387 protein-coding genes and 2 riboswitches (2 of these 389 cut by a window edge) are annotated in these 461373 nt (G+C 65.2%); of the genes, 214 read left to right on the top strand and 173 right to left on the bottom strand.

Annotated features, from left to right (window positions below; translation table 11 throughout):
- The 3 genes from paaK to CIT40_RS10750 all read left to right on the top strand — a co-directional run.
- Positions 1-501: the 3' portion of a phenylacetate--CoA ligase PaaK gene (gene paaK / locus CIT40_RS10740; RefSeq protein ID WP_094892445.1), read on the top strand. Its footprint begins 831 nt before the window's first position; 501 of the gene's 1332 nt are visible here — the last part of the coding sequence; the start codon falls outside the window, past its left edge; it ends in the stop codon at positions 499-501.
- 76 nt (positions 502-577) lie between these two features.
- Positions 578-1582 (top strand): quinone oxidoreductase family protein, encoded by a 1005-nt coding sequence (locus tag CIT40_RS10745; protein ID WP_094892446.1) that lies wholly within the window; start codon positions 578-580, stop codon positions 1580-1582.
- Between the two features lie 113 nt (positions 1583-1695).
- Positions 1696-2751: a YeeE/YedE family protein gene (locus CIT40_RS10750; RefSeq protein ID WP_094892447.1), complete on the top strand. Its 1056-nt coding sequence runs from the start codon at positions 1696-1698 to the stop codon at positions 2749-2751.
- On the opposite strand, the gene CIT40_RS10755 is transcribed toward CIT40_RS10750, so the two are convergent.
- Positions 2730-3644 (bottom strand): DMT family transporter, encoded by a 915-nt coding sequence (locus CIT40_RS10755; RefSeq protein WP_094892492.1) that lies wholly within the window; start codon positions 3642-3644, stop codon positions 2730-2732. The genes CIT40_RS10750 and CIT40_RS10755 overlap by 22 nt on opposite strands.
- 82 nt (positions 3645-3726) lie before the next feature.
- Here CIT40_RS10755 and pdxR point away from each other — a divergent pair, with 82 nt between their 5' ends.
- Entirely contained in the window at positions 3727-5175 is a 1449-nt protein-coding gene (gene pdxR / locus CIT40_RS10760) for a MocR-like pyridoxine biosynthesis transcription factor PdxR (protein WP_094892448.1), read from the top strand.
- Here pdxR and CIT40_RS10765 read toward each other — a convergent pair.
- From CIT40_RS10765 to CIT40_RS10785, 5 genes are read right to left on the bottom strand one after another with little or no spacing between them, the layout of a single operon-like run.
- Entirely contained in the window at positions 5172-6401 is a 1230-nt protein-coding gene (locus CIT40_RS10765) for a bifunctional alpha/beta hydrolase/OsmC family protein (protein WP_094892449.1), read from the bottom strand. The two genes, pdxR and CIT40_RS10765, sit on opposite strands and share 4 nt — an antisense overlap.
- Positions 6402-6428: 27 nt before the next feature.
- Positions 6429-7088, bottom strand: a complete 660-nt coding sequence (locus tag CIT40_RS10770) for a sulfite oxidase-like oxidoreductase (protein WP_094892450.1) — start codon at positions 7086-7088, stop codon at positions 6429-6431.
- Positions 7089-7091: 3 nt separating this feature from the next.
- Positions 7092-8414, bottom strand: a complete 1323-nt coding sequence (locus tag CIT40_RS10775; protein WP_094892451.1) for an MFS transporter — start codon at positions 8412-8414, stop codon at positions 7092-7094.
- Between the two features lie 29 nt (positions 8415-8443).
- Entirely contained in the window at positions 8444-9664 is a 1221-nt protein-coding gene (locus CIT40_RS10780; RefSeq protein WP_094892452.1) for a cytochrome P450, read from the bottom strand.
- 57 nt (positions 9665-9721) lie between these two features.
- On the bottom strand, positions 9722-9931 hold the full coding sequence (locus tag CIT40_RS10785) for a ferredoxin (RefSeq protein ID WP_094892453.1): 210 nt from the start codon (positions 9929-9931) through the stop codon (positions 9722-9724).
- 132 nt (positions 9932-10063) lie between these two features.
- On the opposite strand from CIT40_RS10785, the gene CIT40_RS10790 reads away from it, so the two are divergent.
- Positions 10064-10711 carry a TetR/AcrR family transcriptional regulator gene (locus CIT40_RS10790; protein WP_094892454.1) on the top strand — a complete coding sequence of 216 codons (648 nt, stop codon included), beginning with the start codon at positions 10064-10066 and terminating at the stop codon, positions 10709-10711.
- Here the strand turns inward: CIT40_RS10790 and CIT40_RS10795 are convergent.
- The 4 genes from CIT40_RS10795 to CIT40_RS10810 all read right to left on the bottom strand — a co-directional run bounded on the left by CIT40_RS10795 (position 10708) and on the right by CIT40_RS10810 (position 14774).
- A complete protein-coding gene (locus tag CIT40_RS10795; RefSeq protein WP_094892455.1) occupies positions 10708-11352 on the bottom strand; it encodes an aspartate/glutamate racemase family protein in 645 nt (214 codons plus the stop codon). The genes CIT40_RS10790 and CIT40_RS10795 overlap by 4 nt on opposite strands.
- 169 nt (positions 11353-11521) lie before the next feature.
- On the bottom strand, positions 11522-12535 hold the full coding sequence (locus CIT40_RS10800; RefSeq protein ID WP_094892456.1) for an amino acid ABC transporter substrate-binding protein: 1014 nt from the start codon (positions 12533-12535) through the stop codon (positions 11522-11524).
- A gap of 13 nt (positions 12536-12548) precedes the next feature.
- Complete coding sequence (locus tag CIT40_RS10805; protein ID WP_094892457.1) at positions 12549-13898, bottom strand: aspartate aminotransferase family protein; 1350 nt, start codon at positions 13896-13898, stop codon at positions 12549-12551.
- Between the two features lie 3 nt (positions 13899-13901).
- Entirely contained in the window at positions 13902-14774 is an 873-nt protein-coding gene (locus tag CIT40_RS10810) for a MurR/RpiR family transcriptional regulator (protein ID WP_094892458.1), read from the bottom strand.
- A gap of 89 nt (positions 14775-14863) precedes the next feature.
- On the opposite strand from CIT40_RS10810, the gene CIT40_RS10815 reads away from it, so the two are divergent.
- Positions 14864-16051, top strand: a complete 1188-nt coding sequence (locus tag CIT40_RS10815) for an amino acid ABC transporter permease (protein WP_094892459.1) — start codon at positions 14864-14866, stop codon at positions 16049-16051.
- A gap of 2 nt (positions 16052-16053) precedes the next feature.
- The gene (locus CIT40_RS10820) at positions 16054-17160 is read left to right on the top strand and encodes an amino acid ABC transporter permease (RefSeq protein WP_094892460.1); all 1107 of its coding nucleotides are present in this window, start codon (positions 16054-16056) and stop codon (positions 17158-17160) included.
- A 151-nt stretch (positions 17161-17311) separates the two neighbouring features.
- Here CIT40_RS10820 and CIT40_RS10825 read toward each other — a convergent pair whose 3' ends face one another.
- Together CIT40_RS10825 and CIT40_RS10830 are read right to left on the bottom strand one after the other, a co-directional pair.
- Positions 17312-18730, bottom strand: a complete 1419-nt coding sequence (locus tag CIT40_RS10825) for an amidase (protein ID WP_094892461.1) — start codon at positions 18728-18730, stop codon at positions 17312-17314.
- A 117-nt stretch (positions 18731-18847) separates the two neighbouring features.
- Positions 18848-19624, bottom strand: coding sequence for an SDR family oxidoreductase (locus tag CIT40_RS10830; protein WP_094892462.1), 777 nt, complete (start codon positions 19622-19624; stop codon positions 18848-18850).
- 156 nt (positions 19625-19780) lie between these two features.
- Between CIT40_RS10830 and CIT40_RS10835 the strand changes: the two genes are divergently transcribed.
- Complete coding sequence (locus tag CIT40_RS10835) at positions 19781-20854, top strand: tartrate dehydrogenase (protein WP_094892463.1); 1074 nt, start codon at positions 19781-19783, stop codon at positions 20852-20854.
- Positions 20855-20972: 118 nt separating this feature from the next.
- Here the strand turns inward: CIT40_RS10835 and CIT40_RS10840 are convergent, their stop codons facing one another.
- From CIT40_RS10840 to CIT40_RS10855, 4 genes are all read right to left on the bottom strand, one after another.
- Positions 20973-22046: a malate/lactate/ureidoglycolate dehydrogenase gene (locus tag CIT40_RS10840; RefSeq protein WP_094892464.1), complete on the bottom strand. Its 1074-nt coding sequence runs from the start codon at positions 22044-22046 to the stop codon at positions 20973-20975.
- Positions 22047-22191: 145 nt separating this feature from the next.
- Positions 22192-23103 (bottom strand): NAD(P)-dependent oxidoreductase, encoded by a 912-nt coding sequence (locus CIT40_RS10845; RefSeq protein WP_094892465.1) that lies wholly within the window; start codon positions 23101-23103, stop codon positions 22192-22194.
- A gap of 12 nt (positions 23104-23115) precedes the next feature.
- Positions 23116-24366 carry a Zn-dependent hydrolase gene (locus tag CIT40_RS10850; RefSeq protein WP_094892466.1) on the bottom strand — a complete coding sequence of 417 codons (1251 nt, stop codon included), beginning with the start codon at positions 24364-24366 and terminating at the stop codon, positions 23116-23118.
- Between the two features lie 32 nt (positions 24367-24398).
- Positions 24399-25316, bottom strand: a complete 918-nt coding sequence (locus CIT40_RS10855) for a LysR family transcriptional regulator (protein ID WP_094892467.1) — start codon at positions 25314-25316, stop codon at positions 24399-24401.
- Between the two features lie 119 nt (positions 25317-25435).
- Between CIT40_RS10855 and CIT40_RS10860 the strand changes: the two genes are divergently transcribed.
- The 6 genes from CIT40_RS10860 (at position 25436) to CIT40_RS10885 (ending at position 31098) form a co-directional block, all read left to right on the top strand.
- Positions 25436-26251, top strand: a complete 816-nt coding sequence (locus tag CIT40_RS10860) for a putative hydro-lyase (RefSeq protein ID WP_094892468.1) — start codon at positions 25436-25438, stop codon at positions 26249-26251.
- A gap of 89 nt (positions 26252-26340) precedes the next feature.
- Entirely contained in the window at positions 26341-27585 is a 1245-nt protein-coding gene (locus CIT40_RS10865; RefSeq protein WP_162307439.1) for an ABC transporter substrate-binding protein, read from the top strand.
- 280 nt (positions 27586-27865) lie between these two features.
- Positions 27866-28699 (top strand): branched-chain amino acid ABC transporter permease, encoded by an 834-nt coding sequence (locus CIT40_RS10870; RefSeq protein ID WP_244612001.1) that lies wholly within the window; start codon positions 27866-27868, stop codon positions 28697-28699.
- Positions 28699-29682, top strand: coding sequence for a branched-chain amino acid ABC transporter permease (locus CIT40_RS10875; RefSeq protein ID WP_094892471.1), 984 nt, complete (start codon positions 28699-28701; stop codon positions 29680-29682). Before CIT40_RS10870 ends, CIT40_RS10875 begins: the two co-directional genes overlap by 1 nt.
- Positions 29679-30410 carry an ABC transporter ATP-binding protein gene (locus tag CIT40_RS10880; RefSeq protein WP_094892472.1) on the top strand — a complete coding sequence of 244 codons (732 nt, stop codon included), beginning with the start codon at positions 29679-29681 and terminating at the stop codon, positions 30408-30410. Before CIT40_RS10875 ends, CIT40_RS10880 begins: the two co-directional genes overlap by 4 nt.
- On the top strand, positions 30394-31098 hold the full coding sequence (locus tag CIT40_RS10885; protein ID WP_094892473.1) for an ABC transporter ATP-binding protein: 705 nt from the start codon (positions 30394-30396) through the stop codon (positions 31096-31098). Before CIT40_RS10880 ends, CIT40_RS10885 begins: the two co-directional genes overlap by 17 nt.
- A 230-nt stretch (positions 31099-31328) precedes the next feature.
- Here the strand turns inward: CIT40_RS10885 and otnC are convergent, their stop codons facing one another.
- The gene (gene otnC / locus CIT40_RS10890) at positions 31329-32033 is read right to left on the bottom strand and encodes a 3-oxo-tetronate 4-phosphate decarboxylase (RefSeq protein ID WP_162307440.1); all 705 of its coding nucleotides are present in this window, start codon (positions 32031-32033) and stop codon (positions 31329-31331) included.
- Positions 32034-32137: 104 nt separating this feature from the next.
- Between otnC and ltnD the strand changes: the two genes are divergently transcribed.
- The 7 genes from ltnD to CIT40_RS10925 all read left to right on the top strand — a co-directional run bounded on the left by ltnD (position 32138) and on the right by CIT40_RS10925 (position 43471).
- Positions 32138-33055 (top strand): L-threonate dehydrogenase, encoded by a 918-nt coding sequence (gene ltnD / locus CIT40_RS10895; protein ID WP_094892475.1) that lies wholly within the window; start codon positions 32138-32140, stop codon positions 33053-33055.
- Positions 33056-33069: 14 nt separating this feature from the next.
- Entirely contained in the window at positions 33070-33852 is a 783-nt protein-coding gene (otnI, locus tag CIT40_RS10900; RefSeq protein ID WP_094892476.1) for a 2-oxo-tetronate isomerase, read from the top strand.
- The gene (otnK, locus tag CIT40_RS10905; RefSeq protein WP_094892477.1) at positions 33849-35138 is read left to right on the top strand and encodes a 3-oxo-tetronate kinase; all 1290 of its coding nucleotides are present in this window, start codon (positions 33849-33851) and stop codon (positions 35136-35138) included. The genes otnI and otnK overlap by 4 nt, the downstream gene beginning before the upstream one ends.
- A gap of 167 nt (positions 35139-35305) precedes the next feature.
- Positions 35306-36997: a methyl-accepting chemotaxis protein gene (locus tag CIT40_RS10910; protein ID WP_094892478.1), complete on the top strand. Its 1692-nt coding sequence runs from the start codon at positions 35306-35308 to the stop codon at positions 36995-36997.
- A gap of 247 nt (positions 36998-37244) precedes the next feature.
- Positions 37245-38939, top strand: a complete 1695-nt coding sequence (locus CIT40_RS10915) for a methyl-accepting chemotaxis protein (protein ID WP_094892479.1) — start codon at positions 37245-37247, stop codon at positions 38937-38939.
- A 169-nt stretch (positions 38940-39108) separates the two neighbouring features.
- Complete coding sequence (locus tag CIT40_RS10920; protein ID WP_094892480.1) at positions 39109-42288, top strand: efflux RND transporter permease subunit; 3180 nt, start codon at positions 39109-39111, stop codon at positions 42286-42288.
- Positions 42275-43471, top strand: coding sequence for an efflux RND transporter periplasmic adaptor subunit (locus tag CIT40_RS10925; protein ID WP_094892481.1), 1197 nt, complete (start codon positions 42275-42277; stop codon positions 43469-43471). The genes CIT40_RS10920 and CIT40_RS10925 overlap by 14 nt, the downstream gene beginning before the upstream one ends.
- A 101-nt stretch (positions 43472-43572) precedes the next feature.
- On the opposite strand, the gene CIT40_RS10930 is transcribed toward CIT40_RS10925, so the two are convergent.
- Positions 43573-45084 (bottom strand): acetyl-CoA acetyltransferase, encoded by a 1512-nt coding sequence (locus CIT40_RS10930; protein WP_094892482.1) that lies wholly within the window; start codon positions 45082-45084, stop codon positions 43573-43575.
- Positions 45085-45269: 185 nt separating this feature from the next.
- Positions 45270-46403: a nitronate monooxygenase gene (locus CIT40_RS10935; RefSeq protein ID WP_094892483.1), complete on the bottom strand. Its 1134-nt coding sequence runs from the start codon at positions 46401-46403 to the stop codon at positions 45270-45272.
- A 364-nt stretch (positions 46404-46767) separates the two neighbouring features.
- Between CIT40_RS10935 and yghU the strand changes: the two genes are divergently transcribed.
- Positions 46768-47643: a glutathione-dependent disulfide-bond oxidoreductase gene (yghU, locus tag CIT40_RS10940; protein ID WP_094892484.1), complete on the top strand. Its 876-nt coding sequence runs from the start codon at positions 46768-46770 to the stop codon at positions 47641-47643.
- 229 nt (positions 47644-47872) lie between these two features.
- Here the strand turns inward: yghU and CIT40_RS10945 are convergent, their stop codons facing one another.
- From CIT40_RS10945 to CIT40_RS10965, 5 genes are all read right to left on the bottom strand, one after another.
- The gene (locus CIT40_RS10945) at positions 47873-48601 is read right to left on the bottom strand and encodes an N-acetyltransferase (protein WP_334265249.1); all 729 of its coding nucleotides are present in this window, start codon (positions 48599-48601) and stop codon (positions 47873-47875) included.
- Positions 48602-48618: 17 nt separating this feature from the next.
- Positions 48619-49236: a flavin reductase family protein gene (locus CIT40_RS10950; RefSeq protein ID WP_094892485.1), complete on the bottom strand. Its 618-nt coding sequence runs from the start codon at positions 49234-49236 to the stop codon at positions 48619-48621.
- Between the two features lie 112 nt (positions 49237-49348).
- A complete protein-coding gene (locus CIT40_RS10955; protein WP_094892486.1) occupies positions 49349-50626 on the bottom strand; it encodes an acyl-CoA dehydrogenase family protein in 1278 nt (425 codons plus the stop codon).
- 297 nt (positions 50627-50923) lie between these two features.
- Positions 50924-51304, bottom strand: coding sequence for a VOC family protein (locus CIT40_RS10960; protein WP_094892487.1), 381 nt, complete (start codon positions 51302-51304; stop codon positions 50924-50926).
- 131 nt (positions 51305-51435) lie between these two features.
- Complete coding sequence (locus CIT40_RS10965; RefSeq protein ID WP_094892494.1) at positions 51436-52215, bottom strand: SDR family NAD(P)-dependent oxidoreductase; 780 nt, start codon at positions 52213-52215, stop codon at positions 51436-51438.
- A gap of 167 nt (positions 52216-52382) precedes the next feature.
- On the opposite strand from CIT40_RS10965, the gene CIT40_RS10970 reads away from it, so the two are divergent.
- The 3 genes from CIT40_RS10970 to CIT40_RS10980 are packed head-to-tail and all read left to right on the top strand — an operon-like array spanning position 52383 to position 54549.
- Entirely contained in the window at positions 52383-53171 is a 789-nt protein-coding gene (locus tag CIT40_RS10970) for an enoyl-CoA hydratase/isomerase (RefSeq protein WP_094892495.1), read from the top strand.
- 10 nt (positions 53172-53181) lie between these two features.
- On the top strand, positions 53182-54168 hold the full coding sequence (locus CIT40_RS10975) for a phosphotransferase family protein (RefSeq protein WP_094892488.1): 987 nt from the start codon (positions 53182-53184) through the stop codon (positions 54166-54168).
- Positions 54169-54171: 3 nt separating this feature from the next.
- On the top strand, positions 54172-54549 hold the full coding sequence (locus CIT40_RS10980) for a DUF6285 domain-containing protein (protein ID WP_094892489.1): 378 nt from the start codon (positions 54172-54174) through the stop codon (positions 54547-54549).
- Between the two features lie 171 nt (positions 54550-54720).
- On the opposite strand, the gene CIT40_RS10985 is transcribed toward CIT40_RS10980, so the two are convergent.
- The gene (locus tag CIT40_RS10985; RefSeq protein ID WP_094892490.1) at positions 54721-55500 is read right to left on the bottom strand and encodes an enoyl-CoA hydratase-related protein; all 780 of its coding nucleotides are present in this window, start codon (positions 55498-55500) and stop codon (positions 54721-54723) included.
- Between the two features lie 214 nt (positions 55501-55714).
- On the opposite strand from CIT40_RS10985, the gene CIT40_RS10990 reads away from it, so the two are divergent.
- Together CIT40_RS10990 and CIT40_RS10995 are read left to right on the top strand one after the other, a co-directional pair.
- Complete coding sequence (locus CIT40_RS10990; protein WP_094892491.1) at positions 55715-56989, top strand: acyl-CoA dehydrogenase family protein; 1275 nt, start codon at positions 55715-55717, stop codon at positions 56987-56989.
- A 115-nt stretch (positions 56990-57104) separates the two neighbouring features.
- A complete protein-coding gene (locus tag CIT40_RS10995) occupies positions 57105-58388 on the top strand; it encodes an IS701 family transposase (protein WP_094890650.1) in 1284 nt (427 codons plus the stop codon).
- A gap of 160 nt (positions 58389-58548) precedes the next feature.
- Here CIT40_RS10995 and CIT40_RS11000 read toward each other — a convergent pair whose 3' ends face one another.
- Both CIT40_RS11000 and CIT40_RS11005 read right to left on the bottom strand, forming a co-directional pair.
- A complete protein-coding gene (locus CIT40_RS11000; RefSeq protein WP_094890648.1) occupies positions 58549-60126 on the bottom strand; it encodes a fatty acid--CoA ligase in 1578 nt (525 codons plus the stop codon).
- A gap of 247 nt (positions 60127-60373) precedes the next feature.
- Positions 60374-61246 (bottom strand): SDR family oxidoreductase, encoded by an 873-nt coding sequence (locus CIT40_RS11005; RefSeq protein ID WP_094890647.1) that lies wholly within the window; start codon positions 61244-61246, stop codon positions 60374-60376.
- A 106-nt stretch (positions 61247-61352) separates the two neighbouring features.
- Here CIT40_RS11005 and CIT40_RS11010 point away from each other — a divergent pair, with 106 nt between their 5' ends.
- The 5 genes from CIT40_RS11010 (at position 61353) to ppc (ending at position 69245) form a co-directional block, all read left to right on the top strand.
- Positions 61353-62162: a crotonase/enoyl-CoA hydratase family protein gene (locus CIT40_RS11010; protein WP_094890645.1), complete on the top strand. Its 810-nt coding sequence runs from the start codon at positions 61353-61355 to the stop codon at positions 62160-62162.
- 127 nt (positions 62163-62289) lie between these two features.
- Positions 62290-63834: an acyl-CoA synthetase gene (locus CIT40_RS11015; protein ID WP_094890644.1), complete on the top strand. Its 1545-nt coding sequence runs from the start codon at positions 62290-62292 to the stop codon at positions 63832-63834.
- 101 nt (positions 63835-63935) lie between these two features.
- Positions 63936-64739: an enoyl-CoA hydratase/isomerase family protein gene (locus tag CIT40_RS11020; protein WP_094890643.1), complete on the top strand. Its 804-nt coding sequence runs from the start codon at positions 63936-63938 to the stop codon at positions 64737-64739.
- Positions 64740-64886: 147 nt separating this feature from the next.
- Positions 64887-65291 carry a YccF domain-containing protein gene (locus tag CIT40_RS11025; RefSeq protein WP_094890641.1) on the top strand — a complete coding sequence of 135 codons (405 nt, stop codon included), beginning with the start codon at positions 64887-64889 and terminating at the stop codon, positions 65289-65291.
- A gap of 1164 nt (positions 65292-66455) precedes the next feature.
- Complete coding sequence (gene ppc / locus CIT40_RS11030; protein ID WP_094890640.1) at positions 66456-69245, top strand: phosphoenolpyruvate carboxylase; 2790 nt, start codon at positions 66456-66458, stop codon at positions 69243-69245.
- A gap of 79 nt (positions 69246-69324) precedes the next feature.
- Here ppc and CIT40_RS11035 read toward each other — a convergent pair whose 3' ends face one another.
- The 3 genes from CIT40_RS11035 to CIT40_RS11045 form a co-directional block, all read right to left on the bottom strand.
- On the bottom strand, positions 69325-70239 hold the full coding sequence (locus tag CIT40_RS11035; protein ID WP_038947755.1) for an SDR family oxidoreductase: 915 nt from the start codon (positions 70237-70239) through the stop codon (positions 69325-69327).
- A 136-nt stretch (positions 70240-70375) separates the two neighbouring features.
- Positions 70376-71515, bottom strand: coding sequence for a thiolase C-terminal domain-containing protein (locus tag CIT40_RS11040; RefSeq protein WP_094890638.1), 1140 nt, complete (start codon positions 71513-71515; stop codon positions 70376-70378).
- Between the two features lie 3 nt (positions 71516-71518).
- A complete protein-coding gene (locus CIT40_RS11045; RefSeq protein ID WP_027568974.1) occupies positions 71519-71932 on the bottom strand; it encodes a Zn-ribbon domain-containing OB-fold protein in 414 nt (137 codons plus the stop codon).
- 180 nt (positions 71933-72112) lie between these two features.
- On the opposite strand from CIT40_RS11045, the gene CIT40_RS11050 reads away from it, so the two are divergent.
- The 5 genes from CIT40_RS11050 (at position 72113) to CIT40_RS11070 (ending at position 77074) form a co-directional block, all read left to right on the top strand.
- Entirely contained in the window at positions 72113-73462 is a 1350-nt protein-coding gene (locus CIT40_RS11050; RefSeq protein WP_109862219.1) for an amidase, read from the top strand.
- Positions 73455-74141 (top strand): DUF2848 domain-containing protein, encoded by a 687-nt coding sequence (locus CIT40_RS11055; RefSeq protein WP_094890637.1) that lies wholly within the window; start codon positions 73455-73457, stop codon positions 74139-74141. The genes CIT40_RS11050 and CIT40_RS11055 overlap by 8 nt, the downstream gene beginning before the upstream one ends.
- A gap of 226 nt (positions 74142-74367) precedes the next feature.
- Complete coding sequence (locus tag CIT40_RS11060) at positions 74368-75114, top strand: 2OG-Fe(II) oxygenase (protein ID WP_094890662.1); 747 nt, start codon at positions 74368-74370, stop codon at positions 75112-75114.
- A gap of 9 nt (positions 75115-75123) precedes the next feature.
- Positions 75124-75777 (top strand): DNA oxidative demethylase AlkB, encoded by a 654-nt coding sequence (alkB, locus tag CIT40_RS11065; RefSeq protein WP_094890635.1) that lies wholly within the window; start codon positions 75124-75126, stop codon positions 75775-75777.
- Positions 75778-75832: 55 nt separating this feature from the next.
- A complete protein-coding gene (locus CIT40_RS11070; protein ID WP_094890633.1) occupies positions 75833-77074 on the top strand; it encodes an MFS transporter in 1242 nt (413 codons plus the stop codon).
- On the opposite strand, the gene CIT40_RS11075 is transcribed toward CIT40_RS11070, so the two are convergent.
- The 6 genes from CIT40_RS11075 to hpaH all read right to left on the bottom strand — a co-directional run bounded on the left by CIT40_RS11075 (position 77052) and on the right by hpaH (position 83462).
- On the bottom strand, positions 77052-78680 hold the full coding sequence (locus CIT40_RS11075) for a thiamine pyrophosphate-dependent enzyme (protein WP_094890631.1): 1629 nt from the start codon (positions 78678-78680) through the stop codon (positions 77052-77054). The genes CIT40_RS11070 and CIT40_RS11075 overlap by 23 nt on opposite strands.
- Positions 78681-78699: 19 nt before the next feature.
- Entirely contained in the window at positions 78700-79569 is an 870-nt protein-coding gene (locus tag CIT40_RS11080; protein ID WP_094890629.1) for a fumarylacetoacetate hydrolase family protein, read from the bottom strand.
- Between the two features lie 4 nt (positions 79570-79573).
- A complete protein-coding gene (gene hpaD / locus CIT40_RS11085) occupies positions 79574-80557 on the bottom strand; it encodes a 3,4-dihydroxyphenylacetate 2,3-dioxygenase (RefSeq protein WP_094890628.1) in 984 nt (327 codons plus the stop codon).
- 135 nt (positions 80558-80692) lie between these two features.
- Complete coding sequence (gene hpaE, locus CIT40_RS11090) at positions 80693-82231, bottom strand: 5-carboxymethyl-2-hydroxymuconate semialdehyde dehydrogenase (protein WP_094890627.1); 1539 nt, start codon at positions 82229-82231, stop codon at positions 80693-80695.
- On the bottom strand, positions 82224-82622 hold the full coding sequence (locus tag CIT40_RS11095) for a 5-carboxymethyl-2-hydroxymuconate Delta-isomerase (protein ID WP_094890625.1): 399 nt from the start codon (positions 82620-82622) through the stop codon (positions 82224-82226). The genes hpaE and CIT40_RS11095 overlap by 8 nt, the downstream gene beginning before the upstream one ends.
- A 33-nt stretch (positions 82623-82655) precedes the next feature.
- Complete coding sequence (hpaH, locus tag CIT40_RS11100) at positions 82656-83462, bottom strand: 2-oxo-hept-4-ene-1,7-dioate hydratase (protein ID WP_094890623.1); 807 nt, start codon at positions 83460-83462, stop codon at positions 82656-82658.
- 111 nt (positions 83463-83573) lie between these two features.
- On the opposite strand from hpaH, the gene hpaR reads away from it, so the two are divergent.
- The 8 genes from hpaR to CIT40_RS11140 all read left to right on the top strand — a co-directional run bounded on the left by hpaR (position 83574) and on the right by CIT40_RS11140 (position 95506).
- Complete coding sequence (hpaR, locus tag CIT40_RS11105; protein ID WP_094890621.1) at positions 83574-84116, top strand: homoprotocatechuate degradation operon regulator HpaR; 543 nt, start codon at positions 83574-83576, stop codon at positions 84114-84116.
- Positions 84117-84230: 114 nt separating this feature from the next.
- Positions 84231-85007 carry an HpcH/HpaI aldolase family protein gene (locus tag CIT40_RS11110; protein WP_094890620.1) on the top strand — a complete coding sequence of 259 codons (777 nt, stop codon included), beginning with the start codon at positions 84231-84233 and terminating at the stop codon, positions 85005-85007.
- Positions 85008-85102: 95 nt separating this feature from the next.
- Positions 85103-86626: a UxaA family hydrolase gene (locus CIT40_RS11115; protein ID WP_094890618.1), complete on the top strand. Its 1524-nt coding sequence runs from the start codon at positions 85103-85105 to the stop codon at positions 86624-86626.
- A 183-nt stretch (positions 86627-86809) separates the two neighbouring features.
- A complete protein-coding gene (locus tag CIT40_RS11120; protein ID WP_094890617.1) occupies positions 86810-87331 on the top strand; it encodes a PAS domain-containing protein in 522 nt (173 codons plus the stop codon).
- Complete coding sequence (locus CIT40_RS11125) at positions 87309-88613, top strand: methyl-accepting chemotaxis protein (RefSeq protein WP_162307441.1); 1305 nt, start codon at positions 87309-87311, stop codon at positions 88611-88613. Before CIT40_RS11120 ends, CIT40_RS11125 begins: the two co-directional genes overlap by 23 nt.
- 198 nt (positions 88614-88811) lie before the next feature.
- Positions 88812-92081, top strand: coding sequence for a transglutaminase family protein (locus tag CIT40_RS11130; RefSeq protein ID WP_094890615.1), 3270 nt, complete (start codon positions 88812-88814; stop codon positions 92079-92081).
- A 27-nt stretch (positions 92082-92108) separates the two neighbouring features.
- Entirely contained in the window at positions 92109-94631 is a 2523-nt protein-coding gene (locus tag CIT40_RS11135; protein ID WP_094890613.1) for a circularly permuted type 2 ATP-grasp protein, read from the top strand.
- Positions 94628-95506 carry a transglutaminase family protein gene (locus CIT40_RS11140; RefSeq protein WP_094890612.1) on the top strand — a complete coding sequence of 293 codons (879 nt, stop codon included), beginning with the start codon at positions 94628-94630 and terminating at the stop codon, positions 95504-95506. The genes CIT40_RS11135 and CIT40_RS11140 overlap by 4 nt, the downstream gene beginning before the upstream one ends.
- A 173-nt stretch (positions 95507-95679) precedes the next feature.
- Here the strand turns inward: CIT40_RS11140 and CIT40_RS11145 are convergent, their stop codons facing one another.
- The 3 genes from CIT40_RS11145 to CIT40_RS11155 all read right to left on the bottom strand — a co-directional run bounded on the left by CIT40_RS11145 (position 95680) and on the right by CIT40_RS11155 (position 98172).
- Positions 95680-96639 (bottom strand): DMT family transporter, encoded by a 960-nt coding sequence (locus CIT40_RS11145; protein WP_162307442.1) that lies wholly within the window; start codon positions 96637-96639, stop codon positions 95680-95682.
- A 30-nt stretch (positions 96640-96669) separates the two neighbouring features.
- Positions 96670-97320 (bottom strand): peroxiredoxin-like family protein, encoded by a 651-nt coding sequence (locus tag CIT40_RS11150; RefSeq protein WP_094890661.1) that lies wholly within the window; start codon positions 97318-97320, stop codon positions 96670-96672.
- A gap of 63 nt (positions 97321-97383) precedes the next feature.
- Entirely contained in the window at positions 97384-98172 is a 789-nt protein-coding gene (locus CIT40_RS11155; protein WP_094890609.1) for an enoyl-CoA hydratase/isomerase family protein, read from the bottom strand.
- A gap of 146 nt (positions 98173-98318) precedes the next feature.
- Between CIT40_RS11155 and CIT40_RS11160 the strand changes: the two genes are divergently transcribed.
- A complete protein-coding gene (locus CIT40_RS11160; protein WP_244611950.1) occupies positions 98319-99221 on the top strand; it encodes a LysR substrate-binding domain-containing protein in 903 nt (300 codons plus the stop codon).
- A 48-nt stretch (positions 99222-99269) separates the two neighbouring features.
- Here CIT40_RS11160 and CIT40_RS11165 read toward each other — a convergent pair whose 3' ends face one another.
- The 5 genes from CIT40_RS11165 to CIT40_RS11185 form a co-directional block, all read right to left on the bottom strand.
- The gene (locus CIT40_RS11165; RefSeq protein WP_094890660.1) at positions 99270-100094 is read right to left on the bottom strand and encodes a phosphodiesterase; all 825 of its coding nucleotides are present in this window, start codon (positions 100092-100094) and stop codon (positions 99270-99272) included.
- 66 nt (positions 100095-100160) lie between these two features.
- Complete coding sequence (locus CIT40_RS11170; protein ID WP_094890606.1) at positions 100161-101441, bottom strand: ABC transporter substrate-binding protein; 1281 nt, start codon at positions 101439-101441, stop codon at positions 100161-100163.
- Positions 101442-101470: 29 nt separating this feature from the next.
- Positions 101471-102307 (bottom strand): carbohydrate ABC transporter permease, encoded by an 837-nt coding sequence (locus tag CIT40_RS11175; RefSeq protein ID WP_094890604.1) that lies wholly within the window; start codon positions 102305-102307, stop codon positions 101471-101473.
- Positions 102304-103251 (bottom strand): carbohydrate ABC transporter permease, encoded by a 948-nt coding sequence (locus CIT40_RS11180; protein ID WP_094890602.1) that lies wholly within the window; start codon positions 103249-103251, stop codon positions 102304-102306. The genes CIT40_RS11175 and CIT40_RS11180 overlap by 4 nt, the downstream gene beginning before the upstream one ends.
- Complete coding sequence (locus CIT40_RS11185; RefSeq protein WP_094890601.1) at positions 103244-104395, bottom strand: ABC transporter ATP-binding protein; 1152 nt, start codon at positions 104393-104395, stop codon at positions 103244-103246. Before CIT40_RS11185 ends, CIT40_RS11180 begins: the two co-directional genes overlap by 8 nt.
- Positions 104396-104546: 151 nt before the next feature.
- Here CIT40_RS11185 and CIT40_RS11190 point away from each other — a divergent pair, with 151 nt between their 5' ends.
- The gene (locus CIT40_RS11190) at positions 104547-105446 is read left to right on the top strand and encodes a LysR family transcriptional regulator (RefSeq protein ID WP_094890599.1); all 900 of its coding nucleotides are present in this window, start codon (positions 104547-104549) and stop codon (positions 105444-105446) included.
- A 222-nt stretch (positions 105447-105668) separates the two neighbouring features.
- Positions 105669-106496 carry an HD domain-containing protein gene (locus CIT40_RS11195; protein WP_094890598.1) on the top strand — a complete coding sequence of 276 codons (828 nt, stop codon included), beginning with the start codon at positions 105669-105671 and terminating at the stop codon, positions 106494-106496.
- A 48-nt stretch (positions 106497-106544) separates the two neighbouring features.
- Here CIT40_RS11195 and CIT40_RS11200 read toward each other — a convergent pair whose 3' ends face one another.
- Positions 106545-108080, bottom strand: a complete 1536-nt coding sequence (locus CIT40_RS11200; RefSeq protein WP_244611951.1) for a cryptochrome/photolyase family protein — start codon at positions 108078-108080, stop codon at positions 106545-106547.
- 127 nt (positions 108081-108207) lie between these two features.
- Positions 108208-108540, bottom strand: a complete 333-nt coding sequence (locus CIT40_RS11205) for a hypothetical protein (protein WP_094890597.1) — start codon at positions 108538-108540, stop codon at positions 108208-108210.
- Between the two features lie 97 nt (positions 108541-108637).
- On the opposite strand from CIT40_RS11205, the gene CIT40_RS11210 reads away from it, so the two are divergent.
- From CIT40_RS11210 to CIT40_RS11225, 4 genes are all read left to right on the top strand, one after another.
- Positions 108638-109537 carry an alpha/beta fold hydrolase gene (locus CIT40_RS11210; protein WP_094890656.1) on the top strand — a complete coding sequence of 300 codons (900 nt, stop codon included), beginning with the start codon at positions 108638-108640 and terminating at the stop codon, positions 109535-109537.
- 127 nt (positions 109538-109664) lie between these two features.
- Positions 109665-110876 carry an ABC transporter substrate-binding protein gene (locus CIT40_RS11215; protein ID WP_094890654.1) on the top strand — a complete coding sequence of 404 codons (1212 nt, stop codon included), beginning with the start codon at positions 109665-109667 and terminating at the stop codon, positions 110874-110876.
- 124 nt (positions 110877-111000) lie between these two features.
- Entirely contained in the window at positions 111001-112215 is a 1215-nt protein-coding gene (locus CIT40_RS11220) for an acyl-CoA dehydrogenase family protein (protein WP_094890595.1), read from the top strand.
- A 141-nt stretch (positions 112216-112356) separates the two neighbouring features.
- On the top strand, positions 112357-113319 hold the full coding sequence (locus CIT40_RS11225; protein WP_094890593.1) for an alpha/beta fold hydrolase: 963 nt from the start codon (positions 112357-112359) through the stop codon (positions 113317-113319).
- A gap of 51 nt (positions 113320-113370) precedes the next feature.
- Here CIT40_RS11225 and CIT40_RS11230 read toward each other — a convergent pair whose 3' ends face one another.
- On the bottom strand, positions 113371-115110 hold the full coding sequence (locus CIT40_RS11230; protein ID WP_094890592.1) for a methyl-accepting chemotaxis protein: 1740 nt from the start codon (positions 115108-115110) through the stop codon (positions 113371-113373).
- A 316-nt stretch (positions 115111-115426) separates the two neighbouring features.
- Here CIT40_RS11230 and CIT40_RS11235 point away from each other — a divergent pair, with 316 nt between their 5' ends.
- The 4 genes from CIT40_RS11235 to CIT40_RS11250 all read left to right on the top strand — a co-directional run bounded on the left by CIT40_RS11235 (position 115427) and on the right by CIT40_RS11250 (position 121912).
- Entirely contained in the window at positions 115427-116809 is a 1383-nt protein-coding gene (locus tag CIT40_RS11235) for an ethanolamine ammonia-lyase subunit EutB (protein ID WP_094890590.1), read from the top strand.
- 148 nt (positions 116810-116957) lie between these two features.
- Entirely contained in the window at positions 116958-118544 is a 1587-nt protein-coding gene (locus CIT40_RS11240) for a B12-binding domain-containing radical SAM protein (RefSeq protein ID WP_162307443.1), read from the top strand.
- A 6-nt stretch (positions 118545-118550) separates the two neighbouring features.
- Entirely contained in the window at positions 118551-119336 is a 786-nt protein-coding gene (gene eutC, locus CIT40_RS11245; RefSeq protein ID WP_094890587.1) for an ethanolamine ammonia-lyase subunit EutC, read from the top strand.
- 209 nt (positions 119337-119545) lie between these two features.
- Positions 119546-121912, top strand: a complete 2367-nt coding sequence (locus CIT40_RS11250) for an efflux RND transporter permease subunit (RefSeq protein WP_094890586.1) — start codon at positions 119546-119548, stop codon at positions 121910-121912.
- 92 nt (positions 121913-122004) lie between these two features.
- On the opposite strand, the gene CIT40_RS11255 is transcribed toward CIT40_RS11250, so the two are convergent.
- Complete coding sequence (locus CIT40_RS11255) at positions 122005-122502, bottom strand: hypothetical protein (protein ID WP_094890584.1); 498 nt, start codon at positions 122500-122502, stop codon at positions 122005-122007.
- 460 nt (positions 122503-122962) lie between these two features.
- On the opposite strand from CIT40_RS11255, the gene CIT40_RS11260 reads away from it, so the two are divergent.
- The 7 genes from CIT40_RS11260 (at position 122963) to CIT40_RS11290 (ending at position 130807) form a co-directional block, all read left to right on the top strand.
- Positions 122963-123196, top strand: coding sequence for a hypothetical protein (locus CIT40_RS11260; RefSeq protein WP_109862220.1), 234 nt, complete (start codon positions 122963-122965; stop codon positions 123194-123196).
- A gap of 190 nt (positions 123197-123386) precedes the next feature.
- A complete protein-coding gene (gene hpnC, locus CIT40_RS11265; RefSeq protein ID WP_094890582.1) occupies positions 123387-124271 on the top strand; it encodes a squalene synthase HpnC in 885 nt (294 codons plus the stop codon).
- Positions 124261-125100: a presqualene diphosphate synthase HpnD gene (gene hpnD / locus CIT40_RS11270; protein WP_094890580.1), complete on the top strand. Its 840-nt coding sequence runs from the start codon at positions 124261-124263 to the stop codon at positions 125098-125100. The genes hpnC and hpnD overlap by 11 nt, the downstream gene beginning before the upstream one ends.
- Positions 125100-126356, top strand: a complete 1257-nt coding sequence (gene hpnE, locus CIT40_RS11275) for a hydroxysqualene dehydroxylase HpnE (RefSeq protein WP_094890578.1) — start codon at positions 125100-125102, stop codon at positions 126354-126356. Before hpnD ends, hpnE begins: the two co-directional genes overlap by 1 nt.
- Before the next feature lie 63 nt (positions 126357-126419).
- Positions 126420-128387 carry a squalene--hopene cyclase gene (gene shc / locus CIT40_RS11280; RefSeq protein WP_094890577.1) on the top strand — a complete coding sequence of 656 codons (1968 nt, stop codon included), beginning with the start codon at positions 126420-126422 and terminating at the stop codon, positions 128385-128387.
- On the top strand, positions 128384-129133 hold the full coding sequence (locus CIT40_RS11285; RefSeq protein ID WP_162307444.1) for a phosphorylase: 750 nt from the start codon (positions 128384-128386) through the stop codon (positions 129131-129133). Before shc ends, CIT40_RS11285 begins: the two co-directional genes overlap by 4 nt.
- A 297-nt stretch (positions 129134-129430) precedes the next feature.
- Positions 129431-130807: a tetratricopeptide repeat protein gene (locus CIT40_RS11290; RefSeq protein ID WP_094890574.1), complete on the top strand. Its 1377-nt coding sequence runs from the start codon at positions 129431-129433 to the stop codon at positions 130805-130807.
- A 908-nt stretch (positions 130808-131715) separates the two neighbouring features.
- Here the strand turns inward: CIT40_RS11290 and hpnH are convergent.
- Both hpnH and ispH read right to left on the bottom strand, forming a co-directional pair.
- Complete coding sequence (hpnH, locus tag CIT40_RS11295; protein WP_094890572.1) at positions 131716-132876, bottom strand: adenosyl-hopene transferase HpnH; 1161 nt, start codon at positions 132874-132876, stop codon at positions 131716-131718.
- A gap of 36 nt (positions 132877-132912) precedes the next feature.
- Positions 132913-133839, bottom strand: coding sequence for a 4-hydroxy-3-methylbut-2-enyl diphosphate reductase (ispH, locus tag CIT40_RS11300; protein WP_094890570.1), 927 nt, complete (start codon positions 133837-133839; stop codon positions 132913-132915).
- A gap of 457 nt (positions 133840-134296) precedes the next feature.
- Here ispH and hpnN point away from each other — a divergent pair, with 457 nt between their 5' ends.
- A complete protein-coding gene (gene hpnN / locus CIT40_RS11305) occupies positions 134297-136885 on the top strand; it encodes a hopanoid transporter HpnN (protein WP_094890569.1) in 2589 nt (862 codons plus the stop codon).
- Here hpnN and CIT40_RS11310 read toward each other — a convergent pair.
- Positions 136853-137482: a DUF2147 domain-containing protein gene (locus CIT40_RS11310; protein WP_162307445.1), complete on the bottom strand. Its 630-nt coding sequence runs from the start codon at positions 137480-137482 to the stop codon at positions 136853-136855. The genes hpnN and CIT40_RS11310 overlap by 33 nt on opposite strands.
- 141 nt (positions 137483-137623) lie before the next feature.
- Here CIT40_RS11310 and hpnO point away from each other — a divergent pair, with 141 nt between their 5' ends.
- Positions 137624-139015, top strand: a complete 1392-nt coding sequence (gene hpnO, locus CIT40_RS11315; RefSeq protein WP_094890566.1) for an aminobacteriohopanetriol synthase HpnO — start codon at positions 137624-137626, stop codon at positions 139013-139015.
- Between the two features lie 104 nt (positions 139016-139119).
- Here the strand turns inward: hpnO and CIT40_RS11320 are convergent, their stop codons facing one another.
- The 7 genes from CIT40_RS11320 to CIT40_RS11350 all read right to left on the bottom strand — a co-directional run bounded on the left by CIT40_RS11320 (position 139120) and on the right by CIT40_RS11350 (position 145253).
- The gene (locus CIT40_RS11320; protein ID WP_148667191.1) at positions 139120-139689 is read right to left on the bottom strand and encodes a hypothetical protein; all 570 of its coding nucleotides are present in this window, start codon (positions 139687-139689) and stop codon (positions 139120-139122) included.
- A 110-nt stretch (positions 139690-139799) separates the two neighbouring features.
- Positions 139800-140567: an anti-sigma factor family protein gene (locus CIT40_RS11325; RefSeq protein WP_094890563.1), complete on the bottom strand. Its 768-nt coding sequence runs from the start codon at positions 140565-140567 to the stop codon at positions 139800-139802.
- Positions 140564-141115: a sigma-70 family RNA polymerase sigma factor gene (locus CIT40_RS11330; RefSeq protein WP_094890562.1), complete on the bottom strand. Its 552-nt coding sequence runs from the start codon at positions 141113-141115 to the stop codon at positions 140564-140566. Before CIT40_RS11330 ends, CIT40_RS11325 begins: the two co-directional genes overlap by 4 nt.
- A 103-nt stretch (positions 141116-141218) precedes the next feature.
- Positions 141219-141548 (bottom strand): cupredoxin domain-containing protein, encoded by a 330-nt coding sequence (locus CIT40_RS11335; protein ID WP_094890560.1) that lies wholly within the window; start codon positions 141546-141548, stop codon positions 141219-141221.
- 14 nt (positions 141549-141562) lie between these two features.
- Positions 141563-142507, bottom strand: a complete 945-nt coding sequence (locus tag CIT40_RS11340; RefSeq protein ID WP_094890558.1) for a metallophosphoesterase family protein — start codon at positions 142505-142507, stop codon at positions 141563-141565.
- Positions 142508-142739: 232 nt separating this feature from the next.
- Positions 142740-143621 carry an alpha/beta fold hydrolase gene (locus tag CIT40_RS11345; RefSeq protein ID WP_094890557.1) on the bottom strand — a complete coding sequence of 294 codons (882 nt, stop codon included), beginning with the start codon at positions 143619-143621 and terminating at the stop codon, positions 142740-142742.
- 12 nt (positions 143622-143633) lie between these two features.
- The gene (locus CIT40_RS11350; RefSeq protein ID WP_094890554.1) at positions 143634-145253 is read right to left on the bottom strand and encodes a GMC family oxidoreductase; all 1620 of its coding nucleotides are present in this window, start codon (positions 145251-145253) and stop codon (positions 143634-143636) included.
- Positions 145254-145452: 199 nt separating this feature from the next.
- Here CIT40_RS11350 and CIT40_RS11355 point away from each other — a divergent pair, with 199 nt between their 5' ends.
- The gene (locus CIT40_RS11355) at positions 145453-146625 is read left to right on the top strand and encodes a M20 aminoacylase family protein (protein ID WP_094890553.1); all 1173 of its coding nucleotides are present in this window, start codon (positions 145453-145455) and stop codon (positions 146623-146625) included.
- 110 nt (positions 146626-146735) lie between these two features.
- On the opposite strand, the gene CIT40_RS11360 is transcribed toward CIT40_RS11355, so the two are convergent.
- From CIT40_RS11360 to CIT40_RS11370, 3 genes are all read right to left on the bottom strand, one after another.
- Positions 146736-148364, bottom strand: a complete 1629-nt coding sequence (locus CIT40_RS11360) for an inorganic phosphate transporter (RefSeq protein ID WP_094890552.1) — start codon at positions 148362-148364, stop codon at positions 146736-146738.
- Positions 148365-148462: 98 nt separating this feature from the next.
- The gene (locus tag CIT40_RS11365; protein ID WP_094890551.1) at positions 148463-149905 is read right to left on the bottom strand and encodes a UdgX family uracil-DNA binding protein; all 1443 of its coding nucleotides are present in this window, start codon (positions 149903-149905) and stop codon (positions 148463-148465) included.
- Positions 149905-151140, bottom strand: a complete 1236-nt coding sequence (locus CIT40_RS11370) for a putative DNA modification/repair radical SAM protein (RefSeq protein ID WP_094890653.1) — start codon at positions 151138-151140, stop codon at positions 149905-149907. The genes CIT40_RS11365 and CIT40_RS11370 overlap by 1 nt, the downstream gene beginning before the upstream one ends.
- A 164-nt stretch (positions 151141-151304) precedes the next feature.
- On the opposite strand from CIT40_RS11370, the gene CIT40_RS11375 reads away from it, so the two are divergent.
- The 3 genes from CIT40_RS11375 to CIT40_RS11385 are packed head-to-tail and all read left to right on the top strand — an operon-like array spanning position 151305 to position 157055.
- Positions 151305-152093, top strand: coding sequence for an ImuA family protein (locus tag CIT40_RS11375; RefSeq protein ID WP_094890550.1), 789 nt, complete (start codon positions 151305-151307; stop codon positions 152091-152093).
- Positions 151990-153585 carry a Y-family DNA polymerase gene (locus CIT40_RS11380; protein WP_162307446.1) on the top strand — a complete coding sequence of 532 codons (1596 nt, stop codon included), beginning with the start codon at positions 151990-151992 and terminating at the stop codon, positions 153583-153585. Before CIT40_RS11375 ends, CIT40_RS11380 begins: the two co-directional genes overlap by 104 nt.
- The gene (locus tag CIT40_RS11385) at positions 153582-157055 is read left to right on the top strand and encodes an error-prone DNA polymerase (protein WP_094890549.1); all 3474 of its coding nucleotides are present in this window, start codon (positions 153582-153584) and stop codon (positions 157053-157055) included. Before CIT40_RS11380 ends, CIT40_RS11385 begins: the two co-directional genes overlap by 4 nt.
- Positions 157056-157205: 150 nt before the next feature.
- Here CIT40_RS11385 and CIT40_RS11390 read toward each other — a convergent pair whose 3' ends face one another.
- Both CIT40_RS11390 and CIT40_RS11395 read right to left on the bottom strand, forming a co-directional pair.
- A complete protein-coding gene (locus CIT40_RS11390) occupies positions 157206-157976 on the bottom strand; it encodes an SDR family NAD(P)-dependent oxidoreductase (protein WP_094890548.1) in 771 nt (256 codons plus the stop codon).
- A 202-nt stretch (positions 157977-158178) separates the two neighbouring features.
- Complete coding sequence (locus tag CIT40_RS11395; protein WP_094890547.1) at positions 158179-158466, bottom strand: hypothetical protein; 288 nt, start codon at positions 158464-158466, stop codon at positions 158179-158181.
- A gap of 57 nt (positions 158467-158523) precedes the next feature.
- On the opposite strand from CIT40_RS11395, the gene CIT40_RS11400 reads away from it, so the two are divergent.
- The 3 genes from CIT40_RS11400 to CIT40_RS11410 all read left to right on the top strand — a co-directional run bounded on the left by CIT40_RS11400 (position 158524) and on the right by CIT40_RS11410 (position 164460).
- Entirely contained in the window at positions 158524-159924 is a 1401-nt protein-coding gene (locus CIT40_RS11400) for a CoA transferase (RefSeq protein WP_094890546.1), read from the top strand.
- Positions 159925-160069: 145 nt separating this feature from the next.
- The gene (locus CIT40_RS11405) at positions 160070-161314 is read left to right on the top strand and encodes an efflux RND transporter periplasmic adaptor subunit (RefSeq protein ID WP_094890545.1); all 1245 of its coding nucleotides are present in this window, start codon (positions 160070-160072) and stop codon (positions 161312-161314) included.
- A 29-nt stretch (positions 161315-161343) separates the two neighbouring features.
- A complete protein-coding gene (locus tag CIT40_RS11410) occupies positions 161344-164460 on the top strand; it encodes an efflux RND transporter permease subunit (protein ID WP_094890544.1) in 3117 nt (1038 codons plus the stop codon).
- Positions 164461-164463: 3 nt separating this feature from the next.
- Here CIT40_RS11410 and CIT40_RS11415 read toward each other — a convergent pair whose 3' ends face one another.
- The 5 genes from CIT40_RS11415 to CIT40_RS11435 form a co-directional block, all read right to left on the bottom strand.
- Complete coding sequence (locus tag CIT40_RS11415) at positions 164464-165426, bottom strand: amidohydrolase family protein (RefSeq protein ID WP_094890543.1); 963 nt, start codon at positions 165424-165426, stop codon at positions 164464-164466.
- A 51-nt stretch (positions 165427-165477) separates the two neighbouring features.
- Positions 165478-166035 carry a P-loop NTPase family protein gene (locus CIT40_RS11420; protein ID WP_094890542.1) on the bottom strand — a complete coding sequence of 186 codons (558 nt, stop codon included), beginning with the start codon at positions 166033-166035 and terminating at the stop codon, positions 165478-165480.
- A gap of 25 nt (positions 166036-166060) precedes the next feature.
- Positions 166061-167491, bottom strand: coding sequence for a TolC family outer membrane protein (locus tag CIT40_RS11425; RefSeq protein WP_094890541.1), 1431 nt, complete (start codon positions 167489-167491; stop codon positions 166061-166063).
- A 187-nt stretch (positions 167492-167678) separates the two neighbouring features.
- Entirely contained in the window at positions 167679-168458 is a 780-nt protein-coding gene (locus CIT40_RS11430) for an enoyl-CoA hydratase (RefSeq protein ID WP_094890540.1), read from the bottom strand.
- A 176-nt stretch (positions 168459-168634) separates the two neighbouring features.
- A complete protein-coding gene (locus CIT40_RS11435) occupies positions 168635-169324 on the bottom strand; it encodes a hypothetical protein (RefSeq protein WP_094890539.1) in 690 nt (229 codons plus the stop codon).
- A gap of 291 nt (positions 169325-169615) precedes the next feature.
- On the opposite strand from CIT40_RS11435, the gene CIT40_RS11440 reads away from it, so the two are divergent.
- Both CIT40_RS11440 and CIT40_RS11445 read left to right on the top strand, forming a co-directional pair.
- Entirely contained in the window at positions 169616-170161 is a 546-nt protein-coding gene (locus CIT40_RS11440) for a sigma-70 family RNA polymerase sigma factor (protein WP_094890538.1), read from the top strand.
- A gap of 2 nt (positions 170162-170163) precedes the next feature.
- Positions 170164-170802, top strand: coding sequence for an NrsF family protein (locus CIT40_RS11445; RefSeq protein ID WP_094890537.1), 639 nt, complete (start codon positions 170164-170166; stop codon positions 170800-170802).
- 61 nt (positions 170803-170863) lie between these two features.
- On the opposite strand, the gene CIT40_RS11450 is transcribed toward CIT40_RS11445, so the two are convergent.
- The 3 genes from CIT40_RS11450 to CIT40_RS11460 all read right to left on the bottom strand — a co-directional run bounded on the left by CIT40_RS11450 (position 170864) and on the right by CIT40_RS11460 (position 175417).
- Positions 170864-172987: a hypothetical protein gene (locus CIT40_RS11450; protein WP_148667192.1), complete on the bottom strand. Its 2124-nt coding sequence runs from the start codon at positions 172985-172987 to the stop codon at positions 170864-170866.
- Between the two features lie 105 nt (positions 172988-173092).
- Positions 173093-174196 carry a DUF2336 domain-containing protein gene (locus tag CIT40_RS11455; RefSeq protein ID WP_094890535.1) on the bottom strand — a complete coding sequence of 368 codons (1104 nt, stop codon included), beginning with the start codon at positions 174194-174196 and terminating at the stop codon, positions 173093-173095.
- 63 nt (positions 174197-174259) lie between these two features.
- Positions 174260-175417, bottom strand: coding sequence for a GGDEF domain-containing protein (locus CIT40_RS11460; protein ID WP_109862221.1), 1158 nt, complete (start codon positions 175415-175417; stop codon positions 174260-174262).
- A gap of 434 nt (positions 175418-175851) precedes the next feature.
- Between CIT40_RS11460 and CIT40_RS11465 the strand changes: the two genes are divergently transcribed.
- From CIT40_RS11465 to CIT40_RS11480, 4 genes are all read left to right on the top strand, one after another.
- Positions 175852-176421 carry a sigma-70 family RNA polymerase sigma factor gene (locus CIT40_RS11465; RefSeq protein ID WP_162307447.1) on the top strand — a complete coding sequence of 190 codons (570 nt, stop codon included), beginning with the start codon at positions 175852-175854 and terminating at the stop codon, positions 176419-176421.
- Positions 176418-177113: a hypothetical protein gene (locus CIT40_RS11470; protein WP_094896050.1), complete on the top strand. Its 696-nt coding sequence runs from the start codon at positions 176418-176420 to the stop codon at positions 177111-177113. Before CIT40_RS11465 ends, CIT40_RS11470 begins: the two co-directional genes overlap by 4 nt.
- Before the next feature lie 16 nt (positions 177114-177129).
- On the top strand, positions 177130-178842 hold the full coding sequence (locus CIT40_RS11475) for a S8 family serine peptidase (protein ID WP_094896051.1): 1713 nt from the start codon (positions 177130-177132) through the stop codon (positions 178840-178842).
- Between the two features lie 625 nt (positions 178843-179467).
- The gene (locus CIT40_RS11480; protein ID WP_162307448.1) at positions 179468-180247 is read left to right on the top strand and encodes a TIGR03809 family protein; all 780 of its coding nucleotides are present in this window, start codon (positions 179468-179470) and stop codon (positions 180245-180247) included.
- 30 nt (positions 180248-180277) lie between these two features.
- On the opposite strand, the gene CIT40_RS11485 is transcribed toward CIT40_RS11480, so the two are convergent.
- From CIT40_RS11485 to CIT40_RS11510, 6 genes are all read right to left on the bottom strand, one after another.
- Positions 180278-181648 (bottom strand): TIGR03808 family TAT-translocated repetitive protein, encoded by a 1371-nt coding sequence (locus tag CIT40_RS11485; protein WP_094896053.1) that lies wholly within the window; start codon positions 181646-181648, stop codon positions 180278-180280.
- A 210-nt stretch (positions 181649-181858) separates the two neighbouring features.
- Complete coding sequence (locus CIT40_RS11490; RefSeq protein WP_094896054.1) at positions 181859-182512, bottom strand: pyroglutamyl-peptidase I; 654 nt, start codon at positions 182510-182512, stop codon at positions 181859-181861.
- A complete protein-coding gene (gene meaB / locus CIT40_RS11495; RefSeq protein WP_094896055.1) occupies positions 182509-183498 on the bottom strand; it encodes a methylmalonyl Co-A mutase-associated GTPase MeaB in 990 nt (329 codons plus the stop codon). The genes CIT40_RS11490 and meaB overlap by 4 nt, the downstream gene beginning before the upstream one ends.
- Before the next feature lie 51 nt (positions 183499-183549).
- Positions 183550-185061, bottom strand: coding sequence for a tripartite tricarboxylate transporter permease (locus CIT40_RS11500; RefSeq protein ID WP_094896056.1), 1512 nt, complete (start codon positions 185059-185061; stop codon positions 183550-183552).
- A 6-nt stretch (positions 185062-185067) separates the two neighbouring features.
- Positions 185068-185562, bottom strand: a complete 495-nt coding sequence (locus CIT40_RS11505) for a tripartite tricarboxylate transporter TctB family protein (protein ID WP_094896057.1) — start codon at positions 185560-185562, stop codon at positions 185068-185070.
- A 90-nt stretch (positions 185563-185652) separates the two neighbouring features.
- Positions 185653-186645 carry a tripartite tricarboxylate transporter substrate binding protein gene (locus CIT40_RS11510; protein WP_094896058.1) on the bottom strand — a complete coding sequence of 331 codons (993 nt, stop codon included), beginning with the start codon at positions 186643-186645 and terminating at the stop codon, positions 185653-185655.
- 212 nt (positions 186646-186857) lie between these two features.
- On the opposite strand from CIT40_RS11510, the gene CIT40_RS11515 reads away from it, so the two are divergent.
- A complete protein-coding gene (locus CIT40_RS11515; protein WP_094896059.1) occupies positions 186858-187274 on the top strand; it encodes an SRPBCC family protein in 417 nt (138 codons plus the stop codon).
- A 58-nt stretch (positions 187275-187332) separates the two neighbouring features.
- On the opposite strand, the gene CIT40_RS11520 is transcribed toward CIT40_RS11515, so the two are convergent.
- The 9 genes from CIT40_RS11520 to CIT40_RS11560 form a co-directional block, all read right to left on the bottom strand.
- Complete coding sequence (locus CIT40_RS11520; RefSeq protein WP_094896307.1) at positions 187333-188100, bottom strand: RsiV family protein; 768 nt, start codon at positions 188098-188100, stop codon at positions 187333-187335.
- 59 nt (positions 188101-188159) lie between these two features.
- Entirely contained in the window at positions 188160-190316 is a 2157-nt protein-coding gene (scpA, locus tag CIT40_RS11525) for a methylmalonyl-CoA mutase (RefSeq protein ID WP_094896308.1), read from the bottom strand.
- A 16-nt stretch (positions 190317-190332) separates the two neighbouring features.
- Positions 190333-190797 carry a GFA family protein gene (locus CIT40_RS11530; RefSeq protein ID WP_063196030.1) on the bottom strand — a complete coding sequence of 155 codons (465 nt, stop codon included), beginning with the start codon at positions 190795-190797 and terminating at the stop codon, positions 190333-190335.
- A complete protein-coding gene (locus tag CIT40_RS11535) occupies positions 190794-192665 on the bottom strand; it encodes a methylmalonyl-CoA mutase family protein (protein WP_094896060.1) in 1872 nt (623 codons plus the stop codon). Before CIT40_RS11535 ends, CIT40_RS11530 begins: the two co-directional genes overlap by 4 nt.
- Positions 192666-192747: 82 nt before the next feature.
- Positions 192748-193239: a 2-amino-4-hydroxy-6-hydroxymethyldihydropteridine diphosphokinase gene (gene folK / locus CIT40_RS11540; RefSeq protein WP_094896061.1), complete on the bottom strand. Its 492-nt coding sequence runs from the start codon at positions 193237-193239 to the stop codon at positions 192748-192750.
- Positions 193239-193607, bottom strand: a complete 369-nt coding sequence (gene folB, locus CIT40_RS11545; protein ID WP_094896062.1) for a dihydroneopterin aldolase — start codon at positions 193605-193607, stop codon at positions 193239-193241. Before folB ends, folK begins: the two co-directional genes overlap by 1 nt.
- Positions 193604-194464, bottom strand: a complete 861-nt coding sequence (folP, locus tag CIT40_RS11550) for a dihydropteroate synthase (RefSeq protein WP_094896063.1) — start codon at positions 194462-194464, stop codon at positions 193604-193606. The genes folB and folP overlap by 4 nt, the downstream gene beginning before the upstream one ends.
- Before the next feature lie 260 nt (positions 194465-194724).
- The gene (locus CIT40_RS11555; protein ID WP_094896065.1) at positions 194725-195132 is read right to left on the bottom strand and encodes a DUF4332 domain-containing protein; all 408 of its coding nucleotides are present in this window, start codon (positions 195130-195132) and stop codon (positions 194725-194727) included.
- A 26-nt stretch (positions 195133-195158) separates the two neighbouring features.
- Positions 195159-195524: a hypothetical protein gene (locus tag CIT40_RS11560; RefSeq protein WP_094896066.1), complete on the bottom strand. Its 366-nt coding sequence runs from the start codon at positions 195522-195524 to the stop codon at positions 195159-195161.
- Between the two features lie 348 nt (positions 195525-195872).
- Here CIT40_RS11560 and CIT40_RS11565 point away from each other — a divergent pair, with 348 nt between their 5' ends.
- The 3 genes from CIT40_RS11565 (at position 195873) to CIT40_RS11575 (ending at position 200403) form a co-directional block, all read left to right on the top strand.
- Positions 195873-197495 (top strand): helicase HerA-like domain-containing protein, encoded by a 1623-nt coding sequence (locus tag CIT40_RS11565; RefSeq protein ID WP_094896067.1) that lies wholly within the window; start codon positions 195873-195875, stop codon positions 197493-197495.
- A 160-nt stretch (positions 197496-197655) separates the two neighbouring features.
- The gene (locus CIT40_RS11570) at positions 197656-198984 is read left to right on the top strand and encodes a glycosyltransferase family 87 protein (protein ID WP_162307450.1); all 1329 of its coding nucleotides are present in this window, start codon (positions 197656-197658) and stop codon (positions 198982-198984) included.
- A gap of 24 nt (positions 198985-199008) precedes the next feature.
- The gene (locus tag CIT40_RS11575) at positions 199009-200403 is read left to right on the top strand and encodes a M20/M25/M40 family metallo-hydrolase (RefSeq protein ID WP_094896068.1); all 1395 of its coding nucleotides are present in this window, start codon (positions 199009-199011) and stop codon (positions 200401-200403) included.
- 202 nt (positions 200404-200605) lie between these two features.
- Here the strand turns inward: CIT40_RS11575 and CIT40_RS11580 are convergent, their stop codons facing one another.
- The gene (locus tag CIT40_RS11580; protein WP_094896069.1) at positions 200606-201385 is read right to left on the bottom strand and encodes a class II aldolase/adducin family protein; all 780 of its coding nucleotides are present in this window, start codon (positions 201383-201385) and stop codon (positions 200606-200608) included.
- A 184-nt stretch (positions 201386-201569) separates the two neighbouring features.
- Entirely contained in the window at positions 201570-203219 is a 1650-nt protein-coding gene (locus CIT40_RS11585) for a glycosyltransferase family 39 protein (RefSeq protein WP_094896070.1), read from the bottom strand.
- A 308-nt stretch (positions 203220-203527) separates the two neighbouring features.
- On the opposite strand from CIT40_RS11585, the gene CIT40_RS11590 reads away from it, so the two are divergent.
- Both CIT40_RS11590 and CIT40_RS11595 read left to right on the top strand, forming a co-directional pair.
- Positions 203528-204394, top strand: a complete 867-nt coding sequence (locus CIT40_RS11590; protein WP_094896071.1) for a hypothetical protein — start codon at positions 203528-203530, stop codon at positions 204392-204394.
- Between the two features lie 118 nt (positions 204395-204512).
- A complete protein-coding gene (locus CIT40_RS11595; protein WP_094896072.1) occupies positions 204513-204932 on the top strand; it encodes a Ros/MucR family transcriptional regulator in 420 nt (139 codons plus the stop codon).
- Positions 204933-205044: 112 nt separating this feature from the next.
- Here CIT40_RS11595 and CIT40_RS11600 read toward each other — a convergent pair whose 3' ends face one another.
- Both CIT40_RS11600 and CIT40_RS11605 read right to left on the bottom strand, forming a co-directional pair.
- Positions 205045-205473 carry a SufE family protein gene (locus CIT40_RS11600; protein WP_094896073.1) on the bottom strand — a complete coding sequence of 143 codons (429 nt, stop codon included), beginning with the start codon at positions 205471-205473 and terminating at the stop codon, positions 205045-205047.
- Between the two features lie 67 nt (positions 205474-205540).
- Positions 205541-205975 carry a DUF5330 domain-containing protein gene (locus CIT40_RS11605; protein WP_094896074.1) on the bottom strand — a complete coding sequence of 145 codons (435 nt, stop codon included), beginning with the start codon at positions 205973-205975 and terminating at the stop codon, positions 205541-205543.
- 411 nt (positions 205976-206386) lie between these two features.
- Here CIT40_RS11605 and CIT40_RS11610 point away from each other — a divergent pair, with 411 nt between their 5' ends.
- The 4 genes from CIT40_RS11610 (at position 206387) to CIT40_RS11625 (ending at position 209705) form a co-directional block, all read left to right on the top strand.
- Positions 206387-208246 (top strand): PAS domain-containing sensor histidine kinase, encoded by a 1860-nt coding sequence (locus CIT40_RS11610; protein ID WP_162307451.1) that lies wholly within the window; start codon positions 206387-206389, stop codon positions 208244-208246.
- The gene (locus tag CIT40_RS11615; RefSeq protein WP_094896076.1) at positions 208239-208943 is read left to right on the top strand and encodes a peptidoglycan-binding domain-containing protein; all 705 of its coding nucleotides are present in this window, start codon (positions 208239-208241) and stop codon (positions 208941-208943) included. The genes CIT40_RS11610 and CIT40_RS11615 overlap by 8 nt, the downstream gene beginning before the upstream one ends.
- A 154-nt stretch (positions 208944-209097) precedes the next feature.
- Positions 209098-209307, top strand: coding sequence for a hypothetical protein (locus CIT40_RS11620; RefSeq protein WP_162307452.1), 210 nt, complete (start codon positions 209098-209100; stop codon positions 209305-209307).
- A 53-nt stretch (positions 209308-209360) separates the two neighbouring features.
- Positions 209361-209705 (top strand): DUF1491 family protein, encoded by a 345-nt coding sequence (locus tag CIT40_RS11625; RefSeq protein WP_094896078.1) that lies wholly within the window; start codon positions 209361-209363, stop codon positions 209703-209705.
- A gap of 59 nt (positions 209706-209764) precedes the next feature.
- Here CIT40_RS11625 and CIT40_RS11630 read toward each other — a convergent pair whose 3' ends face one another.
- Positions 209765-210745: a DUF2336 domain-containing protein gene (locus tag CIT40_RS11630; RefSeq protein WP_094896079.1), complete on the bottom strand. Its 981-nt coding sequence runs from the start codon at positions 210743-210745 to the stop codon at positions 209765-209767.
- Positions 210746-210996: 251 nt separating this feature from the next.
- Between CIT40_RS11630 and CIT40_RS11635 the strand changes: the two genes are divergently transcribed.
- The 6 genes from CIT40_RS11635 (at position 210997) to CIT40_RS11660 (ending at position 217017) form a co-directional block, all read left to right on the top strand.
- Positions 210997-211185 carry a hypothetical protein gene (locus CIT40_RS11635; protein WP_018315770.1) on the top strand — a complete coding sequence of 63 codons (189 nt, stop codon included), beginning with the start codon at positions 210997-210999 and terminating at the stop codon, positions 211183-211185.
- A gap of 13 nt (positions 211186-211198) precedes the next feature.
- Complete coding sequence (locus CIT40_RS11640; protein ID WP_094896080.1) at positions 211199-211960, top strand: hypothetical protein; 762 nt, start codon at positions 211199-211201, stop codon at positions 211958-211960.
- A 219-nt stretch (positions 211961-212179) separates the two neighbouring features.
- Positions 212180-215584, top strand: a complete 3405-nt coding sequence (locus CIT40_RS11645; RefSeq protein WP_094896081.1) for a CHAT domain-containing protein — start codon at positions 212180-212182, stop codon at positions 215582-215584.
- Complete coding sequence (locus tag CIT40_RS11650) at positions 215568-216056, top strand: Ig domain-containing protein (protein WP_244611952.1); 489 nt, start codon at positions 215568-215570, stop codon at positions 216054-216056. Before CIT40_RS11645 ends, CIT40_RS11650 begins: the two co-directional genes overlap by 17 nt.
- Complete coding sequence (locus CIT40_RS11655; RefSeq protein ID WP_094896082.1) at positions 216053-216250, top strand: hypothetical protein; 198 nt, start codon at positions 216053-216055, stop codon at positions 216248-216250. Before CIT40_RS11650 ends, CIT40_RS11655 begins: the two co-directional genes overlap by 4 nt.
- Before the next feature lie 2 nt (positions 216251-216252).
- Positions 216253-217017, top strand: coding sequence for a hypothetical protein (locus tag CIT40_RS11660; protein ID WP_094896083.1), 765 nt, complete (start codon positions 216253-216255; stop codon positions 217015-217017).
- A 220-nt stretch (positions 217018-217237) separates the two neighbouring features.
- Here the strand turns inward: CIT40_RS11660 and arsC are convergent, their stop codons facing one another.
- From arsC to CIT40_RS11680, 4 genes are read right to left on the bottom strand one after another with little or no spacing between them, the layout of a single operon-like run.
- A complete protein-coding gene (gene arsC, locus CIT40_RS11665) occupies positions 217238-217639 on the bottom strand; it encodes an arsenate reductase (glutaredoxin) (RefSeq protein ID WP_094896084.1) in 402 nt (133 codons plus the stop codon).
- Between the two features lie 17 nt (positions 217640-217656).
- A complete protein-coding gene (arsB, locus tag CIT40_RS11670; protein WP_094896085.1) occupies positions 217657-218712 on the bottom strand; it encodes an ACR3 family arsenite efflux transporter in 1056 nt (351 codons plus the stop codon).
- 2 nt (positions 218713-218714) lie between these two features.
- The gene (locus tag CIT40_RS11675) at positions 218715-219242 is read right to left on the bottom strand and encodes an arsenate reductase ArsC (RefSeq protein WP_094896086.1); all 528 of its coding nucleotides are present in this window, start codon (positions 219240-219242) and stop codon (positions 218715-218717) included.
- Positions 219235-219597, bottom strand: coding sequence for an ArsR/SmtB family transcription factor (locus CIT40_RS11680; protein ID WP_094896087.1), 363 nt, complete (start codon positions 219595-219597; stop codon positions 219235-219237). Before CIT40_RS11680 ends, CIT40_RS11675 begins: the two co-directional genes overlap by 8 nt.
- A 122-nt stretch (positions 219598-219719) precedes the next feature.
- Between CIT40_RS11680 and CIT40_RS11685 the strand changes: the two genes are divergently transcribed.
- From CIT40_RS11685 to CIT40_RS11700, 4 genes are all read left to right on the top strand, one after another.
- Entirely contained in the window at positions 219720-220037 is a 318-nt protein-coding gene (locus tag CIT40_RS11685) for an ArsR/SmtB family transcription factor (RefSeq protein WP_094896088.1), read from the top strand.
- Between the two features lie 48 nt (positions 220038-220085).
- Positions 220086-221447, top strand: coding sequence for an NAD(P)-binding domain-containing protein (locus tag CIT40_RS11690; RefSeq protein ID WP_094896089.1), 1362 nt, complete (start codon positions 220086-220088; stop codon positions 221445-221447).
- 112 nt (positions 221448-221559) lie between these two features.
- Positions 221560-222747: an MFS transporter gene (locus tag CIT40_RS11695; RefSeq protein ID WP_094896311.1), complete on the top strand. Its 1188-nt coding sequence runs from the start codon at positions 221560-221562 to the stop codon at positions 222745-222747.
- A gap of 294 nt (positions 222748-223041) precedes the next feature.
- A complete protein-coding gene (locus CIT40_RS11700) occupies positions 223042-223752 on the top strand; it encodes a sulfite exporter TauE/SafE family protein (protein ID WP_162307453.1) in 711 nt (236 codons plus the stop codon).
- Positions 223753-223816: 64 nt separating this feature from the next.
- Here the strand turns inward: CIT40_RS11700 and CIT40_RS11705 are convergent, their stop codons facing one another.
- Positions 223817-224602: a DUF4198 domain-containing protein gene (locus CIT40_RS11705; protein WP_094896091.1), complete on the bottom strand. Its 786-nt coding sequence runs from the start codon at positions 224600-224602 to the stop codon at positions 223817-223819.
- Complete coding sequence (locus CIT40_RS11710) at positions 224599-226830, bottom strand: TonB-dependent receptor (protein WP_148667193.1); 2232 nt, start codon at positions 226828-226830, stop codon at positions 224599-224601. Before CIT40_RS11710 ends, CIT40_RS11705 begins: the two co-directional genes overlap by 4 nt.
- Positions 226831-227181: 351 nt before the next feature.
- Between CIT40_RS11710 and CIT40_RS11715 the strand changes: the two genes are divergently transcribed.
- Positions 227182-227460: a hypothetical protein gene (locus CIT40_RS11715; protein ID WP_094896093.1), complete on the top strand. Its 279-nt coding sequence runs from the start codon at positions 227182-227184 to the stop codon at positions 227458-227460.
- A 108-nt stretch (positions 227461-227568) separates the two neighbouring features.
- Here the strand turns inward: CIT40_RS11715 and CIT40_RS11720 are convergent, their stop codons facing one another.
- From CIT40_RS11720 to CIT40_RS11735, 4 genes are all read right to left on the bottom strand, one after another.
- Positions 227569-228096 carry a hypothetical protein gene (locus CIT40_RS11720; protein WP_094896094.1) on the bottom strand — a complete coding sequence of 176 codons (528 nt, stop codon included), beginning with the start codon at positions 228094-228096 and terminating at the stop codon, positions 227569-227571.
- An 86-nt stretch (positions 228097-228182) separates the two neighbouring features.
- The gene (locus tag CIT40_RS11725; protein ID WP_094896095.1) at positions 228183-228707 is read right to left on the bottom strand and encodes a DUF302 domain-containing protein; all 525 of its coding nucleotides are present in this window, start codon (positions 228705-228707) and stop codon (positions 228183-228185) included.
- 27 nt (positions 228708-228734) lie between these two features.
- Positions 228735-229592 (bottom strand): alpha/beta fold hydrolase, encoded by an 858-nt coding sequence (locus CIT40_RS11730; RefSeq protein WP_094896096.1) that lies wholly within the window; start codon positions 229590-229592, stop codon positions 228735-228737.
- Between the two features lie 88 nt (positions 229593-229680).
- The gene (locus tag CIT40_RS11735) at positions 229681-230451 is read right to left on the bottom strand and encodes an alpha/beta hydrolase (protein WP_094896097.1); all 771 of its coding nucleotides are present in this window, start codon (positions 230449-230451) and stop codon (positions 229681-229683) included.
- Between the two features lie 216 nt (positions 230452-230667).
- On the opposite strand from CIT40_RS11735, the gene CIT40_RS11740 reads away from it, so the two are divergent.
- Positions 230668-231627, top strand: a complete 960-nt coding sequence (locus CIT40_RS11740) for an AraC family transcriptional regulator (protein ID WP_162307454.1) — start codon at positions 230668-230670, stop codon at positions 231625-231627.
- 121 nt (positions 231628-231748) lie between these two features.
- On the opposite strand, the gene CIT40_RS11745 is transcribed toward CIT40_RS11740, so the two are convergent.
- The 10 genes from CIT40_RS11745 to CIT40_RS11790 all read right to left on the bottom strand — a co-directional run bounded on the left by CIT40_RS11745 (position 231749) and on the right by CIT40_RS11790 (position 242083).
- On the bottom strand, positions 231749-232684 hold the full coding sequence (locus tag CIT40_RS11745; RefSeq protein ID WP_162307455.1) for an ABC transporter permease: 936 nt from the start codon (positions 232682-232684) through the stop codon (positions 231749-231751).
- On the bottom strand, positions 232677-233705 hold the full coding sequence (locus CIT40_RS11750) for an ABC transporter permease (RefSeq protein WP_094896100.1): 1029 nt from the start codon (positions 233703-233705) through the stop codon (positions 232677-232679). The genes CIT40_RS11745 and CIT40_RS11750 overlap by 8 nt, the downstream gene beginning before the upstream one ends.
- Positions 233702-235210: an ABC transporter ATP-binding protein gene (locus CIT40_RS11755; RefSeq protein ID WP_094896101.1), complete on the bottom strand. Its 1509-nt coding sequence runs from the start codon at positions 235208-235210 to the stop codon at positions 233702-233704. Before CIT40_RS11755 ends, CIT40_RS11750 begins: the two co-directional genes overlap by 4 nt.
- Before the next feature lie 3 nt (positions 235211-235213).
- Complete coding sequence (locus tag CIT40_RS11760; RefSeq protein WP_094896102.1) at positions 235214-235687, bottom strand: RidA family protein; 474 nt, start codon at positions 235685-235687, stop codon at positions 235214-235216.
- The gene (locus CIT40_RS11765; RefSeq protein ID WP_094896103.1) at positions 235684-236475 is read right to left on the bottom strand and encodes a cysteine hydrolase family protein; all 792 of its coding nucleotides are present in this window, start codon (positions 236473-236475) and stop codon (positions 235684-235686) included. Before CIT40_RS11765 ends, CIT40_RS11760 begins: the two co-directional genes overlap by 4 nt.
- 22 nt (positions 236476-236497) lie before the next feature.
- Positions 236498-237559, bottom strand: a complete 1062-nt coding sequence (locus tag CIT40_RS11770) for a BMP family ABC transporter substrate-binding protein (RefSeq protein WP_094896104.1) — start codon at positions 237557-237559, stop codon at positions 236498-236500.
- 209 nt (positions 237560-237768) lie between these two features.
- Positions 237769-238407, bottom strand: a complete 639-nt coding sequence (locus CIT40_RS11775; protein ID WP_094896105.1) for a TetR/AcrR family transcriptional regulator — start codon at positions 238405-238407, stop codon at positions 237769-237771.
- 218 nt (positions 238408-238625) lie between these two features.
- Entirely contained in the window at positions 238626-239210 is a 585-nt protein-coding gene (locus CIT40_RS11780; protein WP_094896106.1) for a DUF1254 domain-containing protein, read from the bottom strand.
- Entirely contained in the window at positions 239207-239785 is a 579-nt protein-coding gene (locus CIT40_RS11785) for a DUF1214 domain-containing protein (protein ID WP_094896107.1), read from the bottom strand. Before CIT40_RS11785 ends, CIT40_RS11780 begins: the two co-directional genes overlap by 4 nt.
- A 9-nt stretch (positions 239786-239794) precedes the next feature.
- On the bottom strand, positions 239795-242083 hold the full coding sequence (locus CIT40_RS11790; RefSeq protein WP_094896108.1) for a transglycosylase domain-containing protein: 2289 nt from the start codon (positions 242081-242083) through the stop codon (positions 239795-239797).
- A gap of 295 nt (positions 242084-242378) precedes the next feature.
- Between CIT40_RS11790 and CIT40_RS11795 the strand changes: the two genes are divergently transcribed.
- Positions 242379-242894: a YcgN family cysteine cluster protein gene (locus tag CIT40_RS11795; protein WP_094896109.1), complete on the top strand. Its 516-nt coding sequence runs from the start codon at positions 242379-242381 to the stop codon at positions 242892-242894.
- 156 nt (positions 242895-243050) lie between these two features.
- Complete coding sequence (locus CIT40_RS11800; RefSeq protein ID WP_094896110.1) at positions 243051-244631, top strand: MDR family MFS transporter; 1581 nt, start codon at positions 243051-243053, stop codon at positions 244629-244631.
- Between the two features lie 3 nt (positions 244632-244634).
- Here the strand turns inward: CIT40_RS11800 and CIT40_RS11805 are convergent, their stop codons facing one another.
- Together CIT40_RS11805 and CIT40_RS11810 are read right to left on the bottom strand one after the other, a co-directional pair.
- A complete protein-coding gene (locus CIT40_RS11805; RefSeq protein ID WP_162307456.1) occupies positions 244635-247115 on the bottom strand; it encodes a GAF domain-containing sensor histidine kinase in 2481 nt (826 codons plus the stop codon).
- A gap of 86 nt (positions 247116-247201) precedes the next feature.
- The gene (locus CIT40_RS11810) at positions 247202-248836 is read right to left on the bottom strand and encodes a thiamine pyrophosphate-requiring protein (protein WP_094896112.1); all 1635 of its coding nucleotides are present in this window, start codon (positions 248834-248836) and stop codon (positions 247202-247204) included.
- A gap of 209 nt (positions 248837-249045) precedes the next feature.
- Here CIT40_RS11810 and CIT40_RS11815 point away from each other — a divergent pair, with 209 nt between their 5' ends.
- A complete protein-coding gene (locus CIT40_RS11815) occupies positions 249046-250875 on the top strand; it encodes a glycoside hydrolase family 17 protein (protein ID WP_244611953.1) in 1830 nt (609 codons plus the stop codon).
- Here CIT40_RS11815 and CIT40_RS11820 read toward each other — a convergent pair.
- The 3 genes from CIT40_RS11820 to CIT40_RS11830 form a co-directional block, all read right to left on the bottom strand.
- Positions 250865-253735: an ATP-binding protein gene (locus tag CIT40_RS11820; protein ID WP_094896113.1), complete on the bottom strand. Its 2871-nt coding sequence runs from the start codon at positions 253733-253735 to the stop codon at positions 250865-250867. The genes CIT40_RS11815 and CIT40_RS11820 overlap by 11 nt on opposite strands.
- 156 nt (positions 253736-253891) lie before the next feature.
- Positions 253892-254314, bottom strand: a complete 423-nt coding sequence (locus tag CIT40_RS11825) for a putative quinol monooxygenase (RefSeq protein WP_094896114.1) — start codon at positions 254312-254314, stop codon at positions 253892-253894.
- A gap of 23 nt (positions 254315-254337) precedes the next feature.
- Entirely contained in the window at positions 254338-255186 is an 849-nt protein-coding gene (locus tag CIT40_RS11830; protein ID WP_094896115.1) for a VOC family protein, read from the bottom strand.
- Positions 255187-255559: 373 nt separating this feature from the next.
- Here CIT40_RS11830 and CIT40_RS11835 point away from each other — a divergent pair, with 373 nt between their 5' ends.
- The 4 genes from CIT40_RS11835 to CIT40_RS11850 all read left to right on the top strand — a co-directional run bounded on the left by CIT40_RS11835 (position 255560) and on the right by CIT40_RS11850 (position 259925).
- Positions 255560-256471 (top strand): helix-turn-helix domain-containing protein, encoded by a 912-nt coding sequence (locus CIT40_RS11835; RefSeq protein WP_094896116.1) that lies wholly within the window; start codon positions 255560-255562, stop codon positions 256469-256471.
- A gap of 82 nt (positions 256472-256553) precedes the next feature.
- Positions 256554-257018: a (2Fe-2S)-binding protein gene (locus tag CIT40_RS11840; RefSeq protein WP_109862222.1), complete on the top strand. Its 465-nt coding sequence runs from the start codon at positions 256554-256556 to the stop codon at positions 257016-257018.
- Between the two features lies 1 nt (position 257019).
- The gene (locus CIT40_RS11845; RefSeq protein ID WP_094896117.1) at positions 257020-259275 is read left to right on the top strand and encodes a xanthine dehydrogenase family protein molybdopterin-binding subunit; all 2256 of its coding nucleotides are present in this window, start codon (positions 257020-257022) and stop codon (positions 259273-259275) included.
- A gap of 8 nt (positions 259276-259283) precedes the next feature.
- The gene (locus CIT40_RS11850; RefSeq protein ID WP_094896118.1) at positions 259284-259925 is read left to right on the top strand and encodes a hypothetical protein; all 642 of its coding nucleotides are present in this window, start codon (positions 259284-259286) and stop codon (positions 259923-259925) included.
- 52 nt (positions 259926-259977) lie between these two features.
- Here CIT40_RS11850 and CIT40_RS11855 read toward each other — a convergent pair whose 3' ends face one another.
- The 7 genes from CIT40_RS11855 to ku all read right to left on the bottom strand — a co-directional run bounded on the left by CIT40_RS11855 (position 259978) and on the right by ku (position 269913).
- On the bottom strand, positions 259978-262731 hold the full coding sequence (locus tag CIT40_RS11855; RefSeq protein ID WP_094896119.1) for a beta strand repeat-containing protein: 2754 nt from the start codon (positions 262729-262731) through the stop codon (positions 259978-259980).
- 1213 nt (positions 262732-263944) lie between these two features.
- Entirely contained in the window at positions 263945-265540 is a 1596-nt protein-coding gene (locus tag CIT40_RS11860) for an MBL fold metallo-hydrolase (RefSeq protein WP_094896120.1), read from the bottom strand.
- Positions 265537-266457: a ribose-phosphate pyrophosphokinase gene (locus CIT40_RS11865; RefSeq protein ID WP_094896121.1), complete on the bottom strand. Its 921-nt coding sequence runs from the start codon at positions 266455-266457 to the stop codon at positions 265537-265539. Before CIT40_RS11865 ends, CIT40_RS11860 begins: the two co-directional genes overlap by 4 nt.
- A complete protein-coding gene (locus CIT40_RS11870; RefSeq protein ID WP_094896122.1) occupies positions 266454-267995 on the bottom strand; it encodes a thymidine phosphorylase family protein in 1542 nt (513 codons plus the stop codon). The genes CIT40_RS11865 and CIT40_RS11870 overlap by 4 nt, the downstream gene beginning before the upstream one ends.
- Before the next feature lie 215 nt (positions 267996-268210).
- Positions 268211-268378 (bottom strand): Flp family type IVb pilin, encoded by a 168-nt coding sequence (locus CIT40_RS11875; protein ID WP_094896123.1) that lies wholly within the window; start codon positions 268376-268378, stop codon positions 268211-268213.
- A 269-nt stretch (positions 268379-268647) separates the two neighbouring features.
- Positions 268648-268881, bottom strand: a complete 234-nt coding sequence (locus tag CIT40_RS11880; RefSeq protein ID WP_094896124.1) for a hypothetical protein — start codon at positions 268879-268881, stop codon at positions 268648-268650.
- Between the two features lie 57 nt (positions 268882-268938).
- The gene (ku, locus tag CIT40_RS11885; RefSeq protein ID WP_094896125.1) at positions 268939-269913 is read right to left on the bottom strand and encodes a non-homologous end joining protein Ku; all 975 of its coding nucleotides are present in this window, start codon (positions 269911-269913) and stop codon (positions 268939-268941) included.
- 235 nt (positions 269914-270148) lie between these two features.
- Between ku and CIT40_RS11890 the strand changes: the two genes are divergently transcribed.
- The 14 genes from CIT40_RS11890 (at position 270149) to CIT40_RS11955 (ending at position 287538) form a co-directional block, all read left to right on the top strand.
- Positions 270149-270304 carry a hypothetical protein gene (locus CIT40_RS11890; protein WP_167443337.1) on the top strand — a complete coding sequence of 52 codons (156 nt, stop codon included), beginning with the start codon at positions 270149-270151 and terminating at the stop codon, positions 270302-270304.
- A 226-nt stretch (positions 270305-270530) separates the two neighbouring features.
- Positions 270531-271202, top strand: a complete 672-nt coding sequence (locus tag CIT40_RS11895) for a response regulator transcription factor (protein WP_094896126.1) — start codon at positions 270531-270533, stop codon at positions 271200-271202.
- 79 nt (positions 271203-271281) lie between these two features.
- Positions 271282-272658: a sensor histidine kinase gene (locus CIT40_RS11900; protein WP_094896127.1), complete on the top strand. Its 1377-nt coding sequence runs from the start codon at positions 271282-271284 to the stop codon at positions 272656-272658.
- A gap of 160 nt (positions 272659-272818) precedes the next feature.
- Entirely contained in the window at positions 272819-274219 is a 1401-nt protein-coding gene (locus CIT40_RS11905) for a hypothetical protein (protein WP_094896128.1), read from the top strand.
- A gap of 99 nt (positions 274220-274318) precedes the next feature.
- Positions 274319-274588, top strand: a complete 270-nt coding sequence (locus CIT40_RS11910; protein WP_094896129.1) for a hypothetical protein — start codon at positions 274319-274321, stop codon at positions 274586-274588.
- 130 nt (positions 274589-274718) lie between these two features.
- Positions 274719-275840, top strand: a complete 1122-nt coding sequence (ccmI, locus tag CIT40_RS11915) for a c-type cytochrome biogenesis protein CcmI (RefSeq protein ID WP_094896314.1) — start codon at positions 274719-274721, stop codon at positions 275838-275840.
- Positions 275841-275877: 37 nt separating this feature from the next.
- Complete coding sequence (ccmE, locus tag CIT40_RS11920) at positions 275878-276423, top strand: cytochrome c maturation protein CcmE (RefSeq protein ID WP_094896130.1); 546 nt, start codon at positions 275878-275880, stop codon at positions 276421-276423.
- The gene (locus CIT40_RS11925; protein WP_094896131.1) at positions 276420-278402 is read left to right on the top strand and encodes a heme lyase CcmF/NrfE family subunit; all 1983 of its coding nucleotides are present in this window, start codon (positions 276420-276422) and stop codon (positions 278400-278402) included. The genes ccmE and CIT40_RS11925 overlap by 4 nt, the downstream gene beginning before the upstream one ends.
- A 4-nt stretch (positions 278403-278406) precedes the next feature.
- Complete coding sequence (locus CIT40_RS11930; protein WP_094896132.1) at positions 278407-278907, top strand: cytochrome c-type biogenesis protein; 501 nt, start codon at positions 278407-278409, stop codon at positions 278905-278907.
- 97 nt (positions 278908-279004) lie between these two features.
- Positions 279005-280348, top strand: a complete 1344-nt coding sequence (locus tag CIT40_RS11935) for a methyl-accepting chemotaxis protein (protein WP_094896133.1) — start codon at positions 279005-279007, stop codon at positions 280346-280348.
- 221 nt (positions 280349-280569) lie between these two features.
- On the top strand, positions 280570-282147 hold the full coding sequence (locus CIT40_RS11940) for a Do family serine endopeptidase (protein WP_094896315.1): 1578 nt from the start codon (positions 280570-280572) through the stop codon (positions 282145-282147).
- 285 nt (positions 282148-282432) lie between these two features.
- Positions 282433-283113 (top strand): response regulator transcription factor, encoded by a 681-nt coding sequence (locus CIT40_RS11945; protein ID WP_094896316.1) that lies wholly within the window; start codon positions 282433-282435, stop codon positions 283111-283113.
- Positions 283097-284557: a sensor histidine kinase gene (locus tag CIT40_RS11950; RefSeq protein ID WP_094896134.1), complete on the top strand. Its 1461-nt coding sequence runs from the start codon at positions 283097-283099 to the stop codon at positions 284555-284557. The genes CIT40_RS11945 and CIT40_RS11950 overlap by 17 nt, the downstream gene beginning before the upstream one ends.
- Positions 284554-287538 carry a bifunctional [glutamine synthetase] adenylyltransferase/[glutamine synthetase]-adenylyl-L-tyrosine phosphorylase gene (locus tag CIT40_RS11955; RefSeq protein WP_094896135.1) on the top strand — a complete coding sequence of 995 codons (2985 nt, stop codon included), beginning with the start codon at positions 284554-284556 and terminating at the stop codon, positions 287536-287538. The genes CIT40_RS11950 and CIT40_RS11955 overlap by 4 nt, the downstream gene beginning before the upstream one ends.
- Here CIT40_RS11955 and CIT40_RS11960 read toward each other — a convergent pair.
- Genes CIT40_RS11960 through CIT40_RS11980 form a run of 5 tightly spaced genes read right to left on the bottom strand, consistent with a single transcriptional unit; the run spans position 287498 to position 293463 of the window.
- Positions 287498-287728 (bottom strand): formate dehydrogenase subunit delta, encoded by a 231-nt coding sequence (locus CIT40_RS11960; RefSeq protein ID WP_162307457.1) that lies wholly within the window; start codon positions 287726-287728, stop codon positions 287498-287500. The genes CIT40_RS11955 and CIT40_RS11960 overlap by 41 nt on opposite strands.
- Positions 287718-288545, bottom strand: coding sequence for a formate dehydrogenase accessory sulfurtransferase FdhD (fdhD, locus tag CIT40_RS11965; protein ID WP_094896137.1), 828 nt, complete (start codon positions 288543-288545; stop codon positions 287718-287720). The genes CIT40_RS11960 and fdhD overlap by 11 nt, the downstream gene beginning before the upstream one ends.
- 4 nt (positions 288546-288549) lie before the next feature.
- The gene (gene fdhF, locus CIT40_RS11970; RefSeq protein ID WP_094896138.1) at positions 288550-291423 is read right to left on the bottom strand and encodes a formate dehydrogenase subunit alpha; all 2874 of its coding nucleotides are present in this window, start codon (positions 291421-291423) and stop codon (positions 288550-288552) included.
- Positions 291424-291433: 10 nt separating this feature from the next.
- Complete coding sequence (locus CIT40_RS11975; RefSeq protein ID WP_094896139.1) at positions 291434-292990, bottom strand: formate dehydrogenase beta subunit; 1557 nt, start codon at positions 292988-292990, stop codon at positions 291434-291436.
- Entirely contained in the window at positions 292987-293463 is a 477-nt protein-coding gene (locus tag CIT40_RS11980; RefSeq protein ID WP_094896140.1) for a formate dehydrogenase subunit gamma, read from the bottom strand. The genes CIT40_RS11975 and CIT40_RS11980 overlap by 4 nt, the downstream gene beginning before the upstream one ends.
- Before the next feature lie 225 nt (positions 293464-293688).
- Between CIT40_RS11980 and CIT40_RS11985 the strand changes: the two genes are divergently transcribed.
- Positions 293689-294582 (top strand): LysR family transcriptional regulator, encoded by an 894-nt coding sequence (locus CIT40_RS11985; protein WP_094896141.1) that lies wholly within the window; start codon positions 293689-293691, stop codon positions 294580-294582.
- Positions 294583-294798: 216 nt separating this feature from the next.
- On the opposite strand, the gene CIT40_RS11990 is transcribed toward CIT40_RS11985, so the two are convergent.
- From CIT40_RS11990 to CIT40_RS12055, 14 genes are all read right to left on the bottom strand, one after another.
- Positions 294799-297129, bottom strand: coding sequence for a PAS domain-containing sensor histidine kinase (locus CIT40_RS11990; protein ID WP_094896142.1), 2331 nt, complete (start codon positions 297127-297129; stop codon positions 294799-294801).
- Between the two features lie 252 nt (positions 297130-297381).
- Positions 297382-298755: a cation-efflux pump gene (locus CIT40_RS11995; RefSeq protein ID WP_094896143.1), complete on the bottom strand. Its 1374-nt coding sequence runs from the start codon at positions 298753-298755 to the stop codon at positions 297382-297384.
- A 206-nt stretch (positions 298756-298961) separates the two neighbouring features.
- On the bottom strand, positions 298962-299933 hold the full coding sequence (locus CIT40_RS12000) for a quinone oxidoreductase family protein (RefSeq protein ID WP_094896144.1): 972 nt from the start codon (positions 299931-299933) through the stop codon (positions 298962-298964).
- 89 nt (positions 299934-300022) lie between these two features.
- Complete coding sequence (locus tag CIT40_RS12005) at positions 300023-301018, bottom strand: NAD(P)H-dependent flavin oxidoreductase (protein ID WP_094896145.1); 996 nt, start codon at positions 301016-301018, stop codon at positions 300023-300025.
- 1143 nt (positions 301019-302161) lie between these two features.
- Positions 302162-302812: a hypothetical protein gene (locus tag CIT40_RS12010; protein WP_094896147.1), complete on the bottom strand. Its 651-nt coding sequence runs from the start codon at positions 302810-302812 to the stop codon at positions 302162-302164.
- A gap of 58 nt (positions 302813-302870) precedes the next feature.
- Complete coding sequence (locus tag CIT40_RS12015) at positions 302871-303068, bottom strand: hypothetical protein (protein ID WP_244611954.1); 198 nt, start codon at positions 303066-303068, stop codon at positions 302871-302873.
- Positions 303069-303318: 250 nt separating this feature from the next.
- Positions 303319-305415, bottom strand: coding sequence for a phospholipase D-like domain-containing protein (locus CIT40_RS12020; protein WP_244611955.1), 2097 nt, complete (start codon positions 305413-305415; stop codon positions 303319-303321).
- A gap of 172 nt (positions 305416-305587) precedes the next feature.
- Positions 305588-306994 (bottom strand): hypothetical protein, encoded by a 1407-nt coding sequence (locus CIT40_RS12025; protein ID WP_094896149.1) that lies wholly within the window; start codon positions 306992-306994, stop codon positions 305588-305590.
- Positions 306995-307262: 268 nt separating this feature from the next.
- Positions 307263-308051, bottom strand: coding sequence for a fumarylacetoacetate hydrolase family protein (locus CIT40_RS12030; protein ID WP_094896150.1), 789 nt, complete (start codon positions 308049-308051; stop codon positions 307263-307265).
- Positions 308048-309067: a 2-dehydropantoate 2-reductase gene (locus CIT40_RS12035; protein ID WP_094896151.1), complete on the bottom strand. Its 1020-nt coding sequence runs from the start codon at positions 309065-309067 to the stop codon at positions 308048-308050. The genes CIT40_RS12030 and CIT40_RS12035 overlap by 4 nt, the downstream gene beginning before the upstream one ends.
- Before the next feature lie 94 nt (positions 309068-309161).
- Complete coding sequence (locus CIT40_RS12040) at positions 309162-309590, bottom strand: CBS domain-containing protein (protein ID WP_094896152.1); 429 nt, start codon at positions 309588-309590, stop codon at positions 309162-309164.
- A gap of 190 nt (positions 309591-309780) precedes the next feature.
- Positions 309781-311103 carry an oxalate/formate MFS antiporter gene (oxlT, locus tag CIT40_RS12045; RefSeq protein ID WP_094896153.1) on the bottom strand — a complete coding sequence of 441 codons (1323 nt, stop codon included), beginning with the start codon at positions 311101-311103 and terminating at the stop codon, positions 309781-309783.
- Between the two features lie 251 nt (positions 311104-311354).
- Complete coding sequence (gene oxlT, locus CIT40_RS12050) at positions 311355-312641, bottom strand: oxalate/formate MFS antiporter (RefSeq protein WP_094896154.1); 1287 nt, start codon at positions 312639-312641, stop codon at positions 311355-311357.
- 245 nt (positions 312642-312886) lie between these two features.
- Positions 312887-313024 (bottom strand): hypothetical protein, encoded by a 138-nt coding sequence (locus CIT40_RS12055; RefSeq protein WP_167443339.1) that lies wholly within the window; start codon positions 313022-313024, stop codon positions 312887-312889.
- Between the two features lie 283 nt (positions 313025-313307).
- On the opposite strand from CIT40_RS12055, the gene CIT40_RS12060 reads away from it, so the two are divergent.
- A complete protein-coding gene (locus CIT40_RS12060) occupies positions 313308-314639 on the top strand; it encodes an Hsp70 family protein (protein WP_094896155.1) in 1332 nt (443 codons plus the stop codon).
- Between the two features lie 189 nt (positions 314640-314828).
- Here the strand turns inward: CIT40_RS12060 and CIT40_RS12065 are convergent, their stop codons facing one another.
- Positions 314829-315272 carry an SRPBCC family protein gene (locus CIT40_RS12065; RefSeq protein WP_094896156.1) on the bottom strand — a complete coding sequence of 148 codons (444 nt, stop codon included), beginning with the start codon at positions 315270-315272 and terminating at the stop codon, positions 314829-314831.
- Between the two features lie 143 nt (positions 315273-315415).
- On the bottom strand, positions 315416-316105 hold the full coding sequence (locus CIT40_RS12070; protein WP_094896157.1) for a hypothetical protein: 690 nt from the start codon (positions 316103-316105) through the stop codon (positions 315416-315418).
- A 115-nt stretch (positions 316106-316220) separates the two neighbouring features.
- Between CIT40_RS12070 and CIT40_RS12075 the strand changes: the two genes are divergently transcribed.
- The 4 genes from CIT40_RS12075 (at position 316221) to CIT40_RS12090 (ending at position 318276) form a co-directional block, all read left to right on the top strand.
- A complete protein-coding gene (locus tag CIT40_RS12075; protein ID WP_094896158.1) occupies positions 316221-317195 on the top strand; it encodes an alpha/beta hydrolase family protein in 975 nt (324 codons plus the stop codon).
- A 248-nt stretch (positions 317196-317443) separates the two neighbouring features.
- Positions 317444-317653, top strand: a complete 210-nt coding sequence (locus tag CIT40_RS12080; protein WP_026201564.1) for a cold-shock protein — start codon at positions 317444-317446, stop codon at positions 317651-317653.
- Positions 317654-317752: 99 nt separating this feature from the next.
- Positions 317753-317995: a transcriptional regulator gene (locus CIT40_RS12085; RefSeq protein ID WP_094896159.1), complete on the top strand. Its 243-nt coding sequence runs from the start codon at positions 317753-317755 to the stop codon at positions 317993-317995.
- 65 nt (positions 317996-318060) lie between these two features.
- Positions 318061-318276, top strand: coding sequence for a hypothetical protein (locus CIT40_RS12090; protein ID WP_162307458.1), 216 nt, complete (start codon positions 318061-318063; stop codon positions 318274-318276).
- Positions 318277-318314: 38 nt separating this feature from the next.
- Here CIT40_RS12090 and CIT40_RS12095 read toward each other — a convergent pair whose 3' ends face one another.
- From CIT40_RS12095 to CIT40_RS12110, 4 genes are all read right to left on the bottom strand, one after another.
- Entirely contained in the window at positions 318315-318497 is a 183-nt protein-coding gene (locus CIT40_RS12095) for a hypothetical protein (protein ID WP_094896161.1), read from the bottom strand.
- A gap of 294 nt (positions 318498-318791) precedes the next feature.
- Positions 318792-320069, bottom strand: coding sequence for a formyl-CoA transferase (gene frc / locus CIT40_RS12100; RefSeq protein WP_094896162.1), 1278 nt, complete (start codon positions 320067-320069; stop codon positions 318792-318794).
- 154 nt (positions 320070-320223) lie between these two features.
- Positions 320224-321957, bottom strand: a complete 1734-nt coding sequence (gene oxc, locus CIT40_RS12105) for an oxalyl-CoA decarboxylase (RefSeq protein WP_094896163.1) — start codon at positions 321955-321957, stop codon at positions 320224-320226.
- A gap of 60 nt (positions 321958-322017) precedes the next feature.
- Positions 322018-322710 carry a GntR family transcriptional regulator gene (locus tag CIT40_RS12110; protein ID WP_162006348.1) on the bottom strand — a complete coding sequence of 231 codons (693 nt, stop codon included), beginning with the start codon at positions 322708-322710 and terminating at the stop codon, positions 322018-322020.
- 351 nt (positions 322711-323061) lie between these two features.
- Here CIT40_RS12110 and CIT40_RS12115 point away from each other — a divergent pair, with 351 nt between their 5' ends.
- The 11 genes from CIT40_RS12115 to CIT40_RS12165 all read left to right on the top strand — a co-directional run bounded on the left by CIT40_RS12115 (position 323062) and on the right by CIT40_RS12165 (position 336027).
- Positions 323062-325191 carry an acetate--CoA ligase family protein gene (locus CIT40_RS12115; protein WP_094896165.1) on the top strand — a complete coding sequence of 710 codons (2130 nt, stop codon included), beginning with the start codon at positions 323062-323064 and terminating at the stop codon, positions 325189-325191.
- 63 nt (positions 325192-325254) lie between these two features.
- On the top strand, positions 325255-326094 hold the full coding sequence (locus CIT40_RS12120; RefSeq protein ID WP_094896318.1) for an IclR family transcriptional regulator: 840 nt from the start codon (positions 325255-325257) through the stop codon (positions 326092-326094).
- Positions 326095-326203: 109 nt separating this feature from the next.
- On the top strand, positions 326204-327172 hold the full coding sequence (locus CIT40_RS12125; RefSeq protein ID WP_094896319.1) for a Bug family tripartite tricarboxylate transporter substrate binding protein: 969 nt from the start codon (positions 326204-326206) through the stop codon (positions 327170-327172).
- On the top strand, positions 327169-327654 hold the full coding sequence (locus CIT40_RS12130) for a tripartite tricarboxylate transporter TctB family protein (protein ID WP_094896166.1): 486 nt from the start codon (positions 327169-327171) through the stop codon (positions 327652-327654). The genes CIT40_RS12125 and CIT40_RS12130 overlap by 4 nt, the downstream gene beginning before the upstream one ends.
- Entirely contained in the window at positions 327654-329153 is a 1500-nt protein-coding gene (locus tag CIT40_RS12135; RefSeq protein WP_094896167.1) for a tripartite tricarboxylate transporter permease, read from the top strand. The genes CIT40_RS12130 and CIT40_RS12135 overlap by 1 nt, the downstream gene beginning before the upstream one ends.
- Before the next feature lie 53 nt (positions 329154-329206).
- Positions 329207-330007 (top strand): NYN domain-containing protein, encoded by an 801-nt coding sequence (locus CIT40_RS12140; protein WP_094896168.1) that lies wholly within the window; start codon positions 329207-329209, stop codon positions 330005-330007.
- Positions 330008-330092: 85 nt separating this feature from the next.
- Positions 330093-331895, top strand: coding sequence for an adenine deaminase C-terminal domain-containing protein (locus CIT40_RS12145; RefSeq protein ID WP_094896169.1), 1803 nt, complete (start codon positions 330093-330095; stop codon positions 331893-331895).
- Positions 331896-332047: 152 nt separating this feature from the next.
- Entirely contained in the window at positions 332048-333832 is a 1785-nt protein-coding gene (gene gcl, locus CIT40_RS12150; RefSeq protein WP_094896170.1) for a glyoxylate carboligase, read from the top strand.
- A 12-nt stretch (positions 333833-333844) separates the two neighbouring features.
- A complete protein-coding gene (hyi, locus tag CIT40_RS12155) occupies positions 333845-334630 on the top strand; it encodes a hydroxypyruvate isomerase (RefSeq protein ID WP_094896171.1) in 786 nt (261 codons plus the stop codon).
- Positions 334631-334642: 12 nt separating this feature from the next.
- Complete coding sequence (locus tag CIT40_RS12160; protein WP_094896172.1) at positions 334643-335530, top strand: 2-hydroxy-3-oxopropionate reductase; 888 nt, start codon at positions 334643-334645, stop codon at positions 335528-335530.
- Between the two features lie 113 nt (positions 335531-335643).
- Entirely contained in the window at positions 335644-336027 is a 384-nt protein-coding gene (locus CIT40_RS12165; protein WP_094896320.1) for a DUF1236 domain-containing protein, read from the top strand.
- A 42-nt stretch (positions 336028-336069) separates the two neighbouring features.
- Here the strand turns inward: CIT40_RS12165 and CIT40_RS12170 are convergent, their stop codons facing one another.
- From CIT40_RS12170 to CIT40_RS12180, 3 genes are all read right to left on the bottom strand, one after another.
- Positions 336070-336447, bottom strand: coding sequence for a VanZ family protein (locus CIT40_RS12170; RefSeq protein ID WP_094896173.1), 378 nt, complete (start codon positions 336445-336447; stop codon positions 336070-336072).
- Positions 336448-336524: 77 nt separating this feature from the next.
- Complete coding sequence (locus CIT40_RS12175; RefSeq protein WP_167443340.1) at positions 336525-337121, bottom strand: thiamine pyrophosphate-dependent enzyme; 597 nt, start codon at positions 337119-337121, stop codon at positions 336525-336527.
- An 8-nt stretch (positions 337122-337129) separates the two neighbouring features.
- Entirely contained in the window at positions 337130-337684 is a 555-nt protein-coding gene (locus CIT40_RS12180) for a thiamine pyrophosphate-binding protein (RefSeq protein ID WP_094896175.1), read from the bottom strand.
- A gap of 241 nt (positions 337685-337925) precedes the next feature.
- Between CIT40_RS12180 and CIT40_RS12185 the strand changes: the two genes are divergently transcribed.
- Both CIT40_RS12185 and CIT40_RS12190 read left to right on the top strand, forming a co-directional pair.
- Complete coding sequence (locus CIT40_RS12185) at positions 337926-338975, top strand: hydroxyacid dehydrogenase (RefSeq protein ID WP_094896176.1); 1050 nt, start codon at positions 337926-337928, stop codon at positions 338973-338975.
- 134 nt (positions 338976-339109) lie between these two features.
- Complete coding sequence (locus tag CIT40_RS12190; RefSeq protein WP_094896321.1) at positions 339110-339322, top strand: hypothetical protein; 213 nt, start codon at positions 339110-339112, stop codon at positions 339320-339322.
- A 3-nt stretch (positions 339323-339325) separates the two neighbouring features.
- Here CIT40_RS12190 and CIT40_RS12195 read toward each other — a convergent pair whose 3' ends face one another.
- From CIT40_RS12195 to CIT40_RS12220, 6 genes are all read right to left on the bottom strand, one after another.
- Positions 339326-339901, bottom strand: coding sequence for a GNAT family N-acetyltransferase (locus tag CIT40_RS12195; RefSeq protein WP_162307459.1), 576 nt, complete (start codon positions 339899-339901; stop codon positions 339326-339328).
- Positions 339902-339907: 6 nt separating this feature from the next.
- On the bottom strand, positions 339908-342265 hold the full coding sequence (locus CIT40_RS12200) for an Orn/Lys/Arg family decarboxylase (protein WP_094896178.1): 2358 nt from the start codon (positions 342263-342265) through the stop codon (positions 339908-339910).
- Between the two features lie 96 nt (positions 342266-342361).
- Positions 342362-344566, bottom strand: a complete 2205-nt coding sequence (locus CIT40_RS12205) for a xanthine dehydrogenase family protein molybdopterin-binding subunit (RefSeq protein ID WP_094896179.1) — start codon at positions 344564-344566, stop codon at positions 342362-342364.
- A 7-nt stretch (positions 344567-344573) separates the two neighbouring features.
- Positions 344574-345590, bottom strand: coding sequence for an FAD binding domain-containing protein (locus CIT40_RS12210; protein WP_094896180.1), 1017 nt, complete (start codon positions 345588-345590; stop codon positions 344574-344576).
- A complete protein-coding gene (locus CIT40_RS12215; protein ID WP_094896181.1) occupies positions 345587-346072 on the bottom strand; it encodes a (2Fe-2S)-binding protein in 486 nt (161 codons plus the stop codon). Before CIT40_RS12215 ends, CIT40_RS12210 begins: the two co-directional genes overlap by 4 nt.
- A gap of 139 nt (positions 346073-346211) precedes the next feature.
- The gene (locus CIT40_RS12220) at positions 346212-346691 is read right to left on the bottom strand and encodes an Lrp/AsnC family transcriptional regulator (RefSeq protein WP_162307460.1); all 480 of its coding nucleotides are present in this window, start codon (positions 346689-346691) and stop codon (positions 346212-346214) included.
- A 145-nt stretch (positions 346692-346836) separates the two neighbouring features.
- Here CIT40_RS12220 and ald point away from each other — a divergent pair, with 145 nt between their 5' ends.
- On the top strand, positions 346837-347952 hold the full coding sequence (ald, locus tag CIT40_RS12225; protein ID WP_094896183.1) for an alanine dehydrogenase: 1116 nt from the start codon (positions 346837-346839) through the stop codon (positions 347950-347952).
- A 56-nt stretch (positions 347953-348008) separates the two neighbouring features.
- Here ald and CIT40_RS12230 read toward each other — a convergent pair whose 3' ends face one another.
- Genes CIT40_RS12230 through CIT40_RS12240 form a run of 3 tightly spaced genes read right to left on the bottom strand, consistent with a single transcriptional unit; the run spans position 348009 to position 352047 of the window.
- Positions 348009-349919, bottom strand: coding sequence for a flavin-containing monooxygenase (locus CIT40_RS12230; protein ID WP_094896184.1), 1911 nt, complete (start codon positions 349917-349919; stop codon positions 348009-348011).
- Complete coding sequence (locus tag CIT40_RS12235; RefSeq protein WP_094896185.1) at positions 349916-350557, bottom strand: TetR/AcrR family transcriptional regulator; 642 nt, start codon at positions 350555-350557, stop codon at positions 349916-349918. Before CIT40_RS12235 ends, CIT40_RS12230 begins: the two co-directional genes overlap by 4 nt.
- A complete protein-coding gene (locus tag CIT40_RS12240; RefSeq protein WP_094896186.1) occupies positions 350554-352047 on the bottom strand; it encodes an AMP-binding protein in 1494 nt (497 codons plus the stop codon). The genes CIT40_RS12235 and CIT40_RS12240 overlap by 4 nt, the downstream gene beginning before the upstream one ends.
- A 169-nt stretch (positions 352048-352216) precedes the next feature.
- Between CIT40_RS12240 and CIT40_RS12245 the strand changes: the two genes are divergently transcribed.
- The 28 genes from CIT40_RS12245 to CIT40_RS12380 all read left to right on the top strand — a co-directional run bounded on the left by CIT40_RS12245 (position 352217) and on the right by CIT40_RS12380 (position 382153).
- Positions 352217-353476, top strand: a complete 1260-nt coding sequence (locus CIT40_RS12245; protein ID WP_094896187.1) for an ABC transporter substrate-binding protein — start codon at positions 352217-352219, stop codon at positions 353474-353476.
- 84 nt (positions 353477-353560) lie between these two features.
- Positions 353561-354463, top strand: a complete 903-nt coding sequence (locus CIT40_RS12250; protein ID WP_094896188.1) for a branched-chain amino acid ABC transporter permease — start codon at positions 353561-353563, stop codon at positions 354461-354463.
- Positions 354460-355479, top strand: a complete 1020-nt coding sequence (locus CIT40_RS12255; RefSeq protein WP_094896189.1) for a branched-chain amino acid ABC transporter permease — start codon at positions 354460-354462, stop codon at positions 355477-355479. Before CIT40_RS12250 ends, CIT40_RS12255 begins: the two co-directional genes overlap by 4 nt.
- A gap of 2 nt (positions 355480-355481) precedes the next feature.
- Positions 355482-356237, top strand: a complete 756-nt coding sequence (locus CIT40_RS12260) for an ABC transporter ATP-binding protein (RefSeq protein ID WP_094896190.1) — start codon at positions 355482-355484, stop codon at positions 356235-356237.
- A complete protein-coding gene (locus tag CIT40_RS12265; RefSeq protein WP_094896191.1) occupies positions 356234-356947 on the top strand; it encodes an ABC transporter ATP-binding protein in 714 nt (237 codons plus the stop codon). The genes CIT40_RS12260 and CIT40_RS12265 overlap by 4 nt, the downstream gene beginning before the upstream one ends.
- Positions 356948-357111: 164 nt before the next feature.
- Positions 357112-357330, top strand: a complete 219-nt coding sequence (locus tag CIT40_RS12270) for a hypothetical protein (protein ID WP_018315898.1) — start codon at positions 357112-357114, stop codon at positions 357328-357330.
- Positions 357331-357441: 111 nt separating this feature from the next.
- The gene (locus CIT40_RS12275) at positions 357442-358500 is read left to right on the top strand and encodes a YeiH family protein (protein ID WP_094896192.1); all 1059 of its coding nucleotides are present in this window, start codon (positions 357442-357444) and stop codon (positions 358498-358500) included.
- Positions 358501-358595: 95 nt separating this feature from the next.
- Positions 358596-359768, top strand: a complete 1173-nt coding sequence (locus CIT40_RS12280) for a fumarylacetoacetate hydrolase family protein (RefSeq protein WP_094896193.1) — start codon at positions 358596-358598, stop codon at positions 359766-359768.
- 479 nt (positions 359769-360247) lie between these two features.
- Positions 360248-361213, top strand: coding sequence for a galactofuranose ABC transporter, galactofuranose-binding protein YtfQ (gene ytfQ / locus CIT40_RS12285; protein ID WP_094896194.1), 966 nt, complete (start codon positions 360248-360250; stop codon positions 361211-361213).
- Between the two features lie 84 nt (positions 361214-361297).
- Entirely contained in the window at positions 361298-362842 is a 1545-nt protein-coding gene (locus tag CIT40_RS12290; protein ID WP_162307461.1) for a sugar ABC transporter ATP-binding protein, read from the top strand.
- Positions 362839-363831 carry an ABC transporter permease gene (locus CIT40_RS12295; protein ID WP_094896196.1) on the top strand — a complete coding sequence of 331 codons (993 nt, stop codon included), beginning with the start codon at positions 362839-362841 and terminating at the stop codon, positions 363829-363831. Before CIT40_RS12290 ends, CIT40_RS12295 begins: the two co-directional genes overlap by 4 nt.
- Positions 363828-364808, top strand: a complete 981-nt coding sequence (gene yjfF, locus CIT40_RS12300) for a galactofuranose ABC transporter, permease protein YjfF (RefSeq protein ID WP_094896197.1) — start codon at positions 363828-363830, stop codon at positions 364806-364808. The genes CIT40_RS12295 and yjfF overlap by 4 nt, the downstream gene beginning before the upstream one ends.
- Positions 364805-365581, top strand: coding sequence for a FadR/GntR family transcriptional regulator (locus tag CIT40_RS12305; RefSeq protein ID WP_094896198.1), 777 nt, complete (start codon positions 364805-364807; stop codon positions 365579-365581). Before yjfF ends, CIT40_RS12305 begins: the two co-directional genes overlap by 4 nt.
- Positions 365578-366504 carry a Gfo/Idh/MocA family protein gene (locus CIT40_RS12310; protein ID WP_094896199.1) on the top strand — a complete coding sequence of 309 codons (927 nt, stop codon included), beginning with the start codon at positions 365578-365580 and terminating at the stop codon, positions 366502-366504. Before CIT40_RS12305 ends, CIT40_RS12310 begins: the two co-directional genes overlap by 4 nt.
- A gap of 2 nt (positions 366505-366506) precedes the next feature.
- Complete coding sequence (locus tag CIT40_RS12315) at positions 366507-367583, top strand: aldose epimerase family protein (RefSeq protein WP_094896200.1); 1077 nt, start codon at positions 366507-366509, stop codon at positions 367581-367583.
- Positions 367583-368461, top strand: a complete 879-nt coding sequence (locus CIT40_RS12320) for an SMP-30/gluconolactonase/LRE family protein (protein ID WP_162307845.1) — start codon at positions 367583-367585, stop codon at positions 368459-368461. The genes CIT40_RS12315 and CIT40_RS12320 overlap by 1 nt, the downstream gene beginning before the upstream one ends.
- 73 nt (positions 368462-368534) lie before the next feature.
- Entirely contained in the window at positions 368535-369608 is a 1074-nt protein-coding gene (gene chvE / locus CIT40_RS12325) for a multiple monosaccharide ABC transporter substrate-binding protein (protein WP_094896202.1), read from the top strand.
- A 134-nt stretch (positions 369609-369742) separates the two neighbouring features.
- Positions 369743-371320: a multiple monosaccharide ABC transporter ATP-binding protein gene (gene mmsA, locus CIT40_RS12330; RefSeq protein ID WP_094896322.1), complete on the top strand. Its 1578-nt coding sequence runs from the start codon at positions 369743-369745 to the stop codon at positions 371318-371320.
- Positions 371317-372507 (top strand): multiple monosaccharide ABC transporter permease, encoded by a 1191-nt coding sequence (mmsB, locus tag CIT40_RS12335; RefSeq protein ID WP_094896203.1) that lies wholly within the window; start codon positions 371317-371319, stop codon positions 372505-372507. The genes mmsA and mmsB overlap by 4 nt, the downstream gene beginning before the upstream one ends.
- Before the next feature lie 53 nt (positions 372508-372560).
- Positions 372561-373223, top strand: coding sequence for an HAD family hydrolase (locus CIT40_RS12340; protein WP_094896204.1), 663 nt, complete (start codon positions 372561-372563; stop codon positions 373221-373223).
- Positions 373224-373230: 7 nt separating this feature from the next.
- A complete protein-coding gene (locus tag CIT40_RS12345) occupies positions 373231-374181 on the top strand; it encodes a sugar-binding transcriptional regulator (RefSeq protein WP_094896205.1) in 951 nt (316 codons plus the stop codon).
- 342 nt (positions 374182-374523) lie between these two features.
- Positions 374524-375837 carry an ABC transporter substrate-binding protein gene (locus CIT40_RS12350; protein WP_162307462.1) on the top strand — a complete coding sequence of 438 codons (1314 nt, stop codon included), beginning with the start codon at positions 374524-374526 and terminating at the stop codon, positions 375835-375837.
- Between the two features lie 145 nt (positions 375838-375982).
- Positions 375983-376855 (top strand): carbohydrate ABC transporter permease, encoded by an 873-nt coding sequence (locus CIT40_RS12355; RefSeq protein ID WP_094896206.1) that lies wholly within the window; start codon positions 375983-375985, stop codon positions 376853-376855.
- Positions 376856-376858: 3 nt separating this feature from the next.
- Positions 376859-377689: a carbohydrate ABC transporter permease gene (locus CIT40_RS12360; protein ID WP_094896207.1), complete on the top strand. Its 831-nt coding sequence runs from the start codon at positions 376859-376861 to the stop codon at positions 377687-377689.
- A gap of 15 nt (positions 377690-377704) precedes the next feature.
- On the top strand, positions 377705-378712 hold the full coding sequence (locus tag CIT40_RS12365) for an ABC transporter ATP-binding protein (RefSeq protein WP_094896208.1): 1008 nt from the start codon (positions 377705-377707) through the stop codon (positions 378710-378712).
- A 39-nt stretch (positions 378713-378751) separates the two neighbouring features.
- On the top strand, positions 378752-379525 hold the full coding sequence (locus tag CIT40_RS12370; protein ID WP_094896209.1) for an SDR family NAD(P)-dependent oxidoreductase: 774 nt from the start codon (positions 378752-378754) through the stop codon (positions 379523-379525).
- 40 nt (positions 379526-379565) lie between these two features.
- Positions 379566-381212, top strand: coding sequence for an FGGY-family carbohydrate kinase (locus CIT40_RS12375; RefSeq protein ID WP_094896210.1), 1647 nt, complete (start codon positions 379566-379568; stop codon positions 381210-381212).
- Positions 381213-381217: 5 nt separating this feature from the next.
- The gene (locus tag CIT40_RS12380) at positions 381218-382153 is read left to right on the top strand and encodes a carbohydrate kinase family protein (RefSeq protein ID WP_094896324.1); all 936 of its coding nucleotides are present in this window, start codon (positions 381218-381220) and stop codon (positions 382151-382153) included.
- Between the two features lie 7 nt (positions 382154-382160).
- On the opposite strand, the gene CIT40_RS12385 is transcribed toward CIT40_RS12380, so the two are convergent.
- The gene (locus tag CIT40_RS12385; RefSeq protein ID WP_094896211.1) at positions 382161-383048 is read right to left on the bottom strand and encodes a LysR family transcriptional regulator; all 888 of its coding nucleotides are present in this window, start codon (positions 383046-383048) and stop codon (positions 382161-382163) included.
- A 123-nt stretch (positions 383049-383171) separates the two neighbouring features.
- Here CIT40_RS12385 and CIT40_RS12390 point away from each other — a divergent pair, with 123 nt between their 5' ends.
- The 7 genes from CIT40_RS12390 to CIT40_RS12420 all read left to right on the top strand — a co-directional run bounded on the left by CIT40_RS12390 (position 383172) and on the right by CIT40_RS12420 (position 391422).
- Positions 383172-384593: an amidase gene (locus tag CIT40_RS12390; protein WP_094896212.1), complete on the top strand. Its 1422-nt coding sequence runs from the start codon at positions 383172-383174 to the stop codon at positions 384591-384593.
- Positions 384594-384677: 84 nt separating this feature from the next.
- Positions 384678-385628, top strand: coding sequence for an ABC transporter permease (locus CIT40_RS12395; protein ID WP_094896213.1), 951 nt, complete (start codon positions 384678-384680; stop codon positions 385626-385628).
- Positions 385625-386518, top strand: coding sequence for an ABC transporter permease (locus tag CIT40_RS12400; protein ID WP_094896214.1), 894 nt, complete (start codon positions 385625-385627; stop codon positions 386516-386518). Before CIT40_RS12395 ends, CIT40_RS12400 begins: the two co-directional genes overlap by 4 nt.
- A gap of 2 nt (positions 386519-386520) precedes the next feature.
- Entirely contained in the window at positions 386521-387534 is a 1014-nt protein-coding gene (locus tag CIT40_RS12405; protein ID WP_094896215.1) for an ABC transporter ATP-binding protein, read from the top strand.
- Positions 387531-388535 carry an ABC transporter ATP-binding protein gene (locus tag CIT40_RS12410; protein WP_094896216.1) on the top strand — a complete coding sequence of 335 codons (1005 nt, stop codon included), beginning with the start codon at positions 387531-387533 and terminating at the stop codon, positions 388533-388535. The genes CIT40_RS12405 and CIT40_RS12410 overlap by 4 nt, the downstream gene beginning before the upstream one ends.
- A 55-nt stretch (positions 388536-388590) precedes the next feature.
- On the top strand, positions 388591-390084 hold the full coding sequence (locus CIT40_RS12415; RefSeq protein ID WP_094896217.1) for an ABC transporter substrate-binding protein: 1494 nt from the start codon (positions 388591-388593) through the stop codon (positions 390082-390084).
- A 363-nt stretch (positions 390085-390447) separates the two neighbouring features.
- The gene (locus tag CIT40_RS12420; protein WP_094896218.1) at positions 390448-391422 is read left to right on the top strand and encodes a magnesium transporter CorA family protein; all 975 of its coding nucleotides are present in this window, start codon (positions 390448-390450) and stop codon (positions 391420-391422) included.
- A 40-nt stretch (positions 391423-391462) separates the two neighbouring features.
- Here the strand turns inward: CIT40_RS12420 and CIT40_RS12425 are convergent, their stop codons facing one another.
- Together CIT40_RS12425 and CIT40_RS12430 are read right to left on the bottom strand one after the other, a co-directional pair.
- Positions 391463-392089 carry an alpha/beta hydrolase gene (locus tag CIT40_RS12425; RefSeq protein WP_094896219.1) on the bottom strand — a complete coding sequence of 209 codons (627 nt, stop codon included), beginning with the start codon at positions 392087-392089 and terminating at the stop codon, positions 391463-391465.
- Positions 392086-393024 carry a ring-cleaving dioxygenase gene (locus tag CIT40_RS12430; protein ID WP_094896220.1) on the bottom strand — a complete coding sequence of 313 codons (939 nt, stop codon included), beginning with the start codon at positions 393022-393024 and terminating at the stop codon, positions 392086-392088. The genes CIT40_RS12425 and CIT40_RS12430 overlap by 4 nt, the downstream gene beginning before the upstream one ends.
- Positions 393025-393152: 128 nt before the next feature.
- Here CIT40_RS12430 and CIT40_RS12435 point away from each other — a divergent pair, with 128 nt between their 5' ends.
- The 6 genes from CIT40_RS12435 to CIT40_RS12460 all read left to right on the top strand — a co-directional run bounded on the left by CIT40_RS12435 (position 393153) and on the right by CIT40_RS12460 (position 399738).
- The gene (locus tag CIT40_RS12435; protein ID WP_162307463.1) at positions 393153-394064 is read left to right on the top strand and encodes a LysR family transcriptional regulator; all 912 of its coding nucleotides are present in this window, start codon (positions 393153-393155) and stop codon (positions 394062-394064) included.
- Positions 394065-394361: 297 nt separating this feature from the next.
- Entirely contained in the window at positions 394362-395147 is a 786-nt protein-coding gene (locus CIT40_RS12440; RefSeq protein ID WP_094896326.1) for an ABC transporter permease, read from the top strand.
- Positions 395148-395175: 28 nt separating this feature from the next.
- Positions 395176-396171, top strand: coding sequence for an ABC transporter substrate-binding protein (locus tag CIT40_RS12445; protein ID WP_094896221.1), 996 nt, complete (start codon positions 395176-395178; stop codon positions 396169-396171).
- A gap of 12 nt (positions 396172-396183) precedes the next feature.
- Positions 396184-397020 carry an ABC transporter ATP-binding protein gene (locus CIT40_RS12450; RefSeq protein ID WP_244611956.1) on the top strand — a complete coding sequence of 279 codons (837 nt, stop codon included), beginning with the start codon at positions 396184-396186 and terminating at the stop codon, positions 397018-397020.
- A gap of 31 nt (positions 397021-397051) precedes the next feature.
- Positions 397052-398725, top strand: a complete 1674-nt coding sequence (locus tag CIT40_RS12455; RefSeq protein ID WP_094896327.1) for a carbon-nitrogen hydrolase family protein — start codon at positions 397052-397054, stop codon at positions 398723-398725.
- A 44-nt stretch (positions 398726-398769) separates the two neighbouring features.
- Positions 398770-399738 (top strand): LysR family transcriptional regulator, encoded by a 969-nt coding sequence (locus CIT40_RS12460; protein WP_244611957.1) that lies wholly within the window; start codon positions 398770-398772, stop codon positions 399736-399738.
- 12 nt (positions 399739-399750) lie between these two features.
- Here CIT40_RS12460 and CIT40_RS12465 read toward each other — a convergent pair whose 3' ends face one another.
- Together CIT40_RS12465 and CIT40_RS12470 are read right to left on the bottom strand one after the other, a co-directional pair.
- Entirely contained in the window at positions 399751-402444 is a 2694-nt protein-coding gene (locus CIT40_RS12465; protein WP_094896223.1) for a hybrid sensor histidine kinase/response regulator, read from the bottom strand.
- A complete protein-coding gene (locus tag CIT40_RS12470; protein ID WP_094896224.1) occupies positions 402441-403472 on the bottom strand; it encodes an ABC transporter substrate-binding protein in 1032 nt (343 codons plus the stop codon). Before CIT40_RS12470 ends, CIT40_RS12465 begins: the two co-directional genes overlap by 4 nt.
- 297 nt (positions 403473-403769) lie before the next feature.
- Here CIT40_RS12470 and CIT40_RS12475 point away from each other — a divergent pair, with 297 nt between their 5' ends.
- The 3 genes from CIT40_RS12475 (at position 403770) to CIT40_RS12485 (ending at position 422692) form a co-directional block, all read left to right on the top strand.
- Positions 403770-404519 (top strand): hypothetical protein, encoded by a 750-nt coding sequence (locus CIT40_RS12475; protein WP_094896225.1) that lies wholly within the window; start codon positions 403770-403772, stop codon positions 404517-404519.
- Between the two features lie 66 nt (positions 404520-404585).
- Positions 404586-421001 carry a leukotoxin LktA family filamentous adhesin gene (locus CIT40_RS12480; protein ID WP_094896226.1) on the top strand — a complete coding sequence of 5472 codons (16416 nt, stop codon included), beginning with the start codon at positions 404586-404588 and terminating at the stop codon, positions 420999-421001.
- A gap of 11 nt (positions 421002-421012) precedes the next feature.
- Positions 421013-422692, top strand: a complete 1680-nt coding sequence (locus CIT40_RS12485; protein ID WP_094896227.1) for a ShlB/FhaC/HecB family hemolysin secretion/activation protein — start codon at positions 421013-421015, stop codon at positions 422690-422692.
- 132 nt (positions 422693-422824) lie between these two features.
- Here CIT40_RS12485 and bluB read toward each other — a convergent pair whose 3' ends face one another.
- From bluB to cobU, 3 genes are read right to left on the bottom strand one after another with little or no spacing between them, the layout of a single operon-like run.
- Positions 422825-423457 (bottom strand): 5,6-dimethylbenzimidazole synthase, encoded by a 633-nt coding sequence (gene bluB, locus CIT40_RS12490; protein ID WP_094896228.1) that lies wholly within the window; start codon positions 423455-423457, stop codon positions 422825-422827.
- Between the two features lie 4 nt (positions 423458-423461).
- Entirely contained in the window at positions 423462-424244 is a 783-nt protein-coding gene (gene cobS / locus CIT40_RS12495; protein ID WP_094896229.1) for an adenosylcobinamide-GDP ribazoletransferase, read from the bottom strand.
- Positions 424241-424744 carry a bifunctional adenosylcobinamide kinase/adenosylcobinamide-phosphate guanylyltransferase gene (cobU, locus tag CIT40_RS12500; RefSeq protein WP_094896230.1) on the bottom strand — a complete coding sequence of 168 codons (504 nt, stop codon included), beginning with the start codon at positions 424742-424744 and terminating at the stop codon, positions 424241-424243. The genes cobS and cobU overlap by 4 nt, the downstream gene beginning before the upstream one ends.
- A 121-nt stretch (positions 424745-424865) precedes the next feature.
- On the opposite strand from cobU, the gene cbiB reads away from it, so the two are divergent.
- Positions 424866-425807 carry an adenosylcobinamide-phosphate synthase CbiB gene (cbiB, locus tag CIT40_RS12505; protein WP_162307464.1) on the top strand — a complete coding sequence of 314 codons (942 nt, stop codon included), beginning with the start codon at positions 424866-424868 and terminating at the stop codon, positions 425805-425807.
- Between the two features lie 11 nt (positions 425808-425818).
- Positions 425819-426784 (top strand): threonine-phosphate decarboxylase CobD, encoded by a 966-nt coding sequence (gene cobD, locus CIT40_RS12510; protein ID WP_162307465.1) that lies wholly within the window; start codon positions 425819-425821, stop codon positions 426782-426784.
- Here the strand turns inward: cobD and CIT40_RS12515 are convergent.
- Entirely contained in the window at positions 426773-428221 is a 1449-nt protein-coding gene (locus CIT40_RS12515) for a cobyric acid synthase (protein ID WP_094896233.1), read from the bottom strand. The two genes, cobD and CIT40_RS12515, sit on opposite strands and share 12 nt — an antisense overlap.
- A 221-nt stretch (positions 428222-428442) precedes the next feature.
- Positions 428443-429078, bottom strand: a complete 636-nt coding sequence (gene cobO, locus CIT40_RS12520) for a cob(I)yrinic acid a,c-diamide adenosyltransferase (protein WP_094896234.1) — start codon at positions 429076-429078, stop codon at positions 428443-428445.
- 40 nt (positions 429079-429118) lie between these two features.
- Positions 429119-429335: riboswitch (cobalamin riboswitch) on the top strand.
- Between the two features lie 93 nt (positions 429336-429428).
- Between cobO and CIT40_RS12525 the strand changes: the two genes are divergently transcribed.
- Genes CIT40_RS12525 through cobJ form a run of 7 tightly spaced genes read left to right on the top strand, consistent with a single transcriptional unit; the run spans position 429429 to position 437336 of the window.
- Positions 429429-429803: a DUF1636 family protein gene (locus tag CIT40_RS12525; protein ID WP_094896235.1), complete on the top strand. Its 375-nt coding sequence runs from the start codon at positions 429429-429431 to the stop codon at positions 429801-429803.
- The gene (gene cobW / locus CIT40_RS12530) at positions 429800-430834 is read left to right on the top strand and encodes a cobalamin biosynthesis protein CobW (RefSeq protein WP_094896236.1); all 1035 of its coding nucleotides are present in this window, start codon (positions 429800-429802) and stop codon (positions 430832-430834) included. The genes CIT40_RS12525 and cobW overlap by 4 nt, the downstream gene beginning before the upstream one ends.
- Complete coding sequence (gene cobN, locus CIT40_RS12535) at positions 430834-434082, top strand: cobaltochelatase subunit CobN (RefSeq protein ID WP_094896237.1); 3249 nt, start codon at positions 430834-430836, stop codon at positions 434080-434082. The genes cobW and cobN overlap by 1 nt, the downstream gene beginning before the upstream one ends.
- Complete coding sequence (gene cobG / locus CIT40_RS12540; RefSeq protein ID WP_094896329.1) at positions 434079-435242, top strand: precorrin-3B synthase; 1164 nt, start codon at positions 434079-434081, stop codon at positions 435240-435242. Before cobN ends, cobG begins: the two co-directional genes overlap by 4 nt.
- Positions 435242-435871 carry a precorrin-8X methylmutase gene (locus tag CIT40_RS12545; RefSeq protein WP_094896238.1) on the top strand — a complete coding sequence of 210 codons (630 nt, stop codon included), beginning with the start codon at positions 435242-435244 and terminating at the stop codon, positions 435869-435871. The genes cobG and CIT40_RS12545 overlap by 1 nt, the downstream gene beginning before the upstream one ends.
- 2 nt (positions 435872-435873) lie before the next feature.
- Positions 435874-436605 (top strand): precorrin-2 C(20)-methyltransferase, encoded by a 732-nt coding sequence (locus CIT40_RS12550; protein ID WP_094896239.1) that lies wholly within the window; start codon positions 435874-435876, stop codon positions 436603-436605.
- Positions 436602-437336, top strand: coding sequence for a precorrin-3B C(17)-methyltransferase (cobJ, locus tag CIT40_RS12555; protein ID WP_094896240.1), 735 nt, complete (start codon positions 436602-436604; stop codon positions 437334-437336). The genes CIT40_RS12550 and cobJ overlap by 4 nt, the downstream gene beginning before the upstream one ends.
- Here cobJ and CIT40_RS12560 read toward each other — a convergent pair.
- The gene (locus CIT40_RS12560) at positions 437312-438058 is read right to left on the bottom strand and encodes a cobalt-precorrin-6A reductase (protein ID WP_094896241.1); all 747 of its coding nucleotides are present in this window, start codon (positions 438056-438058) and stop codon (positions 437312-437314) included. The two genes, cobJ and CIT40_RS12560, sit on opposite strands and share 25 nt — an antisense overlap.
- Here CIT40_RS12560 and cbiE point away from each other — a divergent pair.
- The 8 genes from cbiE to cobT all read left to right on the top strand — a co-directional run bounded on the left by cbiE (position 438057) and on the right by cobT (position 445261).
- On the top strand, positions 438057-439250 hold the full coding sequence (gene cbiE / locus CIT40_RS12565) for a precorrin-6y C5,15-methyltransferase (decarboxylating) subunit CbiE (RefSeq protein ID WP_094896242.1): 1194 nt from the start codon (positions 438057-438059) through the stop codon (positions 439248-439250). The two genes, CIT40_RS12560 and cbiE, sit on opposite strands and share 2 nt — an antisense overlap.
- Entirely contained in the window at positions 439247-439615 is a 369-nt protein-coding gene (locus CIT40_RS12570; protein ID WP_162307466.1) for a cobalamin biosynthesis protein, read from the top strand. The genes cbiE and CIT40_RS12570 overlap by 4 nt, the downstream gene beginning before the upstream one ends.
- Positions 439612-440397, top strand: coding sequence for a precorrin-4 C(11)-methyltransferase (gene cobM, locus CIT40_RS12575; RefSeq protein ID WP_094896243.1), 786 nt, complete (start codon positions 439612-439614; stop codon positions 440395-440397). Before CIT40_RS12570 ends, cobM begins: the two co-directional genes overlap by 4 nt.
- On the top strand, positions 440397-441707 hold the full coding sequence (locus CIT40_RS12580; protein ID WP_094896244.1) for a cobyrinic acid a,c-diamide synthase CobB: 1311 nt from the start codon (positions 440397-440399) through the stop codon (positions 441705-441707). The genes cobM and CIT40_RS12580 overlap by 1 nt, the downstream gene beginning before the upstream one ends.
- Positions 441704-442435 carry a uroporphyrinogen-III C-methyltransferase gene (gene cobA, locus CIT40_RS12585; protein ID WP_094896245.1) on the top strand — a complete coding sequence of 244 codons (732 nt, stop codon included), beginning with the start codon at positions 441704-441706 and terminating at the stop codon, positions 442433-442435. The genes CIT40_RS12580 and cobA overlap by 4 nt, the downstream gene beginning before the upstream one ends.
- A gap of 33 nt (positions 442436-442468) precedes the next feature.
- Positions 442469-442687: riboswitch (cobalamin riboswitch) on the top strand.
- Between the two features lie 37 nt (positions 442688-442724).
- A complete protein-coding gene (locus tag CIT40_RS12590; protein ID WP_094896246.1) occupies positions 442725-443402 on the top strand; it encodes an energy-coupling factor ABC transporter permease in 678 nt (225 codons plus the stop codon).
- A gap of 46 nt (positions 443403-443448) precedes the next feature.
- Positions 443449-444198, top strand: a complete 750-nt coding sequence (gene cobF, locus CIT40_RS12595) for a precorrin-6A synthase (deacetylating) (protein ID WP_094896247.1) — start codon at positions 443449-443451, stop codon at positions 444196-444198.
- 10 nt (positions 444199-444208) lie between these two features.
- Entirely contained in the window at positions 444209-445261 is a 1053-nt protein-coding gene (gene cobT, locus CIT40_RS12600) for a nicotinate-nucleotide--dimethylbenzimidazole phosphoribosyltransferase (RefSeq protein ID WP_094896248.1), read from the top strand.
- On the opposite strand, the gene CIT40_RS12605 is transcribed toward cobT, so the two are convergent.
- The gene (locus CIT40_RS12605; protein WP_162307467.1) at positions 445254-445826 is read right to left on the bottom strand and encodes a histidine phosphatase family protein; all 573 of its coding nucleotides are present in this window, start codon (positions 445824-445826) and stop codon (positions 445254-445256) included. The genes cobT and CIT40_RS12605 overlap by 8 nt on opposite strands.
- A gap of 659 nt (positions 445827-446485) precedes the next feature.
- Here CIT40_RS12605 and CIT40_RS12610 point away from each other — a divergent pair.
- From CIT40_RS12610 to CIT40_RS12630, 5 genes are all read left to right on the top strand, one after another.
- Entirely contained in the window at positions 446486-448495 is a 2010-nt protein-coding gene (locus CIT40_RS12610; protein WP_094896250.1) for a hydantoinase/oxoprolinase family protein, read from the top strand.
- Positions 448492-450072 carry a hydantoinase B/oxoprolinase family protein gene (locus CIT40_RS12615; protein WP_162307468.1) on the top strand — a complete coding sequence of 527 codons (1581 nt, stop codon included), beginning with the start codon at positions 448492-448494 and terminating at the stop codon, positions 450070-450072. Before CIT40_RS12610 ends, CIT40_RS12615 begins: the two co-directional genes overlap by 4 nt.
- A gap of 11 nt (positions 450073-450083) precedes the next feature.
- Positions 450084-451379 carry an aminotransferase class III-fold pyridoxal phosphate-dependent enzyme gene (locus CIT40_RS12620; protein WP_094896252.1) on the top strand — a complete coding sequence of 432 codons (1296 nt, stop codon included), beginning with the start codon at positions 450084-450086 and terminating at the stop codon, positions 451377-451379.
- Between the two features lie 130 nt (positions 451380-451509).
- On the top strand, positions 451510-452442 hold the full coding sequence (locus CIT40_RS12625) for an N-carbamoyl-D-amino-acid hydrolase (RefSeq protein ID WP_094896253.1): 933 nt from the start codon (positions 451510-451512) through the stop codon (positions 452440-452442).
- The gene (locus CIT40_RS12630) at positions 452439-453107 is read left to right on the top strand and encodes a flavin reductase family protein (protein ID WP_094896254.1); all 669 of its coding nucleotides are present in this window, start codon (positions 452439-452441) and stop codon (positions 453105-453107) included. The genes CIT40_RS12625 and CIT40_RS12630 overlap by 4 nt, the downstream gene beginning before the upstream one ends.
- Here CIT40_RS12630 and CIT40_RS12635 read toward each other — a convergent pair.
- A complete protein-coding gene (locus CIT40_RS12635) occupies positions 453104-453766 on the bottom strand; it encodes an aspartate/glutamate racemase family protein (RefSeq protein ID WP_094896255.1) in 663 nt (220 codons plus the stop codon). The two genes, CIT40_RS12630 and CIT40_RS12635, sit on opposite strands and share 4 nt — an antisense overlap.
- A gap of 56 nt (positions 453767-453822) precedes the next feature.
- Here CIT40_RS12635 and hydA point away from each other — a divergent pair, with 56 nt between their 5' ends.
- The 7 genes from hydA to CIT40_RS12670 form a co-directional block, all read left to right on the top strand.
- The gene (gene hydA, locus CIT40_RS12640; RefSeq protein ID WP_094896256.1) at positions 453823-455292 is read left to right on the top strand and encodes a dihydropyrimidinase; all 1470 of its coding nucleotides are present in this window, start codon (positions 453823-453825) and stop codon (positions 455290-455292) included.
- A 16-nt stretch (positions 455293-455308) separates the two neighbouring features.
- Complete coding sequence (locus CIT40_RS12645; protein WP_094896257.1) at positions 455309-456283, top strand: NAD-dependent epimerase/dehydratase family protein; 975 nt, start codon at positions 455309-455311, stop codon at positions 456281-456283.
- Position 456284: 1 nt separating this feature from the next.
- The gene (locus CIT40_RS12650) at positions 456285-457034 is read left to right on the top strand and encodes an SDR family oxidoreductase (RefSeq protein ID WP_094896258.1); all 750 of its coding nucleotides are present in this window, start codon (positions 456285-456287) and stop codon (positions 457032-457034) included.
- Entirely contained in the window at positions 457031-458467 is a 1437-nt protein-coding gene (locus CIT40_RS12655) for an NAD(P)-binding domain-containing protein (protein ID WP_094896259.1), read from the top strand. The genes CIT40_RS12650 and CIT40_RS12655 overlap by 4 nt, the downstream gene beginning before the upstream one ends.
- Positions 458468-458586: 119 nt before the next feature.
- Positions 458587-460206, top strand: coding sequence for an ABC transporter substrate-binding protein (locus tag CIT40_RS12660; protein ID WP_094896260.1), 1620 nt, complete (start codon positions 458587-458589; stop codon positions 460204-460206).
- A gap of 28 nt (positions 460207-460234) precedes the next feature.
- Positions 460235-461269, top strand: coding sequence for an ABC transporter permease (locus tag CIT40_RS12665; protein ID WP_094896261.1), 1035 nt, complete (start codon positions 460235-460237; stop codon positions 461267-461269).
- Positions 461266-461373, top strand: partial view of an ABC transporter permease gene (locus CIT40_RS12670; RefSeq protein WP_094896262.1) — the start only. The gene runs 741 nt beyond the window's last position; 108 of the gene's 849 nt are visible here — the first part of the coding sequence; it begins with the start codon at positions 461266-461268; its stop codon lies off the right edge, out of view. The genes CIT40_RS12665 and CIT40_RS12670 overlap by 4 nt, the downstream gene beginning before the upstream one ends.

Raw genomic sequence — 461373 nt, forward strand, 5'->3', positions numbered from 1 at the left:
GAGGTGATCGACCCCGAGACGGGCGCTGTGCTGCCCGACGGCGAGAAGGGCGAGCTGGTCTTCACCTCGCTCACCAAGGAAGCCTTTCCGGTGATCCGCTATCGTACCCGCGACCTGACGCGGCTGCTGCCGGGCACGGCGCGTCCGGGCATGCGGCGGATGGAGAAGGTGACCGGGCGCTCCGACGACATGATCATCCTGCGCGGCGTCAACCTGTTCCCGACCCAGATCGAGGAGGTGCTGCTCGCGACCGATTGGTGCGGCGGCCACTTCATCCTGGAGCTGACCCGTGAAGGCCGGATGGATGAGCTCACCATCATCGCGGAGGCGCGATCCGAAAGCTGGGATGGCCGCGGTCTGCTCGACCATGCCGACCGGGTTTCGACCCACATCAAGAACACCATCGGGATCAGCTCCAGGGTGCAGGTGGTCCCGCCGGCCACGCTGGAGCGCTCGCTCGGCAAGGCGAGACGCCTCTTCGACAAGCGGCCCAAGGACTGATTTGATCTTAATCTTGGCCGATTGACTTGACCGGCTCCAAAGGCGACAAGGCCCGCGAGAAATCGCGGGTCTTTTCATGTCGCCAGCCGAACCCAAAACCGTCGAAGCGCGCTGCGTGCGCCTCAATGCCAAGGCCGAGAACGCTGCCGCGGTCGCGCCGGTGGTCGAGCGTCATACGCTGACGCGCGGTTCGAACGATGTCCTGATCGAGGTGAAGGCGGCCGCCGTCAATCCCTCCGACGTGAAGGCAGCGACCGGGTTGATGCCCTATGCCGTGTTCCCGCGCACACCGGGCCGCGACTATGCCGGCGTGGTGATCGAGGGGCCGGCCGGCACCGTCGGCCGCGAGGTGTTCGGCTCCTCCGGCGATCTCGGTATCCGCCGTGACGGCACCCACGCAACCCATCTCGTCGTCGAAGCCGACGCGGTGGTGGAGAAGCCGACGACGGTGTCGTGGGAGGAGGCCGCCGGCATCGGCGTGCCCTTCGTCACCGCGATGGAAGGTTTTCGTCGCGCCGGCGTGCCGAAGAGCGGTGAGACCGTTCTGGTGTTCGGCGTCAATGGCAAGGTCGGCCAGGCTGCGGTGCAGATCGCGACCTGGCAGGGCGCGCGCGTCATCGGCGTGGTGCGCAAGGCGGAAGCCTACGAAGGCCATACCAATGCCCCCATCGAGGTGATCGACGCGTCCGCGACCGACGTCGCCGCGCGCGTGCGCGAATTGACCGGTGGCACGGGCGCCGACATCGTATTCAATACCGTCGGCGATCCCTACTTCCAGGCCGCGCACAAGTCGCTCGCCTTGCGCGGCCGCCAGATCCTGATCGCCGCGATCGATCGCATCGTGCAGTTCAACATCCTCGAATTTTATCGAGGGCAGCACACCTATGTCGGCATCGACACGCTGGGCCTGTCCTCGGCTGCGACCGGCGCGGTGTTGCGCGATCTCGGCCCGGGCTTTGCGAGCGGGCACCTGAAGCCGTTCCCGATCAAGGCGGGCGCCGTCTATCCGCTGGAGCGCGCCAGGGAGGCCTACGCTGCGGTGGCCGGCTCGTCGCGCGATAGGATCGTCCTGCGACCATGAAGCTCGTCATTGCGAGCGCAGCGAAGCAATCCAGAGTCTTGCCGCAGCGGCAGCCTGGATTGCTTCGCTGCGCTCGCAATGACGGGAAATGGCGAGAGTTCTGAGAACAATCGATGGAATCTGCCCAACTCGTCATTGTCGCCGGCCTAGCCATCGGCCTTGTCTACGGCGCCGTCGGCCTGCTCAGCGGCTTCTGCCTGATGAGCAGCATGCGCGGCTGGTTTGCGGGGGGAGACGGACGCCTGGTGCGGACTTATGCGCTGGCGATCGCGGTTGCGATCGCCGCGAGCCAGTTCCTTGCGGGCACCGGCATGGTCGATCTCGGCAAGTCGATCTATCTGCAACCTACCTTTTCGGCGCCGGTGCTGTTCCTCGGCGGCCTGCTGTTCGGCTACGGCATGGTGCTGTCGAACGGCTGCGGCTCGCGTGCGCTGGTGCTGCTCGGCCGCGGCAATCTCCGCTCCTTCGTCGTCGTGATCGTGCTCGGCATCGCCGCGCAGATGACGCTCAAGGGCCTGATTGCGCCGGCGCGCATTGCCCTGGTTCAAGCCTCGCAAACCACCGTCAGCGTCAATTCGCTGCCGTCGCTGCTGGCGACGCTTGGCCCGGCGGAAGCGCTTTCGCGCGCGCTGGCTGCTGCCGTACTTGTCGTTGCATTGATCCTGTTTGCTTTCGCGCATCCGGCGTTCCGTCGCTCGCCGGGCCAGATCTTGGGGGGCGTCGTCGTCGGACTGCTGGTTGCGGGCGGATGGCTCGTCACCGGCCATCTCGGCGCCGACGACTTCAACCCGGTTCCGGTGACCTCGCTGACCTTCATCGCACCGATCGCGGACGCCCTGCAATACGCCATGCTCTCGACCGGCCTGACGCTGAACTTCGGCATCGCGACGGTCGCCGGCGTCTTCGCCGGCAGCCTGATCACCGCACTGGCCACGCGACGATTCCATCTCGAAGGCTATTCCTCACCGCGCCACATGCTGCGCTCGGCCGGCGGCGCCGCGCTGATGGGGATCGGTGGCGTGATGGCGTTCGGCTGCTCGGTCGGGCAAGGGCTCACCGGCGTGTCGACGCTGGCGCTCGGGTCGTTCGTCGCCTTCGCCGGCATCCTGCTTGGCACGATGGCAGGCCTGCGCGGTGTTTTGCGCGTTCAGCCGCTCGCTGTGGCCTGATTGCGCAGCAGGCGATCACCCAGCGTCGCAAGGCCGATGCCGGCGAGGATCAGCGCGGCTGCGACGACAAGGCTCTTGTCGATCGGTTCCCCCAGCAGGATCGCCGCGCTGGCGATGCCGACGAGCGGCGTCCCGGTGGTGCCGAGCGACGTCGTCAGCGCCGAGATGCTCTTGTTGACCATCGACATTGCCCAATAGGCCAGCGCCGTTCCGATCAGGCCGGAATAGAGGAACAGCAGCACGAGCCTGCCCGACCACTCGGCGTGCGGCACGCCCTCCATGATGATCGCCGATCCCGTCAGCACGACGGTTGCCACGAGCAGCTGCCAGATCAGCAATTGGAGGGGAGACGCGATCCATCGATGCGCGCGGATATAGATGATGTTCGCCGCCCAGGACATCGCGGCCAGAATGACCATTCCGGCGCCCAGTACGACGTTGGAATTGGTCCAGTCGATCGAATTCGGGTTCAAAATGACGGCAAGGCCGATCAATCCAAGCAGCGCGCCGACAAGCTTCGGCGCGGTCAGCGTGTCTTGTCCGAGCAGCGGCGTCGCGATCGCGACCCAGAGCGGCGTCGTGTAGCCGAGCACGATGGCCTTGCTCGCGGGCAGGAATCGGACGCCGGCCGCAACCAGAACCGAGAATATCGTCATGTGCAGCAGCGCCACGCTGAGGACCACGGGAATGTCGCGCCGCTCCGGGATCACAAGATTGTTGCTCAGTCCGAGGATCACGAACAATCCGGCGAGAGCGATCCAGCTCCGGATCGCCGAGGTCCACAGCGGCGGCAAGAACTGAACGAGCTGTTTCGTGACCGACCAGTTCACGCCCCAAGCCAGCACGACGATGAGGAACAGGCCGACTGCCGCGCGGGGTGAGAGGGAGTTCATTGCAATATCCTTGAAGCAGTCCAGCTCGGCGGATAGCATCCGGATTGGCACCTGAAAAAGTGCCAGATATGAAAGGAATAAGGTGCCAGTTTCGGAAGACGTGATTTCCGCGCTGATCGCGCTGAAGCGGACCGACGCCGAGGGACTGGCGGCGCAGCTGACCAGCCAGATCCGGGGCCTGATCGCGGACGGCCGTCTGGCCAAGGGGCGGACGCTGCCGTCGAGCCGAAGGCTCGCGAGCGATCTCGGCGTCTCGCGCAATACCGTCACCTATGCCTTCGAGCAACTCGCCGCCGAGGGATATCTCGCGGCGTCGCACGGTCGTCGTCCCGTGGTCACGGTCGACGGCGGCGAACGTGTCGAAGGGACCGGCGCCGCCGCGTCCGGCGCGCGCTCGCGCAAGCCGCGGCTTTCACCCTGGGCCTCGAAGCTCAAGCAGGCCGACTGGCCGCTGTCCTACCAGGCTCCGCTCAAGCCGTTGCGTCCCGGGCACGGCGATTTCAGGGAGTTTCCGAACGAGATATGGGCGCGCTGCTTGCGCCGCAGCGCCGTGCAGGCGGCGAGGCGCCAACTCGGATCGGTCAACCGGTCCCGCCTGCGCGAGGCTTTGGCGCATTATCTGGCCAACAGCAGGGGCGTCCGCGCAACGGCGGACCAGATCATGATCCTGCCGAGTGCACAGGCCGCGCTGACCCTGATTGCGGCTGCAATCATCACACCCGGCGACGGGGTCTGGGTCGAGGACCCCGGCTATCCCGGCGCAGCAGCCGCCTTCCGCGCGTCCGGCGCGCGGCTCACTGGCATCAGACTGGACGAGCAGGGCATGCAACGGATGCCGGGTCGCACGGCTCCAACGTTAATCTTCATGACGCCATCGCACCAGCACCCGACCGGGCGGCTGATGTCGCTGGCCCGCCGCACCGAACTTCTCAGGCTGAGCAGGCCCGGCAAGACCTGGATCGTCGAGGACGATTACGACGGCGAATTCCACTATGACAGCCGGCCGGTGCCCGCTTTGCAAGGCCTCGATGCCCATGGCCGGGTGTTCTATGTCGGCACATTCTCGAAGGCGATGACGTCGGATATCCGGCTCGGCTATCTCGTCGTGCCGCCGGCACTGGTCGGCACGTTCGAGACCGCGCAGCGGCATATCGGGCTGATTGCCGCGAGCCACATCCAGGAGGCGTTGGCCGAATTCATTGCCGACGGGCATTTCCTGGCGCATCTGCGCCGCGTGCGCCGTCTCTATCACGCGCGCCGCGATCACCTCGTCGAGGGATTGCAGCGCCATCTCGGCGAGGTGTTGTCAGTCGAAGTTCCCTCGGGCGGCATTCAGCTTGTGGCCCGTCTCAAGCGCGGCCGCACGGATCAGGCGGCGGTCGAGCGGCTTGGCGCGGCCGGCGTCGTGACGCGCGCCCTGTCAAGCCTGGCCCTGGAACGCCCGCGCGATCACGGCCTGCTGCTCGGCTTTGCGGCTTGGCGCGAGAACGAGATCAGCGTCGCATTACGGACGATGGCGTCGTGCTTCTAGCGTGTTGAGTCCACGGCTCTGGTCACGATACGGATTTCCGAGGTCAGCGTCCGGTGTACCGGGCACTTGTCGGCGATCTCCATCAGCTTCTTGCGCTGGTCGGCATCCATCTCACCGTCGATTGCGATGTCGCGCTCGATCTGGTCGAGCATGCCCTCGCGCGTCTCGCACTCCGCGCAATCCCTGGCGTAGATCTTGGAATGCTTCAGCGTGACCGTGACGCGATCGAGCGGCAGCGACTTGCGGTCGGCATAGAGCCGCATGGTCATGGAAGTGCATGCGCCAAGGCCGGCGAGCAAGTAGTCATAGGGACCGGGACCAGCATCTTCGCCGCCGGCCGTAACCGGCTCGTCCGCCACCAGATGGTGCGGCCCAACGGTGATGGCCTGGTTGAACTTGCTCTTGCGGGTCTCCTGCACGACGACCTTGCGCGGTTCGGCGAGATCGATCGGCTTTGCGGGCTTTGCGGCGTCGATGTAGCGGCTCGCCCAGGCCGCGACCACATCAGCCGCGTAGAGCGCATCAGCCGGCTTGCTCAGGAGATGGTCGGCATGGTCGAGCGAGACGAAGCTCTTGGGATGCTTTGCCGCCACGAAAATCCGCGTCGCGTTGTCGATGCCGACGGTGTCGTCGATCGGCGACTGCATCACCAGCAGGGCCTTGTGCAGGCCGGTGATGTCTTTCATCAGTTCGTGCTCGGCTACGTCGTCGAGGAATTCGCGCTTGATCCGGAACGGGCGGCCCGCCAGCGAGACCTCGACCTCGCCCTGCGCGCGGATGTTGTCGATATGCTCCTTGAAGAGGCCGGTCACATGCGCTGGATCGGATGGGGCCGCGATGGTCACGACCGCCTTGGCCTCGGGAATCCTTCCAGCGGCTGCGAGGATCGCGGCGCCGCCGAGGCTGTGGCCGATCAACAGCGACGGCGCCTTGCCGGCGTTGCGCAGATGGTCGGCCGCGCGCACGAGATCGGCGACGTTGGACGAAAACGTCGAATTGGCGAAATCGCCTTCACTGGAGCCGAGCCCGGTGAAGTCGAAGCGCAGGACCGCGATGCCCCTGGCTGCCAACGCAACCGAGATGCGCTTGGCCGCGAGCGTATCCTTGCCGCAAGTGAAGCAGTGCGCAAACAGCGCATAGGCCGCAGGCTCGCCGTCCGGCAACTCCAGCGCGGCTGCAAGCTGATGGCCGCCTTCGCCCGTGAATTGAAAGCGTTCCGTCGGCATGGGCGTCCCCTCGTTCCTGCTTGAATTCTAATCGTCGGAATAGCGCTGCTCGGCCCAGGGATCGCCGCGGTTATGATAGCCGCGGACTTCCCAGAAGCCCGGCGCGTCCTCGGTCAGGAATTCGATGGACTGAAGCCATTTCGCGCTCTTCCAGAAATAGAGATGCGGCACGACCAGCCGCACCGGGCCGCCATGCTCTTCCGTCAGCGGCTGGCCGGACCAGCTATGGGCGAGCAGCGCATCCTCGGCGGCAAAGTCTTCCAGCGCGAGGTTGGTGGTGTAGCCGTCATGGGAATGCAGCGTCACGAAGCGCGCATCCTCCCGCGGCTGGCAGGCCGCGAGCAGCTCGCGCGTGGCAAGCCCTTCCCACTCATTGTCATAGCGCGACCAGGTGGTGACGCAGTGGATGTCGGAGGTGAACCGCGCCTGCTTCTGCGCGGTGAATTCGGCGAAGGTCCAGAACACGGGACTTTCGACCGCGCCGTAGACGTCGAGCCGCCAGCGGTCGCGCGATATGGGCGGCACCACCCCGAGATCGAGCACAGGCCAGTCCTTGGTGAGGTGCTGGCCGGGCGGGAGTCTTTGGTCCTCCGGCCGCGTGATCTTCCCCGTGAGAAAGCGGCCCTCGCGCGCCCATTTCTCCTTGGTGCGCGTCAGCTTGCTGTCGGATGGTGTCTCGTCAGCCATAGTCTACTCGTGCCGATGCATTGCGGAACTGTGCTTGGTGTCGCGCATGGTAGCATAGATGACCAGGGACAGGCAGATGATAGCGCTGAGGTAGAAGTAGAACCATTGCTCGTGCCCGATGCTCTTGAAATAAAGCGCGATCGCCGGTGCCGTGCCGCCGAAGACCGACACCGTGATGGCGTAGGGCAGGCCGACGCCGAGCGCGCGGACATTGGTCGGGAACAGCTCGGCCTTCACCACCGCGTTGATCGAGGTGTAACCGGCGACGAACAGCCAGGCGCAGCAGATCAGGACGAACGCGACAAAGGGCGACTTGGTCTCCTTCAGCGTCATCAACAGCGGCACCGTCGCGAGCGTGCCGGCGACACCGAAGAAGATCAGCAGCGGCTTGCGCCCGATCTTGTCGGAGATCGCGCCGTAGATCGGCTGGAGGATGGTCGCGAAGATCAGCGTGCCGAAGATCACGAAAGTGGTCTGGTCCTCGGTCAGCCCGACCGAAAGCTTGACGAAGGTCTGCATGTAGGTGGTGAAGGTGTAGAACGCGGCGGTGCCGCCGGCGGTGAGGCCGACCACCAGCAACAGTTCGCGCGGATAACGCAGCAGATTGGTGATCGAACCGGTCGGCTTCACCACCTTCCTGGCTTCCTCAAACGCCTCCGTCTCGTGCAGGCCGCGCCGCATCACCGCGGCAAAGATCGCCAGCAGCGCGCCGATCGCAAAGGGGATGCGCCAGCCCCAGGCCTTCAGCTCCTCGGGCGTCAGGAACACCTTCTGCAGGAGCAGCAGCACGATGATCGCGGTGAGCTGGCCGCCGATCAGGGTGACGTATTGGAAGCTCGAATAGAAGCCGCGGTGCTTGGGATCGGCGACCTCGCTGAGATAGGTGGCGCTGGCGCCATATTCGCCGCCCAGGCTCAGGCCCTCGATGACCCGCGCAAGCGCGAGGATGACCGGCGCGGCGAACCCGATCGTGGCATAGGTCGGCGTCAGCGCGATGATCAGCGAACCGAAGCACATGAAGACGACCGAGAGCGTGAGCGAGATGCGCCGTCCGAAATGGTCGGCGAGATAGCCGAACAACCAGCCGCCCAGGGGCCGCATCAGGAACGTCGCCGCGAAGACGACGGCGACGTTCAATTGCTGCACGACGGGGTCGTTGCCGGGGAAGAAGGCGGGAGCGAAATAGAGCGCGAACGCCGTGTAGGCGTAGAAGTCGTACCACTCGACGAGATTGCCGATGGAGCCGATGAAGATCGCCTTGATCCGCCGCTTCGCGTCGGCGATGTCGATATGGTCGGAGGCCGGGTTGGTTGCCTGTTCAGTCACGTCCGGCCTCTCCGTTGTCTGGAAAAGGCCTACATCGCCTTTCCGAGCAGGAATGGCAACTGGCGAGGGCCTCGCACCGTTCCCTGTGACCAGGCCACCGTGCCTGCCGGATCGAGCCGGAAATCCGGGATGCGCCTCAGCCATTCCTCCAGCGCCACCTGCATCTCCATGCGCGCGAGGTTGGAACCGACGCAGCGGTGAATGCCGAGGCCGAAGGCGGCGTGCCGATTTTCGCGACGGTCGATCACGACTTTGTCAGCGTCCGAAAACATCTCAGGGTCGCGATTTGCGGCCGGGAAGGACAGCAACACCATGTTGCCCGCCTTGACCGGGCAGCCCGAGATCGTGGTCTCCTTGACCACCTCGCGGGCCATCGTCACCGGAGAATAGGCGCGCAGCAGCTCTTCCACCGCGGTCGGGATCAGCCCGGGTTCGGCGATCAGTCTCTCGCGGTCGCCCGGCGTCTTGGCGAGGTGCCAGAGCGAGGAGCCGATCGCGCTCCAGGTGGTGTCGATGCCGGCGATCAGGAGCAGGCGCAGCGAGCCCAGGACGTGGGACTCTTCCAGCGGCTGGCCTTCCTTGTCCCTGGCATTCATCAGATAGGAGATCAGATCGTCGGTCGGCTTCGATCTTCGCTCCTCGATATGCGTCCTGAAATAGGCACTCATCTCCTGGACGGCCTGGAGCAGCTTGCTCTCGTCCTTGATGCCGAGCTCCAGGATCATGTGGATCCAGTTGATGAAGAGATCGCTGTCGCTCTCGGGGATGCCGAGCATGTGGGCGATGGCCCGAACCGGGATATATTTGGCGTAGCGCGCGGCGGCGTCGACCTTGCCGTCGGCGATGAAGCCGTCGATCAGCTCGTTGCAGATCGCGCGCATCCGCGGCTCCAGCTTCTTCATCGCGTCCGGCGTGAAGGGCGGCAACAAAAGCTGCTTGGCTGGCTTGTGCTCGGGCGGATCGGAAGTGATCGGCGGTGCGGCGTTCCTCGCGACCTCGGGACGGACGTCGCGCACGATGATGCGGCGCGAGGAAAAATGCTCGGTGTCGTTGGCGATCTCGCGCACTGCTTCATAGGTGGTCGGCATGTAACAGCCGAGGAAACGCTCGGTGTGCACGACCGGGCTTGCGGCGCGCAGCTCCTCCCAGATCGGAAAGGGATCCTCCGTCCATTGCGGATCGGTATGATCGAAATCATGGACCCAGTCGGTGACGGGCGGATGGGCGGCGGGCGGAGTGGCGTCGGACATCTCGGATCCCTTAAGAACTGGTGGTCGCTGAAGGCACGCGGTGCGGCTAAAGCCGCGCTACTCCTCGATCACATCGATCGCAATCTCCGGGCAATTGGATTTGGCAAGCCAGGCTTTGTCTTCGAGACCGGGCGGAACGACGCCGTCGCCGGCTTCATGGGCGTTCCCGTATTCGTCGAGCTCGAACAGCTCCGGCGCAAGCGCCTTGCAGCGTGCGTGGCCCTGACATTTGTCGGGGTCGACGTGAACTCTCAGTCGTTCCGCCATGCGGCTTCCTCGGCCTGTGCGCGGACCGGGCGGGTCGGCGCGTTCCTCATCATGAGTTTCTTTAAGTTATAGCATATTACATTCGCGACAGGCTTCCTCTGTCAAGCGCAAACTTATAGGCTTGCCGTCAAGATGCGTTCACAAGCCGCTCGCAAGTCCGAGAACTCCTATCATCACGGCGATCTCCGCGACGCCTTGATCAAGGCCGCATTGCGCGAGGCGGAGCAGGGGGGTGCCGAGGCGATCAGCATCAAAGCATTGGCGAAGCAGCTCGGCGTGTCGCAGCCGGCGCCATACCGGCACTTCGCCGACCGTGATGCCTTGCTCGCGGCAGTGACGGCGGAGGCGTTTCGCGAGCTCAGCGCGATTTTGCGCGAAGCTATGGCAAAACCGTCGAAGCAATCGAAGCTGTCGCGGCTGGCGCAGGCGACGCTCGAATTCGGTCTGCGCCGCAACGGCATCTATCGCTTGATGTTCGCCTCACGCACGGTGTCATGCGCAGCCAAGGGCAGCGAACTGCAACAGGCCACGCACGAGACATTTGGGTTGGTGATCGAAGCGCTGGAAGCCCCTGCTGTCGGCTTTCTGCGCGAACGCCAGGCTCTCAAGATCTGGGCGGCGCTGCATGGCGTGGTGATGCTGGCCGAGCAGGGCCTGTTCACCGGCGAGGCCGCGCACGCCACGCGTGAGGAACTGGTCGAGGACTTCGTGAAGGAGACGAAAGCTGCGCTCGCCGTCGCGATCAAGGACGCGCGGCGACGGAAGAAAGCGGGCGCCTAGGCCTTCAGTACCTTCATCAGCTTGTCAACGGCGCTGTCCGGCGTGGTCACCACGGGACGGCCGGTGGCTTCCGCAACGAGCGGCGCTGTCGAGGCGATGCTGAACTGCGCCAGCGCAATGACGTCGCAATCGCGCAGATCCTTTGATGCGTCCACGATCAGCCGGTCGTGCATGGCGCGGTCGCCGCGGTCGAGCGCCGCCAGCGCGCCCTCGGCGAGTTTCGGAACGATCTGGACCGAGGCCGGAAACTCCGGCGGCATCGAGGCCAGCGTCGGCGGGAAGGTCGAGAGCAGGCCGATGCGCTTGCCCATCGTCACCGCGCGCTCGATCATGGCTTCGTTCGGCTTCAGCACCGGCATCGGCGCATGCGCACGTGCCACCGCCTCGATGCAAGGGCCGAACGCCGAGCAGGTGAACAGGATCGCATTGGCGCCCGTCGCCGCAGCATAGTCGCCGAGCGCGAGGAAGCGCCCGGTCATGGCGTCGTTGAGCACGCCGTCGCGGGCCAGATCCGCCGACAGGCTGTCGTCGAGCAGGTTCATCAGCCGCGCCTCCGGCCAGGCCGTGGCGAATGCCGCTTCGATCGGCGCGATGGAATGCTTGAGGGCGTGGATCAGGGCGATGCGCGGGGGCGTGGTCATTGGGAGTGACTACCTGGTCGGTCTCGTGCCCCGGACGCGGCGCAGCACGAAGTGATGCGCTGCTAAGCCGGGCTTATTCTTTTGGAGAGTCAGAAGCCGTGGCCTCCTGGGTCCCGGCTCTGCGCAGCAGCGTTGGCACGCTGCAGCGCGTCCGGGACACGAGAGACGTTTACTTGAACGGCACCGCGTACATCAAGCCGCCCTTGCTCCAGAGGCCGTTGAGGCCGCGGTCGAGCTTGAGCGGGCTCGCCTTGCCGACATTGCGCTCGTAGATCTCGCCGTAATTGCCGGTGGCCTTGAGCGCGGTGACCAGCCATTTGTTGTCGAGCCCGAGCCGTGAGCCGAGGTCGCCGGAGGCACCCAGCAGGCGCTGGATCGCGGGCGTCTGCGACTTCGCCATGTCGTCGACATTGCCTTGCGTGACGCCGAGCTCTTCGGCCTCGATCAGGCCGTAATGCAGCCAGGTGACGATGTCGCTCCAGACCTCGTCGCCGTTGCGGGTGAAGGGGCCGAGCGGCTCCTTGCTGATGGTCTGCGGCAGCACGACGTAGTCGGCCGGGTTCGGGGCTGCGGTGGTCACGGCGCCCGCGAGCGCGGAGGCGTCCTGGGTCATGGCGTCACAGCGGCCGCCGAAGAAGGTCTGGTACATGGTGTCGACACGGTCGAACACCAGCGGCTTCCAGTCGATGCCGTTGGCGCGGCCGTAATCGCCGAGCGTGACTTCGTGCGTGGTGCCCTGGGCGACGCAGACGGTGGCGCCCTTCAAGTCCTTGATCTCCTTGACGCCGAGGTCCTTCTTCACGACAAAGCCCTGGCCGTCGTAGAAATTGATCGGGCCCTGGCGGAGGCCGAGCGTCACACCGCGCAAATAGGTCTGCGTCGAGTTGCGGTAAAGCACGTCGATCTCGCCCGATTGCAGCGCGGTGAAGCGGTTCTGCGCGGTCAGGGAGACGTAGCGCACCTTGCTGGCATCCCCCAGCACGCCGGCCGCGAGCGCGCGGCAATAGTCGACGTCGAGGCCTTTGTAGTTGCCTTGCGAGTCCGGCGCCGAGAAGCCGGCAAAGCCGGCGCTGACGCCGCACACCAGCGTGCCGCGGCTCTTCACCGTGTCGAGCGTCGCTGCCTGCGCCACGACTGCCGATGCCGCGAGCGCGCCGGCTGCGATAACCACTTTCCTCATCATGCTATAACTCCCCTCAGTGATTGACACTACGCAATACGTTGTCGACGGCCGTGCCGAGCTTGTCGACGATCTGATCGATCTCATCTGCCGACGTGATGTAAGGCGGCGCCAGCAGCAAATGATCGCCGCGCACGCCGTCGACGGTGCCGCCGCCGGGATAGCAGCCGAGACCATTGGCGAACGCTTCCGCCTTGATCTTCTGATTGAGCTTGAGCGCCGGATCGAACGAGGTGCGGCTGCCGCGATCGGCGACCAGCTCGATCGCCCAGAACAGGCCGCGGCCCCTGATGTCGCCGACATGGCGGTGATTGCCGAAGCGCTCGGTCAGGCGCTGTTCGAGCTGGCTGCCGCGCTCCTTGACGCGATCGAGCAGGCCGTCCTCTCGGATCACGTCCTGTACCGCCAGTGCGGCTGCGCAGGCGAGGGGATGTGCGAGATAAGTGTGGCCGTGCTGGAAGGCGCCCGAGCCGGCGCGGATGGTGTCGATGATCCTGCCGCTCGCGAGCATCGCCCCAATCGGCTGGTAGCCGCCGCCGAGCCCCTTTGCGATCGCCTGGATGTCGGGCGCAACGCCTTCCTGCTCCCAGGCGTGCGTGGTGCCGGTGCGGCCCATGCCGCACATGACCTCGTCGAGAATGAGCAGCGCGCCGTGCCGGTCGCAGATCTCGCGCACCGCCTTGAAGTAGCCGTCAGGTGCCGTCACCGCGCCGGCGGTGGCGCCGACGACCGGCTCGGCGAGGAACGCCGCGACGGTGTCGGGACCCAGCCGCTGAAACTCCGCTTCGAGCTCCGCCGCAAGCCGCGCCACGAACTGTGTATCGGATTCACCGTCGCGCTTCTCGTGATAGGCGAATGCCGGCGTCACATGGCTGAAGGCGGCCGAGAGCAGCGGCGCATAGGGCGCGCGCCGCCAGGCGTTGCCGCCGGCGGCGAGGGCGCCCAGCGTGTTGCCGTGGTAGCTCTGTCGTCGCGCGATGAAATGTTGCCGCTGTGGCTCGCCGCGCTCGATGAAATATTGCCGCGCGAGCTTGATGCTGGCTTCGATCGCCTCGGATCCGCCGCTGACGAAATACGCATAGGCGAGGCCGCCGGGCTCGTGCCCGACCAGGGTTTCGGCCAGCGCCTCGGCCGGCTCGGACGAGAAGAAGGCGGTGTGTGCATAGGCGAGCGTCGAGGCTTGCTTCGCCATCGCCGCGATCACGCGGGGATGCTGGTGGCCGAGACACGAGACGGCGGCGCCGCCGGAGGCGTCGAGCACGCGCCGTCCGTCCTCCGCAAAGAGATAGACGCCTTCGCCGCCGATCGCCTTGGGGGGCGTCTCGCGCAACGAGCGGTGCAGCACGCGGCTGGTGCGGGTGGCCATCGGTCAACCTTTCTCCGAAACGTAGGTGGAGGCAGCAGCGAGCCGCGCCTCGGTATGCTCCAGGCGCTTCTTCGCGGCGACGCCGCCGAGCGCGAACGTCACTGCAGCCAGCGACTGCGCGATCGCGATCGCGCCGGTGAGACTCGGGAAGAAGCCGGGAGAAGAGGCTGCCTCGAACAGCAGGACGTGGTCGGCCCCCTCGGCCATCGGTGCCGAGAGGCTGTCCGCGATGGTAATCAGCGTTGCGCCGCAATGATGGGCGGCTTGCGCGACGCGGACGCTCGCATGCGTGTAGGGCAGGAAGCCGATGACGATGACGGCCTCGCCACGGCGGAAGGCACCGAGGTCGAGATCGTCGGGGCCCGACGTTCCGATGAGTTGCACCTGTTCGGGACGGAACAGCCGCAGCTCGTAGTTCAACAGCTCGGCGACGCTGCGGCAGCTGCGATAGCCGGCAATCCAGATCCGCTTGGCCTCATGCAGGGAGCGCGCGGCCTCCGCAATCGGCTGGGCCGGAATGCGTGGAAGTCCGGCGGCTTCGGCCTCGAGCTTGTCGGTGACCAGCGAAACATCGGCATTCGGGCCGGGCCGGCGGCTTCTGGCGCGGCCGGAGAAGGGTGCGGTCTGCGAGGGACGCCGCGCCTCGGTCAGTGCTGCGCGCAATTCGTCCCAGCCCGAATAGCCGATCGCCTTGGCGAGCCGCGTGAACGCGGCGGGATCGGCGCCGGCTTCGGCCGCGAGGTCGCGCATCGAGCGGGTGGTGGCATCGTAATCGTTGGCGGCGACGAAGCGTCCGACTTCCTGCAGCCGCATCGGCAACGAAGGCAATGCAATGCGCAGTTCGCTCAGTGGCGAGGATTTCGCGGGCTCGGCCATGAAACATTTGTTGCACGACTTTTGGATTGGTGCAACAGTTGACGTGCCGCTGCCGGAAATCGCCGCCTCTCGAGAAGGATTTTTGCGCTGTGACCACAGACACGTCGAGGCCGCCGCCGCGCCCCCGCTTTTTCGGCGCATGGGGGCCCCGCGAGCTGAAGGGCCTGTTCTGGCAGGTGCTGGTGGTCGCGATCGTCGTTGGCGTTGTCGGTTTTCTCTGGTCCAACACCGTCACCAACCTCTCGGCGCGCCGCATCACGACCGGGTTTGCCTTCCTCGGCCGCGAGGCCGGCATGCCCATCGCCGACAGCCTGCTGGCCTATAATCCGAGAGACAGCTATCTCTGGGCTTTCGTCGTCGGCGTCGGCAACACCCTGCGCATCGCCGTGATCGGCATCTTGCTCGCGACCATCGTGGGGACGCTGATCGGTATCTCGCGATTGTCGGCCAACTGGCTGCTGTCACGCCTTGCCGCCGTCTATGTCGAAACGCTTCGCGACATCCCGCTGCTGCTTCAACTTCTGTTCTGGTACGTGCTGATGCAGGCGCTGCCGGCCGCGCGCGCGGCATGGCGGCCGATCGAGGGCGTGTTCCTGTCCAATCGCGGCCTGATCCTGCCGGCAATTCCGCTTGGCCCGCCGCAGCTCTGGGTGCTCGGCACGGCGGCGTTCGGCCTTGCCGCGGTCTATCTCATCCGCCGATGGCTGGTTGCTCAGCAGATGCGCGACGGCAAGCCGCGGCCGGTATGGCCCTTTGCGGTGAGCTTGATCCTCGGGTTGCCCGTGGTGGTGTCCGTCCTGCTTCGCGTGTCCTGGACGATCGAATGGCCGGCGCTGCGCGGCTTCAACTTCGTCGGCGGGCTGACGCTTGCCCCGGAATATTTCGCGCTGCTGATCGCGCTGGTCACCTACACCTCGGCCTTCATCGCCGAGATCGTGCGTAGCGGCATCCAGTCCGTGCCACGCGGACAGTGGGACGCCGCCAACGCGCTCGGCCTGCGCCGCAGCTTCATGCTGCGGCAGATCATCCTGCCGCAGGCGCTGCGCGTCATCGTGCCGCCGATGACCAGCCAGTATCTCAACCTGACCAAGAACTCCTCGCTTGCGGTCGCGATCGGCTACCAGGACGTGGTCTCGATCGCCAACACCACGCTGAACCAGACCGGGCAGGCCATCGAAGCCATCGCACTGATCATGGCGGTGTTCCTGACCATCAGCTTGTCCATCAGCTTCTTCATGAACTGGTACAATTCGCGCATCGCGCTGGTGGAGCGCTGAGCATGACCGTGATCGCCGACATCCCCGACGCACCGCGTGCCGCCCGCCGTCCACAGATCGGCAATCCGGTGCTGCGCTGGCTGCGCACCAATCTGTTCTCGTCGATCCCGAACGGCATTCTCACCGTCGTGCTGCTGGCGGTGCTCGCCAAGGGCATCTTCAGTTTCGTGCAGTGGGGTATTGCCAATGCCGTATGGTTGACGCCGGCGAACGATTCCAGCCCCTGCCGCGCGGTGCGCGGCCTCGGCGCCTGTTGGGCGATCATTCCCGAGAAGTACCGCTTCATCCTGTTCGGCACCTATCCGTTCGACGAGCAGTGGCGGCCGGCGCTGTCGGTGCTGCTGTTCATCGCGTTGTATTTTCTCTCCACCCGCCGCGCCTTGTGGCGGCGCGAGCTGGTTCTTCTCTGGATCGGCGCGCTCGCGCTGATCAGCGTGCTGATGTGGGGCGGCGTGCTCGGCCTTTCCTTTGTCTCGCAGGATCGCTGGGGCGGTTTGCCGGTGACGCTGATCCTGGCGACGTTAGGTCTCGCATTCGGCTTCCCGCTCGGCATTCTCGTCGCGCTTGGCCGGCGCTCGAAGCTGCCGGCGATCCGCTCGCTCAGCGTGCTCTATGTCGAGCTGATCCGCGGCGTGCCGCTGGTGAGCCTCTTGTTTATGGCGAGCGTGATGTTTCCGCTGTTCATGCCCGCTGGATTCAACATCGACAAGCTGCTGCGCGCCCAGGTCGCGATCATCCTGTTCGCCGGCGCCTATCTCGCGGAGGTCATCCGCGGCGGCCTGCAGGCCGTGCCGCGCGGGCAATATGAAGCGGCTGATGCGCTGGGGCTGTCCTACTGGCGCAAGCACCGGCTGATCGTGCTGCCGCAGGCGATCCGCCACGTCATCCCGCCGCTGGTCAATACCTTCATCGCCTTCTTCAAGGACACCAGCCTCGTCCTCATCATCGGAATCTTCGATCTGCTGACCACGGCCAAGACGGCAATCATCGATCCCGCCTGGCAGCAATTCTCGGTCGAGGTCTACATCTTCGTCGCCGCGATCTATTTCATGTTCTGCTTCGCGATGTCGCGGTACAGCAGGAGCCTGGAGGCAACGAGCGGAAGGTGAGTTATCTCGTGTCCCGGACAAGGTGCAGCGCGCAAGCGCTGCGCCGCAGAGCCGGGACCCAGGGATGCACGGGAAGTCGTGGAGGCATGGACCCCGGCTCTGCAGCGCACCACTGAAGAAGCGCTGCGCTGCGTCCGAGGCACCAGAGGGGTTATTTCTTCACCTTCGGATCGATCGGCGTCGTCCCGCGCAGGTCCAGAATATCCTCCAGCACCTTCGCGCCCGCGAGCACCTGTGCGTCCGCGCGCGGCGCGCCGACGACCTGCACGCCGACCGGCAGGCCCGAGGCGGTGAAGCCGCAGGGCAGCGACAGCGAGGGGCAGCAGGCCAGTGTGATGGCGTAGACGATGCCGAGCCACTCGACGTAATTGTCGAATCGCTTGCCCGCACATTCCGCGACATAGCGGTGCTCGATCGGGAATGGCGGTACGATCGTGGTGGGCGTCAGCAGGAGATCGTAGGTCTTGAAGAACTCGACCGCGCGCGCCGTCATGCCGACGCGCTGGGCCTCGGCGCGTTCGAGCTGCTCCACCGTGAGCTTGAGGCCTTCCTCGATGTTCCAGATCACCTCGGGCTTGAGCAGGTCGCGCTTGGTGCGCAGCAGATTGGCCTTGGTGATCGCGAAATCGAAGGCGCGCAGAACGTGGAAGCATTCATGCGCCTCGCGCCAGTCCGGATGCGCCTCCTCGATGATGGCGCCGGCCTCGGCAAAGCGTTCCGCCGCCTTGCGCGTGATCGCCTTCACCTCGGGATCGACGGGCGTGATGCCGAGATCGGGTGAATAGGCGATCCGCTTCGGCTTCCTGCCTGACTGTGCCGCCGACAGGAACGAGGTCGTGGGCGCCGGCAGCGACAGCGGGTCATCCGCGAAATCGCCGCTCATGGCATCCAGCAGCAGCGCGAGATCCTCGACGTTACGCGCCATCGGACCGACCACGCCGAGATTGCGATCGATGCCGGATTTGGGGGTATGCGCGACGCGGCCGATGCTCGGGCGCATGCCGACGACGCCGCAGAAAGCCGCGGGGCTGCGCAAGCTGCCGCCCATGTCTGAGCCCTGCGCCAGCCAGGCCATGCCGGTGGCCAGCGCCACCGCGGCGCCGCCGGAGGAGCCCGCCGCGGATTTCGAAATATCCCAGGGATTGAGGGTTGCGCCGAACACTTCGTTGAAGGTGTTGGCGCCGGCGCCGAATTCCGGCGTGTTGGACTTGGCGTAGACCACCGCGCCGTTGGCTTCGAGATTCTCGACCATGAGGTCGGACTTGGCGGGAATGTTGTCCTTGAAGATCGGCGAGCCCTGCGTGTTCAACACGCCTGCGACGTCGGTCAGATCCTTGATCGGCACCGGCATGCCTGCGAGCAACCCACGCGCACCGGCCGGCTTCTGCATCAGCGCCTTGGCGTTGTCGCGCGCGCGATCGAAGCACAGCGTCGGCAGCGCGTTGACCTTGCCGTCGACCTCACCGATGCGCTTCTCCAGCACATCCAACAGTTCGAGCGGCGAGACGTCGCCGGACCGCAGCTTGTCGACGACGGCGCATGCGGATTCGTGGATCAGGTCTTTAGACAACTATTTTACTCCCATGCTTACTGTGTTCGTCATTGCGAGGAGCAGAGCGACGAAGCAATCCAGGGTCCCTCCTCGGCAACGGTCTGGCTTGTTTCGCTGCGCTCGCAACGAGATAAACTAACTCCAGCCTGCGCTGATGCCGCCGTCGACCGTGTAGATCACGCCCGAGGTATAGCCGGCGCGGTCCGACGCCAGGAATGCCATGAGGTCGCCGATCTCGCGGGCATGCGCGGGGCGGCCGAGCGGCAGGCTCTTCTGGAATTCCTTGTAGCGGCTCTCGTCGCCGAACTGGTGCTTTGCCCGCGTCTTGAGCAGCGTGACGTGCCGGTCGGTGCCGACGGGGCCGGGATTGATGCCGACCACCCGGATGTTGTCGGCGAGACTTTTCCCGCCGAGCGCGCGGGTGAAGGCCATCAGCGCGGCATTGCCGGCGCTGCCGCAGATGTAGTTGGCGTCGAACTTTTCGCCGGCCGCCCCGATGTCGTTGACGATGACCCCGCCGCCCTTGGCCTTCATCTGCGCGTAGATCTGCCGCGTCAGGTTGATGTAGCCGAACACTTTCAAATCCCAGGCGTGACGCCAAATGGCCTCGTCGATCTTGTCGATCGAGCCGCCGGGGATGTCGCCGGCATTGTTGACGAGCACGTCGATGTCGGCGGCTTCGCCGGCGAGCCGCGCCAGATCCTCAGGCTTGCGCAGGTCCACGACGCTCGTCGCGGCATCGATCTGGTGCGCGGAGCGCAGGCGATCCGCCAGCGCCTTGAGCTGATCGCCGCTGCGCGCGGCGAGCAGGAGGTTCGCGCCTTCCTCGGCAAACGCTTCGGCGGCGGCGGCGCCAATGCCCTTGGAGGCGCCCGTGATCAGGACGCGCTTGCCACGCAGATGCAGATCCATGAGGTTACTCGCTCGGTGGGGAACTGGATGAAACCAGTAGGCGCTCGGCCGCGCCATGGTCAACATTGCAGTGCAGCGTTGCACTGCCGCTGCGTTTGGTCCATTGCAGTGCGGTCAAAAAAGCGGCGGCTGCCGGACCAACCAAGGACGTTCTCGATGAGCAAGAAGCAATACCGGATCGCGGTCATTCCCGGCGATGGCATCGGCAAGGAAGTGATGCCGGAGGGCCTGCGCGTCCTGGAGACGGCGGCGAAGAAGCACGGGGTCTCCCTGCATTTCGACCATTTCGACTTCTCGTCCTGGGACTATTACGAGAAGCACGGCCAGATGATGCCTGGCGACTGGAAGGAGAAGATCGGCAAGCACGACGCGATCTATTTCGGCGCGGTCGGCTGGCCGGCCAAGATTCCCGATCACGTCTCGCTGTGGGGCTCACTGATCAAGTTTCGCCGCGAGTTCGACCAATACGTGAATTTGCGGCCGGTGCGGCTGATGCCCGGCGTGCCGTGCCCCCTCGCCAACCGCAAGCCCGGCGACATCGACTTCTGGGTGGTGCGGGAGAACACCGAAGGCGAGTATTCCTCCGTCGGCGGCCGCATGTTCCCGGACACCGACCGCGAGTTCGTGACGCAGCAGACGGTGATGACCCGCACCGGCGTCGACCGCATCCTGAAGTTTGCCTTCGAGCTCGCACAGTCGCGGCCGAAGAAGCATTTGACCTCGGCGACCAAGTCGAACGGCATCTCCATCACCATGCCCTATTGGGACGAGCGCGTGGAGGCGATGGCGAAGAAGTTTCCCGGCGTGAAGTGGGACAAGTACCACATCGACATCCTGACCGCGAATTTCGTGCTGCATCCGGACTGGTTCGACGTCGTGGTCGGCTCGAACCTGTTCGGCGACATCCTCTCCGACCTCGGTCCGGCCTGCACCGGCACGATCGGCATCGCGCCATCAGGCAACATCAACCCCGAGGGTGATTTCCCCTCGGTGTTCGAACCGGTGCACGGCTCGGCGCCTGACATCGCGGGGCAGGGCATCGCCAACCCGATCGGCGCGATCTGGTCGGGCGCGATGATGCTTGATCATCTCGGCGAGAAGGTCGCGGGCAAGTCGATCGTCGAGGCGATCGAGCGCACGCTGGCCGAACGTACGCTCCGCACCAAGGACCTCGGCGGCAACGCCGACACCACGGCCTGCGGCAAGGCGGTCGCGGATATGGTGGATTGACCTTCGTAGGGTGGGCAAAGGCGCTAAGCGCCGTGCCCACCTCTTCCATCACGGAAAATTCGATCAGAAGTGGTGGGCACGCTTCGCTTTGCCCACCCTACAATCCGCGTCAGGTCAATCAACCCGCGATCTTCTCGATCGCCGCCTGATCCAGCCCGAACTTCTTTCCGGCCTCGATGATCTCCTGCCAGGTGGTTGGATCGACCGGAATGCCTTCGGCCAAGCGCTTCTTCTTGGTCTCGCGCTCGGGCTCGCCGGCGATCTTGACCTTGTCGACGCCGGCGGCCGGCGGCGAGCCGGTGTGCCAGGCGACGAAGCTCTCGACTTCACGGGCGAGGTTCTCGCCGGTGCCGAGCTTGCCGGGGTCGATCACGATCGAGAGCATGCCGTTGAGGACGTTGTGCTTGCCGTCGGACGGGCCCTTGACCACCTGACCGCCGGAGAGCGCGCCGCCGAGGATTTCGCACACCAGCGCGAGCCCCGAGCCTTTGTGCTCGCCGAACGGCAGGATGGCGCCGTGCGGCGGGATCACGGTGTAGCGCGGGTTGACGGTCGGCTTGCCCTCGTTGTCGATGATGGTACCGGGCTCGAGCTCGACGCCCTTGTTGTGGGCGACGCGGGTCTTGCCTTGCGCGATCCGGCTGGTGGCGAAGTCGAGCACGATCGGGTCCTTGCCCCTGCGCGGGATGCCGACGCAGAACGGGTTGGTGCCGTGGCGCGCATCGCTGCCGCCCCACGGCGCAACGATCGGGCGGGAAATGACGTTGACGAAGTGGATCGAGACCAGCCCGTGGTCGATGCACTGCTCGGCCCAGTGGCCGATGCGGCCGATGTGATGCGAGTTGGAGAGGCCGACGAGGCACACGCCGTTTTGCTTGGCGCGGGCTGCCGCCAGCTCCATCGCTTCATGTCCGATCACCTGGCCGTAGCCGGTGACGCCGTCGAGGGTGAGCAGCGGCCCGGTGTCGAGCACGGTCTTGACGTGCGCGTTCACGGCGAGGCCGCCGTTGACGACGCTCTGGACGTAGCGCGGGATCATGCCGACGCCGTGGGAGTCGTGGCCCTTGAGATTGGCCTCGACCAGATTGGTGGACACCAGTTCGGCCTCGCGGTCCGAGGAGCCGCCGGCCTTGACGATGGCGCGGATGGCGTTGGTGAGCGGCTCTGCCTTGATGGTGCGATAGTCGGCCATTGTTGCTCTTATCCCTTCGCGATTTGGCGGGGAGTGTAGGGTGGGTTAGCCGAAGGCGTAACCCACCGCTTCTGTCCCCGCGGAATAGAAAAAGGTGGGTTACGCCCTGCAGAGGCGCTTCGCGCCTCCGCAGGGCTGACCCACCCTACGAATTCACGATCCGGCGGCAATGAACCCATGCCGCTTCAATAAGATTTTCGCTCGCCTCCGGCGTACGGAACGCCGAATGCGCCGACAGCGTCACGTTGGGAATCTTCGTCAACGGATGATCGCCGGGCAGCGGTTCGATGTTGAAGACGTCGAGCCCGGCATGGCGGATGTGACCTGACTTCAGCGCATCGATCATGGCGGCCTCGTCGACAACAGCGGCACGGGCGGTGTTGATGAGGATGACGCCCGGCTTCATCTTTGCGATCTTCTCGCGCGTGATCATGCCGCGCGTCTCGTCGTTGAGCAGCAGATGCAGCGATAAGACGTCACTCCTTGCCAGCACGCTGTCGAGATCGGTGAATTCGACACCCGGATGGCTCTTCGGCGAGCGGTTCCAGGCGATCACCTTCATGCCGCTGCCGGACGCAATACGCGCGACCTCGGCGGCAATGCCGCCGAAACCGATCAGGCCGAGTGTCTTGCCGGTGAGCTGCATGCCGTCTTCGCGCAGCCAGTTGCCGTCGCGCATCTCGCGATCCATCATGGCGATGCCGCGGGCCGAGGCCCACATCAGTGCGATCGCGGATTCGGCGACCGCAGTGTCGCCATAGCCCTTGATCAGATGCACGGAGATGCCGAGTTCAGCCAGCTCCTCCGGGTTCATGTAGCTGCGCGCACCGGTGCCGAGGAACACGACGTGCTTCAGCCCCGCACACTTCTTCACCACCTCGGTCGGCAGCGCGGTGTGGTCGACGATCGCGATCTCGGCGCCGTCGAGGATCTCGGGGTATTGCTCGGGCTTGATATCGGGATCCCTGTGGATCCGCACCTTGGGATCGCCGGGCTTCTCGAGCCGCTCCATGATCACCGCAAGCGCTTCATTGGCGTCGACGAAAACTCCGCGCATTATTCTCTCCGGTCAGGATGCGACGCCGGCGATCGCCAGCACGGTATGCATGAGAACGTTGGTGCCCGCGGCGCAATCGGGCTGCGTGGCGTCTTCCAGCTCGTTGTGGCTGATGCCGTCCTTGCAGGGCACGAACACCATCGCCGCCGGCATCACGGTGTTGAGGTTGCAGGCGTCGTGGCCGGCGCCGGAGGTGATGCGGCGCGAGGAATAGCCGAGCGTCTTGGCCGCGTTCTCGACCGCCGCGACCAGCTTGGAATCGAAATGCGTCGGCGGCTTGCGCCAGACCAGGTCGATCTTGACCTCGACCTTGCGACGCGCGGCGATCTCCGCAATCGCGGCGCGCAAATCGCGATCGAGCGCGTCCATGATGGCGCCGTCCGCGCTGCGGCAGTCCATGGTGAAGGCGATCTCGCCGGGAATGACGTTGCGCGAAGGATTTGCGATCACGGCCTCGCCGATGGTGCCGACCGCCTTGGGCCCGTGCTTCCTGGCGATCGCCTCCATCGCCAGCACGATCTCCGACAGCGTCGCCAGCGCATCGCGGCGCAGCGGCATCGGGGTCGAGCCGGCATGGCTCTCGAAGCCGGAGATCTTGCCGTCGTACCAGAGCACGCCCTGGCCGGAATCGACGATGCCAATGGTCTTGCCTTCGGCCTCCAAAATCGGACCTTGCTCGATGTGCAATTCGACGAAGCAGCCAAGCTTCTGGAAGCCGACCGGCTTGTCGCCGCGATAGCCGATGCTGTCGAGCGCCTGGCCGACGGTCGTGCCGTCGATGTCCTTGCGCGACAAGATGTCGTCGGTGGTGAAGTCGCCGACATAGGCCGCGGAGGCCATCATCGCGGGCGCGAAGCGCGAGCCTTCCTCGTTGGTCCAGTTGACGACGCAGATCGGAGCTTCGGTCTCGATGCCGGCATCGTTCAGCGTCCGGATGACTTCGAGCGCGCCGAGCGTGCCCAGGATGCCGTCATACTTGCCGCCGGTCGGCTGGGTATCGAGATGCGAGCCGATGCCGACGGGCGGCTTCGACATGTCGCGGCCCTTGCGCAGGCCGAACTGAGAGCCGAGCGCGTCAGTGTGCACCTCGAGACCTGCGTCCTCGCACGCCTTGCGGAACCAGTCGCGCACCTGCTTGTCTTCGCTGCTCAGCGTCAGCCGCCGCACGCCGCCCTTGGCCGTCGCGCCAAATTGCGCGGTCTCGTGGATGGAGCCCCAGAGGCGGGCGGAATCGATTTGCAGATTGGTGGCGGCTCGGCTCATGCGGTCGTTCTCTCTTTCGTCCGGCGCCTTTTTCAATGCCGCGCCAGCGCGGGCGCGTCAACTGCGAGGCTGCTCTGCGCAATCTGCCGTGCAAGCTCGGCGACGCGCTCCACGGCGACGACGTCGGGCGAGGCGAGCCAGCTTGCGGTAAAGGTCAGCGGTGCGATCGCGAGATCGGTGTCGAGCAGCTGCAGCCGCCCGTCGGCGAGCTCCTTTTCGACGATCGCGTCGGGGATCACGGCGACGCCGAGCCCTTCGACCGCCATGTGGATGACGGTGGCGAGCGACGCGGACGCATGCAGCCGGATCGGCGGCAGCTCCGGCCGGTCGAATACCTCGCGCACGACCTCGTAAGGCTTCGTCTTGCGCGGGAAGGTGATGATCGGAAACCGCGCGAGCTCGGCCGGTGTCACCCGGCCTTTGCCGAGGCCGAGCGAAGGGCTTGCGAGGAAGCCGATCGGGTAATCGGCGAGCACGCGATTGTGCACGCCGGACGCCGACAGCGGTCCGACCACGAAGGCAAGCTCGATCTCCTGCGCGAGCAGGCGCGCGGTGAGATTCGGCGTGATGTCGACCTCGATCTCGAGCGACAGGTTCGGATAGACTTGGTCGACGCTCTTCACCAGGCGCGGCAACCAGGTGTGCACGATGGTCTCGGCAACGCCGAGCCGCATGACGCCGCGCATTGCGGAACGGTCACCGATCTCTGCCATCATCTGAGCGCGCAGTCCGATCAGCTTCTCCGCATAGACCATCATCTGCCGGCCCGTCGGCGTCGGGGAGGCCACGCGATGATCGCGGTTGAGGAGCTTGACGCCCATCTCGCGCTCGAGCTGGGCGATGCGCTGGGAGATCGCCGGCTGGGTCGTATTGAGCCGTGCTGCGGCGCCGCGGAAGCTGCCGAGCTTTACGACCCAGAGAAAAGTCTCGATCGACCTGAAGTCAAGCATTGGATGGATTTTCCTCATCGATAAATTGAATTTATCGATATCGATTAGAAAGGACGATTAGACTTTATAGCACGCTTGGTGTTGGCTGTCTTTGTCGAGTTTATAGGCAGGTCGATTACATGACTGTTTTGGTGGCAATGCAGCAAACTGAAATGCCCGACGCCCTTCCGAGCCGCAAGGCGCGGCTTGCCTACCGGCAAGGGCTGGTCGCTTCCACCGCCGGCGTCGCCCCCGGCTTCGTCCAAGGCAATCTGGCGATCCTGCCGGCGGAATATGCCGGCGCCTTTCATCGCTTCTGCCAGCTCAATCCGAAGCCGTGCCCGATCATCGGCATGTCCGATGTCGGCAGTCCCTACATTCCTTCGCTTGGTGCCGATCTCGACATCCGCACCGATGTGCCGCGCTACCGCGTATGGCGCGACGGCGAGGTCGTCGACGAGCCGACCGATGTGACGAAGCATTGGCGCGACGATCTCGTGACCTTCGTGCTCGGCTGCTCGTTCTCGTTTGAAGAAGCCTTGCTCGACGAGGGCATGCCGATCCGCCACATCGAGCTCAATGTGCGGGTGCCGATGTATCGTACCAACATCGCCTGCGGCGAGGCCGGTCCGTTCGCCGGTCCCATGGTGGTCTCGATGCGTCCGTTCAAGCCCGCCGATGCCATCCGCGCCGTGCAGATCACCTCGCGTTATCCCGCCGTGCATGGCGCGCCCGTGCATCTCGGCCATCCGCATCTGATCGGCATCAAGGACATCGCCAAGCCGGACTACGGCGATCCGGTGCCGGTCGCCGACGACGAGATTCCGGTGTTCTGGGCCTGCGGCGTGACACCGCAATCGGTGATCAATGCCGCCAGGCTCCCGTTCGCCGTTACGCATTCGCCCGGCCTGATGCTGGTGACGGATCTCAAGAACAGGACCATGGCCGTGATTTAGTGGGCAGCGTTTGCTGCTTCTTCGAGCTTTACCGCATCCGTCAATCGCTTCATTCGATCAGTCGAAATTCAGTCAAAGAGGACTCTGCCATGACGATCACTCGCCGCGACGTATTGTTGGGTGCCACCGCAACTGCAGCGCTGGTGCCGCTGGCTGCACGTGCACAGACTTCGGAAGTCGTGATCGGCGTGATCTATCCGTTCTCCGGCGGCAGCGCGCAGCAGGGCGTCGATGCCCAGAAGGCCTATGAGACCGCGCTCGAGGTCATCAACAAGGCCACCGATTTCGACCTGCCGCTGGCCAAGGGCGAGGGCCTTCCGGGTCTCGGCGGCGCCAAAATTCGCCTCGTGTTCGCAGACCACCAGGCCGATCCGCAGAAGGGCCGCGCCGAGGCCGAGCGCCTGATCACGCAGGAGAAGGTCTCTGCCATCATCGGCACCTATCAGAGCGCGGTCGCCGTCACCGTCAGCCAGATCTGCGAGCGCTACCAGGTCCCGTTCGTCTCCGCCGACAATTCCTCGCCCAGCCTGCATCGCCGCGGCCTGAAATATTATTTCCGTGCTGCGCCGCATGACGAGATGTATTCGGCCGCGATGTTCGACTTCTTCGACGCCTTGAAGAAGAAGGGCACCAAGATCGAGACGCTGTCGCTGTTCCACGAGGACACCATCTTCGGCACCGATTCCGGCAACGCCCAGGCCAAGATCGCCGGCGAGCGCGGCTACAAGATCGTCACCGACATCAAGTATCGCGCCAATTCGCCCTCGCTCTCAGCCGAAGTGCAGCAGCTCAAGTCCGCCAATGCCGACGTGCTGATGCCCTCGAGCTACACCACCGACGGCATCCTGCTGGTCAAGACCATGGCCGAACTCGGCTACAAGCCGAACGCGATCGTGGCGCAGGACGCCGGCTTCTCCGAGAAGGCGCTCTATGATGCCGTCGGCGACAAGCTCGAAGGCGTGATCTCGCGCGGCACCTTCTCGCTCGACCTCGCGCAGAAGCGCCCGATGGTCGGCAAGATCAACGACATGTTCAAGGCGCGCTCGGGCAAGGATTTCAACGACCTCACCTCGCGCCAGTTTATGGGTCTGATCATCCTCGCCGACGCCATCAACCGCGCCAAGTCGACCGACGGCGAGAAGATTCGCGATGCGCTTGCCGCGACCGACATCCCGGGCGAGCAGACCATCATGCCCTGGAAGCGCGTCAAGTTCGACGAGATGGGCCAGAACAACGACGCCGACCCGGTCCTGCTGCAGTATATCGGCGGCAAGTTCGTCACCATCTTCCCGCCGCAGGCCGCGATTGCGGAAGCGGTCTGGCCGATGAAGTAAGCGACAACCACCGCCGTCATCCCCGCGCAACCGCGAAGCGGTTGTCGCTGGAGGTGCGAGCCTTGCGATGCCAAGCATCGCAAGGTGAAGCCTCGAAGGATGGGTCGGCGGTGCGCTTGCGGCCATCCTTCGAGGCGCGCAAGAGCGCGCACCTCAGGATGACGGCCGTGGTGTGGAGGTTCGTTGCGCTCGCAATGACGGAGCGAGGGACGATGTTTCGGACGGGGGACAGACTTTGACAGCCCAAGCCATTATCCAGAGTCTCGCGAGCGGCCTTCTGATGGGCCTGCTGTACGGACTGATCGCGGTCGGCCTCGCGCTGATCTTCGGCCTGATGGACGTCACGAACTTCGCCCATGGCGAGTTCCTGATGATCGCGATGTACCTGTCCTTCTTTCTGTTCGCGTTCTTCGCCATCGACCCCTTGCTGTCGGCGCCATTGGTCGCCGCGGCCCTGTTCGTGTTCGGGGCGGTGATCTACCTCTTGATCGTACGCTTCGCCATGCGGGCCAAGGCCAATGCCGGCATGGTGCAGATCTTCACCACTTTCGGCCTTGCCATCGTCATGCGCGGCCTGGCGCAGTTCTTCTTCACGCCGGACTATCGCAGTATTCCGCACTCCTGGCTTGGCGGCAAGACCATCTCGATTGCCGGCATCTTCCTGCCCGAGCCGCAATTGGTCGGCGCACTGGTCTCGATCCTCGCTTTTGCCGGTCTTTATTTCTTCATCCACCGCACCGATTTCGGCCGTGCGCTGGAAGCCACCCGCGAAGATCCAGGCGCAGTCGCGCTGGTCGGCATCGACAAGAACCGCGTGTTCGCGTTCGGCTGGGGCCTTGGGGCTGCGCTGGTCGGTCTCGCCGGTGCGATCATGGCAAGCTTCTTCTATATCTATCCTGATGTCGGCGCGTCCTTTGCCTTGATCGCCTACGTCACGGTGGCGCTGGGCGGCTTCGGCAGCGTGTTCGGCGCCTTTGCCGGCGGCATCATCGTCGGCCTCGTCGAAGCCACCACCGCGCTGGTGCTGCCGCCGTCGCTGAAATCGGTCGGCATCTACGCGGTCTATCTGCTGGTCGTCTTCATCCGGCCGCGCGGCCTGTTCGGATCGATCTGATGGACAAGGATTTTGCAGCGCGGCGTCGCCGCGACCTCATCATCGCTGCATTGCTCGCCGCGATTGCCGCAGCGACGCCCTTGTTCGTGAAGGATGTCGTCGTCCAGAACATCCTCATCCTGACGCTGTTGTATGCGGGCTTGTCGCAGAGCTGGAATATCCTGTCCGGCTATTGCGGCCAGATCTCGCTCGGGCACGCGCTGTATTTCGGCCTTGGCGCCTACACCACGGAGTTGCTGTTCACGAAGTTCGGCGTGCTGCCGTGGTTCGGCATGCTGGCGGGCGGCGTGGTGTCGGCGCTGATCGCGATGGGATTGGGCTATCCCTTCTTCCGACTGCGCGGCCATTATTTCGTGATCGCCACCATCGTCATCGCCGAAATCGGACTGCTGCTGTTTCACAACTGGGAATGGGCCGGCGCCGCGATGGGCATCACCATTCCGATCCGCGGCGACAGCTGGCTGAAATTCCAGTTCCTGCGCACCAAGCTGCCGTACTTTTATTTCGCGCTGGCGCTGTGCTGCCTCGCCTGGTTCGTCACCTGGTGGCTGGAGAACTCGAAATGGGGGTTCTGGTGGCGGGCGGTCAAGGACAATCCGGACGCAGCCGAGAGCCTTGGTGTCGACGTGTTCAATTCCAAGATGGGCGCGGCCGCCGTCTCCGCCTTCCTGGTCGCGGTGGGTGGCAGCTTCTACGCCCAGTTCGTCTCCTATATCGATCCCGAAAGCGTCATGGGCTTCCAGTTCTCGCTGCTGATGGCGCTGCCCGCCGTGCTCGGTGGCATCGGGACCCTGTGGGGGCCGGTGTTGGGGGCCGCCATCCTGATCCCGCTGACGGAGCTGACCCGCTTCAAGTTCGGCGGCTCGGGCCGCGGCGTCGACCTCATCGTCTACGGCACGCTGATCGTCCTGATCTCGCTGGCCTTGCCGCGGGGCCTGTTGAGCCTGTTTTCACGCCCGAAGAAGACGGGGACCGCACGATGACCGCGCTTCTTGAAACCCGCGGCGTCTGGCAGCGGTTCGGCGGCCTCGTCGCCAACAGCGACGTCTCGATCTCGGTCGGCCGCGGCGAGATCGTCGGCCTGATCGGCCCCAACGGCGCCGGCAAGTCGACGCTTTTCAATCTGATCGCCGGCGTGCTGCCGCCGACGCAAGGATCGATTCTGTTCGACGGCGAGGACGTCACCCACATGCCGGCGGCGGAACGTTGCCAGCGCGGTGTCGGGCGCACTTTCCAGGTGGTCAAGAGCTTCGAGACCATGACCGTCGTCGACAACGTGATCGTCGGTGCGCTGGTGCGCAACACCGTGATGCGCGAGGCGCGCCGCAAGGCGCACGAGGTGCTGGAGTTCACCGGCCTTGCCGCGCGCGCCGACGTGCTCGCCAGCGACCTCGTGCCGGCGGAGAAGCGCCGCCTCGAAGTTGCGCGAGCGCTCGCGACCGAGCCGAAGCTTCTGCTGCTCGACGAAGTCCTCACCGGCCTGACGCCGACCGAGGCGCAGACCGGTGTCGCGCTGGTGCGCAAGGTGCGCGATACCGGCATCACCGTGCTGATGGTCGAGCACGTCATGGAGATCGTGATGCCTCTGGTCGACCGCGCCATCGTGCTCGACCTCGGGAAGGTGCTGGTCGAGGGCAAGCCTAACGACGTCGTCCGCGATCCCAAGGTGATCAGCGCATATCTGGGAGATCGTCATGCTGTCGGTGCGTGAAGTCACGACCGCCTATCAGGGCCTGGTCGCGATCTCCGCGATCTCGATCGAGGTCCAGAAGGGCGAGATCGTCTGCGTCGCCGGCGCCAACGGCGCAGGCAAGTCGACGCTGCTCAAATCCATCGCCGGCGCCGAGCGGCCGCGCTCGGGCACCGTGACGTTCGACGGCAAACAGCTCAACGGCATGGCGCAGCACCATATCACCGCGGCCGGCATCGCCTACGTGCCGGAGAACCGCCGCCTGTTTCCGCGCCTGTCGGTGCGCGACAATTTGCGCCTCGGCAGCTATCTGTACCGTGGCGAGGCCGACCGCGAAGGCCCGCTCGATCTCGTCTTCCAGCTGTTTCCCCGCCTGGCCGAACGCCTGGAGCAGCGCGCCGAGACGCTCAGCGGCGGCGAGCAGCAGATGCTCGCGATCGGCCGCGCGCTGATGACGCGTCCGCGGCTGCTGATGCTGGACGAACCCTCGCAGGGCATCATGCCGAAGCTGGTCGACGAGATCTTCCAGGCGGTTCTGCGCATCCGCGATGCCGGCATGACCGTGCTGATCGTCGAGCAGCGCATGGCCGAGTGCCTCGAGATCGCCGACCGCGCCTACATCCTGCAAACCGGCCGCGTGCTGATGCAGGGCCCGGCCGCCGAGATCAGGGGCAATCCGGATGTCAGGAAGGCGTATCTGGGGCTATAGCTACAAGCACACTGCCGTAGCCCGGATGAGCGCAGCGATATCCGGGGCCGCCGTTCCCGCATATCGCTGCGCTCATGCGGGCTACAACCCGCTAAAACCCGCGCATTACACAAGCTCCGCCGTCATCCTGAGGTGCGCGCTTTTGCGCGCCTCGAAGGATGAGCCGCCAGCGCCTATAGCCCATCCTTCGAGGCTCCCGGCGCGATGCAAAGCATCGCGCCAGGCGCACCTCAGGATGACGTCGGTGTGTGTGGTTCGTGCCCATGCTCCGGCAGCGTCACCCCGAACACCTTCACCAGATCCGTCACCTGCTCCGGCGTGAGATACCGCGGGTTCATCCCGCGCAGCAGCAGGTACAGCTTCGCCGTTTCCTCCAGCTCCTCGGTCGCGAACACCGCGGCCTCCAGCGTGTCGCCGGCGACGACCGGGCCGTGATTGGCGAGCAGCACCGATGAATATTTGCCCGCCAGTCCCTTGATCGCATCCGCAACCGCGGGATCGCCGGGGCGGTAGTAGGGCACGAGCGCGGTGGCGCCGCATTTCATCAGATAATAGGCCGTCATCGGCGGCAGAACGGCGCGCGGGTCGATCTCCGGCAGCATCGAGAGCGCGACCGAGTGTGTCGAATGCAGATGCACGATGGCGCGTGCAGTGCCGCGCGTGTCGTAAAGCGCTGTGTGCAGCGGAACTTCCTTGGTCGGGGCATCGCCCGATACCAGCTGGCCGCTTTCGTCGAGCCGCGACAGCTTTGCGGGATCGAGGAAGCCGAGCGAGGCATTGGTCGGCGTCACCAGCCAGCCGCCACCGTCCAGCCTGACGCTGATATTGCCGGAGGAGCCGGGCGTCAGCCCGCGCTCGAACAGGGACCGTCCGAAGCGGCAGATGTCTTCGCGCAGCCGCGTCTCGTTGCTCGCTTCAGGTCTCATGGCCGTCATGCCCGCTTGTCTCACGCTTTGGCAGCGCGGCCAAGCCGTGATATCGGTTCGCCGAGCCGCCGCAAAAGCCGGCCGTCCGGGAAACGTTCGCAAGGGTTAGTTGCATGTCCGCCTCCATTTCACAGAATCAGCGCATCGCCGTCATCGGGCTCGGCTCGATGGGCTTTGGCATGGCGACCTCGCTGAAACGCGCCGGCCACGCCGTCACCGGCTGCGACGTGTCGGCCGAGGCGGTCGCGCGTTTCGTGAAGGATGGTGGTGCGGGTGCCAAGACGCCGGCCGAGGCGGCCAAGGGCGCGGACATCGTCGTCAGCGTCGTCGTCAATGCCGCGCAGACCGAGGCGATCCTGTTCGGCAAGGATGGTGTCGCCGAGACCATGCCCGAAGGCAGCGTGTTCGTGTCGTCGGCCACGATGGACCCCGACGTGGCGCGGCGCCTTGCGAAGCAGCTGGAGACGACCGGCCGGCATTATCTGGACGCACCGATTTCCGGCGGCGCGCAGCGCGCCGCGCAAAGCGAGCTGACGATCCTCGCCTCCGGCAGCCCCGCCGCGTTTGCGAAAGCGCGACCCGCGCTCGACGCCATGGCGGCAAAGCTCTACGAGCTCGGCGATGCCGCCGGCCAGGGCGCCGCCTTCAAGATGATCAACCAGCTGCTCGCCGGCGTGCACATCGCCGCCGCCTCGGAGGCAATCGCGTTCGCGGCCAAGCAGGGCCTCGACATCCGCAAGGTCTACGAGGTGATCACGGCGTCCGCCGGCAATTCCTGGATGTTCGAGAACCGCATGCTGCACGTGCTGGACGGCGATTATACCCCGCGCAGCGCGGTCGAGATATTCGTCAAGGATCTCGGCATCATCCAGGACATGGCGCGTAGCGCGAGATTCCCGGTGCCGGTCTCCGCCGCCGCGCTCCAGATGTTCCTGATGACATCAGCCGCCGGCATGGGCCGCGACGACGACGCCTCGGTGGCGCGCATGTATGCGCAGGTCACCGGCGTCAAGCTGCCCGGCGACAAGTAAAGAAGAGGATTCCAATGCCCCGTTTCGCCGCCAATCTCTCGATGATGTTCACCGAGGTGCCGTTTCTCGACCGCTTCGATGCCGCTGCGGCAGCCGGCTTCACCGCGGTCGAGTTTCTCTTTCCGTACGAGCATCCCGCCGAGGCGGTCGGCGAGCGCCTCAAGCGCAACGGGCTGACCCAGGCGCTGTTCAACCTGCCGCCGGGCGACTGGAACGCCGGCGAGAAGGGTTTTGCCGCGCTCCCCTCGCGCTTCTCCGAACTCAAGGCGGGCCTGGAGACGGCGCTGCCTTACGCAAAAGCCACCGGCGTCAAGCGGCTGCATTTGATGGCCGGCATCGCCAATCGCGGCGAGCGCGTCGCGATCGAGGCGTTCTACAAATCGGTGGCATGGGCCGCGGAGTTCTTCGCCCCGCACGGCATCGATATCGTGCTCGAGCCCATCAATGCGCGCAACGTGCCCGGCTACTTTCTCAACGATTTCGGCTTTGCGCGCGATCTGATCCAGGAGTTGAGGCTTCCGAACCTGAAGCTGCAGTTCGACATCTATCACTGCCAGATCATTCATGGCGACGTCACCATGCGGCTGCGCGAGATGATGCCGATCATCGGCCACATCCAGATCGCCAGCATCCCCTCGCGCAACGAGCCCGACGGCGAGGAGCTGAACTATCCGTTCCTGTTCGAAGAGCTCGACCGGCTCGGCTATGCCGGCTTCGTCGGCTGCGAGTACAATCCGCGCGGCAAGACCACCGACGGTCTTGCCTGGTTCAAGCCTTACGCTGGAGTGAAGCCGTGACACTTGCAGCGAAAATCTCTCTTGGCTGCATCGCCGACGATTACACCGGTGCCTCCGATCTCGCCAATACCCTGACGCGCGCGGGCCTGCGCACGGTGCAGACCATCGGCGTGCCCGCGGACGATCTCGCACTGCCCGAGGTCGATGCCGTCGTGGTGTCGCTCAAAAGCCGCTCGATCGAAGCTGGCCTCGCCGTGTCGCGCTCGCGTGCGGCTGAAGCTTGGTTGCGCGGCCGCGGTGCTGGCCATGTGTTGTTCAAGATCTGCTCGACCTTCGATTCCACAGACGCCGGCAATATCGGCCCGGTCATGGACGCGCTGCGCGCTGATTCCGGCGAGGGCGCCGTGCTGGTGACACCGGCGTTCCCGGAGACCGGCCGCACCGTCTACCAGGGCAATTTGTTCGTCGGCGCGGTGCCGCTGAACGAGAGCCCGCTGAAGGACCATCCGCTCAACCCGATGCATGATTCCAATCTGGTGCGCGTGCTGGCGCGCCAGAGCAGGACGCAGATCGGTCTCGTCGACCTCGCCACCGTCGCGCGCGGAGTGGATGCCGTGCGGGCGCGGCTGGCCGAACTGGTGACCAAGGGCATCGGCGCCGCCATCATCGACGCCGTCTTCGACCGCGACCTCGAGACCATCGGCCTCGTCGCCGCCGGGCACCGGCTGTCGGTCGGCGCCTCCGGCATCGGCCTCGGGCTCGCGCGTGCCCTGGTGTCGACGGGCAAAGTCAAACCAGCCAGGGCGAGCAGCGAGACCGGCACGGCCGTCGGCGGACCGGCGGCCTGCCTCGCCGGGAGCTGCTCCCAGGCGACGCTTCAGCAGGTTGCCAACGCCGAACGGGTCATGCCGGTGCTGCACCTCGATCCCGACCGTATCATTACGGGGGGCGGCGAAGCACAGCGCGCGCTGGAGTGGGCGAGGCCGCGGCTTGCGGAGGGTCCGGTGCTGATTGCCTCGAGCGCCATGCCCGACCAGGTCGCCGCACTGCAGGCGCGGCACGGCCGCGACGCGGCCGGCCACGCGATCGAGCAGGCCATGGCCGATATTGCAGAAAACCTCGTGAAATCAGGCGTCAGGCGCTTGGTTGTCGCCGGCGGGGAGACTTCCGGTGCGGTGGTCGACCGCCTCGAAATCCCCGGCTTCCTCGTCGGCGCGGAGATTGCCGCGGGCGTTCCGGTGCTGCGTGCCGTCGGTGCTCAAGCAGGTGAAATGCTGCTCGCATTGAAGTCCGGAAACTTCGGCGGCGCCGAGTTCTTCGCCGACGCGCTTGGGCTCATGCGCTGAGCGCAGAGCGTTTTTAGCGGCCTGTTCATCTCTTTCGGGCTCCGTACTCGTACGGAGTCGTAGTTAACATCTGCGCAGGTGCTCTGGTGTTGGATGTGGGTGCTGCTCCTTTTGGTTGATTCGCAAAGCTTCCGGACGCGCACCGCGCCAGCACAAAGAGACTCATTATGTTCGCCACCATCTCCATTCGCGCCAAGATCATCAGTGTCGTGGCATTCCTGCTGGTCGCAATGGCCGGCATGGGCCTGCTCGCCGTGATGAAAATGCGGGCGATCAACTCCAACACCGTCGACATCACCACGAATTGGCTGCCCAGCGTGCGTGTGATCGGAGATCTCCGGGCCGGCGTCATCACGTACCGCAACGTCATCCGCGAGCATATGCTTTCGGAAACGCTGGAGGAGAAGCTCGCGGCAGAAAAGACGCTGGCGACCGTGATCGAGGCGAACACCAAATTCCGCAAGACTTATGAGGCGATGATTACCTCTCCGGAAGAACGCGCCCTCTACGACCAGTGGTCCAAGACATGGGAGTCGTACAAGAAGGGGACCCAGGACGTCATGGCGCTGTCGCGCCGGGACGCCGGTAAGATTCCGCACGAAGCGCACGAGCTGAACACGAAGACGGTCAACAAGATCGGACTTGAGGCCGATGCCATCCTGGCCAAGGACATCGACCTCAACAACAAGGGCGGTGATCAAGCCTCCGTTGAGGCCTCTGATACTTATAGCCATGCCCTCATGCTGGTCTCGATCATTCTCGGCGCGGCCGTGATCATCGGCATCGGCGTGGGCGTCTACCTGGTTCGCGACGTCTCGAAGGGCATCGACTCGATCATCGAGCCGATGCAATCGCTCGGCAGGGGGGACCTCTCCGCCGAGGTCCCGCATCGCGGTGAGAAGACGGAAATCGGCGCCATGGCCGACGTGCTCCAGATCTTCAAGGAGGCTCTGATCGCGAAGAAGGCCGCCGACGAGGCCGCGGCCGCGGATGCCGAAGCCAAGATCGAGCGCGGCCGCCGCGTCGACAACGTCACCCGCGAATTCGAGACCATGATCGGCGAGATCGTCCAGACCGTGTCGTCGGCTTCGACCCAGCTGGAGGCCTCCGCCTCGACGCTGACCTCGACCGCCGACCGTTCCCAGAGGCTGGCGACCACCGTTGCCAGCGCTTCGGAAGAAGCCTCGACCAACGTGCAGTCGGTGGCCTCGGCGACCGAGGAGATGGCCTCGTCGGTCGGCGAGATCAGCCGTCAGGTGCAGGAATCGGCGCGGATGGCGGGCGATGCCGTCGGCCAGGCCCGCGCCACCACCGAGCGGGTCAGTGAGCTGTCCAAGGCGGCGTCCCGCATCGGCGACGTGGTCGAACTGATCAACACCATCGCCGGCCAGACCAACCTTCTCGCCCTGAACGCGACCATCGAAGCCGCGCGTGCCGGTGAAGCCGGTCGCGGTTTTGCCGTGGTTGCTTCCGAGGTGAAGGCGCTCGCCGAGCAGACCGCGAAGGCGACCGGCGAGATCGGCCAGCAGATCTCCGGCATCCAGGCGGCGACCAACGACTCCGTCGGTGCCATCAAGGAGATCTCCTCGACCATCGAGCGCCTGTCGGAGATTTCGTCGGCGATTGCGGCCGCGGTGGAAGAGCAGGGCGCGGCGACCCAGGAGATCGCCCGCAACGTGCAGCAGGCTGCGCAGGGCACCCAGCAGGTCTCCTCCAACATTACCGACGTGCAGCGCGGCGCGACCGAGACCGGCACGGCCTCCTCGCAGGTGCTGTCGGCCGCGCAAATGCTGTCGAACGACTCGGGTCGGCTGAAGAGCGAAGTCAGCAAGTTCCTGACCAACGTCCGCGCGGCCTGATCCCTGATCCGATCAAAAACGACGAGCGGCGCCAAAAGCGCCGCTCGTTTCGTTTGGGCGGTAGCATGATGTCGCTTACAAGTAGCAGTTTGATGGATTACCCGTAGTGTCACGGGCGAGACGTTTCACGGATGGTTAAGTCGTATTTACGAGAATCTGCGCAGAGCCGCCCTTCGGAGGGCAGGCTGACTGCGGGCGGTTCCCGATTTGAGATGATCTTTATTCAATACGGGCTTTGGGGGCTCCGATGCGCAAGAATTTTCCGGTCACGGATGTCGAATACCCGGTCAGCGACGAGACACTGATCGTCTCGCGGACCGACCTGAAGGGCAAGCTCACTTATTTCAACGAAGACTTCCTCGCCGCGGCCGGTTTCACGTCGGCCGAGCTGATGGGGCAGCCGCACAATATCGTGCGCCATCCCGACATGCCGCCGGAGGCGTTCGACAATCTCTGGGATACGCTGAAGGCCGGCAAGCCGTGGCTCGGCGCGGTGAAGAACCGCCGCAAGAACGGCGACTTTTACTGGGTGCTGGCGACGGCCTCGCCGATCCGGGAGAATGGCGAGGTCAAAGGTTACACCTCGATCCGCACGAAACTGCCGGCCGACCAACGCAGGCTCGCCGAGGAGGTCTACGCCGCGATCCGCGAGAAGAAGTCGCATGGTTATCGCATCGACGCTGGCATCATCCGTCGCCGCTCGTGGCTCGACCGCTTCAGCGTCTTCACTGGCACGCTGAGAGCGCGCCTCGTCACGACGATGGTGCTCCAGGTGCTGTTCATGCTCGCGCTCGGCGTCGGCGGCGCGCTCGCCTCCGGCGGTTCGGCCAGCATGATGCTGTCGGCGCTGGCCGTCGTTGGCGCCGCCGTCGGCGGCTTCGCCGGTCTTGCGACCATGCGCGCGATCCAGGGCCCGATGCAGCAGCTCAACGAGGTCCTCGTCAACCTCGTGCAGGACAAGTTCGACAACCGCATCGTGATCGAGCGCGACGACGAGATCGGCGAGGCGCTGCGCAACCTCCAGACCGTGCAGACCATCATCCGCTTCAGCCGCGACGAGGTGCAGGCCGTGCAGCGCCGTGCCGAGACGCAGCGGAAATCCGACATGACCAAGCTCGCCAACGGCTTCGAGGCCGCGATCGGCGAGATCGTCGAGACGGTGTCGTCGGCCGCAACCGAGCTCGAGGCGTCGGCCTCGACGCTGTCCTCGACCGCGAGTCGGTCGCAGGAACTGGCCACGGTCGTCGCCAGCGGTTCCGAGGAAGCGTCGGCCAATGTCCATTCGGTGGCGTCTGCCGCCGAAGAGATGTCGTCATCAGTGCGGGAGATCAGCCGGCAGGTGCAGGACTCATCCAGAATCGCTCGCGAGGCGGTTACCCAGGCTCAGGCGACCACCGAGCGCGTCGGCGAGTTGTCGCGGGCCGCGTCGCGGATCGGCGATGTCGTCGAGCTCATCAACGCCATCGCCGGCCAGACCAACCTGCTGGCGCTGAATGCCACCATCGAGGCGGCGCGGGCCGGTGAAGCCGGCCGTGGCTTCGCCGTGGTGGCATCCGAGGTGAAGGCCTTGGCGGAGCAGACAGCCAAGGCGACCGGCGAAATCGGCCAGCAGATCGGCGGCATCCAGGCCGCAACCCAGGAGTCGGTCAGCGCCATCAGCGGCATCAGCGGCACCATTGCACGCCTCTCCGAAATATCTTCGGCGATCGCTGCGGCCGTGGAAGAGCAGGGTGCAGCGACGCAGGAAATCGCCCGCAACGTGCAGCAGGCCGCCCAGGGTACTCAACAGGTCTCGTCCAATGTCGGCGACGTCCAGCACGGCGCCACCGAGACCGGCGCGGCGTCCTCGCAGGTGCTGTCGGCAGCGCAGATGCTGTCGCGCGATTCCAACCGTCTCAAGCTCGAGGTCAGCAAGTTCCTGAACTCCGTCCGCGCTGCCTGAGCCAAGCCGCCGCATGGCTGTGATGTCTATTTTGCAGTGCGGTAGCAGGGAAGTGACTGCAGGATAGTTCTGGTCATTAGCGTTTCCCGCGGTGCTCGGGTAAAGGGGGATGGGGAAGCGCCGTGGGGGCGGCTTCCGCATTCTCGCTTGACCTGGATTTGCCTGGCGCATGATTGCTCTGGTCCGTATTGCCCTGAGCCGGCCCTATACGTTCGTCGTGCTCGCGATCCTGCTGCTGATCATCGGACCGCTCGCGGCGCTGCGGACCCCGACCGACATCTTCCCGGACATCCGCATTCCCGTGATCGGCGTGGTCTGGCAGTACACCGGCCTGCCGCCGGACCAGATGTCAGGCCGCATCACGACGCCGTTCCAGCGCGCGCTGACGACCACGGTCAACGACATCGAGCACATCACGGCCAATTCCTATAACGGCTTTGGCATCATCAAGATCTTCTTCCAGCCCAACGTCGATATCCGCACCGCCAACGCGCAGGTGACCGCGATCTCGCAGACGCTGATCAAGCAGATGCCGCCCGGCGCGACGCCGCCCTTGATCCTGAACTATTCGGCCTCCACCGTGCCGATCGTCCAGGTGGCGCTGTCGGGCGATGGGCTCACCGAGCAGAACCTTGCCGACATCGGCATCAATCAGCTCCGTACGCCGCTCGTCACCGTGCCTGGCGCGGCGATCCCGTATCCGTTCGGCGGCAAGCAGCGCCAGGTCACGATCGACCTCGATCCCACCGCCCTGCAGGCCCGCGGTCTGTCCGGGCAGGACGTCGCCAATGCGCTCGCGGCGCAGAACCTGATCACGCCGGTCGGCACCCAGAAGATCGGCCAGTTCGAATACAACATCCAGCTCAACAACTCGCCGCTCAGGATCGACGAACTCGGCAACCTCCCGATCAAGACGGTCAACGGCGCCATGGTCTATGTGCGCGACGTTGCGAGCGTACGCGACGGCAATCCGCCGCAGACCAACATCGTCCATGTCGACGGCAACCGCTCGGTGCTGATGATGGTGCTGAAGGCGGGCGCGACCTCGACGCTCGACATCATCGCCGGCATCAAGCAGAAGGTCATCGACGTCAAGGACCAGCTCCCCGACGCGCTCAAGATCGGCTTCATCGGCGATCAGTCGGTGTTCGTCCGCGGCGCGATCCAGGGCGTCGCCGTCGAGGGCGTGATCGCGGCGCTGCTGACCAGCGTCATGATCCTGTTGTTCCTCGGCAGCTGGCGCTCGACCATCATCATCGCAGTCTCGATCCCGCTGTCGGTGCTGGGTGCCATCATCATGCTGTCGGCGATCGGCGAGACGCTCAACATCATGACGCTCGGCGGCCTTGCGCTCGCGGTCGGCATCCTCGTCGACGACGCCACGGTCACGATCGAGAACATCAATTACCATCTGGAGCAGGGCAAGCCGGTCGAGCAGTCGATCCTCGACGGCGCCAACCAGATCGTGACGCCGGCCTTCGTGTCGCTGCTGTGCATCTGCATCGTGTTCGTGCCGATGTTCTTCCTCTCGGGCGTCGCGCGCTTCCTGTTCGTGCCGATGGCGGAAGCCGTGATGTTCGCGATGATCTGGTCCTTCATCCTGTCGCGCACCCTGGTGCCGACCATGGCGAACTATCTGCTGCAGGCGCATGTCCATCACGAAGGCGGGCCGCCGAAATCGCGCAATCCGCTGGTCTGGTTCCAGCGTGGCTTCGAGGCGCGGTTCGAGCGCATCCGCGGCGGCTACCATGGCTTCCTCGGGCTGGCGCTGGCGCATCGCGCCGTGTTCGTGATCGGCTTCATCTGCGTGGTCGGCGCGTCCTTCGCGCTGGTCCCGTTCCTCGGGCGCAACTTCTTTCCCGCCGTCGACGCCGGCAACATCCTGATGCATGTCCGCACCCAGGTCGGCACCCGCGTCGAGGAGACCGCCAATCAGCTCGCCGACGTGCAGAAAGCAGTCCGCAAGCTGATCCCCGGCGAGATCGAGACCATGACCGACAACATCGGCATGCCGATCTCCGGCATCAACATGACCTACAACAACACCGGCGTGATCGGCCCGCAGGACGGTGACATCCAGATCAAGCTCAGGGAAGGCCACAAGCCGACCGAGGAACACGTGAGAGTGTTGCGCGAGCAGCTGCCGCGGTTGTTCCCCGGCGTCAGCTTCGCCTTCCTCCCCGCCGACATCGTCAGCCAGATCCTGAACTTCGGCGCGCCGGCCCCGATCGACCTGCAGATCCGCGGTGCCAACGTTGCCGCCAACTTCACCTATGCCAACAGCCTGCTCGCCAAGGTCCGCCGGATTCCCGGCGTGGCCGATGCGCGCATCCAGCAGTCGCCGAACAACCCGACCTTCAACATCGATGTCGACCGCACCCGCGCGCAATATGTCGGCCTGACCGAGCGCGACGTCACCAACAGCCTCGTGGTCAATCTCGCCGGCTCATCGCAGGTCGCGCCGACCTACTACCTCAGCCCCGACAACGGCGTGTCCTATTCGATCGTGATGCAGACGCCGCAGTACCAGATCGACTCGCTCAGCGCGCTGCAGACGCTGCCGATCACCGCGGCCGGCGCCTCGCAGTCGCCGATCCTCGGCGGCATCGCCGATATCAAGCGCTCGGCCTCCAGCGCGGTCGTCTCGCAATACGACATCCAGTCGATGGTGCAGATCTTTGCGACGACCTCCGGCCGCGATCTCGGCGCGGTCGCCGCCGACATCCGCCGAGTGATTGCCGACACCGCCAGGGAGGTGCCGAAGGGCTCCTCCGTGGTGCTACTCGGCCAGGTGCAGACCATGAACAGCGCCTTCACCGGATTGTTGTTCGGCTTGCTTGGCGCCGTCGTACTGATCTATTTCCTGATCGTCGTGAACTTCCAGTCCTGGTCCGATCCGTTCGTGATCATCACGGCGCTGCCGGCCGCGCTCGCCGGCATCGTCTGGATGCTGTTCGCGACCGGGACCACGCTGTCGGTCCCCGCGCTCACCGGCGCCATCATGTGCATGGGCGTTGCCACCGCCAACAGCGTGCTCGTGATCTCCTTCGCGCGCGAACGCTACGAGGAACTCGGCGATCCCGTCGCCGCGGCGCTGGAAGCCGGCTTCGTCCGGTTCCGCCCGGTGCTGATGACCGCGCTCGCCATGATCATCGGCATGGCGCCGATGGCCCTGGGGCTGGGCGAGGGCGGCGAGCAGAATGCGCCGCTCGGCCGCGCCGTGATCGGCGGCCTAATCTTTGCAACCTTTGCCACGCTGATGTTCGTTCCCGTGGTATTCAGCATGGTCCACAAGAAACAAGGCGCCAAAGCCGCCGCCTCATCGGAGACCCCGCATGTCGCCCACTGAACCCCGCTCCCCGGTTTCGCACCGGAAACTGGGCATCTTCGGCGTGGTGGCGCTGATTGCGGCTGGCCTCGTCGTCGGCACCGGCATCCGCGCCCGCGAGGAGCAGGGCTCCAAATTGAAGGAATGGACCGATGATCAGGCCGTTCCCAGCGTCGCGGTGACCCAGCCCAGCGCCAAGGCTCTCAACGCCACACTCGATCTGCCGGGCCGGCTGGAAGCCTATTATCGCGCGCCGATCTTTGCCCGCGTCCCCGGCTATCTCAAGAGCTGGAGCGCCGATATCGGTGCGCGCGTGAAGGCCGGTCAAGTGATCGCCGAGATCGAGGCGCCCGACCTCGACCAGCAACTGCTGCAGGCCAGAGCCGACCTCGCCAGCCAGCAGGCCAGTGCGAGGTTGTCGGAAGCGACCCTCAATCGCCGCAAGACCCTGGTCGCCTCCAACTTCGTCTCGGCGCAGGAGATCGACGAGCGCACTGCCGATCTCTCCAACAAGAACGCGGCGGTTCGCTCGGGCCAGGCCAATGTCGAGCGGCTGGAAGCGCTCGCCGGCTACAAGAAGATCACCGCGCCGTTCGACGGCGTCGTCACCGCCCGCGACACCGATGTCGGCGCGCTGATCAATGCCGGCGGCGGCTCGGGACCTGCGATGTTCGTGGTCTCCGACATCACCAAGCTGCGCGTCTATGTCAACGTGCCCCAGAATTACGTGCCGGCGATCAAGATCGGCGCCAAGGCCACCCTCGTGATGCCGGAATATCCGAACCGGACCTTCCAGGCCACGGTGGAGGCCTCCTCGCAGGCCGTCGACGTCGCCTCGGGCACCACGCGCATGCAGCTTGGTCTCGACAATTCGAGCGGAGAGCTGATGCCCGGCGGCTATGCCAGCGTGAAGCTCAACCTCCAGCGCGATTCCGCCCCGCTCAGCATTCCCGCCAGCGCGTTGATCTTCAACAGCAGCGGCCTGCGCGTCGCAACCGTCGGCGCCGATGACAAGGTGCTGTTCAAGCCGGTGACCATCGCCCGCGACCTCGGCCGCGAGATCGAGCTCGCGTCGGGGATCGCAGCGGACGATCGCGTCATCACCGCGCCGCCGGACGGCTTGTCCGACGGCGACGAGGTGCGCGTGGTCGGCGCCAAGGCCAAGCCGGCGACCGCGTCGGAGAAGCAGCCGCCGAAGGGGTGAGGGAGTCTGGTAGGGTGGGTTAGCGCAGCGTAACCCACCTCTTCTTTCTCCGCGGATGAAACATTGGTGGGTTACGCCTTCGGCTAACCCACCCTACGACGTCACGCCACCCGCCACTCCGGCACGCCATCCGCCGCCATTGCGATTTCGCCTGTCGATCCCACCGGCGTCCGATCCATATTCAGCAGATGCGCCAGCGTCGCGCTATCGCTCGCCGCAATCCGCGCCAGCGTGCGCCGGTCATCCGCGGTCCGCAGCATCACCACGCCATGCTCGACCCCGCCGCCGCGGCCATAGAGCACCGTAAAGCTCTCGACCTTGCCCTCGCCTGAAACCTCCGGCACGAACTCCGGCACCGCGCCCTTGTTGCGGTCGGCCTCTGCTTGCACGCTCGTCTCCTGCGCCAGCGTCTCGCGCGGCGGCGCCTTCGCCACCACCAGCGCGTGATGCTTGGTAACGAAGCCGCCCTGGCCGTAGAGCAGGCCGAGTTTGGCGCCGTCGCGAACACGCCGCACCATCGCGCAGGCCGCGTGCGTCATGTAGGTGTTGAGCGGGGCGCCGAAGAAGGTGAGGCCGCCGGTCACGGTCGGCTGCACGTCGGCGCCGAGGCCGAGCGTTCGCCGCGCCATCTTGGGCACGCAGGGAAAGCAGCTGTAGAGCTCGATCGCATCGAATTTTCTGCCATCGCCGCCGGCGAGATCCATCACTGCCTTGAGTACCGCGTTCTGCGGATGGCTTTCGTAAAACTGATCGCGCAACAGATAGTCGCGCGGCTCTTCCGCCGAGGCGCCGCCGAGCGGGTAGACCAGTCTGTCCTCGGCAATCCCGAGCGCCCGCGCCTTGGCGAGGCTGGTGAGCAGCAGCGCGCCGCCCATGTTGACGCTGGGATTGGCGACCATCAGCTTGTTGTAGGGCCAGGCGATCAGGCGATTGTCCGCCGTCGGCGTCGTGATTTCCTCCGGCGTATAGCGCCGCTTCAGCCAGGCATTGGGATTTTGCACGGCGGCTTCCGAATAGCGCGACCATAGCGTCCCCGATTCCGCCATCGCCTCACGCGGCGTCTGGCCCCAATGCGCGGAGGAGGCCGCCTCGTAGAACGGATAGACCGTGACGGGCCGGAACACCCCTAACTTCACCGCCAGCGGCTTCTGGAACGCCGCGCCGCGCTTGGGCTCCTCGACGTCATGGGCGAACGGCGTCCACGGCAACGCGACGCCGGCGCGCTCCGCCTTGGTCGCGGTCGACTGCGCCTCGGCACCACAAACAGCGGCCACCGTGCACTCGCCGCGCGCGATGCGCTTGGCGGCTTCGTGGATATAGCGGATCGGGCTCTCGCCGCCGACCGGGCCGTAATAGCAATGCGCAGGCGTGATGCCGAGGCGTTGCGCCAACAGCTTCTCGGGATCGCGATAGCGCCAGCTCAGGAAGTTGACGACGTCGAGCGACTGCACCTCGCCGAGCAGCTTGGCGCCGGCGTCCTGCTCGGCGCGCCGCAGCGCTCGTTCGAGGAGATCGAGCGGCTCGAGGCCCTCGGTGATGTCCTTGGGACGGTCGACGATCTCGCCGATGCCGACGATGACGGGGATATGGTCTTCGGGGGTGGAATTGATCATTTCTTCTTGCTTTGCTTTTCAGATTTCGGGCACGCCGTCTCCCTTCGAGGGCCGCCGAAGAGGCGGCCACCTGAGGGTGACGGCTACACAGACAGCGTCATCCTGAGGTGCGAGTGATGGGGCGCGCGGCGCCCCATCGAGAGCCTCGAAGGATGGGCCGCGAACACCAAGCGAGCCACATGCACCTACTCCGCCACCAGCGCATTCATGTGATCGACGGCTTCGGCGAACTCCTCCTTGAACTCCTGAACCACGGCGCCCGCCGATTTCACGCTGTCGATCAGGCCTACGCCCTGGCCGACGAAATAGCTGACGAGATCGCGCGCTTTGGCATTGCCGCTCGCGGCGGCGCGGTCGATCGAATTGAAGGCGTCCCGGCTGATGATGCTTTGCAGCGGCATCGGCAGCGCGCCCGGGCTGTCCGGCGCGCGGTCCCAGGCATCGGTCCAGACCGAGCGGAGCTGCCGGGCCGGCTTGCCGGTGCGCCCCTTCGAGCGCACCGCGTCGCGCGAGGACGCCGCGATCATCTTCTCGCGAAAAATCTCGCTGGTCTCGGCTTCCACCGTCGCAAGCCAAACCGAACCGGTCCAGGCGCCGGCCGCGCCCATCGCCATGCAGGCCGCCATCTGTCGACCCGTCATGATGCCGCCGGCGGCCAGCACCGGCACGTCGCGGATCTCTTTGATCGCCTTGATCACCTCGGGCACCAGCACCATGGTCGAGACCTCGCCGCAATGGCCGCCGGCCTCGGTGCCCTGCACCACGAGGATGTCGACACCGGCCGCGACCTGGCGCAGCGCGTGCTCCTTGGCGCCGACGAGGGCTGCGACCGGGACGCCATGTGTCTTGCCCATCTCGATCATCGCCTTCGGCGGCACGCCCAGCGCATTGGCGATCAGGCGGATCGGATGATTAAACGACACTTCGAGCAGCTGCAGCGCCGTCTTGGCGTCGAACGGCTGCGGCTGATCGGCCGCGACCTCCGTGGTCGTCAGCTCGATGTCGTACTTCTTCAGGAGCTCGCGGGTATAAGTGCGGTGCTCCTGCGGCACGCGCGCTTCCAGGCTCTTCCAGGTGACGTCCTTCTCGCCCGAGGTCGAGATGTTTTCGGGAATGAGGACGTCGATGCCATAGGGTTTGCCGTCGACATGGTCGTCGATCCATTTCAGCTCGCGCTCGAGCGTGTCGGGCGTGTGCACGGTGGCGCCGAGCACGCCGAAGCCGCCGGCACGGCTGACAGCGGCGACGACATCGCGGCAATGGCTGAAGGCCAGCAGCGGGAATTCTATGCCCAGCATGTCGCAGATCGGCGATTTCATGGCTCTTTCTCCCGGCGGCCCCGGCGTTTTCGTTGCTTTCGCCGGGCGAAGCAAGGGTAACGCAAGCCGATCGATGACATGCCGGATTCGGCGAGGCATCTTGTGTGTAGGCGTCGCGCTCATCTCAGCAGGCTGACCGCCCGTCATTCCGGGGCTCGCGTGGCGAGAGCCCGGAATCCATGTCTCCGATCATTCCTGGCGGCCCGATGGATTCCGGGTTCGCCCTGCGGGCGCCCCGGAATGACGGGGGGAGGGGCGCCATGACAAAACGTGAAGTTGTCCGGCCCGGTAATGCGCTGGGCGCCCTTGTCATCGGCCGTCCCAGGGCTAATTAATGCAGACGCATCTTTCCGCCGGAGCCCCCATGACCGACACCCCCGCCTACGTGCCGCCCAAAGTCTGGACCTGGAACAAGGAGAATGGCGGGCAGTTCGCCAGCATCAACCGCCCGATCGCCGGTCCCACCCACGACAAGGAGCTGCCGGTCGGCAAGCATCCCTTCCAGCTCTATTCGCTGGCGACGCCGAACGGGGTGAAGGTCACGGTGATGCTGGAGGAGCTTCTGGCGCTCGGCCACAAGGGCGCCGAGTATGACGCCTGGCTGATCAAGATCGGCAATGGCGACCAGTTCGGCAGCGGTTTCGTCGACATCAACCCGAACTCCAAGATTCCTGCGCTGATGGATCGCTCCGGTCCGGAGCCCATCCGGGTGTTCGAGTCCGGCTCGATCCTGTTTTACCTCGCCGAGAAGTTCGGCGCCTTCCTGCCGAAGGACATCAAGGCCCGTACCGAGGCGATGTCCTGGCTGTTCTGGCAGATGGGCAGCGCGCCCTATCTCGGCGGCGGCTTCGGCCATTTCTACGCCTATGCGCCGTTCAAGATCGAATACGCCATCGATCGTTTCGCGATGGAGGTCAAGCGTCAGCTCGACGTGCTCGACCGGCGCCTGGCCGACAACGAATATCTCGCAGGCAAGGAGTATACGATCGCCGACATGGCGGTGTGGCCCTGGTACGGCGCGCTCGCCAAGGGGCTGGTGTATGGCGCCGGTGAATTCCTCTCGGTCCAGGACTACAGGAACGTGCAGCGCTGGACCGACCAGATTGCCCAGCGCCCCGCCGTGAAGCGCGGCCGCATGGTCAACCGCGTCTCCGGCGATCCCGCCAGCCAGCTCCACGAGCGTCACGACGCCAGCGATTTCGACACGAAGACGCAGGACAAGATCGCGCCGGCGACCTGATTTCTCTGCGGCCATCCTTCGAGACGCCCGCCTTCGGCGGGCTCCTCAGGATGAGGTGAGGAGTGCGCGGATGCAGTTTCAACGGGCGCGACGCTGATGAGCCTCATCCTGAGGAGGCGCGTAAGCGCCGTCTCGAAGGACGAGGCGTGTGCGCAGGCCGCTGCAACGAGTCATATGCCTTAGCCCAGTCGCAAGCGGGCGAGTAGGAGTTGGCGCGGCGAGCTTCGCCTCAATCCGGCAATGTCTCGCCGGAGCCGCCGAGATCCGCCGGCAGATCGGCATATTTCGGCAGACCGTCCCTGACCGATACCATCTTGCTCGCGTAATTCGCGTGCAGGGTCGGCCGATGCTGGTATCCCTTCAGCAGATTGGCATAGACGTCGATCAGCCGCATCCGCGGATGTTCGGTCATGACGTGGCCGCCGCAGCGCTTGCAGAATTTTCGATAGGAATGTTCGGTCTTGTTGAAGGTCCCGAGCTCCGCCTCGCCCTTGATGATGCGCACGCTGTCCGACTTCCACAGGCTGAACGCGTTGATCGGCGCGGCCGACCACGCCTGGCAGTCGGCGCAATGGCAATAGCCTGCAAACATCGGCTTGCCCGTGACCTCGACCTCGACGGCTCCGCAGAAGCAACCGGCGCGATAGCTCGCCTGCGGCTCGGCCTGCGCATCCCCGTCATCCGCCAAGAGGTCGTTGTAGGCTGGATCCTTGCGCATGAAATTACGGATGAAATCGCACTCGACCGAAAGCTTGCGCTTCTGCGTCCGCACGGCATCCAGCGTGGAGCGGCCGAGCTTCGAGCCGATGCCGCGGCCACCGAGTTCCGGCGGGACCTCGGTGTGTACCAACGTGATCGCGCCGTCGGTCTTGCGGTAGGTGACGAAGGCGACCGGCCCGTCGACGTCGAGTTCGAACCGCTCACGTTCTTCGTTGTCGCGAAAGGCTTCCGGCATCATCGCGCTCCCAAGTTCGGCTATCTGGCCTTGACGCCTTCGGCCGCCGGAAAAACCACGCGGTCGTCGGTGCGGCAATAGCGGTCGGCGAACATCCGGCCGATCGGGTGGTAGCGGTCCATGTGCACGCGCATGGCCTTGTCGTCCCACAATTCGTCGCGAATGTGGAAGTGGAGGCCTTCGCCCATGATCAGGCGGCGATCGTCGTTGACGTCGATCAGCTTCCAGAGCTTGCACTCCATCGCCCATGGCGTGTCGGCGAGCCGTGGCACTGCGATTGTCGTCGAGGGCGCAAGCTTCAGGCCGAGATAGTCGGGTTCGCCGATCTCGGGCGGAAAATCGCCGCTGCTCTCGTGCATCGCCCGCGCCAGCGGCTCGTCCGCGAGGTTGACCACGAATTCGCCGGTGCGCTGGATGTTGAGGAAGGTGTCCTTGTCCTGGCCATCAGGCCTGCGGTTCGCCGCGAACATGCAGAGCGGCGGATCCTCGCAGAATGCGTTGAAGAAGCTGAACGGCGCGGCGTTGACCACGCCGGTCGGCCCGACCGTCGTCACCCATGCGATCGGCCGCGGCAGGATGAAGGACGTCAGCACCTTGTAGCGCTCGCGTGGCGTGAGGTCTCGGGCGGCGTAGTCCATGGTCGCTCCTCGGCAAGTCGTCATTGCCGGGCTTGACCCGGCAATCCATCATCCTGAAGAGATGTCCCCTTCGATGGATGCGCGGGTCAAGCCCGCGCATGACGAGTTGAGATCACGCCATGCTCAGTTCGTGGCGTCCGACAACCATCCAGTGCACCTCGTCCGGACCATCCGCGAAGCGCAGGTGGCGGACGTCCTGGTACATCTCCGCGAGCGGGGTCCAGTGCGAGATGCCGGTGGCGCCGTGCATCTGGATCGACTGGTCGATGATCTTGCAGGCGCGCTCAGGCACCATGGCCTTGACCATGGAAACCCAGACGCGGGCTTCCTTGTTGCCGAGCACGTCCATCGCCTTGGCGGCCTTCAGCACCATCAGCCGCATCGCCTCGATCTCGCAGCGCGCCTGCGCGATGATCTGCATGTTGCCGCCGAGATGGGCGATCTTCTTGCCGAAGGCTTCGCGGGTGAGGCCACGCTGCACCATCAGGTCCAGCGCCTTCTCGGCCTTGCCGATGGTGCGCATGCAGTGATGGATGCGCCCGGGTCCGAGGCGAAGCTGCGAGATCTCGAAGCCGCGGCCTTCGCCGAGCAAGATGTTCTCCTTGGGCACCCGCACATTGTTGAAGCGCATGTGCATGTGGCCGCGCGGCGCGTGGTCCTGGCCGAACACGTACATGGGACCGAGCACCTCGACGCCGGGCGTGTCGCGCGGCACCAGGATCTGCGATTGCTGCTTGCTCGGCGCCGCGTCCGGATTGGTCTTCACCATCACGATGAGGATCTTGCAGCGGGGATCGCCGACGCCGGAGATGTAGTACTTCTCGCCGTTGATCACCCATTCGTCGCCGACGAGCTTTGCGGTGGTGGAAATGTTCTTGGCGTCGGAGGAGGCGACGTTCGGCTCGGTCATGACATAGGCCGAGCGGATCTCGCCGTTCATCAGCGGCTTCAGCCACTTCTCCTTCTGCTCCTTGGTGCCGACACGCTCCAGCACCTCCATGTTGCCGGTGTCGGGGGCCGAGCAGTTCATGGTCTCTGACGCCAGCGGGCTCTTGCCGAGCTCGGAGGCGATATAGGCGTAGTCGAGGTTCTTCAGGCCCTGGCCGGTCTCGTCATCGGGCAGGAAGAAGTTCCAGAGGCCTTCCTTCTTGGCCTTGTTCTTGGCGACCTCGAGCACCTCGAGCTGCTTCGGGGTAAAACTCCAGCGGTCATGCTTGCCCTCGCCGGCCTTGGCGAACTCGATCGACATCGGCTCGACGGTGTCGCGGATGAACTTCCTGACGTGGTCGTAGAGCGGCCGGACCTGGTCCGACATGCGCAGGTCGTTCAGCTCGTCGCCGGGATTGAGGGTGTAGTTGGTGGTGCGGGGAATGTAGCTGTGTTTTGTCATTGTTCCTCCCGGGGACGCTGAGATCGTTCTGGTCGGGAGAATAGTCGCAGCCCGGCAAAAGTGCGAGCGCGCATTTTTCACGCGCAGCCATGCCATGCGATGGAATATCGCGGGGGCGTTTGAAATGTTGTTTGAATGGCGCCGAAGTTTCGGTGTGCAGGTGCGTCAATTTCCGCTGTCATCGCCCGATTCAATCGGGCGATCCAGTACTCCGTGACGCCCATGTTTCACCGAGAAGCCGCGGCGTACTGGATGCCCCGGTCAAGCCGGGGCATGACAGCGGTGGTTGCGGCTAAATCAGTTCGCCAACCGATGCATCGCGCAGATTTTGTTGCCGTCGAGGTCGCGCAGATAGGCGAGATAGAGCTTGCCGCCGGGACCCTGGCGCACGCCGGGCGGATCCTCGATCGATTTTGCGCCGGCCGCGAGGCCGGCGGCGTGCCACGCATCGACCTGCTCGGGCGAATTGCACGCAAAGCCGATGGTGCCGCCATTCGCGCAGGTCGCCGGCTCGCCGTTGATCGGCTTCGACACCGAGAACACCCCGGTCTTGGTGATGTAGAAGATGCGATGGCCGTCGACCCTGGCCGGCCGGACCTCGATCGTACTCAGCAGATGGTCGTAGAACGTCTTGGCCTTGTCGAGATCGTTGGTGCCGATCATGATGTGCGAGAACATTTGCCCATTCCCTTCTGCGCTGACAAAACGATAAGCCGTAGGGTGGGCAAAGCGCAGCGTGCCCACCACAACATTCGAAAGTGCTCAAGGTGGGCACGGCGCAAGCGCGCCTTTGCCCACCCTACGAAATCTCAAAACGCCGTATAGCCGCCATCGATCACAAACGTATCCGCCGTGTGATACGACGACGCCTTGCTCATCAGGTACACCGCGATGCCGCCGAAATCGGAAGCTTCGCCGAAGCGGCGCATCGGAATCCGCGGCATCACGTTGGCGACGAATTTTTCGTTGGCCATGAGACCCGAAGTCATGTCGCTCTTGATCCAGCCGGGCAGGATCGCGTTCGCGGTGACGCCGTGGCGCGCCAGCTCGACGCCGAGCGCGCGGACCAGCGCGTTGATCGCGGCCTTGGTCGCGGCATAATGCTCGTTGCGCGCGGTGCCGAAGATCGACGCCAGGCTCGAGGTCGCGACCAGCCGGCCGAAGGGATCGCCGGCATTGGCGCGCTCGGTCATGTGTCTCGCCGCGGCCTGGAACGCATGGAACACGCCGTCGAGATTGGTCGAAAACATCGCGCGCCATTCCTCCTCGGTGCGCTCGATGAAGGACCGCCGGCCGCCGCCGCCGATGCCGGCATTGGCGAAGCAGCCGTCGACCCGGCCGAAAATGTCGAGCGTCGCCTTCATCGCGGCATTGACCGAAGCCGGATCGGTGACGTCGCAGACGCGGGCATCGACCTTGCCCGACAGGCCGGCCATGCTTGCGGCAGCCGCCTTGTTCTTGTCCGCATTGCGGCCCCAGATCGAGACGTTGCAGCCCTGGCCGGCCAGCGCCTGCGCGATGCCGAGGCCGATGCCGCCATTGCCGCCGGTGATCACGGCCACGCGGCCGGAGAGGTCGAAAAGGTTCATTGCGCGTTTCCTGTCCTTGCGTCTGCGGCGCATCAGCCGCTGCGCGCAAGATTGCTTGCTATGCTCCGATCACCATGGACAAGACCGCGCCAAAAATCAAATATGCGCCCCGGCAAAAGCAATTCCGGTCTGCGAAACTGACGCGGGCCGCAACGCACGAGGAAACCATGCAGTTCAAACACGTCACGCTCGATTTCGATGGCGCGGTCGCGATCCTCAAGCTCGACCATCAGGAGGTGATGAACGCGGTCTCCGTGGACATGCTGGGCGGTCTTGCCGAGGCGCTCGATACGATCGAGGAAAAGAAGGACGAAGTGCGCTGCGTCGTGCTGACCGGCGCGGGCCGAGCCTTCTGCACCGGCGCCAATCTGCAAGGGCGCAACAACCAGTCGAAGAAGACCAAGGCCGGCATGACGCTGGAGACCGGCTTTCATCCCTTCCTGCGCCGCATCCGCAATCTGCATTGCCCGATCGTTACTGCTGTCAACGGCCCGGCCGCAGGTGCCGGCATGAGCTTCGCGCTGCTCGGCGACATGATCTTGTGCGCGCGCTCCTCCTACTTCCTGCAGGCTTTCCGGCGCATCGGGCTCGTGCCGGATTGTGGCTCGACCTGGTTGTTGCCGCGCCTCGTCGGCCGCGCCCGCTCGATCGAATTGTCGCTGATGGGCGAGCGGCTGCCGGCCGAGAAGGCGCTGGAATGGGGCCTCGTCAACCGCGTCTACGACGACGGTGCGCTGATGGAGGAGGCCATGAAGCTCGCGCGCGACCTCGCCAGCGGGCCGACGGTCGCGTTGTCGCTGATCCGCAAGCTCTATTGGGACAGCCCGGAGAATTCCTTCGAGGACCAGCTCAACCTCGAATTCCAGTGCCAGCTCCGCGCCGGCGACACCCAGGATTTCCGCGAGGGCGTCGGCGCGTTCCTGGAGAAGCGCCCCGCCAAATTCAGCGGCAAATGATCAAAGGCAAATGATCGAGACGGAGCTTTCCCGCAGCGTCCAGCGCTGGTGCAAGGGCGCGACCGGCGTCACCGGCGCGGCGAAATTGTCGGGCGGCGCCAGCCAGGAAACCTGGCGCTTCGACATCACCCATCCCGACGGGGCGATCGGCGCGATCCTGCGCCGCTCGCCCAAGGGCTATGGCGCGGCGCCGACGCGTGCGGCCGGCCTTGCCGCTGAAGTGCAACTGATGCAGCTCGCCTTCGAGGCCGGCGTGCCGTCGCCACGCGTGCTGCATGTGCTCGTGCCGGAGGACGACCTCGGCACCGGCTTCATCATGCAGCGGGTGGAGGGCGAAACCATCGCACGCAAGATTCTTCGCGATGAGGAGTACGCGGCGGCGCGGCCGCGTCTCGCGCGGCAGATCGGCGGCATTCTCGCCGGCCTGCACCGGCTGCCCAGGGACAGACTGCCCGAGCTGCGCAGCCGCGGCGCGACCGAGGAGATTGCCGAGCTCGATCGCGACTATCGCAGCTTGAACTGGCCAAAGCCGGTGTTCGAGCTGGCGCTGCGCTGGCTGCGTGACCACGATCCCGGTCCGTCCGGCGAGACCACATTGGTGCACGGCGATTTCCGCAACGGCAATCTCATCATCGGCGCCGATGGCGTGCGCGCCGTGCTCGACTGGGAACTCGCCCATCTCGGCGATCCCATGGAGGATCTCGGCTGGGTCTGTGTCAACTCCTGGCGCTTCGGCGAGATCGACAAGCCCGTGGGCGGTTTTGGCACACGCGAAGATCTGTTCGCGGGTTATGAGGCCGCGGGCCGCAAGGTCGATCCGGCCCGCGTCAAGTTCTGGGAAGTGATGGGCTCGCTGCGCTGGGGCATCATGTGTGGCGGCATGATGCAGCGCTTTCGCGAAGGCCCTGATCACTCCATGGAGCGCGCCATGATCGGCCGCCGCGCGTCCGAGACCGAGATCGATCTGTTGCGGCTGCTTGCGCCGCGCGGGAGCTGACAGATGCAGGACGAGCCGACCCCGATCGAGCTGACCAAGTCCGTCGCCGATTTCTTGCGCAACGATATCGCCCCGCTGATCTCCGGCCACCAGGCCTTCAAGCTCCGCGTCGCCATCAACATCCTCGATCTCGTCACGCGACAGCTGACGCGCGAGGAGGGAAGCGATGCCGCGGAAGTGGCGCGCCTGCGCGCGTTGCTCGGCGTGGACGGCTCGGTGGCGGATCTCAACCGCGCGCTCGCCGAGCGTATCGCCAAAGGCGAGGTCGATTTGGCGACGCCAGGCCTCGCCGAGCACCTCTGGGCAACCACGATGGACAAGCTGGCGGTGGATCAGCCGAACTACGCGTCCTACAAGCGCGAACTGGGGCGAGGCGGTTAAGGAAGTCTGGGCTCCACACTCGCTGTCATCGCCCGCGAAGGCGGGCGATCCAGTACTCCGAGACGATTGTGGTTGAAACGATAGGGTGCGGCTTACTGGATGCCCCGGTCAAGCCCGGGCATGACACCGGTATTGTCGGAGATGCACGTCGCGGCCACGAGCGAAGAGCTCCTACTTCCCCGCCCATTTCGGCGGCCGCTTCTCCGAGAACGCCTTCGGGCCCTCGATGTAGTCCTGCGAGGCGACCATCGCCTGCACCGCCGGGTATTCGCGCTGTTCCGCGATCGCCTGCTCCAGCGAGACGCCGAGCCCTTTCTGGATCGCCTGCTTCGAGGCCCGGATCGACATCGGCGAGTTCTTGGTGATCATCTCCGCCCAGCGCAGCGCGCCCTTGAGCGCCTCGCCCTGCGGCACCACCTCGTTGACGAAGCCGAGTTCGTGGCCCTCCTTGGCGCTGACGTGGCGCGCGGTGAGGATCATGCCCATGGCGCGCTTCAGGCCGATCTGCCGCGGCAGCCGGTGCAGGCCGCCGGCGAGCGCGGCGAGGCCGACCCGCGGCTCGGGCAGGGCGAAGGTCGCATTCTCCGAGGCTATGATGAGGTCGCAGGCCAGCGCGATCTCGAAGCCGCCGCCCATCGCGACGCCATTCACTGCGGCGATGATTGGCTTGTCGCAGTCGAAGCGCGCGGTGAGGCCGGCAAAGCCGCCCTTGTCCCAGCCGCGCTTTCCGCCCGCCGCCTGCCATTTCAGGTCGTTGCCGGCGCAGAACGCCTTGTCGCCGGCGCCGGTGACGATCGCGACCCACTGCTCGGCATCCGCCGAGAAATCGTCGAATACCTTCTGGAGCTCGAAATGCGCATCGGTGTGCAGCGCGTTGTAGACCTCGGGCCGTGACAGCGTCACGATCGTGATCGGCCCCTTGCGTTCCACCTTGGAAAATTTCAGCTCCATCGTGCGCTCCCGCATTCTCTTGTGAAGGAATATTTGGCGGCATATTACCGCGCGTCGGCGCTGGAGCACCATCGAATTGCGCGGGCGCGCCTTGCGCATGCCACACGTCTCGCTTTGCTTGACTTGCACGCGCTCTTCTCAGCTTAATCGCACGAAGCCGAAACGCGCCTAGCGCCTTAACGCAAAACGACAAAATCAATCCGGGAGAGAACCTGTGGATTTCTCATTGCCTGCCGATCTCGTCGCCTATCTCGCGGAGCTCGACCGTTTCATCGAACGCGAGATCAAGCCGCTGGAGCAGGCCGACGACAACATCCGCTTCTTCGATCATCGCCGCGAATGGGCGCGCACCGATTTCGAGAACGGCGGCCTGCCGCGGCATGAATGGGAGCAGCTGCTGCGCAAGGCCAAGGATCTCGCCGACGCGGCCGGCCATCTGCGCTTTCCAGTGCCGAAGCAATATGGCGGCAAGGATGGCTCCAACCTCTGGATGGCCGTGATCCGCGAGCATTTTGCCGCAAAGGGTCTCGGCCTGCACAACGATTTGCAGAACGAGCATTCCGTCGTCGGCAACTTTCCCGTCGTCACCATGCTCGACCGCTATGGCCGCGACGACCAGAAGGCGATGATCGACGGCTCGATCAGGGGCAAGTACCGCATCACGTTCGGCCTCACCGAGCCCAATCACGGCTCGGACGCCACCCACATGGAAACGCGCGCGGTGCCGGCTGTCCGCGACAACGTCAAGGGCTGGATCATCAATGGCGAGAAGATGTGGACCACAGGCATGCACGTTGCCACGCATTGCGCGCTGTTCGCGCGCACCTCGGGCAATGACGGCGATGCCCGCGGCATCACCTGCTTCCTGGTGCCGGCCAAAAGCCATGGCGTGAAGGTCGAGGAGTACATGTGGACCTTCAACATGCCGACCGACCATCCCCGCGTCAGCTTCACCGATGTGTTCGTGCCGGAGGATGCGCTGTTCGGCGAGGTCGGCCGCGGCCTGTCGCTGGCGCAATGCTTCGTCCACCAGAACCGCATCCGCCAGGCCGCAAGCTCGCTCGGCGCGGCCGTCTACTGCATCAACGAAAGCGTCAAGTATGCGCGCGAGCGAAAGCCGTTCGGCCGCGCGCTCGCCGAGAACCAGGCGATCCAGTTCCCGCTGGTCGAACTCGCGACGCAAGCGGAGATGCTGCGCCTGCTGATCCGCAAGACCGCCTGGGAAATGGATCAGCTCACCGAGGAGCAGGTCGAGCGCACGCTCTCCGACCGCGTCTCGATGTGCAATTACTGGGCAAACCGCCTCTGCTGCGAATCCGCCGACCGCGCCATGCAGGTCCATGGCGGCATGGGCTACTCACGCCACAAGCCGTTCGAGCACATCTACCGCCATCACCGCCGCTATCGCATCACCGAGGGCAGCGAAGAGATCCAGATGCGCAAGGTGGCGGGGTTCCTGTTCGGGTATATGGGACCGGGGAAGCATTGAGGCGCGCGCCGCTCTCGTAGGGTGGGTTAGTACTACTGAGTCAGCCTGTCGCGGTCTATTGAGACTGAGAATCAAGTATTTGGGGAGATTCGTTATTTGGCACTTGGAGGGCCAGATGGATCTCGATCAGGGCGGAGATTGCGAAGCGCGGTTTGGGAAGTACGTAGCGGGTCTTGGGAGCGTGATCGGTCACGCGGATCGGACGAGGCAGCTGCGTGACTACTGCACCGGCCTGATACTGCCGGGTGAGCGCAAGAGCGTGGAGCCGATGGCAGCGCGGACGGCACCGGCTCGAGCGTCCGCCCAGCACCAATCTCTGTTGCATTTTGTCGCCGACGCGACCTGGTCGGACGAGGATGTGCTCGCCAAGGTGCGAGAGCTTGTGCTGCCTGCGATCGAGAGGAGCGGACCGATCGAGGCGTGGATCATCGACGACACCTCGTTCCCCAAGCAAGGCAAGCATTCGGTCGGCGTACATCACCAATATTGCGGGCAACTCGGCAAGCAGGCCAATTGCCAGGTGGCAGTGTCGCTGTCGATCGCCAACCGCTCTGCCAGCTTGCCGGTCGCCTATCGGCTCTATCTTTCACAGGAGTGGGCCAAGGACCGTGTCCGACGGAACAAGGCAGGCGTTCCGAAGGAGGTCAAGTTCAAGACAAAGTCGCAAATTGCACTGGAGCAGATCAGATGGGCCTGCAAGGCCGGCCTGCCGCGCGGCGTTGGACTGATGGACGCGGCCTATGGCAGGGACTCGCAACTGCGCGCGGGCATGACGGAGTTGGGGGTGCCTTACGTGGTCAGCATCGTGCCGACCATATTGATGTGGGCCCCAGGCAGCGGCCCACGGCGGATGGACAAGCCGATGAACAACACGGGCCGTCGCGACGAGCCCGATCTGATCTCGGCCAAGAAGGTGGCGCTCGGTTTGCCGAAGCAGGCCTGGCGCACGGTGACGTGGCGCGAAGGCTCGGCTGAGAAGTTGTCCTCGCGCTTCGCGCATGTGCGCGTCCGCGTCGGGTACAACAAGCTGATCCCCGAGACATCATCGCCCGAATGGCTGTTGATCGAATGGCCGGAGGGCGAAGCAGAGCCCACCAGATACTGGCTCTCGACCTTGCCCGAGACTATCGACATCCAGCAGCTCGTTGACATGGCCAAGCTGCGTTGGCGCATCGAGCGCGACTATCAGGAGCTGAAGCAGGAGGTCGGACTCGGTCACTACGAGGGACGCGGCTGGCGCGGCTTCCATCACCACGCGACCCTGTGCATCGCGGCTTATGGGTTCTTGATCGCCGAGCAGGCGATGATTCCCCCCTCAGGACCTCGTTCCGTCACGCCGCTCCAGGTCCCTGCCTTACCCGACGATTATCGACCCAGAGGCTCTGCCCGCGCGGCCTGAACGCCACGTCCCAAACTCGATCGCAACCGTGCGCGTGCGGCTGATTTACGATCTTATCAAAACCTTGTCACGGTGTCCCTGCTGCGGAGCCATCGCCCCACCTAGAACCCGACGAACGACCGTGACGCAGTAAGACTAACCCACCCTACGGCACTGGCGATCAATTCACCCGCCGGTCCTTCCCCGCCCAATACGGCTCGCGCAATTGCCGCCGCAAGATCTTGCCTGACGGATTCCTTGGCAAGGCCGGCAGGAACTCCACGCTCTTCGGCGTCTTGAACCCCGCGATGCGCGTCCGGGTGAAGTTGATGATGTCGGTAGCTGTCGCTTCCTTGCCCGGCTTCATAACCACGACCGCTTTCACCGCCTCGCCCCATTTCTCATCGGGGATGCCGATCACGGCGGCCTCAGCGACGTCAGGGTGATCGCACAGCGCGCTCTCGACCTCGGCGGGGTAGATGTTCTCGCCGCCGGAGATGATCATGTCCTTGATGCGGTCGTGGATGTAGAGATAGCCGTCCTCGTCCATGTAGCCGGCATCGCCGGTGCGCAGCCAGCCGTCGCTGCGCAGCGTCGAGGCCGTCGCCTCCGGCAGATTCCAGTAGCCGGCCATGTTGGAGCCCGAGCGCGTGGCGATCTCGCCGACCGCGCGGGGCGGCAGCGGCTTGCCGTCAACGTCCAGGATCGCCAGCTCGATGCCGGGTAGCGCCTTGCCGGCCGAGCGCATCCGCTCCAGCCCCTCGACGTGATCCTCCGGCGGCAGCGCGACGATCGTGCCCGTCGTTTCCGTCATGCCGTACATCTGCACGAAGCCGCATTTGAAGACCTCGATGCATTCCTTCAGCAGCGCCGCCGGAATCGGCGAGGCGCCGTAGAGCATGTATTTCAGCCGCGAGAAATCGACCGTTCTGGCGCGCGGCTGCCGCACGACGAACTGCATCGCGGCGGGCACCATGAACAGTTTCGTGATGCCCGACTGCTCGAAGAAGTCCAAAACCCTGGTCGGATCGAACTCGCGCGCGATCACGCCGCGGGCGCCATGGTAGAGCCCCATCACGCCCCAGCCGGAGCCGCCGATATGGAAGATCGGCATCGCCACCAGCGAGACGTCCTCGGTCGACCACCGGTTCCATTCCGGCTTGTCCTCGGCATTGCCTGTCTGCACGAGGTTGAGGAAGTTGGCGTGGCTCAGCATCGCGCCCTTCGGCTTGCCTGTCGTGCCCGACGTGTAGAGCTGAATCGCGATGTCTTTCGTGTCGATCGGCACCCCGGGATCGTCGCCGCTCTGCGCATCGCGCCAGGCCGCAAAATCCTGCCATTCCGGCGCGCCGCCCTCGGTGGTGATGATGGTACGTACGCCCGGCAGCTGATCCCTGATCTGGCGGACCTGCGTGATGAATTCAGGTCCCACGAACAGCACGGCCGCCGCGCAATCGCTGACGATGAAGGCGACCTCGGGCCCCGCGAGCCGCCAGTTCACCGGTGCCATCACCACGCCGGCCTTCATCGCGCCCATCAGCAATTCGAAATAGACGTCGCTGTTCTTGCCGAGATAGGCGATGCGGTCGCCGTGCCTGACGCCCATCGCAATCAGGGCGTTCGCGACCTTGTTGGTCTTGACGTCGAATTCGGCAAAGCTGGTGAGGCGGCCTTCGAACTCGTAGGCGATGGCGTCGCCGCGGCTCCTGGCGCGCTCGCGTACCATGTCGGCAAGAGTTGCCAATGGCTGTGTGGACATGTTTCTCCCGTGGGCGTTTTGCTTTTGTGGCCGGGAGTGTGGAGTCGATCGCGGGTGAAGACAAGATGAGGGTTACGCTGTCGTCCCGGACGCGCTGCAGCGCTCTTGCGCTGCGCAGAGGCGGGACCCATGCTCCAGTGTGCGGAAGGAGAGATGGGCCCCGGCTTAGCAGCGCACCACGCCGCTCCGGACGATGCTTCGCATCGCCGGGGGCGTGCTGCACTGCATCCGGGGCACGAGGCCGCGACTACCCCCGCTTGGCGCGATCCTTCTCGTTCTGCGCCATGATGCTCTCGCGGGCGGTCTTCCAATCGTCGTCGCTCCAGTCGCGGAGCTGGTAGAAATTGCCGCCCATGGCCAGCGCCTGGGCGCCGTCCATGGCGATGGTCTCGCCGTTGATCCAGTCGCAGCCGCCGGAGATCAGGAACACCGCGAGGTTCTGCAGCTCCTCCATGGAGCCGACGCGGCCCATCGGGTTCATCGCCTTGGTGCGCGCGCCGGCCTCGTCGCCCGGCTTGATGCGCTTGCTCATGCCCTCGGTCGGGATTTCGCCGGGTGCGATGGTGTTGAGGCGGATGCCGTAGCGGCCCCATTCGGTCGCGAGTGACATCGTCATGGCGTGGATCGCCGATTTGCTCATCGCCGACGGCACCACGTAAGGCGAGCCGTTGCGCACCCAGGTCACGGTGATGGAGACGACGTTGCCCGGTTGCTTCTCCGCGATCCAGCGCTTGCCGACGGCCTGCGTCACGTAGAACGTGCCGTGCATGACGATGTTGGCGACCGCATCGAAGCCGCGCGGCGACAGTTCCTCGGTGCGCGAGATGAAATTGCCGGCGGCGTTGTTGATGAGGTCGGTGAGGCCGCCGTCGCGAAAAATGGTCTCGACCATCTCCTCGACCGCGAGCGCGTTGCGGATGTCGACGCCGTGGCTGGTGACGCGGCCGCCGTACTCGGCCATCAGCTCGGTCGCGGTCTCGTCGCACACGATCTTGCGCCGGCCGCAGATGTGCACTTCGGCGCCGAGCTGGAGGAAGCGCGCCGCCATCGACTTGCCGAGACCGGTGCCGCCGCCGGTCACGAGAATGCGCCGCCCGGCCAGAAGATTTTCCTTGAACATGGCTGTTTCTCCCGTACGGATTGTCAGTTAATTGGTCGATTGACTAAAACCGGCTGGCGGCGTCCTGTAAAGTCGCAACCGGTCACGAACAGGGGAGAATTCGTCCATGGAAGATCGCGTTTCGATCTCGATCTCGGAAGGCGTCGCCGACGTGCGCCTGGTGCGCGCCGACAAGATGAACGCGCTGGATCAGGCGATGTTCGAGGCTCTGGTCGCCGCAACCGACCGGCTTTCAAAGGACAAGAGCGTGCGCGTGGTCGTGCTGTCGGGCGAAGGGCGTGCGTTCTGTGCCGGCCTCGACATGGGACGTTTTGCCGCCATGAACGAAAAGGGCGGCAACGGAATTCCGGGTGGCGAAAATCGCGACCTCACCAAGCGGACGCACGGTCAGGCGAACTTCCCGCAACAGGCGGTGTGGGGCTGGCGGCAGCTTCCGGTGCCAGTGATCGCCGCGATTCAGGGCGTTGCGTTCGGCGGCGGCTTCCAGCTCGCGCTCGGTGCCGACATGCGCTTCCTGACGCCCGATGCGCGGATGTCGATCATGGAAATCAAATGGGGCCTCGTACCCGACATGGCGGGCACGCCGATCCTCGCAAGCCTCGTGCGCGACGACATCCTGCGCGATCTCACCTACACCGGCCGCATCTTCTCCGCGCAGGAGGCGATGTCTTACGGCCTCGCCACGCGCATCTGCGACGATCCGCGCGCGACGGCGCTCGAGGTTGCGCGCGAGATTGCGGGCAAAAGCCCCGATGCGATCCGCGCGGCCAAGCGGCTGCTGAACAATCTCTCCGTCGATCCCGGTCCGGCGTTGCTCGCCGAATCCGTCGAGCAGCAGAAGCTGATCGGCAGCGCGAACCAGACCGAAGCGGTGCGTGCCAATCTGGAGAAGCGCGCGGCGAGGTATGTGGATTAGCACGGATCTCATCCCGAGGAGCCGCGAAGCGGCGTCTCGAGGGATGGGCCACGGGCTCTCATGGTTCGAGACGGCGCTTCGCGCCTCCTCACCATGAGGATCGACTCCAACGAAGAAGAAAAACAAAATGAGCGAAACGTCCCCATTCCTCGGCATCGTCTCCGGCGAGCGCCGCCGTTCCCACACCGAGGTCGCAACCCGCGCCGACCGCATTGCCTCCGGTCTCGCCAAAATCGGTGTCCGCCAGGGCGATTGCGTCTGCATGCTGATGCGCAACGACATCGCGTTCCTCGAATCCGCCTACGCGGCGATGCGCCTCGGCGCCTATGGCGTGCCGATCAACTGGCACTTCAAGCCGGAGGAGATCAACTACATCCTGAACGACACCGGCACGTCGGTGCTGATCGGACACGCCGACATGCTGCACGCCTTGCGCGAAGCGATTCCTGAGGGCGTCACCGTGCTCAGCGTGCCGACGCCGCCGGAGATCCTGTCCAACTACAAGATCGATCCCGATCACCTGAAGACGCCGGACTTCGCCATCGATTTCGAATCCTGGCTCGCGCAACTTGAGCCTTACGACGGCCCGGTCGTGCCGCAGCCGATGAACATGATCTACACCTCGGGCACCACGGGCCATCCCAAGGGCGTCCGCCGCAACGCGCCGACGCCGGAGCAGCAGGCGGCCGGCGAGCGCATGCGCGCGATGATCTATGGCCTCAAGCCCGGCGCCCGCGCGATCCTGCCGGGCCCGCTGTATCATTCCGCGCCGAACTCCTTCGGCATCCGCGCCGGCAAGCTCGGCGGCGCGCTGGTGCTGATGCCGCGTTTCGAGCCGGAAGAATTCTTGGAGCTGATCGAGCGCTTTGCGATCGACACCATCTTCATGGTGCCGACCATGTTCATCCGCCTGATGAAGCTGCCGGAGGCGGTGCGCAGGAAGTACGACGTCTCCTCGCTGCGCCACGTCATCCATGCCGCCGCGCCGTGCCCGGCCGACGTCAAGCGCGCCATGATCGAATGGTGGGGGCCGGTGATCTACGAATTCTACGGCTCGACCGAATCCAGCGCGGTCACCTTCGCGACCTCGGAAGATGCGCTGAAAAAGCCCGGCACCGTCGGCAAGATTTCGCCCGGCGCGGAGCTGCGCTTCCTCGGCGAGGACGGCCGGGTGCTGCCGGCCGGCGAAATCGGCGAGATCTATTCCCGCATGGCCGGGATGGCCGACTTCACCTACCACAACAAGCCGGAGAAACGCGCCGAGATCGACCGCGACGGCTTCATCACCTCCGGCGATGTCGGCTACATCGACGCGGACGGCTACGTCTTCATCTGCGACCGCAAGCGCGACATGGTGATCTCGGGCGGCGTCAACATCTATCCCGCCGAGATCGAATCCGTGCTGCATGCCGTGCCGGGCGTGCACGATTGCGCGGTGTTCGGCATCCCAGACCCCGAGTTCGGCGAGGCGCTGATGGCCGTGGTGGAGCCGCAAGCCGGCGTCACCCTCGAGCCTGCCGACGTTCGTGCGAGATTGAAGACGTCGCTCGCCGATTACAAGGTGCCGAAACACATCGAGATCCGCAGCGGCCTGCCGCGCGAAGATTCCGGCAAGATCTTCAAGCGCCGCCTGCGCGATCCCTATTGGGAGCAGGCGGGACGGAAGATTTGACAGAAGCGTAGCCCGGATGAGCGAAGCGATATCCAGGTCGGTGCAACCTAAGGTCCCGGATCTCGCTTCGCTCATCCGGGCTACCAAGAGAGAGGACTTTCATGAGCGACGCGGCAAACCAGACCAACGAAGTCCTCTACACAATCGCCGACCACGTCGCGACCATCACGCTGAACGCGCCGGAGCGCATGAACACGATCTCCGGCCCGATGCTGAACGATCTGGCGCGGCTGCTGACCGAGTCCAATGAGGACAAGAACGTTCGCGTCGTGATCCTCACCGGCAAGGGCAGGGCGTTCTGCGCGGGCCTCGATTTGCGCAAGGAGCGTGACGGCAACGGCCTCAGCGCCGCGTCATCGCCGACCACGATCAACCTCCGCAACACGCCCCCGACGGTGCTGCAGGCGATGGACAAGCCGACCATCTGCGCCGTCAATGGCGGCGCGGCCGGCTACGGCATGGACACCGCGCTCGGCTGCGACATCCGCATCATGGCGGAGTCATCGAAGCTCGCCGCCGCCTTCGTCAAGCGCGGCGTGGTGCCGGAATCCGGCGGCACCTGGCTGTTGCCGCGCATGCTCGGCTGGGCCAAGGCGTCCGAGCTGATCTTCACCGGCCGCACGCTGAGCGCGCGCGAGTGCCTGGAATGGGGCCTCGCCAACGAGGTCGTGCCGGATGCCGAGCTGATGAGCCGCGCGACTGCGATCGCCCGCGAAATCGCCGCCAACGCGCCGCTGGCCGTGCAGGCCTCCAAGCGCATGATGCGGATGGGCCTCAACGAGAATTTCCACGACCACGTCCACCACGTCTATCTCCAGCTGCTGCCGCTGTTCAAGACGCAGGACATGGCCGAGGGCATGAAGGCGTTCATGGAAAAGCGCGAGCCGAAATTCGAGGGGCGGTAATCGCGTAGCCCGGGTGAGCGCAGCGATACCCGGGACGGTGAGAGTTAAGTCCCGGATGTCGCTTCGCTCATCCGGGCTACCCTGCCGTCATAGCAGAGACGGATTTCGTGCCTATATGAGCGGGAACGTCCACCCCCGGATCATGCCATGACCCCCGTTTCCATGCTGCTCAACATCCTCTGGATCCTCATCGGCGGCGCCTGGATGGCGGCCGGGTGGCTGATTGCCGCGGTCATCATGGCCATCACCATCGTCGGCCTGCCCTGGGCGCGGGCGGCGTTCAACATCGCCGTCTACACGCTGCTGCCGTTCGGCTCGCGTGCGGTCAACCGCTATGACGTCACCGGTATGGAAGATATCGGCACCGGCCCGCTCGGGGTGATCGGCAACATCATCTGGTTCGTGCTCGCCGGCTGGTGGCTGGCGCTCGGCCACCTGTTGACCGCACTGGCGCTCGCGATCACCATCATCGGCATCCCGTTCGCATGGGCCCACCTCAAGCTCGCCGGCATCGCGCTTTGGCCGATCGGCAAGGTGATCGTGCCGGCGTAGGGCCGAAGAGCGGGACGGTTGGCCTTTCTAGCTGCAACCCGACACGCTTCGCGATTGTTTACGACACAATGCGTTTGATACTGCATCTGTTCGGTGGCTTGATCTGCGCGCTGGGCGTGATTGCGATAGGTGTTTCGAGCCACGGAACAATTGAGCCCGTATTCAAAGCCGTTTGGATGCCGGCGATCTGGCTGGTTCGGCTATCGGACGAGCTATGTCCGCCAGCAGGCGTGAGATGCGCTATGGGATCGGTTAGCCAGGGCTCACATCACCTTTGGTTCGGGCTGTGCCTCCTCGGCTTTTGGTGGGTCGTCACGTCGCTCGCGATCTGGCTCGTCGTCCGCCGACGTCGATCATCTTCGAAACCTTAGTTACTCTCTCTCCACCATCCCTCGCGCTGCCTGACGGGCAAAACACCCTACATGCGGGTCAAGCGGCTCGCCCCAAAATATTCTGATTGACCGAATTCGCGACTTCGGCTAAACCGCATTCCATCCCGGCCCGTCAAAGGGGCGTTTCGCGATCGTCACGATACGCGGGCGGGGATGCGATGGACGCGGCAGCGCCGGCGCGTGAGGTGATGGCAGGGCGGGCGACCCCTGTGAGCCATCGCGATCCGCGGCACGACACGGCGCGGTTACAACGTTTCGTTTCGGCGTCGGGGGCGAGCACGCGCGAGCTTCCGACTGTCCGGGGCGGGACGTCCGCGGACGGCAAAAGCGTGTGGTCCTGGCGCCTGCAGTCTGGCGTCAAGGCTTGCGGTGATGAGGCGGCCCGACCGGGAACGCGCATCGATCAGCCGCAAGGCAACGGGGGCAATAGTGCATCGCTCCCCGGGGAGAGCGCGCCATAAGCCGTAACACCATTGCGCAGGGAAGGCCGGGCGACCGGCAACACCTGTGGTCAACCCCGCGTGCGTTTTTCGCGTGCGGACCCTGGGTGCCAGCCGGCGCCCGGCCTTCCCTGCGCCCTTTGTTCTCGACGAGGGCGAAACGGACAGCAAAGCTCGGGCGGAACACGCCGCGAGATCGCGAAAGCGCGTCCGGGACACGAGCAGGACGTGAGGTGTGCGCCGCTCCCAACTTCATCTTGCGTTGCGGTAGAAAAATATCGCACACTCCGACGGCCGGGGAGCCATAGGGAGCTCGAGAACGGGAGCGCACCATGTCCCTCCAAACCGTATCATCCGACAACACAGATCGGCTCAATCGTCCCGAGGACCCCCAGGCGTTGGAGGCCGACGCCCGGCTGCGCGACGACATCCGCCTGCTCGGACGCATCCTCGGCGACACCGTACGCGACCAGGAGGGTGCCGATGTGTTCGACCTGGTCGAACGCATCCGCCAGACCTCGATCCGGTTTCACCGCGACGAGGACCGGCTTGCCCGCCGCGAGCTCGAGCAGATCCTCGACAGCATGTCGACCTCCGAGACGGTACGGATCGTCCGCGCCTTCAGCTATTTCTCCCACCTCGCCAACATCGCCGAGGACCAGAACAACATCCGCCAGATGCGGGCCCGCAGCGCCGGCAAGAGCACGGGCGTGCTGGCCGAGACGCTCGCCCACGCCAAGGCGGCGGGCATCGGCCCCGATCAGCTCCGCAGCTTCTTCAAGTCAGCGCTGGTCAGCCCGGTGCTGACCGCGCACCCGACCGAAGTCCGCCGCAAGAGCACCATGGACCGCGAGATGGAGGTCGCAGGCTTGCTCGACCACCGCGAGCGCGTGGCGCTGACCGCGGAGGAGGCCGCTGCCTCCGACGAGCAGCTGCGCCGCGAGGTGCTGACGCTGTGGCAGACCAACCTGCTGCGCCGGACCAAGCTCACCGTGCTCGACGAGGTCGCCAACGGCCTGTCGTTCTACGATTACACCTTCCTGCGCGAGGTGCCGCGGCTGGTCAACGCGCTGGAAGACCGGCTGGAGGAGGGCGGCGAGCAGGCAGCCTCCGAGCTCGCCTCGTTCCTGCGCATGGGCAGCTGGATCGGCGGCGATCGCGACGGCAATCCCTTCGTGACTGCCGACGTGATGCGCGGCACGCTGCGGCTGCAGTCGAGCCGGGTCATGCAGTTCTATCTGGAAGAGCTACATGTGCTCGGCTCGGAATTGTCGATCGCAGCGCATCTCGCCGACGTCTCCGAGGAGTTGCGCAAGCTTGCGGAGCGTTCGCCCGACACCTCGCCGCACCGGAGCGGCGAGCCCTATCGCCTCGCGGTCTCCGGCATCTATGCGCGCCTGACGGCGACGGCCGAAATGCTGCAGGTCGAGATCACGCGCCGGCCGGTCGGCAAGGGCGCGCCATATGCGAGCGTGAAGGAGCTGCAGGCCGATCTCGACGTGCTGCACCGCTCGCTGATCTCCAACAACGCCCGCGTCATCGCGCGCGGCCGGCTGCGGCTGCTGCGCCGCGCCGTCGACTGCTTCGGCTTCCACCTCGCCCGGCTCGACATCCGCCAGAACTCGGCGGTGCACGAGCGCACCATCGCCGAGCTGATGGACGCCGCCAATCCCGGTATGTCCTATCTCGCGCTCGGCGAGGACGCCCGCATCTCGCTGCTGACGAACGAACTGCGCTCGACGCGCGCGCTGGTCTCGCCCTTCGTCAAATACAGCGACGAGACCATGGGCGAGCTCAACGTGTTCCATGCCGCCGCCGAAGCGCATGTGAAGTTCGGCTCGGACGCCATTCCCCAATGCATCATCTCGATGTGCAAGGGCATGTCCGACATGCTCGAGGTCGCAGTGCTCTTGAAGGAGGTCGGCCTCGTCCATCCTTCCGGCCGCAGCGCCATCAACATCGTGCCGCTGTTCGAGACGATCGAGGATCTGCAGGCCTCCTCAGGCATCATGGATCGCATGCTGTCGCTGCACGATTACCGTCGCCTGGTCGACAGCCGCGGCAGCGTGCAGGAGGTCATGCTCGGCTATTCCGACAGCAACAAGGACGGCGGCTTCGTCACCTCGGGCTGGGAACTCTACAAGGCCGAGATCAACCTCGTCGAGGTGTTCGAGCGGCATCACGTGCGGCTGCGCCTGTTCCACGGCCGCGGCGGCTCGGTCGGTCGCGGCGGCGGTCCGAGCTATGACGCCATCATCGCCCAGCCCGGCGGCGCGGTGAACGGCCAGATCCGCATCACCGAGCAGGGCGAGATCATCTCGTCGAAATATTCCAACGCCGAAGTCGGCCGCAACAATCTGGAAATCCTCGCCGCCGCGACGCTGGAGGCGAGCCTGTTGCATCCGCGCCAGAGCGCGCCGCGCCGCGAATACCTCACCGCGATGGACGAGCTGTCGAACCTCGCTTTCAAGGCCTATCGCGGCTTGGTCTACGAGACCGAGGGCTTCGTCGATTATTTCTGGTCCTCGACCGTCATCAACGAGATTGCGACGCTGAACATCGGCAGCCGTCCGGCCTCGCGCAAGAAGACCCGCGCGATCGAGGATCTGCGCGCCATCCCCTGGGTGTTCTCATGGGCGCAATGCCGCCTGATGCTGCCGGGCTGGTACGGCTTCGGCAGCGCGGTCGAGCAGTGGATCGCGGAACATCCCGACAAGGGCATGCCGTTCCTGAAAGAACTCTACCAGGAATGGCCGTTCTTCCGCATGCTGCTGTCGAACATGGACATGGTGCTCGCGAAAAGCTCGATCGCGATCGCCTCGCGCTATGCCGAGCTGGTGCCGGATGAAGCGCTGCGCGAAAAGATCTTCGGCCGCATCCGCCGCGAATGGCACGCCTCGATCGAGACGCTGCTCGACATCATGGGCCAGGATCGGCTGCTGCAGGGCAATCCGCTGCTGGAGCGCTCGGTGCGCCACCGCTTCCCCTATCTCGATCCGCTCAACCACGTGCAGGTCGAGCTGTTGAAGGAGCACCGCGCGCAGAACCCGGACGAGCAGGTGCTGCGCGGGATTCAGCTGACCATCAACGGGATCTCGGCGGGGTTGAGGAATACGGGGTAAGAGGGCGAATGGCGAATGGCGAGTAGCGAGTAGCGAATAGAACCCGATTCGCCATTCGCCACTCCCTATTCGCGTTGCGTCACACCGGATCCCAGGTGAAGATGTCCGCGGAGCGGTCGAGCTTGTAGAACGAGCCCTTCAGCGCCGGCATGCCGTGTTCGGCGATCGATTGCGGCGTCCAGCCTTCGCTCCGCTGCACCGAGCGGATCGGTCTGTTCTGGCTGAACAGGAAGATCTCGTTCATGCGCACGCCGAAAATCTGCCCGGTGACGTCCTTGGCGGAATCGGAGATCAGATAGCCGCAGAGCGGCGCGATCTTCTCCGGGCCCATCTGCTTGATCTTCTCGACCCGCGCCTTCTCCGCTTCGGTCTCGGTCGGGATGGTGCCGATCATGCGGGTCCAGGCGAACGGCGAAACGCAGTTGGAGCGGACGTTGAAGCGGCCCATGTCGAGCGCGATCGACTTGGACAGCCCGACGATGCCGAGCTTGGCGGCGGCGTAATTGGCCTGGCCGAAATTGCCGATCAGGCCGGAGGTCGAGGTGAAGTGCACGAAGGAGCCTGATTCCTGCTCGCGGAAGATCCGCGCCGCGGCGTGGCTGACATAGAACGAGCCCATCAGATGCACCTTGATGACGGCCTCGAACGCTTCCACGCTCATCTTGTGGAAGATCATGTCGCGCAAAATGCCGGCATTGTTGACGACACCGTCGAGCCGGCCGAAATGATCTGTCGCGGTCTTCACGATCTTGCTGGCAGGGATGGCTTCGGCGACCGACTCGAAATTGGCGACCGCCGTGCCGCCGCGCTTCTTGATCTCCTCGACCACCTCCTCGGCGGGCGCCGCGTTCGAGCCGGCGCCGTCCGAGGCCCCGCCGGGATCGTTGACGACGACCTTGGCGCCCTCCGCCGCACACAGCAACGCGATCTCGCGCCCGATGCCGCGGCCCGCGCCGGTGACGATGATGACCTTGTCCTGCAGTGATTTGCTCATGGGGTGCCTCTCTATGTTGTCTCTGCCGCCGCGGCTAACTCAACTTGTCATGCGCGGGCTTGACCCGCGTATCCATCTTCAGAAGAGGATGGATTGCCAGGTCAAGCCCGGCAATGACGGCCGATTTCCCCGCCGCTTACCTCTCGTTCGTAAACACGATCGTGCCGGACGCAGCGAACATGCCGCCGACGCCGTGGCACACCGAAATCTTCGCGCCTGCGACCTGCGCCGGCGCGATGCCGCGCATCTGACGCACGCTCTCCTGCAGCGCGTACATCCCGTACATGCCCGAATGCATGTAGCTCAATCCGCCGCCATTGGTGTTGAGCGGCAGCTTGCCGCCAGGGCGGGTGTTGCCGTCGGCAATGAACTTGCCGGTCTCCTCATGCGGCATGAAGCCGAGGTCGCCGAGGCCGAACAGCGGCAGATGGGCAAACGCGTCGTAGATCATGAGATGATCGACGTCCTTGTGGGCGATGCCGGCTTCCCTGAAGGCCAGTGGCCCCGCAGTCTTGAACGCGCGCGAGGAGTTGAACGTTTCCATCTGGCTGACCATCGGCGTTTCCACGCTCTCGCCGGTGCCCATGATGTAGACGGGCTTGCGCGGAAAGTCCTTGGCGCGGTCGGCCGAGGTCAGGATCAGCGCGCCGCCGCCGTCTGTGACGAGGCAGCATTGCAGCAGGCGGAACGGATAGGCGATCATGCGCGAATTGAGCACGTCGGCAACCGTGATCGGGTCCTTCATCATCGCCCGCGGATTCTTCGCCGCCCATTCCCGCTGCACCACGGCCACCGAAGCCAACTGCTCATGCGTGATGCCGTAGGTCTTCATGAAGCGCAGCACGGGGATCGGGAACATGCTGGGCGGACCGTAAACACCGTAGGGCGCCTCGAACTGGCCGTTGAGGCTGTCGGCCGGCGTCGAGCGCGGCTGCTTGCCGATCATCGACTTGCCGCTCTCGGCATGGGTGATCAGCACGGTCTTGCACAGCCCGGCCTCGATCGCCGCCGCGGCATGGCGGACGTGCAGCATGAAGGAGCAACCGCCGACCGAGGTGCCGTCCACCCAGGTGGGCTTGATGCCGAGATAGTGGCAGACCTGCTGCGGCGTCTCGACCGCGGTGGCGAAGCCGTCGATGTCGGACAGCTTCAGCCCGGCATCGGCGATGGCGTTGAGCGCGGCATCCGCGTGCAGCTGGAGCTGCGAGGCATTGGGGATGACACCGAGCTCGGTGGTCTCGGCCGCGCCGACGACGGCAACCTGGTTCTTGCGCATGGCCTAGCCCTTCGCCGGACGGAACACGGGGAGGGTGATCTTGTCGTCGAGGGCCTCGAACGCGACCTCGAGCTTCATGTCGAGCTCGAGCGCCTCGGGCGTCTGCGGGCAGTCGATGATGTTGCTCATCATCCGCGGCCCCTCGGCAAGCTCGACCACCGCGATCGCATATGGCGGCGTGAAGCCGGGCGCGGCCGGGCGGTGGTTGATCACGTAGCTGTAAAGGAAGCCCTTGCCGCTCGCCTTGAAGATGCTGACCTTGCGCGAGGCGCAGGACGGGCAGAACGGGCGCGGCGGGAAGTAGACATGCGCGCAGGCGTCGCAGCGCTGCAGGCGCAATTCGCCGGCTTTGGTGCCGTCCCAGAAATGCTGGGTCTCCGGCGTCGGTTTTGGTCGCGCGCGCTGCGGTTCGGCCATGTCGGAAGCTCCTCCCAGAAGGCTCAGGCTTCACGCCCGCCCGTTTCGACCTTGATGCGACAATCGACCATGGTGCGTCAACGGTCCAGCAATACGCATGCATGCCATCATGCGCACAATGCTTGTGTCGAACTGAGGCAGCGCTATAGATTGCGCGCGACAATATTCCGTGAGACAGACATGCCCGAATTCCCGACACTGGCGCAGCTCGCCGAAGACCTCGAAAGCGGCCGCACCACCGCCCGCAAGCTGGTCGAAGGCTGCATCGCCAAAATCGCCGATCCCGCCGGGGAAGGCCAGCGCACCTTCCTCCATGTCGACAAGGACGCCGCGCTCGCCGCGGCGGACGCAATGGACGGCTTGCGCAAGGCCAAGGCGGCGCCGTCGCGCTATGCCGGCATCCCGGTCTCGATCAAGGACCTGTTCGACATCAAGGGCCAGGTGACGCGCGCCGGCTCCCGAGCCCTCGACGATTCCCCGCCGGCCGAGCAGGATGCCGCGACGGTGGCGCGGCTGCGCAGGGCCGGCTTCGTCGTGATCGGGCGCACCAACATGACCGAGTTCGCCTATTCCGGCATCGGCATCAATCCGCATTACGGCACGCCGAAGGGCACCTGGAACCGGACGGTGGGACATGTGCCCGGTGGCTCGTCCTCGGGCGCGGCGGTGTCCGTGCTCGACGGCATGGCGCATGGCGCGCTCGGCACCGACACCGGCGGCTCCTGCCGCATTCCAGCGGCCTATAACGGCATCGTCGGCTACAAGCCGACGCAGCGGCGCGTGCCGCTCGATGGCTCGGTGCCGCTGTCGTTCTCGCTCGACAGCATCGGGCCGCTGGCGCGATCGGTCAGCTGCTGTGCCATACTCGACGCCGTGCTCGCCAACGAGCCGATCGTCCCGCTGAAGCCGCGGCCCGTTCGGGGCATGCGGCTGGCGGTGCCGACCACGATCGCGCTCGACGATCTCGATACCGAGGTGGCCGAGACGTTCGAACGCGCCCTGAAGACGCTGTCCGATCACGGCGCGATCATCGAGCGCATCGAGATGGCCGAATTCCACGATATCGGCCCGATGAACGCCAAGGGCGGCTTTGCGGCGTCCGAGAGCTACGCCTGGCATCGCTATCTCCTCACGGCGAAGGGTGACGTCTACGACCCCAGAGTGTCCGTGCGTATCATGCGCGGCGAGGCGCAGAGTGCGGCCGACTACATCGATCTCCTCAACGAGCGCCGCTCGCTAATCGCTCGCGTCAACGCGCGCATCGCGCCGTACGACGCCCTGGTGCTGCCGACCACCGCCAACACGCCGCCAGAGATCGCCGATCTCGCCGACGACAAGGCCTTCACCATCCAGAACCTGCGCGCGCTGCGCAACTGCACCCTGATCAACATGATCGACGGCTGTGCCATCTCGCTGCCCGCGCATCGCCAGGGCGAAATTCCCGTCGGCCTGATGCTGGCGGGTGCGGGCGGCACCGACCGCCGTATCTTCGAGCTTGCTGCCGGCATGGAGGCCGTCATTCGTGTTTGACCTGACTTTCACCGTCGATGCCCAGGACACCACCACGCCGCTGACGCTCGCGATCGACCAGATGGTCATCGCCGGCTGGACCGGCCGCGATCCCGTGGCGCGCGACAAGCACATCAAAGAGCTGCAGGAGATGGGCATCGCCCCGCCGGCCTCGACGCCGATCTACTATCGCGGCGCGGCGCGGCGGCTGACCCAGGACAACAGCATCGAATGCACCGGCGGTGACTCGTCGGGTGAAGTCGAGTTCGTGCTGATCGGCTGGCAGGGCCGCATCTTCGTCGGCTGCGGCTCCGACCATACCGACCGCAAGGTCGAGGCCTATAACGTCACGGTGTCCAAGCAGATGTGCGACAAGCCGATCGCCTCCACGCTGTGGGAGCTGGAGGACGTCATCGGCCATTGGGACCAGATGATCCTGCGCTCCTATGCCACGATCAAGGGCGAGCGCGTGCTCTACCAGGAGGGCACGCTCGACGCGATGCTGCCGGTCAACGACCTGATCGCGCGCGGCTTCGAGGGCGGCAAATTCCCCGATGGCTGCGCCATGTTCGGCGGCACGTTTGCCGCCAAGGGCGGCATCCGCCCGGCCGAGCGTTTCGACTTCGAGCTCGAGGATCCCGTGCTGAAGCGCACGATCAGGCACGGCTACGGCGTGGTGACGCTGCCGGTGCGGGGCTAGTTCGCCCCGCAAACGAAGGTCTCATGGGGTGGGCAAAGCGACTTGTCCGCCAGAGCGCCTTTACGAAAATCTCTCCGCGTCATTGCGAGGAGCCCTTGCGACGAAGCAATCCAGACTGCCTCTGCGGAAAGATTCTGGATTGCTTCGCTCCGCTCGCAATGACGGAGCAAAAGGTCATCGGAAATCGGGTGGCGGTGGGTGCGCGAGACTTGCGAAGGTGGTGGCCATGACAGCAGCAGCACGCAAATCAGTCCATAAACCATCCGCCGACCTCAGCGCTCATGTCGACGCCCTCGACTGGCCGCAAATCACCACCGAGCTCGATGGCCAAGGCTGCGCGGTCCTGAAGGGCCTCCTGACGCCGGACCAATGCCTCGCCATCGCCGCCCTCTACCCGGACGATGCGCATTTCCGCAGCCGCATTGTCATGGGCCGCCACGGCTTCGGCCGCGGCGAGTACAAATACTTCGCCTATCCGCTGCCCGATCTAATCGCGCAATTGCGGCCGGCGCTGTACGCGCATCTTCAAGCCGTCGCCAACCGCTGGAACGAGGCGATGGGGATCGACATCCGTTATCCCCAGGAGCATGCCTCCTTCCTCAAGCGCTGCCACGAGGCAGGGCAGGCGCGGCCGACGCCGCTGCTGCTGCAATACGAGGCGGGCGACTACAACTGCCTGCATCAGGATCTCTACGGCGAGCACGTGTTCCCGCTTCAGGTCGCGATCCTGCTATCCGAGCCCGGTCGCGATTTCACCGGCGGTGAATTCGTGCTGACCGAGCAGCGGCCGCGTATGCAGTCCCGCGCCGAAGTCGTGCCGCTGGCGCAGGGCGACGCGGTTGCCTTCGCTGTGCATCACCGCCCGATGCAGGGGACACGCGGGACTTATCGCGTTAATCTCCGCCATGGTGTCAGCCGGATCAGGTCCGGCCAGCGCCACACGCTTGGTGTGATCTTTCACGATGCCAAATGAGTTCTGCGATTGACGGCCGATCTGTTCGATAGCGTTGCCGAGGCGCAGCCGTCGCGCGAGGAGATCGCCGACGGCGCCGTGCTGCTGCGCGGCTTCGTCAAACCGATCGAGACCGAGCTGGTCGCCGCCGTGCGCGCCATCGTGGCGCAATCGCCGTTCCGCCGCATGACCACGCCGGGCGGCCATTTGATGTCGGTGGCCATGACCAATTGCGGCGAGCGCGGCTGGATTACCGACCACACCGGCTATCGCTATGATCCCATCGATCCGCGCACCGGCGCGCCGTGGCCGGCAATGCCGCCGGTGTTGCGTGATCTCGCCCGCCACGCGGCGGAGCAGCGCGGTTTTGAGAACTTCGCGCCCGATGCCTGCCTCGTCAACCGCTACGAGCCCGGCACGCGGCTGTCGCTGCATCAGGACAAGGACGAGCTGGATTATTCGGCGCCGATCGTCTCGGTCTCGCTCGGCCTGCCCGCGACCTTCCTGTTCGGCGGCATGGCGCGCGCCGACAAGCCACGCCGCTTCCGGCTGGTCCATGGCGACGTCGTGGTCTGGGGCGGAGCCAGCCGGCTCGCCTATCACGGCGTGGCGCCGCTCGCCGACGGCGAGCACGCGCTGCTCGGGCGGAAGAGAATCAATTTGACCTTCCGCAGAACGCGCTGACGCGTTTGCTCGCCTGCCTCGTTCGTCTAAGCTCGGCAACGGGGGAGACCGCGACATGACGACCACACAGCTCTCGGCCGACATCGGGACAGCCAATCGCACCGGCCTTTATCTGGCCGTGCTGCAATTGGTGTTCACGCTGGGCTGGACCACCTACGTCATCTATCTGCCGAAGCTTGCCGCCGAGGTCGGCATCGCGCCGTCCGCCGTCATCCTCATCCTGATGCTGGACCAGGCGATCTTCACCATCGCCGACACGGCGATGGGGATCGCCGCGGACAAGCTCGCGCCTTATGTCGGCAGGCTCGGCCTGTTCGTCGGGCTGGTGGCCGCGATCTCCTGCGGCGCGTTCGTCGCGATGCCCTTCGTTGCCGGGACCGGTGCTGCCGCGCAAGGCTGGCTCATCGCGCTGATCGTGGTCTGGTCGGCCACCTCGTCTGCGTTGCGCGCGCCGCCGCTGACCCTGCTCGGCAAGTATCGATCGAAGCCGCAGGTGCCGTTCCTCGCGGCGCTCGCGATGCTGGGCTACGGTGTCGCCGGCGCGGTCTCGCCCTATCTCGGCGTGGTGCTGCGGGATCACGATGCGCGGCTGCCGTTCGTGATCTCCGGCGTCGTGCTGCTGCTCACGGCGCTCGCGCTGTCGCGGATCGAGCATGACGCGGCGCGTGATACCTCGCCGCCGACGCCGGCCGAGGCGGCCAAGCCGCTGGGCTTCGTGCCGATCGTGTTCATCGTCGCGATGGTTGCGTTGGCGCTCGGCTATCAGTTGCACTTCGCCATGAACAGCGCGCCGTTCTACCTGCGCTTCGCCAAGCCCGGCGATTTGCAATGGCTGATGCCGGTGTTCTGGATCGGATTCAACATCGCGATGTTTCCGGCGAGCCTCGTCGTCAAGCATCGCGGCGGCCTGATCGTGATGGGCGCGGCCGGATTGCTTGGTGCGGTCGCGATCGCCGCGGCGGAGCTTGCCGGCAACCTCAACACGCTGGTCGCCGCGCAGTTCCTCGCCGGAGCGGCGTGGGGCTGCATGCTGATGAGCGCGATCTCGGCTGCACTGGCCATCGGCTCGACCGGCGCGGAGGGCAAGGTCACGGGCCTCGTGTTCTCCGCGCTGGCGCTCGGCACCTTCGCGCGGATGGCGGCGGTCGCCGGTGGCCTGCAGAAGATCCCTGACTATGCGCCGCTATTGCACTGGGCTCCGGTCGCCTGCTGGTCGGTCGCAGGCGCAGGCCTGCTGGTGATCGCGGCTGCGCGGCTGCAGAGCGGTGCTCACATTAAGGCTTTGGGGGGTGGATGAACGCCCACGGGCTCACTTCGGAATCCCGCGTCACTTCCACCGAGATCAGATACGGCCCGGCATGGGCCAGCGCCTTCTCCATCGCCGCCTTGAACTGATCCGGCGCGGTCACGCGCGCCGCCGCAACGCCAAAGGATTCCGCGAGCTTGACGAAATCGGGATTGACGAGGTCGGAGGCGACCACGCGGCCGTCGAAGCGTTCGCGCTGGTCGCGGCGGACGTTGCCGTAGGCGTTGTTGTTGAACACCAGCGTCACCACGCCGATGTTGAACTGCACGGCGGTGGCAAGCTCCTGCACGCCGAACATGAAGCCGCCGTCGCCAGTGATGGCGACCACCGGCTTGTCGGGGTTGGCGACCTTGGCCCCGAGCGCGGTCGGGAAGCCCGAGCCGAGCGTGCCCTGATAGCCCGAGGTGATGAAGGTGCGCGGCTGGTAGACCGGGAAGCCGTACCAGGAGGCGAAGCCGAATTGCGATAGTTCATCGGTCACGATCGCGTTCGCCGGCAGCACCTCGCGCAGGATGTTGAGATAGGCCATCTGCGGCTGGATGCGCTGGATCTCGGCTTGCGCGGCCGCGGTGGCCTCGCGGATCTCGCCGCGGCGGCCGTGGCTCTTCGCATAGCCTGCCTTTTTCACGGCTGCGACGAGATCGGCGGTGCCGTCGCAGGCGTCGGCGACGATGGCGGTGTCGGCAGCGAGCCGGCGCATCTCGGCCGGATCGATGTCGATGCGAATGGACTTCAATCCGCTCGGTTGATAGGGCCAGCGGAAACCCGACGCCGGCAGTTCTGCACGGGTGCCGATGGCGATCATCAGATCGGTTGTCGGCCAGAGCTTGTAGGCGGCGGCCATGGTCAGCCCGAGCTCGTGCGCGTTGGAGACGATGCCGCGGCCGCTGCGGAAGGCGACCACGGGCGCATCGATCATCTCGGCGAGCTCGAGGATCTCCTCGCCGGCCTCCATCGCGCCGCTGCCGACGAAGATCATCGGTGCCTTGCTCGCCTTGATCAGCGCGGCGGCCTGCTTCACGAGATCCGGATCGGGTTGCGGCGCGGGCAGCGGCTCCAGCATCCGCGCAGCGGCGGTGTCCGCGCGCTGGGTGAAGACGTCCCAGGGCATCTCGACCGAGGCCGGACCACGCCGTCCCGACATCATCTCCTGGAAGGCGCGCGCGACGGTGGTCGGTGCGTTGCCGGGATATTCGATCCGGTCGGCCCATTTCACATAGGTGCGCAAGGTCGCTAGCTGGTCCGGCATCTCGTGCAGATGGCCGCGGCCCTTGCCGAGGAATTGCGTCGGCACCTGGCCGGTGACGCACAGCACCGGCTCGTTGCAGCCGAACGCAGTGAGCAGCGCGGCGCTGGCATTGAGCACGCCGGGGCCGGGCACCACGCTGAACACGCCGGGCCTGCCGCTGGAGCGCGCATAGCCGAACGCCATGTAGCCGCAGGCCTGCTCGTGCCGGGCGCCGATCACCTTGAGCTGGGCCTGGTGAAAGGCGTCGAACAGGCCGTAGACCTGCGCGCCCGGCAGACCGAACACGGTGTCGACGCCGTGGGCGACCAGGCCGCTTACGATCGCTTCGCCGCCGGTGAGGGTGGTCATTGCATCATTCCCATCTTGTTCAGGCTTCGTCGACGACGCCGTTGCGCAGCGTGCCGATGCCCTCGGCGGCGACCTCGACGACGTCGCCGGGCTTCAGGTACCGCGGCGGATCGAACCGGGCACCGGCGCCGGTCGGCGTGCCCGTGACGATGATATCGCCGGGGACCAGCGTCGCGAAGGTGGAGATATAGCTGATGAGATACCGAAACGGAAACATCAGCCGGCTGGTGCGATCGTCCTGCCTGAGCTCGCCGTTGACATGCGTGGTCAGCCTGATGTCGGCGATCTGAGATTCCCTGACGTAAGGGACGAGCCAGGGGCCGAGGCTGCCGCTGGAATCAAAATTCTTGCCCTGGGTGACGTTGAATTTTGCATGACGCAGCCAGTCGCGCACCGAGCCTTCGTTGCACAGCGTCAGCGCGGCGATGTGGTCGAGCGCGCTGCTTTCGGGGATATGCCGGCCCGCCTTGCCGATCACCAGCACGATCTCGCCTTCATAGTCGAGCTGCGCGGACGCACGCGGGCGCACCAGCGGCGTGTCATGGCCGACGAAGGATCGGGGCGAGCGCATGAACATGCTCGGGTATTTCGGCGCGTCCTGGCCGTCCTTATACTCGGCGTTACGATCAGGGTAGTTGACGCCGATGCAGATGATCTTCTCCGGCGCGGGCACCGGCGGCAGCCAGGTGATGTCATCGAGCGCGTGGTCCGGTGTGCGGCCGGCGGCTTCCTCGGCAAGGCTCACGAGCTTGCCGGCCGCGATGACTTCGCGCAGCGTCGGATAGTCCTTGGCGTAACGTGCGGAGAGATCGACGATGCCGCCCTCCAGGACGGCACCGTAATTGACGTCACCCTTGACGGAATAAGTGGCGAGGCGAGGGAGCTTCATTGCATCAATCCGCCACCAGCACGTCGGCCACGAATTTCGGCTCACGCACGGCCTGCCCTGAGAACGGCGAGCCCTGCTCGAACCAGGAGCGCGGCGCGGGTGCGCCCCACAGCGTCTGGCGGCGCGGATCGCGCAGCGACCAGCGTAGCGGCTCATGGTCGAGATCGCCGGTGAAATAGTCGCTGGTGTAGAGTTCGAGCCGGTGTCCGTCGGGATCGCGCACATAGAGGAAGAAGGCATTCGAGATCCCGTGGCGTCCCGGGCCGCGCTCGATGTTCTTCACGAAGCCTTGCGAGGCCATGACGTCGCAGAGATGGATGATGTTCATCGCCGTCGGCGTCCAATAGGCGAAATGGTGCAGGCGAGGGCCCTTGCCGTTGGTGATCGCGAAGTCGTGCACGTTGCCCTTGCGATGCATCCAGGCCGCGGCAATGCGTCCGTTCGGTCCATCCTCCTCGGCGTATTCGGTGAGGCGGAAGCCGAGCCGGGCGTAGAAATCGACGGTGTCCTGAACCTCGGCGGCGAAGACGTTAAAGTGATCAAGCCGCTGCGGATGGCAGCCCCTGTAGAGATCATAGCGGCGAAGAAGATGCGGCCGGCGGTCCATCGACGCATAGAGCTCGATCTGGAAGCCGAAGGGATCGGTGAACTGCAGGGTACGGCCCTGGAACGGCTGGTCGACGAAAGCGTAGGCGAGGCCGTTCTCGGACAGGAACGCGGCGGCCTTGTCGAGATCCCCGTCGTTGCCGACCTTGAAGCCGAGCCGCGCGCAAGCGGGCACTGCGGCCTTCCGCAGCACCAGCGAGTGATGTTGATGTTCCTCGGCGGCACGCAGGTATACGATCTTGTCGTCGGCATCCTCGACATGCAGGCCGACAATGGTCTCGTAGAACTCCCGGCTCAGCTTCAGATCGGTCACGTCGAGCACGACGTGGCTGGAGCGGATGATGTTGAACGGCGGCTCGAAGATATGTTGCGGTACGGGCATGTGCGTTTCCCCTTCTCTCGGCTTCGTCATTCCGGGGCGTGCGAAGCACGAACCCCGAATCCATTCATCCACCAACTCTGCTGCTTGATGGATTCCGGGTTCGGCTCTTCGAGCCGCCCCGGAATGACACGGCCGCTAAACTCCCAGTTTCTGGATCTTGTGCGTGCCCCGCGCCAGCGAGACGTGCTTGGTTTCCATGTAGAAGTCGAACGAGTAATCGCCGCCGTCGCGGCCGATGCCGGAGGCTTTCATGCCGCCGAACGGCGTCGGCAGATGGCGGACGTTCTCCGAGTTCAGCCAGATCATGCCGGCCTCAAGCGCGTCGGCGACGCGCAGCGCACGGCCGACATCGTTGGTCCAGACATAGCCGGTCAGGCCATAGCGGATGTCGTTGGCGATCGCGATGGCTTCAGCTTCATCCCTGAAGGGGAGCACCGTGAGGAACGGGCCGAACACCTCCTCCTGCGCCACCCGCATCTTGCCGTGCGCGCCGGTGACCAGGGTGGGCTCGACATAATGTCCGCCGCCCGGGCCGTCATGGGCCTTGCCGCCGACAGCGATGGTGGCGCCGTCCTGCCGCGCGACGTCGAAATAAGAGCAGACCTTGGCCAGATGCCGCTCGTGGATCAGCGGCCCGATCTCGGTGGCGGGATCGAGGGGATGGCCGACCTTCAGCGCCTTCACGCGCGCGGTAAGCTTTTCGATGAATTTGTCGGCGATGCTCTGCTGGATCAGGAGCCGGCTCGATGACGTGCAGCGCTCGCCGTTGAGCGAGTAGATCATGAACACGACGGCATCGAGCGCGCGGTCGAGGTCGGCATCGTCGAACACGATCACCGGATTCTTGCCGCCGAGCTCGAAATGCACGCGCTTCAAGCTCGGCGCGCCCTGCACCATGATTGCCGAGCCCGTCGCGCTCTCGCCGACGAAGCCGATCGCCTTGATCGCGGGATGCTCGGTCAGCGCCTTGCCGGCCTCTTCACCGAAACCGTGGACGGTGTTGAGCACGCCGTCGGGAACGCCGGCCTGCTTGACGAGCTTGCCGAGCATGTCCGCGGTGACCGGCGACCATTCGGCCGGCTTGTGCACGACGGTGCAGCCGGCCGCCAGCGCAGGGGCGATCTTCCAGGTCGAGAGCATGAACGGCGTGTTCCAAGGCGTGATCACGCCGACCGGGCCGATCGGCACGCGCGTCGAGATGTTCCAGTGCTCGTCGCTCGGCGTGTTGAGGCCGTCGCGCGCCTCCGCGCATTTGTCGGCGAAGAAGCGGAAATTCTCGGCGGCGCGGATCGCGGCCTTGGCCATGAAGCGATAGGCCTGGCCGGTGTCGATGCATTCGAGCACCGCGATGTCGTCGGCATTGTCCTCGATCGCGTCGGCCACGCGATGCAGCAGCTTCTTCCGCATCGCCGGGCCCATGTCGCGCCAGGACTTGAAGGCGAGCGCCGCGGCCGTTGCGGCGCGGTCGATATCCTCGGCAGTGCCGCGCGCGACGTTCGCGAGCGTCGTTCCGTCGACCGGAGATTTCGTCTCGAACGTCTCGCCGGAGATCGAGGCAACGGTCTTGCCGTCGATCATGTGTCCGATGCCGTCGGCGTGCAGCTTCTTCAGCAGCGGCGCGACGCGGTCGCGGTTGGCCTGGAACACGTCGGCTTTCGGGCTGGGCTTATCCATGGGCGGCTTCCACTTTCAGGGCGTCGTGGATGTTGTTGCGCTTCCAGCTGGTGTCCTTGTCGTTGATCTGCATGTCGAACGACAACGCGAACTTGCTGGCGGCGAAGACGGGGTCGAGATGGCGGGAGAGCGCCTGGAAGACGTGCTCGCCGGCCTTTTGGCGGGTAGGAAGGTCGCGGCCTTCGCCGATGCGCAGCACCATGTCGAGGAAGCCGTAGTCGTTGCGCGCATCGGCGACCGCATAATGCTCGCAGCGAATGGCGCGCACGCGGATGCCGCCGAGCGGGAAGATGCCGGTCTCGACCGCTGCCTTGCGAACGACCTCGCACACCAGCTGCATATCGAGACGGCTGTCGAGATTGGCCGAATATTCGATGGTGAAATGCGGCATCGCGGTTTCACTCCCTGAATCGTCTTGTTGTTCTCAAGCGAAGTAGCAGCTCACCGAGCCGTAGGCGCCATAGTCGGCTTGAATTGTGTCGCCCTTGCGGGTCTCGATCGGGCGGATGAAGGAGCCCGCGAGCACCACTTGCCCCGGCTCGAGCGCAAGGTCGAGCGGCGCGATCTTGTTGGCGAGCCAGGCCACGGCGGTCGCCGGGTGATTGAGCACGCCGGCGGCAAGGCCGGTCTCTTCGAGTTGGCCGTTTCGAAAGCACAGTGCGCCGATCCAGCGCAAATCTGCGTCCAACGGCCGGATCGGCCGTCCGCCGAGCACGATGCCGGCATTCGCCGCATTGTCGGCGATGGTATCGAAGATCTTGCGCGTTGCCTTGGTCCTGGGATCGACGCGCTCGATCCGCGTGTCCAAAATCTCCAGTGCCGGCACCACGAAGTCGGTGGCGTTGAGCACGTCGAACAGCGTGCAGCCGGGGCCTGCGAGCCGCTTGCTCATGACGAAGGCGAGCTCGGCCTCGACCCGCGTGGCGATGAAGCGCCCGGTCGGGATGATCCCGCCGTCGGTGAAGAACATGTCGTCGAGCAGCACGCCGGAATCCGGCTCGTCGATGTCGAGCGCGCTTTGCATCGCCTTCGAGGTCAGGCCGATCTTGTGCCCCTTGACGATGCGCCCCTCGGCGATCTTGACGTCGACCCAGGCCTTCTGAATCGCGTAGGCATCAGCGATGGTGATGCCGGGGAAATCCTGCGACAGCTGCCGGATCTGCACGCGGGTCTTCTCCGCCTGGTGCAGACGGCTCGCGCAAGCTTGGATATCGTCGTTGGAAAGCGCCATTTGTGATCTTACAAATTGGGGTGCCGGGAGATACTTAACATGTTAAGTGAATGCGTCAAACACATTTCCGGCTTGCTGCACTGCAAACGTTTTGCGGCTTGAAAGGGCGTCATGGTGAAGAGACCGGCTGATTCAGCCAACGGAAGCGCGCCGGCCGCAGGACCTGTCCCAAGGCCTGCCGCAAGACAGGTACCGATGCGCGATTTCTCGCGTTCCCTGCCGATGTCGCTGCTGCGGGCCCGCGAAGCGGTGATGCGGCAATTTCGCCCCTCGCTGCGCGAGCACGGCTTGACCGAGCAGCAATGGCGCATCCTGCGTGCACTGGCGGCGATCGACGCGGTCGAAGTCACGGAACTCGCGCGCACGGCGTTCCTGCTCGGGCCGAGCCTTTCGCGCATCCTGCGCGATCTCGAGGCGCGCAACCTGATCGAGCGCAAGACGGCCAAGGCGGACCAGCGCCGCAGCATGGTCTCGATCTCGAAGGAGGGCGTGAAGCTGATGGCCTCGGTGGCGCCGACATCGGAGGCGATCTATGCCGAGATCACGCGACGCTTCGGCGCACGCAGGCTCGCGGAGTTGCAGGAGATGCTCGGCGCGCTCGAATTGAGTCTTGCCGAGCTTGGCAGCGCGGATGATACAATCGCGGAGGGATGAACCCAGATATGCGTACGTGCGTGGCGAGAGCCATGGACATTCACGGTTTTTTTCGCTCAAAGTGCAGCCCGACCCGATCCGCGGCGAGTAGAGCAACAGGGAAGGAAAGACAACGTGGCGAACAAAGTCAAAGAGATCTGGAAGTCGGGCAAGGCCGTGGTCAACGCGTGGCTCGCGATACCCTCCGGCTTCTCGGCCGAGATGATCGCGCAATGCGGCTTCGACAGCGTCACCGTCGACATGCAGCATGGCGTGCAGGATTATCTCTCGATGGTGCAGTGCTTCCAGGCGATGGACAAGCATCCGGTCACGCCCATGGTCCGCGTGCCCTGGAACGAGCCCGGCATCATCGGCAAGGTGCTGGACGGCGGCGCCTATGGCGTGATCTGCCCGATGGTCAACACGGCGCAGGAAGCCAAAAACCTCGTATCCTATTCGAAATATCCGCCTCAGGGCGTCCGCTCCAACGGCCCGATCCGCGCCGGCATGTATGGCACCGCGGGCTCGTATCAGAAGACCGCGAATGCCGACACCATCCTGCTGCCGATGATGGAGACCAAGACCGCGGTCGAGAACATGGAGGCGATCCTCGACGTCGAAGGCATCGACGGCGTCTATGTCGGCCCGTCCGATCTGGGCTTCTCCTACGGCCTCGAGCCCAAGCTCGACCGCAGCGAGCCCGAGATCCTTGCGATCTACGAGAAGATCATCAAGGAATGCGGCAAGCGCAGCCTCAACCCGGGCATCCATTGCAGCGGCGCGGAAGGCGCTGCGCGCGCCATCAACATGGGCTTCAAGCTGGTGACGCTCTCGAACGAGGTCGGCCTGATGACCACCTACGCCAAGATGCAGGTCAACGCGACCCGCAAGGATTCGGGCGGCAAGGCCTGAGAAACTCGCGAATGGCGAATGGGGAGTAGCGAATAGGGCTGCTCCCCTTTTTCCATTCGCCGCTCGCTACTCACTGTTCGCCCAAGGAGACTCCCATGACCATCAGCCCCGTCATCCGCCTGCATCCCGATGATGGCGTGCTGATCGCGCGCGCCAGCCTGCCGCCGGGGACATTGGTGGCCGACGGCGTGACCACGGTCGAGCGCATCCCGTCCGGCCACAAGGTCGCGATCAGGCCTATTGCGGTGGGCGAGCCCGTCATCCGTTACGGCCAGATCATCGGCTTTGCGACCGTCCCGATCGCGCCGGGCCAGCACGTGCACGTGCAGAACATCGGCATGGGCGATTTCGCCAAAGACTATGCTTATTGCGCCGACGTCAAGCCGACCCCGAATTTCGACCTGCCGGCGACCTTCGAGGGCATCCGCCGCCCGGACGGCCGCGTCGCCACGCGCAATTATATCGGCATCCTCACCTCGGTGAACTGCAGCGCGCATGTCGCAAGCCTCGTCGCCGACGTCTTCAAGAAGAACCCCTTCACCGGCGACAATCCGCTGGCCGATTTTCCCAATGTCGATGGCGTGGTCGCACTGACCCACAAGACCGGCTGCGGCATGACCCAGAACGAGCCGCTCGCATTGCTCCGCCGCACGCTCGGCGGTTATGCGCGGCACGTGAACTTCTCTCACGTGATCGTGCTTGGCCTCGGCTGCGAGGTGAACCAGATCGGGGGGCTGATGGAGGAGCAGAAGCTCGCGGGACGCCTGCGCGCGATGGACATCCAGGAGGTCGGCGGCACCCGCAAGACGGTCGAAGCGGGCATCGCCTTCGTGCGCGAGGCGCTCGCGGATTCCAACAAGGTGAGCCGCGAGTCCGTGCCGGTGAGCGAATTGACCGTGGCGCTGCAATGTGGCGGCTCGGACGGCTATTCCGGCGTATCGGCCAATCCAGCGCTTGGCGCCGCGAGCGATCTCATCGTGCGCCACGGCGGCACCGTCATCCTGTCGGAGACGCCGGAGACCTACGGCGCCGAGCATCTCTTGACGCGCCGCGCCGTCAGCCGCGAGGTCGGCGAGAAGCTGGTCGACCTGATGCGCTGGTGGGACGAATATACCGCGCGCGAAGGCGCCGAGATGAACGCCAATCCGAGCCCCGGCAACAAGGCCGGCGGCCTCACCACCATCCTGGAAAAGTCGCTCGGCGCGATGGCGAAGGCCGGCACGACCAACCTCGTCGAGGTCCTGCGTTACGCCGAGCCCATCACCAAGAAGGGTTTCGTCTTCATGGACACGCCCGGCTACGACCCGGTCGCGGCGACCGGGCAGGTCGCGGGCGGCGCCAATCTGGTCTGCTTCACCACCGGGCGCGGCAGCGTGTTCGGCTGCAAGCCGGCGCCCTCGATCAAGCTCGCGACCAACACGCCCATGTACAAGCGCATGGAAGACGACATGGACGTCAATTGCGGCACCATCCTCGAAGGCGAGGAGAGCGTCGAGCAATGCGGCCAGCGCATTTTCGATCTGATCCTGAAGACGGCTTCGGGCCAGCCGACCAAGAGCGAGAGCTTCGATTTCGGCGGTGCCGAGTTTGCACCCTGGGTGCTCGGCGCGACGATGTAACGGCGCGAGCCAGACCCGCCCGGGGAATTTGCAGGACGAGCAGGGGCCTAAGTAGTCTTACGTAGGCACGAGATGACTGCGCGGGTTCCCGCAGTCACACATGCTTAACAACTGTTGCCGTATTCCGATAGCGATGCGGGCAGCACCATCGATGGGGCTGGCCCTTAGCGAGGGTCGTCGACGATGACGCATGCGGTGCGGCCGACTGGCGTGGAAAATCTTCTCGGTGAGGAGGAGCTGATCGTGTCGAAGACCGATCTCAAGGGCCGTATCACCTACGCCAATGACGTCTTCATCCGCATGGCGAAATACCCCTGGAGGCAGCTGATGGGCGCGCCCCACAGCCTGATCCGCCATCCCGACATGCCACGCTGCGTCTTCAAGCTGCTATGGGATACGCTCCAGACCAAGCAGGAAATCTTCGCCTACGTCCTCAATCTCGCGGGAGACGGCAGCCATTATTGGGTGTTCGCCCATGTCACCCCGACGCTCGACGATCGCGGCAACATCACGGGCTATCACTCCAATCGACGCAAACCCGATCCGGCGCCGGTCGAGCGCATCAAGCCGATCTACAAGGCGCTCTGCGCGGAAGAGACGCGCCACGCCAACGCCAAGGACGGCATGCGTGCGAGCTTCGAAATGATGGTCGGTCTGCTCAAGCAAAACGGTGTCGGCTACGATGAATTTGTGCTCTCTCTCTAAGGCTCAGGGAGCGACCGCCGGCGCGTGTCTTCTCGCCACCGCCGCGTTCGTCCTTTCGCTGCTCGGCTGGACCGGAATCGTCAGCGCCGCGCCGCTCTGCGCCGCGATCCTGCTGCTCGGCTACGCGCTGTGGTGCCAGCATCGCACGGCGGTGGCCGTCGATGAGGTGGCCGATGTCTGCCGCAAGGCGGCGCGCGGCGATCTCGAAGCGCGAATCCTGAGCGAGCGCCAGGCCGGGCGGATCGGCGCCATCCAGAAGTCGGTCAACGACATGCTCGACATCACTGATGCCTTCGTCCGCGAGGCTTCGGCATCGATGGACTATGCCAGCCGCGGCAAGTATTTTCGCAAGATTCTCGCGCGCGGATTGCCCGGCTCGTTCCGCCGCTCGGCAACCGTCATCAATGCCGGCACCGACGGCCTCGGCCGCCGCGTGGTCGAGATCGCCGGCCTCGCAAAGCAGTTCGGCACGCATCTCGACGAAGTCGCAGGCAGCCTGATGAGCGCCGCGACCGACCTCGAATCCGACGCCGGCCAGATGGCGGCCGCGGCGGAGACGACGAACCGCCAGACCTCCGGCATGCGCAGTGCGTCCGATCAGGCCTCGAGCAACGTTGCGACGGTGGCGAGCGCGGCGGAACAGCTCGCATCCTCGATCGCGGAGATCGGCCGCCAGGTGGCCGGCTCGACCACGAGCACCGGGCGCGCCGTCGACGAAGCCAATCGTGCCGGCAGCGAGATTCGCAGCCTCGCGGAAGCCGCGATGCGGATCGGCGACGTCGTCAAGCTGATCAGCGAAATCGCCTCGCAGACCAACCTGCTGGCGCTCAACGCCACGATCGAAGCGGCGCGGGCAGGCGAGGCCGGCCGCGGCTTCGCCGTGGTGGCCTCCGAGGTCAAGAGCCTCGCCAACCAGACCGCGAAGGCGACCGAGGAGATCAGCGCCAAGGTCGGCGAGATGCAGCAATCGACCAGCACCTCGGTCGCGGCCGTCGAGACCATCGCGCAGACCATCGCGGAGATCGACGGCATTACCGCAAGCATCGCGGCCTCGATCGAGCAGCAGGGCTCCGCGACACGCGAGATCGCGCGCAGCGTCCAGGAAGCCTCCGCCGGCACCTCGCAGGTGTCCTCCAACGTGTCAGGCATCAGCGAAGCCGCCGCCGACACCGGCCGCGTCGCTGGCCGCGTCAACAGCGCCTCCGAGCGCGTCCACGGCGAAGTCGAGACGCTCCGGCGCGAGGTGACGCAGTTCCTGCAGCGGCTGACCTCGGCGGCGTAGGCCGTCCGGCGTTCCAGTATGGGGATGATTTAGGGGTGAATAGCGAATAGGGAGTAGCGAATGGCTTAATTGCCTGGCTACCTGCCATTCGCTACTCGCCACTCGCCCTTACCATAGGCACTCCCTGCCCGTTGTTAGTGCTTGATCGCGCTGACATCAGGTGTTCTGCTCAAAAAAGCTGCTGGAGCATTGCACCCCGTGTCGATCTACGTCGCATTACACCACGTCACCCACTACAAATACGACCGACCGATCGATCTCGGCCCGCAGACCATCCGCCTGCGCCCGGCGCCGCACACGCGGACGCCGATCATGAGCTATTCTCTCAAGGTCACGCCATCCAATCATTTCGTGAACTGGCAGCAGGACCCCCTAGGCAATTGGATCGCGCGTTACGTCTTCCCGGAGAAGACGACCGAGCTGAAGATCGAGGTCGATTTCACGGCGCAGATGACCACGGTCAATCCGTTCGACTTCTTCGTCGAGCCTTACGCCGACAGCTTTCCGTTCGACTATCCGAAGGATCTGAAAGCGGAGCTGGCGCCTTATCTGGAGACCATCAAGCCCGATCCTGCGTTCGCAAAATATCTCGCATCGATCCCGCGCGAAGCCCCGAACACGGTCAACTTCCTGGTCGATCTCAACAGGGAGCTGCAACAGAGGATCAGCTATGTCATCCGCATGGAACCGGGCGTGCAGACGCCGGAGGAGACGCTGTCCTCCGCGGCCGGCTCGTGCCGCGACTCCGCCTGGCTCCTGATCCAGACCTTCCGTCATCTCGGCCTCGCCGCGCGCTTCGTCTCCGGCTATCTGATCCAGATCCGTCCCGACATCGATCCGATTGAGGGGCCGCCCGAGGTCGAGAACGACTTCACCGATCTGCATGCCTGGGCCGAGGTCTACCTGCCGGGCGCGGGCTGGATCGGGTTCGACGCGACCTCCGGCATGCTCGCGGGTGAGGGGCACATCCCGGTCGCCGCCACGCCGCATTATCGCTCCGCGGCGCCAATCTCCGGCGGTGCCGGCTTTGCCGAGGTCGAGTTCAATTTCGACATGAGCGTCCGGCGCATCCGCGAGGCGCCGCGCATCACCAAGCCGTTCTCGGACGATTCCTGGACGCGGCTCAACGATCTCGGCGAGCAGGTGGACGGCGATCTCGCCGCGCAGGACGTGCGGCTCACCATGGGCGGTGAACCTACCTTCGTCTCGGTCGACGATCTCGAAGCTGCCGAATGGAATACCGAGGCCGTCGGTCCCACCAAGCGCGCGCTCGCCGACGATCTGATCCGCCGTCTGCGCACACGCTTCGGTGCGGGCGGGCTGCTGCATTACGGTCAGGGCAAATGGTATCCGGGCGAGAGCCTGCCGCGCTGGGCCTTCGGCCTGTACTGGCGCAAGGACGGCGTGCCGGTCTGGAAGAACGCGGACCTCATCGCGAGTATCGAAAATCCGCGGCGTGCCCAGACCGAAGACGCCGAGGATTTCATGGAGGGCACGGCGGCCCGGCTCGGGCTCGATCCAGGCTACATCATTCCGGCCTATGAGGATACCGCCTATTGGCTGCTGAAGGAGGCCGAGCTTCCTCTCAACGTCGATCCCTCCGATTCCAAATTGTCCAATCCGGAGGAACGCGCGCGCATGGCGCGGGTGTTCGATCAAGGCCTCCGCGCGCCGCGCGGCTTCGTGCTGCCGGTGCAGCGCTGGAACGCGCCGCCACGCTGGCGCAGCGAGCGCTGGCAACTCCGGCGCAATCATCTGTTCCTGATGCCGGGCGATTCCCCGCTCGGCCTGCGCTTGCCGATCGGCTCGCTCGGCTACGTCCCGCCGAGTGAATATCCCTACATCGTCGAGCAGGATCCGATGGAGGCGCGCGGCAAGCTGCCGGTGTTCACGCTCCCGGAGCGCCCGAAGGCGCCGCCGCGGGTCGCCTCCGAAAAGCTCAACACGACTGTCCCGGTCCGCACTGCGCTGTCGATCGAGGTCCGCGATGGCGTAATCTGCGCCTTCATGCCGCCGGTCGAGCGCATCGAGGATTATCTCGAGATGATCGCGGCTGTCGAAGCCACGGCCGAGGAGATGCAGCTCCAGGTCCATGTCGAGGGCTATGCGCCGCCGTTCGATCCGCGCATCGAGGTCATCAAGGTCACGCCGGATCCCGGCGTCCTGGAGATCAACATCCAGCCGGCGACGAGCTGGCGCGAGGCGGTCGAGATCACCACTGGCCTCTATGAGGACGCCGGCAAGGTGCGGCTCGGCGCGAACCGCTTCCTGGTCGACGGCCGACACACCGGCACCGGTGGCGGCAATCACGTCGTGATCGGAGGCTCGAGCCCGCAGGACTCGCCGTTCCTGCGCCGGCCAGATCTGCTCAAGAGCCTCGTGCTGTACTGGCAGCGGCATCCGTCGCTGTCCTATTTCTTCTCCGGCCTGTTCATCGGTCCGACCAGCCAGGCGCCGCGCCTCGACGAGGCCCGGCACGACAGCATGTACGAGCTCGAGATCGCGCTCTCGCACGTGCCGCCGCCGGGCTACCAGGTGCCGCTGTGGCTGGTGGACCGGCTGTTCCGGCATCTGCTCGTCGACATCACCGGCAACACCCACCGCGCCGAGATCTGCATCGACAAGCTCTATTCGCCGGATGGTCCCACCGGCCGGCTCGGCCTCGTCGAATTCCGCGCGCTCGAAATGCCGCCGGATCCGCGCATGTCGCTGGCGCAGCAGCTCTTGATCCGCGCACTGATCGCAAAGTTCTGGCGCGAGCCGCAGCAGGGCAAATTCGTGCGCTGGGGCACCGCGCTGCACGACCGCTTCATGCTGCCGCATTTCATCTGGGAAGATTTTCAGGACGTGCTCTCGGAGCTCAAGGGCTCCGGCTATCCGTTCGAGCCGGAATGGTATCTGGCCCAGCTCGAATTCCGGTTTCCCGCCTTCGGCCGCGTCCATCAGGGCGGCGTGACGCTGGAATTGCGCCAGGCGCTGGAGCCCTGGCACGTGCTCGGCGAGGAGGGCTCGGCCGGCGGCACCGTGCGCTATGTCGATAGCTCGGTCGAGCGCCTCCAGGTCAAGGCGGAGGGGTTCGTCGAGGGCCGACACATCGTCACCTGCAACGGCCGCCGCCTGCCGATGACCTCGACCGGTCGCTCCGCCGAGGCCGTGGCCGGGGTCCGCTTCAAGGCCTGGCAGCCGGCCTCCGGCCTGCACCCGACCATTCCGGTGCACGCGCCCCTGACCTTTGATCTCATCGATACCTGGAACGGCCGCTCGCTCGGCGGTTGCGTCTACCACGTCGCCCATCCGGGCGGGCGCAGCTACGACACCAAGCCGGTCAACACCTACGAGGCCGAGGCGCGGCGGCTGGCGCGCTTCCAGGACCACGGCCACACGCCGGGACCGATGCAGCCGCCGCCCGAGGAACGCACAAATGAGTTTCCGCTGACCCTCGACTTGCGGACCCCGCTCCTGCAATGAGTATGATGGTGGGGCAGGGAGAGGCGCATGGCCGAGGGCGCAGCCGAACAGGACAAGGCGGGTAAGGCGCAAGGACCGCGCGAAGGCCAGCGCCGGCTCGCCCAATGGGTCCGCGACTATCGCCGCCTGCCGGGCATTCCCGACGAATTCCTCGGCGCCGACGGCGTCCCGCGCCCGGTCTGGAACCGCTTTTTCGATGCCTTCGGCGCGCTTGCGACCGATGAGGTCGAGCGGCGCTTCGGCATGGCCGACCGCCACCTCCGCGAGGCCGGCGTCACCTACCGGGCGCCCGGCGACAGCGCCGACCGGCCCTGGTCGCTCAGCCATCTGCCGCTCCTGATCGACGAGGCCGACTGGAAGCAGCTCTCCGCCGGCATCACCCAGCGCGCCGAGCTGCTCGAGCGCGTGCTGCGCGACATCTATGGCGAGGGGCGGCTGGTCGCCGAGGGCGCGCTGCCTGCGGGCGCGATCGCCGGCAGCCCCGAATATCTCCGTCCCGTCTGTGGCGTGCCGCCGCCGGGCGGGCGTTATCTCTCGCTCTATGCCGCCGATGTCGGGCGCGGGCCCGATGGCCGCTGGTGGGTGCTCGGCGACCGCACGCAGGCGCCGTCGGGCGCGGGCTATGCGCTGGAAAACCGCCTGGTGCTGTCGCGCGCCTTCTCCGACCTCTACAAGTCGATGAACGTGCCGCGCGTCGCGCCGTTCTTCGAGGCATTCCGCGACTCGCTTCGCGCCCGCGCCGACCGCGACGAGCCGCGCATCGGCGTGCTCACGCCCGGCAGTTTCAGCGAGACCTATTTCGAGCACGCGACGCTGGCGCGCTATCTCGGCTTCCTGCTGGTCGAGGGCGACGATCTCGCGGTCAGCGACAATCGCATCCACATCCGCACGGTCGCCGGGCTGAAGCGGCTCGACGTGCTGCTGCGCCGTGTCGATTCCAACTCGCTCGATCCGCTCGAGCTCGATGCGTCCTCGCATCTCGGCGTGCCCGGCCTGATCGACGTGCTGCGCAAGGACGGTGTCGTCGTCGCCAACATGCCGGGTTCGGGCGTGCTGGAAGCGCGGGCGCTGCTCGGCTTCCTGCCCGCGCTCAGCCGTCGCCTGCTCGGCGAAGAGCTGAAGATGCCGCACATCGCGACCTGGTGGTGCGGTCAGAAATCCGCGCGTGACGAGGTGTTGTCGCGGCTCGACGAGGTCGCGATCGAAGGCGCCTACCGGCGCGGCGTGACCGGCTTCGACAGCAACGGTCCGGTGCTTGCCAGCGAGCTCGACGCCGCCGGGCGTCAGCGCCTGGTCGATGCCATCGGCGCGCGCGGCATGGATTATGTCGGCCAGGAGGTGGTGCGTCTCTCCACCATGCCGGTGTGGGAGCACGGGCAGCTCACGCCGCGTCCCTTCGTGCTGCGCGTGTTTGCCGCCGCGACGCCGGAGGGCTGGGCCATCATGCCCGGCGGCTTCTGCCGGATTGCCGAGCAGGCGGATGCGCGCGCCGTGTCGATGGGCGACGGTGCGCGTGCCGCCGACGTCTGGGTGGTCTCGGAGAAGAAAGTCTCGACCGCGTCGCTGCTGCCGGCGACCGACAAGGTGCGGATCCGCCGCATCGCCGGCGTGCTGCCGAGCCGCGCCGCCGACAATCTGTTCTGGCTCGGCCGCTATCTAGAACGCGCCGAGGCGACGCTGCGGCTGGTACGGGCGGTGGGCTCGCCGAGCGGCCCCAACAAGGGCACCGCGGCCTCACTGCAATCGGCCGAACGAATCCAGCGCCTGCTGGTGGCATGGGGCGCGATCTCGCAAGCCTCGCGCGCGACGCCCGGGCGCATCGCCGCCGAAGCGCTGCAGAGCACGGAGCGGCCGGGCTCGGCGTTGTCGCTGGTGCGTGCGGCACAGCGCACGGCGACCTCCTTGCGCGAGCGGCTGTCGCCCGATGCCTGGCAGGTCATCACCGAAATGGCCGACCGGCTCTCCTACGAGGTCGAGGACGACGACAGCGTGCTGAGCGCGGCCGAGCTGACCCTGCAGGAGCTTGCGAGCTTTGCGGGTCTTGCGCAGGAAAACATGAATCGCGCTGCCGGCTGGCGCTTCCTCGATGTCGGCCGCCGCACCGAGCGCGCCATCAACACCGCGCGCTTCGCCCGGCAATTCGCCTATGACGAGGCCGGCGACGAGGATCTCGACATCCTGCTGACGCTGGTGGATTCCCAGATCACCTATCGCTCGCGCTATCTGCTGGCGCCGATCCTGGCGCCGGTGCGCGACCTCGCGGTGCTCGATCCCTACAATCCGCGATCGGTTGCTTTCCAGGTGGCGACGCTGAACGAGCATATCGCGGCATTGCCCAGCCTGAAGGAGCATGGCCTGATCGAGCAGCCGCAGCGGCTTGCGGTGGCGGTTCAGGCGATGCTGGCCACCGCCGAAGCCGAAAAGCTCGAAGTCAGGACCCTGTTCGCGCTGGAGCAGGATCTGCTCAGCCTCGCCGACGCGATCGGGCTGCATTACTTCCCGCACGGCACCAATGCCAGCCGGCCGGAAAAGCTGACGGGGCTGGCGTGATCTACGACATCAGGCACGTCACCACCTACGAGTATGAGAGCCCGGTCAGCTTCGCCCGCTGCACGCTGCGGCTCGAGCCGAGGAGCGGCGGCGGCCAGGAACTGATCTCGCACAAGGTCGAGATCCGTCCGCGGCCGTCGGAGCGCAACGTCCGCCGCGACTTCTTCGGCACGCTGACCGAAAGCATCGTGATCGAGGCCGCGCATCGCAATTTGCGCATCGACTCGCGTTCGCGTGTCTCGGTGTCGCGCAAGCCGCCGGCGCGCGACGCCGTCAGCCCGTCCTGGGAGAGCATCCGCGACGTCGCCTTCGAGGCCACCAGCCTCGGGCCATCCTCGCCGGTCGGTTATGTCTTCGCGAGCCCGCTCGTGCCCGTGCTGCGTCCGGTCAGCGCCTATGCGGCGATGAGCTTTGCACCGGGCGCGGGCATCCTCAAGGGCGCGGTCGATCTCATGCACCGCATCCGCACCGAGTTTCGCTACGATCCCAAGGCCACGGTGATCTCGACGCCGCTGGACGAGGTCTTCGACAAGCGACATGGCGTCTGCCAGGACTTTGCCCATGTGATGATCGCGGGGCTTCGCGGGCTCGGCCTGCCGGCCGCCTATGTCAGCGGATATCTGCGCACGATTCCGCCGGCCGGCCAGCCGCGTTTGCAAGGCGCCGATGCCACCCATGCCTGGGTGTCGCTGTGGTGCGGGGCGGAGCTTGGCTGGGTCGATTTCGACCCGACCAACGATCTCCTGATCGGCAACGACCATATCGTGCTTGCGGTCGGGCGCGACTTCTCCGACGTCTCGCCAGTCGACGGCATCATCGTCGGCTCGCCGAAGCAGAAGCTCGGCGTCGCCGTCGACGTGCTGCTGGTGGAGTAGGGCGGGTCTCGCAAGCGCCGGTTTGCCAACGCTCAGCGGACGTCTGCCGTCCCGAGTGTGATCGGCAGCTTGTGGCCCGTGGCGGAGGTCGGCGCTGTCGCTGACAGCCGTGACAGCAGCGTCCGTTCGTGCTCATTCAGCTGACGTTCGTACTTTTTGATGCCTGGGGTTTCTCAGGGTAACCGAGGTTTGCGAAGAGCGATCAAGCCGATCGCCACCAGCAAGCCGGTGCTGACCAAGCCCAGGCCGGCGAGCTGGAGACTGTTCGGAACCTCGCCTGTGATCGGCATGCCGATCAGGATGGCGACGGCTGGGACGAGGGCCGGAAATACTGCGGCGCGCCCGGCACCAAGAATTTGAACAGCCTTCGAGAAGGCGATGACAGCAACGACGCCTGAGAGAACACCTTGCACCAGAATTTGCGCTGCGAGCATCGGCAATGGAGCTGCCAAGAGACGATCCGCTCCGATAACCAGGACGTAGCCGGGAACGTAGACAGCTGCTGAAAGCACCGAGACCACGGCAGTGCCTGCGACCGGCGACACGCCCCAGCGGCGGTTGAGGACTGTAAACACCGCCCACATCAGGCCGGCAGCCGCGAACAGCAGGTCGCCGACCGGCGTCAATGCTGTCCCGGTCATCAAACCAGGTCCGGCAATCACAGCGAGCCCGGCGATAATGATGGCGACACCTACAACGCGCGCAATCGTCGGCCGATCACCCAGGACCAGAAATGCCAGTCCGATGGACCCCAGCGTCAGCGCTGCCGGCTGGATGACGGCGCCATGGGCCAACGGCGCGAATGAATAGCCTGACACACCGGTTATGACGAAGAGCGGCCCGACCAGCAGTGTCAGGACGGCGGCATTCGTCATGCCCATGCCGGCCATACCCACGATGCCGTGCCTCAATAACCACGGCAGCATGATCAATCCTGCGACGCCGTACCGGATCGCTGCGATGTCGGTGGCGTGGAGACCCGCCGAGACACCGGCGCGCGCCATGGCCAGATAGGAGCCCCAGATGCTCGCGGCCAACAAGCCGAGCGTAAAGCCCCGCACCTCCGGGCGATCGCGCAGAGCTACCCGCGAAGGCACGATCGGTACGGCAAGCGTGGACAGGGACGTGCTCATGACCATCTCTCTTGCTTTCGAGATCTGCGATCAGGACGCGATGGCGAGCTTGCGCAGCGCCGAGAGCGCTAAGGCCGGATCCATCCTGTTGCGGTAGTCGGGATCGACGTTCGCGAGTGCGATACGGCCGCCCTTCTCGATGACGTAGCTCGCGGGCATTGGCAGCGACCATTGTCCGTCCCCATTGCGGGTCGGCAGGTCGTGGCCGAATTTCTGGTAAAGCGCCTTGATAGCCGGCGATAGTTGGAAGCGGATGCCGAGCGCATCCGCCAACGCGCCGCCTGTATCACTCAACACGTCGAAGCTCAGCGCGTTCTTCTCCGCGGTCGTCAACGTGTTGTCAGCCGTCTCCGGCGAGATGGCGACCAGGCGAGCGCCAAGCGCCGTGATCTCGGGCAACGCTTTCTGGAAGGCGCGCAGTTCGAGATTGCAGTAGGGGCACCAGCCGCCGCGATAGAAGGTCACAACGAGTGGACCGCTTGCGATCAGAGCGCCGAGATCGGTGGTGCCACCAATCTGGTTCGGCAGTTGCCTTTGCGGAAACTGTGCACCGGCCTTGAGCGCGCGATCAGCCAGCGACTGCAGCGCCGCATTGTCGTCATCGACGAGCTTCGCGGTTTCGGCGCCGACACGCTCGAGCCAGGATGTCTTGAAGGTATCGAGTTCGGTTTGCAGGGACATGATCATTCTCCGGATCGTTGGGTGGTACGGGGATTGAAGCCGGCCATTGTTCGAAAGGGGGGCTCAGGCCTTCGATGCGGCCATCATCTGTTGGACGAGCGCATTGGCGCTGGCGCCTTCGAGCGCGAGTCCGTAGCCGACTTCGCGAACGATCCGCTCTTTCAGCGGCTGGATGAAGTGGATGCGCGTATTACGGCGCGTCACCTCGGGTTGCTTGAGGTATTGCTGCGCCAGATCACGGGCGACCGCAACGGCACTGCCCGCATCCGCCAGATAATTCACGACGCCCCATGCTGCAGCTTCCTCCGCCGTGACCGGACGCGGGCTAAGCAGGAATGCCTCGGTCCGGCCCGCTCCTGCGCGATACGACCACATCGTGTAAACGCCATCGCCTGGAACGATCCCTCCGGCGAAGTGCGGCAGATCGTGGAAAGTCGCCGTCTTTGCAGCAACGATGACGTTGGCCAGCAGCGCATACTCGGTGTGGACGTGCGCCTTGCCCTCGATGGCGGCGATCAACGGCACGCGAATGTTGGCGATGTTTTCCAGGATCTGGGTGCCTTCGTCGTGCACCTTCGACCAAACATTGGCATCGCCGACATTGCCGAAGCTGCCGAAGTCGATGTCGGCCATGTAGTCGCCGACGCCAGTCAGGATGACAACCTTGTTTCCGCGGTCGCGGCTGATCTCGTAAAAGGCGTCCGTGAAGCCCTCATGGTCGCGCGCGTCAAACTTGATGGGGCCGCCGTTTGTGTGCATCTCGACCAGCAATATGCCGTCTGCGTCCCGACTCATGCGGAGGTGGGCGTAGCGGCTGAAATAGGTCGGCTCTGAGCTATCTTCGGCGCTCATATCATCTCCGTAGCGTTGCGTAGCGGCGGCGCTGTCGTCGCCTGGCTATCGGTGAATCAATGAATGATGCCGTGGACTTGCGGAACACCCGCTGAATTCATATCATTCATACGAAAGGCGTATGAATAATGGATCTGCTAGGCCCCATGAAGACGTTCGTCCGCGTGGTCGAAGCCGGCAGCTTCACCGCGGTCGCAACCGAACAGAACTCGACGCAGCCGACGATCAGCCGGCAGATCGCAGCGCTCGAAGAGCATCTTGGTTCGCGCCTTCTCACCCGAACGACACGTGCTTTGACGCTGACCGATGACGGTCGCGCATTCTATGAGCATGCGCTGCGGGCTTTGGAGGCCGTCGGCGAGGCAGAGAACGCAGTCGGCCGGCGCCGGGTAAAACCCACCGGGACGTTGCGTCTCGCCGTGCCGGTGGTGCTCGGCCGTCGACATATCGTGCCACGCCTCGCCGGGTTCCTCGCGCGCTATCCGGATCTGTCGATCGACGTGACGATGAGCGATAGCTTCGTCGATCTCGTCGAGCAGGGCATCGATCTCGCGTTGCGCGTTGGCGAGATCGCCGATCAGAGCCTGGTTGCGCGCAAGATCGGCATGGTGCGCCGGCTGACGGTAGCTTCACCGGCCTATCTCAAGGCGCACGGCACACCACGCGCGCCTACCGACCTCGCACGCCATCAGTGCATCGTCTATACCCGCCTCGCCACGGGCAATCGATGGCACTTTGAGAGCAAGGATGGGCCATTGGTGGTGGCTGTTTCGGGCCGCTATCGCGTCGATAATTCGGAAGCCGTGCGTGAAGGCGTGCTTGCCGGTCTCGGCATCGCCGTCATCCCGGCATTCGCGTTCTCGAATGAAGTGGAGCACAAAAAGGTGCAGGTTCTGCTCAGGTCATACGAGCCAAAGCCTCTGCCGCTCAATGCCGTGTACCCGTCACGCCGCTTCGTCCCGCTCAAGGTACGAGCAATGATCGATTTCCTGGCCAGCGAACTTGAGATCGATCCGGTGCTCAGCCGCTACGGCACATCCGCTGACTGAGCGTCAGCATGACCGCCAGCTGCGGACGCGTCCTTGAGTTGCTCGGGGTCACCGCACCATGGTCTCGCGATCCCAGGCCTGATAGTCGGGCGAACCTTCGATCCGGATCGGACCGTCGTAGCCGTATTCCACCATGTGCACGGTCACATAGTCTTCGCCGAAAAACACGACGCCATAGGATTGCGGCAGGTCCGACGCGCTCAGCAGCCTGGTCTCGGAGAACAGGGGATAGCTCGCATGGTTGGTGCCGCGCAGCGAGGAGACGGGAACGCCTGCAACCGATCCGGCCAGAGGCAGGTGACAATGCCCGAAGAAGACGTGACGGATTTTCGACCGGTTGCGGCCGACGAGACGCCGGAACGGTGCGTCGTCGAGCAGGCGGATCTGGTCGAGCGGGGCCAGATGCACCGGCATCGGGTTGTGGTGCATGAACAGCAGGAACGGCCCGTCATGCTCGGCAAGCCGTGCGTCGAGCCAGCCGAGGCGATCGTCGCAATAGCGGCCGGCGTGTGTTTCCGGATGGGCGGTGTCGAGGAACAGGCAGCGGCCGGCGGCGGTGTCGTGGACGCCCTGGACGAAGCCGTTGTCGTCGGAGAGATCGGGGAAGACGCTCAGGAAGGCGGCACGTCGATCATGGTTGCCGATGCAGAGCCGGACCGGCAGGGGATATTCGTCGAGGCGCTGCTTGAGCCAGTGATAGTCGGCGGCATCGCCCCAATCAGAGAGATCACCGGTGATCACCATCAACTCGGCGTCGTGGTGATCCTTCAGGGCATGAGCCAGCGCCCGCTCGAAATTGGCGCGCGGATCGCGTCCGCCGATGGTCGAGCCGGGTGCCGTCAGGTGAATGTCGCTCAAGTGAAGCAGCTTCATCGTTCCTTCCAGTTCGTGCGACACGGGGCGCCGGCGGCGCCCCGTGGTTGGCGGATGTCGTGATGCTCAGCGTGCTGTGCCGGTGGTCTTCGGCAGCAGCTTCTGCACATCCGCGGTCATGTCGGCGAGGACCGCCTCGGGCTCCTTGGCGCGGGCGCCGGAGACGATCGAGTTCAGGTGATCCTTGATCACGTCGGTGATCTTCAGGCCGTTGTCGCCGGGGAAGGCGTACCATTTGGTGAGCAGCGGGAGCTGGCCGACCGCGGTGTAGTTGTTGGGGTTCTTGACGTAGAAGTCCTTCAGATAGACGTCGTTGGCGACCTTGTTGGGCGGCATGTAGCCGGTGGTCTCCGCCATGATCGCGGCGCCCTTGGCGCCGGTCCAGAACTTCACCGCTTCCCAGGCGGCGTCGCGCTTGGCCTTGTCCTTGGCGAGGATCAGCACGACGTTGCCGCCGGCCGGCAGCCTGCCGTTCGGGGAGGCCACGTCCGGGAACGGGATCGTCTTCAACGCGAACTTGCCGCCGGTCATCTGCGTGACCTTGTTGAGGTCCGAGGTCGAGGTGATGTGGAAGCCGGTCTTGCCGGCCGCGAACGCCGCGCGCATCGACGGTTGGTCGAGATTGGGCATGCCGCCCTCGTTGACGAGCCGCGCGATCATGTTGATGGCGAACTTGCCTTCCGGTCCGTCGAAGGCGACCTTGGTCTCGTCGGTATTGAGCATGGTGCCGCCGCGCGCGAAGACCGGGGCTTGCCACAGCCAGTTGCCGGTGATGTCCCAGGCATAGGTGACGCCGTTGGTGTCGTTGCCGATGGCCTTGATCTTTTTGGCGAGCGCGATCAGCTCGTCCCAGCTCTTCGGCAGATTGTCCACGTCGCCGCCGGCCTGCTTCACGAGGTCGAGATTCACGTAGACGATCGGCAGGGAGATCGCGAACGGAAGGGCGTAGACTTTGCCGCCGGCGGTACCGATGTCATACATCGCCTGATGGAAGCCCTGCTTGTCGAAATCCTTTTCGGCGGCGATATAGCCGCCGAGTTCGGCCGGGATGTTCTTGTCGACCAGGACGCGGATGCGGTTCAGGCCCTGGAAGGACACGTCGGGCATCTGATTGGTGACGGCCTCGCGCAGCACTTTCTGGGTAGCGTCCTCGTAGGATTCGTAAGGCGCGCGCATGGTGACCTTGATCTCCGGGTGCACCTTGGCGAACTCCTCGGCGATGCGCTTGTGGGTCTCGGTGAACAGCTCCGGGTAGGGATACTGCATCACGATCTCGGTCTTGGTCTGCGCGAGCGCAGAGCCGGCCGCGAGCGAAAGAGCCGCCGCGGCGATGATGGACTTCAGCATGGATAGACTCCTGGTTGAGGTGGTTTCGGTTACTTGATCCCGGTGAGGGTGATGCCCTCGATGAAGCGGCGCTGGGCAAAGAGGAAAGCGATCACGAGCGGCGCGATGATCACCATCGCCGCAGCCATCAACGGGCCGTAGCTGGTGCCGGCCTCGTTGTTGCGGAAATGGGCGACCGCCAGCGGCGGCGTACGCAGTTGCTCGCTGTTGAGCACGATCAGCGGCCAGAAATAGTCGTTCCAATGCGCGACCACGGAGAAGATGCCGAAGGCGGTGACGGCCGGGATCGCTGCCGGCAGCATCACCCGCCAGACGATGCCGAATTCGGAGATGCCGTCCATGCGCGCGGCATCGACCAGATCGTCCGGCACGGTCTTGAAGAACTGGCGCATCAGGAAGATGCCGAACACCGAGATCGTGAAAGGCAGGACGAGCGCGGCATAGCTGTCGAGCAGGCCGACTTCGTGCAGCAGCAGGAAGACCGGGATTGCGGTCGCCTGCGGCGGGATCAGGATCCCGAACAGCACCAGCGCAAACAGCGTCTCGCGGCCGAGGAAGCGAAGTTTCGCGAGCGCGTAGGCCGCCGGCAACGCCACCATCACCTGCAGCACGAAGATCGAGACCGTGACGATGACGCCATTGAGCAGGAAGCGCAGCAGATTGGCCTTGGCGAACGCCTCGCGCAAATTGTCCCACAGTGCGAACTGGTGCGGGATCAGGTGCAACTCGCTGGAGAAGACCTCGGTCTGCGGCTTGGATGCGGTCGAGATCATCCAGATGAAGGGCGCGAGCATGATCGAGGCACCCACGATCAAGAGCAAATGGCGAAGGATGGCCCGGAACGGGATCGAATGCGCGTTGCTCATGTGTAATGCACGCCGCGATCGGCGAGCCTCGACTTGATCAGCGTGAGAGCGAGAACGAAGACCAGGAAGACGACCGTGATCGCCGCGGCGTAGCCGGAACGGAAGAACTCGAAGCCTTCCGTGTACATGGTGTGGATCAGCACCTCGGTGGATTTCGACGGGCCGCCCTTGGTGAGCACGTGCACCGTGTCGAATACCTGGAAGGAGCGGATGCCGGAGATGACGACGACGAAGGTCGTCACCGGCCCGAGCATCGGCCAGGTCACGAGGCGGAAGCGAGCCCAGCCGCTCGAGGCACCGTCGATTTCGGCTGCTTCGTAAAGTTGCTTGGGAATGGAGACGAGGCCGGCGAGGAACAGCACCATGTTGAAGCCGACTGCCTGCCAGATGCCGATCGCGCACAGCGCATAGAGGGCGGTGCTGCGGTCCTGCAGCCAGGCGAAGGCCGGCAGGCCCGCATTGCGCAACAGTCCGTTCACCAGGCCGAATTGCGGGTGCAGCATGAACTCCCACACCACCGCCATGGCGATCAGGGTCGCCATGACAGGCAGGAAATAGATCGTCCGGTAGAGGCTGCGCAGGCTGGTGCCGCTCTGGATCAGCAGCGCGATCGCAAGGCCGGCAACCACGGCGCCGGGCACTACGATCACGACGTAGGTCAGCGTGTTGCGCAGCGCGGTCCAGAACACCTTGTCGGCGAACAGGTCCTGGTAGTTGGCGAGCCCGATCCAGGAGAAATGCGGCGCACCGAGTTGATAATCGGTGAAGGAGAGGGCGATCACGCCGGCGAGCGGGCCGAGCAGCATGACCAGCATGAGCGCCGCGGCCGGCGTCACCAGGGCGTAAGCTGCGTATGTGCGCCGGCTGCCATGAGCCGGCTGGGTGCGCCTTGCCGTGCGGGCGGGGACGACAGCCGCGTCGATGGTCATCGAGCCGTCAGACATGGGCGGGCTCCCGGATGCGCTCGGACTGCTCCACCCTCAGCGACATCCGCTTTCCGGCCGGATCGAAAGCGCGCACGGCGTCTGGCGCGAAGCCGAAGGCTGCGGGACTGCCCATCGCCGGCAGGTGCCTGACGTCGGCGAGGCGCGCAATCAGCCGCAATCCGGTGCCTTCGATCGCGAGGTGGACGAAGGCCTCCGCGCCGAGGTTTTCGAGATGGACGACGCTTCCGGAGAACGGCCCCGTGCCGAGGTCGATCCGCTCCGGGCGCACGCCGACGCGGCATTCGCCCGCGGTTGCGCCGCACGCAAGCCGCAGGGCGGTCCCCAGCACGTCGATGCCGCCGTCCTTCCTGATCCGGCCGGGCAGGATGTTGATCTTGGGGCTGCCGATGAATTCGGCGACACGGATGTCGCCGGGGTCGTTGTAGATCTCCGCGGGCGTGCCGGCCTGGATCAGTTCTCCGCCCATCATGACGGCGATCCGGCTCGACATGGTCATCGCCTCGGCCTGGTCGTGCGTGACGTAAACGAACGTCGCCTTGAGGCGGCGATGCAGCTCGGCGAGCTCGGCGCGCATGTGGACGCGCAGTTTTGCGTCGAGATTGGAGAGCGGCTCGTCGAACAGGAAGGCGAGGGGCTCGCGCACCATGGCGCGTCCGACCGCAACGCGTTGCCGCTGTCCGCCGGACAATTGCCCGGGCTTGCGCCGCAGCAACGGCGCGATGTCGAGCTGCTCGGCGATGGTCTCGATGTCGGCGCGGATGCCCCGTTCCTTGGCGCGCCGGCCCGGCAGCAGCGGGCCAAGCAGCGGCAGCCGTTCGATGGCGGAGAGGCGCCGCATCCGCAACGGCACCGCAATATTGTCGAAGGTGCTCAAATGCGGATAGAGCGCATAGGATTGGAATACCATCGCCAGATTGCGCGCGCTCGGGCGAATGCTGTCCACGGGGCGGCCGTCGATGTGGATCTGCCCGGAATTCTGCGGCTCGAGCCCGGCGATGATGCGGAGCAGGGTCGACTTGCCGCAGCCGGAAGGACCGACCAGCGAGATGAACTCGCCGTCCTCGATCAGGAAATCGATGCCCTTGAGGACGTCGGTCCCGTCGAAGGATTTGCGGATTGCGGAAAGCTCGATTTGCGCCATTCGCGCTGGTCCCCTGCTGCCTGTTGCGGCGCACGAGGAGTAGGGGCGGCATCTGACATTCACATAACGGTCAATGGCATTGCCTATGCTGATCCCAGGTTTTGCTTTTGCCGGCCGCTGAGGCCGAGATATCGGTCGTGGAGTCGTTGTCGTGGCGTTGACGTCGTCGCGTGTCCGGGCGGTCAATGCGGTGTTCGACACCGGCAGCTTTGCCGCCGCGGCCAGGAAACTGGGCGTGTCGCAGCCCACAATTGCCCAATCCGTGCGAGACCTGGAAGCCGAGTTCGCCGTTGCCCTGTTCGATCGGCACGGACAGAGCCTGATCGCGACGCCGTTGTGCAGGAGGCTCTATGCTGCAACGAGCCGCATGCAGGCGATCGAGGCGGATGCGATGGCCATCCTGGCGCAGCGCGACGAGCTGACGGGGGGCGAGATCCGCATCGGGCTCGGCAACGCCATGCCGGGCATGGCCCTGATCGCGGCGTTCCGCAATCTGTATCCGAAGATCCAGATCAACATCGAGATCGGGAGCTGGTCGGCGATCATGGCGGCGGTGGTCGACCAGCGCGTCGATGTTGCCGTGCTGCCGGAGGTGCCGCAGGACAATCGCTTCCGTCGCGAGGCCTGCGTGCAGCAGCGCGTCGTCGCGATCTGCCATCCCTTTCACGACCTCAGCCGGGAATCCCGCGTGTCCGCCCTCAGTCTGATGCAATATCCGCTGGTGTTTCGGACCCGGGATTCCGCGACCCAGCGCGTCGTGGACAGGGCGTTTCGCGCCGTCAATCTGCGCGCTACTCCGGCAATCGTCGTGAACACGCGCGAGGGAATGCTGGAGGCGGTTGCCAATCGGCTCGGTGTCGGCTTCGTCTGGGAGCACGGCTCGAGCCGGATCGACCGCATCGCCAAGGTGGCGATCGCGGAAATCGAGGCGGAGACGCCCGAATACATCTTCTCGCTGGCGGGCAAACGCGGCAAGCTGGTCGAGTTGTTCTATCTGGCCAGAAGTCTGTCGCGCTCGGCGGACGGCGCCGACATCCTGTCCGCCCCGTGAACCGGCCGGGCCAGGGGGCCCTTGCCGTGAGATCTCCTCGCAGGTGTGACGATCTGTGACTGCAACCGGCATGTTGCGTAGCGGGATTGCGACAAATTTACGAATTTTTGCTGCGAAATTTGGTCGGCCGGCCAAGATGGGCTATGCTTCCCGTTGCGTCGAGGACAGGAATGAGACGTCGGGAGAAACCATGGGACATCACCGACGAACGGGGCTGAATCCATGATGACGTTGCCGAGACTGGCGGCTGAATCTCTCGAGGAATTCCTCGGAAATTTCATGCGTCGCCGGTACGATGAGGCTTCTGCCAGCATCGTCGCGAGTGCGACCCGCACCGCGATGGAATGCATCGGTAACAGCGATGCCCTCTACCATAATATCGAGCACACGATGCTGGTGACGCTGGCGGCCCAGGCCATCCTTCGCGGCCGGAGTCTTCATATCCATCTGTCGGCCGAGGATTACGTCCACGTCCTGATCGCCTGCCTCGCCCACGACATCGGCTACGTGCGCGGACTGTTCGAGGAGGACGATTCCGACGGCTTCGTGATCGATGCGGCCGACACCAAAGTGTCGTTGCCGCGCGGTGCATCGGACGCGAGCCTGATGATGTATCACGTCGATCGCTCGAAGCTGTATGTGACGCGGCGTCTGCGGCATATCCCGGGGCTCGATCCGGAGCGGATTGCCCGCGCCATCGAGGGCACGCGGTTTCCGGCCCGCGAAGGGCAGGACTATGACGACGAAGCCTCGATCCTGCGCGCCGCCGATTTCATCGGCCAGCTCGGCGATCCCAACTATCTGCGCAAGGCCAACGCGCTTTATTACGAGTTCGAGGAGGTCGGCATCAATCGCCAGCTCGGCTACGATTCCCCGGCCGACATCGTGAACCGCTATCCACAATTCTACTGGAATAGTGTCGCACCGCACATCCAGACCGAGATCGGCTATCTCAACAAGACCGAGATCGGCCGGCAATGGATCGCCAATCTCTACAGCAACGTGTTCCGCGCCGAGCGCGACATCTCGCTGTCGGGACCGCAGAAGTAGGGGCTTTCGCCCGGACGTCAACCGACGACACCCCTCGCGCGGATCGTCTCACGTCACGCGTTGGCTGATCGCGGCCGCCTGGCGCCGGATCGCACGCAGCTCTGCGCCGTCCTTACGGTCGAGATTGCTGTATTGATTTCTCATCCGGACGTTGGACGCGAAGCGGCGACGGTGCTTGTCCAGGAAATTCCAGTACAGCGTCGTGAAGGGGCAGGCGTCCTCGCCGACGGATTGCCTGGGATCGAAACGGCAATGCCGGCAATGATCGCTCATGCGGTTGATGTAGTTGCCGGAGGCCGCATAGGGCTTGGTGCCGACAATCCCGCCGTCGCCATGCTGGCTCATGCCGAGCGTGTTCGGCAGCGAGACCCAGTCGACGGCGTCCCAGAACATCGACATGTGCCAGCGATGCACCTCGTAAGGTCTCACGCCCAGCAGCATGGCGAATAGTCCGAGCACCATCAGCCGTTCGATATGATGCGCATAGGCGTGGTCGATGGTGTGGCCGATCGCTTCGGCCAGGCAGCGCATGTCGGTGTTGCCGCTCCAGTAGAACCTGGGCATCGGCAGATCGGCATCGAGCGCGTTCTCGTCTGCATAGTGAGGCATGCGCTGCCAATAGATGCCGCGCACGAATTCCCGCCACCCGATGATCTGGCGCGTAAACCCCTCCAGCGCGTTCAACGGGGCGCCCTTGTTGCGTAGTGCAGCCTCGACGACCTCGCGCGGCTGTAGTCGATGCAGGTTCAACGGTCCGGACAGGACGGAATGAAACAAGAAAGGCTCGCCGGACCGCATCGCGTCCTGATAGGTGCCGAAAAGCGGAAGCCGCTCGGTCACGAAGGCGTCGAGTTGTGCCAGCGCTTCGCCGCGCGTGACCGGCAGGTCGAAGCCTTCGATCTTGCCGGGACTGTCGGCGAAACGCTTGGCGACCAGTCGCAGGACGTCCGCCGTGATCTCATCCGGTGGACACGACGGACGGGTCGGGATCGCCGGGCTGTTCCTGCCCAACGCCTTGCGGTTCTCCGCGTCGAAGTTCCAGGCGCCGCCGACGGGCTGGTTCTCGCGGTCCATCAGCAGGCCCGTCTTGCGGCGCATGGCGCGGTAGAACGTTTCCAGGATCGGGCGCGGGTGCTTCTCGCAGAAATTGGCAAACTCCTCCCGCGAGCACAGGAAATGACGGTCGGGGCGTATCTCGGGCGGCTCGGGCAGGCGGCGCAGCTTCTCGGCCACGCGCCAGTCCCCCGGCTCCAGCGCGATGGTTCGCGACGGCTTGAACCGACGCTGGGCTCGGCCAATCTCTGTTTCGAAGCGTCCGGTATTGGCGGGATCGTCGATCTCGACATAATGCACGCGGCGCCCGCGCGCGATCAGCTCGTCCCTGAAATGTCGCATCGAGGCAAGGAAATAGGCGATACGCTTCTTGTGCTGGGCGATGTAGGACGTTTCCTCCATCACCTCCATCTGCAGTACGACGTCGCTGGCCGGGTCGAAATCATCGAATGCGGCACTGTCGGCATCGAGCTGATCACCGAGGACGAGCACGAGGTGTCTGACGGTCTTGGGCGTGTGGGATCTTTCCACGAACGGCTCACGGATTGGACTGCATGGCTGGACCTGAAACAGCGCAACTTGCTCGGAGTTGCCGTTCGCGGTCCGTCGTATGTGAACGACCACCGCGCGACCGCGGATCACAGGCTCGGGCGGTCCATCAAACCTCGCGGCCGTGCAATTGCCAAAGCTGATAGACGCTGTCCCAGTCGGGGATCTCGTCACAGGCATAGCCGAACACCCGGCCGGATCCGAGCTTGCGGAAGTTCTTCATGGCCCGCAGATGCGCCCCGCTCGCGACGAAGCGGCGCATGCTGACGAGGTCCGACCACGCCGTCATGGTGTGGTAGACGCCCGCGCGCATTGCGGCGGCAGTGAGCAGGTTCCCGGGTGCGCGCTGCGCCTGAGTGAAGGATTGCACGGTCCTGAACCAGAACGCCGGAAGCTGCATGACTCCGCTCGGGCGGAATCCCGTCATCGAGACGTAGACCATGTCGGCTCCTTGGTCCGTTCCGTGGTTCTGAAACGGATGTCTCCAGGGATTGGATCACCTCCGCGCCCGGTCTATGCTCGGAAGCCGAGGTGCCAGCATGCGACAACAATCAGTCACCACCGACGTCCTCGACATCGCCTATCGCGAATACGGCGCGCCCGACGGCTGGCCCTGCATCATGGGGCACGGCTTTCCCTATGACGTGAACGCCTATGCGGAGACCGCGCCGATCATGGCACGAGCCGGCGCGCGCGTTCTGGTGCCCTGGCTGCGCGGCTACGGGCCGACGCGGTTTCGCTTCCCGGACACGCCGCGCTCCGGCGAGCAGGCGGCGCTCGGGGCCGATCTGCTGGCCTTCATGGACGCGCTCGGCATCGAGCGCGCCGTCGTCGGCGGCTATTATTGGGGCGGCCGCGCGGCCTGCGTGGTTTCGGCGCTCCATCCGGAGCGAGTGGTTGGGCTCGTCTCCGGCAATTCCTACAACATCCAGAACATCGCCCGCGCCATGGAGCCGGCCTCGCCGCCGGAGGAGGCTGCGCTCTGGTATCAATATCTCTTCCACAATGAGCGCGGCCGCCGCGCGCTGGAGCGTAACCGGCGCGGCTTTGCCCGCCAGCTCTGGACGATGTGGTCGTCGAAATGGGCGTTCGACGACGCGACGTTCGAACGGAGCGCGGTTTCGTTCGACAATCCTGACTTCGTCGATGTCGTGATCCACTCCTACCGCCACCGCTACGCGCTGGTCGAGGGCGATCCCGCCTATGCGGGACTCGAGGCGAAGCTCGCGGGCCAGCCGCCGATCCGCGTCCCGACCATCGCCATCGATGGCGACAGCGACGGCGTCAATCCCGGCACCATCAGTCACGCGCGAAAGTTCGAGGGCCCCTTCGAGCGGCGCGTCTTCACCGATGCCGGCCATAATTTGCCGCAGGAGCGCCCGGCCGAATGGGCGCAGGCGGTTCTGGATCTTTACGAAGCGGCAGAGCGTTCCCGCTAAGCGGCCGCAACGCCATCAGCAACTCGACGCAAGACCATCTTGCGGAACTCCGCTGATCTGACGTGCTGATAAAATGCAGCACGTCGCGCGGCCGCATCGCGCGGACGATGATCACCGGGGAGAAACCATGAAAGTCGCCTTGGCCCTGGCCGCAGCGCTCGCTGCCGCCTGCCTGTCCACGCCAGTCTCCGCGCAAAAATCCTACGGCCCTGGAATAAGCGATACCGAGATCAAAATCGGCAACACCATGCCCTATAGCGGGCCGGCCTCGCCGCTCGGCATCACGGGCAGGGTCATTGCGGCCTATTTCGACGATGTCAACGAGAAGGGTGGCGTGAACGGCCGCAAGCTCAATTTGATCTCGCTGGACGACGCGTTCTCGCCGCCCAAGACCATGGAGGCGGCGCGGCGCCTGGTCGAAGGCGAGGGCGTCGCCTTCATCTTCGCGACAATGGGCACGGCGCCGAGCTCGGCAATCGCAAAATATCTCAACGGCAACAAGGTGCCGCAGCTGTTCCTGATCAGCTCGGCGTCGAAGTGGAACGATCCCGCCAACATGCCGTGGTCGATGGCGCTGCCCTGGGCGCCGAACTACACCAGCGAGGCCGCCATCGACGTCGCCTATGCTCGCGCCAAGAACCCGAATGCGCGCTTCGCCGTGCTCTACCAGAACGACGACGCCGGCAAGGAATATCTGCGCGGGGTCAAGGAAGCGCTCGGCGCCGACGCCGACAAGGCGATCGCGATGGCTTCGAGCTTCGAGGTCGCCGATCCCACGGTCGATTCGCAGGTGCTGACGCTGGCGAACACCAAGGCCGACGTATTCATGATCTATTCGGTGACGCCGCGCGCCTGCGCGCAGGCGATCCGGAAAGCGCACGAGGTCGGCTGGCAGCCGACGCGCTTCCTCGCCAGCGGCTGCGCCAACAAGGCGACCGTGATGGTGCCGGCAGGCCTTGATGCCGGCAAGGGCGTGCTCTCGCTCGGCTCGCTAAAACCCTTCGTCGAGCAGCCGAAGGACGATCCGGCGATGTCGGCCTATATCGATTTCATGAAGAAGCGCCTGCCCAATGCCGACGTCAACAACGTCGCCGGCCTCTACGGCTACACCGTCGCCGAGGCGCTGGTGGTGTTGCTCAAGCAGTGCAAGGACAATCTGACGCGCGAGAACATCATGGCGCAGGCGGCGAATTTGAAGAACGTGCCGCTGTCGCTGCTGATGCCCGGCATCACGCTCAACACCACGCCGCAGGATTTCCGTCCGATCAAGGACGGCTATATGCTGCAATTCGACGGCAACGATTGGGTGGTCGCGAGCGAGCTGTTGAAGGGGACGTGAGCTTTCACAGCGTCATGGCCGGGCTTGACCCGGCCATCCACGTCTTGCTTGCAGCACGAAGAACGTGGATGCCCGGGACAAGCCCGGGCATGACGACCTCCAATGTAGCGAACAGGAGAACGCCATGGACTTCCAACACTCCGCCCGTTCGCTGGAGCTCCAGCAGCGCGTCCGCCAGTTCATGCAGACCCATGTCGAGCCGGTCGAGGATCTCTATTATGAGCAGGTGAAACCGGAAGCCGCACGATACAAGACGCCGCCGGTGCTGCAGGACCTGAAGAAGTTGGCGCGGGAGCAGGGGCTGTGGAATCTGTTCCTCTCCGGCGAGCACGGACCGGGTCTGACCAATCTCGAATACGCACCCGTGAAGGAGATCATGGGCCGCATCCTGTGGGCGCCCGAGGTTTTCAACTGCTCGGCGCCCGACGTCGGCAACATGGAAGTGCTCGCGAACTACGCCACCAGGGCGCAGCAGGAGCGTTGGTTGAAGCCGCTGCTGGAGGGGCGGATCCGCTCCGGCTTCTCGATGACCGAGCCGCAGGTTGCTTCCAGCGATGCCACCAACATCCAGTGCGCGATCACGCGCGACGGCGACGACTACGTCATCAACGGCCGCAAATGGTTCACCTCTGGCGCGATGAACGAGGATTGCGAGATCCTGATCGTGATGGGCAAGACCGCGCCCGACGATCCCGACCGCCACCGTCAGCAATCCATGATCCTGGTGCCCAGGAACACGCCCGGCGTCCGCATCATCCGAGACATGCTCACCTATGGCTATGACGACGCGCCAGCCGGCCATCCCGAGATCGTCTACGAGAACGTCCGCGTGCCCGCCGAGAACATCCTGCTCGGCGAGGGACGCGGCTTCGAGATCGCGCAAGGCCGGCTCGGGCCCGGCCGCATCCACCATTGCATGCGGCTGATCGGCTGCGCCCAGCGCGCGCTCGAATTGATGTGCCGGCGCGCGGTCTCCCGCGTGGCCTTCGGCAAGCCGCTTGCCGAGCAGGGCTCGGTGCGCGAGGACATCGCCAACTCCTTCTGCGAGATCGCGCAGGCACGGTTGCTCACGCTGCAGGCCGCCGACAAGATGGACCGCGAGGGCAACAAGGCCGCCCGCGACCTGATCGCCGCGGCCAAGATCGTGGTGCCCGGCATGGCCGCCCGCGTCATCGACCGCGCCATCCAGATCCACGGCGCCGCCGGCGTCTCGCAGGATACGTTCCTGGCCCGCGCCTATGTCTACGCCCGTTTCATCCGCATCGGCGACGGACCGGACCAGGTGCATCTGGCGGCGGTCGGGAAAGAGCTGATCAAGCGCGGCGGGGTGATGGGATAGGCAGACAGCTGCTTCGTGAATGGCCCGAATGCGCGGACGTATCTGGCCATAAGGTAGCATGGTGTGCTTTGATGGATTGCACTATTTGATGAATGCACTGCCGACGTTGTTGCGCTCGGCACATAAGCGAGCAGGTCAACAATGTGCAGTTTCGCCCCGATCAGCCGGACGTCCGGCGCGCGATCCATCGCGGCTATTTTCGGCTCTATCCTGACGATCCTGATCATCTGTGGCGGCCGACCGGCTCTTGCAGCGGTCGAACCCTTTCCCTCGGACTTCAGGATCGAGCGCATCTCGGTCAACGGTGCCACCCTGCATGTCCGCGTCGGCGGCAAAGGTCCGGCGGTCGTGCTGCTGCACGGCTTCGGCGACACCGGCGACATGTGGGCGCCGCTCGCCAAGGCGCTCTACAAGGACCACACCGTGATCGTTCCGGACTTGCGCGGCATGGGGTTGTCGTCGCAACCCGCAGGCGGCTACGACAAGAAGAATCAGGGCGTCGACATCGCCATGGTCATGGACAAGCTCAACGTCCAGAAGGCCGATCTGGTGACGCACGACATCGGCAACATGGTGGGCTATGCGCTCGCGGCGCAATATCCCGATCGCATCACCAAATGGGTCGGCATCGACGCGCCGCTGCCCGGCATCGGGCCATGGGACGAAATCCTGAAAAGCCCCATGCTGTGGCATTTCAACTTCCGCGGCCCCGACGTCGATCGCCTGGTCAAAGGCCGCGAGCGCATCTATCTCGACCGGTTCTACAACGACCTGTCGGCCAATCCCAAGGCCATCGACGAGGCGACGCGCAACCATTATGCGAAACTCTACGCCCGGCCGGGCAACATGCATTACGCGTTCGAGCAGTTCGCCGCCTTCGGGCAGGACGCCAAGGACAACAAGGTTTTCTCGGGCAACAAGTTGAACATGCCGATCCTCGCGCTCGGCGCCGAGAAGTCCTTCGGCGAGCAGCAAGCCGCGGTGCTGCGCGACGTCGGCACCAAGGTCGACGGCGGCATCATCACCGGCTCCGGACATTGGATCATGGAAGAGCAGCCGGCGCAGACCGTGAGCAAGGTGCGCGCTTTCCTCGACGGGAAATGACATCGAGCTGGTCGGCTCGCGCCCGCTTTGTCGTCGCGCTGGGCGCGCCGATCACCTCGCCTTGGCGATGCGCCCGTCCGCCGATCCCGCGCGCAAGTTCTGGAAGAACTTCTCCACTTCCCGCGACAGCGTGTCTGCGGTCTCGGTCAGGCTCCCCGCCGCCGTCAGCACCGAAGATGCGGCGGTATCGGTCTCGCCGATGGCGTCGCGCAGCGAGGTGATGTTGGCGACCAGCGTCTCGTTGCCTTGCGCTGCGCTTTGCGCGTTGGACGAGATCTCGCGCGTGGCGGCGTCCTGCTGGCCGACGGCGCCGGCGATGGCCGTGGTGACCTCGTTGATCTCGCGCACCGCGCCGCCGATCTCGCGCACGGCGTCGACCGCGTTGCGGGTCGAGGACTGGATCATCGCGACGTTCTCGCTGATCTCGGCGGTCGCCTTGGCGGTCTGGCCCGCGAGCGCCTTCACCTCATGCGCGACCACGGCGAAGCCGCGGCCGGCTTCGCCGGCGCGGGCGGCCTCGATGGTGGCGTTGAGCGCCAGGAGATTGGTCTGCTCGGCGATCGCCTGGATCAGATTCAGCACGCCGTCGATGCGCTGCGTGGCCGCGGCAAGGCTCTCGATCTCGGAGATCGACTTCTCGGTGCGCAGGCCGGTCTGCTCGACCGCGCCGGCGCTCTGCCGCACCTGGCGGCCGATCTCCACCACCGAGGCCGACAGCTCCTCGGCCGCGCCAGCCACCGCCGTGACGTTGTGCGAGGCCTGCTCGGTGGCATTCGCCGCCGTGCCGGCGCGGCTGCTCGCATCGGCGGTGACGCGCGTGATGGTCTGCGCGGTCTCGCGCATGACGGAGGCGTTGTCGCTGAGGCCGCGCATGATCGCGCCGATCGCCCCGCGAAATTTCTCGACGGATTGCTCGATGTGGCGGGCGCGCTCCTCGCGTGCGGCGGAGCCCTGCGAGACCTCGGAGGCGAGGTTGCGGTTGCGGCTCATGGCCTCCTGGAACACCTGGATCGCGCGGGCGAGCGCGCCGATCTCGTCGGCGCGGTCGGAGTGCGGCACCACGACACTCTCGGCGCCGTCGGCGACCTGCTTGATGGTCGCGGTGATCGCGGCGAGCGGCCGGGCGACCGAGCGGGCGATGATGACGATGCCGATCACGACCAGGGCCAGCGCCACGCCGCCGAGGCAGGTCAGCACGAAGGACAGGGTGCGATTGGTCTCGGTCTCGTGCGCGATCTGCTTGGCGCGCCCGGCATAGACCTTGGACAGCGCCTCGAGGTCCTTGTTCAGCGCCGAGCGCACTGCGCGGTTGGCGTCGTTGTCGCCCCATTCGCGGCCCGCGGCCGCGTTGATCTCGACGCCGCGTCGCACCAGCTCCTTGCGGAAATCGACGAACTGCTCGATGCGCTTCTTGAAGGTGGCGAACTGCTCGGCATCGTCAGCCTTGACGATGGTCTCCCAGCGTTTCACGACATCAAGGATCTGGGCGTTGAACTTGAGCAGGCCGTCGCCGTATTTCTTCACCACGGCGGGCTCGGTCGACATGTAGACGCCGCGCGATTCCATCACGACCGCGTAGACCAGCGAGTTGACGCGCTCGACGTTCAGCGCGGCGGCGTTCGCCGTCTCGATCGCGCTGGTCAGGTCGGCGCCGCGGCGGCTGTTGTAGTCCGACAGCATCGCGATCGCGGCCGTGAGCAGCGCAAACAGCGCGAAGATCGCATAAAGCTTGGTGGCAAGCGTGAAACGGCCGGCCAGCTTGGCGGCATTCCCAGATCGGTTTGATGTCATGGTGTTCAGGGGCCCGGAATGGCCTGAAGCGGCCGGTGAGCGGGGTCGTTCGAATTTAATGCAAAACTATGCAGAACGAAGATGGACGCGGCGTTAACGCGGGAGCCGCGGGAAGAGACGCCGGTTTTCGGGAATGACCAACTATTTCAAACGGTTGCCGGTGTCTGATCGGTTTTCGGCAGATCGCCCCGTCAATTCGCGGGAGTGCCCCAAAGGTCGGCGTGCATGCGGATCACCAAGCGCGTATTCCTGAGGTCGGGATCGCCTTCAGATCGCTTTGGACTCGGCCACCGACCGACGCACCCCGGAGAGGCCCTTGGTCTACCGCCATACCATCGACGCCACGACCCACACCTTTCCGGACCTGCGCGATCTCCTTGCCAAGGCGACGCCGCCACGCTCCGGCGACCGGCTGGCCGGCATCGCCGCCGGCACCGCCGAGCAGATGATCGCGGCGCGGATGGCGCTCGCCGACGTTCCGCTCGGCCAGTTCCTGCAGGAGGCCGTGATCCCCTATGAGGCCGACGAGGTCACCCGCCTCGTCATCGACAGCCACGACGCCAAGGCCTTCGCGCCGGTGTCATCCCTGACGGTCGGGGGCTTCCGCGATTGGCTGCTCTCGGATGCCGCCACGCCGGAGGTTCTGCGCAAGCTGGCGGGCGGCATCACGCCGGAGATGGCGGCAGCAGTGTCAAAGCTGATGCGCAACCAGGATCTGATCCTGGCAGCGCGGAAATGCGAGGTCGTCACAGCCTTCCGCAACACCATCGGCCTGAAGGGGCGGATGAGCACGCGGCTGCAGCCCAACCATCCGTTCGACGATGCCAGGGGCATCACCGCCTCGATCCTCGATGGCATCCTGCTGGGGGCCGGCGATGCCTGCATCGGCATCAACCCGGCCAGTGACGATCCGGCCGTCATCGCGCAATTGCTGCGGCTGCTCGACGAGATCATCACGCGGCTGAAGATCCCGACGCAAGGCTGCGTGCTGACCCATGTCACCACCACGCTGTCGCTGATCGGGCAGGGCGTGCCGGTCGATCTGGTCTTCCAGTCGGTCGCCGGTACCGAGGCCGCCAACCGCAGTTTCGGCATCGACCTGGCGCTTCTGAAGGAGGCGCAGGAGGCCGGGCTGTCGCTGCGGCGCGGCACCGTCGGGCAGAACGTGATGTATTTCGAGACCGGCCAGGGCTCGGCGCTGTCGGCGGGCGCTCATCACGGCGTCGACCAGCAGACCTGCGAGGCACGTGCCTACGCAGTCGCCCGCGCCTTCGCCCCTCTGCTGGTCAACAGCGTGGTCGGCTTCATCGGCCCGGAATATCTCTATGACGGCAAGGAAATCATCCGCGCCGGGCTGGAGGACCATTTCTGCGGCAAATTGCTCGGCCTGCCGCTCGGAATCGACATCTGCTACACCAACCACGCCGAGGCGGACCAGGACGACATGGACAATCTGCTGACGCTGCTCGCTGCCGCTGGCGTCGCCTTTATCATGGGGGTCCCCGGCGCCGACGACGTCATGCTGAACTACCAGTCGACGTCCTTTCACGACGCGCTCTATGTCCGTGACGTCTTCGGTCTGCGCCGTGCGCCGGAATTCGAGGACTGGCTGGTGCGGTCGGGCATCACGGGCGCCGATCTCCGTCTTGCCGGTGATGCAGGCCTGCTTCCCGATTTTGCCTCGCGGCTGATCGCCTGAGGCGCCAAACCTCACACTTCCAGGAAACCATCGGCGCCTCCCGGAATTATCGTCACGCCACAATATTGAGAAATTTCGGCGACAGCATTACGCTATGTGTCTGGCTGGCAATTTCCGCAACCAGATCGAGTGTGGCGGGGGAGCTTTGATGCGAGCTGCAAGTAACGGAACGTCCCGGCGGATTCTCTGTGTGTTTCCGAGCTACACTTCGTCGTTTGGGACGTTCGAACATTCCTATCCCCTGACCGACGGTGTCCGTGCCTTCATGCCCCCGCAGGGGCTGTTGCTGCTCGCGGCCTATCTGCCTCGAGAGTGGCAGGTCAAATTCGTCGACGAGAACCTGCGTCGCGCGACGAAGGAGGAGTTCGAATGGGCAGAGGCCGTCTTCGTCAGCGGCATGCACATCCAGCGCCAGCAGATGAACGACATCTGCCGCCGCGCTCATGAATTCGATCTGCCGGTCGCGCTCGGCGGTCCGTCCGTCAGCGCCTGTCCCGACTATTATCCGTCGTTCGACTATCTCCATGTCGGCGAGCTCGGCGATGCCACCAACCAGCTGATCGAGATCCTGTCGCACGACACCTCGCGTCCCGAGGCCCAGGTGGTGCTGACCACCAGCGATCGCGTGCCGATGACGGAGTTTCCGATTCCGGCTTACGAACTTGCCGACGTGAAGAAGTATTTTCTGGGCAGCATCCAGTATTCCAGCGGCTGTCCTTATCAGTGCGAGTTCTGCGACATCCCCGGCCTCTATGGCCGCAACCCGCGCATCAAGTCGCCGGAGCAGATCATCGCCGAGCTCGACCGCCTGCGCGAATGCGGCATGACCGATACGGTCTATTTCGTCGACGACAATTTCATCGGCAACCGCAAGGCGGCGATGGATTTGTTGCCGCATCTGATCGAATGGCAGAAGCGGACCGGCTACGTGGTGCGGCTCGCCTGCGAGGCGACGCTCAACATCGCCAAGCGGCCCGAGATCCTCGAGAAGATGCGCGAAGCCTATTTCATCACCATCTTCTGCGGCATCGAGACGCCGGATCCCGACGCGCTGAAGGCGATGCAGAAGGACCACAACATGATGGTCCCGATCCTGGAGGGCGTGCGCACCATCAACTCCTACGGCATGGAGGTCGTGTCCGGCATCATCATGGGGCTCGACACCGACAAGGCGAATACGGCGGAGGCGCTGCTCGGCTTCGTCGAGGAGTCCCGGATTCCGCTGCTCACGATCAACCTGCTCCAGGCGCTGCCGAAGACGCCGCTATGGGACCGGCTGGAGCGCGAGGGACGTCTGATCCACGATGACGGCCGCGATTCCAACGTCGATTTTCTGTTGCCCTACGACGATGTCGTCGCGTCCTGGAAGCATGCGATGGCGGTCGCCTATGCGCCCGAGAAGGTCTATGCGCGCTACCAGCATCAATGCGACAGCGTCTATGTGCACCGCATGAAGATGCCGGTGCCGGACGAGATGAAGACCTGGCCCAACATCCGGCGTGGCCTCGTCATGCTGCGCAACATCTTCTGGAAGGTCGGCGTGCTCGGCGACTACAGACGCGTGTTCTGGAAGTTCGCGCTGGGGCGTATCAGGCGCGGCGATCTCGAGGGCCTGATCGGATGCACCCTGATCGCGCACCACCTCATCACCTTCGCGCGGCACGCTTCCAGCGGCAAGCAGAACGCCTCGAACTACTCGATCCGGCTGCGCGAGGCCGCCGTTCCGGCCGAATGACGCGACATGTCTGATCCGGCCCTGCCGCGGCGCCCGACCCTCGATCTGCGGGCGTTCACGCCCGCCCGCGTCGCGCTCGGGCGCAGCGGCGCGAGCGTGCCGACGAAGGCGCTACTCGATTTCACGCTCGATCATGCCCGCGCCCGCGATGCCGTGCATGCCGCCTTCGATGCGTCGCGTCTGGCCGCCGATCTCGGCGCGCTGGGCCTTGCCGTCACCGGAGTGAGGAGCCAAGCCGTCGACCGCAAGGACTATCTGCGGCGGCCGGATCTGGGACGGCGGCTCGACCCCAGCTCGGCCGAGATCTTGGCGCGCGTGGCCCCGGCGCCTTGCCGACTTGCGCTCGTGATCGGCGACGGCCTGTCCGCGGCGGCGGTCCATGCCCATGCGGCGGCCCTGGTGAGTCGCCTGCTGCCGCGGCTTGCGGAAGGAGACGACGTCGCGATCGACCATGCCGTCGTCGCCTCAGGCGCGCGCGTCGCGCTCGGCGACGAGATCGGCGCCCTTCTCGGCGCGCGCATGGCCCTGATGCTCATCGGCGAGCGGCCGGGCCTGTCCGCACCCGACAGCCTCGGCGCCTATCTGACCTTTGCGCCGAAGCCCGGCCGCAGCGACGCCGAACGCAATTGCGTGTCGAACATCCACCACGCCGGGTTGAGCTACGATGAGGCCGCGTTCAAGATCGCCTGGCTGGTGCGCGAGGGGCTGGCGCGGCAGGTCAGCGGCGTGGCGCTGAAGGACGAGAGCGCGGACCGCGCGCCGCGCCGAATTGGCGCGGCGTTGCCCGAATGACCGGCGCTGCCGGCCCAAATCGCCACTTCTTGATCGATTGGGCCGCACTTCGCCTGCTTGCGAAAAGACCGGTTCACCTGCTAAACCCCTCGCGGCGATTTCCCGCGCATTTTCAAAGGGCAAGCCTCGCATTGGTATGGCGTTTCAAGCCGTTCGCGGGGCGCGCAACAAGCTCTCAGACCGAGCCGATTTAGGAACTGGATTAAGGCATGCTCGAAAAGCACAGCGAGAATGAGGTTCATGTCGACAAGGTCGAGCAGGGACCTGCGTCCTCGATCGCCTTCGGGCTGGAGCGAGTCGGGCTGATCGCCGTCCGGGCGCCGATCGTCTCCTGCATCGTCCTGCTCGTCCTGATCGTCGGCGCCGTGTTCGGCATCCACCGCATCAAGATCGACGATTCGCTGTCGCAGTTGTTTCGCTCCGATACCCGCGAGTTCAAGCAGTACGAAGAGGTGACGAAGAAGTTCCCGGCCGAGGAATTCGACGTTCTCGTCGTGGTCGAGGGCAAGAATCTGCTGGCGCGGAACAACCTGGAGAAGTTGCGCGACTTCGTCACCGACATGCAATTGGTCGAAGGCACGCGGGGTCTGGTCTCGTTGTTCTCGGCACGCCAGGCGCCGGCGCCGGGCAAGCTGCCGGCGGCGCTGTTCCCGGCCGAGCTGCCGGAGGGCGCGGCCTATGACAAGTTCATCGAGACCGTCAAGAACAACGAGATCATCCGCGGCAAGCTGCTGTCCGAAGACGGTACGCTGGCGCTGATCGTGCTCTCGCTCGATCCGGAAGTCGTCGGCTCCAACAAGCTGACCAAGACCATCGCCGACATCCGCGCGTTGATGAAGGAAGACCTCGGCGATACCGGGCTCAACGTGCAGCTCTCCGGCGTGCCGGTGATGCAGTTGGAGATCCGCAACGCGGTCGAGCGCGACGGGCTGACCTACAACATCCTCGGCATTCTTGCCGGCTGCATCATCGCGATCATCTTCTTCCGCAAGGTCTCCTTCATGGTCGCGGCGGCGTTCCCGCCGATGATCGCGATCCTGCTGGCGCTTGGGGCGCTCGGCTGGGCGAATTTCAATCTCAACATGTTCCTGAACGTGATGACGCCGCTCATCATGGTGATCAGCTTCTCGGACTCGATGCAGCTCACCTTTGCCGCGCGCGACCGGCTTATCGCAGGCCAGGACAAGTTCACCGCCTTCAAGAACGCCGTGCTGGTGGTGGGCCCGGCCTGCGTGCTGACCCACGGCACCGCCGGCATTTCCTTCATCGCGCTGCAATTCTCCGACTCCGATTTGATCCGCAAGTTCGGCGAAGCGGGCCTTGCCGCCACCATCATCGCGCTGGTCGCGGTGCTGTCGCTGGTGCCGGTGTTCGGCGTGCTGCTGGTGCGAAACGAGAAGCTGTTCGCGGTCAAGTTCCAGAGCGCGGATGCCGGCGTCCAGGCGCTGCGCAATTTCTGCTACTGGATCGCGGTGCGCATGGTCGGCCGCCCCGGCCTGTTCAGCCTGATCGCGCTGCTGTTCGTCGGCAGTCTCGGCATCGTCTATGCCAATCTGGAGCCGCGCTATCGCCTCGCCGACCAGGTGCCGGACAAGCGCCAGGCCGTCGCCGCCAGCGACCGGCTCGATGCCAAGCTCACCGGCGCCAACCCGGTCAACGTGCTGATCCAGTTCCCCAAGGGTGAATCGCTCTATTCCCCGGAGACGCTGCAGACCATCGCGGACGTGCATTCGACCGTCGAGAAGGCGGCCGGTGTCGGCAATGTCTGGTCGCTCGAGACCCTGCGCCGTTGGCTTGCCGAAAAGGCCGGCAGCGCCGACGTCGCGACGCTGAAGGAATATGTCAGCGTCATTCCCGAGCATCTGGTGCGGCGCTTCATCGACGCCCAGCAGGATGCCGTACTGGTCGCCGGCCGCGTGCCGGACAAGGATTCCAGCCAGCTCCTGCCGATCGTCGACAAGCTCGATGCCGAGCTCGACACGGTCCGCAAGAAGCATCCCGGTTATGAGATCGCGGTGACAGGTCTCGCCGCCATCGCGGCGCGCAACTCGGCCAGCATGATCGAGAAGCTGAACCACGGCCTCACCATCGAATTCGCGCTCGTCGCGATCTTCATCGGATTGGCGTTCCGTTCATGGGTCGTGATGCTCGCCTGCATCCTGCCGGGCATCTTCCCCGTCGTGATGTCGGGAACGGTGCTGTGGGCGATGGGTGAGGGGCTGCAATTCGCCAGCGTCGTCGCGCTCACCGTCTCGTTCGGCCTCGGCTTGAGCGCCACCATCCACTTCCTCAACCGTCTCCGGCTGGAGAGCAAGCCGGGCGTCGGCTCGGCGCTGGCGGTGGAGCGCGCGACGGTGCTGGTCGGCCCGGCGCTGATCCTGACCACGGTGGTGCTGGCCTGCGGCCTCGTCGTCACCGTGTTCTCCGATCTGCCGTCGCTGCGGCTGTTCGGCTGGCTCGGCGCCTTCTCGATGATCATGGCGCTGGTCGCCGACCTCTTCATCCTGCGGCCGACGGCGATGTGGCTGATCAACCTGCACGCCAAGCTGCAGGGGACCGACAAGCCGGCGATCTGACGCGCGACGCAGCCGCTTGCAGGCTATTGAACAGCAAAAAGCCCCCGGCTCGCGAGAACCGGGGGCTTTGATCCGTTCGAAGCGGAAAGGCGTCAGCTCTTCGTCATGGTGATGTTGACGCCGCGGATCTCGCCCTTGGAAGAGATCTGCACCGTCTGCTTGGTGCCGTTGGTGCGCAGCGAGAGGTTGGCGGCGAAGCCGTTGGCCTCGACGAAGACGTCGATCTGGCCGCCGCCGGCGGTGCCCTGGAGATTGCCGAAGATGTTGCGGCTGGACTCGCTCCAATTTCCGGAGATGCGCTCGCCCTGGCTCGTCACGTCGCTGGTGAGGTCGAACTTGTAGCTGTCGGAGGCGCAGTGCAGCGCCTGCTTCAGATTGAGGCCGTGGCCTGCGACCTTGTAGTCGGCCTTGCAGCGAATGCGCTCGGTGGAGCCGTCGGACAGCGACACGGTGCCGGTGCCGGTCCACGCGCCGTCGAAACCGGCAAAGGGGCCGGACGACTGAGCGTGGCCTGCCGAAACCGAGAAGAGCAGCGCTGCCCCGATGCCGGCCGCCTTGATTGCCAGTCCAGATCGCCCAAAGAATTTCATCTCAATTATCCCGTTTTGGAACGACGCCCGCTTACGCGCGATAACGTCTCGCCACATCGAAAGTTTAGTGCTCCGAGCCAGTGTCAGGTTCAAAGCCCGGCCGCCAGAGATGGCGGTTCACGACGCCTCTCGCCAGACCTGGGGCGGCCGATCGGTCCTGTTTCGGCATGTTTCCGGCGGGACGAGCGGGGCGGACAGATGCAGCCCTGCAACAGGTATGCAATAAAACGCAGTGCCTCCGAATTATGACGTAGTATCAACCTGTTACATCTGCCAATGAAGGCGCAGGGAAGACCTGATTTGGTGGACGTGGCGCCAATTTGGCCGCATTTGCCAGTGCTTGTGCCTTCTCTGAGGCCGCACTTTCCGCGGCGACTTGCCATCAGAACAATCCGCTCCGGTCCTCCGCCCTGTGCAGTCCGGGTCCGGTGCGATTCTGCCGTCAGAATGAAGGAATACAATGCGTAAGCTTCTCGTCGCTCTCACCCTGCTGTCGGCTTCTCTTTCGACCCCGTCATTCGCCCAGGCAGGGCGCGGCACGGATTCCGAGCAGAAGGCCTGCACGCGCGACGTGCAGAAGTTCTGCCGTCCGGTCATCGACCAGGGCGATTTCACCATCCTGGCCTGCCTCAAGGAGAACCGGACCAAGATCTCGCAGGCTTGCGACCAGGTCCTGAAGAACCACAACCAGTAAGCTCGGCCATTGGCCCACAAAGGCGGCCCCGGGGCCGCCTTTCGGGCCCGATCCGCAAGGGGCAGCCATCGAGAGACAGGATTGGTTTTGCGGTCGTATTCCCCTATATGGGGGCCGCGGCGGATCGCCGGCATGAGCCCGCGCGAGCGAAGAAGCCCTTCCTGTCCAAACGATTGTAAACCAGCCCTCGATGACCTCTGCGAGCGAATTGCGATCCGGCAAGGGTGACCGCGACGAGAATTTTCCCGTCGCGTCCTGGATCATTCATCCGCGTCATCGCGCCCTGATCCTGGCGTATTACAATTTCGTCCGCACCGCCGACGACATTGCCGATCACGCGACCCTGCCGCCCGATCAGAAGCTTAGCTATCTCGACCTGCTCGAGGCGGAACTGCTGGGCAAGGGCGACACCCAGGCTGAGGCCGTGAACTTGCGACGTGCACTGGCCGAGCGCGGCATGGCGCCGCGCCACGCGCTCGACGTGCTGATCGCGTTCCGCATGGACGTGACCAAGCTGCGCTACGAGAACTGGGACGAGGTCATCCACTATTGCCGTTATTCGGCGATGCCGGTCGGCCGCTTCATGCTCGATGTCCACGGCGAGAGCACCTCGACCTGGGCTGCATCGGATGCGCTCTGCGCAGGCTTGCAGATCAACAATCACCTGCAGGATTGCGGCAAGGATTTCCGCGAGCTCAACCGCGTCTACCTGCCGCGCGATGCGCTGGCAGCACACGGCGCCTCGGTCGAGCAGCTCGGGCTGTCGCAGTCGCCGCCGGCGATGCTGGCCTGCCTGCAAGGGCTGGCCGTTCGCAACGAAGCGCTGCTCGGCGAGGGCAGGGTGCTCGCTGGCGAGATCCGGGATTTCCGTCTCGGCGTCGACGTCGCGGTGATCCAGGCCTATGCCGACCGCATCGTGCGCCTGTTGAAGGTGCGCGATCCCCTGCGCGAGCGGGTGCACCTGAACAAGTTCGAGCTGCTCGTGTTCAGCCTTGCCGGAATGCTGGGCGAAGCCGGCCGCCGCGCGATGGGACGCAAGGCCATTACCAGACCGGGGACTGCACATGACGCTTGAGGCGACCGCGCCCGGCGCCGATTATGGCTCGAGCGCATCCGGCAGTTCGTTCTACGCCGCGATGCGCATCCTGCCGCATGACCAGCGCGAAGCAATGTTCCAGATCTACAGCTTCTGCCGCCAGGTCGACGACATCGCCGATTCCGACGGCCCGCGCGCGGAGCGGCTCGCCGCGCTGCAGGACTGGCGCAACGACATCGACGCGCTCTACCAGGGCAATCCGCCGCCGCGCCTGAAGGACTACGTCGCCTCGGTGAAGACCTTCGGCCTCAAGCGCGAAGACTTCCTCGCCATCGTCGACGGCATGGAGATGGACGTGCCGCAGGACATCCGCGCGCCCGACATGGCGACGCTGGATCTGTATTGCGATCGCGTCGCCAGCGCCGTGGGACGGCTGTCGGTGCGGGTGTTCGGCCTGCCGGAAGCGGACGGCATCGAGCTCGCGCACCATCTTGGCCGCGCGCTCCAGCTCACCAACATCCTGCGCGACATCGACGAGGACGCCGGCCTCGGCCGGCTCTATCTGCCGCGCGAGGCGCTGCTGCATGCCGGCATCACCTCCGACGACCCGAACCGCGTGATCACCGAGCGCGCGCTGCCCAAGGTCTGCGTGCCGCTGGCGCAGCGCGCCAAGGCGTATTTCGAGAAGTCGGACGAGATCATGAACCGCAACAAGCGCCGTACGGTGCGCGCGCCGCGGATCATGTCGAAATACTATCATTCCATTCTGGATCTGCTGATCGCGCGCGGCTTCAACGCGCCGCGCCAGCCGGTGCGTGTGTCGAAGATCACGCGCATCCTGATCCTGCTCCGTTACGCTCTCATCTGATGCAAAACATAGCTCATATCATCGGTGCCGGAATTTCCGGCCTCTCCGCCGCCGTGCGGCTCGCCAATGCCGGCTTCAAGGTGGCCGTGCACGAGGCGACGCACCAGGCCGGCGGCCGCTGCCGCTCCTATTTCGACGGCGCCACCAATCTCACCATCGACAACGGCAATCATCTGCTGCTGTCGGGCAACAGCCATGCCCGCGCTTATGCGCGTGCGATCGGCACCGAGGCCGGCCTCGTCGGCCCCGAGAGCGCGCAGTTTCCCTTCGTCGACATCAAGACCGGGCAGCGCTGGCAGATCGATCTCGGCAGCGGCCGGCTGCCGACCTGGGTGCTCGACGAGAGCCGCCGCGTCCCCGACACCGGCCTCACCGATTATCTGAAGCTGGCGCCGCTGATCTGGGCGTCGGAAGACACATTGGTCGGGAAATCCATCCCTTGTGAAGGTGTGCTCTATCAGCGTCTGGTGCAGCCGCTGCTGCTGGCGGCGCTCAACGTCGATCCGCCCGAGGGCTCGGCTGGGCTTGCCGGCGCCATCGTGCGCGAGACGCTGCTTGCCGGCGGGCAGGCCTGCCGTCCCCTGATCGCGCGCGACGGTCTCAGCGCCGTGCTGATCGAGCCGGCCGTGAAGTTCTTGGGCGACCGTGGCCACACCGTTCAGCTCGGCCACGAGCTGCGGTCCTTCACCAGCACCGACGGCAAGGCCAGTGCGCTGAATTTCGGCGGCGAGGATGTGATCCAGCTGGGCGAGGGCGACGTCGTCGTGATGGCGGTGCCGCCGCGCGCTGCCGCGGGCCTGCTGCCGGGCGTGAAAACCCCGACCGAATTCCGTGCCATCCTGAACGCGCATTTCCGGATCACACCGCCGCCGGGCTCGGCGCCGATCCTCGGCGTGATCGGCAGCCTCGTGGAATGGCTGTTCGCGTTCCCGAACCGGCTGTCCGTCACCATCAGCAATGGCGACCGGCTGGTCGACATGCCGCGCGAGGAACTCGCGCAGGCGATCTGGAACGACGTCTGCAAGGCAGGCGGCGTGTCCGGAGAGCTGCCGCCGTGGCAGATCGTGCGCGAGCGCCGTGCCACATTTGCGGCGACGCCGGCCCAGAATGCCTTGCGTCCGGGGCCGGTCACCGCGCTGAAAAACCTGTTCCTTGCAGGGGATTGGACTGCTACGGGATTGCCTGCAACCATCGAGGGATCGGTCCGGTCGGGTGATCGCGCCGCCGATCTGGTTATCGCCGCCAAAAGATCCTGAAGGCGGCCCTGACGGGCAGACGTCCCGGCCAATTTCAATCGACTATCGGAGCAATCGAGCGAGATGGATTCCGTGAACGCGACCAGCCGCGAAGCCCCTCAGTCGGGCGTTTTGGAATCGAGCATTGCATCGGCGACGCAGGGCGTCATCGGATTCCAGCAGGCCGACGGCCATTGGGTGTTCGAGCTCGAGGCCGACTGCACGATTCCGGCCGAATACGTCCTGTTGCGCCACTATCTCGCCGAGCCCGTCGATGCCGTGCTCGAAGCCAAGATCGCCAATTATCTGCGCCGCATCCAGGGCGCCCATGGCGGCTGGCCGCTGGTGCATGACGGCGAGTTCGACATGAGCGCCAGCGTGAAGGCCTATTTCGCGCTGAAGATGATCGGCGATCCCGTCGATGCCCCGCACATGGTGCGTGCGCGCGAGGCCATTCACGCGCGCGGCGGCGCCATCAACAGCAACGTCTTCACCCGCTTCCTGCTCGCGATGTACGGCGTGGTGACCTGGCGCGCGGTGCCGGTGCTGCCGATCGAGATCGTGCTGCTGCCGTTCTGGTCGCCGTTCCACCTCAACAAGATCTCCTACTGGGCGCGCACCACGATGGTGCCGTTGATGGTGCTCGCCGCGCTGAAGCCGCGCGCGAAGAACCCGAAGGGCGTCGGGATCGACGAGCTGTTCCTGCAGGATCCGCGCGGCATCGGCACGACGGCGCGGGCGCCGCACCAGAGCAGGGCCTGGTTCGCCCTGTTCAGCACACTCGACGCGATCCTGCGTGTGGTCGAGCCGCTGTTCCCGAAGAGCCTTCGCCAGCGCGCGATCGACGCGGCGCTCGCCTTCACCGAGGAGCGGCTCAACGGCGAAGACGGCATGGGCGCGATCTACCCGCCCATGGCCAACATCGTCATGATGTACGACGCGCTCGGCAAGGACGAGAATTATCCGCCGCGCGCCACGACGCGGCGGGGCATCGACAAGCTGCTTGTGATCAAGGACGACGAGGCCTATTGCCAGCCCTGCGTCTCGCCGGTGTGGGACACGACGCTGACGGCGCATGCGCTGCTGGAAGCCGGCGGCGACAAGGCGGTTCCTGCGGCGAGGCAAGGCCTCGACTGGCTGATCCCGAAGCAGGAGCTCGAAGTCAAGGGCGACTGGGCGGTGAAGCGGCCCGACGTGCGTCCGGGCGGCTGGGCCTTCCAGTACAACAACGCGCATTATCCCGATCTCGACGACACCGCCGTGGTGGTGATGTCGATGGACCGCATGCGCCGCGAGCACGGCGTCGCCGGCTACGACGCCGCGATCGCCCGGGGCCGGGAGTGGATCGAGGGCATGCAGAGCGACGACGGCGGCTGGGCCGCCTTCGACGTCAACAATCTCGAATATTACCTCAACAACATCCCGTTCTCGGACCATGGCGCGCTGCTCGATCCGCCGACCGAGGACGTCACGGCCCGCTGCATCTCGATGCTGGCCCAGCTCGGCGAGACCGAGAAGACCAGCAAGCACGTGGCCGACGGGGTCGCCTATCTCAGGAAGACCCAGCACCCCGAGGGCTCCTGGTACGGCCGCTGGGGCATGAACTTCATCTATGGAACCTGGTCGGTGCTCTGCGCCCTCAACATGGCCGGCGTCCGCCACGACGACCCCATGATGCGAAAGGCTGCCGGCTGGCTGGCCTCGATCCAGAACCAGGACGGCGGCTGGGGCGAGGATGCTGTCAGCTACCGGCTGGACTACCGGGGCTGGGAGGCTGCCCCCTCGACCGCCTCGCAAACGGCATGGGCCTTGCTTGCCCTCATGGCGGCAGGCGAGGTTGATCACCCGGCCGTCGCCCGCGGGGTGAAGTACCTGATTGCAACACAAAACAAAAAAGGACTGTGGGACGAGCAGCGGTACACCGCCACAGGCTTCCCCCGCGTGTTCTATTTGCGGTATCATGGTTACCCGAAGTTCTTTCCGTTGTGGGCACTGGCGCGGTATCGGAACTTGCGGAACACCAACAGCAGGGTGGTAGGGGTCGGAATGTGACTTTGGGGACGGGGGACTATCTCAACGCGGGCAATGCCATTGATCCGCGGCCTATACTGATCGTGACTGGATTGGTGCAGGAGGCCCGCATCGCGGCCGGGCCGGGAATGGCCGTCATTTGTTCATCGAGCAGCCCGACCCAGTTGCGGGCGCTGTTGACCGTGGTGGATCCCCAGACGATTCGCGGCGTGATCTCCTTCGGCGTGGCCGGCGGGCTCGACCCGAGCCTGCGCTCCGGCGACGTCGTGCTGGCGACCGAGGTGCTGTCCGGCGACACCCGCTGGGCTGCCGGCCTCTCGCTCGGCAACGATCTGATCGACCGCCTGACCTCCGGCCGCCGCCGCGTGGTGCGCGGCAGCCTCGCCGGTGCCGAGGAAGTGGTCACCAAGCGCGCCTGCAAGGCGGCGCTGCATTCGGAGACCGGCGCTTCCGCCGTCGACATGGAAAGCCACATCGCGGCCGCCTACGCCGCCGAGGCCGGCTTGCCGTTCGCCGCGGTCCGCGTCATCAGCGACCCCGCCCACCGCGCGCTGCCGGCGCTCGCCCGCGCCGCCATCAAGCCGAACGGCCAGATCGACCTCGCCGCCGTCCTGCGTGGCATCGTGCGCAATCCCGCCGCGCTGCACGGGCTGGTCTCGACCGGCATCGACTTCAACCGCGCGCTGCGGTCCTTGCGCGGCTGCCGGGATTATCTGATCGGCACGGAGCTGATCGAGAGCGAAGTGCTGGTGTCGAAGGCGGCTTGAGCCGGTTCGTCGAACTGGACAAATGCGAAAGGCCTGGTCGCCATTGGCGTCCGGGCCTTTTCTTTGATGCGTGGCCGATGGAGTGAAGCCGCGAAACGGCATAGACATCGACGCAACCGCTCACTCACGACGAATGATTTCCAACGGCCGTAACGCTTCCCGCATGGCCATCGTAGAGATCTCTGGGAATGCTTGTCTCGCGTATGTGGACTGCACCCGAGCAACGTTCTCGCTTGCAGCGAGACCGGCCGGGTTCAGTCGGCTTCCTGGTCGGTTGAGACTGCATGCGGAGTTGGGATGAGCAAACAGACCGTTGGAGAGCCTCAGGATTCGGCGCGGCATTCGCTCGAACGGGGAATGCAATTCCATGGCGCCGGCAATTGGGAGCGCGCCGAGCAGCACTATCTGGAGGTGTTGCTAGACGATTATCGCAGCACCGATGTTCTCCCGCTTCTTGCAATCGTCGTTGCGAATCGCGGGCACATAGACCGCGCCATCTATTACTGGGACACGCTGCTTTCGATGGAGCCGCATCACCTCAATGCCTTGGCTGCGAAGGGTGGGCTGCTCTACAGGACCGGGCGTTTGACCGAGGCGCTGAGCTGTTTTGAAATCGTGGCCGGCCTCGCTCCCGACGATGCGCTCATCCGCAACAATCTCGCCGTCGCACTGGCCGATAGCGGGCGAAAGGATGAAGCGATCATCGAGTTCGGCCGAGTGCTACAGCTCCAGCCTGACAATGTGAACGCCTACCACCAGCTGCGCCGGTTGTCGTCCGCTGTCGTTCCCTTCTGGCACATCCCCATGATGAACGACACGCGGCGCAACGACTGTTTCGAACGGGCGATACGTCGGGCGCTGGCGATCCGCGGCTCGAGCGCGCAAGTCCTCGACATCGGCACGGGCAGCGGTCTGCTGTCGATGATGGCGGCGCGCGAAGGCGCCACCAACATCGTCACCTGCGAGACGGTTCCGACCATAGCGCGCGTTGCGCAGGAGATCGTCGCTGACAACGGATATGGCGAGCAGATCAAGGTTATCGGCAGATCCTCGGCGACTCTTTCCGTCGGCGAGGATATTCCGACCAAGGCCGACATCCTGATCTCCGAGATCCTGTCTAGCGATCTCCTGGCCGAGGATGTGTTGAGCACGTTTGAAGATGCGCGGCGCCGGCTGATTGCGGAAGATGCGATCGTCATTCCAAAAGCTGCAACGGCCATCGGCTGCCTTGTGGCAAGCGAAACGCTCGCCGCCTACGGCCATGTCAAAATGGCGTCCGGTTTCGACCTCTCGCGGTTCAACAGCCTCGCGCCGCTGCGTCTTCCCATCCATGGAACGATGACGGAATGGACGAGGCTTTCGAACGATTTCGAGATCGCATCACTGGATTTGACGGCTGCTGCACATGATCCCGAACTGCGGGCCGTCTCGATCCCCGTGATCGCTTCCGGAACCGCCGTCGGCGTTGTTCAATGGATGCATGTCGACCTTATCGACGATGTGGTCTTTATCAATCATCCGGACGGCTACTATGATGGCGGTTGGCTCCAGGTGCTCCATGTCCTGCCGAGTCCGATGCCTGTAGAGGCGGGGGCGGTTGTTCATCTTCTTCTCGGCCATGACAGGTCCACCCTTATCGTGCTGCCGGCAGGCCCACATCCCCCGATCACATGACGACAGATAGAATCATGTCTGCAGCCGGCGCGACGTAAGGCGTCGGGCAAAACAGGCGAAACACCCGTCAATCCCCGTCCGCAAAAATATTCTACTTTCCAGAATTTCGGATTTATGGCATAGAACACTTATCCCGGTCCTGCCAGAGGGGCGCTTCGCGATCGTCACGAGATGCGGGTCGGGGTGCGGTGGACGCGGCAGCGCCGGCGCGCGAGGCGATGACAGGGCGGGCGACCGTGAGTCATGCGCGGCGCGTACGACACGGCGCAGTTACAGCGGTTGGGTCAGTCGTCGGAGGTGAGCACACGCAAGCCCCCGGCGATCAGGTCGAGCCGTCCGCGGACGGAGAAGTCGTGTGGTCCCGACGCCCGCGGTTCTGGCGTCAAACCTCGCGGTGATGTGGCGGCCGACCGGCACGCGCATCGAACAGCTGTGAGGCGACGGGGGCAATAGTGCAACGCTCCCCGAGGAGAGCGCGAAGGACACCGTTAAAACCATCCGCGCAGGGAAGGCCGGGCGACCGGTAACACCTGTGATCCACCCCGTGTGCATTTCTGTTTGCGCACGGATTGCGGGTGCCGCCGGCGCCCGGCCTTCCCTGCGCCCTTTGGTCTTCCATGGCGCGAAACGAACAGCAAAGCTCGGGCGAGAGAAGTCGCGAGAATGCCTAAGTGTGTCTGCGAGGAAGTCCGTTGATGGAGAGCAGGCCGGCACCACGTACGCCGTCATTGCGAGCGCAGCGAAGCAATCCAGAATCTTTCCGCGGAGGCAGTCTGGATTGCTTCGCTGCGCTCGCAATGACGCTGAGGGGACGGCGTGTCTCTAAGCCCGACGAGACTTGCTCGAAAGAAAAAAGCCCGGTCGCGATCGCGGCCGGGCCTTTGTCGTGAAAGTTGATTGCGTCCGCTTTACGCCGCCGTCGAAGCCTTCCGTGCGGCCTTTGCCTGCGCGGCTTCGGCCTCGTCCTTGCGGATCTCCGACAGACGCTTCTGCACTTCCGACGAGAAGATGTACTGCGCCGGACGCTGCTTGCTCATGTCGATCTCGGGCGCCATCGGGCCGGTGGTCCTGATGCCGCGCAGCGACACCCACATCGCCTTCAGCGGGTTGTTGAGAGCGGCGGTCGCCGCCGTCGGCTCGTAGCCGCAATGGGCCATGCAGTCGGCGCACTTCTCGTACTTGCCGGTGCCGTAGGTTTCCCAGTCGGTGGTGTCCATCAGCTCCTTGAAGGTCTTGGCGTAACCTTCACCGAGCAGATAGCAGGGCTTCTGCCAGCCGAAGATGTTGCGCGCGGGCATGCCCCACGGCGTGCACTCGTATTCCTGGTTGCCGGCGAGGAAGTCCAGGAACAGGCCGGAATGCATGAAATTCCACTTCTTGCCCTTGCCCATGGCAAAGACGTCGCGGAACAGCTTCTTGGTCTTGGTGCGGTTGAGGAAGTGCTCCTGGTCCGGCGCGCGCTCATAGGCGTAGCCCGGCGACATCGAGACGCCGACGCCGAGCTCGACGGTGAGGTCGAGGAACTTCGCGATCTCCTCGGCCGGATGGCCGTCGAAGATGGTGGCGTTGACGTTGACGGTGAAGCCGCGCGCCTTGGCCGCCTTGATCGCGGAGACGGCGCGGTCGAACACGCCCTGCTGCGACACGGCCTTGTCGTGATGCTCCTTCAGGCCGTCGAGATGTACGGAGAAGAACAAATACGGCGAGGGCTCAAACAGGTCGAGCTTCTTCTCGAGCAGCAGCGCGTTGGTGCAGAGCGAGACGAATTTCTTGCGCGCGACCAGGCCGCGCACGATCTCGCCGATCTCCTTGTGGATCAGCGGCTCGCCGCCGGGGATCGCGACCATCGGCGCGCCGCACTCGTCGGCCGCGTCCCAGCACTCCTGTGCGGTCATGCGGCGGTTGAGGATCGCATCGGGATAGTCGATCTTGCCGCAGCCGACGCAGGCGAGGTTGCAGCGGAACAGCGGCTCCAGCATCAGCACGAGTGGGTAGCGTTTGCGGCCAAGCATCTTCTGCTTGAGCAGATAGGCGCCGATACGCATTTCCTTGAAGAAGGGGATAGCCATTACAACGTTTCTTTCTGGGCTTGGAATTCGGGTAGGTCAGCTCGCAGCCAATTGGGCCGGAAGCCGGAATTCGATGTTTTCCTCGCGGCCCGGCAATACCTGGACCTTGACCGGTCCGATCCGCCGCATCGCTTCAATCACGTCATCCACGAGTACCTCAGGCGCCGAAGCGCCGGCCGTGATGCCGACGCTTCCCGCATTCTTCAACCACTCCGGATTGAGCTCGCTGCCGTCGGCAATCAAATAACTCGCGACGCCGGCCTCGGTGCCGATTTCGCGAAGCCGGTTCGAATTCGAGCTATTGGCAGCGCCCACCACCAAGATCACGTCGACCAGCTTGCTCAAGTCCCTTACCGCAGATTGGCGGTTCTGTGTCGCATAGCAGATATCCCGGATATCGGGGCCTTGAATATCTGTAAAGCGGGACTGAAGGGCCGAAATGATATCTTTGGTGTCGTCGACCGACAGGGTGGTCTGGGTGATGTAGGCCACTGGCGCATCTGCCGGCAAATCCAGGGTCTTAACCTCTTCGACGCTTTGAACGAGCAGCACGGGGGCGGGAACCTGGCCCATCGTGCCCTCGACCTCGGGGTGGCCGGCATGGCCGATCAGGATCAGCGTGCGGCCTCTGGTGATGTAGCGCTTCCCCTGATTGTGAACTTTCGTGACCAGCGGACAGGTGGCATTGAGCACGGGAAGGTCGCGCGCAGCGGCCTCTTCCTCGACACTGCGGGCGACGCCATGGGCGCTGAAGACGGTCACCGCCTTCGGCGGCACCTCGGACAGTTCCTCGACGAAGATCGCCCCTTTGTCCTTCAAGCTCTCGACGACGTATTTGTTGTGCACGATCTCGTGGCGCACGTAGACGGGCGGGCCATACTTCTCCAGCGCCCGTTCCACGATCTCGATCGCACGCACCACGCCCGCGCAGAAGCCGCGCGGTTGCGCCAGATAAACTTCCATAGGACGCCCATCACGCAAGTTGCACCCATCCGCTTCGCAAGTCCCCGGCGGCACCCGGCGCTGACCAAAGCGTTGCAATATCCGCACCATTGGTCCGCGCACGCGGTAGCCAACCACCCGCGCCGGGGCCGACGCATGGAGGCGCAATACTTTGTGTCAAAAAATCGGCAGCGGGGAAAGGTCGTAAGATCCAGGTTCCCGACCGGAACAATTTTGCGGTATTATAGTAGAGAATCGGGTGTACGCAAGTCAGCGACAGCAGTGACCGGCCCTCCGTCACTTTCCCGCCTCAACTCCCCGGCTATACCGACGCCCCGCATGATTTTGCCACGGTCTTCCGCCGTTACCTCGAACCTTCCGGCGGCGGGTGCCACTCAAAACAGCAATAGGTTTCGCCTGGGAACTCCGATAAACAGCGGGCGTTTCCGGCAAGCTGTTAACCGCAGAAAGAAAAGAAGTGCTGCAAAGCGTCGTCGTTGCCATCGTCAGGGCCTGCACCCGGTTTGCCTCCCTCGTCGTCGTTCTCGGGCTCCTGCTGGCGGTGGGGGCTGGCTATTACGCTGCGCACCATTTCGCCATCAACACCGACATCAACTCGCTGATTTCCCAGAATCTCGACTGGCGCAAGCGCGACCAGCAGTTCGACAAGGCGTTCGATCAAAACGAAACGATCCTCGCTGTGGTCGAGGCCCGGACCCCGGAGATGACGAGTGCGGCGGCGGACGCGCTCTATGCCCGGCTGAAGGACGACAAGACCAATTTCCAGTCCCTGCAGCAACTCGGCAGCGGCGAGTTCTTCGAGAAGAACGGACTGTTGTTCCTGCCGACCGAAGAGGTCGGCAAGATCACCAGCGAGTTCGAATCCGCAGCGCCCCTGATCGAGATCATGGCCGGCGATCCCTCGATCCGCGGCCTGACCGGCGCGCTGGAGACCGGACTTGCCGGCGTCAAGCGCGGCCAGGTCAAGCTCGACAACACCGCGCGTCCGTTCAACCTGATCGCGCAGACGGTCGAGACCGTGCTCAACAAGGGCAATGCAAGCTTCTCCTGGCGCGAACTCGTCAGCGACGAGCCGCTGAAGGATTCCGACAAGCGCGCCTTCATCGAGTTCAAGCCGATCCTCGACTACAACGCGCTGGAGCCCGGCAAGGATGCCACCAACGCGATCCGCAAGGCCGCAGCCGATCTGGATTTCGCGACCAAGTACCAGGCGCAGGTGCGGCTGACCGGTCCTGTCCCGATCGCCAACGAGGAATACGCCACGGTCCAGGAGGGCGCCGTCGTCAACGGCATCGGCACCGTCCTCGTCGTGCTGCTCATCCTGTGGCTGGCGCTGCATTCGGCGAAGATCATCTTCGCGGTGTTCGTCAATCTCTTCGTCGGCCTCGCGCTGACGACCGCGGCCGGCCTGATGATGGTCGGATCGTTCAATCTGCTGTCGATCGCGTTTGCGGTGCTGTTCGTCGGCCTCGGCGTCGATTTCGGCATCCAGTACAGCGTCCGCTACCGCTCGGAGCGCTACAAGCACAACGATCTCACGGGCGCGCTCGTGCTGGCGGCAAAGCGCTCGGCGGTGCCGCTGTCGCTCGCGGCGATGGCGACCGCGGCCGGCTTCCTCTGCTTCATGCCGACCGACTACAAGGGCATCGCAGAGCTCGGCCAGATCGCCGGCGTCGGCATGCTGGTGGCGTTCCTCTCCTCGATCACCATTCTGCCGGCCATGCTGAAGCTGCTCAACCCGCCCGGCGAAAAGGAGCCGGTCGGCTACGCCTTCCTGGCGCCGGTCGATCACTTTCTGGAGAAGCATCGCGTGCTGGTCGTGGGCGGCACGCTGCTGCTGGCAGTCGCCGGCCTGCCGCTGCTTTATTTCATGAAGTTCGACTTCAATCCGATGAACCTGCGCAACCCGAAGGCCGAATCGATCGCGACCTTCCTCGACCTGCGCAAGGACCCCAACACCGGCGCCAATGCCATCAACGTGATGACCACGTCCGAAGAGCAGGCAAAGCAGATCGAGGCCAAGCTGGAGAAGGTGCCTGAGGTGTTGCGGGTGATGTCGCTCAACAGCTTCGTGCCCGAGGACCAGCCGCCGAAGCTGAAGCTGCTGGCGCAGGGCGCCAAGGTGCTGAACCCCGCACTCAACCCCGATCAGATCGATGCGGCGCCGACCGACAAGGAAAACGTCGAATCGCTGAAATCCTCGGTCGACAATCTGCGCCGGACCGCGGGCGAGGCGAAGGGGCCGGGTGCGATTGCCTCGCGCCGTCTGGCGGACGCGCTCGAAAAGCTCGCCAATGGCGACGAGGCCACGCGCAACAAGGCGCAGGACGTGTTCGTCACGCCGATGAAGATCGTGTTCGACCAGCTCAGGAACGCGATGCAGGCCGGGCCCGTCACTCTCGCCTCACTGCCGCCGGACCTCGTCAGCGGCTGGAAGAGCAAGGACGGCATCATCCGCGTCGAGGCGCTGCCCAAGGGCGATCCCAACGACAACGACACGCTGCGCAAATTTGCGGCGGCGGTGCTCGTTGCCGAGCCGACCGCGATCGGCGGGCCGGTTTCGATCCTGAAATCCGGCGACACCGTGGTGCGGGCGTTCATCCATGCCGGCATCTACGCGCTGCTGGTGATCGGGCTCTTGCTGTGGATCACCTTGCGCCGCTTCGTCGACGTGCTGATGACGCTGGTGCCGCTCCTGGTCGCCGGCGCGGTGACGCTCGAAATCTGCGTGTTGGTCGGCCTGCCGCTCAACTTCGCCAATATCGTCGCGTTCCCGCTGCTGCTCGGCGTCGGCGTCGCCTTCAAGATCTATTATGTCGTGGCCTGGCGCTCGGGCAGGACGAACCTGCTCCAGACCAGCCTGACGCGCGCGATCTTCTTCAGCGCGCTGACGACGGCGACCGCGTTCGGCAGCCTGTGGCTGTCGAGCCATCCAGGCACGTCCAGCATGGGCAAGCTGCTGGCACTCTCGCTGGTGACGACGCTCGCCGCCGTGCTGCTGTTTCAGCCGGCCCTAATGGGCAAACCCCGCAATCTCAGGGAGTAGGCAGATGTCGCCGACCGGGTCGGCCGTGCCCTTCTGACCGGGCTTGGCCGCGCCGCCGGCCTTCGGGGCTGCGGGCGCAGGCGCGGCGGCAACGGTCGTGCCTGTTGCGGCCTTCGGCGCCGCGCCGGTGGATTTGGGCGCGCCCTTGGCCATGGCGTTGGCGGGGCTCGAGGGGATCGGCGGGCCGACCCGGGTCCAGGTCTCGCCGCCGCAGAGGAAGCCCATCACGCAGCCCTTGATTTCGAGCTGGTCGGTGCCGGCAGGCGTGATGGTCGCGCTGTAGAGCTGGCCGTCCTTGGCGTTGTAGACCTGCCCTTCCCACTGCTCGGCGCCGGGCTTCTTCTTCATGTCGATCAGGGTCACCATGCCCAGCGTGGGCCTGGTCTTCTTCGAGGCATCCGGATTGTTCTCGTCGCGGCCGCCGGGCTGCTTTTCCCAGGAAACGGCGCCCCACATGCTGCCATTGCATTGGGCGACGCGAATGTTGGCGACGCCGTCGGCAACCCGCCAGTCGCCGGTGGGATCGGCGGCGAGCGCCGGGGTCAGGCAGGTGAAACCGCCAGCCAGTATTAGTCCGGTATAAAGGGCTAAACGCATGAGAGTTCCTTGGCAGTGCAACATGGGCTAAAGCTGTGCTTGCGAAGATGGTCCGAAAAAGGGCAAAAGGCCGCACAGACCGTTTTCAGTCACGGTCCGTTTTCAGTTGACGAGACGGCCCTCAAGCGAAGTATGTAGCGGATGCACAGCCCAAATCCAGACATGTCTCAGCTTTTCGCGGACCGTCAGGCCCAGCGCAGCACCCTGCATAATCGGTATCTGAACGAGCAGTTCGTTCGGGTTCTCAAGACCATCGGCTACGATGTCGGCTTCCAGAAGGGGCAGGGGCAGTATCTCTACGATCGCGACGGCGCGCGCTATCTCGATTTGCTGTCCGGCTTTGGCGTGTTCGCGATCGGGCGCAATCATCCGGTCATGCGCGATGCGCTCAAGAGCGTGCTCGATGCCGACTTGCCCAACCTCGTCCAATTCGACGTCTCGGTACTGGCCGGCGTGCTCGCCGAGCGGCTGCTGAAATATGTCCCGTATCTGGACAAGGTGTTCTTCGCCAATTCCGGCGCCGAATGCGTCGAAGCCGCGATCAAGTTCGCGCGAGGCGCCACCGGCCGCCCCGGTATCGTCTACTGCGCCCACGGCTATCACGGCCTGACCTATGGCGCGCTGTCGCTGACGGGTGATTCGAACTTCCGCACCGGGTTCGAGCCGCTGCTTCCTGGCTGCACCTCGATCCCGTTCAATGATCTGGCCGCGCTGGAAAAGGCGCTGGCCTCGCGCGAGGTCGCAGCCTTCGTGGTCGAGCCGATCCAGGGCAAGGGCGTCAACTTGCCCACAGACGAGTTCCTGCCGGGCGCGGCCGCACTCTGCAAGAAATACGGCACGCTGTTCGTCGCCGACGAAATCCAGACCGGCATGGGCCGCACCGGCCGCTTCCTCGCGGTCGAGCACTGGAACGTCGAGCCCGACATGGTGCTGCTGTCGAAGTCGCTGTCGGGCGGCCACGTGCCTGTCGGTGCGGTGCTGACGCGCAAGGCCATCTTCGACAAGATTTTTAATCAGATGGATCGCGCCGTGGTGCACGGTTCCACCTTCTCCAAGAACGATCTGGCGATGGCCGCGGGCATCGCCACGCTCGATGTCATGGAGTCCGAGAAGCTGATCGAGTCCGCTGCCAAGCGCGGCGCCGAGCTACGCCTGGCGCTGACGCGGATGGTGCCCGGCTACGAGCTGATGAAGGAAGTGCGCGGCAAGGGCCTGATGATCGGGGTCGAGTTCGGTCCGCCCAAGTCGCTGCGGCTGCGCGCCTCCTGGAACGTGCTGGAAGCCGCCAACAAGGGCCTGTTCTGCCAGCTCATCACCGTGCCGCTGTTCAAGGACCACAAGATCCTCACGCAAGTGGCTGGCCACGGCAGCCACACCATCAAGCTGCTGCCGCCGCTCACCATCACCGAGGAGGACTGCAGCTGGATCGAGAAGGCGTTCGACGACGTCATCGCCGGCAGCCACAAGGTCCCCGGCGCGATCTGGTCGCTCGGCAAGACGCTGGTGGACAACGCGGTGCGACGGTCGGCGTAGAGATACCGTAGCCCGGATGGAGCGCAGCGCAATCCGGGATCCTCAAAACAGGCGAGTTCGGCTTTGGATTGCGCTGCGCTCCATCGGGGCGACGCGTCATCGGCTCAGCGAGCAAAGACCGTATTGAACATCGGCAAGACGTCGCCGTTCTTTTCGACCGCGAGAATCGCGCGGCGTTGTGTTGCATAGACAATCGGGATGTCCATCCAGGCTCTGCTTCGGACCAGAAGCGAGTTGTTGGAGGCATCCTGCGGCACAGCCGAGAGGCCGATCAGGAAATGCGTGTCGTCGACTTTTACCGACAGCGCCGCAAGGGGCGCGCCCTTGGCCTGCTCGTTGGCCTTCATCAGAAGTCCCATGACTTGTTTGATCTTGCCAGCCGCCAAACCCGGCGTGACATCGATCTGCACGGTGTGGGTGGCGGGCAATGCGGAGTCGAAATTTCGTCGGATGGCAAGCGTCATTCGCAGCTTTCGCGAGGGTATCTCGACTGTGCCGCGTATCGTGATGTCACCAGATGGAGCGGAGGCATCGGTCGTCGGTTCGACCCGCCAAGTGATCTGCCCCACTGAGCGATTGCCTCTGGGATTGCTCAGGTCCTCCTCGTAGAGGACGGCTCGCATCGTGGTTGCGAGCCCGTCGCGGGCTGCCGCCGGCTCGGGAGCGGCGATCATCCAGGCGAGGGCCGCGGCAAGAAGTAGAGAGCGCATCATAGCGCTGAATTAGCAGCGCTCCTCTGATGTCGCAATCAAAAGTTGTGATCGCGCCTTACCAGCAAATGCGGCTACCCCTCCACATTCGCCTTCATCGCCGCCTCGAACTTGTCGACGAATTCGGCGAGCTCGTCGGCACCGATGTCGCTGACGGCCCAGAAGTTCAGGCCGCGCTCGCCCCAGCGGCGGCAGTTGAAGCCCTGCATGGTCTGCGTTTTCGGCGGCCGATGCTCAGTGCTCGATGTCTGGGCCACGAACAAATTGATCACGTGCTGCCGGCGCTTGTAGACCACCGCGCCGATGGCGCGGGCGTCGATATAGTCGAGCCGGCCGCCGACCAGCGTAAAACCTTGTGCAGTCAGGTCGATCACGGGCGGGGCGACATCGAGCTTGCCGTTGAACCACGGTTTCACCGTGTGCTGGTCGGTCGAGACCACGTCGATGAGATGGCCGGCCTGGAGCGAGCGCAGGTGCGCCGAGACGACTTCCGAGAGGATACGCTGCTGGTCGTCCTGGCGCAGCACCACGGCGACGATTCCGGTTGCGGCGAGAGCCGAGACCGCCGAGCCCATCGCAAAGCCGCGCAGCACGGAGCGGCGGGTCGGCTGCTGGCGCTGCGGCTCCGGCAATGACGCCTCGATCCGGTCGCGCAGGCTGGCGGGCGCGGTGTAACGCAGATTGGTGTCGGCGAGCACGCGCTGCATCTCCCGCTGTGTGGCAAACTCCGCCGCGCAGGCCGGGCAGCTTGCGATATGAGCTTCGACCTCGCGCGCATGGCCGGCGTCGAGCTCGCCGTCGAGCAGCGCGTGAAGCATGATCCTTGCTTCGTCGCAGGTCATCTGGAGTGCTCCTCTTCCGCCGTCCATGCCGCGCGCAACATGGCGCGGGCACGGGCGAGGCGGGACATCACGGTGCCGATGGGCGCGCCGACGGCGTCTGCGATTTCACGATAGGACAGGTTGTTGATCTCTCGCAGCACGAAGGTTTCCTTGAACGGTTCCGCCAGCGCGTCGATCAGTTTGCGGATGGCGCCGGCATCGCGGTTGCGCAGCACCTCGGTCTCCGGGCTCGCCTCGCTCTCCTGCCAAATCGGCGTCTGCTCGGCGGCATTGGGCGTATCCTCGAGTGCGCTTGGCCTGTGTGCGCGCCGCGCGTATTCGGCGTTGCAGACGTTGCGCAGGATAGCGAACAGCCAGGGCTTCATGGCCGGGCCGCGATAGCTGTCGAAATGCTTCAGCGCGCGCAGATAGCACTCCTGCACCGCATCTTCCGCGTCGGAGGCGTCGCGCAGCAGATAGCGCGCGAGCGTGTAGACATCGTCGAGATAGGGCAGCGCCGCCTCGCGAAAACGCCGCGCCTTGTCTGGATGGTCGCTTGTCGCTGGCATCGCCGCTCGCTTTGCCGTTTCGCCGGATGTCGCCGGAGACGCAGGAGCCCGGCCGACGTGGGACCACCGGCCGGGCAGGACGTTGATGCCTTGGTTCGAGACGTTACTCAACCTTGATCATCCCCGTCATGTGCGGGTGCAGCGAACAAAAATATTTGTAGTCGCCCGCATTGGTGAAGGTGAACGAGAACTTGTCGTCGGTGTCCAGGGTCTTGGACCTGAACTTACCGGCCGACACCACGGTGTGCGGGATGTCGTCCCGGTTGGTCCAGGTCACGGTGGTGCCGACCTTGATCTTGAGCTCGGCCGGCTGGAAGACGAAATTGTCGATATGCACTTCCATGCTGGTTTCGTCGGCACGGGCAGTGGTGACGGGGAGCAGGATGGCCGCGGCCACAGCGACCCCGAAGTCGCGGCGATTGAGTGTCTTCATCTGTAAGCTTCCGATCAACCCTGGAGCGGCGTGTCGATGATCGCGAGCCGCTGCTCGTTCTGCTTGAAGTTGATGCTGGCGACGCCGAGCATCGAACGCAGCTTTGCGTCCTCGACCTTCATCGGGCCGGGCGAGGGGGCGGCTCCCGGCGCCGGCTGCGGGAAGGCGGTCGAGCGCGCGGTGTGGAAGGTCACGTTGCCTTCGACCTTCTGCATCACCTGGTGGATGTGCCCGTTGAGCACGGTGACCGAGCCGAAACCCTTGACGTATTCCAGTGCGCGGCCGCCGTCCTCGGTGCCCCAGCCCCATTCCGGATAGACGGTCCAGAGCGGAATATGGGCGAACAGCACGATTGGGGTCGATTTCGATTTGCCGCGGAGATCGTCCTCGAGCCAAGCGAGCTGTTCGGCGCCGAGATTGCCGAGACCGCCACCCTTGAGGTCGACGACGTTGACGAGGCCGACGAAGTGGACGCCGCCGGCGTCGAAGGAGTACCAGCCGGCGCCCTTGGTGCCGCGGCCGTAGCGCTCGCGATAGAACTTCACCTCTTCGTCGAGGAAGTCGTGCTCACCGGGCACGTAATGCACGTCGAGCTTGCTCTGCGAGATGATGCGCTCGGCATTGTCGAACTCGGCGGCCTTGGACAGATGGGTGATGTCGCCGGTGTGGATCATGAACGAGGGCTTGACCGGCATCGCGTTGATCTTGTTGACGGCCTCCTCGAGCGTGCCGAGCGCGTTGGGATTGGCCGGCTTGTCGAAGCCGACATGGCTGTCGCTGATCTGCAGGAAGGTCATGCCGGGCGTCGCCGCGGTCGCAGCCTGCGCGGAATCGATGATGCCGAGCGACCGCGGCACGCCGCCCGTGACGGTCCAGAGCACCCCGGTGCCGGCCCAGGTCATGCATTCCAGCACCTTGCGGCGGCTGACGCCGTCGTCCCCGTGATCGTGTCCGCTCATCCCACGTCTCCTGTCGCCCGGAATTGGGCTTCGAGGAGGTGATTGGGGGAGGAGTGGATTTATTCGTGGATGGCGATGACGTTTTCGTGAGGTGGCTTCGTGTCCGGACGCGCGGCGACGCGTAGCGTTGTCGCGCAGAGCCAGGACCCAAAAGGCGGCGCGACCAGCGGCGAGATGGGCCCCGGCTTAGCGCAGCAGCGTTGCACGCTGCAGCGCGTCCGGGGCACGAGATCTATTCCGCGAATTCCCGCACAGCTTTCACCACGGCCGTCGGCAGTTCCTGCGCCACGCAGTGCCCGGCGTCTTCGAAGACGAGTGTGCTGACCCGCGGAATCAGCGCGACCGCGCGCGCCGCCATCTCCCAATAGATCGGGCCTGACTTTGCGGCGGTCGTGACGCGCACGGGACAGTCGATCTCGGCGAGCCCTGCAAACGGATTGCCGCGGGCGTCGCCGACGTAAACCTGCTCCATCGCTTCGTAGATCGGACGCAGGATCGCCGACTCGATCTCCGGCGTGCAGCAAAGCCGTACCCGGCCATCGTCAAGCGTCGTGAAGCCATAGCGCACATACGCCTGCAGTGAGGTCTCGGTCCAATCCGCAAAGGACGGCGCGGCGCGGTAGCGCGCGAACACGGCGTCGGCACTCTCGAACTCAGCGCGCCGGCGCAAGGTGCCTTGGACACAGACGACGGATTCGTCGTTCAATGCCCCGGCGCGCGCCGCGCGTGGGTCCATCACGGTCGGCTCCATCACGAACAGCCGTGTGAAGCGTCCGGGCAGGAGTTTCGCCGCGAGCAGCAGGTCCGTCGCGCCGGCGCTGTGGCCGATCCCGTAGACGTCATTCAGCTCGAGCGCACCGATCACCCGGCAGACATCCTCGGTGTAGTCCAGGAAGTGATAGGCGCCGGGCTTGTGACTCGCGCCATGGCCGCGGCGATCGAGCGCATAGACGGTGAAGCTCGATGCAAGCTCGCGCGCGACTTCGTCCCAGACCGCGGCGACGAAGCCGGTGCCATGCACGAGCAGGACAGGCGGCCTGCCGCTCTCGCCCCATTGCAGCATGGCGATCTCTGCGCCGGCGGGGCCGATGGAAAAGCGGTGCGGGTTGATCATGGCGGCGGAATGCTACTTCGCATCCTCCAGGATCATCGTCGCGCCCTTCTCGGCGATCATCGCGGTCGGCGTGTTGGTGTTGCCCGACGTGATGGTCGGCATGATCGAGGCATCGACGACGCGAAGCCCGCCCAGGCCGTAGAAGCGCAGGCGCTCGTCGACCACCGCCATCGGATCGCTCACCGCGCCCATCTTCGCGGTGCCGACGGGATGGAAGATGGTGGTGCCGATGTCGCCGGCGGCTTTGGCGAGCGAGGCATCGTCGTCGCCCACGGTGGGGCCGGGCAGATATTCGCTCGGGCGATATTTTGCCAGCGCCTTCTGCTGCATCAGGCGTCGCGTGGTGCGGATCGCATCGGCGCCGACCTGGCGGTCGTCGTCGGTCGACAGATAATTCGGCGCAATGATCGGCTTCTCGTCGGGGCTCGCAGAACGCAGCCGCACGGTGCCGCGCGAGGTCGGCTGCAGATTGCAGGCGCTCACCGTGATCGCGGGGAAGCGGTGCAGGGGATCACCGAACTTGTCGAGTGACAGCGGCTGCACGTGGAACTGGATGTTGGCGCGGGCACGCGTCGCATCCGAGCGCGTGAAGATGCCGAGCTGCGACGGTGCCATCGTCAGCGGACCGCGGCGGCGGAAGGCGTAGTCGAGCCCCATCAGGCCGCGGCGGAACAGATTGTAATAGGTCTCGTTCAGCGTGCGCACGCCCTCGACCTTGTAGATCGCCCGCTGCTGCAGGTGGTCCTGCAGATTGCGGCCGACCCCGGGCTTGTCCATGACGATGTCGATGCCGAGCGGCGACAGCCAATCGGCAGGTCCAATGCCGGAGCGATGCAGCACCTGCACCGAGCCGATGGAGCCTGCCGAGAGCACCACTTCGCGTTTCGCACGCGCTTCGATGATCTCGCCGTTCTGGATGAAGCGCACGCCGACGGCGTGGCCCTGCTCGATGATCAGGCGGTCGACCAGCACATGCTTCTCGAGCCGCAAATTGGGGCGCCTGAGGGCGGGCTTGAGGAAGCCGCGCGCCGAGGACCAGCGTCGGCCGCGCTTCTGGTTGACGTGGAAATAGCTGGTGCCTTCGTTGTCGCCGGTGTTGAAATCCGGGATGCGCTTGATCCCCATCTGCTCGGCGGCATCGCCGACCGCATCGAGAACGTCCCATGACAGCCGCGGCGCCTCGATACGCCAGCCGCCCCCGGCGCCGTGATGCTCGCTCGCCCCCAGGAAGTGATCCTCGAGCCGCCTGAACAGCGGCAGCACATCCTCATAGCCCCAGCCGGTCATGCCGAGCTGGCGCCAGTGATCATAGTCGGCGGCCTGGCCGCGCATCGAGATCATGGCGTTGATCGCCGAGCAGCCGCCGATCACCTTGCCGCGGGGATAGGCCAGCGAACGGCCGTTCAGGCCGGGCTCGGCCTCGGTCTTGAACATCCAGTCCGAGCGCGGATTGCCGATGGCGAAAAGATAGCCGACGGGGATGTGGAACCAGATCCAGTTGTCGTCGCCGCCGGCCTCGAGGATGAGCACGCGCTTGCCGGGATCGGCCGACAGGCGATTGGCGACGATGCAGCCCGCCGTACCTGCCCCCACCACGATGTAGTCAAATTCACCTTCGAGCCGCCTCGGCATCTGCTTCCACCCACAGGCGCGTCACGGCCGGGCCTGTCCCGGCATCCACGCACCTTCCGTCCTAATAGTCAGACGCGGAGGACCGGGACAAGCCCGGCCATGACGAGAGGACAGGGTTACCCTCGGCCCGCGGCAGTTGGGTGGACTGGCGCTTGCATGTTAGACAGTCCTGCATTTTCAACAACGCCTGAGACCCTCCATGCCCATCGTGAACCGCGTCGCCGACCTCCAACCCGATATTCAGGCCTGGCGCCGGGACATCCATGAGCATCCGGAGCTGCTGTACGACGTCCACCGCACCGCAGCATTCGTCGCGGACCGTCTGCGCGAGTTCGGCTGCGATGAGGTCGTCACCGGCCTCGGCCAGACCGGCGTGGTCGGGGTGATCAAGGGCAACAAGCCGGCCGGCGAGGGACTCAAGACCATCGGCCTGCGCGCCGACATGGATGCGCTCCCCGTCGAGGAGCAGACCAACCTGCCTTACGCCTCCAAGATTCCGGGCAAGATGCACGCCTGCGGCCATGACGGCCACACCGCGATGCTGCTCGGGGCCGCCCGCTACCTCGCCGAGACCCGCAACTTCGCCGGCGATGCGATCGTGATCTTTCAGCCCGCCGAGGAAGGCGGCGCCGGCGGCGCGGCCATGGTCAAGGATGGCCTGATGGAGCGCTTCGGCATCGAGCAGGTCTACGGCATGCACAATGGTCCCGGCATTCCGATCGGCTCGTTCGCGATCCGGCCGGGCCCGATCATGGCGGCGACCGACGAGGTCGACATCAACATCGAGGGCCTCGGCGGCCATGCCGCGCGTCCGCACAAATGCATCGATTCCGTGCTGGTCGGCGCACAGGTGATCACGGCGCTGCAGTCGATCGTCGCGCGCAGCGTCGATCCGCTGGAATCGGCCGTGATCTCGATATGCGAATTCCACGCCGGTAACGCCCGCAACGTCATTCCGCAGACCGCGACGCTGAAGGGGACCATCCGCACGCTGTCGCCGGAGGTACGCAAGCTGGTCGAGAAGCGCGTGCATGAGGTGGTGGCGGGCGTCGCGCAGATCACCGGCGCCAAGATCGACCTGCGCTACCAGCGCAACTACCCCGTCGTGAACAACCACGCGGCGGAGACCGAGGTGGCGCGGCGCATTGCCAGGCAAGTCGCGGGCGATGCCAATGTGCACGAGATGCCGCCGCTGATGGGCGGCGAGGATTTCGCCTACATGCTGGAAGCCCGGCCCGGCGCCTTCATCTTCTGCGGTAACGGCGACAGCGCCGGGCTGCATCACCCCGCCTACAATTTCAACGACGAGGCGATCGTGTTCGGCACGTCCTACTGGGTCAAGCTGGTCGAGGAATCGCTCGCGGCGTCGTAAGCGCCTCCGTCGTCATTCCAGGTTCGGCTCTTGGAGCCACCCTCGGAATGACAAACTGACTCGAATGGCCGGACGCAAGCCCGGCCATTCGCATTTCAGTGTCGTCCTTCTCAGAAGATCCGCGAGAAGATCACGTAGAGCGTGGCCGACAGCATGATCGCGCAGGGCAGGGTCAGCACCCAGGCCATCAACAAATTGCGGATGGTCGACCATTGCAGGCCCGAGCCGTTCGCCGCCATGGTGCCGGCGACGCCGGACGACAGCACGTGGGTGGTGGAGACCGGCAGGCCGAACACGTCGGCGGCGCCGATCGTCGCGACGGCCACCAACTCGGCCGAAGCGCCCTGCGCGTAGGTGAGATGGCTCTTGCCGATCTTCTCGCCGACCGTGATCACGATGCGCTTCCAGCCGATCATGGTGCCGAGGCCGAGCGCGATCGCAACGGCGACCTTCACCCAGGTCGGGATGAACTTCGTGGCGCTGTCGAGTCCGCCCTTGTAGGCGTTCAAGGTCGCGACCTCATCCTTGTTGAGGTCGTTTTCCTTGTCCTTCATCAGGAAGCGGATCGCTTCCGAGGTCAGGTACATGTCGTTACGGGTGTTGCCGACCACTTCCGCCGGCACCTTGTTGAGCGAGCCGTATTTCGCGACCTGGTCGCCGACATCCTTCACCAGCACCGACAGCGAGGGGTAGGTGCCTTCGCTGATGTGGTGCGAGGTGATGTACTGCGTCACCGCAGGACGGGGGTCGCCGATGATCGAGTGACCGGCGCCCTTGGCCGCGATCACCCTGGAGGCGGCATCCGAGACCTTCTGGAACTGGGCGACCTGAGATTCCGGCAGCGCGCGGTTGAGCGCATAGGCCGTCGGCACGGTGCCGATCAGGATCAGCATGATCAGGCCCATGCCTTTCTGGCCGTCGTTCGAGCCGTGCGCGAAGCTGACGCCGGTGCAGGTCGCGATCAGCAGGCCGCGGATCCAGAGCGGCGGCGCCTTGTTGCTTTCGGGCGCAGCATACAGGGCCGGGTTGCGTACGATGACCTTGAGCAGCAGCAACAGCACGGCGGCGCAAATGAAGCCGAACAGCGGCGACAGCAGCAGCGCGTAGCCGATCTCGGTGGCCTTGCTCCAGTCCACGCCCGAGGTGCCGTCGCGGCCGCGCATGACGGCGTTGGCGACGCCGACGCCGATGATCGAGCCGATCAGCGTGTGCGAGGAGGAGGCGGGCAGGCCGAAGAACCAGGTGCCGAGATTCCACAGGATCGCGGCGATCAGCAGCGCGAACACCATCGCGAAGCCGGCGCTGGAGCCGACCTGCAGGATCAGCTCGACCGGCAGCAGCGAGACGATGCCGAAGGCGACCGCGCCGGAGGACATGAGCACGCCGAGGAAGTTGAAGAAGCCCGACCACATCACAGCGACTTCGGCCGGCAGCGAATGGGTGTAGATCACGGTCGCCACCGCATTGGCGGTGTCGTGGAAGCCATTGACGAATTCGAATCCGAGCGCGATCAGCAGCGCGACGAACAACAGGATGTAGGGCAGGTAGGTCGTCACCCGCGCGCCGGTCGCGTTGACGTCGACATAGATGCTGTAGGCGACGAACAGCAAGCCCGCGGCAAGGATGCCGAAGAACAGGATCATCGTCAGCGGATTGAAGCCCTTGTCGAGGTTCGGCCGCGAGGCAGGCTGGATCGGCGCGGGATCGGCTACCGCGCGGTCGAATGCAACATCGGTCATGTCTGGACGCCCCTTAACTTTGAAGTAAGGGTATTGTCCGCGATGGATTTGAAGGCCGGATGACAAGCGGCGGTTGATAACCGTTTTCCTGCCAGTATTCAGGCGGCCTGCGCGGCTTTCTTCTGCACGCCGGCAACGATCTTCAAATCGTCGACAAAGCGCTGATATTCCAGCGCCTTGGCTTCCGGATCGGGCAGCCTCAGCAAATAAGACGGGTGCACCGTCACCAGCGCCTTGCGTCCGTCGGGAAGCTCGATGAGCCGGCCGCGGGTCTTGCCGACAGGGGTGATCTTGCCGAACACGCTTTGCGCAGCGGTGGCGCCCATCGCTACGATCAGATCGGGTTGGAGCGTCGCGACTTCCCGCTCATACCATTGCCGGCACGCCTTGATCTCCGGCGTGTTCGGCTTCTGGTGCAGGCGGATCTTTCCGCGCGGCACGAATTTGAAGTGCTTCACCGCGTTGGTGACATAGACCTTCTTGCGATCGACTCCGGCCTCCTCGAGCGCGCGGTCGAGCATCTGGCCGGCCGGGCCGACGAAGGGATGGCCGGCAAGGTCTTCCTTGTCCCCGGGCTGCTCGCCGACCAGCATGATGTTGGCGTTCTTCGGGCCTTCGCCGAACACGGTCTGCGTTGCGTCCTTGTAGAGCGGGCAGGCGCGGCAATGCGCGGCCTCCTCGCGGAGCGCTTCGAGATCGTCGGCGGCGGTCTTGCGTGTCATGGGGACCTCCGGCCGCTTTTGAGGTTTGTGCGGATCGGTTGCAGCATTGGCGATCATAGCACCGGTCATGCGCTCGGCGTCCTCGATCAACGGTTTAATGATCGAAGCCTCGGGCAGGTTCCTCCAATACTTCTTGGGCATCTCGGCCTGCATCGCCTTCACCTTGAGCCGGGCCGGATTGAAGATGCTGGCGTAGTAGCGCCGCCAGGTTTCCTCCAGCCGGTCTTCGCCTGGCGCCTCGCTCTTGCTGACGCCCGGCGTGAATGAGAGCGCATGGCCGTCCCAATGTGCGCAGAGGTCCGGCGTCAGGATCGACCAGGGCATATCGGCGAAGCGTTTGGCGAAAAACGGCGCGGCGAGCTCGACGATGTGATGCTCCGGCTCGAACCAGGCGACATAATGCGCGGCGCGTTCGCGTCCGATCTCGCGAAAGCGGACGAAGGCGTGCATCTTGTGTTCGTCGCGACGGACCGCTTTCGCCATGGTCGTGACCTGCGCGACATCAGGATCGATTGCGACCTCGATGAGGTCGTGATTGTCCTTCAACCGCCAGAGCAGGCGATAGAGGATCGCAAAGCGCTCGGGATCACGATGCAGGATCGCGGCCCTGGCGAGATCGACGAATTTGCCTGATACGTTGAAGCTGCCTTCGTTCACGTCGAGGATCGGAGACGGCGCTTGCGGCGCGAATAACTCCGCTTCGCCGCCCTGCACGGTCCAGGTGACATCGGCGGGCTGCACATGATGAAGCGCGAGGCTGCGCGCGGCTTTGCGCCAGCCGTCGAAATCGGTTTCGGTGTCGAGCGTGACGTACTGCATCAGAAGCCAAATCCCAATTGTGTTGCTTTCGGCTTGAAGCGTTCGATCAGCCCGGCGGCGTCGAGGCGATGCGGCGAGGGGCGGTGGTCGCTGAGGACGATGAACGGCAGCGCCTTGTTGCGGGGCACGTGCAGCCGGGCGAGATCGGCGAGGCGGATCGTGGTGGTGCGTCGTGTCGCGATGATGCGTTCGACCGCCTTGGTGCCGAAACCCGGCACGCGCAGCAGTTCCTCGCGGCTGGCGCGGTTGATGTCGAGCGGGAAGCGGTCGCGATGGCGCAGCGCCCAGGCGAGCTTCGGATCGATGTCGAGCGGCAGCATCGCGCTGTCGTCGACGATCTCGCCGACATCGAAGCCGTAGAACCGCATCAGCCAGTCGGCCTGGTAGAGCCGATGCTCGCGCAGCAGCGGCGGCTGCACCAGAGGCAAGGCGCGGCTGGCGTCGGGGATCGGGCTGAAGGCGGAATAATAAACGCGCCTCAGCTTGTATGAGCCGTAGAGATTGGAACTGGTGTGGAGAATGGTGTGGTCGGAGGCGCTATCTGCGCCGACGATCATTTGCGTGCTCTGGCCTGCCGGGGCGAAGCGCTGCGGCCTCGCTTTCGTCTTCGCTGCCCGGTTCTCCTCGGCCTCGTCCAGCTTCAGCCGGAGTCGGCCCATGGTGCGGCGGATCGCACGCACGTCCTTCTCCGGCGCGAATTGCTGCAGGCTGGTCTCCTCGGGCATCTCGATGTTGATGGAGAGACGGTCGGCATATTTGCCGGCCTCCGCGATCAGCGCGTCGTCGGCCTCGGGAATGGTCTTTAGGTGGATGTAACCGCGGAAGTGGTGCTCCTCGCGTAGTTTCCGCGCGACGCTCACCACCTGCTCCATGGTGTAATCAGGGCTGCGGATGATGCCGGAGGAGAGGAACAGGCCCTCGATGTAATTGCGCCGGTAGAAGTCGAGCGTCAGCTTGACCACTTCGTCGACGGTGAAGCGGGCGCGCGGCACGTTCGAGGAGGCGCGGTTGACGCAATAGAGGCAATCGTAATTGCAGGCGTTGGTCAGCAGCACCTTGAGCAGCGAAATGCAGCGGCCGTCCGGCGCATAGGAATGACAGATGCCCATGCCTGGCGCGGTCGAACCCATACCCTTGCGGTCGCTGGAATCCCGCTTCTCGGTGCCGCTGGAGGCGCAGGACGCATCGTACTTGGCGGCGTCCGCCAGAATTTCCAGCTTGCGTTGCACGTCCATCTTGGAATCCCTTTGATTCAGCTGGCGAATCTGGCGGAGCACCAATTCGATTGACTCCCCGGCCGCCGTTAGCTTTATATTAGAACATATCATGAACAAATGAGCCAGCCGCTGGTTCTTATTTTTAAGAGCCATCGGCAATCACCCCTGAAGGAGCGGCGGGCATGAGCGGCGCACGCATGAGCGCGCTTGCGAGTTTGCGCGGCCAGATCGAGCGCATCGAGACGGCGGCGGTCATGCATCCGCACGATCGCGTTGCACTCGGTCACAGCGAAGCCGACAACGCGCTGAAGGGCGGCCTCGCGCGCGCGGCGCTCCACGAGGTGTTTTGCGAGGGGCGCCAGGGCCCGGCCGCGACTGGCTTCGTCATGGGGCTTGCCGGGCGCGTCTCGGCGCAGCGGCCGCTGCTGTGGATACGACAGGATTTCTCGGAGATAGAGGCAGGCGCGCTGTCGATGAGCGGGCTCGCCGAGCTCGGCCTCGATCCGCGCCGCGTGGTGACGGTGCGCGCCGCCGATGTCGAGAGCGCGCTGCGTAGCTCGGCCGATGCGCTCGCCTGCGATGCGCTCGGCGCCGTCGTGCTCGAGCTCTGGGGCGATGTCGGGCAGTTCGATCTGGTGGCGAGCCGCAAGCTGACGCTGGCCGCGCAAGGCTCCGGCGTCACCGGGCTGATGCTGCGGATGGCGGCGCAGCCGCTGCCCTCGACCGCGGAGACCAGGTGGATGCTGCGCGCGGCGCATTCGCCGCCGGGGCCGGTGTGGGCCGCGTGGGGCGCGCCGCGCTTCGATGCCGAGCTGTTGCGCAATCGTCATGGCCCATGCGGCCGGTGGATCATGGAATGGAATTGTGATGAGTGCCAGTTCAGTGAACCGTCGGCGTATTCTCAGCCTGTGGCTGCCACGCCTGCCGATCGACAGGATCCAGCGTTTCTTCAACAGCGCCGGGCTGGGTAAAACCAATCATGAGCCGAGCATCGTCGTCGTCAAGGACAACAATGCACTGGTGATCCATGCGCTGGATGAATCTGCCGAGCGTCTGGGGCTATACATCGGCCAGCCCTTGGCGAATGCCCGGGCGATGTGTCCGGACTTAAAGGTTTTCGACGCCGATATCGTCGCCGATGCGAAGACGCTCAGCGATATCGCCGACTGGTGCGACCGCTTCACGCCGCTGGTCGCGCTCGATCCGCCGCACGGGCTGTTCCTCGACATCACCGGCTGCGCACATCTGTTCGGCGGCGAGGCCGCGTTGTTGCAGACGCTGGTTCGTGCGCTCGGCCGACAAGGCTTTGCCGTCAGCGCGGCGATCGCCGGCACCTCGGTCTGTGCGCGCACGCTGACGCGGCAGGCATCTCACAGCATCGTTGCCGATGGCGGGGAGGCGGCGGCGATCGACCGGTTTCCGGTATCCGCGCTCGGTGCGGGCGAAGCCATCAGCACCGGCCTGCGCCGCGCCGGGCTGAAGACCATCGGCGATGTCGCCTCCCGTTCGCCGAGCGAGATCACGGCGCGGTTCGGGGCGCGGTTCTCAACCTTGCTCGCGCATGCGCTGGGGCAGGGCGATGCGCCGATCAGCCCGCGCAAGCCGCTGCCGGATTACATCGTCGAGAAGCGCTTTGCCGAGCCGATCGCGACCGACACAATGATCGCGATGACGCTGTCGCGGCTGGCGGACACGCTGATCGCCTCCATGGAGAAGCAGGGCAAGGGCGCGCGCCGGCTGGAAGCCGCCTTCTTCCGCACCGACGGCGTGGTCCGCGCGATCATGGTCGAGGCCGGGCGGCCGGTGACGCAAAGTAAAGTCATCGACCGGCTGTTCCGCGAGCGGCTCGATGCGCTCGCCGATCCCCTCGATCCCGGTTTCGGCTTCGACATGGTGCGCCTGTCGGCGAGCCGCACCGAGATCGTGGTGCAGGAGCAGCGCGATCTCGACGCCCATGTCCACGACAATGACGAGCTCTCTGCCCTGATCGACCGGATCGCCGCGCGCATCGGCGGAAAACGCGTCGTCGTGCACCTGCCCGAGGAGACCCATATCCCCGAATGCGCGGTGATGGCGGCGCCAGCGCAGCATTATCTCGCTGCCGCCATGCAGGCCGAATGGCCCGTTCGCACCGAGAGCGAGCCGCCGCTGCGTCCCTTGCGGCTGTTCGACAAGCCGGAGCCGATCAAGGTGCCGTTCGCGGCCGTGCCGGATGGTCCGCCGCATCAATTCACCTGGCGCCGCGCGCTGCATGCCGTGGTGCGGGTGGAGGGGCCCGAGCGTATCGCCATGGAATGGTGGAGGCAGGACGGCAAGCAGCTGACGCGGGATTACTTTCGCATCGAGGACACCGAAGGCCTGCGCTTCTGGATCTTTCGCGACGGACTTTACGAGGGAGAATGCTTCGATGCCGATGGCAAGCCCACTCCTCCCGGCTGGTATGTGCACGGTCTCTTCGCATGAGTACGCCCGCTTATGCCGAGATCGGCATCACCACGAACTTCTCCTTCCTGCGCGGCGGCTCGGATCCGCGCGCCTATGTGCATCAGGCGAGCAAGCTCGGCCTTCCCGCGATCGGCATCGCCGATCACAATACGCTCGCCGGCGTGGTGCGGGCCTGGAATGAGCTCGACAACGACAAGGTGGTGCACAAGCCGAAACTGCTGATCGGCGCGCGCATCGTCTTCAGCGACGGCACGCCCGACATCCTGGTCTACCCGCGCGACCGCGCCGCCTATGGCCGGCTGTGCCAGCTCCTGACCCGGGGCAAGCGTGGCGACGACATCACGCGGATCGAGAAGGGCGAGTGCCGTCTCGCCTTCGCCGATCTCCTGGAGTTTTCGCAAGGCCAGCTGCTGATTCTGACGCTGCCGCATCGTTTCGAGCCGGCGCAGGCGCTGGATGTGCTTGCAAAGCTGAAGGCGAGCTGCGCCGAGGGCGTATGGCTGGCAGCGAGCCTGGTCTATCGCGGCGACGACCGCCGTCGCCTGGCCCGGCTCGATGACCTCGCGGCCAAAGCAAAGGTGCCGCTGCTCGCGACCAACGAGGTGCTCTATCACGATGCCGGCCGCCGTCCGCTGCAGGACGTGCTGACCTGCATCCGGGAAAAGACCACGATCGAGGCGATCGGGCGGAAGCTGGAAGCCAATGCCGAGCGGTTCCTGAAGACACCGCGAGAAATGGCGCGGCTGTTCCGCGATTTCCCTGAAGCGATCGCGGAGACCATGCGTTTTGCGGGGAAGATCGACTTCTCGCTCGACCAGCTCAAATATCAGTATCCGGACGAGCCGGTGCCGCCGGGCAAGACCGCGCAAGGGCATCTGGAGGATCTGACCTGGGCGGGCGTCGACAAATATTTCGGCGGCAAAATCGACGACAAGCTGCGCGCGACCTTGAACAAGGAGCTCGCGCTGATCGCCGAGCTGAAATACGCGCATTACTTCCTCACCGTGCACGACATCGTGCAATACGCGCGCAGCCAGAACATTCTGTGCCAAGGCCGCGGCTCGGCGGCGAATTCGGCCGTATGCTACCTGCTCGGCATCACCTCGGTCGACCCGACCAAGGTCGATCTGTTGTTCGAGCGCTTCATCTCCAAGGAGCGGCTGGAGCCGCCCGACATCGACGTCGATTTCGAGCATTCGCGCCGCGAGGAGGTGATGCAATATGTCTATCGCCGCTACGGCCGCCACCGCGCCGCGATCATCGCCACCGTCATTCACTACCGCCCGCGCAGCGCCATCCGCGACGTCGGCAAAGCGCTGGGTCTGACCGAGGACGTCACCGCCGCGCTGGCCGACACCGTCTGGGGCAGCTGGGGCAAGGGTCTCAATGACATGCAGGTCCGCCAGGCCGGGCTCGATCCCGGCAATCCCATGATCAACCTCGCGGTCGAGCTTGCGACCGAGCTGATCGAATTCCCGCGCCATCTCTCCCAGCATGTTGGCGGCTACGTGCTGACCCAGGACCGGCTCGATACCTATGTGCCGATCGGCAATGCCGCGATGGACGACCGCACCTTCATCGAATGGGACAAGGACGACGTCGACGCGCTCAACATGATGAAGGTCGACGTGCTCGCGCTGGGCATGCTGACCTGCATCAGGAAGTGTTTCGATCTGATCGACCAGCACAAGGGCGAGCGTTTTGTGTTGGCGAGCGTTCCGCAGGACGACAAGGAGGTTTACGACATGCTGTGTGCCGGGGAGTCGCTCGGCGTGTTCCAGGTCGAGAGCCGCGCCCAGATGAACATGCTGCCGCGCCTGAAGCCGCGAACCTTCTACGATCTCGTCATCGAAGTCGCGATCGTGCGGCCGGGCCCGATCCAGGGCGACATGGTGCATCCGTATCTGCGCCGGCGGAAAATGAACCCGGAGGATATCGAGTATCCCTATCCCAGGGGTGGCAACAAGAACGAGCTTCGCGAGGTTCTTCACAAGACGCTCGGCGTGCCCTTGTTTCAGGAGCAGGCGATGCGGATCGCGATCGTGGCCGCGGAGTTTTCCTCGGAGGAGGCCAATGGATTGCGGCGTGCCATGGCGACGTTTCGCAATGTCGGGACCATCGGCAATTTCGAAGAGAAAATGATCGGCAACATGATCCGCCGAGGGTACGATCCTCAATTCGCGCGAAACTGCTTTGACCAGATCAAGGGCTTCGGCTCCTACGGTTTTCCCGAGAGCCACGCCGCAAGCTTCGCTCAGCTCGTCTACATCTCGTCATGGCTGAAATACCATCACCCCGACGCCTTCTGCTGCGGCCTGCTGAATTCGCAGCCGATGGGCTTTTACGCGCCGGCACAGATCGTCAGCGACGCCCGCAAGAATGGCGTCGAGGTGCGCGACATCGACGTGTCCTATAGCTTTGCGCAGAACACGCTGGAGCGGGGAAGCGGCAAATACTGCGCGGTCCGTCTCGGCTTCCGCCAGATCGACGGCTTTCATTGGCTCGATGAAGATGAGGAGCGGCTGAAGAGGGATCGGCTGTCATTCCGGGGCGCGCGCAGCGCGAGCCCGGAATCCATCGGGCCGCATGGGCCTGGCGGAATGGATTCTCAGATGCGCAATTGCGCATCAGAGCTCGACGCTGACGCGTCGCCCCGGAATGACAACGCGGAGAAATCACAAGACTGGGCCGACCGCATCGTTGCCGCGCGCAACCGGCGTCTTTTCACCTCGCTCGAGGATTTTGCCCGCGATACCGGCTTGCCCAAGCGCGCGCTGATCCTGCTCGCCGATGCCGATGCTTTCCGTTCGCTCGGGCTCGATCGCCGCGAAGCGCTGTGGCAGGTGCGGCGGCTGCCCGACGACGTCGCTCTGCCGCTGTTCGAGGCGGCGACCGCGCGCGAGCAGCCGGACGAGCATGCCAAGCCGCTCCCTGTGATGCCGCGCGCCGAGCAGGTGGTCGCGGATTACCAGACCATCCGGTTGTCGCTGAAGGGCCACCCGATGGAATTCCTGCGCGAGATGTTTTCTCGTGAGCGCATCGTCGCCTGCAGGGAGATCAGTCACGAGAACGAGCGGCGGCGGGTCCGTTGCGCCGGCGTGGTGCTGGTGCGGCAACGGCCGGGCAGCGCCAGCGGCGTCGTGTTCATGACGCTGGAGGACGAAACCGGCATCGCCAATGTCGTGGTCTGGCCCAAGATCATGGAGCAGTACCGCAAAGAGGTGATGGGCGCGCGCCTCATCGAGGTTCAGGGCTATATCCAGAGCAGCCCCGAGAAGGTGACGCATCTCATCGCCCAGCGCATGATCGATCGTTCGTACGATCTGGTCGGTCTCGCCAACGATGCGCTGAGCCGCAAGCATCCACTGCCGCTCGAGGCAGGCGGCGAGCTCAACGACGACCGCCGCGATCTCTCCGACATGCCCGCACAGAAGATCCGCCATCCCCGCAACGTCCGCATCCTGCCGCCGTCGCGGGATTTTCATTGAGGAGCACGGGGACCTGCCGCACCCTCAACTGCCGTAGGGTGGGCAAAGGGGCGTAAGCGCCGTGCCCACCACCTTTTGCGGCTCCCCGCAAAGGCGTGGGCACGCTTCGCTTTGCCCACCCTACGAGTTCTGCGCGGATGATGCCGCCCCCTAAAAATTCACCCGGTTCGAGATCGCGCCGTCCACGACGAGATTCGATCCCGTGGTGAACCCCGACACCGGGCTTGCCAGAAACACCGCCGCGCTCGCGATCTCCTGCGGCGTTGCCATGCGTCCCGTCGGATTGCGCTTCATGGCGTCGTTATAGCGTTCGGGCATGTTTTTTTCGACCATCTCCCAGACCCCGCCCTTGAAATAGACCGTGCCGGGCGACACGACATTCACGCGGATCTTCTTCTTCGCATGTTGCCGCGCCAGTCCCTTGGCCATGTGGATCAGCGCCGCCTTGATCGGGCCGTAGGAGCTGGCCGTGTCGGCTTGCGCCGCCGAGATCGAGGAGATGATGACGAAGGCGGCGTCGCCGCTTCTTTCTCCGCTGGCTTCGAGGAACGGCCGCGCGGCATCGAACGCATGCACGGCACCGAGCAGATCGAGCCTGAAATTCTGCTCCCAGGATGCGGCATCGTGGCCTTGCGCCATCGCGCCGGCGTTGGAGAACAGCATGTCGATGCCGCCAAGGTCTTTAGCCGCACCCTCGATCCAGGATTTCAGCGCCGCACCGTCGGTCACGTCGACCGGGCCGCCGGTGGCGTTGACGCCCTGCGCCTTCAACTCGGCGACGGCGGCTGCAACCTGATCGGCATTGCGCGCGCACACCGCGACATTGGCGCCTTCACCGGCCAGCGTCGCCGCAATCGCCCGCCCGATGCCGCGCGTGCCGCCGAGCACGATGGCGTTCTTGCCTTTGAGACCGAGATCCATTGTTGGTTCCTTTTTTGTTGGTGTGGAGAGTGTAGCTGTTTCCGAAGATATCCTGAACTCTCCAATTCGTCATTGCGAGCCAACGGGTCCGCGCGAAGCGCGGCCCGATGACAGGCTCCGCGAAGCAATCCAGAAATGCATTCGTGAAAAGTCTGGATTGCTTCGTCGCGAGGGCTCCTCGCAATGACGCGGATGGGCCTCCTCACTCCGGCGCCGCGCCGACCGGCGGGCCGCCGGGCGGGCGGTGCAGGAACGTGAGCGAGGCATAGGCGCCGGCCCAGGAGCCGATTGCGGCGAAGGCAACGTAAAAGGCGTTTTCGGTATAGCTGATCACGGCGTAGGAGGAGAGCAGGTACCAGACCGCGCTCCAGTTCGCGGCCGGCACGCGTTTTCGCGCGATCACGGCCGAAGTGAACATGACATAGACCGCGTCTGTGGCCGCCGTTGCGATGAACACGGCTCCTGCGGTAAGGGGGTCGATGACGGCCATTGCAATTCCTCATGTGCTGATGGATTGTCGCGGAAAAATTAGGGGAGAGAAGCGGCCATGCAAAGTCCTGCCGACATTCTCAAGGACATCTGGACCTCCGCCGGTGGCGATGTGCCGGCGCTCGGATGCGTCCGGCTGAGCGGCGAGGAGCCTCAGCTTCCCTCCTCGTTTCGCGTCGCAATTGCCGGACAGACGACCATTGCCGCGGCCGGCCTTGCCGCCGCTGAAATCTGGCGGCTGCGCAGCGGGCAGACGCAGGACGTCAGCGTCGATCTGCGCCACGCCGTCGCCGAATGCCGCTCCGAGCGTTATCTCCGCGTCGACGACAGGCCACCGCCGCCGGCCTGGGACGCCATCGCCGGCGTCTACCGAACCGGCGACAATCGCTTCGTTCGCTGCCACACCAACTTCCCGCATCACCGCGACGCCGTCTGCAAGGTACTGGCTTGCGAGGCGGAGCGCGACAAGGTGCAGGCGGCGCTGATGCAATGGAGGGGCGAGGATTTCGAGACTGCGGCCTATGCCGCGGGCGGCGTGGTCGCTCTGATGCGGAGCTACGACGAATGGTCCGCGCTGCCGCAGGCGCGCGCACTCGCGCAATTGCCGCTGATCTCGATCGAGAAGATCGGCGAAGCCCCGCCAAAGCCATGGCCGGAAGGCGACCGTCCGCTTGCGGGCCTCCGCGTGCTCGATCTCTCCCGCGTCATCGCAGGCCCCGTCGCCGGCCGCACGCTCGCCGCGCATGGTGCGGATGTGCTGCTCGTCTCGGGACCGGAGCTGCCCGCGATTGACTGGCTCGCCATCGATACCGGGCGCGGCAAGCTCACCACCTTCATCGAATTGAAGGGCGAGGCGGGCCGGGCGCAGTTGCGCGAACTCCTGATGGACGCCGACATCTTCTCGCAAGGCTATCGGCCGCGTGCGCTTGCCGCCCTCGGCTTTTCGCCGGAGGACGCAGCGAAAATCAGTCCCGGTATCGTCTACGTGACGCTGTCGGCCTATGGCCACACCGGCCCCTGGGCCGAGCGGCGCGGCTTCGATTCCCTCGTGCAAACCACCACCGGCTTCAACGATGCGGAAGGGAAGGCCGCCGGCATCGACGGCCCGAAGGAATTGCCGGCGCAGATGCTCGACCACGCCACCGGCTATCTGATGGCGTTCGGCGCGATGATGGCGAAGATGCGCCAGGTGCGTGAAGGCGGCAGCTGGCACGTGCGCGTGTCACTGGCGCAGACCGGGCGATGGCTGTGGAATCTCGGCCGCCTCGATGGCGGACTGAACACTCCGGATCTTACGGGCGAGGCCGTACATGCTGCGTTCATCGAGAGCATGCCATCTGGCTTTGGTATGTTGAAGGCGGTGCGTCATGCGGCGCTGCTGTCGGCGACGCCGGCGCGATGGAGCCGGCCGGCAATGCCGCTCGGCAGTCATCCGGCGCAGTGGCCGTCGCGAAGCTGACGTGAAGCTGACATGTCGCAAAATTTTAATGCAAACCGAAAGGCGCGCAGCGTTTTTTAGGTTGTTTGAAATCTCAATTCGGCACTATTAGCGCGACCGATGAGGCAAGCATCTGCCAAGATCGTCGCAGACACGACCGGGCTCTATGGTAGTTGAAAATACCAAGCGATTGCAGGTGCTTACAAAGCAACGGGTGATCACATCCGTAGTTCTACTAGCCCTTGCCGGCGCCGGTGCCTACGGCTTCCTCGCTTCGGGATCCAAGGACAAGAAGCACTCCGAGATCTCCAGCCAGTCGCGCAGGAATGCGCAGAACTTCACGCCGACACCGTCGGAATGGGCATCGCTGACGATCGAGCCGGTCAAGGCGAGAGCCTTCCGCGCCGAATATGTCACTGAAGGCAAGGTCGCCGTCGATGAGGACCGTTCGACGCCGGTGTTCTCGCCCTATGCCGGCCGGGTCACCAAGCTCCTCGCCAAGCCCGGCGAGACGTTGAAGCAGGGTCAACCGCTGTTCACGATCGAGGCCGCCGACACGGTGCAGGCCCAGAACGATTTCATCGCCGCGATGACCGCGCAGAACAAGGCGAAGTCGGCAATCGACCTTGCCGATATCCAATTCAGGCGCGCCAAGGATCTCTACGAAGGCCACGCCATTCCGCTGAAGGATTATCAGCAGGCGGAGGCGACGCAGGTCCAGGCACAGAACGACATGCGCTCCTCGGCCACCGCGCTTGAAGCCGCACGCAGCAAGCTCCGCATCCTCGGCTTCACCGACGAGACCATCAAGGCGTTCCAGGACAAGGGCGTCATCGATCGGGAGATCACGATCTACTCGCCGATTTCAGGCACGGTCGTGCAGCGCAAGATCGGCCCCGGCCAATATGTCAATTCCGGCGCCAGCGATCCGGTCTTCGTGGTCGGCGATCTCTCCACGGTCTGGCTCACCGCCTTCGTGCGCGAGAGCGATGCCGCTGCGGTCTGCATCGGCCAGGACATCACCGTCAACGTGATGGCGCTGCCGGGCCGTCCCTTGACTGCCAAGATCAACTACGTCGCCGCCGCGATCGACCCCAACACCCGCCGCCTGCTGGTCCGCGCAACCATCGACAACAAGGACGGGCTGCTCAAGCCCGAGATGTTCGCCAACGTCACGATCTATTCGGCGGGCGACCGCGCCGCGCCCGCGGTGCCGAAGCAGGCGCTGATCTATGAGGCCGACAAGGTCCGCCTCTGGGTCGCACGCGAGGACAAGTCGGTCGAGCTGCGCGAGATCAAGATCGGCCTGATCAACGGCAACCTCGTCGAGGTCACCCGCAATCTGAATCCAGGCGAGCAGATCGTCGTCAAAGGCAGCCTGTTCATCGACCGCGCGGCGTCCGGCAGCTGATCGACGACCCAAGAAAATTGAATACCTGAATGGATCGTCTCGTCGCCCTTGCCGTCAACCGGCGCTTCCTGATGGTCGGGATGTTCGTCGCCGTGTTCATCGGCGGCCTGATCGCGTTCAATCAGCTCAACATCGAAGCCTATCCCGACCCGACCCCGCCGATGGTCGACATCGTGACGCAGTCACCGGGACTGTCGGCGGAGGAGATCGAGCGCTACATCACGATCCCGATCGAGACCCAGGTCGCAGGTCTGAAGAACATCACGACCATCCGCACCATCTCGCTGTACGGTCTCTCCGACGTCAAGATTCAGTTCTCGTTCGCCTACACCTATGACGAGGCGTTGCAGCAGGTTTTGAACCGCCTGGCGCAGCTCGCGCCGCTCCCCGGCAACGTGCAGCCGCAGATCTCGCCGCTCAGCCCGATTGGCGAAATCTTCCGCTACCGTCTCGTGGGTCCGCCAAACTACAGCGTGCTCGATCTCAAGACCATCCAGGACTGGATCCTGCAGCGCCGCTTCCGCGCCGTGCCGGGAGTCATCGACGTCACCGGCTGGGGCGGCAAGAGCAAGACCTACGAGCTCCAGGTCGACTTCAACAAGCTGGTCGCCAACGGCCTGACGCTGCCGCAATTGCTCCAGGCGGTCGGCAATTCCAACGTCAATGTCGGCGGCAATACCGTCAATATCGGCCAGCAATCGGCCGTCGTGCGCGGCGTCGGCCTGATCCGGTCGATCGACGATCTCGCCAATACCATGGTGGCGCAGACCGGCGGCAATCCGGTGCTGGTCAAGGACGTCGCCACCGTCACCGTCGGCCAGAAGCCTCGTCTCGGCATTGCCGGCCTCGACGAGTCCGACGACATCGTGCAGGGCATCGTGCTGATGCGCCGCGGCGAGCAGAGCTCGCCGACCATCAAGCGTGTCCACCAGCTCGTTCAGACCATCAACAATTCCAGCATCCTGCCGCCCGGCGTGCGCATCGAGCGCATCTACGATCGCGGCGACCTGATCGAACTCACCACCCACACGGTGCTGCACAACATGGTGGTCGGCATTCTGCTGATCGTGCTGTTGCAGTGGATCTTCCTCGGTGATTTGCGCAGCGCGCTGATCGTCGGCGCCACCATTCCGTTCGCGTTGTTCTTTGCCGTCATCATTCTGGTGTTGCGCGGGGAATCGGCCAATCTGCTGTCGGTCGGTGCGATCGATTTCGGCCTGATCGTCGATGCCACTGTCATCATGGTGGAGGCGATCTTCCGCCGGCTGACCCAGACGACGCCGATGTCCGAGACCGAGCATATGTCCCATGAGACGCTGTTCGGCATGAAGAGCCACGCCATCCTCAGTGCGGCCGCCGACGTCTCGCGCTCGATCTTCTTCGCCGCGGCGATCATCATCGCGGCCTTCCTGCCGCTGTTCACGCTGTCGGGCGTCGAGGGCAACATCTTCGGGCCGATGGCCCGCACCTATGCCTATGCGCTGGCCGGCGGGCTCCTTGCGACCTTCACCGTCACGCCGGCACTGTCCGCGATCATCCTGCCCGCGCATGTCGAGGAAACCGAGACCAGGGTGATGCGGATCCTGCACCGGTTGTACTCGCCGTTGCTGCAATGGGCGGTCGCCAACCGCAACATCGTGCTCGGGGGTGCGGTCGGTCTCGTGCTGATGACGGTGGCGCTGAGCCGGCTGCTCGGCCTCGAATTCCTGCCGAAGCTGGAAGAGGGCAATCTCTGGATTCGCGCCACGCTGCCGCCGACCATCTCGCTCCAGGAAGGCAACAGCTACGTCAACGAGATGCGCAAGGTGATCCGAGCCCGGCCCGAGGTCGAGTCGGTGGTGTCGCAGCACGGCCGTCCCGACGACGGCACCGACGCCGCCGGCTTTTTCAACGCCGAGTTCTTCGCGCCGCTCAAGCCGATCAGCCAATGGCCGGGTACCCGCGACAAGGAAGAGCTGACCGCGCAACTGCTCAAGCAGCTCGATGATCGCTTTCCCGGCGTCGAGTTCAACTTCTCGCAATATCTCCAGGACAACGTCTCCGAAGCCGTCTCCGGCGTGAAGGGCGAGAACTCGATCAAGTTGTTCGGCAGCGACCTTCAGGCGCTTACCGACACCGCCAACAAGATCAAGTCGGTGCTGGCCACGGTGCAGGGCGTCACCGACCTTGCTGTGTTCACCTCGCTTGGGCAGCCGACCGTCCAGATCGACATCGACCGCGCCAAGGCTGCGCGCTACGGCCTTGCGCCGGGCGACATCAACGCCACCATCAAGGTCGCGATCGGCGGCGACACGGCGGGCGATCTCTACGAGCCAGGCTCCGATCGTCACTTCCCGATCATCGTCCGCCTCGCGCCGGAGTACCGCCGCAGTGCCGAGGCGATCCAGAATCTGCGCATCGGCGCGCCCGGGCCGAACGGCACCGTCACGCAGATTCCGCTGAGCGAGGTCGCCACCATCAGCCTCGTCTCGGGCGCGGCCTACATCTATCGCGAGCAGCAGGAACGCTATCTGCCGATCAAGTTCTCGGTGCGCGAGCGCGACCTCGGCAGCGCCATCAGCGAGGCCCAGCAGAAGATCGCCGAACAGGTGCAGCTGCCGCCGGGCTCACGCATGGAATGGGTCGGCGAGTTCGGCAATCTCCAGGACGCGATCCGGCGGCTGTCGATCGTGGTACCCATCTCGCTGGCGCTGATCGGCGTGCTGCTCTGGTTCAATTTCGGCTCGATGACCGATACGCTGCTCGCGATGAGCGTGATCCCGATGGCGATCTTCGGCGGCGTGCTAGGGCTGTTGATATCAGGCACGGCATTCAGCGTTTCCGCGGCGATCGGGTTCATCGCGCTGTTCGGCATCGCCGTGATGGACGGCATCATCATCCTGTCGCAGTACAATCAGCTGATCGAAGAGGGCATGGACCGCATGAGCGCCGTAGTGCGGACCGGCGAGCTTCAACTCCGGCCGGTGCTGATGACCTGCGTCGTCGCCGGCGTCGGGCTGCTGCCGGCGGCGCTGTCCGAGGGTATCGGCTCGCAGGTGCAGAAGCCGCTCGCGGTCGTCGTCGTCACCGGCATGATGCTGGCGCCGATCGTGATCCTGGTGACCTTGCCGGTCCTGATCTCGTTCTTCTCGCGCCGCGCGCGCTGACCGTCAAAATCCGTAGAGTCGTGCCGGGTTGTCGACCAGGATCTTCTTGCGCACACCGGCATCCGGTGCCCACACCGGAAGCTGGTTGAGCAGGCGGCCGTCGTCGATCTGGTAGAGCGGCGCGATGTCGGTGGGCTTGCGTCCCTCGACATGGCTGGAATCCGGATGCGGCCAGTCGGTGCCCCAGACGACGCGGTCCGCATTCGCCGCGATCAGGGCCCGTGCATAGGGCACCATGTCCTGGTAGTCGGGCGCGAGCTTCGACGAGCGATAGGCGCCGGAGATCTTCACATAGGCCTTGCCGGATTTGACGAGCGCGACCAGGTCGGCAAATCCCGGCTGCTCCAGCCCGAGCGAGGCCTCGAGCCCGCCGAAATGGTCGAACACGGCGGGCACGGGCGCGGCCAGCACGAGCTCCTTGATCGCGGAAATCATCGGCAGGGTCGTATAGAGCTGCACGTGCCAGCCGCGCGCCTTCATGCGCTCGACGGCGGCGGTGAAGCGGGCGCGGCCGACATCGGGATCGCTGATGCCGCCGGTCGCCAGATTGATGCGGATGCCGCGGAAGCCGTCCTGCTGCATCGTGTCGAGCTGCGCCTCGGTGGTCTTGTCGTCGATCACGGCCACTCCGCGCGCGGTCGCGCCGCGCGCCTTCATGCCGAACAGGGTGGAGGAATTGTCGGTGCCGTAGACGCTCGGGGTGACGATCACCACGCGCTCGATATGCAGGGCCTTGTGCAGGGCGGCCATTTCTTCCGGGCTCGCCGGCTCCGGCGTATAGACGCGCCCTGCGAAGAACGGAAACTTGTCGACGTCGCCATGGACGTGGGTGTGACAGTCGCAGGCGTGCGGCGGGACGTCGAAATCGACCGGCGTTGCGGGCTGCGAGGCACGTGCGTGGGCTTTGTTGGTCATGGCTGCTCCGGCGGCAAGGGAGGCGAACAGGACGCCGCGTCGGCTGAGCATGGTTTCTCTCCCTGCTTCGTTATTGAACGACGATGCCGAGACACTATCACATCAGCCTGGCAACCGCCTCACTTCGCTGCATAGCTGCTCGACGAGGTCCGCAAGCGGGCGTGAGCCGTCGACGCGCAACGTCGGGCAGGGCAGGCCCGCGAGCCAGGCTTCCTGCTTTGCGAGGCTGCGGCCGTCGCGGTCACCGGCTTCGTAATGCGACGCCCATTCGACGAAGGCTTCAGTCTCCGCATGACGCCAGCCGCCGGGCGCAACGGCGTCAGCACCGAAATGCGCGGCCTCGCGGGCCCGCAAGCGCTCCAATCGCAGCTCGCGCGGCGTCACCACGAAAACGACGAGGTCGAAATAAGCGACGAGTTCGTCGCCCCAGCCGGTGGCGGTTCCGCTCAGCACCCAATCGGGACGCGGCAGAAACATCTCGCGCATCAGGCGCAGGCGATCTGCGGCAGGTCGCGTCGTCTGGTAGGGCGGCACGGTCGGCAGCCAGAAGTAGTCGTCGGTGTCGTGATGAGGCAGCGCAAGGCGGCCGGCCAGCGCGCGCCCCAGCGTCGTCACGCCGCAGCCGGAAGCGCCCGTCAGATGGATGCGGCGGCTTTTCATCGGCAACCCGCCCAACGATTTGAAGCTACTGCCCCGACGGCGTGCGCAGCCCGTGCCAGGCGTCGCGGACCTGGTGGTAGTGCACCTCGGGCAGATAGTCCGGCGTGTTCAGGCTGAGCGTCTTGACGTCGAGATGGCCGACTGCGCTGAGCAGCGTGTAGGAGGCGATGACGCGGTCGCGGTTGGCGCCGATCAGGCGGGCCTTGGCCTGGATCAGATCGGCCTGCGAGTTCAAGACATCGACAGTGGTGCGTTGTCCACCGGCGGCCTCGCGCTGCACGCCCTGGAGCGCGACGGTCGCGGCCTTCACTTCGGATTCCGAGGCCGACACGGTGATTTTGGCGCCTTCATTGGCGACCCAGGCGCTCACGGCCGCCGTGCGCGCCTGGTTGCGGACCTGGTCGAGCACGAGCCGGCTCTGCGCCGTGATCTCCTTGGCCTGCCGGGTCTGCGCGGCGGCCTGGCCGCCGTCGTAGATCGGCGCGGTGATATTGGCGACGATCGAGGCTTGGTCCTCGGCGAAGGTGCCAAGCGTCGGATCGTTATTGCGGCTCTTGCTGGCGCTGCCCTGGATGGTGGCGCTCGGCAGCAGGGTGCCTTCGGCGATACGGATGTTGGTGGAGGCGACATCGACGTCGAAGCTGGCAGCCATCACCGCCGGATGCTGGCGGATTGCCATCGTCATCGCGTCGTCGCGGCTCTTCGGCAGATAGCGGTCGACCGCCTCGGCGGGCCGTAGCTGCGACGGCGCATTGCCGATCACCTGCGCATAGGTCGCCTGGCTGATGGCAAGCGCGACTTCGGCGGCGTTGAGATCGGCAAGGCCGCGGTTGAGGCGCGCTTCGGCCTGCGCGCTGTCGGTCGGCGTGACATCGCCGGCGTTGAGGCGGCGCTGGGTGACCGAGAGCGTCTCGCGCAGGAAGGCGACGTTGGAACGCTGCGCCTCGACCAGCGACTGGTTGGCGAGCACGTTGGTGTAGGCGGTAACCGCGTCGAGCAGCACGCCCTGGCCGACATTGCGCAGCGCCTCGCGGCCCGACTGTACCTGGAGCTCGGCTGCCCGCACGTTGTTGGCGGTGCGGAAGCCGTTGAACAGGGTCTGCGTCACGGTGACGCCGATGATCCACGGCTTCAGATTGCCGGTCTGGATGGTGTTGTCGGGCAGCAGATTGCGCACCGATTGCAGGCCGGCGCTGAGGCTCGCCACGATCTGCGGCCGGTAACCAGCGAGGGCCTGCGGCACGTTCTCGTCCGTGGCGCGTTGTCGCGCACGTTCGGCATTGAGCTGTGGATTGGTCTGGTAGGCCTTGGCGAGCGCTTCCGGCAGGGCTTCGGCCGAGGCGGCGGAGGGCAGGGCGCAGCACAGAACCAGCGCGGTCCACGTCGCAAGCGCAGGACCCACGCCTGATCGATGCCGCGTCATCTCGCGACCAGCTCTGGCGGTACGCCCAATCATGTAATCTCGCTTAACCCGGCTGTCCGCCCCCGCCGACGGTGGCCTCTTAACTGTTTAACCAGCCGAGGTCCCGCAGGCAAACTGCCGCGGGGAAAACCCCCATGAAATCCGTGCTTGTTGCAGCTTCGTCACAGGGATTCTGCGGGAACGCGGTGCAGCCTTACACCAGCCTGACCGTGCGCCGGGATTACCTGTTCTTGTTCACCGGCTTGCGCTTCTCGATGAACGCCGCCATGCCCTCGGAGCGGTCTTCCAGCGCGAAGGTCGAGTGGAACAGGTTGCGCTCGACGCTCATGCCCTCACTGAGCGTAGTCTCGAAGGCGCGGTTCACCGCTTCCTTGGCCATCGCGGTCGCGGGGCGCGACATTGCGGCGATCTTCTCGGCCGCCGCCATCGCCTCGTCCATCAGCTTGTCGGCTGGCACGATGCGGCTGACGAGGCCGCTTCGCTCGGCTTCCGCCGCATCCATCATGCGCCCGGTGAGGCACAGGTCCATCGCCTTGGACTTGCCGATCGCGCGCGTCAGGCGCTGGGTACCGCCGATGCCGGGAATGGTGCCGAGCGTGATCTCGGGCTGGCCGAACTTGGCGGTGTCGGCGGCGATGATGAAATCGCACATCATGGCGAGCTCGCAGCCGCCGCCGAGCGCATAGCCGGAAACCGCCGCGATAGTCGGCTTGCGGCAACGCGCGAGGCGGTCGCCGCCGATTGCGGCAAAGTCCTCGGAGAACATGTCGATGAAGCCCTTCGGCTGCATCTCCTTGATGTCGGCGCCGGCGGCAAAGGCCTTCTCGCTGCCGGTCACGACGATGCAGCCGATGGCCTCATCGGCCTCGAGGTCGTCGACGGCAGCTGCGATCTCGCGGAAGACGCCGAAGGAGAGCGCGTTGAGCAGCTTCGGCCGGTTCAGCTTGATGATGCCGACCGCGCCTTTGCTTTCGACGATGATGTGTTCGAACGTGCTCATGCTCCACCCACGCTTTTGATCCGGCGGGCAATGTGCCCGCTGGCGCGATGGGCTTCAAGGGGCTAAGGGCCGCCGGAACATGCAGCGGGCTGCGCGTTCCGGTGGCGGTCTCTCTAGCCGGGCAGTCAGGCCAGGAATTCAGCCTAAGAATTCAGCCTGGGAATTCAGGCCAGCGATCACGCCATGAACATGCGCGCGGCGGACGCCAGCGTCAGCAGCGTGCCGACGCCGATGAAGATCTTGCCGATCAGGGAGCTCTGGTCCCAGGCCGAGCTCTGCTGGCTGCTCGCCATCACCGGCGCCGGCCGGGGCTGCGCCTCGGTTGCGGCAATCACCGCCTTCTGCGCCGGCGGGCTGTCCTGTTGCGCGGCACGGTCGATGTCGTTGAGCTGATCGGGGGCGACGACCTGATTCTCGACGTTCTGGCTCTCGACATTCGCAGCGTTGGTATTATCGGCTGCTGCCTGGACATTGCCGTTGGCGCGGTCCGTCATCGCGGAGGCCGCTGCCGCAGTCGGTGTATCGGCGGTGGCGAGCTGCGCATTGGCGTTGGCGATTGCCGGCGGCATCTGGCTCGAGGCCGCCGCGTCGGCGTCGGCCTTGCTGTCGGCTTTCGGCTCGTCCTTTGCCGGAGCATCAGTCTTGTCAGCGGATTTCTGCGCCGTCTTGCTGCTGCCGTTGCGGCGTGACTCGTGGCGTCGGTGCTTGCTCGGCCTGGCCGCATCGGCCTGCTTGCCCGCGCTGTCCGATTTACTTGCGGCTGAGGCTGGTGCCGCCTGTGCAAGGCTTCCCTGTGCAAGGCTGCTGAACAGTAACAAAAGCCCGGCCAGAACAATCAGGGCCGCGCGCCCGCTGGCTTTCATCATGGTGATGATCTCCCCAATTCCGCCCGTCCCGGGAGCGAACAGAGACCCTGGGGCGTGACGACAGCGGGGCAGAAAATGGGAATCTTCGGGCTACACCGGGCAAAACCGGGGCAAGTCGGCATCCATGGAGCCAGCCGCCGGGTGCGGGAGGCGCCAATCTCTGTTATGAGCCGTCGCAGACGTTGACGGACGGATCGGTCGCGAGGCCCGAGGTTGATCACGAATTCGTGATTTCGTCGGGCTGGCGTAACAAATTGAACGAACGGCCGAATTGCTTTGTGAGGGGCGCGCGTGCGCGGACGTGAGGACGAATGGACCGGCCTGATGCGGTCGGCCATGGCTGGCGATGATGCGGCGTATCATCGCCTGTTGAGGGCGGTCACGCCCGTGCTGCGCGCGGCCGCGAGGCGAGGCCTGGCGCGGGCAGGCCAGCCTCCCGATCAGGCAGAGGATATCGTGCAGGAGATTCTGTTGGCGGTGCATCTGAAGCGGCACACTTGGGACAGCGAAGCCCCCTTCGCGCCCTGGCTGTTTGCCATCGGCCGCAACAAGCTGATCGACGCGCTGCGCCGGCGCGGCAGACGCGTCTTCGTCAACATCGACGATTTCGCCGAAACCCTGCCGGGCGAGGCGCCCGAGCAAACGGCCTCCGCGGGCGAGGTCGCAGCCCAGCTCAACACCCTGCCGCAGCGCCAGCGCGACGTGCTGCAGTCGATCGCGGTCGAGAGCGCCTCGATCAAGGACACGGCGACGAAGTTTTCGATGAGCGAGGGCGCGGTGCGGGTCGCACTCCATCGCGGACTTGCGGCGCTGACGACCAAACTGCGGAACCCCTAGTCATGGACACTGATCAACTCATCCGCTCGCTCGCAGCCGACAACACTCATCGCACGCCGCGCGTCGGCTCCATGCTGACCATGGCGCTGCTGGTGGCCGCGCCCTTGTCGATCACGATCTTCGCGACGTTCCTCGGCGTGCGGCCGGACGTGATGACGGCCATGCACAACCCGTTCTTCGACATGAAGTTCGCGGTAACGCTGTCGCTCGCGATCCCCGCGATCATCGTCAGCCTGCATCTGTCGCGTCCCGAAGCTCTGCTGCGTGGCTGGGGCTGGCTGCTGCTGCTTCCCGTCGGGTTGCTCGCGGTCGCGATCGGCAGTGAGGCGATGATGGCGCCGGCCATGCCGATGACGATGCGCTTGATGGGCAAGAACTCCAGGGTGTGCCTGGTCGCGATTCCGGCGATGTCGCTGCCGCTGCTTGCGGGGGCGCTGTTCGGCCTGCGCCATGGCGCGCCGTCGCGCCCGGCGCTTGCCGGAGCGCTCGCCGGCCTGGTGTCGGCCGGGCTTGCCGCGACGCTCTATGCCTCGCATTGCACCGACGATTCGCCGCTGTTCGTCGCGACCTGGTATACGCTCGCGGCGGCGCTGGTGACGGCGATCGGCGCGGCGGTCGGGTCGAAAGTCCTGAGATACTGACCGCGCCAGCCAGGCCGCGCGGTCCGTCGTCAGCGCTCCAACTACCCGCGCGAGCTTGGCGTCATGACTTCCTGCGATAGAGGATGAACCGGGTCGACTCTTCGGAGTGCTCGAACTGCTCCTGCAAGATCTGGTCGACCATCTCCTTCAACCAATCATATTGGTTGGTCGCGCCGCGTTCCAAAAAGAAATAGTCGGCTCCGGCAAAGCTCCTGATCACCTGGTCTCGGCTGAACATGTCCCGGAAGGGCATGAAGTCGCTCTTGGGGGCACGGCCGAGAGCGGGAAGAACGAGCCAATCCTGGTCCGACAACAGCAGCATGCGGCCGCCGGGGGGCAGGACCCTGTTGACCAGTTCGACGTCGCTGGCGTCGAGTGCGACCTTGATTGGGCCCGCGCTTGGTTTCCATCTGAAGCTGGCGATGCTCGGATACTGCAAATACGACCGCAGCCCGATCGTCACATGCTGTCGCCGATCCTGCGCGCTCAGAAGCACGGCGACCGAGACGACGGCGACCGCTCCTAGCGACATTGCCGGCACCAATTGCGACTTTGTTCGGCCGACAGCGGCGCGAAATGCCGATCGGCCCCACCACGCGCCAACGGCAAGATAAGCAAACGCGTTCTGCTGCCACACCGCATCGAGCGACCGGTTCACCCACTTGGTCATGAAAACCAGCGCGACGAGAGACAGAACCAGCAGGTAAGCGCGCTCGACGGTGCGTGAGCCGGTCCACGCGCCGGCGACGCTCACCGCCGTGCCGATGGCGATCGCGGGCATGACGATCTGGTAGACCGTTCCGAAGCCGGGCTGCCAGATCAGGGTTACCGATACCCAGTTCGAGAAGCTGTGCAGACCGAGCGGGGTGAGGAAGACGTACAGGAAGTCCTTTGAAAGGACCGCCGGGCCGAATGCGGCAACGAACAATCCCAGCAGGAACACGATCGACATGCCGGTGAAAGCCGCGACCTCCCAAAAACGGCGCCGCTCCAGCAACCGCACGCATAGCGCCGCGCAAGCCACGGCCCAGGTATAGATCCCGGTTTCGGTGTTCCAAAAGATCGAGACGCCGCAGACGGCGGACAGCGCCACCAGCAACCAACCGGACGGTTTCACCATGAGACGCGCCAGGATGCCCACGGCGATGAACACGAACATGTACCGGATCGCGAGCGCGGACGGCCCGCCGAAAGCATCGCCGTCGGCGTACTGGCACAAGGCGAGAAACACGAACGCCAGGACGAAAGGCATCGCCCGGTTCTGGAAGAAGTCCCGCAGCACCCAATAGGCCGACACGTGGAAGATCACGAGACTTCCGGCAATCAACCTGATGTAGAGGCAATACAGGGCATTGGCGTCCGCGGTGAGGAACCTGCTCAACAAGTAAGGCGGGCCATATCCGTAGAACGCCAGGAAGTCGCGGCCGGGCACCAGGCCCTTTGCGAAATGATAGAGCGCCGGCCCTGTCAGATAGGAGACCGGATGATTGCCGCCGGCCGCCCGCGTGGCCATGCCCTGCACGTCCATGGGCAGGATCAGGGCCAGCAGTGCAGCGATCAGCACTGCATCGACCCATCCAAATTCGAATAGCCCGATCGGTCTGGCTTCGGCATCGCCATTGATGTGAATGCGGGTCGGGAAGCGCTTCACGAACGGGATGAAGCCGGCGGCGACCATGGCGGTCAGCGCGAGCGCTTGAAATCTCGGCTCGAACGTGGCCCGCAGGAACGGATGCAGTTCTGTGATGATGATCACAGACGAGAGGTAGAACGGAACGAGCGACCTCCCTTCGAAGAACTTTCGCAGCTTGAGGGCAGCAAACGCTGCGGCGGCGCCGAAACCGTAGAACAGGAGATAGAAGATTTTCTCGGCGCGTTTGACGGCTTCGCCGTTCGGAACAGCTGATTGAACGACTGGAAAGTCCAGTGCCAGGTTTACGGCAAGGTCCGGCTTGGCGGCATTCAGGATCAGATAGGCCGAGAGGCCAGCTGCCACGGCGCCAACGCACGCTCCCCACAATGCCAAACTCTGAAAACGCCAAAGCTCAAGTTCTGACCGTGTTATCGGTTTGACAAAATGCAACGGGCCCCCCCGGGACGAAATCCTCCGGAACGCTAAAACAAAAAAATCGCCGACGCCATAAGCGCTGCGCCATAGATGGCATGCCCCTGGGAAGAAGGCCATGGAGCATGATCCCGCACGCGCCAGCTCTTCGCGAGGGAGCGTCGTGCGTTTCACAAAAAGGTCACGCTCGAGGGGCGAGCCGCGTGACGCTTGCTCAGTCGCGCCTCACGCTACCGGCGTTGCACCCAGCTGCATGCGGTGGAAGCGCAGCACCTGCTGCGCGGTCGAGCTGCGCAGGGCCTCGTAGGCGTCGCGCAGCGTCAGCATGTCGGTCTGCGAGCCGCCGGAGAGCTTCTCGCGCATGGCGATGATGGCGCGCACGCTGGGCCAGGACATGCCCGCGACCTTGGCGAGGACCATCACGCCCTCGGTGCGGCTTTCGATCATCATGGTCTCGGCAGTCTCGACCGCGACGCCCGCGAGCGCCGCGAGCCCCGCATTGGTTTCGTCGAATTTGCCCTGCTCGGCGAAAGCGGTGACCTGGAATTCGTTGAGACGGCCGTCCTCGTGCAGCGACTTCACCAGCGCGCGCGCCATCTCGGTCTGCTTGGTCATGGCGGCGGCGCGGACCCGCTGAGCCACTTCCTGGACCACGCTCGACACCTCGTTCACGAGCTCCGGATGCGCGGCCTCGAGCTTGCGGCGCACGCTCAGGGACGCCTTCGCGATCAGCTTCAGATAGTGATGGCGCGGCAGATCGGGCCTCAACCCAATGCAGGTGGCGAGGTCATCGTCGCGTTCGGCGCGGCTGACGAGGTCGGTGAGGCTTCCCTCGGAAAGCTGCGCGCCCGGATTGCTGATGGTCGACTGCACCACGTCCTCGTTGCCGCGCGTTACCAGCACGTCGGTCAGCGCTTCCGACAGCACCCGCCGCAGCGAGATCGCCTTGAGATGCGCCTGGCCTCGCGTGCGCGCGATCTCGATCAAGGTGGTCTCGTCCAGCCGTTCCGATCTCGACAGCACGGGGCCGGAGACTTCGATGACCTCGTCGAGCGCGAGCGTGCGGATGATTTTCGGCGGCGCGGCCGCGATCGGCGCGAGGCGGTCGGCGAGCAGCGCCCTGGCCGAGGTCTCGATCTGCTCGATCAGGCACTGGAATACGTCGTCGAACACGCGGATGTGGTCGTCGGAATAGTCCACCGCGTTGCCCACGAACAGATCGGTGACGCGGCGCAGCGTCTCGACCCGGCGCGCGACGGTGCCGTGCGACAGCGCGGTCTGCAGTTCCTCGAGCAAATTCTCGGATGTCTTTGCGGATCTGGATCTCATGGCCCTGTCCTGGAGCGCTCGGTCCGGCGGCGGCTTCTGTCGCAGCGGGAAAAAATGGATCGGTCAGCTCGTTGCAATGCGGTTGCGCCCTTGCGCCTTGGCGGAATAGAGCGCGCGATCGGCGCGCGCGAGAAACGTGTCGGCAGTATCGACGTCGCGCAGCGTCACGACGCCCGCGGAAATGGTCAGGTGCATATTCAGGGAGAATGCGCTCCAGTCGAGATCGGCGACGATGCAGCGCAAGCGCTCGAGCATGCGCTGTGCGGCGTCACCCGAGGTGTCCGGCAGCAGCAGCAGGAATTCCTCGCCGCCATAGCGGCCGAAGCAATCGGCCGGACGGATGTTGGCGAACATGGTGATCGCGAAGGTGCGCAGCACCTCGTCCCCGACGGGGTGGCCATGGGCGTCGTTGATGCGCTTGAACCAGTCGAGATCGATCAGCGCGATCGCGCATGGCGTCGATGCCTGCCGCGACTTTTCGATCTCGGCGTCGAGAAGCCGCATGATGCAGCGGCGGTTGTAGGAACCGGTGAGTTCGTCGAGCTCGGCCAATTCCTCGATGCGCTGATAGGCGGCCTTCAGCTCGATGCTGCGCCGGTAGAGGATCTTGCGCAGGGTGGCGCCGAACAGGCCGAGGAAGGCGCACTGGCCGATTACCAGCACGAAGCAGAGCATCGAGGCGGTTCGCTCGAGGCGGGTCGCAACCGGAAGTCCGATCGGCAGGTCCGAGCCCAGGAAGACCAGGGCGAGCCCGCCGGTGGCAAGGCCCCAGGTAAGCATCGCCTGGCGCGAGGTCATCCGCAGCGTGCCGAACGCGAAAATCAGAAACAGCACGGCGATGAACGTGACCCCGACCGTGGGCACGGCGAGCAGGAACACCAGCTGCAGCGCCATATGCGCCGAGATCTGAAAGACGGTGAGGTAATGATCCTCGAACCGGTCGCCGAAGCCGGCTTCCGACAGCACGGTGAACGTACCGATAATCAGGAGGCCGCCGAGCCAGAACAGCGACGGAACGGCCATGGCGACCGCGCCGGCATAGGCGTAGAGCAACAGGACCGAGGCGCCCAGCGAATAGCTCGCCACCTGGCCGATATACATCTGGCGGCGCTGCCGGGCCCGGCGCGCCAGCACTTCGGGGGCCGCCACCTCGGGCGAGAGCACGAGATCCGCGACCTCAGCGGCATTCCTCTCGGGAAAGGACGTCGCGGCCGTGCTCATGGTCCCGCCAATGGTGATGTCAGCGTAAAAATCTACGTGGCAAGCCTTTATGTTTGGTATCCTCTGAAACCGAATCCGAACCGTGCAGCGCAGAACAAGGTGGCAGGCTCGGGGGAGAAATTTTGCTGGCGATCGGGCGTCCTTTTGCGATGCGATCGAGCCTAAGCCGGGCTTGGCGAGACATATGTCGTGCAGGACTGCTATGGAACCGGACGAGGTCGGCCTGTGCCGGACAGGCGTTCCGCTGGGAAGTATTACAGTATTATGTTACCGATCTGGATGAAAGCGGCCGATGGCTGCGGGTGGGACAAGAAAAATACGCGTATGTGGGGTGGATCACACAGGCGCCCGTATGACTGCGGTACCCTGAACAATTTTGCCCCCTCTGTCGAACCGTCCGCCGCGCCGACCCGACCAACTTTGCGAGACGGGCATTGAGCGTGACACAGGCGGCTTCGGACGAGGTCCTGATCGCCAGGATCGCTCAAGGTGACCGGCTCGCCATGCAGGTGCTGTACGGGCGGCACCATGTCAGGGTGTATCGTTTCGGGCTAAGGCTCGTGCGGGACGAGCAGGCGGCGGAAGACCTCATCAGCGAGGTGTTTCTCGACGTTTGGCGTCAAGCCGGCAAGTTCGAGGGCCGATCCGCCGTTTCTACCTGGCTGCTGGCAATCACCCGCTTCAAGGCCCTGTCTGCGCTCCGGCGCAGGAAGGATTTTGAACTGGACGAAGACGCCGCCAACGCGATCGAGGATACGTCCGACAATCCGGAAACGGCGGTGCAGAAGAAGGATACCAGTGCTGCGTTGCGGGAGTGTCTGACGGGCCTCTCGCCGGACCACCGGGAAATCGTCGATCTCGTCTACTACCACGAGAAGTCCGTGGAAGAGGTGGCCGAAATCGTCGGGATACCGGAGAACACCGTGAAGACGCGCTTGTTCTATGCGCGCAAGAAATTGGCCGAACTGCTGAAGGCAGCCGGCGTTGAGCGAGGCTGGCCATGATGGCTTTGAGCAAGAAGATGCTGGAGCAAGAGCCCGGTGAAATTGAATTGCTGCTGCCGTGGCACGCTGCCGGCACGCTGAACGCGCGCGATGCGCGGCGGGTCGAGGAAGCGCTGGCGCGCGATCCCGAACTTGCCAGGCAATATGCCGCGATCCGCGGTGAGTACGAAGAGACCATCCATCTGAACGAGAGCCTCGGGGCTCCCTCGGCGCGCGCGATGCAGAAATTGTTCGCCGCGATCGACGCCGAGCCGGCGCGGGCGAGCGGCTCGCTGCCGTTGTCGGCGCGCATTTCGACCTTCTTCGCGAGCCTGTCGCCGCGCACGCTGGCGTGGTCGGCGAGCCTCGGTGCCATCGCGCTGATGCTGCAGGCCGGAATCATCGGCGCCGTGCTGATGAAGAACCAGCCCGCGACCTTCCAGACCGCTTCGGTCTCGACCAGCGGTCCGATCACACGCGAACTCGGCACGACCGTTCCGCCGGCGCGCGCGCTGGTGCGCTTCACGCCCGAGGCCCGCGTCGGCGACATCACCGCACTGCTCGACAGCTACCAGGCCTCGATCATCGGCGATGCCAAGGGCGGCATGTTCCGCCTCCAGTTCGACAAGGCGATGAGCCAGGACGAGCTCGCTTCGCTGCTCGGCAGGATGCAGCGCGAGAAGTTCGTCAACCTCGCCGTCGCGGCGCCCTAGTCGCGCCGCTGATCCGATGACAGGCAAGTCCGAGAGCAGGGTGCGCGCCGGGGCCTACGCTTCATCGGCCGGCGCCGCGCTTCTGATCGCCGCCTGTCTCGGCGTCGAGGTTGCGCAGGCGCAGGCGATCATGCGCACGCCGACGATCAGCGTGCCCACGCGAACGCCGACCATCTCTCCGAGCATCGCCTCGCGCGTCGGTCCGACGGTCTCGGCCAGGGCGGTGTCCGTCGATCGCGGCCCGCGCACGATCGCGACCATTCCCCACACCACGACGGCGCGCCTGCGGCCGACGACGGTGCTGCCCTATGCACGCTACTCGCCGAACCTGTATCCGGCCTGCACCGCGCCCTATCGCGATGCCGGCGGCGAATGCCTGGCGCAGCCGAATGCCGGCGGCGGTGACCCTGGCAAACCCGGCAAGAAGAGCGCCGGCAAGGGCCGCGGCAACGCCACGCCGGTTGCCGCCAATCTGCGCAGCTTCGCCAACGAATTCGTGGCCGAGATCGACGGGACGTTGTCACCCGGTGACGCCGACGCGCTGGCCCGGCGGCACGGCTTGACGCGGATCTCGTCGGAGAGCTTCCCGCTGATCGGGGCGACGTTCGGTCTGTTCCGCATCACGGATGGCCGGCCGTACGAGACGGTGCGGCGCGAATTCGCGACTGATGGCAGCGTGCGCTCGGTCCAGCCGAACTTCCGCTATGTGCTGCAGGATCAGAAATCGACGCCCCCGAGCGAAGGCGATCCTGCGCAATATGCCCTGACGAAACTTCGCCTGCCGCAGGCGCATACGCTGGCGCACGGCGCCAACGTCACGGTTGCCGTGATCGACTCCGGCATCGACACCAGGCATCCCGAACTCGCCAATTCCATCGCCGACAATTTCGATGCGCTCGGCAGCGCGGAGGGGCCGCACGTCCACGGCACCGGCATTGCCGGCGCGATCGTGGCGCATGACCGGCTGATGGGCAGCGCGCCCGAGGCCCGCATCATCGCGATCCGCGCGTTCGGCGGTGCCAATGACGGCGCCGAGAGCTCGTCCTACATCATCCTGCGGTCGCTAAATTACGCCGCCGAGCACGGCGCGCAGATCGTCAATATGAGCTTCGCCGGTCCAAAGGACGCGGTGATCGAACGGGCCATCGCGGCGACCGCCGCGCGCGGCCTCGTGCTGATCGCGGCTGCCGGCAATGCCGGCGCGAAATCGCCGCCGCTCTATCCAGCCGCCAATCCCAACGTGATCGCGGTCAGCGCGACCGACCAGCAGGACAGGCTGTTCCCCGCGTCCAACCGCGGCAATTACGTCGCCATTGCAGCGCCCGGGGTCGACATCTTCCTGCCGGCGCCGGACGGCAAGTACCAGATGACGTCGGGAACCTCGTTCTCGGCCGCCTACGTCTCGGGCGTCGCGGCGTTGCTGCTCGAACGCAACTACGCCTTGAAGCCGGAAGCACTGCGCATGACGCTGGCGAAGACCGCGCGCGACCTCGGCTCTCCCGGGCGCGACGAGCTTTTCGGCGACGGTCAGGCCGATGCGTTTGCCGCGGTCTTGGCTGTTCCCGCCGACAGCGCCACGCCCGTTGCGGCTGCGTCGGGTACAACAAAACGTGAAGATGCCGCGAAGCGTCGCGACGAGCCCAACAGCCGCGCGATCGAACAACCCTCGTTGTCGAGCGCGGACGATAAAGCCACGGTTTCTCAGGCGGATAGGCCGGCGACGCGATAGCGCTTGCGACAAAGATGCGCGCGTTGCGAAGGTCAAAAAATCGAACGCGGCATTGAACGTTCAGCTAGCTGCCACGACCAAATTATGTGGGAGCGGTCATCCCTCCCCATCAGTCATATTAGGCGCGAGCGCCCATCCACCCCAAGCGCCCATATGGCTCGACCCGTCCGGTTGTCCCCCCGGACGGGTCTTTTCTTTTCAGAGCGGTTTCCAGCGAAGTGGATTCCGGTTCGCGGGAAGAAAACGCGTCAGAACGAGAAGCCAGGCTTTGGTCCTGATTCAATCAGAACCAAAGCGCTGGGCATCCGATTCTCTGCAACCACTTCCACGTTCAGCTTTCGGTTGAGAGGTCGCGCCCTCACTGATGGCCGCCGCTCGCGCAACTCGCCGCAAGCCGGCTATGCTTGCGCGAAGCTTGACTCGAAAACACGGCAAATCTCCGCACGACTACGGTGATTGACGGCCAGTGCCGTGTCGTTGCTGGACAAGTTAAAACTTTTCCACAAAATATTCATGTCGCCTCTAAATTGATTCGTGTGCGTTGCGTCCCCCGCGTCCGTGTTTTCCTCTGACGGGCTGGTTAATGACACATCGCCAAGAGTCTAACTGCGCGTCTGCGCGTGCCGTGGTTGCTGGCTGCGACGTCGCGGCGCGCTGGTGCGCTCTCGCCGAGCAGCGGCTGCAACATCTCTCCGAAATGTTCGAGACCGGCCGCTGGCGTCGTTATCATTCCGAGATCGCATTCCTCGAAAACATCCAGGAAGCCAAGCGCGCCGTCCAGACCTGGCGCGCGCTGGCGACCGGTGCCGATGTCGCCGAGGCCGCTGCAAGCGTGACACCGGCATTCGGCTGGTCGCCGGCGACCATGCCCCGTGTGTTTCCGCGCGAGCAGCAGGCGGAGATCGTGCTGCCCAAGACTCTGGAGCCCAACACTCTGGAGCCCAACACTCTGGAGCCCCAGACCCTGCAGCCAAAGGCCGTCCACATCGCCCCCGAGACCGCCGTGCCGGTCAGGCTCGATCCCCAGCCGGACGTTCTCGCCGAGATCACCGAAGCCCCGATCGCGCCGCTCGCCGCGCCCGCAGCGGTGGCATCGTTTACCGCGCCTACCGAAATGCCGCCGCTCAAGGCCCCCGCGGCGAGGGCGCCCTTCGTCGCACCTGCCGTGAGGTCACCGCTCGCGCCGGCCGCAGTCGCGCCATTCACCGCGCCTGAAGTGAGGCCGCCGCTCCCTGTGTCTGCCGCGAAGCCGCCGAAGACCGCGCCTGCCGCGATGGCAGCGCTCCTGCCGCAGTTCACGCCGCCGGCCGAGGAAATCGTCGCAGCCCCCAAACGCGTCGTCGAATTCACCTTCAGCCTCGACGGCCTGGAAGCCAAGTACCCACTGCTGAGGAACGCGTTCTAGCGTCTGGCCCCAGAGGCGAGGAGGCGGCTTTCAGCGCCGCACCGCATTGCCGCCGACCATCACCTGCGCGAATCGCTGCGCGCCGTCGGCTGACAGATCCGACGTCACCGCACGCGCATGGTCGAGGCCGACGACGGCGCCGCGCGGGGTTTCGGAGATCATGTTGTTGTTGACCAGCGCGATGCCCGCGCCCGGCACGACGGAGACGCCGACGCCAGCGAGGGCCTTGCGGATGACGTTGCCCGTGATTGCGACGTCGCGCAGATATTTGCCCCAGCCGGCGACGATGCCGTAGGATGGCGCGTTCTCGATCACATTGCCGGTCACGGCTGAATCCGCCTCGATGTAGATGCCGACGCCCGCGTCGTCGTCGGGCGCGGTGCCGACCGGGCGCTTCGGGATCAGGTTGCGGATGATGTTGCCCTGGACCACCGCGATGCGGCCACCCTCGTTGAAATTGCAGACGGAGACGCCGACCGCCGCGCCATCCACAATGTTGTTGGCGATCACCGCGGCCTCGAAAGCGAACTCGGAATAGAGCGCGACCTCGCGCACGTCGCTGACGCTGTTGCCGGATATGTGGATGTTCGAGGCCGAATTGCCGCGCACCGCCGAGTAATCGCAGTTTCTGATGCGGTTGCCGCGCACGATCACGTTGCCGGCGCGGAACGCGTTGATGGCGTTGCCGTACTGACCGGAGCCGCCGGGACCGGCCTTGATGTTCTCGATGCGGTTGTCGGCGACCAGCGTGCCGTCGTCGCCGATCGCGCTGCGCAGGATCTCGATGCCGTTGTCGTTGGTGCCGATGATGGTGTTGCGGGACACGCTGAGGCCTTTGGCGTCGAACGAGACCACCGCGGTGACCGCGATGTCAGTGAAGATGTTGCCCGAGATGTCGCCGGACACCTGTTCGAGCCAGATGCCGCTGCCGCCTGAGTTCGTGATCTCGCAATCGGCGATGCGGATGTCGCGTCCGCCGAGCACATGGATCAGCCCGCGACGCGTCGGCAGCGGAATGCCGCCGCCGTCGAAGGTGATACCGGTGAGGCCGATTGCATCGGCACCGTCAGCCTGGATCGCCGAGGCGCCGCCGGTGAAGACGAGTTTCGTCGCGCCGCGTACGCCGATCAATTGTGCGCCGTTCGGCAGCCGCAACAGCCCGGTGCGATAGACGCCGGGTGGTAGTGCCAGCGGCAGCTGTGCGCGTGCAACCTCGTCGATCGCGCGTTGCAGCGCGCGGGTCTGATCTTCGCTGCTGCCGGGCCGTATGCCGTATTGCGTGGCGTCGCGGCCGAGCAGGGATGTCAGTGGCGCCGCGCGCGCGGCGTCGGCCGGCATGGCCAGCGCGCCGGCGATGCCTGCGGTCGAAGCTCCGATGAGATGACGGCGATTGAGGTCCATGACGCGTCCTCCGGCGGAAGCGGGAGGGCATCCGCGCCGACTAGGTAGCGCAGGGCGGCCGGGCTCGCGAGGATTGTTCGCGGTAGGGTTAAGTGTTTACCGCAGCGGAGGTGTCGTAGGGTGGGTTAGCGGTAGGCGTAACCCACCATGTCACCGCGCGTACGGAACACGTTGATGCAGAAGAGGTGGATTACGCTGCGCTAATCCACCCTATGAGGCTGTGTTCCGCGCTTTCCTCGCGAGCCCCACCATCTCGATCAGCATGGCTTCGCCCGCATCCACCAGTTCCTCCAGCGTGATCCGGGCTGCGCCCTTGCGCCGCACCGCGCCGCCGCGCGCGAGCAGGGGAATGTGGATGAAGGCCGCAAGCTGCGGCCCGCCCGCGCGTACATTCTCGATCGCGCGCCAGCTCAGATAGTTGCAGAGATAGGCGCCGGCATCGCGCGAGGGCCGCGCATCGATGCCGGTGAGGCGCGCGGCGCGCAGCAGCCTTGCGGTGTGCGGACCGAAATTCATGGCGTCGGCGGTGCCTGCGATGCCGCGCTTGCGCGATCGGGTGTTGGCGGCATCGGGCCAGAGCATGGTGACGGCGTTGCGCGCGCGGGTCTCGATGCGTAGGTAGGGCGTGCGCGCGGCGAGGCCAAACATCAAAAGCGCGTCCGGTTTCACCTTCGCGAGCACCTCGGGCAATTGCCGGTCGACCGCGGCATAGGTGACCGGGAAGATGTGGCTCGACAGCTCGACATCGTCGAGGGCCGGCCGGCGCAATTGCGCGAGCCGCGCGACCAGCGGCTGGGTCGGGTTATAGGGCGCGCCGGGGAACGGCCCGAAGCCGGTGAGGAGAATACGGAGCTTCTCGCTCATTTCAGCAACTCCAATATCTGCTCGGCGGCGAGCGCCGGGGTGAGATGGCCGTCGGCGACTTCAGCCTCGATCTTCCGGACCCTGCTGCGAACCGAGGCCTCGCTGCGCAGCCGCGCCAGCATGCGCTGCTCCAGCATCGACCACATCCATTTCACCTGCTGCTCACGCCGCCGCGCGGCGAAATCGCCCGATGCGTTCATCGCCTTGCGGTGATCGAGAACCTTCTGCCAGAGCTCGGCGATGCCGGTGCCGGCCAGCGCCGAATAGGTGAGGACGGGCGGATGCCAATGCTCGGACCTCGGCGCCAGAATATGCAGCGCGCCGCGATAATCGGCGGCGGTGATGTTGGCGCGCTTGAGATTGTCGCCGTCGGCCTTGTTGATGGCGATCATGTCGGCGAGCTCGACCAGGCCCTTCTTGATGCCCTGCAATTCGTCGCCGCCGCCCGGCAGCATCAATGCGAGGAAGAAGTCGGTCATGTCGCAGACGGCAGTCTCGGACTGGCCGATGCCGACGGTCTCGACCAGCACGACGTCGAAGCCGGCAGCCTCGCAGAGCAGCATCGCCTCGCGTGTTTTCGCGGCGACGCCGCCGAGCGTGCCGGACGACGGCGAGGGCCGGATGAAGGCATGGTCCGAGGCCGACAGCCGCGCCATTCGCGTCTTGTCGCCGAGGATCGAGCCGCCGCTGCGCGCCGATGACGGATCGACCGCAAGCACCGCGACCTTGTTGCCTTGCTCGATCAGATAGGTGCCGAGCACATCGATGGTGGTGGACTTGCCGACGCCGGGCGAGCCGGTGATGCCGACGCGGAACGCCTTGCCGGTGTCGGGCAGGAGCATCTGCACCAGCTCTCGCGCCAGCGCCTGGTGGTCGCCGCGCCGGCTTTCCACCAGCGTGATGGCGCGAGCGAGCGCTGCGCGATGGCCGGAACGGAGGTCGCGGGCGAGGGAGGGGATGTCGAGCGAGGCCTTCTTCTCAGTCATGCCCTGCTTTACAACGCCGAGGCCGGGCAGGCGAGGGCCGCCCGCCCCATATCACCTGCCCGTTGCCGCCGCCGTCTGCGCCGGTTTCAACTTGCGCCAGACCCAGACCATCACCGGCCAGAGCAGGGCGCCGATCGCCATCGCGGCGAGGATGGCGGCAACCGGGCGCTCGAAGAATGGCAGGATACTGCCGTCGGACTTGATCAGTGAGGTGACGAAGGCCTGCTCGACCATGGTCCCCATGACGATGCCGAGTACCATCGCGGCGACGGGATAGCCGTTCGCCTCCATGACGTAGCCGATCACGCCGAAGGCGGCGACGGTGACGACGCCGAACATGTTGTTGCCGATCGCGAACGAGCCGACCGCGCAGCACAGCATGATGATCGGCATGATGGCTGAGCGAGGCGCCAGCAGGATGTAGGCGGCGATCCGGATCATGGCGATGCCGAGCGGGATCATCAGGATGTTCGCGATGATGAACATCAAATAGATCGCGTACATGCTCGACGCTTTCTCGGTGAACAGCGTCGGGCCCGGATTGAGCCCCTTCATGTAGAGCACGCCGATCGCGATCGCGGCAATGGTGTCGCCGGGGATGCCGAACAGCAGCGAGGGCACCCAGCCCGAGGCGATGCTGGCATTGTTGCTCGCGCCGGCCTCGACCAGGCCTTCGACATGGCCGGTGCCGAATTTTTCCGGTTCTTTGGAGAAACGCTTCGACATCGCGTAGGAGACCCAGGCGGCCATGTCGGCACCGGCGCCGGGGAGCACGCCGATGATGATGCCGACGATGTTTCCGCGCGTCATCTGCCAGTGATACTTTTTGGTCAGCTTCCATTGACCGGCCATGATGCTTCCGAATTTCCGCCGCGGCAGCGGCGGCGGCTCGGGCGTCAGCATCGCACGCATCACCTGCGCCACCGCGAACACGCCGACCAGCGCCGGGATTGGCTCGATGCCGCCGAACAGATCGGTGAGGCCGAAAGTGAAGCGCGGAACGCCGCCGGGGTTCTCGATGCCGACGCAGGAGACCAGCAGGCCGAGGAACATGCCGGCGATCGCCTTCACCGGCGAAGAGCGCGCCACCAGGGTGGCGCACATCAGGCCGAGCAGCGCCAGCCAGAAATATTCGAAGGTCGAGAACGACAGCGCGATCTCGGCGAGCGGCGGCGCCAGGATCATCAAGGACAGCACGCCGGCGATGCCGCCGACGGCGGAGAACCACACGCCGGCACCTAACGCCAGCTCGGCCTGGCCCTTCCGCGTCATCGCATAGGCCTCGTCGGCATAGGCCGCGGAGGCGGGCGTGCCGGGAATGCGCAGCAGTGCACCCGGAATGTCTCCGGAGAAGATTGCCATCGAGGACGCCGCGACGATGGTCGCGATCGCCGCGATCGGTGAGAGGTAGAAGGTGACGGGAACGAGCAGGGCGGTTGCCATCGTCGCCGACAGGCCGGGCAGCGAGCCGATCACGAGGCCGTACACGGAGGCCGCGACCATCGCGATGATGACCTCCCAGGTGGAGATCAGGGCGAAGGCTTCAATCAGGGTCTTCAGCATGGGGAATTACCAGGGCGTCGGCAGCAGGCCGGCAGGAAGCGGCACGCGCAACAGCTTGCCGAAGATGAGGTGAATGGCGAACGGCGACAGCGCCGCTAGCGGCAGGGCCAGCTTCCACTTCGCACCGAGCGCGGTCGAGGTGACGTAGACCATAAGCGCCGCGGTGATGATGAAGCCGAGCCGGTCGGCGGCGACGACGTAGAACAGCAGCAACCCCGGCGGCAGCAAGGCGCGCAGGCCGTAGAGCTTGCCCTGCGGGGGTGGAATGGCTGCCGTCTGGCCATCCTCCAGAGGGATCAGCTCTTCCTCCTCCTCGAAAGAGTGGCCGATTCCGAACACGATCGCGAGGCCGCACAGAGCGAGGCCCGTCCCGATCACCAGCGGAAACACATTGGGGCCGACCGGCTGGCCGGGCACCGGCGGCAGGATATAGCCGCCATAGGCAGCCGCCGCGCCAAGCACGACGAGAAACGATCCCGTAACGGAGTCGGGAAGACGCATGGGAGGAGTCCTATGAAAGAAGTTCTCCCCTCCCCGCGCGCGGGGAGAGGCCATCAGACGTAGTTGCCGAGGTCACCGGCCGAAATCGGATCAGGCTTTCGAAAGGCCGGCCGCCTTCATCGCTTCGCCCATCTGGGCATCGCCCTTGTCCATGAAGCCAGTGAACTGGCCTGCATCGCCCCAGACTGTGCCGAACCCGCGATTGGTCATGAAGTCCTTGAACTCGGCGGAGTCGTAGACCTTCTTCAGCGCAGCGGTCAGCTTGCTCGCGATCTCCGGCGGAAGGTTCTTCGGTCCGGCAATGCCGCGCCAGGCGCCGGTTGCGTAGTCGATGCCCATCGCTTCCTTCAGCGTCGGCACGTCCTTGAAGACCGGGTTGCGCGCGGGGGCCATGATGGCGAGGCTCCTGGCCTTGCCCGCCTCGATGATCGCGCGTGCCTCCGGCACCGAGCACGTCGTGAGGTCGAGGCCGCCGGCGGCGAGATCCTGCATCGCGGGCGCCGCGCCGTTCGAGGGCACCCAGGCGACCTGGTTGGCGGGCAGGCCCATTGCCTGCATCCAGCCGACCAGCGCGAGATGCCAGATGCCGCCCTGGCCGGTACCGGAAGCCTTGAACTTGCCGGGAGGTGCCGCCTTGATGGCCTCGGCGAGCTCCTTGACCGTCTTGTATGGCGAGGAGGAGGAGACCTGGATCCCCGGGGGATCCTCGTTCATCAGCGCCAGCGGGGTGTAGCTCCTCGGCGTCAGCTCGGTGAGGCCCTGCCAGTGCATCATCGAGATTTCGACGGTGAGCATGCCGATGGTGTAGCCGTCGGGTTGTGCGGTCGCGATCGCGCTATGGCCGACCACGCCGGAGCCGCCGGTGCGGTTGATCACGTTGAAGGGCTGGCCGAGATCCTTTTCCAGCAGCGCTGCGACAATGCGCGCGGTGGCGTCGGTTCCGCCGCCCGCGCCCCACGGCACGATCACGGTGACCGGCCGACCCGGATAGGCTTGTGCGCGTGCGGGCTTGAAGCCGAAAGCGGCGGATGCGGCAACCGCAGCCGTTGAAGCCGCAAAAGTGCGGCGCGAAATCCTGGACATTGAATGCCTCCCAACGGCGCCCGTGATGTCGGGCGCTCTTCTCAATGGCGACATTCTAGTCGGCTTTGCAGCGTCGCCGCAAGATAGCGCTACCAAGGAGATGCAGATGTTGTGCGAAAGGCATGCCCATCGGACGGGCAGTCGGAAACCGGGTGGGTCTTGCCGGTGCAACGCGCCAACCTCTGCGCGTAACGAGAACCGGAGGCAAGCCGATGACCCAAGCCTATTACAGCGCGGTGCTCGACCGCCCCTTGGACGAGGTCTGGTCGCTGATCCGCGATTTCAACAACTATCCCGCTTACATCGAGGGCGTCAGCGAGAGCGTGATCGAAGACGACAAGCGCGGCGATGAGGTCGGCGCCATCAGGCGGTTCTGCTATCTTGGAAACTGGATCCGCCAGCGCCTGGTCGATCACTCGGACCGGCAGCACACCCTGACCTATGCCGGTCTCGAAGCGCTGCCGTATCCGCGGGATGACGGAAGCCGGGCGCCGGCGCCGACGCGCTATCAAGGCACCCTGCAATTGCGCCCGATCATCGAGGGTAACCGCACCCTCATCGAATGGTCGGTCGCGCTCGAGACCGAGCCTGCGGATGCCGATCGCTGGCAGGCGCTATTCGCGTCCTGAATTCCCGACTGGACGAACTCACTTGCGCGGACGCTGGGGCGATCCGGTTAGCGACCGCTCAGGGCTCCTGCGCGTCGTCCTTCGGCCGCGCGCCGCCAAAGATGCGGGTGCCATCTGCGGTCAAGTAAGGCTTCAACGTTTCCCACGGCACGAAGGCGACATATTCGCCCTCGGCGTACGGGCCGACGGCGTAAGGCGGATAGTGGAAGGTGAGGCCGGAGCTCTTCCCCGCTTCGGTCGAGGGCGCCAGCGTCACCGCGCCGACCTTGAGCAGGCTCGGTTTCAGCTCCTTGAACCATTCGTCGGTGGCGGTCTCGCCGGCATCCCGCTTCTTCTTCTCAACTTTGAGCGAGGCGATGATCGCTTTCACCACCGCCTTCATGGTCGCGCCGTTGTCGGCGGTCTCGCTGAAGAACGGGCGGATCGAGATGCGCTTGTTGTCGGCCTTGTCCCACAGGATCGTGTTCACGTCCGAATTGGGATGCGCGCCGTGAGTGTCCATGTAGTCGTTGCGGAGAACGCTGACATAGCGGTCGGCCACGACGGAGCGGATCTCATATTTGCGCTCGAAATCCCAGCCGCCGTCCTTGAAGAACTGCGGGTCGGCCTTGCGCGCGGCGGCAGCCTCTGCGGAATTCTTGTCGAGCCACTTTTTACCTTCGGTGAGGCAATCTGCCGCCAGCGCTGCATCCGCCTTGATCTTGTGGTCGAGGAAGACGCGCGCCTCGATGCTCCTCGTCTTGACGACGGCGTCGGGTTTGGGGTCTGTGGCGTGGACCGGACCGAACAGCGCGCTGAAAAACGCGGCGACGGCGAGCGCACGCATCGACGTTGGCGCGAAATACATCACGCAAAATCCTTCTTGTCGGGAAATCGACGGCGATGCTACTCCGCCGCCTCGCTATGCCCGAGCCGCGCATTCAGCTTGCGGATCAACTCCTCGGCCGCCTCCGCGATCACGGTGCCCGGCGGGAAGATCGCTTCGGCGCCCGCGGCATAGAGTGCATCGTAATCCTGCGGCGGCACCACGCCGCCGACGATGATCATGATGTCGTCGCGGCCCTGCTTCTTCAGCGCGGCCTTCAATTCGGGCACGGCGGTGAGATGGGCGGCGGCTAGCGAAGAGACGCCGAGGATATGCACGTCGTTCTCGACGGCCTGCCGCGCAGCCTCGTCGGCGGTCGCAAACAGCGGTCCGATGTCGACGTCGAAGCCGATATCGGCAAACGCCGAGGCGATCACCTTCTGGCCGCGGTCGTGGCCGTCCTGGCCGATCTTGGCGACCAGGATGCGCGGGCGGCGGCCTTCCGCTTCCTCGAAGGCGTCGATCAGCGCCTGAACCTTCTCGACCTGGTTGCCCATGCTGGACGCCTCCCGCTTGTAGACGCCGGTGATGGATTTGATCTCGGCGCGGTGCCGGCCGAACACCTTCTCCATCGCGTCCGAAATTTCGCCGACGGTCGCCTTGGCCCGCGCCGCGTCGATTGCGAGCGCCAAGAGATTGCCGTTGCCTTCGCCGGCCGAGCGCGTGATTGCCGCGAGCGCGGCATCGACGTCCTTCTGGCTGCGCTCGCTCTTCAGCCGCGTCAGCTTGTCGATCTGCAGGCGGCGGACATTGGTGTTGTCGACCTTGAGAATGTCGATCGCTGCCTCGTCGGTCGGCTTGTACTTGTTGACGCCGATCACCGCCTGCTTGCCGGCATCGATCCGCGCCTGCGTCTTGGCGGAGGCTTCCTCGATGCGCAGCTTCGGCAGGCCGGCCTCGATCGCCTTGGCCATGCCGCCGAGCTCCTCGACCTCCTGGATGTGGGCCCAGGCCTTCGCCGCGAGGTCGCGCGTGAGCCGCTCGACGTAATACGAGCCGCCCCAGGGATCGATGATGCGGGTGGTGCCGCTCTCCTGCTGCAGGAACAACTGGGTGTTGCGGGCGATGCGCGCCGAGAAATCCGTCGGCAACGCCAAGGCCTCGTCGAGCGCGTTGGTGTGCAGTGACTGGGTGTGGCCTTGAGTTGCCGCCATCGCCTCCACGGTGGTCCGCATCACGTTGTTGAAGACGTCCTGCGCGGTCAGCGACCAGCCCGAGGTCTGGCTATGCGTGCGCAGCGAAAGCGAGCGCGGGTCCTTCGGGTTGAACGGCTTCAGGAGCTTCGCCCAGAGCAGCCGCGCGGCGCGCAGCTTGGCGACCTCCATGAAGAAGTTCATGCCGATCGCCCAGAAGAACGACAGTCGCGGGGCAAAGCGGTCGACGTCGAGGCCGGCAGCAAGTCCGGCACGCAGATATTCGACGCCGTCGGCGAGCGTATAGGCGAGCTCGAGGTCCTGCGTCGCGCCGGCCTCCTGCATGTGATAGCCGGAGATGGAAATGGAGTTGTATTTCGGCATCTTCTGCGAGGTGTACGCAAAAATGTCGGAGATGATCCGCATCGAGGGCGCGGGCGGATAGATGTAGGTGTTGCGCACCATGAACTCTTTCAGAATGTCGTTCTGAATGGTGCCCGACAGCTTCTCCGACGGCACGCCCTGTTCCTCGGCCGCGGCGACATAGAGCGCGAGGATCGGCAGCACCGCGCCGTTCATGGTCATGGACACGCTCATCTGGTCGAGCGGAATGCCCGCAAACAGCGTGCGCATGTCGTAGATGGAATCGATGGCCACGCCGGCCATGCCGACGTCGCCGCCGACGCGCGGATGATCAGAGTCATAGCCGCGATGGGTGGCAAGGTCGAAGGCGACCGAAAGGCCCTTCTGTCCGGCAGCCAGGTTGCGGCGGTAGAACGCGTTGGAATCCTCCGCCGTGGAGAAGCCGGCATATTGCCTGACGGTCCAGGGCTGGTTGACATACATGGTCGGGTAGGGGCCGCGCAGATAGGGCGCGATGCCCGGATAGGTCTCGAGGAAATCGAGCCCGGCGAGATCAGCCTCGCCATAGGCGGGTTTCACCAGAATGCCCTCGGGCGTCAGCCACGGTTCGGCGCTGCCTGACAGCGCGGCGGTGGGGGAGCGCTCGAAGGCGACGTTTGCGAAATTGGGAATGCGGCTCATGGCTTCAACCATTTCATCAATCATGATCCGGGTGCTGATGGCTGACGATCGTCGCCATCTTCTCCGGTCCGTAATTCTGCTGCGTGGTCTGGCTCGGAAGATTGGCGATGCCGACCACCCAGCCGAGGCGGGATTCGGTGCCGAACTGGCGCGTCGGGATCACCCGGTCGGGGCGGTCGAACGCGCCGGTCATGATCTCGATCCGGTCGCCGTCGATGCGGCCAAAGCTCAGCGGCGTGCCGCAGGCGGGGCAGAAGCCGCGCTCGGCGATGGTGGAGGAGCGGAAGAACGACGGCTGTCCCTTGGTCCAGGCGAAGTCGGTCCTGTTGATGTCGGCAAAGGAGGCGAACGGCGCGCCGGCCGCCTTCTGGCACATCCGGCAGTGGCAGATCGAGACCCGGTTCGGCGCCGTCGTGACGCCGAAGCGCACCGCCCCGCATTGGCAGCCGCCGGTGAGAACGGGTTTGCTGGTGTCGGTCATGCCTGCTCCATCCGTCGGTAGGCGTCTTGCAGGGTCGCAAGCGCATCGCCTCCGGCGAAGACGAAACCGGTGACGCCGGCCGCGCGCAGCACCGCCTCAGCCTCGGTGGGGCGGCCCGCCAGAAAGATATGTCGGCCTCCCGCCATTTGCAGGGCCTTCGCTGCCGGTTCCGCCTGATCGGCATAAACCTTGTCGCTGGAACAAAGGCAGGCAAGCTCGGCGCCGGAGGCTTTGAAGGCGGCGGCAAGGCTGACCGGATCGGCAAAGCCCTCGTTGCCCATGGCCTCGATGCCGCCGGCCTCGAAGAAGCTCTTGGCGAAGGTCGCCCGCGCCGTGAAATCGGCGGGCGTGCCGAGATTGGCCAGGAACACTTTCGGCCGGGAGCCGCGCGCCTTCAGCGCTGCGTCGGATTTGTCACGCAGCGCCTCGAAAGGCTCCGCGAGCCGGATCGGCGGCAGCGCCTCGAACTTGTATTTCTGCTCGCCGTAAGGCGCGAGCGCGATTGGCGTCGCCGTCAGCACCGCCGTTTCGCGCTCGTGAAGGTTTGGAAATTCGCTGGCGCCCGTCAGCACGTCGCGGCGCTTGGCGATGTTGGCGTCACGTGCTTTTCGTGTCGCCGAAACCTTGCTCTGGAACAGATCCTGCTGAAGCGCGGCAAAGGCGCCGCCGGTTGTCTCGCTCTGCTGGAACAGCGCCCAGGCGGCGTCGCAAAGCTGCGCCGTCAGCGTCTCGATGCCGCCGGCGCCCGCAGCGGGATCGCTGACCTTGCCGAGGTTGCTTTCCTCCAGCAGCAACAGTTGCGTGTTGCGCGCGACGCGGCGCGCGAACGGGTCGGGCAGCCCGAGCGCGAGCGTATGCGGCAGCACGGTGATCGCATTGGCGCCGGCAAGCCCTGCCGCGAATGTCGCGATGGTCGCGCGCAGCATGTTCACATAAGGATCGCGCTGCGTCAGCATGCGCCAGGCGGTGTCGGCAGCGATGAACAATGGTTGGGGCGTCAGCCCGCACGATGTTTCGATGCGTGCCCACAGCAGCCGCAACGCGCGGAATTTGGCCATGGTCAGGAACTGGTCGGCGTCCGCGGCGAGTCGCGCATAGACCATGCCGCGCGCGGCTTCCAGCGCAATGCCGGCGCCTTCGATCGCGCGCAGATAAGCGACGCCGCAGGCGAGAACGAAGGCGAGCTCCTGCACCTCCGAGCCGCCGGCATCGTGGATGACGCGTCCGTCGGCGGACGCAAACGGTCCCTTGAAGCCGAGCGCGGCGAGGCCCTTGATCGCGCCGGTGACGGCGGGGGCGATCTCGTCCCATGTATAGGGACTGTGGCCCCACACCGCGCTCGCCGCGAGCGGATCCAGCCCGAAGCGGATGTTGCAGGCTGCGGGATCGAGGCCGTTGCTCTTCACAAATTCCGCGACATGGATCGCGGCCATCCGCGATTGAGGTCCGATCTCGAGCTCGATGCCGATGCCGGCGTCGAGATGGACGTCCTTCAACAGCTTTGCGACCGCCTTGGCCGAAGGTTCCAGGCCGAAACCGCGTGCGCCGTTGGCTCCCGCGAACACCAGCGCGAGCCCGGTCGCGCCGTTCTCCAGGTCCTGCAACGCCTGCGCATTCGCCAGCGCCGCATCGGGATGGTCGATCCGCTGCACGATCTGCCACGGCGCGGCCGCAGGCCGTCCCATCACGGGCGCAACGCCCTTGGCGCGCGGATAGAGCGGATCGATCTTGAGCCCGTCATAGGTCTTGCCGACCAGCTTCTCGAACGGCGCGCCCTTGAGCACGCCGTCGACCAGCTTGCGCCAGTCTTCGACGGTTGCCTGGGGAAAATCGGCCGCCAGCTTCAGGTCGTCAGTCACGGAGGTCATGCGGCCAAGGGCTCCCAAGAATATCGTTATTCGCGAGGCGAATTTGCCACGGCCGACCGTCCCTGCAAACGGTCGATTTTGGTTAACCGGTATCCGGGAGCCGCTCAATGCCTTGCGTCGAGACGCTGGCGAGCCCGTCACGCACTGGGATGCCCGAGATGACGCGGTCGGGCGCGATCTCGGCCAACGGCACCAGCACGAAAGCGCGCTCGAACAGGCGCGGATGCGGCAAGGTCAGGTCCGGCTTCTGCAAGGAAATGTCGTCATAGGCGATCATGTCGAGATCGATCGTGCGCGGGCCCCAGCGCCGCTCCTTGTCCCGGGTGCGGCCGAATTTCTGCTCGACCTTCTGCAGCACGAACAGAAGTGCGTGCGGATCGAGATCGGTCTCGATCTCGACGCAGGCGTTGATGAAGGGGTCCTGCGCCTCGTCGCCCCAGGGCGGGGTGGCATAGTCCGAGGAGCGCGCGATCAGGGCGCCTTGCGCGATGCCGCAGATATGCGCGATCGCCTTGCGGAACGTCGCGCGGACATCGCCGACATTGCCGCCGAGCGCGATCAGCACGCTTGCCATCAGGGGTGCCGCGAGCGGGTCAGCATGATGCCGACATCGTCGAAGATCGCGGCGATCGGCGCATGCGGCTTGTGCACGGTGATCTTCACGGCGCGGATGCGCGGGAAGTTCGACAGGATTGCGTCGGCGACCGCACCGGCCGCGCGCTCCAGCAGCTTGTAATTAGCGGTCTTGAACGCCGCCGTCGTCGTCGCCACGACGTCGGCGTAGGACACCGTGTCGGCGAGCCGGTCGCTGCGCGAGGGCTCCGACAAATCGGTATAGAGTTCGAGATCGATGACGAAGCGCTGGCCGACTTCCGTCTCGTGATCCATCACGCCGTGGCGGGCATGGATCGACAGCCCGGTGATGAAGATCGTATCGGTCATTGCTTGCCCTCGATTGCGTTCGCCACGAGCAGCGCCTGCAAGGTCTCGGCGACGTCATGGGTCCGGATGATCTTCGCGCCGCGCTGCGCGGCGAGCAGATGCGCGGCGATCGAGCCGGCGAGCCGCTCCTTCGGCTCCGACGGCGACACCGAGGCGATGAAGCGTTTGCGCGAGGCACCGACTAGGATCGGAAGGCCGAACATCTCGAATTCGCGCAACCGCGCCAGCGCGGTCAGGCTCTGCTCGGCGGTCTTGCCGAAGCCGATGCCGGGATCGAGCACGATCTTGTCGCGCGCGATGCCGGCCTTTGCGGCGATGTCGAGCGAACGCAGGAAGAACGTCTTCATGTCCGTGATGATGTCGATGGCGGGATCGGCGTCGTCGCGGTTGTGCATGACGATGACGGGGACGCCTCTTGCGGCCACCAGCGGCGCCATCGCGGCATCGCGTTGCAGGCCCCAGACGTCGTTGGCGATCGCCGCGCCCTGGTCGAGCGCGTAGGCCACCACCTCCGCCTTCATGCTGTCGATCGAAACAGGCACGCCGAGCGCCACGACGCCTGAAAGCACCGGCTTGAGCCGAGCAAGCTCGTCGTCCGCCGTGATCGCCTTCGCGCCCTTATAGGGCCGGGTGGATTCGGCGCCGATATCGATGATGTCGACGCCATCGGCGATCATCGCCCGCGCCCGTGCGAGCGCCTGCTGGGGCGCTATGAACTCGCCGCCATCGGAAAATGAGTCCGGAGTGATGTTGAGCACGCCCATCACCGCCGGGATCGGCCGATCCAGCAGTGTCCGCAGCACATCTGGCCTGGCCGAGCCGGCCGGCGGGACGGATGGGGAGGGCGAGGCATTCATGGCCGTGGCTTTAGCGGTCGGGGAAGGGGAGTTCAAGACCAGCCGCTCGCTGTCATTGCCCGCGAAAGCGGGCAATCCAGGACTCCGAAGGCAGTGCGGCGACACGGAGGAGCGCGGCGTACTGGATACCCCGCCTTCGCGGGGTATGACGGCGGTGTTTGTAGCCGTGGCCGTGCATCCTTCGAGTTTCGCCGAAGAGGCGAGCACCCTCAGCGACGACCGCTGCGCGGTTGCGTCGGGATGACGAAGAGGAACGTGAACTAATACGTGATCTTCGGCTGCAGCTTCTTCGCCTTGGCGATGATGTCGCCGACCGACTTCTCCGTGGGCAGGATGCGCAGCAGCTTCTTCTTCTCGTTGGCGTCGCGCATGCTCTGGGCGAGCCTTGCCGGATTCCGATAGGCGAGCTCGCGCACGGTGGTGACACCGGCGGCGCGCACCAGGCCGACCTTGGCCCGGCCCATGCCGGGGATACGCATGTAGTCGGAGACGTTGGCCCATTCCAGCAGCAGCTGCTCGCTGATGCCGGTCTTGGCGGACAGCGCCTTGCGGCCCTTCACCGTGCCGGCTGCTTCGAGCAGCCCATCGGTGGTGCGGATACCCTGCGCCTTCAGCTTGTTGGCGGCAAAGACCGACAGGCCTTCAATCTCGGAGATCGGATATGTCATGATACTCGATATGAAATGCGACAGCTTCAGGCGAACTGGCTGAGGCCCGGCGTCCCCGCAACGATCTTGCCCATCTGATCCGCTCCGATTTTGTCTCGGCCGTAGCGGAAAAGTTCACGGGCGACGTTTTGAATCTCCGACATGCCAAGTCCGAGGCTCATCAGGCGCGTGCCGACCGCCATCAGGCCGCCGCCCATCAGCCGCGACAGTCCGCCGCCGCTCCTGGATGCCTCGATCGCGGCTTCCGCTCCGGGAATCTGATCGATCAGGGCCTGCACGCTGTCGGAGGGACCCTCGTTGCGGAGGAAGCCCAGGATAATGCCGACGGACTTTTCAGCCACAGCACTATCTATGCTGGCGTTTGTCGCCAGCCGCCCGATCAGTTCGTCCATAAGGCCCGCCCCTCAGCCGGTTTGCTTGCCGGAGTATTTCTTTCGAAAATGATCTTGAGCCGGTGTGATGTGAAATTCAAGCGATGAACGCACGCGTCGTCGCGATTCATCTTCGAACGCGCGAAAAGTGTTGCAGCGGTGCAAGAGCGGAGATCGAATCGGCGAAAAATTGCCGCGTTGCGAACGCCTCGTTCCTACTTTCGGCTGATGTCGTCCATCCGTATCCGGCAAGTTCGCATGGTCGAGTGCGTTGAACCGTTTTAATCGGCGCTTGACATGCGTTAAGCTCCGGAATTGGTGCATTTGAGTTTCAATAGGCGAAACCCGGCAGAGAGATCAGAGAGAATAATGACCGCACAGGACAGCAAGCTCGGCGATACCGACGAAAAGATCTTCGTCGGCAAGGGAGACGAGCAGGCATGGCTGACGCTGGCGCTCGCCAATCGCCACGGCCTCGTCACGGGTGCAACCGGAACCGGTAAGACCGTGTCGCTGCAAGTGATGGCGGAAGGATTTGCGCGCGCCGGTGTTCCAGTCTTCGCCGCCGACATCAAGGGCGACCTCTCCGGTATCTCCGAGGTCGGCGAAGCCAAGGACTTCATCGTCAAGCGTGCCTCCGAGATCGGGCTGAATTTCCAGCCCGACCAGTTCTCGACGGTGTTCTGGGACGTGTTCGGCGAGCAGGGCCATCCGGTGCGCGCGACCGTCACGGAAATGGGGCCGCTTCTGCTCGCGCGCATGCTCGACCTCAACGACGTGCAGGAAGGCGTGCTCAACGTCGCCTTCCGCGTCGCCGACGACAACGGCCTGACCCTGATCGACATGAAGGATCTGCGCGCGCTGCTCGACGCCATCGTGCCCGATAGCGGCAAGAAGGCGGCGGACGCAGCAGAGGATCCGCTCGCGGCGATCCGCAAGGCCGCGCAGGGGTTCGGCAACGTCACCAAGGCCACCGTCGGCACCATCCAGCGCCAGCTCCTGGTGCTGGAGAACCAGGGCGGCACCAAATTCTTCGGCGAGCCCGCGCTGACGCTGAAGGACTTCATGAAGACCGACCGCGACGGCCGCGGCATGGTCAACATCCTGGTCGCCGACAAGCTGATGCAGAACCCCAGGCTTTACGCGACATTTCTGCTGTGGATGTTGTCGGAGCTGTTCGAGGAGCTGCCCGAGGCCGGCGATCTGCCCAAGCCCAAGCTCGTGTTCTTCTTCGATGAAGCGCATCTGTTGTTCAACGATGCACCCAAGGCGCTGATGGACAAGATCGAGCAGGTGGTCCGCCTGATCCGTTCCAAGGCCGTCGGCGTCTACTTCGTGACGCAAAACCCGGTCGACGTCCCCGACCGCGTGCTCGGACAGCTCGGCAACCGGGTGCAACACGCGCTGCGCGCCTTCACCCCGCGCGACCAGAAGGCGGTCGCCGCTGCGGCCCAGACCTTCCGGCCCAACCCGAAGCTCGACACCGCCAAGGTCATCATGGAGCTCGGCAAGGGCGAGGCGCTGGTGTCCTTCCTCGAGGGCAACGGCACGCCTGCGATGGTCGAGCGGGTGCTGATCCGGCCGCCCTCGGCCCGCATCGGGCCGATCACGCCGGACGAGCGCAAGGCCATCATGGATGCAAGCCCGGTGAAGGGCAAATACGACACCGCGGTCGACGAAGAATCCGCTTACGAGATGATCCAGAAGCGCATCGCCGGCACGGCGGCCACCGCGGACGGCCAGGTGAGCGGAAATGGCGGCGGTCTTCTCGGCCAGATCGGATCGATCGTCGGCAGCATCTTCGGCACCAACGTCAAGCGCGGACGCCTGTCAGCCGGCCAGGTCATTGCGCGTGACGTGACGCGATCGGTCACCAACCAGGTGATCGGCGGGATGGCCGCCAATATCGGCAAGTCGGTTGGCGGCCAACTCGGCGGCTCGATCGGCCGCACGCTGGTCCGCGGCGCTCTCGGCGGATTGCTGCGGCGTTAGGCAGTTCAAGACTTCGTTTCAGGCAATCCGTTTCCGGCTGGTGCGTCGACCTCGCTTCGCTCGCGGGGAGTCCGATTGCCACCGTACAATTTCAGGTGAGGGGCTCTCCAAGCCTGCACCGGTCTGCTACGCCCTGTTCGCCGCCGCACAGGACCAGTCCGTGACCCCGTCCGCCCCGTTAGCCAAGCCCGACGCGCCCAGACATCCGTCGCTGCGCGCGCCGCTGGACCTGCTGTTTCTGCTTTGCTGCGTCCTGCTCACCGCCGACGTGCTCGTCCCGGAAGTCTTCGGCAGTGGCAAGACCAAGGATTATCTGCTGTGGTTCTGGGCCGGGCAGCAGGTCTTGCAGGGTGAGCCGCTCTATCCCGCCACGGCCGTCGAATATTTCGACTTCATCTATCCGCCGCTGCCGGCGATCATGCTGGCGATCCCGAGCTGGTTCGGCAAAATTCCGCTCTATGTCGTCCTGTCGATCCTGAATGCCGTGGCGTGGTGGTACGCCGGGACGTTCTCCCAGGTCATGACCGGCTCGGGGCACAGCCCCGGCCGCTGGCTGGAGGCGCTGCCCGCTGTCGTCACCGTGCCGTTCGTGTTCGACATGTTCGACCTTGGCCAGCCGAACCTCGTCCTGCTGGCCATGATGCTCTACGGTTTCTGGAGCTTGCGGCATCAACGCCCCTGGCTTGCTGGCTTCATGTTCGCACTCGCCGCTGCCATCAAGGTGTTTCCCATTGCGGTCCTGCCCTATCTGGTCTGGCGGCGGAAATGGACGGCGGCCGCCGCTACGGTCGCCTTCGCAGGCGTCCTGCTCTATGTCGTGCCGGCCCCTATCCGCGGCTTCGAGCGCAACGCGGCCGAGCTCAAGATCTGGTATCAGGGCATGGTCGGAACGAGCTCGGAAAAGGGCTTCGGCCAGCGTGACGAGCAGAACTGGTCGTGGGTCAACCAGTCCCTCATCGCCGTCACGCACCGCCTGGTCCGTCCGATCAACTACAATCAGGACGATCCCAAGAAGCCGCCGCGTACGATGAACATCATCGACGTCGACTACAGGACGGCGAACTGGATCGTGCTGGCGCTGTCGGCCTTGCTCGGGCTCGGCTTCCTCGCGGTCATGCCGCGGCAAGCACGGCGAACGGAGCGCTCCGATGCCGAGGAGCTCGCCATCCTGTTCTGTCTGATCACGGTGGCCTCGCCTTTGGCGCGGCAATACTACTTCATGTGGCTGTTCTTCCCGATGACGGTGCTGATGCATCGCGCCGCCTTCGACGAACGGGCGAAGGTGCGCCTCGGAACCTGGCTCGCCCTCGGCGCGAGCGGCCTCCTCATGCTGCTGGCGCTGCCGTGGTTTCCCCATGTGCTCCAGGCCTGCGGCAATAATCTTCTGGCGACCGCGGTTCTTGCAGGTACCCTCGCATGGCACATCCGGCATCCGCCCGTTGCCGCTGGCTCCGAGCCTGCGACGGCGCTAAAAGCCGGTACCCCTTGAGACTCGAAAGTCAGGAATCCGATCATGGCCAATCCGCAGCTTCAATCCGTGCTCGACCACATCGACGGGGATTTCGACAACAGCCTGGAGCGTCTGTTCGCGCTGCTGCGGATCAAGTCGATCTCCGCCGATCCGGCCTTCGCCGGAGATTGCAAGGCGGCGGCCGAGCATCTCGCCAAGGACATCGCGAGCCTCGGTGTTGCCACTGAAGTGCGGCCGACGGCCGGGCATCCCGCCATCGTCGGCAAGACCGGGGGCGGCGGACGGCCGCACGTGATCTTTTACGGTCATTACGACGTGCAGCCGGTCGACCCGCTCGATCTCTGGCACCGTCCGCCGTTCGAGCCCGTCGTCACCGATCATGCCGATGGCCGCAAGATCATCGTCGCGCGCGGGGCCGAGGACGACAAGGGCCAGGTGATGACCTTCGTCGAGGCCTGCCGCGCCTGGAAAAAGGTGACGGGCTCGCTGCCGATCGACGTCACCTTCCTGATCGAAGGCGAGGAAGAAGTCGGCTCGAAGAACTTCGTGCCCTTCATCGAGGCCAACAAGGACGAATTCAAAGCCGACTACGTGCTGGTCTGCGACACCGGCATGTGGGATCGCAACACGCCGGCGATCACGACCTCGCTGCGCGGCCTGCTTTATGAAGAGTTGAAGATCACTGCCGCCAATCGCGACCTGCATTCCGGCGTGTTCGGCGGCAGCGCCATGAATCCGATCCGCGTACTCACCAAGATTCTCGGCGGGCTGTTCGATGACGACAACCGCATCACCATTCCGGGCTTCTATGACGGCGTGAAGGACACGCCTGCGGATATCCTGGCGCAGTGGAAGAAGCTCGACTTCACGCCCAAGACGTTCCTCGAGCCGATCGGACTGTCGATCCCGGCGGGCGAGAAGGGCCGGCTCCTGATCGAGCAGGCCTCGACGCGTCCAACCTGCGACGTCAACGGCATCTGGGGCGGCTATATCGGCGAGGGCTCCAAGACGGTGATCCCGTCGCATGCTTCAGCCAAGGTCTCGTTCCGCCTGGTCGAGGGCCAGGATCCCCAGAAGATCCGCAAAGCCTTCCGCGACTACGTGACCGCGCGGCTTCCCGGCGACTGCAAGGTCGAGTTCGGCGACCATTCCGCCGGTCCCGCGATCGCGCTCGACTGGAACATGAAGCCGCTCGCCGCTGCCAGCAAAGCGCTGACCGAGGAATGGGGCAAGGAGACCGTGCTGATGGGCTCCGGCGCCTCGATCCCGATCGTCGCCGACTTCAAGCGTACGCTCGGCCTGGACTCGCTGCTGGTCGGCTTCGGCCTGGACGACGACAACATCCATTCACCGAACGAGAAGTATGATTTGCGCAGCTTCCAGAAGGGTATTCGTTCATGGGCGCGAATTCTCGCTGCGCTGGCAGAGGTGAAGTAGGCACGATGCCGTAGGGTGGATTAGCCGCAGGCGTAATCCACCAACTTCGTTCCGCAAGCGCGGATGCATGGTGGATTACGCTTCGCTAATCCACCCTACGAAACTCTCCAAAATAAAAACGCCGCCCGGGATTGGGCGGCGTTTCATTCCGGAAGGCGTAGAGGTTAGTTAATACAAACCTTACGCCAAATTCGTGAAAATCTCAAGACCGGTAGCCCGGAAGCTCGCGGTCTAGCTTGCGCAGCAGCGGCGGCCACACGAGCTTGGTGGCGCGCAGTTCGGCGCGGTCGCGGTTGGCGAGCAGCTCGGTGTTCTTCTCGATCGCGATCTCCTCGACCGGGTAGATCGGCGTGCCGAGCGCGCGCGTGCGCACCTGCATCGAGCAGGCGCGCTCGAGGTGGTACATGCGCTCGAAGGCGGAGGCAACCGAGCGGCCTACCGTGAGCGTGCCGTGATTGCGCAGCAGCATGTGGTTGTGGTCGCCGAGATCCTTCTGCAGCCGCGGCCGTTCGTCATGGTCGAGCGCGATGCCTTCATAGTCGTGATAGGCGAGGTCGTGGGTGACGAGCTGGGCGGTCTGGTTCAGCGGCAGCAGGCCTTCCGCGCTGCTCGACACCGCGGTGCCGTCGAGGGTGTGGAGATGCAGCACGCAGATCGCGTCCTCGCGCACCTCGTGGATCGCCGAATGGATGGTGAAGCCCGCCGGGTTGATGCTGTACTCGCTCTCGGAGAGCTGGTTGCCGTGCAGGTCGACCTTGACGAGGCTCGACGCCGTGATCTCGTCGAACATCAGCCCGTAGGGGTTGATCAGGAAGTGATGGTCGGGGCCGGGCACGCGTGCGGAGATGTGGGTGTCGACCAGATCGTCCCAGCCGTACAGCGCGACCAGGCGATAGCAGGCGGCGAGATCGACCCGTTGCTGCCACTCGGCCTCCGTCATATCAGACGGTACTTCCTTCAGGCGCGCTTCCGCTGGCGACATGGCTGGTCTCTCCGAACATCGTTGTTGCGGGGAGGGAGCGTAAACTTGGTGGAAGCTGGCGGCAAGGCGCGCGGAGCGTAGCTGTCGCGCGTAGCCCGCATGAGCGAAGCGACATGCGGGACTGCTCTGCGAGGAACCCCGGATGTCGCTTCGCGCATCCGGGCTACGGTTTCGGAGAAGGTTATTACGGCGCCGGGATCGACAGCAGGCTGGAAATGCTGCGGCCGCGGATGTCGTAGACGCGGGCGAACACCACGTCGTCGCGCTTGATCTCGACCATCACGGGCGCGGTGAGGCCCTTGCAGTAGAACTCGCCGAGTGTCATCGCGAAATCGGCCGCATTGGAATCCCAGCCGATGGTGAAGTCGGGCCCGAGCGCGACCTGAGCGGGGCGCTGCGGTCCGCACACCGCGACCTTCCATTTACGGCCGGCCGGCGGCACTTCCTGGCGCTCGACCAACTGCTCGCGCAATTCGTCGGAGGCCTGCTTCAGCGCCAGACCCCAATAGTCCAGCATGAAGCGGTCGTCGGCGCCGCGCACTGTACCGGCGATGTGATTGAAGTGGGTGTATTGATAGGGGTGCAGCCGGATCATCTCGGACAGCGACAAAGCAAGACCGAAGCAGAAGGTCGCGAGCACGACCGGCTGCCAGGTGCGGTGATTGGCGCGCAGACGCTCCATGAGCCAGGCCAATGCGACGCCGCCGAGCACCGCCATCGGCGGGATCACGAACACGAAATGGCGGATGCCGTTGTACAGCGCCGGCCGCTTCACCATTGCGATCGCCAGCGGCAGGGTCGCTGCCAGCGTCAGCATCAGCATGATGGTCTTGCGGCGTGCCGGAACCTCGCGGCGCGGCAGCATGGCGAAAGTGCTGAACACGGCGCCGCCCATCAGCACCAGCATGACCTCGGGCAGCTGCAGCGCGAACAGCGTCGGCAGATACGACCAGGGCATGTCGGGCACGGACACGATCGCGCCGTCGAACATCTCTTTCCACGGCTTCTCGAAGAAATGCGAGAAGTAGGTCAGCGCCTCGAAGGGATTCCTTGGCTCCAGGATCGACCACGGCCAGATCAGGCCCATCACGAGATAGCCGAACACGAGGCCGGGCAGCAGCACATAGACGACATGGGCGAAGCGGCGGACCGATTCGCGCAGTCCTTCGGTGCGCAGTTCCGCCAGGAACAGCGGGATGAAGCCGAACGCGGCATAGACCAGCGCGAGCCCGCCGAGAATGCGGCAGCCGATCGAGAGGCCGGCACCAAGGCCGACGATCAGGATCGTGCGCGGCGAGGGCTTGGGATATTCCTCGGCGAGCCGGACCAGGCCAAGCATCAGGATGATCATGGCCACCGCGAAGGGCGCGTCCTTCGGATTCATGAACATGTGGCCGTAGAAGATCGGGCACAGCGCGAGCAGCAGCAGCGAGGCAAGCCCGGCAAGGGGGCCGCCGACGCGGCGGCCGAGCCGCCAGGTCACCGCAAGTCCGATCACGCCGACGATCGCGCCGAGCAGGCGTCGCGTCTCGAACAGCTCGAGCGGAATGATCTTGTGCAGGAGGGCCGCGACCATGTCGAAGCCGCCGCCATACATGTAGAGATTGGCGAAGGAGAGCGCGGCGGTGTCCCTGAAGCCGGAACCGAACATGCGCAGCAGCAGATCGGCATATTCGGCGTGGGTGTAGTCGTCCCAGCCGAGGCCGTAGTCGCGGAAGGTCAGGCCTGCAACGATGGCGACCGCAGCCAGCACCAGCATGGCGAGATCGTCGCAGGTCCGCTCGACCGAGCGCCGTTGAGGCGTGTCGATCGCCGAAGTCGTGATGGATGTCATGGCTATCGGTGCCCCGGAATCCCCTCTTGGCCCGGCTGGTGCGCGCGGGCCTGCTCCCCGGACTCCCTATAGCGCAGTTCCATTACCAAGTAATTGGGCATTATAGATAAATTCCTGATGCGACGCAGCAATTCCGGATATTGACAGCAGCCTAGCAGTAGCGAGCCGTAGCTGAAGGGAATGTGAATAAGTCCCTGATTTCCTTCCCTTTAGGAACGCCGCCTGCAATTCGCCGTTGGCGTGGAACATCGTATGACGGTATCGTGCGTGACGGGTCGTGTGTGGATGCGCGGCCGGGGGTGAGTTCGATGACCTTGGCATTGTTGATCGCGGGGATTTTCGCCATCGTGGCGGGCCTCCTTTCGATCCTGTTCGGCTTCTCCGTCAGGGAGTTCAGCCTCGGCAGCCCCCTGATAGTCTCGGGCACGATCGCCGTCTGCTCCGGGATGTTACTGGCCGGCCTCTATGTCGTGGCCATGGAGCTGAAGGGTATCGCGCGCCGGCTGGCCGGTGCACCGTCCGAGGTTCGGGTCAGGCCCGTGCTGCCGGGCCTCGCCGCATCCGGGCCGGCCGTTGCCGTGCCGGGTGCTGCTGCGCCCGAGCCGATGCCCGCCGCGGCCGCAGGGATGGAGGGAAGGATCGAGCCGCCAACCCCCGCCGCGGGCCCGCCGCCGTGGCAGAGCGAAGCTGCCGCGCGCGAGCGTCCGCGTGTCGAGACGCCGCCGGAGCTGGAAGCGCCGCCGCCGGAAGCTCCGCGCCGCCGCAACCTGATGTTTGCCTCGACCTCACGCAAGGAGCGCGAGCGCGCGGAGGCAAAGACCACCGACGGCGCGCCGCCACCTCATGCGGAGCCCGGTGAGGCCGCGGATAGTCCGCCGGCAAGCTTTGACGATGCCTGGCCGAAGCCGGACCGCATGCGCCCGCCGGAGCCGCCGGCCGCCGCGCGCCGGCCCCCGCCGCGTTCTCCCTCGACCTTTGCGGAGACAGCTCCGCCTGCACCCGAACCGCCGCCACCTGTCGAGCAACCGCCCGTCACCGTGCTCAAATCCGGAATCGTCGACGGCATGGCCTATTCGCTCTACTCCGACGGCTCGATCGAAGCGCAGATGCCGGAGGGCATGATGCGCTTTGCCTCGATCGACGAGTTGCGCGCCCATCTCGACCAGCGGCCCTGAGCTCCGCTGCGCGGCAGTCAAGCGTCGTCGGTCGTCTTGTTTCGGCCGAACGTATTGTTGACAGGGAATAGTTCGCGTCGTCTATCCCGTGAGGCGCAAGTGCAGAGAGGGCGGGCTCATGTCGGATGCCGGGGCTAAGAATTTCATCGAGCTGACGGCGAGCATCGTATCGGCCTATCTCAGCAACAATCCGACGCCGTCTGCGGAGATTCCGAACCTGATCAGCCAAGTGCACGGCGCCCTGGTGCGGGTGTCGTCAGGACGCACCGAGACCGCGCCGCTCGAGCCGGCCAAGCCGGCGGTCCCGCTGAAGAAGTCGATCGCGCCCGATTATCTGGTCTGCCTGGAAGACGGCAAGCGCTTCAAGTCGCTGAAGCGCCATCTGCGCACGCAGTACAACATGACGCCGGAGCAATACCGCGAGAAATGGGGTCTGCCGGCCGACTATCCCATGGTCGCGCCGAACTATGCGGTGGCGCGCTCGCAATTGGCCAAGCAGATGGGTTTGGGCCAGCAGCAGCGGAAGAAGGGAAAATAGTCCAGAGCGCGGCCTCGTTGGGTGGGTTAGCGCAGTGTAACCCACCAATTCCGTTTCCGCGGCTAGAGAAGCGGTGGGTTACGGCTTCGCCTAACCACCCTTCGAGTCTCTTCTACGACGCTTCCGCGAGCGCCTCTCTCGCATCGGTCTTGATGCGCTCGACCATCGAGCGCAGGCCGTTGGAGCGCTGCGGCGTCAGATGATCGCGAAAGCCGAACTCGTCGAACACCGCGATCGCGTCGGTATCGAGAATCTCCCGCGGCGTGCGTCCCGAATAGAGCGAGAGCACGATCGCGACCAGCCCGCGCACGATATGCGCGTCGCTGTCGCCGCGATATTTCAGGATCGGTGCGCCACCATCGCGGTCGACCAGCTTCTGCAGCCAGACCTGGCTGACGCAGCCGTTGACCTTGTTCGCGGCGGAATGCTCGGCCTCCGGCATCGGTTCCAGGGTACGGCCGAGCTCGATGACGTACCGGTAGCGGTCGTCCCACTCGTCCAGAAGCTCGAAATTGTCCCTGATTTCGTCGATCGTCGTCATGCTGGCCCGTGTTCCCGTTGGGGCCAATATAAGGATGCGAGGAGATGAAATCGATAGGGTTTGGGCGCTAATTCGCAGCCGAGGGGCCGCGCCATTCCAGCGCGAGGTCGTCTTGGCTCAGGGTGTCGTGCGGCGCTTCGCTCGAGACGGCATTGTCTTCGCCGGCCATCGCGATCGAGCCGGTATGGTCGGGCGCCTTCTTGTCGTTCTTCTCGTTCCTGTCGTTGCCGATGTGCTCCTTCTTGTCGTTGATGATCTGGTAGATCTTGCGCGCGCCATCCTGGGCGCGCTGGCCGATGATGGTCGCGGCCTGTCCGCCGACCTCGCAGGCCGCAGGCTGGCGCTTGCAGAATTGGGTCATGTCGGAGACGGCCGCGGTCGCAGCCTGAACCGCGTCGGCGGCGCCGATCTGGGGCAGCTTCTCCGATTCGGGCGTCTTGTCCCGGGGCAGGAGCACCAGCACCAGCCCGAGCCAGAATGTGATGCGGAGCAGAAAGCGCATCTTGTCGACCTGTACGTTAGATCCCGTCCGCGGCGATGGTCCGCGCGCGTTTCGACCTAGCAACTCTCGATAAATCGCAAGTGATTGCCTTGAGCTTAATTCGCGGAAAATTTGCCCAAAATTCTTCGAGATCGACGGTGTCGTAAATTTTCGATTGACGCCGGCGCCCGTGATTTTGCCGGCACGCATGTCCACCACTTCGAAACCATGCCGGGATGCGTGAAACCCTGTGTTCACCATCCTCGCCGAAGACGTCGCCAAATCGTCTAAAAGGCCCCGCGATGTGCCGGCGTCCGGCCGCGCACCGAGCCGCCTTAGCACTCGTTTAAGGTCGCTCTGACACGGTGGCTCAACGATAAGGAGGCGTTGCGGCACGTCTTCCAAAGACGAGTGAGCCGAAGCGCGAGACCCGTGACAGTTTTGAGTATCATCCGCGATTGTCTCGATGCACTGCTGCATCCCTCCGCGCGTTACGATGCGCTGATGCGGGCACGTCATCGTGCGTTCATGGCGCCGCGGCTGCTCGGCAGCCTGGCCGCCTTTGCCGCATTCCCTGTCTATCTCGCCATGCGCGGCGCGCCGAGCGCGGTCGAGGTCGCCGCGTTCGCCTGGCTGATCGCGCCGATCCTGCTGTCCTGGTTCCTGTCGCGCACCGGCCGCTATGAAGGCGCGCATGTGCTGTCGTCGCTGGCGCTCGCCGGCCTGATCATGGCGGTCGCGGGCAGCACGGGCGGCATCGAATCATTCGCCGCGGTCTGGCTCGTCGTGGTTCCCCTCGAAGCCGCGCTGTCGGCCTCGCGCCGCGTCGCGGCCTTCGCATCCCTGCTGGCGCTGTCCTGTGCGGGACTCCTGATCCTCGCCGGCCAGCTCGGCTGGTTGCCGGTTGCAGACACCAGCGCCGCAGAACGCGGCGTGCTGATGGCGTGCGGCGTCGTCTCGGCGACGCTCTATGCCGCCGGCCTTGCCTTCGGCGCGGAGTCGCTCGCGCGTACCAGCGTTGCCCTGCTGTCGCGCGAGGAGGAGCGCTATCGCCTGCTCGCCCGCAACATGAGCGACGTCGTCTCGCGGCACCGGCGCAACGGTGCGGTGCAATTCATCTCGCCGGCGGCGGAGGCCATGCTCGGCATGCCGGTGGCGCAATTGCTGGGGCATGGCCTGTTCGACCGCGTCCATGTCGCCGATCGCCCGGCCTATCTCACCGCGCTCTCCGATGCCGCGCGCGGCGACGTGCGCAGCATCGAGTTCCGGCTGCGGCGTGAGCCTGACGGTTCGGAGCGCGGCCAGGTCGATTTCCTCTGGGTCGAGATGCGCTGCCGCCCGCTCGACCAGGATATCGGCCAGAATCCTCGTAATGACGTCACGCGCGACGCCGAGATCGTCGCCGTGATGCGCGACATCACCGACCACAGGCTGTCCGAGCAGGCGCTGGACCAGGCGCGCAGCGCCGCGGAAGCTGCCGATGCCGCCAAGACGCGCTTCCTCGCCACGATGAGCCACGAGTTGCGCACGCCGTTGAACGCCATCATCGGCTTCTCCGAGATGATCGCGCAGGAGCAGACTTTGATGCTGGGCGCGGCGCAGCGCCGGGAATACGCCCAGCTCATCAACGATTCCGGCCAGCATCTGTTGTCGGTCGTCAACGGCATCCTGGACATGTCCAAGATGGAGTCGGGCAATTTCGAGATCGCGTCCGAGCCGTTCGCGCCGCGCGCCTCGCTGCTGCATTGCTGCAATCTGCTGGCGCTGAAGGCGCGCGAGAACGGCATCGACCTCATCACCGATGCGCCGCAGGATCTGCCGGTCATGACCGGCGATCCAAGGGCGTTCAAGCAGATCGTGCTCAATCTCGTCGCCAACGCCATCAAGTTCACCGAGCGCGGCGGTCAGGTTTCGGTGACTGCTTCGGTGTCGGGTTCGCAGCTGACGCTGCGCATCGATGACACCGGCGTCGGCATCGCGGCCGACGACCTCAAGCGCATCGGCGCGCCGTTCTTCCAGGCGGGCAAGACCTATCAGCGCCGTCACGAGGGAACCGGCCTCGGACTTTCCATCGTGAAGAGCCTCGTGGCGTTGCATCTCGGCGAATTGACGGTACAAAGCAGATTAGGAGAGGGCACTGTCGTCATCGTCAGGCTGCCGCTCGTCTACACGCCGCCGCAAGTCAGGGAGAGCAAGGTCGCGACGCTGACGCCGGCGCTGCGCCACGACCTTCAAGACCAAGCTCGCGACCAGTCTCAGGACCAACCCGCTCTGGTGAAGAAAAGTGCCTAGGAAGTCTGCCAAGGACCAAGCCGCTCCGCGCCGCCGTGGCGCCAAGGCCGCGGTTGTCGATGTCGAGACCGAGCGCAACCTCGTGATGCGCGTGCTGCTGCACAGCCCCAAGGACACGCTCGCCGGCCTCGTCGCGGTCGCTGCGATCAGCGCGATCGTTGCCAACGCGCTGTTCCTGCAGACCGGCCGGCATCCGGCGCCGATGTTCGGCACTGTGATCAATCTTCCGGCGCCGTCCTCCGTGGCGCTGTCGAACCCCTTGCCGCGTCCGCGCCCCGTCGGGGCCGACACCTCGCCGCTGGAGCCGCGCGCGACGGAGTTCCGCGCCGAGCCCAAGCCTGTGGAGCGAGCCGCCGAGAAGCCGCCGGAGAAACCGGTCGAGGCGACCGCATCGACGCGCTCGAACGATCCGATGACCAATCTGGTCAAGCAAACGACGTCGACGGCGCCGTCCGCCATGCGTCCGCCGGCGCCGATTCCCATGCCGCAGAGCCCGGCCGCACGGCGCATCGCCGGGGTGCAGCGCGCGCTGTCCGAATATGGCTACGGCAATTTGAAGATCACGGGCACGATGAGTGGCGAAACCCAGTCCGCGATCCAGAAGTTCGAGCGCGAGCACAGGATGCAGGTGACAGGCCAGCTGTCCGACCGGCTGCTGCGCGAGCTTGGCGCTGCGATCGGCCATCCGGTCGAATAGCGCGCATCCGCTGTCATTGACGCCGATCAATTCCCGCCATGCCGCTCCGGCAAGACTGGCCGCGCCCGTGCGCGGGCAATTTGCTCGGGATCAATGACGGCCGACAGCTTCGGGGAACATGATCGCTCGTCTTCAAGGAAGAAGAGAGGTTGTCATGTTCAAGGTCTCGGTTCTGGTCTGGATCATGCTGGGTACGGTGCTCGCGGGCGTCAGCATGATCGTCGTGCTGATGGTGCCGAGCTTCGCCGCCGACGCAATCAGGAACATCCCCTATGCGGTCGCCGTGGGATTCGCGCTTGCGATGCCGCTGTCATACCTCGTGGCACGCCAGATCAACGGCGGGCAAGGTGTAAGCAAGGCGTGACATTCGGACACTGACACTGGCGGCGCGCGTCACGCTGGCCTATCGTTCGACTCATGCGTTTGAAATCCAACATATGGGTCGCGGCCTATTTGCGCCGGTGCCAGACCGAGGGCGTGTACGGCGCTGTGGTTCGTCGCGGTGCCGAGGAGGCGGGCGCGGTGTTCGTCAAGGTCACGCTGCTCGACGGGAATGCGATGCTCTACGCGCCGGCGCCGCAGACCTCTTACGACGACGACCGCCCGGTCGATCGCTTCTTCGTGCCGGTCGCACCGCAGCCTTTGCCGGAGCACACGGTCGAGGAACGTCTGGCCAAGGAAATCCGCTTCGATCCGGACGCCTGGATCGTCGAGACCGAGGACCGCGCGGGCCGGCATTTTCTCGAACTGGCGAAGACGTAATTGCTCCGCCGTTATTGCAAGCTGGTTGCGTGCCCGGGCTACCCGCTAAACCGTCTGCGCTACCGCTCCGACGATCCGTCGGTACCGGTGCGGCGCGGCATCGCGCCGGGCTGCACGCCCGGCCGGGTCTGGCTTGCGCCGGCGCGGGCGCGCTGACGTTCACCGTCATGTAGGGACGGCTGGTATTTTGCGCGGGTGACGGCGAGTGTCGAGCCGCGCCACGCTGCCAGCATCACCAGCGCCGAACGGTCGCTGAGGCGGTCGTAGAGCCGCGACAGCCGGTACACCTCGTTCACGGAGGTGCCGATCGCCGGCTTGAAGAACAGCAGGATGCGCTGGAAGTTCGGGCTCGGCATGTCGAGCGCGCGCGCGGCGACCGCCAGCGCCTCGCCGCCGGCATCGTCGACGATCTGGGCTGCGACGCGCGAGGGCAGGATCAGGCTATCGCCGAGCTCGAGGGTGAAATTCTCGACATCGCCCGCGATCGCCGCCATCTCCAGGATCTGCCATGCGCGCCTGGCTCGCGCGGTCGGAATGCGGGGCGCGGCCTTCAGTGGGGTCTGCGCCAGATTGTGCAGGATCAGCGCGCGTTCTGAGGAGCCGGCGCGGAAGAACATGTCGTGGATCTCGGCGGCGTCCGTCGGCTGCATCGCCATGTTGGCGGCCATGCGCCGCTCGGCGTCGGTCGGCGTGCGGACCGGCGCGGGGGCGGGGGCGGGTGCGGGCGTCGGGATCTCGCGCGCCAACGGAACCCTGCGGCCTTCCTGCGCCGCGACCAGCCCGAGCTTCTGGAGAACCGGGATCGGCGCCTGCGGATAGATTGCCAGCCGCGCCTTGACCGCTGCGCGCGTGGCATCGTCGACCTGATCGATCAACCGCGTCGCAAGCTCGACGAATTGCCGCTGTTCGTCGTCGCTGTGGGTGCTCTTCTGGACGTAAAGGTCGGTCAGCACGCGCAGCAGCGTCGGCCGAACATCGACGCCTTCGCGACGGGAGAGCGACATCAGCCCGTCGAATCCGGGAAACAGCGACTTGGTCATGGAGGATACGCGACCTGGAAGAGATACTCGTCGCCAGCCTATCGCAGGCTCCTTTAAAGGCTCGTTAAGGAAAACGAGGCGTGAAGCCGAACGCTCGAATTGAAGCGAGTTCGTTCCGTAACGGGACGTCGCAGCCGGCCCGTGCAGTTACGGTTCCATTGCGACGTTTACACCCCGTTAACCATGAACTGATCTTAATGAATGCATGTTGCACGGGCGCGCATGATCGCGCGGCAATCAAGAGAGCTGACATGGGGACCATCATTGAATTTCCGGCCGGTCGCCGGGTGGGCTCGTCGGGGGATGTCGCTCCGCGCGCGGACATGGGGACGATCCTGATCCTCCCCGTCATCCGTATCGAGCGCGAGGCAGACGAAACCAGCGGCGATCACGGCCCGGAGCAGGGCACAGCGCCGGGGCGCCGTCGTCGTCGTCGCTGATACCGGCTTTGCAGTGCCGGACACTATCCGCCAGATCCGATCTGTCCTGTCGGCTGCGATGCTCACGCTGCTGGCTGTGAGCCTCGGCGCGTGCAGCGGCGGCGATTTCGGCCGCACCCGCGCCGACATGCGCAGCGACGACATGCATGCCTGGCTCGGCGCCGAGGTCACCGGCAGCGTCGGCCTGAAGCCGTCGCAATTTCAACTGACCGACGAGGAGCGCCAGCTGCGCGACCTCGCTTATCCCATGATCGAGCCGCCGCTGTCGCGCCCCGCCTGGAAGAGCGTATTCGGCGACTACAAGGCGATGCCCTCGCCGTGGCGGCAGAAGATCGTATTCGACCGCACCATGTACGGGCGCACGCTGATCGACGAGCCGCACCGCTCGCATTCCTCGCGCTATGCGCAGCTGATGGAGGACGTGCGCAACGACATCACCCGCTTCGAGCCGTTCTTCGCCAGCGCGATCCGCGTCATCGACCTCGACCGGAAGCGCAATGCCAGCATGGCCCGCGTCTCGGCCCTCTCGCCGAGGGAGAGGGACGACGCGGTCGCGCGCATGCAGGAGAACTCGCTGATCGTGCAGTGGGTGCAGCAATGCCTGGAGCAGCGCATCTCGTCTTACCGCTGGGCGCTGGAGCGCCTGGTGATCCAGGCCCCCGACGGCATGGCCGCCGACGCCGACCGCCTGATCGGCGAGCTCGCCGCCCAGACCGCCAACCCGCCGGTCCAGGCACAGCCGCGCTACGGCCGAGCGGTCATCTCGAAGGGCTGACGCACAAGGACCGTGGCCAGCGCAGCGCGGCACTCTCCGTGCAAATCGCCGCGACCAGGTCGGCCTCCATTCGCGTTCGCAATTCCAAGCCGCCCCTGCCTGGCAAGCTTCATCCCGGTTAAGACACCGCGCGGGAACCCGGATTTAGCTTGTCCTTCCGGTCCGGATTGCTAGGATTATCCTGTTTTCATCAAGTCATTTGCCCAAAGGTCCTTAGCGATGCGCCACGACGCCCTGCGTCCTTTTGCGAGCCGTCCGGACGTTTCCCACCGCATTCTGCTGCCGCTTGCCATCCTGCTCGGAACCACTGGCTCGGCCGCCGCGCTGAGCAAGGAAGCGGCGGTCGAGAATTGCCGGATGACCATCGGCAAGCCGATCGTGCAGGCCTGCATGCGCGCCGGTGGCGGCGCCAATCTCGAAGCCTGCCGTGCCAAGGCATCGCCCCAGGTCAGGGCCTGCGTGATGGCGGCGCTGAACGCAGCCAATGGCCGCGCCAATGTGGCTGTCGACATCCCCAAGGAAAGTGCGCCAAAGCTCGAGGCTGGCACGGCGCTTCCGAAGGACTTCGTCGCGCCGCCCCGCAGCATCGCCGACATCACCGCGGTTCTCGACGGCGACAAGCCCGACGAGAAAATGATCGCGGAACTCAAGTCGGATGCGGACGCCGTTCCGACCGGGAAGGAATCTCGCGCCGATCTCGCCCAGCTCTATTTCGACCGCGCCAACGCACGCGCCCAGCTTGGCCGGCTCGCTGAAGCGATGGCGGATGCCGACAAGGCCGCAGAGGTCGGGCGCGGCGCGGTTAGTCCGAACCTGCTGGGTCGTATCCTGCAACTCCAATCCCTGCAGCATGCGCTCGCGGGCGATCCGAAGCGCTCGCTCGAAATCATGCAGAGGCTGCTGCGCGAATCCGCCAGCATGCCCGGGGCCAAGGGATTGCAGTTCAACACCAACCGCGGCATCGCCAGCGTTCTCATCCAGATGGGCGACGTCGCGCAGGCCGAGGGTTATCTGCGCCGCAGCCAGACCGCGATCCAGGAGGCCCGCACCAGCGGTCATCCCAATTGGCGAGCGTCCTACGCCAAATTCGGCCAGAGCTGGGAAGGCGAGCTGGAGCTCGGCCGTGCGTTGATCTTCGAGGCGCGAGGACAGTTTGCCGACGCCGAGATGGCCTATCGCAACGCCGAGCTGCGCAAGCGCGCGAGCACCAAGCCGATCCTGGAAGCCGACAATCCGCCCGCGGAAACCATCCTGTTGCAGGCGATCGACGGCATCATCCTGAACCAGGCGCGCATGAAGGCGAAGCAGGGCAGGCTCGCCGAGGCCGAGGTGGATGCGCGCCGTGCGCTGTTGTCGCGCCTGAAGGATACCGGCAAGTACAATTCCGTCACACCGCGCTTCGTGATGGGGCTTGCGGGCATCCTTGTCGACCAGGGCCGCTACGAAGAGGCCGAAAAGCTCGGACGCGTCGCCCTCGAAATCAACCACAAGGTGGGCGTCCCGGAAGACTCGCAGGCGACGGTGCAATTGCTGTCGCAGCTCGCCGGCATCCTCACACTTCGCCGTCAGAACGCTGAAGCCGGCGCGATGTTCGCGCGGATCGACAAGGCCGTTGCCGGCTGGGATCCCCAGCGCCGCCAGGTGTTCGAGCTCAATCCGTCCCGCATCCTGTCGCTCTATGGTTCGGGGCAATTGGACGCCGGCATCGCCGCCGCCGAGCAACTCGTGAAAAAGCAGATCGCGCGGGTCGGCGAGAATCATTTCGACGCCGCGTCGGCGCGCGGCACCCTGGCCATGGGCTTGATGCGCGCCGGACGCGACGCCGAGGCGATCCGCGAATACAAGGCCGCCATCCCGGTCATGATGGCGGGCGCCAACGAGAACGCCGACGACGAGAACACGACCGTGGTCGCCGCGCGCAGCCAGCGCCTGCAGGCCATCGTCGAGAGCTATCTGGTGCTGCTGGCCAGGGCCGAGGGGACCAACAAGGATGTCGGCGAAGAGACGTTCAGTCTCGCCGACGCCATCCGCGGCCGTTCGGTGCAGCAGGCCCTCGCCGCCTCGAGCGCGCGCGCGGCCGCAAAGGATCCCGCGCTCGCCGAGCTCGTGCGCAAGGAGCAGGATCTGACCAAGCAGGTCAACGCTCAGCTCGGCACGCTCAACAACGTGCTCTCCCTTCCAGCGGCGGAGCGCGACGACAAGGGTGTTGCACAGACCCAGGCCTCGATCGCGGCGTTGCGTGGGCAGCGCGACAAGGCACGGCAAGAGATCAAGCAGAAGTTCCCGATCTACGCCGATCTGGTTTCGCCCCGGCCGCCTGCTGTCGGCGAAATCCGCGCCACGCTGGCCGACGACGAGGCCATGCTGTCATTCTATTTCGGCCAGAACGCCAGCTTCGTCTGGGCTGTGTCGAAATCGGGGCCGGTGGCGTTCGCCGCCGTGCCGGCCAGGATCGGCGACATCGAGAGCAAGATCCGCAAGCTGCGCGAAGCGCTCGAGCCGCAGGCCGCGATGATCTCGGACATTCCGCCGTTCGACCTCGCGCTCGGCCATGAGCTCTACGAACTCCTGCTCAAGCCTGTCGAGAGCGGATGGAAGCCGGCCAAGAAGCTGATCGTCGTCACCAATGGCGCGCTCGGGCTATTGCCGCTGTCGCTGTTGCCGACCGCGAAGGTCGAGGTGGCGGCCGACGAGGACCCGCTGTTCACAGGCTACCGCAACGTGCCGTGGCTGGCGCGGACCCATGCCGTGTCGACGGTGCCGTCGGCGGCAGCGCTGCGCACGCTGCGGCAATTGCCGCCGGGCAAGCCCGGCCGCGGCGACCTCGTCGCCTTCGGCGATCCCTATTTCAACAGGGATCAGCAGGCCGAGGCGGACGTCGCCGGGGAGAAGGTGCAGGTCGCCGATGCCGGCGGCAATGTCACGCGCGGCGGCCCGTTGAAGCGGCGCAACAGTCCCAAGCTCGAAGGCGTTGACAGTGCCGAGCTCGGTCTGCTGCCGCGCCTTCCCGACACCGCGGACGAACTGAAGTCGATCGCGCTGGCGCTGCAGGCCGATCCCTCGAAGGTGCTGTTCCTCGGCAAGGATGCCACCGAGAGCGCGGTGAAGACCATGAATCTGTCCGGCTTCAGAATTCTGGCCTTCGCCACCCACGGCCTCGTTCCGGGCGAGCTGAACGGGCTGACGCAGCCGGCGCTCGCGCTGTCGTCGCCTGCGGTGACAGGCGAGGGCGGCGACGGTCTCCTGACCATGGAGGAGATTCTCGGCCTCAAGCTCGATGCGGACTGGGTGATCCTTTCGGCCTGCAACACCGGCGCGGGAGCCGGTGCCGGCGCCGAGGCGGCGTCAGGACTCGGCCGCGCCTTCTTCTATGCCGGAACGCGTGCGTTGCTGGTGACGAACTGGTCGGTGCATTCGCAGTCGGCGCGGCAATTGGTGACGGATCTGTTCAAGCGGCAGGCCGACGATCCCAAGCTCTCGCGCAGCGAAGCGCTGCGGCAGGCGGCAATGGCCCTCGTCGACGGTCCCGGCTATCTCAACAGCGAGGGCAAGACCGAGTTTGCGTATGCGCATCCGCTGTTCTGGGCGCCTTACACGATCATCGGCGATGGCGGCTTGCGGTGACGAGCAGGCGACAAGGGGTGAAAAGACGATGAAGCGGACTGTTCTGTTGGGCGTTTTGGCGGCAGCTTTGTTGCTTTCGGCACCCTCGCGCGCCACGCAATTGATCACTGAGGAAGAAGCCAAGCTGCCGCCTCCGAAAGGCGCGGTCGCGGCCGACCGACGCGGCATCCTGCGCGGCCCGAAGGTCGAATTCATCTCGCCCGGCGAGTCGGTCAGTTCTCCCATGCCGCTGGTGCTGAAGTTCGAATCGTTCGGCGGCGCGAAGATCGACCCGGACTCGGTCAAGATGCTCTTCCTCCGGACGCCGAATGTGGATCTTACTGCGCGGGTGAAGCCGTTCGTGAAGGCCGAGGGCATCAACATGCAGGACGCCGAGCTGCCGCCGGGCGAATACACGGTGCGGGTCGACGTCAAGGACAGCGACGGCCGGCCCGGCACGACCGTATTTACGCTGAAAGTCAAACCCAAGTGAGCTGTCCCTATTGCTGCGCCGGGACTGCGGAGGGCGCGCTGGTTTGCAGCGCCTGCGGGCGCGACATCGCCGTTCCCGCGACGTTGATCGCGGAGCGGGACGATCTGCTGCGCAAGCGCGAGGAATTGCGCGATGAGTTGAGACGGGCGAGAGACGAGGTCGAAGCCATCACCAGGCGAAGGAAGTCGCGCTAGCGATGGAATGTCCGTTCTGCGCCGAGACGATCAAGGACGAGGCGATCGCGTGCAAGCATTGCTCGCGGGACCTGCGCATCGTGCGGCCGATGCTGGCCGAAATCGACGACATCGTCGCCGACCTGGACAAGCTCAGGCGCGATCTCGACCGCGTCCATGTCCGGCTCGAACGCTACAAGAACCCGCTGCGCTATTACGGGACGCATGCGGTATTTTACGTCGCCGTTCCATCCCTGTTGCTGGTGGTCGCGCATGTGCTCGTGACCATCACCTTCAATGTCTCGCCGATCCCGCTGCGGATCGCCTCGATCGCCATACCGCTCCTGTTCGGCTTCGTGGCTTATCCCCTGCACCGTGTCTCCACTCTGACGGCGCTCGTGCTGGCTTTCCTGATGGCGCTGGTCAGCATCTCGGCGATGCTGACAGTGACCGGCGTTCACGATCACGTTCCGATCTTGCCGGAAGCCTGGATCGAATGGCGCGAAGTGTTCGAATATGGCGCCAGCATCCTGCTGGCTTTCGTCTCCGGAAACATCCTGAGTGTGGTGATCTTCCAGGTACTGCCCCGCGTGTTGACGCAGGGCGGCAAGCCGAACGCGTTCGCCTTCCGCGTCGCACGCCTGTTGGGGCAGCACGTCGGCGAAGAGCAGTTGCGCCGCCGCGCCCGCCTGATCCAGGACCTCATGCAGACCATCGGCCCGTTGGCTGGCGTCGCAGCCACAGGCGTCGGCTCCATCTATGCAGGCTTGAAAGGCCTTGTCGGATAGAGGTTGCGCGAAGCCTTTCGCCGCCGCTTTCGCTCACCTTGCGGGTGGGCCGCAGCGGCCTCGCTCGCAACGACAGCCGCCGGTGATGGTGCTCATGCGTTTGTCCGATCGACGATGGAGTTCGTAGATCGATAGCGCCCGTGATGCGCGCCTTCAACTGCGCAAGCCTGTTGAAACTGCGTCCTACTGTCGCCTGACAGCTGTTGCCATCGAGGTCCGTCTAACCTGCTTCGACGACTTCGCCGTCTTCCTTGACGAACCGGCCGACCGGATGATCCAGGAGGTCGACGACCGCTTCGGAAGGCCGGCACAAGCGCGCCCCCTTGTCCGTGATCACGATCGGCCGGTTGATGAGGATGGGATGTGCGAGCATCTGGTCGATCAACTCGTCGTCGGACCATTTGGGATCGTCGAGGCCGAGCTCTCGAAACGGCGTGCCCTTTTCGCGCAGCAGCGCACGGACCGGGATCCCCATGGCCTTGACGAGCGCGATCAGTCTGTCGCGCGAGGGCGGCGTCTTCAGATACTCGATCACGACGGGCTCGACGCCGCTCTGGCGGATCATCGCCAGCGTGTTGCGCGAGGTGCCGCAATCGGGGTTGTGATAGATCGTGACACTCATGGTCGGGTCTCCACGCTTCACTGGCGCACTTCCAAGGCTGTGGTGGACTTGCTCGCGCCCGCTTCGTACCAGCCCCGCGTCGCCTTGACGATGCGGACGACCGACAGCATCACCGGCACCTCGACGAGCACGCCGACCACGGTCGCCAGCGCGGCGCCGGAATCCAGGCCGAACAGGCTGATCGCGGCGGCGACCGCCAGCTCGAAGAAATTGCTCGCGCCGATGAGGGCGGCCGGGGCGGCGACGCACCAGGCCACGCCGAATCGTCGGCTCAGCCAGTAAGCCAAGCCCGCATTGAGATAGACCTGGACGAGGATCGGCACGGCGAGAATGGCGATGACGAGCGGTTGCCGGACGATCTGCTCGCCCTGGAAACCGAACAGCAGCACCAATGTGGCGAGCAGCGCGACCAGCGACAGGGGCTGCAGCGCCCGCATGACGCGGTCGAAGCCGGCGACGCTGCCTCGAAGCAGCATTTTGCGCCACAGCTGCGCGACGATCACGGGAACCACGATGTACAGCAGGACGGAGAGCAGCAGCGTGCCCCAGGGGACGCTGATCGAGGCCACACCGAGCAACAATCCCACCAGCGGCGCGAACAGGAACACCATGATCAAATCGTTCAACGCGACCTGGCTCAGCGTGTAGTGAGGCTCTCCCTCGCACAAGTTCGACCACACGAACACCATCGCGGTGCAGGGCGCGGCCGCCAGCAGAATCAGGCCGGCGATGTAGGACGAGATCTGGCCGGCCGGCAGCAGCGGCGCAAAGAGGTGTCCGATGAAGAAGGAGCCAAGCAGCGCCATCGAGAACGGCTTCACGGCCCAATTGATGAAGAGGGTGACGCCAACGCCGCGCCAGTGCTCCCGGACCTGACCGAGCGAGCCGAAGTCGATCTTCAACAACATGGGCACGATCATGAGCCAGATCAGGATTGCGACCGGCAGATTGACCTTGGCGACCTCGGCGGCCGCGACCGCGCCGAAGAAGCCGGGCATGACGTGCCCCAGCGCGACGCCGACGACGATGCAGAGCGCAACCCACAGCGTGAGATATCGTTCGAAGATGCCCATGGTCACGCCACGTCGCCTCGGTTGGACGTCGCGCCGTCGGAGCGGCCGATCTCGCGCAGCCTGGTGCCGAGCGAGAGCTTGTCGATGCTCCTCAGTGGCAGGTTGACGAAGGTGTCGATCCGATTCTTGAGATAGCGGAAGGCCGTGACGAAGGCCGCCTGCTTCTCCAACTCGGAGCCGTCGGCAGCAGCAGGGTCTTCGATACCCCAATGGGCGGTCATCGGTTGGCCTGGCCAGATCGGGCAGGCTTCTCCGGCGGCGTTGTCGCAGACGGTGAAGACGAAATCCATCACCGGTGCATCAGGCGCGGCGAACTCCAGCCAGCTTTTCGAGCGCATCCGATCAACCGGATAATCCATGGCGTCGAGCGTGCGCAGCGCGAGCGGATGCACTGCGCCTTTCGGCGTACTGCCGGCGGAGAAAGCTCGAAAGCGATCGGCGCCGTCCTTGCGAAGGATTGACTCGGCCAGGATGGATCGCGCCGAATTACCGGTACACAGGAACAGCACGTTGTAGATCTGGTCAGGCACGGCTTCGCTCCTTCCGTTTCGGCGCGCAGCAGGATTGCAGCGTCTCGACGACGGGGTTGCAGACCTCGGGGCGGCCGCCGCAGCAATCGCGCAGCAGGAAAAGCGCGACGTCGCGGAATTCATCGAGATTGACGCGGTAGACGATCGAGCGGCTGTGCCGTTCGGAGGACACGAGCCGCGCCCGGCTCAGGATCGCCAGATGCGCGGAGAGCGTGTTCTGCGGGACCTCCAGCAGGCGGGCGAGATCGCCGGCAGCAAGGCCGTCGGGCTCATGCCGGACCAGCGTCCGGAAGGCCTCGAGGCGGGTCGGCTGCGCGAGCGCGGCAAGGGCGAGGACTGCTTCTTCGTTTTCCATATATCCAGATATACAGAATAGTGATGCGCGGTCAATCTTGTTCTCGGCCCGGCTGGTCGATAATTCGAATATTCTAGAAATATCGTTTGACGGGATGGATGAGCGGGTGCACCGAGTACGTCATGAAGATCGACGACGCAGCAGCACGTATGGAAGCTCTCGGCAATCGAACCCGGCTCCAGATCTACCGGGCCCTGGTCCGGGCCGGACATGCGGGCATGCCCGTCGGGCGGTTGCAGGAGAAGCTGAAGATCCCGGCCTCCACGCTGTCGCATCACATCAAGACGCTTGTCGCGGTTGGCCTCGTCAGCCAGGTCAGGGAATCGACCACCCTGATCTGCCACGCCAACTTTGACGCGATGCGCGGCTTGGTCGACTTCCTGGCGGCGGAATGTTGTGCCGACGAAGCCGGATGCAAGGGAGCGCAAACGGCGGCCTGATCTTTTGGCAATTTATTCGATGATTCTAGAAAGATGGGAGAAACGAGGATGAATGCCAGCACAGTCGCCATCATCGGGGCAGGGCCCGTCGGCCTTGCTGCAGCCGCGCACGTTCTCGAACGCGGCATGTCTCCGGTCGTGCTCGAGGCCGGGCCGGACGCCGCGCATGCGGTCCGCCAGTGGCAGCACGTGCAGCTGTTCTCGCCTTGGGAATACAATGTCGACAAGGCGGCGGCGCGGCTGCTCGCGCCGACGGGATGGAATTCGCCGGACCCTCAGGCTTATCCGACCGGCGGCGAACTGATCGACCGGTATCTCGCGCCGCTCGCCACGCGTACGCGGCTCCGCGACACCATCCGCACCTCGAGCCGGGTCACGGCGATCAGCCGCGCCGGCTTCGACAAGGCGACGACGAAGGGCAGGGCGCAGGCACCGTTCGAAATCCGCTATCAGAACGGCAGGGGGCCCGAGGTGCTGCGCGCCGATGCAGTCATCGACGTCTCGGGCACGTGGTTCTCTCCCAATCCCGCCGGCAGCAATGGTTTGCCCGCGATCGGCGAACGCGAGCAGGCAAACCGCATCGCCTATGGCATGCCGGACGCAAGAGGCGCCGGGCGTGCCAGATATGCGGGCAAGACCGTCGCCGTCCTTGGTGGCGGCCATTCCGCGCTGGGCACCCTGATCGATCTCGTTCAGCTCGCAGGTGAGGCGCCCGGCACGCAAGCGATCTGGCTGTTGCGCGGCACCGATCCCGCCAAGGCGTTCGGCGGCGGCAGCAACGACAAGCTGGCTGCGCGCGGCGCCCTCGGAGCCACCTTCGCGGCGCTCGTCGCCGCCGGCAAGATCAGGGTGGAGAGCGGTTTTGGCGTGACCCATGTCTCGGAGTCGGAAGGCCGCCTCCGGATCTCGGCAGGCAGCGGCTGTGGTGCGCGCAGCGTGATTGCCGACGAACTCGTCGTCTCCACCGGCTTCCGTCCCGATCTGTCGTTCCTGTCCGAGCTGCGGCTGCGGCTCGATCCGGCGATCGAAGCGCCAGTCGCGCTCGCGCCGCTGATCGACCCCAACGAGCACAGCTGCGGCACGGTTCGTCCGCATGGCGCGCGAGAGTTGGCCCATGACGAACCCGGCTTTTATCTCGCCGGCATGAAGTCCTATGGCCGCGCGCCGACCTTCCTGATGATGACCGGCTACGAGCAGGTCCGCTCCATCGTGGCCGACATCGCCGGCGACAAGCAGGCCGCCGCGCGCGTCGAGCTGGTGCTGCCGGAGACCGGCGTCTGCACGCGCGGCGGCGTCGAGACGGCAGATGCGGGGTGCTGTGGCGGTCCGGCGAAGGCGGAGATCTCGGCCTGCTGTGCGGCCGATGAGATCGCCATGAAGGAAGGTCGCGCGGGGTGCGGCTGCTCATGACGCGCGCTGTCGCGAGGCCGCTTGCTCTTGCCACGGAGCCCGCGCGGGAAAAGGTCTCACCAAACGGGAGGCGAGCATTCGGGGCTTGAGCGGAGGGCCGCTGATCGCGGCGATGTGCATCGGCCAGCTCGGCAATCTGCTGCCGCATGTCACGCTGTCGGCGAACCTTGCGCAGCATCTCATGCCGGCGTGGGGGTTGTCCGCTGCCGAAGGCGGTTTGATGGCGAGCGGCTACGCATTCGGCTACATGCTTGCCGTGCCGTTGCTGACGACGCTGACCGATCGCATCGATGCGCGGATCGTGCTGCTGTGCGGCTCCATCGTCAGCGGCCTTGCGACCCTGGCCTTCGGGATCTTCGCCGACGGATTCTGGTCGGGCACCATCATCTGGTCGCTCGCAGGGCTGGGCTTTGCCGGCGCCTACATGCCGGGACTGAAGGCGCTGACGGACAGGTTGCCCGCCGGCGACACATCGCGCGCGGTGACGCTGTACACGTCGAGCTTCTCGGTCGGCGTCGGCTTGTCATTCCTGTTCGCGCAGATCCTCGCCGATCGCTGGGGCTGGCGGAGCGCGTTCTACGCCACCGGCGTCGGCCCGATCGCGATGGTCGGCGCGTGTCTTCTGATGGAGCGCCGGACGCCTGCTCCGAAAGCGGGGCGGCTGCTCGATTTCGCTCCCGTGTTCGCCAATCGCGAGGCGCTCGGCTGCATCCTCGGTTACGGCGCCCATTGCTTCGAGCTCTACGGCATCCGCACCTGGCTGGTCGGGTTCTGGACCTTCGTCGCCGCGCATCAGGACGGGCCGCCTTGGATGACGCCGGTCCTGATGAGCTTCTGCTTCGCGGTGATCTCGATGCCTGCGAGCATCCTCGGCAACGAGGCCGCGCTGAGATTCGGGCGGCATCGCGCGATAACGGTGGTGATGATCGCTTCGGCATGCGTCGCGCTGGTGATCGGGCTCAACGCGACGGCTCCGGCCTGGGTGCTCGCGCTGTTGCTGATGATCTACGGCCTGACGGTGCCGGCGGACTCAGGCGCGTTGACCGCGGGCATGTCGGCTGCGGCCGTCTCCGAACATCGCGGCGCCACGCTGGCCCTGCATTCGACGGTCGGCTTCGGCCTGTCGGCGGTGGGTGCCTGGGGCACTGGCGTTGCACTCGACATCGCCGGCGGACCGCAGAGTGCGACCGGCTGGCTGATGGTGTTCGTCGTGCTGGCGGCTGGAATCGCGCTGGGGCCGCTGGCGCTGCTGTGGGCGCGACGAGCCGGTGCAGAGGGCGTCGCGCGGCAGACGCGATGACGTCGCCGCGCGATGTTCGACGTGTTCAGAAGCCGACCCCGAGTCGCGCGTTGAACGAGCGGCCTTGTCCCTTGACGTTGTAGCCGTAGGCGGCCGGAGAGCCCATCAGGCCTGCGCACGCTCCTGGCCAAGACCGGCGGAAGCCTGTTTGACGTCGGCCTCATACCGGTTGCCTTCGCGTTCGGGTCGCTCGCGATTGGCACGAGGGAGTTCCTCATCGACAATTGATGCCGACCTGCGGGACTTTGACGTAGCGCAATGCGTTCAGGGGCAAAATCGGCCAATTGCTTCGCAATGTTCGATTTCGACCAGCCGCTGTTTCTCGCCGGGCTCCTGCTTGGCTTCTCCTCCAGCCTGCATTGCTTCGGCATGTGCGCAGGCATTGCGTCGTCGTTGCACTTCGCCGCCGACTTCGGGTCGAACCGGCCGCGGCAAGGTCTGTGGACCACGACGGTCCTGATCAATGCCGGACGGATCTCGGCCTACATGCTGGCGGGCGCCATCGTCGGCGCGGTCGGTTCGAGCGTGTTCGGAACGTTCGATCATACATTCGCCCATGCCGTCCTGCGCTGGGCTGCGGCCGCCGCGCTCGCCTGGATTGGTCTCTCGATGCTTGACGTGCTGTCATTGCCGGCGAGTCTCTATCGGCTGGGACATGCGGTCAGCGGCGCAATCGGCGCGGCCGCTCGGACTGCACACCTCCCGCCGGCGCTGGGATTGTTCGTCAGCGGTGCGGTCTGGGGCTTCCTGCCATGCGCCATGGTCTACGCGGCGCTCTTTTACGCCATGCTGTCCGGCTCGTGGCTGGGCGGCGCGCTCGCAATGAGCGGCTTTGGCCTCGGCACTCTGCCAGTGCTGCTCGGTGCCGGGCTGGGGCTTCCGATGTTGCGGCGCCGCGCCACGGCAGGGTGGTTACGGAACACGGTTGCGCTCGCCATCATCGCGGTCGGGATCGTCAGCGCCGGCATTTCACCGTCGACCTTGGCAGTGTGGTGCCGGTCCTGATCGGCCTGTCGTCTCGCCAACCAGGTCGGCAACTTCGACAGCGGCGTGGGGGCTGGCGTTCGCGCTATTGCCTCGCGGTCACGTTGAACCACAGTGTGGCGTTATAGAGGTCAGCGGTAGCCTGATCGGGCGTGGTCGACGGTGACGCGCGATGATCGATCACCAGCAGATGGGCGCCGGACTTCGTGATCGGGATCGAAGCAATTCCGTCGGAGACCGTCTTGAACTTCGGGATGTCTTTTTCCGCAATCGCCGTCTTGCCGTCGCCACGTTCGACCTCCGCGTCGGGCAGAGGCTTGCCACGAAACAGGACCCTGACCTTGAGTGGCTCGCCCGGCTTCGCCTTGGCAGGATCGGACAGCGGCACGAGCTCGAGATCGTGTCCCAACACCTCCTGCCAGGGTGCGTCGGCACCTGTTATCGCCTTGGCGAACTTTCCGGACCAGAGGCTTTCGGCGGCGTCGGGCATCAGCCGCCGCGTGGCGTTGCGATAGCCGCCATCCGCCGTCTTGACCCAGAAGCCGTTGTCGTAACGCGCCGCAAGCAGCGTATGGCCGCCGTCGTCAAACGGCTTTGTCCGCGCGATCTGCACGCCGTTCTCCGATGCAGCCGCCAGGCCGTCGAGCAGAGAGCTGCGTCCCTGCGCCGTGATCGCGAAGAGGTCCACGACCTTGTCCGCGAAGGCGGGCGGCCGGTCGTCGGGATGACCGTAGTTCACGACGGCGCGCCGGGCTTTCGCGGTGCCTGACAGAGTGAGCCAGACATCATGAGCCGAGGCAGACCCGATCGATGCGTGAACGAAGCCGGTCGCGAGCAGCGCGGCGAAAAGACGAGGGACGGCACGGCTCATTTGGTCACCAGCTTTGGTGCTGCCGCGGCCATCACGGTCGGGAAGCGATAGGTCAGGCCCGCGAGCACGGCAAGTGTCGGCTGCGCGCTGACGAAGATGTCGGCCGAACTCGCGTTGACCGGGTTGCCGAAATTGATCGCGATCTCGCTGAGGCGATCACCCGGATACCAGGTCGCCTGGGTGAACGCCGTCCACCCCTCGGGCCAGGAATAGGCAAGCTTCCCCGTGACGCGGGAGTAGGGCGAGGTCGTGATGAGGCCGTCCTGCGTCAGGTTCTTCCTGCCGACGAAAGTCACATAGGCCGAGCCGGACAGCATTTGCGCATTGACGGTCGCGACGTTGAAGTCGATGCCGACATTGGCGACGTAGCTCGGCACGTTCGGCACGAAATAGGACGGCGCCGCATCGACGAGGCGCGCCGAAACGCCGCCGTAATTGGCGAACAGCGACACGCTATTGACGGGATCCTGAACCACGAACCAGCGTGCGTCGACGTCGTATCCGTTGCGCTGGGCCTTGCCAAGGAACGTCACCGGCAGACCGGCGTCTGCCTGAAACGCCTCGTTCGCGGAGTCCGTCGTCCAATAGCTCGCAAGAAACCTGAAGCGGTCGAAGGTGAGCTGGAACCCGCCTTCGCGGCTGACGATCTTGAACGGCTGGATGCCGGGATTGCCGATCAGCTCCGCGGGCACGTCGATGCTGCGAAAACCCTGGCCGTAATTGGCGAACAGCTCGAGCCATTTCACCGGCGTGATGGCGACGCCGACCTTCGGGCTCGCGATGCCATTCGAGATGTTCGGCGTTCCGCCGGGCGTGATGCGGTCGTTGATGTCGTAGATGAACTGGTCATAGCGCGAGCCCGCAGTGAACTTGAGCCAGGGCAGCGGCTTGATCTGCACCTGTCCGAAGCCGGCGACGTTGGTCTGGGTCAGCCCGACATTGACTACGGCCGGCGCCGACACGGCACGGCCGACGGTCGGCGCCTGGAACGCCTCGATGACATCGGTGCGCCAGTTGCTGCCGAGCAGAACCTGCACGGGAATGTCGTCGCCGATGGCGCCGCTCCAGACCTTGCTGACGCGGCCGCCGACCATCGTGCGGTCCTCGTGCTGCACGCGCTGGCCGCCGCCGAAATCCGCAAAGCGGTTCGAGAACTGGTGGCTGACGAACAGTGTGCCCTTCAGTTCCTGATCCAGCGCGCCGGAGCTGTAATTGGTGACGAAGTTTTCGAGTTGCTTGTTGCCGCCGTCGGTCGGATTGGTCGCTGAACGCTCGGAGATCGCGCCGGCGGTGATTGCGTCGCGACTGGCATAGCCGGGCGAGCCATATTCCGTGCCATAGGCCTGCGCGCGGAACGAGACGGTCGCGCCATCAGGCAGCGTCGTCGTCACCTTGTTGAACGAGTTGTAGCGGTTGATGAAGCTGTTATCGCGATAGCCGTCGGTGTGATAGCCCTCGAACGCGAGATAGGGCAGCCACGCACCCTGTGTCGTGCTGTAGGTCGCAACGCCCCGCGCCGTGCCTTGCGTGCCGCCGGAGACGCCGACGCTGGCAAACGGCTCGGCCTGCTTGGTCGTGATGTTGACCGAGCCGCCCATGTTGGAATCGCCGTATTCGACCGAGAACGGCCCGCGCACGATCTCGATGCTCTTGACCGTTTCCGGCAGCAGCACGTTGAGATCGGCGTAGTTCGGCGTGTGCAGCGAGGAGACCTCGTTGAGCGGGACACCGTCGATGGAATAGGCGATGTCGCGGCCGTGCTCGGCGTCGGTATAGCCGCGCAGCGACAGCCCGTAGCCGATGCCGCCCTGGCCGTAGTTGGACACGTTGAAGCCGGGGAGCGAACGGAACAGGTCGCCATAGGTCGAAACCGCGAGCCGGCTGATCGCCGGCGCGTCCATCACCGTCACGGCCGCCGGCAGCGCGGTCACCGCGCTCGACACCTCGCCGCGCCCCGGCGTCGCACCGGAGGAGAGGCCCGCGCCCGATTGCAGAGCGGCAGATTGCGTGACGGGCGATCGCTGCGCACGGCGGGTGGCGCTCGCCCGTGACGACGGCTCGGCTCGCCGCGCGCGTCTGGCTGCCGCCTCGGGCGCGGTAACCGTGACGGGCGGCAAAGGGCTGGCCGCCGATCCGCCCGGTGCCGTCTGCGCGTGAACTGAATCTTCGGCCGCAGCGCCCGATAACGCGATGCCGGCCAAAGCCAGGCGCCAGGAAATTCTACGCAACTTACTCCCCCGTTGACATCGACGGTCGCGATGGCCCCCGGCGACCAGTATGATATTTGATATAAATCATCATACGCAAGTATGACGACTAGAGTCCATCATCATACTTGCATGAGCAAGTTGCGGGCCAATCGTCGGGGCGGGGATGCGTGCTCCGGGAAAACTGACGGCCCGACCGAGGAGCGTCAGTCATGCGCGGCGACGGCGAGGCGCGCGGGTGACTGCATCAGTTTGAACCCCCCGCTCGATGTTGACGACCAAGAGCCGAGCTTCTGACCAATCGCTGCGCCGAATGGCCCGAAAGACAGGGTAAGTCGGAAGCGCTTTGGAAGCCGATCGGATAGAGATCATATGTTCGACGTTCTGGTGAACCTTCTGGTCGGTCTGTCCTTCGGCTTTCCCGTCGTGCCTTGGCTCTTTGGTATGCGATGGGGAAGACGAGGCGTTTGGCTCAGTACAGGATCTGCCGTCGTCATCCTGCTATGTCTTTTTCCCATCTTGTTCGGGTTTGGGTGCGGCGACTGCGGGCAGGGCGCAATCGCCCTCTTCGTGCTGGTGCCGATCTGGATTACTGCGGCATTGCTGACGGTCGCGTCGGCAGCGTTCGCTCACTTCAAATTCGCGCGCTGACGTCCTCGGGCGCTGGAATCAGCGAGCCGCCGATGCGGGGCATCGCAGATGACCCCGAGCCAGATGTTCATTCTCGCCTTGGTGTCGGCTGTTCAGCAGGGCTGGCGCCTAACCCTTTGTGGCGGGTAGAGGCGGAACCGGCAGGATGATTTCGGAAGCGATCTTCCAGTCCTGCCCGATACGGAGCCAGTTGATGATCATGAGAAATGGTCTGGGTGTTCCAGACTGTCCTGCATAAGAAACCGTGATACTCATCGGCACATAGGACTCGGCGACATCGCGCGTCAGCCCGACAACCCTGAGCTTCGAATAGTCGGGTTCAAGTACCACCGGGCCGGAGCTACCGATGTCATGGAGCTTCCGATCAACCGCCTCGTTGCCCCAGAAGCCGGCCCAGTTACCCTCGGATGGGATCGCGCTCTTCGCCACCAGCAGGGTCGAGGGCGACTGCCAGAACATATCATGCAACGCGGCGAAATCGTGCCTGTTGGCCAATTCCATGAGCGTGCCGAATTTTGCTTTGATCGTAGTCAGCTCGGCCGAATCCAGGGGCTCCGTCCTGATCTCCGACGATGCGGCCACGGCGCCGGTGGAGAGAGCCGAGGCCACGAGAACGGCAGGAAGCAATTGACTCACGCTCGATATTCCTTCGCTTGATGGGTCTTCGTCGGCGACGCATCCCGGCGCGCGCGGTGTTGTGGAAACGGTATGGAACCTCACATTCAATCGACATGAGGGTCGTCAGAATGTTTCAGCCCCGCGCATTCGCGCAGCAAGGCTGTTACCTTCGCATCCAGATTCCGGGCGACGGCGAGAGCTTTCGCGTTGCCATAACGCAGCAGATAGCTTTCCATCAGGTCGTAAGAGAGATGCACCCCGCCGGGGCGTTCATCGATGAGGACGGTGACTGGAGCGTAAGAACCGGCATCGGGCACGTGCTTGACCATCTCTTTCATGATCAGTGGATTGCCGATGACAAATCGTATGATCCTGGGAGTAAGGGATCCTGTTTCACGGCGCAGAATGTCGCCCAGCTCGAATTCCGCGAAGAGCATGAGGCCTGTGCGGCCGAGGCCGTTTTGCACGATGCGCTCCAGATCCCGGAAGTCGTTCGTCGCTCGCGTTTCCCTGAAAAAGTCGATCATGTCCGGCTGTCCAACCGCCGCCTTCAGCGCGGCTACGACCGCATCGAACGGTTTCGAGCTTGTGATGCTGAAGCGTTCCACCTCGACTTTCACGATTGTCATTTTGTCCTCCGCAAAACTCTCACGGGATCACGCAGCCATGGCTCGCGCGTCGAGGAAAGCCCGGACCTGATTGACGAACAGCGCGTGATGCTGAAACAGGGCTCCGTGCCCCGAATCGGGATAAAGGGCCAGCTGCGCATTGCTGAGTTGCTTGAACATCGCGTAGGCGTTGTCCGCGGGCAGCATGGTGTCGTGACTGCCGCTGACCACAAGAACGGGCTGACGGATCGCGCGAAGAATCCCATGATCGGGATCGGATGTGGCGCACCAGCTGATCAGCGCCTTGGCCTGCGGGTCAGTGACCGCATTGCCGTTATCAGTGTCCCGATCGTCCTTGCGCACCTTGGTCCGCTTCAGGAACGCCAACCCGGACGATTGACTGGCGTCGGACGCCGTGAAGAACAGCGGCAAGCGCGGGTCCGGGACATCGGTCTGAGAGAACGCCTGCTGCAGAACCGCCAGGAGGTGCTCCTCTCCGCCTTTCGGCGCGGTGCCGACCAGGATGAGCTTGCGGACCAGCCGTCCGTACTCGGAGGCAATCTGCTGGGCGACACAGCCGCCGAGAGAAAAGCCCAGCAGATCCACTTCGGACAGGCCGAGCGCGTTGATGAAATCGACCGCGTCCCTTGCCATCGCTTCAACGTTGTCGGGCGTTTGGCCGCTGGAGCGACCGACCCCGGCGTTGTCGAAGGCGATCACCGGGCGATCGGCCGCGAGAGCATTGACGACGGCGGGATCCCACGCGTCGATATTGCCGGAGAAGTGCTGCAGCAGAACCAGCGGCGTTCCGGGCGCCGGGCCCAGTCGACGATAGGCGAACCGGATTGTGCGGCTTTCGATGTAACGGGTGGGCGCGGTTTCAAGCGTCGTGTCGAGTTCAGTCATCTCGTCCTCGATGAAGAAATTGCAGTTGGGCGACGGGGATGGCGAAGCCTTGCTCGCTCCCGGCACGCGTGTGCCGGGAGCGGTGTTGTCACTTCGCGAGCGAGGCCTTTTCGATCACTGCGGCGACTTCCTTGGCATGGACGACGAGCGAAGCATGACTGCCAGCGACCTCGGTCGTCTGCGCCTTCATACCGGCAGCGAAAAGCTTCTGAACCTCGGGTGCGATCACCTTGTCCTTGGTGCTGATCACGTAGAACGTCGGCTTGTCGCGCCAGGCGGCCGTGTCGACCGGTGCCTCGAACGCCGTGTGGTTCAACGGAAGCTGATGGTTCGCCAGCGATTCCGCGATCTTCGGGGGAAGGTCAGCCGCAACCGCGGAAGGAAACACCTTGGGATCGATGTAAAGGTTGCCCTTGTCGTCGGGATGAATCGCCGCGGTGCCTTCGGTCGCCGGACCGCTCTTTGCGAGCGTCGCCAGGGATTGGCCCACGTCGGGTGCGAAGGCGGAGACGTAGACGAGCGCCGAGACCTTGGGGTCGTTACCGGCCTGCGTGATCACCACGCCACCCCAGGAGTGGCCGACGAGGACGGTCTTGCCCTCGTGCTTCGCCAGCGCCTGCTTGGTGGCATCGACGTCAGCGGCAAGCGAGGTGAGCGGATTTTCGACCAGCATGACGTTGTAACCTTTCTTCGTGAGAATTTCGGCTACGGGCTGCCAGCTCGTCTGGTCCACGAAAGCGCCGTGCACGAGCACGATGTTGTGGGCTGCGCCTTTCGGCAGTTCGGCGGAATGCACGGAGCCGACCAATGTCGTTCCGGCCAGGAGTGCGGTGGCAGCAGAAAGGAGAATATTTCGCATTGAATGGTCCTGTTGGCTTGTCGGACGGAACACAGTCCGGCGGCATGGACAGGCGTTTCCAGCAAGGTCGCGGTTCTTCCATCAGCCGTTGGCAAAATGGTCGCCGCTCGTAACGTCGGCCCGCCGCGCCATGACCTAGGGCGCGCGCCATCCGGACGGTAGAGATCAATCGTCCGGATGTTGTGTCCAATCGTCCACCGGTCTAATCTCGGCGGCATGGACATCCTCGCCCAGGTGCTCGATCGGGTTCGTCTCGGCGGGACGCTGCTGTTTCATTTCGAGCTCGGCCATCCCTGGCATCTCGAATTGCCGGCGCGACCGTATGCGCTGTTTCATTATCTGAGCGAGGGCTCGGCGACTCTCGCCCTCGACCAGGGACGGCAGATCCAGATGTCCGAGGGCGACTTTGTCGTCATCACGCGGGGAGAGCCCCATGTGTTCTATTCGGATCGCCGGGCCAAGCCTTTGCAGATCATGGATATCGACCGATCGTCGCCGCGTCTCGGTGTGGTCCGCCACGGCAAAGGTGCGAAGCCGCATTCGACCATGATTTGCGGCAATTTCACTGTATCGCGGCCGCTGTTCGGCAGTGTGCTGGAGCTGCTTCCGCCGGTGCTCCTGCTGAAGCGGACGACCGACGGCGGTTGGCTGGAAGCCATCCTGCGGCGCATGGTCAGCGAGTCCGCGCTCGAGCGCCCTGGCCAGCGCGTTGCGCTTTCGAGATTGACCGAGGTGCTCTTTGTCGAGGTGCTCCGAAGTTGGATCGCCTCTCTCAGTCCCGGACAGGGCGGCTGGCTCGGGGCCATATCCGACCCTCATATCGGACCGGCGCTCAAGCTTATTCACGAAAACCCGGAGCGGCCCTGGACCCTGAGTGCCCTTGGACAAAGCGTAGGACTCGGCCGCTCGGTCTTTTCGGCGCGCTTCACCAAGCTCGTCGGCCAGTCCATGCACCGTTATGTGATCGAGCGCCGGATGGCTGAAGCCGCGTTCCTGCTGGAAACCAGCGACGAGCCAATTGCCCGGATTGCCAGCCGGGTCGGTTACGAGACAGCGGCGGCATTCTCCAAGCTGTTTCTTCGGCATCACGGTCTATCGCCTGGTCGGTACCGAGCGGCCAGACGATCCGACAGCGACGAAAGGCACGCGGCCATTGCGGAAGAAGCTGCCGATTGACCATCGGAACCGTGCTTCTCGGCTGGACTCAGTCACATCATAGCTGAGCGACGTCTTGAACCCCGACGAGAACGTGATGCCGCCCAAAGGTGGGCCGCCTGCATCGAGTGACGGCATCGCCTCAGGACCGGCGGCCAAACACGGAGGCCAGTTCGGCGGGCATACCTCCGAGCCGACCTTCTCTGACCGAAACCACGATCACGCATATCACGCTGGCGACGTAAGGCAGGCAGGAGATGAGATAGGGCGACAAGGTCAGCCCCGTCGCTTGCAAACGAAGGGTAGCAGCTTCACAGACGCCGAACAGCAACGTGACCGGCAAGACCAAGAAGGGATTCCAGCGCGCCACGATCACGAGCCCGACAGCAACGAAGCCGCGGCCCTTCGTCATTTCATCGGCCCAGGTCTGGGTGTAGTCCACGGAGAGAATGGCGCCTGCGAAGCCGGAAAGCAGACCCCCGGCCAGGATGCCCTGGGTTTGGATCAGCATGGGCCTGATCCCGAGCGCGCGTGCGGTCTGGAAGGATTCTCCGACAATCCGCCAATTGAGACCGGTACGCGTGCGATAGAGCCAGGCGCCTGCAACCAGCACGATGACGATGGCGAGCGGAGCGATCGGCGTGAGCTGGGTCAGGATCGGACCGACCAATGGGACGTCAACATAGCCGCTGCCGGCGAGAGGATCGAGACCCGTCACCTTGCCGCCGATCGCCCCGCGTCCGAAGAAGGAACTGAGCCCAAGCCCGAGTGTGAAGACGGCGATGCCGCTGCCGATCTGGTTGGCGTTGCACCCAAGACACAGCGCTGCATGCACGAGTGACAGCAGGAGACCTGCGGCAGCTCCGGCGGCAAAGCCGAGTACCGGGCTGCCTGTTGCCGCTGCCGCGGAGAAACCGACACAGGCGCCGCCGAGCATCTGGCCCTCGACGCCGAGATTGACGATGCCGACGCGCTGGGTGAGCGTCTCGCCGAGCGTCACCATCATCAGCGGCGTCGATGAGCGCAGCATCGCCGCGACCCATGAGCCTGCCACCGCGAGAACTTCGGCCTCAGCCATGACGTGCCGTCCTTCGGCCGGCGAGGCCGCTTGCGGCGAGAGCAGCGATGAAAAGCAGGCCTTGCAGGATCGTGGCGCTCGCACTTGGAATCTTTGAATAGAGCTGCAGGGCATCGCCCGCGGCGATCAACCCGCCGATCAGGATCGCGATCGGCACCGCGCGCAGGAAGTTCTGTCCCGAGAGCCAGGCGACGAGAAATCCGGTGAGGCCATACCCCACCGAGATGCCCGCCTGCAGGCGGCCCTGGATCGCCGAGGTCTCGCAGATACCGGCAAAACCAGCGAGGGCGCCGCCCATCGCCATCACCATAATCGTCTGCTTGACGAAGCCGAAGCCTGCCATGGCCGCGACCTTCCGGTTACCGGCGATGACACGCAACGCGATGCCCCAGCGCGTATAGGTAACGGCGATGTGGAGCAGGATGGCTGCCATGATGCCCACGATCAGGCCAGCATGGACGCGGGTGCCAAACACGCTCGGTACGATCGCGGCCGGCGGAAACATCATCGTTGCCGGCCAGCCGAGACTTGCCGGGTCCTTCCAGGCGCCGTAGGTGACGTAATTCACCAGCAGCACGGCCACATAGTTCATCAGCAGAGTCGAGATGGTCTCGTTGACGTTGCAGTGCGCACGCAGCAGCCCCGCGAAGCCGCTCCACGCCGCTCCACCGGCCGCGCCGGCGAGTATCATCACGGGTAACAGGACGAGCATCGGTGCGGTGGGGAAACCCACAACGATCGCCGTGCCGGTCAGCGCCCCGAAATAGAGCTGGCCTTCGCCGCCGACCGTGATCAGGCCGAGGCGCGCGGGCAGGATCACGGCAAGCGCACAGAGCAGGATCGGCGTTGCCTTGACCAGGCTTTCCGACAGCGAATAGCTATCCCCGAAGGCGTAGTAGACCATCTGCGACAGCGTCGTCAGAGGAGGCTTGCCGATGGTCGCAAGGAAGATCGAGGCGCTGATCAGGAATGCCGTGCTACCGCCGATGAAGGCAATGAACCGGATGTTGCTCGCACTCATGCGGCGTGGTCCATGGCATGTCCCGCCATCCAGCGGCCAAGCGTTTGGCGGTCGGCACTCCCGCGCCGAACGATCCCCATGATCTCGCCGTCATGGATGACGGCGATGCGATGGGCATAACTGACGAGATCGTCGAGCTCCTCGGAAATCCAGACCACGCAAGCGCCCTCCGCGGCCTGACGAAACATCTCGCGATAGACGGCCTGGGTTGCCAGCACGTCCAGTCCCATCGTCGGATAGCAGGCAATCACGAGGCGAGACCTGCCGGACAACTCGCGCGCGATCACGAGCTTTTGCAGATTGCCGCCTGAGAGCGCCGATGCTGCGAGCGTCGGCTGCGGCGGTCGTACGTCGTAGCGCGATATCAACTCCTGCGCGCGGCGTAGGAGTGCCTCACGATCGGGGAACAAGGCGAGATGGCGCGCCTCGCGCAAGGCCAGATTGAGCGCAAGATCGAGATCGGAGACGACGGCATTGTCGAGCGGACGCTCCGGGATATAGGCGACGTGGCTGGATATCGCGCCATCCTGCACGCGGCCTGCAATGCTGATGCCGTCGAGGATAACGTCGCCGGCAATCGCGGGAATCAGGCCGGCCAGGCTCTCGGCCAGCGTGAACTGGCCGTTGCCGGAGACGCCGGCAAAGCCGAGAATCTCGCCTGACGAAAGCTCGAAAGAGACATCGCGGATCGTTCGTCCTTGAACATCGGCGCAAAGTCCGCGGACCTGGAGCAATGGAACGTTGGTCGCAGGTGGCTCCGGAGGCGGCAGCGCGCCGACAGCGCCGCGTCCAACCATGGCGTCGACCAGATCTTCCGGTGTGCGGTCGCAACTGAGGGCCTCATCCACCAACTTGCCGCCGCGCATGACCACGATGCGATCGGCGCAGGCGGCGATGTCGGCGAGCTTGTGCGTGATCAGCACGACCGCCTTGCCTTCGGACGTCAGCGTCTTGATGAACCCGTAGAGCCGCTCGGTTTCCGCAGGAGTCAGCACCGAGGTCGGTTCGTCCAGGATGACGACCCGGGCGTCCAGGTTGAGCACCTTCGCGAGTTCGACAAGCTGCCGTTCACCGACACTCAAGGTTCGCACGGCACGGTTGGGATCCATGTCCGGTGCGAGGCGGGTGAGCCAGCGAAGCGCCGCCTGAACCTTTGCTCCGCGGCGCGGCTGCAGCCAGGGCGCGTTCGGCAAGACCGCCAACAGATTCTCAAGCACCGAGAGGGCGGGGACGAGCGAGAATTGCTGAAACACCATGCCGATTCCCGCCGCCATCGCGTCCCTCGGCGACGAGAGAGTGACCGTCCGGCCCGCGATGGCGATCGTCCCCTCGTCGGCGGGATAGAAGCCGTAGAGGATCTTCATCAGCGTGCTCTTGCCCGCGCCGTTCTCGCCGAGCAGCGCCAGGACTTCCCCGGCATGGATGGTGATCCCGACGTCGTCGTTGGCAAGCACCGATCCGAACCGCTTCCGGATCGCAGACATGGTGACCAGCGGCTCAGCCATGTCTCACCCGAGTGCGAAGATGGCGTCGACCTCGACTGCCGCGCCGCGTGGAAGGTTGGCAACGCCGACAGCGGTGCGCGCGTGATGGCCGCGCGGACCGAACAGTTCGTGCATCAGATCGGATGCTCCGTTGATCACCTGCGGAATGTTCGGGTAGTTCGGCGTGCAGTTGACGAACCCGCCGAGCCGCAGGCAGCAGGAGACGCCGTCGAGCGAGCCACCGCAGGCAAGCTTGAGCGCCGCGATCAGGTTGAGGCCGCAGACGCGTGCTGCGGCTTGCGCCTGCGCCAGATCGAACGCCTCGCCGACTTTGCCGACGAATCGCACGTCTCCGTTCCACTCGCAGACCTGCCCGGCGAGATAGACGAAGTCGCCATGGCGGCGGAAGGGAATGAAATTCGCGATCGGCTGCGGCACCTGCGGCAGCTCGATGCCGAGCGAGGCGAGGCGCTGGTCGGCGGACTCGGTAGCGGTCATCGTGTTCCCAGCGCCTTCAGAATTGCGGCCGACTGCGTGACGAAGCCGAACAGGAGCTTGACGTTGTAGAGCACGGCCTGAACGCAATAGTCCGGGGACGTCGTCGCGGTGCCGTCCTCGATCAGGATGGTGTCGTAGCCGAGGAAGCTCGCATCCTCGAGCGTGGTCATCACGCACTGGTCCATGTTCACCCCTCCGATGAACAACGTCTTGATTCCCATGTTGCGCAGCACAGCGTCGGTCTCCGTGTCCCAGAACGCGCTGAAACGATGCTTGGCGATCTGGACATCGCGGCTTCCGGGATTGATCTCGTCGACGACTTCGGCTCCCCAGCTTCCGGCTGCGATCACCTCCGAACGGGTCCCCGGGACGGGCTGCGCAATCCCTGGCTCATCGCCGCGCGGACTGTGAGCGTGCTGCAGCGACGGGAAGATGTTGAGCAGGTCCTTGCGCACACCCCAGTTGACCCAGACCACGGGAATATCCTGCGCCCGGAAGGCCTCGATCAGGGCGGCCAGTGGCTTGATCGGCTTGCGGTTCGGCGAGACGTCGATGCCGCGGGAGTCGAGCCAGCCGCCTTTGGTGCAGAAATCGTTCTGCATGTCGACGATCAACAGCGCGGATTTGGCGGAATCGACGGTGATGTTCTGCGGTTCGGCCGCGATGGCCAACGGCCGAACCGGTGGTGCCGGACGCGTCATGTCGACAGCGTCAGGCGTGACGATCCAGGCCTGACCGCGGCTGGGTCCCATGACTACGGGAACGGTGGGTTTTGCGCTGACGTTCATGAGATGCCTCCTGCGGCAAACGTTATTTCGTGGCGCCGGTGATTCCCTTGACCAGATAGTCCATGGTCTCGACCTGCTCCATCGTGAGCTTTTGGTCGGCCGCTACAACAACCGTGCCATCCTGCTTGGCGATCGGGCCTACCCAGATCGATTTCTTGCCGGCGTTGATGTCGTCCTTCAGCTTCAGGATGCTTTCCTGGACGGCAGCGGGCACCATGGCGCCGAACGGGTCGAGCACAACATTCCCGCTGGCGAGATCGCCACGTACGTGCGAGGCCTTCCAGGTGCCGGCCTTGATCTGCTTGATCTGCTCGACCATCATCGGCCCCCAATTCCAGGAGACGCCGGTGAGCCACGACTTTGGCGCACGGTCGTGAATGTCGAGGTCCTTTCCGATCATCAGGATGCCTCGCTTCTCGGCGACCTGGGCGATGGTGATCGGGCTGTCGACCTGTTCGGCGACGACGTCGATGCCGGCATCCGCAAAGGCGTTGGTCGCCTCCGTTTCCTTCTGAGGCTCCCACCAGCCGCCGTTCCACACCACCGTCGTCACGGCCTTGGGATTGACCGACTGGGCACCGAGCGTGAATGCGTTGACCGAGCGCATCAGCTGCGGAATCTGGAAGCCGCCCTGAAAGCCGAGCTTGCCGGTCTTGCTGAGATGGCCGGCTGCGACGCCGGCGAGATACATGCCCGCATCGCTGTCGGCCCAGTACGTGCCGACGTTCTTGGAGGTCTTCAGGCCGCCAGCATGCAGGATGGTCACGTCGGGGTGTTTCTCACCGACCTTGATGGCGTAGTCGAGATAGCCGTAGGAGGTGGCGAAGATGATCTTGTGGCCGCTGGAGATCAGCCGTTCCATCACGCGCTCGACTTCGGCGGTTTCCGGTATCAGCTCGAACGAGGTGGTGGTGGTGCCGGGCAGGGCCTTCTCGACGAATTTGCGCCCGTCATCCATCGACTGATTGTAGCCGGCATCGGCGGCCGGGCCGACATAGATGAACCCGACCTTGTCTTCAGCCAGAACTGGCGAGGCGAGCGCGGCGGCGAATGCAAGCGCGATAAACAGCGTGGGCTTTCTCAAGGCTAGCTCCTTTTGCTATGAAACGAGCGTAAGTAAACGTTTATTTACTAAGCAAGTGGTGTGCCAGCACGTCCCGGCAAGCGGCGTCCCGATGGGAGCGCAGGCTAAGTGTTTTATTGACCACCGGAAATCGCATCGCTTGCAGCAATGCGGCCGTCCTGCGGCGGGTGGCGGGAGGACTGGCCTGCTGAAAAGTCGGGCAGGGTTGGCTAAGTTTTGTGAGGTGCCGGCCCGAGGAAGCCCAGCATCATTTCCTTGGCGTAGCGTTTGTGCTCGGCCTGCCAGTCATCCCCGAGAACGTCTGATTGGAATATCACCGACAGGGTGTGCGCGTTGGAACGATGGAAATAGGCAAAGCCTACCATCGCCACATACAATTGGAGCGGATCGATCCCCCGACGGAAAAGCTTTGCCTTTTCGCCTCGGGCAAGAAGCTCGGCGATCATCGCGATGAGCGGGGAAGCGACGACCGGCGTCCGAGAGCTCTTCTTCAGGAATCGGGCGCGCAACAAATTCTCGCCGCTGAGAATGTGGATCAATTCAGGGTGCTGGCCGAAATGGTCGTAGGTGAAGTCGAACAGCTGCATCATCCCTTCGACTGGGCCGACGTGCTCGAAGTCCAGCTTCAGCTCTTCAGCGCGCAGTTGACCGAGAACGTGCTCGAGGACGGCAACATAAAGCTGATCCTTGCCGCCGAAATAGTGGTAGATCATCCGGGGATTGGCGCGCGATTTCCGGCAAATGGCCTGGATTCTCGCTCCGCTATATCCGCGTTGCGAGAACTCGGCGATGGCAGCATGCAGGATCCGATCACGCGTGCCTTCCGAAGAGGAAGTCCTCTTGAGCATGTTTCGTCAGCTCTGCCTCATGTCCGTACCAAGCTAGTCTTAGCGTCAGGCTGGTCACAAGGCGATACCAAACTGGATCGATGGTCACGCAGCCATAGGATTGGTCCCGAACCCGTTAAAAGCGCACGACACAAGGCCAACGATATCAACGCCCTCGCTACTGTGCATGGGGTTGTTTTCGCACTTTTGTGGTGTCGGCTGCCTGAACCGGCCTCGCTTCAGCGCCGGCCGCGCGGGGCCTCGGCCTTGGCGGGCGGCTCCGTCTGCGGGCCGCAGCTCGCGGCCTGAAGCGTGGCCTGCGCCTGCGGCATCAGGCCGGGCTCGGGGGCAAGCGCCTTCATCACGATCAGGCCGGTGGTGCTGGGGGAATCGATGATCAGGCGGTCGGCCGCGGTGATCTCTTCATCCTCCGGCAGCTCGCTGTGCTGCGCCTCAGTCATCAGGTCGAGCTCGATCACCTTGCGACCCGCCGAGCGGTCGTTGATGGCGTAATAGGCGATCTCGTTGCGGGTGTAGAACGACACCGAAGTGTAGGCCTGGCTCACCGGCACCGTCAGCTTGATCGGCCCGCTCGTGAGGTCGTAGCGGCAGATCGCCAGCGCAAAGGCCGGGTCCATGAACGGCATCGGCGACGTCTGCGGATCGGCGAGGGGAAGCTGGCTGACGCCGTTGAGCTTGGTCATCGGCGTCAGCCGCGAATAGGCGTCCTGCGTCGCGATCCGCGGCAGCGCCAGCACGCTGACGAGGTGGACCACGAGGCCCAGCACCACGCCGGCAACGATGGTGAACAACAGGCGGATCATGAGCAGCCCACCGTGCTGATGGTGGGCATCGGCGCGTCACGCTGGGTACGCGTGGCAACGCCGACCGGGGTGTCGTAGAGGCGCAGCATCAGCGCGTAGCGCTCGATGCCGCCGGTCGGCAGCCAGTTGCCGGCGCGCGAGCGCGAGGCGATGCGGATCTCGAACGAGCCGTCGGATTGCCGCACGATCTCTTGGCTGGTGAAGCCGTAGCGCTGGAGCGAATTGGCGACGAGATGGCCCTTGCGATCGTACAACGTCAGCGTCCAGAACCGCGCCGGCGGCGTCACGCCGGAGACGATCACGTCACAGCGGCCGTCGAGCGCCTTCTTCTTGTCGTCGGTGGTGGCGGTGAAGGCGACGCCGTCGCCGGTACCGATCGGCAGCTCGCCATTGCGCACGATGGTGGCGCGCGAATAGGGATCGACGTCGGCGGTGCCGGTGCGCGGCCGCGCCGTCCAGGGACCGATGGTCAGCGCGCCGATCTCGGTGCCGCGCGTCGTCGTCATCCAGGTCGCACCCAGGCCGACCACCGTCGCGAGCAGAAGGGCCGTCAATGTGATCAGGATCAGCCGCACTTGTTTCGATCAGTTCTTGCGCGGGGCAGAGGTGTTGGCATTTTCTTCCGCATAATTCTGCGGGAAGGCGAGGGCGCTCGTCGTCGAGGACGGCCTCGCCGGCTTGGTGTCGGCATCCGCCGATTTCTTGGCGGTCCTGCCCGCGTCATCCAGCAGCTTTTCGACGCGCACCAGGATGTCGGCGCCGCGCTTGGTCAACACCGGCGGCGGACCCGGCTTGGTCTCCAGCACCTTCGGCGCCGCGTTGGCCTGCGCGTTGCTGATATGCTGTGGCGGCAGCTTCTGGCCCATGCCGATGCCGGGAATCTCCCGGACCTCGATGCCCTGATGGGCCGCGACCATGATGTCGTGCCAGGTCTGCGCCGGCAGCGAGCCGCCGGTCATGCGGTTGGTCGGCGAGTAGTCGTCGTTGCCGTACCAGACCGCGCAGGTGAAATTGCCGGTGTAGCCGACGAACCAGGCGTCGCGATACGCATTGGTCGTGCCGGTCTTGCCCGCGGTCGGAATGCCGTCGAGCGCGGCACGGCGCGCGGTGCCTTCGCTGACGACGTGGCTCATCATGCCCGCCATGTCGGCGGCGACGGAGGCGGGTATCGCCTGCCGAGGCTTCGGCCCGTCGCGGTCCCAGCGCCAGACCAGGTCGCCGGCGCCGGTGCGCACTTCGAGCACCGAATGCGGCGTCACCGCCTTGCCGCGGTTGGGGAAGGTCGCGTAGGCGACCGCGTGCTCGAGCACGGTGACCTCGTCCGAGCCGATCGGCATCGACGGCGTGTCGGGCAGCGGCGCTTTCAGGCCGAAGCGGCGCGCGACCTCGACGATCTTGGCGCGGCCGACCTTGGCCGGGTTCTGCGCCTTGGGCTCGTTCCTCTGGCCGATCGCGATCGACAGCTTCACCGGCACGACGTTGATCGAGCGCGTGATCGCCTGCGTCAGCGTCACCGATCCGGAATAGGAATGGCCATAGTTCTGCGGGCACCAATTGCCGATGCAAACGGGGCCGTCGACCACGATCGAGTTCGGCGTGAAACCGTTCAGCAGCGCGGTGGTGTAGACGTAGGGCTTGAACGAGGAGCCCGGCTGGCGATAGGCGTCGACGGCGCGGTTGAACTGGCTGGCGCCGTAGTCGCGGCCGCCGACCATGGCGCGGATGCCGCCGTCGAGGTCGGACACCACGGTCGCGGCCTGCGTCGCGTGATAGTCGCGGCCGAACTGGCGCAGCTGGTTCTCGATCGCGTCTTCCGCCGCCTTCTGCACGTTGGTGTCGATCGCGAGGCGCACCACGAAGACGCGCTCGGTGTAGGACTTCGGGAAGGTGTCGACCAGCTTGCGCATCTCGTCGAAGGCGTAGTCGAGATAGTAGTTCGGCGAGGCTTCGTCGCGGCGGTCGACGGCGAAGGCCGGGTTGCGGCGGGCGCCGAACACCTGGCCCTCGGTCATGAAGCCGGCATCGACGAGGTTGTCGAGCACGACGTTGGCGCGGGCGCGGGCGGCGGGCAGGTTGATGTGGGGGGCGTATTTGGTCGGCGCCTTGAACAGGCCGGCCAGCATCGCGGCCTCGGCAAGCGTCACGTCGCGCGCGGATTTGTTGAAGTAGAAATGCGCGGCGCCATCGACGCCGAAAGTGCCGCCGCCCATATAGGCGCGGTCCAGATACAGCTTGAGGATCTCGTTCTTTGTCAGGCGCCATTCCAGCCAGACCGCGAGGAAGGCCTCGTTGACCTTGCGCTCGATGGTGCGCTCGTTGCTCAGGAACAGGTTTTTCGCGAGCTGCTGGGTAATCGAGGAGCCGCCCTGGCGGACGCCGCCGGCCTGGGCGTTGGTGACGAGCGCGCGCGCGGTGCCGGCGATGTCGATGCCGAAATGCTCGTAGAAGCGGCGGTCCTCCGTCGCCAGCGTCGCCTTGATCAGCACGTCCGGAAAATCTTCCAGCGGGATCGAGTCGTTGTGCTTGATGCCGCGGCTGCCGATCGGGGTGCCGTAGCGGTCGAGGAAGGTCACCGCGAGGTCGGACTTCTTCAGCCAGTCCTCGTCCGCCGTTTCGCGGAAGGCGGGGATGGCGAGGGTGAGCATCACGACCAGGCCGCCGAGCCCGAGCGTCGCGGCCTCCGACAACGGCTCGATGAACACCCAGCGCTTCCAGCGCCCGACATAGAAGCGGTCCATGAAGGTCGAGTAGCGCTCGTAGAGCTCGCGGATGCCCTTGGCCGAGGAGAACAGCGAGGAGTCGATGCGCGCATCGAGGTCCAGGAAGAAATTCCGGACCTTCTGCTTCCAATGCGATGGTATGATCTGGCGCACCTAGAACCCTTGAGGCTCGCTTCAAAAGCGTTCAAGCACCCGGCCGGGGGCGGCATCGAGACGTCTTGAGGGAATGTTGCGGCAAACCCAAGGCGCCCGGCCAGCATCCGAGGGACTTGCTGTTCCTTCTAGCCGAGCGGGGCCCATAAACCAATGGTCACGCTGGCGATTTTGAACAACAGGCTGAATTGACCCCCGGGTCATTACGGGCCTCGAAGGCGCCTTGCTTGCACCACCCCGGCCGCACGCCCTAGATGGCTTGAGCCGTAGCTCTTTCGAATCTGTGTTGAGGCGCATGACCGCAGTTCCCAAACGACCTTCAGGCCAGGAAGGATTCTTCTGGAAAACCAAGACGTTGGAAGAGATGTCGGCGGGCGAATGGGAAAGCCTGTGCGACGGCTGCGGGCGCTGCTGCCTGAACAAGCTCGAGGACGAGGACACCGGGCAGATCTATTTCACCCATGTCGGCTGCAAGCTGCTCGATGGCGCCAGCTGCGCCTGCAAGGACTATCCGAATCGCTCCGACAAGGTCCCGGACTGCGTCCGCCTGACCCCGGGCAATGTTCGCACCCTGAACTGGCTGCCGCCGAGCTGCGGCTACAAGCTCGTCGCCGAAGGGCGCGATCTCTATTGGTGGCATCCGCTGGTCTCCGGTGATCCCAACACCGTGCATGACGCCGGCGTCTCCGTCCGCGGCCGGGTCGAGGGCAGCGAGGAGCAGATCCCGGACGAGGAGCTCGAGGACCACATCGTGCAATGGCCGGCCCTGCTGCCGAAGCGGGCCCGCCTGAAGCGACGCCCGAAGGACTGAGCCGCCGCGGACTCTGGATCACGTCTTCGGGATGGCCCGGGGGCGGGATGCACCCATGCGCCGCGACGCCTGCCTGGGGTAAACTTTGCTGTCTACATTGGGCTGCATAGAACGAATCCTTTGCGGCGTTGCGCCGCCACACGGCATCCGAGCGAGATGAACAAGTTCGACCGGCGGAGCAGTTCTGCCGACATCCAGACTTTGCCCGACGACCTCGCCGAGGAGCTGTCCCGGCTTCCGAGCGAAGTCATCAGCGTCGATGATGCGCCCTCCATCGCGCCGCCGGTGCCGTTGTCACAGGACGAGGTCCGCACCATCGTCATCAGCCTGATGCTGACGATGTTCCTGGCCGCGCTCGACCAGACCATCGTGGCGACCGCGCTGCCGACCATCGGGCGCCAGTTCCAGGACGTCTCCAACCTGTCCTGGGTCATCACCGCCTATCTGCTCGCCTCGACCGCGGTCGCGCCGGTGTTCGGCACGCTCAGCGACATCTATGGCCGCCGCGCGATGATCATCATCTCGCTCAGCCTGTTCGTGGCGGGCTCGGTGCTGTGCGCGATCGCACCGAGCATGCCGATGCTGATCCTGGCGCGCGGCCTTCAGGGGCTCGGCGGCGGCGGCATCATGCCCGTGGTGCAGACCGTGATCTCCGACGTCGTCTCACCCCGTGAACGCGGGCAATATCAGGCCTATTTCTCCAGCGTCTGGATGGTCGGCGGCATCCTCGGTCCGGTCATCGGCGGCGTTTTCGCCGAGCATCTGCACTGGTCGATGATCTTCTGGATCAATCTGCCGCTGACGGCCGCGGCGCTCGCGCTGCTGCTGCCGAAGATGAAGAAGATCCCGGTGTTCCACCGCAAGCGCAAGGTCGACTGGCTCGGCGGCGTGCTGCTGATGGCCTCCGCCGTCGTGTTCATGCTGGTGCTGACCTGGGGCGGCACGCGCTATCCCTGGCTGTCGCCGACCGTGCTGGCGATGGTGGGTGGCGCGGTCGCGCTTGCCGTCAGCTTCGTCTGGCACGCGCGTCGCGCGGACGAGCCGTTCCTGCCGCTGCCGTTGCTCGGCGGAAGCGTCGTGCCGTTCGGGCTGATGGCCGGCGGTTGTGCGCTCGGTGCGATCACGGGGCTCACGGTCCAGCTCCCGCTCTACTACGAATCCGTCTATCATCTCAGCGCGAGCGAGGCGGGTCTTGCGCTGATTCCGCTGGCTGCCGTTTCGACCATCGGCGCCGCCGTCGCCGGCCGCACCATGGCGCGGGCCAAACACTACAAGCGCGTCGCCATCGTCGGCACGTCCTGGGCTGCGCTGTGCGGCCTCGGCCTCACGCTGGCGACGCTGCCGCTATGGGGCCTGCTGACGCTGATGGCGGCGTTTGCGCTCGGCCTCGGCACGACCTTCCCGGTCTGCGTGGTCTCGGTGCAGAATTCGGTCGCGCGGCCGCAGGTCGGCACCATCACCGGCGCCTTGAATTTCTTCCGCTCGCTGATGTCGTCCTTTACGGTTGCGGCGTTCGCGGCCATCCTGCTGATCGCGCTCGGTGCCGACATTCCCCTCGGTGAGCATCACGCTGCAGGCAGCGTCGCGATCCCCGCCGACGACATGCGGCACGCGTTCCGCTACGTGTTCGGCGCCGCTACCGCGCTGATGACCACGGCGGCGCTGTGCCTGATCTCGATGGAGGAGCGGCCGCTGGCCGGTCCCTCGGCGAAGCAGCCCGTCGAGATGGCGGAGTAGGGCTCAGCCCGCGCCGTTCGGGAAGCTGCTCTTGCGGGGCAGCAGGATCGTGAATTCGGTGAACTCGCCAGGCTTGGTCGCGACGTCGATCGTGCCGCCATGCTGCTTCACCACGATGTCGTGGCTCATCGACAGGCCGAGGCCGGTGCCTTCACCGGCCGGCTTGGTGGTGAAGAACGGATTGAACATTTTCTCCTTCACCTCGTCCGGGATGCCGGTGCCGTTGTCGCGGATGCGGATCTCGACGTGGTCGCCGCGGTCGCGGGTCGCGGCGGTCACGACCGGCTCGTAACCGGCCGTCTCGGTCTCCGCCTTGCGGCTGGCGACCGCGTGGAAGCCGTTCGAAATCAGGTTGAGCAGCACCCGCGTGATCTCCTGCGGGAACAATTCGGCCGCGCCTGCGGCCTTATCGAGCTCGCGTTTCAGCGTCACGTCGAACTGCGGCTGCTCGGCGCGGGCGCCGTGATAGGCGAGATTGAGGCTCTCTTCCACCAGCGCGTTGACGTCGCTCGACCGATGCTCGCCGCCGCCCTCGCGCGAATGCAGCAGCATGTTCTTGACGATGGAATCGGCGCGCCGTCCGTGCTGCACGATCTTGCCGAGATTGTCCTTCAGCAGTCCCGTGAGCTCGTCGACTTCGCTGCGAACGTCGTCCGCGAGCGTCACGGGCGCGAGCACCTCGTTCAGCTCGTCGGTCAATTCGGCGGAGAGCGAGGCAAAATTGTTGACGAAGTTGAGCGGGTTCTTGATCTCATGCGCAATGCCGGCGGTGAGCTGGCCGAGCGATGCCAGCTTCTCGGTCTGGACGAGCCGATCCTGCGCCGCGCGCAGATCGTCGAGCGACTTTGCTAGCTCCCGCGTGCGGTCCTGCACTTCATTGAACAGCCGCGTGTTCTCGATCGCGATCACGGCCTGGTCGGCGAAGGTCTTGAGCAGGCTGATGGCCTTGTCCGGGAAATAGCCGGCTTGCGGCCGCGTCACCGCAATGGTGCCGATCGCGACGCCGTCGCGCAGCATCGGCACCACGAGGATGCTGCGATAGCCGCGCGTCCGCGCCAGCTTCTTCATGGCCTCGGTGAGATCGGGCTCGTTCTGCATGTCGTTGCGGAAGGCATATTCTCCGCTCGTCGCCACCCGGCTGTGGATGCCCGGCGACGAAAGCGCTGCCGGGAACGAGCCGAGCAGGTCGGCATTGCCGGCTTCATTGTCGGTCGTGAAGGCGGCCAGATGCAGCATGCCGTCGATGACGCGGGTGACGGTGGACGAATGTCCGCCGATCAGCGTCTTGGCGCTATCGGAGATGGCCTGGAACACCGGCGTGACGTCGGCAGGCGACGCCGCGATCACCTTGAGGATGTCGGCCGTCGCGGTCTGACGCTCCAGCGCCTCCCGCGTCGCATTGAACAGGCTGACATTCTTGATCGCGATCACCGCCTGGTCGGCAAAGGTCTGCAGCAGCCGCACATGATGCTCGGCAAACGCGCCGGTCGCCCGGCGCGTGACGATGATGATGCCGATCGCCTCGTCCCCGCTCATCAAGGGCACGAACAGCATGCTGCGATAGCCGCGGGCGCGGGCGATGTCGCGCGCCGCTGGCTCGAACTCGGTATCGGGCAATTGCGCCGCGGTGCCCTTGGCCACGAGCGAATAGGGCGGGAACTGCACGAACGGCACCGGAAACGACGCCTGCAGCACGTGATCACCGGCCGGATCGGTCGGTGTGAATGCGGCAAGGTGCGCGGCACCGTCGACATAGCGCAGCACGGCCGTGGAGAAGCCGCCGATCAGCCGGTTGGCGTTGGCGGCGATGGCGTCGAACACCGGCTGCACGTCGGACGGCGAAGCCGCCATCACCTTCAGGATGTCAGCGGTTGCGGTCTGGCGTTCCAGCGTCTCTTTCGTCTCGTTGAACAGCCGCGCATTCTCGATCGCGATCACGGCCTGGTCGGCAAAGGTCTGCAGCAACTGCACGAGGTCGGGCGCGAACGCGCCCGTTACGGTGCGCGTGACGCTGATCATGCCGACCGGCGTGCCCCGGTTCATCAGCGGCATGAACAGCACGCTGCGGAAGCCGCGCAGCCGGGCCAGATCGCGGTTCAGCTGCGGCACGTCAGCGGCTTCGCTGTCGGGAAACTGGATCGTCTCGCCGCCACGCACCAGTGCAAAAGTCGGAAACTCGGCGATCTTGCGCGGAAACGACGCCTTCAGCCCTTCGTCGGCCTCCGGGCTGGTCGGCGTGTAGGCCACGAGGTGCAACTCGTCCCCGATGAACTGGAGCACGGTGGCGGAGAAGCCGTCGAGCAGGCGCCTGGAACTCGACGCAATCGCCTCGAATACCGGCCGCGCATCGGAGGGCGAGGCCGCGATGGTGCGCAGGATCTCGGCGCTGGCGCTTTGGCGATCCCGTGCAGTCGCGAGCGCACTGCGCAGCTGCGCATTCTCGGCTGCGAGCTCATCGGCGACATCATGGGAAGGGTCGGTCATTTGCAATCCGGCTTGATGCCGCGACGGGCGCGGCACCGGGGCGGATTATCACATTCCCTGCGGCCGGAGCCAGCGTCCGGCTTGCCTCACGTGCCCGGCCGCGACACCTCCGTCTCCTTGCTGGTGATGAACTCCAGCAGCACCGGCACGCCCTCTTTCGTCTTCTGGATGCCGCGCTTGATCGCGGGGATGATGTCCTCCGGCCTCGTCACCCGCTCGCCATGGCCGCCGAAGGCGCGCGCCATTGCGGCATAGTCGCCGGAAATGTCGGTCGAGCGATATTTTTCGGTCGAGACCGGCATCACCTTCAATTCGATCGCCATCGAGAAATTGTTCAAAAGGATGGACATGATCGGGATGCGCTCGCGCACCGCGGTCTCGAAATCCATGCCGGTGAACCCGATCGCCGCATCGCCCCAGACGTTGATGCAAAGCTTGTCGGGCTTTGCGAGCTTCGCGCCCATCGCAAGGCCGAGACCGTAGCCGAGTTGCGTGGTCTTGCCCCAGCCGAGATAGGTGAGGGGCTTTGTCGATTTCCAGAACGGCGAGAGCTGGTCGCGCGGGCTGCCGGCGTCGTGCGTGATGATGGTGTTGTCGATGTCGACGGTGTGCTGCAAATCCCACAGCACGCGATAGGGGCTGAGCGGCGCGTCGTTGCTCGTGAGCTTCGGCATCCATTTCGCCAGCCATTCCTTGTGCGAGGCCGCGATCTCGGCCGCGACGGCGGAGGCATCGCGGTCCGCAGTGACGGTCTTGCCGATCTCCTCCAGCAGCGCGTCGAGCACGAGGCCGGCGTCGCCGACCAGGCCGATTTTCGCTTCCACGTCCTTGTTGAGATGATTGGGATCCAGCGTGGAGTGGATGATGGTCTTGCCCTTCGGCATCGCGATGCCGAAATTTGTTTCCGTGAACGAGCAGCCGATGCCGAAGATGACATCGGCCTCGCCGAGGAAATTCGGCACCGCGCGCGGCACCGCGAGGCCGCCAGAGCCGAGCGAGAGCGGATGCGTTTCCGGAAACGAGGATTTGCCGCCGAGGCTGGTGGTCACCGGGATCGCCAGCCGCTCGGCAAGCCGCTTCAATTGCGGCCAGGCCTGCGCGTAATGCACGCCCTGGCCGGCATAGATCACCGCACGCTTGGCATTGACGAGCAGGTGGGCTGCCTCCTTCACATGGACGGGGTCGGCGCCGTAGCGGGTGCGAAGCACCGGCGTGTAGTCGAGCGGCTCCGGCACCTCCTCGTTCCACATGTCCGAGGGAATCTCGACGATCACGGGCCCGCCGCGGCCGTTCTTCAGTTTTGTAAATGCGCGGCGAAAGATGTTGCAGACTTCGGCCGCCAGGATGATCGGCTCGGAGGATTTCGAAAACGGCTTCATCGCCTCGCTGGAATTGAAGTTCGGCTCGATATGCGCAAGCCGGCGCTGATAGCCCATCGGCAGCACCAGCACGGGAACGGATTCGCCATAGCACTGTGCGACGCCGCCCATCGCGTTCTCCGCGCCGGGCCCATGCTGCATGCAGAATGCGCCGATCGAGCGCCCCGACGTCACCCGCGAGATCGCATCCGCCATGTGGATGCCGACGCGCTCCTGCCGCACCATGACGGGGCGGATATCGGCCTTGGCAGCGTGCTCGATCAGATGGTTGACGGGATAGCCGCAGAGGATCTCGATCCCCTCGCGCCGCATGATTTCCGCAATGGCGGTGCCGAGCTTCATGGCGTCTCTCTCCCTGACGAGGCTTGGCCGGTTGATCCGGCCGGTTGGATGAGAGAGGATCAGGAATCCGGGGGGCGGTAAAGTGCGGCTCGACGCGCAGGCGGCGGGGCTGCCATGCGGGATGCTTCACGACACGTCCTGTCGCGCACATGGCGCGATCTGAAGGCTGGAGATTGACTTGAATCAACGAGCGCGTCGCGATTTCGGCAATGTTTTGGATCGGTTCCGGGCAGCTGAAGACGGGAAGCGTCGACCTATCCGAGCGGCGGCGGCAAACGTATTTGGCGTGTGATCACGTGATCGATAGTCAGCAAGCGACACGGTTGTTCTTCGGGCCACCCGTCTCATCGACGCCCGCCGGCTCATTCGTCGGGGATGCCACGCTGATTTCGCGCCGTGCGCCGCTGACGCTTCTGTTAATATCTCTTGTCATATCTCTCGGCGCCATCGCGGCTGTCTGGTGGTGGCTTGGCCTGCCGGCGGACCTCGCGCGCGCACCGATCGATCCGAACGACAAGGTGCAGTGCATATCCTACGCTCCCTTCCGCAGTCACCAAACCTCGCTGTCGCCGGCGACGCAGGTGTCGCGGGAGCAGATCGCGGAGGACCTCGCCCAGCTCGCGAAGGTCACCGATTGCATCCGTACCTATGCGACCGATCTCGGTCTCGACCAGATCCCCGGGCTTGCGGCCGAGGCGGGCCTGAAAGTCATTCAGGGCATTTTTCTCGACAGGGACCGACGCAAGAATTCAGAACAGATCGCGGCGGGCATTCGCCTTGCCCGGGATTATCCCGGGACCGTCATCGCACTCGTCGTCGGCAACGAGGTCTTGCTGCGCAAGGAGATGGCGGCATCCGAACTCGCTGCCGCGATCCGGACCGTCAAGGCGCAGGCCGGCGTCCCCGTGACCTATGCCGACGTCTGGGAGTTCTGGCTGGGCAACCGCGAACTCGACGATGCCGTCGACTTCGTCACGATCCACATCCTGCCCTATTGGGAGAACGTGCCAATTCCGGCAGAACGTGCCGCGGCGCATGCCGGCGAGATTCGGCGGCGGGTCGCGTCGGCCTTTCCAGGAAAGGAAATCTTGATCGGAGAGTTCGGCTGGCCCAGCGCCGGGCGGATGCGGGAGTCGGCCCTGCCGTCACGCATCAACCAGGCCCGGGCGGTTTCCGAGGTTCTCGACCTGGCCCGGCGCGAAAATTTCCGCGTCAACCTGTTCGAGGCCTATGATGAAGGGTGGAAGCAGGAGCTCGAGGGCACGGTCGGCGGATCCTGGGGGCTGTTCGATTCCCTGTGGCGCACGCTGAAATATCCGCCCGGCGTTCCCGTCAGGAATTATCCGCTCTGGAAACTGCAGATGTGCAGCGGGCTGGCGCTGGCCATCCTCGTGTTCAGCGCAGCGTGGCTGAGGTCGCGCCGCACGCCGACGCAGCCCAGGGCGGTGGTGTGGGTCGCGGTCGGCGTATCGGCAACCACGGCCGGAATCCTGTTCGGCGTTTCCGCGCAGAAGATGTTCTATGAAAGCTCCGGCGTGGGCGGCTGGCTGCTGTGGGGCTCGTTTCTGGCGGCGGCAACGGCGTCGCCGTTGTTTGGCGCAAACGCCTTGATGTCGGGTCGCGGGTTGCCCGGTCTTCTCGATGTGCTGGGCCCCAAGCAGGGGCGGGTCCGATCGGCACTGGAAATTCTGCACGGCCTGGTTCTGATCGTGACGCTCGTCATCGGCACGGCCACAGCCATCGGCCTCGTCTTCGATCCACGCAACATCGACTTTCCGTTCTCCTCTCTTACCATGGCGGCAGTGCCGTTCGCGGCCATCGCGCTGCTCAACCCGGCCGGCGAGGGCAGCCGTCCGCTGGCCGAGTCCATCTTTGCCGGTGTGTTCCTGGCTGCGGCGATTTACGTCGGGTTCAACGAAGGGCCGTCCAACTGGCAATCGCTCTGGACGTGCGCGGCCTTTGTGCTGCTCGCCCTGACGCTGTTACGGGTGCGAGCGTCCGATCATTCTGTGGGCGAAACAGCCGCGGTCAAGAATTGAGTTGCAGTTCGGCCAAAAGGCGCGAGGCGGCAATGAGGTCCGAGGCTTCAAAGCCCTCGGTAAAATTGCCATGGATGGGGGCGAGCAAGCGCGCGGCCTTTCGTCGGCGGCCGGTCGCAATCCAATGCGCGGCCAGATCGACGGCGATCCGCAGTTCGAAGGTTTTGGCCCCTATGCTGCGCGCCTCGGCAAGCGCCTGCTGCAGCCGCTTTTCGGCACGCAATGGCTCGCCTGCATGGAACAGGACGGATGCATCGACGCGCACAAGCTCCGAGCGGCACCAGCGTTCGCCCTGCCGCTCCTGGTAATCGAGGGCTTCCGCGATGGTGCGCTGCGCTTCATTGATGCGGCCTTGCCTGAGAAGCGCGCGGGCGAACACCGCGAGATAGCTGCCTATCCTCATCAGGAAGCGGCATTCGATCAGCTCGTCGATCGCGGCCCGGATATCGTCGACCGCGCGCGCATCGCCCCTGAGATCCCTCAGGCAGGCCGAGAAATAGCGCTCCACCGGAACCCAGCGGGAGATGCGCTCCCGTTCGAGATTTCCACGCAGCCGTTCCGCGTAGCTTTCGAGCGCATCCAGATTGCCGGTTTCGAGGGCAATTGGGAGTGCGGCAAGCCCCAGCGCATTCGACTGGGATACCCATTGACCGCTGCGATCCGCCGCATCGACGGCATCGCGGGCCAGCCTGGCCGCGGTGTCGGGTTGTCCCTGCATCCACGCAACGAAGGGCAGGTTGAACCGGACGGTGATGAACCGGTAGACCTCGTTGGCATCCTTGCGAGACCTGCCCGCGGCCAGCGAATGGGTTGCCGCGAGACGATCGAGAACCGCACGGCTCGTGCCCAATTCACCCGCAAACGCTTGCGCCCAGGCCAGTGCCCGATCGGCTTCCGACGTCGATGTCAGGTTGGGGTCGCGGTCCGCGAGCCCGGTCGCTTCCTCGAGACAGAGGATGGCGCGCGGGATATGACCGATCTGCAGCAGGTAGAAGGCGAAGCCGACCAGTGCGCGTTGCTGATAGTCGATGTCCTTGGCGCGTTTTGCAAAGGCGATCGCATCGAGCCACGCAATCTCGTTTTCGTTGGATAGTTTGCGCGCGTAGAAAAGGCTCCATCCGAGCGCGCAGGCGAGCTTCGCCCGCAGCAGATCGTCGCAATCGGTGGTCTTGGCCAGCGCGAGTGCCGAGGACAGCCGCGCCTGCGCCTCCGACAGGATGGCCGTCTCCGACCACAAGGTGATCCCCGCAACCGTCAGCCTGATGCCGAGCACGGGATCGCCGTCCTCGCCAAAGGCCCACGACAATGCGGCTCGGAGATCGCCGATGCGCCAAAGGTAACGTTGGGTCCAGTCGGCCGGCTCACGCCAGCTCCACTCGTCCTCGGACTGTTCGAACAGGGCAAGAATGCGCTGCGCATGGCGGTTGAGGGCTTGCGCGCAGGTGGGATCGGCGCGCCGCCGGTCGGTCGCATAACGCCGCGTACTGTCCAGCAGGCGGTAACGCAGACCACGCTCGCTGGCCTGCGCGCTCAAAAGGGATTTTGCAACGAGATTGCCGAGCCCGGTCACGACGTCGACCAGATCGAGGCCGGCCGCTTCGGCCACGAAAATCGCGTCCTCGGCTTCGAACGCGTCGCTGAACACGGAGAGCAGGGCGAACAGCCTGGCTTCCTTGAAAGGCAGCAGCCTGAAGCTCCAGTCGATCGTAGCCATCAAGGTCTCATGACGCGGCGAGGCGCTTGTCGCCCTTGGTGCGCGAAAACTCAGGTTCTGATCGAGCGCATCCAGCAGTTCGCGCGGGCCGAACGTTCGGATCTGGGCAGCCGCCAGTTCGATTGCCAGCGGGAGGCCGTCCAGTGAATGGCATATCGAGGCGATGGCCGCGTAGTCGTCATCGACGAACTCGTAGTCCGACCATTCCGCCGCGCGGCGAACGAACAATTGAATTGCCGGAAACTCGACCGCCCGTTCCGTTGTCGGCGCCTGGCCCGGGCCCGGCGCGGGGAGCGATCCGAGCCGCACGACGTGCTCGGTCGCATTGCCCAGCGGTTCGCGGCTGGTCGCGAGCAGCTTCGAAGGCGAAGTGTCCGCCAGGAATTGCCCGGTAAAGATGGCGGCGGCCGGCAGCACATGCTCGCAATTGTCCAAAATAAGGAGTATCTGGCGCAGCCGCAAATAGTCGAGCACCGCGGTCAGGCCGTTGTCCGGATTGCCCCTGATGCCCAGCGCCGTGACCATCGCCGCGCCGAACAGGGTCGGGTCCGAGATCGTGGCGAGATCGACGAAGCAGACGCCGTCGCGATATTGCGACGCGACGACCTGCGCCACGGCGACGGCAACTGTCGTCTTGCCGATTCCTCCCGCGCCGGCCAGGGTCAGGTGGCGGTTGTCGACCAGCAGACGGGCGATATCGGCGATCTCGACCTCGCGCCCGACGATGCCGCGCCGGGATGGCGGCGCGGAGGGGATCGGTTCCGCCTGCGCCTCCTCGATTTCACCGATGCTGGTCTGCACGTCCGCGACGAACCTGTAGCCCCGACGCGCCACCGTCGCGATGTAGGCAGGCTCGGTCCGGGTATCGCCCAGCGAACGCCGCAAGCTCCACATGTTGACCTTGAGATTGCTGTCGTGGAGGAATGTGCCCGGCCAGGCCGCCTCCATCAGTTCGTCCTTGCTGACCAGCTCGCCGCGACGCTGTATCAGCAGGTGCAACAGCTCGAACGCGCGTCCGCCGAGTTTCACCGCGCGCCCATCGAGGAGAAGCAATTGGCGGCGGGGAACCAGTTGGAACGGGCCGAAGGAGAAGGTGAGTTCCTGTCGGCGCGTGCCCCGTTGCCGTGTCTCCGTGGCAGTCCGCATTGCCCATTGCCAATCGATCGAACAGATCGGCTTGCAATTATCATGCGCTGCAAACTTGTTGAAGTGAGCGGTTCTGAATTCGCACGATTGCCCCGCGCGGCTCCCTCCTCGGGTGCTGCGACAAAATCACTCGCGCGTCGCTTCTTGACTGGGTCGCTATTGCTTGGGCTTGCCGAGAACCGCCATACGCAGGACTTCGACACCGCCGTCGGCAAGTTCCGGCAGCCTGGCGAACCAGTCCTTCACATAAGGCGTCGCATTATGCGCGTCGAAATCGGCCTGGCTGGCGAAGACCTCGTAGAAGACGAAATGACCGGGCTTGGCGCGGTCTTCCTGAAGGAAATAGACGAGGTTCTTGGGATCGCCGCGCACCAGCTCGATCAGCGGCAGCGTCGCGGCGCGCAGCATGTCTTCTTTCCCGGGCTTGGCGCGGACCTGCGCCACGACGGAATAGGCGCCTTCCGGAATCTCCTGGTAGCGCACGCGCGGCGCTTCCTGGGCGATGATGGGTGCGGCGGGCAAAGTCGACGCGACGGCGAAGAGCAGGGCGACGCGCGCATTGCGGGCGAGAGCGTGCATGACAAGATCCTTCTTGTGTCGGTTCAGCGCACGATGCTTTGCTGGCGCCTGGCCAGGGCGTCGGCGAAGCGCGTCTTGACCGGGTCGAGCGCCTTGACGAATTCGAGCTGCTCGCCCTCCGGCCCCTTGCAATAGATCAGCTCCCAGCCATTGGAAGGCTCCGCGGTCACCTTGTTGGTGTTGGTGTCGCGGGGCGCGGCCTTGCGGTCCGCCTCCGTCATGACGCGAACGGTTCGGTTGGCCCGCACCTGGGTCATGCCGCGGCGCGCCGATTCCGCTTCGAGGTCGGCGATGAACTTGTTGAAGTCGACCTCGTCGCGCACATGGAAGCAGATGTGCATCATGCGCGGAAACGCCGGGCTCATGTGCTCCACCGGTTCGGCAAAGCTCTTGGCGCTGCCCATGGGCTGGTCGGCCTCGCGATATTGCAGCAGTTCGAGCACCATGTTGTCGAACTGGATGAAACGGACGTCGAGCCGCTGGGCTCCGCTGCGCAGGTCGGGCACGCCGATGGTCCGCGGATTGACCCCGCGGGCATTGGCCTCAATCTCCTGGTCGGCCAGCAGCGTGTTCTGCACGCCGTCGCCCTGGAAATCGCCATGACGGAACACCTCACTGCCGCCGAGCACCTCGGTGTAGAACTGATAGGCCCGCTCCATGTTCTGGACGGTCAGCCCGAAATGCTGGACGCCCTGGAGCCGGGCGCCGAGCGGCGCCTCGTTGCGTTCGGCCGATGACATGTTGTCGCCCTTCTGTGCCGCGGCCCGTGCGTCGGTCGCGGTGCCGGCGAGGCCCATGACGACGGCGGCGCCGGTCGTCTGCAACAGGGCGCGGCGGCCCATGCGCGTGGTGTTGTCTGACTGGTCCGTCATGTCGCTCTCCTTGCTTGTCAGGCGTGCTGTCGGCGCTCGAGCGCCACGCTCTCGTCGGCTGCGGACGTGCCTGCGCTTCTGATCCCGTTCACTAGCGCAAACGCGCATTGCGCGATTTCCCATTCCTGCGCGATGACGCACGCATCTTGCTTTGAATGGCTGGAGATTTCGAAATCGCACGCGTGCGGCGAAGCCTTTGCCTTGCCGCCGTTTTACCTCTTTTAACCGCGCGCCCTCTGGACTTCGGGAACGCCGCTTGTGAGACATTCGTTTCACGGTGGCGCTGCAATGCCGCGGCTCACCACCGAATGGGAATGGTCGCTCGCTCGCGACAAGGGGGCCGGAAATTGCCGCAAGCAAAGCGGAGGTCGTGATGGCGCTCGTGACGCATGGCGATGAGAAATACCGGACCAGCGAGAAGCTCGCGGAGGCCCGCGACTGGCCGGGGCTCAGCATCGAGCATCGCAAGTTCGAAGCGGGCCGCCAGGCCACGCCCGTTCCCGTTTGCAACGAGGTCGTCATGGTGTTGTCGGGCGGCGGGATGGTGTGCCGCGAAGGCAATGGCGAAGTCCAGAAGAGTCTCGCGCGGCCCGGCATGAGCTACCTCGTGCCGGTCGGCATGCAGGAGACTGGTCTGGAGCTTTCGGACCGGATGGAATGTCTGCATGTCTATCTGCCGCCGGCGCTGCTCGACGAGAGTGCTCTCGCCGATTTCGACATCGATCCGGCGAAGGTCGAGATCGCGTATGCGCACGGTGTTGCCGATCAGGTCCTGTTCCATATCTGCGCGCCGCTTCGCGACTTGCTGCATCGACCGCGACAGCCGACGGACGCGTTGTTCGTGGAGGGCATCCGGGTTGCGCTGGCGGCGCATCTTCTGGCGCACTACACGACCGACCGCTGGCGGGCGCCCGGCAAGTCGCTGTCGCTCGATCCGCGGCGCCTCCAGCGCGTGCTCGACTACATCGAGAGCTCGCTCGGCGGCGACATCAGGCTCGAGGCTCTCGCCGCGCAGGCCTGTCTCAGCCCTTACCATTTTTCGCGGTTGTTCCGCGAAGCCACCGGCCTGTCACCCCACCGCTATGTCACCGACCGGCGTGTCCAGGCAGCGCGCCACGAACTCGCAAGGGGCCGCATGTCCCTGGTCGACATCGCCCTGGAATTCGGTTTCGGCTCGCAGGCGAATTTCACGCGCGTGTTCCGCAAGGCCGCAAGCCTCACGCCCGGACAGTATCGCGAATTGTGCGGCGGCCCGGCCGTGGCATTGCGCAGGGATTGCGCATGATGCCGCAGGAATCGGAAATACGGCCCGGCGTGGTTGCGCTGTGCTGTCGTAGCGACTCGTTACCTCTGGAGGATGGACCGACATGATCGAGCTCACCGTCAACGGCACCAGGCACCGCGTCGACGTCGTTCCCGAGATGCCCTTGTTGTGGGTGCTGCGCGACGAGCTCGGCATCACCAGTGCAAAATACGGTTGCGGGGTCGCGCAATGCGGCGCCTGCACCGTTCACATCGACGGCAAGGCGGTGCGGTCCTGCCAGTCGCATATCGGCGAGGTCGCCGGCAAATCGGTCGTTACGCTCGAAGGCCTGGGCAACAAGGACCAGCACCCGGTGTTGCAGGCCTGGATCGAACACCAGGTCCCGCAATGCGGCTACTGCCAGACCGGCCAGATCATGCAGGCGATCTCGCTGCTCACGAAGATTTCCAAACCGACGGACGAGCAGATCAATCAGGTGATGTCGGGAAATCTCTGCCGCTGCGGCACCTATCCGCGCATCCGCGCGGCAATCCACGCGGCCGCGGCCAAGAAAATGGCGGAGAAGTGATATGGGCCATATGCAGGACCTCTCACGCCGCGCGTTTGTCTTCGGCTCTGCCGCGATGGCCGGCGGCATCGCTTTCGGTTCCTACAACGCTGCCGAAGCCGCCGCACCGGCCGCCGCCGACAATCCCTTGACCGCCGGCCTCGGGCCCAATTCCGTGACGTTCAACCCCTGGGTCGAGATCAGCCCGGAGAAGATCACGCTGATCGCCCAGCACGCCGACATCGGTCAGGGCGTCGGCTCGGTGCAGCCGATCATGATAGCCGAGGAGATGGACCTCGATCCCGGCCAGTTCGAAGTTCGCTTCGCTGGTCCCAGTCCCGCCTATTTCAACACCGGGTTCAAGGAGGAGCAGGCGCCGTTCCTCGCCGCAGATCAGAGCCCTGCGGCCGAAGCGGGTCGCGCCGCGGCGCTCGAAGGACTTCGAAAGTCCGGCCTTCAGATGACGGGCGGCTCGAGCACGATCCCGGACACCTATGAGAAGCTGCGCAAGGCCGGCGCCATCGCGCGTGAAACGTTGAAGGCGGCCGCTGCCAAGCGGTCGGGCGTCGCGGTGGCCGACATCCGCACCCAATCCGGGCACGTGATCCTGCCCGATGGCAAGACGATTCCCTATGTCGAGCTCGCGGCGGACGCCGCGGGGATTCCTCCGGTGCTCGATGCGCAGACGCGCGATCCCTCCAGCTGGCGCTTGATTGGCAAGCCGATGATGCGCCTTGACGTGCGCGCCAAGGTTCTTGGCGAGCTGAAGTTCGGCATCGACATGAAGATGGAGGGCATGCTGTACGCCTCCGTCAAGCTGAACCCCAACAAGGGGCAGCCGCTGAAATCCTATGACGCGAGCAAGGCGCAATCGATGCCGGGGGTCAGGAAGATCCTCGAAATCAAAAATGGCGTTGCGGTGATCGCCACCAACAGCTGGTACGCGATGAGGGCCGCCGATGCCGTCAAGTGCGAGTGGGCGCCTTCAGTGTACCCCGCCGACCAGGCCGACCATTGGAAGGTGCTGCAATCCTCGTTCAAGCCGGAGTTCCTGGGCAAGGAATGGCGCAAGATCGGCGATGTCGAAGCCGGCCTGAAGACGGGCAAGCGCATCGAGGCGGAGTATCGCGCGCCCTACGTCGCCCATCAGCCGCTCGAACCCCTCAACGGCATCGGCCTCGTTACCGACAGGGGGATGGAGATCTGGGTCGGCCACCAGAGCCCTCAATTCGTGCAGCATATCGCGGCGACCGCGATCGGCCTGAAGCCGGAGCAGGTCACGTTCCAAAATCAGTGGACCGGCGGGAGTTTTGGCCACCGTCTCGAATACGAGAACGTACGTGTGCTGGCCGAGATCGCAAACCAGATGCGCGGCACGCCGATCAAGCTGGTGTTCTCGCGCGAGGAGGATTTCCTCCAGGACATTCCGCGGCAGATCGCGCTCGCCCGGCATAGAGGCAGCATCGACAAGGGCAAGATCGTTGCGGCCGATCTGCAACTGGCCTCGACGGCGCCGCTCAAGGGGCTGCTCGAACGTTCGGGCGCCCCCTCGAAGGATCCCGACGCTCAATTGGCGGCCGGCCTCTGGAACGTCTACTACGACATCCCCAATTTCCGGGCCACGACTTACGAGGCGCAGGGGCTGTCGCCGAGCACCACGTGGCGGTCCGTGGGTGCCTCGACGGCCGGCTTCTTCACCGAGAGCTTCATCGACGAGTTGATCCACGCCGCCGGACTCGATCCGATGAAGGCGCGGATCGCGATGTGCAACGTGCCGCACTATCGCAAGTTGCTTGAGACGCTGGCGGAGATGTCGAACTGGAAGGGACCGCTCGGCAACGGCCGAGGCCGAGGCGTTGCCTTCGTCGAGTCCTTCGGCACACCGACAGCCGAAGTCGTCGAGGTCACCAAGACCGCCCGCGGCATCCGGGTCGACAAGGTCTGGGTCGCCGTCGACGTCGGCAAGGTAATCGATCCCGTCAATTTCGAGAACCAGGTGCAGGGCGGGGTGGTCTGGGGCCTCGGCCACGCCATCAACTGCGAACTGACTTACGCGAAGGGCGCGGCGCAGCAGACCAATTACAACCACCACGAAGCCATGCGCATGTACCAATGCCCGGTGATCGAAGTGCGCGGGCTGGAGAACGATCCCAAGGTGAGGGGCGTCGGAGAGCCGCCCGTTCCGCCGGCGGCGCCCGCTCTCGCCAACGCGATCTTCGCCGCGACCGGGCTGCGCATCCGCGAAATGCCCTTCAACAAGTTCATCGATTTCGTGTGAGGCAGGCCATGAAGATCTCTCTCATTGCATGGGTCCTCGCCGGCGTCGCTATATCTGCCGTCACGGGCATTGTCGCGGCCAAAGACGAGGTCAAGCTGGCGGCGAAGGATCTGCTTCCTCCCGGAAGCGTCAATCGCACCGACGGGCTTGCAGCCTGGAAGCGGATCGAGGCCGTCGTCACGCATCCACGTTGTGCCAATTGCCATGTCGATGCCAAGGCCATTCCGATCTGGACCCCGGCCGGCGAGACCAAGCCGCGCGTGCACGGCATGAACATCCACGGCGGGGAGAGCCGCATCGGCACGGAGGCCGTGCCGTGCTCGACCTGTCACATGACGTCGACCCAGGCGAACGAGCCTGCGCCGTCGCCGCCGCGCGCCGGCATCGACTGGCAACTCGCGCCCGTCGCCTTCATCTGGTTCGGCAAGAGCGGCAAGGAAATCTGCGCGCAGATGAAGGATCCCAAGCGCAATGGCGGTCGCGATGCCGCCGGCCTCGTCGAGCATCTGCGGCACGATGCCTCGCTGAACGGCTTCATTCCACGGGGCTGGGCGCCAGGAGAGGGACGGTCGACGCCGCCGGGCACCTTCGAGGACCACGTCAAGGACATGGCGAGGTGGGCAGCAGCCGGGCAACCCTGTCCGAATTGAACGACCGCGCGCCTTGATTGCGCGCGATCGCGTCGGCCACGCGATCGCGTGTTCAGACCAGCGTGCCCGCGTGGAAGTTCGCGTGGGCGAGCAACGACTGGATCACGACGTTGTCGCCGGGCCCTCCGTCCAGCACGTCGAGGCCGCCGCCGCCGATCAGCACATCGTCGCCAAGCCCGCCGAGCAGCGTATCGTTGCCCGCGCTGCCGATCAGCACGTCGTCGCCGGCGCCGCCGTCGAACACGAGATGCGGTCCGCCCGGGCCGACGCCGGACGCCTCGATCACGTCGTCGCCGCCGAGGCCGTTGATGGTGATGGTGTCGTTGAAGTCGAAATTCTCGATCACGACCTGACTGGCCAGGCCGTCGATCACCAGCGCGCCATGGCTGTTGAGGGACAGCGTGATGACGTCGTCCCCGCCGGTGCCGTTGATCACGATGTTGTCGACCGCGCCGTCGCCGCCGGGGCTGCCGGGGTTGCCGCCGAGGTCGATCTTCACCTGCGTCACGTCGGTGCCGGTCATGTCGCCGACCGTGATCTTGTCGGCGCCGCCGCGGGCATTGAATGTGATCGTCTCGACGCCGCCGGTGTCCATCGTGATGTTGGCGACATCGCGCGTCAGCTCGGCACGGGATCCGTTGGCGAAGATGTTGATGTTCTCAGCGATGTTGGCGCCGTTGAACAGCAGGGTGTCGCTGCCGGCCTGGCCCTCGATCGTGTCGTTGTCGTCGCCGGGATTCCAGACGAAGGTGTCGTTGCCGGCACCCATCAACGCGACGTCGTTGCCGTCGCCACCGCTGATCAGGTCGTCGCCCTGGCTGCCGTGGATGGTGTCGTTGCCAATTCCGCCGTTGATCGTCAGCTGCAGCACGCCGGCGGCGAGCCCGCTCGCGTCGATGACGTCGTCGCCGCCGAGGCCATTGAGCGTCAGTTGATCTGTCGCGTCCACGGACGTCAGGTGGGTGCTCGCGTGCAGGCCGAACACCGTTACGCCGCCGGCATTGCCGCTGACACCGAACGTGTCAACGCCCTGGGTGGCATCGACCGCCACGGTATCGACGGCGCCGTCCGGCGTTCCGGCCGGGCCGCCGAGGTCGATGTTGACCCGCGTGACTTCGGTCGCGGTCAGATCGCCCACCGTGATGTGGTCGGTGCCGCCCAGCGCGTGGATGTCGACGTGCTCGACCCCGTGCAGGTCCATCGTGATGTTGGCGACGTCGCGCGTCAGCAGGGCGCGGTCGCCGTTCGCCAAGACGGCCATGGTTTCCGCAATGCTGGCGCCGAAGAACCGCAGCGTGTCGACGCCGGTGCCGCCCTCGACCGTGTCGCTGCCGTCGCCCGGATTCCACTGGAAGATGTCGTTGCCGGCGCCCAGTAGCGCGGTGTCGTTGCCCTGGTTTCCGTCGATGAAATCATTGCCGTCGCCGCCGATCAGGGTGTCGTTGCCTCCGCTGCCGAGGATGGTGTCGTTGCCGGCGCCGCCGTCGATGGTCAGGTGCACGACTCCGGCGGCCAGCATGGCGGCCGATATCGTGTCGTTGCCGCCGAGGCCTTCGATCACGAGTGCATCGTTTGCGCCTTCCGCATCGGTGATGGTGACGGCGGCCGGCAGTCCCGCGACCGCAACCGACGTGCCCGAGCCGGAGATCTGGATCGCATTGGCGCCGTTCGTGCCCACCAGCGTCACCGTGTCGGCCGCGCCGTCACCGGCGCCGGCTGATCCGAGATCGACATTGACCTGCTTGACATCGGTTCCAGCAAGGTTGTTGACGACGATGTTGTCGCTGCCGCCGCGCGCATCGATGGTGATGGTCTCGATGCTGTCGAGATCCATCGTGATGTTGGCGATGTCGCGGGTCAGCAGCACGTGTCCGCTATTGGCGGCGGACAGGGTGACGTGCTCGGCGATGTTCGAGCCGTTGAACAGCAGGGTGTCGCTCCCGGCCTGTCCGTCGACCTTGTCGCTGCCGTCGCCGGGGTCCCACTGGAAGGTGTCGTCACCGGCGCCCAGCAGTGCGGTGTCGTTGCCCTGGTTGCCGTCGATGAAATCGTTGCCTTCGCCGCCCAGCAGACGGTCCGCGCCATTGCCGCCGAGGATCGTGTCATTGCCCGCTCCACCGTCGAGCGTCAGATTGATCAGTGCAGCGAGATTGCCTGTTGCGGTGATGACGTCGTCGCCGCCACCCGCATTGACCACGAGATTCTCGGTGGTGCCGATGTCCAGCGAGAACGGCGCCGGATCGACCCTGTCAAAGCGCACGCGCGCCCCATTGGCCGTGATGGCGAAGGTCTCGCTGCCGTTGCCGCCGTTCACCTCCGCGGTGTCGATGCCTTCGCCGCCCTCCATCAGGTCGCTGTCGTCACCGGGGTTCCAGATCATGCGGTCGTTGCCGGCTTCGCCGAACATCTGGTCGTTGCCGTCGCCGCCCACCAGCACGTCATTGCCGGAGCCGCCGAACAGCAGGTCGTTGCCACCCTTGCCGAGCAGCGTGTCGTTCCCAGCCTGGCCGAACAGCATGTCGCCGCCGGACCCGCCGGTCAGCGTATCATTGCCGGCGCCGCCGAACAGATTCGCCGCAGGCATCGCGCCGTTGCTCTCGTCGATGGTGATGATGTCGTTGCCGTCCTGGCCGAAGCCCTGGATCAATTTGGTGTTGGCGACCGTGGCGGGGCCGCCTTTGATCGCGATCGCGCCGCCGTTGACGACGATGGTCCCCGCCGCATTGCGGCCTAACACGACCGAATTGTTGTGACCGTTGCCAAGGACGGTGAGGATTCCGGCGGAAAAATTTGTTGTGACGGCCATGTGTGCTTCTCGCTCTACGTGATCGAAATGGGCCGTGCGGCGGTATCGTGACGCATTTCGCGATGCCAGGGCGAACGGCAGGCGATCTCAGCTGTAGGCCGGGATGCCAGTTCCGGCTTCGCTGAAGTCTTGGGACGTGCTCCTGTTTTCCTTGAGAGCAGCTTGATTTTCAGGATGGGCGGTCGCGCCGGCCGGTTTTCGTAGCGGCTTGGACCATTCCACCCACAATCCCTTGTGCTGCCCGACGGGCAAAACACGCCAGCGCTGGGTCGATCCTCCCACGTCAAAATATTCGTACTTACAGAAGTTCGGCTTTACCGTACAAGCTGCGTCATCCCGCCCGCCACAAGGGGCGTTTCGCGATCGTCACGAGACGCGGGCCGGGATGCGGTGGCCGCGACGGCGTCGGCGCGCGATGGAGCTGCAGGGCGGGAAACCGTGAGCAGCGGCAGGCGTGGTACGACACGGCGCTGACAGCGTCTCTGTCCGGTCTCGATGGCGAGCGCACGCCAGCAATCGGGAACGCGGATGGAGACGTGCGCGGACGGAGAAGTCGTGTGGTCCTGACGCCCGAGGTCTGGCGTCAAGGCTTGCGGTGATGTCGCGGCCAACCGGCAAGCGCATCGATCAACCGCAAGGCGACGGGGGCAATAGTGCATCGCTCCCCGAGGAGAGCGCGAAGGACACCGTAAAAACCATCGCGCAGGGAAGGCCGGGCGACCGGCACACCTGTCGTCCAACCCCGTGCGCGTTTTTCGCACACGCGGGACTTCGGGTGCCAGCCGGCGCCCGGCCTTCCCTGCGCCCTTGCTTTCGAAGAGGGTGCAAGACGCAAGCAAAGCTCGGGCGAGATTCGCCGCGAGGATGGGAAGCTATGTCCATCGCCAGAAATCAGTCCCGGGCCCCGGACGCGCCGCAGCACTCTCGGCGATGCGAAGCATCGTCCGGTGTGATGCGGCGCAGAGCCGGGCCCATGCATCAGCGGAGGTGAAGCAAGCTGGGTCCCGGCTCTGCGCAGCAGCGTAAACACGCTGCAGCGCGTCCGGGACACGAGAGAGGCGCGTTGAGGCGATGTCATCGCCCCGCACTCCGTCATTGCGAGGAGCTCTTGCGACGAAGCAATCCAGAGTCTAACCGCCGAGGGATTCTGGATTGCTTCGCTGCGCTCGCAATGACGGAGTCTGGTGACGTTGATGCCCAATACGCCAACGCTTTACGCCTTGTCCTCCAGCGCGCGGCGCAGCCGGCGGATGATGACGCCGCGGGCGCGATCGTCGGCGGCGGCGCCGACCGCATCGTTGATGTCGAGTACCAGCGCGGACATCTCGTTGTGCCAGTCGAGGCGGGTCACGGCCTCCGGTGCGAGACGCCGGCGGTGATCGACGTCGAGCACGCGCGGTTCGGGCGCGGCGAGCTCGTAGATGTCGTCCAGCAGCGGCTGATAGACCCTGGCCGCCGGAACGATGCGCTCGGCGACGCGTTCGGCGAGCCCTGCGATCGCCGCTTCCTCGCCATGGACCAAGAACAGTCCGCGGGCGATGGGCCGGCGCGCGGCGATCCAGCCGGCGATGCCGGCGGCGTCGGCATGGCCGGAATATTCGTCGATCATGCGGATGCGGGCCGCGACCTTGATCTCCTCGCCCTGGATCCGTACGGCCTTGGTCCCGTTCTGCAGGAAGCGGCCGAGCGTGCCGTTGGCCTGGAAGCCGGCGAGCAGCACGGTCGCGCGCTCGTTCCACAGCCAGCGCTTCAGATGATGACGGATTCGGCCGGCATCGCACATGCCGCTCGCGGCAATGATGATATGGAATCCGGACAGACGCATGATCGCCTTGCTCTCGTCCGCGGTCTCGGTGAATTTGAGATGCGGCGAGTTGAGCAGGCGGGCGGCATTGACGGACGGGTCGAGGCTGTCGGCATGGCGGCGAAACACTTCGGTGGCACGGATCGCGAGCGGCGAATCGAGGAAGATCGGCGCGGTCGGAATCTCGCCGTGCTCCATCAGGTCGACCAGATCGACGATCAGCTCCTGGGTGCGCTCGACCGCGAAGGCCGGCATCAGCAGTGCGCCGCCGGCCGCCGCGGCGTCGCGTACTTCGGCTGCGAGGTGCTTGCGGCGGAGCGCAGGTGTCGTGGCCTCGCGCAGGCGGTCGCCATAGGTCGATTCCGAGATGACGTAGTCGAAATCGGTCGGCGCTTCGGGATCGGGCTGCAGCAGCCTGGCCTCCGGCCCGACGTCGCCGGAGAGCAGGACGCGCATCGGACGCGAAGCGCCCGGCTCGGCGATTTCGAGCTCGATCGAGGCCGAGCCGAGCAGATGGCCGGCGTTCCAGTAGCGCGCGCGAACGCCCGGGATCACGTCGGCCCAGCGTTCATAGTCGACCGTGCGAAACGATTGCAGCGATGCGATCGCATCGGCCTGCGTGTAGATCGGCTGCACCTCCTTGCGGCCGCGCGAGGCGTTGCGCCGGTTGAGCTGGGCGACTTCCGATTCCTGGATGCTGCCGGCGTCGGGCAGCATGTAGGAGCAGAGGTCGATGGTGCCGCGCGTCGCCAGGATCGGTCCTTCGAAGCCTCCTCGCACGAGCTTCGGCAACAGGCCGCTATGGTCGATATGGGCGTGCGTGAGCAGCACGGCATCGATATCGGAGGGACGGAACGGAAAGGCGCCGTAGTTGAGCTCCTTCAGCGTCTTCTGGCCCTGGAACAGGCCGCAATCGACCAGGAAGCGGCCGGTCGCGGTCTGGAACAGGTAGCTCGAACCGGTCACGGTGCGGGCGGCGCCGCAAAATCGAACGGTGATGCTCATGGCGTCGTCTCCGGAAGATGTGTCGTCGTCAGCTCGGACCGCAACGCGGCTGCGAGACTTTCGTCGAGCGCAATCGCGTTGGTCGGATGCGGCACGCTGTCGGTCGAGCGGACCGAGCGCATGCCGGCCTCGGCGAATGCACCGATCATCGCAGGCGGAAACAGCGCGTGCGTGATGACCGCGTCGACGGCGGTCGCGCCCATCGCAATCAGCGCCTTCGCCGCGGCCATCAACGTGGTTCCGGACGAGACAATGTCGTCCACCAGCAGCGCCGGTCGTCCCGCGAGCAGGCCGGGATCGGCAAAGCTGATGGCCACGGAACGATCGCCGTGCCGCGTCTTTCGCGCCACCGTGTGCTGCAATCGCAGCCGGCTCGCGATGTCGCTGACCCAAGGTTCGGACTCCATGTCGGGTCCAACCACGATGGTTGCGGGGTCGATGCCGCCGCTTGCGAGTGCGGTCGCGATGACAGGCATGGCGGACAGGTTCTCCGCTTCGATACCCGGAAAGACCGACCGGATGTCGGCCGTGCGATGCAAATGCGCATCGACCGTGATGATGCGATCCACGGTCGTCGCAAGCAGCTTGCCCATGGCACGCTGGCTGACGGCCTCGCCTTCATGAAACGCAGCATCCTGCCGCATATAGCAGAGATAGGGCGCGACCAGCACCAGCCGCGTCGCGCCGTTGCGTCGCAACGCCTCTGCCGCGAACAGCAGGGCGATCAGCTTGTCGTTGGGCTGATCGAGCGGGGCATAGAGGATGGTGGTGTCGGTCGCCGGCGCGATGGCGACGCGTAACTCGTCGTCGGGAAAGCGGTGCACGGCGATCTCGCCGCAGGCAAGCCTGAGCCTTACCGCGAGACGCTTCGCCGCATCGCTGCCGCCGGGCAGGGTCTGGAGCGCGATCGTGCTCACGGCGCCGGCTTGCCCGGGAGGGGCTCGTGACCATTGACGACGTAACCGCTCTCCTCGGTGGCGGCATCGGCAGCCAGATCGTGCTCGGGGTGGTCGAACGTGTAGACGCGATAGAGCGGCTCGCCCTGCTCGACGCGATCGCCGATCTTCTTGAACAGGCGGATGCCGGCGCCCTTGTCGAGCGGCGCGCCGGCGGTGCGGGCGAGGCGGTTCAGGCGCAGGCAGTCGATCGCGGACACGATGCCGTCACGCGCCGCCTTGACGTCGAAGCTGAGCGAGCCGAGCTCGCTGCTGCAGGTCGACGGGCCCTGGGCGTCGATGATCTTCTGCATCTGCTTCAGCGCCGCGCCGCTGTCGAGCAGTTCGCGCGCCCTCGCATAGCCGGCGCCGCCGCGCAGCTTCGGATCGTATTCGAGGAGATGGGCGGCGAGGCGGAGCGATTTCTCGCGCAGGTCGCGCGGCGCATCCTTGTCGTTGCCGAGCACCGCCATGACGTCATTGGCCTCGAGCACCGGCCCGATGCCGTTGCCGATCGGCTGGCTTCCGTCGGTCGTGATCACCTCGACGGTGCGGCCGAAGCGGTCGCCGACGAATTCGAACAGCTTGCGCAGCCGCATCGCCTCGACGCCATTGGTGACCTTCGCGGTCGGCCCGACCGGAATGTCGATCAACAGATGCGTCGAGCCCGCCGCGATCTTCTTGGACATGATGGAGGCGACCATCTGCTCGCGGGTATCGAGGCTCAGCGGGCGCTCGACCGAGATCAGCACGTCGTCGGCCGGCGACAGGTTCACATGCCCGCCCCAGATCAGGCAGCCGTTGCAGGCCGAGACGATCGCCTTCATCTCCTCGACGCCGACATTGACCCGCGCCAGGACCTCCATCGTGTCGGCGGTGCCGGCAGGCGAGGTGATGGCGCGCGAGGAGGTCTTCGGGATCGGCAGGCCGTGCGCCGCGACGATCGGCACCACCACCATCGAGGTGCGATTGCCGGGGATGCCACCGATGCAATGCTTGTCGACCACGACAGGGGCCGGCCACACCAATTGCGTGCCGGCCTGCGCCATCGCCCCTGTGAGGGCGAGCAACTCGTCGCTGGTGATGAAGCTCGCCGAACCGATCAGGAAGGCGGCGATCTCCATGTCCGAATAGCGGTAATGCGCGAGGTCGTTGATGATCGCGCTGATCTCGGCCTGGCTCAGGGTTCGCCCGCGAATCTTCGCGCGCACCGCCTCCAGGCTCTCCGGCGGCGCGGCGGGCCTGACCGTGACCAGCGTGCCCACGCCTTGCCCGAAGCGCCGGAACGCGGGTTCAGAGAGACCGATCTCATCCCGGGCTGCCAGCGTGTCGTCGTCCGTGATCAGCAAGGTCGCCAGCAGGACCTTGTCGCCATGTCGCAGCTCGACGCGGCTGAAGCCGCGGAAGATCTCGGCGCGCAGCGCCTTCGATTCTCGGGAGACGACGACCACGTTCTCGCGGCCGGTATCGAGCCGGACGCGGCGGATCTTCAGTTGAGAGCGCGGAAGGTCTGGATGCATGGACAGGCCGGCAGGGAGGAAACGCGGCCTCCATGCTTAGACGGCGCGGCTGTGTTGCTGTTGACCCAGATCATGGCCCGGGCGAGGGACATGGGTGGGCTGTGGCGGGCCGTCACGCAGGCGCGCTGCTGCAGGCGCGTCGGTCTGGAAATGACAGGGGAAGCCGAATGCCGTGGCGATAGTGCCGGTGTTGGCCGGCCAAATCGGGGACCGGGCTACTGATTTATCCCCGTGCTGATCGCGACAAACTTGTTGTTGAGAAGGGCGCCGCCCATGGTGTTCACGGCCGTTATGATCGCCAGCGCGATGCCTGCGGCAATGAGGCCGTACTCGATCGCGGTTGCACCATTCTCATCGGCAAGGAAGGACCTAAGCAAACGCATTGCCAACTCCCGTTCATCCGATCCAACGTATGGCGGCGTCATTGTCGGACTTGCAAATAGATCGAATAAGTCTTTATGCGCGCCAAAAGAATTAAGCCCGGGCGGACGCGCCTCTGCTCATACGACGGCATTCATTAAATTAAGGTTCCATCGATCCGTCCAAATGAATTCATCTCGGCAGGGGCTCGGCCGGGCTGCGCGTCCGCTGCGCCCGTCAGGGCACCATCGTGCGACCGCTTAACCGATTGTTGAGCCTGTTCGTCAGGCGCTCAATCGCGCCGGTCCGCATTCAGCGCCCGCAACATCGCGATGCGGGCGAACATCACCCAGCCGCCGCCCGTTTCGGCCGCATTGATCAGGGTCTCGACGGCGGTCTGCCAGCGCGGCTCGTGCTGGGCGTCCTCGGGCAGCTGCATGATGTAGTCGGCCGCCTCCTGAAGCGTGAGCAATTGCAATTTGCTGCTCACGCGAACGGGGTCGTCGAACGCCGTCGACCAGGGCATGTCAGGCCGCCTGACCGGCGAGGGGTGGCATCACGGCGCGATCGCGGGGCGACGCGGCTAGCCGGCCTTCTTCGCCCGCGCCGGCGCGCGCACCGGCTTGTCGGCCTTCTTCGGCGTGGTCGCTGCCTTGGCCGCGGCTTCCTTGCCGCCCTTGCCCGATATCGGCAACAGCATCTCGCGCTGGCCCTCGACGCGCTTCTTCGGCTTCTTGGCCTTGACTGCTTCCTTGGCAACCTTCGCCGCGGGGACGTCCTTCTCGTTCGCGATGCTCTTCTTCAGCGCGTCCATCAGGTTGATGACGTTGCCGCCGCCCTTCGGCGCGGCCTTGGCGGTGATCGGGGCGCCGCTGCGCTTCTTGTTGATGAGATCGATCAGCGCGGTCTCGTAATGGTCCTCGAACAGCTCGGGCTCGAATGCGCCGGACTTCTTCTCGACGATGTGCTTGGCGAGGTCGAGCATGTCCCTGGTCAGCTTGACGTCCTGGATGTCGTCGAAATATTCGGTCTCGCTGCGGACCTCGTAGGGATAGCGCAGCAGCGTGCCCATCAGTCCGCTCTCGAGCGGCTCGAGCGCGATGATGTGCTCGCGGTTGGTCAGCACCACGCGGCCGATCGCGACCTTGTCCATGCTGCGGATGGTCTCGCGGATCACCGCATAGGCGTCATGGCCGACCTTGCCGTCGGGCACGAGATAATAGGGGCGGATCAGATAGCGGTTGTCGATGTCGGCCTTCGGCACGAACTCGTCGATATCGATCGTGTGGGTCGAGTCGAGGGCGATGTCGTCGAGCTCGTCCTTGGTGACCTCGATATAGGTGTCGGTGTCGACCTTGTAGCCCTTGACGATGTCCTCGGAGGTCACCTCGTCGCCGGTCTCGGCGTCGACCTTGAGGTACTTGATCCGGTGGCCGGTCTTGCGGTTGATCTGGTTGAAGGAGACCTTCTCGGTATCCGAAGTGGCCGGATAGAGCGCGACCGGACAGGTCACGAGCGACAAACGCAGAAAACCCTTCCAATTGGCGCGGGGGGCCATGGGCTACTCCAAACGCAACAGAGGACAACGTCCCAGAATACCATCGGGGACCAACGAATCATAGCGAGGTCGATGGTTGAATTCGCCAACTGCGTTAACCGGCCGCCGGGCGGCAGGTTGCGGTCTGATCGCACTGCAAATTCGGAACATCATATCGGATCGGGCGTTGGCTCCGGACATACGGCTGCGATGAGGTCGCGGTCACCGGGGGCGACACGCAGGGATCGAGGGCATCATGGCCATCAAGCGAGAGCAGCAACAGATCGTCGAAACGGCAACCGAAGCGCGCCAGGGCGAGCCCGGGCCGTCCGTCGCCGCACTGCTCGCCATCTCGACCGGGCTTGCGATCCTGATCCTCGCCGTCGTCTGGTTCGTGTTCTTCCGGACCTGACGAATTCACGGGAAGGGCGGACTTTCCAGCTCGCCGCGGAACGCGGCACATTGCGCCCGTCATGCTGCCGGCTCGTCCGGTCGCATGGCGGGCGCAGTCGCGTGGGCTGCAGACTCGTCGTATATGACCAAAAAGTAACGCGGCGGGTTCCCCGCGTTCATATTCAGTTCACGCCGGAATTGCTCATCTGGCGCGGTGTTGATGCGGCCTATGTCTGGAGAGAAACGTGCGCCTGCTCGTTGTTGAGGACGACCCCGATCTCAATCGCCAGCTCACCAAGGCCCTGACCGACGCCGGCTATGTCGTCGATCGCGCCTTCGACGGTGAGGAGGGACACTATCTCGGCGACAACGAGCCTTATGACGCAGTCGTGCTCGACATCGGCCTGCCGAAGAAGGACGGCATCTCGGTGCTGGAGGCCTGGCGCCGCAACGGCCGCACCATGCCGGTTCTGATCCTCACCGCACGCGACCGCTGGAGCGACAAGGTGCAGGGCTTCGATGCCGGTGCCGACGACTATGTCGCAAAGCCGTTCCATCTGGAGGAAGTGCTGGCGCGCATCCGTGCGTTGCTGCGCCGCTCGACCGGCCATGCCCAGAGCGAGCTCAGCTGCGGTCCGGTCACGCTCGACACCCGGACCGGCCGCGTCAGCGTCTCCGGCAATCCGATCAAGATGACCTCGCACGAATATCGGCTTCTGGCCTACCTGATGCACCATTCCGGCCGCGTCGTGTCGCGCACCGAGCTGGTCGAGCACCTCTACGACCAGGATTTCGACCGCGACTCCAACACCATCGAGGTGTTCGTCGGCCGCATCCGCAAGAAGCTCGACGTCGACATCATCCAGACCGTGCGCGGCCTCGGCTATCTCCTGACCCCGCCGCCTCAAGGGGCTTGACGAGCGGTCTGACTGGGGCCTTGGTCCGGTTATGACCGCCGACGCCATGCCACCACCTCGCGCCTCCGGGATCATTCCGATGCCCGCCAGCTCGCTTGCGAACCGACTGTTCCTGTCGGCGACCGCCTGGCTCGTGGTGATCCTGGCCATCACCGGCGTGGTGCTGTCGTCGGTCTACAAGAACGCCACCGAGCGCGCCTTCGATCGTCGGCTCAATCTCTATCTCCGCACCCTGATCGCGGAGGTCGCGACCCCCGACGAGCCGCCGGATCGCCAGTTCCAGTCGCTGGGCGAGCCGCTGTTCGAGCTGCCGCTGTCGGGCTGGTACTGGCAGATCACGCGGACCGATACCGAAAAGCCGGAGGTGCGCTCCTCGCGCTCGCTCTGGGACAAGAAGCTGCCGAAGCTGGAAGAGCAGGGCACCGAGCTCACCGCCGCCGGCATCCGGCTCGCTTACGTCGATGGTCCCGAGGGGCAGAACCTGCGCATGGTCGAGCGTCCCGTCGATCTCGGCGCCGACGGCAAGTTTCTCGTCAGCGTCGCCGGCGACGACACCGAGATTTTCGACGAGACCCGCAGCTTCGACTATTATCTCGGCGGCACCTTCACCGCGCTCGGCATCGTGCTGCTGCTGACGACCGTGTTCCAGGTCCGCTTCGGCCTGGCGCCGCTCAAGCGCATCTCCGAATCGATCGCCGACATCCGTTCCGGGCGGGCGGAACGGCTGGAGGGCGAATTCCCGGTCGAGATCGCGCCCTTGGCGCGCGAGACCAACGCGCTGATCGATGCCAATCGCGAGATCGTCGAGCGCGCGCGCACTCATGTCGGCAATCTCGCCCATGCGATCAAGACGCCGCTCTCGGTTATCGTCAACGAGGCCGGCGCCCACGCCGCGGAACCGTTCGCGGCCAAGGTGATGGAGCAAGCCGACGTGATGCGCGACCAGCTCGCGCACCATCTGGAGCGCGCGCGCATCGCAGCGCGGGTCTCGGTGGTCGCGACCGTGACGGAGGTGGCGCCCGCCATCGAGGCACTGCGGCGGACCATGGAGAAGATCCATCGCGACCGCGGCATCGCGGTCGAAGCCAAGGCCGATCCCTCGGCAAAATTTCGCGGCGAGCGCCAGGACCTCGAGGAGATGGTCGGCAATCTCGTCGACAACGCCTGCAAATGGGCGGCCTCGCGCGTTTTCATAGAGGTTCTGGTGGAGACGCCGCCGCAGGCGGTGGTGGGCCCGCGGCTGCGGATCATCGTCGATGACGACGGCCGCGGCCTGTCGGAAGCCGAGCGCGCGCAGGTCTCGCGGCGCGGCCAGCGGCTCGACGAGTCCAAGCCCGGGTCGGGGCTGGGGCTGTCGATCGTGACCGACCTCGCGGCGCTCTATGGCGGCAGCCTCACGCTCGGCGCAGCGCCGACCGGCGGCCTGCGCGCCGAACTGGTCCTTCCGGGCATATAGTCCATTGTTTCAGCGAGATTATTCGTCCCCGCCGATGCCCGGCCGCAGCAAACCGGCGGGATTTGGCCACACTTGCTAAACGGCTTCTTAAGTGGGGGCCTCCTATGATCGCGCCGGACGCATCCCATGTCCGCCATTTTACCGTGCATAACCCGGGCGTATGAGCCAGACATCGATCGAGCGGCTGAGGGAATATCTCGCGCAGCTCCCGCCGCAGGCACAGGCGCTGCTGATGCGGGAGTTCGAGCGCGCGCTGGAGCGCGGCCAGGACACGGCTGTCGCGACCCTGGTGCTCGAGCAGTTGCGCAAGATCGTCCGCAAGTCGGAAGCCGATGAAGCCCCGCCGCCGCGCACGGACGATCTGTCACGGCTGCTGTTCCAGGCGCTGGAACCGTTCCTGATCGAGGCCGGCGTCCCGCTGCGGGTCGGCCAGATCCGTCGCACCTCGCTCCAGCCGATCTGGCAATGGCTGGGCCGCGATGGTGCGCCGGACAAGGTGAACGAGTTCGAGGCGGCGCTGGCGCGCATGCCCGCCGATAATGCGGGGCAGGTCGAGGCCTTGGCGCAGAAGCTCCAGGCGGTCGCGGCAGACGCCATTTTCGAGCTGACCGGTCCCGGCGGCGGCGACAAGTCGCGTGCGCTCGCCCGCGTCGGCCCGCCCAACGTGATCGAGGATCTCTATTCGATCGGAGCGGTGCTCCAGGTCCGGGAGGCCATCGCAAGCCTGAACGAGAAATTGCCGCGCACTCTGCGCGCCTTCGGCGATTCCCAGATCGCCTCGGTGACGTCGGCGCTCAACATTCCGGTCCTGCAGACGCCGCAGATGCTGCCGTTCGCGCTGTCGATCGTGGTGCAGCGGATGACCGCGCCGTGGCAGATCATCCGCCTCGCCATCAAGATTGCCGCGTCCGACGACGAGATCCGTGTCGCGGCGACGCCCTACGGCGCTGCCGTCACGATCGCGCTGCACGATCTGTCCTGTGTTGCCGCCGCCCTGCGCATGGACATCAAGCGCGGCCATTTCGACAACGTTGCCGGCAACCTCAAGGCGTTGCACGACGGCGTGCGCGGTCTGCGCACCGAGCTCGACCTGCGTAACGATTCCGCCTGGGGCAAGCAGTTGACCTCGATCCGGGCCGACATCTCCAATGCGCTGCAATCGGAGATCGACAGCGTTCCAGGCCGCGTTCGCCGCATCCTGCGCCAGCGCCCCGAGAAGGACATCCCGCCGGGGGCGCGGATCGACAGCACCGAGGTGGAGGAAACCGCGGCGCTGATTGATTTCGTCGCGACCTGCCGCAACTACGCCAGCGAGCTTGCGATCAACGAGGTCACGCTGCGCACCTATTCCGACCTCCAGCAATATGTCGAGCGCTCGACCGAGCAGCTGGTGCAGTCGCTGCGCGCCGCCGATCACAAGGTCCGCACCTACAGGCAGCAGCAGGTGCAGGCCGCGATTCGCTTCTGCCAGGTGCTGTTTGGCGATGATTACGCTTCGCTGATGAGCCGGGCCGCGGAGAACGCAGCGACCGGCGAGCGCAAATCGTCGCGCGCAGGCTGATTTAAGAGTATTTTTCGTGATCGCAATTTATGGTTGACCGCACAGGCGGCGCGCCGTACGGTCCCCGTGCAAGTCCGGGGAATTTCTATTTGTGGGCGCATGAAACCCGTTATCAGCTCCATCGAAATCGAGAACCGCGTCATCGTTGCCAAGTATCAAAGACTGATGGTCGGTGCCAAAGTGGTGCTGGTCGAGAAGACAAGCGGTCGGCAACTGTCCGAGACGATCACGAGGGTTGCCTCTCCGGTTCCGGTCGGAGCGCTGCGCATCAGATTGCCTGATGCGATCAAGCCAGGAACATACTTCCTGAAGGCCTTCAACGGGCATGGCGAGGACGCTGCGCAAAGCACGGACTTCGAAATCGGCTAAGCCGTTGGATTTTCACCGTTTCGAGCCGCGCGCGGTCGCGCTAAATTGACAATTGTCAATTGCCGCGGCGTCCGGCCGTGGTGTAAAGCCACCTATGGGCGCGGTTCGAGCGCTGCCGGAAGCTTGCCAGATGATGCTATGGTTCGTGTTCGCGCTGATGACGGTCGCGGCGATTTTCGCCGTGCTCTGGCCGCTTGGGCGCAATGGACGCGCGCAAGACCAGGGCAGCGAGGTCGCCGTTTACAAGGACCAGTTGGCCGAGGTCGAGCGTGATCTCGCCGCAGGCATGATTCCCGCGCCGGATGCCGAGGCTGCGCGCGTCGAGATCAGCCGCAGGCTGCTTGCCGCGGCCGCCAGCGAGCCCGCCATCGAGCTTGCCGTGGCGCCGAAATCGAATCTCAAATGGCGCCGCGCGGCGGCTGTGCTGGCGCTCGCCGGCCTGCCGCTCGTTGCGATCGGCGTCTACATGCCACTTGGCTCGCCTCGGCTTCAGGATTTTCCCCTGGCGGAGCGCGAGCGCGGATCCGGGTCCGGTGTGGCGCAGTCGCTCGAGAATCTCGTGGTTCAGGTCCAGCAACATCTGGAGAAGAATCCCACCGACGGACGCGGCTGGAACGTGCTCGCGCCGGTGCTGGAACGGCTCGGCCGTTTCGACGACGCGGTGCGCGCCTATCGCAACTCGCTCACCTACAATGGCGAGAGCGCGGAGCGCCGGTCCGATCTCGGCGAAGCGATCTCGGCTGCCGCCGGCGGTGTGGTGACCGTCGAGGCCAAGACGGAATTCGAGCGTGCACGCGCGCTGAACGCGGACGATCCCAAGGCGAACTACTTCCTCGGCCTCGCCGCCGAGCAGGACGGCCGCAAGGACGATGCAGCCACGATCTGGCGCGCGCTGCTCGCGAAGGCGCCCTCGGACGCGCCGTGGCGTGCCCTGGTGCAGTCCTCGCTGGTGCGGGTCGGCGGCGGGACGATGCCGGCGCTGTCGGACGAGACGATCGCCGCTTCCAGAGACATGGCCGAGGGCGATCGCAACGCGATGGTGCGCGGCATGGTCGACCGTCTCGCCACCCGTTTGAAGCAGAACGGCGACGACGTCGATGGATGGCTGCGCCTGGTGCGCGCCTATCTCGTGATGGGCGAGCGCGACAAGGCCATGGGGGCATCGTCCGATGCCCGGCAGGCGGTTGCCCGCGACGCCGAGCGACTGCGCCAGCTCAACGACGGCCTCAGGACTCTCGGGCTCGGCGGATGACGATGTCGGGACGAGAGCAGCGGAGAACGGATACGCCATGACGCGCAAGCAGCGACGTATGACCATCATCGGCGGCTCGCTCGCCGTGCTCGCGCTCGCGGCCGCATTGGTGCTCAACGCGCTTCGTGACTCCATCGTGTTCTTCTCGACGCCGAGCATGGTCGCCGAGAAGCACGTCGAACCAGGCAAGCGGTTTCGCCTCGGCGGGCTGGTGCAGCCCGGATCGCTCCAGCGCGGTGACAATCTCGCGGTGACCTTCGAGGTCGCCGACGGCAATGCCAAGCTGCCGGTGGCCTACAAGGGCATCCTGCCCGACCTGTTCCGCGAGGGGCAGGGCGTCGTCGCCGAAGGCGCGCTCGATGCCCATGGCGTGTTCAAGGCCGATACGGTCCTCGCCAAGCACGACGAGACCTACATGCCCAAGGACGTCGCCGATGCCCTGAAGAAACAGGGGCACTGGAAGGACGATTACGGCGGCAAGCCTTCTAACAGCGACAAGCCGTCCGACGCGGGCAAGACGTCTGATGCAGGCAAGCCAGCGGCGACGACCGCGCAGGGCAATCCGCAAGGAGCAATCCGGTGATCGCAGAATCCGGACATTACGCGCTGGTGCTGGCGCTTGCGCTCGCACTTATTCAGTCAATCGTGCCCCTGATCGGCGCGCGCCTGAACGACGTCGCGCTGATGAATGTGGCGCGCTCCACGGCGTTGGCACAGCTGCTGTTCGTCGGTGCGTCGTTCATAGCTCTCGTGATGCTGCACGTGAACTCGGACTTCTCCGTCGCCAACGTCTACGAGAACTCCCATTCGATGAAGCCGCTGCTCTACAAGATCACCGGCGTGTGGGGAAACCATGAAGGCTCGATGCTGTTGTGGGTGTCGATCCTCGCGCTGTTCGGCGGGCTGGTCGCCGCGTTCGGCAACAATCTGCCGCTGTCGCTGCGTGCGCACGTGCTTGCCGTACAGGCCTGGGTCGCCAGCGCCTTCTACCTCTTCATCCTCGTGACATCGAACCCGTTCCTGCGCATCGCGAATCCGCCGATCGAGGGGCGCGATCTCAATCCAGTGCTGCAGGACATCGGGCTCGCCGTGCATCCGCCGATGCTCTATCTCGGCTATGTCGGATTCTCGATCTCGTTCTCCTTCGCGATCGCGGCGCTGATGGAGGGCCGGATCGATGCGGCCTGGGCGCGCTGGGTGCGGCCGTGGACGCTGGTCGCCTGGATATTCCTGACGCTCGGCATCGCCATGGGCTCGTACTGGGCCTATTACGAGCTCGGCTGGGGCGGCTGGTGGTTCTGGGATCCGGTCGAGAACGCCTCGCTGATGCCGTGGCTCTCCGGCACCGCGCTGCTGCATTCGGCCCTGGTAATGGAGAAGCGCAACGCGCTGAAGGTCTGGACCATCCTGCTCTCGATCCTGACCTTCTCGCTGTCGCTGCTCGGCACCTTCCTGGTGCGCTCGGGCGTCATCACCTCGGTGCACGCCTTCGCCACCGATCCCACCCGCGGCGTGTTCATCCTGCTCATCCTCTGCGTTTTCATCGGCGGCAGCCTGTCGCTGTTCGCGGGCCGTGCCACGTCGCTGAAGCAGGGCGGCCTGTTCGCGCCGATCTCGCGCGAGGGGGCGCTGGTGCTGAACAACCTGCTGCTCACGGTGGCCTGCGCGGTCGTGCTGTTCGGCACGCTCTATCCGCTGGCGATGGAGATGCTGGCCGATTTCAAGATGTCGGTCGGTGCGCCCTTCTACAACCTCACCTTCGCACCGCTATTCGTTTTGTTGCTGCTTGCGGTGCCGTTCGGGCCGATGCTGGCGTGGAAGCGCGGCGATCTGCTCGGCGTGACGCAGCGTCTGCTCGCTGCGGGCGTCGCCGGGCTCGTCGCCGTCGCCATCGCCTGGGGCTGGGCGAGCGGCGGCAGCACGCTGGCGCCGCTCGCGATCGGGCTCGGAATCTTCGTCATCGCCGGCGCGGTCACCGATCTCGTCGAGCGGACCGGCCTCGTGCGGCTGCCGTTCGCAACCGTGCTGCACCGGGCGCGCGGCCTGCCGCGCTCGGCCTGGGGCGCAGCGCTTGCGCATGCCGGCCTCGGCGTGGCGCTGATCGGGATCGTCTGCGAGACCACCTGGAACAGCGAATACATCGCGACGATGAAGCAGAACGACGTCGCCCACATCGCCGGCTTTGACGCGAAGCTCGACGGGTTGCTGCAGCGTCAGGGTCCGAACTTTCGCGAGATGATCGCCGAGTTCAACGTCAGCCTCGACGGCAAGCCGATCAGTGTCATGACGCCCTCCAAGCGCAGCTTCACCACCCGCGGCTCGTCGACCACCGAGGCCGCGCTGCTGACGCGCGGCGCGAGCCAACTCTACATTTCGCTCGGCGAGGCCAATGCCGAGGGCGCCATCGCCGTGCGCATCTATTACAAGCCGATGGTGCTCATGATCTGGTGGGGGCCGGTGCTGATGGCGTTCGGCGGCGTGTTGTCGCTGTCCGACCGGCGCCTGCGGGTCGGCGCGCCGAAGCCGGCGCGGGCCAAGCAGCGCCTCCAGCCGGCGGAGTGATCCGATGCGCCGGATGATGGCCGCGTTCACCCTGCTGATGCTGCTGGCCTTGCCTGCGGCCCACGCCGTGCAGCCCGACGAGATCATGCCGGATCCCGCCAAGGAAGCCCGTGCGCGGGAGCTGTCGCGCGAGCTGCGCTGCATGGTCTGCCAGAACCAGTCGATCGATGATTCCGATGCGCCGCTGGCGCGCGATCTGCGACTCCTGGTGCGCGAGCGCATCGGCGCCGGCGACAGCAACGCGCAGGTGCTCGATTTCCTGGTCGCGCGCTATGGCGAGTTCGTGTTGCTGAAGCCACGCTTCGAGCGTCAAACCCTGTTGCTGTGGCTGCTCGGGCCGTTGCTGCTGATCGGCGGTGGCCTGGCGCTGTGGCTGCAAATCCGGCGCCGCTCGCGGAGCGGTGCGGATGTACCAGCCCCGCCGCTGACATCCGATGAGCAGGCGCGGCTCGCGGCTCTGATGTCGGACGAGCCCAAATCTGTAAGCGAAATGACGTCGCCCTGATCCCGTAGTGCTACCGCCGCGGCCGCGCGGTTCATGCAATTTTGACCTTTGTCTGGAAGCTTGTCGCGAGCCCCGTTTCCTGACTCTGAGTCCCCTGATGTTTGCGAACAGCAATCTGACGATCCGCTTCCTGGTCGGCGCCGTCGTCGCTGCATTATTGTTTCTGCTGGGCATCGGCGGCGGCACCGGCTTCGTCGCGGTGCTCTATCTCAACAACGAAATCACCAGCCTGTCGTCGGACTTCGCCGCGCTGAGCGGCCCCGCGCGCGATCACGCCATGCAGATCTATCATCAGGCGCAGGCCGCGTTCTCCTATTTCCTGATGGCCTGCGGCTTGATCGCCATCGTCGCCGTCGCGATCTGCCTCGCCACCTGGTTCGCCGTGCGCAACGGCATCCTCAATCCGCTGGCGGCGATCGTGCACGCCATGCGCGAGGTCGCCGACCAGAAATTCCAGACACCGGTTCCTGGGCTCGGCCGTACCAACGAGATCGGCCTGCTCGCCGGTGCGCTGGAAGTCTTCAAGACCAACGGGGTCGAGCGTCGCCGGCTCACCGAGCAGCAGTTGCAGGAATCCCAGCACCAGGCCGAACGGTCGAAATTCCTGGACGAGCGGATCAAGCGCTTCAACGATCTCGTCGCCAGCGTCGTCGACAGCGTGGCCTCATCGGCGGTGCATCTGAAGAGCAACGCCGAGACGCTGTCGCGGACGGCCAACGACACCAGCACCAAGGCCAATGCGGTCGCGAGCGCCGCGAGCCAGGCCAGCGCCAGCGTGCAGACGGTTGCAGCTTCTGCCGGGGAGATGACGAATTCGATCGGCACGATCAGCCGCCGCGTCACCGACGCGACCCAGCGCGCCGAGGGCGCGGCGTCCCAGGCGGAGAGGAGCCGCGACACCATCCACACGCTGTCGGATGCCGGCGACAAGATCGGCGAGGTCGTGCAGCTGGTGCAGGCGATCGCATCGCAGACCAATCTCCTGGCGCTGAACGCCACCATCGAGGCGGCGCGGGCCGGCGAAGCCGGTAAGGGGTTTGCGGTGGTCGCCTCCGAGGTGAAGAATCTGGCGCATCAGACCAGCAAGGCGACGGAGGAGATCACCTCCCATGTCGCCAGCATTCAGGGCATCACCGCGGAGACGCGCGGCGCGATCGACGGCATTTCCAAGACGCTGTCGGAGATCTCGTCCATCATGTCCGGCATCGAGGTCGACACCGCCCAGCAGCGCAATGCCACGCAGGAGATCACCAGCAGCGCCCAGAACGCCGCGCACGGCACCCTCGACGTCTCCAACCATATCGTCCAGATCACCTCGACCTCCGCGGAGACTGGCCGCATGGCCGCCGAAGCGCGGGATTCCGCGGTCGACCTGTCGCAGCAGGCCGCGACCTTGAAGCGAGAAGTCGACGAGTTCATCGTCAGCGTCAGGGCGAGCTGAGCGCGCAAAAAGGGCGCCTGCCACGCCGTTAGGGAACTGTGGTTAAGTTCCTGAAAGGCCACGATTTTCGTCTGCGCTAAACTGCCGCATCCGCAGCCCCCTTCATTACAAAAGTTTAACCCCGCCGCCAGCGCACGGTAAGGCGCGAGTCCCCATCTTCAGGACCGTAAGGTGCCGCCCTCAGGCACCACATGGATTTCAAGGCCCTGGAGAATCTCTGCATGTCCGACCGTATCGACCCCTCGAACCTTCCGTCCTACCGGCAGCCGCGCCGGTCGGTGTTTTCCGCGCGCAGGTTCGCGCTGATGGCCTCGGTCGTCGCCGGTCTCGGCGCGGCTGTCTATGGCTTCAGCCCGTCGACCTCGCCGGCGAACCTGTTCTCGACCCCGGCGCATGCGCAGGTCAACAACGAGGTTCGCAAGGTCGAGCGTCCGGTCGGGTTCGCCGACATCGTCGAGCGCGTGAAGCCGTCGGTGATCTCGGTGAAGGTCAACATCAAGGAGAAGACCGCGAGCAACGATGACGGCGATGACGCCCAGTCGCCGTTCCAGCCGGGCTCGCCGATGGAGCGCTTCTTCCGCCGCTTCGGCGGTCCGGACGGCTTCCCTGGCGCGAAGGGCGGCCGTGGCCGCGTCGTGCAGGGCCAGGGCTCCGGCTTCTTCATCTCGGCTGACGGGTTTGCCGTGACCAACAACCACGTGGTCGACGGCGCCGACAAGGTCGAGGTCACCACCGACGACGGCAAGACCTACAGCGCCAAGGTGATCGGCACCGACCAGCGCACCGACCTTGCGCTGATCAAGGTCGAGGGCGGCTCGAACTTCCCGTTCGCCAAGCTTGCCGACGCCAAGCCGCGGATCGGCGACTGGGTGCTCGCGGTCGGCAATCCGTTCGGCCTCGGCGGCACCGTGACCGCCGGCATCGTCTCGGCCAGCGGCCGCGACATCGGTAACGGTCCCTATGACGATTTCATCCAGATCGACGCGCCCGTGAACAAGGGCAATTCCGGCGGTCCGGCTTTCGACACCAATGGCGAAGTGATGGGCGTCAACACCGCGATCTACTCGCCCTCCGGCGGCAGCGTCGGCATCGCGTTCTCGATTCCCGCAAGCACCGTGAAGAGCGTGGTCGCCCAGCTCAAGGACAAGGGCTCCGTCAGCCGCGGCTGGATCGGCGTGCAGATCCAGCCCGTGACCTCCGACATCGCCGACAGCCTCGGCATGAAGAAGGCCGAAGGCGCGCTGGTGGCGGAGCCGCAGGCCAACGGTCCGGCCGCGAAGGCCGGCATCGAGTCCGGCGACGTGATCACCGCGGTCAACGGCGAAGCGGTCAAGGATGCCCGCGAGCTCGCCCGCACCATCGGCGGCATGGCGCCCGGCGCGACTGTGAAGCTTAACGTGCTGCACAAGGGCCAGGACAAGGTCGTGAACATGACGCTCGGCCAGCTGCCGAACACGGTCGAGGCCAAGGCCGATAACGACAATGACAGCGGCAAGGGTGCGAGCAAGGGCACCGACGTGCCCAAGCTCGGCATGACCGTTGCCCCCGCCAATTCGGTGGCCGGCGCCGGCAAGGAAGGCGTCGTGGTGACCGAAGTCGATCCGAAGAGCGCCGCGGCCGAACGCGGTTTCAAGGAAGGCGACGTGATTCTCGAAGTCGGCGGCAAGAGCGTGGCCACCGCCGGCGACGTCCGCGAGGCCATCACCGCGGCGCGGACCGACAACAAGAACAGCGTCCTGATGCGCGTGAAGAGCGGCGGCCAGTCGCGCTTCGTCGCGGTGCCCCTCGCCAAGGGCTGACAAGGGCCGAGGCTTCAGGAGGCCTACGAGATGAAGGGTGTTGCCGGCATCAGTCGCCCCCGCCGGCGGCGCCCTTCGGGGAAGCAACGCAACGTTCGCTTCCCCTGTCTACCTTCCGGTGGAATTACGCCCCCCTCCGTCGGAAGGCCTAGGGCGGTGAAGTCCCCCCAGCTTCACCGCCCGCCCTTTTTCTCGATGCCCGAGTCTCGCACTCGGCTTGCATGCGATTGCCGCTCGCGCCATGTTTAGAGAAGGTTGACCTCCTTGACCGCCGCCGAACGCACGATGCGCCTCCTCATCATTGAAGACGACCGCGAATCCGCCGATTACCTCGTGAAGGCATTTCGCGAAGTCGGACACATTGCCGACCACGCCGCCGACGGCGAGGAAGGCCTCGCCATGGCCGAAAACGGCGATTACGACGTGCTGGTGGTCGACCGCATGCTGCCCAAGCGCGACGGCCTGTCGCTGATCGGCGCGCTACGCGACCAGGGCAACACCACGCCGGTGCTGATTCTCTCCGCGCTCGGGCAGGTCGATGACCGCATCAAGGGCCTGCGCGCCGGCGGCGACGACTATCTGCCGAAACCTTATTCCTTCGCCGAACTCCTGGCCCGGGTCGAGGTGCTGTCGCGGCGCCGCGGCGGACCGGCCGAGGACACGCTCTACCGCGTCGGCGATCTCGAGCTCGACCGGCTCTCGCACCGCGTCGCCCGCGGCAAGGACGAGCTGACGCTGCAGCCGCGCGAATTCCGCCTGCTCGAATATCTGATGAAGCATGCCGGCCAGGTGGTGACGCGCACCATGCTGCTCGAGAACGTCTGGGACTATCATTTCGATCCGCAGACCAATGTGATCGACGTGCACATCTCGCGGCTGCGCTCCAAGATCGACAAGGGTTTTGAGCGGCCGCTGCTGCACACGATTCGCGGCGCGGGGTACATGATCCGTGACGGCATTCGGTAAACTCTTCCGCACCACGGCGTTCCGGCTGACGCTGGTCTATCTGCTGCTGTTCGCGATGTTCGCGGCCTCGCTGCTGGCCTATTTCGCCTGGAACACGCGGCGGTTGATCACCGAGGAAATCACCCAGACGGTCAATGCCGAGACCTCGGAGATTTCCGAGATCTACGGCCGCCGTGGCCTGCGCGGCCTCGTGCTGGCGATCGAGTATCGGGCGCTGCGGCCGGGCGCCAACCTTTATCTGGTGACCACGCCGACCGGACAGGCGATCGCCGGCAATGTCGGCTCGCTCGCGCCGGGCGTGATGGCCACGCGCGGCTGGTCGGAAACCGCCTACCGGCGCATCGAGGACGCCGACGACCGCGACCATCGTGCGCTGGTGCGTGTCACCGAACTGGAAAACGGCTTCCGGCTGCTGATCGGCCGCGACCTCGCGGAGCGGCGTCGCCTGTTCGGCATCGTTGCCAAGGCGGCGCAATGGTCGATCCTGATCGTCGTGGTGCTCGGTCTCGGCGGCGGCATCTTCGTCGCGCGCCGCGTGCTCCGGCGCATCGACGCCATGACCGGGACCGCGCAGCGCATCATGACCGGTGATCTCAGCGGGCGTCTTCCGGTGGGGCGTAGCGGTGACGAGCTCGACCGCCTCGCCGAGAACCTCAATGCCATGCTGGAGCGGATCGAGGCGCTGATGGCTGGCTTGAAGGAGGTCTCCGACAACATCGCCCACGATCTCAAGACGCCGCTGACGCGCCTGCGCAACCGCGCCGAGGAGGCGCTGGCGAAATCGGGCTGCGAAGCCGATTACCGCGCGGCGCTGGAACGCACCATCGAGGAATCCGACGGTCTGATCCGCACCTTCAACGCGCTGCTGATGATCGCGCGCGCCGAGTCCGGACAGGCGCGCGGCAACATGGATGATTTCGACGCGGCCGAGGTTGCGGGTGGCATCCACGAGCTCTATGAGCCGCTCGCCGAGGACGACGGCATGACGTTGAAGGTCAAGGCCGAGCCGACGCCGGTTCACGCCAATCGCGAATTGGTCAGCCAGGCGCTCGCCAATCTGGTCGAGAATGCGATCAAATACGGCAAGCCGGTGGCACAGACCGGCGGAACCGTGGTCAGCATGGACGCTCGCCAGATCACGATCGAAGCCAGGCGCGACGGCGACAAGGTGCTGCTCAGCGTCACCGATCGCGGCCCCGGCATCCCCGAGGGCGACCGCGCGCATGCCGTCGAACGATTCGTGAGGCTGGAAGCAAGCCGCACGCTGCCTGGCTCCGGCCTCGGTCTCAGCCTCGCCTCTGCGGTTGCGACATTGCATGGCGGTGAGTTGAAGCTGGGCGATGCCCAGCCCGGTCTCGTCGCCACGCTGGTGCTGCCCGCGCGCGCCGGGGCCGGCGACAGGGTTGCTCCGCCAATACCGGATGTGCCACAGAAGGTGGCATGAACCACTCCGCGCCGGGAAACGCGGACAAGCATGGTGAGAGCCTCGCCGCGCGCTTCGCGGAGGCTCCCCATGTTGCCGCTTCCACAACCGACGAACGACGTTTTGACAATTGGCTGGCCGAGCTCGAGCCGGCGCAATTGGCCCGTCTCGAAGCGTTGCTGGCTCATCCCTTCGCGCGGGATATCCTGACCGGCATCGCGGAATTCTCGCCTTATTTGTTCGATCTGGTGCGCACTGAGCCGCTGCGCCTGATCCGGCTGCTCGAATGCGATCCGGATACGCATCTGCCTGCGTTGATCGCGGACGCGAGGAGCGGGATACTGGCCGCGACGGACGAAGCCGAGGTGATGCGGCTGCTCCGCCGCATGAAGGCCGAGGCGGCGCTTCTCACCGCTCTGTGCGACATCGGCGGGGTCTGGCCGGTGATGCGGGTGACGGCGGCGCTGACCGATGTCGCGGTGTCCTCGGTGCAGGCGGCTCTCCAATATCTGCTGCGGCAGGAAGCCGCACGTGGCAAGCTCTCGCCCCCCAATCCCGAGGCGCCCGAAGAGGGCTGCGGGCTGATCGTGCTCGCCATGGGCAAGATGGGCGCGGGCGAGCTGAACTATTCCAGCGATATCGACCTCATCGTGTTCTTCGATCCCGATGCGACGACGCTGGCGGCGGACATCGAGCCGCAGCCGTTCTTCGTCCGGGTCACGCAGGGCATGGCGCGGATCCTGCAGCAGCGCACCTATGACGGCTATGTGTTCCGCGTCGATCTGCGCCTGCGGCCCGATCCGTCCTCGACGCAGGTGGCGATCTCCCGGGACGCCGCGCTGAACTACTATGAGCGGGAAGGGCGCACCTGGGAGCGCGCCGCGATGATCAAGGCGCGGGCCTGCGCCGGCGACGCCAGAGCGGGCGAAGCTTTGCTTGCCGAGATCGCGCCCTTCGTCTGGCGCAAGCATCTCGACTTCGCCGCGCTCGCCGACGTCCACGACATGAAGCGGCAGATGCAGACCTATCGCGGCCAGAGCGAGGTCGCGGTGGAGGGGCACAACGTCAAGGTCGGCCGCGGCGGGATCCGCGAGATCGAGTTCTTCGCCCAGACCCAGCAATTGATCGCCGGCGGCCGCCATCCCGAATTGCGGGTGCGCCCGACGCTGAAGGCGCTCGACATTCTCGCTGCCAGCAACTGGATCACTGCTACGGCGCGCAACGAGCTGACCGTTGCGTATGAATTCCTGCGCCGGGTCGAGCATCGCCTCCAGATGATCGCCGACGAGCAGACCCACGCGCTGCCCGAAGACAAGGACGCCGTCGCGCGTTTCGCGCGCTTCTTCGGCTATCCGGATCGCGAAGCCTTTGCGAGCGACCTGCTGCGACAGCTCGAGATCGTGCAGGGGCACTACGAAAAACTGTTCGAGGGCGACGATCCGACCGGCACGGCCAAGTTGCCGGCGCTCGACTACAGTGCGGGTCCCGACGATCCGCGCCTGCTCCAGCACCTCGCAACGCTCGGCTTCAAGAAGCCCGCCGCCGTCGCGCAAACCGTGCGCGGCTGGATCACGGGCGACTATCGCGTATTCCGCAATGAGGCGACGCGCAGCGCCTTCGTCGAGTTCGTTCCGGCCCTGATCGACGGCCTCGCCCATGCCGAAGAGCCCGATCGCGCCGTCGTGGCGTTCGATGATTTCCTCGGGGCGCTGCAGCGCGGCGGCCGGCTGTTCACGCTGCTCGGCCAGAACCGCGACCTCGTCGCGCTGGTGGCGCTGGTGCTGGGTGCCGCGCCGCGGCTCGGCGAGATGCTTGCGCGGCAGCCACAGCTGATGGACGGCCTGATCGATCCGCGCTTCTTCGGCGCGATGCCGGACCGGCAGGAATTGTCGGGACGGTTGGCCGCGACCGTGCAGGACGCCGGTTCTTACGAAGAGTTCCTCGACCGCCTGCGCCTGTTCGGGCAGGAGAGCCTGTTCCTGATCGGCACGCGGATCCTTTCCGGCACCGTCTCGGCGCAGCAGGCGAGCACCGCCTTCGCCGATGTCGCCGAGGGCATCGTCCACACCGTGCACGGCCTCGTCGCCGACCGCTTCGCCGCGCAGCACGGCCGGATCAGGGGACAGGAGACCGCGATCATCGCGATGGGCCGGCTCGGCAGCCGCGAGATGACGGCCTCGTCCGATCTCGACTTGATCCTGCTCTACGATTTCGATGGCGACCATCCGGACTCCGACGGGCCGAAATCGCTTCACGGCGCGCATTATTTCGCCCGCTTCACCCAGCGCCTGATCAGCGCCTTCACGACCCGCACCAATTACGGCGTGCTCTACGAGATCGACATGCGGCTGCGTCCCTCAGGGCGCGCCGGTCCCGTCGCCTCGAGCCTTGTCTCGTTCGCGGATTATCAGGCCAACGAGGCCTGGACCTGGGAGCACATGGCGCTCACGCGCGCCCGCGTGGTGTCGGCTTCGCCGGAATTCCGGATGCGGATCGAGCGCGTGATCCGCGATGTCCTGACCCGTCACCGCGATTCCGGAATCACCGCCAACGACGTCGCCGACATGCGGCGCGCGATCGCCCAGGAGAAGGGCGAGGCCGATTGCTGGGATCTCAAATACGCTGCCGGCGGCATGGTCGACATCGACTTCATCGCTCAATATCTCCAGCTCGTGCACGCGCACGATAAGCCGGAAATTCTCGACGTCAGCACGGTGCAGGTGCTCGACAACGCCGCCAGGCTCGGCGTCCTTGCGCAATCGGAGACCGAAATCTTGCGTGCGGCCGCACGGCTCTATCACGACCTCACGCAGATCCTGCGGTTGTGCGTCAGCGATCGCTTCAAGCCGGAAACCGCCGGCGCCGACCTGCAGCGCGTGATGGCGCGCGCCGGCGATGCGCCGGACTTCTCGTCGCTGGAAGCGCGCGTGAAGGAGACGCAGGGCGAGGTGCGGCGCGTGTTCAGGGCGCTGCTGGAAGGGACGCCGCCTTCAACGAGGTGAGCGCCTCGCGCACGTCCGGCTCGAGCCCCGCGCCGCCGGCGTCGAGATGGGCGAAAATTGCGCGCTTCATCCGGGGATCCCAGAACTTCTTGATGTGTTCGGCAATTCCCGGCACGGCCTTGCCGTGGCCCTGGCTGCGGAAGAACGTGCCGATCTGGTTGGCCATGTAGATCAGACGGTCAGGCGACATCGGCAACCTCCGTGGCATGGCGGGCGGCGATCCGGCCACCATGCGTAAATATCTCGAATCCGTCCTGCCGGGCGATCGCGATCAGCGTGATGCCGGCGGCTTCCGCCGTACGCACCGCAAGCGCGGTCGGTGCGGACACCGCGACCATCACCGGTGCGCCGATCGCGGCCGCCTTCTGCACCATCTCGACCGAAACGCGGCTCGTCAGCAGCACCATGCCGCCGCGCGTATCGGTGCGGCCGCGCGCCAGCGCGCCGGCGAGCTTGTCCAGCGCATTGTGGCGGCCGACATCCTCGCGCAGCGCGACGATGTGGCCGGCTGGGGACCAGAACGCGGCGGCGTGAACCGCGCGGGTCTGCAGATTGATCGATTGCAGCGGCGCGATCGCCTGCATCGCCGCCATGATGTCTTGCGGTGTGAAGGTCTGGCCGCGCGGCACGACCGCTGCGGGCCGTACGGCCTCGGCAATGGACTCGATACCGCAGATGCCGCAGCCGGTGGGTCCCGCGACGTGGCGGCGGCGCTCGCTGATGCGCGCGGCATCTTCCGTCGTCAACCACATCCTGAGCTCGATGCCGTCGTCGAGGCGAACGACGTCGAGCGACTTGATGTCGTCGACCGACTTGATGATGCCTTCGTCCAGACTGAATCCGACGGCAAAATCTTCCAGGTTCTGCGGCGTCCCCATCATGACGGCATAGGTGCCGCCATTGTAAGTCAGCGCCAGCGGCGTCTCCTCCGGGATCAGCCGCACGCCCTCCGACGCGACGCCGTCGCGCCAGGTTTCTCGGTCGATGGCCTGGACCGGCACATGCATGCGGCTACTCCGCGGCCTCGGCCGGCGCGATGCGGCGGGACTGCCGCGCCTGCGCGTCGTAAGCCTTCTGCCAGTCGGACGGACCGTTCGACGGCGAGATCTGCACCGCCGTCACCTTGTATTCGGGGCAGTTGGTGGCCCAGTCCGAATAGTCTGTCGTGATGACGTTGGCCTGTGTGTCCGGGTGGTGGAACGTGGTGTAGACGACGCCCGGCGACACGCGGTCGGTGATCTCCGCGCGCAGCGTGGTCTCGCCGGCGCGGCTCTGCAGCCGCACCCAGTCGCCGTCGCGCACGCCGCGCAGCTCGGCGTCGTGCGGATGGATTTCCAGCCGATCCTCGGCATGCCAGACCACGTTCTCGGTGCGCCGCGTCTGCGCGCCGACATTGTACTGGCTTAGGATGCGGCCGGTGGTGAGCAGCAGCGGGAAGCGGGGGCCGGTTCGCTCGTCGGTCGCGACATATTCGGTGACGATGAACTTGCCCTTGCCGCGGACGAAGCCGCCGATATGCATCACCGGCGTGCCCTCCGGCGCCTTCTCGTTGCAGGGCCACTGCACCGAGCCGAGTTCGTCGAGCTTGGCGTAGGAAACGCCCGTGAAGGTCGGCGTCAGCGCCGCGATCTCGTCCATGATCTCGGAAGGGTGGCTGTAGTCCATCTCGAAGCCCATCGCCTTAGCGAGCGCAATAGTGACCTCCCAATCGGCCATGCCGTTCTTCGGCGTCATCACCTTGCGGACGCGCTGGATACGTCGCTCGGCGTTGGTGAAGGTGCCGTCCTTTTCGAGGAAGCTCGAGCCGGGCAGGAAGACGTGGGCGTAGTTCGCGGTCTCGTTCAGGAAGAGGTCGTGGACGATGACACATTCCATCGCCGACAGCGCTGCCACCACATGCTTGGTGTTGGGATCGGACTGAAGGATGTCCTCGCCCTGCACATAGATGCCCATGAACGTGCCTTCGATCGCGGCATCGAACATATTGGGAATGCGCAAGCCCGGCTCGGGGTTGAGCTTGACGTTCCAGAGTGCCTCGAATTGGTCACGCACGGCTTCGCCCGAGATATGGCGGTAGCCTGGCAGCTCGTGGGGGAACGAGCCCATGTCGCAGGAACCCTGCACGTTGTTCTGGCCGCGCAGCGGGTTCACGCCGACGCCGGAGCGGCCGATGTTCCCAGTCACCATCGCGAGGTTGGCGATCGCGATCACTGTGGTCGAGCCCTGGCTGTGCTCGGTGACGCCGAGGCCGTAATAGATCGCGCCGTTACCGCCGGTAGCATAGGCGCGGGCGGCTTCCCGTAACACCTTCGGATCGACGCCGGTGAGGATCGCGGTGGCTTCCGGGCTGTGCTTGGGCTGGGCGACGAAGGCGGCCCATTCCTCGAACTCGCTCCAGTCGCAGCGCTCGCGAATGAAGGCTTCATTGGCAAGGCCCTCTGTGACGATGACATGCGCCAGCGCGGTGACGACGGCGACGTTGGTACCGGGCATCAGGGGCAGATGCAGCGCCTTCACATGCGGCGATTCCACCATCTCGGTGCGGCGTGGATCGACCACGATCAGTTTTGCGCCCTGGCGCAGCCGCTTCTTCAGGCGCGAGGCGAACACAGGGTGCGCCGCGGCAGGGTTGGCGCCGATGATCACGACCACGTCGGTGTCCTCGACCGAGTCGAAGTCCTGCGTGCCCGCCGAGGTGCCGAAGGTCTGCGACAGGCCATAGCCTGTCGGCGAATGGCAGACGCGGGCACAGGTGTCGACATTGTTGTTGCCGAAGCCGCCACGGATCAGCTTCTGCACCAGATAGGTCTCTTCGTTGGTGCAGCGGGATGAAGTAATGCCGCCGATGGCATCACGCCCGTACTTCGCCTGGATGCCGCGCATCCTGGTGGCGGCAAACGAGAACGCCTCGTCCCACGACACCTCGCGCCAGGGATCCTCGATGCGCTCGCGGATCATCGGATTGAGGATGCGCTCCTTGTGGTTGGTGTAGCCCCAGGCGAAACGGCCCTTGACGCAGGAGTGGCCGCGATTGGCCTTGCCGTCCTTGTAAGGCACCATGCGCACGACTTCCTCGCCGCGCATCTCGGCCTTGAAAGCGCAGCCGACGCCGCAATAGGCGCAGGTGGTGACGACGGAGTGCTCGGGCTGGCCGATCTCGATCACAGACTTTTCGGTCAGTGTCGCGGTCGGGCAGGCCTGCACGCAGGCGCCGCAGGAGACGCATTCGGAGCCGAGAAAGCTCTCGCTCATGCCGGGCGAAACACGGCTGTCGAAGCCGCGGCCGGAGATCGTCAGCGCGAAGGTGCCTTGCACCTCCTCGCATGCGCGGACGCAGCGCGAGCAGACGATGCACTTGGAGGGATCGTAAGTGAAGTAGGGGTTGGACTCGTCCTTCGGCATCCAATTGTCGTTGGAGCAGCCGTCCGATTTGGCGAAGACGTGGTTCTCGCCCTCATAGCCGTAGCGGACGTCGCGCAGGCCGACTGCACCCGCCATGTCCTGCAGCTCGCAGTCGCCGTTGGCGCCGCAGGTGAGGCAGTCGAGCGGATGGTCGGAGATGTAGAGCTCCATCACGCCCTTGCGGAGCTTCTTCAGCCGCTCGGTCTGAGTGCGCACGACGAGGCCGTTCATCACCGGCGTGGTGCAGGACGCCGGCGTGCCGGCGCGGCCCTCGATCTCGACCAGGCAGAGCCGGCAGGAGCCGAACGCATCGACCATGTCGGTCGCGCACAGCTTCGGGATCTGGTGGCCCGCGTCCATCGCGGCCCGCATGATCGAGGTGCCCTCGGGCACCGTGACTTGATTGCCGTCGATGGTCAGCGTCACCATCGTTTCCGATTTCGAACGCGGTGTGCCGAAGTCGATCTCTTCGATCAGAGACATTGTCGTTCTCCTATTCCGCGGCCTGAAGCGTGGTCGGTGCCGGGATGAAATCCTCCCGGAAGTGCTTCAATGCGCTCAGTACAGGGTAGGGTGTGAAGCCTCCGAGCGCGCAGAGCGAACCGAATTTCATGGTGTTGCAGAGGTCTTCCACCAGCGCGAGGTTTTCGGCCACGCGTTCGCCGTTGATGATTTTCTCGATGGTCTCGACGCCGCGGGTCGAGCCGATCCGGCAGGGCGTGCATTTGCCGCAGGATTCGATCGCGCAGAACTCCATGGCGAAACGCGCCTGCCTGCGCATGTCGACGCTGTCGTCGAACACGACGATGCCGCCATGGCCGATCAGGCCGTCGCGCGCGGCGAAGGCCTCGTAGTCGAACGGCGTGTCGAACAGCGCGCGGGGGAAATAGGCGCCGAGCGGGCCGCCGACCTGCACGGCGCGAACCGGGCGGCCCGTCAGCGTGCCGCCGCCGATGTCGTCGACGAGCTCTCCGAGCGTCACGCCGAAGGCGGTCTCGAACAGGCCACCCTGGCGGATGTTGCCGGCGAGCTGGATCGGCATCGTGCCGCGCGACCGGCCCATGCCGAAATCAGCATAGGCCTTGGCACCCTCGGCGAGGATGAAGGGGACGGCGGCGAAGGACAGCACGTTGTTGATGACGGTCGGCTTGCCGAACAGGCCGTGATGTGCGGGCAGCGGCGGTTTGGCGCGCACGATGCCGCGACGGCCTTCGAGGCTTTCCAGCAGCGAGGTCTCTTCGCCGCAGACATAGGCGCCGGCGCCGACGCGGACTTCGAGATTGAAGCTGTACGTGGACCCGCCGATCTTGTCGCCGAGATAGCCGCCGCGCTTCGCAGCCTGGATCGCGGCATTCATCGCCTGGACCGCATGCGGATATTCACTGCGGATGTAGATGTAGCCCTTGGTCGCGCCGACGGTGAGGCCGGCGATGGTCATGCCCTCGATCACCAGGAAGGGATCGCCTTCCATGATCATGCGGTCGGCGAAGGTGCCGCTGTCGCCCTCGTCGGCGTTGCAGACGATGAACTTGCGATCGGCCTTTGCCTGAGCAACTGTCTTCCACTTGATGCCGGTCGGGAAGCCGGCGCCGCCGCGGCCGCGCAAGCCCGACGCCGTGACTTCGTCGAGGATCGCGTCCGTGCCGAGCGACAGCGCGCGCTCCAGCCCCTTGTAGCCGCCATGGGCGCGGTAGTCGTCGAGCGAGCGCGGGTCGATCACGCCGCAGCGCGCGAAGGTGAGGCGGGTCTGGCGCTTCAGCCAGGGGATCTCGTCGGTTGCCCCCAGCCGCAACAGATGCGGCGTGTTGTTCGAGAGCGCGTCGAGCAGGGACGGCACGTCGGCCTCGGTGACAGGGCCGAACGCGATCCGGCCCTGCGGTGTCGCCACCTCGACCAGCGGTTCCAGCCAGTACATGCCGCGCGAGCCGGTCCGGACGATCTCGATCGCCACGCCGCGCTTGGCTGCGGCCTGCTCCAGCGCCAGAGCAACTTCGTCGGCGCCGACCGCGATTGCACCGGCGTCACGTGAGACGAACAGACGCATGCTCATCGCTGTGCCTCCACGATCAACGCATCGAGGCGCTTCTGATCGAGCCGGCCGATCAGGCGGTCGTCGAGCATCGCGGACGGTGCGGTCGCGCACAGGCCGAGGCAGTAGATCGGCTCCAGCGTGACGCGTTCGTCGGCCGTGGTGTTGCCGAGCGACACGCCGAGCTTTGCTTCGGCGCGCGCAGCCAGTGCATCGCCGCCCGCAGCCTGGCAGGCCTCCGCGCGGCAGAGCTTCAGCACGTGGCGGCCGGCCGGCTTGTGGCGGAAATCATGATAGAACGTGAAGACGCCGTGAACTTCGGCGCGTGACAGGTTGAGCGCTTGCGCCACCATGGGAATGGCCGCCTCCGGCACATAGCCGAGCGCCTGCTGAAGCGCGTGCAAGATGACCAGCGTCGCGCCCTCTTGGTTGGCATGTTCGGCGATGATCTCGGCGCCGCGCGTCTCATCCCAAGGTTCGTAACTCGCTGTCATTCTTCGTTCTCAAGTTGAGCGTTTCCTCGGTCCAAACTAGTTGGAATCGTTCGAAGATCAATAAAGCCGTCCCGTGCTGCGATTGCGAATTCCAATCGATTTGCAAATGCAATCGCTCAATACGAATTTATGATGATTGCTGGACCGGCTGCCGGTTTTTGCGTGTTGGTGCAGGCCCCGGCATGCTAGCTTGCATGCCAGGATGGAATCCGAGAGGACGAGCGGTTGATCGACAAGCTTGAACTATTGCTGGCGCTGGCAAAGGAGCGGCATTTCGGACGCGCGGCGGAGGTCTGCGGCGTGACGCAACCGACGATGTCGACCGGGCTCAAGCAGCTCGAGGAGATCCTCGGTGTGATGCTGGTCCAACGCGGCTCCCGTTTCCAGGGGTTCACCCCCGAAGGCGAGCGGGCGCTCGACTGGGCGCGGCGAATCGTGGGCGATGCCCGCGCGATGCGCGACGAGATCAACGGGCTGAAGCATCAGCTCTCCGGCGAGATCCGCATCGCGGCGATCCCAACCGTGCTCGGCATGGTGGCCTCGTTGACCACGCCGTTCCGCGCCCGGCATCCCGAGGTGCGTTTCAAAATTCGGTCAACGACCTCGTCGGAGGTGCTGGGGCTGCTGGAAAATCTCGAGGTGGATGCGGGACTGACCTATATCGAGAACGAGCCGATCGGCAAGGTGCGCACCATTCCGCTCTACAACGAGAGCTATCGCCTGCTGACAGCGCCGGATGCGATGTTCGGCGACCGCGAGACGGTGACATGGAAGGAGGTCGGGCAGGTGCCGCTGTGCCTGCTGACGCCGGACATGCAGAACCGCCGCATCATCGATCGCGCCTTGCGCTCCGTCGGCGCGGAGGCGACGCCGACACTGACCTCGAACTCCCTGCTGGTGCTGTTCACGCATGTGAAGACGGGGCGGTGGGCGAGCGTGATGCCGGCCAAGCTTGCCGAGACGCTCGGCCTGTCCGACACGGTGCGCTCGATCCCGATCACCGATCCCGACGTCAATTACAGCATCGGCATGGTGATCCCGCAGCGCGATCCGATGACGCCGCTGATCGCCGCGCTGGTCAATGTCGCGCGCGAAGTCGCGCCGTCGCTGCAATTGTAAAGCGGAATGGGGTTGAGTTGAATCAAGCGGCCGCGCGCTCGGTGCACCTCTCCCGCTTGCGGGAGAGGTCGGCGCAAAGCGCCGGGTGAGGGCTCTCTCCTCTTGGGGACTATCGATTGTGGAGATACCCTCTCCCCAACCCTCCCCCGCAAGCGGGGGAGGGAGCGCATCTCCCTTGCTGCAGCAGCACCTGATCTCATCATGCTTTAGCGGCGGTCACGCCGCAGCCGACACGCCCGACGCCGCCTTGATCGCATCGCGCGGCAGGGTCACGCGCACGACGGTGCCGACTTCGAGCTTGGAGCGTAGTCGCATCGAGCCGCCGTGGAGCTGGGCCAGCGAGCGGGCGATCGCAAGGCCGAGGCCCGAGCCGTGATAGGTCTTGGTGAGCTGGCTCTCCACCTGCTCGAACGGGCGGCCGAGCCGTGCCAGCGAATGCGGCGCGATGCCGATGCCGGTGTCGGCGATCATCAGCACGATCCGGTCGTCGAGCTGCCGGCTGCGCACGACGATGCGTCCGCCGTCGGGCGTGAATTTCACCGCGTTGGAGAGCAGGTTGACGATGATCTGCTTGGTGGCGCGGCGGTCGGCGACCACCGAGATCGACGTCTCGATGTCGGCATCCAGGGTGAGGTTCTTGTCCTGCGCCCGCCCGGTGACGACGCGCAGCGACTCCGCCAGCGTCTGCGACAGATCGAGCTCCTCCATATCGAACTTCATGCGGCCGGCCTCGATCTTGGACATGTCGAGGATGTCGTTGATGACCTCGAGCAGGTAGTGGCCGCTGGTCAGGATGTCGTGGCAGTACTCCTGGTACTTCTCGCTGCCGAGCTCGCCGAACATGCCCGAGCCCATGATCTCCGAGAAGCCGATGATCGCATTCAACGGCGTGCGCAGCTCGTGGCTCATATTGGCGAGGAACTTCGACTTGGTCTGGTTGGCTTCCTCGGCGCGGGTCTTCTCGCGCTGGTATTTCTCGGCGAGGTCGGCGAGTTCGACGGTCTGGCGCTCCAGCGCTGCCTGCGAGCGCTTCAGGTCGATGACGGTGGCACGCAGGCGCAGATCGTTGTCGACCAGCTTCTGCTCGTGCTCCTTGATCCGGGTGATGTCGGTGCCGACCGAGACGTAGCCGCCGTCCTTGGTGCGGCGTTCACTGATGTGCAGCCAGTTGCCGTCGTCGAGCTGGGCTTCGAAGGTCCGGGCGCCGGGGCCCTGGGCAGCGGTCTCGTTGTGGCGGGTGCGCACCTCCGGCATGCGCCCGACCTCGAGCACGGTCTCGTAGGAGGTGCCGGGGATCACGGCGCTGTCGGGCAGCTTGTGCAGGCGCTGGAAGTGCGAGTTGCAGAGCACGAGGCGGTCGCTGGCGTCCCACAGCACGAAGGCTTCCGGAATCGTCTCGATCGCGTCACGCAAACGAAGATCGGCTTCCACGGTCCTTTCGGCCAGGCTCTTCTGCTCGGTGATGTCGACGGCGATGCCGATCAGGTGCACGCTGGAATCGGTCGCCCCGCGCGTCTTCTCGCAGCGGACGCGAAGCCAGATCCAGTGGCCGTCGACGTGCTGCATGCGGAAGGTCTGGTCGATGTGGTCGATCTTCTCGGAGATGAGCTGGTCGGCGATCGCGAACAGGTCGATGTCGTCGGACTTCACCAGCGCGTTGACCTCGCCGAAGGTGAGGAGCTCGTTGCGGCCGTCGAGGCCCAGCATCGAGAACATCGATTGCGACCAGAAGATCCGGCCGCGCGACAGGTCCCAGTCCCACAGCCCGCAGCGGCCGCGGTTGAGGGCGGTGTCGATCCGGCCGCGGACTGCGTCGTTGATGAGGTCGCCTTCGCGGGCGCGGGTGGATTGCCAGTGGAAGGCGAAGCCCAGGATCAGGACGACGAATCCCGTTGTCGCCGACAGCGTCACCGAGAGCGCGGCGTCCGAGCCCCAGATCGGCTCGTTGCGCTCCTGGATCACGGTGACGAAGCCGGGCAGCGACTTGATCTGCCGTGAGGTCGCCATCGCGGCGTTGCCGCTCGGCAGCGTCATGTCGGAGACGTTGCCGTCGCGCGTCGGCGCCGCGAGCAATTGTGCCGTCGTGATGGCGTCGAGCAGGCGGTCGTTGCCGGAAGGGCTGCTGTCGACCGGGATGCGGGCGAGGACGCGGCGGTCGATGCCGGCCGAGGTGACGATGACGTGGCGGCCCGTGGCTGTGCCCCAGGACGGGATCATCTCCGGCAACAGTGCCGGCAGGCTCTCGATGTTATGGAGCCGCTCCTGTCGTCCGGAAGTGAGGCGGTCGATGCGTTCGGCGAGCAGATCGGCGAGCGCCGAGATGTCGTGCCGGATCACGAGCCGCTTCTGGCGCGTCTGGTCGACGACCTGCACGAACGCGCCGAGGCAGATCGTGATCAGGAAGGCGATGATGAGCGTCGGCACGGCGCGACGAAGCGCCGGCTCTGCAACCAAGAGCCGATGATAGGCAGGTTTCGCGATCGATTGCGCCAATCCCTTGATCGAATCGGATTGGACGCACGCGTTCGCGGCGTCTGCACGCGACATGCCTTCGGCCCCCTAAAGCCTGCTTGCAACTGAAGTTCGGAGGCAGCCCCACATCGCTTCCGAATCACAGCGATTTGAATCCAGTTTTCGCAGGGTGTCGAGAGTCAATGAATCGTTAACGCGAAATTATTCTTATCCAGCGCGCAGTTTGCGCAACGCGAGTCCGCAAACACACGCGTGCGAGGAGTCCGAAACGGGAACGTGTGACTCGTCGCACGTTCTTCGTCTTTTTGCTTCGTCTCATTTGCCTCGTCACGCGCGCGGCGGTTCGGCGTGGCTGATCACGCGCTTCACGCTGGGGAACGCGCGCCGCAGCGCACGCTCGATGGCATCGACATGCTCGTGCACCTTGATCACGCTCATCGACGGCGCGGCGCGGCAGTGGAAGTTGACGATCTCGCCGGCGTCGGTGTTGCGGACGCGCACATTATGGATGTCGTGGATCTCGCCGCCGGCGGCATATTCGGTCAGTGCGTCGGCGATGGTCCGCACCCTCTCGGGCGTGGCGTCGACCCCGAACGGAAGTTCCGGTTCCAACGGCTCGATATGGACGTCGACCTCACCGTCCTCGCCGAACTCCTCCTTGATCTTGCGCTCGAGCGTGTTGGCCACATCGTGGGCGGAGTCGAGCCGCATTCCGGCGTCGACCTCGAGATCGATGCTGACGATCAGCTTGCCACCGAGATCGTGCACCGTGACGTGGTGGACGGCGAGGCCCGAATTGTGCGCGATCACCATGATGCGGTCGCGCACGGTCTCGTTGTCGCGCGCCACGGGGACGGCGGTGAAGGAGAGGTCGGCATCGCCGAACGCCTTGTCGACGGCGGCATGCGCCTTGCGCTTGATCTCCTCGACCCGGTCGATCGGGTAGGTCCGCGGCACCTTGGCGATGGTGTCGATGAACGTCGTCGCCCCGACCATGCGCACCCGCAACCGCTCGACGTCGATCACGCCGGGCACGCTGAGGATCGCGGCCGTCGCCTTCTCCTGCGCGCCCTCCGGCGCACGGTCAACCAGCGTCTGCACGGTCGAGCCGGCCATGCGCAGGCCGAGCGCTGCGATCATCACGGCGACCGCCGCGGCCGCCGCGGCATCGCCCCACCAGAAGCCGAGGGCGGCGAGGATCAGGCCGATGATCACGGCGAACGAGCCCATCACGTCGGAGGCGAAATGCAGCGCGTCGGCGGCGAGCGCCTGGCTCCTGGTCTCGCGCGCGGCGCGGTGCAGGGCGCGGGCGCGCCAGAGATTGACGACGATGTCGATCACCAGCACCACGAAGGGCACTGCCGAGATGGTCGGCGGCGGGGTTCCCTCGCGCAGCCGGCTGTAGGACTCGACCAGGATGCCGCCGGCGAGCACGTAGAGCAGGGCTGTGACGCCCAGTGCCGAGACGCTCTCCAGCTTGCCATGGCCGTAATGGTGCTCCTCGTCCGCCGGCTTGTCCGACACCCGCACCACCGCCCAGGTGATGATGGTCGCGACCAGGTCGACCGAGGAGTGCAGCGCCTCGGAGATCAGGGCGAGCGAGCCGATCGCGATGCCGACCGCGAACTTGGCCGCCGCCATGCCGCCGCTGGCGAAGATCGAGATCGCGGCGACCGAGGTTTTGTTGTGCTGGGAGGTCATGGCGGGGATTTAGCAGCATAGGACGGGACATCAAGTGATGATCCACGGACGTAGTCGCTAGTGATTTGCAGGAGCGTTTCAAGGCTTGCTCCGGCGCGTAGGGTGGGCAAAGCGAAGCGTGCCCACGTATCTTTCGCGACCGAGAGAGGTGGTGGGCACGGCGCTGCGCCTTTGCCCACCCTATGAGACCTCGACCGGAGCGACGGCTACGGCACCGTCACGACGATCTTCCCCAGATGCTTGTTCGCCTCCATGTGCTCGAACGCCTGGTCGATGTCGGCGAATGCAAACACCCGGTCGATCGGCAGCTGAAGCGTTCGCGATTCGACCGCGCCCCAGATGTCCTTCCTGACCTCCTCGAAGATCTCGCGAACCTCCTCGATGGTGCGGGTGCGGAAGGTGACGCCGACATAGTCGATGCGGCGCGCCGCATGTAGGTCGAAGTTGAAATCGGCATGTGTGCCGCCGAGCCGGCCGACATTGACGATGCGGCCCAGCACCCTGGTCGCCGCGAGGTTCTGGTTCGCGACCTGGCCCGAGACCTGGTCGACGATGAGGTCGACGCCTTCGCCGTTCGTCGCCTTCAGGACCTCGTCGACCCATTTGGGGTCCGAGCTGTCGACCGCGAGGTCGGCGCCGTACTCCTTCAGCCGGCCGCGGCGGGTGGCGTCGGTCGAGGAGCCGATTACGAGCCTTGCGCCCTTGAGCCTTGCAATCTGCATCGCCATCAGGCCGACGCCGGAACTCGCACCCTGGATCAGCACGCTCTGGCCCGCCTGCACGCCGCCGACGGTGACGACGGCGTTGTGCATGGTCGCGAGCGCGACGGGCAGGGTGGCGGCTTCCTCGAAATTCATGTTCGAGGGCGCGCGGAACAGCCGGCCGTGATCGGCCAGCGTGTACTCGGCAAACGCAGCGCCGCCCGAGCCCATGATGCGGTCGCCGACCGCCAAGCCCTTGGCGTCCGGCCCAAGCTCGGCGACCTCGCCGGCCCACTCCATGCCGAGCACGGTGCCGGCGCCGCCGGCCGCGCCGTGCGCGTGCCCCCTGCGCATGCCGGTGTCGGCCCGGTTGAGCCCGCAGGCGCGGACGCGGACGAGCACTTGCGTGCCCTTAGGTTTTGGTTGAACGACGTCGGAAATCCGAGCGCCTTCAGGACCGTAGACGTAAGCTTTCATGTGTTTCCTCGAACTCAATTGAGTTTGTAGATGAAGCTCGATGCCGCTGTTCGCCTCCCCCCGCAAGCGGGGAGAGCGGAAAGAAAGGATCACTCCGCGGCTTCGCGTTGCGGCTGCACGATCATGCCTTCGAGCCGGCTGCGGATGATGGCTTCCGCCTCGCGCACGATGCGGGAGACCAGTTCGGCGCAGCTCGGGATGTCCTGGATCAGGCCCTGCACCTGGCCGGCCGACCAGATGCCTTCGTCGGAATTGCCTGTTGCGTACACCATCTTGCCGCGGGCACCCGCGACCAGCTCGCGGATATCCTCGAACTTCGCGCCCTCCTTCTCCATCGCGACGACCTTGGTCGAGATTTCATTTTTGGCGACGCGCGAGGTGTTGCGCATGGTGCGGAAGATCAGCTCGGTCTCGCGCTCGTCGTTGGCGACGATCTTCTCCTTGATGAGCTGATGGATCGGGCTCTCTTTGGTCGCCATGAAGCGCGTGCCCATGTTGATGCCCTCGGCGCCCAGCGCCAGTGCCGCGACGAGGCCGCGGGCGTCGGCAAAGCCCCCGGAGGCGATCATCGGGATCTTGATCTTGTTGGCGGCGGCGGGGATCAGGATCAGGCCGGGCGTGTCGTCCTCGCCGGGATGGCCGGCGCATTCGAAGCCGTCGATCGAGATGGCGTCGACGCCCATGCGCTCGGCCGAGAGCGCGTGGCGGACGCTGGTGCATTTGTGCACGACCTTGACGCCATGCTTCCTGAACTCGTCGACATGCTCCTGCGGCTTGTTGCCGGCGGTCTCGACCACCGTGATCCCGGCCTCGATGATGGCGGCGCGATATTCGGCATAAGGCGGCGGCTTGATCGCGGGCAGGATGGTGAGATTGACGCCGAACGGCTTGTCGGTGAGGTCGCGGCAGCGCGCGATCTCCTTGGTCAGATCCTCCGGCGTCGGCTGGGTCAGCGCGGTGATGAAGCCGAGCGCGCCGGCATTGGCAACGGCGGCGACCAGCTCGGCGCGTCCGACCCATTGCATGCCGCCCTGGACGATCGGGTGCTCGACGCCGACCAGTTTCGTGAACCGTGTCTGCAGCATGATGTGTCTCCCCCTGGGCGTCGCGCAGGCTTTGTTATCGGTTGATGCCGGCAGGATGCCGCCGGGGGTGGCAAAAGTCTATCAGCGGGGCGTGCGGTGGGGGCAGGGCGATCATGCAGGGGGAGGATTCCGTGAGGCGGATAATTGCGTTTCCTCGTTCCGTCATCCTGGGGTGCGACGCATGGGACGCAACGCATCTCCTGCGGAGCCTCGAAGGATGAGCGGCCACGCTGCGAAAGCCGGGCTGTCGCCCTTCGAGGCTTGCTCGGTGCCGCGATGCGCCCCTGAGCGCGCACCTCAGGGTGACGGTCGTAGATTTTCGCTCGCGGGGGTCATGTGCAATTCTGTCCAATCAAGACATGCCTTCGCGCTCTCGCGGCATCTCGGCCCGAGCTTTGCTCCGTTGCGTTGCCCTCATCAAGGACAAGGGCGCAGGGAAGGCCGGGCGCCGGCTGGCACCCGTAAGTCCGTGCGCAAAGAGATGCACACGGGGTGGACCACAGGTGAGCCGAACGCCCGGCCTTCCCTGCGCGATGGTTTACGGCGTACTTCGTGTTCTCCTCGGGGAGCGATGCACTATTGCCCCCGTCGCCTTGCGGATGACTGATGCGCGCACCGGTTGGCCGCCACATCACCACAGGACTTGACGCACAGACCCCGGGCGTCAGGACCACACGACTTGACCGTCCGCGCACGTCCTCGCTGGGAATCCGAGGGGTGGCGTGTGCTCGCCCCCGAAGCCATGCGAAGACGCTGTCGGCGCCGGGTCGTATGCGCGAAGCGCGCTTTGCTCACGGTGTCCCGCCCTGCAATGCTGCTCGCGCCCGACGCCGTCGCGTCCATCGCACCCCGGCCCGCAGCTCGTGACGATCGCGATCCGCCCCTTGTCTCGGGCCAGGGTGTTTCGCTTGTACGGCAAATCAGAATTTCGGTAAAGTGGAATATTTTGGCGGTTTGGGATTGACAGGCGGGGTGGAAGAATTGGCGGGGTGTTTTGCCCGACGGGCAGGGGGGCGAGCCGGACGCGGTCGGTGAACCATAGGCACCCCCGCATCAACGTCGTTGCGAGCGCAGCGAAGCAATCCAGACTATTTCCGCAGAGGGATTCTGGATGGCTTCGCTGCGCTCGCAATGACGGTGGAGCTACTCCGCCGACAGACGCACCATCTGGCGGCCGCCGTTGATGGCCTTGAGGCGATTGACGAAGTTTTCCGGACGCTGCCAGCGATTGGGGACCTCGAGGCCCATGAACTCGGCGATGTCGCCGATGAAGCCGGTGCAGTTCATGGTCTCGGCGTTCCAGACCGGCGAGTTCGCCTGCAGTTTCTTGATGTAGGCGAACACGCGCCTGGCGTCGGCCTCGTTCAGATAGACGCGGTAGCTCGCGGTCAGATATTCCGGATCGAGATCGCCGTAGCTCGCGCCGGTCTCCGAGGGAACAAAGGTGAGGTGGCCGAGCACGTAGGCCAACGTGTCGCCGGCGGGCGTGAGGCCGGCGACTTCGACCGCCTTCTCGCTGGTCTTGCCGTACCAGACGAAGGCGTGGCCCCAGCTCGCGGCCGTTCGTGCGCGGAAATCGACGTAGTAAGGACCCTTCTCCGCGCGGGCGACGGAGCGTCGCGTCGATTGCGGCGCCGGTCGTGACGTTGAGTCGGTCGTGGCAAGCGCGTCGGCATCGGCAATGCGCTTGTTCGCTTCGTGGGCCGAGGCCGATTGCGCCGTACACGCGATCATGGCCGCGAAAGCGACCCCCGCAAGGATGCAGGGTCTCGATCGGTCAGGTTTGTTCATCACGCGATGCCCCTCGACTGTCGGCCGCTTACGCCAGGTTTTGCGCTTGGTCCGTTGCGCGTCAGTAGCGCGCACCGACCGGGCCGGGCGCCTTGCCAATCGGTGCTTTTCCAACAGGGCTTTTGCCAATCGGCATCTTGCCGATCGGTGCCTGCTCGGCCGGATAGACAGGCACAGGCTGGCGGCGCGGCAGATCCGCGGCGTTCGCAGCCGTCACCAGAGCAAGCGTAGCACCCAAAGCAATTACAATCTTCTTCACAGCGATACCCCTAGAAGGTTTGGTCGAAACACGGTCATGCCGTGCCCCCAGACACGCCTCCCAGAAGGGCGGCGGAATGCGACCAAGTTGCGGCGCGCGCGGGACATGTTGGCGGCATTGATCGGGCGCGCGCAGATGTGATGTGTACGGATGTTTCGCAGTTGGGCGGCTCCTGACGCCGCCGCAGCCGTTCGCGGGAGCGGTTCGCTTCGCGCGACCCGTCCCGCGATTTTCCGGGCGTTGTCACCCTTCAGGAGAACAGCAGCCGATCCTTGATCTTGTGTCCGACGGTGAAGTCCTCTTCGAACCACGCCTTTTCGCCCGGGCCCGGCGGCCGCGCCAGATGCAGCCTCTCGCCTTTGTTCTTGGCCTGCTTGACCGCGACCCGGAACGTGTAGTGGTCGAAGATGCTGAGCGCCTCGATCATGTAGGACACGGCGATGCGCCGGTCCTTGATGATCAGGAGATTTTCGCCGTTCTGACGATCGGCAGGTTTGGAGAAATTGTACGATCCCAGATAGACCCGCGCTGTCGGCTTGTCGAAGTCGATCACGGTGAACTTGTGATGCATGCGCGTGCCAGTCCCGCCGGTCGGCTCCGACTTGAACGGTTCCGGCACGTTGGCGCCGAGCTCGGCGGCGAACACCGGCGTGACGTTTCCGTTAGGGTCCTGCACATCGATGCCTCCGACCTTCTTGTCGGATATGCCGTAGACGAAGATATTGCCGTCCTTGGTGAGGTCTTCGATGGCGTCACGCACGGAGCCGTTCGTCTGGAATAGAAAGGCGAGCGAGTAGAGCAATGACGACGTCGTGCTCTTGAGGTCGGCCGCGATCTCGTCAAGCTTGGCGTTGGCGGCGCTGTGCGGCGAGAACGCCACCTTGGCGTCGATGCCGGGAAGGCCGAGATCCTGCCAGTCGGCGGAGGGCGTTGCGCCGAAGCCTGCGGCGCTGTTGCTCTTGGCGACGTAGCTGTCGAATGCTTCGAAGGCGAGATCGACGGGCTTCTGGCCGGTCACCTCCAGGGCGTTGTTGGCCTGCACGTAAAAGCCGCGCCAGGAGAGGTTGGTCGAGCCAAACACCACCTTCTTCACGGTCGGCCCGTTCACCGCGATCGTCTTGTTGTGCTGCAGATTGCCCATATGCTGGCGCAGCACGTTTTGGCGCCCGGCCGAGGCGACCAGCCGGCTCTCCGCAGCAGTTTCTGCGGAATCGCTGTCGCCGTGCGGGTCGCTGTCGTCGATGATGATCTTGAGCGACGGTCCGAGCTGGACGAGGCGGTCGAGGATTTCGGGCAGATTGAAGTCGTAGGCGACGACGCGGACCTCGGCATGATCGGCGATCGCCTCATCGAGGGTTTGCAGGATCGCGCCGCGCGCCTCAAATCCCATCCAGGCCAGCGCGGCCTGCGTGTCGGGATGCGTCGGCTTGAAGTCGAGCCCCTTCGCGGCGAGCGGCGCCACCAGCGTGTTGATCGGGCCATGCGCCAAATAGCGGTCGACAAAGGCCTGCGACGAGACGAAGCCGCGGGTGAAGGTGACATTGGCGATGCCGGGATAGGTCTCGCGCGCAAGCTGGATCGGCGCCTGCTGCGGCTCGCCCTTGCTGAGATTGCCTTGCGCATCCATGAACATCGGCGTGACGCGATAGATGAAGTCGCCGACGAGTTCGGCGTTACGAGGGAAATGCACCCAACGGAATTTCTGGATCGGCGATTGCAGGGTCGAGAGCTTTTGGGGATTGACGTTGCCCGATGCGTCGAGAAAGCCAAGCCGGTTGTTCAACGCAAAGAACGCGCTGCCGCCGGGCTCCTGGTACTCGATCGCGAATCCGACGAAATTCGCCGGCGGCTGGCCGGTCTTCCAGTTCATCGCAATCAGCGTCATGCCGTCGCCGCGATGCAGCTTCAGCGAAAATGGCGCATTGGCGTTGGTGCCAACGACCTGGAAGCCCGACGCGCCCGGGGGCGGATTCGACGGGGTGGGCGGTGTCACTGCCGGCGTGGGAACGGCCGGCGGCGTCGTGGCCGCCGGTTTGGTCGACGTGCCCGCCTTCTTCGCAATCTTGCCCGTGCCGGTCTTTTTCGTCCTGGACGCGCCGGTCTTGCTTTTCTTCGCCGTCTTGCTCTTCTTCGCCTTGGCGGCTTTCCTGCTCGCCTTGGACTTGGTTACCTTCTTGCCCGCCTTTGATCTGGCAGTCTTGGATTTGGTCGTCTTGGACTTGGCAGGCTTGGACTTGGCAGCCTTGGACTTGGCAGTCTTGGATTTGGCAGACTTGGCCGATTTAGACGTCTTGGCTGCTTTGGATCTTGCCTTCTTGGCAGGCTTGGTGACTTTCCGGGCGGCCATGGACGGATCCTCCGAATATCAATGTTGGCGGCACGGGCGTATCGGTGCCGGCGATGGAATGATGATCGGGTCGATAAAGCCGAAATCCAAATGCTCGCGCCAAGATTGTATCACGGGCGGAGTGAAGCGAGAATAGCTGGCGGTCTCGATTTGTTGCGATGCAGGGGCAGCGTCACCCGATCCGGTTCAGGCTATTGCGGATCGTCGAGAAAATGCCGCCGATGTCCTTGCGCAAGGCATCGAGCGCGTTGAAATTGTCGAACACGCGGGCGAGGCGGTCTTCGACCTCGCGCTTGCTTTTGGTCAGCGCATCGACGCGCGAGGCGAGGGTGACGTCGCCGTTCGCCTCGATCTCGCCGACGGTCCTGGCGAGGAGATCGCGGGTGGTGCCGACCTCCGCGATCAGGGCTTCGATGCCGAACACGGGCGCCTTCAACGGGACGAGGTCGGCCTGCGATTTCGACAGCTCCGCCTTGAAGGCGTTCAGTGTCGCCAACGTCTCGTGCAGAGCGCCGAGGCGCTGGCGCGACTGCAGGACGAACTCGTTCAGCGCGTTCTGGCGCTCAGTGAGGGTCTTGCCGTCGGCATCCGTCTCGACATCGGCGAGCGATCGTTCGAGCTGGGCCTGGCGCTGGCCGAGCTCCTCGAAGTCGAACCTGATGGCCTTCAAGATGTTGAAGCCGTCGTCGATGCGGGCGAGGCGCTGCTCAATCTCGATCTTGTTCTTCGACAGCGTCTCGACGCGGGTGGGCAGCGGCGTCCCGTCGCCGGTCTCGAGCTCGTCGATGGTCTTGGCCAGGCGGTCATGGCTGAGGCTGAGCTCGCTGATCAGCGCGTTGATGCCGGCGTCGCTCGACCGCAGAGGCACAAGCTCGGCGTGGGATTTGGCGAGGTCTTCCTTGTGCTGGTTGAGGGTCGCGAACGTCTCCTGCACCGCGCTCACCCGCCCCAGAAGCGCCGCCACGTCGCGCGCGATGTCCCTCTGCCGGTCAGCGAGGTTGTTCTTGCGGTCGTCGGTCTCGAGGTCGTGCAGGGAGCGTTCGAGCTGGTTCTGACGGTCGCGGATTTCGGTGAAGACCGGCTCGACCGCGCGGCGCTGGTCGGCGACCTTGCCGACCATCTCACGCAACGCCTGTTGGCGGCGGCGGATTTCGGCCAGCTGGTCGTGCATGTCGGTGGATTCGTTGCGGCCCTGCTGAAGCAGCGCGCGCTGCTCGGTCTCACCCAGCTTGTCGTGGAGCGCGGAGACGGCCTCCCTCGGGTCGCTCTCGATCAGGTGCTGGACGGTGGCGTCGAGATGGTTTTGCAGGGCGTGGGCGACGACGACGTCCTCGCGGGTCTTCTTGAGGCGATCACGCAGCGTGTCGAGGCGCCTGTCCTGGCGCGAGAGCCGCCAGGTGGTGGCTCCGATCAGCGCCAGCGCGATCGTCCCGATGGTGCCGGTCGCGATGCGCTGCGGCATGGGAAGCGCCGCGAACGAGGCGGGCAGGTGGGCGATGTCGTAACCAAATGCCTGCTGGGCGAGAAACGCGATGGCGGCCAGCAGCACAACCCAGGCAACCAGGAAAAACAGCCACATCGTGAGTCCTCACGCCGGCACACATTTTCGCCATGATTGCTATTGGAGCGCGGAACCGAGCGCAAGGGGCGCGGTGGCTTGTGGGGCCGTTTCGGGCGGCGTGATCCACGGCTGGTTGGGTTGGCCGAACGGCGGAGGTGGGCGAGATGCCGGGTTTTCCCCAGGGGGCAGGTTCGTAGACCGCATGAGCGCAGCGACATGCGGGATGCTGCGACAAAGGCTACCCGGATGTCGCTGCGCTCATCCGGGCTACGGGACCGACTTGCAGCTACAGCCGAAACTCGTTGGTGAGCTCGCCGATGCCGTCGATTGCCACCGTGACAATATTGACCGGCTCCTTCATCACGCCGACGCCGACTGAGGTGCCGACGGCGATGAGGTCGCCGGGGAGCAGGGTCATGTCGTGCGAGATCCTGGAGACCAGCACCTCGGCGCCGAAGATCATGTCCGAGATCGGATAGTTCTGCCGCTCGGCGCCGTTGAGGATGGTGCGGACGGTCAGCTTGGCCGGATCGAGACCGGTCGCGATGACCGGGCCGAACGGGCCGTAATCGTCGATGCCCTTGGCGCGGGCCCATTGCGGGAAGGTGGGATCGCTGGTCAGGATGTCGTTGGCGGTGATGTCGTTGACGCAGGTGTAGCCGAAGATGCAGCCGTGTGCTTCGGCCGGCGACACGCGGGCGCAGGTCTTGCCGATGACGATGCCGAGTTCGCCTTCATAGGTGGTCTTGCCGTCGTAATAAGAGGGCCTGCGGATCACGGCGCCCGGCGTCGTGATGCTCGTGGTGGCCTTGAGCAGATAGAGCGGCTCCGGCGGCTCGGGCTGGTTCAGCTTGGCCGCGAGCGCATGAAAATTATTCCAGAGCGCGACGATCTTGCTGGGCGCGCAGGGCGCGAGCAACTCGACCTCAGACAGCGCCAGAATCTTGCTGGTGGCGGCGTTGCGGCCGAACATCTCGCCCTCGTGCACACTGATGCCCGACGAGGTCAGCGTGCCGAAGCCGGTCGCGCCATTGTTCCGGAAGCGCAGCCATTGCTTCATCTCGCTCGCCATCATGCCACCGCCAGTGCGCGGGGATCGCTGGGTGCCGAGACGCCGTCATAGAGCCCGGCAATGCGGGCGCGCTGGGTCACCATCGCCAGCACGGAGTCGAGCGCGGGCGTGGCGATGCCGGTGAGGCGGCCCATCTCCTGCACCACGGTGACGAGCGGGTCGATCTCCATCGGGCGGCCGCGCTCGAGGTCCTGCAGCATCGAGGTCTTGTGCGCGCCGACCTTGCGGGCGCCTTCGATGCGGCGCTCGACGTCGACGCGGAACTTGACGCCGAAGGTCTCGGCGATCGCCTGCGTTTCCATCATGATCGCGCGCGACAGCGCGCGCGTGGACGGATCGGTGCAGATCACGTCGAGCGTCGCATGGGTCAGCGCGCTGATCGGGTTGAAGCAGACGTTGCCCCAGAGCTTGAGCCAGATCTCGTCGCGGATGCGGTCGAGCACCGGCGCCTTCAGCCCGGCTGCGACGAACAAATCGGCGAGGCGCTGCACATCGGGCGTGATCTCGCCGGAGGGCTCGCCGAGCGGGAAGTTGTTGCCGTAGACGTGGCGGATCACGCCGGGCGCCTCGATCTCGGTGGCGGGATAGACGATGCAGCCGATGGCGCGCTCGGCGCCGATCTCGCGCCATTGCCGCCCGCCGGGGTCGATGCTCTCCAGCGTCGAATTCTCGTATGGGCCGCCGTGCTTGTAGAAATACCAATAGGGGATGCCGTTGACGGCGGTGACGATGCGGGTGTGGGGCCCGAGCAGCGGCCGCATCCTCTCGATCACGCCGGTGATCGAATGCGCCTTCAGCGTGATGACGATGTAATCCTGCACGCCGAGCTCAGCGGGATCGTCGGTGCAGCGCGGATGTACGGTGTGCGTCTCCTCGCCGGCGAGCAGCGTCAGGCCGCGCTCGCGCATGGCGGCAAGATGCGCGCCGCGCGCGATGAGGCTGACATCGGCGCCGGCGCGCGCAAGCTGAACCCCGAGATATCCGCCGATCGCGCCGGCGCCGTAGATGCAGATCTTCATGAAATCCTCGCGGGAGACCGGAATTTTGGGACGAATGATCCGGTCCGGCTCGAACGTGTCCGAGCCGGCCGGTAGTCGCGGGGGTGTGCGTCGCTTAGGCGGCGGCTTGCGGCATGCCGTTGAGGGCCTCGTCCATGGCAGCGGCGATGTCGCGCATGCTGATGACGGAGACGAGGCTGTAATCGTCGATGACAGGCAAATGGCGGATGTGATGCCGGTTCATCAAATGGCGGACCTGCTCGAGCGTGTCGCTGGAGCCGCAGGACACCAGTTGCTGCACCGAGACCAGCTGCGAGACCTTGACGTTGACGGCGTTCGCGCCGTGCTCGGCGACGGCGCGCACCACGTCGCGCTCGGTGAACATGCCGACGGCCGTATTACCCTCGGAGCGGACCACGTCCTTGACCACGAGAGCGCTGATGTTGTTGGCGCGCATCAGCTTGGCGGCGATACCCACCGTTTCGTTCATCCGCACCGTGACGACGCGCGGCGTCTTCTTGCGCAGAATGTCTCCGACCAGCATTGCAACCTCCCTGGGTGAATGTCGGAGCAAGTGTGGTATACATAATACCAATCGTCAAGCGTTGGTTTGGGTGATCCGAAAAATCTTGCGACAGCAATACTGACGTTGCCGGAGGCGAGAGCCGGGGAGCCAAGGAAAAAGGGGCGCATCGCTGCGCCCCTTTTCGACCCATCCGATAGCGTGTGCCGGCTCACGCCGTCTCGGTCTTGGCATTCGTCGTTGCGGTGTTCGCGCTCTCGGCTTCCTTGCCGAGGATGAAGGAGCGACGCAGCGGCTTGATCACGAACAGCGCCATCAGCGCCGCCGTCGCGTTCAAGGCGACCGCGATCACGAACACGGCCTTCCAGCCATAGGCGGTCGAGATCACGCTGGCGAGCGGCACCAGCAGCGATGCGGTGCCTTTCGCGGTGTAGAGCATGCCGTTGTTGGTGGTCGCGAATTTCGAGCCGAAGGTGTCGCCGCAGGTCGCCGGGAACAGCGAGTAGATCTCGCCGAACACGCCGAAATACACCGCGGTCGCCAGCACGAACACGACCGGGACGTGACCGTAGGCCGACAGCGTCAGCAGCATGAGGGCCGCGGTTCCGAAGGCGATGAACATGGTGTTCTCGCGGCCGATCGTGTCGGACACGAAACCGAAGAACGGGCGACCGAAGCCGTCGAAGATGCGGTCGAGCGAGATCGCGAAGGTCAATGCCGCCATCTGGAAGCCGGCGAGCGAAACCGGCGTGTCGGCGATCTTGAAGTCGTGCGCGATCGGCGCGATCTGCGCCGCGGTCATCAGACCGCCGGAGGCGACCATGACGAAGACGAGGTACATCACCCAGAAAATAGGGGCCCGCAGCACCTGCGGCGGCGTGAAGTCGATCTTGGTCTGCGGCAGATTGAGCTGCTTCTTCTTCGGCGGGATCGAGATGCGCGGCGGCTGGATGAAGAAGGCGAGCACGAACACGATCACGCCTTGGCCGATGCCGAAGTTCAGGAAGGCGTGCTGGTAGCCGCTCGAAGCGATCATGTGGGCGATCGGCACCACCGTGAGTGCGGCGCCAGCGCCGAAGCCGGCGGCGGTCGCGCCGGCGGCGAGGCCGCGTCGATCGGGGAACCATTTGAGCGCGTTGCCGACGCAGGTGCCGTACACCGCGCCCGCACCGATGCCGCCGATGACGGCCGCCGTGTAGAGCAGGGGAAGGCTGTCGGCGTAGGAATTGAGAATCCAGGAGAGCGCGATCATTACGCCGCCGAACATGACGACGATGCGCGGGCCATACTTGTCGACGAACCAGGCCTCGATCGGCACCAGCCAGGTCTCGGTCACGACGAAGATGGTGAAGGCGAGCTGGATCGCGGCGCGGCCCCAATGGTGGGCGTGATCGATCGGATCGACGAACAGCGTCCAGCCATATTGCAGGTTGGCGATCATCGCCATGCAGACGATGCCCATGGCGAGCTGGAGCCAACGGAAACCTGTGCGAAGAGGCGCGGCCGTGACGGCGCCATCCGTGCTGGAAATCATAAGAACCTCCCAACGCGCCTGATTGATTGCGACGTGGGATTGCAAGATGACCCAGTGTCGCAAATATTGTGTCTTATCGTCGCAAGCGCTTAGCGGAGCTTGGTATACGATATTCCAGAATGCAAGCCCAATCTGCGGCGGATTGTCACAAATCTGCGGTTCCCTGTCGGTGGGCAGGCCGGGACTCGCCAAACGAAAACGCCCGGCCGCGAGGCCGGGCGTCTGCTCGGTGGAAGGCTATGGTGAGCGCGTCAGGCGACGGTCGATTTGGCGACCACAACCTTGCGCCACGGCTTGAGCACCGCGATCGCCAGCAGCGAAGCCAGGATGTTGGCACCGGCCGCGATGATGAACACGCTGTCCCAGGTGCCCGACGATTGCTGCATGTAGTTGGCGATCGGCACCAGCAGTGCGGCGGTGCCCTTCGCGGTGTAGAGCAGGCCGGCATTGGTGGTGGCGAACTTGGCGCCGAACGTGTCGGTGCAGGTCGAGGGGAATAGCGAGTAGATCTCACCCCAGGCGAAGAACACGAAGCCCGACAGCAGCACGAACCAGATCGGATCGTGTCCCCAGAGGTAGAGCATCCAGATGCCGAAGCCTTCCATGCCGAAGGCGATGAACATCGTGTTCTCGCGGCCGATCATGTCGGAGATCCAGCCGAAGAACGGACGCGTCAGGCCGTTGAGCACGCGGTCGATCGTGGCCGCGAACGTCACTGCCGTCATCGTCACCGCCATCAGCGTGACCGGTACGTTGTCGACCTTCCAGTCCGCCGCGATGGGCTTCAGGTTCGCCGTCACCATCAGGCCGCCGGCGCCGACGATCACGAACATGAAATACATCAGCCAGAAGATCGGCTGACGCAGCACCTCGGTCGGCTGGTAGTTGCGCCGGGTCTGCAGCAGATTGGCGTTCGCCACCATGTTCGGCACCTGGCCCGCTTTCGGCGCGAGCAGGAAGAAGGCGAGGATGCAGATGATGATGCCCTGTCCGAGGCCGAAATAGAGGAAGGTGGTCTGGAATCCACTGTCCTTGATCATGGCCTGGATTGGCGCGACGGTCAGCGCGGAGCCCGCACCGAAGCCCGCGGCCGTGATGCCCGCGGCAAGACCGCGCTTGTCCGGAAACCATTTCAGCGCGTTGCCGACGCAAGTGCCGTAGACGCCGCCGGCGCCGATGCCGGCGATGATCATGCCGAGATAGTAGCCGTTCAGCGTGGTGGCCTGCGCGTTGATCGCCCAGCCGATGGCGCAGAGCACGCCGCCGACCAGCACCACGAGGCGAGGACCGTATTTGTCGACGAACCATCCTTCGATCGGGACCAGCCAGGTCTCGAACAGGACGAAGAGGGTAAAGGCCCATTGGATCGACGCGCGATCCCAGCCGAACTTCTTCTGGATGTCGGGGACGAAGAACGTCCAGCCGTATTGATAGTTGGCGATCATCACCATCGCCGCTACACCGACCGCCAATTGCGCCCAGCGATATGTGTCGCTAACGCGCGCTGTTGGGGCCGTTGCCTGCACCATGTCCGTCATAAAGCCTCCCGTGGCGCCTCTAATTGTTCTGCGAGCGCTGGGGCGGCATTCTTGTATTCATTATGCCAAGGTTCAAGCGCTGGTCCGGCCACCGTGCGCAAATGCCGCAGTCTTGGTCCGACTGCGGCTGTGACTCAGGGACAGCACAAGTAGAAATGGCCCCGTCCTGCGGGGCCATTCATCAAAAGTAGTATGTGGACGCTTCTTAAACCTGGCGCATCGCGCCCGCAGCGCGGTGGCGCTGCTTACAGGCCGAAGCGCGGCAGGTCGCCGTTGTGGTTCGAGATCTCGGCGCTCGCCATCAGGAACCGGTCGACAGCGGCCATGAATCGCGCGAACAGCGAGGCGGAGGGGGCAAGAGCGATGGTGGCGGTCTTGGACATCTGAAATCCCTTTCTCAAGACAGTCAGTATTGCTGTCTCATTTCGAAGGGCAATCTACGTATACCAGATGCCAGTGTCTATGCATGCCATCGCATGGCAGCATGTACTCTCCCGCATTGCAGCATAATCATCCGTTAAAGGGGCCGTATCGGGCTTAAAATTGCGGGCGGGACCGCTGCGGCAGGTGCAGATTCTGATGCGCTGCAGCAAAACCGGACTTGGCAGGGCAGACCAAAGCCGTTAGTGGTTCGCCCCCTTTTCCAGTCATCCGTCAGAGTGGTTCATGTCGAGCGCCTCGCCCGCCGTCTCGATCGGCATCGATTTTGGGACCAGCAATACGGTCGTCGCCCTTGCCGCCGACGACCGCCGGGTCGAGGCCATCCGCTTCGACCACGGCGGACAGCGCCACAGCGTCTACGTGTCGGCTTTGTGCTTCTGGGAGGACCGGCCGGGCGCCGGCGCCCAGGCGGAGGGCGGCCCCTGGGCGATCGAGACGTTCCTCGAAGGACGCCACGTCTACCGCTTTCTGCAGTCGTTCAAGACCTTTGCTGCGAGCTCCAGCTTCCAGACCACGCAAGTGTTCCGGCAGCGTTTCAAGTTCGAGGATATTCTGGCGGCGTTCCTGCGCACGCTGGCGCGCCATGGCGGCGAGAAGCTCGGCTTCGAGACGTCCAACATTACCGTCGGGCGTCCCGTGCGCTTCGCCGGCGGCAATCCCGACGAGGCGCTGGCGATGCAGCGCTACCGCGCCGCGTTCGAGCGCCTGGGCGCCGGCCACGCGCGCTACGTCTACGAGCCCGTTGGCGCGGCGTTTTCCTTTGCCCGAAGGCTGGAGCGCGATGCCACCGTGCTGGTGGCGGATTTCGGCGGCGGCACCAGCGATTTCTCCGTGATGCGTTTCTCGCGCACGGGCGGTGCCCTTCGCGCCGAGCCGCTCGGCCACGCCGGCATCGGCATCGCCGGCGACACGTTCGACTATCGCATCGTCGACCGCGTCGTCTCGCCGCGGCTCGGCAAGGGCTCCAGCTTCCGCTCGTTCGACAAGGTGCTGCCGATCCCAACCGGCCACTACACCAACCTCGCGCGTTGGCATCAGCTCGCGATGATGAAGAGCAACGGCGATCTGCGCGAACTCAGGGATCTTGCGCGCACCGCGCTGAAGCCGAAGCTGCTCGAGGATTTCATCACCATCGTCGATCTCGACCTCGGCTTTTCGCTGTACCGTGCGGTGTCGAATGCCAAGGTCGCGCTGTCGGCGCAGGACGAGGTGGATTTTCGCTTCAAGGGCGGTGGTGTCGACATCGGCGCGGCCATCACCCGGAAGAATTTCGAAGCCTGGATTGCCGACGACATCGCCCGGCTGGGGGCCACCGTCGACAAGGTGCTGGCCGAAGCCGGCGTCACCGCGCGCGAGATCGAGAAGGTGTTCCTGACCGGCGGCACCTCCTTCGTGCCGGCGGTGCGAAAATTGTTCGCCGAGCGGTTCGGCAACGAACGGCTGATGTCTGGCGACCAGTTCGAGTCGATCGCCTATGGCCTCGCGCTGATCGGGCACAGTCCCGACCCCGACCGCTGGACTGCGGGCGGCGGGCTCGAGGCGAAGGCAGGCGGGTAGGGCCTTTGCCGATCCGAGTGCGCGCCTCGTCCTTCGAGACGACCGCTTCGCGGTCTCCTCAGGATAAGGCTAAGCGGCACCGCCGCTCGTTGAAACTGGTGCCGCGCAGTCGATCCTCATCCTGAGGGCCCGCCAACGGCGGGCGTCTCCAAGGATGGCCACAAGGATGGTGCCCGCCCGATCTGCACGCTACTGATTGATCTCGGGCTCGACGAGCTTCGCCAGATTGCGCAGCGATTCCTGCCAGCCGAGATAGCAGGCCTCTGGCGGAATCACGTCGGGGATGCCGGCCTGCGTGATGTCGATCTCGGTGCCGACGGAAACCTTCTTCAGGATCACCGTGACCTCGATCTCGCCGGGCAGGTTCGGATCGTCGAACCTGTCGGTGTAGCGAAGGCGTTCGCCGGGCACGAGCTCGAGATATTCGCCGCCGAACGAATGGCTGTTGCCGGTCGTGAAATTCCGGAACGACATCTTGAACGTGCCGCCGACCTTGGGCTCGAAATGATGCACGGTGCAGGTAAAGCCGTTCGGCGGCAGCCATTTCGCCATCGCATCGGCCTCCAGGAAGGCGCGATAGACTTTTTGCGGGCTGGTCGCGAGAACGCGGTGCAGGCGGATCGTGCTGGGCATGGTTGTTGTCCTCAGTAATTGATGGGCCCGAGATTGGCGTCTCAAGATTGGCGTCTATGGCCCATTCATGTCACGAGGACGATCGCGAAGCCGCCGATCCGACAGGCGTCCTGGATTTTTTTGGAGATCGTCCGGCCGGCCTGCTAGGTGGCTGCGACATCCTGCGGCGTCATCGTGAATGACAGCCTGAAGCGGCCAACCAGGATATCCTCGCGAGCGCCCGCTGCGCGAAGTGATGCCGGCGAGAATTGGCCGGTGATCGCGTCCTCGACCACATCCGCATCGTAACCCGACAGCAGCACGATCCAGTCGGCGGTGCTATCCTTGCCGCGGATCTGCTGCTCCGTCGTGGGCGCGCTCGTGCGGGGCGTGTCGGTCAGGAGGAGGTGGGCGCCTGTCGTCCCCGGCTGCTGCGCCAATGCGCCGAGCGTTTCCGTGAGACGGATCTGCAACTCCGCGTCCCGCCCCGCTTCCGGCGTCAAGCTGATGGTCGCGAGCGAGCTCGCGACGCCGCCGCCGAAGCTGGCTGCCACCCGGCACTGGCTGCGGACCATGCCGAGGTGATGCGGCATCATCTTGGTCGACCATGGCGTCGGCGCGTTGAGCCGGTCGAGATATCCAGTCGAGGTAAGGACCTCGTAGTGTTCGAGTTCGTAGAGCACGAAGAAGCCTTCCGCGTCCGTCGTGCTGGTCCAGCGCGAACCGCGCCGGAAGCCGGCAATGCTCATCCGCTCTGGAAAGTGCTCATGCGAATGCCAGTCGCCGAACTCCGCGCGCTGGTCGGGGCGGATACTCCACCACATCGCGACGGCGGCCTTGCCCAGAAGTGACATGGTGACTCCTCGACCCGAGCGTTAAGACCAGCCCCAGCATCTACGTCTCATCAACTAAAGCCACAATTCCGCTGCCGTTCTTCGTTCAACTCCTGCGCGAAATAAGGGGGCTCCGTTGCACAGGACGCTTTGGGCTTTTGCAGCCATTCTCTGCTGTCTTGCTTTGCCTGCCAAGGCCGCGGGCATCCAGCTGCTCCAATCCGATCCGGCGCTGTCAGGCGCGATCTGGTATCCATGCGCGGCCGAGCCGACGCATGTGGCGCTGGGCAACCTTTCAGTCGGCGCCGATTTCGACTTGAAGGGCGTGAAGGATTGTCCCGTCACGGGTGCAAGGCTGCCGCTCGTGATCTACTCGCACGGCCGGGGTGGGTTCTTCGGACAGCAGCACGATACGGCCGAGGCACTGGCCGATGCCGGCTTCATCGTCGCAGCCGTCAATCATCCCGGTGACACCGCCAACGACTCCTCGCGGCGCAACACCTTGTCCGTCTGGGAATCGCGCCCGGTCGATATCGTGCGCCTGCTCGATTTCATGCTGAAGGACTGGAAGGACAGGGCGGTGATCGATCCCGCCAAAGTTGGTTTCTTCGGCTTCTCGCTGGGCGGTGCTACCGGCTTCGTGCTGATGGGGACCAGGCCGGATTTTGCGAGGATCGCGGGCCTCTGCAAGGAGACGACCGGCGCGTGCGCCGAGCTGCACAATGGCGTGACGCCACCAGAGCCGGTCCACGATGCGCGTATCCGCGCTGCCGTGATCATAGATCCCGCGCCGGGCCTCCTGACGCGGGAGAACCTCGCCGCTGTCAAGGTGCCGTTCCAGTTCTGGCGGTCGCGGTTCGGCGGCCCCGGCGTCGGCGACGGTTCAGGAACCGAGCGCGTTGCCGAGGGTCTGCCCGGCAAGCCGGAGATTCATGTCGTGCCGGCTGGCCACTTTGCGTTCCTCGCTCCGTGTTCTCCCGAACTCGCGGCGGCCGTCCCGCGCATCTGCACGGATGTGCCGGCGGGGTTCGACAGAGCAGGCTTTCACCGCGCGTTCAACGCGGCGGTGGTGACGTTCTTCCGTGAGCAGCTTGCTGGCGGAGATCACTGAGCGTCTTCGCGCGAGGGGCGCCGGGGCGGTCGCCTCGAACCTGGGTTCGTTCCGCCGGTTCCCGGTGCAAATAAGCCTGGGCTGAGCCTTGCAAGTGGGGATTGTGAGGTATACCGTGAATCCGTTCGTTCAGCCGCTGTGCCTTGTTGAATGCGCCCGCGGGCTCCTTTTCCAGAGACATCGACGAGTTGAATTGGTTTCGCGTGAGCGTCACGCGGGATTTGCGCTTGTGCGCTTTGGAGAAGAAAATGACGACAGGTACCGTGAAGTGGTTCAACGGCCAGAAGGGCTTTGGATTCATTCAGCCCGACGACGGCGGCAACGATGTGTTCGTTCACATCAGCGCGGTCGAGCGGGCTGGTCTTGCGGGTCTCGCTGAGGGCCAAAAGGTCAACTTCGAGGCCAAGACCGATAAGATGCGGGGCAAGGTCAGCGCTGAGAATCTCTCGCTGGCTTGAGCTCTCTGGTGCCGTTTCACGGATGTACTGAAACGGTGGCGCTGCCCGCTCGATCGTAAGGATTGAGCGGGTTTTGTCCGTTGTGAAGCAGGGTGAAGGATGAGCGCCAAGAAATCGGCAGAACCGTCTCCTGAAGGTATCGCGCGTTCCAACCGTCAGCGCCTGGCGGCTGAAGAAGGAGCGCGTGCGATGGCGGATGCCGGAAAGCAGGCGATCGACGTTCGCAAGAACATGGCGCGGCTTCGGGAGCTGCGCGAAGCCAAGGAAGCGGCCGACGCAACCCTTCGCGCATCGTTGCCGGCACCGACCCCCACGAAGCGCAAGAAGAAGTCGCCGCAATAGTCGACTTCAGCCTCGCTCCTGACGAAATCTGGAGAGGACCGGTCACATGCCAGAGAGTGCTGCGCGTGCCTAGAGTCAAGCCGGACGGCGGCGGCACGATCACCTTTTTTCTCGCGCTTGGTGCAGGACGACAGATGTGCCGGCTCGCGACGACGTATCAAACGCAGAAACAGGCCTTGAGTTATCTTCAGAGACACCGCACCGAGTTCGAGCGCATCGCGCGGACCCGGCTGGCGTCCGGGGAGTTGGAAGACGGCCTCGTCGTTCTCTCGATGCTGTAAAGCATGATCTCAGATCGTCATCAGCAACAGGACGCTTACTATTCGGGGAGCTGTTTCGACTCTGCCTCGCGGGCCAATCGCTCGGCTTTCAGCCGCTCGCGATTCTCGTTTTGGGAGTGCTGGTCCTTCGCATAATCATTCATCGGCTTCTGCGTCGTGACGGGCTTGAACGCCTTGTCTGCTTCGCGCTTGGCCCGATCAGAGGATTGGCCCTTCTGCATTTCAACCTCGCTTCGATCAAGGGACTTGGATCAAGGGACATGGCCCGCGAGCGCCGGACACGACGCCTCCCGCTTGTAAGCCGATTTGGGCTGATGAGTCACCCTCAGAGCGGGAGAGTATCATCTCGGTGTTGGGCGGGGCTGGCGCGAGGTTGGTCCCTCGCCGTCGCGACATATCCCAATTAGGCAAGCAAGCCGGGCGAAGAATAACGGCTCCCGGATGCGTCCGGTTCCTTCGGCCCGAACAAAAAGGCCGCCGAAACCGGCGGCCTTCTCGTTCATTGATACGCCCGCTTACTCAGCGGCCTGCTTTTGCGGCGGGTCGAGCGCGCCGGACTTGTGGATGTCGGCGACCTGATGGTCGCTGAAGCCCAAAACCGTGCGCAGGATCTCGTCGGTGTGCTCGCCGAGCAGCGGGGAGCGCTCGACGTCGCTCGGGGAATCCGACAGCTTGATCGGATTGCCGACCGACAGGTACTTGCCGCGGGTGGGGTGGTCGACTTCGACCACGGTACCGGTCGCGCGCAGCGATTGGTCCTCGGCGAGCTCCTTCATCGACAGGATCGGGCCGCAGGGGATGTCGTCCTTGTTCAGGATTTCCATCGCCTCGAACTTGGTCTTGGTCATCGTCCACTGCTCGATGCGGCCGAAGATCTCGTTGAGGCGCGGCAGGCGCACCGCCGGCTTGGCGTAGTTGGGGTCGGTCTTCCAGGTCGGCTCGCCGATCACGTCGCAGATCTTCTCCCAGACCGGGGCCTGGGTGATGAAGTAGATGTAGGCGTTGGGATCGGTCTCCCAGCCCTTGCACTTCAGGATGCGGCCGGGCTGGCCACCGCCGGAATCGTTGCCGGCGCGCGGCACGGCATCGCCGAACGGAATGCCTTCGCCGAACTGGCTGTATTCCTTGAGCGGGCCGTGGGCGAGGCGCTGCTGGTCGCGCAGCTTGACGCGGGCGAGGTTGAGCACGCCGTCCTGCATCGCGGCGGTGACGCGCTGCCCCTTGCCCGAATGCGTGCGCTGATAGAGCGCGGTGACGATGCCGAGCGCCAGATGAAGGCCGGTGCCGCTGTCGCCGATCTGCGCGCCGGTGACGAGCGGTAGACCGTCGCGGAAGCCGGTGGTGGAGGCGGCGCCGCCGGTGCATTGCGCGACGTTCTCATAGACCTTGCAGTCTTCGTACGGTCCGGGGCCGAAGCCCTTGATCGAGGCGACGATCATCTTCGGGTTGATCTGCTGGATCTTCTCCCAGGGGAAGCCCATGCGGTCGAGCACGCCGGGGCCGAAATTCTCGACCAGCACGTCGCACTTCTTGATCAGCTCGGTGAGGACTTCCTTGCCCTTGGGGTTCTTGGTGTCGAGCGTGATCGAACGCTTGTTATGGTTGAGCATGGTGAAATACAGGCTGTCCACGTTCGGGATGTCCTGCAGCTGGCCGCGGGTGATGTCACCCACGCCCGGACGTTCCACCTTGATCACGTCGGCGCCGAACCAGGCCAGCAGCTGCGTGCAGGTCGGCCCCGATTGAACGTGGGTGAAGTCGAGAATGCGAACGCCCTCGAGCGCTTTGGTCATCGTGTTGCTCCTGTTACCACTTTGTTTCCGTCATGCCCGCGAAGGCGGGCATCCAGTATTCGCTGTCGTTTCAGTTGGGCTCAGTGCTCGCCACCCATGTGGTCTGGCGGTTACTGGATTCCCCACCTGCGCGGGGAATGACCCGGCGGGGGACTTACTTCTTCTTCTGCAGAACGCTCTGCGGATTGAGGTTGCCGATGCGGCCGCTTTCCGAGCCGGCGGCCGGATCGATCACCGCATTGATGAGCGTCGGCTTGCCGGACTTCATCGCCTCGACGACGGCGCGCTTGAGCTCGTCGGGCGAGGTGGCATTCACGCCCACTCCGCCGAAGGCTTCCATCATCTTGTCGTAGCGCGCGCCCTTGACGAACACCGTCGTCGCCGGATCGGCGTTGACGCTGTTGACGTCGGTGCCGCGATAGATGCCGTCATTGTTGAAGATGACGACGCAGATCGGAAGGTTGTAGCGGCAGATGGTCTCGACCTCCATGCCGGAGAAGCCGAACGCCGAGTCGCCTTCGACCGCGAGCACGGGGTGACCGGTCTCGAGCGCAGCGGCGATCGCCTGGCCCATGCCGATGCCCATCACGCCCCAGGTGCCGACGTCGAGACGCTTGCGCGGCCGATACATGTCGATGACGCCGCGGGCGAGGTCGAGCGTGTTGGCGCCCTCGTTGACGAGGATCGCCTCGGGATGATCCTTGATGACGTTCTTCAAGACGCCGAGTGCGCCGTGATAGTCCATCGGCGATTTGTTGTTCATGAGCTTCGGCGCCATCTTGGCGACGTTCTCTTCGCGCTTGGACGAAATCGCCTTGGTCCATTCGGCGGGCGGGGCGGTCCAGCCCGAAGCCATGGCCTGGTTGAACGCCGAGACGACCGAGCCGATGTCGCCGACCACGGGGGCGACGATCTCGACGTTGGAGTCCATCTCGCGCGGCTCGATGTCGACCTGGATGAACTTCTTGGGCGCTTCGCCCCAGTTCTTGCCCTTGCCGTGCGAGAGCAGCCAGTTCAGCCGCGCGCCGATCAGCAGCACGACGTCGGACTCTTTCAGCACCGTCGAGCGGGCAGCGCCTGCGCATTGCGGATGGGTGTCGGAGAGGAGGCCCTTGGCCATGCTCATCGGCAGGAAGGGGATGCCGCTCTTCTCGACGAAGGTCTTGATCTCCTCGTCGGCCTGGGCGTAGGCTGCGCCCTTGCCGAGGATGATGAGCGGGCGCTTGGCGCCCTTGAGCACGTCGAGCGCGCGCTTGATCGAAGCCGGCGAGGGGATCTGCGCAGGTGCTGCGTCGATCACCTTGACCAGCGACTTCCGGCCGGCGTCGGCGTTCATCACCTGGCCGAACAGCTTGGCCGGCAGGTCGAGATAGACGCCGCCCGGACGGCCCGAGACGGCGGCGCGGATGGCACGGGCGAGACCGATGCCGATGTCCTGGGCGTGCAGCACGCGATAAGCCGCCTTGCACAGCGGCTTCGCAATCGCGAGCTGGTCCATCTCCTCGTAGTCGCCCTGCTGGAGGTCGACGATCTCGCGCTCGGACGAGCCCGAGATCAGGATCATCGGATAGCAGTTGGTGGTGGCGTGGGCGAGCGCGGTGAGACCGTTGAGGAAGCCGGGCGCGGAGACGGTGAGGCAGATGCCGGGCTTCTTGGTGAGATAGCCGGCGATGCCCGCCGCATAACCGGCATTCTGCTCGTGGCGGAACGAGATCATGCGAATGCCCGCCGCCTGCGCCATGCGGCCCAAATCCGTGATCGGGATGCCCGGCACATTATAGATGGTGTTGATGCCGTTCAGCTTGAGCGCGTCGATGACGAGGTGGAAGCCATCCGTCAGTTCCTGCTCGGTGCCCGGTGCCTCGGACTTGGTCGCGGTATTCAGCATGGGCCTTGTCTCCCTGGTCTCAATACTGGGGCGAGTTGTTCGCCCTTCTGGTGAACGTTGCTAGAAGAGTTCCTGACCGTGCGCTTCGACGTAAGCGGCAAGGCCGAGGGTGTGATCGCGGGCGCGCTTTTCGGCGAGCTCGGTGTCGCGCGCCTCCAGTGCTTCGATCATGCCGAGATGCTCGGGCAGGGAGGTCGCGGTGCGATCCTTGCGTCCGATGGTCAGCTGGCGATAGCCGCGCACGTGCAGCAGGAGGTCGTTGGTGAGATCGACCAGCACCGGCGATTCCGACAGCGAGATCAGCGCCTGGTGGAAGGCGATGTTGGCGCGCGAATATTCCTCGACGTGATCCTCGGGCAGGCGGTCCTTGCTGAAATCCTTGAAGTAGTCGCGCAGCGCCGTGATGTCCTTCTTGCGCGCGGTCGTCGTGATGAGACGCGCGGCCATGCTCTCCAGCGCCGCCCAGGCGCGGATCATGTCGACGATCTCGCTCTTGGTCCGGCGCACCACCATGATGCCGCGGCGCGGCACGGTCTTCACGAAACCGTCCTGCTCGAGCATCGCGATGGCTTCGCGGATCGGGGTGCGGCTGACACCCAGGCGTTCGGACAGCGCGCGCTCGTCGAGCATCACCGGCTCGGGCGTCGAGTAGATGTCCATCTTGAGGATGGCTTCCTTCAAGGCGTCATACGCCTTGTTCTTGAAGCTCGACTCCGGGGCAATACGAACGATTGCGATATCTGCCTCGGCCATGTTCGGCAACGCCTTGGTTGGTTTCCGCAGTGACACGACGAATCTCCTCCAGTGGGAGTCGTCTTTTACAGGATTATTAACGGGAAAGTTTTTGGCATACCAAATGCCAGAATGTCAAGCTGGCTATTTTTTGCAGCATTCTAATCGGCGTCGCGGCTTGACAAGTTGGCTTCTGGCATACCAAATGCCATCGCCAGCCATTTTTGATCCACGGCGGCGGAGCTGTCCAGCGCTTTGTGCCACTCCGTTCCGCGACATGGAACAGAGCGCGGCGAATGGCAAGCATCACGGGCAGCCGCTATCGACGCGCGCGCTTTGAAAAGAACGAACTAAGGTCAAGGGAGAAGCCACATGTCCAATTCCAAAGATGCCGTCCGCAAGGTGCTTGACCAGGTCAAGGCGGACAACCGCACCAGCCTGACCGCGCCGGAAGGCAAGCTGGTCTGCGACGCCTACGGCATTCCGGTACCGAAGGAGGGCGTGGCGAAGTCGGCGGGCGAGGCCGGCAAGATGGCCTCCGGAATGGGCTTCCCGGTCGTGATGAAGATCGTCTCGCCGGACATTCTCCACAAGACCGAAGCCGGCGGCGTCATCGTCGGCCTCAAGACCGCCGAGGACGCCGAAAAGGCCTATGAGACCATTCTCGGCAACGCCAGGAAGTACAAGGCCGACGCCAAGATCGACGGCGTCCAGGTGCAGCAGATGCTGGCCGGCGGCACCGAAGTCATCGTCGGCTCGATCACTGACGGCTCGTTCGGCAAGCTGGTCGCCTTCGGCCTCGGTGGCGTGCTGGTCGAGGTGTTGAAGGACATCACCTTCCGTCTCGCGCCCGCGACCAAGGAGGACGCGCTCTCGATGCTCGACGGCATCCAGGCGCACGAGATTCTCAAGGGCGTGCGCGGCGGCGAGGCGGTCAACCGCAACGCGCTTGCCGATGTCATCGTCAAGGTCTCGCAGCTCGTGACAGATTTCCCTGAAATCGTCGAGCTCGACCTCAATCCGGTGTTCGCGACGGCAAAGGGCGCGACAGCCGCTGACGTGCGCATCGTTGTTGACTTCGCCTATGTGCCGAAGCCGAAGCCGCGCCCGACCGAAGAGATCGTCGCGGCGATGAGCCGCATCATGCAGCCGAAGGCGGTCGCCGTGGTCGGCGCCTCCGCCGAAGACGGCAAGATCGGCAACTCCGTGATGAAGAACCTCATCAACGGTGGCTACAAGGGCGACATCTATCCGATCCATCCGAAGGCCGCCGAGATCCTCGGCTACAAGGCCTACAAGAGCGTCAAGGACGTGCCGGGCGTGATCGACACCGCGGTGTTCGCGATCCCCGCGAAGTTCGTCGCGGCGGCGCTCACCGAATGCGGCGAGAAGAAAATCCCGGGCGCGGTGCTGATCCCGTCGGGCTTTGCGGAGGCCGGCGCGCCGGAGCTGCAGGCCGAGATCGTCGAGGTCGGGAAGAAATACGACATCCGCCTGATGGGGCCGAACATCTACGGCTTCTACTATACGCCGGCCAATCTCTGCGCGACCTTCTGCACGGCCTACGACGTCAAGGGCCACGCGGCGCTGTCGTCGCAGTCGGGCGGCATCGGCATGGCCATCATCGGCTTCTCGCGCTCGGCCAAGATGGGCGTCTCGGCCATCGTCGGCCTCGGCAACAAGTCCGATATCGACGAGGACGATCTGCTCGCCTTCTTCGAGCAGGACCCGAACACCAACCTGATCGCTCAGCACTGCGAAGACCTGAAGGACGGTCGTGCCTTTGCGGAGGCCGCAAAGCGCGTCTCCAAGAAGAAGCCCGTCATCGTGCTCAAGGCCGGACGTACCTCGGCCGGCGCCAAGGCGGCCTCGTCGCATACCGGCGCGCTCGCCGGTAACGACAAGATCTACGAGGACGTGCTGGCGCAGTCGGGCGTGATCCGCGCCCGCAGCCTGCGGCAATTGCTCGAATTCGCCCGCGGCGTGCCGGTGCTGCCGACGCCAAAGGGCGAGAACGTGCTGATCATCACCGGTGCCGGCGGTTCCGGCGTGCTGCTGTCCGACTCCTGCGTCGACAACGGCCTGTCGCTGATGTCGATGCCGCCGGATCTCGATGCGGCCTTCCGCAAATTCATCCCGCCGTTCGGAGCTGCCGGAAATCCTGTGGATATCACCGGCGGCGAGCCGCCGATCACCTACGTCAACACGGTGAAGCTCGGCCTCTCCGACGAGCGCATCCATTCGCTGATCCTCGGCTATTGGCACACCATCGTCACGCCGCCGATGGTGTTCGCCCGCAACATGGTCGAGGTGAAGAAGGAGATGGAGGCCAAGGGCTTCGTGAAGCCGATCGTCGCCTCGCTCGCGGGCGACGTCGAGGTCGAGGAAGCCGCCGAATATCTCTACCAGAACGGCATCCCGGCCTACGCCTATTCGACCGAGCTGCCGGTCGAGGTGCTCGGTGCCAAGTACAAATGGGCGCGCGGGGCAGGGCTGCTCTGACGATCTTCGCCTCTCCCCGCTTGCGGAGAGAGGCCGGGATTTGCGCAGCAAGTGCAGGTCGCGATGAGCAAGACCATGATCCGGCGCAAATTGATCGAGCCCCGATCATCGGAGGCCGACAACGACACGCGCGACGGCGGCGTGCAGTCCGTCGATCGCGCGCTGTCGATCCTGGAAACGCTGGCCGAGGACGACGAAGGTTATCGGCTCAGCGATCTCGCGGTGCGCACCGGGCTGTCGGCCTCGACCGTGCACCGCCTGCTGGCAACGCTGGAGGGCCGCCGCTTCGTGCAGTTCGACCGCACGCAGTCCAAATGGCATGTCGGCTCGCGCGCCTTCACGGTGGGCGCGAGCTTTGCGCGGCGACGCAATTTCTCCACGCAGGCAATTCCTTACTTGCGCAAGTTGCGTGATCTCACCCGCGAGACCGCCAATCTCGCCGTGGTCGACGACGAGTTCATCATCGTGCTGACCCGCATGGAGAGCCGCGAGATCATGCGCTCGCTGACCCTGGTCGGTGGCCGTGTTCCCATGGTGACGTCGGGCGTCGGCAAGGCCGTGCTCGCAACCTATTCCGATGAGGACGTCGGCGCCGTCATCCGCCATCACGGCATGCCCCGGTTGACCGAGAAGTCGATCGTGCGGCCGAGCGACCTCTTCAAGGAGCTCGAAACAATCCGCAGGCAGGGTTTTGCGCTCGACGACGAAGAAGCCTGCATGGGGCTGCGCTGTGTTGCGGCGGTGGTCTACAACGACCGTGCCGATCCGCTCGCGGCGATTTCGGTCTCCGGCATGACCAGCCGGATGACCGACCAGCGGTTGCCTGAAATCGGGCAAATCGTCCGGGATGTCGCCGCCGAACTGACGGCCGCCCTTGGTGGGGTGAACCCGGTGCCCCACTGACCACGCGCGTCGTCCAGGGGATGTCGCTGGACAGGTCCGGCGTTTTGGTTGATATGCGACCAAACGACACAATGCGGCGAACGTCCGCATGAGCCTGGAGAACGTCCTCATGTTCCATTTTTCCGCGCGCCTTGCCGGCGCAGCCGTCGCGCTGACCCTTGCAGCGACGGCGCCCGCTTTTGCCCAGCAGCTCGAGCTCAAGCTGATGGCGCCGGCGGCTCCCGGCGGCGGCTGGGACCAGACCGCGCGCTCGATGCAGCAGGCGCTGGTCGCCGCGGGCGTCGCGCGCAGCGTGCAGGTCGTCAACGTTCCCGGCGCCGGCGGCAGCGTCGGCATCGCGCAGTTCGTCAACGGCGCCAAGGGCGACGGCAACCAGCTGATGGTCAACGGCTTCGTCATGGTCGGCGCGCTCGCCATGAACAAGTCGCCGGTGACGCTCGAGCAGGTGACGCCGATTGCGCGCCTGACCGAGGAAATCCAGGTGATCGTGGTGCCCGCGAATTCGCCGATCAAGACCGCGCAGGATCTGGCCGCCGCGGTGAAGGCCGATATCGCCAAGGTCACTTTCGCCGGCGGCTCGGCCGGTGGCGTCGACCACGTGATGGCGGCACTGTTCGCCGGCGCGGTCGGGGCCGACGCCAAGAAGATCAACTACATCCCGTTCTCCGGCGGCGGCGAGTCGCTGGCGGCCATCCTCGGCGGCAAGGTCACCGCGGGTATTTCGGGCTTGAGCGAATATGACGGCCAGATCAAGTCCGGCAAGCTGCGCGCGATCGGTGTGACCTCGGAGAAACGCATCCCGGGCAGCGACATTCCGACCTTCAAGGAGCAGGGAATCGACCTCGTGATCGCCAACTGGCGTTCGGTGGTGGCGCCTCCCGGCATCACGCCCGAGCAGAAGAAGACGCTGAGCGATGCGGTCGAGAAGATGGTGAAGTCGGACGCCTGGAAGGAGATCCTCAAGCAGAAGGGCTGGGAAGACGCCTATCTCGGCGGTGACGCCTTCGCCGACTTCCTGAAGAAGGAAACCGTGCGCGTCACCGACGTGCTGAAATCGGTCGGCCTCGTCAAGTCATGAGCTCAGGCGATCCCGTCCAGCCACCGCGGCGCGTCGATCGCGCCGGCATCGTCATCGCTGCACTGCTCGCAGGCCTCGCCGCCGTGCTGGTCTTCGACGCGCGCGGCCTGTCATCCACCACGATGTATGGGATGGGGCCGGAGGCGATGCCGGTCGTGGTCGCCTGTGGTCTTGCGCTGCTCGCGATCGGGAATTTCGTCGACGCGTTGCGCGGCAATCTGCCGGCGCGCGAGAGCGCCGATCCTGTGCCGGTGGTCCTGATCCTCATCGGCCTTGCGCTGCTGATCGCCATCATCGGCTTCGGCGGCGGCTTCATCCTGGCGACCTCGGCGCTGTTCGTGACGACGTCGGCCGCCTTCGGCCGCCGAGCCATTCTCGTCGACAGCGTCATAGCCCTCGTGATGTCGACCCTGATCTATCTCGCGTTCGACCGGCTGCTCACGCTCAGCCTTCCGACCGGCCCGCTGGAGCGATTGCTGTGATGGACACCTTTGCCGCGCTGGCCCACGGCATGGCGGTCGCCGTCCAGCCGATGAATCTGCTTTACGCGCTGATCGGTGTGTTCCTCGGCACCGCCGTGGGCGTGCTGCCTGGCATCGGCCCGGCGCTGACGGTCGCGCTGCTGCTGCCCGTGACCTACAAGCTCGACCCCGGCGGTTCGCTGATCATGTTCGCCGGCATCTATTATGGCGGCATGTATGGCGGCTCCACCACCGCGATCCTGATCAACACGCCCGGCGAGAGCGCCTCGATGGCGACCGCGCTCGAAGGCAACAAGATGGCCAAGGCCGGCCGCGGCGGGCCTGCGCTTGCGACCTCCGCGATCGGCTCCTTTGTCGCCGGCACCATTGCTACGATTGGCTTGGCCTTCCTCGCGCCGTGGCTGGTCGATTTCGCCGTGCGCTTCGGCCCTGAGGATTATTTCGCGCTGATGTGCGTTGCCTTCGTCACGGTGTCGGCGACCTTCGGCGATTCCCCGGTTCGCGGCCTGACCAGCCTGTTCATCGGCCTCACGCTCGGTCTCGTCGGAATCGACAAGCTGACTGGCCAGGCGCGGCTTGCGTTCGGCGTTCCTGAACTGCTCGACGGCGTCGAGGTGACGACGCTTGCGGTCGGCCTGTTCGCGGTGGGCGAGGCGCTCTATGTCGCGTCGCGCCGCCACCACAGCGAGGAGAAGCTCGAGCCGGTGCGCGGCTCGCTGTGGATGACAAAGGAAGACTGGAAGCGGTCGTGGAAGCCATGGCTTCGCGGCACGATGTTCGGCTTTCCGATCGGCGCGCTGCCCGCGGGCGGCGCGGAGATCCCGACTTTCCTGTCCTATTCGACCGAGAAGCGTCTGACAAAGTATCCCGAGGAATTTGGCAAGGGGGCGATCGAAGGCGTCGCAGGACCGGAAGCCGCCAACAACGCCTCGGCCGCCGGCACGCTGGTGCCGCTCTTGACGCTGGGACTGCCGACCTCGGCGACGGCCGCGATGATGCTGGCGGGCTTCCAGCAATACGGCCTCAACCCGGGGCCGCTGCTGTTCGCCGAGCGGCCGGACCTCGTGTGGGGCCTGATCGCGAGCCTGTTCATCGCCAATTGCATGCTGCTGGTGCTCAATCTGCCGCTGGTCGGCCTGTGGGTGCGGCTGCTGGCAATCCCGCAGCCATGGCTCTATGCCGGCATCCTCGTGTTCGCGACCATGGGCACCATCGCCGCCAAGCCGTCTGTGGTCGAATTGTCGATGCTGGCCGGCTTCGGCGTGCTTGGTTTCCTGATGCGTCGGTTCGACTTTCCGATCGCGCCCGTCGTGGTCGGCCTGATCCTCGGCCCGATCGCCGAGAGCCAGTTGCGCAGAGCACTCGCCATCAGCCTCGGCGATCCCATGACGCTGCTGCAGAGCCCGATCTCGGCGACGCTGCTCGGCCTTGCGCTGGTTGCGTTGCTGGCTCCATTCGTGCTGAAGGGGATGGGACGCTTCAAGGCGACCGAGGACTAGCCGTCTTCGCGCCCACGTCGTCCAATGCTGCGTCCATCTCTTGGGGATACGCCATGCCGTCAGAACTTCGTTCGCCCCGTCTCGCCGTCCTGATCGACGCCGACAATGCGTCGGCGAAAATCGCCGATGGATTGTTCGAGGAGATCGCCAAGATCGGCGAGGCCAGCGTTCGCCGTATCTACGGCGACTTCTCCAATGCGCGATCCAGGGGCTGGGCCGACATCCTGTCGAAACACGCCATCATCCCGCAGCAGCAGTTCGCCTATACGACGGGAAAGAACGCCTCCGACATCACGCTGGTCATCGACGCGATGGACCTGCTGCACAGTGGCCGCTTCGATGGCTTCTGCCTGGTGTCTTCCGACAGCGACTTCACCCGGCTTGCCGCTCGCATCCGGGAGCAGGGCGTCGATGTCTTCGGGTTCGGCGAGCAGAAGACGCCGGAAAGCTTCCGGCAGGCCTGCCGGAGGTTCGTCTACACCGAGAATTTGCTCGCCGTCCCCGCGAGCACCCAGGATGCTGCCTTGAGGTCGCCACTGCTTCAACCCCCTGACGCAGCCATCTCCATGATCAAGAAGGTCATCGCCCAGATGGAAAGCGAAGACGGATGGGTTTCTCTCGGAGAGGTCGGAAAAGGACTTACCAACCTCGCCCCCGATTTCGATTCGAGAACCTACGGCTCCCGCAAGCTGAGCGATCTTGTGCGAAAGACGAATTCGTTCGAAATCGATGAATCCAACGGCCGGTCGCTGCGCATACGGGTCAAGCCCATTGCCGCGCCGTCGCCAAGACGGCGGAACCCGCGCAGACCCGCAAAGTCGGTCACGGCGGGCGGCCCGGCGCCCAAGGCCTGAGCAGGGCGTGCCGCTATATTTGTGCTTGCCCGGTTTGGCGCACGGCGTAACCATCGCAGGGCCGTAACGCCACGCGAGGGTCCCGATGACCAGACTCACCCGCTTCGCCGTCGCCCCGCTACATGCGATGACCCGGCGCCTGGCCGATGTCGCCTCGGCGCGCCTCGCTCCGGATCTCGTCATCACAGGTGCGCGGGTGCTCTCGACCTATTCGGAGCGCATCCATGCGGACCGCGAGGTCTGGATCACCGGCGGGCGCATCGCGGCAGTGAAGCCGGCCGGAGCGGCAAAGAAGGTCTGGAGTGATGTCGCGACTTACGACACGGCAGGCGGAATCATCGCGCCGGGCCTGGTCGATCCGCACATCCACATCGAATCCTCGATGGTGACGGCCTGCGCCTATGCGGAGGCGGCGCTGCTGAACGGAACCACAACGATCTTCTGCGACAGCCACGAGATCGGCAACGTCATGGACGTCGCCGGCGTCGAGGCGATGCTGGAGGACGCCCGCGAAGCGCCGCTCTCGATCTTCTTGACGGTGCCGAGCACGGTGCCGGCAACGTCGGCCGAGTTGGAAACAGCCGGCGGCGATCTCACGCCGGACAAGATTGCCGGCCTGTTCGATCGCTGGCCCGAGGCGGTCGCGCTCGGCGAGAAGATGGACTTTGTCCCGGTCACGATGGGCGACGAGCGCAGCCATGCCATCCTCGCGGCCGCCTTGAAGCGTGGCCGTCCCGTCTCTGGCCACGTTTACGGCCGCGAATTCGTCGCGGCCTATGCGGCATCCGGCGTCACCGACACGCATGAAGCGATCGACCGCGACATCGCCGACGACCTGCTCGATGCCGGCGTCTGGGTGTTTCTGCGCGGTGGTCCGCCGACGACGCCCTGGCATTCGCTGCCGCAGGCGATCCGCGCTGTCACCGAGCTCGGCGCCTCGCACAAGCGTACCGCCGTGTGCACCGATGACCGCGATGCCGATGATCTGCTGTTGTTCGGCCTCGACTGGGTGGTGCGCGAGGCCGTGAAGGCGGGGATGTCGCCGGAGCAGGCCTGGTCCATGGGCTCGCTGCATGGCGCCACGCGCTTCGGCATGGACGGCGACGTCGGCGGGCTCGGCGGCGGCCGCCGTGCCGATCTGGTGCTGATGGACGATCAACTCAAGCCGCAATGCACCTGGTATGGCGGCGAACTCGTGGTCGAGCGCGGCAAGATCACGCCGCGGCTGGATCAGGCGCTCTCGCAGCGCTATCAATATCCGAAGGCAGCCTATGCGACCGTCAAGCTTCCGGAGAAGGTCAGGCTTACGCCGGAGCTGCCGGCGAAGGCCTGCACCGTCAACGCGATCAAGACCGCGTTGCCGGGCATCACGCTGATCCATAAGAAGGTCGCGATCGAGGCCGCCAAGGATTGGCCGTCATTGTTCGCGCGCTACGGCCTCTGCTTCGTTACGGTCGTCGAGCGCCACGGCAAATCCGCCGGAAATGTTGCCCATGGCCTGCTCAAGGACTTTGGCCTGAAGCGCGGCGCGGTTGCCTCCAGCGTCGGGCACGACAGCCACAACATCATCGTCGCCGGCACCAACGAGACCGATATGCAAGTCGCGGTCGCCGCCATCAAGGACCAGCAGGGCGGCGTCTGCGTCGTCGCCGACGGCAAGGTGAGGGCGCTGGTTCCGCTGCCGATCGCGGGTCTGCTCTCCGACAAGCGCGTCACGGAGGTCGCCGAAGACGTAAGGGCGCTGAAGAAGGAATGGGCGGAGGCCGGCTGCACCATTCCCTACATGGGCTTCAATCTGATTCCCCTATCGGTCATTCCGGAAATCCGCATCACCGACAAGGGCCTCGTGCTGGTGCCGCAGATGGAGCTGGCACCGCTGTTCGAGTGAGGCGCTTTCACGCATTTCTTCATCTAACCGATTGAGGCTGCCGCAATTTTTCTGCGGCTGCCGCATCGTGGAAAATAAAATCGATCTCGTTGAGATCGCGTCCTGCACGCCCGATGATCCCGCTCGCTGACGCAACTCGAGCGAGGTCCGATATGGCGAAGATGCGAGCTATCGATGCTGCCGTGCGAATTCTGGAGAAGGAAGGCATCTCCACCGCCTTCGGCGTTCCCGGGGCCGCGATCAATCCGCTTTACTCGGCGCTGAAGAAGCGCGGCTCGATCCGGCACATCCTGGCGCGCCACGTCGAGGGCGCCTCGCACATGGCCGAGGGCTATACGCGCGCCAGGGCCGGCAATATCGGCGTCTGCATCGGAACCTCCGGACCGGCCGGCACCGACATGATCACCGGGCTTTATTCCGCGATCGCCGATTCCATTCCGATCCTCTGCATCACCGGGCAGGCGCCGCGCGCGCGGCTCTACAAGGAGGATTTCCAGGCGGTCGACATCGAGTCGATCGCAAAGCCCGTGACGAAATGGGCCGTCACCGTACGCGAGCCGGCGCTGGTGCCGCGCGTGTTCAGCCAAGCGTTTCACGTGATGCGCTCGGGCCGGCCGGGGCCGGTGTTGATCGACATGCCGCTCGACGTGCAACTGGCCGAGATCGAGTTCGACGACGAGACCTATGAGCCGCTGCCCGTCTACAAGCCGACTGCTACGCGAAAACAGGTCGAGAGGGCGCTGGAGATGCTCAACGCCGCCGAGCGTCCGCTGATCGTCGCGGGCGGCGGCATCATCAATGCCGATGCTTCGGACCTGCTGGTCGAATTCGCCGAGATCGCCAACGTACCCGTGGTGCCGACGCTGATGGGGTGGGGCGCAATCCCCGACGATCACGTGCTGATGGCCGGCATGGTCGGCCTTCAGACCAGCCACCGCTACGGCAACGCCACCATGCTCGAATCCGACTTCGTGCTCGGCATCGGCAACCGCTGGGCCAACCGCCACACCGGCTCGGTCGAGACCTACACCAAGGGCCGCACCTTCGTGCATGTCGACATCGAGCCGACCCAGATCGGGCGCGTGTTCAATCCCGATCTCGGCATCGTCTCGGACGCCAAGGCCGCGCTCGAGCTGTTCGTCACCGTCGCCAGGGAGTGGCGTCGGTCAGGCAGGCTCCGCGAGCGCCAGGCGTGGCCCGCGTCCTGCCGCGATCGCAAGAAGACGATGCTGCGCAAGAGTCATTTCGACAACGTCCCGATCAAGCCGCAGCGCGTCTACGAGGAAATGACCAAGGCCTTTGGTCGCGACACCTGCTACGTCACCGTGATCGGCCTGTCGCAGATCGCCGGCGCGCAGTTCCTCGGCGTCTATCGCCCACGTAACTGGATCAATGCCGGTCAGGCGGGGCCGCTCGGCTGGACGCTGCCGGCAGCGCTCGGCGTGCGTGCCGCGTGCCCGGATCGCGACATCGTCGCGCTCTCCGGCGACTACGACTTCCAGTTTCTGATCGAGGAGCTCGCGGTCGGGGCGCAGTTCAACCTGCCCTACATCCACGTCGTCGTGAACAATTCCTATCTCGGCCTGATCCGCCAGGCCCAGCGCGGCTTCGACATGGACTATCACGTCCAGCTCTCTTTCGAGAACGTCAATGCGCCGGAGCTCAATGGATACGGCGTCGACCACGTCGCGGTCGCCGAGGGCCTCGGCTGCAAGGCGATCCGCGTCACCGATCCCAAGGACGCGCAGGCTGCGTTCGCGACCGCGCGCGAATTGATGGCCAAGCACCGCGTACCCGTGGTGGTCGAGTTCATTCTCGAACGCGTCACCAACATCGCGATGGGCACCGAGATCGACAACATCGTCGAGTTCGAGGAGGTGCTGGATCTGCCACTCGACGAGGTCGGCACCACACGCGTGCTGCAGCCGGCGGAATAGGGGAGAAGCATCATGCCGAAATTCGCCGCCAACCTCACCATGCTCTTCAACGAGATGCCGTTCCTCGACCGCTTCGCTGCTGCGAAGGCAGCAGGCTTCTCCGGGGTCGAGTATCTCTTCCCCTATGATTTCGAGAAGGCACTGCTGCGCGAGCAACTCGAGGCCCACGGGCTGACGCAAGTGCTGCACAATCTGCCGGCCGGAAACTGGGCAGGGGGCGAGCGCGGTATCGCGATCCTGCCCGATCGCACCGCCGAATTCCGCGATGGCGTGTTCCGCGCCATCGACTATGCCAGGGCGATCGACTGCGAGCAGCTCAACTGCCTCGTGGGCATCGCGCCACATGACGCCGATCCGCGCGAGCTTCAGGAGACGCTGGTGGGAAATCTGCGCTTTGCGGCCTCGACGCTGGCGCGCGAGAACATCAAGCTGCTGGTCGAGCCGATCAACACGCTCGACATTCCCGGCTTCTTCCTCAACGGCACCGAGCGGGCGATTCAGCTGATCTCCGAGGTGCGGTCGAACAATCTGTTCGTCCAGTACGATATCTATCACATGCAGATCATGGAGGGCGATCTCGCCCGCACCATGCAGGAATATCTGCCGCAGATCGCCCACATCCAGCTCGCCGACAATCCCGGCCGGCACGAGCCGGGCACAGGCGAGATCAACTATCCCTTCCTGTTCCGCCACCTCGACGCGATCGGTTATCGCGGCTGGATCGGCTGCGAATACAAGCCGCGCACCACGACGCTGGAGGGGCTTTCGTGGCACGCCGCGCAGACGTTCGAGACTTGAGGAAAATTAGACATGATCGACATCGGCTTCATCGGACTTGGCACCATGGGACGGCCGATGGCCGGCCATCTCCTTGACGCAGGCCATCGTGTTCTCCTGCATGACGTCGCGCCCGTCGCGCCGGAGCTGATCGCGGCCGGCGGCATCGCCTGCAAGACGAGCAAGCAGGTCGCCGAGGAGGCGGATGCCGTCATCATCATGGTGCCGGATACACCGCATGTGGAGGCCGTGCTGTTCGGCAAGGACGGCGTCGCGAGCGGCATCTCCAAGGGCAAGATCGTCGTCGACATGAGCTCGATCTCGCCGCTGGCGACCAAGGAGTTCGCCAGGAAGATCGAGGCGCTCGGAGCGGACTATCTCGACGCGCCGGTGTCGGGCGGGGAGGTCGGCGCCAAGGCGGCGAGCCTCACCATCATGGTCGGCGGGCCGGAGCGGGCGTTCAACACCATGAAGCCGGTCTTCGACAAGATGGGCAAGAACGTCACCCGCGTCGGCGCCAATGGCGACGGGCAGACGACGAAGGTCGCCAACCAGATCATCGTCGCGTTGACGATCGAGGCGGTAAGCGAGGCGCTGTTGTTCGCATCGAAAGCCGGGGCCGATCCTGCGCTGGTGCGCAAGGCGCTGATGGGCGGCTTTGCCTCCTCGCGCATCCTCGAAGTGCACGGCGAGCGCATGGTGAAGCGCAATTTCGATCCCGGCTTCCGCATCGAACTGCATCAGAAGGATCTCAATCTGGCGCTCGAAGGCGCTCGCTCGCTCGGCCTGTCGTTGCCGAGCACGGCGCTGGCGCAGCAATTGTTCTCGGCCTGCACTGCCCATGGCGGCAAGGGCTGGGATCATTCCGCGATGGTGCGGGCCCTGGAACTGATGGCGGGCCACGAGATCGCGCCAGCCTGAACTGTTACGTCGTAACACTCTCCAGCTTTGCTGCTCCTTCGGCACGCGGGAACCGGAACAATGCTCCGGTCTCGCGGTTGAAGGCGCAGGACAATCACTGGAGATACAACAACATGAAAACCCGTCTTGCGATTTCGTTGGCTGCCGCGTCGCTGCTGGCGTCGAGTGCGGCCTTTGCTCAGTCGACGACCGAACAGGGCGCCAGGGACGGCGCACGTGCGGGTGGCGATATTGGCGGACCGATCGGCGCGATGGTGGGCGGCACCGTTGGTGCGGCCGTCGGCGCCGGCCTTGAGATCCCCAATGCAATTCTTGGCGGCATCCCGCGGAGCGACTCTGTCGTGGTGGAGGAGCGCGTCGTGGTGGGCGAGCCGCTGCCGGCGACCGTGGTGCTCCGTCCCGTGCCGAACTACACCGAGTATCGCTATGCCGTGGTGAACGATCGCCGCGTGATCGTCGAGCCGCGCACGCGTCGCGTGGTCAAGATCATCGACTGATCCGAGCCGACCACCGGCGAGGAGAACAGGGCCCTGCGGAGGTTACTCCGCGGGGCCTTCGCTTGTTGCAGAGGCGTTTGGGCGAAAGCGTGTCATCACCCAATCGGTGACCGCCGCGAGCGCGAAGCCGAGGCAGGCCGTGAGCGCGTCGACCAGAAAATCCTCCAGCCGGGCGTGGCGTCCGGGTGCCCAAAATTGCATCAGCTCGAGCACGCCAATCAGGACGACCGCCGCCCCCGCAACCAGCAGGCGCCGCCGTGGGTAGGCCAGGCCGAAGGCCAGTCCCACCAGGATGAAGGCGAGCGCATGCTCGCCGTCCTGGCCGAGGTCGGAATGGGGCCGCAAGCCGGGGGGACCGAGGGTCGCGAAGGTAACGGCAGCTGCGAGCAGCCAGGCAATGGATCTAACCAAAATAGACATGCATTGCGCTTAGCACGGATCGGCAGCGGACCGGTACCGTCCTTCCATCAGATCGCCGTGTAGTTAATGTCGAAAAGTTAAAGCGGCTCGCGCGCGCCGATCCCGTGCATGAAGCGTTCCCGGATCTGCACGGGATCGCGCCTCGTGGCGCCGACGCCGGGCTTGTCGTCGATGCGGACTGCGATCAGGCTCGGCTCGCTGGCGGACATCGCCGCGTCGACCAGACGCTCGAAATCCTCCTCGTCCGCGGCCCAGGAACTGTTGGCAAGGCCTGAGCCTGTGGCGATGGCAACGATGTCGGCGACGCTGGCCGCGGGCGTCGGCTGGGCGCCCGTAATCTGGTAGATGCCGTTGTCCATCACGACCATGACGAGGTTCTTCGGCTTCAATGTCGCGATCGTCGAGAGCGCGCCGAGCTGCATCAACAGCGAGCCGTCGCCTTCGAGCGCGAAGACGCGGCGGTCGGGCTGCGCCAGCGCCACGCCGAGCGCGATCGGGAAGGCGAGGCCCATGCTGCCCAGCATGTAGAAATTCTGCGGACGGTGGCCGGCCGCCCAGAGGTCGAAATTGGTGTTGCCGATGCCGCCGATTACGGCTTCCTCGTGCTTGAGCTTTCCGACCAGGCGCGAGGTCACGTCGAACCGGTTCATCACCTTGGTATTGCCAATGTTCATGGCGAGGCTCACTTGTCGAATACCTTGCCGCCCGTGAGCAGCGGGTTGAGGATCAGCGCCACGGGCGCCTGCGTGGTGACGGCCTGCTTGATCGAGCGGTCGACGATGAACTCGAGCTCGTCGAGCCGGGTGATGGTGTGGTGCTCCAGCGCCAGCGAATCCAGCACCGGCCGCATGGTGCGGCAGACCAGCGACTGGCCGTAGTTGAATTCGCCGAGCGTGCCGCGCTCGGACACGAACATGATCAGCGGGATCTGGTAGGGCACCGCGAGCGAGGCGAGCACGTTGGCGAGCGTGGCAAAGCCGGAGGTTTGCATCAACACCGCGCCGCGCCGCCCACCCATCCAGGCGCCTGACACGATGCCGACCGCTTCCTCCTCTCGGGCAGTGGCGAAGGTGGTGAAGAAGGGATCGGCGTGCAGGTTCTTGATCAAGGGTGTCAGCACCCGGTCGGGCACGTAGGGGACGAGGCTGATCTCGTTCCGCTTCAGGGTTTGCAGGACGATGCCATGCCAGCTGTTGTCGCCCGCCGCCGGCGTCGTCTGCTGTTCCGCAATCGCCATCGCGTCCTCCCTTCAGCCGCGCATGCTTCTTGGTTCTGGCCGTCGCGCGGCCGGCAGAACTTGACGGAGCGGGCGGGATTGTCAACATGTCCGGGCCGCACCGTGATCTGCGCGGAACGGCCTGTCGTGGCCGGCGCCGCCATGTCATAAGCGGCGACAACGAGAAACGGGAGGGAGGCACGGACGGGGGCGCGCAACGCGCTGACCTTGCGGAGCCCCTCGAAAGAGCGGAAGGGTCCTGATGTCCGTCAACAGCAAGCGCGTCTTCTACGTCAAATATTTGGCCAATCCGATCTATATCGACATCCTGAAAGCGCGGCCCGACGTCCGGCTCGATCGTATCGAGAACGAGAGTCCCGAAGATTTCTACGCGCCGATCCTGAGCGCGGCGCACGTCTACCAGATCGGCGCCGCCCGGGACGAACTCGCCCCGCATTTCCATGTCGATGCCGCCTTGCTGAAGCGTACGCCGAACCTGCTGCTGGTCTCCAGCAATGGCGCGGGCTTCGATCCGGTCGATGTCGAGGCCTGCACCGATGCGGGCGTGCTGGTCGTCAACCAGTCCGGCGGCAATGCCCATTCGGTCGCCGAGCACGCGCTGGCGATGATGCTGACCTTGTCCAAGCGCATCATCCAGTCCGACCGCCGCCTGCGCCGCGAACGCGACGTCAACCGTAACGACCTGGTCGGCAACGAGGTCGAGCACAAAACGGTGGGCATCATCGGCCTCGGCAATGTCGGTCGCCGCATCGCCGCGCTGTGCAAGGGCCTGCTCGGCATGAAGGTGCTGGCCTACGACCCGTATTTGTCGGCCGAAGTGATGGCCGAGCGGGGCGGCGAGAAGGTCGAGCTCGACGAGCTGTTGCGCCGTGCCGATTTCGTCTCGATCTCCTGCCCGCTCGACAAGGGCAGCCGCAACATGATCAGCACGCGCGAGTTCGCGCTGATGCAGCCGCATGCGTATTTCATCACCACGGCGCGCGGCTTCATCCACGACGAGGATGCGCTGCTCCAGGCCTTGCGCGACAAGCGTATCGCGGGTGCCGGCCTCGACGTCTGGTCCAAGGAACCGCCGCCGCCGGATCATCCGCTGCTCCAGTTCGACAACGTGCTGGCAAGCCCTCATACCGCGGGGGTGACGATCGAGGCGCGCCAGAACATGGGCCGCATCGCCGCCGAGCAGGTGCTGGACACGCTCGACGGCAAGCGCCCGCCGCGCATCATCAATCCCGAGGTTTGGCCGCGCTATGCGGAGCGCTTCAAGCAGGCGTTCGGCGTGATGCCGGGCTGAAGGCAGCAAGGTTGCCGTGAGGGGAGAGCGGGCGGGCGGCGGGAACCTTGCCGGTCCTTGATCCGCGTCAAAATCTACCTCCCCGGGCCGGCTTAAATGGGACTAGAGTGCTGTCGGGGCAGCAGGGAGGTCCCATGTCAACCTATGTCGTCAAATTCATGAAGAACGTGCTCGGCGAGTACGGTCGGCAGAGCGAGATTTGCCAGGGTACCCTGGAGATCGACGCCGCCGATGAGGACGAGGCCAGGGAGCGGGCGAAGGCCAGGTTCTGCAAGGACCAGGCCCTGCATCACTGGTCGCTGCATGCCGACCGCATTCATGTGAAACCGGCCGACTTTCCGTCCTGAAGTCTAGCGGCCCGGCGCCGCGACGGGCGGAGGCGCCGTCGATCCGGCGCCGAGCGAGCGTTGCACCATGACGGTGTCGGACCAGCGGCCATGGCGATAGGCCACGCCGCAGAGCAGTCCGGCGCGCGAAAAGCCGAACCGCTCGTGCAGCGCCAGCGAGGGCGCGTTGTCGGCATCGATATAGCCGATCATCTGACGGAAGCCGGCAGCTGCACAAGCATCGATCAATTCCTGCAGCAGCAACCGTCCGACCCCGCGGCCAAGCTGTTCGTGATGGACGTAGATCGAATGCTTGGCTGTGTAGCGATAGGCCGGACGCTTGCGGAACAGCACCGCGTAGGCATAGCCGACCACTTCGCCGCGAAAGGTCGCAACCAGATGCGGCAGGCGGGTCTGCTTGAGATTCCTGCGCCGGTCGCGCAGATCGTCCGGCTCGGGCGCGCCTGACCCCACGATGTCGCGCGGCACGCCGTTGCGGACGTGATGGCGGTAGATCGCCAGCATTGCCTCGATATCGTTCTCGCGCGAGGGACGGACCCAAACCTGTTCGTCGCTTGCGTGCGCAGCTGTCTCGGCCATCGGCACCTACTCGGCAACGACGTAAGTATAGAGCCCGATACGGCCCTGGGCATCGATCTCCTTGTAGACGCCCTGGATTTCCACATCGAAGCCTGGAAAATTGTTGAAGCAGGCTTCGAACATCTTGAGATAGTCCACCATGGGCTTCGCCCGTTCCGTCAGGCGCTCGCCGGGCACGATGGTGGCGATGCCGGGCGGATAGACCACGAAGGGCGTGGTCGCGATGCGGCCCGCGATCGCCTCGATCGGGAGGTAGTCGACATCGTTCTTGAACAGATGGCGGGCGGCGTCGCGAGGCGACATCGCGATCTCCGGCATGTGCTCCGGCATGAACTGTCGCGCCTGCAGCGCGCTGACATCGGCGGCGCGGAAGAAGCGGTGCATCTCGCCGCAGAGGTCGCGCAGCCGCAGGCCCGCATAGCGCGCCTGCCGCCGCTGGTAGAACTCCGGAATGACGTCGGCCAGCAGCGCGTTGTCGTCGTGCAGCCTCTTGAACGCGACGAGGCCCGAGATCAGCGTGCCGGCCTTGCTCGCCTCGACGCCGGGGGTGAGCAGGAAGAGCAGGGAGTTGAGGTCGTTCTTCTCGGGGACGATGCGGTTCTCGCGCAGATATTGCGCCACGACGGGGGCGGGGATGCCGTGCTCGGCATAGGCGCCGGTGGTGCGGTCGAAGCCGGGCGTCAGCAGCGTCAGCTTGTTCGGATCGGTCATGGCGAAGCCTTCCGTGAGGTCGGGAAAGCCATGCCAATTGGTATCGGGCGAGAGCTGCCACAGCGCGGCATTGGTGGCGAGCTCATCGGTGGAGAGGCTTTCCCAGGCGACGTTGTGCGCGGCGCCGGGGCGGCCGACATCGGGAATGGCGACGCGGTCGGGAACGAAGGGTTCGAAGAACCAGCGCCGGTCCGGGTTCTGCTCCTTCTCCTCGAACTCCCGGCGCATCGCGCGGATCTTCTTGCGAAGCTCGATGCCGAGGCGGATCGTGTCGTCCCACAGCACTTCGCCGGAGCGGCCCTTCATCATCTGGGCGCCGACGTCGAGCGAGGCGAACAGCGGATAGAACGGTGACGTGGAGGCGTGCTGCATGAAGCTCTCGTTGAAGCGGCGGTGCTCGACGCGCCGCTTCTGGCCGCGGATATGGCGGTCCTTGATATGAATCTGCGAGGCCTGCGAAAAGCTCGCAAGCTGCTTGTGGGTCGACTGCGTCGCGATGATGCCCGGTGCGTCCGGAGGAAGGTTCGAAAGCCCCATGGCGAAGCGGCCGGCATAAAGCGGGTGGAATTTCATGAAACCGGCCCAGGCCTCGTCGAACAGAATGTATTCGCAGAGATGGCCGATGCGCTTCAGGATCATCTCGGCGCTGTGGATCGTGCCGTCATAGGTGCACTGCTCGACCACGGCGACGCGGAATGGCCGCTCCTTGCGCCAGGCCTCCTTGTCGGTGACCAGCGGGTGGTTGCGGATCGCCTCACGCAGGGATTTCTCGTCGAGCACGTCCCAGCGCATCGGGCCGATCAGGCCCCAGGAATTGCGGATGGTCGGCACGTAGATCGGTACGCCACCGTTGATCATCAGGGCACCGTGATGGGCAGCCTTGTGATTGTTGCGGTCGAACAGCACGAGGTCGCCGTCGGTGACGAGGGCGCCGAGCGCGACCTTGTTCGAGGTCGAGGTACCATTGAGCACGAAATAGGTCTTCTCCGCGCCGAAAATCTGCGCGGCTTCCTTCTGTGCCTTAAGGGCAGGGCCCTCATGGGTGAGGAGGTCACCGAGATCGAGCACGGAATTGTCGAGATCGTCGCGGAACACGGATTCGCCGAGATGCTCGACGAAGACCCGGCCGATCGGGCTGCGATTGTAGAACACGCCGCCGTTGTGGCCCGGGCAGGTCCAGAGCTGGTTGCCCTCCTCGGCATAATCGACCAGCGCGCCGAAGAACGGCGTCTTCAGCGTTTCGGCATATTGCTTGAGCCGGCTGATCAGATTCTTGGCGATGAAGGGCGGGGTTTCCTCGGAGAGGAAGACATAGCCGTCGATGAAGTCGAGCACCTCGACGGGCAGGTCCTCGAAGCGCTTGCGCCGGATCAGGAGGATGATCGGGAAGTCGAGGCCGCGGCGCCGCATCAGGTTGATCAGGGCCGACGTCTTGCCCTCCAGCCCCTTCTTGCCCCAGTCCACCACCATGCAGCCGATCGCGGCATCGGTCTGCACCGCCATCTCGGCGTCCTCCAGCTTGCGGGCCCGGACCACCTCGAAACCGGAGCGCTGGATCTCCTCGATGATCTGGTTGAAGCGCATGCCCTCGAGGTCATCGGTATCGAACGCGGGTGCGGCGAACAGGAAGTTGAAGCGCTTGAAATAGTCCATGGTCTGTCCCGAATGTGCAGAAGATAAAGCTCTGTGCACATTCGATGACACCTGGATGACAGGCCCCGAGTGCCGCGGCGAGATTGGCCTGCCTCTTCACTCCAGCAGCTTGTCCAGCGTAATCGGGAAGCGCCGGATGCGCTTTCCGGTCGCATGATAGACCGCATTCGCGATCGCTGCAGGCACGCCGACGATGCCTATCTCTCCGATACCTTTGATGCCCAGCCTATTGATGCGTTCGTCTGGTTCGTCGACGAAAATGACGTCAATGTCGTGAATGTCGGCATTCACTGGAATGTGGTACTCGGCGATGTTCGCATTCATGATGCGGCCGAAACGGTGATCCATCACCGTCTCCTCGTGCAGCGCCATCCCGATTCCCCAGACCACGCCGCCCATGATCTGGCTGCGGCCCGTCTTGGTGTTCAGGATGCGCCCGGCCGCGATGGCGCTCACGATTCGGGTGACGCGGATCACGCCGAGCTCCTCATCGACCTTCACTTCGGCGAAGACCGCAGAATGGGTGTTGCGGGCGTGTGATTTATCGTCCGCGAACTCGTTGAGCTTCTCCTTCTCGATCCGTTCGATCTTGCTGTGGCGCATGACATCCGCAATCGAGACCGCGGCGCCCTTCTCGGCGCGGCTGGCGACCATGCCGTCAGCCAGCGCAACATCGGCGGCGTCGAGCCCGGCGAGCGGCGAGCCCGGCATCGCCTTGGCGAGACGTGCCAGCTCCCCGCGAATGTCTTCGGCGGCTCCCAACACCGCATGCGCGCTGGATGCGGCCATCCAGGAACCGCCCTCGACGGGGGCTTGGGGCAAGGTCGAATCGGCAAGCCGCACGCTGATGTTCTCGATCGGCAACCCGAGCGCATCGGCCGCCACCTGCGCCACGATGGTGTATGTGCCGGTCCCGATGTCGGACGCGGCGCAGGAGACTTCGGCATGGCCGTTTGCCGTCAGTACGATACGGGCGGCAACAGGCATCTGCAGCGCTTCCCAAACCCCCGTCGCCATGCCCCAGCCTATCAGATCCTTGCCATCGCGCATCGAGCGGGGTGTGGGATCGCGGCGAGTCCAGCCGAAAGCTTCCGCGCCGCGGGCGTAGCATTCGCGCAGCTGCTTGCTGGTGTAGGGCAGGTCTTCGCTCTGGTCGCGGTCCGAATAGCACTTCAGCCGCAGCCCGACCGGATCGAGCTCGAGCGCGACCGCCAATTCGTCCATGGCGCATTCGAGCGCACAGACGCCCGTTGCTGCGCCCGGTGCCCGCATGTCGCAGGGCGTCGAAACGTCGAGGTGCACGAGCTTGTGGGAGGAACGGCTGTTGGGGCTGCTGTAGAGCTGCTCCGCCCAGCCCGTATCGTTGCGCGAGAAATCCTCATAGCGCGAGGTCACTGCAATCGCTTCGTGCGTGACCACATCAAGCGTGCCGTCCGGCCTTGCCCCGAGCGCAACGCGCTCGATGGTCATGGGACGATAGCCCAGGCCGTACATCTGCTGCCGCGTCAGCACGACGCGGACGGATCGCTTCAATGCGAGCGCGGCTAGCGTCGCTAGCACGACCTGATACTGCGGCCGCAAGCCTGAGCCGAACGCCCCGCCGACATAGGGCGAGATCACGCGGATCTCGTCCGGCTTCTTTCCGAAGACGCTGCAGAGGAATTTCTGGACGTTCTGGACGCCTTGCGTCTTGTCATGGACCGCGAGCCTGCCGCTGTCGTCCCAGACGACGGTTGTTGCGAAGAGCTCCATCGGATTGTGATGCTCGCTCGGAAGCACGTAGTCAGCTTCATGCCGGACGGCCGCACGCGTCATTGCTGCTGCGGCATCGCCACGCGGCTTATGCGGCGGTTCCACTTCGGTAGCATTATCCCGTTCGGATTCGAGGTCAGTCGCAAAAGCCTCCTCCTCATATTCTACGGAGACGCGGGTTGCTGCGAATCTGGCGGTCTCCCAGTCCTCGGCCACGACCAGCGCGATCGGCTGACCGTTGAACTTGATCCTGTCGTCATAGAGCGGGCGGAAGGTCGAGCCCTTCTCCGGCGCCACCTCGTCCTTCCAGGCGTCGTCCTTGTCCGCGAGGGGAGGACGGTTGGCGTGCGTGAGCACGTCGAGAACTCCGGCGACTTTCAGCGCCTCGTGAGTGTCGATCCGCACGATGCGACCGCGCGGTATGGTGGCCTCGACCACGAAGCCATGGACCAGGCCGTTGGCGCCGAATTCGCCGGCGTACTTTGCTGCTCCGGTGACCTTGGCCCGGCCGTCGACGCGCGACGTTGGTGTTCCGACATAGGCGTTCATCCGGCCCTCATGCGATCTTCTTGTGAGCTTGTGATTGCGGCGTGGCGCTCGCGGCCTGCATCAGCGTTCGCACGATGGCGCGACGGGCCAGCTCGATCTTGAATCCATTGTGGGATTGGGCAGTCGCGCCCTGCAGCAGCAGATCGGCGGCGTGTCCGAAATGGTCCGGTGTCGCCGCCTTGCCCTGCAATGCTGCTTCGGCTTCGAGGCTTCGCCAGGGCTTGTGAGCCACACCGCCGAGTGCCAGGCGCGCTGCGCTGATCGCGTTGCCCTCCAGCTCGAGCGCGGCTGCAACCGAGACCAGGGCAAAGGCGTAGGACAACCGGTCGCGGATTTTGAGATAGCTGAAGTTCCGGGCAAAGCCCTGCGGCGGCAGCTCAATAGCTGTAATGATCTCGCCGCTGCCGAGATTCGTATCGAGATGAGGCTTATCGTCCGGAAGCCGGTGGAAATCCGCCAACGCGATGGTGCGTTGGCCCGAGGGGCCAGCGATGAGTACCAGCGCGCCGAGCGCGGCCAGCGCCACGCTCATGTCGGATGGATTCGTCGCGATGCAGGATTTGCTGGTGCCGAGGATTGCGTGGTTGCGATTGAGGCCATCGATTGCCGAGCAGCCCGTGCCAGGGCTTCGCTTGTTGCAAGGGGTCGTGGTGTCATAGAAGTAGGAGCAGCGCGTTCGTTGCATCAGATTGCCGCCGACCGAGGCCATGTTGCGCAGTTGCGCGGAGGCGCCGGCCAGGATGGCGCTGGCGAGGAGGGGATAGCGCTGCTCGATCAAGGGGTGGTAAGCGAGGTCCGAATTCGGCACCAGGGCTCCGATGCGCAGACCGCCGCCGGTGGTCTCATCGATGTCGCGGAGCGGCAGGTGGGAGATGTCGATGAGCCTTGAGGGCCGTTCGACATTCTCCTTCATCAGATCGATCAGGTTGGTGCCGCCGGCAATCAACTTCGCGCCGGGATCGGCGGTGAGCAGGCGAATGGCGTCGGCAAGGTCGCTTGCGCGCGAATAATCGAAATTGTTCATGGCCGGCTCATTGCCTGCTCGATCGCAGCCACGATGTTGGGATAGGCGCCACAGCGGCAGAGGTTTCCGCTCATGAGCTCCCGGATCTCGTCGGCATCTCGCGCACGGCCTTCGGCTAACAGGCCGGCGGCCGAGCAAATCTGTCCCGGCGTGCAATAGCCGCACTGAAAGGCATCGTGGTCGATGAAGGCCTGCTGCAGCGGATGCAACGTGCCATCCTTGGCCAAGCCTTCGATCGTCGTGATCTCGGCGCCATCCTTCATGACCGCGAGGGTCAGGCAGGAATTGACCCGTCTTCCGTCGACCAGCACGGTGCAGGCGCCGCATTGGCCGTGATCGCAGCCCTTCTTGGTGCCGGTCAGCTCCAGGCGGTCACGCAGCATATCGAGGAGCGTGGTCCACGGCACGACCTCGAGCGCGCGCCTTTCGCCGTTGACGACGAGGTTGATCGGAATGCGTTCGGGGATCGTCGTGTCGGCCATATTCTATTTCCTTGCGGAAGGGCCGGGCTGGGCGAATTTGTGGGAGTGACGCAAGAATGCGCTGCCGCCGCTGGCCGATAGCGCCCAACGGATGACGCGGTGCTTGGTTCCAGATCGATTTTTCGTCCAGATGGCGAGGTCAGAGCTTGGCTTGGCCGAACACCACCGTCGGCACCGCGCGGTTGACGATTTCGCGCAGGGCGAAGCTCGATTGCACGCGCGCGACACGCGGCAGGCGGGACAGCTCGGTGCGGTGGATGCGCTCGAAATCCTGGATGTCGCGGGCCAGCACGATCAGGATGTAGTCATCGGTGCCCGACATCAGGAAGCAACGCACGACGGAAGGGCATTTCACCACCTCCGCCTCGAACGCCTTCAATGCGTCGTCGCTCTGGCTCTCCAGCGCGATGCGAACCAGCACGGTGGTGGTGAGGCCGAACTGCGAGAGATCGAGTGCGGCCTGGTAGGCCTGGATGTAGCCGTCGTCCTCCAGTGCCTTCTGCCGCCGCGCCAGCGCCGTGCTTGATAACCCGACCTTGGTGGCGAGCTCGGTGTGGCTGGCGCGCGCATTGGTCGTGAGTTCCGCGAGGATCGCGAGGTCTTTCCGGTCGAGGGCCAAGGTTTCGTTTCCAGCGTGAAAGGGCGGCTTGGCGCCGGAAACCGGCGCGGGCTTGCCGAAACTAGCGGATATTTGCACGAAACCAAACCGGCCTCGTCGCTACGATGAGAAACAGAATCAAGGCGTTGGCAAAGGAGCCTGGGAGATGCGCGTCGGTGTGCCCAAGGAGATCAAGGTGCAGGAATATCGCGTCGGGCTCACCCCGGGCGCGGTCCGTGAATATGTCGCGGCCGGGCACGACGTCACGGTCGAGACCGGCGCCGGCGGTGGCATCGGCGCCTCCGACGAGGTGTACGAGCGGGCAGGGGCTACGATTGCCGGAAGTGCCCGCGACATCTTTGCCAGGTCCGACATGATCGTGAAGGTGAAGGAGCCGCAGAAGAGCGAATGGGCCCAGCTCCGGGAAGGCCAGATCCTGTTTACTTACCTTCATCTTGCGCCGGATCCGGAGCAGGCCAGGGGCCTGCTTGCCTCCGGTTGCACCGCGATCGCCTATGAAACCGTCACGGACGCGAGCGGTCAGCTCCCGCTGCTTGCGCCGATGAGCGAAGTCGCCGGCCGCCTCGCCATCGAGGCCGCCGGCGCCGCGCTCAGGCGGTCGGCCGGCGGCCGCGGGCTGCTGCTCGGCGGAGTGCCCGGCGTGCAGCCGGCGCGCGTCGTCGTGCTTGGCGGCGGCGTGGTGGGGACGCAAGCGGCGCGCATGGCCGCAGGTCTCGGTGCCGAAATCAGCGTGATCGACCGTTCCATCCCGCGCTTGCGCGAGCTGGACGATCTTTTTGCCGGACGAGTGCGCACCCGCTTCTCGACCATCGAATCTGTTGAGGACGAAGTGTTTGCCGCCGACGTCGTGATCGGTGCGGTGCTGGTGCCGGGCGCCAGCGCGCCGAAGCTGGTGACTCGCGCGATGCTGAAGTCAATGCGGCCGGGCGCTGTGCTCGTCGACGTCGCGATCGACCAGGGCGGCTGCTTCGAGACTTCGCACGCGACCACGCATACCGAGCCGACATACGAGGTCGATGGCGTCGTCCATTATTGCGTCGCCAATATGCCAGGCGCGGTGCCGGTGACGTCGAGCCAGGCGCTGAACAATGCGACGCTGCCGTTCGGCCTGATGCTCGCCAGCAAGGGCTTTGCCGCGGTGCTGGAAAACCCGCATTTGCGCAACGGGCTGAACGTGCATCGTGGGCGCATCACCAACAAGGCGGTGGCGGAGAGTCTCGGGCTGGAGTTTGCGCCGGTAGGGAATGGGCTGGCGGCGTAGAATGCCGCTTTGCCGTCATGACTTCGCTGCGCTCGCAATGACGTCGTGGTGAGGACCTACGCCTTCGTCAGCCTGTACTGCCCCAGATCCGGATCGTGGGTCATGCGCCAGTAATCCACGAACCGCCATGGCATGGCCGAAAACACCCGGCCGCTGGAGTTGCGATAATACGTGCTCATGCCTGGATGGGTCCAGATCATGGTCTCGTGCTCGGCATCCACCTTCTGGACATAGTCATCGAGCACGTCGGGGCGGACGTCGATCGCTGCGACATCTTGCGCGATCATCTCGGCGAGACACGCCGAGATGTAACGGCTCTGGCATTCCGACTGGAAGATAACGCTGCCGCCATGGGCCGGGCCCGAGTTCGGCCCCAGCATGCAGAAGAAGTTGGGGAAGCCGGGCACGGTGAGGCCGAGGAAGGCCGTCGGATTGTCGTTGGCCCAGGCCTGGCGCAAATCCTTGCCGTCGCGTCCGCTGATGTTGAGGCGCGCCGCCATCTCCGTCACCTTGAAGCCGGTGGCGACCACGATGATTTCGGCGGGACGGTGCCTGCCGTCGGCGGTGACGATGCCGGTCTCGTCGAAATGATCGATCGCGTCGGTCACGAGCTCCACGTTGGGACGCCTCAAGGTCTTGAACCAGTTGTTGTCGAGCAAAATCCGCTTGCCGTAGGGCGGATAGGTCGGCATGCACTTCTCGATCAGGTCCGGGCGGCCCTGCAGTTCCGACAGGATGAAGTCGGTCAGCTCCTGGCGGTGCCGGTCGTTGCCCTTGTTGACGGCGCGCTCGGGATGCGGCCATGCAGGATCCTTGCGCAGGAAAGGCAGCAAGCCGTCGCCATAGCGCCAGAACATGTTGAAGCGGTACCACTGCACATAGAACGGCAGATGCGCCAGCAGCCAGCGCGCGCCCTCGCTGATCGGATCGGCATAGCCCTTCACCGGCCGCGCCCATTGCGCGCTGCGCTGATAGACCGTGACCGAGGCGACGCGGCCTGCGATCGACGGCACCAGCTGCATCGAGGTCGCGCCGGTGCCGATCACGGCGACGTGCTTGCCGTCGATGTCGACGTCATCGGACCACAGCGCCGAATGCAGGATCGTTCCCTTGAAGGCCTCCTCGCCCTTGAAGCGGGCACGGGAGGGGTCGTTGAGCTGGCCGATGGCCGAAACTAAAGCGGTGGATTCGAAGGTTTCTTCGCCGTTGCTGGTTTTGAGGGTCGAGATCCAGCGCCGCTTGCTTTCGTCCCAGCGCGACGAGGTCAGTTCGGTGTTGACGCGCAGATGTTTTCGGATGTCGTATTCCTCCGCGACCTTCTGGAGATAGCCGAGCAACTCCTCGCGCTGGCAGAAATAGCGGGTCCATGCATTTCCCGAGCCGAAGGAATAGGAATAAGAGTGGTTCGGCGTATCGACGCCGCAGCCGGGATAGCGGTTGATCCACCAGGTGCCGCCGAGCTCGGCGTTCTTCTCGACGATGGTGTAGGGAATGCCGAGATGGCCGAGCGCAACGCCGAGCGCGATGGCGCAGACGCCGGCGCCGACGATCAGCACGTGCTGCTCGGCGAGCCTGTCGGTCGACGGCTGCCTGGCCCAACGCGCCTCGCGCGGCACAAAGCCCATCTCCTCGCGCATCAGCGGGGCATATTCCGGCGCGACGTTCTCGCCGAGGCAGGCGCGCATCATTTTCAGCAGCAGCTCTTCGCCGGGATCGGCGATGACGGGCTTCGGCGTGCCATTGGCGAAGAGCTTGACCACCGCGGCGCGGATTTCGTCCTGGATTTCACGGGGCACGCCGGCCTCGGGATCGGGGATCAGGCGAATGTCGCGCTTGGGCAGGTAAGGCGGCGCCAGCCATTTCTCGTCGCCCGTCATGTGCACCAGCACCATCAGCAGGCATCGGATGTCGCCTTCTGCGATGGCCGCGGCAAGGTCGAGCGGCCTGTGCGAAGCTTCGATGTTCATGGCGTGTCCTGATCCCCGGATGCGTTGAAGAGCCCGCGCGTCATCAGCTTGCGATAGGCGGAGATGACGTGCTCGGGCACGGCGGTGACGCCGTCGGCCGAATAGGAGTAGCGGCGGCTGAGATAGCCGCGCGCGCCCATCAGCATGTGGACGATCGCCTCGAACTCCTCGTCGCTGTAGTCGTGAATCGCACCCGCTGCGCGCGCGCGACGCAAAATGCGGACATAGGCGACCGAGATGTTGTCGAGATGCTTCTGGTAACCGATCGGTGCGAAGAACTCGGCCTCGTTGAGGATGCGCAAGAACTCCGGCACCTCGCGGATGAAGTCGAAGAAGGCGGAGAAGCGTGAAATCTCCTGCCGCGCCGCGTCCGCCGTGCCGGTGCGGGCGCGGATGAACTCGACCATGTCGAGGCCGATCTTCGGCAGCAACTGGTCGAGCAGCTCCTGTCGGTTCTCGAAATGATTGTAGAAGGTACCTTGCGCGACGCCGGCCTGCTCGGTGATGCGGGCGACGGAGGCTTCGGCATAGCCATGCTTGCCGACGACCTTGGTCGCGGCCTCGAAGATGTTCTGCTTGGTCCAGGCGTTGCGCTCGACGCGGTTGAGTTTTGCCAGCTTGGCGTTCACTTGCGTCATTCAGACCTCTCCAGCTCGGCGCGCAGCACGCGCTTGAGAATCTTTCCGGATGGGTTGCGCGGGAGGCTATCGCGGATGATCAGCTGTTTCGGCACCTTGAAGCTTGCGAGCCGGGCGCGACAATGCTCGGTGAGAGCAGGGAGCTCGAGCCTGGCGCGCTCCGTCAGCACGACGATCGCAACCGGCCGTTCGCCCCAGCGTGCATCGCGCAAGCCGATCACCGCGACTTCGCGCACCTCGGGCAATTCATGGATGACGCGTTCGATCTCGGAGGAGGCGATGTTCTCGCCGCCGGAGATGATCATGTCCTTCTTGCGGTCGGTGAGGTACAGGAAGCCGTCGTCGTCGAGATAGCCGACGTCGCCGCTGCGGAACCAGTCGCCGAAGAAGGCGGCGGCCGTCTTGTCCGGATCCTTCCAATAGCCGCGCGTGATCTTCGGCCCCCGCAGGCAGATCTCGCCGTTGACGTTGGCCGGCAACGCCTTGCCGTCCTCGTCGCGGATCTCGATCCCGACATGGGCGATGGCTCGCCCGGTCGAGCCGATCTTCTCGATCTCGCGGCCCGCTTCCATGAAGGTGTCGCCGCCGACGGTCTCGGTGAGGCCATAGGCATCGATGTAGCGCGCGTTGCGGAAATACTCGGAGAAGGCGCGGATGCGCAGCTCCGGCGTCTTCTCGCCGCCGCCGATCGCCCATTGCAGGCTGGAGACGTCGTAGCGACCACGCGTCGGGCAGGTGAGCATCGCGCTGGTTATGACGGGCGCGAACCAGGCGGCGTTGAGATTGTCCTCGGCGATGGCGTTAAGCGCGCTCTCCGGCTCGAAATTGCGTTCGATGCGGATGAAGCCGCCATGCCAGAGCACGGCGATGCCGGGCAGGTCGAGCGCGCCGACGTGATAGAGGGGGCCGACGACGAGAAGGCGGGTCTCGTCGCTCAAACCCAGCGCGATCGTCTGGTCGGCGGACTTCCAGTAGAAATTATCGTAAGAGAGCATCACGCCTTTGGGGCGGTCGGTCGTGCCCGAGGTGTACATCAGCCGCATCAGGTCCGATGGTGCGCAGGCATGCATCGGCGCGGGCGGTGCATCGCCTGCAAGCTGTGTGAGGCTCTGCTGCGCGGCCTCGTCGAGCACGACAATCCCGGTGCTCGGGGCATTTGCAGCCAACTCCTCGTCGACGATCAGAATTCGCGCCCCGGCATTGCCGGTGATGTAGCCGACCTCGTCGCGGGAGAGGCGGAAGTTGATTGGTAAGAACACCGCACCGAGATGGCTGGTGGCGAAGACGAGCTCCAGGAACGCGGCGCTGTTCTTCATCAGCACTGCCACGACATCGCCGGCGCCGATGCCTTGCGCGGCGAGCCAGCCTGCCACCGTCCGGACTCGCGCATCGAACGCCGCGTAGGAAATCGCCTCGCCGCGGTATTTCAGCGCGGGTCGGTCCGGCGTGCGCCGGGCGTGAAAGGCGATGAAGCTCGAAAGATTGATCATTTTGCCGATCTTGGGCCGGTTACCGGCCTCGCTTCCCCCTCGATGAATTCTGACTCGTAATTCATCTTTGGCTTGACGTCACCCCCCGCCCTCTGAAATCCTTGAAACACGGAGACGACACGATCTCCGACAGGGATTTGAAACGCCGACCCGACAGAGGGAGGGAAGAATGACGAGGACCCGCACGCCGGGCATCAGCCGCCGTTCAACGCTGGCGCTGATGGGCGCCGGTGCGATGAGTGTTGCCGCGCCTTGGGTGGCGCGTGCACAAGCCAAGACCATCAAGATCGGCATGCCGACGATCCTGTCGGGCCGCGTGGCGCAGCTCGGCACGTCCTCGCGCAATGCGGTGATGCTCGAGGTCGAGAAGGTCAACGCTGCCGGCGGCCTTGCCGGCCGGCAGATCGAGATGGTGATCCGCGACTCCAAGGGCCAGCCGCAGGAAGCCGCGCGTGTTGCGCGCGAGCTCGTCAACACCGACGGTTGCGAATTGCTGCTTGACGGCGAGGCGTCGTCGGGTTCGTTCGCGGTGCATGAGGTTGCGCGCGATCTCGGCGTGCTCTGCATCCACACCTGCTCGGAAGCGTCCTCGCTGACGGCCGATCCGAAGCAGCACATCCCGAACGCATTCCGCTGCGTGCGCCAGGGCATTCACGATTCCATCGTCGGCGGCAGCTACGCCGCCGCGATCGCCAAGACCAAGGGCCTGAAGAAATGGGCGACCTGCTCGCCGGACTATGCCTATGGTCGCGATACCACCGGCGAGTTCACGCTGTACCTGAAGCGCTTCGCGCCTGATGTGGAGATCATCAGCGAATCCTGGCCAAAGCTGTTCCAGCCCGACTACACCGAGGTCGTCACCAAGATCCTGCAGGCCAAGCCGCAGGCGCTTTATTCCTGCCTGTGGGGCGGCGATCTCACCTCCTATATCGACCAGGCCAACATCTACGCGATGTTCAGCCAGATGGAGGTGTTCGCGGTCAACATGGCCGACTACACTGCGCTCACCGTGGTGAAGAACCTGCCCAAGGGCATCCACTCCGGCAACCGCTACATCAAGACGTTCCCGACCACGCCGGAGAACGCGGCCTGGGGCGATGCCTACAAGGCGAAGTACAACGAGTATCCGACCAATTGGTCGTGGCAGAACGCGACCGCCGTGATGTTCCTCGCCGAGGCCGCCAAGAAGGCGAACTCTGCTGACGGCAAGAAGATCGCGGAGACGTTGAAGGGCCTCACCATCAAGTGCCCGTTCGGGGCCGACGGCACCGTGACGATGCGCGGCGACGATCACACGCTGGTCGGCTACGCCATTGGCTGGGGCACCACGATCCCGCAGGAGCCGTATGTGCCGGAGGTCAAGGTCGGCGACTGGAAGACGATCTTCGAACTCGAGGCCGAGTGGAAGAAGAGCAAGGGTTACACCTGATCCGATGCGCAGCGGAGACGGGCGACCGTCTCCGCCATCTCGTTTTCCGCGCCGTGTCAGGCGCGCCGCAATGAAAGTGCTCCCGTGGATCTCGACGCGCTTGCCGGCTGCCTCTCCAGCTCCGCCTGCCTGGTGACGCAAACCACCAGTGGCCTCATCATCGGCATGCTGCTGTTCCTGGTCGCGGTCGGGCTGACGCTGATCTTCGGCGTGCTGAAGGTCGTCAATTTCAGCCACGGCGCCTTCTACATGTTCGGCGCCTATTTCGCGATGACCGCCTATCAGTTCACCGGCAGCTTTGCCCTCGCGATGTTGGCGGGCGCGGCCGGCACGGCCGTTCTCGGATTGATCTTCGAGCGCGTCTTCATGAGTCGTGTCTACGGTGCGGACGTTTTGATGCAGCTCCTCGTCTGCTACGCCTTCGTGCTGATCTTCGACGATGTCGTGCGCCTGATCTGGGGGCCGGAATTCAAGTCGATGGGCATGCCGTCCGCGTTCCAGGTGATGCCGCTGTTCATCGCTGGGGGCGTGGTGCCGCCTTATTATCTGCTGCTGATCGGCGTTGCGCTGAGTGCGGCCATCGTGCTCGGCATCGGGCTGTCGCGCAGCCGCATCGGCAAGGTGATCCGCGCCGCCGCGCAGAATCCAGGCATGGTGTCCGCGCTCGGTATCAACACCGGCCTGATCTATGGCGGCGTGTTCGCGCTCGGCGGCATGCTGGCGGGGCTAGCGGGTGCGCTCGCCGCGCCGGTGCGCTCGCTGACCCCGGGCATGGGATTTTCGGTGCTGATCGAATCCTTCATCGTCACCGTGATCGGCGGCATGGGCTCGATCCTGGGCGCGCTGATCGGCGCGTTGCTGCTCGGCCTGATCAGGTCCTACGGCTCGCTCGGCTTTCCGCTGTTCACGGAAGGCCTGATGTATCTGTTCATGGTGATCGTGCTGGTCTCAAAACCCACCGGCCTGTTCGGCAAGGAGGCGGCATGACCGAGCTCGAGGCCGGACGCGCCGGGACGCTGGCGCCTGTGCGCGGCGGCGCCGCGCTTGGACGCTATCGCGACGTCCTGATTGCGCTGATCGCTTTTGCGGTGCTGGCGAGCCTGCCGCTGTTCACGGGCAGCAAGGCGCTGCTCGATTTCGTCATCCGTTGCTCCGCCTACGGCCTGTTCGCGACTTCGCTCAATCTGCTCGTCGGCTACACCGGCCTGACTTCGTTCGGCCACGGCATGTTCTTTGGCCTTGGCGCCTACAGCTTCGGCCTGATCATGCAGAAGCTCGGCGTGCCGATTCCGGTCGCCTTCGTGGCGACGCTGGCGATCACGGCGCTGATCGCAGCCGTCATCGGCGCGATCTGCGTGCGGCTGAAGGAGATCTATTTCGCCTTCGTCACGCTCGCCTTCCAGATGCTGATCCATTCGACCATTTTGTCCTGGGCCTCTTTCACCGGCGGAGACCAGGGCTTGCGCGGCGGCATTCCGCGTCCCGCATTCCTCGGGATCAATCTCGCCAATCACGTCCATCTCTACATCGCGAGCTGCGCGCTGCTGATCCTTGGCCTGCTCGCGATGCGCCAGATCGCGCAATCGCCGTTCGGCTACACCTTGCGGATGATCCGCGACAATGCCGCGCGCGCGAGCTTTCTCGGCATCGACGTCTGGCGCGCCAAGCTCACCGTGTTCGTGCTGGCAGCGTTGTTCGCGGCGATGGGCGGCATGGTGATGGCGCTGTTCGTCTCGGGTGCTTATCCGGAATTCGCCTATTGGACGATCTCGGGTGAAGCCATCTTCATCAACATGCTCGGCGGCGTCTCGACCTTTCTCGGGCCGATGGTCGGCACCGTGCTGCTGTTGCTGCTCAACGACACCGTGACGCGGTTCACCGAGTACCATGGCATCGTGCTCGGAATCGTCATCCTGTTCTTCGCGCTGGGCCTGCGCAAAGGCCTGCTGGACTTCGTCGCCGAATGGTTTTCGCAACGGCGCGACGCAGGCGAGAGGCGCTAGGGATGCTCGAGATCCGCAACCTCGCAAAATCCTTTGGTGGCGTGAAGGCGACCAACGACGTCTCGCTCGACTTTCCCGACGGTTCGCTCACCGCGGTGATCGGACCGAACGGTGCCGGCAAGAGCACCTTCTTCAACCTGATCACCGGCGCGCTGAAGCCTGACAGCGGCCAGGTGCTGCTCGACGGTGTCGATCTTGCCGGCCGCTCGCCGCCGGAGATCGTCCGTCACGGCATCGGCCGCGCCTTCCAGGTTGCAAGCATCTTCAAGTCGCTGACGGTGCAGGAGACGATGCTCGCCGCGGTCAGTGCCGACCAGCGCACCTCGGCAGTGCTGCACAAGCGCTTCCCCTTGCCGGAGACACGCGATCGCGCCGAGCATGTGATGGAGCTGTTGGGCCTGGCGGGAAGCCGCCATCGCACGGCCGCGACACTGTCGCATGGCGACCAGAAGCTCCTCGATATTGCCCTTGCGCTGGTGCTCGAACCAAAGGTGCTGCTGCTGGACGAGCCCACCGCCGGGATGGGCCCGGAGGAGCGCTGGCGCATGATCGACAAGGTGCGCGAGCTCTGGGAGACCCAGAAGATCACCGTCGTCTTCATCGAGCACGACATGGACATCGTGTTCAAGATCGCGCCGAAAATCGTCGTGCTCTGCTATGGCCGTATTCTCGCAACCGGTACGCCCGAAGAGATCCGCAACAACGGCGCCGTGATCGAGGCCTATCTGGGCACCGAGCATGCGGGAGCCGCCGCATGAGCGCGGTCGTCATCGAAGTCGCCGATCTCGACGTCTATTACGGCACCAGCCAGATCCTGTTCGGCGTCGGCCTCTCGGTACTGCAGGGCGAGACCATGGCGCTGCTCGGGCGCAACGGCGCCGGCAAGTCCACTACCATGAAGGCGATCATGGGGCTGGCGCCGCCGCGGCGGGGCAAAGTGAGCCTGCGCGGTGCGGTGATCTCGGGCCGGAAGCCGCATCACATCGCGCGCGCCGGTCTGGGCTTCGTGCCGGAGGACCGCCAGATCTTTCCGGAGCACAGTGTCGAGGACAATCTGGTCATCGGTCGCAAGAAGGGACCGGAGGGCCAGGACGAATGGCCGATCAAGCGCATCTACGAGGTCTTCCCGCTGCTGGAGCCGCTGCGCCATCGCATCGCCGGACGCCTCTCCGGCGGCGAGCAGCAGATGCTCGCGATCGCACGCACGCTGATGGGCAATCCGGCGCTGCTGCTGCTGGACGAGCCGAGCGAGGGGCTCGCGCCGATCATCGTGCAGCGGATCGGCGAGCTGTTGCGGCAGCTCCGAGGAATCGGATCGACCGTGCTGATCGCCGAGCAGAACATGCATTTCTGCCTGGGGCTCGCGAGCCACGCCACCATCATCGACAAGGGCCAGATCGTCTACGCCGCCGGAATCGACGAGCTGAAAGCCAACGAGACGATCCGCCGGCGTTATCTGGCCCTGTGAGCCTGGCGCGCGGTGTCCGAATAGTCGAGAAGAAGAAAACGGTTGTCTGCGGGCCTTCCGGCGAAAGGAGTTTCCCTGCGCGGGAGCAAAAACGCCAATCGCTTCCATTGCCGTTTGATCGGGAAACGACGACATTCCTATCAGAATTTGATGGATTGACGGTCATGGAACGCACTGGATTTGAGCCCTTCGGCGAGCAATTGGTGTCCGCAACGGATGCCCAGCCGAAGTCGCGCGCGTCGAAGCTCCTGCTGCGGGTCGGCACCGGGCTTTTCTGGTCGCTGGTGGCCGGAATCGTGCTCGCGCGTGCGGCGTTCTTCGAACCCGGCGTCTATGACGGGTTCAGCCGGGTGGCCTCGCTGGCCAAGAGCCTGATCTTCTGAGGCCGATTATTCCGGGTTGGGGACAGAACTTCTCTCGACCCTGATATGTCGAAAGCTTATTCCCCATTGGGCCGGCGCTGCGTATAAATCTTTCTCCCTTGGGAGAGATTTGTGTCGCAGAATCAAGCATCCAGCCCGGCCGGCGCCAAGCCGGCCACCGCCGCGAGCCGTATTTTCGGGCTGATTCCAGGCATCCTCCTCTGTATCGCCGTCGCCGGCGTCTCGGCCCTGCTCGAAAGGGCGGAGCTCGGCGTCTTCGAGCATCCCTATGTCGAGGCGCTGGTGATGGCGATCCTGCTCGGGATGGCCCTGCGGAGCTTCTGGAAACCCGCGCCGCGCTGGCAGGCCGGCATTGCCTTCAGCGCAAAACAGCTTCTCGAAGTCGCCGTCATGCTGCTGGGGGCCTCGATCAGCTTCGCCGCCATCGCGGCCTCCGGCGTCGCGCTGCTGGCCTCGATCGCAGCCGTCGTGGTGATCGCGCTCTGCGTCTCCTTCGGTCTCGGCCGGATGCTGGGCCTGTCGACGCGGCTGTCGATCCTGATCGCCTGCGGCAACTCGATCTGCGGCAATTCGGCGATCGCTGCGGTGGCCCCGATCATCGGTGCCAACAATGACGAGATCGCATCCTCGATCTCCTTCACCGCAATCCTCGGCGTGATGATGGTGCTCGGCCTGCCGCTGCTGATTCCGCTGTTGCAATTGTCTGCCACGCAATACGGCATCCTCGCCGGCCTCACGGTCTATGCGGTGCCGCAGGTCCTGGCCGCGACGGTCCCGGCCGGGCTCGTCGCGACGCAGATCGGCACGCTCGTGAAGCTGATGCGTGTGCTGATGCTCGGGCCGGTCGTCGTCGGCCTCTCGCTCGCGGCGTCACGCTGGCAGAGCGATGCCAAGAAGACCAATGTCGGCTTCTTCCGCCTCGTGCCCTGGTTCATCCTCGGCTTTCTGGCGCTGGCGACCTTGCGCTCCCTCGAAATCGTGCCGGGGACGGTGGTTGGTCCGGTGACCAAGATCACCGGCTTTCTCACCGTGGTGTCGATGGCGGCCCTCGGTCTCGGCGTCGACGTGCGTGTGCTCGCCAATGTCGGCGGGCGGGTGACGGCCGCGGTGACGCTGTCCCTGATGCTGCTGCTCGGCATCAGCATCGCACTGGTGCACTGGTTCAAGTGAGGGCCGCGCTCTCTGGACTTCCCCCGCCAGACGTTTATTGGTCTTCGCCAATGTGATCGGCTGCGGCTGATCCGAGAAACAACGAGGGCGCGGCCATGACGACTTTGTCAGTGAAAGACCTCCTCCCCGAAGACGGAACACGCGGCACGCTCGCCGGCCGCGTCTGGCTGCCGCAGGCGAACGGTCCGGCCGTGGTCGCCGTCCGTGGCGACGGCGTGTTCGACGTCACCGCAAGATTTCCGACCATCAGCGCGCTCTGCGAAGAGGACAATCCGGCCAAGGCCCTTGGCCTGACCAAGGGCGAGTGGATCGGCGATCTCGACGCCATCGTGGCCAACACGGCGCCGGACCAGCGCGATCGCCAAAAGCCCTGGCTGCTTGCGCCCGTGGACCTGCAAACGCTGAAGGCTGCCGGCGTCACCTTTGCCATCTCGATGCTGGAGCGCGTGATCGAGGAGCGGGCGAAGGGCAATCCGGCCTCGGCCGAAGCGATCCGCAAGGAAGTGACGCGGCTGATCGGCGACGATCTCTCCAAGCTCAAGCCGGGCTCCGACCAGGCGATGCACCTGAAGCAGGTGCTGATCGATCAGAACGCCTGGAGCCAATATCTCGAGGTCGGCATCGGTCCCGATGCGGAGGTCTTCACCAAGGCGCCGACGTTGTCCTCGGTCGGCACCGGCATGGACGCCGGCCTGCATCCGAAATCGACCTGGAATAACCCGGAGCCGGAGCTCGTGCTGTTCGTGTCGAGCCGCGGCAAGATCGTCGGCGGCGCGCTCGGCAACGACGTCAATCTGCGCGACTTCGAGGGCCGTTCGGCGCTGCTGCTGTCAAAAGCCAAGGACAACAACGCCTCCTGCGCGATCGGACCGCTGCTGCGCCTGTTCGACGACAGCTTTACGCTCGACGACGCGCGCAAGCTCGACATCAGCCTGAACGTGAAGGGGGCGGACGGCTTCGTTCTCGACGGCCATTCCTCGATCAGCAAGATCAGCCGCGATCCGACCGATCTGGTCGAGCAGACCATCGGCAAGGTGCATCAATATCCTGACGGGTTCGTGCTGTTCCTCGGCACGATGTTCGCGCCGGTCAAGGATCGCGACGCGCCGGGGCAGGGGTTCACCCACAAGCGCGACGACATCGTCACGATCGCAGCGCCTCAACTCGGCAAGCTCGTCAACCGCATGCGCACCAGCGACGAGTGCGAGCCCTGGACCTTCGGCATCGGAGCGCTGATGAAGAACCTGGCGCAGCGGAAGCTGATTTAGCTCGCTTTCCTTCGCCTCTCCCCGCGTGCGGGGAGAGGCCGACACGCGAAGCGTGGCGGTGAGGGGCTCTCCACGGGTCGATTTGTTCGACGTACGCAGACTCTATCCACATCGTCATTGCGAGCGCAGCGAAGCAATCCAGAGTCTTTCCCCGGAGGGATTCTGGATTGCTTCGCTGCGCCCGCAACGACGGGAGAAGAGCTCGCACAACCCGTTGTCACCGTCGCTGCGATCGAGCGCTCGCAGCCCCGCGCGAAATTTTCCTTCACCCCTCAATTGCATCACCGGAGCAAAATCGCGCTGAGCGTGTTGTAGAACCGCTCGCTGCCGCTTGCTCGTGCTCTGCTCAAATAGTCAAATAATATGACTAGTCGGAACTCATCTTCCGTGAAATAGTCCCGTCCGCCGCCTCAAAGGACGGCCTGAGGGTGTCATGCTACCAATAGGCGCCCCGGATAACATCTTGGGAGACTCGCCTGATGATCCTCAAAGCCCTCTTTGCGGCCAGCGCCACGGCCGCCTTGCTGCTCGCGCTGCCGGCGAATGCCGCCGAGCTCACCATCGGCTTCTCGCAGATCGGATCGGAGTCCGGCTGGCGCGCGGCCGAGACGTCGGTCTCCAAGCAGGAGGCCAGCAAGCGCAAGGTCAATCTCAAGATCGCAGACGCGCAGCAGAAGCAGGAGAACCAGATCAAGGCGATCCGCTCCTTCATCGCGCAGAACGTCGATGCGATCTTCCTCGCACCGGTGGTCTCGACCGGCTGGGACTCGGTGCTGAAGGAGGCCAGGGAAGCCAAGATCCCGGTCGTGCTGCTTGACCGCGATATCGATCCCTCCGGCAAGGAGCTCTATTTGACCGCCGTCACCTCCGACAGCGTGCATGAAGGCGAGGTCGCCGGTGACTGGCTGGCCAAGACAGTCGGGGCCAAGGCCTGCAACATCGTCGAGCTGCAGGGCACGGTCGGCGCCAGCGTCGCCACCAACCGCAAGAAAGGCTTCGACACCGCGATCGCCAAGCACGCCAACCTGAAAGTGGTGCGCAGCCAGACCGGCGACTTCACCCGCGCCAAGGGCAAGGAGGTGATGGAAAGCTTCATCAAGGCCGAGGGCGGCGGCAAGAATATCTGCGCGGTCTACGCGCACAACGACGACATGATGGTGGGAGCCATCCAGGCGATGAAGGAAGCCGGTCTCAAGCCCGGCAAGGACATCCTCACCGTCTCGATCGACGCGGTCCCCGATATCTTCAAGGCGATGGTCGCCGGCGAAGCCAACGCCACGGTGGAGCTGACGCCGAACATGGCGGGCCCGGCGCTCGATGCCGTTGCAGCTTTCAAGAGCAAGGGTACGGTTCCGCCGAAATGGATCCAGACCGAGTCCAAGCTCTATACCGCAGCCGACGATCCGCAGAAGATCTACGACAGCAAGAAGGGCCTCGGTTACTGAGGCGATCCCCCTTCGAAACCGCCGCACGAACGACTAGGCTGGGTGTCCGCTTCAATGGCGGGCACCCGTGGGAGTGAATTTGCCATGCAGAACGGCCCCGATCCTGCTCTGCCCCTTCTCGAGGTGCGCGGGATCAGCAAGAGCTTCGGCGCCGTGCGCGCGCTGCAGGAGGTCGACTTCACGCTGCGCGCCGGCGAGATCCATGCGCTGCTCGGCGAGAATGGCGCCGGCAAATCCACGCTGATCAAGGTCGTCACCGGCGTGTTTCCGCGCGATGCCGGCATCGTCAGGATCGGCGGTGAAGAGATCGCGCCGCGTTCGGCGAAGGCGGCGGTGGCTGCGGGCATTGCCACCGTCTACCAGGAGGTCAATCTGTTGCCGAACCTCTCGGTGGCACAAAACCTGTTCCTCGATCGCCAGCCGATGCGCTTCGGCATCGTGCGCGAGGGTGAGATGCGCCGCCGCGCCAAGGCGCTGCTTGCGGAGTTCGGTCTCGATATCGATGTGGCCGCGCCGCTCGGCCACTATTCGGTGGCCATCCAGCACGTCACGGCGATTGCCCGCGCGGTGGATCTCTCCGCGCGTGTGCTGATCCTGGACGAGCCAACCGCGAGCCTGGACCGACACGAGGTCGAGATCCTGTTCGGCATCATGCGCCAGCTTGCAAAACGAGGCATCGGCATCGTCTTCGTCAGCCATTTCCTCGACCAGGTCTACGAGATCTCCGACCGCATCACGGTGCTGCGAAACGGCCGCCTGGTCGGTGAGCGCGAGAAGGCGTCCTTGCCGCGGATCGAGCTGATCCGGATGATGCTCGGCCGCGAGCTCGCGGAGACGACCAATGCGCGGGCGGCGACGAGCGAATATGAGGCGCGCGAGGTCTGCGCGAGCTTCGAGAATTACGGCAAGGCCGGCTATGTCGTGCCGTTCGATCTCGAACTGCGCCATGGCGAGGTCGTCGGCCTCGCCGGCCTGCTCGGCTCGGGCCGCACCGAGACCGCGCGGCTGGTGTTCGGCGCCGAGCGCGCAGATGGCGGGAAGGCGAGTGTGGAGGGCGCGTCGGTGCGGTTGCAGTCGCCACGCGACGGCGTCCGCCACGGCTTCGGCTATTGCCCGGAGGAGCGCAAGACCGACGGTATCGTCGCCGAGCTCACCGTGCGCGAGAACATCGTGCTCGCGCTCCAGGCCAAGCGCGGCCTGCATCGGCCGCTGCGGCGCCGCGAGCAGGACGAGATCGCGCGCCGCTACGTCAAGATGCTCGACATTCGTCCGCCCGATCCCGAGCGTCCGGTCGGCCTGTTGTCCGGCGGCAACCAGCAGAAGGTTCTGCTGGCCCGCTGGCTTGCGACCTCGCCGCGGCTGCTGGTGCTGGACGAGCCGACCCGCGGCATCGACGTCGGCGCGCATGCCGAGATCATCCGCCTGATCCGCGAGCTCTGCGACGACGGCCTGTCGCTGCTCGTGATCTCCTCCGAGCTCGATGAGATCGTGACCTATTCCGACCGCGTCGTGGTGCTGCGCGATCGCGCCCATGTCGAGGAGCTCGCAGGCGAGGCGGTCGATGTCGGCAACATTCTCGCGGCCATTGCCGCCGACGGCGCCGGCGTTGCGCATGAGGAGCGGGCATGACAGCGCTGTTGCCGCGCCGCGGTCTCGCCCAAATCCTCGCATTGATCGTCATCCTCGCGGTCGACCGCGTGGTGTCGCCGCAGTTTTTCGACCTGCGCCTCCAGGACGGCCGTCTGTTCGGCAGCCTCATCGACGTGCTCAATCGCGGCACGCCGGTGGCGCTGCTCTCGCTCGGCATGGTGCTGGTGATCGCGACGCGCGGCATCGATCTGTCGGTCGGTGCGGTCATGGCAATCGCGGGCGCGATCGCGGCGAGCCTCGCCGACACTCACAGTCTGGCCGTGGTTCTGGCGGCCGCGCTCGGCGCGGGCTTGATTTGCGGCCTTTGGAACGGCTTCCTCGTCGCGGTGCTCGGCATGCAGCCGATCGTGGCGACGTTGATCCTGATGGTGGCCGGACGCGGCATTGCCCAGCTGATCACCGAGGGACGGATCGTGACCTTCTCCTCGCCGGATCTGGTCTGGCTCGGTAACGGTGCCATTCTCGGCGTGCCCGTGCCGGTCGCGATTGCGCTCGGCATGCTCATCCTGACCGGCGCGGTGGTGCGCGGCTCCGCGCTCGGGCTGCTGATCGAGGCGACCGGCGGCAATGCGCGCGCGAGCGAGCTTGCCGGCGTCGGCACACGAGCGATGATCCTGTCGGTCTATGTCTGGTGCGGCGTGTGCGCCGCGCTGGCCGGCGTGATCGCGGCGGCCGACATCATGGGGGCGGACGCCAACAATGCCGGCCTCTGGCTCGAGCTCGATGCGATCCTGGCCGTGGTGATCGGCGGCACTTCGCTGTTCGGCGGCCGCTTCAGCCTCGTGCTCGCGGTGCTCGGCGCGCTGATCATCCAGACCATGAACACCGGCATCCTGTTGTCCGGCTATCCGCCGGAGTTCAACCTGCTGGTCAAGGCGGTGGTGGTGCTTACGGTGTTGTTGTTGCAATCGCCGAAGCTGACCGGTTTTGCCGGCATCGCCGCGCGGCTGCGGAGGACGAAGGCATGAGAGGCCTGCCGCCCGCCCTCATCACGGCGATCGTGCTCGTTGCGGGCTTCGCAGCCTGCGCGGTGCAGTTTCCCAACATCGCCTCGACCCGCGTCGTCGGCAATCTCCTCACCGACAACGCTTTCCTCGGCATCGTCGCGGCCGGCATGACCTTCGTCATCATCTCTGGCGGCATTGATCTTTCGGTCGGCTCGGTGATCGGCTTCACCACCGTCTTCGTTGCACTCGCGATCGAGCGCTGGGGCATGCCGCCGCTGGCTGCTTTCGTCGCCGCCCTCGCACTCTCGGCGGCCTTCGGTGCGGCGATGGGCGCGGTGATCCATGTCTTCGATCTGCCGCCGTTCATCGTCACGCTGGCGGGGATGTTCCTGGCTCGCGGCGCGAGCTTCCTGCTCTCCACCGAATCCATACCGATCACCGCGCCGATCTATTCCACTGTGTCGGACTTCGCCTTGCGATTGCCGGGTGGAGGACGGTTGACCGCGATCGCGATCATCATGCTCGTGATCGTCATCGGCGGAGCCCTGCTGCTGCGTCTTACGAGATTTGGCGCCAATGTCTACGCGCTCGGCGGCAGTCGGGTGACCGCGAGCCTGATGGGCGTTGCCGTCGGCACGATGACGGTGAAGATCTACATGCTGTCGAGCCTGCTGGCAGGTATCGCCGGCATCGTCTTCTCGTTCTACACCAGCGCCGGCTATTCCCTCTCCGCCGTCGGTGTCGAGCTCGACACCATCGCCGCCGTTGTGATCGGCGGCACGCTGCTCACGGGCGGGCAGGGCTCGGTGATCGGAACTTTCCTGGGCGTGCTGATCCAGGGCCTGATCCAGACTTACATCAATTTCGACGGCACCTTGTCGAGCTGGTGGACCAAGATCGCGACTGGAATCCTGCTGTTCGCCTTCATTGCCTTGCAACAGGGACTGGTCGCGCTGGCCCGGCGGCCGTTGACGAAGCGCGCGGGAGCTGCCTCATGACCTCGCGCATCGTCGTCATCCCGACGCGGCGGGCCCACTCCAACCATGCGGAAGTCGCCCGCTCGATCGGCGTCGACATCATCGCCGGCCGTTATGCCGAGGGCACGCGCCTGCCGGGTGACGCCGAGATGATCGCGATGTTCGGCGTGTCGCGGCCGGTGCTGCGGGAGAGCGTGAAGACGCTGGTCGCCAAGGGGCTGCTCACCACCAAGGCGCGGGTCGGCACCGTCGTGCGCGAGCGCGGCGCCTGGAACATGTTCGATGCGGACGTGCTAGCCTGGCATCTCGATGCCGGCATCGACAAGCGTTTCCTCAACGACCTCGCCGAGATCCGTCTTGCGGTCGAGCCGCGCGCGGCGATGCTGGCGGCCGCGCAGCGGTCGGAGGAGGATCTGACCGAGCTTCGGCGCAGCATGGAGCGCATGCGGCTCGAAGCGTCCGACTCGGTCGGCTTTGCCGATGCCGACCTCGCGCTTCACATTGCCGTGGCTCGGGCCTCCGGTAATTTGTTCATGCGCTCGATCGGCCACGTCATCGAGGCCGCGCTTCGCGCCTCGTTCCTGCTGAGCGCGCCGGTCGAATTGGAGGACCGCGACACGGTGCTGCTCTGGCACCAGAAGATCGTCGATGCGATTGCGGCCGGCGATGCCGAGGCCGCCTCGGAGGCGATGGTCCATGTCATTCACAACGGCATGCGCCGCCACGATGGTACGGTGATCGAGACCGCGCCGGCCGAGGCGTTGCCATCCGTGCAGTCCGGAGAGAGATCGTGACCGAACTTCGTATCGCCATCGTCGGCTTCGGCAAGATTGCACGCGACCAGCATGTCGGCGCGATCGCCGCGGTGCCGGGCGCGACGCTGACCGCAATTGCCAGCCGCAACGCCTCGCTGCCGGGGCTGCCGCATTTCGCTACCATCGAGGAGCTGCTGGAAAAGGGGCCGCCGATCGATGCGGTTTCGCTGTGCACGCCGCCGCAGGTGCGTCGCGCCCAGGCCGCCGCGGCGTTAGCCGCCGGCAAGCACGTCATGCTGGAGAAGCCGCCGGGCACCGGAGTTGCCGAGCTCGATCCGCTGATCGCAATGGCGGCAGAGGCAAAGCGTACGCTGTTTGCGACCTGGCATTCGCGCCACGCGCCGGCGGTCGAGCCCGCGCGACAATGGCTCGCGGCGCGACGCATCAAGTCGGTGCACATCAGCTGGAAGGAGGATGTCCGCGTCTGGCATCCCGGTCAGGGCTGGATCTGGGAACCGGGCGGCCTCGGCGTGTTCGATCCCGGGATCAACGCGCTGTCGATCCTGACCAAGATCCTGCCGAAGCCCGTGTTCGTCACCGCGGCGGAGCTTTCGTTTCCCGCCAATTGCCAGGCGCCGATCGCAGCGAGCCTGACGCTGACCGACATCGACGGCCTGCCTGTCACCGCTGAGTTCGATTTTCGCCAGACCGGGCCGCAGAGCTGGGATATCGTCGTCGAAACCGAGCAGGGCCGGATGACGCTGTCCGGCGGCGGCAGGCACATGGCAATCGAAGGCAAGACCGTTGCCGAGGCGCCCGACGAGGAATATCGGGAACTTTACCGGCGCTTCGTCGCGCTCGCCGCGACCGGCGCAAGCGACGTGGATCTGGCACCGCTTCGCCTCGTTGCCGACGCCTTCCTGCTCGGCAGGCGCATCGTCGTCGAACCGTTTGTGGATTAGACATGGCGGCATCAAAGATTACGAAGGACGTTTTTGGAACGCTGCCCGACGGCCGCGGGGTCGACCGCATCGTGCTGCGCGGCGAGGGCGGTTTCGAGGCGCGCATCATCACCCATGGCGCGGTGTTGCAGGCGCTGATCGCGCCCGATGCGAAGGGCAGCCGCGACGACGTCGTGCTCGGCCACGACACTTTCGCCGGCTATCTCGCGGAACGAAAGTTCTTGGGCGCCACCGTCGGCCGCTACGCCAACCGCATCGCCAAAGGACGGTTCTCGCTCGACGGCGGGACGGTTCAGCTTGCCGTCAACAACGGGCCGAATGCGCTGCATGGCGGGCTCGATGGATTCGATCGCAAGCTCTGGGAGATCGCGGAGATCGACGACGGCGCCGCGCCTGCGGTGACGCTCACCTATACGAGCCCGCATGGCGAGGAGAATTATCCCGGCAAGCTCGATGTCCGCCTGACCTATCGCATCACCGGGCCGACCGAGTTGTCACTGAGCATGGAGGCGCGGACCGACCGTCCCACCATCGTCAATTTGACAAACCACAGCTTCTTCAATCTCGAAGGCGCGACCTCAGGGACGCCTATTCTCGACCACAGACTGACGGTCGCCGCCGCGCATTTCCTCGGCATCGACCCCACCGCCATTCCGTTGCCCGAACCGCCGCGCAACGTTGCCGGCACGCCGTTCGACTTCCGCGAACCTCGGCCCGTGGGGGAGCGGATCCGGCAAAGCGATGAGCAGTTGCGCAACGGCAGGGGCTACGACCACACCTACTGTCTCGCGCGCGACGGCAAGCTCGCGCTCGCAGCGCGGCTGGAGGCGCCGCGCTCGGGGCGGATCATGGAACTGTTCACGGACCAACCGGGACTTCAGGTCTATTCCGGCAATTATCTCGACGGCACCATCTCTGGGAAGGGCGGCAAGCTGATCCGTCAGTCGGACGCGATGTGTCTGGAGCCACACATCTGGCCCGATGCGCCCAACCGCCCGGATTTCCCGAGCCCGCGCCTCGATCCCGGCCAGGTCTATCGCCATCACACGATCTATCGCTTCGCAGTGAGGACGCCATGATGGAACAGGTCCCCACCTCAATTCTCTCGAACGATCCCTGTCATCTCGGCGAGGGACCGACCTATGACGTCACCACCGATACCGCCTGGTGGTTCGACATTCGCGAGGGACGGCTGTTCGAAGCGCACCTCGGCAGTGGTGCGATCCGCGTCCACGCGCTCGGCCGGATGGCGAGCGCACTTGGGCGCATCGATGCCGAACGGCAGTTGATCGTCGCCGAGGACGGGCTTTACGTCCGCAAGCTCGCCGATGGTGTGATGACGCTGTTCCTTCCGCTCGAGGCGGACAAGCCCGACACGCGCTCCAATGATTGCCGCGTGCACCAGTCCGGCACGTTCTGGATCGGGACCATGGGCAAGAAGGCCGAGCCGAAGGCCGGGGCGATCTACGCGCTCCATCGCGGCAAGATCTCGACGCTGTTTTCCGGCATCAGCATCCCCAATTCGATTTGCTTTTCGCCGGATGGCGGCACGGGGTACTTCACCGACACCGCGCGCGCCGTGCTCTACGCCGTGCCGCTCAATCCCGCGACTGGCCTGCCGCGCGGCGAGCCGGAGGTGCTGCTGCGCCACACCGGTATCGGCGGCCTCGACGGTTCAGTGTGCGACGCCGACGGAAACATCTGGAATGCCTGCTGGGGCGCGAGCCGCATCGACGTCTACTCTCCGCAAGGCGAGCGTCTGCGCTCGCTAGGCGTGCCGGCAAAGCAGGCCAGCTGCCCCGCCTTCGTCGGCCCCGATCTGTCGCGGCTCCTGGTCACCTCGGCTTGGCAGGATATGGACGCGGCGGCACGCGCCGCCGATCCGCAAGCCGGTTACACCTTTCTATTGGAGGCCTCCGCTCGCGGTCGCGCGGAGCCTGACGTCGAGCTCGCATAGGAGACCCAAGAGCCGTCTACGACCAAGTTCTCGACGACAGCAAGAAACAATCTGACACCCAAGGGAGTGAAACATGCTGAAACTGAAGACGACATTCCTCGCGCTGGCGCTGGCCGGCGCTGCCACGATGGCCACGGGCCTCACCGCCTCCGCCCAGGACAAGGCGACCGTCGGCATCGCGATGCCGACAAAGTCTTCGGCGCGCTGGATCGACGACGGCAACAACATGGTCAAGGTGTTGAAGGAGCGCGGCTACAACACCGACCTGCAATATGCCGAGGACGACATCCCGAACCAGCTCTCGCAGGTCGAGAACATGGTGACCAAGGGCGCGAAAGCCCTGGTGATCGCCGCGATCGACGGCACCACGCTGTCCGACGTGCTCAAGCAGGCCAAGGCGAAAGGCATCATCGTGATCGCCTATGACCGCCTGATCCGCGGCACGCCCAACGTCGACTATTACGCGACCTTCGACAATTTCCAGGTCGGCGTGCTCCAGGCGCAATCGATCGAGAAAGGCCTCGGCCTGAAGGAAGGCAAGGGCCCGTTCAACATCGAGCTGTTCGGCGGCTCGCCCGACGATAACAACGCCTACTTCTTCTACAACGGCGCCATGAGCGTGCTGAAGCCCTATATCGACAGCGGCAAGCTCGTCATCGCCTCGGGCCAGATGGGCATGGACAAGGTCGCGACGCTCCGCTGGGACGGCGCCACCGCCCAGGCCCGCATGGACAATCTTCTCAGCGCCTACTACGGCAACAAGAAGATCAACGCCGTGCTGTCGCCCTATGACGGCATCTCGATCGGCATCATCTCCTCGCTGAAGGGCGTCGGCTACGGCAGCGCCGATCAGCCGATGCCGATCATTTCGGGCCAGGACGCCGAAGTTCCCTCGATCAAGGCGATGCTGCGTGGCGACCAGTATTCGACCATCTTCAAGGACACCCGCGACCTCGCCAAGGTGACCGCCGATATGGTCGATGCCGCGCTTGCCGGCAAGCAGGTCACGGTCAACGACACCAAGACCTACGAGAACGGCGTCAAGACCGTGCCGTCCTATCTGCTCAAGCCGGTCGTGGTCTACAAGGACAATTGGGAGAAGGTTCTGGTCGAGAGCGGCTACTACAAGAAGGCGCAGTTCCAGTAAAACGTTACTTCCGTCATTCCGGGGCGATGCGAAGCATCGAACTATGGTGCGCAATTGCGCACCTGAGAATCTCGAGGTTCCGGGTCCACCCCTCGGGCGCCCCGGAACGACGGCGATTGAGGGACACGATGCCGATGACCGCCATGCTGGAGATGCGCAACGTCAGCAAGAGTTTTGCAGGCGTGCAGGCGCTGCGCGACGTCAACTTCTCGGTTCACGCCGGGCAAATCCACGCGCTCGTCGGAGAGAACGGCGCCGGCAAGTCGACGCTGATGAAGGTGCTCAGCGGGGTCTACCCGCATGGCAGCTACGAGGGCACCATCGTCTTCGACGGCGAGGAGCGGCGCTTTCGCGACATCAACGATTCCGAGGCGCTCGGCATCATTATCATCCATCAGGAGCTGGCGCTGATCCCGCTGATGTCGATCGCGGAAAACATCTTCCTGTCGCATCCGCCATCGAAGCTCGGCGTGATCGACCGCGACGAGGTCTATCGGCGCACGCGCGAGCTGCTGGCGCAGGTCGGCCTGAAGGAATCGCCGGATACGCTCATCACCGATCTCGGCGTCGGCAAGCAGCAGCTGGTCGAGATCGCGAAAGCGCTGTCCAAGCGGGTGCGGATGCTGATCCTGGACGAGCCGACCGCGAGCCTCAACGAGGCCGACAGCGCCGCGCTGCTCGAACGCCTGATGGCGTTCCGCGAGCAGGGCATCGGCTCGATCCTGATCTCGCACAAGCTCAACGAGGTCGCCAAGGTCGCCGACCACATCACCGTGCTGCGCGACGGCCGCACCGTCGACGGCATCGACTGCCGCGCCGAGCCGATCCAGGAAGACCGCATCATCCGCAGCATGGTCAACCGCGACATGGCTCACCGTTTCCCGGAGCGCAGCGTCAAGATCGGCGAGCCCGTGCTCGACGTCGCGAACTGGTCGGTCTATCACCCCATCCATCCCGAGCGGCAGGTGATCAAGAACGTCGATTTCGGCGTCAGGCGCGGCGAGGTCGTCGGCATTGCGGGGCTGATGGGCGCGGGCCGCACCGAATTCGCCATGAGCCTGTTCGGCCGCTCCTGGGGCACCAATATCAGCGGCAGTCTTCGGCTCGAGGGCAGAGACATGGTGCTGCCGAGCGTCGCGGCGGCGATCGACGCCGGCCTTGCCTATGTCACCGAGGATCGCAAGCAGCTCGGTCTGATCCTCGCCGACGACGTTCGCAAGAACATCACGCTGGCCAGCCTCGACCAGGTCGCACCGAAACGCGTGATCGACGACATCGCGGAACTGAAGATCGCCAGCGACTATCGCACGCGCATGCGCATCCGCTGCTCCGATGTCTATCAGGAGACCGGCCAGCTCTCCGGCGGCAACCAGCAGAAGGTGGTGCTGGCGAAATGGCTGATGACGGACCCCAAGGTCCTGATCCTGGACGAGCCGACGCGGGGCATCGACGTCGGTGCCAAATACGAGATTTACTGTATCATCAACGAGCTGGCGGAGGCCGGCCGCGGCGTCGTGGTGATCTCCTCGGAGATGCCCGAGCTGCTCGGCATCTGCGACCGCATCTGCGTCATGAACGAGGGCGCCTTCGTCGGCGAGTTCAAGGGCGCGGAGGCGACGCAAGAGAAGATCATGCGCGCGATCATGCGCAACGAACGAAATATCGGGAACGTCGCGCCTGCGGCGGCGGAAATGGGAGGAATGCAGCCATGACCGACAAGACGGTATCGCTGCCCGAGGAGCGCCGGCACGGCAGCTTCATCAAGAACAATTTGCGCAACTACGGCATGCTGATGTCGCTGGTCGCGATCATGCTGTTCTTCCAGGTCATGACCGGCGGCACGCTGCTGCAGCCGCTCAACCTGACCAACCTGGTGCTGCAGAACAGCTACATCGTCATCATGGCGCTCGGCATGCTGCTGGTGATCGTCACGGGGCATATCGACCTCTCGGTCGGCTCGGTCGCCGGCTTCGTCGGGGCGGTGGCCGCGGTGCTGATGGTGACCTACAAGGTCGACTACACGCTTGCCTTCATCGCCTGCCTGGTGCTGGGCGCGGCGATCGGTGCGGCGCAGGGCTATTGGGTGGCCTTTTTCGGCATTCCATCCTTCATCGTGACGCTGGCGGGCATGCTGGTGTTCAAGGGCCTGGCGCTCGCGGTGCTGCAAGGCCAGTCGCTCGGCCCGTTCCCGGCCACCTTCCAGAAGCTGTCGTCCGGCTTCATTCCGGAGCTGCTGCCCGAAGCCGGCACGCTGCATCCGACCTCCATGCTGATCGGTGCGGTGCTCGCGCTCGGCCTCGTCTATGCCGGCGCCAAGGGTCGCTCGCGCGAGCAATTGCACGGCATCGAGGTCGAACCGTATGCGTTCTTCCTGGGGAAGAGCGTCCTGCTCGCCTGTGCGGTCCTCTATTTCACCTATCTGATCGCCTCGCATCGCGGCCTGCCGAACGTGCTTGTGATCATGACCGCGTTGATCGCACTCTATGGCTTCGTCACCCGGCGCACCGTGATCGGCCGGCAGGTCTATGCTGTCGGCGGCAATGCAAAGGCGGCAAAACTGTCGGGCATCAAGACGGAACGGCTGACTTTCTTCACCTTCGTCAACATGGGTGTGCTCGCGGCGCTTGCCGGCCTCGTCTTCGCCGCACGACTTAACACCGCGACGCCGAAGGCCGGTCTCGGTTTCGAGCTCGACGTCATCGCCGCCTGCTTCATCGGCGGTGCCTCGGCCTATGGCGGCGTGGGCCGCGTCGGCGGCGCCGTGGTCGGCGCCATGATCATGGGCGTGATGAACAACGGCATGTCCATCCTTGGCATCGGCATCGACTATCAGCAGGTCATCAAGGGCCTGGTGCTGCTCGGGGCGGTGTGCATCGACGTGTACAATCAGCGGCGCTAAGGTCGCCAAGGTGGGCTATTGCCCACGTGATGGGTATATGATCGAATGATGGGATGGGCCCCATCCGGTTAAAACCCGACTTGATCATCTTTGACTGCGACGGCGTGCTCGTCGACAGCGAACTGTTGAGCTGCCAGGGCCTGTCCGAGGTATTGGCCGAGTTCGGCCTTGCGCTCACCCCCGCGCAGGCGCTCGAGCTATTCCTCGGGCGCAGCACCAAGGCGATCGAGCAGCATTATCGCGATCTCGGGCAGGTCTTGCCTGAGGGTTTTCTGCCGCGGTTGAAGTCGCACGTGCTGGCGACGTTCGCGGGCTCGCTCCGGGCGATCCCGGGCGTTGCCGCCATCATGTCCGAGTTGCGGATGCCGTTTTGCGTGGCGTCGTCGAGCGACATCGACCGCGTCTCGCTCTCGCTCGACGTCACGGATTTGCGGGCAAATGTCGGCGAGCGGATCTACACCGCGCAAATGGTCAGGCATGGCAAGCCGGCGCCCGATCTGTTTCTCCTTGCGGCCGAGAAGATGGGCGCGCACCCTGCGCGCACGCTGGTGATCGAGGACAGCGTCAGCGGCGTGCAGGCGGGCAAGGCGGCCGGCATGACGGTCTGGGGATTTGTCGGCGGTAGTCATTATCACGGACGCGACGGGCGGGCTATATTGTCCGAGGCGGGGGCCGACCGGGTCTTCGCGGACATGAGCGATTTCTGGGAGGGGTGAGGCCCGCATGGCCGCCGAGAACGACAAGTCCCGACTCGACGATGCCGCGCGCGCCGGCTGGCTGTATTTCATCGCAGGTCACACCCAGGACGAGATCGCAAAGATGCTCCAGGTCTCGCGTGCCTCGGCGCAGCGGCTGGTTTCGTTGTGCCTCGCCGAGCGTCTCATCACCTTCCGGCTCGAACATCCCATCGCCGCCTGCATGGAGCTTGCGGGGCGCTTGAAGGCGCGTTTCGATCTCGCCCATTGCGAAGTGGTGCCGGCCGATCTGGCGGCGCCGCAGGCCACCGCAGGCATCGCCGAACGCTGCGCCAATCTGCTCGACGCGACGCTGCGTTCGGAGACGCCCGTGATCGTCGCGCTCGGCACCGGCCGCGCGGTGCGCGCCGCGGTCGAGCGCGTCACGCCGATCGACCGGCCCAATCACCAGATCGTCTCGCTGGTCGGCAACATCTCCGCGGACGGTTCGGCGAGCTTCTACGATACGGTCGGCCGGCTCGCCGACCGCACCGGCGCGCGGCACTATCCCATGCCGCTGCCGTTCTTGATGTCGTCCGAGGACGAGCGCAACAAGATGGTCCGCATCGAGCCGATCGCCAAGGTGAAGGCGGTCGCGGCCAAGGCTGATCTGCGGCTCGTCGGCATCGGCCAGATGGACCAGAAGGCGCAGGTGCATGTCGACGGCTTCGTCACCCGCGACGAACTGTTCGAGATGATGCGGCTCGGTGCCATCGGCGAGATCACCGGCTGGGCCTATGATGCCAAGGGCCGCCTGCTCAAGGCCGGCACCAACAAGCGCCTCACCAGTATCCCGCCTGAAGTGCCGGCGAAGGCCGCGACCATTGCCGCTGTGGTCGGCGCCGCCAAGGTGCCGGCCATTGCGGCGGCGCTGAAGGGCGGCTTGATCAACGGCTTGATCACGGACGAGGCGACGGCAAGGGCGATTTTGGAGCGGTAAGCTGCGCGGCACGGGACTGCGCTACCTCTCCCGCTTGCGGGAGAGGGCTGCGGAGAGGGTCTCTCCGCTGGCTAGATTCCCCAAGAGGAGAAGCCCTCACCCGTATCGCATCTGCGATGCGATACGACATCTCCCGCAAGCGGGGAGGTGATACAAGCCGCGGCGCTTGTTCCGAGCAATTGCTGTCACTTCTGCACTGCACGACGTCCGATCCCCCGCACCGCAGCACTCATAAGTTGCGCAAACGCCCGCGCGCCTGCTTGACAATCCTCCTCTCTTGCGTTGAACATACGCCCAACGCGTGGGCATATGCTCAAAAGCGCGAGTTTGAGGGAGGTCTCCGTGAAACATGTCCTGGGCGCCGTCTGCGGCGCGTCTGCACTTTTGCTGGCCGTCCCGGCGATGGCCGAAACCACCCTGACGATCGCCACCGTCAACAATGGCGACATGATCCGCATGCAGGGGCTGACGGCTGAGTTCACCAAGAAGAACCCCGATATCACCGTGAAGTGGGTGACGCTGGAGGAGAACGTGCTGCGCCAGCGCGTCACCACCGACATCGCCACCAAGGGCGGCCAGTTCGACGTGCTCACCATCGGCACTTACGAAGTTCCGATCTGGGCCAAGAAAGGATGGCTGGTGCCGCTCGCCAATCTGGGCGCCGATTACGACGTCGCCGACCTGTTGCCCAGGATCAAGGACGCGGTCTCCGTCGACGGCAAGCTCTTTGCCGCGCCGTTCTACGGCGAAAGCTCGATGGTGATGTATCGCACCGATCTGTTCGACAAGGCCGGACTGAAGATGCCGGAAAAGCCGACCTGGGACTTTGTCGTCGACGCCGCCAAGAAGCTGACCGACAAGAGCGCCGGTACCTACGGCATCTGCCTGCGCGGCAAGGCCGGCTGGGGCGAGAACATGGCGTTCCTCTCGGCCATGGCCAACTCCTATGGCGCGCGCTGGTTCGACGAGAAGTGGCAGCCGCAGTTCAACACGCCGGAATGGAAGGCGACGCTGACGACCTACGTCAATCTGATGAAGGAGGCCGGGCCTCCCGGCGCAAGCTCAAACGGCTTCAACGAGAATCTGGCGCTGTTCAACGCCGGCAAATGCGCGATGTGGATCGACGCCACGGTCGCCGCGTCCTTCGTCACCAATCCGAAGGATTCTAAGGTCGCCGACAAGGTCAGCTTTGCGCTGGCGCCCAACACCGGGCTCGGCAAAAACGCAAACTGGCTGTGGGCCTGGAACCTCGCGATCCCCGCCGGCTCGAAGAAGATCGAAGCCGCCGAGAAGTTCATCGCCTGGGCGACGGGCAAGGACTACACCAAGCTGGTGGCATCGAAGGAGGGCTGGGCCAATGTGCCGCCGGGCACGCGCACCTCGCTCTATCAGAACCCCGACTATCTCAAGGTCGCCCCGTTCGCCAAGCTGACGCTGGCCTCGATCGATGCAGCCGATCCGAACAAGCCGACAGTGAAGCCTGTGCCCTATGTCGGCGTGCAGTATGCCGCGATCCCCGAATTCCAGGGCATCGGCACCCAGGTCGGCCAGCAGTTCTCGGCCGCGCTTGCGGGCTCGATGACGGTCGATGGCGCGCTCGCCGCGGCGCAGTCGGCGACGGAGCGTGAGATGAAGCGCGCCGGCTACATCAAGTGAACCCGAGCTCGACCGCCTGAGCTCAGACTTGCGGCCATCCAGCGTCATGGATGGCCGCCTTCTTCCCGAGGTTTCATTTTGACGCGTTTTCTTCCCGCGAACCGGTCTCCACTTCGCTCGAAAACGCTCTGACGGAGAAGCGTTGATGGCAACCCGGCAAACGCAGTTCCTTGCGCGCTCGCTCCTGGCGCCGGCCGTCGGGCTGCTGTTCATCTGGATGATCGTCCCGCTGGCGCTGACGATCTATTTCTCCACGCTGCATTACAGCCTGCTCGATCCCGGTTCGGAGTCCTTCGTCGGGCTGGAGAACTTCCGCTACTTCCTCACTGATCCCGCCTTTCTGGCTTCGCTCCAGAACACGCTGGTGCTGGTCGGCTCGGTGCTGGCGCTGACGATCCTGCTTGGCATTCCGCTCGCACTGCTGATGGACCAGCCGGTGATCGGTCGCAATTTCGTGCGGCTGATGGTGATCGCGCCGTTCTTCGTGATGCCGACGGTGAGCGCGCTGGTTTGGAAGAATTTGTTGATGCACCCGGTGTCCGGCCTGTTCGCCTGGCTCGCCGCGCTGTTCGGCCTGACGCCGATCGACTGGTTCAACGACGTGCCGCTGTTTGCGGTGATCCTGATCGTGACGTGGCAATGGCTGCCGTTCGCCACCTTGATCCTGCTCACCGCGCTGCAGTCGCTCGACGAGGAGCAGAAGGAGGCTGCCGAGATGGACGGCGCCAGCGCGGTCTCGACCTTCATCTACATCACGCTGCCGCACCTGGCGCGCCCGATCACGGTGGTGGTCCTGATCGAAACCATCTTCCTGCTCACCGTGTTCGCCGAAATCTTCGTCACCACCGGGGGAGGGCCGGGCCTGCAAACGACCAACATCGCCTTCCTGATCTATTCGCAGGCGCTGATCCAATTCGACGTCGGCAGCGCCTCTGCGGGCGGCCTCGTCGCGGTGGTGATCGCCAACGTCGTCGCCTTCTTCCTCGTCCGCATCGTCGGCCGCAATCTGGAAGCCTGAATCATGGCGCGCAAGACGACGACGCAGCACGTGGTGATCTCGACGATCGGAGCGTGGCTCTTCGGCTTCCTGATCTTCTTCCCGATCTTGTGGATGGTGCTGGCGAGCTTCAAGACCGAGCTCGAGGCTTTCGCCATCCCGCCGTCGTTCCTGTTCTTCCACTGGACCACCGAGAACTACGCGACCGTGCAGGAGCGCAGCGATTATCTCCACCACGCGCTGAACTCGATCATCATCGCCGGCGGTTCGACCTTGATCGCGCTTATGATCGCGATTCCGGCGGCGTGGTCGATGGCTTTCTCGCCGACCAAGCGCACCAAGGACATCCTGCTCTGGATGCTCTCGACCAAGATGATGCCGCCCGTCGGCGTGCTGGTGCCGATCTACTTGATCTACAAAAGCTTCGGGCTGCTCGATTCCCGCATCGGCCTGGTTTTCATCCTGTGCCTCGGCAATCTGCCGATCGTGATCTGGATGCTGTTCACTTATTTCAAGGAAATCCCGCGCGACATCCTCGAAGCCGCGCGCATGGACGGCGCCACTATCGGCCGCGAGCTGGTCTATGTCTTGACGCCGATGGCGATCCCGGGGCTGGCCTCGACCATGCTGCTCAATCTGATCCTGGCCTGGAACGAGGCGTTCTGGACGCTCAATCTGTCGACGTCGAACGCCGCGCCGCTCACCACGTTCATCGCGTCCTATTCCAGTCCCGAAGGGCTGTTCTGGGCAAAGCTGTCGGCGGCCTCGACGCTGGCGATCGCGCCCATTCTCGTCCTCGGCTGGTTCAGCCAGAAGCAGCTCGTGCGCGGGCTCACCTTCGGCGCGGTAAAGTAAAGGGGCTGCCGGATCATGGGTCAGATCACACTTCAGGACGTGCAGAAATCCTTCGGCCCGGTGCACATCATCAAGGGCGCCGACCTCGAGATTGCAGATGGCTCCTTCGTGGTGTTCGTCGGTCCGTCCGGCTGCGGCAAGACAACCTTGCTGCGGCTGATCGCGGGCCTGGAGGATGTCTCCGGCGGCAAGATATTGATCGACGGCAAGAACGTCGTCGATACGCCGCCCGCCAAGCGCGGGCTGTCGATGGTGTTCCAGTCCTACGCACTCTATCCGCATATGAGCGTGCGCGGCAATATCGGCTTCGGCCTGAAGATGGCAGGCTTGCCAAAGGACGAGATCAACCGCAAGGTCGAGGCGGCGGCTGCGACGCTCAATCTTTCGCCCTATCTCGACCGCAAGCCGCGCGAACTCTCCGGCGGCCAACGCCAGCGCGTCGCGATCGGCCGCGCCATCGTGCGCGAGCCCAAGGCGTTCCTGTTCGACGAGCCGCTCTCCAACCTCGATGCGGCGCTGCGCGTCCAGATGCGCATCGAGGTGACGCGGCTTCAGAAGCAACTCGGCACCACCGCGATCTACGTCACCCACGATCAGGTCGAAGCCATGACCATGGCTGACAAGATCGTCGTGCTGAACGGCGGAAAGATCGAGCAATATGGCTCGCCGCTGGAGCTCTACGAGCGGCCGGCCAATCTCTTCGTCGCCGGCTTCATAGGTTCGCCCAAGATGAATTTCGTCACCGGAGAGCTCGCTTTGCAACGTGGTGCCGCCACCATCGGCGTCCGGCCGGAGCACCTCAAGATCGACCGCGATGGCACCGGAGGCTGGCAGGGGACCATCGCGGTGGCCGAGCATCTCGGCAGCGACACCTTCCTCTATGTCGATGCCGGCCCGCTCGGAATGCTGACCGCACGCTATATCGGCGAATTGAGCCTGCATGCCGGCGACCACGTGTCGCTGGTGCCGGACCCCGCGCGCATTCACCGCTTCGACGCGAGCGGCAACGCGCTTCGGAACTGAGAACAAATCGGCAGAACGGCAAGAAACGGAAAGACCACCATGTACCTGGAAAAATTCAAGCTGAACGGCAAGACCGCGTTCATCACCGGCGGCGGGCAGGGCATTGGCCTTGGCTGCGCGGAAGCGCTGGCTGAAGCCGGCGCCAGGGTCATCATCGGAGACCGCGACGGCAAGGTCGCCGACAGCGCCAAGGCCAGCCTGAAGGCGAAGGGTTTTGACGTGGAGACGGTGATTATGGACGTGACCGATACCAAGCGCGTGGCAGAGGTCGCCAACGACCTCGTCGCCCGCCACGGCAAGGTCGACATTCTCGTCAACAACGCAGGTATTGCCCGCAGCGAAACCCCGGCGGAGACCGTCACCGACGAACACTGGCTCAACGTCATCGACGTCAATCTCAACGGCACCTTCTGGTGCTGCCGCGAATTCGGCAAGCACATGCTGAAGGCGAAGAGCGGGGCCATCGTCAATGTCGGCTCGATGTCCGGCTTCATCGTCAACAGGCCGCAGGAGCAGTGTTTCTACAATGCGTCCAAGGCGGGGGTGCATCATCTGACCAAATCACTGGCCGCCGAATGGGGCGCGCGCGGCATCCGCGTCAATGCGGTGGCGCCGACCTATATCGAGACGCCGCTCAACGCTTTCGTGAAGAGCAACGCCAAGATGTACGACGCCTGGATCGGCGGAACCCCGATGGCGCGGATGGGGCAGGTCGAGGAGATCGCCTCGGTCGTGTTGTTCCTGAGCTCCGAAGCGGCCAGCCTGATGACCGGCAGCATCGTGCTGGTGGATGGCGGCTATACTTGCTGGTAGGCTCACCGTCAAAACCGACGGAAAGCGACCGGGAGCGACAATGCCGCGAGCGTATATCGGCGTCGACGTGGGGACCACAAGCACGCGCGCCGGAGTGTTTGACGAGGCCGGCACGCTGTTGGGCACCGCCCGGCATCCCATCCGGATCTGGCACGAGGCTGGCGATATCGTCGAGCAATCGTCCGGGGACATCTGGGACGCATGCGTCAAATCGGTGCGCGCCGCGATGGCGGAGGCAGCGATCGTGCCCGACAGCATCGGCGGCATCGGCTTTGACGCGACGTGTTCGTTGGTTGTCCTCGACAGGCAGGGCGAGCCGCTCACCGTCAGCGCATCGGGGGACAGGCAGCGCAACGTCATCGTCTGGATGGATCATCGCGCCATCGCCGAGGCGCGGCTGATCAACGAGACTGGGGATGACGCGCTGCGCTATGTCGGCGGCTCGATCTCGCCCGAGATGGAGATGCCGAAGCTCTTGTGGCTGAAGCGGCACCTGCGCGCGAGCTTCGACGCCGCCGGCTACTTCTTCGATCTCGCGGATTACCTGACCTGGCGCGCAACCGGTTCCTTGCAGCGTTCGACCTGTACTGTCACCTGCAAATGGAACTATCTCGCGCATGACGGCGGCGGCTGGAGCGCGCAGTTCTTCGAACGCATCGGTCTGTCTGACTTTGTTGCCGAAACATATGCCCGCATCGGTACCGAGATCGTCGCCCCCGGCACCCGGCTCGGCGCGGGGCTGACCGGAGCGGCTGCGGCCGAGCTCGGCTTGGTGCCGGGCACGCCAGTCGGCGCGGCGCTGATCGACGCCCATGCCGGCGGCATCGGGGCGATCGGCGGCCGCGACGGATCGGGCGGGGAGAGTGATGTCAGCGATCGGCTCGCCTACATCATGGGAACGTCGGCCTGCATCATGGCGACGACGAGGGAGCCATGTTTCGTACCCGGCGTGTGGGGGCCTTATTACTCCGGCATGGTCCCGGGCTTCTGGCTCAACGAGGGCGGCCAGTCGGCCGCGGGCGCGGCGATCGACCATCTCCTGAAATCGCATCCGGGCTACACAGAGGCGAGCGCGGCGGCACGCAGCGAGGGCCTCGACCTCATCGATTTTCTCGAGCGCCGCATCATCGCGCGCGCGGGCAATGCCAGCCGCGCCGCGCTGCTCGCCCGCGACATCCATGTTCTCCCCGAATTCATCGGCAATCGCTCGCCCTACGCCGACCCCGATACGCGCGCGGTGATCGCGGGCCTCGATCTTGACACCGACATCGCCGCGATGGAGCGGCTGTTCGTTGCCGGCCTCTGTGGTCTCGCCTATGGGCTTGCCGAGGTGATCGAGGCCTTCGCCGCACATGGCGTCCGCTCCAGCCTCATGATCATGGGGGGCGGTGCGAGCCGCAGCCCGTTGGTGCGGCAGATCATGGCGGATACGACGGGCCTTACCGTCGCACTGCCGCAGACCAGGGAGCCGGTGCTGCTGGGGGCTGCGATGCTGGGCGCGGTGGCCGGCGGCGCCTATGCTTCGATCGGCGAGACCATGGCCAAAATGTCGGCGCTGGGACGGAAGAGCGAGCCGACCGCGGCCGACATGGCCGCGTTCCACGCCCGCAAGCGCGAGGTCTACAAGCTCCTGCGCGAAATCGATCGCGGCAGCCGCGCGGCGATGCGCGACGTGGCGAGAGGTTGAAGGTCATGCTGATTGCCTGCGGTGATGCGCTGATCGATTTCGTGCCGACGCGGAACGCCGGGGGGCGCGAGGCGGTGATGCCGGCGGTCGGCGGCTCCTGTCTCAACGTCGCGATCGGCATGGCGCGGCTGGGTGCGCCGACCAGCTTTGTCGGCGGCATCTCGACCGACATGTTTGGGCGGATGATCGCGGATCACGCCACAGCTTCGAACGTGGATATCGCTCTCGCCACTCGCAGCGATCTCCAGACAACACTCGCCTTCGTGCGCATCGTTGCGGGCGAATCGCACTATGCCTTCTATGACGCAGAAACCGCGACGCGGAACTGGACCTACCGGCCTGGAACGATTCCGTTCGCAAGCGTCGAGGCCCTTCATGTCGGCTCGACCACGCTTGTCAGCGATCGGGGCGCGGCCGAGACGAAAGCACTGATTGCGGACGGGCGGGGGAGGTCGACGGTCTCGTTCGATCCGAATTGTCGCCCTAACCTGGTCAAGGACAAGCCGGCCTACCTCGCACGCATCGCCGAATTTGCGGGGCACGCCGACCTCATCAAGATGTCCGACGTCGATTTCGCCTACCTCTTCGGCGACGAGCCCTGTCACCGGCGCGCCGACATGCTGCTGGCACAGGGCCCGAGCCTCGTCGTCATCACCCGCGGCAACGATGGCGCGATTGCGTGGCATGCCGGGGCAGGCCAGATCGAAGTTCCCGCGCCAAAGGTCGAGGTCGCCGATACCATCGGCGCAGGCGACAGCTTCCAGGCAGCGCTGCTGTTTGCCCTGTACAAGCAGGGTCGTGTCGCGCGCGAACGGCTGAAGGACATCGGTGCAGACGAACTCCGCCGCGCGCTGTCTTTTGCCGCCAATTGCGCCGGCCTTACCTGCACCCGCCCGGGCGCCGATCCGCCCTGGAGCCGCGAGATCAATTGGAGCTGGTAGCGCCAGCTCACATCCGCGCGACGGCCTTCTCGGCGCATTTGATGAACCTGGAGATCAGCGGGCTCTGGGAATCCCGTCGCCAGCATACCGCGATGTCGATGGAATCGGCTGCATCGCGCAGCGGTCTGAACACGATGCCGCGCGGCGCGCCGGGCTTGGCGCAGGCCGGCACGATGGCAAAACCTTCGCCGGCGAGAACCAGGCTGAGCGCCGAATGCACAGTCTCGACTCGGCTCGCGATCGGCATCACGACCTGATGACGTCGCAGCAGAGCCGCGACTGCGGAGGAGGCTGGATCTTGCTCCGGCGGCGGCAGTGCAATCAGAGGGCGGCCATGCAACCGCTCCATCGGAACGGTGCTGAGCCGTGCGAGTGGCGAGCGGATCGGCATCGCCAGCATGAAGCGCTGCGCACCGATCCGCGCCACCTGGATCTCGGGGTGGTTGATGGCCGGCATGCACAGGGCAACAGTGACGCTGCGGTCGAGCAGCCGGGCCTCGCGTGTCGAGGCGCTGAGCTCGGCGAAGTCGAGATCGACGCCGGGAACCGAGCGTCGCAGCTCCGGGATGAGCCGAGGCAGCATCGCGTTCGCCAGCACGAACATGTAGCCGACCGAGAGCCGTCCACGCTTGCCGGCGGCAACCGCGCGCGCGGCTTCGGCGCCGTCGACGGCCAGCGCCAGCGCCTCGCTCGCGCGTGTCAGCAGTGCCTGGCCCGCCTCGGTCAGATCCATGCCCCGGGTGCCACGGCGGAACAGCGGCGCGCCGATCTCGGCCTCGAGCTTGCGGATCTGGACCGAAAGCGGAGGCTGCGCCATCCGCAGCCGCTCGGCGGCCTTGCCGATGCTGCGCGCCTCGGCGACGGCGACGAAATAGCGGAGCCGGCGAAGATCCATTGGCATACCGAAAACGTATGGGTTGGCGACCAAAATCGTATTGGACGGCGAGTTAACAAAACTGCCATTCTCGCTGTCAATGTCTTCGGGTCAATGGCGGCCCGCTTCGGAGCGTGATGTGACATGAACAGCGATCCCTGTCTCCTCTCCGCAACCGAGCTGCGCGGCCTCATTGCCGGTAAGAAGATTTCTCCGGTCGAGATCGTCAGCGCCGTGCTGGCGCGCGCCGAGGCGCTCCAGCCCGAGCTGAACTGCTTCATCACCCTGTGTGGCGACGAGGCGATGACGCAGGCGCGCGTCGCGGAACGCGGGATGATGGCCGGCGAGCCGCTCGGCCTGCTTCACGGCATCCCCGTCACCGTCAAGGACATCGTCAACACAGAGGGCGTCAAGACCACCTTCGGCGCCGTTCCCTTCAAGGACAATTTGCCGAACGAGGATGCCGTCGCGGTGGCGCGGTTGCGCAGCCAGAGCGCGATCCTGATCGGCAAGACCACGACGCCGGAATTCGGCAGCAAGTGCCTGACGGATTCTCCTTTGTTCGGCCGCACCCGCAACGCGTGGCACGCCGGACGTTCGTCCGGCGGCTCCAGCGGCGGCGCGGCGGTGGCGGTGGCCAGCGGCATCGCGCCGCTCGCGATCGCGACCGACGGCGGCGGCTCGACGCGAATTCCCGCTGCATGCAATGGCGTGGTGGGCCTGAAGCAGAGCAACGGTGTGATCCCGCACAGCCAGGCGCTGGATGCGTTCGGCAACCAGACCTATGTCACGCCGATGACGCGCACCGTCGCCGACACCGCGCTGATGATGCAGGCGATGGCAGGCGAGGATGCCTGCGACCCCTGGTCGATCGGCGTCCCCGTGCCCGATTTCATCGGCGCGACTGCGGCGCGCGGCGATCTGCGCGGGCAGCGGATCCTGTACTGCCTGACGCCGCCGGGCCGTCCGGTGTCCGCCGAGGTCGCAGCCAGCTTCGAGGCGAGCCTCGACCGGCTGGCCGGACTTGGTGCCGAGCTCGAGGAATTCTCCGGCGACGGTTTCGACATCGAGCCGATCTGGCGCGCCATCAACCACACGGTCTGGCGAACGCGCTTTGCAAAACTCGCAGCCGAGCACAAGGACCAGCTGAGCGAGGCCTTCCTCAAGCAGTTGGCGCTCGCGACCGAGGTCAGCGGCGTCGACTACCAAGAGGCGATGTTCGCGCGCACCGCGCTGTTCCGGCGCGTGCAATCGCTGCTTGCGCGCGGACACTTTCTGGCGATGCCGACGCTGACGCGCACCGCGCTTCCGATCGAGCAGGACCTGTTCGGAACCATCGAGATCGACGGAGCGCATTTCGACAGCGTCCGGCCGCACTGGTTTCCCTGGACCATGTTGTTCAACATGACCGGCCATCCCGCAATCAGCCTGCCCTCCGGCTTCGGCCGCGACGGCCTGCCGATCGGGCTTCAGCTCGTCGGCCGCTTCCGGGCCGATGCGGAATTGCTTCGGGTGAGCGCGCTGTTCGAGGCTTCGAGCGATCTTCTGTCCCGCTGGCCGGAATGACAACGTGCTCACGCAGCAAAAGACTTGCGTCCTGCGCCTGGACATGTTGATCGTGCCGCAGATGAGCCCTGAAGCCGAGCGCGCATGAGCGTCTTTGTCCTCCGACGTCTGGTGACCTTGCTGGCGACGCTGGTTGGCGCATCGCTGATCATCTTCCTCGTGCTCGATGCGCTGCCCGGCAACGCCGCGCAGATGCTGATGGGCGCCGATGCCTCGGCGGATGCGGTGCGCGCGCTCACGGTCAAGCTCGGGCTCGATCAGCCGCTGGCGGTCCGCTATCTGCAATGGATCAAGGGCCTGCTCGTCGGCGATCTCGGCAATTCCTATGTCTACGGCACGTCGGTCGCCAGCCTGATCGCGGAGCGGCTGGTGCTGACCGTTCCACTCGCGATCATGGCCATGGCCATCACGGTGTCGCTGGCGCTCACGGCCGGCATCTACACCGCCGCCAACCACAACAGGCTCGGCGACGTCGGCGTGATGTCGCTGACGCAAATCGGCATCGCGCTGCCGAATTTCTGGTTCGCGATCCTGCTGGTGCTGTTGTTCGCGGTCCGCTTGCAATGGCTCTCGGCGGGGGGATTTTCCGGCTGGGAGGATGGCATCTGGCTCGGCGTCAAGTCGCTGCTGCTGCCGGCGATCTCGCTCGCGGTGGTGCAGGCCGCAATCCTTGCGCGGGTCACGCGATCGGCCGTGCTGGAAGTGCTGCGGGAGGATTTCGTCCGCACCGCCCGCGCGAAAGGGCTCGGCAAGCGCGAGGTGCTGTGGAGCCACGTACTGCGCAATGCCATGATCCCCGTGATGACGGTGATGGGGCTGCAATTCGCCAATCTGCTCGCCGGCACCATCGTGATCGAGAACGTGTTCTACCTGCCGGGCCTCGGCCGGCTGATCTTCCAGTCGATCGCCAATCGCGACCTGATCGTGGTGCGCAATTGCGTGATGCTGCTGGCGACCATGGTCGTCATCGTCAATTTCGTGGTCGACGTGCTTTATGCCTTTATCGATCCCCGCATCAAGGTCCACGACCTGTGAGCGGGCCCCTGACCACGCCGATTGACGCGTCAGTCGCGGCGCGCCGCGTGCCGGCCAGGACCTTCTGGGCCCGCGCGCTGCGCCATCGCAGCTTCGTGCTCGGCGGTTCGCTGAGCCTTCTCGTTCTTGCTTCAGCACTGCTGTCGCTGGTGTGGACGCCGTGGTCGCCCTACGACATCGACATCGCCGCGAAGCTGCGGCCGCCCTCGGCCGCGCACTGGCTCGGCACCGATTCCTTCGGCCGCGACATCGTCTCGCTGCTGCTGGCGGGCGCCCGCTCCACGATCCTGGTCGGCGTCATCGCCGTCGGCATCGGTCTCAGCTTCGGTGTCACGCTGGGCCTGATCGCCTCGGCCCGGCGCGGCTGGAGCGAAGAGATCATCATGCGCTTCTCCGACTTCACCTTCGCCTTTCCGGCCGTGCTCTCTGCGATCATGCTCGCCGCGGTGTTCGGACCCGGCATGGTCACCTCGATCGTCGCGATCGGCATCTTCCAGATCCCGACGCTGACCCGGCTGACGCGAGGCTCGGCCAACGCGATCTGGGCGCGCGAATTCGTGCTGGCCGCGCGCGCGGCAGGCAAGGGCGCCTTCCGCATCACCATCGAGCATGTGCTGCCGAATATCCTGTCGATCCTGATCGTGCAGGTCACCATCCAGTTCGCGCTCGCCATTCTCGCAGAAGCCGCCTTGTCCTATCTCGGCCTCGGCACCCAGCCGCCGCAGCCGTCCTGGGGGCGGATGCTGAACGATGCGCAGACGTTGCTGTTCCAGTCGCCGATGCTCGCGGTCTATCCAGGCGCTGCGATCGCGATCGCGGTGCTCGGCCTCAATCTGCTCGGCGACGGATTGCGCGACCTGCTCGATCCCCGACTGGCGCGGGAGCGATGACGATGGGCGCGCGACAGGCAGTGCCGCTGCTCGAGGTCGAAAATCTCGGCGTCGGTCTCAACACCAGCCGCGGGCCGGCGGAGGCCGTGCGCGGTGTCAGCCTTGCCCTGAAGCGCGGGGAAACGCTGGGGCTGGTCGGCGAGTCCGGCTGCGGCAAGTCGGTCACGGCGCTGTCGCTGATGGGGCTGCTGCCTGACAGCGCCGTCGTCACCGGCAGCATCAAGCTCGACGGCAACGAGCTTGCCGGGCTTGCGGACGCGGACTATTGCAAGCTACGCGGCAACCGCATCAGCATGATCTTCCAGGAGCCGATGACCGCGCTCAATCCGATGCATACGATCGGTCATCAGGTCGCCGAGCCGCTGCGGCGTCACAAGAAATACTCGGCGGCGCAGGCGCGCAAAGAGGCGGTCGCCTTGCTCGACCGTGTCGGACTGCCCGATGCCGTCAGGCGCGTCGATGCCTATCCGCACCAGTTCTCCGGCGGCCAGCGCCAGCGTATCACGATCGCGATGGCGCTCGCTTGCGAGCCGGATCTGCTGATCGCGGACGAGCCGACCACCGCGCTCGACGTCACCATCCAGGGCCAGATCCTCGACCTCATCGCCGATCTCGTCGAGGAGCGCGGCATGTCGATGATCCTGATCTCGCACGATCTCGGCGTCATCGCCGAGAACGTGCAGCGCATGATGGTGATGTATGGCGGCACGGTCGTCGAGAGCGGGCCGACCGACGAGGTGTTCCGCCGCATGGGCCATCCTTATACGCAGGGCCTGTTCCGCGCCCGACCGAAGCTCGGCGCGCGCAAGGGCACGCGGCTGAAGACGATCGCGGGCACTGTGCCGGAGCTTGCCGATCTGCCGTCCGGCTGCGCCTTCTCCGACCGCTGTCCGCTGGTGATCGACCAGTGCCGCGCCGCGCTTCCGCCGATGATCGACGTCGGACCCGGGCACTTCGTCCGCTGCATCAGGACCGATGTCTCGATGTCGGAACGCGAGGGAGTGCTGACCGCATGACTTCCGTGCCGCTTCTCGACGTGAAGGATCTCGAGCAACGCTATGCCTTGCCGCGCGAAAGCCTGTTTCGCCCGCCGGGGCAGGTGCGTGCGCTCAATGGCGTGAGCGTGCAGGTTGCCGCGGGCAGGAGCCTCGGTGTCGTCGGCGAGTCCGGGTCGGGCAAGTCGACCCTCGCGCGGCTGGTGATGGCGCTGGAGCGGCCGACGTCGGGGCAGGTCGCGCTGCTCGGCCGCGATCTCAATCGCATCTCCGCCGACGAGCTGCGCCGTGCCCGCCGCGATTTCCAGATGGTGTTCCAGGACCCCTACGGCTCGCTCGATCCGCGCCAGACCATCGCCCGCATTGTCGCCGAGCCGCTGACGGTGCTGGAGGGAACCGATCGCACCACGTTCCGCGAACGTGTCGCGGCGGCACTGCGTCAGGTCGGCTTGCGCGACGCGGACATGGAGAAATATCCGCACGAATTCTCCGGCGGCCAGCGCCAGCGCATCGCGATTGCGCGCGCGCTGATCACCCAGCCCAAGCTGATCGTCGCCGACGAGCCGGTCTCGGCGCTCGATGTCTCGGTCCAGGCGCAGGTGCTGAACCTGATGCAGGATCTGCAGGAGCAGTTCGGCCTCAGCTATGTCCTGATCAGCCACGACCTCGCCGTCGTCGACTATCTCTGCGACGAGGTCGCCGTGATGTATCTCGGCCGGATCGTCGAGCAGGGCCGGCCGGAGGATTTGTTCGAGCATTGCGCCCACCCCTATACGCGGGCGCTGCTCGAGGCGGTGCCGCGGGCGCGTGCCGGCGGCGGGCGGCGGCGGCGCGGGAGCCAGGCGATCGCCTCGCAATCGGCGGCCACGACCGGGTGCCCCTATGTCGTGCGTTGTCCGCTCGCCGACCAGCATTGCCGCGAGGCCCTGCCTGAGTTACGCAAGGTGGGCGAGGGGCACCTTGCCGCCTGCCACAAGGCCGAGGCCGTGATGGCGTTGCCCCAGGCAGCCGTGGAAGGTTAGTGTCCGGAGCAGGATTGGCTTAGGCTCAAGAACAGAACAGGCCGGGGAGTTACGCATGTTGAGGAAACTATCGATCGTCGCCTTTGCCGCCGCGCTGGTGGCTGCGCCTTTGCCCGTGCTGGCGCAGAGCAAGAAGGACAGCGTCGTCATGGGGATGACGCTGGAGCCGCCGGGACTCGACCCCACCAATGCCGCCGCCGCTGCGATCGCCGAGGTCACGCTCTACAACATCTACGAGACGCTGACCAAGATCAACGAGGACGGCTCGACCTCGCCGCTGCTGGCGGAGAGCTGGACCGCATCGCCCGACCTGAAGACCTACACGTTCAAGCTGCGCAAGGGCGTCAAATTCCACAATGGCGAGCCGTTCAACTCAGCGGCGGTGAAGTTTTCGTTCGAACGCAACGCGGCCGCGACCAGCACCAACAAGGACAAGAGCCTGTTCCAGGCCTTCGAGAAGGTCGAGACGCCAGACGCCGACACCGTCGTCATCGCAGTGAAATATTCCGAGCCGAACCTGCCGTTCCTGCTCGGACAGGCGAGCGCCTCGATCGTCGAGCCGAAGAGCGCGGCGACCAACGTCACCCAGCCGGTCGGGACCGGACCCTATCAGCTTGGCGCCTGGGCCAAGGGCTCCTCGATCACGCTCAACAAATGGGCCGACTATCGCGATGCCTCGGCGATCAAGCTTTCGAAGGTCACGATCCGCTTCATCTCCGATCCGGCCGCGCAGGCGGCTGCGCTGCTCTCGAACGACGTCGACGCGTTCCCGCGCATCGCGACCCGCGTCGTTGCTCAGTTCAAGTCCGATCCGCGCTTCACGGTACTGATCGGCGGATCCCGGGCCAAGACCATCGTCGCGATCAACCACCGCAAGAAGCCGCTCGACGACGTCCGCGTTCGCCGCGCCATTCTCGCTGCGATCGACCGCAAGGCCTTGATCGACGGCGCCGTCGAGGGCTTCGGCACGCCGATCGGCAGCTTCTACACGCCGGGATCGCTTGGCTATGTCGACACCACCGGCGTCAACCCTTTCGACCCCGAGAAAGCCAAGAAGCTGCTGACTGAAGCCGGCGTCACCACCCCGCTCGAGCTGTCGCTGAAGCTGCCGCCGCCGCCCTATGCGCGGCAGGGTGGCGAGATCGTCGCGGCCCAGCTCGCCAAGGTCGGCATCGTCGCCAAGATCGAGAACGTCGAATGGGCGCAGTGGCTGTCGCAGGTGTTCGCACCCAACGGTCCGCACAATTTCGACCTGACCATCGTCAGCCATGTCGAGCCGTTCGACCTCGTCAAGCTCACCGAGCCGGACTACTATATCGGTTACAACAACGAGGCCTTCAACGCGCTCTACAAGCAGATCGTGTCGACGCCGGATGAAGCCGCGCGTACCAAGCTGCTCGGCGACGCCCAGCGCATGCTGGCCACCGACGCCGTCTCCGCCTACCTGTTCCAGCCGCAATGGCCGACCGTCACCAACAAGAAGCTGAAGGGCGTCTGGAAGGAAGTCCCGCAGTTCGAGAACGACTTCTCGGCGTGGTCCTGGGAATAGCAGCGCTCGAACAAATCGAAGGTTCGCCTCGACAAAAATGGCCTCTTCCTTCGGGAAGAGGCCATTTTTTCGACGGGCCCAAAGCAAAAACGCGAAAACAACCCCATGCACAGTAGACGGGGCCAGCTATTTCAATGGCTTGCGCGCCTTGCTCGGCATCAAACGCCACAACTAACCCCGCTTGATGCGTCGGGCAAAACACCGACATGATGGCAGCATCGTAACAAGATCGCGCCGTTTCTTTCGAGCGCAGCTTCTGTCGATTTCCGGACATTGAACGATTGAAATCCTCATGCGTTAGCTTGTCGCAGGATGGCCGTATGCCGCGCGATCCGCCGCCAGGGGGCACACGGAGTTCGGTTCTTGCTCAAGCTGTACAGATGGCCGTCCAATGACTGGCGAAGCATCAGCGCGGAAATGCCCTCGGAGATCATCTGGGCCGACCTGCTGAATGCGACCGACGAGGAGAAGCAGTTCGTCGAACGGCTGCTCAATATACACATTCGATCCGAGGATTCGCTCAGCGAGATCGAGGCGTCCAGCCGTCTGGTCTTCGAGCGCGGAACGCTCTATCTCAGCGCGCCTGCTGTCCGGCTCGACGAGGAAGGCGAGGCCGAAATCACGCCGGTGGGTTTTGTTATCGGCCCGCGCGTGCTGGTCACGGTCCGCTTCGCCGAGTTGCCGATTTTCGACGACGTCGGCAAGCGTATCGGTTCCGACGACAGCCTCGAGAACGGCATGTGCGTGTTCACCAGCCTGCTTGAAGCCATGGTCGATCGCGGCGCCGATGTCCTGGAGCATCTCGGCGCCAAGCTCGACGAGCTCTCGCGGGGCGTCTTCAAGGGGGGCCTCGTTCGCTCCAAGCGGCCGGTTCGCTCCAGCCGCAGGATGCGAGAGGCGTTGGAGAACGTTGGCGAGCTGGCCGACCGTCTCGCCAAGGCGCGCGATGTCCTGCTCGGGGTCGGCCGCATCGCGTCGTTTGCCGGCGATGTCGGAAGCGGATGGGTCACGGCCGCGTCGAAGAAGCGCCTGGAGGCCGTATCGAAAGACGTGGCTTCGCTCGGCGACTACGAGACCCGGCTGTCCGACAAGATCCAGCTTCTGCTCGATGCGGTGCTCGGCTTCATCAACATCCAGCAGAACGAACTGTTCAAGATCCTGACGATCGTGTCCGTGGTCGGCGTCCCCCCAACCATCCTCGTCGGCATCTGGGGCATGAATTTCAAGCACATGCCCGAGCTTGACTGGACCTTCGGCTATCCGCTGGCATGGCTCGCGGTCATTGCAAGCGGCATTCTGCCGCTGATCTGGTTCAAGCGGCGCGGCTGGTTCGAGTGAAAAGAGCGGCGCATCGTTCGTACGATGCGCCGCTCGTGGATCATGCAGCCTCGGCGTCGACCTTGCCGATCCAGTCGCGGGCGAGCGTCAAATCGGCCTGCGACAATTGATGGCCCGCCGGCAGGACCCTGTGGGTCACGCTCGCGCCCGCTTGCGACAGCAGGGCGGCAAGCTTGGCCGAATTGCCGGGCGGCACGATCGGATCGCCTTGGCCGGACAATAGCAGGACCGGCTTGCCTGCAAGATCGGCCGTGGGCGGATCCGACAGCGGCACCATCGCGCGCAGCAGGATCGCGCCGGCCAGCACCTCCGGCTGCAGCAGCAACAGCGCGGCTGCGATGTTGGCGCCGTTGGAGAAGCCGACCGCGATCGGCGCGGCGATGCCATATTGCTTCCGTGCCTCGCTGACGAAATCGCCAAGCTCACGCGCGCGCAACCGCACATCGTCCTCGTCGAACACGCCTTCGGCGAGACGACGGAAGAAGCGCGGCATGCCGTGTTCGAGCACGCGGCCGCGCGGCGAGAGCAGGGCGGATCCGGGCGAGATCATCTTGCCGAGCCCGAGCAGGTCGTTCTCGTCGCCGCCAGTGCCGTGCAGCAGCAGCAGCGGAGGGGAGCCCGCGCTTACCGCGGGCTCGAAGCGATTGATGAAGGCACTCTCGGTCATGACACGCTCTCTTCCAGGCTCGGCAACACGCCCTCGATCTGCTTGCGCTGGGCCTCGAGGAAGCTGGGCAGCTTCAGGTCGCGTCCCAGCGTCGCTACGGGTTCGTCGACGGCGAAGCCGGGGATGTCGGTCGCGATCTCGAACAGCACGCCGCCGGGCTCGCGGAAGTAGATCGAGCGGAAGTAGTTGCGATCCCTCTGCTCGGTCGGATGCAGGCCGTGATTGCTCACGAGCCTTTGCGCCATCTGGCCTTGCTCGGCGTCGTCAGCCGCGCGGAACGCGATGTGATGCACGGAGCCGCCGCCTTGATGCCCGCGCAGAAAGCCCTTGGCCTCGTAGATATCGACCACGCTGCCCTCGGCATCGCCCGGCGCCTTGAAGCGGATCACCGAGCCTTCGCGTCCCGTCTCCTTGAAGCCGAACACGTCGGTGAGAACGGCAGCCGTCTTCACCGCGCTGTCGAGCAGCAGCGTCACGCCGTGGAAGCCGCGGATCGCATGCTCGGCCGGCACGTCGCCGTTGCTCCAGCCTGGCTCGCTCTCCGCACCCGGTACGCCGACCAGCGCCAGCGCCATGCCGTCGGGGTCGGTGAACGGCAGCACGGACTCGCCGAAGCGCTTCTCGAGCGCCTCATAGGCAATGCCCTTTTCGGTGAAGCGCTGGGTCCAGTAGCCGAGCGAGCGCTGCGGCACGCGGAAGGCGGTCTGATGGGTCTCGCCGACGCCGCGGCGCCCGGCCGGAACGCCGGCCCAGGGAAAGAAGGTCAGGATTGTACCGGGCCGGCCGGTCTCGTCGCCGTAATAGAAGTGATAGGTGCCGGGATCGTCGAAATTGACCGTCTTCTTGACGAAGCGCAGGCCGAGATCCCTTGTGTAGAAGCCAAAATTGCGGATCGGGTCGCCCGCGATCGCGGTCACGTGGTGCAGTCCAGACATTGTGGTCCTCCAAGGCTCGGGGAGCGTCTTGCTCTGGCCGGAAATATTGTTCCGCTTTGGATTGGAGACAATCCATGCAAATATGACGGCTATGTCTACGATTTGGAAACAATCGGCGGAAACAGCCCGTGGATAAGCTCGGCAGCCTGCGGGCGTTCGTGAAGGTGGTCGAAAGCGGCAGCTTTGCGGAAGCCGGCCGGCAGCTGCGGCTGTCGCGTTCGGCGATCAGCAAGTACATCGCCGACCTTGAGGAGAGCCTTGGCGTCCAGCTGCTGAACCGGACCACGCGGCATGCGAGCCCGACCGAGAGCGGCCAGCGCTATTTCGAACGCGCGCTCGTCATCCTCTCGGAGGTCGAGGCGGCCGATCAGGCGGTGACACAGGCCCAATCGGCGCCGCGTGGGCTGCTCCGCGTCAACGCACCGATGTCGTTCGGCACGATGCGGTTGGGTCCGGTGCTGGCCGATTTCATGGCGCGTCACGGCGAGCTTCAGCTCCAGATCGTGCTCAGCGACGATCTGCTCGATCCGGTCCAGGACGGTTTTGATGTCACTTTGCGGATCGCCGAACTGGAATCGTCGAGCCTGATCGCGCGAAAGATCATGCCGGTGCCGCGGATGATCTGTGCGTCCCCGGATTATCTCGTGCGTCACGGCACGCCAAAACATCCGCAGGATCTGCGCGAACACACTTCGCTGACTTACGGCTTCCTGCTCACCGGCAATCAGTGGAAGCTGACGGGCGCCGACGGCGACCACTGGATCCAGCCGGCCTGGTCACTCTGCGTCAACAATGCCGAAGTGCTGCGCGATGTCGCGATCAAAGGCAGGGGGCTCGCGCTGCTGCCGGAGTTCATCGCGGCAAATGCTTTGCGGAAGGGCGAGCTGCGCGCTGTTCTTGAGGACTATTCGGCGCCGCCGCTCGCGCTTTATGCGGTCTATCCGCCGACTCGGCACCTGTCAGTGAAGGTGCGGCTGTTCATTGACTTTCTGGTGGAGCGGTTTGGACGTGAGGAGGAAGCGGGCGCGCGCATGCGCTGAGGCATAGCGACTGCAATCCCGTGCCGGCGAGTGCGCCTCCGGCGGCCACAGAACCGAAGACGGTAGTCTGCTGCCCTCAACAACCGCTCTGCCTTTCACAAGGGCGGAAAAGCGCACTTTGCCCAACTCTTGAGCTATGCAAGCCTGCAAATCAATCACCAGGAAGATTGATTTCAATATGCAGTTTTGCACGAGCGATTGCATATCTCGCCATTTTCTTTCGCGCCGCTGAAGCCAACACTTCCCTTGCTCACGGCGGCAAGCGCGCAGCGAACCGCAGAGACCACGAGGATGCTGATGCAACAGATCACCGAGGCGATCTCGAATCCAAAGGTGAAGCGCGCCATCGAATTGGCGATAGGGCCGCTGCTGCTGTTCGCCTTGTGGTGGATCGCGTTCAAGGGGCAATTGGTCAACAAGGATCTGTTGCCGTCGCCAGTCGACACTCTGCGCGATACCGCGGCCAGCATCGCGGCCGGTAAGATGACCGGAGATTTCGTCCACACCATCGCGCGTGTCGGCTATTCGACCTTGATCGCGGTGATTGCCGGCGTTCCGATCGGGATCGTGCTCGGCGCCAAGGCCGCGATCTATCGCTCGGTCGAATTCCTGGTGGACTTCTTCCGCTCCACGCCGGCGACCGCACTGTTCCCGCTGTTCCTGCTGCTGTTCGGCCTCGGCGATTTTGCCAAGATTGCGGTTGCCGCTTTCGCTGCCTGGCTCGTCATCGTCTTCAACGTCGCCTACGGCGTGATGAATGCTCGTCAGACCCGCATCCTTGCCGCGCGTTCGATGGGCGCCTCGTCACTCCGTATCTTCAAGGACGTCATCTTCTACGAAACCCTGCCGCAGACCTTCGTCGGCCTGCGCACTGCGGTGTCGCTAGCGCTGGTGGTGATCATCGTCGCCGAGATGTTCATCGGTGCGACCGACGGCATCGGTCACCGCATCATCGACGCACAGATCTCGTATTCGCTCACCGACATGTACGGCTCCATCCTGATCGCGGGCGCGATGGGATACGGGCTCAACCTCATGCTCCTGATGATCGAACGCTCGTTCATTCACTGGTCGGGTAAATAGTCCGCCAATCCAAAACCAAGAGGCCATCATGCAAACGAAGAGATTTCTTGCTGCGTTCGCGACGTCCACGTTCCTGCTTGGCACGGCCGGTGCGCATGCGGCCTGCGACAAGACCGAGAAGGTGACCGCAGTCTGGCTGCCGATCATGCAGACGACGGCCTACTACGTCGCTCTCGAAGAGAAGCTGTTCGAAAAGGCCTGCATCGAAATCGTCTCGACCAAGATGGAAGCGCCGAACCAGATCATCGACGCCCTCATCGCAGAGCGCGCCGATTTCGGTCCTCCGGGGGCTGCGGCCGGCATTGCGATGATTGCGGAAGCCAAATTCCCAGGCAAGCTGAAGGTGTTCGGCCTGCAGGGCGGGGGCATCGCCGTCGATCGCATCAATGACGGACTGATCGTCAAGCCGGACAGCCCGATTAAGAGCTTTGCCGATCTGAAAGGCAAGTCGCTAGGTCATGTTCCGGGCATTCAGTGGCGTACCATCTCGCGCCACATGGTCCGCTCGGCGGGGCTCGATCCCGATACCGACGTCAAGCTGGTCGACCTTGCCGTCGCCATGCAGGTGCCTGCCGTCGTCGGCGGGACGGTGGATGCGACATTGTCGCTCGAGCCGGTCGGGTCGATCGCCGTCGCCTCCGGCAAGGCGGTTCGCGCCATGAGCAATCCGGTCGCGCACGTGATAGCCGATCCCTTCTATTCCGGAGCTTCGTTGATGACCACGAAGTTCCTGAAGGAACGACCCGACGTTGCGCGCAAAGTCGTTGCCGCGATCGACGAGGCGACCGACCTCGTGAACGCCGACTTCAAGAAGTACAAGCCGATCCTCACCAAGTACACACCCATCAAGGAGGACCAGCTCGAACTCCTGGCGCAGCCCTATCTGCGCGGCTTCAAGGACCTGAACGACGTCGACCTGAAGTCGTATCAGGCGCTGGTCGATGTCTTCATCAAGGAGGGCGTCGTGGCCGGCCCGATCAACGTCAAGGACAAGATTCTCGCCAAGTCTGATCTCGGAAATTGATTGGATCATCCGATGGGTAATGTGACTGCGATGCGTGTCGTGGACCGGACGGCCGCCGAGGGTGCGTCACCTGTTCCGTCGGCCAAGCCGCGGCAGGCCTACGTCACGGTGCGTGGGCTCAGCAAGAAATTCCAGGGCACCACGATCTATGAAGACTTCTCGATCGACCTGCCGATGGGGAAGTTCATCTCGGTGTTCGGCCCGAATGGTTGCGGCAAGAGCACCTTCATCAACATGATCTCCGGCCTGATGCCGATGGATGCGGGTGAGGTGCTTTACGACGGCCAGACCATCCGGGACACCCGGATATCGTACGTATTCCAGAACTACAGGGAGGCGCTGTTTCCCTGGATGCGCGCGATCGACAACATCCACTATCCGCTCAAGGTGATCGGCGTGGACCGCAAGGAGAGGGGCCGTCGCGTCGAGAAGCTGCTCGCTGATTTCGACGTGCCGTTCGACCTCAACGCCTATCCCTACACGCTGTCCGGAGGACAGCAGCAGACGGTTTCTATCCTGCGCGCGCTGGTGACCGAGCCTGAAGTGCTGTTCCTCGACGAGCCCTTCTCCGCGCTTGACTACGAGATGACGCTGTTCATGCGGGAACGGCTCCAGCACATCTTCATGAAGCTGAAGACCACGATGCTGCTGGTGTCACACGATCTCGAGGAAGCCATCCAGCTCGCCGACCAGGTCGTGCTATTGACGCGCCGGCCGACGCGGGTCGCGGAGATCGTTCCGGTGGATCTGCCGTGGCCGCGCGACCTCGACGTCACCACCGGCGAGGGGTTCATCACCCTGAAACGCCATTGCCTCGACCGCTTCTGGCGCGAGGTCAAGCGAGATTAAGTCGATCAACTTTCGAAAGATGGAGACCAACATGACGAAGCGCCGTTTCCGCGCTGCCGCCGTCCAGACGCTCGCCCGTCTGGGGGATTTCGACCACAACATCGCGCTTGTCACGCAATATGTCCAGGAGGCCGTAAGGCAGGGGGCCGAACTGGTGGTGTTCCCCGAATGCATGGACACCGGCTATCTGTTCGATTCCGTCGACCACTGCCGCGAGCTCGCCGAAACGATGTCGGATGGACCGTTTGTCACGGCGCTGTCCGCACTCGCCAGGAAGCACCGCATCTACATTGCCAGCGGCGTCACCGAGTGGGATCCCGCCAAGGAGAAGATCTTCAACACAGGCATCATGTTCGGCAGGAATGGCGAGACCGTCTGCCACTACCACAAGCAGTTCCTCGCGACCCACGATCAGAACTGGTTTGCGTTCGGCGAGCGCGGCTGCCCGGTGGTGGATACCGATCTCGGCAGGATCGGCCTGCTGATCTGCTTCGATGGCCGCATTCCCGAGATCTTCCGCGCGATGGCGATGCAGGGCGCGGAAGTGATCGTCGACATGGCGAACTTCTTTGCCATGGACCAGGCGGACATGTGGGGTCCGGCCCGCAGCTACGAGAACGGCATGTGGCTCGTCGCGGCCACCAAGGCCGGCTATGAACGCTCGATCTACTATCCCGGCGGCAGCATGATCGTCGACCCCAAGGGACGCGTGCTGTCGAAGGTGCCTTACGATACGCACGGCATGGCCATTGCTGACATCGATCTCGACGCCGCGCACGACAAGTCGATCTACGCGGCGAATGACAAGATCGCCGACCGCCGTCCCGAGACCTACGGCCTGATGGCGCTGCCATACGAGAAGACGCCGGTTTACCGGATCGCCGAGCAGCCGCTGATCCCGGCGAAATCCGTCGCGAAGGTGGCGGCGGTGCAGATGCACGTGACCAAGGACAGCCCGCCCGAAGACGTGTTCGACATGGTCGACCACGCGGCGAAGCTGGGCATCAAGGTCCTCACGCTGCCGGAATATGCGTTCTGTCCGTCCGCCATTCCGAATGCAGCGGAGGCCGCGGCCCTGGCCGACCAGACGGCGATGTTGCTGGCAAAGACAAGCGCGATCGCGTCCCGCTATCAGTGCCTGATCGCATTGCCCACCGTGGAGCGGGCCGCAGCGGGGCTATATGTCACGACGTTCCTGATCGGGCCCGACGGCAAGGAGGTCGGGAAATATCGCAAGACTCACCTGACGGCCGAGGAGCGTAAATGGGCGAAAGCGGGCGACGACTATCCGGTGTTCGAGACGCCGTTCGGCCGGATAGGTGTCATGTCCGGCTATGACGCCGTATTCCCTGAGGTGTCGCGTTGCCTCGGCATCGCGGCCGCGGACATCATCCTGTGGCCGGCCTCGCTGCGCGAGCCGTTCGAACGGGAGTTGCTGGCGATCCCGAGAGCCGAGGACAATCGGGTGGCGGTGGTGCTGGCTAACCGCGTCGATTCGCCCTATCCGGGCGGCAGCCTCGTGATTCCGCCGACCGGCTTTCCGCTTTGGGACATCAACGTGGTCGCGCCGCGCGCCCTCAGGCTTGGCGCCGTGATGCCCAAACATATCGACCTGGCGGTCTGCCGGCAAAAGCTGATGATCCCGAAGGTCGACATGTTCGCCAACCGGCTGGTCGAGACCTACGCTCCGATCATTGCCGCCTGACGATTGCCGGGCCTGCTGATATGCCCGAAACTGGCGAGTGTTAGATGCCGAAGCTCGCGAACGGGCATATCAGGACGGCCGAGATGGCGAAGGCTGCGCGAACGCTGCGCTACAATTGGGACGACGTGATCTTCTTCCTGGAGGTCGCGCGCACCCGCAATCTGGTTCGCGCCGGCCAGAAGCTGAAGGTCGACCACACCACCGTCAGCCGGCGGGTGAGGGAGCTCGAACGCAGCCTCAACACCACCCTCTTCAAGCGCAGTAAGGCCGGCTTTGCCCTGACCGAAGCGGGCCTACGGCTGCTTCAGTTCGCCGAGGGCATGGAGAACAACGCCAACGCCATCATCGAGACGGTGGTTGGGTCCGAGAAGGCGGATGCCGCTGGAGCGGTGCGAATTGCCGCCATGGAAGGCATCGGCAGCATGTACCTGACGAGCTGCATGGCCGCGTTCAGCAAGGCGTGGCCCTCGATTCAGGTCGAGCTGATTACCGATACACGCCTGCTCGACATGACGCGCCGTGAGGCCGACATCTTCATCAGCTTCTTCCGACCGAAGGGAAGGCGGCTCTCGGTCAAGAAGATCGGCGAGTTCCGGATATTTCTTTACGCCTCCAATGCCTATTTGCAGCGCGCGGGAGTCCCGTCCGATCTGAAGGACCTCGACAACCACGCCTTCATCGATTTCATCGACGAGCACATCCACATCAAGGAAAACCGCTGGCTGTCCGATATCCTGCGGCCGGCCCATGTCGTGTTTCGCAGCACCAGCCTGGTCTCGCAATATATGGCGGCATCGAACGGCCTCGGCATCGCCATGCTGCCGTCCTACGTGGCGGCTCACAACAAGGATCTGCGCCCGATACTGCCGAGCTATTTTTCCGTCCGCGACATCTGGATTTCTGTCCACGAGGACCTTCTCCACATCGCCCGCATCAAGGCGGTCATGGGCTTCCTCGAGAAACGCGTCGCGGCCGATGTCGATCACCTGATGTCGGCGGCGCATCCGCGTTGACGAGGTCGCATCTCACTTGATCGACGGTTGTTCCAACGGCCGGAGCAGATCGTTCAGCGCGTTCATCGATGACTTTTGAAGCGCAGCAAGCTCGCGGGCGGCATCCTTGCATTCGGCAGGCGACATCGAGGAGGACGCAAGCTCGACCTCGCGGCAGCGCTCGAACAGGCGAACGAGGCCGAGCGCGCCGGCGGCGCTGCCGAGCTGGTGCGTGAGCCGCGCAAGTTGCCTGCGATCGCCGGCCGCCGCGGCCGTGGCAATGTCCTCGATCAGCTTGTCGCTGGTCTCCTGCAGCAGATGATGCAGTTTTGCGATCTGCGCGGCGCCGAGCAACTCCTTTTGGTCGTCGAGATAGTGCCGGTCGATGATCGCGCCCGCGGCGAGTTGCGCTGCGGCCGGCTCGACGCCGGGGTCGTTCTCGATCGCCTCGCGGAGCGCATTGACCAGGATCGGCTTGCTGACCATTTGAACAATGCCAGCGCCCGCGAGCCGCTCGCGGGCACTGGAGGAAACGTCGGCGGTCACGGCGATGATGCGCGGCACCCTCGGCAGGCCGAGCTTGCCGATCCGCGACGCCGCCTCGACGCCGTCCATGTCGGGCATGTGCAGATCCATCAGGATGACGTCGAATGATTGATCACGGGCGAGCGCAACGGCCGATGCGCCGTCCGTGGCGATCGTGGCATGATGGCCGAGCCGGTTCAGAATCGCTTCGCCGACCTCGCGATTGACCGGATCGTCGTCGACCAGCAACACGCGGAGCGGCCGCGACGGCGGCGGAAGCGCGCCTGATGCGACGCCGCTCGCGGCAAGGGCGAGCGGCACCTCGAACGTGAACGTGCTGCCCGTGCCCGGCGTGCTCTCGACGGTCAGCTCGCCTTGCATCAGGCGGCTGAGGCGCCGCGCGATCGCAAGGCCGAGGCCGGTGCCGCCGAACCGCCGCGCGATGCTGTCGTCCGCCTGGACGAAATCCTCGAAGATCCGCTCGTGCATGTCGGGGGCGATGCCGATGCCGGTGTCGCGGACCGTGATGCGCAGCAGGATATGGCCGGCCTGCCGATCGGCGGCCGCGTTCACGGCGATCCCGCCCGACGGCGTGAACTTGATGGCATTGCCGATCAGGTTGAGCAGGATGCGATTGAGCCTGACGGGGTCGCCGTGCACGGAGGTGTGGACCGAGGCATCGCAGGCGACGTCGAAGGTCAGTCCCTTGCCGAAGGCCTGGGGACGCATCAGGTCGGCGGCCGTTTCGATCAGCTGGTCGAGGCGGAAGCTGCGCGGCTCCAGCGCCTCGGTGCTGGCCTCCAGGCGCGCATATTCCAGGATGGCATCGACCAGCGCTATCAGCGTCTCGCCGGATGCGGCTGCGGTGGTGAGATGGCGCCGCTGCGCTTCGCCAAGGCTGCCGTCGTCGAGCAGCTGCAGCACGCCCATGACGCCGTTCAGCGGCGTGCGCAACTCGTGGCTGACGACGGCGAGGAAACGCGATTTGGTCTCGTTGGCCGCCACCGCCGCGCTGCGCGCGCGCTCGGCGGCGTCGTGCTCGGCGAGGGCCTGATCGCGCGCTTTCTCCAGTTCGGAGGTGCGCTCGACCACCTTGCGTTCGAGCGTCGCATAGGAATAGCGCAGCTGCGCGGCCATCCGGTTGAACTGGTCGCCGAGCGCCTCCAGCTCGTCGCCGGTCTTGATCGCGAGCCGCAGGCCGAGATCGCCGCTCCCGATCCGCCGCGCGCCCTGCGTCAGGAGCTGGATCGGCCCGGTCATGCGCCGGCTGAGAAAGAGCGAGACCAGTACCGCACCGGCGAGCAGGACGACGAGGAGAAAGGTCGAACGGCTGATCGACGCATAGATCGGCGCATAGGCCTCGCTGAGCGGCAGCTCGACGAAGACCAGCCAGCCGAGCGAGGGGACCGTTGCATAGGTCGACAGCACGCGCTGGCCGGTCAGATCCTCCTTGACCAGCCCGCCGGAGGGCGGCCCCACGCCGTCGAGTGCGGCGCGGACGTCGGCGTGCCCCGAGAGATCGCTGCGCTGAAGGGCCCGCCACAAATCGGGATGCGCGATCAGGACGCCCATGCGGTCGACCACGTAGGCCTTGCCGGTGTTGCCGACCCTGATCCCCGTGACGAGGTCCCAGATGAAACGCAAATTGACCTCGGCGACGATCACATCCGGATTGCGGCCGGTGCCGCGCGTCGCAAGCGTCATGTACGGTTCGGTGTCGCCGAAGAAGTAGACCGGCCCGTAATAGGCCCGGCTATCGTTGGCGCCGCGGAAGGCCGGCGACGCCGAGAGGTCGGCCTTGCTGCCGATCCTGTCCGCCACACGGCGGGACACGCGCACCCGCTCGATCCCCTGCGAATCGAGCTCGGCGATTTCCGCGATGGCGGGCGACAGGCGCAGCAGGCGGATGGCGTTCAGGCGCTGGTCTTCGTTGGTCGACAGCTCCGGCGGCAGGCGTGCGAGCCATCTGATCTGGCTTTCGATCTGGCCGATGAATTGGCCGATCTGGATCGCCGCGGAGGCGGCCTGTTCGCGCTGGGTTGCCGCCAGAAGCTGCTTCTGCTCGCGATAGGAGAACCAGACGTCGAAGCCGGTGCTGATGGCGAGCGCGGCAAAGGCGAGGGCGACGATCGAGTAGAGATATTTGCGGAACAGCCGGCCGGGAGGCGTCCGCACAGGTCCCTGGTCGACGGCCTCGTTCACTCGCGGATCTCGTCGGCGCGCGCCAGCAGCGTGAAGGGAATGCTCAATCCCAGCGTTCGGGCGACCGTGCGGTTGATCAGGAGCTCGTATTTCCGCGGCGACTGCACCGGAAGATCGCCGGCCTTGGTGCCGCGCAGGATCAGATCGACGTAATCGGCCGAGCGCACTTCCAGCGTCGGCCCGTAACTCATCAATCCGCCGGCATCCATGAAGTAATGGAACGGATAGATCGTGGGCACGCGATATTTGGCGGCCGCCGCAACGACGGCCTGCCGGTTGACGACGAGGAAGCTGTCGACCAGCGCAATCATCGCCCCCTTCGGCTGTTCGGCGAAGCGCCTGAAGGCCTCGTCGATGTCCGCAGGTGCGTCGATCGGGACGGGGATGACGGATACGCCGCACTCGGTGGCCTCCTGCTCGATCGAGTCGAGGAAGAAACGTCCCGCCCGCGGTGTGGTCGACGGGTTGTACAGGGCTCCTGCGCGGGCAATATCCGGCACCGCCTCACGGACGAGCTGAAGCCATTTGCCGCCCATCTCGGCGGTGCTGCTGGTGAAGCCCGTCACGTTGCCGCCGGGATGGGCAAGGCTCTGGACGAAGCCATTGCCGACGGGATCGTTGGCGGTCGCGAACACGATCGGAATGGTCTTGGTGGCGGCAAGAACCGCCGCGGTTTCGACCGTCGACCCTGTCAGAATCACGTCCGGCTTGAGCTCCAGCAATTCCTGAATCGCCGCCTTCATCCGCCCCGGTGCACCGAAGCTCGAACGGAGCTCGAGGCGGAAGTTGACGCCTTCGACCCAGCCGCGCTGCCTCAAGCCGACGATGAGGCCGCCGAGGCGGGATGTCGCGCTGTCGATCATGCTCCTTCGGGTCAGTTCGTCGTCGAGCGGCAATGCGGTCAACGATGCGACGATCCGCACGCGATCCGACGTTGCGCCGAGCGCGACCCATCCTGCGGCGGTTGCGCCCGCAAGCCGAATGAAGCCGCGGCGATCCACCGCGAGTGCGGAAGGCCGTTCGGTCATGAAACTCTTCGCATGATGGCTTGCCCCGGAGCGGATGATTAGCGCGAACGGCCGGCATCCACAATTGATGAAAAAATGCGCTTATGAATGCTCATTCGCAGCGTTTGGCAGCCCGATACCGTATTCCTACGTTGCCAAAGAGTCGCTGTTTCGAACGCTGTCTTCTTCGTGACGCCTTGTAACGCCTTCGCGTTGCAGCATTTTCCGTCTCGGTTGCGAGGACGGTGCGGGGGAAGGCGATTTCGCAGCCGCCGATTTTTGGAAAGCGATGTTTCAGGCTTGTTTCAAAGGTTTTCGATGCGCAAAATCTATCTCATTCCGGCTGTCGTCGGCCTGCTCACCTCCATTGCAGCCGGACCGCTCGCGGCACAGGGCGCCGTATCAAAGCAGAAGGCTGCGCCGGCACCGAGAGCCGCCGCGGCCGGCGCTCCCGCTGCAGCCGGCACGCCCGTCGCCGCCGGAGCGAATTCGGCCGAGACACCGGCCGCCGACGACAAGACCAAGGCGATCGACGGCTTCCGCTCCGCCAAGTTCGGCATGAACGAGGCCGACGTGCGCGCGGCGATGACGAAGGATTTCAACGCCAGGCCCGACGCCATCAAGTCACAGGACAATGCGTCCGAGCTGACGCACAGCCTGCTGTATTCGGCTCCCGACCTGCTGCCGAACGGCGGCACCGCCGAGCTCTCCTACGTGTTCGGCTACAAGTCGAAGTCGCTGATCCAGGTCGGCGCGGTCTGGTCGAAGGGGACCGACGCGGCGATGACGGCGGAGAAGCTTTTCTCCAACGCCAACATCCTGCGCGCCCATTTCATGGGTGAAGGCTTCAAGCCCGATTCCATCGCCGTCAACATGCCCGTCGCCGGCGGCATCGTGATGTTCCGGGGCAGCGACGCCAAGGACCGCTCGGTGATCCTGCTGCTCCAGGGCACCTTCGAGAACAAGGAGAACAACCAGCGTGTGCTGACGCCGACCAGCCTGCTGCTGTTCTATGTGGCCGACGCCAAGAGCCCCGACATCTTCAAGCTGCCGCCCGGCCAGTTCTGATGCCTGGATCGCACATTCTCCCACCTGGTTGTGGATCGGCGCCTATGCCGATGAAGAGGATCTGACATGCCCGGACCGTCCGCGGCGCGGGACAATGACGAACCGACGACGCTGCGCCGGCTGGCGCGGTTTCGTTCGATGTCGCTGCTGTGTGCGATGCAGATGGTGTTCCTGCCGGTCTACGGCGTCCGCGTTCAGGCGCAGACGGCGAACGTGATCGTTCCCGATGGACGGACTGGAACGAGCCTCCAGACCTCCGGCAGCGTCACCAACGTCACGACGTCGACGGTCTCGGGCAACAACGCCTTCAACTCGTTCTCGCAATTCAGCGTCGGGCAGGGCAACACCGTCAATCTGCAACTGCCGACGGGCACGCAAAACCTCGTCAACATCGTTCGCGACGCGCCGGTCTACGTCAACGGCACGCTGAACTCCTACATGAACGGCTCGATCGGCGGCAACGTCTACTTCGCCGATCCCAAGGGGTTCGTGGTCGGCCGCAGCGGCGTGGTCAATGTCGGGAGCCTCAACGTCTCGACGCCGACGCGTGAGTTCACCGACAGCCTGATCGGTCCGGGAGGTGCGATCAACGGCACGGCCGTCGGCAATCTGATGGCGGGCTCGTTCCCGGTCTCGCCGGACGGCAACATCCGCATCTATGGCCGGGTCAATGCCCAGGATGGCGTTCGCCTGACCGGACAGAACGTTTTTGTCGGCGGCGCGACCCAGCGCGACATCGCCAATCTCGACCACGCCGCGAAGTTCGCGGCATCCGTGAATTCCAAGGGGCTGCGCAGCGCCAGCGCGATCACCGTCAGCAACGGTTCGATCCATATCGGCGCCGTCAACAATGCGCGCGTCAACGGTCGGCTGACCGCACGCAGCAAGTCCTCGACGCCGAGCAACATCACTGTGCAGGCCGGCAACAATATCGAGGTCGGCAAGAACGCCCGGCTGAACATTGCCAGTAAGACCGGCGATGCCGGCGAGATCCGTCTGAAGGCGGCGCAAAATCTGACCGTGACGGGCGGGGCAAGGTTCAACGCGAGCGCAAAGATCGGCAATGCGGGCCTCGTCGATTTCAGCGCGAATGGCGTCATCGATATCGGCCAGGGCATCAAGGTCGATCTTGGCGCGGCTAACGGCAAGGCCGGCACGCTGCTGATCGATCCGACGGATCTCGTCGTTGGTGATGCCGCTCAGGGCGATATCGGCGTGACGCTGTCGAACAGCTCGGTCGCGGCGGCGATCAACGGGCTCAGCGCCGGCGCCACCTACCTTATCCAGGCAGACAACTCGGTCACGCTGGCGGCCCACGCGGTGGTCGATACCCGTCGTCTCGATGCCAATGGTTATTCGACGGGCAATGCCAACGACATCCGGATAGAGGCGCGGATAATCGATATCCAGAACGGTGCGCAAATTCTCGCGCAGGCCGTCAACTCCGCCAGCACGCATTACACCAGCGGCAATGTGACGCTCGCGGCGACGGCGAGCGACAGCAAGCTGTCCGGCCAAGCCACTGCGACCTCGGGAATTGCGGTCGACGGCCGGATCACCGGCGGTGACATCACGATCGCATCGGTCTCGACGGCGTCGTCCAGCTTCACGAGCTCGGTCCCTGGCCTCTTTACGCTGGTGGGCACCACGCTCGCGGCCTCGATGCTCGGCATCAACGGCGGCTACGTGGCCGCGAGCGCCACCGCGACGGTCAATATCAACGGCAACGCCAACATCAACGGCACCGGCAACGTCTCCATCGCCTCGCATGGTTCGGAGACCGCGCAGGATCCGGCGATTGCGAGCACCTTGATCGGCGGCTCGCCGATCGGCGCCGCCGCTGTCGTCGGCAAGATCGACGGCAATGTCAGCACCAATGTTGCCTCCGGCGCCACGATCAACGCAGGCGGCAACCTCGGCATCCACGCCATCAACGATGCAAATTTGGCCGTCACCGCGGTCGCAGCGACCTCCAGCGCGCAATTCGTCGAGACGGTGGCCTATTCCACCGGTTCGGTCTCGACCACGGCCAATGTCGCGACCGGCGCGAACCTTGCCGTCGGCACCGTGAATGCATCCGGCAACTCGCTGACAGTGCGGGCGATCAACAACAACTCGTTCTCGACCGGCGCCACGTCGGTTGCGCTGAGCACGCCGACCGCCAGCGGTGGTGTTGGCGGGGCGCTTGCGATCAGCGACGTCACCACGTCCGCAACCGCGAAGCTCGGCTCGTCGCTGGGCACTAGCGCGTCGTCGCGGATGAACGGCTCAGTTCTGGTCGAGGCGACCTCGAACACGACGAGCAACTCGACCATGGCGTCGACCATTGTCGGCACGCCGGCCCTGGTCGGCGCGATCCAGGAGTTTTTGGTCTCCAGCCCCAGCCTGACGGGGATGATGGCTCAGCAGATGGTCTCGCTGATGCCGGTGAACTTCAATTTCAAGGCCGCCGGTGCGCTGTCGCTGGCCAACAGCACTGAAAACGCGACGGCATCGATCGGCCAGAATCCGAGCGGCGGCGCGCCGAGCCTTTATGTCAGCGGCAACGTCGCGGTCGTTAGCACTCTCATCGATCGGGGCGTGCGCAGCAATGCGACGGCTTCCGCGATCACCAAGGACGTTACCAGCGGCGAGGGCGTCGCGATCAGCGCGGCGGTCGCCTGGGGCAATTTCAACCACAATTCCAACGCCTATATCGGCAGCGGCACCACCGTCAACGCGGCCAACATCGCCGTTGACGCCACCACCTCGATGCCGATCACCAATACCTGGCTGAAGTGGGACGGACTGACAGAGGTCCTCGGCCATCTCAACGGCAATCTCGGCGTTGGCGGCAATATCCTGACGAGCTATGCCAACGCTACTGCCGACGCTGGCGACACGATCGGCCTCGCCGGCTCGATGAACCATTTCGTCGTCAACAACAACACGACGGCCTGGGTGGCCGGCAGCGCCAGTCTGACCGCGACTTGCACCACCGCGGCCTGCGGCAGCAGCTGGTCCGCGACGGTCAACAACGGTGACGTCCATACCTACGACACCAGCATCCAGATCGCGGCGACCACGACCATGGCGTCGATCGACGCGGCCGGCAATGTCGGCACGCTCGGCTTCCTGTTCGGCAACACCTCGGGCGGATCGTCCGTGGGCGGAGCGCTCAATCTCGTCCAGTTCAACACCAACACCATTGCGGGCGTTTCCGACCGCGCGACGCTGCGCGCGGCGGACGACATCGCCGTCAACGCGATCACCTCCGACCAGTTCGTCGCTGTCGCACCCTCGTCCGGCAAGGCGGCGGGCGCGCTGGCGCTGAACGGCATCACGTCGCTCGGTTTCCTGAACAATACGACCCACGCGTCGATCTCAAGCCAGGCCACCGTCTATGCACCGACCGTCGGCATCCTGGCGCAGCAGGACCTGTCGGTCGTGACCCTGTCCGGCGCGATGAGCTTTAACGGCAGCGGCGGTTCGGCGGTCGGGTTGTCGGTCGCCTATCTGGGCGCAAATACCGACACCTCCGCCTATATCGGCGACAACCATTCCGATATCCGGCCCGGCGTGTTCAGCTCCAACGATCCATTCGCCGGCACCAGTGGCGGGAGCGGAGCGGTCAACGTCGACAACCTGACGCTCAGCGCGACCACCTCGGGGCGCATCACCGCGGCCGCCGTCGCGGCCGCGGTCTCCGACCCGGCGTCGTCGAGCTTCTCCGACAAGGCCGAAGCTGCCGGCGCGGCCTCGACCGGAGGGGCCGGGGGCGTGGCGACGGCCGCAAGCAAGATCGGTTCGACCTCTGGATCGAGCACCAGCGGCTTCAGCCTCGATCTCGCCGGCAGCTCGTCGGTGAGCGACGTCTCGCTCGGCACCAGCGCCTATATCCGGAACACGACGGTCAACAAATACACCACGGCGAGCGCTGTCACGACCAATACGATCGTTCAAGCGCTCAACGACACCATGCTCAACAATGGGTCCGGCTCGGCGGCGCTCAATCTGGCCGGAGCGTCCGCCACCGGGGCTGCGATCGGCGGCGCGATCGCATCGGCGATGTCGAACAACGCGACGCTCGCCTATATCTACGGCACCACCATGAACGACCAAAGTTTGGTGACGGTGCAAGCGCTAAATGGCGGCTCGGAAACCGTCGTTGCTCTTGGCGTGGCGGGATCGAGATCCAATTCGGCGTCGCTGTCGGCCTCGGTCGGCATCATCACCGACAGCGCCAACGCCTATATCGAGAGCTCGACGATCACGGGGCAGGCGACCGGCGTCAACCGGGCGCTCGAGGTCGACGCCTACCAGACGACGAACATCGCGATCGGCGGCGGCTCGCTCTATCTATCGGGCGGCCAGGTCGGCGTCGGCATCGGGCTGACCTATGCGTCGATTGCCGATCCCACGGGGGGCAATGCCACCGACGCGCACATCCGTACCTCCGCCCTCTCGAACTACGACACCCTGCTGGTGATGGCCGACAGCGCCAGCGTGATTGCGGCCGGTGCGGCCTCGGGCGGGGGAGGGGCCAGCGCCAACGGACTTGCCGGCGCGATCGTCGTCAACGAGATCTCGCCCACCACGACCGCCTACATCAACAGCGGCGCGACGGTGACCATCAACGTCGGACGCGTGACGGTGCTGGCGGACAGCGGCGCCGTGTCGGCGCTCGACACCGCGCTCGGAAACCTCGTCAAGAAGTCGAACAACAACCATCTCGCCTCGGACACCTGCACGGTCGCCGGCGGCACGGGCGGGCAGAATTGCATCGACTTCAGCGCGGCCGCGCTCAACGACGGTGCGGGCAACGGGCCGGGTGCCAGCATCATCTCCGTTGCGGGCATGATCCAGGCCGGCAAGAACAATGTTGGGGCGTCGCTGGTGTACGACACCATCGCGACGACGCATTCGGCCTATATCGCCAACGTGCTGCTGACGGCGGGCGTCAACGGCAATGTCAGCGTGAGTGCGGTCGATTCCTCGAAGATCCAGTCGGTCACGATCGGCTTTGGCCTGGCGACCGGGCAGTTTGCGGGCGTCGGCGGCACGACGATCAGCAGCATCGCCAATACCGTTTCGGCGGCCATCGGCAACAACCTTTCGAGCGCGTCGCAATCGGCCATCACGGCCAAGAGCATTCTGGTGACGGCGACCGACAATTCCAGCATCACCGGGACCGCCGCCGTCGCAGGCGCCTCGACGCAGGGCAGCGCCGCGGGTCTGGCGCTCGTCAACAGCAGCATCGCCAACAATGTCAGCGCCGGGGTGACCGGCTCCAAGCTGACCGCCTCGGGCAGTGTCGCGGTCGGCGCGAACTCGAACGCTGTCATCTCGACCGTCGCGGTCGGTATCGCGATGTCCTCGCAGGTCGGTCTCGCTGGCTCGGTCGCCACCAATCTGATGGGAACCAACGTCACCGCCAGCATCACGGCGGCCGGCACCAACGGTATCAACGGCGCCGACGTCACCGCCACCAACAATGTCGGGGTGATCGCCGGCAACAACGACAAGGCAGCCGTGTTCGCCGGCGCCGTCTCGATCAGCAAGGGCGCGGCCGGTGGCGCCGGCTCGCTGGTGACCAATCAGATCACCGGCACCACCGCGGCCTATATCACCGGGGCGAACACCAAGGTCGACGCGCTCGGCACCAGCACCACCGATACGCTGTCGGTGAACAACGGCACGCTCGTGCATGCCTTCGATCTCGGCGCGGCCCAGGCGCCGACCGACACCACGCCCGACCTTTCCGAGAACCAGGATGTTCTGCGTGGGCTCGGCGTGGTCGCGAGCTCGCACCAGGCGGTCGTGACCAACGTCGCTTCGGTCGCCGCCAGCAGCGGCATCGCCATCATGATCAACCCCATCACCAACGTGATGAGCGGAGCGACGCGGGCCTATATCGACGGCGCGGCGATCGACACGCGCCTGACGTCGTCGACCCTCAAGCCGCAGATCGAGGTCGCCGCCTCGAGCTTCTCCTATTCCGGAGCGTTCGGAGCCGGCGTCGCCTATGGCAGCACCGGCGGGGGCGGTGCGACGATCGTCTCGACGACGATGTCGCGCGAGACCTTCGCCACCATCACCAATGCCACGGTCGGCGGCATCCGGTCGTCAAGCGCGACGGTCGGTGCCGTCACCGTGAAGGCCAATGCCGAACAGGATGCGTCTTCGATCGCGATCGGCTTCAACACCGGCTCGGTCGGGTTGAACGTCTTCCAGGCGACGACGGAAGCCTATGTCGACGGGGGCGCGCTGACGGCGTCGTCGCTGACGGTGAACGCCAACAACACCACGGGCATCTTCTCCGCGAACGGCTCCGGCGCCTATGGCAGCCAGGCCGCGATCGGCGCGGCATTCCTGGTCCAGGTCTCCTCGAACCGGACCGAGGCCTATGTCGGCGACGAGTTCCACTATCAGGGCAATGGTGCCGCACACACGACCGCGCTCAATCTGAGCGGGGCGCTCGACGTCGAGGCCAACACCAAGAATCGCTTCGAGGCCTATGCGATCGGCGGTGCGCTCTCGACCGGAACGGCGGCGATCGCGGGCATGGCGAACATCGAGATCGCCAGCAACACCACCATCGCCGGCGTGTATGACACCACGCTGCAATCGGTGACAGGCGGTGCGGCGGGTGCGGTCACTATCAACGCGACCGAGGACGTGGCGATCAAGGAGATCGCAGGTGCGCTCGCGGTCGGCGCCAGCGGGGCTGGCGTCGGTGTCGGCGCCGCCGCCAACGTGATCTCGTTCAAGAGCCAGACCATCGCCGAGAGCCGCAACAGCAACTTGAATTCGTCCGGTGCGATCAATGTCGCCGCGCTCAGCACCAAGGAAGTGCTGTCCTACGCGGTCACCGCCGGCATCGGCGGCAGCGTCGGCATCGGCGCGACCGTCGGCGTCATCATCATCGGCACGAACACAGCCGATACCGACACCCAGGGTCAGCAGACCGGCCAGCTCAATCAGGGCAACAACGGCACGATTGCGGCGGTGAACGCCAGAACCAGCACCACGCATGGCGGCGACGCCGTCGGAAGCGGGACGGCCGGCAATCCGAGCAATGCCAATGCCACCTCGACCTACGACGTCAGCGGCGTCCTGAGCGGCGGCAACGACGCCGTCGTCGCGCAGATCGCCGGCGGCAACGTCATCGGCACGCAGGTCAATGTCACCGCGACCAGCGCAAACGCGGCCAAGATGTATCTGCTCGGCGCCGGTTTCGCGAAGAATGTCGGCATCGGGGCCGGCATCGGCTACACCAGCGTCAACAGCACCGTGCTCGCCAATTTGAGCGATTACGGGCGCGACGGCTCCGGCAATTTGGTGGCCGCCGATACGCCTCTGACGGTCTCGGCGACCGCGGTCAATGTCGCGGCGGTCGTCAAGGACGCCAGCACCGGACCTTACGCCGGCAAGACCATCGACACCGAGGCGATCGCCGGCGGCGCGGCGCTCTATTTCGGCGCCCAGGCCTCCGTGGCGGTCGGCAATGTCAACAATTCCGTGGTCGCCATGCTCGGGGGCCAGATCACCGGTACGGGCGCCGCCGCCGTCATGGCGCTGGATTCGTCGAGCCAGGTCGTCTTCACCGGCGGCGCTAGCGCCGGTGCCGTGGCGGTCGGCGCATCGGTCGCAACGGCGAGCCGAAACAGCTCGGTCGCAGCGCGTGTCCTGAACGGCGCCACCGTCAGCACCTCGACATTGGCGGTTGGAGCCGCGGGTGCGGGCACAATGAGCACGACCGCAACCGCTCTCGGCGGCGGTATCGTTGCCGGCGTCGGCGCGGATGCAGAGGCCCACGAAGACTCGGGCGTGCTCGCCGAGATCGGATCCGGCGCCTCGATCGCGACCTCCGCGACCGGTGTCGGCACGCTGGTGACGGCGTCAATCACGCCCAATCTGTCGAGCGAGGCGATTGGCGTCTCGGTCGGTGGCGGTGCCGTCGGTATCGCGATCGCGCAGTCGACCGTCGGAGCCACCGTGACTGCCGATGTCGGCGACAACGCTATTTTCTCCGGCGGCGCGCTCGGCGTGACCGCGATGGCGCTCGTCCCGATCATCGGTACGCAGAGCAATGCCGACGGAACCACGACGACAATCTATGGCACCACGACCTGGGCCAAGGCGCTCGCCGGCGGCGGCGGTTCGCTGATCGGCGCACAGGGCAGCTTGGCGAGGGCATCGGAGAACGCGACCGTCAACGCGTATGGCGGAACCGGGATCCGGCTTCCCAACGCCGACGTGGCCATCGCTGCCGAGAACGACAGCGCCCAATACGCCGAGGCGACCGGTCTTTCCAGCGGATTCCTGGCACTGGGCGCGACCGTGGCGCAGACGTCGTCGAACGCGCACACCTATGCCTATCTGGGCGCACCTGCCGACATGGATACGCTGAACCATGCCGACTACACCGGCATCCTCCAGATCACCGCCACCGGCAGGGACACCAACGTTTCCAACGCGACGGTCGGGGCGGGCGGCACCTATGCCGGTGCGGCGGCGGTCGCCACCACCAGTTCGACCGCGGTCACCAATGCGCGGTTCGACGGCGGCTCGACCGACGACACGCTCTATTTCGGCGGTCTCAGCGTCAAGGCCACGCACACCACGAATTATGCGGCCAACGGCGATGCCTACCAGGCGTCCACGGCCGGCGTCTCGGGCGGCAGCGCGCGGAACGACGTCACCTCGACCACCACGGCCGAGATCGGAACGCATCTGATCATCAATACCGATGGCGGCAATATCGTCGTCATCTCCAACGACATCGTGAACCAGGCCGGCGGCGGCGCACGTTCGGGCTCCGGCGGTACGTTCGCAGGGGCGGCTGCGCTGAGCGAATCCTTCGTCACCCAGAACGTCACCACCAATATCGGCGCCGGGACGATCCTGAGCCTCAACGGCGATCCGCGCACGGCGACGGGCGTGATCGACATCGAGGCCTACAACACGCTGAACACGGTGGACACGGCAAGTCTTGCCACCGCCGCCTTCTTCGCCGGCGGGGGTGCCGAGTCCAACATGACGGCGAACGCGACGCTCGCGGTCAACATCCATGCCCGCGAGCTGTTCAGCGTCGGCAAGATCTTCGTCGGCACGGCGGCGAAAATGTCGGCTTCCAACTATGCCAATGCCAGCCTCTATGGCGCGATCGCCGGCGTCGGCGCCAGCACCAATAGCTGGGTCCATGCGGACCAGGAGGTCACCGTCGACAGCGGCACGACGATCCAGGCCTGGCGCGACATCAATATCTTCGCCGGCATGTCGGGCGATACCATCACGTTCAGCAGCATTCAGGCCACTGCGACGACCGTCGTCTACAACAACACCGCCATTCCGATCTCGGCTCTCTACCGCGGCACGGCCAATGCCGGCGGCGACAGCAGCCTGACGCTCTCCGACGGCTCGCGCGTGCTTGGCGTCCGCGACATCTATCTGGGCGCGACGCAAGGGCAGGTCACCGCCACCGGCAACGGCAGCAATTACAATCCGTATCTGGACATCTTCAGCGCCAAGAACAGCGACAATCACAGCCACACCAGCGGAACCGGTGATGTCGCGCTCAATGGCCTGGTGGTGGCGGGCATCAACAACGACCTGACCATCCTGATCGAGCTCGGTGCAAGCGCGCCGACCCTGAGCACGACGAGCCCGTATTCGTCGCTGTCATCCACGCTCGAATACGTCGCCGACGTCGATCATTTCAGCCCGGTGAAAAGCTGGAACCATCAGACGGTGCAGTACACCATCGTCGGCGGCTTCAATCCCTACCAGAACATCGTCGACCAACTCGCCACCCTGACCGGCCTGACTGATACGCAGGTCCGGACCCAGCTCGCGACGTCGACGAACGCGCATCCCGCCACGATGGCTCCGTCGGGCGCCGATCCGACCCGTGACATCCAGCGCCAGATCAACGCGTTGATCCAGCAGGCGCCTTATACCTCCGACGCCGGCGGCAACGCCTTCGCGTTCGGCGACATGCTGGTGTCCGCGGGCAATGTCTCGATCCTGGCGCAGAAGCTGACCGGGAACAGTCTCGCCGGTCACACAGCGCCGTCCGTCACCGCACTGAGTTCGCCAAAGATCAAGGTCGAGAACCGCGGCCTCGACTTCATGGACTTCGCCAACCTGACCGTCACCAACGTGACCGGCGGCAACATCACCTACCGCCAGATCGACCATGTCGACCCGGATTCGCATTCCAACGTGACCTTCACCGCCACGCCGAGCGCGACGCCGATCATCGACATCTCGGCGAGTTACAACCGCGTGGATCCCAGCACCGGGCTCGGCGTCGACGACAATGGAAACCAGCTGACCCGCAAGCCCGACATCTATTTCGACGGCATCGTCACCAACGAGAACGGCCTCCTCAAGATCACCAGCCAGCTCGGCAGCGTCGTCGCGTCGCAGTCGCTCAATGCAGCGACCATCCAGATGGTGGCGCCCAACGGCTCGTTCATCTTCCTCGGCGGCATCGGCAGCTTCTACAACTCCAACCACGACGTCACCTCGCAATGGGCCGGTGTCGAGTACAAGCCGGCCGACAACGACACGCTGACGGCGGTGATGGCGGCGGCGACCTATCTCGGCGCCTATGGCGACTACGCGACCAGCCCGCATATCGGCGCAGGCGGCAATCACCCGTATTTCTATTACTGCTGCGTCGACGGCAATACCGGCGTTCAGCAAACGGCCGCCAACAGCACGGTCTTCACGGCCCGCATGCTGATGACATATTATGACGGCTTGTCGCTCTATTCGGCGATCTTCCTGCCGATGGGCAACGGCACGCCCAACGGAGGCGGCGGCAGCGTCGGCAGCACCGCCACGCTCGCGGCAATGGAAGGCCCGACGGTCCAGCCGATCTCAACTGCGCCGTGGGAGAGAAATACCTATGCCGGCCAGGGCGTCTTCAGCAACACGACCCACGATTACACCACGACCTCGACGGATGCCCAGGGCAACACCGTCACCACCAACCACACGGCGACGTACTACTCGCCGTTCAATTGCTCGGGATGCTCGGCCTATTTCCAGGTCGTCAATATCCAGAACGACGTGATCACGCCAAGAACTGCGAGCACGAACGCGAGCACGAACTGGGCGTCCACGACGCCTTCGGGGTTCCAGAACCCTGCGAATGCGCCCTTCATCCTCGGTCAGGCGATCATCATCTCGGCGGGGGTCATCAACGTCAACGGCCTGATCCAGAGCGGCACGAGCAGCAATTACTCGGTCGATATCGGTGGCGGGGTGCTGTCCGCCGTCAACGACCTCAAGTCCCGCAACAACGGAGCCGACTTCCTCCAGGCCCAGGCCAATGCGCGGAACGGCAGCTATTACGACATCACGGCGGCTGCGACGACGCAGGTCTCCAGCGATATCAAGATCGGCGTGAAGTACAATGCACTCACCGACCAGATCATGGTGAACGGCGTGGTGCAGGGCTCGGGCGGCTACGTCTATCTGAACGGCAAGATCATCTCGACCTCGACCGACGGCACCGCTCAGGGCACGATCGCGGTCAAGGGTGGCGCCGGGTCGATCACGGTCAACAACACGACCGGGCTCCAGCTCGTCACCAACACCATCAACACCGGCGTCAGCGCGCCGAGCGTGATCCAGATCGTCGATCAGCTGCAGCAGCAGACGACGTGGTACGTCTACAATCCGTCCGCGTCGGGCGGCCAGCAGGTGTCGACGTATCGGACGAATGGCGTCAATGCGAGCCAGTTCACCGACTCGATGCTGGCCGGCCTCAGCGGCACGGCAGGCATCCAGTACGCCGTGAAGCCAAACATGTACTACCAGTGGGTCGATACGGCGACGCTGGATCGTCCGACCACCAGCACGCAGTTCGACTATGGCTGGCACTACACGCCGAACGCGTCCGGAGACAACTGGACCCGCACCGTCAGCCTGGTCGAGAACGTGATGCAGGCCACCGGCGGTGGCGGCAACACCGGCCAATTACAGACCGCCAACTTTCAGGAAGTCGTCACCGCGACCGGCAGCTATCATAACGCCGGCTACAACACGTCGGCCGGCCTGTGCTGCGGTGCGGACGCACATTTCGACTGGTTTCAGCAGATCTACGATCACCTGACCCTGACGCTGACCAACACGGTCAAGGCGTCGAATCCGATCAACATCCAGTTCAGCGGCGGGGGCGTCAGCACCGTCAATGTCAGTTCGAACTCCGGCATCGTCATCAACGGCCCGATCAACAACCTGTCCGGTGATACGACTGTGCGGGCCATCGGCGTCAATTCCGCCATCACGTCCGGTCCGAGCGCCAACAACCCGATGATCTCGGGCAAGAACGTGACGCTGCAGGGCGATGGTGGCATTGGTTCGCTCGGTGCGAACGGCGTTCCGGTTCAAGTGCAGGTCTATGGCGGCAATCTGACCGCCACCTCGATTGATCGCGACATCGCGGTCGCGGCTGTCGGCTCGCTCTCGATCAACCAGGTCGCCGTCGCCTCGGGTGTCTCCGGCCGTGCGCCGCAGGGCAGCGTCTCCATCTCGGCAACCGGTGACATCAACTCGGCTGGTGCTTATGACGCCGCCACCCCCGTCGTGATCGGCAAGAATATCGAGATCGACTCCAGCGCCGGCGCGATCGGCGCCACGAGCAGCGTCGTCAATGGTGCGACCACGCTGACCAACATCAAGCCGCTGGTGATCCAGGCGACGGGCACGACGCAGTCCGACGGCACCGTCGATGGCGGCGTTCTCGACAGCGCTTCGGCCGGCGGCACTTATATCGTCCAGTCCAAGGGCGATTTGCGGATCGGCACGATCCAGTCGACCGGCGGTCCGGTCTTCCTGGCGGCGGCCGGTTCCGACGGCAACCAGGCCAGCATCCTGAACGGCCGTGCGACCGTTGGTATCTCCGCCGCGGAAAGCGCGCATCTCCAGCAGGTCTGGGACAACCTCAATTTGCTCAACGGCAACCCGGCCACAGCCGCCGTCAACAGCTACCAGTCCATGGTGACGGCGGCCTACAACGACTACTTCCAGCTCAAGAACATCGCCTTTGCCAACGACACCTACAACCCGACCTCGGTAGGCCTGACGGTGCTGCGGGCGCAGGTGGCTGCCAAGCTCGGCATCGACCCGGCGAACGTCTCGACAACACAAATGAAGGTCGAGGCCACGACCAGGTTCCTGAAGGATCAGTTCCTGCTCGGCAAGATCTCGACGGCTGAGCTCCAGAGCGGGTTGACGACGTTGCTCGGAAGCGCTCCTGCGGATGCGCTGGGGACGGTGTTCGGCAGCACGCTGTCGTCGGGCCTGTTCACCAGTCTGTTCCAGGGCGTGGCGGCGGCCGATCAGCGCCTGCCGACCAACGCTGCGCTGCAGGCGGCGCTGAACAGCTATAGCGCGAGCTACAACTACACGCTCGCGTCGACCGAGCGGGTCTACAGCATCATCACCGCGGGCTCGAACTGGACGCACGACCAGCTCGCCTACACGGTCTCTTCGTCCGCCATCGGCGCAACGCCGCCGCCGATCGACGACAACGTCATGGCCAATATCAGCGCCAACCAGATCATGCTCTACGCGCCGCGCGGCTCGGTCGGCAATTCGGCCGCGCCCCAAATGTTCTCGTTCACAAGCGCCGATTCCTCGACGCTGTCGAATGAGCAGAAGGCATTGCTCGCGTCGGCCGGCCCCGGCCAACTCACGGTCAGCGCGACCACGGACCCGACCACCCATGTCACGACCTATACGGTCAGCCTGTCGCAGCAGAACCTCGTCGTCGTCGACAACCCGATCGCGATTTCGGCCAAGGCGCTGTCCAATGTCTATCTCGGCAGCAAGAACGGCCTCACGCTCGGCGGCGTCACCGCGAACTACGGCCCGATCGCTGCGGCGCAGGCCGACGGCATCGCGGTGACCGGCCGCGGCGACGTCAAGCTCCACGCGGTGAACGGCATCACCGCCGGCGTGGCCGGCGTGCCCGTGATCTCCGGCGACATTGCCAACCTGACCCTGATCGCCGAGCACGGCAATATCGGTGCCCCGTCGGGAACGGCCGGAAGCAACCCCGCGACCAACCCGAACGCGCTCCAGATCGCCTTCGCCGATCCGTCCAACGATCAGCTCGACCAGGTCTCGTCGGGGCAGGGCATCTATATCAGGCAGACCACCGGCGATCTCGTCCTCGGCAACATCGCCGCCGGCAACGATATCCAACTGGCCGCGGCCGGCAGCATCTACGCCGAAGCCGGCTTTACCGACCGGTCGGCAATCCACATTCTGGGCTCGGACCTCGACCTGCGCGCCGGCGGCAGCATCGGCTTCAACGGCTCGACGTTCCAGCCGCTGCAGGTGAACATCTCCGGCGCGGTTACAGGCTCTGCGGTCGGCGATCTCAGCATCCTCGCGGTGACGGGCGATCTCGCGGTCGGCACGAGCGGTCCCTATGGCGCGCTGACGGCCGGCGGCGCGTTGACGCTGAACGTGGCGCGCGGCGCACTCACCATCAACACTGGCATCACCAGTGACGGCCTGATGCAGCTGCTCGCCAACCGCGGCATCACCTTCGCGGCCGGCACCAGCGCGGCGCCGGTGGTCGCGACCAGCAGCTCGGAAGGCGTGACGCTGGTGGCTTCCACCCTGTCGATGGGCGCCTATTCGGCCATCAATGCGGCCGGGTTGATCTCGGTGACCACCACGGCCGATGCGACGATCGGCCAGCTGAATTCGTCGCTATCCTACGCGGCCGCCTCGAACACCCCGTCGATCATCGTCACCGCCGGCGGTGTCGCCTCGCTTGGCGCGATCATCGACAATGGCGACGGCCAGACCAAGTTCATCGCCTCCGGCGCGGGCGCGGAGCTCTCGCTGAGCGCATCGAACGGTATCGGCAACGCGGCCGGCCGGTTCAACCTCAGTGCCGCGCGTCTGTCGGCGAGCGCGGGCGCCGGCGACATCTACGTCAATGTTCTCACCGACACCGAGGTGAGCTTGCTGTCCGCGGTGAAGGGAAGCGTGGACATTATCGGCACCGGCGGCTTGACGCTCGACCAGGTGCTGGCGGGCACGGCGACCGGCGCGAGCGGATCTTTCCGCGCCGTGGCGAACAATGGCGGCATCGTCATCGGCACCGCCGACAGCAGCGGTTCGCAGACGGTCCACGCGACTGGGAACGTGACGTTCAAGTCGCTGGCCGCCACCGGCAGCAGCGGCGATGTCGGCAACATCAACGTCACCGCCGACACCGGCTTCATCCTGGCGCAGACGGTGATGTCGGGCGGCGTGCCGACGCTGGGTTCGGTCTCGGCCCATGGCTCGGCGAGGCTGACCGCCGCGGGCACCAACACCGGGCACAATCTCACGGCCTCGACCGGCAACGCCGTCCTCAGCGGCACCGTCGTCCATTGGGATAATCTCAACGCGGGCGGCACGCTCGACGTCACCGCGACGACCGGAGGGATCACCGTCGGCACCGCCATCAGCGGCGGCACCCAGACCCTGCATGCCCTGGACGACATCGTCTTCAGCCAGCTCACCACGACGGGTATCCCTGATGATGCCGGCGACCTCAACGTCAGGTCCGACACCGGCTCGCTCCGCGGCGGATCGATCTCCGCGCATGGCGACACGCATTTCGATGTGGCCGGCCCGATCTCGCTCGACCGGATCAGCGGCGACGTCGTGAAAATGACCTCGTCGGGCGACCTGACGATCAACTGGGTCAGCGTCGTGAGCGAGCTCGACCTCGCGGCCGACACGATCAACGTCAGGGGCGAGCAGGTCCGTTCGAACCCGTCGATCCCGCTGGTGCTGAACATCACCGGCTATAACGGCGGTGTCGCCAAATATGCCGACGTCTGGATCGATCCTGACAGCATCATCGTCAACCAGTTCAGGGTGGTGGATGCAAATTTCTGGACCGACGCGCACGCCGTCGCGATCGTGAACGGCTACGTGCCGGGCCAGCTCATGCTCACCACGGCCACCCAGCAGGTGCTGCTCAACAACCGCACGCCGGCGCCGTCCAACTGGCCGACGCTGCAGCTCTATCAGCCGGGCGGCGTGTTCACGATGAGCCAGACCGGCAACGCCAATGTCAGCAACGCCTATGTGGTGTTCTACACCGGCGACGTCTCGGCGACCGTCACCAATTACGGGCCGACCCACACCTGCTGCAATGTCTTCACCGGCGCAAGCATGATGCGCAACATCTCCGTCGACGGCGAGGGCAGCGAGAGCATCGAAAGCTGGCTTGCGAAGAAGGACGGGGGCACGTTCTACCAGCTCGGTCTCTCCGGCCAGGCGCGCCTCGACGCGCTGCTGACGCCGCGGCCGGTCGAGACCATCGGCTCCGGCCCCGCCGTCAACATCGAGGGGCTCAGCGATATGCGCAAGCTGCGCCAGAAGGGACAGCGTGCGGGACGTCCCGGCTGGAAGGATGCGGCGGTCGAAATTGCGAAGCCGGCCGTCGGCCGTCTCGCACAGGCATGGTAGCTGGATTCGGGATGCGGATTCTGGGGGCATGGTTGGGGATCGGGCTTGCAGCTTGCTGCATCGCCTCCGCGCATGCCCAGTCGATCAACCCCGGCGTGATCCAGAACGATGTCGACAGGCAGCGGCGACAGCTCGAGCAGCAGAGCGCCCCGCCCAAGCTCACCGGGCCGGCGGTGATCGGCGGCGAGCGGGAAAAGTCCCAGCTCCTGAAGCCGGGCGGGCCGAAATTCCGTCTGCGCAAGGTTACCTTCGACGAGTCCAAATTCATCACGCCGGCGGAGCTGGATGAGATCGCGAAGAGATATGTCGGCAAGAACGTCGACATCGCCTCGCTGTTGCAACTCGTCGCCGACATCAACGCGGTCTATGCCGCGCGCGGCATCGTCACGGGCATCGCGACGCTGCCCGAGCAGGACGCCAAGGGCGGCGTCGTCCGCGTCAAGCTGACCGAAGGACGGCTGCAGAAGACCACCATCGAGGGCAACAAGCAGACCCGCGCCGATTACATCCTCGATCGCGTGAAGGAGCCCGAAGGCGAGGTCCTCGACGTTCCCAAGCTCAATCGCGACGTGATCTGGTTCAACCGCACCAACGACGTGCAGATCAAGGCGCTGCTGCAGCCCGGCACCAGCTTCGGCCTCACCGACCTCCAGTTCGCGGTGATCGAGCCGCCGGTCGACACCTTGCAGCTCTTCACCGACAACCAGGGTGCGGAGAACACCGGACGCTGGGAGGGCGGGGCCTTCTACAAGCGCCACGGCCTGTTCGGCGTCGATGATCGCCTGACCTTCTACGGCGTCCGCTCCGACGGCAATCTCAACGGCAATGTCGCCTACAGCATCCCGGTCAATCCCTGGGGCGGCCGCGCCGGCGTCAGCTATACCGAAGGCAAGATCAAGATCATCCAGGGACCGTTCGTCGCGCTCGACGTCACCGGGCGATCGAGCCAGGCCGCCGTCAATTTCAGCCAGCCGGTCTGGGTGACCCAGGACTGGCTGGTGCTGCTCAACGCGGCCTTGACCGAGGGCAAGACCGTCAGCCGCTTCGCCACCGTCGCCGTCACCGATGACCATTACGACAAGACCACGGCGGGCGTCTCGGTGACCAAGTCCGGCAACACCTATTCGATCACGGTGTCACCGGCAGTGAACTACGTTGCGTGGCAGGACCATGTGCTCGGCAACAACCGCGCGTTCAACACCTATACCGGCTCGCTGATCGCGACCAGCGCCGCAGGGCCGCAGAATTTCAGCGCCAATGTGCTGGCGAGCTGGCAGTACACGCAGGAGAAGCTGCTGCCCGGCGATCAGATCTTTTCGATCGGCGGTCCCACCACCGTGCGCGGTTATCCCTCCAATGCGGCCTCCGGTGACAGCGGCTATTATTTCAACGCCGAGCTGCACTACAACTGGTCGCAATGGTTGAGGGGTTTCGACACCTACATCTTCACCGATTGGGGCGCGGTGTATTCGACCTTCCCCGGCGTCACCGAAATGGCCTCGGTCGGCGTCGGCTTCTCCTGGACCTATGCGCAGTTCATGACCTTCGAGGCAAACTACGCGACGCCGCTGAAGATGGCGGTCTCGACCCAGAACCATTACGAGGCCTATGGCCGCGTCATCCTGCGTCCGTTGTTGATGTTCCAGAAGCAGGATAGCGCGGCGGCGGTGCCGGGCAGAAACAAGTCGTAGAGGGGACATTGTCTCTCTCCACCGTCATTGCGAGGAGCCCTTGCGACGAAGCAATCCAGAATCCCTCCGCAGAAAAATCTCTGGATTGCTTCGCTACGCTTGCAATGACGGAGGATAGAACTGGGCCGGCTTCTAACGTCGCAGCGTAAACTCCTCGGCGCCCCGCCGGTGTTCCCATTTCGCCTGCTCGAGCTCGGGCTGGTCGCATTCGACCTCGGGATAACCGATGCAGAGATAGGCGATGAACTTCCAGCCATGAGGCACGTCGAGAATCGCGTGGATGCGGTCCGGATTGAGGATCGAGACCCAGCCGATGCCGATGCCCTCGGCGCGTGCGGCGAGCCACATCGCGGTGATGGCGGCGACCACTGAATATTCGGTCGTCTCCGGCATGGTCGCGCGGCCGAGGCCGTGGCCGACGTCGCTGGCCTTGTCGGCGAACACGGCGAGGTGGCCGGGGGCCTGTTCGAGGCCCGACAGTTTCAGCGCGGCGTAGCGCGCCGCACGTTCGCCGGAATAGCAATTCAGGGCTTCGGCGTTGCACGCCGTGAAATCGTCGATGACGGCGCGGCGGCGTGCAACATCGTCGACGATGACGAAGCGCCAGGGCTGACTGAGGCCGACCGAGGGCGACAGGCAGGCGGTCTCGATCAGGCGATCGATGAGGCCGGCCGGCAGCGGGTCGGTTCGAAAGCGGCGGACGTCGCGGCGCCACACGAGCAGCTCGCGCAAGTGTTGGCGGAAGCTATCGTCGAACTCGACCATGACATCAGCCTCCCATCCGGAAGGACGCCGCCACCAGCAGAATGAGGATCTCGCCGATCTGCTCGAATGCACCGAGAATGTCGCCGGTCTGCCCGCCGATCTGGCGCACGGCAAGCCGCGCCAGCAACAGGCCGGCGAGCGACAGCAAGATCAGGCCGACCAGCGCCTTGCCCGGCCCCGACGCGAGCGCCAGCGCGAGCGCTCCGAGAGCGAAGGCGATGGCGACGCTGCGGCCCGGCGGCGATCCCGCGCTTGCCGACAGCCCGTCCGGCCGCGCCGGCGGCACCAGTGCCATGAAGGCCGGCACGCCCGCGCGGGCGGCGGTGTGCGCGGCGCAAAGCGCAAATGCCACCAGCAAGGGATCGGCGATCGCGGCGAGTGCGCTCCAGCGCAGGCCGAACGACAGGATCAGCGCGCAGACGCCATAGGTCCCGATTCGGCTGTCGCGCATGATCTCGAGCTTGCGTTCGCGCGTGCGGCCGCCACCGAGCCCGTCGGCGGTATCTGCGAGACCGTCTTCGTGCAGCGCGCCCGTGATGAGCGCGGTCGTGGCGAGAGCGAGCAGGGCGGCCAGGTTCGGCGTCAGTCCGAACCGGATGGCGGCCTTGTAGACGAACGCGCCGGCAAGCCCGACCAGCAGTCCGGCCAAGGGCAGGGCCCATGTCGCACGCGCGACGGCGCCGTCGGCCGCAGGCTTCGGCGATGCCACGGGAAGAATCGTGACGAACGATGCCGCCATCCTGAGATCGGCGACCACGTTATTCCAGAATTCTGCGCGCGGTATCATTTGAGCTTCATCGGCAGGCCGGCAACGACGAACTCGACTTCGTTGGACGCCGCCGCGATGACCTGGTTCATGGTTCCGGCAGCGTCGCGATAGCGCCGCGCCAGTGCGTTGTCGGGCACGATGCCGAGGCCGACCTCGTTGGTGACGAAGACGACGGGGCTTTTCAAACGGGGCAGGGCGGCCGCGAGCTCGGTCACTTCACTTTCCCAGTTGCGCTCGGCATGCATCAAATTGGAGAGCCACAGCGTCAGGCAGTCCACCAGTCTTGCGCCGCCGCCATCCGTCGCGACCAGCGCGGGGACGAGATCAAGCGGCACCTCGCGTTCGATCCAGTCGGCTCCGCGCCGCGCGCGATGCGTGGCGATGCGCGCTTCCATCTCCGCATCGAGCGCCTCGGCCGTCGCGACGTAAACGGGCTGCCCGGGGAAGCTGCGCGTGCGCATTTCCGCACGCCTGCTCTTGCCCGATCGCGCTCCGCCTGTGATCAAGATGATGGCCATGAAGGTCTCCCGAGGGCCTGACTAATCATCAAACGCGGGCAAAGACAAAGCCGAAATCAGGCAGCCGGGGGCTTGCGCTTGGCCTTCGCTTTGCGCAACAGGGGCGTGACAGGAGGCGGGATTGGGCTTTGCGGGCGCGATGGTGGTGGCGATGGCGGTGGATGCCCTGCTGGGCTGGCCGTCGTGGCTGTTCGCGCGGATCGGCCATCCCGTGACCTGGCTCGGGCGGATGATTGGCGCCATTGATTCCGCGTGGAATCGCGCGTCGGATCCGCCGGCGCTTCGCCGTGGCGCGGGCATCGCCGGCGCGCTCGTGGTGATCGCAATCTCCGTTGCGGTCGGCTGGCTGCTTCAGGTCCTGCTTCCCTCGGGCTGGATCCAGATCGCGCTGCTCGGCGTCCTGGCCTGGCCGCTGGTCGCGCTGCGCTCGCTGCATGATCATGTGGCCGCCGTCGCAAATCCATTGCTGGCCGGCGACATCGCCAACGCGCGCGAGGCGGTCTCGCGCATCGTCGGTCGCGATCCCGCGGCGCTCGATGAGGCCGGCATCGCGCGCGCGGCGATCGAGAGCCTCGCGGAGAATGCTTCCGACGGCATCATCGCGCCGGTGTTCTGGGGCGCGCTGTTCGGCCTGCCGGGTATCCTCGGTTACAAGGCGATCAACACGCTGGACTCCATGATCGGGCATCGCAGCGAGCGGCACGAGGCGTTCGGCTGGGCGGCAGCACGCATCGACGATATCGCGAACTTCATTCCCGCGCGCCTGACCGGCTTTCTGTTCGTGTTGCTGGCACCGCGGCGATCCGACGCGCTGACGTGCATGACGCGCGATGCGCGCCGCCACCGCTCGCCGAATGCCGGCTGGCCGGAGGCCGCGATGGCGGGCGGGCTTGGCGTGCGGCTCAGCGGGCCCCGTATCTATCACGGCAGCATCACGAACGAGCCCTGGCTGAACGAAGGCGCGCGCGATCCGCGCGCCGCCGACATCGCCGAGGCCCTGACGGTCTACCGCCGCGCCATGCTGCTGCTCGCAGGCCTGCTTGCGATCCTGGCTTTCGCGTGAAAGAACGGGGCATGCGCGAGCACGGTGGAAATCTCGATCTGGCCCAGCAGCGTTTTGGCGGACGCGCGGAAGACTGGATCGATCTGTCGACAGGGATCAACCGGCTGCCTTATCCCGTGGGCGAAATGAGCGCACGGGCGTGGAGCACGCTGCCGTCGCGCGCCGAGATCGACGCCTTGCATCAGGCTGCGCGGCACGCCTATCGCACGCGCGCGCCGATCGTCGCAACGGGCGGGGCCCAGGCCGTCATTCAAATGCTGCCGCAACTGGCGCCGCGCGGACGTGCACGCATCCTCGCGCCGACCTACAATGAATATGCCGGCGTGCTGGCCGCTGCGGGCTGGGATGTGCAGGAAGTCGCGGAGCTCGACGCGCTGGCGGGGGCGGATCTCGCCGTCGTCGTCAATCCCAACAATCCCGATGGCCGGTGTCATGCGCCGAAGGATTTGCTGACGCTGCTGCCACGCGTCGGCCGTCTCGTGATTGACGAAAGCTTTGCGGACACGGTTCCGCAGCTGTCGCTCGCTTCGGAAGCGGATCGGTACGGGTTGCTGGTCTTGCGCTCGTTCGGAAAGTTCTATGGGCTCGCCGGCTTGCGTCTCGGGTTCGCCATCGGCAATGCCGCGGACGTCACCAGGCTCGCCGCGATGGCGGGCCCATGGCCGGTCTCTGGAGCTGCGATCGCGATCGGCAGCCGGGCATTGCGTGACGATGCCTGGGCCGAAGCGACCTCGGCGCGTCTCGTGCGCGATTGTGTCCGGCTGGACGAGCTGACGCAAGCGCAAGGCTGGCGGCTCGTCGGCGGTGTGTCACTGTTTCGTCTGTACGAGACGCCCGACGCACGCGCCGCGCAGGAGAAGCTCGCGCGCGGCCAGATCTGGTCGCGCGTGTTCGCGCAAAGGCCGACATGGCTGCGCCTCGGGCTTCCGGGCAGCGAAGCCGAGTGGACACGCGTTGCCGAGGTCCTAGCGCGCTAGCGCGAGCAGTCCTTCGACGTCGAGATGCTGTTCGATGTGATCGGCCAGCGCGTCGAGCGTGCTCTCGACGCGGGCGTGATAGGGCTCATCGCCCGCGGGAATGTCGAGGCCGCCCAGATACGCCTTGCGGAAATCATCCGATGTGAACAGGCCGTGCAGATAGCTGCCCTGCACGCGGCCATCGCGCGAGATCGCGCCTTCCGGCTCGCCGTTCAATGCCGCGAACGGGCGCGCGCGATCGGGCCCATCGGTACGGCCGATGTGGATTTCGTAGGCCTGGATCGGCTGGTTTGTGGCGGCATGCACGGCCGCGACCCGCGTCAGAGTCTTCTGCGGGTTCATGACCGTCTCGACATCAAGCAATCCGAGCCCCGCCGTGTCGCCGGCGGGCCCTTCGATGCCGTCGGGATCGGCGACGCTGCGGCCCAGCATCTGATAGCCGCCGCAGAGGCCGAGCACATGGCCACCCCTGCGGTGATGCGCGAGCAGATCGATGTCCCAGCCTTGCGCGCGCAGGAAGTCAAGATCGCCGCGGGTAGATTTGGAGCCGGGGATGATCACCAGGCGTACATCGCCCGGGATCGCTTGGCCCGGGCGCACCATGACGAGATCGACGCCTGGCTCCAGCTTGAGCGGATCGAGGTCGTCGAAATTGGCGATCCGTGACAGCGCCAGGCAGGCGATCTTGCATTGGCCCGGCTTGCGTGCATCGCTCAGCCCCAGCGCGTCCTCGGCCGGCAACTCGCCGGCGCGCGGAAACCAGGGCAGCACGCCGAGGCCGCGCCATGCCGTCTTTTCTTCGATCAGCCTGTAGCCGTCGTCGAACAGCGTGGGATCGCCGCGGAACTTGTTGATGACAAAACCCTGGATCATCGCGGCATCGTCGGGGTCGATCACCGTCTTGATGCCGACCAGTTGGGCGATGACGCCGCCGCGGTCGATGTCGCCGACCAGCACGACCGGAACATCCGCCTTGCGCGCAAAGCCCATATTGGCGATGTCGGACTTGCGTAGATTCACCTCGGCCGGACTGCCGGCGCCTTCGACCAGCACCAGATCAGATCGCGCCTTCAGCCGCTCGAAACTTTCCAGCACCGCGCCCATCAGCGAGGGCTTCATCGCCGCGTAGTCGCGCGCCCGCGCGGTTGCGATGCGCTTTCCGTGGACGATCACCTGCGCGCCGACATCGGTCTCGGGCTTGAGCAGCACCGGGTTCATGTCGGTGTGCGGCTCGACGCCGGCGGCCAGCGCCTGCAGCGCCTGGGCGCGGCCGATCTCACCGCCATCGATGGTGACGGCTGCATTGTTCGACATGTTCTGCGGCTTGAAAGGCAGCACGCGCAGGCCGCGCCGCGTGAAGGCCCTCGCGAGGCCGGCGACAATGAGCGATTTGCCCACGTCCGAGCCGGCCCCCTGGATCATCAATGCGCGTGCCATCGGCGTCTTCTAATGCGGAACGGGATTGGGTTGAATCAAGCGGCTGCGCGCTTGGTGCACCTCTCCCGCTCGCGGGAGAGGTCGCGCCGAAGGCGCGGGTGAGGGCTTTCTCCTCTTGGGGGTTCTCGATTGCGGAGACACCCTCTCCCCAGCCCTCCCCCGCAAGCGGGGGAGGGAGCACACTTCCCTCGGCGCAGCATTTGAATTCAATCTCATCGGCTTCAGAACTCGACGCCGGCCTGCGCCTTGATGCCGGAGCGGAAGGGGTGCTTGACCAGCGTCATTTCGGTGACGAGATCGGCGATCTCGATCAACTCGTCCTTGGCGTTGCGGCCGGTGAGCACGACATGCGTCATCTCGGGCTTCGAGGTGGTCAGGAACTCGACGACTTCCGCGATGTCGAGATAGTCGTAGCGCAGCGCGATGTTGATCTCGTCGAGCACGACCATGCGCAAGCTCTCGTCGAGGATCAGCTCCTTGGCTTTCTCCCAGCCGGCGCGGGCGGCTGCGATGTCGCGGGCGCGGTCTTGCGTCTCCCAGGTGAATCCCTCGCCCATGGCGTGGAACTGGCAGAGATCGCCGAAATGGCCGGTGAGCAGGCGCCGCTCGCCGGTATCCCAGGCGCCCTTGATGAACTGCACGACCGCGCAGGGGAAGCCATGGGCGACGCAGCGAACGATCATGCCGAAGGCCGAGGAGGACTTGCCCTTGCCGGCGCCGGTGTGGACGATGATCAGGCCCTTTTCGCCGCTCTTGGTCGCCATGATCTTGTCGCGGGCGGCCTTCTTCTTCGCCATTTTCGTGGCGTGCCTGACGTCGCTATCATCGACCGTTTTCGTATCCGGTTCAGGCGTCATCGGTCCCGGTCCTTCGGCTTGACAAGTGGCGGCCACCGGCAAATGGTGGCCGGGCGTTGGTTCCTGTCCTATGACAGGCGAAGAGGGAATGCGATAGGGTCCGAATCGGCAAGATTTTGGTCCAAAATGCAGCCGCCCCCGCGACCGTGACCGGAGAGATGCCCGAAGCCACTGATCCCCTGGGATCGGGAAGGCGGGGATCGAAGGGGAAACCCTGCTCCGCAAGCCGGGAGACCTGCCAGCGCAACGAGTTTTGGACCGGCGGACGGGGTGTTCCGCGACGGGGAAGCAGGCCTTCGGAAGAATGGTCCGTGCGCCTCATCGCCTCCGCCGTTTAATCTGGAAGAGCGATGACCGTCACACTTCACGTTTGCATCACCTGCCGCGCCGGCGAGACGCCGGGCGAAGGCGAGACCACGCCCGGCAAGCGCCTGCTTGGCGCGATCCTCGAGGCCGGCGTGCCCGAGGGCGTCGATGTGGTTCCGGTCGAATGCCTGTCGGCCTGCAGCCAGGGCTGCTCGGTCGCACTCAGCGCGCCCGGCCGCTGGTCCTATGTCTACGGCCGCCTGTCCGAGACGAACGCGCAGGACGTGGTCACGGGCGCAGCCGCCTATGCCGCCGCACCGGACGGGCTCGTGCCGTGGCGCAGCCGTCCCGAAATCTTCCGCAAGCAGTCGCTTGCGCGCATTCCCCCTGTTGCCGTCGTGCCGGAGGCCGCCGAATGAGTTCGCTCGCAAAAGTCCCGGTGACTGTGGTCACCGGTTTCCTCGGCTCCGGCAAGACGACGCTGATCCAGCATCTGCTCAGCAATGCCAACGGCAAGAAGCTCGCGGTGCTCGTCAACGAGTTCGGCAGCGAGGGCGTGGATGGCGAGATCCTGAAGTCCTGCGCCGACGCGAACTGCCCGGAGGAGAACATCATCGAGCTCGCCAATGGCTGCATCTGCTGCACCGTTGCCGACGATTTCATTCCGACCATGGAGAAACTGCTGGCGCGGCCGGTGCGGCCCGATCATATCCTGATCGAGACCTCGGGTCTGGCGCTGCCCAAGCCGCTGCTGAAGGCGTTCGACTGGCCGGAGATCCGCTCGCGCATCACGGTCGACGGCGTCATCGCGCTCGCCGATGCCGAAGCCGTTGCGGCGGGCCGCTTCGCGCCCGATCCGGCTGCGGTGGAAGCACAACGCGCGGCGGATGAAAGTCTCGATCACGAGACGCCGCTGTCGGAAGTGTTCGAGGACCAGATCGCCTGCGCCGATATCGTGCTGCTGACCAAGGCCGATCTCGCGGGCGCCGCCGGCATCGAAGCCGCCAAGGCCGCGATCACCGCCGAGATGCCGCGCCGCGTGCCGATGCTGGCCGTCACCGACGGCGCCATCGATGCGCGCCTCATCCTCGGCCTCGGCGCTGCCGCGGAGAACGATCTCGCGGCGCGTCCCTCGCATCATGATGGCGAAGACGAACACGAGCATGATGATTTCAATTCGGTGGTGATCGATCTTCCCGAGGTGACCGACGTCGATGCGCTGGTCGCATCCGTTCAGCGGCTGGCGCGCGAGCAGAACGTGCTGCGCGCCAAGGGTTATATCGCGGTCGCGGGCAAGCCTATGAGGCTGCTGCTTCAGGCGGTCGGCGAGCGCGTGCGCCACCAGTTCGACAAGCCATGGGGAGCGGGCATCAGGCAGTCGAAGCTCGTCGTGATCGGCGAACACGGCGATATCGACGAGGCCGCGATCAAGGCGGGATTGGGAGTCTGATGCACGTCGTTTTCCGCGAGAGCCGCGGTCTCGAGGAGACCGCGACGCCAAGGGACATCGGCCAGGACCCGGCCGATCTCGTGGTGCTCTCGTATTCGGATTCCGATCTCGCTGCGTTCGCGGCCGGTTGGCGGCGCGGCCGCGATAGCCTGCCGACGCTGCGGCTTGCGAACCTTGCTGAGCTGCGTCATCCGCTTTCGGTGGACACTTATGTCGAGCGGACACTGTCGCGGGCGCGTGGCATTCTGGTGCGGCTGATCGGCGGCGAGTCCTATTGGGCGTACGGCCTCGCGGCTCTTCAGCAACTCGCGAAGGATCGCAATATCGTGCTGGCCGTGCTGCCGGCCGACGGCCGCGACGACGTCAGGCTCGATGCGTATTCGACCCTGCCGGTCTCGACGCTGCGGCGGCTGAAGGTGCTCTGCGACACCGGCGGCCCGGTGGCCGCGCAAGCGGCGATTGCGCAGCTTGCGCTGGCTTCGGGCCTCTATGCCGGGCCTGTCATCGGCGAGACGACCGTGCCCGAGATGGGCTTTTACGATCCCGCGCGCGGCGTCATCGCTGCGCCGGTGGGCGGCGACGGCAGGCCGCGCGCGCTGGTGACGTTCTATCGCTCCTACCTCACAGCCGCGGATACCGGTCCGGTCGATGCGCTGATCGCAGCGCTGCGTGAGGAGGGATTCGACGCCTGCGGCGCGTTCGTCACCTCGCTGAAGGCCCCGGGCGTTGCGGATTGGTTGCGGGCGCATCTCGCGCAACATCCTCCGGCTGCGATCGTCAACGCGACGGCGTTCTCGGCCCTGGGCGATGACGGAACGACGCCGTTCGACGCCGCGTCATGTCCCGTGTTCCAGGTCGCGCTCTCGTCGGCCCGGCGCGAAGACTGGGCGGAGTCGTTGCGCGGCCTGTCGCCCGGCGATCTCGCGATGCATGTGGTGCTGCCCGAGATCGACGGCCGGCTGTTCGCGGGCGTGGTGAGTTTCAAATCGGCCGCGCAGCGCGATCCCGATCTGCAATTTTCGCATCTTGCGCACAGGGCGGATGAAGAGCGCGTGAAGGCCATCGCCGCCCGCGTCGCGGCCTGGCGGCGGCTCGCGGAGACGCCGGCTGCAGACAAGAAGCTGGCGATCGTGCTCTCGAACTATCCGGGGCGACCGCACCAGATCGCGCACGCCGTCGGGCTCGATGCGCTGGCTTCGGTCGAAGCCCTGGTGTCCGATCTGGCGGCAGCCGGCTATGGTCTCACGCCGGTCCACGCACTTGGCGAGACGCTGCTGAAGCAGAGCTTGATCTGGAACGTCGCAGACTATCGCGCCGCGCTCGCGCGCCTGCCGCAAGCATTGCAGGATGATCTCGCGCAGGCCTGGGGTGCGCCGGAGAGTGATCCGTGTTGCCGCAATGGCGAGTTCCACTTCGCGGCTGTCGCATGCGGCCGCTCGATTGTCGCGGTCCAGCCCGAGCGCGGCGATGCGGTCGCGCGCGACAGCGATTATCACGATCTCGCCCGCACGCCGCGCCACGGCTACGTCGCGTTCCATCTCTGGCTCCGGGAGCAGGCGTGTGATGCCGTCGTGCATATGGGCGCACATGGCACGCTGGAATGGCTGCCGGGAAAATCCGTCGCGCTCTCCTCACAGTGCTGGCCGGAAGCCCTGATCGGCGATCTCCCCGTGATCTATCCCTTCATCGTCAACGATCCCGGCGAGGCCGCGCAAGCCAAGCGGCGCTTGGGGGCGGTCACCATCGGCCACCTGCCGCCGCCGCTGGAAACATCGGCAGTGCCCGAGGGCCTGCGACGGCTCGAACGCCTGCTCGACGAATATTCGACCGCCGATGGTCTCGATCCCGCGCGCCGCCAGCGATTGATCGCCGCGATCCGCGACGAGGCGCGTGCGGTGGGCCTCGAAGACGATCTTGGTCTGAACGCCTCAGCGGCACCGGCCGAAGCCATTCCGCGGATCGACCGCTTCGTCTGCGATCTCAAGGAAAGCCAGTTCGGCGACGGCCTGCACGTGTTCGGCCGCGGCGCCTGCGGCGATGCGGAGCGGGATGCGCTACGTGCCGCACTCGCGGGGCAGCGCATTGCGCCCGGGCCTTCGGGTTCGCCCTATCGCGGACGTCAGGACGTGCTACCGACCGGGCGCAATCTCTTTGCCGTCGACCCGCGCGCGGTGCCGACGCCGTCAGCGCATGCGCAGGGCATCAAGCTTGCCGAAGAGCTGCTGCGCCGTCACTTGCAGGATCATGGCGATTGGCCGAAGGGGCTCGTGGTCGATCTCTGGGGTTCGGCGACGATGCGCACGGCCGGCGAGGAATTTGCGATGGCGCTGCATCTGGCCGGCCTCGCGCCGCGCTGGGATCACGCCTCCGGCCGTGTGACCGGCTACGACATCATCGCGCCGGCCGAGCTTGGCCGTCCTCGCATCGACGTCACGTTGCGCGTGTCCGGGCTGTTCCGCGACGTCTTCTCGGGCCTTGCGCAATTGTTCGAAGCCGCCTCCGAGGCGCTTGCAGGCCGTGAGGAGGAGGGCGACGAGAATCCGTACCGCCACCGCGCCTCCCGCGTGTTCGCGCCGCGTCCGGGGCAATACGGCGTCGGCCTGTCGGCGATATCAGATGCCTTCACGCCGGAGACGCGCGACGCCGCCGGCGAAGCCTGGTTGTCGGCATCGTCATGGGCGTTTTCGGCCGACGGAGAAATCAGGCACGATCGCGCCGGCATCGAGCAGCGCCTCGCTGAGGCCGACGCCTTTGTCCATGTCCAGGACCTGCCGGAGACCGACCTGCTGCTCGCGGCCGATTATGCCGCGCACGAAGCCGGCGTTGTGGCCGCTGCAGTGCATCTCGGCGCGGCAGGGCCATCGCTCTATCACCTCGACTCGACGCATCCCGAACAGCCGCGCGCCCGCACGCTGACTGAGGAAATTTCCCGCGTCGTCCGCGCACGCGCGGTCAATCCGGGCTGGATCGCCGGCATGATGCGTCACGGATTTCGCGGCGCAGCCGAGATCACGGCGACGCTGGAGCACATGGCCGCTTTCGCTCATCTCGCGAACGCCGTGCCGCCGCACCTGTTCGATCTCTACTACGGAGCGACGCTCGGCAATGACGACGTCCGTGCCTTCATGGCGCGCGACAATCCGTCCGCGCTCGCCGCGATGGAAACCTGTTTTGCGCGCCTGCACGATGCGGCGCTGTGGCAAACGCGCCGCAATTCGATCGCCGCGGCGCTGCGGGAGGCCTCATGAGCGCGACCGCGGTCAAGGGCTGGTGTCCCGGCGCGCTGCGTCCGATGCTCTCGGGCGACGGGCTCGTGGTGCGCGTGCGTCCGTTCGGTGGGCGGCTCGAAGCACCACAAATCACCGGACTTGCCGAGCTCGCGGGGCAATACGGCAATGGTCTGATCGACGTGACGAGCCGCGCCAATCTGCAGATCAGGGGCGTCAGCGAGGAAGGCCATCGGCCGTTGATCGACGGCCTTGCACGATTGGCGCTGCTCGATCCCGATCCGGCCACGGAAGCCCGACGCAACATCCTCGTCATGCCGTTCTGGCGCACGGGCGACGCGACTCAGTCGCTCGCCGCCGAGCTCGAAGAAGCGCTCGCGGATAGCGCGCTCGCGCTTCCAACGAAATTCGGCTTCGCGATCGATGACGGGACCTCGCGCGTGCTCGCCGGCAATTCCGCCGACATACGGATCGAGCGCGATCGCACAGGCCGTCTCCTGGTGCGGGCCGACGGTGCAAAGCTCGGCCGCTCCGTCGCACGCGGAGAGGCCGTGAGCACGGCGCTCGCGCTCGCAGGCTGGTTCATGGTCTCCGGCGGCGCGACGGGCGGGCGAGGGCGCATGGCGGCCCATATCGCGTCGGGTGCAGTGTTGCCTCAATCGCTGCGCGGCGAGACCGAGCCCGCGCCCGTGATGGCGGCGTCGCGCCCCGGGCACTATCCGCAAGGTGCGATGGTCGGCGTCGCGTTCGGGCAGATGCTGCATACGACGCTGCGGCAGTTCGCCGGTTGCGGACACGCGCTGCGCATGACGCCGTGGCGGATGGTGCTCAGCGAAGGCAAGCGCGAGATGCCGAGCGGGCCGGGCCTCATCACCGAGCCCTTTGATCCCGCGCTGCGCGTCATCGCCTGCAGCGGCGCACCGCGCTGCCGCGAAGCCCATGCCGATACGCGCGCGCTCGCAGCGGCGCTCGCGCCGCGCATCGCCGCCGATACGCGGCTCCACGTCTCCGGCTGCGGCAAGGGCTGTGCCCATTCCGGCACGGCCGCAGTGACGCTGGTAGCAACGCGCGCCGGCTTCGACCTCGTCCGTGACGGCTCGATCCGCGACGAGCCGGTGTTGCGCGGCCTGAACGGCGCCGACATCGTCAGTGATCCCTCGATCCTGGTGGGAGGGCATTGATGCCGCATACCTACGAGACCGATGGCGCGGCGATCTACCGGCAGTCCTTCGCCACCATCCGGGCCGAGGCCGATCTTGGCCGCTTCACACCGGATGAGGAGCAGGTGGTGGTGCGGATGATCCATGCTGCCGGCATGGTCGGCCTGGAGGCGCATGTCCGCTTCACGCCCGGCATGGCGACGGCCGCGCGCGCTGCCCTGTTGAGAGGCGCGCCGATCCTGTGCGATGCGCGCATGGTCTCGGAAGGGATTACGCGCGCAAGACTGCCTGCTGCGAATGCCGTCATCTGCACGCTCGGCGACGAGATCGTGCCTGCGCTCGCGCAATCCATGCGCAACACGCGTTCTGCCGCGGCACTGGAGCTGTGGCGACCGCATCTCGATGGCGCGATCGTTGCGATCGGCAATGCGCCGACCGCGTTGTTTCATCTGCTCAACATGCTGGAGGACCGCGATTGCCCGCGGCCCGCGGCGATCATCGGCTGTCCGGTCGGCTTCGTCGGTGCCGCCGAATCCAAGGCGGCGCTGATGGCCGATCCGCCGGTGCCGGCGCTGACGGTTGAGGGCCGCCTCGGCGGCTCTGCGATCACGGTTGCCGCCGTGAATGCGCTGGCGAGCCGGAGCGAATAGCGATGGGACGCATCATCTGCTGCGGTCTCGGCCCCGGCGATCCTGATCTGATGAGCGTGCGTGCCGATCGCACCGTACGCGCCGCCAGCCACGTCGCTTATTTCCGCAAGAAGGGCCGGCCTGGTCAGGCCCGGCGCATCGTCGAAGGCATGTTGGCGCCTGACGTCACCGAATATCCTATGGAATATCCTGTCACGACGGAGATTGCGTTCGACAGCGTGGAATATGTCCAACTCCTAGCCGGCTTCCACGACGAATGGGCCGAGCGTCTGGCGCGGCTTTCGCGTGCAGTCGATGTCGTCGTGCTGTGTGAGGGCGATCCCTACTTCTACGGCTCCTTCATGCATCTGCACACGCGCCTGCAAGGTCGCGTCGAGATCGAGGTGGTCGCGGGCATTCCCGGCATGGTCGGCTGCTGGAATGGGGTGGGACAGCCGATCGCGCTCGGTGATGACGTGACGACGGTGCTGATGGGAACGCTTCCCGAAGATGAGCTCGAGCGGCACATGCGCGATTCCGATGCGCTCGTCGTCATGAAGACCGGCCGCAATCTCGCAAAGGTGCGGCGCGCGCTCGCATCCGCCGGCCGGCTCGACGATGCCTGGCTGGTCGAGCGCGGCACCATGCCGGGCGAGCGGGTGGTGCGGCTCGCCGAGGTCGATGGCGGCGACTGTCCTTATTTCGCGATCGTGCTGGTGCACGGCAAGGGCCGGCACCTGGACGCCGCCGAATGACGGGCACATTGACCATCGCGGGTCTCGGGCCGGGCAGCGATGCGCTGGTGACGCCCGAGGTCACGGCTGCGCTTGCGTCAGCGACCGACATTCTGGGCTACGCGCCCTACGTCGCGCGCGTGCTTCCGCGGGCGGGGCTGAAGCTGCATCCCTCCGACAATCGCGAGGAGCTGCAGCGCGCCAGCGAGGCGTTGCGGCTTGCGTCGGAAGGCGGGCAGGTCGTCGTCGTCTCCTCCGGCGATCCCGGCGTCTTTGCGATGGCCTCCGCGGTGTTCGAGGCACTCGAACAGGCGCCGCAATGGCGGGATCTATCGATCCGCGTGCTGCCGGGCATCACGGCGATGCTGGCAGCGGCCGCACGCGCGGGCGCGCCGCTCGGTCATGATTTCTGCGCGATCAATCTCTCCGACAATCTCAAGCCGTGGGCCGTGATCGAGAAGCGCCTGCGGCTCGCCGCCGAGGCCGATTTTTCGATTGCGATGTACAATCCGCGCTCGGCAAGCCGGCAGGAAGGATTCGGCCGCGTGCTTGCAGTGCTGAAAGAGGCAGGCTGCGGCGAGCGCCTCTTGATCTTCGCACGCGCAATCAGCGCCGCCGACGAGAAGATCGTGACCGTGACGCTGAACGACGCCACACCCGAGATGGCCGACATGCGCACGCTGGTGATCGTCGGCAATTCGCAGACGCGCCGGGTCGGCCGCTGGGTCTATGCGCCGAGGCAGGTCCGATGACCGAGCCACTGCATCACCTCGGTGACGCTCTCGACCCGCAGCCGCTCGGGCAGTTGCGGCCGCGAGATCATGATCACGGGCAGGCCGAGCATGCGGGCCGCGTCGATCTTTGCGTGCGCGCCGTGGCCGCCGGAATTGCGGGCGACGATCCAGCCGATGCCGCGTTCCCGCATCATCTCCAACTCACCGTTCAGCAAGAACGGCCCGCGCGATACGATCATTTCGGCCGCGAAGGGCAGGGGCGCTTCGGGCGGATCGACGAAACGCAGCGTGTAAATGTGCTGCGGCTTTGCCGCGAACGGTGCGATGTGCTGGCGGCCGATGCCGAGAAACACTTTTGCGGGCGCCTCGGGCAGCGTGGCGACGGCGACGCTGACATCGGCCACCTCGATCCAGTTGTCGCCGGGCGCCCGCGTCCAGGGCGCGCGCTCCAGCGCGATCAACGGCGTGCCGGTCTGCGCGCATGCCTCGACCGCATTGCGGCTCATTTCCGCGGCGAAAGGATGCGTCGCGTCGATCACATGCGTGATGCCCTCGCTGCGAATGTAGTCGGCGAGCCCGCCCACGCCGCCGAAGCCGCCGATGCGGGTCGGCAACGGCTGATCCGCAGGCGCGCGGGTGCGGCCGCCATAGGAATAGACGGCGTTGAGGCGCGCGCGCGCGATCGCCGCGGCGAACTGGCTCGCATCGGCCGTTCCGCCCAGGATGAGCGCACGCGTCATGGTTGATCCCTTAGCTGGTCCCTGGCTGACGATCATCGGTATCGGCGAAGATGGCCTTGCCGGGCTGTCCGAGGCAAGCCGGAAGGCGCTTTCTTTGGCAGAAATCGTGTTCGGCGGCGAACGTCATCTTGCGCTCGCGAATGTCGGCAACCGCGGCCGTCCATGGCCGGTGCCGTTCGACGCCGATATCGTTCTGAGCTACCGCGATCGGCCGACGGTGGTGCTCGCCTCGGGGGATCCGTTCTGGCATGGCGCAGGCGCTGTTCTCGCCGAGAAGCTCGGTGGCGACGAATGGATCGCGCATCCGGCCCCGTCCACTTTCTCCCTCGCTGCCGCGCGCCTCGGCTGGCGGCTGGAGTCCGTGACTTGCATCGGCCTCCATGCGGCGCCGTGCGAACGTCTGGTGCCGCATCTGGTGCGAGATGCACACATCATTTGCCTGATGCGGGACGCCGCGGCGGTCAAAGACCTCGCGAAATGGCTGACCGAGCGCGGATGGGGCGCCTCGCTGTTGTGGACGCTCGAGGCGCTTGGCGGGCCCCGGGAATCCGTCGACCAGCATCGCGTTGATCTCATTGCCGGGGATATTGCCGGAGATCTTGTTGCGGTCGCGTTGTTGCTGATCGGGACGCAGGGCATTCCTCGCAGTTCGGGGTTGCCCGACGATCTGTTCATTCACGACGGCCAGATCACCAAGCGTCCGGTGCGCGCGCTGGCGCTCTCGGCGCTGGCGCCGCGTCCGGGCGAACGTCTCTGGGATATCGGTGCCGGTTCGGGCTCGATCTCGGTCGAGTGGGCGCTGTGCGGCGGCACGGCGACCGCCATCGAGGCGCGCGAGGATCGGGTCGCGAACATCCGCAGCAATGCAGCGACGTTTGGACTCTCGCACCGGATCACACTCGTCACCGGGAGGGCGCCCGAAGCCGTTGCCGCACTCGAAGCACCGGATGCCGTCTTCATCGGCGGCGGCCTCGATAGCGCGATGTTCGAAGCGATCTGGTCGCGTCTTCCATCCGGCACACGGCTGGTCGCGCATTCCGTGACGCTGGAGACGGAAGCGTTGCTTGGCGAGTTGCACCAGCGCCATGGCGGCGAGCTGATGCGGGTCGAGATTGCGCATGCCGCGCCGCTTGGCCGCTACCGGTCATGGGAGGCGGCACGGCCGGTGGTGCAGTGGAGCGTGGTCCGATGAAGGTCGCGGGGCTCGGTTTCAGAAAGGATGTCACGCTGGCTTCGTTGCGCGAAGCGTTGCTCGCGGCAGGTGGCCCTGAGGGCCTCACAGCGATAGCGACTGCCAGCGACAAGGCCGACACGGAGCCGTTGCGGGAGCTCGCACGTGAGTGCGGCTTGCCGATCAAGGCTGTTCCAGCCGATAGGTTAGCCGGCATCGCCACGCCGACCCGGTCGGATCTCGTGATGGAGAAGTTCGGTACCGGATCGGTTGCCGAGGCTGCGGCGCTCGCGGCCGCCGGTTCTCGCGCACGATTGATTGCGACGCGCGTCGTCTCGCAGGATCGCACGGCGACCGCCGCGATCGCGGAAGGGGACGGCGCATGACGGTGCATTTCATCGGCGCAGGGCCCGGGGCGCCTGACTTGCTGACCTTGCGCGGCCGCGACCTGATCGCGGCCTGTCCGGTCTGCCTCTATGCCGGCTCGCTGGTGCCGGAGGGCGTGCTGGCGCATTGCCCGCCCGGCGCGCGCATCGTCAACACCGCGCCACTGTCGCTCGACCAGATCATCGCCGAGATCGCCGCCGCGCATGAGGCGGGCAAGGACGTGGCGCGGCTGCATTCCGGCGATCTCTCGATCTGGTCGGCGATGGGCGAGCAGCTTCGCCGCCTGCGCGCGCTCGGCATCCCCTACACGGTCACGCCCGGCGTTCCCTCCTTCTCGGCTGCAGCGGCGGCGCTCGAGGTCGAGCTGACGCTGCCCGGGCTTGCCCAGACAGTGGTGCTGACGCGCACGCCGGGCCGGGCCAGCGCGATGCCCGAGGGTGAGAAGCTGGCGGCATTTGCCGCGACCGGCGCGGTGCTGGCGATCCATCTGTCGATCCATCTGCTGGCCGAGGTCGTCGCCGAGCTCACGCCGCATTACGGCGCGGATTGCCCGGTCGCGATCGTCTGGCGCGCGAGCTGGCCGGACCAACGCATCGTCCGCGCCACGCTCGCAACACTCGATGCTGCAGTCGGTGCCGAGATGGAGCGCACCGCGATCATTCTGGTCGGCAAGACGTTAGGCGGCGCTGCGGATTTCGACGAGAGCCGCCTTTATGCCGCCGATTACGACCGCCGCTATCGGCCGGTTGGTGCCGAGCCGCGCTTCCCGGAGGCCTCGTGATGGCGGCAGGCCTCGTCATCTCCGCACCGGCTTCGGGCGTCGGCAAGACCACGCTGACGCTGGCGCTCGCGCGCGCCTGGCGCCAGCGCGGATTGAACGTGCAGTGCTTCAAGAGCGGTCCCGATTACATCGATCCCGCCTTCCACGCGGCCGCCACCGGCCGCGCCTCCGTCAACGTCGACAGCTGGGCGATGGACCGCGGGACCATCGCCCATCTCGTCAGCCGCGGCGCGGATGCCGATGTCGTGCTCGCCGAGGGCTCGATGGGCCTGTTCGACGGCGTCGCCGCCCGCGGCGTTTCCGGCACCGGTGCCACCGCCGATATCGCAGAAATGCTGGGCTGGCCCGTGGTGCTGGTGATCGATCCTTCCGGACAAGCGCAGACCGCAGCGGCGATTGCCGCAGGGCTTCGCGATTATCGCCCCGGAGTGAAGCTTGCCGGCGTCGTGCTCAATCGCGTCGCCAGCCCGCGCCACGAAGCTCTCGTGCGGCATGCGCTCGACGAGGCCGGCATTGCCGTGTTCGGCGCGCTGCCGCGCCATGCCGAGATCAGCCTGCCGAAGCGGCATCTCGGCCTGGTGCAGGCCGAAGAGCAGGCCGAGATCGGCAAGCTGATCGACGAGGCCGCGCGTTTCGTCGCCGAGCATGTCGATCTCGACGCGGTGCTGCGCTGCGCTGCGTCCTGGTCGCTGCAACCCGCCGTGAACGGGCCGAACGTGACGCCACCGGGGCAGCGCATCGCGCTCGCCCGCGATGCCGCGTTCTCCTTCGTCTATCCGCATATGCTGGAAGCCTGGCGCGTGGGGGGCGCGGAGATCTCGACATTCTCGCCGCTCGCCGATGAAGCGCCTGACGCCGGCGCCGATGTGTGTTGGCTCCCCGGCGGCTACCCCGAGCTCCATGCAGGCAGGATCGCGGCCAGTGCGCGTTTTCGCAGCGGCTTGCGCGCCTTCGCCGAGACCCGGCCGGTGCACGGCGAATGCGGGGGCTATATGGTGCTGGGTACCGCTTTGACCGACGCGGACGGCATTCGCCACGAGATGACGGGCTTGCTTGGCCTGGAGACCAGCTTTGCGAAGCGCCGCATGCATCTGGGCTATCGCCTCGCGACGCTGGACGCGCCGATGCCGGGACATAGTTCCGGCGCACGCCTGCGCGGCCACGAATTCCACTATTCCACGATCGTCGCCCAGCCTGACATGCCGCTGGCCGTGGTGCATGATGCCACCGGCGCGGTCATCGCCGAGACCGGCTCGCGGCGTGGCCACGCCACCGGCACGTTCTTTCATCTGATTGCGGAGGACCGGTGAGCGGATTCGTCTCCTTCATCTCCGCCGGACCAGGCGACCCCGAGCTTCTTACGCTCAAGGGCGCCGCGCGGCTGCGCGAGGCCGACGTCGTGCTCTATGACGATCTTGCCTCCGGCGCGATCCTCGATCTCGCCCGGCCCGGCGCAAATCTCGTCGCGGTGGGGAAACGGGCAGGGCGTGCCTCGACCAAGCAACATCACGTCAACCGCCTGCTGGTCGACTATGCCGCGACAGGGGTGCGCGTGGTGCGGCTCAAGTCGGGCGATGCCGGCATTTTCGGCCGGCTCGAAGAAGAGCTGGAGACGCTGCACGAAGCGGGCATCGGCTACGAGATCGTTCCCGGCGTCACCTCGGCCTGCGCCGCAGCGGCACAGGCCGGCATTCCCCTGACACGGCGTCACACCTCGCGACGGGTGCAGTTCGTGACCGGGGCCGATGCCACCGGAGAGTTGCCGCCGAACCTGAATTGGGCGGCGCTGGCCGATCCCGAGGCGACGACCGTGGTCTATATGGGCCGACGCACCTTTCCGGCGCTTGTGGCAAAACTGGTCGCGCACGGCCTCGCCCCGGATACCCCGGCGCTGGTCGCCGAATCTCTCGGCCGTCCCGACGAGCGGCTGGTGCGCACCACCATTGTCGAACTCGCCGATCAGCTTGCCCGCGGCGGTGCCGCTTCGACCGCCGCCGTGATCCTGTTCGGCGCGCTGGCGGGGGATTATCCGTCATGATCGGCCCGGCACTTGCGCAGGCTCGACGAAAGGGGCACACAGGAGGGGCATGGTGCTCAACGCGGCGCAAAGCGCCGGAGCATAATCGGGAATGGGGGTGGGCGGACCCAGTTGCGGCGCCCAAAACCCCAGCCGCCCCCGCGACTGTAAGCGGTGAGGGACTCCGATCAGCCACTGGGCCGCAAGGTCCGGGAAGGCCGGAAATCCCGGGGAACCGCGAGCCAGGAGACCGGCCGTGCACGTTTTGAGGCCAAGGCCGTCGGGTGTGACGGCAGGAAGGAATTGAGCCATGCATATCGAACCCGGTCTAGTGACGGGCGCCAAGCTCGTGTTGAGTTACGCAACCGGCATCGCCGCGGGCGGCGTTGCACTGAAGCTTGCGGTGGAGACCGTGCGTGAGCAGGGCGTTACGTCGTTCGCGGCGCGGACGCTCGCGACCACGGTCCTCGTCTTCGTCTTCTTCGAGATCCTGCCGCACTTTCCGGTCGGCGTCTCCGAAGTGCACTTCATCCTCGGCTCGACATTGTTCCTGCTGTTCGGCGCGGCGCCCGCGGCCTTCGGCCTTGCTTTCGGTCTCCTACTCCAGGGCGTGTTCTTCGAGCCCGCTGACATCCCGCAATATGGCATGAACGTCACGACGCTGCTGGTGCCGCTGTTTGCGATCCAGGCGATCGCCTCGCGGATCATTTCGCGCAACACCGCCTATGTTGATTTGAAGTATCGCCAGGCGCTGGCGCTGTCGACGACCTATCAGGCCGGCGTGATCGCCTGGGTAGCGTTCTGGGCGCTTTACGGTGCGGGCTTTGCGATGAGCAACCTCGCGAGCATCGCGACGTTCGCGGCGTCTTACGCACTGGTCATCGTGATCGAGCCGCTCGCCGACCTCGCCGTGCTGGCGCTGGCGAAGTCGCTGCGCGGCGTCACCGCGCCCGGCCTCGTCACCCCGCGCCTGCACAACGCGGCCTGAGAGACAAGCGAACGGGCGGCCAGCAGAGCCGCCCGTCGCGTTCGCGATGCTCACGCTCTCCCTGATAGGCATCGGTTGCGGCGATCCCGACCAGCTCACGCGCGCCGCTGTTCAAGCGATCAACGCCGCCGATCTGGTCTTGATCCCGCGCAAGGGAACGGCGAAGTCGGATCTCGCCGATCTCAGGCGGACGATTTGCGCGGGCGTGCTCACCAGCGACAAGACAGCCATCGCCGAATTCGATCTTCCCGTGCGCGACGCTGCTGAAGCCGATTACCGCAAGGGCGTGGACGATTGGCACGATACGGTTGCAGCGACCTGGTCGCAGACGATCGCAAACCATCTCGAAGGCGAGGGCAAGGTTGCGCTGCTGATCTGGGGCGATCCCTCGCTCTATGATTCCTCATTGCGCATTGCGCGGCGGCTCAATCCCTTGCCTGGCATCGAGGTCGTGCCCGGGATCACCTCGATCCAGGCGCTGTGCGCGGCGCATGCGCTGCCGCTCAACGACATCGGCGAGCCGTTTCTGGTCACGACGGGGCGGCGCCTGCGCGAAGGCGGCTGGCCGCAAGGTGTCGATACATTGGTGGTGATGCTCGACGGCGGCACGGCGTTTCAAGCGCTCGATCCGGAAGGCCTGCAGATCTGGTGGGGCGCATATCTCGGCATGCCCGACCAGGTCGTCATGTCCGGCGCGCTCGCCGAAATTGGCCCGCGCATCGTCGCGGCGCGCCAGGAGGCGCGCGAGCGGCATGGCTGGATCATGGACAGTTACATTCTCAAGCGCGTGCACTAAGCGAGGCAGCATGCTCCCTGAATGGGTTACCAAGAACTGCCCCGAGATCTCCGCGGCCCATCGCGCGGCGGCGATCGCGCGGCAGGCGCAACTGACAAAGCCGACCGGTGCGCTCGGCCGGCTGGAGCAGCTCGCGATCGAGCTCGCCGGCTTGCAGGCGACCGAGCAGCCGCGTGCCGTACGGGTCCCGATCATCATCTTCGCCGGCGACCATGGCATCGTCGCGCAGGGCGTCTCGGCGTATCCGCAAGGCGTGACCATCGCGATGATGGCGAATTTTGCCTCCGGCGGTGCCGCGATCTCGGTGCTGGCGCGCGAGCTTGGCTCGAGCCTGGAAGTGGTCGACGCCGGCACGCTGGCGCAGGACGAGATGGCAGGAATCGTCACCGACAAGCCGCGCCACGGCACGCGCGATTTCAGCGTCGAGGCCGCGCTCGCACCCGCCGAACTGGCGTTTGCGTTCGAGGTGGGCCAGCGCGCGGTCGCACGTGCGGCAGCCCATCAGCCTGACCTCCTGATCTTCGGCGAGATGGGGATCGGCAACACGACGGCCTCGGCTGCGATCGCGGCGAGCCTGCTTGGCGTGAGCACCGAGGAGATTGCGGGCAGCGGGACCGGGGTCGATGCGGCCGGCCGCGCGCACAAGGCGCGGGTGATCGATGCGGCGATAGCCCGCCACGGCGTTGCGGGCGCCTCGGCCGAAAAAATTCTGTGCGCCGTCGGCGGCCTCGAGATCGCGGCGATCTCGGGTGCGATCATCGCGGCCGCGCAGCGCCGCATCCCGGTGCTGGTCGACGGCTTCATCGTATCGGTGGCAGCACTCGCAGCGGTGCGGCTCAACCCGTCGTGCCAGCCGTTCCTGCTGCCGTCGCATCAATCGGCGGAGCAGGGACACCGGCTGGTGCTGCGCGCGCTGAATGTGCAGCCGTTGATCAGCCTCGATCTCCGGCTCGGCGAGGGATCGGGCGCGGCCATTGCGCTGCCGCTGGTTCGGCTCGCCTGCGCGCTCCACAACGACATGGCGACCTTTGCGCAGGCCAATGTGCCTGACAGGCCTAGCTGATCCGCTGATTGGCGGAGACGACGCGCCAGCCGCTCGCAAGGCGATCGATCCGTGTCAGCGACAGCGGATCGATCACGAAGCGCAAGGCGGCCTGCGGCGTCAGATCGAGCGCGATGCAGAGCGCGGCGCGGATGGTGCCGGAATGCACGACGAGCGTGGCCGATCCGGCGCCGATCCGCGCCAGACCCAGCCGGACACGCGCGACCTGATCCGCAAAGCTCTCGCCGCCCGGCGGCCGTGCGTCCGCGGGATCGCTCCAGAATTGCGCATAGGCCTCGCCGCCCGTCGCGGCGAGTTCGTCATGGCGATGGCCGGTCCAGTCGCCGAAATCCTGCTCGCGGAATTCGCCGATCAACTCCGGTTCGAGTCCCAGCGCGCGCGCTGTCTCGACCGTACGTCGCGACGGGCTGGCGTAGCCGGCGGCATCCGGCGGCAGACGTCGTCGCAGAGCATCCAGTTGCGCGCGATCGCCGAGATCGGCCGGCGCGTCGGCGGCGTGGATCGTCCCTTTGACGCCGTCGACGGGCGCGTGCCTTATCAGCCAGAGGAAGGTCTCGCCTTCCATGCTCATCTCCAAGGAAGTTGGTCGCCGTGGCAATAACATCGCAACCGGCACATTGGCTCTGTTGTGATGGTAATCCTAGAGGCGACGGTTTCCCCGAGAGGGGATGAAAAGGGAATACGGTGCGGGGACATTGTCCCCAATGCAGTGACTGCCCCCTCAACTCTTCGTCGCCTCCCGGGGCGGGAATCGATTGATCGGACCGGCGATATCCTCGCTTACTGACCGTACAATAAAGAAAGGCTGAGCCGCCCGCCGTGCATAGCTCATGGGCATCCCAACCCGGCGCAACGCCGTTCGATCGCCTGCAAATTAGACAGACGATTTCAGTCGCTGGGATTGCAGTGCAACGGGCGTGACGGTTTGCGCCGAAAAATCCGTGGTGCGATGCACTTCGCTGGCGTCCGGCGGTCCACCTCTGCATGCTCTCTGCGCGGGCAGAGCTGCACCAAAACGTGCAGCCGAATTTGCGGCCCGCGGCACCGGCCCGATGGTTCGCGACAAAGCTGGCCCTATCCCGACCTGACCGCTCTGTCGCACACTCGCGGACAATGGCATGACAAGGGATGCATGATGAGCACTCTCGGTTGGGCATTGGATGTCGCGATGGACGGTAACAGCCCGGCGTCGGGTTCGGACCTCATCTGTCGCTGCCCCCGCACATGAGCTCCTCCGAAAATCACTGGGAGGTCGGCACCGATATCGGCGGCACTTTCACCGATATCATTGCGATCCGGCGCGATTCATCGGAGGCGCGGATCGCAAAGGTGCCGTCGCGCCCCGACGCGCCGGTGCAGGCGATGCTGGAGGCGATCGAAGCGGTGGGCCTGCGCAAGAGCGAGGTCAGGCGCTTCGTCCACGGCACCACGCGCGTGACCAACGCCATCGTCGAGGGCCGGCTGCCGAAGGTGGCGCTGGTCGCGACCGAAGGGTTTGCCGATGTGCTCGAGATCGCGCGTTATCGCCGCAGGGATCTCTACCGTCTCGACATTCCGCCGAAATCGCCACCGCTGGTGCCGCCCGAGCGCTGCTTCGGGCTCGCTGAGCGCCTCGATCACGAGGGGCAGGTCCTGAAGCCGCTGGAGCAAGCCGAGATCGAGCGCCTGGTGGCCTGGCTGAAGCAGACCGGCGTCCAGAGCGTCGCGGTGGCTCTGCTTCACGCCTATGCCAATCCCGTCCATGAGAAGATGCTGGGCGAGCGGCTCAAGGACGTCGTCGCCCATGTCTCGCTGTCGCACGAGGTCAATCCCGAGGCACGCGAATATGAGCGGACCTCGGCGACCGTATTCAATGCGGCCGCGATGCCGATTGCGGTGGAATATCTCAGCGAGCTCGAGCAGCGGCTGCCGATCGGGCCGGGATTGCAGGTGTTCCATTCCGCCGGCGCCATGATTCCGATCTCCGCCGTGAAGCGTCGCCCGCTGGTGATGGCGATGTCGGGCCCGGCCGCCGGCGTCTCGGCGTCGGTCAGCATCGCGCGCCAGCTCGGCACGCCGCGCATGCTGACTTTCGACATGGGCGGCACCACGACGGACGTGTGCCTGATCGTCGACGGCCAGGCCGAGATGACCGACGGCCGCATGCTCGGCGACAAGCCGCTGCGCCAGCCGATGCTCGCGGTTCACTCCATCGGGGCGGGCGGCGGATCGATCGTGCGGAACGGCCCGGGTGGCCTGACCGTCGGGCCGGAGAGTGCCGGCTCCGAGCCGGGCCCCGCCTGCTACGGCCGCGGCGGCCTTGAGCCGACCATCACCGACGCCAACGCCATGCTCGGCTATCTCAACCCCGAAACGAAGCTTGGCGACCGCATCGGGATCGACGTCCTGGCGGCCAGGCGCGTCATCGAGCCGATCGCGCGGGCGTTGGGGCTGAGCCTGACCGAAACCGCACTCGGCATCATCAAGGTCGCCAACGCGACGATGGCCCGCGCGCTGCGCCGCGTCACGGTCGAGCGCGGCATCGACGGGCGCGACTGCACGTTGCTCGCCTTCGGCGGCGGCGGCCCCATGCATGCCGCGGGGCTCGCCGATCTCTACGGGATTGCAGAGGTCGTGGTGCCCAGCGCATCGAGCGCGTTCTCGGCGCTGGGCTGTCTCACCGCCGATTTCAGCTTCCTGCAGCAGCAGACCTTGCGCGTTGGGCTCGACGGCATCGACCTTGCGCGCGTGGCGGAGCGGATCGCCACGCTGATTGACGATGCCTCGGCGCCGCTGATCGCCAATGGCGTTGCGAAGGCGGAGATCCAGGTCGAGCTGGTAGCCTTGATGCGCTACGCGGCGCAGAACGACGCCATTCCGGTCCCACTCGCGCTGCCGCTCGAGATCGCCAGGCTCAAGCGGGATTTTTTGGCGCGGCATCACGAACTCTTCGGCTATGCGACGAGCGAACCCTGCGTCATCGAGTCCGTGCGGGTCCAGGCGCGCCGGCCGTCCACGACCGTCGTGCGCCGGCCGGCGACCGCGGTAAGGGCGGTGTCATCAGGTACGCGCACCTGCTCGTTCGACGGCCTGCATGAGATCGAGACTGCGATCGTCGACCGCGCCTCGCTGACCGAGACCGTCCGCGGCCCGGCCATCATCGAAGACGCCTGGTCCACGGTGGTGGTGCCGCCGGGCTGGCAGGCAAGGCCGGATGTTTCAGGCCATCTGTTCCTGACACGGAGGGCCGCATGAAGCTCGATCCGTTCGTCGTCGAAGTCATCCGGCACGGGCTCTCGGCTGCGGCCGAGGAGATGAGCCTGGTGATGACGCGCTCGGCGCGTTCGCCGCTGCTGCGCGAGGCCGGCGATTTGTCGTCGGCGATCACGGATGGCCGGGGAGACCTGGTCGGGCAGGGCCGCGATATCCCGATTCACCTGGGCGCGATGGCTTACACGGTCCCCGAACTGCTGAAGGTGGTGCCGCGCGACAGCCTGAACGACGGCGACGTGCTGATCTACAATGTCGGTGCGCTCGGCGGCAATCATCTCAACGACGTCAAGGTCGTACGCCCTGTCTTCGTCGACGGCGAGATCGTGGCGTTCGCGGTCAGCCTCGCGCACTGGCCCGATATCGGCGGCACCTGGCCCGGCAGCTATTTTGCCAAGGCGATCGACACGTTCCAGGAGGCGATGCGCATTCCGCCGGTGCTGATCGCGACCGCAGCCGGCGTCAACGCGCCGATCGTGCAATTGCTCAAGGCCAATGTTCGGGACGCCGAATCCTGCGAGGGCGATCTGCTCGCGCAGATCGCGGCGACCAAGGCCGGCGAGCGGCGCATCGTCGATCTCTGCCGCGAGCACGGCAAGGCGATGTTCACCGCGGCGCAGTCGCGCCTCCACGATCTCTCCGAAATCGAGATGCGCGAGGCGTTGCGTGCCTTGCCGGACGGAATCTACGAAGGCGAGGACCATCTCGACGACGGCAGCGTGAACGATGCGCCCGCGCGCATCCACGTCAAGATCACCATTCGTGGTGACGAGGCGACCTTCGACCTTTCGGGGAGTTGTGACCGCGTCTCGAATTTCTGCAACACGACGCCGTTCATGGCGCGCTCGGCCGTCGCCTATGCCGCGCGCATCATGAGCGGGCGCGACATGCAGCAGAATGCCGGCGCGCTCCGTCCCCTCACCATCATCACCCGCCCGGGCTCGATCCTGGAGCCGGGTTGGTCAGCCTCCGTCGCGGCCGGCAACCACGAGACGTCGATGCGCATCGTCGATGCGATCTTCCGCGCGATGCAGGACACCATCCCCGAACGCTTGTCCGCGGGCGGTGCGACCACCGCGGGTGTCCTGTTCTTTGCGCAGCTGCGGCAGGACGGTTCCTGGAAAATGCTCTACGAGGTCCACGGCGGCGGCGAAGGCGCGCGTCATGACCGGGCCGGCATCTCGGCGACCCGGGTCCATCTGTCCAACACCTCGAACACGCCGGTCGAGGTGATCGAGGCGAACTACGCGATCCGCCTCGAGCAACAGGCCATTCGCCGGCAATCCGGCGGCGCCGGCCTCCACCGCGGCGGCGACGGCGTCGTCCGTGCTTACCGCATTCTGGCTCCATCGATGCATCTGACCACCTGCATCGAGCGCATGGTGATTCCGCCGTTCGGCATGCAGGGCGGCGAACCCGGCAAGGCCTGTCGCATCTCGCTCGTCAGGCAGGGCGCAAACGTCGCGATCGACGGCAAATCCAACCTCGTGCTGCAGCAAGGCGATCTCGTCACCGTCGAGACTTGCGGCGGTGGCGGTTACGGCGCTGAAGCTGCGGAGTGAGGGGACCGGCGATGAGCAAACTGTTGCGAACCGGGCTGAACGCGGGCGACAGCGCGCCCATGGCCGTGGTCGGCGGCGAGGGCGTCTATTTTCATCTCGCGGACGGCCGCAAGCTGATTGACGGCAGCAACACCGGCGGCGGTCTCGGCCACCGTCATACCGCGATGGTGGAGGCGATTCGCCGCGCGGCAGATACGCCCGTCGTCAACGAGGGCTGGACCTGGGTCGGCCGCGAGCAGGCCGCCGACGATTTGATGGCGACGGCGTTCGGCGGCGAGGAGGATTGGGTCGGCGCGGTCCGCTTCTGCATCAGCGGAAGCGAGGCCAACGACATGGCGCTGTCGCTCTGCCAGGCGCTGACGCAGCGCTCAGCGCTGGCGACGCGCGAGCGCGCCTATCACGGCATTACCGGCCTGTCGCGCAGCATGACCGTGCAGCCGCAATGGCACGGCGGCCTTGCGGTGCATTCGGGCGGCTCGAAGCTGCCGGCGCCGATGGCGCCGGTGCGAATCCTGCCGGCGCCGGATGGCGCGATCTACGGTGGGCCGGCCAATAACAAGCCTCCGAGCGAATATCTGACCGACGCCACGCGCCTGCTGTCGGATACCGCGGCGACGATCATCGACTATACGCAGGGCGGCATCTATTACGACGGCGCCTATCAGGACGAAGTGGCCCGCTGCGCGCGACAGGCGGGCTCATACTGGATCGCCGACGAGGTCGTCACCGGCGCGGGCCGCGCCGGGCGCTGGTTCGCGTTTCAGGGCGCCGAAAGTCGCCCCGATATCGTGACGCTCGGAAAGTCGCTCGGCGGCGGTGCGGCTGCGGTGGCGGCGGTCGTGGTGTCGAAAGAGATCGTCGAGCGATTGAAGGGCACGAGCTGGCAGAACTACGGCACCTTGCGCGGTCACCCGATCAGCATGGCCGCCGTCAGCGCCTACCTGAAGGTCATCGGCGACGAGAAGATTCTCGAGCACGTGAAGCGCCTCGAACAGCTGTTCAGCCGCCGTCTGCTCGCGATCGCGCAGAAACATCATAGCGTGCAGCGCGTGGCGGGGCAGGGGTTGCACTGGACGGTGGAGTTGCACGGACCGGACTGGCGCTCCTGGCATGCCGACACCACCGAAGTGCCGATCGCCTCGCGCGTGGCGGAGCGAGCGCTGGAGGCCGGTGCGGTGATCGGAACCAGCGGCGAGCAGACCTCGCTGTTCCTGGCACCGCCGCTCGTCATATCCGAGAGCGAGGCAGACCAGCTTCTGGATGCGCTCGACCACGGCCTCGATGTTGCCGACGAGGAGCACCGATGAGCGCCGGTCACGCCTTGCAGACCGTTCAGCCCATCTGGCTGGCAACCTTAGGCGCTGCTACGATATGCTGCGCGCGCCGGCAATTCGTTGAACCTTTTGCCTTGTCCACGAAATCACCGGGAAATCGCTGATGCGTATCGTCAATGTTGCCGCCGCCCAGATGGGCCCGATCCAGAAGGCCGACAGTCGCGAGGCCGTGGTCAAGCGCATGATCGCGCTGATGGACGAAGCCAAGAGCAAGGGCGCCGATCTGATCGTCTATCCTGAGCTGGCGCTGACGACCTTCTTTCCGCGCTGGTATTCGGAGGATCGCGCCGAGGCCGACATCTGGTTCGAGCGCGAGATGCCGAACGCGGCGACGATGCCGCTGTTCGAGCGCGCGGCGCAGCACCGGATGGCCATGAACTTCGGCTATGCGGAGCTGACGCCGGACGGTCACCACTTCAACACGGCGATCCTGACCGACAAGTCCGGCAGGATCGTCGGGAAATATCGCAAGGTTCATCTGCCCGGCCATGTGGAGTACGATACCAGGCGCTCGCACCAGCACCTGGAGAAGCGCTATTTCGAACCCGGCGATCTCGGCTTCAATGTCTGGCGCGAGCTGGGCGGCATCATCGGCATGGCCATCTGCAACGACCGGCGCTGGCCGGAGACCTATCGCGTGATGGGCTTGCAGGGCGTCGAGATGGTGCTGATCGGCTACAACACGCCCTCCGTCAATGCGGAACGAAGCGCGGAGGGCGTCGAGAAACGCCTGTTCCACAACCGCCTGTCCGTGCAGGCCGGCGCCTATCAGAATTCGACCTGGGTCGTCGCGGTGGCCAAGGCCGGCAACGAGGACGGGCATCCGCTGTTCGGCGGCAGCCTGATCGTCGATCCCAATGGGGAGATCGTCGCCGAAGCCACGACGGAAGACGACGAGGTTCTGGTTCACGCCTGCGACCTCGACGCCACCATTTTCGGCAAGACCACGATCTTCGATTTCGCCCGGCATCGCCGCATCGAGCATTACGGCCTGATCACCAGCCAAACCGGCGCGGTGCCGCCGCCTGAGAAATGACGCCGATGGCGGACAAGGGTATCTCTCTCTGCGAGCTCGACCCGCGCGATCGCTACAAGCTGCTCTGCGGCGTGGTCGTGCCGCGGCCGATCGCGCTGGTGACGACGCTGGACGAGAACGGGGCGGTGAATGCGGCCCCGTTCAGCTTCTTCAACGTGTTCTCCGAGAGCCCCGCGCTGATCGTGCTCGGTCTTCAGCACAAGCCCGATCACTCGCCGAAGGACACCACCCGCAACATCCATCGCGACGGCGAGTTCGTCGTGCACATGGTGGATGAGGCGCTCTCGGTTGCGATGAACGACTGCGCGGTCGATTTCCCCTCCGGCGACAGCGAGGTCGCCGCGACCGGGCTGGCGACGCTTCCCTCGATCGATGTGAAAGTGCCGCGCCTTGCCGCAGCGCCATTCGCGCTCGAATGCCGGCGCCAGATCGTGCTGAACTTCTCTCCGGATCGTGAGCTCCTGGTCGGCGAGGTCCTCAGGGTTCACGCCCGCGAGGGCCTGCTGGATGAGGCCAACATGTATGTCGATCTCGATGCCTACCGGCCGATCGGCCGCATGTTCGGCAATCTCTACACCACCCAGCGGGACGTTTTTTCGCTGACGCGCGAGAGCCATGCGCAATGGCGCGCACGGCAGGACGCCAAAGAGCTGAAGGACGCCTAGTGAGCCGAGAACTGCACTGTACCCAGCGCCATGGTGACGGCCGCCTGTGTCGGGTCGATCACGGGAATGCCGAGCGCGTCCTCCAGCGGACGGCGATGGCGCGCCATGCCGGCGCAGCCCATCACGATGGAGCGGGCGCCGTCTTCGTCGCGCAGCGCGCGGCCCACCTCGATCATTCTTGCCAGCGTGCCTTCGCCGGACGCGGTTTCCGCGACGCTCATGTTGAGCGGGCGTTCGCCGGAGAGGCGATCGGTCAGCCCCATCTGCCGGAGATAGCGCATGTGGCGCGGGATCGAGCGCTGCGCGATCGCGATGACGCCGAAGGTTTCGGCGCGGGCCAAGGCCGTCAGAACGCCGCACTCTGCGATGCCAAAGACGGGACGGTCGGTGCCCTCGCGGCAGACCTGAAGCCCGGGATCGCTGTAGCAGGCGATGACGAAAGCCGCCGAACTGTTGTCGCCCTCGACCAGCTTTCGCAGCGGCATCGCGACGCCGTCGACATCGGCCTGGCTTTCGATGCCGAACGGACCCTCGGCCAGCGTCCGGCAGACCAATTCGGGGCCGCCCTCGAAGCCGAGCGGCTTCAACGCTTCCTCCAACCCTTGCGTGACCGCAGGGTTGGAGTTCGGATTAATGACGAGAATGCGCGGCCTGGGCATGATGGTCTTTCCACGAAGTTGCGATCACGTGCTGCCAGCCTATCACGGAGTGCCTCATGACTGAACCAGTTTACGACCTGATCATCCGCGGCGGACGCGTTGCGACTACGACCGATGTGTTCGAGGCCGACGTCGCCATCTCAGGCGAGACCATCGCAGCGATCGGTCGCGGGCTTCCGGCGGCCAAGCGCGAGATCGACGCGCGCGGCAAACTGGTGCTGCCCGGCGGCGTCGACAGCCACGCCCATATCGAGCAACTCTCCGCCGCCGGCATCATGAACGCCGATACGTTCGAGAGCGCGACCGTCTCTGCCGCTTTCGGCGGCACCACCACGGTGATCCCGTTCGCCGCCCAGCATGTCGGCATGAAGCTGCCGCAGGTGGTGGAGGATTATCACGCGCTGGCCAGGAAGGGCGCCGTGATCGACTACGCCTTTCACATGATCATTGCGGACGCGACCAGGGAGACGGTCGAGGAGCACATTCCGGCGCTGGTGAAGCAGGGCCACGCCTCGATCAAGATTTTCATGACCTATGACCGGCTCAAGGTCGACGACGAGCCGCTGCTCGACATCCTGCTTGCCGCGCGCCAGTCCGGCGCGATGCTGTGCGCCCATGCCGAAAATCACGGCATCATCGCCTGGATGGTCAAGCGCCTGCTTGCGCGCGGCTACACCATGCCGAAATATCATGCCGTCAGCCACGCCCGCGTCTCGGAATCCGAAGCCTTCACCCGTCTGATCGGCATGGCGGCGCTGATCGACCAGCCGATCATGATCTTCCACGTCTCGACCGCCGAAGGCGCCAAGGTGATCCGCGACGCCCGCGGGCAGGGGCTGAAGGTGTTTGCGGAGACCTGTCCGCAATATCTGTTTCTCACGGCGAACGATCTCGACAAGCCCGGCTCCGAAGGCGCCAAGTGGATGTGCAGCCCGCCGCCGCGCACGCATGCCGACCAGGAGGCGCTGTGGCAGGCGCTGTCGCTCGGCGATCTCCAGACCATCTCGTCGGATCACGCGCCTTATCGCTACGACGAGACCGGCAAGTTGCGCGCCGGACCCAACCCGAATTTCAAGCAGGTTGCGAATGGCCTGCCCGGACTGGAGCTGCGGCTGCCGCTGCTGTTCGACGCGATGGTGTCGAAGGGGCGGCTCGGCCTGGAAAAGTTCGTCGAGCTGACCTCCACGGCGCCGGCCAGGATCTACAATCTGCACCCGCGCAAGGGCTCGATTGCGGTCGGCGCCGATGCCGATATCGCGATCTGGGATCCCGATCGCGAGGTCACGATCGCGGACGAGATGATGCACGACCTCACCGGCTACACGCCCTTCGCGGGACGCAAGCTGAAGGGCTGGCCGTTGCAGGTGCTGTCGCGCGGCCGGGTGGTCATCGATGGCGACAAGTGCCTCGCCGATGCCGGCAGCGGAAAATTCCTGGCGCGCAGCGGCGGCGAGGCGGCAAAGCCGACGGGCCGGCTGGTCGCCGACATGGATCCGGAACGGAATTTTGGAGCGAAGCTGTTGTGATCGTGGATCGCGCGCAATGAAGGTCGTCATCTTTGGCGGCACGGGCTTTGTCGGCCTCAATCTCGCCGAGGTGCTGCTCGCGCGCGGCCATGAGGTGACGCTGTATGACCGTAAGCAACTGCCAACGGAAGCGGAGAGGTCCTTTGCCGACTACCGGGAACAGCTAACGGTCGTTCAGGGCGAGATCACGGACGTCGAAAGGATCGATCTTCTCGTCAAGAAGGGTTGCGATGCGATCGTCCTTGGCGCCGCGATAACTGCCGGCGAACACCTCGAACGCACCGCCACCTCAAGCATCCTCGAAGTCAACGTGATGGCTCAGATGCCGATCCTGAGCGCGGCGATCCGTCATGGCGTTCGGCGAGTCGTCAATCTCTCGTCGGCTTCCGCCTATGGTGCTGCGGGACAGCGTTACCCGGTGCTGGACGAGGAGACGCCCTGCGATCCGATTTCGTTCTACGCGATCAGCAAGTTCACCTCGGAGCGCTCGGTCGCGCGCCATGCCGAGCTCTGGGGCGGCGATTTCCTGAACGTGCGGCTGAGCGCGGTGTTCGGCCCGTGGGAGCGGACCGGCAAGGTGCGCGATACACCGAGCCTTCAGTTTCAGATCATGGCCGAGTTCGCTCGCTGCGGGCTGGCGCTCATGCCAAGCGCCGGGGTGAAGGACTGGATTTATGCCGTCGACGCGGCCGAAGCGGTCGCGGTGCTGATCGAGGCCGAGCGGCCGCGCCATCGGCTCTACAACATCTCGACCGGCGAGGCATGGTCCGCGCTGCAATGGGGCGAGGCTTTTGCGGCGCTGCATCCCGGTCTGGAGTGCCGGCTGGCGGCGTCCGGCGAGAAGACGTTCATCAAGCTCCACGGCGGGGATCGGGCGCCGATGTCGGTCGCGCGGATGGCCGATGAGTTCGGCTGGCGCGCACGATTCGGCTGCGCGGAATCGGCAGCTGCGATGAGCACCTGGTGGATGCTGCAGAAGGAGGGGATTTGAGATGCGGCTACAGGGGCGCACGGCCATCATCACCGGCGCGGGCTCGGGTATCGGCCGCGCCAGCGCCAAGCTGTTTGCGGAGGAGGGGGCGCGTCTTGCGCTCGTCGATCGCGATGCAGAGGGCCTCGAGGAAACACTGAACCTTGTGGGAGAGGCAACGACACATGTCGGTGACGTCGGTGATGCCGATCTGGCGGAGTCCGTCGTCGCGGCTGTCGTGGCCATGCACGGCCGGCTCGACGTCCTGATGACCGCGGCCGGATTCTCCGTCGGCGGCACGGTGCTGACGACGAGCGTGGACGATTGGGATGCCGTGTTCCGCGCCAATGTCGGCGGCACCTGGCTGTGGGCGCGAGCCGCGGTGCCGCGGATGCAGCAGCAGAAGCGCGGCTCGATCATCACGCTGGCGTCGCAGCTTGCGATTGCCGGCGGCAAGGGCAACAGCGCCTACATCGCCGCCAAGGGCGCCATCGTCAGCCTGACGCGGACGATGGCAGTGGATTTCGCCATCGACGGCATTCGCGTCAACGCCATCGCGCCGGGGGCGATCGATACGCCGATGCTTCGCCGCAGCTTTGCCCGGCACAAGAATTCGGACGAGGTGCGCGAAGCGTCCCGCAACCGGCATGCCATGAAGCGGTTCGGCGTGGCCGAGGAGATCGCGCAGACCGCTTTGCATCTGGCGAGCGATGCCTCCTCGTTCACGACCGGCACGGTGATGGTGGTCGACGGAGGCTGGCTCGCGGCATGAGTGAGGCGCTGACCAAACTTGAAGCGGACATTCGCGCCGATCTCGCCATGATCGCGCATCCCCACGCCGCCTGGCTCGAACCGAAGATCGGGCCGGATGGCAACGCTGCACTGGACGTGCTCATCGTCGGCGCCGGCCAGTCCGGCATCGCCATCGGCTTCGGCCTGATGCGCTCCCGCGTCAGCAACATCCTGCTGATCGACAAGGCCGAGGAGGGCAAGGAGGGCCCCTGGCTGACCTATGCCCGCATGCCCACGCTGCGCAGCCCGAAGGATTATACGGGGCCCGACCTCGATATCCCGAGCCTGACCTATCAGTCCTGGCATGAAGCCCGCTTCGGCAAGGAGAACTGGCAGACGCTGAACCTGATCCTCCGAGAGCATTGGGCAGAATATCTGCTTTGGCTGCGGCGGACGATCGGCTTGCCGGTGCGTAACGGCTGCGAGCTTCTGGAGATCGCGCCTGCATCGAACGGCCTGCTTGCCGCGCGCGTGAAACGCGCCGATGCGATCGAGACGCTCTATGCCCGCAAGATCGTGCTGGCTAGCGGGCAGGAGGGCATGGGCGAGTGGATGATTCCGGAGCATTTGCGTGATCTGCCGGCAGGCTCGGTCGCAACTGTCGCCGACGAGATCGACTTCGAAAGCCTCCGCGGCAAACGTGTTGCCGTGATCGGTGCCGGCGCATCCGCTTTCGACAATGCAGCGACCGCGCTGGAGGCAGGCGCCAGTGAGGTGCACCTGTTATGCCGCCGCGCGCAGATCCAGGTGATCCAACCCTACCGCTGGCTGACCTTCCGCGGTTTCCTGCGGCATCTGAGCGATCTCGACGATGCCTGGCGCTGGCGCTTCATGCGCACCATCCTCGACATGCGGGAAGGCTTCCCGCAGCCGACCTATGATCGATGCGCGCGTCATGCCAATTTCGCCTTGCATGAAGGCGCGCCACTCGAAGCCGCGCGGGCGACCGGAAAAGGCATTGAATTGCAGACGCCGCGCGGCGCCATCGCGGCGGACTTCGTCATCTGCGGCACCGGCATCGACATGAACTTTGCCGCGCGCGACGAGCTCTCCGGTTTCGCCGGCAATATCGCGACCTGGGCCGACCGCTACCGGCCGCCGGACAACGAGCGCAACGAACGGCTCGGCCGCTTCCCCTATCTCGCTGATGATTACGCCTTCACCGAGCGCGTGCCCGGAAAGACGCCCTGGATCTCCGACATCCATCTCTTCGCCATTGCGTCGACGATGAGCTTCGGCGCTTCGGGATCGTCCATCAATGCGATGACGACCGCAGTGCCGAAACTGGTGAACGGCCTGACGCGCGGCCTGTTTCGCGCGGATGTGGAACGGCACTGGGCCTCGCTCAGCGCGTACGACGTGCCGCAGGCCGTGGTTGCGCGGCCAGCGCGAAAAATGGAGGACTCGCGATGATGATCCATTCGCCGCCGTGGCGAAGTGTCCACGGCAGTCTCCCATGAGACTGGCGCGCAACTTGCTTCTTTCTTGACCATCTTGCCGGCATTCCTGCTCTAAAATTCAAGGGAAAACGAATGCGTTTTGTGTCTTTCAGGTCCGCGACCTCAGTTCTCGCCACCACTGCGCTGTTGCTCGTCGCCACCGCGCCTTCGCAGGCCCAGACCAGGGCGGAAACGCTGCGCTATGTCACCGGCGCATCCGTCAACACGCTCGATCCAAACATCCCCGGCTCGACGCGCGAGTCCTTCGCGCTGAGCATGAGCACCTATGACCGGCTGGTGGCGTTCGGCCGCAAGCAGCTCAATGGCAAATGGGTGTTCGATCTCGACAAGATCACCGGCGAACTCGCCGAATCCTACGATGTCAGTCCCGACGGGTTGAAGCTCACCTTCCGCCTGCGCAAGGACGCAAAATTCCAGGACGGCTCGCCCGTCACGGCCGAGGACGTCAAATGGTCGCTCGATCGCTGCGTCACCGCACCGATCCTCGGCAAGGCGCAGCTGCTCACGGGCTCCCTGACCTCTGCGGATCAGTTCAAGGTGATCGATCCTCTCACGATCGAGGTGACGTTGCCCAAGCCCGACAAGCTCGCGCTGCCGAATCTCGCCACCGTCTATCCCTTGATCATCAATTCGAAGCTGGCGAAGCAGCATGCCACCGCGGACGATCCCTGGGCCACCGCCTGGCTGAAGGAGAACACCGCAGGCAGCGGCGCCTATGTGATCGAGAGCTTCAAGCCGGGCGAGCAGGTGATCATCAAGCGCAACGAGGCCTGGAATCGCGGCTCGCCCGACAAGCCGGCCTTCTTCAAGCGCGTGATCATCCAATCGGTGCCGGAGCCGGCGACCCGCGCCAATCTGGTCGAACGCGGCGATGCCGATCTCGTGGTCGATCTCCAGGCCAGCGACGTTCAGTCGCTCGAGGCCAAGGGCAAGCTCAAGGTGATCTCGACGCCGCAATACAATTCGATCACCTTCGTCTCGATGAACAACCAGATCCCGCCTTTCGACAACGTCAATGTCCGCCGCGCCATCGCCGCGGCGCTGCCCTATGACGACATGTTCAAGGCCGCGCTGTTCGGCCGCGGCGCGCCGCTGTTCGGCGCGAGCTGGCCGGACGGCAAGCCGCTGAACGGCATCTATCCGTTCCAGCAGCCGGTGAAGCTCGATCTCGACAAGGCCAAGGAATATCTCAAGGCCGCCGGGCTCCCCGAGGGCTTCTCGACCACCTTCAGCTTCAATGTCGGCCAGGCCTCGACCGCCGAACCAATGGCCGCGTTGGTTAAGGAATCGCTCGGCAAGATCGGCGTCAAGGTCGACATCCAGAAGCTGCCGGATGCGCAGATGTCGACGCAGATCAACGAGAAGAAGCTGCCCTTCTTCACCGAGGGAATCGTCGCCTGGCTGCCGTCGACCGATTATTTCTACCGCAACTTCTACACCGGCAATCAGCGCTGGAACTACTCGTCGATCAACAACCCGGACCTTGCCGCGATCGCGCAGGAAGCCCGGTTCGAGCCGGACAAGGCCAAATACGAAGAGGACGGCCGCAAGCTCAACGCGATGCATGCCGACCTGATGCCGCAAATCATGCTGTGGCAGCCGAACCAGGATGCGGTGATGGCGTCGTCGATCGAGGGTTACACCTACGAGTTCCATCGCCAGGTCGACTATCGCGACGTCAGCCGCAAGTGATAGCGTCGGCCGAAAGGAGCTCCGCAAGGTGGTGACCGGTCTCGGTGCAACGATGGTGCGGGCGGGCCGGCGGCTGTTGTCGTCGCTGCCGGCGCTGTTCGGCGTGCTGGTCTTCACCTTCTTGCTGATGCGTGTGCTGCCCGGGGACCCCGCGGTGTTCTTCGCCTCGGGGCCCAATGCCGGCAAGGAGGAGATCGAGCAGATCCGCAAGCAAATGGGGCTCGACAAATCGGTGCCGGAGCAGCTCGTGTTCTATCTCTCCGATATCGGCCGCGGCAATCTCGGCCGCTCCATGATGACCGGGCAGCCGGTGTTGAAGGATCTGCGCGAGCGGCTGCCGGCCTCGCTGGAGCTCACCTTCACCGCGCTCCTGATCGCATTGATTTTCGCGGTACCGCTCGGCGTGCTCGCGGCGCTCCGGCCGGGATCTGCGGTCGATCACGGCGTGCGGCTGTTCTGCGCGCTCGGCGTCTGCGTGCCGACCTTCGTGTCGGGCCTGCTGCTGATCTATGTCTTCTACTATCTGCTCGGGCTTGCGCCTGATCCGACCGGGCGGATCGACGTCTTCACCTCGCTGCCGCCGCAGCATACGGGATTTCTCTCGATCGACTTCCTGCTCGCCAGCGATATCGAGGGGTGGTGGACGGCCTGCAAGCAATTGATCCTGCCGGCGGTGAGCATGGCGCTGTTCGTGATCGCGCCGCTGGCGCGGATCACACGGGCCTCGATGCTGGTCTCGCTCGGCAGCGACTTCGTGCGCACCGCGCGCTCGGTCGGATTGTCCTGGCGCAAGGTGGTCGTGACCTACGCCCTGCGCAATGCGATCCTCCCCGTCATCACCATCGCCGGCATCGTGTTTTCGACCATGCTGGGCGCCAACGTGCTGGTGGAGAAGGTGTTCTCCTGGCCCGGCGTTGCCTCCTATGCGCTCGATGCGCTGCTGTCCTCCGACTATGCGCCCGTGCAGGGCTTCGTGCTGCTGATGGCCAGCCTGTTCGTGCTGGTCAATCTGCTGGTGGACATCTGCTACGGTATCGCCGATCCCAGGGTGTCGATCGGATGACCAGCGCAACCTTCCGCCATTCGGTCTGGATCCTGCGCGGCAACCCGCTCACCGCAATTGCCGCGACCGGCGTGCTCCTGTTCGTGCTGGTTGCGATCGCCGGA

The sequence above is a fragment of the Bradyrhizobium amphicarpaeae genome (assembly GCF_002266435.3).
Classification (GTDB): Bacteria; Pseudomonadota; Alphaproteobacteria; order Rhizobiales; family Xanthobacteraceae; genus Bradyrhizobium; species Bradyrhizobium amphicarpaeae.

What these genes read in the sequence shown, in the direction of transcription:
- CIT40_RS10745 (WP_094892446.1), top strand. Translation starts at nt 578, where the DNA reads ATGTCGCCAGCCGAACCCAAAACCGTCGAAGCGCGCTGCGTGCGCCTC.
- CIT40_RS10750 (WP_094892447.1), top strand. Translation starts at nt 1,696, where the DNA reads ATGGAATCTGCCCAACTCGTCATTGTCGCCGGCCTAGCCATCGGCCTT.
- CIT40_RS10755 (WP_094892492.1), bottom strand. Translation starts at nt 3,644, where the DNA reads ATGAACTCCCTCTCACCCCGCGCGGCAGTCGGCCTGTTCCTCATCGTC.
- CIT40_RS10765 (WP_094892449.1), bottom strand. Translation starts at nt 6,401, where the DNA reads ATGCCGACGGAACGCTTTCAATTCACGGGCGAAGGCGGCCATCAGCTT.
- CIT40_RS10770 (WP_094892450.1), bottom strand. Translation starts at nt 7,088, where the DNA reads ATGGCTGACGAGACACCATCCGACAGCAAGCTGACGCGCACCAAGGAG.
- CIT40_RS10780 (WP_094892452.1), bottom strand. Translation starts at nt 9,664, where the DNA reads ATGTCCGACGCCACTCCGCCCGCCGCCCATCCGCCCGTCACCGACTGG.
- CIT40_RS10785 (WP_094892453.1), bottom strand. Translation starts at nt 9,931, where the DNA reads ATGGCGGAACGACTGAGAGTTCACGTCGACCCCGACAAATGTCAGGGC.
- CIT40_RS10790 (WP_094892454.1), top strand. Translation starts at nt 10,064, where the DNA reads ATGCGTTCACAAGCCGCTCGCAAGTCCGAGAACTCCTATCATCACGGC.
- CIT40_RS10795 (WP_094892455.1), bottom strand. Translation starts at nt 11,352, where the DNA reads ATGACCACGCCCCCGCGCATCGCCCTGATCCACGCCCTCAAGCATTCC.
- CIT40_RS10800 (WP_094892456.1), bottom strand. Translation starts at nt 12,535, where the DNA reads ATGATGAGGAAAGTGGTTATCGCAGCCGGCGCGCTCGCGGCATCGGCA.
- CIT40_RS10805 (WP_094892457.1), bottom strand. Translation starts at nt 13,898, where the DNA reads ATGGCCACCCGCACCAGCCGCGTGCTGCACCGCTCGTTGCGCGAGACG.
- CIT40_RS10810 (WP_094892458.1), bottom strand. Translation starts at nt 14,774, where the DNA reads ATGGCCGAGCCCGCGAAATCCTCGCCACTGAGCGAACTGCGCATTGCA.
- CIT40_RS10820 (WP_094892460.1), top strand. Translation starts at nt 16,054, where the DNA reads ATGACCGTGATCGCCGACATCCCCGACGCACCGCGTGCCGCCCGCCGT.
- CIT40_RS10830 (WP_094892462.1), bottom strand. Translation starts at nt 19,624, where the DNA reads ATGGATCTGCATCTGCGTGGCAAGCGCGTCCTGATCACGGGCGCCTCC.
- CIT40_RS10835 (WP_094892463.1), top strand. Translation starts at nt 19,781, where the DNA reads ATGAGCAAGAAGCAATACCGGATCGCGGTCATTCCCGGCGATGGCATC.
- CIT40_RS10840 (WP_094892464.1), bottom strand. Translation starts at nt 22,046, where the DNA reads ATGGCCGACTATCGCACCATCAAGGCAGAGCCGCTCACCAACGCCATC.
- CIT40_RS10845 (WP_094892465.1), bottom strand. Translation starts at nt 23,103, where the DNA reads ATGCGCGGAGTTTTCGTCGACGCCAATGAAGCGCTTGCGGTGATCATG.
- CIT40_RS10850 (WP_094892466.1), bottom strand. Translation starts at nt 24,366, where the DNA reads ATGAGCCGAGCCGCCACCAATCTGCAAATCGATTCCGCCCGCCTCTGG.
- CIT40_RS10855 (WP_094892467.1), bottom strand. Translation starts at nt 25,316, where the DNA reads ATGCTTGACTTCAGGTCGATCGAGACTTTTCTCTGGGTCGTAAAGCTC.
- CIT40_RS10860 (WP_094892468.1), top strand. Translation starts at nt 25,436, where the DNA reads ATGACTGTTTTGGTGGCAATGCAGCAAACTGAAATGCCCGACGCCCTT.
- CIT40_RS10865 (WP_162307439.1), top strand. Translation starts at nt 26,341, where the DNA reads ATGACGATCACTCGCCGCGACGTATTGTTGGGTGCCACCGCAACTGCA.
- CIT40_RS10870 (WP_244612001.1), top strand. Translation starts at nt 27,866, where the DNA reads ATGGGCCTGCTGTACGGACTGATCGCGGTCGGCCTCGCGCTGATCTTC.
- CIT40_RS10875 (WP_094892471.1), top strand. Translation starts at nt 28,699, where the DNA reads ATGGACAAGGATTTTGCAGCGCGGCGTCGCCGCGACCTCATCATCGCT.
- CIT40_RS10880 (WP_094892472.1), top strand. Translation starts at nt 29,679, where the DNA reads ATGACCGCGCTTCTTGAAACCCGCGGCGTCTGGCAGCGGTTCGGCGGC.
- CIT40_RS10885 (WP_094892473.1), top strand. Translation starts at nt 30,394, where the DNA reads ATGCTGTCGGTGCGTGAAGTCACGACCGCCTATCAGGGCCTGGTCGCG.
- otnC (WP_162307440.1), bottom strand. Translation starts at nt 32,033, where the DNA reads ATGACGGCCATGAGACCTGAAGCGAGCAACGAGACGCGGCTGCGCGAA.
- ltnD (WP_094892475.1), top strand. Translation starts at nt 32,138, where the DNA reads ATGTCCGCCTCCATTTCACAGAATCAGCGCATCGCCGTCATCGGGCTC.
- otnI (WP_094892476.1), top strand. Translation starts at nt 33,070, where the DNA reads ATGCCCCGTTTCGCCGCCAATCTCTCGATGATGTTCACCGAGGTGCCG.
- CIT40_RS10910 (WP_094892478.1), top strand. Translation starts at nt 35,306, where the DNA reads ATGTTCGCCACCATCTCCATTCGCGCCAAGATCATCAGTGTCGTGGCA.
- CIT40_RS10915 (WP_094892479.1), top strand. Translation starts at nt 37,245, where the DNA reads ATGCGCAAGAATTTTCCGGTCACGGATGTCGAATACCCGGTCAGCGAC.
- CIT40_RS10920 (WP_094892480.1), top strand. Translation starts at nt 39,109, where the DNA reads ATGATTGCTCTGGTCCGTATTGCCCTGAGCCGGCCCTATACGTTCGTC.
- CIT40_RS10925 (WP_094892481.1), top strand. Translation starts at nt 42,275, where the DNA reads ATGTCGCCCACTGAACCCCGCTCCCCGGTTTCGCACCGGAAACTGGGC.
- CIT40_RS10930 (WP_094892482.1), bottom strand. Translation starts at nt 45,084, where the DNA reads ATGATCAATTCCACCCCCGAAGACCATATCCCCGTCATCGTCGGCATC.
- CIT40_RS10935 (WP_094892483.1), bottom strand. Translation starts at nt 46,403, where the DNA reads ATGAAATCGCCGATCTGCGACATGCTGGGCATAGAATTCCCGCTGCTG.
- yghU (WP_094892484.1), top strand. Translation starts at nt 46,768, where the DNA reads ATGACCGACACCCCCGCCTACGTGCCGCCCAAAGTCTGGACCTGGAAC.
- CIT40_RS10945 (WP_334265249.1), bottom strand. Translation starts at nt 48,601, where the DNA reads ATGATGCCGGAAGCCTTTCGCGACAACGAAGAACGTGAGCGGTTCGAA.
- CIT40_RS10950 (WP_094892485.1), bottom strand. Translation starts at nt 49,236, where the DNA reads ATGGACTACGCCGCCCGAGACCTCACGCCACGCGAGCGCTACAAGGTG.
- CIT40_RS10955 (WP_094892486.1), bottom strand. Translation starts at nt 50,626, where the DNA reads ATGACAAAACACAGCTACATTCCCCGCACCACCAACTACACCCTCAAT.
- CIT40_RS10960 (WP_094892487.1), bottom strand. Translation starts at nt 51,304, where the DNA reads ATGTTCTCGCACATCATGATCGGCACCAACGATCTCGACAAGGCCAAG.
- CIT40_RS10965 (WP_094892494.1), bottom strand. Translation starts at nt 52,215, where the DNA reads ATGAACCTTTTCGACCTCTCCGGCCGCGTGGCCGTGATCACCGGCGGC.
- CIT40_RS10970 (WP_094892495.1), top strand. Translation starts at nt 52,383, where the DNA reads ATGCAGTTCAAACACGTCACGCTCGATTTCGATGGCGCGGTCGCGATC.
- CIT40_RS10975 (WP_094892488.1), top strand. Translation starts at nt 53,182, where the DNA reads ATGATCGAGACGGAGCTTTCCCGCAGCGTCCAGCGCTGGTGCAAGGGC.
- CIT40_RS10980 (WP_094892489.1), top strand. Translation starts at nt 54,172, where the DNA reads ATGCAGGACGAGCCGACCCCGATCGAGCTGACCAAGTCCGTCGCCGAT.
- CIT40_RS10985 (WP_094892490.1), bottom strand. Translation starts at nt 55,500, where the DNA reads ATGGAGCTGAAATTTTCCAAGGTGGAACGCAAGGGGCCGATCACGATC.
- CIT40_RS10995 (WP_094890650.1), top strand. Translation starts at nt 57,105, where the DNA reads ATGGATCTCGATCAGGGCGGAGATTGCGAAGCGCGGTTTGGGAAGTAC.
- CIT40_RS11000 (WP_094890648.1), bottom strand. Translation starts at nt 60,126, where the DNA reads ATGTCCACACAGCCATTGGCAACTCTTGCCGACATGGTACGCGAGCGC.
- CIT40_RS11005 (WP_094890647.1), bottom strand. Translation starts at nt 61,246, where the DNA reads ATGTTCAAGGAAAATCTTCTGGCCGGGCGGCGCATTCTCGTGACCGGC.
- CIT40_RS11010 (WP_094890645.1), top strand. Translation starts at nt 61,353, where the DNA reads ATGGAAGATCGCGTTTCGATCTCGATCTCGGAAGGCGTCGCCGACGTG.
- CIT40_RS11015 (WP_094890644.1), top strand. Translation starts at nt 62,290, where the DNA reads ATGAGCGAAACGTCCCCATTCCTCGGCATCGTCTCCGGCGAGCGCCGC.
- CIT40_RS11020 (WP_094890643.1), top strand. Translation starts at nt 63,936, where the DNA reads ATGAGCGACGCGGCAAACCAGACCAACGAAGTCCTCTACACAATCGCC.
- CIT40_RS11025 (WP_094890641.1), top strand. Translation starts at nt 64,887, where the DNA reads ATGACCCCCGTTTCCATGCTGCTCAACATCCTCTGGATCCTCATCGGC.
- ppc (WP_094890640.1), top strand. Translation starts at nt 66,456, where the DNA reads ATGTCCCTCCAAACCGTATCATCCGACAACACAGATCGGCTCAATCGT.
- CIT40_RS11035 (WP_038947755.1), bottom strand. Translation starts at nt 70,239, where the DNA reads ATGAGCAAATCACTGCAGGACAAGGTCATCATCGTCACCGGCGCGGGC.
- CIT40_RS11040 (WP_094890638.1), bottom strand. Translation starts at nt 71,515, where the DNA reads ATGCGCAAGAACCAGGTTGCCGTCGTCGGCGCGGCCGAGACCACCGAG.
- CIT40_RS11045 (WP_027568974.1), bottom strand. Translation starts at nt 71,932, where the DNA reads ATGGCCGAACCGCAGCGCGCGCGACCAAAACCGACGCCGGAGACCCAG.
- CIT40_RS11050 (WP_109862219.1), top strand. Translation starts at nt 72,113, where the DNA reads ATGCCCGAATTCCCGACACTGGCGCAGCTCGCCGAAGACCTCGAAAGC.
- CIT40_RS11060 (WP_094890662.1), top strand. Translation starts at nt 74,368, where the DNA reads ATGACAGCAGCAGCACGCAAATCAGTCCATAAACCATCCGCCGACCTC.
- CIT40_RS11070 (WP_094890633.1), top strand. Translation starts at nt 75,833, where the DNA reads ATGACGACCACACAGCTCTCGGCCGACATCGGGACAGCCAATCGCACC.
- CIT40_RS11075 (WP_094890631.1), bottom strand. Translation starts at nt 78,680, where the DNA reads ATGACCACCCTCACCGGCGGCGAAGCGATCGTAAGCGGCCTGGTCGCC.
- CIT40_RS11080 (WP_094890629.1), bottom strand. Translation starts at nt 79,569, where the DNA reads ATGAAGCTCCCTCGCCTCGCCACTTATTCCGTCAAGGGTGACGTCAAT.
- hpaD (WP_094890628.1), bottom strand. Translation starts at nt 80,557, where the DNA reads ATGCCCGTACCGCAACATATCTTCGAGCCGCCGTTCAACATCATCCGC.
- hpaE (WP_094890627.1), bottom strand. Translation starts at nt 82,231, where the DNA reads ATGGATAAGCCCAGCCCGAAAGCCGACGTGTTCCAGGCCAACCGCGAC.
- CIT40_RS11095 (WP_094890625.1), bottom strand. Translation starts at nt 82,622, where the DNA reads ATGCCGCATTTCACCATCGAATATTCGGCCAATCTCGACAGCCGTCTC.
- hpaH (WP_094890623.1), bottom strand. Translation starts at nt 83,462, where the DNA reads ATGGCGCTTTCCAACGACGATATCCAAGCTTGCGCGAGCCGTCTGCAC.
- hpaR (WP_094890621.1), top strand. Translation starts at nt 83,574, where the DNA reads ATGGTGAAGAGACCGGCTGATTCAGCCAACGGAAGCGCGCCGGCCGCA.
- CIT40_RS11115 (WP_094890618.1), top strand. Translation starts at nt 85,103, where the DNA reads ATGACCATCAGCCCCGTCATCCGCCTGCATCCCGATGATGGCGTGCTG.
- CIT40_RS11120 (WP_094890617.1), top strand. Translation starts at nt 86,810, where the DNA reads ATGACGCATGCGGTGCGGCCGACTGGCGTGGAAAATCTTCTCGGTGAG.
- CIT40_RS11125 (WP_162307441.1), top strand. Translation starts at nt 87,309, where the DNA reads ATGAATTTGTGCTCTCTCTCTAAGGCTCAGGGAGCGACCGCCGGCGCG.
- CIT40_RS11135 (WP_094890613.1), top strand. Translation starts at nt 92,109, where the DNA reads ATGGCCGAGGGCGCAGCCGAACAGGACAAGGCGGGTAAGGCGCAAGGA.
- CIT40_RS11145 (WP_162307442.1), bottom strand. Translation starts at nt 96,639, where the DNA reads ATGAGCACGTCCCTGTCCACGCTTGCCGTACCGATCGTGCCTTCGCGG.
- CIT40_RS11150 (WP_094890661.1), bottom strand. Translation starts at nt 97,320, where the DNA reads ATGTCCCTGCAAACCGAACTCGATACCTTCAAGACATCCTGGCTCGAG.
- CIT40_RS11155 (WP_094890609.1), bottom strand. Translation starts at nt 98,172, where the DNA reads ATGAGCGCCGAAGATAGCTCAGAGCCGACCTATTTCAGCCGCTACGCC.
- CIT40_RS11160 (WP_244611950.1), top strand. Translation starts at nt 98,319, where the DNA reads ATGAAGACGTTCGTCCGCGTGGTCGAAGCCGGCAGCTTCACCGCGGTC.
- CIT40_RS11165 (WP_094890660.1), bottom strand. Translation starts at nt 100,094, where the DNA reads ATGAAGCTGCTTCACTTGAGCGACATTCACCTGACGGCACCCGGCTCG.
- CIT40_RS11170 (WP_094890606.1), bottom strand. Translation starts at nt 101,441, where the DNA reads ATGCTGAAGTCCATCATCGCCGCGGCGGCTCTTTCGCTCGCGGCCGGC.
- CIT40_RS11175 (WP_094890604.1), bottom strand. Translation starts at nt 102,307, where the DNA reads ATGAGCAACGCGCATTCGATCCCGTTCCGGGCCATCCTTCGCCATTTG.
- CIT40_RS11180 (WP_094890602.1), bottom strand. Translation starts at nt 103,251, where the DNA reads ATGTCTGACGGCTCGATGACCATCGACGCGGCTGTCGTCCCCGCCCGC.
- CIT40_RS11185 (WP_094890601.1), bottom strand. Translation starts at nt 104,395, where the DNA reads ATGGCGCAAATCGAGCTTTCCGCAATCCGCAAATCCTTCGACGGGACC.
- CIT40_RS11195 (WP_094890598.1), top strand. Translation starts at nt 105,669, where the DNA reads ATGATGACGTTGCCGAGACTGGCGGCTGAATCTCTCGAGGAATTCCTC.
- CIT40_RS11205 (WP_094890597.1), bottom strand. Translation starts at nt 108,540, where the DNA reads ATGGTCTACGTCTCGATGACGGGATTCCGCCCGAGCGGAGTCATGCAG.
- CIT40_RS11210 (WP_094890656.1), top strand. Translation starts at nt 108,638, where the DNA reads ATGCGACAACAATCAGTCACCACCGACGTCCTCGACATCGCCTATCGC.
- CIT40_RS11215 (WP_094890654.1), top strand. Translation starts at nt 109,665, where the DNA reads ATGAAAGTCGCCTTGGCCCTGGCCGCAGCGCTCGCTGCCGCCTGCCTG.
- CIT40_RS11220 (WP_094890595.1), top strand. Translation starts at nt 111,001, where the DNA reads ATGGACTTCCAACACTCCGCCCGTTCGCTGGAGCTCCAGCAGCGCGTC.
- CIT40_RS11225 (WP_094890593.1), top strand. Translation starts at nt 112,357, where the DNA reads ATGTGCAGTTTCGCCCCGATCAGCCGGACGTCCGGCGCGCGATCCATC.
- CIT40_RS11230 (WP_094890592.1), bottom strand. Translation starts at nt 115,110, where the DNA reads ATGACATCAAACCGATCTGGGAATGCCGCCAAGCTGGCCGGCCGTTTC.
- CIT40_RS11240 (WP_162307443.1), top strand. Translation starts at nt 116,958, where the DNA reads ATGCGAGCTGCAAGTAACGGAACGTCCCGGCGGATTCTCTGTGTGTTT.
- eutC (WP_094890587.1), top strand. Translation starts at nt 118,551, where the DNA reads ATGTCTGATCCGGCCCTGCCGCGGCGCCCGACCCTCGATCTGCGGGCG.
- CIT40_RS11250 (WP_094890586.1), top strand. Translation starts at nt 119,546, where the DNA reads ATGCTCGAAAAGCACAGCGAGAATGAGGTTCATGTCGACAAGGTCGAG.
- CIT40_RS11255 (WP_094890584.1), bottom strand. Translation starts at nt 122,502, where the DNA reads ATGAAATTCTTTGGGCGATCTGGACTGGCAATCAAGGCGGCCGGCATC.
- CIT40_RS11260 (WP_109862220.1), top strand. Translation starts at nt 122,963, where the DNA reads ATGCGTAAGCTTCTCGTCGCTCTCACCCTGCTGTCGGCTTCTCTTTCG.
- hpnC (WP_094890582.1), top strand. Translation starts at nt 123,387, where the DNA reads ATGACCTCTGCGAGCGAATTGCGATCCGGCAAGGGTGACCGCGACGAG.
- hpnD (WP_094890580.1), top strand. Translation starts at nt 124,261, where the DNA reads ATGACGCTTGAGGCGACCGCGCCCGGCGCCGATTATGGCTCGAGCGCA.
- hpnE (WP_094890578.1), top strand. Translation starts at nt 125,100, where the DNA reads ATGCAAAACATAGCTCATATCATCGGTGCCGGAATTTCCGGCCTCTCC.
- shc (WP_094890577.1), top strand. Translation starts at nt 126,420, where the DNA reads ATGGATTCCGTGAACGCGACCAGCCGCGAAGCCCCTCAGTCGGGCGTT.
- CIT40_RS11290 (WP_094890574.1), top strand. Translation starts at nt 129,431, where the DNA reads ATGAGCAAACAGACCGTTGGAGAGCCTCAGGATTCGGCGCGGCATTCG.
- hpnH (WP_094890572.1), bottom strand. Translation starts at nt 132,876, where the DNA reads ATGGCTATCCCCTTCTTCAAGGAAATGCGTATCGGCGCCTATCTGCTC.
- ispH (WP_094890570.1), bottom strand. Translation starts at nt 133,839, where the DNA reads ATGGAAGTTTATCTGGCGCAACCGCGCGGCTTCTGCGCGGGCGTGGTG.
- CIT40_RS11310 (WP_162307445.1), bottom strand. Translation starts at nt 137,482, where the DNA reads ATGCGTTTAGCCCTTTATACCGGACTAATACTGGCTGGCGGTTTCACC.
- hpnO (WP_094890566.1), top strand. Translation starts at nt 137,624, where the DNA reads ATGCACAGCCCAAATCCAGACATGTCTCAGCTTTTCGCGGACCGTCAG.
- CIT40_RS11320 (WP_148667191.1), bottom strand. Translation starts at nt 139,689, where the DNA reads ATGATCGCCGCTCCCGAGCCGGCGGCAGCCCGCGACGGGCTCGCAACC.
- CIT40_RS11325 (WP_094890563.1), bottom strand. Translation starts at nt 140,567, where the DNA reads ATGACCTGCGACGAAGCAAGGATCATGCTTCACGCGCTGCTCGACGGC.
- CIT40_RS11330 (WP_094890562.1), bottom strand. Translation starts at nt 141,115, where the DNA reads ATGCCAGCGACAAGCGACCATCCAGACAAGGCGCGGCGTTTTCGCGAG.
- CIT40_RS11335 (WP_094890560.1), bottom strand. Translation starts at nt 141,548, where the DNA reads ATGAAGACACTCAATCGCCGCGACTTCGGGGTCGCTGTGGCCGCGGCC.
- CIT40_RS11340 (WP_094890558.1), bottom strand. Translation starts at nt 142,507, where the DNA reads ATGAGCGGACACGATCACGGGGACGACGGCGTCAGCCGCCGCAAGGTG.
- CIT40_RS11345 (WP_094890557.1), bottom strand. Translation starts at nt 143,621, where the DNA reads ATGATCAACCCGCACCGCTTTTCCATCGGCCCCGCCGGCGCAGAGATC.
- CIT40_RS11350 (WP_094890554.1), bottom strand. Translation starts at nt 145,253, where the DNA reads ATGCCGAGGCGGCTCGAAGGTGAATTTGACTACATCGTGGTGGGGGCA.
- CIT40_RS11355 (WP_094890553.1), top strand. Translation starts at nt 145,453, where the DNA reads ATGCCCATCGTGAACCGCGTCGCCGACCTCCAACCCGATATTCAGGCC.
- CIT40_RS11360 (WP_094890552.1), bottom strand. Translation starts at nt 148,364, where the DNA reads ATGACCGATGTTGCATTCGACCGCGCGGTAGCCGATCCCGCGCCGATC.
- CIT40_RS11365 (WP_094890551.1), bottom strand. Translation starts at nt 149,905, where the DNA reads ATGCAGTACGTCACGCTCGACACCGAAACCGATTTCGACGGCTGGCGC.
- CIT40_RS11370 (WP_094890653.1), bottom strand. Translation starts at nt 151,140, where the DNA reads ATGGACGTGCAACGCAAGCTGGAAATTCTGGCGGACGCCGCCAAGTAC.
- CIT40_RS11375 (WP_094890550.1), top strand. Translation starts at nt 151,305, where the DNA reads ATGAGCGGCGCACGCATGAGCGCGCTTGCGAGTTTGCGCGGCCAGATC.
- CIT40_RS11380 (WP_162307446.1), top strand. Translation starts at nt 151,990, where the DNA reads ATGAGTGCCAGTTCAGTGAACCGTCGGCGTATTCTCAGCCTGTGGCTG.
- CIT40_RS11385 (WP_094890549.1), top strand. Translation starts at nt 153,582, where the DNA reads ATGAGTACGCCCGCTTATGCCGAGATCGGCATCACCACGAACTTCTCC.
- CIT40_RS11390 (WP_094890548.1), bottom strand. Translation starts at nt 157,976, where the DNA reads ATGGATCTCGGTCTCAAAGGCAAGAACGCCATCGTGCTCGGCGGCACG.
- CIT40_RS11395 (WP_094890547.1), bottom strand. Translation starts at nt 158,466, where the DNA reads ATGGCCGTCATCGACCCCCTTACCGCAGGAGCCGTGTTCATCGCAACG.
- CIT40_RS11400 (WP_094890546.1), top strand. Translation starts at nt 158,524, where the DNA reads ATGCAAAGTCCTGCCGACATTCTCAAGGACATCTGGACCTCCGCCGGT.
- CIT40_RS11405 (WP_094890545.1), top strand. Translation starts at nt 160,070, where the DNA reads ATGGTAGTTGAAAATACCAAGCGATTGCAGGTGCTTACAAAGCAACGG.
- CIT40_RS11410 (WP_094890544.1), top strand. Translation starts at nt 161,344, where the DNA reads ATGGATCGTCTCGTCGCCCTTGCCGTCAACCGGCGCTTCCTGATGGTC.
- CIT40_RS11415 (WP_094890543.1), bottom strand. Translation starts at nt 165,426, where the DNA reads ATGCTCAGCCGACGCGGCGTCCTGTTCGCCTCCCTTGCCGCCGGAGCA.
- CIT40_RS11420 (WP_094890542.1), bottom strand. Translation starts at nt 166,035, where the DNA reads ATGAAAAGCCGCCGCATCCATCTGACGGGCGCTTCCGGCTGCGGCGTG.
- CIT40_RS11425 (WP_094890541.1), bottom strand. Translation starts at nt 167,491, where the DNA reads ATGATTGGGCGTACCGCCAGAGCTGGTCGCGAGATGACGCGGCATCGA.
- CIT40_RS11430 (WP_094890540.1), bottom strand. Translation starts at nt 168,458, where the DNA reads ATGAGCACGTTCGAACACATCATCGTCGAAAGCAAAGGCGCGGTCGGC.
- CIT40_RS11435 (WP_094890539.1), bottom strand. Translation starts at nt 169,324, where the DNA reads ATGATGAAAGCCAGCGGGCGCGCGGCCCTGATTGTTCTGGCCGGGCTT.
- CIT40_RS11445 (WP_094890537.1), top strand. Translation starts at nt 170,164, where the DNA reads ATGGACACTGATCAACTCATCCGCTCGCTCGCAGCCGACAACACTCAT.
- CIT40_RS11450 (WP_148667192.1), bottom strand. Translation starts at nt 172,987, where the DNA reads ATGGCCTTCTTCCCAGGGGCATGCCATCTATGGCGCAGCGCTTATGGC.
- CIT40_RS11455 (WP_094890535.1), bottom strand. Translation starts at nt 174,196, where the DNA reads ATGAGATCCAGATCCGCAAAGACATCCGAGAATTTGCTCGAGGAACTG.
- CIT40_RS11460 (WP_109862221.1), bottom strand. Translation starts at nt 175,417, where the DNA reads ATGAGCACGGCCGCGACGTCCTTTCCCGAGAGGAATGCCGCTGAGGTC.
- CIT40_RS11470 (WP_094896050.1), top strand. Translation starts at nt 176,418, where the DNA reads ATGATGGCTTTGAGCAAGAAGATGCTGGAGCAAGAGCCCGGTGAAATT.
- CIT40_RS11475 (WP_094896051.1), top strand. Translation starts at nt 177,130, where the DNA reads ATGACAGGCAAGTCCGAGAGCAGGGTGCGCGCCGGGGCCTACGCTTCA.
- CIT40_RS11485 (WP_094896053.1), bottom strand. Translation starts at nt 181,648, where the DNA reads ATGGACCTCAATCGCCGTCATCTCATCGGAGCTTCGACCGCAGGCATC.
- CIT40_RS11490 (WP_094896054.1), bottom strand. Translation starts at nt 182,512, where the DNA reads ATGAGCGAGAAGCTCCGTATTCTCCTCACCGGCTTCGGGCCGTTCCCC.
- meaB (WP_094896055.1), bottom strand. Translation starts at nt 183,498, where the DNA reads ATGACTGAGAAGAAGGCCTCGCTCGACATCCCCTCCCTCGCCCGCGAC.
- CIT40_RS11500 (WP_094896056.1), bottom strand. Translation starts at nt 185,061, where the DNA reads ATGCTGAAGACCCTGATTGAAGCCTTCGCCCTGATCTCCACCTGGGAG.
- CIT40_RS11505 (WP_094896057.1), bottom strand. Translation starts at nt 185,562, where the DNA reads ATGCGTCTTCCCGACTCCGTTACGGGATCGTTTCTCGTCGTGCTTGGC.
- CIT40_RS11510 (WP_094896058.1), bottom strand. Translation starts at nt 186,645, where the DNA reads ATGTCCAGGATTTCGCGCCGCACTTTTGCGGCTTCAACGGCTGCGGTT.
- CIT40_RS11515 (WP_094896059.1), top strand. Translation starts at nt 186,858, where the DNA reads ATGACCCAAGCCTATTACAGCGCGGTGCTCGACCGCCCCTTGGACGAG.
- CIT40_RS11520 (WP_094896307.1), bottom strand. Translation starts at nt 188,100, where the DNA reads ATGCGTGCGCTCGCCGTCGCCGCGTTTTTCAGCGCGCTGTTCGGTCCG.
- scpA (WP_094896308.1), bottom strand. Translation starts at nt 190,316, where the DNA reads ATGAGCCGCATTCCCAATTTCGCAAACGTCGCCTTCGAGCGCTCCCCC.
- CIT40_RS11530 (WP_063196030.1), bottom strand. Translation starts at nt 190,797, where the DNA reads ATGACCGACACCAGCAAACCCGTTCTCACCGGCGGCTGCCAATGCGGG.
- CIT40_RS11535 (WP_094896060.1), bottom strand. Translation starts at nt 192,665, where the DNA reads ATGACCTCCGTGACTGACGACCTGAAGCTGGCGGCCGATTTTCCCCAG.
- folK (WP_094896061.1), bottom strand. Translation starts at nt 193,239, where the DNA reads ATGGCAAGCGTGCTGATCGCGCTCGGCGGCAATGTCGGCGATGTCCGC.
- folB (WP_094896062.1), bottom strand. Translation starts at nt 193,607, where the DNA reads ATGACCGATACGATCTTCATCACCGGGCTGTCGATCCATGCCCGCCAC.
- folP (WP_094896063.1), bottom strand. Translation starts at nt 194,464, where the DNA reads ATGAATGCCTCGCCCTCCCCATCCGTCCCGCCGGCCGGCTCGGCCAGG.
- CIT40_RS11555 (WP_094896065.1), bottom strand. Translation starts at nt 195,132, where the DNA reads ATGACATATCCGATCTCCGAGATTGAAGGCCTGTCGGTCTTTGCCGCC.
- CIT40_RS11560 (WP_094896066.1), bottom strand. Translation starts at nt 195,524, where the DNA reads ATGGACGAACTGATCGGGCGGCTGGCGACAAACGCCAGCATAGATAGT.
- CIT40_RS11565 (WP_094896067.1), top strand. Translation starts at nt 195,873, where the DNA reads ATGACCGCACAGGACAGCAAGCTCGGCGATACCGACGAAAAGATCTTC.
- CIT40_RS11575 (WP_094896068.1), top strand. Translation starts at nt 199,009, where the DNA reads ATGGCCAATCCGCAGCTTCAATCCGTGCTCGACCACATCGACGGGGAT.
- CIT40_RS11580 (WP_094896069.1), bottom strand. Translation starts at nt 201,385, where the DNA reads ATGTCGCCAGCGGAAGCGCGCCTGAAGGAAGTACCGTCTGATATGACG.
- CIT40_RS11585 (WP_094896070.1), bottom strand. Translation starts at nt 203,219, where the DNA reads ATGACATCCATCACGACTTCGGCGATCGACACGCCTCAACGGCGCTCG.
- CIT40_RS11590 (WP_094896071.1), top strand. Translation starts at nt 203,528, where the DNA reads ATGACCTTGGCATTGTTGATCGCGGGGATTTTCGCCATCGTGGCGGGC.
- CIT40_RS11595 (WP_094896072.1), top strand. Translation starts at nt 204,513, where the DNA reads ATGTCGGATGCCGGGGCTAAGAATTTCATCGAGCTGACGGCGAGCATC.
- CIT40_RS11600 (WP_094896073.1), bottom strand. Translation starts at nt 205,473, where the DNA reads ATGACGACGATCGACGAAATCAGGGACAATTTCGAGCTTCTGGACGAG.
- CIT40_RS11605 (WP_094896074.1), bottom strand. Translation starts at nt 205,975, where the DNA reads ATGCGCTTTCTGCTCCGCATCACATTCTGGCTCGGGCTGGTGCTGGTG.
- CIT40_RS11620 (WP_162307452.1), top strand. Translation starts at nt 209,098, where the DNA reads ATGTTCAAGGTCTCGGTTCTGGTCTGGATCATGCTGGGTACGGTGCTC.
- CIT40_RS11625 (WP_094896078.1), top strand. Translation starts at nt 209,361, where the DNA reads ATGCGTTTGAAATCCAACATATGGGTCGCGGCCTATTTGCGCCGGTGC.
- CIT40_RS11630 (WP_094896079.1), bottom strand. Translation starts at nt 210,745, where the DNA reads ATGACCAAGTCGCTGTTTCCCGGATTCGACGGGCTGATGTCGCTCTCC.
- CIT40_RS11635 (WP_018315770.1), top strand. Translation starts at nt 210,997, where the DNA reads ATGGGGACCATCATTGAATTTCCGGCCGGTCGCCGGGTGGGCTCGTCG.
- CIT40_RS11645 (WP_094896081.1), top strand. Translation starts at nt 212,180, where the DNA reads ATGCGCCACGACGCCCTGCGTCCTTTTGCGAGCCGTCCGGACGTTTCC.
- CIT40_RS11650 (WP_244611952.1), top strand. Translation starts at nt 215,568, where the DNA reads ATGGCGGCTTGCGGTGACGAGCAGGCGACAAGGGGTGAAAAGACGATG.
- CIT40_RS11660 (WP_094896083.1), top strand. Translation starts at nt 216,253, where the DNA reads ATGGAATGTCCGTTCTGCGCCGAGACGATCAAGGACGAGGCGATCGCG.
- arsC (WP_094896084.1), bottom strand. Translation starts at nt 217,639, where the DNA reads ATGAGTGTCACGATCTATCACAACCCCGATTGCGGCACCTCGCGCAAC.
- arsB (WP_094896085.1), bottom strand. Translation starts at nt 218,712, where the DNA reads ATGGGCATCTTCGAACGATATCTCACGCTGTGGGTTGCGCTCTGCATC.
- CIT40_RS11680 (WP_094896087.1), bottom strand. Translation starts at nt 219,597, where the DNA reads ATGGAAAACGAAGAAGCAGTCCTCGCCCTTGCCGCGCTCGCGCAGCCG.
- CIT40_RS11685 (WP_094896088.1), top strand. Translation starts at nt 219,720, where the DNA reads ATGAAGATCGACGACGCAGCAGCACGTATGGAAGCTCTCGGCAATCGA.
- CIT40_RS11690 (WP_094896089.1), top strand. Translation starts at nt 220,086, where the DNA reads ATGAATGCCAGCACAGTCGCCATCATCGGGGCAGGGCCCGTCGGCCTT.
- CIT40_RS11695 (WP_094896311.1), top strand. Translation starts at nt 221,560, where the DNA reads ATGTGCATCGGCCAGCTCGGCAATCTGCTGCCGCATGTCACGCTGTCG.
- CIT40_RS11700 (WP_162307453.1), top strand. Translation starts at nt 223,042, where the DNA reads ATGTTCGATTTCGACCAGCCGCTGTTTCTCGCCGGGCTCCTGCTTGGC.
- CIT40_RS11705 (WP_094896091.1), bottom strand. Translation starts at nt 224,602, where the DNA reads ATGAGCCGTGCCGTCCCTCGTCTTTTCGCCGCGCTGCTCGCGACCGGC.
- CIT40_RS11715 (WP_094896093.1), top strand. Translation starts at nt 227,182, where the DNA reads ATGTTCGACGTTCTGGTGAACCTTCTGGTCGGTCTGTCCTTCGGCTTT.
- CIT40_RS11725 (WP_094896095.1), bottom strand. Translation starts at nt 228,707, where the DNA reads ATGACAATCGTGAAAGTCGAGGTGGAACGCTTCAGCATCACAAGCTCG.
- CIT40_RS11730 (WP_094896096.1), bottom strand. Translation starts at nt 229,592, where the DNA reads ATGACTGAACTCGACACGACGCTTGAAACCGCGCCCACCCGTTACATC.
- CIT40_RS11735 (WP_094896097.1), bottom strand. Translation starts at nt 230,451, where the DNA reads ATGCGAAATATTCTCCTTTCTGCTGCCACCGCACTCCTGGCCGGAACG.
- CIT40_RS11740 (WP_162307454.1), top strand. Translation starts at nt 230,668, where the DNA reads ATGGACATCCTCGCCCAGGTGCTCGATCGGGTTCGTCTCGGCGGGACG.
- CIT40_RS11745 (WP_162307455.1), bottom strand. Translation starts at nt 232,684, where the DNA reads ATGGCTGAGGCCGAAGTTCTCGCGGTGGCAGGCTCATGGGTCGCGGCG.
- CIT40_RS11750 (WP_094896100.1), bottom strand. Translation starts at nt 233,705, where the DNA reads ATGAGTGCGAGCAACATCCGGTTCATTGCCTTCATCGGCGGTAGCACG.
- CIT40_RS11755 (WP_094896101.1), bottom strand. Translation starts at nt 235,210, where the DNA reads ATGGCTGAGCCGCTGGTCACCATGTCTGCGATCCGGAAGCGGTTCGGA.
- CIT40_RS11760 (WP_094896102.1), bottom strand. Translation starts at nt 235,687, where the DNA reads ATGACCGCTACCGAGTCCGCCGACCAGCGCCTCGCCTCGCTCGGCATC.
- CIT40_RS11765 (WP_094896103.1), bottom strand. Translation starts at nt 236,475, where the DNA reads ATGAACGTCAGCGCAAAACCCACCGTTCCCGTAGTCATGGGACCCAGC.
- CIT40_RS11775 (WP_094896105.1), bottom strand. Translation starts at nt 238,407, where the DNA reads ATGCTCAAGAGGACTTCCTCTTCGGAAGGCACGCGTGATCGGATCCTG.
- CIT40_RS11780 (WP_094896106.1), bottom strand. Translation starts at nt 239,210, where the DNA reads ATGATCCGCCTGTTGTTCACCATCGTTGCCGGCGTGGTGCTGGGCCTC.
- CIT40_RS11795 (WP_094896109.1), top strand. Translation starts at nt 242,379, where the DNA reads ATGACCGCAGTTCCCAAACGACCTTCAGGCCAGGAAGGATTCTTCTGG.
- CIT40_RS11800 (WP_094896110.1), top strand. Translation starts at nt 243,051, where the DNA reads ATGAACAAGTTCGACCGGCGGAGCAGTTCTGCCGACATCCAGACTTTG.
- CIT40_RS11805 (WP_162307456.1), bottom strand. Translation starts at nt 247,115, where the DNA reads ATGACCGACCCTTCCCATGATGTCGCCGATGAGCTCGCAGCCGAGAAT.
- CIT40_RS11810 (WP_094896112.1), bottom strand. Translation starts at nt 248,836, where the DNA reads ATGAAGCTCGGCACCGCCATTGCGGAAATCATGCGGCGCGAGGGGATC.
- CIT40_RS11815 (WP_244611953.1), top strand. Translation starts at nt 249,046, where the DNA reads ATGTTTTGGATCGGTTCCGGGCAGCTGAAGACGGGAAGCGTCGACCTA.
- CIT40_RS11820 (WP_094896113.1), bottom strand. Translation starts at nt 253,735, where the DNA reads ATGCGGACTGCCACGGAGACACGGCAACGGGGCACGCGCCGACAGGAA.
- CIT40_RS11825 (WP_094896114.1), bottom strand. Translation starts at nt 254,314, where the DNA reads ATGCACGCTCTCGCCCGCAATGCGCGCGTCGCCCTGCTCTTCGCCGTC.
- CIT40_RS11830 (WP_094896115.1), bottom strand. Translation starts at nt 255,186, where the DNA reads ATGACGGACCAGTCAGACAACACCACGCGCATGGGCCGCCGCGCCCTG.
- CIT40_RS11835 (WP_094896116.1), top strand. Translation starts at nt 255,560, where the DNA reads ATGGCGCTCGTGACGCATGGCGATGAGAAATACCGGACCAGCGAGAAG.
- CIT40_RS11840 (WP_109862222.1), top strand. Translation starts at nt 256,554, where the DNA reads ATGATCGAGCTCACCGTCAACGGCACCAGGCACCGCGTCGACGTCGTT.
- CIT40_RS11845 (WP_094896117.1), top strand. Translation starts at nt 257,020, where the DNA reads ATGGGCCATATGCAGGACCTCTCACGCCGCGCGTTTGTCTTCGGCTCT.
- CIT40_RS11850 (WP_094896118.1), top strand. Translation starts at nt 259,284, where the DNA reads ATGAAGATCTCTCTCATTGCATGGGTCCTCGCCGGCGTCGCTATATCT.
- CIT40_RS11855 (WP_094896119.1), bottom strand. Translation starts at nt 262,731, where the DNA reads ATGGCCGTCACAACAAATTTTTCCGCCGGAATCCTCACCGTCCTTGGC.
- CIT40_RS11860 (WP_094896120.1), bottom strand. Translation starts at nt 265,540, where the DNA reads ATGAGCATCACCGTTCGATTTTGCGGCGCCGCCCGCACCGTGACCGGT.
- CIT40_RS11870 (WP_094896122.1), bottom strand. Translation starts at nt 267,995, where the DNA reads ATGCATCCAGACCTTCCGCGCTCTCAACTGAAGATCCGCCGCGTCCGG.
- CIT40_RS11875 (WP_094896123.1), bottom strand. Translation starts at nt 268,378, where the DNA reads ATGCGTTTGCTTAGGTCCTTCCTTGCCGATGAGAATGGTGCAACCGCG.
- CIT40_RS11880 (WP_094896124.1), bottom strand. Translation starts at nt 268,881, where the DNA reads ATGCCCTGGTCGACGGCGTTCGACGACCCCGTTCGCGTGAGCAGCAAA.
- ku (WP_094896125.1), bottom strand. Translation starts at nt 269,913, where the DNA reads ATGGCCCCCCGCGCCAATTGGAAGGGTTTTCTGCGTTTGTCGCTCGTG.
- CIT40_RS11890 (WP_167443337.1), top strand. Translation starts at nt 270,149, where the DNA reads ATGGCCATCAAGCGAGAGCAGCAACAGATCGTCGAAACGGCAACCGAA.
- CIT40_RS11900 (WP_094896127.1), top strand. Translation starts at nt 271,282, where the DNA reads ATGCCCGCCAGCTCGCTTGCGAACCGACTGTTCCTGTCGGCGACCGCC.
- CIT40_RS11905 (WP_094896128.1), top strand. Translation starts at nt 272,819, where the DNA reads ATGAGCCAGACATCGATCGAGCGGCTGAGGGAATATCTCGCGCAGCTC.
- CIT40_RS11910 (WP_094896129.1), top strand. Translation starts at nt 274,319, where the DNA reads ATGAAACCCGTTATCAGCTCCATCGAAATCGAGAACCGCGTCATCGTT.
- ccmI (WP_094896314.1), top strand. Translation starts at nt 274,719, where the DNA reads ATGATGCTATGGTTCGTGTTCGCGCTGATGACGGTCGCGGCGATTTTC.
- ccmE (WP_094896130.1), top strand. Translation starts at nt 275,878, where the DNA reads ATGACGCGCAAGCAGCGACGTATGACCATCATCGGCGGCTCGCTCGCC.
- CIT40_RS11930 (WP_094896132.1), top strand. Translation starts at nt 278,407, where the DNA reads ATGCGCCGGATGATGGCCGCGTTCACCCTGCTGATGCTGCTGGCCTTG.
- CIT40_RS11935 (WP_094896133.1), top strand. Translation starts at nt 279,005, where the DNA reads ATGTTTGCGAACAGCAATCTGACGATCCGCTTCCTGGTCGGCGCCGTC.
- CIT40_RS11940 (WP_094896315.1), top strand. Translation starts at nt 280,570, where the DNA reads ATGTCCGACCGTATCGACCCCTCGAACCTTCCGTCCTACCGGCAGCCG.
- CIT40_RS11945 (WP_094896316.1), top strand. Translation starts at nt 282,433, where the DNA reads ATGCGCCTCCTCATCATTGAAGACGACCGCGAATCCGCCGATTACCTC.
- CIT40_RS11955 (WP_094896135.1), top strand. Translation starts at nt 284,554, where the DNA reads ATGAACCACTCCGCGCCGGGAAACGCGGACAAGCATGGTGAGAGCCTC.
- CIT40_RS11960 (WP_162307457.1), bottom strand. Translation starts at nt 287,728, where the DNA reads ATGTCGCCTGACCGTCTGATCTACATGGCCAACCAGATCGGCACGTTC.
- fdhD (WP_094896137.1), bottom strand. Translation starts at nt 288,545, where the DNA reads ATGCATGTGCCGGTCCAGGCCATCGACCGAGAAACCTGGCGCGACGGC.
- fdhF (WP_094896138.1), bottom strand. Translation starts at nt 291,423, where the DNA reads ATGTCTCTGATCGAAGAGATCGACTTCGGCACACCGCGTTCGAAATCG.
- CIT40_RS11975 (WP_094896139.1), bottom strand. Translation starts at nt 292,990, where the DNA reads ATGAGCATGCGTCTGTTCGTCTCACGTGACGCCGGTGCAATCGCGGTC.
- CIT40_RS11980 (WP_094896140.1), bottom strand. Translation starts at nt 293,463, where the DNA reads ATGACAGCGAGTTACGAACCTTGGGATGAGACGCGCGGCGCCGAGATC.
- CIT40_RS11990 (WP_094896142.1), bottom strand. Translation starts at nt 297,129, where the DNA reads ATGTCGCGTGCAGACGCCGCGAACGCGTGCGTCCAATCCGATTCGATC.
- CIT40_RS11995 (WP_094896143.1), bottom strand. Translation starts at nt 298,755, where the DNA reads ATGACCTCCCAGCACAACAAAACCTCGGTCGCCGCGATCTCGATCTTC.
- CIT40_RS12000 (WP_094896144.1), bottom strand. Translation starts at nt 299,933, where the DNA reads ATGAAAGCTTACGTCTACGGTCCTGAAGGCGCTCGGATTTCCGACGTC.
- CIT40_RS12005 (WP_094896145.1), bottom strand. Translation starts at nt 301,018, where the DNA reads ATGCTGCAGACACGGTTCACGAAACTGGTCGGCGTCGAGCACCCGATC.
- CIT40_RS12020 (WP_244611955.1), bottom strand. Translation starts at nt 305,415, where the DNA reads ATGGCCGCCCGGAAAGTCACCAAGCCTGCCAAGAAGGCAAGATCCAAA.
- CIT40_RS12025 (WP_094896149.1), bottom strand. Translation starts at nt 306,994, where the DNA reads ATGTGGCTGTTTTTCCTGGTTGCCTGGGTTGTGCTGCTGGCCGCCATC.
- CIT40_RS12030 (WP_094896150.1), bottom strand. Translation starts at nt 308,051, where the DNA reads ATGATGGCGAGCGAGATGAAGCAATGGCTGCGCTTCCGGAACAATGGC.
- CIT40_RS12035 (WP_094896151.1), bottom strand. Translation starts at nt 309,067, where the DNA reads ATGAAGATCTGCATCTACGGCGCCGGCGCGATCGGCGGATATCTCGGG.
- CIT40_RS12040 (WP_094896152.1), bottom strand. Translation starts at nt 309,590, where the DNA reads ATGCTGGTCGGAGACATTCTGCGCAAGAAGACGCCGCGCGTCGTCACG.
- oxlT (WP_094896153.1), bottom strand. Translation starts at nt 311,103, where the DNA reads ATGATTTCCAGCACGGATGGCGCCGTCACGGCCGCGCCTCTTCGCACA.
- oxlT (WP_094896154.1), bottom strand. Translation starts at nt 312,641, where the DNA reads ATGACGGACATGGTGCAGGCAACGGCCCCAACAGCGCGCGTTAGCGAC.
- CIT40_RS12055 (WP_167443339.1), bottom strand. Translation starts at nt 313,024, where the DNA reads ATGTCCAAGACCGCCACCATCGCTCTTGCCCCCTCCGCCTCGCTGTTC.
- CIT40_RS12060 (WP_094896155.1), top strand. Translation starts at nt 313,308, where the DNA reads ATGTCGAGCGCCTCGCCCGCCGTCTCGATCGGCATCGATTTTGGGACC.
- CIT40_RS12065 (WP_094896156.1), bottom strand. Translation starts at nt 315,272, where the DNA reads ATGCCCAGCACGATCCGCCTGCACCGCGTTCTCGCGACCAGCCCGCAA.
- CIT40_RS12070 (WP_094896157.1), bottom strand. Translation starts at nt 316,105, where the DNA reads ATGTCACTTCTGGGCAAGGCCGCCGTCGCGATGTGGTGGAGTATCCGC.
- CIT40_RS12080 (WP_026201564.1), top strand. Translation starts at nt 317,444, where the DNA reads ATGACGACAGGTACCGTGAAGTGGTTCAACGGCCAGAAGGGCTTTGGA.
- CIT40_RS12085 (WP_094896159.1), top strand. Translation starts at nt 317,753, where the DNA reads ATGAGCGCCAAGAAATCGGCAGAACCGTCTCCTGAAGGTATCGCGCGT.
- CIT40_RS12095 (WP_094896161.1), bottom strand. Translation starts at nt 318,497, where the DNA reads ATGCAGAAGGGCCAATCCTCTGATCGGGCCAAGCGCGAAGCAGACAAG.
- frc (WP_094896162.1), bottom strand. Translation starts at nt 320,069, where the DNA reads ATGACCAAAGCGCTCGAGGGCGTTCGCATTCTCGACTTCACCCACGTT.
- oxc (WP_094896163.1), bottom strand. Translation starts at nt 321,957, where the DNA reads ATGCTGAATACCGCGACCAAGTCCGAGGCACCGGGCACCGAGCAGGAA.
- CIT40_RS12110 (WP_162006348.1), bottom strand. Translation starts at nt 322,710, where the DNA reads ATGGCCGAGGCAGATATCGCAATCGTTCGTATTGCCCCGGAGTCGAGC.
- CIT40_RS12115 (WP_094896165.1), top strand. Translation starts at nt 323,062, where the DNA reads ATGTCCAATTCCAAAGATGCCGTCCGCAAGGTGCTTGACCAGGTCAAG.
- CIT40_RS12120 (WP_094896318.1), top strand. Translation starts at nt 325,255, where the DNA reads ATGAGCAAGACCATGATCCGGCGCAAATTGATCGAGCCCCGATCATCG.
- CIT40_RS12125 (WP_094896319.1), top strand. Translation starts at nt 326,204, where the DNA reads ATGTTCCATTTTTCCGCGCGCCTTGCCGGCGCAGCCGTCGCGCTGACC.
- CIT40_RS12130 (WP_094896166.1), top strand. Translation starts at nt 327,169, where the DNA reads ATGAGCTCAGGCGATCCCGTCCAGCCACCGCGGCGCGTCGATCGCGCC.
- CIT40_RS12135 (WP_094896167.1), top strand. Translation starts at nt 327,654, where the DNA reads ATGGACACCTTTGCCGCGCTGGCCCACGGCATGGCGGTCGCCGTCCAG.
- CIT40_RS12140 (WP_094896168.1), top strand. Translation starts at nt 329,207, where the DNA reads ATGCCGTCAGAACTTCGTTCGCCCCGTCTCGCCGTCCTGATCGACGCC.
- CIT40_RS12145 (WP_094896169.1), top strand. Translation starts at nt 330,093, where the DNA reads ATGACCAGACTCACCCGCTTCGCCGTCGCCCCGCTACATGCGATGACC.
- gcl (WP_094896170.1), top strand. Translation starts at nt 332,048, where the DNA reads ATGGCGAAGATGCGAGCTATCGATGCTGCCGTGCGAATTCTGGAGAAG.
- hyi (WP_094896171.1), top strand. Translation starts at nt 333,845, where the DNA reads ATGCCGAAATTCGCCGCCAACCTCACCATGCTCTTCAACGAGATGCCG.
- CIT40_RS12160 (WP_094896172.1), top strand. Translation starts at nt 334,643, where the DNA reads ATGATCGACATCGGCTTCATCGGACTTGGCACCATGGGACGGCCGATG.
- CIT40_RS12165 (WP_094896320.1), top strand. Translation starts at nt 335,644, where the DNA reads ATGAAAACCCGTCTTGCGATTTCGTTGGCTGCCGCGTCGCTGCTGGCG.
- CIT40_RS12170 (WP_094896173.1), bottom strand. Translation starts at nt 336,447, where the DNA reads ATGTCTATTTTGGTTAGATCCATTGCCTGGCTGCTCGCAGCTGCCGTT.
- CIT40_RS12175 (WP_167443340.1), bottom strand. Translation starts at nt 337,121, where the DNA reads ATGAACATTGGCAATACCAAGGTGATGAACCGGTTCGACGTGACCTCG.
- CIT40_RS12180 (WP_094896175.1), bottom strand. Translation starts at nt 337,684, where the DNA reads ATGGCGATTGCGGAACAGCAGACGACGCCGGCGGCGGGCGACAACAGC.
- CIT40_RS12185 (WP_094896176.1), top strand. Translation starts at nt 337,926, where the DNA reads ATGTCCGTCAACAGCAAGCGCGTCTTCTACGTCAAATATTTGGCCAAT.
- CIT40_RS12190 (WP_094896321.1), top strand. Translation starts at nt 339,110, where the DNA reads ATGTCAACCTATGTCGTCAAATTCATGAAGAACGTGCTCGGCGAGTAC.
- CIT40_RS12195 (WP_162307459.1), bottom strand. Translation starts at nt 339,901, where the DNA reads ATGGCCGAGACAGCTGCGCACGCAAGCGACGAACAGGTTTGGGTCCGT.
- CIT40_RS12200 (WP_094896178.1), bottom strand. Translation starts at nt 342,265, where the DNA reads ATGGACTATTTCAAGCGCTTCAACTTCCTGTTCGCCGCACCCGCGTTC.
- CIT40_RS12205 (WP_094896179.1), bottom strand. Translation starts at nt 344,566, where the DNA reads ATGAACGCCTATGTCGGAACACCAACGTCGCGCGTCGACGGCCGGGCC.
- CIT40_RS12210 (WP_094896180.1), bottom strand. Translation starts at nt 345,590, where the DNA reads ATGAACAATTTCGATTATTCGCGCGCAAGCGACCTTGCCGACGCCATT.
- CIT40_RS12215 (WP_094896181.1), bottom strand. Translation starts at nt 346,072, where the DNA reads ATGGCCGACACGACGATCCCCGAACGCATTCCGATCAACCTCGTCGTC.
- ald (WP_094896183.1), top strand. Translation starts at nt 346,837, where the DNA reads ATGCGCGTCGGTGTGCCCAAGGAGATCAAGGTGCAGGAATATCGCGTC.
- CIT40_RS12230 (WP_094896184.1), bottom strand. Translation starts at nt 349,919, where the DNA reads ATGAACATCGAAGCTTCGCACAGGCCGCTCGACCTTGCCGCGGCCATC.
- CIT40_RS12235 (WP_094896185.1), bottom strand. Translation starts at nt 350,557, where the DNA reads ATGACGCAAGTGAACGCCAAGCTGGCAAAACTCAACCGCGTCGAGCGC.
- CIT40_RS12240 (WP_094896186.1), bottom strand. Translation starts at nt 352,047, where the DNA reads ATGATCAATCTTTCGAGCTTCATCGCCTTTCACGCCCGGCGCACGCCG.
- CIT40_RS12245 (WP_094896187.1), top strand. Translation starts at nt 352,217, where the DNA reads ATGACGAGGACCCGCACGCCGGGCATCAGCCGCCGTTCAACGCTGGCG.
- CIT40_RS12255 (WP_094896189.1), top strand. Translation starts at nt 354,460, where the DNA reads ATGACCGAGCTCGAGGCCGGACGCGCCGGGACGCTGGCGCCTGTGCGC.
- CIT40_RS12260 (WP_094896190.1), top strand. Translation starts at nt 355,482, where the DNA reads ATGCTCGAGATCCGCAACCTCGCAAAATCCTTTGGTGGCGTGAAGGCG.
- CIT40_RS12265 (WP_094896191.1), top strand. Translation starts at nt 356,234, where the DNA reads ATGAGCGCGGTCGTCATCGAAGTCGCCGATCTCGACGTCTATTACGGC.
- CIT40_RS12270 (WP_018315898.1), top strand. Translation starts at nt 357,112, where the DNA reads ATGGAACGCACTGGATTTGAGCCCTTCGGCGAGCAATTGGTGTCCGCA.
- CIT40_RS12280 (WP_094896193.1), top strand. Translation starts at nt 358,596, where the DNA reads ATGACGACTTTGTCAGTGAAAGACCTCCTCCCCGAAGACGGAACACGC.
- ytfQ (WP_094896194.1), top strand. Translation starts at nt 360,248, where the DNA reads ATGATCCTCAAAGCCCTCTTTGCGGCCAGCGCCACGGCCGCCTTGCTG.
- CIT40_RS12290 (WP_162307461.1), top strand. Translation starts at nt 361,298, where the DNA reads ATGCAGAACGGCCCCGATCCTGCTCTGCCCCTTCTCGAGGTGCGCGGG.
- CIT40_RS12295 (WP_094896196.1), top strand. Translation starts at nt 362,839, where the DNA reads ATGACAGCGCTGTTGCCGCGCCGCGGTCTCGCCCAAATCCTCGCATTG.
- yjfF (WP_094896197.1), top strand. Translation starts at nt 363,828, where the DNA reads ATGAGAGGCCTGCCGCCCGCCCTCATCACGGCGATCGTGCTCGTTGCG.
- CIT40_RS12305 (WP_094896198.1), top strand. Translation starts at nt 364,805, where the DNA reads ATGACCTCGCGCATCGTCGTCATCCCGACGCGGCGGGCCCACTCCAAC.
- CIT40_RS12315 (WP_094896200.1), top strand. Translation starts at nt 366,507, where the DNA reads ATGGCGGCATCAAAGATTACGAAGGACGTTTTTGGAACGCTGCCCGAC.
- CIT40_RS12320 (WP_162307845.1), top strand. Translation starts at nt 367,583, where the DNA reads ATGGAACAGGTCCCCACCTCAATTCTCTCGAACGATCCCTGTCATCTC.
- chvE (WP_094896202.1), top strand. Translation starts at nt 368,535, where the DNA reads ATGCTGAAACTGAAGACGACATTCCTCGCGCTGGCGCTGGCCGGCGCT.
- mmsA (WP_094896322.1), top strand. Translation starts at nt 369,743, where the DNA reads ATGACCGCCATGCTGGAGATGCGCAACGTCAGCAAGAGTTTTGCAGGC.
- mmsB (WP_094896203.1), top strand. Translation starts at nt 371,317, where the DNA reads ATGACCGACAAGACGGTATCGCTGCCCGAGGAGCGCCGGCACGGCAGC.
- CIT40_RS12340 (WP_094896204.1), top strand. Translation starts at nt 372,561, where the DNA reads ATGGGCCCCATCCGGTTAAAACCCGACTTGATCATCTTTGACTGCGAC.
- CIT40_RS12345 (WP_094896205.1), top strand. Translation starts at nt 373,231, where the DNA reads ATGGCCGCCGAGAACGACAAGTCCCGACTCGACGATGCCGCGCGCGCC.
- CIT40_RS12355 (WP_094896206.1), top strand. Translation starts at nt 375,983, where the DNA reads ATGGCAACCCGGCAAACGCAGTTCCTTGCGCGCTCGCTCCTGGCGCCG.
- CIT40_RS12360 (WP_094896207.1), top strand. Translation starts at nt 376,859, where the DNA reads ATGGCGCGCAAGACGACGACGCAGCACGTGGTGATCTCGACGATCGGA.
- CIT40_RS12365 (WP_094896208.1), top strand. Translation starts at nt 377,705, where the DNA reads ATGGGTCAGATCACACTTCAGGACGTGCAGAAATCCTTCGGCCCGGTG.
- CIT40_RS12370 (WP_094896209.1), top strand. Translation starts at nt 378,752, where the DNA reads ATGTACCTGGAAAAATTCAAGCTGAACGGCAAGACCGCGTTCATCACC.
- CIT40_RS12375 (WP_094896210.1), top strand. Translation starts at nt 379,566, where the DNA reads ATGCCGCGAGCGTATATCGGCGTCGACGTGGGGACCACAAGCACGCGC.
- CIT40_RS12380 (WP_094896324.1), top strand. Translation starts at nt 381,218, where the DNA reads ATGCTGATTGCCTGCGGTGATGCGCTGATCGATTTCGTGCCGACGCGG.
- CIT40_RS12385 (WP_094896211.1), bottom strand. Translation starts at nt 383,048, where the DNA reads ATGGATCTTCGCCGGCTCCGCTATTTCGTCGCCGTCGCCGAGGCGCGC.
- CIT40_RS12390 (WP_094896212.1), top strand. Translation starts at nt 383,172, where the DNA reads ATGAACAGCGATCCCTGTCTCCTCTCCGCAACCGAGCTGCGCGGCCTC.
- CIT40_RS12395 (WP_094896213.1), top strand. Translation starts at nt 384,678, where the DNA reads ATGAGCGTCTTTGTCCTCCGACGTCTGGTGACCTTGCTGGCGACGCTG.
- CIT40_RS12405 (WP_094896215.1), top strand. Translation starts at nt 386,521, where the DNA reads ATGGGCGCGCGACAGGCAGTGCCGCTGCTCGAGGTCGAAAATCTCGGC.
- CIT40_RS12410 (WP_094896216.1), top strand. Translation starts at nt 387,531, where the DNA reads ATGACTTCCGTGCCGCTTCTCGACGTGAAGGATCTCGAGCAACGCTAT.
- CIT40_RS12415 (WP_094896217.1), top strand. Translation starts at nt 388,591, where the DNA reads ATGTTGAGGAAACTATCGATCGTCGCCTTTGCCGCCGCGCTGGTGGCT.
- CIT40_RS12425 (WP_094896219.1), bottom strand. Translation starts at nt 392,089, where the DNA reads ATGACCGAGAGTGCCTTCATCAATCGCTTCGAGCCCGCGGTAAGCGCG.
- CIT40_RS12430 (WP_094896220.1), bottom strand. Translation starts at nt 393,024, where the DNA reads ATGTCTGGACTGCACCACGTGACCGCGATCGCGGGCGACCCGATCCGC.
- CIT40_RS12440 (WP_094896326.1), top strand. Translation starts at nt 394,362, where the DNA reads ATGCAACAGATCACCGAGGCGATCTCGAATCCAAAGGTGAAGCGCGCC.
- CIT40_RS12445 (WP_094896221.1), top strand. Translation starts at nt 395,176, where the DNA reads ATGCAAACGAAGAGATTTCTTGCTGCGTTCGCGACGTCCACGTTCCTG.
- CIT40_RS12450 (WP_244611956.1), top strand. Translation starts at nt 396,184, where the DNA reads ATGGGTAATGTGACTGCGATGCGTGTCGTGGACCGGACGGCCGCCGAG.
- CIT40_RS12455 (WP_094896327.1), top strand. Translation starts at nt 397,052, where the DNA reads ATGACGAAGCGCCGTTTCCGCGCTGCCGCCGTCCAGACGCTCGCCCGT.
- CIT40_RS12460 (WP_244611957.1), top strand. Translation starts at nt 398,770, where the DNA reads ATGCCGAAGCTCGCGAACGGGCATATCAGGACGGCCGAGATGGCGAAG.
- CIT40_RS12470 (WP_094896224.1), bottom strand. Translation starts at nt 403,472, where the DNA reads ATGACCGAACGGCCTTCCGCACTCGCGGTGGATCGCCGCGGCTTCATT.
- CIT40_RS12475 (WP_094896225.1), top strand. Translation starts at nt 403,770, where the DNA reads ATGCGCAAAATCTATCTCATTCCGGCTGTCGTCGGCCTGCTCACCTCC.
- CIT40_RS12480 (WP_094896226.1), top strand. Translation starts at nt 404,586, where the DNA reads ATGCCCGGACCGTCCGCGGCGCGGGACAATGACGAACCGACGACGCTG.
- CIT40_RS12485 (WP_094896227.1), top strand. Translation starts at nt 421,013, where the DNA reads ATGCGGATTCTGGGGGCATGGTTGGGGATCGGGCTTGCAGCTTGCTGC.
- bluB (WP_094896228.1), bottom strand. Translation starts at nt 423,457, where the DNA reads ATGGTCGAGTTCGACGATAGCTTCCGCCAACACTTGCGCGAGCTGCTC.
- cobS (WP_094896229.1), bottom strand. Translation starts at nt 424,244, where the DNA reads ATGATACCGCGCGCAGAATTCTGGAATAACGTGGTCGCCGATCTCAGG.
- cobU (WP_094896230.1), bottom strand. Translation starts at nt 424,744, where the DNA reads ATGGCCATCATCTTGATCACAGGCGGAGCGCGATCGGGCAAGAGCAGG.
- cobD (WP_162307465.1), top strand. Translation starts at nt 425,819, where the DNA reads ATGCGCGAGCACGGTGGAAATCTCGATCTGGCCCAGCAGCGTTTTGGC.
- CIT40_RS12515 (WP_094896233.1), bottom strand. Translation starts at nt 428,221, where the DNA reads ATGGCACGCGCATTGATGATCCAGGGGGCCGGCTCGGACGTGGGCAAA.
- cobO (WP_094896234.1), bottom strand. Translation starts at nt 429,078, where the DNA reads ATGACGCCTGAACCGGATACGAAAACGGTCGATGATAGCGACGTCAGG.
- CIT40_RS12525 (WP_094896235.1), top strand. Translation starts at nt 429,429, where the DNA reads ATGACCGTCACACTTCACGTTTGCATCACCTGCCGCGCCGGCGAGACG.
- cobW (WP_094896236.1), top strand. Translation starts at nt 429,800, where the DNA reads ATGAGTTCGCTCGCAAAAGTCCCGGTGACTGTGGTCACCGGTTTCCTC.
- cobN (WP_094896237.1), top strand. Translation starts at nt 430,834, where the DNA reads ATGCACGTCGTTTTCCGCGAGAGCCGCGGTCTCGAGGAGACCGCGACG.
- cobG (WP_094896329.1), top strand. Translation starts at nt 434,079, where the DNA reads ATGAGCGCGACCGCGGTCAAGGGCTGGTGTCCCGGCGCGCTGCGTCCG.
- CIT40_RS12545 (WP_094896238.1), top strand. Translation starts at nt 435,242, where the DNA reads ATGCCGCATACCTACGAGACCGATGGCGCGGCGATCTACCGGCAGTCC.
- CIT40_RS12550 (WP_094896239.1), top strand. Translation starts at nt 435,874, where the DNA reads ATGGGACGCATCATCTGCTGCGGTCTCGGCCCCGGCGATCCTGATCTG.
- cobJ (WP_094896240.1), top strand. Translation starts at nt 436,602, where the DNA reads ATGACGGGCACATTGACCATCGCGGGTCTCGGGCCGGGCAGCGATGCG.
- cbiE (WP_094896242.1), top strand. Translation starts at nt 438,057, where the DNA reads ATGGTTGATCCCTTAGCTGGTCCCTGGCTGACGATCATCGGTATCGGC.
- CIT40_RS12560 (WP_094896241.1), bottom strand. Translation starts at nt 438,058, where the DNA reads ATGACGCGTGCGCTCATCCTGGGCGGAACGGCCGATGCGAGCCAGTTC.
- CIT40_RS12570 (WP_162307466.1), top strand. Translation starts at nt 439,247, where the DNA reads ATGAAGGTCGCGGGGCTCGGTTTCAGAAAGGATGTCACGCTGGCTTCG.
- cobM (WP_094896243.1), top strand. Translation starts at nt 439,612, where the DNA reads ATGACGGTGCATTTCATCGGCGCAGGGCCCGGGGCGCCTGACTTGCTG.
- CIT40_RS12580 (WP_094896244.1), top strand. Translation starts at nt 440,397, where the DNA reads ATGGCGGCAGGCCTCGTCATCTCCGCACCGGCTTCGGGCGTCGGCAAG.
- CIT40_RS12590 (WP_094896246.1), top strand. Translation starts at nt 442,725, where the DNA reads ATGCATATCGAACCCGGTCTAGTGACGGGCGCCAAGCTCGTGTTGAGT.
- cobF (WP_094896247.1), top strand. Translation starts at nt 443,449, where the DNA reads ATGCTCACGCTCTCCCTGATAGGCATCGGTTGCGGCGATCCCGACCAG.
- cobT (WP_094896248.1), top strand. Translation starts at nt 444,209, where the DNA reads ATGCTCCCTGAATGGGTTACCAAGAACTGCCCCGAGATCTCCGCGGCC.
- CIT40_RS12605 (WP_162307467.1), bottom strand. Translation starts at nt 445,826, where the DNA reads ATGGAAGGCGAGACCTTCCTCTGGCTGATAAGGCACGCGCCCGTCGAC.
- CIT40_RS12610 (WP_094896250.1), top strand. Translation starts at nt 446,486, where the DNA reads ATGAGCTCCTCCGAAAATCACTGGGAGGTCGGCACCGATATCGGCGGC.
- CIT40_RS12615 (WP_162307468.1), top strand. Translation starts at nt 448,492, where the DNA reads ATGAAGCTCGATCCGTTCGTCGTCGAAGTCATCCGGCACGGGCTCTCG.
- CIT40_RS12620 (WP_094896252.1), top strand. Translation starts at nt 450,084, where the DNA reads ATGAGCAAACTGTTGCGAACCGGGCTGAACGCGGGCGACAGCGCGCCC.
- CIT40_RS12625 (WP_094896253.1), top strand. Translation starts at nt 451,510, where the DNA reads ATGCGTATCGTCAATGTTGCCGCCGCCCAGATGGGCCCGATCCAGAAG.
- CIT40_RS12630 (WP_094896254.1), top strand. Translation starts at nt 452,439, where the DNA reads ATGACGCCGATGGCGGACAAGGGTATCTCTCTCTGCGAGCTCGACCCG.
- CIT40_RS12635 (WP_094896255.1), bottom strand. Translation starts at nt 453,766, where the DNA reads ATGCCCAGGCCGCGCATTCTCGTCATTAATCCGAACTCCAACCCTGCG.
- hydA (WP_094896256.1), top strand. Translation starts at nt 453,823, where the DNA reads ATGACTGAACCAGTTTACGACCTGATCATCCGCGGCGGACGCGTTGCG.
- CIT40_RS12645 (WP_094896257.1), top strand. Translation starts at nt 455,309, where the DNA reads ATGAAGGTCGTCATCTTTGGCGGCACGGGCTTTGTCGGCCTCAATCTC.
- CIT40_RS12650 (WP_094896258.1), top strand. Translation starts at nt 456,285, where the DNA reads ATGCGGCTACAGGGGCGCACGGCCATCATCACCGGCGCGGGCTCGGGT.
- CIT40_RS12655 (WP_094896259.1), top strand. Translation starts at nt 457,031, where the DNA reads ATGAGTGAGGCGCTGACCAAACTTGAAGCGGACATTCGCGCCGATCTC.
- CIT40_RS12660 (WP_094896260.1), top strand. Translation starts at nt 458,587, where the DNA reads ATGCGTTTTGTGTCTTTCAGGTCCGCGACCTCAGTTCTCGCCACCACT.